This is a genomic window from Pseudolysinimonas kribbensis, from assembly GCF_030161895.1.
Lineage (GTDB): Bacteria > Actinomycetota > Actinomycetes > Actinomycetales > Microbacteriaceae > Pseudolysinimonas > Pseudolysinimonas kribbensis.
This window is the reverse complement of record NZ_BSVB01000001.1, coordinates 2,240,912-2,692,188: the sequence shown is the minus strand read 5'-3', so window position 1 is coordinate 2,692,188 and position 451,277 is coordinate 2,240,912. Positions and strand designations below refer to the sequence as shown.

Genomic DNA, 451,277 nt, shown 5'->3' with positions numbered 1-451,277 from the left:
CTCCCGCGCCGCGAGCGCGACGCCCTGGGCATGATTGCCGGCGGAGGCCGCCACCACCCCCGCGCCTTCTCCTCGGGGCTCAGCTGCGAGATCCGGTTGTAGGCGCCGCGGATCTTGTACGAGCCGGTGCGCTGCAGGTTCTCGGCCTTCAGGTGCACCGGATGCGCGAGCAGGTCGGTCAGGAAGCGCGACTCCTCCATGGGCGTCACGGTGGCGACCTCGCGCACCCGCTCCCGTGCGGCGCGGATCTCCTCCAGCGCGGGGCCCGGCATCACATCTGCCGGGCGCGCGCTCGTGTCACTGGACAACGCCGTGCGGTCCTCTCGTCGGTTCGGTGACGTCGCTCTCGTCGGGGTGCGGGTCGATGCGCCACTCGCCTCGGGCGATGTACCCGATCATGACATTCAGCACGGCCACGATCGGCACCGCGAAGAACGCCCCCGGGATGCCGGCGATGAAGCCCGCCGCCGCGACCGAGAGCACGACGGCGACCGGATGCACCTTGACCGCGGTGCCCATGACGAAGGGCTGCAGCACGTGGCCCTCGATCTGCTGCACGAGGATCACGATCGCGAGCATGATCACCGCCGGCAGCGGCCCGAGGTAGACCAGCGCCACGAAGACGGCGAGCACGCCCGTCAGCACCGCGCCGACGACCGGGATGAACGACCCCAGGAACACGGCGATGGCGATCGGCAGCACCAGCGGGAATCCGCCGAACACGAGACCGAGGATCCAGGCGCCCAGCCCGATCCCGACGGCGTCGATGAAGGCCACGAAGATCTGCACCCGCACGAAGCTCGTGAGGGTCGACCATCCCGCCTCCCCCGCACCGCGCACCGCGACCCGCGCCCGCTTCGGGAACAGGCGCACGATCCAGGCGAAGATGCCGCGCCCGTCGATGAGGATGAAGACCGTCGAGAACAGCGTGATCAGCAGGCCGGCGAGCACGTGCCCGAACGTCGAGCCGATCGACAGGGCGCCCGAGAGCACGCCGCTCGAGTCCTTCTGGATCGCGGCCCAGGCGTCCTGGACGTAGCCGTCGATGTCCTTCGCCGACAGGTCGAACGGATCCTGCGCCAGGAACGCCCGGAGGTCGCCGATGCGCTGCATGGTCTGCTTCTGCAGGTCGGGGAACCCGCTGCGCACCTGGAGCACGATGAGCGTCACGAGGCCGCCGACGACCACGATGACCGCGACCAGGCACACGACGACGGCGAGCCATTTGGGCCAGCGGTGGCGCTGGAGGAAGTTCGAGAACGGCACGAGGAGGGCCGAGAGCACGACCGCGACCATGAACGGGATCGCGACGATGTGCAGGGCGACGAAGAGATAGCAGAACAGCGCGACGACGGCCGCGACCACCAGCACCCGCCACGACCAGGCCGCCGCGATGCGCATGCCGGGCGCGACGGTCTCGTCGGCCGTCGCCGACACGACGGGGCGCACGGCCTCGCCTCGCCGGTCGCCGCGCTCGGAGCGCTTGCGGAACACCATCCGGTCAGTCTGCCAGCCCGCCCTGTTCGCTCCGGACCTCGCACCGGGTCCGCGTGCGGCTCACACCCGGCTCGGATGCGACGATCAGCCGTTCCGGTGCGGCCGGGTCATACTGACTCGATGGCAGACGCCCAGCCGGAGCAGCCCCGGCCGACCCGCATCGACATGAACCTCCAGCCGACCGAGGAGGTCGGGGTCTTCGCCGACTTCGCGAACGTCTGGAACACGCCGAACACCTTCGTGCTCGACTTCCTGTCGGTGAAGGAGCCACCGCATCCGGCCATGACACCCGAGGGTCCGGATCCCGACGGCCCGACGGTGGTGGATGCCCGCGTCGCGGCGAGGGTGCGGATCCCCTCGGAGCAGGTCGGGCCGCTGATCCAGGCGCTGCAGACGCAGCTCAACGGCTGGCTGGCCGCGCAGGGGCGCAACGACCCGCCCGACAACTGGCTCGGCGCCTGACCCCGCGACCTGCTCGCCGGTGTCGGCCGCTCCGGCGAGGATGAAGGGATGCCGGACTCGCTCTCGCCCGCGGCCGCGCGCCGCGTGCTCCTCGCGGCACAGGGATTCGGATCGCGTCCGTCGACCACCGGCACGCGCCAGCTGAACCTGCTGCTGACGCGACTGCGTCTGCTGCAGCTGGACTCGGTCAACGTCTACGAGCGCAGCCACTACCAGCCCGCGTTCGCGCGTCTGGGCGCCTACGACCGCGGGCTGCTCGACCGGTTGACGTTCGCCCGGCGTTCGGCCTACACGGAGCAGTGGGCCCACGAGGCCGCGATCGTGCCGATCGAGGACTGGCCGCTGTTCGCCTGGCGGCGCGAGGCGTTCCGCGCCAAGTACGACGAGTGGTTCCGCGAGAACGCCGGCATCGTCGACTGGCTGCGCGCCGAACTGGCCGCCCAGGGGCCGCGCACGTCCGGCGACGTCGAGCACGAGGAGAACGTGCGCGGCGGCCCGTGGTGGGGGTGGTCGTCGACGAAGCGGGGCCTCGAGATGCTCTTCCGCAGCGGCGACGTCGCGATCGCCGGCCGCACCCGCTTTCAGCGCGAATACGCGCTCGCCCCGACCGTCCTGCCGCCGGAGGTCCTCGACGTGCGCATCGCGAAGGCCGACGCGCTTCGCGAACTCGTGCGCCGCGCTGCGGTCGCGCTCGGCATCGGCACGATCGCCGACCTCGCGGACTACTACCGGCTGTACATCGACGACACGAAGCAGGCGGTGCGCGACCTCGTCGACGCGGGCGAGCTGCGGCAGGTGCGCGTCGACGGCTGGAAGCAGGACGCCTACCTGCACCGCGACGCGCGCATCCCGCGGCGCATCGAGGCCGCCGCCCTGCTCTCGCCCTTCGACCCGGTCGTGTGGGATCGCGACCGTGCGCTGCGCATGTTCGGGTTCCACTACCGGATCGAGCTCTACACACCCGCCCCGAAGCGCGTGTACGGCTATTACACGCTGCCCGTGCTGGTCGACGAGGCGATCGTCGGCCGTGTCGACCTGAAGAGCGACCGGCAGCGCGGCGCCCTGCGCGTGCAGTCCGCCTGGACCGAAGAGGGGGCGCCGGCGTCCGCGGTCGAGCGGACCGCCCTCGCCGTGCGCGAGGCGGCCGGATGGCAGGGCCTGCCCGACATCGAGGTGGTCGACCGCGGCGACGCGGCCCGCGCCCTCGCATCGGAGCTGGGCACCTCGCCGGTCAAGTAGCGCCGCAGGGCGGCGGCGCGCCTAGAGGCGCTGGGCGTTCTGCTCGAGGCGGGCGATCCGGTCCGGGATCGGCGGATGGGTCGAGAACAGGCGGGACATGAACCCGGGCTTGTCGGGCTGAGAGATCCACAGGTGCGACATGCTCGAGGTGGTGCGCCGCACGGGCTGGAAGCCGGCCTGCAGCTTCGCCAGCGCCGACTCGAGGCCCTCGGGGTCGCGGGTGGTCAGCGCACTCGACGCGTCGGCGAGGTACTCGCGCTGGCGCGAGATCGCGGCCTGCACCAGCGCCGCGGCGATGGGCGCGAGGATCGCCGCGACGATCCCGATGGCGAGCACGATCAGCAGCGCCGGGCCGCCGAGGTTGTTGTTGCGGCTGCGCCCGCCGCCGAACAGCACGAACCGGAACACGATGTCCGAGATCAGGCCGATCGCGACGACCAGGCCGAACACGATGAGCGAGACCCGGATGTCGTAGTTCTTGACGTGCCCCATCTCGTGGGCCATGACGCCCTCGAGCTCCCGGTCGGTCATCATGTCGAGCAGGCCGGTGGTCGCGGCGACGGATGCGGTCTGCGGGTTGCGACCGGTGGCGAACGCGTTCGGCGCCGGGTCGGCGATCACGTAGACCTTCGGCATCGGCAGCCCCTCGGTGATCGCGAGGTTCTCGACGATCCGGTACAGCCGCGGGTTGTCCGCCTTCTGGATGGGGCGGGCGCCACTGATCATGAGTGCCTGCGCCGACGCGAAGAAGTACTGGAACACCGCGTAGAGCGCCGCGATCACGAACACGACGATCGCGATCGACCAGCTGTTGAGGAGCCACGCGGCGAGCACGCCCAGGCCGCCGATGATCAGCAGGAACACCGCGATGATGAACACGGTGTTGCGCTTGTTGGCGGCGATCGCGGAATACATGCGATCAACCTCTCCGGTGCTGCGGTGTCAGTGTCGGGAAGACGTCGGTCAGAACTGCACGCGCGGCGGCTCGGCGATGGCCGACGGCTCGTCGACCTCGAAGAACTCGCGCTCCGTGAATCCGAGCCCCCGCACGAACAGCGTGTTCGGGAAGACCTTGATCTTGGTGTTGAGCTCGCGCACGCCGCCGTTGTAGAACCGGCGCGAGGCCTGGATCTTGTCCTCGGTGTCGACGAGCTCCGCCTGGAGCTGCAGGAAGTTCTGACTGGCCTGCAGCTGCGGGTACGCCTCGGCGACGGCGAAGATCGACTTCAGGGCCGACTGCATCTGGTTCTCGGCCTTGCCGGCCTCGGCCGGGCCCTGCGCGGAGAGGGTCGCGGCGCGCGCCTCGGTGACCTTCTGGAACACGCCGGACTCGTGCGCGGCGTAGCCCTTCACGGTCTCGATGAGGTTCGGGATCAGGTCGGCTCGGCGCTTGAGCTGCACCGTGATGTCGCTCCACGCCTCGTCGACGCGGACGTTCATCTTGACCAGTCCGTTGTAGGTGGCCCAGAGGTAGATGCCGATGATGAGCACGAGGGCCACGATCACGACGATCAGGATGATGAGTCCGGTGAGCATGGGCTCATGGTAGGGGACGCGACCCCCGGCCGCCTATGAGCGCGCCTAGCCTTGACCGGGTGAGCGCTGCGAGCGAGGCCCTGGATCGACTGATCGCGACCGTGCCCGGCTTCCCCGAGCCCGGCATCCTGTTCCGCGATCTGACGCCGGTGCTGGCCGATCCGGATGCCCTGCGCGCGGTCGCGTCGGAGCTCGCGGCCTCCGCGCACGGACCCTACGACGCGATCGCCGGGGTCGAGGCGCGCGGGTTCGCGCTGGCGGCGGCCGCCGCGGCGGTGAGCGGCACCGGTCTCGTGCTCATCCGCAAGGCGGGCAAGCTCCCGCGCGCGGTGTACCGGCGCGAGTACGCGCTCGAGTACGGCACCGCGGCGCTGGAGCTGCACCGCGACGAGCTGCCGCGCGGCTCGCGCGTGCTGCTGGTGGATGACGTGCTCGCCACCGGCGGCACCCTCGAGGCGGCGCTGGGGCTGCTCGCCGACGCGGGGCTCCAGGTCGCGGGCGTGTCGGTCGCGCTCGAGCTCGCGGCGCTCGGCGGCCGCGCGCGGCTCGCGCGCGACGACGTGCGGGCGATCGCCGTCGTCTAGCTCAGCACGCGGTCGAGGTACGGGTTCGTGAAGACGTGCTCCGGGTCGAGACGCCCGCGCACAGCGAGGAAGTCCGCGAAGCGCGGGTAGCGCGGCTCGAGCTCCGCTCGCCCCAGCGTGTGCATCTTGCCCCAATGGGGCCGGCCGTCGTGCGCGAGGAAGATCCGCTCGGCGGCCGCGAAGTAGGCGGCCGGGTCCTCGCGGATCGAGCGGTGCACCGCGATGTAGCCGGAGTCGCGGCCGTACGAGGTCGACAGCCACGTGTCGTCGCGCGCGGCCACCCGCACCTCCACCGGAAACTCGATGCGCCATCCGGCATCGTCGATCGCCCGCCGCAGCTCGCGCAGCGCCGAGGGCACGGCTGCGCGCGGCAGCGCGTACTCCAGCTCACGGAACCGCACATCGCGCGGCGCCGTGAACACCTCGTGCGAGTGGTCGACGTACTCGCGGTCGCCGTAGACCCGGGTCGCGAGCCGGTTGATCGGCGGCGTGAGCGCCGGCACGACGCGGCCGACCGCGCACTTGGCGGCCAGCACCACGTTGGACAGCAGCCGCTCCTCGATCCAGTTGGCGAGCGGTCCGACGGGGCGGCGCTCGGCATCCGCGGGCAGGCGGGTGTTCTGCTTGGTCATGACGCGCTCGGTGTGCGGCCACCAGTAGAACTCGACGTGGTCGGCGGCGGTCATGCGCGGCTCGAAGTCGTCGAGCACCTCCTCGAGCCCGGCGGGCCGCTCGATCGCGTGCAGCAGGAAAGCGGGCACCGCGCGCACGGTGATGTCGGTCAGGATGCCCAGGGCCCCGAGGCCGAGCTGCACCGCCCCCAGCAGCTCGGCGTTCTCGCGCTCGGAGACGGTCAGGATGCCGCCGCCGGCCGTCACGAGCGTCGCCCCCGCGATCCGGGTCGCCAGCCCGCCGAAGCGCGCACCCGTGCCGTGCGTGCCGGTGCTCGTCGCTCCGGCGAGCGTCTGCCGGTCGATGTCGCCCATGTTCTCGAGCGCGAGGCCGTGCGTGTGGAGCATCCGGGTGAGGTCGTGGAGGCGGGTGCCCGCGCCGATCGTGACGAGGTCGCCGTCGATGCGCCGGATGCCGCCCAGCGCCGAGACGTCGACCTGCACGCCGTCGGCGGCGGCGATCGCGGTGAAGCTGTGGCCGGCGCCGATCGCCTTGACGGTCAGTCCGCGCTCGCGTGCTTCCCGCACGACGGCCGCGACCTCCTCCGCGCTTCCCGGTCGCGCGATCTCCACCGGATGCGCGACCGCCGACCGCCCCCAGTTGCGCCAGGTCGGGCTCACAGGAAGGTCTTCCGCTCTCCGCGGTAGGTGGGCAGGGTGCCGACGACGCGGCCGTCCTCGACGACGGCGAAGGCATCCAGGTGCTCGCTGATCTCGCCCGCCTTGGTGTGCCGCAGCCAGACCCGGTCGCCGACGTGCAGGGTGCGGGCGGCCTCGCCGAGCAGCGGCGTCTGCACCTCGCCGGCGCCCTCGCGCGCGAGCATGGTGAGCCCCTGCGGCCACACCACCTGCGGCAGGCGGTCGGCCGCCGCCGGCCCGGAGGCGATCCAGCCGCCGCCGAGCACCGTCGCGATGTCGATGGTCGGCCGGCGCACGACGTCGAGCGCGAAGGCGGCCGCGGGCGCGGGCGCGAAGCGCGTGTATCCGTCGAACAGGTGCGGGCCGAACAGCCCGGAGCCTGCGGCCACCTCCGTCACAGACTCGTCGAGCCGGGTCGACTCGATCGACCCGGTGCCGCCCCCGTTGACGAACTCCAGCTCGGCGAGGCGGCGCACGCCCGCGACGGCGCGGCCACGGCGCTCCGCGAGCTCCGTCGCCGACGACGCCTGCATGCGGCGGATGACGGGGTGACCCTTGTTCACGACGCCGGCGATCTGCGCCTCGTACGCCATCATCCCGACCAGCCGGAAGCCCGGCCGGCGCACCACCTCGGTCGCGAGCGCGACGACCGCCTCGGGTTCGTGCAGCGGCGAGCGCCGCACGCCGATATGCCCGAGCAGCGGCGCACGGTACGACGCGTCGAGCTCGACCGCGATCCGGAGTTCATTGCGCGCATTCGGGGTGCCACGGCGTCGACGAGGACCAATTGGGCGATGTCATCGACCATGAGGGTGATGCGGGCGGCGAGCTTCTCGTCGGAGGCGAGGCGTGCGATCGCGGTGCGGTCGGCGGTCGGGTAGCCGACCAGGATGTCCTCGTAGCGCTCGTCGCCCGTGTCGGCGAGCCAGATCGCCTCGGCGAGCGTGTACGCCATGACGCCCCGGAATCCGGGCAGCGCGAGCACGGCATCCAGCACGCCGCGCACGCGAACCGACTTCGACGCGACCCGGATCGGCGTGCCCTGCGCCCGCTCCAGCAGGTCGTGCGCGTTCGACGCGAGCGCCTCGAGCCCGATGACGCCGACGGGCGCCGAGCGCTTCAGGGTGGCCGCGGTCAGCGCGGGCCAATAGGTCTCCGGATGCCGCCACGGCGCCGACTCGGGCCGCGTCTCGAGATTCAGTTTCATCGCACGCTCCTGATCGGGAGGATGGCGAGCGCGCCGAGGATCGTGGCGAGCCCGGAGAGCAGGAACAGCGTCACGAATCCGCCGAGGCTCACGACCACGAAGGCGCCGAGCAGGGGGCGAGAGCCTGCGGCACGGCGAGCGCGATGTTCATGATGCCGAGGTCCTTGCCGCGGTCGGCGGGATCCGGCAGCACCTGGGTGGCGAGCGCCTGGTCGACGGCGAGGAAGCTGCCGTAGCCGAGGCCGAGCAGCGCCCCGCCGACCATCGCGACCCCGAAGACGGGCACCAGCCCGAGCAGGAGGGCGGCGACCGCCTGCAGGATCGCGGCGACGATCACGAACGGCTTGCGCCGCCCGATCCGGTCGGAGAGCCGCCCGCCGACCAGCGACGCGATCACGATGAACACCATGTAGACGAGCACGAGCTCGAGCAGGGCGTCGTTGGCGTCCGCGGCCTTCAGGTGCAGGCCGAACTCGAGGAAGTACAGCAGCAGCCCGGTGCCGAGGGCGTTGCCGATGTTGACGAGGATGCGGCCGAGCAGCGTCCAGCCGAAGTCCGGATGCGCGCGGGGCGACACCCACATGCCCTCGATGAGGGCGGCGAGCGTGAACGGCGGGCGGTCGGCGCGGGCGAGGCGGGCATCCGGGGCGAGCACCAGGAACGGGATGACGAGCAGCACGAGCAGCACGGCGAGCGCCGTGTAGCCGGCCACGTCGCCCACGAAGACGAACGTGACGAGCACGATGCCGAGGATGATGCCGACCGCCTGCGGCGCCGAGATGAACGCGGCCACCACCCCGCGCTGACCGACCGGCACCTGGTCGGAGATCGTGGCGGTCAGCGCCGCGGTGAGCACGCAGAATCCGACGATCGCGAGGGCCCAGCAGATGCCGAGGCCGACCAGCTCGTTCTGGAAGCCGAGCACGAACACCGCGAGGGCGAACAGCAGCGCTCCCCCGGCGATCCACGGGCGGCGGCGCCCGAATCGCGAGGTCGTGCGGTCGCTCAGCGCGCCGGTGAGCGGGTAGGCGACGATCGCGCACACCCCCGCGATACCGGAGATCACGCCGAACGCGAGCACCGAGTCCTGCCACGGGGTGTCGCCGACTTGTCGCTCGACCTGGAGCGGCAGAAGCTGCTGGAACGGTGCGAGCTGCGCCATCCAGACGCCGAGCCACGCGGCGGCGAACGCGGCGATCCACCTCCCGCCGACGCGGCGCCGTGGTTCGGCGAGGGCGGCGGGGGTTCCGGCGGCGGAAGCGGTCTCGGTCATCGGGTCTCCTTCGATCCGGTGTCGGGTGCTGCGAAGACGGCGAGGGCATCGGCGGCCAGGTCGAGCACGCGCTCGGCGGCCGCATCGTCGCGGTCGGCGAGCCACGCGAGCGTGGCGCCGTCGGTGATCCCGACGACGAGCCGCGCGAGGTCGGCCACGGGGACCGCCCAGCGGATACCGAGCCGGGCCGCGCCGGTCTCGAGCAGCGCCGCCGCGACCGCGTGATAGCGCGCATACTGCTCGGCCGGCAGATCGTGCAAACCGGGCGTGCGGAGCGCGTGCTGGGTCAGCTCGAACATCGCCTGCTCGCGACCGGGATCGCGGCGCACGAGCGCGAGATAGCCGCCGAGGGCGTCGCGCAGCGCGCCGCGCACGTCGGCGGCGTCGCCGAGCAGGGCGCCCGCCGCGTCGCCCTCCTGCGCGACGACGAGCCCCACGACGTCGCGCAGCAGCTCGTCGCGCGACGGGACGGCGTAGTGGAAGCTCGCGAGCGGCATCCCGGCCTCGGCCACGATCGCCCGCGTGGATGCCGCGGCCAGCCCGTCGCGCGCCGCGACCGTCAGCGCCGCCTCGGCGAGACGGGCACGACGGTCGGCGGCGGCGATGCGGGCCATAGTGGGACGAGTGTCCCAGACAGGTGTCCGGTACGCAATGCCCGGCTTCACCGCATCCGATCGCCTGTTTGCCATCCGATCGGCACCGCGGACGGCGCATTGGATGGCAAACGGTGGATCGGACGCGCGGGGCGGGTCAGTCCTTCGTCGAGAACGCCGCGTCGAAGGAGGTGGTCGGCAGCTCCCACAGCAGCGAGCGGATGAAGCCGACGGCCTCGGCCGCGCCGCGCAGGCGGTCCATGCCGGAGTCCTCCCACTCGACCGAGATCGGGCCGGTGTAGCCGATCTTGCGCAGCGCCCGGAAGCAGTCCTCCCACGGCACGTCGCCGTGCCCGGTCGAGACGAAGTCCCAACCGCGCCGCGGGTCGCCCCACGGCAGGTGCGACGACAGCGCGCCGTAGCGACCGTTGCGCGGCTTCAGGCGGGTGTCCTTGCAGTCGACGTGGAAGATCAGGTCGGCGAAGTCGAGGATGAAGGTCACCGGGTCGATGTACTGCCACATCATGTGCGACGGGTCCCAGTTGAACCCGAAGCTCTTCCGGTGGTCGATCGCCTCGAGGGTGCGCAGCGACGTGTAGTAGTCGTACGCGATCTCCGACGGGTGCACCTCGTGCGCGTAGCGCACGCCCTCGGAATCGAACACGTCGAGGATCGGGTTCCAGCGCTTCGCGAAGTCCTCGTAGCCCTTGTCGATCACCTCGCCCGGCACCGGCGGGAACATCGCCACGTACTGCCAGATCGACGAGCCCGTGAAGCCGATCACCGTGTCGACGTCGAGCCGGCGCGCGGCGCGCGCCGTGAGCTTCATCTCCTCGGCCGCACGCTGCCGCACGCCCTCCTGCTCGCCGTCGCCCCACACGCGCTTCGGCACGATCGCCTCGTGCCGGAAGTCGATCGGGTCGTCGCACGTCGCCTGGCCCGACAGGTGGTTCGAGATCGCGAACAGCTTCAGCTCGTGCCGGTCGAGCACGGCACGGAACTCGGCGAGGTACGCGTCGTCCTCGACGGCGCGCTGCACGTCGAGGTGCGACCCGCACGCGACCTCGAGGCCGTCGTAGCCCCACTCCTGCGCGTGCGCCGCCACCTCCTCGAGCGACAGGTCGGCCCACTGGCCGGTGAACAGGGTGACCGGATGCGTGCTCATGGCTTCCTCCTCGAGCTGCGGCTAGAGCGTCCTACAGGGTGGCGACCGTCGGGTCCCAGTCCTCGGGCATGCGCGGCGAGCGCGCGGTGGTGCTGGCGACCTCGACCACGGCCCCGGAGGTCGCGGCCTCGCCGAGCGAGAGCATGACGTCGAGCACGTGGTAGGCCAGCGCTCCGGATGCCCGCTCCGGCACGTCGGCCCGGATGGCGCGGGCGAGCTCCAGCACACCCGTACCGCGGCCGGGCTGCTCGCCGACCTTCTTGGTCACCGGCGTCCCGCCCCACGGGAACACCTCCGTGTCGCCGTGGAACTGGTTCGGATCGGGCAGCACCATGGCGCCCTGGTCGCCGAGCACCTCGAGCACCGGGGTGTAGGCGAACGCGCTGTCGAAGCTGAACTCGACCTGGGCGACCGCCCCCTCCTCGAACTCGAGGATCCCGTACACCTGGGTGTCGACGTCCACCTGCAGCACCGCGCCCTCGCGGGGGCCGGAGCCGATGACGCGCTCCGTGCGCGCCCGGGTGGCCCGGCCCTGCACCCGCGCGACCGGCCCGAGGGCCTGCACGAGCGAGGTGAGGTAGTAGGGCCCCATGTCCAGCAGCGGTCCGCCGCCGGGCTGGTAGTAGAAGTCCGGGTTCGGGTGCCACGGCTCCGGCCCGGAGCTGCGGAACACCGCCCGCGCGGTGACCGGCGTTCCGATCTCGCCCGCGTCGATCGCGCGCAGGGAGGTCTGGATGCCGCGCCCGAGCACGGTGTCCGGCGCGCTCGCGACGCGCAGGCCCTTCTCCCGCCCTCGGGCGAGCAGCTGCTGCCCCGACTCGCGGTCGAGCGCGAACGGCTTCTCGGCCCAGATGTGCTTGCCGGCGTCGAGGATCTGCAGCCCCACCGGCACGTGCGCCGCCGGGATCGTCAGGTTGACGACGATCTCGATGCCGTCATCCGCCAGCAGCTCGTCGACCGTGCCGGAGCCCGCGACGCCGTACTTCTCGGCCTGCTCCTGCGCCCGGTCCAGCGCGATGTCGGCGATGAACCGCACGTCGAGGTCCGGGAACGTCGTCATGTAGTCCAGGTACTGCCTGCTGATGACGCCGGCTCCGATGATGCCGACGCCGACCCTGCCCGTTCCGCTCACGCGCGGTCCCCCTCGGTCTTCGTCACGAATGCGAGGCCCTCGGCGAGGCCCTCGAACAGATCGCCCGCGTAGGCGTCGAACTCCAGCACGCGCACGGCGCCGGGCGCCGCGGCCAGGATGTCGGCCACCGGCACCTTGCCGCTGCCGACCGGCAGCTGCTCGGTCGGGTCCTCGCTGAGCGACCCGTCCTTCACGTGCAGGAACCCGACCCGATCGCCCAGGCGGCGCAGCAGCTCCGGCGCGTCCTGTCCGCCGACCGTCGCCCAGTAGGTGTCGACCTCGAGCACGACCTCGGGCGCGAGCTCGCTCACGAACAGGTCGTACGCGGTGCCCTCGCCGAGCGGCTCGAACTCCCACCAGTGGTTGTGGTAGCCGACCTTGAGGCCGCGGCCGGCGGCCTGTGCGGCGAGGTCGTTGAGGCGGGCGGCGACGCGCTTGACCTCGTCGGCGTCGGTCCAGACGTCGCGCACGGCGGGCTCGATGGCGACCGGGATGCCGAGCAGAGCCGCGGCGTCGAGCGCGGCATCCGCGTCGGCGTCGACGAGCGAGGTGTGCCCCGACGAGACGCCGAGACCGGCGGCCTCCAGGTCGGCGTGCAGCGCGTCCGGGCCGTTCGCGAACCCGAAGGGCTCCACCTGTGTGAAGCCCAGCTCGCGCAGGCGAGCCAGGGTTCCCGGCCGGTCCGCGGCGAGCGCGTCGCGCACGCTGTAGAGCTGGACGGAGATGGGGGCGCTCACTGTTCCTCCTTGGTTGACCGGCTGCCGAGACGGCGGCCGGCGCTGGGGTCGCGGTGAAGGCCAGAAATGGCCTTCACTTACAGCTCCACCGCGCGGGCGGCCCACAGGAGGCCGCGCTCGATGATGGTCTTCACGTTGGGGTCCTGCAGGATCTCGACCCGGTGGCCCGGGGTCGAGACGAAGATGCGGCCCTCGCCCCACAGTCGGGTCCAGATCGCCGGCGAGACGATCGGCCGGTGCCACGGGTGGTAGGGCTGCACCGGGTGGGTCGTCGTGGCGAGCACGTCGTTGAGGTCGTCGTGCAGCACCCAGTACTGCTCGGTCTCGAGCTCGAAGTCGTCGATCCCGGCCATGATCTCGTGCGAGCGGCCGAGGTCGGTCAGGTTCACGGTGTAGCGCAGGTAGTTGTCGTCCATGTCGCCGTGCACCTGGTCCGGGGCCTTCGAGGGATGCACCGCGAACTGCCCGCCGATCATCTGCAGGTACCACTCGCTGTTGCGGTACGAGTCGGCGATGCCGCCGTGCCACCCGGCCATGCCGGTCCCGCCCTGCTCGACGGCGCGACGGAGCCCGGCGAGGGCCTCGCGCGAGATCGTCGACATCGTCACGAGCTGCAGCACGAGGTCGGTCTCGTCCATCACCGCCTCGTCGGTGTAGATCTCGTTGGACTCCTCGATCCGCACCTCGAAGCCGTTCTGCTCGAGGAACGGGATGAACAGGTTGGTCGCCTCGACGGGCTGATGCCCGTCCCAGCCGCCTCGGACGACCAGCGCCTTGCGCTCGCTCACTTCTTCTCCACCTTCGTCAGCCGGCTCTCGTCGCCGGCACTGGTCTCCACCGCCGCGAGCACACGCTGAACCTGCGCGGCGTCGTCGAACGTGGGATGGATCTCGGAACCCGCGTCGATCGCGCGCACCAGGTCGACGACCTCGTGCACGAACGCGTGCTCGTAGCCGAGTCCGTGCCCGGCCGGCCACCAGGCCTCCAGGTACGGGTGCTCCGGCTCGGTGACCTGGATGCGACGGAAGCCCTGCAGGCCCGTCTCGTCGTCGGCGCTGAAGTACTCGAGCTCGTTCATGCGCTCGAAGTCGAACGCGATCGACGCCTTCGAGCCGTTCAGCTCGATGCGGTTCGCGTTCTTGCGGCCGAGCGCCATCCGGGTCGCCTCGAAGACGCCGAGGGCGCCGTTGTCGAAGTCGGCCGTGAACACGGCGGCGTCGTCGACGGTGACCGGCCCGCGCTCCGCGCCCGACGCGCCGCGGCCGCCGAGACCCACGCTCTCGCCCTGCACCGGGCGGGAGGTGACGAAGGTGCGCAGCTGGGCCGAGACGGCCGTGATCAGGGAGGCCGAGATCCACTGCGCCGAGTCGATGATGTGCGCGCCGATGTCGCCGAGCGCGCCGGAGCCCGCCTTCTCCTTGTCGAGGCGCCAGGTGAGCGGGGCGTCGGGGTCGCTGATCCAGTCCTGCAGGTACTGGGCGCGCACGTGCCGGATGTCGCCGAGCCGGCCCTGGGCGACGATGCGCTGCATGAGCGCGACAGCCGGGGTGCGGCGGTAGCTGAAGCCGCACATCGCCAGCACGCCGCGGGTGGCCGCGTCGCGGGCGGCGTCGGCCATGCGCTCGGCCTCGGCGACGGTGTTGGCGAGCGGCTTCTCGCACAGCACGTGCTTGCCCGCCGCGAGCGCGGCGAGCGCGATCTCCTCGTGGCTGTCGCCCGGGGTGCAGATGTCGACGACGTCGATGTCGTCGCGCTCGACGACCTGCTTCCAGTCGGTCGCGGCCTCGTGCCAACCCTGCTGCCGGGCGGCCGCCTCGGTGCGACCGGCGTCGCGCCCGACGATGACCGACATCTCCACGTCGCGGGGCAGCTCGAACATGCGCGGGGCGACCCGCCAGGCCTGGGAGTGCGCGCGTCCCATGAACGCGGTGCCGATCAGGGCGACCCGCAGCGGGGTGGTCGACATGTCTTCTCCTCGTCGAGATCGAAGCGGGGGTGGTGGCGCAGAGAAAAGTCGCGCAGGATCCACAATAGTTTCGCGAACCGGTCGGGCGGAACGCCTCCCGATGACGGATTTCGATGTCTAGGGTCGAAGTATGGCCTCACCGGGACGGCCCGAGGAACCGGAGCCGATCGACCACGAGGGCGCGGCCGCGCGCGAATCGATGAACCGGCGTGCCCACTTCGTCGAGATCAGCATCCAGCAGGCGATGCGCCGGCGTGAATTCGACGACCTTCCGGGCGCCGGCAAGCCCTCCGGATGCGCCACACGCACGATCCGGACTGGTGGATCCGCAGCAAGATCGAGCGCGAACGCCTGAGCGGACTCGGCCCGCCGGCCCTGACGCTGCGGACCGAGGATGCGCAGCTCGACGAGCGGCTCGACGCCCTCGCCTCCGAGTCGGCGGTGCGCGAGCACCTGGATGACTTCAACCGACGGGTGGTGGAGGCCCGACGCCAGCTGCAGGGCGGTCCCCGGTCATCACGCCCACGCGTGACCTCGACGCCGAGGTGCAACGCTGGGCGGCTCGCCGCACGACGCGGCTGCGCGAGGCGTCCGAGCGACGAGAACGCGAGGCGGCCGAGGAGGCTGAGTCGCGTCGCGCCCGCGGCTGGCGCCGCTGGCTCGGCGTCCGCTGAGGCGGCGCAGGCACGCGCGACTCACTGCCCGCGGCGGTACCGCTGCGCACGCCGGGGAGCACGCAGCGACCACGGCTCGTCCGCGGCCTCCGCGAGCGCCGCCGAGACCGCACGCACGAGGTCGCGCGAGAACGTCGCAACATCCGGCGACTCGGGCACGATCAGGTCCACGACCCCGGCCTCCTGCAGTCGGGCGACCGCGACGCCCTGGGCCGCGGCCAGTTCCGGCGCGAACGAGATGTCGCCGCCGTGCAGGATCGCGCTCGCGCCCTCGGGCGGGAGCGGCGCGAGCCACGAGTGCTCGGCCGCGACGACCCGATCGGCGGGGAGGAGGGCGAGCGCGGCTCCTCCCGCCCCCTCGCCGAGCAGGAGCGACACGGTCGGCGACGGGAGCCGGAGCAGGTCGCTCAGGCACCGCGCGATCTCCCCCGCCAGACCACCCTCCTCCGCTTCGCGGGAGAGCGCCGCGCCCGGGGTGTCGATGACGGTGACGAGCGGCAGCCGCAGCTCGCTCGCGAGAGCGATGCAGCGTCGCACCTGCCGCAGGGCTCCGGGGCCGATCGGTTCGCGACGACGCTGCGTCGCGCGATCCTGCGCCACCACGACGCAGGCGGTGTCCGCGAGACGCGCGAGGGCGGTCAGCACGCCGGGGTGCTGCTCCCCTCCGCCGTGCCGGAGAGCGGGAGGACGTTCGAGGCGGCGTATCGCAGCAGCTGCCGGATGCCCGGGCGGCGGGGGTCCCGGGTGCGGAGGACGTCGTCCCACACGGAATCCGCTGGTCGGGCGGCCGGCTCTGTCCGCGTGTCGAGAACACGGCCGGACGAGGACGTGGTTTCGACACGCGCCTGCGGCGCTCCTCGACCACCGATCAGGCGCAGGGCCCGCGCGGCGAGGGCACCGAGCGCCTCCGGCGGCACGACGGCGTCGATGATGCCGTGCGCGGCGAGGTTCTCGGCGCGCTGCACGCCGTCGGGAAAGGCCTCCCCCGTGATCGCCTCGCTCACCCGGGGGCCGAGGAAGCCGATGAGCGCGCCGGGCTCGGCCACGGTCACGTGCCCGAGCGACGCCCACGACGCCAGCACGCCTCCGGTGGTCGGATCACGCAGATAGACGAGATATGGCAGTCCCGCGGTCTTGTGGTCCAGGATCGCCGCCGAGATCCGCACCATCTGCAGGAACGCGATCGTGCCCTCCTGCATCCGGGTGCCGCCGGACGCCGGCGCCGCGAGCAGCGGCAGCGCCTCGCGCGTCGCGCGACGGGCCGCGGCCTCGATGCGGTCCGCACAGGCCACCCCCACCGAGCCGCCCAGGAATCCGAATTCGCTCACCACCACGGCAACGGATACCCCGCCGATGGTTCCGCGGCCGGTCAGCACTGCCTCGTCGAGACCGGTGCGCTCGCGGGCTCGGGCGAGCGAGGCGCGGTAGGCGGGGACGGCATCCACCGGATCCGCGACGGGCACGTCCCATGAGACGAAGCTGTCGGCATCCAGCACCAGATGGAGCAATTCCCGCGCGCTCCGCCGATCGCTCATGACCCTGTGAACTCCTCCCGCACCGCGTCGGTGTGCTGCCCGTACGGCGGCGGCGCCGTGTGCTGCCGCCGCCACTCGGATCCGTCCGCAGCGAAGTGCCGCAGCGGCGGTCCCGGCAGCTCGATGGGGCCGAGCACCGGATGCTCGACCTCGACGACGAGCCCCTGGCTGCGGGTCTGCTCCCACTCGTAGGTCTGCCGGAGGTCGCGCACCCGTCCCGCGGGGATGCCGAGACGGGCGAGCTCGGCGAGCAACTCCTCGGCCCGCCACGATGCGAACGTGGCGTCGACCGCTCGACGGACCTCCGGGGCGTTCCGCACCCGGTCGGCGTTGGTCGCGAAGCCCGGCGCGTCCACCGGCAGGCCGAACGCCGGCGCGAACGCGCGCCACAGGGCTTCCGAGCCGACCGCGATCTGCACAGGCCCGTCGGAGGCGTGGAAGAGGCCGTAGGGGCAGATCGACGGATGGTGAGCACCCTGGGCGACCGGCACCTCGTGCGCGACCGTCCACACCGTGCCCTGGAACGCGTGCACCCCGACGAGTGACGCCAGCAGCGACGTGCGCACGACCGACCCGCGGCCGGTGCGCTCGCGCTCGTGGAGCGCCGCGAGCACGCCGTATGCGCCGTACATGCCGGCGACGACATCCCCGATCGGCACACCGACCTTGGTGGGGTCGCCCGGGCCGGGTCCGGTGACCGACATGATGCCGGCCTCCCCTGGGCGATCTGGTCGTACCCGGCGCGCGCGCCCTCGGGCCCGTCGTGCCCGAACCCGGAGATCGACAGCGTCACGAGCCGCGGGTTGAGCTCGGCCAGCCGCTCGATCGAGAACCCCAGCCGGTCGAGCACGCCCGGGCGGAAGTTCTCCAGCAGCACATCCGCCCGGCGGATCATCGAGGTCAGCACGGCGAGATCGCTCGGGTCCTTGAGGTCGAGGATCACCGACTCCTTGTTGCGGTTCGCCGAGAGGTAGTACGTGGAGATCGACTCGCCCGGACCCACGAACGGCGGCCCCCACGACCGGGTGTCGTCGCCGCCGCCCGGGTTCTCGATCTTGATGACGCGGGCACCGAGGTCGGCGAGCATCATCGCGGCGTGCGGACCGGCGAGCGCGCGCGTCAGGTCGACGACGAGCAGGTCGTCCAGCGGGCCACCGACTCGCCCCGTCGCCTCGTGGCCGACCCCGGCATCCATCACTTGATCGCGAGTGGGTTCAGCGGCGACGCGACGGCGTTCGTGAACGGCAGGGCCGGACCGACGAAGAAGAACTCGTAGACGCCGTCATCGGCGCAGTCGGCCGCGAGCGCGTCGAGGTCCCAGATCTCCCCCACGAGCAGTCCCATCTGCACGATGAGCACGAGGTGCAGCGGCTGGAACACGTCCGGCGTCTGGTTCGGCAGCACCTCCATGCCCCACGTGTCGGTCGCGACCGCCGCGATCTCGTGACGGGCGATCCAGTCGATGGCCTCGAGGCCGAGACCGGCCGCCGCTCCTCCGGCGTACTCGCCCCACGACCCGCGCGCGCGCACCTCGGTCATGGCACCCGTCCGGATGAGCACGAAGTCGCCCGTCTGCACCGTGATGCCCTGCTTCTCGAGCGCCGCGTCGAGATCGTCGCCGGTGATCGCCGTGCCGCCCTCGAGCCAGTCGACGCCCTTGAGCCGGGCGATGTCGAGCAGGATGCCGCGGCCCGCCGGTTCGACAGCCGCGTGCGTGATGTCGTTGCGCAGGGCGCCCTTGCTTGAGACCTGGTCCGCGCTGTACCCGTTATAGATCTGCCCCTGGTAGATGACGTGGGCGAGCGAGTCCCACTGGGTCCCGGCCTGCAGCGGCAGGATCACGAGGTCGTCGGTCGCGCCGAAGTGGCGGTCGTGGTTGCCGTAGAAGTCGCGGACGAGCGTGCCGGCGATCGCGTCGGCTCCGTCGCGGGTCATGAGATGGATCGGGTTGAACCGGTTGAAGGTGCCGCGCTGCGGCCCGTTCTCGTCGAACGGCAACGCCAGGGAGAACGGCCTGCCGGACTTGACGAGTGACGCCGCGCGCGCCCGGATCTCCGGCGTCACGTGGTTGAGCGTGCCGAGTTCGTCGTCGTCGCCCCAGCGGCCCCAGTTGCTGTACTTCGTCATGTAGTCGCGGACGGTGGAGATATCGGGCACGGAGAGTCCTCTCGTTCGGCGGCCGCAGGTCGGCTTCTTCTATTATGTTGCAACGCTGTCTCGTAATTCGAGCGGAGTGGAAGGCGGTCTCGATGTCCCGAGTGCCCATGGCGAGCCCCCGCGGCGAGGAGGAGCGTGCTCGGCGCGCGCTCGCCGCGGGCGCGATCGCCTTCCAGGTCTGCGAGGAGTGCGGGGCGGCGATCTGGTACCCGCGCACCGTGTGCCCCGCGTGCATGAGCGGCGCGCTGCGATGGGCGCGCTCGGCCGGACGCGGCGCGGTGCACAGCCTCACGACCCTGCACCGCGCGGGGCATCCGGACCGGGAGGCCGAGCTGCCGTACACCGTCGCCCTCGTCGACCTGGACGAGGGCATCCGGATCATCGGCGACCTCGCTGACGGCCTCCGGATCGGCGATCGCGTCGGCGCAGAGGTCGCAGCCGACGGCGTGCGCTTCGTCTCCGCCGACGGCGAGCCGGCCGGCGGGGCGGACGCGCGATGAGCGGGGCGCACCGCCTGCGGGGCGAGATCGCGATCGTCGGCATCGCCGAGCTCGCGGAGCCCGCCGGCGACCGCTCGCCCGCCGGGTTCATGGCCGAGGCCGCCCGGGCCGCCATCCTCGATGCGGGCGTGCGGAAAGACCAGATCGACGGCCTGTTCACGACGACGCCCTATTACTACGCGCCGAGTCTCACCTTCGCCGAGTACTTCGGCCTCACGCCGCGCTACAGCGACTCGACCGTGATCGGCGGATGCTCGTTCGAGGCGTACCTCGGGCATGCGGCGGCGGCGATCACGGCCGGGCTGTGCGATTACGCGCTCATCGCCTATGGCTCGACCCAGCGCACGGACCGGGGTGCCCTCATGAGCGGCTCCGAGTGGCTCGAGTACGAGCGGCCCTACGGCATGCTGCATCCGATCAGCCCGATCGGGCTCATCGCGAACCGCCACATGCACGAGTTCGGCACCACGCCGGAGCAGTTCGCGCAGGTGGCCGTCGCCGCGCGGGAGTGGTCGGCGCGCAATCCCCGGGCGCCGCACCGGGATCGCGTGCTCACCGTCGACGACGTGCTCGGCTCGCCGATGATCTCCACGCCCGTCCATCGCCTCGACTGCTGCCTCGTGACCGACGGCGCCGCGGCCCTGGTCGTGACGAGCGCCGAGCGCGCGCGCGACCTCCCGAACGACCCCGTCTACGTGCTCGGCGCCGGCGAGGCGGCCGATCACCGCAACATCACCGGGATGCCCGACCTCACGACGACCCGGGCCCGCGACAGCGCGCGACGGGCGTACGAGATGGCGGGACTCGGGCCGGACGACATCGACGTCGCCGAGGTGTACGACGCCTTCACGATGAGCCTGCTCGTGCTCCTGGAGGACCTCGGCTTCTGCGCCAAGGGTGAGGGCGGCGCGTTCGTCGAGTCCGGAGCGATCCGTCCCGGGGGGCGCTGCCGCTCAACACGAACGGCGGCGGTCTGTCGTTCGTGCATCCGGGAATGCTCGGCGCGTTCCTGCTCACGGAGGCGGTGCAGCAGCTGCGCGGCAGCGCCGGGGATCGCCAGGTCGCCGGCGCGCGCACCGCGCTCGCCCACGGCATGGGCTTCACGCTCGGCGGACACGCGAGCGTCGTGCTCGGCGGCGCGGACGCGCTGTAAGGGCTCGCCCGCGCTCGCGACTAATGTTCTGCTAGCGATCAAGGAGGCGGATGACTCTCGAGGAGACCCGCGACGCCGACGAGGCGAGCGCCGTTCGTCGCCGGAACCGCCACAACACCGCGGACAAGGTCGTCATGCTGCTGCGCGCCCTCGCCGATCGCCCCGAGGGCATAGGCGTGCGCGAGCTCGCGCGCGAACTGGGCATCGACAAGAGCGCCGTCTCGCGGCTGTTCGAGCAGCTGGCCGATCTCGACATCGCCCAGCAGGACGAGTTCTCGGGACGGTTCCGGGTCGGGCCCGAGCTCTTCGCGCTGGCGGCCACCATCCACAGCCGTGACACGCTCTGGCAGGCGGCGGAGCCGATCCTGCGCGAACTCGCGGCGACGTTCAACGAGACCTGCTACCTCGCGGTGCGCGAGGGCGACGAGATCATCTTCCGCGACAAGATCGACACGACGCATCCGCTTCGCTACGTCATCGACGCCGGGGAACGGGCCCCGCTGCACGCCGGCGCCGGCGGGCGCGCGGTGCTCATGACGATGTCCGACGAGGAGATCCGCGCGTTCGCGAAGCGCACCGGCCTGCCGGAGATGACCGAGCACACGATCTCGGACCCGGAGGAGCTCGTCGCCGCCGCTCACGCGGATCGCTCACGCGGCTACGCCGTGAGCCACGGGGAGCGCGTGCTCACGGGCGGGGCGATCGCGGCGCCCTTCTTCGACGGCACGGGCGCCTGCCGCGGCACGATCGCGTTCACCTCGCCGGCGCAGCGCTTCGACGCGGCGCAGGAGCCCGACATCGCGGCCGCGGTCATCGCGGCGGCCCACCAGCTCTCGGTGCGGCTCGGTCACGCGTGACCGCGGGGTGAGCGCCGCCGCCGGCGGTCGCTCCTCACCCCGCGTGGTTCGCTAGAGCCTGAGCTCCTGCTTGTGCGTCTCCCGGGCGAAGAGCACCGCGACGAAGGTCAGGATGCACACCGCCGCGACGTACACCGCGACGCCCCAGAACGCACCGCCGCTGGCGGCGACGAGCGCGGTCGCGATGAGCGGCGAGAGCCCGCCGAAGATCGCGGCCGAGATCTCGCGTCCGAGCGCGAACCCGGAGTAGCGGATCTTCGTGGAGAACACCTCGCCGAACAGCGACCCCTGCACGCCGGCCATCATCTGGATGGTGCCGCCGCCGACCAGGCAGACGGCGAACGCCGCGGCGACCGGGTTGCCGGTGTTGATGAGCAGGAAGTACGGCAGCACGAGGATCGCCGAGAGCAGCGCGGCGCCGCCGAACACGACCTTGCGGCCGAGCTTGTCGGAGAGCAGACCCCACAGCGGGGTGCCGATGACCGAGCACACGCCCGCGAGGAACACGAAGAACGTGCTCTCCTGCGGCTGGAAGAACAGCGCGCCGGCCGGGCTCTTGACGCCGTTGAGGTACGACAGGATCCAGGTGAGGAACACGTAGGTGCCCATCTGCACGCCCGCCGCGAGGCAGAACACGAGGATGAGCGAGCGCCACTCGGTGCGGAACACCGTCGCCAGCGGCACCTTCTGCACGAGCTCCTTCTCGACGACCTTCTGGAACAGCGGGGACTCGTTGACCCGGTAGCGGATCCACAGGCCCACGATCACCAGGATCGCGCTGAAGAAGAACGGAATGCGCCAGCCCCATGCGATCAGATCGTCGTGCGGCATGTACTGCAGCAGGAAGAAGACGAGGGTGCCCAGCATGAGGCCCGACGACGATCCGACGGTTCCCACCGAGCCGAACAGCCCGCGACGGTTCCTCGGCGCGTACTCGAGCATGATGATCGACGCGCCCGCGAACTCCGCTCCGGCCCCGAAGCCCTGCGCCACGCGCAGGATGGTGAGCAGGATCGGCGCCGCGACGCCCACGACCGCGTAGGTCGGCAGGAAGCCCATGAGCAGGGTGGAGATGCCCATGAGCAGGAAGGTCGCGACGAGCACCGGCTTGCGGCCGTACTTGTCGCCGAGGTTCCCGAAGATGAGCGCACCGATCGGCCGGGCGAACTGCCCGACCGCGAAGCCGCCGAACGACAGCAGGACGCCGACGATGGGGCTCTGGTTCGGGAAGAAGATCGTCGGGAAGACGAGCGCGGCGGCCTGCGCGTAGATGAAGTAGTCGAACCATTCGATGATGCCGCCGAAGATGCCGCTCACCACGACGCGGCGCAGCGCGCCCCTGTCGACGGTGGGGGTGGGCGCCGTCTCGCCGGTCGCGGCGACGCCTCTGCCGACAGTCGCCGTCTCGGCGGCCTTGTCGGCCTGTGCTCTGGTCTCGGACATATCGGGTCTTCTCCTTTGAATCGATTCCCGGATTGATGCGAGGGGTGCGATGTTGAGTTATCGGACCGTGGCCAGGTCGGCGTCGGTCGCAGGCCCGACGCCGCCCGATGCGGCCCAGCCGCCGTCGATGCGCAGGTCGGATCCCGTGATCCAGGACGCCTCGTCGGACACGAGGAAGAGGACGCCGTTCGCGATGTCCTGCGGACGGCCGATGCGCTGCGGCAGCAGCGCCGGGCGGGTGGCGAGCTCGCGGCGTGGGCTACCCGGATCGCCGTAGGTCCGGCGGGTCGCGGTGGTCTCGACGACACCCGGCGAGATCGTGTTGACCCGAACGCCCGCGGAGCCGAGCTCGTTGGCGAGCGCGACGCTGAGCCGCAGGACGCCTGCCTTGGCGGTGGAGTATGCGACGAGGTTGGTGGTGTTGCCGGGGTAGCCGGTGCCGAACAAGGCGCCCGACACCGACGCGATGAAGACGATCGAGCCCTGCGCCGCGCGGATCGCGGGGATCGCCGCACGGGTCGCGAGCCACGGCATCGTCAGGTTGCGGTCGATGGTGAAGCGCCAGGCGTCGGGCGAGGTGGACTCCCCGAGCCGGCCCTGGCCGCCTTGGCGTTGTTCACGATCGCGTCGATGCGCCCGTAGCGCTCGAGCGCGAAGCGGGAGAACTCCTGCGCGCCCGCGTCGTCGGAGAGGTCCAGGGCGATGGATGCCGCCTCGCCCCCGGCATTCCGCACCGCCGTCGTGGTGGCCTCCGCCAGCGCGGCGTCGATGTCGGTGCCGACGATCCGCGCCCCTTCGCGGGCGAGCGTGAGCGCCGTCGCCTTCGCGATGTCGCCACCGCTGCCCGTGATGAGCACCACGCGGTCCTGCAGACGGCCGGTCATCTTCGTCGCCCTCTCCTCATCGAGTCGGCTGGGGATCGCTTTATTTGAATACAGTGTCTCGTTCTAGCACATGTGCGCGAGGGCCGACATCATCCCCGCGCGTAATCGAGCACGACGCCGAGCACGTTGGCCGGGTCGCGGTCGACCATGTCGTAGGCGTCGGCCGCATCGTCGAATCCGACGGTGCGGCTCACCATGTCGTCGACCGGCAGGCGTCGCAGCAGCTCGAAGGAGGCCTCGGTGCGGCGCGCCCAGTCCCAGCGCGGCTGGTCGGTCATCTGCGAGCTCGTGATGCGCAGCCGGCGGAAGTGGAACTCCGGCGCCAGGCGCAGCGGCACCAGGTGGCTGCCATAGAGCGAGATCGCCACGATCTCGCCACGATCGGCGGCGATCTCGATCGCCGACTGCAGCGCCGGCGGGGCCCCGCTCGCCTCGTAGACGATGTCGGCGCCACGGCCGTGCGAGAGCTCCGCGACGACGGAGGCGACGTCCTGCGGCTCGACGGCCGCGGCCATCCCGTAGCGGAGGGCCAGCTCGCGGCGCTTCTCGAACCGGTCGACGACGATCGTCGCGGCGGCGCCCAGGTTCGCGATCCGCGCGCACATCATGCCGACGATCCCCTGGCCGAACACGACGGCGGTCTCGCCGGGCTTCACCGGGACGTCGAGCACGCCGGTGAGCGCCACGCGCGTCAGGTTGAGGAATGTCGCCGCCGCGTCGCCGACGCCGTCGGGCACACGCACGACGTACGCGGGGCGCGCGTCGATGGTGAACAGATCCTGATGGGGATGCCGGCAGAACACCCGGTCGCCGACCGCGTACCCGCTCTCCGCCCCCGCGTCGACGACCTCCCCGACGATCTGGTAGCCGTACTTCGTCGGAAAGGGGAGCGTGCCCTCCGAGTTCGGCGGCATCCGGTCGCCCGGCGTGGTGTCGCCGCGGTAGACGAGCATCTCGGTGCCGGCGCTGATGAGCGAACGCGTCGCGCGCACGGTGATCTCGGTGGGACCGGCGCTGCGCACGTCCGTCTCGCGCAACTCGATGTGCCGGGGGCCGGTGAACCAGACCGCGCGGCCCGACCTCCCGGCCATCACCTTTCCCCCTCGGCGCTGAGCGCCGCGTAGACGACCTCGCGGGTGTGCTCGAGATGACGGCGCACGAGGGCCGCGACCGCTTCGGCGTCGCCGAGCCGGCAGGCGTCGGCGATCGCGCGGTGCTCTTCGATGCGCTGCTCCGCCGATCCGCGGATGCCCGTCGACAGGCGCTGGTAGCGCTGGCTGTTCTCCCAGAGCATCGCCTGGATGTCGAGCAGCCAGCGCGATCCGCACTGGTTGTAGATCGAGAAGTGGAAGGCGCGGTGATCGTGGTCGTAGCTCTCGGTGTCGCCCGAGCGGATCGTGTCGGCGAGCGCCTCGAATGCGCGGTCCATGGCGGCGAGCGAGGCCTCGTCCATGAGCGGCACGGCGAGCAGGGCCGCGTGCGGATCGAGCATGAGACGCAGATCGTAGGTCTCGGCGAAGTCGTCGCGATCGGCGGGGCGCACGCGGAAGCCGCGCTGCGGGATCGCTTCCACGAGACCCCGCGACGCGAGAGTTCTCAGCGCCTCGCGCACCGGGATCGCGCTCATCCCGAGCTTCTCGGCCGTCTCGTCCGCGTAGATGCGGACTCCCGGTTGCAGTTCGCCCGAGAAGATCATCTCGCGCAGCACGCTCTCCGCGTGTCCGGCGAGGGTCAGGATCTTCGACGCGTCCTGGCGTCCTCTGGGCATCTTCGCTCCTCAGGTCAGACGGAGCATCTGCTCCTTGACATCAGAACAATAATTTATAGATTTACCCCTATGTCAAGCACTTCCCCGCGGGCGCCGATGAGGGCGGCCCGTCTCTACGGCCCTGGCGACATCCGAATCGACGAGGTTCCGGCTCCCGGCGATCCCGGCCCGCTCCAGGCCATCGTCTCGCCGCTCTGGAGCGGCATTTGCGGGACGGACATCAAGGAGTACACCGGTCACGGCGGCTCCGCGGACAGCAAGCCGCATCCGCTCACCGGGTACGCGGGCCTTCCGATCACGCTCGGCCACGAGTTCTCGGCGCGGGTCGACGCGGTCGGCTCCGGCATCCAGGGCGTCGAGGTCGGAGACGAGGTCGCGGTGTACCCGCTGCTGCACTGCGGGAAGTGCGCGGCGTGCCTGCGCGGCGAATACCAGATCTGCGACATCAAGGCCTGGAACGGACTGAGCTCCCCTGGGGCGGCTTCGGTCAGCAGGTGCTGGTCGAGCACTACCAACTCGCCCCCTGCGCGGCATCTCGACCGTCGCGGGCGCCGTGATCGAGCCCGCGGCCGTTGCTCTCAACGCCGTGCAGCACGCTCGCGTCGCCCCGGGCGACACGGTGCTCGTCGTCGGGGCGGGGGCGATCGGGATGCTGTGCATGCTCGCCGCCAAGGCGCTCGGCGCGGCGGCCGTCCACGTCTTCGAGCCCAACCCCTCCCGTGCGGCGCTCATCGAGCGTCTCGGCGGGATCGCGGTGCCGGCCGCGGCTGCGGGCGACATCCCGGGCTACCTCGCCGACCTGACCGACGGTCTCGGCGTCGACGTCGCCATCGACGCGGCCGGCAAGCCCGCTTCGAACGAGGCGGCCATCGCGTCGGTGCGCGCGGGCGGCACCGTCGGCGTGCCGTCGGTGCACCCGGGGCCCATCACCGTCGATGTCCGCCGGCTCACGCGCTTCGACCTCACGATGGTCGGCACCGTCGGCTACACCCGCAAGGCGTGGGACGAGACGGTCGAGCTCACGCGCGCAGGGCAACTGCCGCTCGAGAACATCGTGACGGCGAAGATCGGGCTCGACGATATCGCCGCGCAGGGCTTCGACGTGCTGTCGACCCCAAGCGACCAACTCAAGATCCTCATCCAGGTCAACGAGTAGGGCGCGACCATGACCGATCAGCCGAGATTCGCCGCGAGCGACGGCACCACCTACCACGCGCCCTTCGTCGACGAGCTCGATGCCTACCCCGCCGCGGGCGTGCATGGGCTCGGGCTCTGGGAGTTCAAGCTCGAGGGCGACCGCGACGCCGAGCGCGCCGCGGCCATGAAGGACGCCGGCCTGCACGCGACCTTCTGCTTCCCGCTCACCCCCGGCATCTTCACCGGCAACGCGCACTTCGCCCATCCGAAGGACCCGGACGCCCGGCTGCAGATCCTGCGCGAGTCGGTGCGGCGCTTCGCCGTGTACGAGCCCGAGGCCGTGTGCATCCTCGCGGGCGCGCCGCAGGGCGGCGACGTCGCGGAGTCGCGGCGCCGGGTCGTCGCGGCCTTCACGGAGCTCGTCGAGATCGCACGCGACGCCGGCGTGAAGCTCGCTCTCGAGGTCATCAGCCCCGGCAGCGCGGGGAGCCTGTGCCAGAGCATCCCGGAGGCCGCCGATCTGATCACCGATGCCGGCGGCGAGGGCACGATCGGCATCCTGCTGGACAACTGGCACATCGCCGACGAGCCCCTGCAGAACATCGCCGACTACATCGACGCGATCGCCGGCATCCAGGTGTGCGATCGCGCGGCCGATTCGGGCGGCCGATTCGATCGCGCGCTGCCGGGCAGGGGGTGCTCGATGTCGAGGGCGTCATCCGAACCGCCCACGCGGCCGGCTACCGCGGCTGGTACGAGCTCGAGATCTTCTCAGACGACGGCACCTTCGGCGAGCCGGTCGCCGACCCGATGTGGCAGTGGCCGACGTCGCGGCTGCTGACCGAGGGCAGGGCCGCGTTCGAGACGGTCTACGCGCGGGCGACCGCCGCGGTGCAGGGATAGGGAGAGCCACGTGCGACTGATCGGATACCGGCACGGCCGCAGCGTCACGGTGGGGCGTGCGCTCGCCGGCGGCCTCGTGCAGCCCATCGCGGACGTCGAGGAGTTCTGGGAGGATCCGTTCCGCTGGGGCGAGGCCCCGAGTGGCGCCGATCCGCTGCCCACGGCGGACCTGGAACTCGCCGTGCCCGTGCGGCCGTCGGCCCGGGTGCTCTGCGTCGGCCTGAACTATGCCGAGCACGCGGAGGAGGGCAACTGGGCGCCGCCCACCTACCCCACCGTGTTCGCCCGCTGGACCGCGTCGCTCGCGTTGCCCGGCAGAGCGGTGACGGTGCCGCCGTCCGAGCAGGGCCTCGACTGGGAAGCCGAGCTCCTGGCCGTCGTCGGACGGCCGGCCTACCGGGTCAAGGCCGCCGACGCCGAGGGGATCGTCTACGGCTACGCCGCGTTCAACGACCTCACGGCGCGCACCCTGCAGAAGCTGACGAGCCAGTGGACGCTCGGCAAGAACGCGGACGGCAGCGGGCCGATCGGCGAGATCGTGACCGCGGCCGAGCTCGGCGACATCAGCGGCGGATTGCGAATCTCGTCCCGGGTCAACGGCGAGGTCGTGCAGTCGGACACGACCGACAACATGATCTTCGGCATCCCGCAGCTGCTCGAGTTCCTCAGCCAGGGCATGACGCTTCAGCCGGGGACCTCATCGCGACCGGCACGCCCTCGGGCGTCGGCTACGTGCGCACGCCGCCGCGGTTCCTGACACCGGGTGACGTCGTCGAAGTCGAGATCGAGCGCATCGGAACGGTGTCGACCCCCGTCGTCGCTTCGGAGCGGGTCGAGTAGCCGCCTCCGAGCGGCGTATCGAGATCTCACCGTCGTCGGGGGTGAGGTCTCGATATGCGGCCGCTGACCGCTACTCGACCCCCTCCGCCGCGAGCCGCAGTACGAAGAGCCCGTAGTTCTTGTCGGTGCAGAAGATGGTGCCGCGGTCGTCGACGAGCACGTCCTCGAACGAGGTCGTGAGCTGCGCGGGCTTCGGACCGCGCCGCACCGTCGGATCCACCGGCACGTAGAACGCGATCTCCTCCGGCCGCAGGGGCTCGGAGACGTCGTAGACCCGCAATCCGCCGTTGAAGTGGGTGAGATAGACCCGGGTCGGATCGTTCAGGGTTCCCGGCTGCCCCTGGTACTGGTGCTGGTTGTGCGGACCGTGCCGGCCGCCCTTCTGCTGATAAGTGCGATGGCCGGTCTCGGGCGACGGCAGCGGGGTCGGGAACCAGGCCGCGATCCGCGGAGCCGCGGGGTCCCGCACGTCGATCGCGACGGCGTACGGCAGCCCCTCGGAATCGCCCTCGCCGAGCGCCTCGCTGTTGGCCACGACGTAGTCGCCGTAGGAGTATGCCGTGTGGACGCCGAGCGGACTGCCGAAGTCGCCGAAGCCCAGCCGCGACACCAGGCGCGGGGCGCTCGGGTCCGAGACGTCGAGCACGACGAAGCCGTACTGGCCCCAGCTGCAATAGGCGAGGTCGCCGACGACGTGCGCGGGACCGTGCAGGCCCCATTTGGTGGCGCCTTCCTCCCCCGCCGCGACGTTCTGGCCGGGCGCCCACCAGCGGCCCACCTCGGTGACGTTCGCGGGATCGGAGACGTCGACGATCGAGAGGATGTTGCCGGCGAATCCCTCCGCCTCGGTCGCGAGATACGCGTAGCGGCCGCCGGCCCAGTAGTTGCGGTGCGTGCCGCGTCCGCCGGTGTCGTAATGCGAGACGAGAGCCGGGTGCGCGGGATCGGTCGCGACGTCGAACAGCAGGATGCCGACCTCCTCGGCGAGCTCCGGCTCGTAGCCCCAGCCGGGCGTCGGTCGCTCGAGCGCGCCGATCATGAGGCCGTCGGCCACTTGCACCTGATAGCACCAGCTCGTCGCCGCCCCGTCGACCTGACCGACCAGCTCGGGGTTCGCGGGATCGGTGACATCGAGCACGGACCAGCGCGAGACCCAGAAGTGACTGAGATAGAGGTAGTAGCGCTCGCCGACCTTCTGCAACGCGATCTTGAACGCCGGGTCGCCACCGAGGTCGTGGTAGCCGACGAGGTCGATCCCGCGCGACTCGGCGGCGGCGGGTGCGTGGTCGAGCGTCATCGCTCATCCCTTCTGTCGGGCTCCCGGACGATGCGGCCGGCCGGATCGTCGGCATCCATCGCTCTGAGCCTCTCCTTCTGCACCTTCGCAGTCGCGGTCTTCGGCAGCGCGTCGGCGAATCGGAGATAGCGCGGCACCTTGAACGGAGCGAGGTGCTCGGCGGCCCACGCGAAGACGTCGCCCGCGGAGAGCGGCGCGGCGTCCACACCGTCGCGCGGCACGACGAAGACCAGCAGCTCCTCGTCGGAGAGCTCGGCCGGCACGCCGATGACGGCCGCCTCGGCGATCGAGGGATGCCGTGCGATCACCCGCTCGACCTCGAGCGACGACACGTTCTCGCCGCGGCGTCGCACGATGTCCTTCATGCGGTCGACGAAGAAGAAGAACCCGTCGTCGTCCTGGTAGGCGCTGTCACCGGTGTGCAGCCAGCCCTCGACGAGCGTCTCGGCGGTCTTCTCCGCAAGACCGAAGTACCCGCTCATCATCGCGGCGTTCCTCAGGAGCAGCTCCCCGCGTGCCGCGCAGCACCTCGGCGCCCGACTCGTCGACGATCTTCGCCTCGGTGGGCGGCACGCTCGGGTCGGGGTGGTGACGCGGCAGCCCCATCGTGCCGGGATGCCGCGGTCCGTCGAGGGCTCGAGCAGGCCGAACGTCGTCTCGCTCATCCCGAAGCCCGAGATGCAGCGCAGGCCGAAGCGGGCCTCGATCTCGTCGACGACCTCGACGGCGAGCGCGGGCACGCCGTAGGCGATGCGCACGTGGTTGTCGGCGTCGTCGGGGCTCGCCTGCGACTTGGTGAGGATCATCGCCATCGCGCCGATGAAGTTGAAGACGCTCACGCGGTGCCGCCGCACGTCCGGCCAGAACCGGCTCGCGCTGAACCGCGGAGCGAGCACGAGAGCGCCGCGCGCGGCGATCGCCGCCATCGTCGAGTAGGCCTGCGAGTTGATGTGGAACAGCGGCAGGCAGGCGTAGATGCGCTCACCCGGCTCCATGCGCATCCAGTCGATGTAGGCCTGCCCGGTCAGCACGAAGTTGCGATGCGTCTGCATGACGCCCTTCGGATCCCCGGTGGTCCCCGAGGTGTAGATGAGCGAGATGAGGTCATCGCCCGCGAGATCGACGGCCGGCGCCGGGTCAAGGCCGGACCGGGCGGCGAGGGCGCCGAACTCGGCGGGGGTGAGGACGGGACGGCCCGCGGGGGCGAGCATCCCGGCGAATTCATCGTCGGCGAGCGCGATCCGCGCCCCGGAGTCGCGCACGAGGTAGCCGGCCTCGGCCTCCCGGAAGCCGGTGTTGATCGCGACCAGGACACCGCCGATGCGCGCGAGGCCGAGCCACGCCCACAGGAACTCCGGGGTGTTGCCGAGCATGAACGCGACCCGGTCGCCGTGGCGCACGCCGAGCTCGTGCCACGCCGCCGCGGCGCGGTCGATGAACCCGCCCGCCTCGCGGAACGAGTAGGCGCGGTCGTCGGTCGTGAAGATCACGAACGGCGCCTCCGGGGATGCGGCGCGCGCCTCATCGAAGAAGTCGCGGACGTTGAGACGCGCGAGATCGATCACTCCCATATCGTAAGACGCCGTATCGGTATAACGCGACATGGTCGCGGATCGGATGCCACGGATATCGTGACCGGGTGCCTCCCGCCATGCCGCCGCATCCCGCCGACAGCCACGACGTCATCCGGGTGCAGGGCGCCCGGGAGCACAACCTCAAGGACGTGAGCGTCGAGCTGCCGAAGCGCCGGCTCACCGTGTTCACGGGGGTGTCCGGCTCCGGCAAGAGCTCCCTCGTCTTCGGCACGATCGCGGCCGAGTCGCAGCGGATGATCAACGAGACCTACCCCGCGTTCGTGCAGGGCTTCATGCCCTCGCTCGACCGGCCCGACGTCGACGTGCTCGAGGGGCTGACGACGGCGATCATCGTCGACCAGGAGCGGATGGGCGCCAACGCCCGCTCGACCGTCGGCACCGCGACCGACGCGAACGCCATGCTCCGGATCCTGTTCAGCCGGCTCGGTGAACCGCACATCGGATCGCCCCAGGCGTTCTCGTTCAACATCGCGTCGGTCACCGGATCCGGTAGCGCCGCCACCTCGAGCGGCAAGCAGATCGAGCGGGAGTTCTCCCTCCTCGGTGGCATGTGCCCGCGCTGCGAGGGCATGGGCACGGTCTCCGACATCGACCTGACCCAGCTCTACGACGACAGCAGGTCGCTCGCCGGGGGCGCTCTGACGATCCCCGGGTACACGGTCGACGGATGGCAGACCCGCATCTACGCGGAGTCCGGCTTCGTCCCCGCCGACGTGCCGATCCGCGACTTCACCGCGCAGCAGCTCGACGACTTCCTGTACAAGGAGGCGACCAAGGTCAAGATCAACGGCATCAACCTCACCTACGAGGGCTTGATCCCGAAGATCCAGAAGTCGATGCTCTCCAAGGACGTCGACGCGATGCAGCCGCACATCCGCGCATTCGTCGAGCGCGCCGTCGCCTTCGCGCCGTGCCCGGAGTGCGAGGGCACCCGGCTCAGTGCCGCGGCGCGTTCGTCGAAGATCGCCGGCGTCTCGATCGCCGACGCGTGCGCGATGCAGATCAGCGACCTCGCCGCCTGGGTGCACGGGCTGGACGACCCCTCGGTCGCACCGCTGCGGCACAACCTCGGCGCGCTCCTCGACTCCTTCGTGCGGATCGGCCTCGGCTACCTCTCCCTCGACCGGTCGTCGGGCACGCTCTCCGGCGGCGAGGCGCAGCGCACCAAGATGATCCGGCACCTCGGCTCCTCGCTCACCGACGTGACCTACGTCTTCGACGAGCCGACGATCGGGTTGCATCCGCACGACATCCAGCGCATGAACGAGCTGCTGCTGCAGCTGCGCGACAAGGGCAACACGGTGCTCGTCGTCGAGCACAAGCCCGAGGCGATCGCGATCGCCGACCACGTCGTCGATCTCGGGCCGGGCGCCGGCACGGAGGGCGGCCGGATCATGTTCGAGGGCACGGTCGAGGACCTCCGCGCGAGCGGCACGCTGACCGGGCGCCACCTCGACGACCGCGCCCGGCTCAAGGAGACGGTGCGCACGTCGTCGGGGTCGATGCAGGTGCGGGGCGCGCGCGAGCACAACCTGCGGGGCGTCGACATCGACATCCCGCTCGGCGTCCTCACGGTCGTGACGGGCGTGGCCGGGTCGGGCAAGAGCTCGCTCATCCACGGCTCGGTCTCGCCGCGCGAGGGTGTGGTGACCATCGACCAGGGCGGGATCCGCGGGTCGCGGCGCAGCAATCCGGCCACCTACACCGGGCTGCTCGACCCGATCCGCTCGGCGTTCGCCAAGGCGAACGGCGTCAAGCCCGCACTGTTCAGCGCGAACTCCGAGGGCGCCTGCCCGGTGTGCAAGGGCGCCGGCGTGATCTACACCGACCTCGGCCCCATGGCCGGCGTCGCCACCACGTGCGAGGAGTGCGGCGGCATCGGCTTCCGCGCGGCCGTGCTCGAGTACACGCTCGGCGGGCGCGACATCAGCCAGGTGCTCCGGATGCCGGTGACCGATGCGGAGGCCTTCTTCGGCTCGGGCGAGGCGCGTCTGCCCGCCGCGCACGCCATCCTGAACCGGCTCGCCGACGTCGGCCTCGGCTACCTGACGATCGGCCAGCCGCTCACCACCCTCTCCGGCGGCGAGCGCCAGCGGCTGAAGCTCGCGGTGCACATGGGCTCGCCCGGCGAGGTCTATGTGCTCGACGAGCCGACCACCGGCCTGCATCTCGCCGACGTCGAGAACCTGCTCGGCCTGCTCGACCGGCTCGTCGACGCGGGCCGCTCGGTCATCGTGATCGAGCACCACCAGGCCGTGATGGCGCACGCCGACTGGATCATCGACCTCGGCCCGGGCGCCGGGCACGACGGAGGCCGCGTCGTGTTCGAGGGCACGCCCGCCGAGCTGGTGGCGTCGCGCTCGACGCTCACCGGGCAGCATCTGGCGCAATACGTCGGGGCGTGATCGGGTGGAGGCATGAGCATCCACCCGACGGGAGTCACCGCCAATCTGCGCGTGCCGGAGGGCGCCGCGGCCAGGGAGTTCTACACCGGGTTCCTCGGGCTGACCGAGACCGCATTCGACCTCGGCTGGGTCATCAGGCTGCAGTCCCCCGACGGCCGTGCCGAGCTCCAGCTCGTCACGCGGGACGCGGGCTCCCCGTCGACTCGGTCATCTCGGTGCACGTCGGCGACGAGGTCGAGGCCGCGTACGCCGAGGCCCAGGCGCGCGGGCTCGATATCGTGCATCCGCTGACGCAGGAGGAGTGGGGCGTGCGCCGTTTCATGGTGCGCGCCCCCGACGGGAACGTCGTCAACATCGTCAGCCACGTCGACTAGGGCGAATTCACAGATCCTGCAGTTGACGCAGGAATGCAGACGTGTAATATTGCAGCCGCTGCAAATCACAGCCCGCCAGTGTCGGCGTCCGGCCGTCGGCGTTCTCCGGTGGTTGCGGGCGCCCCGCCCATCCACCGAAGGACATTCGCTTGTCAACTGCCACCGCGCCGGTCGCGACGCAACCGGCCGCACCTGCACCCCAGGCGTCGAAGCCGATCATGTCCCACCGGCAGATCCTGCTGGTCATCTACGGCCTCATGGCCGGCATGTTCCTCTCCTCGCTCGACCAGACCGTCGTGGGCACCGCGATCCGCACGATCGGCGACGACCTCCACGGCCTCGATCAGCAGGCGTGGGTCACGACCGCCTACCTGATCACCTCCACGATCTCGGTGCCGATCTACGGCAAGCTCTCCGACATCTTCGGTCGGCGACCGCTGTTCATCTTCGGCATCGCGGTGTTCCTGCTCGGGTCGCTCGCGTCGTCGTTCTCGACGTCGATGTTCATGCTCGCCGGCTTCCGCGCGATCCAGGGCATCGGGGCCGGCGCGCTCATGTCGCTGCCGCTCGCGATCATGGGCGACATCCTCGCCCCGCGCGAGCGCGCGAAGTACCAGGGCTACTTCTTCGCCGTGTTCGGCGTCTCGTCGGTGGTCGGCCCGCTCGTCGGCGGCCTGTTCGCCGGAGCGGACTCGATCCTGTTCATCTCCGGATGGCGCTGGGTCTTCCTGATCAACGTGCCCATCGGGATCATCGCCCTGCTCATGGTGATCGCGTTCCTGCACCTGCCGAAGTTCGCGCACCACCGGGCGCCGCGCATCGACTGGTGGGGCGCGACGACCGTGATCATCGCCCTGGTGCCGCTGCTGCTGGTGGCGGAGAAGGGCCAGGACTGGGGCTGGACCTCGCCGGGCTCGATCGCCTGCTACATCGTCGGCGGAGTCGGCGTGCTCGCGTTCGTGATCGTGGAGCGCCTCATGAAGGAGGACGCGATCATCCCGCTGCGGCTGTTCCGGTCGCGCGTGTTCTCGATGGCGACGATCCTCGGCGTGCTCGTCGGATTCGGGATGTTCGGCGCCATGCTGACGATCCCGCTCTACCTGCAGATCGTCACGGGTCTCACCCCGACCGAGTCGGGCTTCGCGATGATCCCCATGGTCGTCGGCCTCATGATCGCGTCGATCGGCTCCGGCCAGATCCTCGCGAGGACCGGGCACTACCGGATCTTCCCCATCACCGGCACCTTCGTGACCGCGCTCGGATTCTTCCTGCTGACGTTCATCTCGATCGACAAGCCGCTGTGGTTCCTCATGCTCGCGATGTTCTGCATCGGACTCGGCCTCGGCCAGCTCATGCAGACCCTCACGCTGGCCAGCCAGATGTCCGTCGCCCCGCACCAGATGGGTGTCGCCACCAGCGCGGCGACCTTCTTCCGCCAGATCGGCGGCACACTCGGCGTCGCGATCCTGATCTCGGTGCTGTTCACGACGCTCCCGCTGAACTTCACGCACACGCTCGAGAACAAGGCCACGCTCACCACGACGCTCGACGCGGCCCTGAATCCCGCGGTCGCCGGGGCGAAGAAGAACGCGAAGGTGATGTCGCAGCTCTGGAACCCGATCGTCGACCCGATCAAGTCGAAGGTGCAGGAGCAGCTCGACAGCGCCACGACCGCCGCCCAGAAGGGCGCCGACGCCGCCGTGACGCAGCAGGTGACCGCGGCGGTCCAGGCGCAGGTCGCAGCCGGCGCCATCCCGGCAGCCGCCGCACCGGCGATCGTCGCGCAGAACGTCGAGGCCGCGAAGCCCGCGGCCGAGCAGCAGGCGCTCGAGGCCGTGGCGTCGAAGGCGCACGCGAGCCTGCACGACGGCAGGGTCGCGGTCGACTGGTCGAACGCGGGCCAGCGCACGCACTGGGTCAACCAGCTGGCGCCGGCCATCCAGAAGAAGGTCAAGAACGCCACGAAGTCCTCGAGCGGTTCGGGTGCCTCCGGCAGCGACACCTCGTTCGTCAACGGCGCCGACAAGCGCCTGACGACTCCGTTCCTCACCGGGTTCAACAACGCGGTGGTAACGGTCTACTGGATCGCGCTGGCCGACATCGTGGTGGCGTTCCTGCTCAGCCTCTTCTTCAAGGTGCCGCCGCTGCGCAAGGTGTCGGCCCTGCAGGAGCGCGCCGACGCCAACGGGATGTCCGAGACCGGAACGATCCAGACCCAGCCGGTCTGACCGGATGCCGGGGCGGGCCCGCGAGGACCCGTCCCGGCACCGGTGCGCACCGCACGGAACCGCAGATGACCACGACAACCGATGCCGAGCGCGCCGAGGGCACCCTCCGCGAGCGCAAGAAGAGCCAGACCCGGCACGCGATCCACGCCGCCGCGGTGCGGCTCGTCGACGAGCAGGGGCTCGAGCAGGCGACGGTGGAGCAGATCTGCCGCGACGCCGACATCTCCTCGCGCACCTTCTTCAACTACTTCCCGTCCAAGGCGGCGGCCGCTCTCGGTCTGCCCGACACGATGATCGACGAGGCGGCGGCGGCCGGGTTCCGTGCCGCGGACGGCCTGCTCGTCGACGCGCTCTGCGACGTCTTCGCGGCGACCGCCGACGTGCAGGCTGAGCGGGTGCGCATGAAGGAGCTCATCTCGCGATGCCCCGAGCTCATGCCGGCGCTCACCCAGTGGATGGCGGGCATGCGCGAGCAGGTCCTGGCCCTCGCCGAGGAGCGGGCCGCCGATGCGCGCGAGGCGCAGCTCGCGATGACCCTCGTCATGGCGGCGTTCAGCAGCATCGTCCACGACCGGGAGGCCGACGACGGCCGGCCGATGGCCGAGCGGCTGCGCGAGCGCGTCCGCGATCTCATGACGGTGCGCGCGGCGAAGCTGCACTGAGCTCCGCCGCGCGCCGGCCGCGGGCTACGCGGTCGCGGACTCCTTCTTCGGCAGCTTCCAGTTCGGCCGCACGTAGTGGCACGTGTAGCCGTTCGGGATCTTGCGCAGGTAGTCCTGGTGCTCCTCCTCGGCCTCCCAGAAGTCGCCCGCCGGAACGACCTCGGTGACGACCTTGCCGCGGTGGATGCCGGCGGCGTCGATCTCCGCGATCACCTCGCGGGCCGTGGCCTCCTGCTCCGGGGTCGTGAAGAAGATCGCGGAGCGGTAGCTGCGGCCGACATCGTTGCCCTGTCGGTTCAGCGTGGTCGGGTCGTGCAGCTGGAAGAAGAACTCCAGCAGCTCCCGGTAGCTGAACTTCTCGGGGTCGAAGATGACCTCGACCGACTCGGCGTGGTCGCCGTGGCGGTAGTAGGTGGCGTTCTTCGTGCTGTCGTCGCCCGAATAGCCGGTGCGGGTGGAGATGACGCCCGGGGCGGAGCGGAGGAGCTCCTGGGCTCCCCAGAAGCAGCCGCCCGCGAGGATCGCGCGCTCGGTGGTTGTCATGATGCGACCTCCTGGGTCGTGTCGGTGGTGAAGAGGATGCGAACTCGCCGTAGCCGGCGGGCTCGAGCTCGTCGACGGGCACGAAGCGCATCGCCGCCGAGTTGATGCAGTAACGCAGGCCGCCCTGGTCGGCGGGGCCGTCGTCGAACACGTGGCCGAGGTGGCTGTCGCCGTGGGCCGAGCGCACCTCGGTGCGCCGCATCCCGTAGCTGTTGTCCGACTTCAGCACCACGTTGGCCGGGTCGACCGGCACGGTGAAGCTCGGCCATCCGGATCGGCTGTCGTACTTGTGGATCGAGGCGAACAGCGGCTCGCCCGACACGATGTCGACGTAGAGCCCGGCGTCGTGGTTGTCGACGTACTCGCCGGTGAACGCGGGCTCGGTCGCGGCGTTCTGCGTCACCGCGAACTGCTCGCGGGTGAGCTTCTGAATGGCTGCGGGGTCCTTGCGGTACTCCGTCATGCTGGCCTCCTGTGGTCCTGGGCTCCGATCGCGGGGCCCGATGAGTACAACACCGGAGCGCCTCGCGACGTTCCCGGATGGCGCGACCCCCTACCGCGGTAGGGGGCGAAGTGCGCTCCGCAGCGGGACGCGCCCCGGCATCCCGAAATCTACCGTCGGAGTATGTCCACCCTCGTCGCCCCCGAACGCCCCGCGGATCGCCCCATCCGCACGACCGGCTCACGCCAGGAGCGCAACGCCAGCGACTACAAGGAGCTGATGGCGCTCGTCAAGGCGGAGGGTCTGCTGAAGCGCCGCCCGATCTGGTACGCCGGCCGGGCCGCACTCATGATCGGCCTGTTCGCTGCCGCCTTCGCGGGGCTCTTCGCCCTGGGCTCCTCGCCGTGGGTGCTGCTGCTCGCCGCCGGCTTCGGCCTGCTCTTCACCCAGTCGGCCTTCTTCGCGCACGACGGCGCGCATCGGCAGATCTTCAGCTCCAACAACCGCAACGAGTGGTTCTCGCGGATCGTCGGCAACGGCGTCGTCGGACTCAGCTACGGCTGGTGGATGAACAAGCACACCAAGCACCACACCAACCCGAACAAGCTGGGCAAGGACGGCGACATCGACTCCAACGCGATCGTCTTCACGCCGGAGGCCGCCGCGGAGCGCGCGGAGCGGGACGGGCTGTCCGCCCTGCTCATGCGCTATCAGCACCTGTTCTTCGTGCCCGTCCTGCTGCTGGCCGGTCTCGAGCTGCACCGCAACGCGATCCTCGGTGTGCTCGGCCGCACCCAGATGAAGCACCGCTGGGTCGAGGGTGCACTCCTGGTGCTGCGCCTCGCCGGCTTCCCGACCATCGTCTTCATCGCCTGCGGCCCCCTCATGGGACTCGCGTTCCTCGGTATCCAGGTCGCCGTGTTCGGGCTGACGATGGGCGGCAGCTTCGCGCCGAATCACAAGGGCATGGCCATCATCCCCGCTGGCCTGGAGATCGACTTCCTCCGCCGTCAGACCCTCACCTCCCGCAACATCACGGGCGGACCCGCCGTCGCGATCGGCATGGGCGGGCTCAACTTCCAGATCGAGCACCACCTGTTCCCGAACATGCCGAGCATCAACCTCGGCCGCGCCCGACGGATCGTGCGCGCCTACTGCGCCGAGAAGAACGTCAGCTACACGGAGACCACGTTCATCGGCTCGTACCGCATCGTGCTGCGCTATCTGAAGCGCGTCGGCATCCGGCACGCCGACCCGTTCGAGTGCCCCCTCGCGGCGCAGCTCCGGTGACCGTCCCGCCGCTCATGCGTATCGTGGTGCGCATGGCGGGAGCCGCGGGAGGCCCTCAGGCCGGCGGCGATCGCGACGGCGGCGCCGTCGGCGAGCGGGTGGCCCGTCGCTCGACGCAGCGCGACGCCTGGATGCGCGTGGGAGCGGTCGCCGCCGGCGTCGCGCTGCTCGTCGTCGGCAGCATTCTGGGCTCCAGCATCTATCGCGGCCCCCTGCTGTTCGTCTTCCTGTTCACCGCGGCGCAGGCCGGAGCGCTCGTGCTCGCGACGGTCCGACCGCGCACGGCGGCCATCGCCGCGCTCGTGGCCTCCGCCGGCATCATGGTCGTCGCGCACGGGGGTTGTCGCCCTGGCCGTGGTCGGTCACGACCCTGATCACGCAGGCGCTGATCGTGGGCACCATCGCGTACCGCGTCCGCTGGGTCGAGGCCGTGATCGGCGTCGTCGCGAACCTGCTCGTCTCCGGTACGATCGCGATGCTCTTGCCGACGGCTCGCAGCGCCGAGTCGGTCGGCGTCGACCTGGTGGTCTTCACATCGACCGCGGGAACACTGCTCGCAACCGGGATCGTGCTGCAGCAGCGGCGTGCCATCCGCGTCCAGTTGGCTCGCGAGCGGCGGGTCAGCGAAGAGGAACGGGCCAGGCGGCTGGTCGCCGAGGAGAAGACTCGGATCGCGCGCGAGCTGCACGACGTCATCGCCCACAGCATGTCGGTCATCAACGTGCAGGCGTCGAGCGCGCCCTATCGGCTCGCCGACGTCGGGCCCGATGTGCGCCAGGAGTTCGAGCAGATGGCCGCCTCGAGCCGGCGGGCGCTCGCGGAGATGCGGTCGCTGCTGAGCGTGCTGCGCGAGGATGATCGACCGAACGAGCTCGCGCCGCAGCCCGGACTCGCGGCGATCCCCGGCCTGATCGCCGCCGTCGACCGCTCGGGCACCTGGATCAACCTGGAGTGGGTCGGCGAGTTCGGCGATGAGGGGGTCCGCCAGATCGTCGGCCTCGCCGCGTATCGCATCGTGCAGGAGGCGGTGAGCAACGCGCTGCGCCATTCCCCGGGCTCGCACATCGACGTCCGATGCACACGGGAACCCCAGGGGCTCTCGCTTCTGATCACCAACGGGCCCGCTCGACGACGCGGCGTGCCGGTGCCCGGCGGAGCAGGCAACGGCCTGGTCGGCATGCGCGAACGCGCCACGAGTCTCGGCGGCACTCTCGAGCATCACGGGCTGCCGGCCGGCGGATACGTGGTGCGCGCGTGGTTGCCGCTGGACCCGAAGGCGCCCGTCGACCACTCCGACGAGCGGACCGATGCCGCATGAGCATCCGCATCGTCATCGCGGACGACCAGGCCATGGTCCGTGCCGGGTTCAGCGCCCTGCTGCACGCCGACCCCGGCCTCGAGGTCGTCGGCGAGGCGGCCGACGGCGCCGAGGCGGTCGCGATCGTGCGGCAGACGCATCCGGATGTCGTGCTCATGGACGTGCGGATGCCCCACCTCGACGGCATCGCCGCGACCCGCGCCCTCCTGCAGAGCGGCGACCCGGGGATCGCGCCCGTGCCGCGGGTGCTCATGCTGACGACGTTCGACATCGACGAGTACGTCTACGAGGCGGTCCGGGCGGGCGCGAGCGGCTTCCTGCTGAAGGACGCGCTCCCCGAGGAGCTGACCGCGGCGGTGCACGTCGTCGCCCGAGGTGACGCGCTGCTCGCCCCGAGCGTCACGCGTCGCATGATCGAGCATTTCGTCGCCGCAGCGGCACCGCGCTCCGAGCCGCCGGCTCTCGACGAGCTCACGGATCGCGAGCGGGATGTGCTGAGCCTGGTGGCGACAGGCCGCTCCAATCGCGAGATCGCGGCCGACCTCGTCATCGCGGAGCAGACGGTCAAGACCCACGTCAGCCGCATCCTGGGCAAACTGGGCCTGCGGGATCGCGCTCAGGCCGTGATCGCGGCGTACGAGTCGGGCCTCGTGGTCGCGCAACCGCGCGAGGGGCGCGAACCGCCGTGATGGCGCCGCACCGGCTCACGCGCGATGACGCGCGGCGGATCGTCGTGCGTGCGCAGCTGCTCGACGCGGAGCGGCCGGGCGACGTCGTGGAGGTCGCCGAGCAGCTCGGCGCGATCAAGATCGATCCGACGCGGATCATCGCCCCGTGCGAGCACACCGTGCTGTGGAGCCGCATCGGCTACGCCTACGAGCCCGGGCAGCTGAGCAAGGCGGTCGAGCGCGATCGGCTGCTGTTCGAGTTCGACGGCGCGTTCCGCGCGATGAGCCTGCTGCCGCTGATGCTGCCGGCGATGCGCGTCTGGCCTCGGCGCGAGAGCACCCGGCAGTGGCTGGAGGCCAACGACCGGTTCCGCCGGGATGTGCTCGCCCGCCTGCGCGCGGACGGCCCGCTGCTCGCGAGCGAGATCGATGACACTGCGCAGGTGAGCCGGGCGCCGGACGGGTGGTCGGGATCCAACCAGGTGCCGATCATGCTCGACGTCCTCAGCCGTCAGGGCGTGGTCGCGATCGTCGGCCGGGAGGGGCGGCACCGCCGCTGGGATCTCGCCGAACGGGTGTACCCGGGCGACCTGCCGGAGCTCGATCCGGATGAGGCGGCGCGGCAGCTGGCCGAGCGGCGCCTGCAGGCGGCCGGCATCGCGAAGCAGAAGTCGCCGTGGTCGGGTGTCGGCACGGCGGGCGAGGCCGCGACCATCGACGGGCTCGCCGGCACCTGGCGGGTCGACCCCCGCCAGCTCGCCGCGCTCGAGGACGACGCCGGCGGGCGGGTCGCATTCCTGAACCCCTACGACGGGATGCTGTTCGACCGTCCACGGCTGCGTGACGTGTTCGAGTTCGACTACGTGCTCGAGCAGTTCAAGCCCAAGCCGCAGCGCAGGTACGGGCTGTTCGCGCATCCGATCCTGCTCGGCGACCGCTTCGTCGGCATGCTCGAGGCCGAACTCGACCGCGCCGAGGGGCTGCTGCGGGTGCAGGCGGTGCACGAGTTCCTGCCGTTCGAGGTCGAGGAGCTCGACATGGTCCGCGCCGAGATCTCCGAACTCGCGCAGTGGCTGGGCGCCGCGGTCGCCGAGGGGCGCCGCGAGCGCTGACCGCGCAGACTGAACGGGTGGATGCCGAGACCGCCCGCGCGCTCATGGCGCGCCGCCGCGACGACATCCGCGGTCGCCTCGACGAGGTCGACCGCCGCCTCGCCGCGGTGCGCGAGGCCCGCGGCGACTGGACCGACGAGGAGCACGACCCGGAGGGTTTCGCCCTGACCCACGAGTGGTCGCAGGCCGAGGAGCCCGCGTGCGCCTCGGGGCGACGCTGCGCGAGCTGGAACGCGCCGGGGATCGCGTCAGCGAGGGCAGCTACGGCCGCTGCGCCGTCTGCGACGCCGAGATCCCCACGGCTCAGCTGGAGCTGCAGCCGGAGCGCACGGCGTGCGTCGCGTGCGTCGACCGGCGCCGCCGCTGACGCGCGCTCATCGGTGAGCGCGCCGCCGCGGCGGATCGTGATGAACCGCGGGTCGCGCGGATTCGGGAGGATCGGCACTAATCCGCGACGCGGATGATCGTCTTGCCCGGCACGCGGCGCCCGGCGGCGAAGGCGTCCGGCGCCTCGGCGAGCGGGCGCACCTCGCCCACGATCGGCCTCAGCCGGCCGTCGCGCACCCGCTGGGCGAGATCGGCGAGCCGGGCACGGTCGGGCTCGACGACGAAGAAGATCGCACGGCCGCCGGCCGGCTGCTCGCGCGGGGGCGCCGCGATGGTGACGAACGTGCCGCCGGGGCGCACCAGCGCGAGCGATCGGGATCCGATCTCCCGGCCGATCACGTCGAGCACCACGTCGACCGGGCCGACCGCGTCGAGGTCGTCGCCGTCGAGGTCGACGAATTCGTCGGCACCCAGGCCGAGCACCGTGTCGCGGTCGCGGGCGCGACCCGTGCCGATCACGTACGCCCCGGCGTCGTGCGCGAGCTGCACGGCGATCGAGCCGACCCCGCCGGCCGCACCGTGGATGAGCGCCGACTGCCCGATCTCGAGCCGCCCGTGGTCGAACAGCGCCTGCCACGCCGTCAGCCCCGAGATCGGCAACGCCGCCGCGACGGTGTGGTCGATGCCCGCGGGAAGCGGGGCGAGGTTGCGCGCCTCGACCGCGACGAGCTCGGCCAGCGAGCCGTCGCGCGCCCAGTCGGTGAGGCCGAACACCCGCTGCCCGACGGTCAGGCCGGTCGTGCCGAAGCCCAGCCCGACCACGACGCCCGAGACCTCATGCCCCGGGACGCTCGGCGTGCGGTCGCGTCCGGCGCGATCCGTCCAGGTGGCGGGCCAGTCGAGCTCGCCGGGCGTGAAGCCCGCCGCGTGCACGCACACGACGACATCGTTCTCCGCGGCGTGCGGCTCCGGGAGCTCGGCGAGCGTCAGGCCGGCGACGCCGGCCTCGCGATCGCTGACGGTGACGGCTTTCATCATGCGCTGCGTGTCCATGCCTCCAGGATCCTCCGGAAGCGCGCTCAGAGCACCTTTGACAGGAACGCCTTCGTGCGCTCATGCTGCGGGTTCGCCAGCAGCTCGCGCGGTGCACCCGACTCCACGACGACCCCGCCGTCCAGGAACACCATCGCGTCGCCGACCTCGCGTGCGAACCCCATCTCGTGCGTGACGACCACCATCGTCATGCCCGTGTCCGCGAGCTCGCGCATGACGTCGAGCACCTCCCCCACGAGCTCGGGGTCGAGCGCGCTCGTCGGCTCGTCGAACAGCATGAGCTTCGGATCCATGGCGAGCGCCCGGGCGATCGCCACCCGCTGCTGCTGACCGCCCGAGAGCTGCGACGGATAGTGGCCCGCGTGGGATGCCAACCCCACCCGCGCGAGCAGGTCGCGCCCGCGCTCCAGCGCGTCGCGTCGCGACATCCCCTTCACCGTGGTCGGCGCCTCGGCGATGTTCTCGAGCGCCGTCATGTGCGGGAAGAGGTTGAAGTGCTGGAAGACCATGCCGATGTCGCGCCGCTGCCGCGCCGCCTCCGCCGGCTTGAGCTCGTAGAGCTTGTCGCCCCTCTCGCGGTACCCGACCAGCTCGCCGTCGACGTAGAGCCGCCCGGCGTCGACCACCTCGAGATGGTTGATGCAGCGCAGGAACGTCGACTTGCCCGAGCCGCTCGGCCCGATGACGCACATGACCTGCCCGCGCTCGACCCGCAGCGAGATCGACGTGAGCACCTCGTTGCCACCGAAGCGCTTCGAGACCGCGACCGCCTCGACCATCGGCCGCGCGGCATCCGGGGTCGTCGCGCGCTGGACCGGGGTCATCGCACACCCCCGACGCCGCCGACGATGACGGGGGCATCCGGATCGTTCTCGATCGCCGGGCGGCCGCGCCCGATGCCGCGGGAGAACCGCTTCTCGAGGAAGTACTGCCCGACCATGAGGATCGAGGTGAAGAAGAGGTACCACAGCGACGCGACGATCAGCAGCGGGATCGGCACGAACGTCTCGGCGGAGATGTCGCGCGCGCGCCCGAACAGGTCGAGCGAGAACGGCACCGCCGCGACGAGCGTGGTCGTCTTGAGCATCGAGATGACCTCGTTGCCGGTCGGCGGGATGATCACCCGCATCGACTGCGGGATCACGATGCGGCGCATGGTCTGGCCCCACGACATCCCGAGCGCCTTCGCCGCCTCCTCCTGGCCGGCATCGACCGAGAGCAGTCCGGCGCGCACGATCTCGGCCATGTAGGCCGCCTCGTTGAGCGACAGCCCGACCACCGAGATGAAGAACAGCGGCGGCACCCAGTCGATCTTGATGACGTCCCAGGTGTGCACGAACGGGATGCCGATGATGATCGAGTTGTAGATCAGCGTGATCAGACCCCAGAACACGAGCTGCACGTAGACCGGGGTGCCGCGGAAGATCCACAGGTACACCCACGAGACGGCCTTCACGACCGGGTTCGGCGAGAGCCGCATGATCGCCAGGATCAGGCCGAGCACGATGCCGATGACCATCGAGTAGACGGTCAGCTGCAGCGTGATGAGCGCCGCCTGGCTGATGCGCTGATCGAAGAGGTACTTGCCCACGTCCGGCCAGTCGAACGCCGTGCGCTGCGCGGCGTCGAGCACGAACAGCACGACGAGGAGGATCAGGATCACGGCGACGGTGATCCGCCCGGGATGGCGCAGCCGCACCGCCCGGATCGCCTCGCCCGAGGGGACGGCGCTGTCCCCCGGGCGCCCTGCGAGTCGGTCATGACCGACTTACTGCTTCGAGGCGGCGTTGACGTCGGCCGCGGTCACGGCTCCGTCGTCGACGCCCCACTTCTGCAGGATCTTCGTGTAGGTGCCGTCGTCGATGAGCGCCTGCAACGCGTTCTTGATCACGTCGGTCAGCTTCGAGCCCTTGTCGACCGCGAACCCGTAGGGCGCCACGTCGAACGTCGTGCCGGCCGCCTGGATCTTGTCCTTCTGCTTGCTGATCGCGTACTCCGTGATCGGCGAGTCGGCGCTCATCGCGTCGACCTGGCCGAGCACGAGCGCGTTGGTCGCCTGGTCCTGGCCGTCGAACTTGAGCACCTGGATGGCGGCCTTGCCGGCATCCGTGCACTTCTTCGACTTCGCGGGCACCTCCTCGGTGTCCTCGTACGTGCCCGCCTCGACGGCGACCTTCAGCCCGCACGCGTTGTCGGGGTCGACGTTCTTGCCCTTGGCCGAGGCCCACAGCACGCCCGCGCTGTAGTAGTTGACGAAGTCGACCTGCTTCTCGCGCTCGGTGGTGTCGGTGAACGACGAGACGCCCAGGTCGTACCGCCCGCCCGTGATGCTCGGGATGATGTTGTCGAACTTGGAGATCGTGTAGTCGGTCGTCACGCCGAGCTTCGCGGCGATCGCATCGGCGAGGTCGACGTCCCAGCCGATGACCTTGCCGTCGCTGTCCTTGTACTCGTTCGGCGCGTACGTGGCGTCGATGCCGATCGTGAGCTTGCCGGCCTTGGCGATGTCGCCGGGCAGGGTCTTGGCGAGAGCCGCGTCCTTCGTGACGCCGTAGGCGTTCTTCTGGCCGGTGTCGCCGCCCGAGCCGCCGCTGCCACCGCCGCTGTTGTCGACGCACCCGGCCAGCAGCAGCGCTGCCGCGACCGCCGCAACCGGGAGAATCAGTGCCTTGCGCATGTGAGGACCTTCCTGATGGGGGATATCTGCCGCGCGTGTGCGCGACCGCTGTCGATTCCGCACGCTCGTGGCATGCGGCACCATGACCACTGAATCTATCCGCCCTGCGATCCCAGCTGGGCGACCAGTCGCCTCGTCGACTCGTCGATCTCGGCCTGCGGGACGCGGCTGTGCGGTCCCGGCACGGCGCGCAGCACCTTGTCGGCGGAGCCGAACGCGTCGAACAGCGCGAACCCCGACTCGCGGTCGATCTCGGGGTCGTCCCACGACAGCACGTACTGCACGGGCACCGTGACCCGTCGCGCCGCCTCGACGAGCCCCGGGCGCGCGAACGCGGCGCCGAACACGGCGGCCGCGATGCGCCGGTCGGCGGCAGCGAGCCGGATGCCGATCTCGGTCGCGAGCGTCATGCCCGTGTAGCCGGCTCCCCCGGTCAGATCGATCCCGGGCATCCGCTCGAGCGCGTCGAGCACCGACCGCCACTCGGGCACCGCGCGCTCCGCGATGGAGGCGTTGAAGTCGGCCACGAGGTCGCCGAGGGGCTGCCCCGCCGCGCGGGCCACCTGCATCCGGTCGACCCAGGCCTCGTCCTCGGGCGAGCGCGCGCGATCGCCGTGGCCGGGCGCGTCGATCGCGACGACGTGGATGCCGTACCCGGCGGCGAGCACGCGGGCACGCGCGACGAGGCCGCCCGCGCTCTTGTGGAGTCCGCCCGGATGACCGGACAGCACCACGGGGGCGGGCTCGCCGACGTGCGCCGGTGACCAGAGGATGCCGGGGACGTCGCCCTGGACGAACCCGCGTTCGATGACGCCGTCGAGCGTCGATTCGGAGATGAGATGCATGAGAGTGCCTTTCGGGAATCACCATTCGGTGCTCCCGGTGACCCTCAGATCACGCGACGGCCCGTGCTGGCGACGGAGCACCCGACTTCTCGTTCATCGGGCATCACCTCCTCGGCCTGCGACACGGACCCGGGAACGTTACCGCATGTCGGTCCGCACCGGGCTCGTCGGACGCTGAGATGGGACATCGACGGACATCGAAATGCGAGGAGGACCTCATGCCGGACCTGACGGACATCGATCGCATCGTGGGCGGCATCCGCTACCTCGTGCTGGCTACCGCCGACGCGGACGGCACCCCGTGGGCCACGCCCGTGTTCTTCGCACCGCTCGGCCGCGACGGCGTGTGCTGGGTCTCGTCGGCCGATGCGCGGCACTCCCGCAACATCGCAAAGCGCACCTCCGTGGCGATCACGGTCTTCGACTCCACCGTGGCGATCGGCCACGCGGAGGCCGCCTACTTCGAGGCGGACGCGGCGGCGCTTCCGGCCGGGGAGACCGGCCAGGCGCTGGAGGCGCTCAACGCCCGGCTCCCCGAACCGAAGCGGATGACGGCCGACGACCTGCTGCCGGTGGGCCCGCTGACTGTCTACCGGGCGACGCTGCGGCGCCGGTACCTGCTCGTGCGCGGCGGGAACCAGGAGTTCCGCAACGTGCTCGACATGACCGTCGAGGTCTGATCGTCGTCCCGACGTGCCGGATCAGGCGTCGCGCACGACCTCGTAGGTGAGTGCGCTGAGGTTGCGGCCGATGGGCCTCGCCCCCTGCAGGCGCAGCGCGGTGGCGGTGCCGGCGTCGTCGAAGAGCCGCTTGCCGGTGCCGATCACGAGCGGGAAGACGATGAGCCGGAACTCGTCGACCAGCCCGTTGTGCAGGAGCGTCTGCACGAGCTGCCGGCTGGCGTAGACGACGATGTCGCCCGCGATCCGCTGCTTGAGCCTCGACGCCTCCTCGACCACGTCGCCGCCCAGCACCGTCGAGTTGACCCAGATCGGGTCGGTGAGGGTCGACGAGACGACGTACTTCGGCAGGGCCCGCAGGCGCTCGGCCCAGTCGCCGGGGGCGACGTTCCAGCGCGGACCGAAGTAGGCATCGGTGCGCCGTCCGATCAGCAGCGCGTCGGCGGCGATGGCCTCGGAGTACTCCAGCTCCGCCCACGCCGCGCGGTCCTCGGCCATGCACCGGTCGAACCAGCCGCCGTATGCGGAGCCCTCCTCGCCGGTGGGGTCCTCGACGACGCCGTCGAGCGTGACGTTCTGGCTGATGACGATCTTTCCCATGGTGTTCTCCCTGTGCGGGTACGCCCTCGTGACGTACAGAGGTGCAGACACCGCGGGTCGGCGGAATCGGGCGCCGGCACCGCCCGATTTCCGCCGCCGGCGGTGTCACCACCGGTGGACACCACTCACGACCGACGAGGAGCGATGCGACAATGACGACGGTGATGCCGGAGGAGCTGCTGTCGCGGGCCCGTGCCGGCGACGATCGGGCCTTCCGTGAGATGACCCAGCCGCATCTGCGTGAGCTGCAGGTGCACTGCTACCGGATGCTGGGCTCGTTCCACGACGCCGAGGACGCGGTGCAGGAGACCCTGCTCACCGCGTGGCGGGGCCTCGGCGGCTTCGAGGGGCGCTCGTCGCTGCGCACCTGGCTGTACGCGATCGCGACCAACCGCTGCCTCAACGTGCGGCGTGCGGCCGGCCGGCGCCGTGCGCGGGAGTGGGACATCCCCGGAGTGCAGCCGCCCGAACCGACGCAGCTGGGAGAGGTGCCCTGGCTCGAGCCCTACCCGGACGCGCTGCTGGACGGCACCGCTCGCGAGCCCGGTCCGGAGGAGAGCTCCGAGCGGACCGAGTCCATCTCGCTCGCCTTCATCACCGCGCTCCAGCTGCTGCCGCCGCGGCAGGTCGCCGTGCTCATCCTGCGCGACGTGCTCGGCTTCCCCGCGAAGCAGGTCGCCGACATGCTCGGCGGCACGGTGGAATCGGTCGCGAGCGCGTTGAAGCGGGCGCGGGCGAACCTGCGGCGCACCCTGCCGGGCGAGGGGGCGCGCGAGGAGCGGGCGGCATCCGCATCGTCCGCCGAGACAGTCGTCGTGTCGAGGTTCGTCGCCGCCTACGAGGCCGGCGACCTCGACGCGCTCGTGGCGCTGCTCACGGACGACGTGTTCATGTCGATGCCGCCCATGGCGCTCGAGTACGTCGGCCGCGAGCTCGTCGGCCGGTTCTGCGCGCTGCTGTTCGCCGCCGGACGCCGCTACCGCCTGATCGCGACCCGCGCCAACGGGCAGCCCGCGTTCGGCATCTACGTGCACACGCCCGACGGCCTCGTCACCTCCGGCCTGATGACGATCACGATCGCCGGCGACCGGATCGCCGCGATGAGCCGCTTCGAGAACACGGTCATTCCCGCGTTCGGGCTCGCGCCCACGCTGCCCGCGTAGCGACCCCGCCCGCTCTTGCGTTTTCGCGGGTTAGGTGGCCTTCCGGGCACCTCGGTAGCGTTGCGCGCCCGACGCACGCCGAGCATCCCGGAGGTCCTCATCCGCACGCTGCCCCATGCCACCCGGCCCCACGCCACCCAGCCCCCGCCACCCTGCTCCAGGCCACCTACGTCCCCGCCGAGAACGGCCTCGCCTGGTGGGGCGTCGCCGACATCGACGCCGCCCTCGAGCACGCCGGGCTCCCGCCCGGGCGCCGCGCCGCGCTGCGCCTCGCCGGGATCGTCGGTGATCGGGTCGGCCCCATCGATGTCGAGGCCCGCATCACCGCCGTCGCCGAGGCGGCATCCGCCCTCACGGCCACGACCCGGGTCGGTGCGCTCGGGATGTCGGCGCGGGCCTGGCGGCAGGCGAGCCGCATCGTCCTCCGCTCGGCGCGCTCCGGGTCGGAGGAGGACGCCTTCGCCGCCGTGGTCGCGGCGATGCCGCCGGCCGGTCACGCCGTTCTCAACGCCGACGAGTCGGCGATCGCCGCCCCCGGGGCGCTCGTCCGGGAGTACGCGCGTGCGCTGTCGACGCTCAAGGCCCTCCGGGCGGCCAACGTCACGGCGACCCTCCGGCCGTACCAGGTGCACGGGGTCTCCTGGTTGCTGCAGAAGGTCGACGCCGGCCAGGGAGGTGTGCTGGCCGACGAGATGGGGCTCGGCAAGACGCTCCAGGTCATCGCCGTGCTCGCGACCCGGCAGCCCCAGAGCCTGCAGCTCGTGGTGTGCCCGACATCGTTGCTGGCGAATTGGCGACGCGAGATCCAGCACTTCGCACCCGGCCTGAACGTGCTCGAGTACCACGGACCCGACCGGCGCCTGCCGGCTCGCCCGGAACCGCGGACCGTCGTCGTCACCAGCTACGCGCTGCTGCGATCGGACGAGGCGGTGCGGAGCCGGCACTGGGATGTCGCCGTCTTCGATGAGGCCCAGCAGCTCAAGAACACCGACACGCAGGTGACCAGGGCGGCATCCGCGCTCCCGTCCACCAGCAGGATCGCGTTGACGGGGACGCCGGTCGAGAACGACCTCGACGAGCTGTGGTCGATCCTCTCGGTCACCAACCCCGGCGCGCTCGGCGCCCGCGGCCGGTTCCGGCAGCGGTTCGTGAACCCGATCCGGCAACGCCGCTCCGCGTCGGCCGCCGCGACGCTCGCAACCGTCGTCGCGCCCCACCTCCTCCGGCGCAGGAAGGCGGATGTCGCGCAGGACCTGCCGCCTCGCATCGACGCCACGGTCGTCTGCACGCTCAGCCCGGAGCAGGTCGCGCTCTATCGCGAGGCCGTGGAGCGCGCGTTCTCCGCCGGATTGGGCTCGGGATTCGGCCGCAGCGGACGCGTGCTCGCCCTGCTGACGGAGCTCAAGCAGATCTGCAACCATCCCGCCCTCGAGGCCGGGGAGCCCGCACTCGAACCCGGGAGGTCCGGAAAGTTCGACCGCACGTGCGAGATGCTGGGCGAGGTCGTGGCGGACGGGGAGCGCGCCCTCGTGTTCACGCAGTACCGCCGGACGGGCGAGCTCCTGTCGTCCGGGCTCGCGTCGGCGCTCCGGATCGACGCCGTGCCCTTCCTGCACGGTGGGCTCGCGCCGGCGCAGCGTGACGAGCTCATCCGCGCGTTCCAGGAGGACGACCACGCCTCGCCCCTCCTGATCCTGAGCCTGCGCGCCGCCGGGTTCGGGCTGAACCTGACGCGTGCCTCGAACGTCGTGCACTTCGATCGCTGGTGGAATCCCGCCGTCGAGGAGCAGGCGACCGCTCGGGCGCACCGGATCGGACAGCGGCGCACGCTCAACGTCTACAAGCTGGTCACCGAGGGAACCGTGGAGGACTACATCGACCGCATGCACCAGGAGAAGCAGGGTCTCGCCGAGCTGATCTCCGGCGACCCCACGGCGGCGCTCACGAAGTTGCCGGATCGCGAGCTGCGCGAGGTGCTCGACCTCCGGATGCGGCCATGACGGCCCGGCCGAAGCTCGGTGCGACCGCTTGGGGGTACGCGTGGCTGCGCACGGTCGAACCGACCGCGGGGCGGCCCGACCCACGGCTGCCCCGTGCCCGGGCGATCGCGCATCGCCAGGAGAGCGCGCTCGCCGTCGACGCGTCGACGATCACCGCGACGATCGCCGACGGCCGTCGGGAGCACTCCGTGCGGCTGCGCGTGCCCCCGTGGACGGATGCCGAGGCCGCGACCGCCGAGGCCCTCCTCGCGTCGGAGCGCGAGCACCTGACGACGGGCGACATCCCCGACCACGTCCACCGCCGACTGACCGCCGCCGGCCTGACCGTCGCCGTGCCGCCGGACGAGATCGAGGCGATCTGCACCTGCCGCACCCGCGAAGCGCCCTGCATGCACGTCCTGGCGACGCTGTACGGCCTGGTGCTGAGCGTCGACGAGCGCCCCCTGACGGCGTGGGAGCTCCGGATGCCGCACGCCGCATCCGGCCGACGCCGTGATCCGGACTGGCTGGCCCTGTCGGAGTTGGAGCCCGGCACCTTCTTCACCGGCCCGGCCTGAACGCCCGGGCCACCGGTACCCGGGTAGCAGTCGCAGTACCAGGAGAACCGCTGCCTTCTGGAGCCGGGGCGGGCCGCCCTACGGTGAGCTCATCCGTTCCGACCCGGAGGGGGCCGCGTGGACCTGCACCTCGCCGACCGCGTCGCGATCGTCACCGGTGCGGGCCGGGGCATCGGGCTCGCGGCGACCCGCGCCCTCGCCGGGGAGGGCGCCCACGTGGTCGCGGGCTCCCGCACGGTCACGCCGCAGCTGCTGGCCCTCGAGGCGGAGGGCCGGGTGCATCCGGTGCAGGTCGACCTGACCGCCGAGGCGGCCCCGGCGGCCCTCGTGGAGCGGGCCGACGCGCTCGGCGGCGCGACGATCCTCGTCAACAACGTCGGCGGCGTGAAGCTGCGCACCGAGGGCTTCCTGGCGCTCGGCGACGACGAGTGGATGGCGACCCTCACCCTCGATTTCCTCGCGGCGGTGCGCATGACGCGGGCCGCGATCCCGGCGATGGTGCGTGCGCAGGTCGGCAACGTCGTGACGATCGCGTCGGTCAACGCGTTCCTGCCGGACCCGGGCGTGATCGACTACTCGGCGGCCAAGGCGGCGCTCTGGAACGTCTCCAAGGCCCTGTCGAAGGAGTTCGGTCCGGCCGGTCTGCGTTTCAACACGATCAGCCCGGGGCCGGTGGCGACCGACCTCTGGCTCGGCGAGCACGGCGTCGCCGCCACCATCGCCGCGTCGCGGGGCGTCGACGTCGACACGGCGCGGTCCGAGGCCATCGCCGAGCAGGGCGGCTTCTCGACCGGCCGCTTCACCACCGCCGAGGAGGTCGCCGATCTCGTGCTCCTCCTCGCGAGCGACCGAGCGGGCAACGTGACCGGTGCCGACATCCTGATCGACGGCGGATTCGTCAAGACCCTGTAGGCCCCCACCCACCCCCGACGAAAGGGAAAGACATGTCGAAGCCGCACGTGCTGTTCATCCACGGGCTCTGGATCCACTCGAGCGCCTGGGCGCCGTGGGCCGCCCTGTTCGCCGAGCGCGGGTACACCTCGAGTGCGCCGGGCTGGCCGGGCGACCGCGACACGGTGGCCGAGACCCGGGACGACCCGTCGGGCATGAACGACGTCGGCATCGAGGCGATCTGCCGGCACTACGCCGACCTGATCGAGGCGATGCCCGAGAAGCCGTTCGTCGTCGGCCACTCCTTCGGCGGCCTCATCGCGCAGGAGCTGCTCGCCAACAACTACGTGGTCGGCGCCGTCGCGATCGACCCGGCGCCGATCAAGGGCGTGACGAAGCTGCCGTTCTCGCAGCTGCGATCGGGGCTGCCGGTGCTCGGCAATCCCGCCAACCGATCGCGCACGGTCGCCCTCACGGCCAAGCAGTTCCACTACAGCTTCGGCAATGCGATCACGGAGGAGGAGTCGGACGCGCTGTTCGAGCAGTGGACGATCCCCGGCCCCGGCCGGCCGCTGTTCGAGGATGCCACCGCGAACTTCTCGCGCACGTCGCCCGCCGCCGTCGACACCCACGTCGCGGATCGCGGCCCGCTGCTGCTGACATCCGGCACCGAGGACCACACCGTGCCCCTCACGGTCACGCGTGCCGTCGTCGAGCTCTACGCCTCAGGACCGTCGGTCACGGACTTCCACGAGTTCCCGGGCAAGGGTCACTCGCTGACCATGGACGCCGGCTGGCGCGAGGTGGCGGAGGTCTGCCTCGACTGGATGTCGTCCAAGGGGTTCTGAGCGGACGGCAGCGGCGCGCCGAGCCGCGCGAGTTCGCGCAGTGCGGTCTCGCCCGGCGTGCCCGGCGCGGCGTGGTAGATGACGAGCACGGGGTCGTCGCTGCCGGCGAAGCACAACCGCTCGAAACGCAGCTCGAAGTCGCCGACCAGCCGATGGTGGATCCGGTTCACCCCCGAGGACGCCGGTGTGACGTCGTGCCTCGCCCACAGCGCCGCGAAGTCCGGGCTCGCGTCGCTCAGCTCGGCGACGAGGGGCGCCAGCCGTGGATCCTGCGGAGGCGCCGCCGCCTGGAGGCGCAGATAGGCGACCAGCCGCATCCGCATCTCGTCGAGGTTCAGATAGAGCTCGCCGAGCCGGCTGTCGAGGAAGACGGCTCGCATGAGGTTCACCCCGGGCGAGAACACCGGCGACAGGGCCCGCGCGAGCGGATTCGACTCGATCACCTCGAGCACTCGGTCATGCGCGAACGCCGGGGTGCCGGCGAGCGAGCCGACGAGCGCGGCCATGTCGGCGGATGTCGTGAGCGGCCGCCCCTGCGGGTCGCGCGACAGACCGGCGAGCAGGCGCAGGTAGTCCTCCGCCGCGTGGTCGAGGAGCAGCGCACGCGCGAGCGCCGCGACGACCCGCGGCGACGGGCGGCGCTCCCCCCTGCTCCAGCCGGATGTAGTACTCGGCGCTGATCCCGGAGCGCAGCGCCACCTCTTCGCGTCGCAGCCCCGGCACCCGGCGACGGCGCACGCCGGTCTCGAGCCCGACGTCGGCGGGATGGACGGCCTCGCGCCGCGCGCGCAGGAACTCTCCCAGCTGGCCATCCACCATGCGCACACAGTAGCGACGGCCGGCGCGACGGGGGGCCGAGGTCATAGCATCAAGTACTCATCACCTTCCTGATGCTCCGCGCCACGGTGCTGTCCAGCGTCCCCGTCATCCGGGTGCTCGGGGACATCGCGGTCAGTGCGGACGACGGCACGATCTACGGAAGCCCGATCGACGGCTCCGGAACCGTCCTCTCGATCGACCCGACGACCGGCACGGTGACGCGTGCCTTCACCGTCACCGGGCCGGGCGCTTCGGCCAGCTACAACAGCCTGACCGCGCTCCCCGCCGGGGAGCTGCTGCAGGGGATCTCGACATCCTGAACGACGGCGGCGTGATCGCGCTCGTGGCCGTCTCGGGCGACGACACGATCGGTCACCTCCTGCGGCTGCATCCGGACGGCACGAGCACGACCGTCGGCACCGTGCCCGCGGGGTTCGGGGTGGCGCGCATCGGCGACGCCGTCTACCTGTCGGATGCCGTCACCGGCGTGATCCGGAAGATCGCCGCAGTGCCGGCGACCTCCTCGACCGATCCGCTCCCGACGACCGACGTCGCCGAACTGCAGAACGGCCCGGTCTACGGCCTCGCAGCCGGGGCCGACTCGGGAGCCTGCACGACGACGGCCGACCCGGCCCCGCCGAGCCGCCCCGAGTTGGCCGCAACGGGAATCGATGCGTGGGGCGCGATGCTCACCGCGCTCGGCCTGCTGGCCGCCGGATCGGGACTCGCGTCGATCCGGATGCGCCGGCGGTCCCCCGCCCGCCCCTGATCGGCGCGTCGGCACCAGCCGGCGACACGACGAATCGCCACGAGCCGGCTGCGGCCCGGCGCGCGGGCGTGCCGATAGCGTCATGCCTCAGCACGAGGAGGACGCATGGCGAAGACGCCTGACGCGGGTGACCCGACGCGTACCGCGCGAGCGCTGCTGGCGAGGGTTCCCGTCGTGACGTGGGTCGGCATCGGCGTGATGGGCGTGCTCGCGATCCCGTTCGTCGCGACCGGTGGATTCCCGGGACTGCTCGTGTTCCTCGGGCTCGCCGTGCTCGTCACCGCGATCTACGTCGTCGCGACGCGGCGGAGGTCGTGGCTGCGGCTGCCGACGCGGACGGTCGGCGTGCTCGTGCTCGTCGGCGGCGTCGTGCTCACGTCGATCGGCGCGGTCACGCTTCCGCGTCAGCCGGTGTCGCCGAGTGCGGCGGGGTCGAGCGTGTCGGAGCGGCCCGAGCCGGGCGCGACGCGGCATCCCACGCCCACTCCGTCGGCGACCTTCAGCGACGAATCCCCCGCCGACCCGGATGCCGTCACCACCCCCGCCATGAGCGGCGCCGCCGCCGTCGACCGGTCGGTGACGAGCAACACGACGGCTCTCGCTCTGCTGGCGAAGCTGCCGGTCAAGGGCGCGCCCCGATGACCGGCTACAACCGTACGGCCGACTTCGGCGCCGCCTGGCTGGATGTCGATCGCAACGGGTGCGACACCCGCAACGACGTGCTCGCGCGCGACCTCGCGGGCATCGCGCGCTCGGGGGCGTGCCGGGTGATGTCGGGCACGCTGGTCTCGCCGTACACGAACGGCATCATCCACTTCGTGCGCGGCGTGACCACGTCGGCCGAGGTGCAGATCGACCACGTCGTCTCGCTCGGGGATGCCTGGCAGACCGGCGCCCAGCAGCTCACCACCGCGCAGCGCACCTCGCTCGCGAACGACCCGCTCAACCTGCTCGCGGTCGACGCCCACTCGAACGAGCAGAAGCGCGACGGCGATGCCGCGACCTGGCTGCCGGCGGCGACGTCGTTCCGCTGCAGCTACGTCGCGCGGCAGATCTCGGTGAAGGTCAGCTACCGCCTGTGGGTGACGCAGGCCGAGCGCGACGCGATGGCCCGCGTCCTGAGCGCATGCCCCGGCGAGGCGGCCGGCACCTCGCCGTTCGCGACCGCGCCGGTGCCGGTGCCGACCCGGGCACCCGCGACGGCGCCGGCGCCCCGGCCCGCGGCGCCCGCTCCCGCCCCGAAACCCGCGGCACCGAAGCCGGCCGCGCCGCGCGTGGTCACCCCGGGGGCGTTCTGCTCCCCGAGGGAGCGCGCGGAGTCACCAGCAAGGGCACCCCGATGGTCTGCTCCCACAAGGTCGGCGACCCGCGGCTGCGCTGGCGGTCGGCGGGCTGACCCGGCCGTCCGGCGCGGGCCGGGGCGCGGTGCCTACGATCAAGACGTGACTGTCGCCGCCTCGGATGCCCGTGCCGGTCTGGCCGATGACGAAGTCCTGGCGCTGCGCCGGGACTTCCCCTCCTCGGGAGCGCGGTCAACGGGCATCCGCTCGCCTACCTGGATTCCGGGGCGACCTCCCAGCGCCCGCGTGCGGTGCTGGATGCCGAGCGCGAGTTCCTCGAGACCGAGAACGCGGCCGTGCACCGCGGTGCTCACAAGCTCGCCGCCTTCGCGACGGAGCGCTTCGAGGACGCCCGCGAGACGGTCGCCTCCTTCATCGGCGCCGCGACCGACGAGGTCGTCTGGACCCCGGGGGCGACCGCGGCCGCCAACCTGCTCGCGTACGCCATGGGCAACGCGCGGGCCGGATCCCGATTCGCGCTCGGGCCCGGCGACGAGATCGTCGCGACCGAGGCCGAGCACCACGCGAACCTCATCCCGTGGCAGGAGCTCGCCGCGCGCACCGGCGCGACGTTCCGCTACGTCCCCCTCGACGACCGCGGCGCGCTCGACCTGAGCCGCCTCGACGAGGTCGTCACGCCACGCACCCGCGTGCTCGCGTTCGCGCACGTGTCGAACGTGCTCGGCACCGTGGCGCCCGTGGCGGAGCTGGTGGCCGCCGCGCGTCGGGTGGGCGCGCTGGTCGTGCTCGACGCGTGCCAGTCGGCGCCGCACCTCCCCATGGATGTCACCTCGCTCGACGTGGACTTCCTCTTCTTCTCGGCCCACAAGATGCTCGGGCCGACCGGCGTCGGCGTGCTGTGGGGACGCCGCGAGCTGCTCGCCGACCTGCCGCCGTTCCTCACCGGCGGGTCGATGATCACGACCGTCACCATGGAGCGCGCGGAGTTCCTGGCACCGCCGCAGCGCTTCGAAGCCGGCACGCAACCCGTCTCGCAGGCGATCGGCCTCGCGGCGGCGATCGGCTACCTCAGCGCGATCGGCATGGATCGCATCGCGGCCCGGGAGCGCGAGCTCGGCACCGAGATGGTCGAGCGGCTGTCGGCGATCGACCAGGTGACCGTGCTCGGCTCCGACTCCGGCGCCCCGCGCACGGGGATCGCGTCGTTCGTCGTCGACGGCATCCACGCTCACGACGTGGGCCAGCTCCTCGACGACCGCGGCATCGCCGTGCGGGTCGGCCACCACTGCGCGCAGCCGCTGCACCGCCGCTACGGCGTGACCGCGACGACCCGGGCGAGCGCCTACCTCTACACCACCCGCGACGAGATCGACCGGCTGGTCGACGGCGTGCGCGACGCCGTCGCCTTCTTCGGGGGACGGCATGAGCACCGAGCTGGAGCAGCTGTACCAGGAGGTCATCCTCGACCACGCGAAGCACCCGCACGGCCGGGGGCTGCGCGGCGGCACCGCGGCCAGCTCGCACCAGATCAACCCCACGTGCGGCGACGAGGTCACCTTCGAGCTGCACCTCGGCACCGACGGCCGCGTCGCGGACGGCCGGTGGGGGCCACGGCTGCGCGATCTCGCAGGCCTCCGCCTCGCTGCTCAGCGTCGTCGTGCCGGGTCTGTCGCCGGCGGAGCTGCGCGAGCGCATCGACGGCTTCCGCACCGCGCTGCGCTCCCGCGGCGCGATCGCACCCGACGAGGATCTCGTGGGCGACGCCGCCGCGCTCGCGGGCGTCTCGCGCTACCCGGCGCGCGTCAAGTGCGCGATGCTCGCGTGGGTCGCGGCGGAGGATGCGCTGAACCGCGGGGCGGTCGGCTGACCCCGGAACGTCACCGCCCGCGCTCATCGGATACCGCACCGCGACATCATCCGGGTCGGGGGCTACTGTGACGGCCATGGGATGGCTGGACAGGCTCCGCGCTAAACAGCACAAGACCGATGCCGAGATCGCGGCTCAACGCGCGGGCGGCCGCTGGGAGAACGAGGGCGGCGCGCTCGCCCCGGATGAGGGGAAGCCTCAGGGCGCATCGGACCCGGACGACGCCCACGACGACAGCGACGGCCGCGCGAAATAGCCGACCTGCGCCGGCGGCGTCAGGCCCGTCGACGCCGCAGCGCCACGAACGCGACGCCGGCACCCATCAGCAACACCGCGAGCGCGAGCAGCGCCGCGACGTCGTCGACGCCCGTTGCGGGCAGGGTCTTCGCACCGGTGCTCGCCGGCTGCACGGCGACGGTGACGGCGAACGGGTCGCTCGTTGCGACGGTCGAACCGCCGACGACGAGCTCGAGCGTGTAGTCGCCCGCCGGAACCGACGGCATCGTGAACGTCACCGTGGCGGGGTCGCCGGCGACGTCGATGGTGCCGGTACCCAGCTGGGCCTGCGTCTGTGCGAGCCGGATTGCGAACTCCGTGCCCGGGGCAAGAGTTCCGACCGTCGTGGTCGCCTTCGACCCCGTCACGACCGTGGTCGAGGGGGCGCTGATCGTCGGTTGAAGCGAGTAGGTGATCGTGATCGACCCGGCGCCCGCGTTCGCGGCGGTCGACACGGCATCCAGCCCCGCGGCTAGGTAGCCCGACCCTCCGCCGCCGGCTCCGGCTTCTTCGTCGGGGTACTGGGCGAGGTTGTTGGAGGATCCGCCGCCACCGCCGCCGGCATAGCCCCCGCCGCCCTGAGCCGCGGGGTAAGCGGCAGACGGGCTGCCGCCGACGCCCGGCGTGATCGTGCCGTCGGACGCGACCGATGCGACAGTGCCCGCGGAGCCCCGGACGATCACGTCGGGAGTCGTGCTGGGCTGACCCGGGGTCGAGCCGACGGCACCGGTGCCGGCCGCGTGGAATCCGGGCGCGTCGGTCCCGTCGAGGCCATTCGCCGAAGCGGTCGAGTATCCGCCTGCGCCGCCCAGCGGCGAGCTGCCTCCGTCGACGGTCGCGCCACCGCCGCCACCACCACCGGCGACTACCACGAACCCGGCAGCCGTTGCGATGTAACTACCGCCACCGCCGCTTCCGATGTCACCGTCGGATCGCTGCCCATGATCACCCGCGAGCAGGTGAAGGGTGTCGCCGTTGTAGAGCGTTCCCAGGTCGACGGTGATCTGCCCTCCGGCGCCCCCGTTGGCTGCGCCCCAGGTGCTGTCACCGCCCGCACCTGCCGCAACGACCACCGACACGTCGGACGCGTTGGCGGGCACGGCCCAGGTCGATTCCGCCCCCGGCGACACGGTCACCGTGCACGAACTCACGCAGGCCGGTGCCGCCGACGCGGGCGCAGACAGCGCCAGCACCCCCACCGCGACCGCTGAGACACCGACCAAGGGGAAAAGCAGAGACTTCAACAAGGGACGGGCTCCAAGCACAAAGGGGGCGGTCCAAGAACCCTACCGGCGGATCGGAGCCCGTCCGGGCCTTGCCGCGGATCCGCCTGCCCCCAAGTGGGGGCGATCCGATGTCCGGGCGCGCCCCGCGTCGAGGCTCTACCGGCCCGCGCCGGGACCTGGCGGTTCCTGCGGGATCCCGGCGGCGCGCACCGTGATGTAGAGGCGGTGCGCCGTCACGACGAGAGCGAGCCAGGCGAGCCCGAGCGCCCATCCGGCCAGTACGTCGGTGAACCAGTGATGCCCGAGGTAGACGCGGCTGAGCCCGATCGACACGGCGAACACCGCGGCGACCGCGATCGTCAGAGTCCTCGCGGCGAGTGTCTGCTGCCGCAGCACGAGCAGGTAGGCGACGACGCCCGCGATCACCGTGGCGTTCAGCGTGTGACCGCTCGGAAACGACGGCGAGAACTCGAAGGGCCGCACCGCGTCGATCAGGGGCGGCCGGTCGCGGTCGATGATGTCCTTGCCCCCGATCGTCATCGCGAGCGACCCCAGCCCCGCGGCCGCGATGAGGATCGCCGGAGTCCACGACCTCCGGCGCAGCGACAGCACGAGGATCGCGACGACGGCGATCACCGGCATCCCGATCGGCCCGGCGATGTCGGTGTAGCCCGTCACGATCGAGTTCGCCAGCGGCGATCTCAGGCGGATCGCGACGTCGAGCAGCGGACGATCGAGCCCGGCGACCCCGTCGGACTCGGTGACGGCGTCGTAGATCCGCGACGCGATGAAGCTGAGCAGGATGGCGATGGCGACGCCGATCACCAGGATCGCGACGAGCGCCCGACGCGCACCGATCCCCCGAGCGACCCGGGCAACGAACGCCGCCAGGGCCCTACCGAGCGGCGTGTACCAGTGCGTCAGGTCGAGCGAGCCGACCGTGCGGTCGCGCTGGGGTTCCTCAGCGTCGCCGGCTGATCCGCGGCGCGTTGGGTCGGAACTCCCTCCGCTGCCCGGCCTGTGCACCATCCACTGACCGTAGATGGCGGCCGCTGGGAATCACTTCGGGGTTCGGTTCTGACCCCGAACGCGGTCTCGACGAAGCAGATCGGCTCCCGGCCCCACCCGAACCGCGTCGCGCGTGCGAAGGCAACGCAATGGCGGCTACCCTCCGAGCAACGCTCAACGACTTGGAGCAACGCATGGCCGAAGAGAAGCCCTAGAACGCCGCCCGCCTCATCCCGACTTCTGGAATCAATGGAGCCGAGGAGCAAGAACGGCGAGGGACGTCGGCACTGCTGGCCGTGATGAACTCCGTTCGCGAATACGGGCGAGCCGTGACCACGCCCTTCGGGGCACCGGCCGGCGCGATGGAGACGTTCATCGAGGTGCCGTTCGAGCTGGGCGGGAAGAAGGTCTTTCCCGACGGCCTGATCCGGGTCAAGTGGGGCAAGAAGGTCTGGGTAGCCCTCGTCGAGGTGAAGACCGGCACCAACGAGCTCCAGCGCGAACAGCTCGAGAACTACCTCGACGTGGCACGTGAACACCACTTCGACGCCCTCATCACGATCTCGAACGAGATCGCGCCCGCGCCCGGCGTGCACCCGACGGTGGTCGATGGCCGCAAGCTCCGGTCCGTTGCGATGTACCACCTTTCGTGGTCCGAGGTGCTCACGCTCGCCGTGATGCAACGGGAGTTCCGCGGGGTGGCCGACCCGGACCAGGCCTGGATCCTCGGCGAACTGATCCGCTATCTCGAGCATCCGAAATCCGGGGCTCTGGAGTTCTCGGACATGGGCGCGAGTTGGGTCCCCGTTCGGGATGCGGTGACCTCGGGCACTCTCCGCAAGGCCGACAAGGACGCGGCCGAGGTCGCGGGCCGATTCGACGCGCTTCTTCGGTTCGCGTCCCTGAAACTCGGGCAGCGCCTCGGCGCGGAGGTCACCCAGGTGCTCTCGCGAGCCGAAACGACGGACCCTGTGCTGCGGACGACGGCGCTGACGAACATGCTCGTAACCGACGGCGTCCTGCGCGGCCAGGTCCGCATCCCGAACACCGTCTCGCCGCTCACCGTGACCGCCGATCTTCGCGCGGGACAGGTGACCTGCTCCTTCGACCTCACAGCACCGACCGACGGGAGGGCGACGACACGGGTCAATTGGATGCTGCGACAGCTGAAGGACTCGCCCGACTCCTCCGCGTCGAGGCGTTCGTCGCCCGTCAGCGAGCCGGAACTGCGGAATTGCTCGGCGTCGCACGGGCGAACCCTGCGACGCTGATCGCCGACCCGACGAAGGAGCTGAAGTCCTTCACGGTCACCTACCTGGGCAAGATGGGCACCGCACGCTCCTCCGGCCGGAACGGGTTCATCGACTCCGTGGTGGACGCGGTCATGTCGAGCTACGAAATGATCGGTCAACGCCTCAAGGACTGGTCGGCCGCACCGCCCCGGTTGCGTCGACCGGACGAGGTCGAAATCGAGAAGAAGGTCAGGAGCGATCTGCCCTCGGCCGCGCTGTCTTCCCAGGACGAAGGGAACGAGCCGATGGCCACTCGATCAAGCGAGCTGGGGCCGGCCTGACGCCAACTCCTCGTCCGGTTCGCAGCACACGTCGGCCGGCGCGCGGGGGTCGCGGACGTGCCCCCGCTGGGATTCGAACCCAGACTGTGCCGATTTTAAGTCGGCTGCCTCTGCCGGTTGGGCTACGGGGGCGGTCGACGTGACGCTACCGCGCTCGGGAGGCGTGGAATCCCATCGGCACGCGCGAAGCTAGGGCACTCCCCGGCCGCCACATCCACCTCCGCGTCCGGAGCGGCGGCTCGGCGGCGGCGGCGTGCGGCGCCCACCAGGAGGGCGGCGGCCACGACGGTCAGGCCGCCGGCGACGGCCGTGGTGACGCGCGGTCCGGTCAGCTGCACCGCCGTGCCCGCGCCGATCCCTGCGAGGAGGGAGCCGACCGCGAGGGCGTTCGCGAACGCGGCTGCGGCCGCCGCCACGCGGGGCGCCATCAGTTCGCGCAGGGCCTCGATGCCCGCGACGCCCGTCACGGCGAGTGCGACGCCGCGCAGCAGCTGTGCGGCGACGATCACCCCGATGCTCGGGGTCGCGGCCAGCACCACGAAGTAGAGCGTGAAGAGGAGGGAGCAGGCGACGAGGATCCACGACGTGCCCCGGTTGCGGATCAGCCGGCTGCCGAGGAACGCGGCCGGCACCTCGACGGCGGCGCAGACGCCGAACGTGACGCCGACCCACACCGGATCGGCGTGAGCCGGTCCGGTGAGCAGCAGCGGCAGCGCGAACGACCCCACGAACATCGCGAGGTGGAAGACGGCGACGGCCGCGATCGTCAGGCGCGTTCCCGGTCGGCGGATGGACGCACCGGATGCCGCCCCGCCCACGGCCGGCCGCGCATCCGGGTTCTGCGCAGCGCTCGGACGGCGCAACCTCAGCCCGACCGTCACGAGGGCGCCGACCCCGAGGAGGATGCCGCCGACGATGAACAGCCAGCGGTAGCCGACCGCGGCGACGATGACGCTCGCGGCGAGCGGGCCGAGCGCCCACGCCAGCGACCATCCCGCTCGGAGCGCGCCGGTCGCCATCCCGCTTCCGGGCGAGGTCGCCGACGCGCGCTCGAGGGCGAAGACCTGCGGAAAGCCCACGGCGCTGGCGCCCGCCAGCAGCACCCCGAGCAGCACCGGCACGAAGCCCGATGCTGCGGCCAGCGCGATGAAGCCCGCCGCCGCGATCAGCAGCGCGACGACGAGCGGGACGCGGCTGACGCGGCGGTCGACGATCCGCCCCGCCAGCAGCGTCAGCGCGATCCCGCTCAGGGTCGAGGCCGACGTCGCCACTCCGGTCTCGATCGACGAGAGACCGAGGCCCGACGTGAAGTACAGCACCAGGAACGACGCCGTGACGGAGTCCGCCAGGCCGAGCACGACCAGCAGGCCGACGAACGGCGCCAGCCGGGCGGTCACGCTCTGCGTTCCGGCCATGGTCACCGACGGTACGCACCGCCGGTGACATCGCGCGGGCTACACCTCCGGCAGCCACACCCGCATCGTCGAGGGACCGCGGCGGGCCCAGCGGTAGTACGGGATCAGCTTCACCGACCGGGCGTCCCCGGCCGAGCGTGACGGGGCCGGGTTCGCGTACGGCCAGGGCGCGTCGGCCACGGCCTCCGGCACCACCGTCACCGAGACCTCGCCGTCGAACTGGGCCGGGTGGTCGACGAGCGGCTGGTCCGAGCGGACGATCACGTCGTTGACCGACGTGCCGAGGTCGACCGACTCGAGGGCCATCACGAGCGGACCGCGCTCCACGGCGACGGAGCCGCGGACGGCATCCACGCGCGGGTCGGGGCGCGTCCAGCGCGGCTGCATCGGCAGCTCGAGCTCGACGACGTCGCCGGCGGCCCACGACCGCTCGACGACGTGCGCCCCGGTCGGCACCGCGACCGCGTCCGAGCCGGCGACCGCGACGGTCGCGCCCTCGGCCCACGCCGGCACCCGCAGGGTCAGCGCCCACGGCTCCTCGCGGGTCTCGTCGACGGTCACGCGGATCGATCCCGTGCGCGGGTAGTCCGTGTCGACGTGCAGCGCCACGGCCGAGCCATCGCCGAGGGCGGTCGCGATCATCGCGGGGGCGTACTGGTGCAGCTGGATGCCGTCGTCCGTCACCGAGGCGAGGTACGCGCCGAGCGAGGCGAACGTGCGCGCGACGTTCGTCGGGCAGCACGAGACGTTGAACCACGGAGCCCGGAGGCTCGACGACGCGCGCGGCGACGCGACGTCGGGCGGCGGCACGGCGCCGGGCTCGCGCTGGTGCAGCGTGTTCGTGTAGAAGAACGAGCGGCCGTCCTCGGCGGGCGACGCGGCCACGACGTTGAAGAGCATGCGCTCGACCAGGTCGCCGTAGCCCTCCTCGCCCGTCGCCAGCAGCATCCGGTGATGCACCATGATCGACGCGATGCCGGCGCAGGTCTCGGAGTAGGAGCGGTCCGGCGGCAGCTCGTGGTCGAGGCCGAACGACTCGCCCTCGTGGTGCGCGCCCATGCCGCCCGTCAGGTAGGTGCGGCGGGCGACCGTGGTCGACATCTGGGAGCGCAGGATGTCGAGCAGCTCCGCGTCGTCGTCCTCGACCGCGACATCCACCGCTCCGGCCGTCAGATACAGGGCCCGCACCGCGTGCCCGCGCAGCACGGTCGCCTCCCGCACCGGAACGTCGTCCTGGAAGTAGCTGCGGCCGAACTCGATGTCGCCCAGCACCCCGTGACCGCGGCGCTCGATGAACAGCCGCGCCTGCGCGAGGTACTTCGGGTCGCCCGTGTAGCGCGACCACTCGGCGAGCGCGACCTCGATCTCGGGGTGCCCGTCGACGCTCTGGATGCCGTCCGGCCCGAACGCCTCGCACACGTGATCGGCGACCCGGCGCACGATCTGCACGAACTCGTCCTCGCCGGTGGTGCGGGCGCGCGCGATGCCGGCCTGGATCAGGTGGCCGTAGCTGTAGAGCTCGTGCCCCCACTCGAGGTCGCTGTACCGCGGGGCCTGTCCGGGGCGGCCGAAATTGGTGTTGAGGTAGCCGTCCGGCTCCTGCGCGCGGGCGATGCGGGCGGTCAGCGCGCGGAAGCGGCCGTCCATCTCCGCGTCGCCGGTGCGGCCGATCTCCCAGGCCATGGCCTCCATCAGCTTGTAGACGTCGGAGTCGGCGAACGACTTGCCGGTGTGCGCCCCGGCATCCGGCCCTCGACGGCCGCGTCGAAGTTGCCCGCCCAGCCGATGCGCTCGACCCACTCCTCGCAGTGCTGGATGAGCGCCGTGCCGTTCACCCGCTGCCGGTCGCCCCAGAAGCCGCCGGTGATCGTCACCTCATCGAGGCCGAGCGGGCGCAGGACGCCGCGCGACGGCGCGATGGGGCGGCCGTGGCCGGCGAGAGTGGTGGCAGAAGTGTCGGTCATTCGCAGTTCTCTGATCGTTCGGGCAGAAGGCGTCGCGGTCAGCGCCGGGTCACTTCACCGCGCCGACCGTGAGCCCTCGCGGAGCAGGCGGTAGGTGGCGGCGAAGAGGATGAGGATCGGGATCGACGTGATGACCGACAGCGCCATGAGCGCCGGCCAGTCGATGCCGAACGCCGAGACCTGCTGCGCGAGCAGCGCGCTCAGCGGGTAGGTGCCCGGCGAGAGCAGGAAGTTGATCGCGTAGAGGAACTCGCCCCAGCAGATGAGGAACACCAGGGTCGCCGTCGTCGCGACGCCGTTCCGCGCCACCGGCAGCACGATCGAGAAGAACCGGCGCACGATGCCGGCGCCGTCGATGGATGCCGACTCCTCGAGCGCGATCGGCACCGCGCGGAAGAACGGCCGCAGCAGCACGATCGCGAACGGCGTCAGCAGCGCGGCATCCGCGAGCACGAGCCCGGACGTGCTGTCGAGCAGCCCCCACGAGCCGAAGATCTGGAAGAGCGGGATGACGGTGGCGGTCTGCGGCATCATCTGCAGCACGATCAGCAGCGCGAGCGCGATCGTCACCCACCGCCCGCCGACCCGCGCCAGCGCGTACGCGCACGGGATCGCGACGGCCAGCACGAGCACCATCGTGGATGTCGAGATGATGAGCGACTGCGCGAGAGCCGGCCACAGATCCTGACCCTCGAACGCCCGCACGTAGGCGTCGAGCGTGGGCGTGAAGATGATCGAGGCCTGGGTGCCGATGACCTCGTCGGAGCTCTTGATCGAGGTGAGCAGGATCCACAGGATCGGGATGCCGTACATCACGAACAGCAGCACCTGCAGGATGATCGCGACCGGCCCCGAGCGACCCCGCGGGTTGCGCGGCCGGCGACGGGTGGCGGTGGCGGTCTCGGTGACGCGCGACACGGCGACGGCGCTCATGACTCGAGCTCCTCTCGGCGCACACTGCGCGCGTAGACGATGGCCAGAACCAGCACGAAGATCGCCGCGAGCACCGCGGTCGAGGATCCGAGCCCGTAGTCGTTGCGCACGAACGCCTGCAGGTAGCCGAGGAACGGCAGTGTGTTCGTGGCCTTGCCCGGCCCGCCGTAGGTCATGACGTAGATGAAGTCGAAGCTGCGGAACGCGTACACGATCGTCAGCACCGCGAGCACGAGGCTCGTCGGCCGCACGGCGGGCAGCAACACGTAGCGCAGCTCCTGCCACGGGCGGGCGCCGTCGATCTGGGCGGCCTCGAAGATCTCATCCGGGATGCCGAGGATCGAGGCGCGGAACACGAGCGCGTTGAACGGGATGATCGCCCACGAGTTCACGAGCGCGATCGAGACGAGCGCGAAGTGCTCGTCGAACAGGAAGGGGATCGACGGCAGGCCGACCGTGTGCAGCATCGTGTTGAACAGCCCGGCGTCGCCGAGAAGGAACTTCCAGACGCTGCCGTTGACGACCGGCGGCAGGGCCCACACGAAGACCATGAGGCCCAGCAGGATGCCGCCCAGCCTCCCGGAGCGGCGCAGCGCCACCGCCGCGACGAGCCCGCCCACGAGGCCGAGCACGGTGACGATGACGACGAACAGCAGCGTGTTGGTGATGCCGATCTGCAGGTCGCCCTGCTGCCATCCGGTGACGATGTTGCCGAACCCGATAAAGGCCAGTCGGCGTCGAGCGTCGCCGTCGTCACCGCGCTCACGCTCATCCGCACCAGTTGGCTGAGCGGGTAGAACGAGAGCACCCCGAGCAGGATCACCGCGGGGATGACCCCGAGCCAGCGCCGGTCGAATCGGCGGCGGCGCCTCGGGAGGGGCACGCGACCCCGCGACGGTGTGCGCGCCTGCGCGGCACGCGCATCGATCGTGGTCATGTGCCCCTCCTCGGCCCTACTGTCTGGTGCTGACTAGTGGACGGTCAGTTCACGTAGCCCTTGAGCTTGGCGGCTAGCTGGTCGGCCGCATCCTTCGGGCTCGTCGTGCCGCCGATGACACCGCTCCAGGTCTGCCCGACGGCGAGCTGGAGGTCGGCGATCGAGGCGGGCTTGACCGCGTCGTCGGGGTAGTTGGCCCCGAACTCCTTGATCGAGTCGGCGAACGGCTTCAGCATCGGGTCGGACGCGATCGACGGGTCGGCCGCGGCATCCGCACGCGACGGGATGCTGCCCACGGCCTTCAGCGAGTCGAGCTGACCCTGCTTGGAGAGGAAAGTCTCGGCGAGGTACTTCCACGCCATGTCGGGGTTCTTGCTGTACTTGCCGATCCCCTGACCCTCGCCACCGAGGTAGGTCTTGCCGTGCGCGCCGAGCGGCAGCGGCGCGACGCCGTACTGGAACTTCGCGTCGGTCTTGGCGCCGCCGATCTGCCAGTTGCCGTTCTCGGCGAACAGCGTGCCGCCCGCCTCCCACTTCTGGAAGGGCACGGTCTGATCCCAGGTCACGGCCTCCTTGGAGAGCCAGCCCTTGTTCACCCAGTTCTGCACGGTGGTGAAGGCCTTGGTGAGGTCGGCCGCGCTGGGGTTCTTATAGCTGAACCCGGCGTCGGTCAGCCACGGGTAGGCCTGCCACTCGCCCTGACCCTGCGGCAGGCCGCAGACGGTGATGCCGGCGTAGCCGGCCGCCTTCGCCTTGGCCATGTCGGCCTCGAGCTCGGACATCGACGTCGGCGGGGCGCTGATGCCCACCTTCTTCATGAGGTCGGCGTTGTACCAGAGGCCGAGCAGGTTGACGTAGCCCTGCACGGCGTAGGTGGTGCCGTCGACCTTGTGGATGACGGACTTCGAGATCTGCGACGCGTCTTTGAACTTCGACAGGTACTTGTCGATCGGCAGCAGCGTGTCGCCGAGCGCGTAGGTGCCGGCCTCGGCGCCGTTGAAGACGACGATGTCCGGACCCTTGTGGGCGCGGGCCGCGTTGATGGTCTTCTGCTGGATCTGGTCGTACGGCACGTAGACGTTGTCGACGGTGTACCCGGGGTGGTTCTTCTCGAACGTCTTCGCGTAGGTGCTCATGAGGCCGCGCTGCGCGGTCTCGGCGGCGGAGAAGTAGCTCCAGACCGTGATCGTCTTGCTCGAGCCGCTGCCGGAGCCGCCGGAGCCGCCGCCGGAGCACGCGGCGAGGCCGAGTGCCGCGGTCGCGACCGCCGCGGTGACGGCGACGGTCCGCAGGATCCGGGCGGAACGACGAAGAGACGGCCGGGAGGGCCGCGGTTCTGCGCTGAACTGCATGGTGGACGTCCTTCTGGTTGCGAGGAAGCGCCGTCAGGGCGACGGTGCCCGACCCTCCCGATACGAAAATACCGAAAAGGTTTTCTGTGACTGTAGCCTTCCATGCTCCGACGGGTCAAGCCCCTAGGATGTGCCTACCCGGATCGCGCTGCGGAAGGAGGCGATGCGCAGTGGCCACCAGCAATCCCGGCTTCGACGGGCGACGCGCCGCCACCCTCCGCGACGTCGCCGCCCTCGCCGGGGTGTCGATCGCGACCGCCTCGAAAGCGCTCAACGGCCGCGATCAGGTGCATCCCGAAACACGCGAAAGGGTCATTGCGGCGGCGGCGAAGGTCGCGTTCCGTCCCAACCCGATGGCGCAGGGCCTGCTGCGCGGGCAGACCGGAACCGTCGGCCTGCTCACCGACGACCTCGTCGGCCGATTCAGCCTGCCGATCCTGATGGGCGCCGAAGACGAGTTCGGCAGCGGCAGCGTCTCGGTCTTCCTCGCCGACGCGCGCGGGGACGCGATCCGCCAGCGGCACCACCTGCACGCGTTCCTCGACCGGCGCGTCGACGGCCTCATCGCCGTGGCCTCCAACACCGACCCCCGGGCGACCCTCGGGCGCGAGCTGCCGATCCCGGTCATCTACGCCTACGGCCCCTCACTCGACCCGGACGACACCTCGCTCGTGCCCGACAACGTCAGCGCGGGCGAGATCGCCGTGGAGCACCTGGTGACCACCGGGCGCCGGCACCTGGCGCTGATCTCGGGCGACGAGGCCTACCTCGCGGCGCGCGACCGCACCGAGGGCGTGCAGCGCGCGGTCGCCGCCGCCGGCCTCTCGCTGGTCGAGCAGGTCATGTACGGCTCGTGGAGCGAGGCGTGGGGTCGCACGGCCACCCGCGCGCTCGTCGACCGGGTGCCGGAGCTCGACGGGATCATCTGCGCGAGCGATCAGATCGCGCGCGGCTCGCTCGACGCGCTCCGCGATCTCGGAGTGCCGGTACCGGAGCGCGTGGCGGTGCTCGGCTTCGACAACTGGGAGGCGGTCGTCGCCGACTCGCGCCCGCCGCTCACGAGCGTCGATATGAACTTCGAGGCGCTCGGTCGCGCCGCCGCCCGCCGCCTGACCCAGGCGATGTCGGGCGAGCGGCACGCCGGCGGCGTCGAGAAGCTGCCGGTGCGGCTCGTGGCGCGCGCGTCGACCGCGCGCGTCTGAGCGCGCGCGTCTGAGCGAGGGCGTCCCGCGGCTACGCCTTCGGGCGCGAGGCGAACTCCCGGAAGTACGCGGCCGGAGTGTCGCGCGCCGGAAGACCGACGAGGTCGCGCCGCACCAGGAAGTTGATGATCCAGTTGCCGAACACCCGCGTCTTGCGCTCCCACGACGGGATCGCGAGGCCATGGTATCCGCGGTGCATGAACCAGCCGATGAGGCCCTTGATCGCGAGCCGCCCGCTCTGGAACACCCCGTCGTACAGGCCGATGCCCGCGACCGCGCCGAGACCCTTGTGGTAATAGTCCACCGGGTCCTCACCGCGGATCATGCCGGTGATGTTCTTGGCGAGCCGCTTGGCCTGGCGCACCGCGTGCTGCGCGTTCGGCACGCAGAAGCCGCCGACACCGCCGCCCGTGAGATCCGGGACCGCGCACACGTCGCCCGCGCCCCACGCGTCCTCGACGATGTCGTCGCCGTTCGTGATGCGCAGGTCGGCGCGCACCGTGACGCGACCGCGATCGTCGAGCGGCAGGTCGCTGTTGCGCATGTTCGGCGTGGCCATGACGCCCGCGGTCCACACGATGAGGTCCGACTCGAAGGTCTCGCCCGTCGAGAGCTCGATCTTGCCGCCGACCGCGCTTGCGAGCTGCGTGTTCAGGTGCACCTCGGCACCGCGCTGGGCGAGCCGCTTGACCACCCACTCGGCGGTCTTCAGCGAGACCTCGGGCATGATCCGGCCCATCGCCTCGATGAGGTGGAACTGCGTGTCGTCCATCGAGACCTCGGGGTACGCGCCGACGAGCGAGCTCGCGAAGCTGCGCAGCTCACCGAACAGCTCGATGCCCGCGAAGCCCCCGCCGACCACGACGACGGTCAGCAGCCGGTCGCGCTCGGGGCCGGGCTTCATGGTCGAGGCCTTGATGAAGTTCTCGGTGAGCCGGTCGCGGATCCACATGGCCTCCTCGATCGACTTCAGGCCGATCGCCTGGTCGGCGACGCCCGGGATCGGGAAGGTGCGCGACACGGAGCCCGCGGTGATGACGATCGTGTCGTACTGCTCGGTCCACGCCTCGCCCTCGGCCGGAGTGATCTCGGCGGTCTTGGTCGCGTGATCGATCTTCGTGACGCGCGCCGTGACGATGCGGGTCGACTTGAGGTGGCGCCGGTGGGCGACGACCGCATGCCGGGGCTCGATCGAGCCCGCCGCGACCTCGGGCAGGAAGGGCTGGTAGGTGAGGTACGGCAACGGGTCGACCATGGTCACCTGGGCCTCGCCGCGGCGGAGCCGCTTCTCGAGTTTCCAGGCGGTGTAGAACCCGGCGTAGCCGCCGCCGACGATCAGGATCTTGCGCACAGTGAAGGGGCTCCTCGCAGGAAAAAGTCGCCTCCGAGCCTACCGGCTGCGCCGACCGCCGAAGTACCGCACGGTTCCCACGACGAACCCGACCGCGACGAACAGCGCGAGAAGCACGACGAGCGCCGGGATGCCGACCAGTCGCAGCGTGGTCGGGCTCGGCAGCAGCACCCCCACCGGGTCGCGCACGTGCGGGGCGGGGGCGGTGCTCGGCATCGGAACGCGCGAGGTCCACACCGGACCGGTGGCGGCATCCGCGGGGCGATGCAGGGCGACCCAGTCCTTCAGGCTGCCGAGCGGATTGGCCTTCACGGTGGGCACGTCGGCGTTGACGGCGGCGTTCGCGTCGAGCAGGCCGTACCCGTAGATCGGGTCGTCGCCGCGCGCGCCGCGGTCCCGCGCGGTGGCGATGATGCGCTGGATGACGTCGGCCGCGCTCAGCTCCGGGTGCGCCGCGCGCACCAGGGCGACGGCACCGGCGACGATGGGAGTCGATCCCGACGTCCCGTCCCACAGGACGTAGCCGCCGCCCGGCACGACGCTCACGAGGTCGACGCTCGGCGCGGCGACGCCGATCGTGACTCCCTGGCTCGACGCGTCGTCGCTCGCGCGACCGCTCTCGTCCACACCGGCGACCGTGAGCACGCCCGGCATCGTCGCGGGGGCGCCGACCTCGTCGGTGCCGCTGCCGCGGTTGCCGGCCGCGGCGACGACGACGACGTCGTGCTGCTCCGCATAGAGGAACGCCTTGTCCCAGCTGGGGGCCAGCTGAGCGTGTTGCGGGTCAGCGACATGTTGATGACCCGGGCGCCGTGATCGACGGCCCACGTGACGGCGTCGGCGATCTGGTCGTCGGAGTCCGGTGCCTGCGCGCCGAAGCCGATCGAGATCGACAGCAGCGATGCCTGCGGCGCGACGCCGATCGCGCCCGTGCCGGGGCCGGTGCCGCGGCCGGCGAGCAGCGAGGCGACCATCGTGCCGTGGTCGGAGTCCTCTCCGGAGCCGACCGGCGTCTGACCGTTCGACGCCCCGTGGTGAGAGAAGTCCGTGCCGCCGACGACGGCGCCGCGCAGCTCCGGCACCGAGCCGTCGACACCGGTGTCGATGATGGCGACCGTCACGCCCCTGCCCTGCGTCGTGTTCCAGGCCTGCAGGATGCCGTAGGAGCTGAGCCAGTACTCCTTGGAGCGCACGAGGTCGCTCGCCGCGGTCCGGACGGCGGGCGTGCTCGGGGTGCCCGGCGCCGCCGAGGCCGCCACGGGCGCGACGAGCAGGAGCGCGAACGCCGCCCCCGTCACGGCGAGCGTGCGCCTCACGACGCGACGTCCCGTCGTTCCGGGTCCCGGTGCGCCGCGCCCGGATCCGCGCACGCGCAGCGCGCCGGCGACCAGCTCGAGAGGGCGAGCGCGCGATCGCCGATCGGGTTGACGCCCGGACCGGCCGCGAGAGCGTGGGCGGCCAGCGCGTGCAGGCACTTGACGCGCTCCGGCATCCCGCCCGCCGAGAAGCCGGCGATCTCGGGCACGTCGGCGATGGCGGCCCGGTCGGCGAGGTAGCTCTCGTGGGCCGCCCGGTAGGCGGCGGCCGTCGCGGGATCCTCGAGCTCGACGCCCAGCTCGGCCATGACGCCGGTCGCCTCGAGGGTCGAGATGGCCGCCGTCGCGGCCGGGTGGCTGAGGTAATAGAGCGTCGGGAACGGCGTGCCGTCGTCGAGTCGCGGGGCCGTCGCGACGACCACGGGGTTGCCGCAGGCGCAGCGGGCAGCGATCCCGATCACCCCGCGCGCGGGGCGACCGAGCTGCGCGGTGACGACCGCCACCTCGGCGGCGGTCGGCGGCGCGAACGGCGGCGTCGTCACGGCCGGGTCACTTCTGCGTCGGGCTCGGGATCGTGCCCGAGTCGAGCTGGCTCGGGGTGGCGTCGGTCAGTCCGGCGGCGAAGGTCGTCTGCAGCAGCGAATGCACCCAGTCGACGTCGGCGGTCTGGATCCGGTCGCTGACCGGGAGTCCGTCGGGGGTCGTGGGGGTGGTCGGCGTGTTCACGACGAAGTAGCTCACATCGCCCGGCATCACGTAGTAGAGCTTCGTGCGGGCCTGCGCGGCGACGTAGGCGGGGTCCTTCCAGCGATCGACCTGGGCGCGCAGATCCTTCACGTCCTTCTTGCTCTGCGCGACCTCCTGCTGCAGCTGCGCGATCTGCTGGCGCTGCTCGACGAGGGTCTTGAGGTTCGGCGCGAGCACGACGAGCGCCGCGACGATGAGCAGCAGGCTCGAGAGCGCGAAGCCCGAGAGCCGGAATCCGCGCAGCCACGCGGCCGGGCGCGACTCGTCGGGCATGGCGACGGCCACCCTCTCGGTGCGCCCCGGTCGTGCCATGCGACCAGGGTAAGCGGGCGAGTATGCAAAAACGGCTAGTGCCGCGTGCGCGGCACTAGCCGTTTTTGAGCACGGGCGTTCGGCTACTGGAAACGGGGGAACGCGGCGCGGCCCGCGTAGACCGCGGCCTCGCCGAGCTCCTCCTCGATGCGCAGCAGCTGGTTGTACTTCGCGACGCGCTCCGAGCGGGCCGGGGCGCCGGTCTTGATCTGGCCGGCGTCCGTCGCGACCGCGAGGTCGGCGATCGTGGTGTCCTCGGTCTCGCCCGACCGGTGCGACAGGATCGCGGTGTAGCCGTGGCGCTGGGCGAGGCTCACGGCATCCAGGGTCTCGGTCAGCGTGCCGATCTGGTTGACCTTGATCAGGATCGAGTTGGCCGCGCGCACGTCGAGGCCCTTCCGCAGGCGCACCGGGTTGGTCACGAACAGGTCGTCGCCGACGAGCTGCACCCTGTCGCCGAGGTCGGCGTTGAGCGCGGTCCAGGCCTCCCAGTCGTCCTCGGCCAGCGGGTCCTCGATCGTGACGATGGGGTAGTCGGCGACGAGCTTGTCGTAGTACGCGCTCAGCTCGGCGGCCGACATGTCCTTGCCCTCGTAGCGGTAGACGCCGTCGTGGAAGAACTCGGTGGATGCCACATCCATCCCGAGCGCGATCTGCTCGCCGACCGTGAACCCGGCCTTCTCGATCGCCCCGACGATGAAGTCGAGCGCCGCGCGCGCGTTGTCGATCTCGGGCGCGAAGCCGCCCTCGTCGCCGAGGCCGGTGCCGAGGCCCTTCGCATGCAGCTCCGCCTTGAGGGCGTGATAGACCTCGGCGCCCCAGCGGAGGGCCTCCCGGAAGGTCGGCGCCCCGATCGGCAGCACCATGATCTCCTGCGCGTCGAGGCCGTTGTCGGCGTGCGCACCGCCGTTGATGATGTTCATGAGCGGCACCGGCAGGGTGTGCGCGTTGGGGCCGCCGAGGTAGCGGAACAGAGCGAGGTCCGACGAGTCGGCGGCGGCCTTGGCGACGGCGAGGCTCACGCCGAGGATCGCGTTGGCGCCGAGCTTGGACTTGTTGTCGGTGCCGTCGGCGGCGATCAGCTCGGCATCCACGAGGCGCTGGTCGCTGGCCTCGAAGCCCTCGATCGCCGGTCCGAGCACGTCGAGCACGGCATCCACGGCCTTCTCGACGCCCTTGCCGCCGTAGCGGCCCTTGTCGCCGTCGCGCAGCTCGTACGCCTCGAATGCTCCGGTCGACGCGCCCGAGGGCACGGCGGCGCGCGAGACGGTGCCGTCGTCGAGCAGCACCTCGACCTCGACGGTCGGGTTGCCTCGGGAATCGAGGATCTCGCGGGCGCCGACGGCTTCGATATCGGACATGAGGGTGCTCCTTGAAAGATGCGGGTGGTGGCGCCCCCGAGCCTACCGAGCGCGGGGAGGCACATCCGATCGGCCCTTTGCCATCCGTTGTGCGCCGCGCGGGGTGCATCGGATGGCGAATCCCGAATCGGATCGGGGCGCCGCGCGGCGAGCGCGCTGCGAGGCTACGCGAGGGGGCGCAGGTCGAGCGCCTCGGGGGTGGCGGCTCCGGCGGCGACGAACGCGAAGTGGGTGAAGCCGTCGGCCGCGAGCGCATCGAGGGCGGGCTTGACGTTCCTGGGGCGCACGAGCAGCCGAACGCGGGCTCCGGATGCCACGAGCGCCGCCTTGAGCGCCACCAGATCGGCGAGCGGCACGTCCGCGTCGTGCAGCAGCGCGATCGCCCGCTCCCCGCGGCACCCGAGCGTTCGAGCAGGTCGACGAGCCGCTCGAAGCCGAGCGAGAACCCGGTGGCCGGCACGTCGGTGCCGAGGAACCGGCCGATCATGCCGTCGTAGCGGCCGCCGCCGCCGAGCGAGTACGGCACGCTCGGGTGCGCCAGCTCGAAAATCGGGCCCGTGTAGTAGCCCATGCCGCGCACCAGGAACGGGTCGAACTGCAGGAGCGCGTCGGCGGGATCGGCGCCGCGCGCCCGCGCGACCGCCTCGCCGAGCTCCGCGAGCTCCGCGATGACGGCGTCGTCCGCACCCTCGGGCAGCGCCCGCCGGATCGCGCGCTCGCCGAAGGTCAGGTGCTCCATCGTCTGCGGGCGTCCGAAGAACGCGTCGAGCGCCTCGACGGCGGCGGAGGTGAGACCGCGCTCGCGCAGCTCCTCGACGACGCCGTCCTGCCCGACCTTGTCGAGCTTGTCGATCGTGACGAGCGCCTGCTCGTGCTCGGAGGCCGGGAAGCCGAGCGTCTCGAGCATCCCGATCAGCAGCCGCCGGTCGTTGACGCGCACGAACGCGCCCTCGAGCCCCAGCCGGTCGACCGTGTCGAGCGACGCGACGAGCAGCTCGGCCTCGGCGCGCACCGACGGCTCCCCGATGATGTCGATGTCGCACTGCACGAACTGGCGGTAGCGGCCCTTCTGCGGGCGCTCGGCCCGCCACACCGGAGCGACCTGGATGCTGCGGAACACCGCCGGCAGTTCCGCGCGGTGGCTCGCGTAGAACCGCGCGAGCGGCACGGTCAGGTCGAACCGCAGGCCGAGGTCGACGAGGTCGAGCGGCTCGGCGGCGGCCTGCAGGTCGTCGTGCGTCAACCCGCGCTTCTGGATGCCGAAGGCGAGCTTCTCGTTGTCACCCCCGAGCCCCGCGTGCAGGCGCGCACTGTCCTCCGCGACGGGCGTCTCGATCTCGTCGAAGCCGTGGGCGCGATAGCCGTCCCGGATGATCGCGAGCAGCCGTTCGCGATGCGCCTTCTCCGCCGGCAGGAAGTCGCGCATTCCCCGGGGCGGATTGACGGCGTTCGGCACCCGTCCAGTCTGTCAGGCCGGCTCGCTCACCGGGATCGGGAGCGTGTCGGGTGAGACCGGCAGGTCGGGGCGCTCCGAGCGCACGAAGACGATGCCCGCGAGGATCAGCACACCGCCCACGAGCTGCAGCGGCGACAGCGCCTGCCCCAGCAGGAGCCACGCGAACGCGCACGAGAACAGCACCTCGGCCAGGCCCAGGAACGAGGCGACCCGGGTGCCGAGCCGCCGGGCGCCCGTGACGCCGAGCACGTAGGCGAGCGCCGTGGCCAGCAGGGCGACTCCCGCGGCCGGCAGCCACCACGGCACGTCGCCGCCGAGGAACCGGACGTCGGCGAAACCGACCGTGACCGGCAGCAGCCCGGTCGCCGCCACGCCCGCCAGCAGCACACCGCCGACCAGGAGCGAGAACCCGGCGAACGCGATGGGCGGGATGTCGCCGTCGGGCCGCGCGCCCAGGACGAAGTAGATCCCGAGTCCCACGGCGGCCAGCAGTGCCCAGAGCACGCCGACCGGGTCGAGCGACCCGCCCGCGGCGGTGCCGCCCACGATGCCGATGACGAGCAGCAGGCCGGCCAGCGACAGGGCGCTGCCGACCAGGACGACCGGCTTCGGCATCCGGCGCGTGCGCACCCAGGTGAGACCCACCAGCAGGAGCGGCGCCAGGTACTGGATGAGCAGTGCGAGCCCGACCGGGATCGTGCGGATCGCCGCGAAGTACGCGAGCTGCGTGCCGACGACGCCGAGCCCGCCGTACGCGATCACACGCCACCGCGCCCGCCAGAGCGGGCGGAGGTCGCCGCGTAGGGCGACGAGCGCCGGCGCGAGCAGCACGAGTCCCGCGACGAACGCCCGCAGCAGCACCGCGGCCGTGGGCGACCATCCCGACTCGAGCAGCGGGGTGGCGAGCGTGCCGCTCGTCGAGAAACACAGCGACGACCCCACAGCGATCGCGAGCGAGAGGGCGCCGGAGCGCGGAACGGCCATGCACGCTCCTCTCCCGCCACGGCGTCAGGGTCTATCGGGGTTATGCTCCTGACGCTAGCGGTCGCCACCGTCAGGAGTCAAAGTGCGTTTCAGTGATGACACGGAGGCCTCGCTCGCGTTCGTCGTGGCGCTGGCCAACACCGTGCCGACGGCCTCCGCGAGCGGCGCCGACGAGCTCGAGACCCCGGAGCAGCTCGCCTGGCTGCTCGACGAGTACGGGTACTCGGGGCGGCACGACGCCGACGAGGCGGAGCTCGAGGAGGTGCGCGCGGCGCGGGCGCAGCTGCGCAGCCTCTGGCGGCTGCGCAAGGACGAGGCGGTGGCCGAGGTCAACCGGATGCTCGTGGATGCCGGCGCCCTCCCCCAGCTCGTGCGGCACGACCACCTCGACTGGCACATCCACGCGACGAGCCTCGACGCGCCGCTCGCCGAGCGCATCCGGGTGGAGGCCGCGATGGGGTTCGTCGACGTCATCCGCGCGGCTGCCACGTCGCAGCTGCGCACGTGCGAGGCGCACGACTGCGAGGGCGTGTTCGTCGACCTCTCGCGCAACGGATCGAAGCGATTCTGCAGCCTGCGCTGCGGCAACCGGATGAACGTCAGCGCCTATCGCGAGCGCCTCGCGGAACAGAGCGACTGAGCCGCTCGATCGCGCGGCTGTACCGCTCCGTGAGCTGCACCATGGCATCCGGGGCATTGCGATCGACGCCGAACACGGTGCCGGGGAAGTCGAGGGGCTCCTGCGCCGCCCAGATCTCGTCGTGGCGATCCGGCGGCAGGATGGGGGCGGGATCCCCGACCGCGACCCAGCCGATCGGCACCGTGGCGCCGGCCTCCAGCCGCGTGCGCACCTGGACGACGCCGTTGACGCGCACCTCGGCGCCACGGCCCAGCACCGCACCCGGGAAGATCGCCGCGTTCGTCGCGACGAACACCTCGTCGTCGATCCAGGCGCCCGACACCGATGCGTGGGGGCCGATGAGCACGTGATCTCCGACGGTCAGCGCGAAGCGTGCGCTGGCGCGCAGCACCGCCTGTTCCATGACGATCACCGATTCGCCCACGGCGAGCACCCCGTCGCCCGCATCGAGGATCGCGCCCGCGAGCACCGGCTGCGCGCGCCGATCCGCACGTCGCCCCGGACGATCGCGGAGGGATCGACGGAGGCGTCCGGCGCCACCGCGGTCATCCGGCGGCCTCCGCGGCGCGCACCTCGGACTGCAACCCGCGGATCGCGGATCGCAGCGCGCGCTCCGGGTCGAGCCCGGCATCCCGCGCCCCGGTCACGATCGCGAGCAGGTGCGCGCCCAGCTCGTCCTCGGTCGCGGGCACCGGAGCGGCATCCGGCACGACGCCCACCTTCGCCGCACGGCCGACGACCTTCTCGGCGAGCGCCAGCGCGGGCATGCCGGGCGGGATGCCGTCGAGCACCGAGGTGCGGTGCGCCTTCTCGACCGCCTTGAGCTTCTCCCAGGTGACCGCCACTGCCTCCGGGGTGTCGGCCACCACGTCGCCGAACACGTGCGGATGCCGGCCCACCATCTTGCGGGTCATGTGCTCGGCGACGTCGTCGATCGTGAACTCCCCGCTTCGCGCGCGATGTCCGCGTGGAACAGCACCTGGTAGAGCACGTCGCCGAGCTCCTCGATCCGCTCGTCGCGGTCGCCCGCCTCGATCGCCTCGACGAGCTCGGCGCTCTCCTCGACGAGGTAGCGCACCAGCGACTCGTGGGTCTGCGCGCGGTCCCACGCGCAGCCGCCCGGCGCGCGCAGGCGCTCGAGCGTCGCGATCAGCCCGTCCAGCTGCGGATGCGGGGCGAGCTGCGGATCCGGCGCGGTCATGCGCGCCACGTTACGCGGGCTATGCGGCCGGTTCGATCGTCTGGATCGACCCCGTGATCGGGTCGCGCTTCGGCGGTGGGAGCCGCGGCATCCTGAGCACCGTGGCGATCGTGAGGGCGACGAAGACGGCGACCGCGACGAACACCCACGTCGACGCGACCGTCACGGCGTGCGGGTCGCTCGAACCGCGGCCGGAGATCGCGATCACCGCGTTGGCGACCGCGCCGAGCACCGCCGCACCGACCGCGCTCCCGATCGACCGGCCGAAGGCCTGCACACCGGTCACGACGCCGCGCTCATTCCACATCACGCTGGACTGCGCCGCCACCAGCGCCGGCGAGACGCACCAGCCGAAGCCCCAGCCCGTCACGAAGCAGGCGATCATCACCGCGATCAGCGAGGGCGTCATGCCGACGGCGGCGAGCGTGATCGCACCCGTCGTGGAGACCAGGATGCCGACCAGGCACGTCGTGCGGAATCCGTAGCGAAGGTAGAGCCGCCCGGCGAGCGCGGCGGCGATCGGCCAGCCGAGCGTCAGGGCGGCCACCGCGAGCCCCGAGACGATCGGCGATGTGCCGAGCGTGCGCTGGAGGTAGGTGGGCACGTAGGAGCTGAGTCCGATGGTCGCGGCGCCGACGGCGCCGGCCACGAGCGCCGCGGTCAGCACCACCCGACGACTCAGCACCTCGAGCGAGAGCACCGGTTCGGCCGCGCGGCGTTCGACGAGCACGAACCCGACGAGGGCGAGGATGCCGACGACGAAGACGGCGACGCCCGGCACCGAGAGCCACGGCCATCCCTCGCCGCCCTCGAGCAGTCCGAGGATGACCGAGCTCGACCCGACCGTGAGCAGCACCGCGCCCGGCACGTCGATGCGGTGCCGCCGGTGCGCGACCGTCTCGTGATAGCCGCGCGCGATGAGCACGAGGGCCAGGATGCAGACGGGCACGTTGACGAAGAAGATCCACCGCCAGGTGAGGAACTGCGAGAAGACACCGCCGAGCGCCGGCCCGACCACCGAGGCCATGCCCCAGATGCTCGCCACGTAGCCCTGCACGCGGGCGCGCTCCTCGACCGTGTAGATGTCGCCGATGATCGTCATCGACATCGGCTGCACCGCGCCGGCGCCGAGGCCCTGCACCGCGCGGAAGACGATGAGCGCGGTCATGTTCCAGGCGGCGCCGCACAGCACCGACCCGACCAGGAACAGCAGGATGCCGAAGATCATGATCGGCTTGCGGCCGACCATGTCGGCGAGCTTGGAGTACACCGGCACGAGCACGGCCTGGGCGAGCAGGTAGATCGAGAACAGCCACGGGAACTGCGAGAAGCCGCCGAGGTCCTTCACGACCGACGGGACCGCCGTGGCGAGGATCGTCGAGTCGATGGCGATGAGCGCCGTCGAGGTCATCGCGCCGAGCAGGATGGGGCCGCGCTCCGACCGCAGTCCGACCTCGCTTCGAGCCACCCGCATTCCTTCCGTCGGGCAAGGATCCCCCGGATGCAAGTCGGGCGCCAATCGGCGCATTCCCGCACGGGAGGATGGTGACGTGCGCCTCGCCCTGCTCGCCCTGCTCGTGCTCGTGCTGGCGTTCCTCCTCGCGCGAGCGGTGCGCCGGGAACGGCGGGAGTGGGCCCGGTTCCGGCGACTGCGCGCGACCCGCAGCCGGCAGCGCGTCTATCGGCGCTGGCTGATCGAGTCGGTCGTCGTCATGGGCGGGATGTCGGCCGTCGTGCTGCTGGCGACCTGGACGATCCTGGGCCCCACCCTCCGCGACGCGCAGCGCTGGGCGCCGATGGCCTGGCTGCGCGCGCAGCTCGACTCCGGATTCGGTGCGGGCCTCGCGATCGGACTGCCGATCGCGTTCGTCGTGGGGATCGTGCTGCCGCTGGTGCTGCTGCGCGGGCGGATCGACGAGATCCCGGCGATCGGTGACATCCGGGCGCTGCTGCCGCGCAACCGCGACGAGCTGCCGTACGGGCTCGGCCTCGGGCTGTCGGCGGGGGTGTTCGAGGAGACGATGTTCCGGCTCGCGATGCCGGCACTGATCTTCGGGATCGTGCCGAACGGGCCGGTCGCGTTCCTCGCCGCGTCGCTGGTGTTCGGCCTGCTGCACGTCTATCAGCGGTGGACCGGCGTGCTGTTCGCGACCGTGCTGGGGCTCGTGCTGTCGGCGCTCTATGTGGTGACGGGGCTCATCGTCGTGCCGATCCTGCTGCACGCGCTCATCGACCTGCGCTCGCTCGTGCTGATCCCGGTGCTGCTGGGCACGGCCCGCGAGCGGGTCGAGTAGGCGGTCGAGCGCGCTACTCCCGTTCCAGGTGGGTGCGAAGGGCGTCGAGTGCGGCCTGCAGCTCGTCGGGCGCGCGCAACGCCCGGCGCGCAGCGCCCAGGAGCTTCCGCGCCTCGGCATCGGCTCCGTGGCGACCGAGGTCGACGCAGTCGCGCGTCGTCGCGATCCAGCGCGCGGCGCGCGGACGCCGGGCGCGACGCGCGATCCGCAGCCAGGCGTCGTACGGCTTCGACGCCCTCGCGAGATCGGCCAGCGCGCCGCGCAGGTCGTGGGCGGTCGCGTCGTCCTGCACCGCCATCCGCTCCTGCAGCGCCGCGAGCACCGCCCCGAGCCGGCGCCGGATCGTTCCCTCCGATCGGATCGGCAGCACGAGCCAGGCGACGGCGAGCGCGAGGACCGAGCCGATGAGGATCTCCTCGAGCCGCTCCCCCAGCAGGAACCCGCCGCCCCCGCCGCCCACCGCGCCGCCGAACGCCTGCACGAGCGCGATCGCGAGGGTGAAGAACAGAGCCCACCAGACGTAGGCGAACTCGCGCAGCAGCACCGCGAGGAACACGATCGCGATGAGCGCAGCCGTCGTGCCGACGGTCGGAGGCCCCAGGTGCGCGGCCGGCGCGAGCGCGAGCAGCGTGCCGACCGCGGCGCCGCCCAGGCGCTGGATGCCCTTGTAGAGGACGTCGGCACGCCCGGCGTTGCCGATCGTGACGACGACGACGGTGAGCACGATCCAGGCCCAGCGGTCGCCGAAGAACACGAAACCGATCACGAAGGCCAGGGCGAGCGAGATCCCCATCTGCAGCGCGAGCTTGTCGGTCGGCGTCACCCGCACGCGCGGAGCGTCGGCGGCGCGCGGAGCCGGGTCGGGGCGCTCCCAGGTCGGCTGCCGCGGCGGCAGCAGCCGGATCGCCCGCGCACCCACCTGCAGCAGCGTCACCCACGCGAACGCCACGAGCGCGACGACCGGCGGCACCAGCCACGCCACGCCGGCGAGCGGCCCGACCGGATGCTGCGGCACCGGCACCGGTGTGACCAGCAGGGCGACGAAGGGCAGCACGAGCAGGGCGCCGATCCGGCGCGGAACGGCGCCGAACCGGCGCAGCCAGATCGAGAGCATCATGCCGAGCACGTAGACGACGGCGCCCACGATCGGCGCGCGCAGCAGCAGGGTGCCGATGCCCGCCGCGGCGAGGCCGATGACCGGGAGGGCGACCGCCGCCTCGATGCGGCCGCGGGCATCCTTCTCCAGCTGGCTGCGCGCCAGGGTCAGGGTCAGCATCGCCCCGAGCACCGCGGGGCCGAGCTCCGGCACGAGCGCGAACGTCGACAGCAGCGTGAGCACCATCGCGAGGATCGTCACGACGGCGGTGCCGACGGCGAGCCGGATGCGGGGGCGGTTGGCGTCGAGCCAGGCGCGCACGGTCGTCATGGGCGTCTCGATACGCCGGGCCGCGGCTACTCGACCGGCTCGGTGGCGGGCACGGGGATCGGGAAGATCGCGTCGAGGAGGTCGCCGACCCAGGCGACGAGGGCGGCATCCTCGAGATCCTTCGGCAGCGGCACGCTCAGCGCCTTCGCCTGCCCGAACAGCCGCGCCCCCGGGTAGAGCCGCTGCAGCCGCACCTGGAGGAGTCGGGCAGCTCGGCCGGGGCGATCCGCAGGTTGCCGCCCATCGCCACGACGTCCGACAGCCCGGCCTTCTGCGCCCGGCGCCGCAGCCGCGAGACGTCGATCAGGTTGGCCACCTGCTCGGGCGGCTCGCCGTACCGGTCGCGCAGCTCCTCGAGCACCGCGTCGATGGCGTCGTCGGCGCTCGTCGCCGCCGCGGCGGTGGACAGCTTCTGATAGGCCTCGAGGCGCAGCCGCTCCGACTCGATGTAGTCCTCGGGCAGGTGCGCGTCGACCGGCAGCTCGAGCCGCAGCTCGGTCTGCCCCTCGACGACGTCGCCGCGGAAGGCGCTCACGGCCTCCCCGATCATCCGCAGGTAGAGGTCGAACCCCACCCCGGCGATGTGCCCGGACTGCTCGCCGCCGAGCAGGTTGCCGGCGCCGCGGATCTCGAGGTCCTTGAGGGCGATCTGCATGCCGCCGCCGAGCTCGTTGTTCGCCGCGATGGTCTCGAGCCGGTCGGTCGCCGTCTCGCTCAGCGGCTTGTCGTCGTCGTAGAGGAAGTACGCGTACGCGCGCTCCCGGCCGCGCCCGACCCGGCCGCGGATCTGGTGCAGCTGGCTGAGGCCGTACTTGTCGGCACGATCGATGATGAGCGTGTTCGCGTTGGCGATGTCGATGCCCGTCTCGATGATCGTCGTCGTCACGAGCACGTCGAACCGGCGCTCCCAGAAGTCGACGATGACCTGCTCGAGCACGTGCTCGCTGAGCTGCCCGTGCGCGACCGCGATGCGCGCCTCGGGCACGAGCTCCGCCAGCTGCGCCGCGACCCGGTTGATCGACGACACCCGGTTGTGCACGAAGAACACCTGCCCCTCGCGCAGCAGCTCGCGCCGGACCGCCGCCGCGACCGTCTTGTCGTTGTAGGCGCCGACATAGGTGAGGATCGGGTGCCGGTCCTCCGGCGGCGTCGCGAGCGTCGACATCTCGCGGATGCCCGTCACCGCCATCTCGAGCGTGCGCGGGATCGGCGTGGCCGACATCGCGAGGATGTCGACGTTGGTCTTGAGCTTCTTCAGGGCGTCCTTGTGCTCCACCCCGAAGCGCTGCTCCTCGTCGATGATGACGAGCCCCAGGTCTTTGAACCGGATGCCGTCCGACAGCAGCCGGTGCGTGCCGATCACGACATCCACCTCGCCCGACGCGAGGCCGGCGATCGTGTCCTTGGCCTCCTTGTCGGTCTGGAACCGGGACAGCGCGCGCAGATGTACCGGGAATCCCGCGAACCGCTCGGCGAAGGTCTCCATGTGCTGGCGCACGAGCAAGGTGGTCGGCACGAGCATCGCGACCTGCTTGCCCTCCTGCACGGCCTTGAACGCGGCACGCACCGCGACCTCGGTCTTGCCGTAGCCGACGTCGCCCGAGATGAGGCGGTCCATCGGGATCGGCCGCTGCATGTCGGCCTTGACCTCGTCGATCGTCTGCAGCTGGTCGGGCGTCTCGACGAACGGGAACGCCTCCTCGAGCTCGCGCTGCCACGGGGTGTCGGGACCGAACGCGTGGCCGACGCTCGCCATCCGGGCGGAGTAGAGCTTGACGAGCTCGACCGCGATGTCGCGCACCGCCTTGCGTGCGCGGCCCTTCGCGGCCGCCCAGTCGGAGCCGCCCATCTTGCTGAGCGTGGGCGCCTCGCCGCCGACGTACCGGGTCAGCAGGTCGAGCTGGTCCATCGGCACGAACAGCCGGTCGCCCGGCATGCCGCGCTTGGACGGCGCGTACTCCAGCACGAGGTACTCGCGCTCCACCTTCGCCGTCGTGACGCTCGTGCCGAGCGGGCCGCGCGCCGTGCGCTCGCCCGAGGCGACCTCGCGCTTGACGAGCTCGACGAACCGCCCGATGCCGTGCGTCTGGTGCACGACGATGTCGCCCGGCCGCAGCTGGAGCGGATCGACGACGTTGCGGCGACGGCTGGCGAGCCGCTTGACCTGGCGCGAGTCGACGCCCGCGGTGCGGCCGTAGAACTCCGCCTCGCTCAGCACCGCGAACCGCGCCTCGGGCAGCTCGAAGCCCGCCTCGAGCGCACCCTTCACCAGGTAGGCGACTCCCGGCTCGGGATCGGCGGGGAAGGTCTCGACCGGACGACCCGCCGCCTCGCGCCCGGCGAGCACGTCGGCCGCGCGCTCGACCAGGCCGGTTCCCGCGGTCGCGACCGCGACGGTCCAGCCGTCGCGCAGCAGCTCGACGACGTGGTCGGCGGCGCCCTCCGCGCGGCCCGCGAACGCCGGGACGGGCTCGGCGTCGACGCGGATGCCCTCCTCGTCGCCCGCGTCGAACGGGCTGAACGTCCACCACGTGCGGTCGCCGGCGGCCGTGCGCAGCCCGTTCACGGAGAGGAAGTCGCCCGCGCCGAGGTCGATCGGCGCCTGCGCACCCGCCGTCGCGGCGCTCCACGCGGCGTCGAGGAACTCGCGGTTGGTCTCGCCGAGATGCAGGGCCCGGGTCGCGACGCGCTCGGGACCGAGCACGGCGATCGCGGCATCCGGAGGCAGGTAGTCGGTGAGCGGCACGAGCCGGTCGAGCAGCGCGGGCGCGAGCGACTCCATGCCCTCGACCGGGATGCCCTCCGCGATCTTCGCGAGCATCTGCTGCAGCGTCGGGAACTCGCTCTGCATCTCGGCCGCCCGTTGGCGCACCGCGTCGGTCAGCAGCAGCTCGCGGGCCGGTCCGAGCTCCGCGTGCCCGACGGTCTCGGGCAGCGAGCGCTGATCCGCGACCGAGAACGCCCGCAGCGCCTCGAGCTCGTCGCCGAAGAACTCGGCTCGCAGCGGGTGCTCGGCCGCGGGCGGGAACACGTCGAGGATGCCGCCGCGCACCGCGAACTCGCCCCGGCGGGTGACGAGGTCGACGCGCGTGTAGGCGATCTCGACGAGCCGGCCCGCGAGCGCCGCGAGGTCGTAGCCGCGGCCGCCGGCGCGCAGCTCGAGCGGCTCGAGGTCCGCCAGGCCGGGGGCGAGCGGCTGCAGCGCGGATCGCACGCTCGCGACGAGCACGAACGGTGCCGCGCGATCCCACTGCTTCGCGGCACGCAACGCGTGCAGCCGGCGCCCGACGGTCTCGGCGCTCGGCGACAGACGCTCGTGCGGCAGCGTCTCCCAGGCGGGCAGTTCGAGCACCGTCGCATCCGGCGCGTAGCAGTGCAGGGCATCGAGCACCGCCTGCGCCTCGCGACTGGTCGCGGTCACCGCGAGCAGCGCGGACGCCGTTCCCCGCGCCCGCAGCAGCGCTGCCAGCAGCGGAACGCGGAGCCCCTCGATGAGCGAGAAGTCGGCGTCGCGATGTGCGGACTCGAGGGCCGCATCCAGCACGTGGGCGCGCTCCAGCGCCGTGATCATCCGCTCGAGTGCCACTCGTTCGATGTTACGGGCGGCCGCCGACCACCGCGTCCACCCGCGGGTGGAGCGCCGCTCAGACGGCCTTCTCGAACCAGAGCCCCGCGTAGGGATTGTCGTTGTAGCGCGGGATCTCCCGATAGCCCGCGCGCCGGTACATGGCGATCGCCTCGGCGAGCACCGGGTTCGTGTCGAGCCGCACGACGTCGAAGCCGTCGGCGGCGGCGGTGCGCTCCAGGTGGGTCAGCAGGCGCGTCGCGATGCCGCGGCCCCGCCAGGCGGGATCGACCCACATCCGCTTGATCTCGGCCACCCGGTCGCCGAGGCGCTGGATGCCGCCGCAGGCGATCGCGACCCCGTCCGAGGCGGCGACGAAGAACCGGCCGTTCGGCGGGGCGTACACGGCCGGATCGGCGGGCGGGCCGGGATCGAATCCGGCGGGGAACCGCTCGGCGAGCTCGGCGAAGTAGGCGTCCATCGCCGCTCGCGCCTGCTGCTGCCCCGCGTCCACCTCCGCGAACCGCACGGTCGCGGCGCGGACCAGTGCGTCGGCGGTGCGCAACGCGTCGGCCAGCCGGGCGCGGCTCGAACCGGACAGCGGCGCCAGGATGTCGTGCGCGACCCGGTCGGAGCGCTCCTCCAGGTCGCGCCACGCCCGCGAGCCCGCCGCGGTGAGCCGGGCGATCCGACGGCGTGCGTCATCCGGATCGGCGGTCGTGGTCACCAGGCCGTCGCCCTCCAGGCGGCGCAGGAGGCGGCTGAGGTGCCCGGCGTCGAGGCCGAGCCGATCGCGCAGCTCACGCACCCCGATGGCCCCGCCCGGCGCGTCGCCGATCTCGAACAGCACGCGCGAGGGGCCGAGCGGTCGCCCGGAGTCGAGGAACGACTCGTCGAGCACGCCGACGCGCTGCGACCACGCCCGGTTGAACCGGCGCAGCACATCCATCTCGTCACGCATTCTCTGACTTTAGTCAGAGAATCGCGAGCGCGTCACGCGACGGCGCGCCAGCCCTCGCGCGCCGACGGATACCGCGGCGTCCAGCCCAGGTCGCGGTGCGCCCGCTCCGACGAGACCCGCAGATCGAGCGAGGTCATGAGCCGTGCCGCGTACGGCGCCACCACCCGACCCGGGCTCCAAACCGATCGCTGGTTCGCCATCCGATCCACGTCGCGCGAGCGCGATCGGATGGCAAAGGCGCGATCGGTTGCTAGCGCGGCGCGTGGAAGCGCTGCTGCGCCGGGAGCAGACCCTCGGCGATGACCTGCTCGACCGCATCCGCGGCATCCGAGAGCAGCGACGGCAGCACCTCGCGCTCGGCCTTCGTGAACGGGGTGAGCACGAAATCCGCGGGATCCTGGCGTCCGGGCGGGCGGCCGATGCCGATCCGCACCCGCGCGAAGTCGGGCGTGCCGATCGCGGCCTGGATGTCGCGCAGCCCGTTGTGGCCGCCGTGGCCGCCGCCGACCTTGAGCTTGATCGTGTCGAACGGGATGTCGAGCTCGTCGTGCAGCACGATCAGCCGGTCGGGAGTCAGCGAGTAGAAGCGCATCAGCTGCGCCACCGGACCGCCCGACAGGTTCATGAACGACGCCGGCTTCGCGAGCACGAGCCGCGCCCCGCCGGGGCCGAGACGGCCCTCGGCGACGGTCGCGTTCGTCTTGTGGCGCTTGAACGGCGCCCCGATGCGGGATGCCAGCTGGTCGAGCGCCATCTGCCCGACGTTGTGACGGTGCGACGCGTAGCCGGGCCCGGGGTTGCCGAGCCCAACGACGAGCCACTGTCCGTCGGCCATCGGGCGAGCGGACTACTCCGCCGACTCTTCGGCGGCGTCGGCCGGGGCCTCCGCCTGCGACTCGCCGGCCTCGGCACCCGCCTCGTCGGCGGCGAGGTCATCCGCCGTCGGCGCGGCCGGCGTGGTCACCGCGAGGATGAGCAGCTCGGGGTCGCCCTGCAGCGTCGCGCCCGCCGGCAGCTCCAGGTCGGCCGCCGTGATGTGCGTGCCCTCCTCGGCGCCCTCGACGTTCACGACGATGCGCTCCGGGATGTGCGTGGCCTCCACCTCGAGCGACACGGTATTCGCGTCCTGCACGACGATCGTGCCCGAGAACGACTCGCCCTCGATGTGCACCGGTACGTCGACGACGACCTTCTCGCCACGGCGCACGACGATGAGGTCGAGGTGCTCGATGACCTGGTGAACCGGGTCCTTCTGCACGTCCTTGACCAGTGCGAGCTGGCTCTTGCCGGCGATGTCGAGGTCGAGCACCTGGTTCGCCTTGCGGATGATGAGGGCGACCTCGTGGCCCGGCAGCGTCACGTGCTGCGGGTCGGTGCCGTGGCCGTAGATGACCGCCGGGATCTTGCCGAGCGCACGGATCTTGCGGGCCGCGCCCTTGCCGAACTGGGTGCGGGGTTCCGCGGTGAGCTTGTTGTCGTCAGCCATGGCCGGTACGTCTCTTCCTTGTGTCTGGGTGTCGGCATTGCGCACGCCGGACGATTCAGATCTGCCAGACCGAAGGCCGCCCACCGCGTCGATCACGGATGCGTCGCATCCCTCGCCGAAGTTCGGTCGCTGAGTCTACACGCGGTCGGGGGCCGTTCGCCCGGCGGGGTCGCCCGCCCGGTCGACGCGGGCCCCGTGCGGATCGGTCCGGTGGGGGTGTCGTCGCCCGCGGCACCGAACGGGAACAGGCTGCCGACGCCGTCCTCCGGCTGGTATCCGATGCGTTCGTCGACGTCCTCGACCGGCTCCATCGCGCGCCGGCGGCGGGCGCGCACGACGCCGGCGATCCCGGCGACGAGCACGAGCACGCCCAGCACGAGGTAGCCGCCCCCGTCGCCCGCGTAGCGCAGGCCGTCGGTGAGCGCCCGGTTCGACGCGATCGGGCGCAGCACGAGCTGCGGCGACCAGATCAGCAGGCCGCCCAGAGCGCCGAGCAGGACGCCCAGCACGATCGCTCCGAGCGACGAGAACCGCACGCCTGCGATGACGATCACGACGAGCACCGCGGCCGCGAGCACGAGCAGCACGCCGAGCAGCTCGATCCCGCCGGAGCGCTGCTGGATCGACTGGATGAGGCGTGCCCCACCGAGGGCGACCAGCAGCACGGCGCCGGCGCCGAGCACGAGCGAGAGGACCGTGGTGACCACCCGGCCCGCCGCGGTCGAGCGGGGGCGGCGGGCGGCCGTCGCCATCCCCGCGACCAGGAAGAGCAGGCCCACGAGGAGTCCCAGCCCACTCGCCCACCAGGCGAACAGCCCGTCGCCGACGGGTCGGTAGATGCGCTCGGCCGAGATGAGCGTGCCGGCCCAGATCGCGGCCGGGAGGATGATGATGCCGAGCCCGGTGAGCGTCTGCACGAGCCCGATGATGACGACCCCGACCGACGACCACGCCACGGTGAGCATCGCGCCGGCGAGGCAGAGCACCCCCAGGCCGAGCACCACGCTCGGCAGGAGCGCGTCGGCCGTCTGCTCCCGCAGCTGCGCCGAGAGCCGATGCAGCGTCCATCCCCCGCCCCAGACCAGCAGGTGACCGGCGACCGAGAGGACGACTGCGATCACGAGGCTCACGAATGCCCGCATGTCCCGACGCTAGCCAGCGCCGCCGGACGCCGCCAGGGCGTCAGTAGAACTCGTGGGGATCCACGACGTTCAGGAGCGGCTCGCCGTCGAGCAGCCGGCGCGCGTTCTCGGCGAACAGCTCCGCCACGACGCGCGGCTCATGGCCGTCGACGCCGGCGGTGTGCGGCGCGATGACCACCTGCGGCATGTCCCAGAGCGGGCTGTCGGCGGCGAGCGGCTCGGCGGAGAACACGTCGAGGGCGGCGAACCCGACCCGGCCGTCCTGCAGCGCCTCGATCAGCGCGGGCTCGTCGACCGTCGTGCCACGGCCGACGTTGACGACCGTCGCCCCCGGCTTGACGCGGGCGAGCACCTCGCGGCTCAGCAGCTTCTCGGTCGCCGGCGTCCCGGGCAGGGCGAGCACGATCGCGTCGGCCTGCGCGGCGACGTCGGCCAGCCGCTCGACGGGCTCGATGCGCTCGACGCCCTCGGCATCCACCTGTCGGCGGTGCACGCCGACCACGTGGTAGCCGAGCAGGGCGAGCTTCTGCGCGCTCGCCCGGCCGATGCTGCCGAGACCCACCACGGCGACGGTCTGATCGGCGGCCGCGGGCATGACCAGTCGCGGCGCCCACTCGTGCCGGCGCTGCGCGGCCGTCAGGATGCCGAGCCGCCGTCCGCCGGCCAGCACGCCGAACAGCGCGAACTCGGCCAGCGGCTGGGAGTACGCCCCTGCGGAGGTCGTGAAGACGATCCGCTCCCGGGCCTCGTCGGGCAGACGTGCGGCCCGCACGATCTGCCCGCCCCCGGCCTGGATCGTCTGCACCCAGCGGAGCCGGGGATTGGCGGCCACGGTGCGGGCGAGCCCCTTGCCCGACGAGTCGGGCGCCCCGAGCAGCGCATCCGCCGTGTCGACGAGCGCCTCGAAGCGCGCCTGCTCGGCGGGTTCGCGCCGCTTCGCCTGCTGCCATTCCACGCCCGGGGCATGCAGGAGCTCGGGCTCGTACACCAGATCCACGCGCGGCTCCCGGCGACGCAGCTCGGTCAGATCGTCCTCGGGGAAGGGCGCGGCGACCACCACGCGGAGACGGTCGGTCATGCGGCTCACAGTAGCCTGGAGGCATGGCTTCAGTTGACGTCCCCCAGGCCAACATCGGCGTCGTCGGGCTGGCGGTGATGGGCTCCAACCTCGCGCGCAACCTCGCCAGCAGGGAGGGCAACACCGTCGCCGTCTTCAACCGCACGGCGGCGAAGACCGACGAGCTCGTCGCCGAGCACCCGGAGGCCGGATTCATCGCGACGAAGAGCTATCAGGAGTTCGCCGACCGCCTCTCGACGCCGCGCACCGCGATCATCATGGTGCAGGCCGGCCGGGGCACCGACGCGGTCATCGACGAGCTCGTGAAGGTCTTCGAGCCGGGCGACATCATCGTCGACGGCGGCAACGCGAACTTCCGCGACACCATCGCGCGCGAGAAGCGGATCAGCGAGACGGGCATCCACTTCGTCGGCACCGGCATCTCGGGCGGCGAGGAGGGCGCGCTGAACGGTCCGTCGATCATGCCCGGCGGCTCGGACGAGTCGTGGCAGACGCTCGGGCCGATCTTCCGGTCGATCGCGGCGGTCGCCGAGGGCGAGCCGTGCGTGACGCACATCGGCCACGACGGCGCCGGCCACTTCGTGAAGATGGTGCACAACGGCATCGAGTACGCCGACATGCAGCTCATCGCGGAAGGCTACGACCTGATCCGTCGCGGCACCGGCAAGAGCCCGGCCGAGATCGCCGACGTCTTCGACGAGTGGAACAGGGGCGAGCTCGAGAGCTACCTGATCGAGATCACCGCGCAGGTGCTGCGTCAGGTGGATGCGGCCACCGGCAAGCCGCTCGTCGACGTCATCCTCGATCAGGCCGGCGCGAAGGGCACGGGCGCCTGGACCGTGCAGAACGCGCTCGACCTGGGCGTGCCGGTCTCCGGGATCGCCGAGGCCGTCTTCGCGCGCAGCCTCTCGTCGAAGCCCGGCCAGCGGGCGGTCGCGCAGAAGGTGCTCCCCGGCCCGAGCGACCGCTGGACCATCGAGAGCCCGGAGGACTTCATCGAGGACGTGCGCCAGGCGCTCTACGCCTCGAAGGTCATCGCGTACTCGCAGGGTTTCGACGAGATCATCGCGGGCGCCGAGGAGTTCGGCTGGGACATCGACAAGGGCGACATCGCGAAGATCTGGCGCGGCGGCTGCATCATCCGCGCCCGGTTCCTCAACCGGATCACCGACGCCTACGCCGCCGATCCCGACCTGACCTCGCTGGTCACGGCCCCCTTCTTCGTGGATGTCGTGACGGCCGCCCAGGGTCCGTGGCGTCGCGTCGTGTCGATGGCCGCGCACGCGGGCGTGCCCGCCCCGGCGTTCGCGTCGTCGCTCGCCTATTACGACGGGCTGCGCGCCGACCGCCTGCCGGCCGCGCTCATCCAGGGGCAGCGCGACTTCTTCGGCGCGCACACGTACAAGCGCGTCGACAAGGACGGCATCTTCCACACGCTGTGGTCGGGCGACCGCTCCGAGGTCGAGTCGGAGGGCTCGTCGCACTAGAGCCGCTACTCGACCCACTCCGGGGCGTCGCTCCCGAGGGGCGCGACCCGCGGTCCCAGCGCAGCACCGCCGCGCCCACGGTGAGCGGCGGCGCCACGAGCCGCGCCGCGCCCCATCCCGTCCGAATCGCCGTCGACGCGGGCTCCCCCGCCTCGCCGAGCGGTCCGCGCTCGACGTCGGCCGAGGTGAGCTCGAGCGCCGTGCGGGCGAGCGAGAGCCGCGACGCCGTCCCGACACCGTCGCGCACGCGGCGCGCGAGCCCGTGCAGCACGGCCGCCGCCTCCAGATAGCCGGTCGCGTGGTCCAGCGCCTGCACGGGGAGCGGGGTCGGGCGCGCGTCGGGGTCGGGCTCCGTCGCGGCAGCACCCGGCCACGCGATCCCGCTCGACATCTGCACGACGCTGTCGAAGCCGCGTCGCATCGCCCACGGCCCGGTCCACCCGTACGCGTCGTGGCTCACGTCGACCAGGCCCGGACGCAGCCGCCGTCGCTCCTGCGCACCGAGCCCGAGCCGCTCGAGAGCATCGGCACGGTAGCCGTGCACGAGCACGTCGGCACCCGCGAGCAGCTCGCGCAGCCTCGCGAGGCCGTCGTCGGTGCGCAGGTCGAGCCGCGCGAGCCGCTTGCCGAGAGTGACCTCGAGCTCGGCGCCGGGCTCCGACCAGTCCGGCGGATCGATGCGCAGCACCTCGGCACCGAGGCCGGCCAACAGCCGCGTCGCGACCGGTCCGGCGAGCACGCGTGTCAGGTCGAGCACCCGCAGTCCGGTGAGCGGACGATCCGGCACCGGCCGCCAGCGTCGCGCTTCGGCGGGCCCGGGATCGGTGCTCCGGATGCCGGCGAGCGGCTCGCGCGCGACCGCCGCGCCCTGCGGGTGCCCGGCCCACGCCCCCGGTGAGCGCAACGCGCCCGCCACGCCGCCGGCCGCGACGACCGCGGTCTCGAGCGCCTCCGCATCCCATCCGGCGACGGCCTCCCGCACCGCGGCGGCGGGATCGTTCGCGACGCCGAGCACGGCGAGCGCGGCATCCCGGTGCCGGGGCGCGTTGGTGTGCAGCCGGATCCAGCCGTCGCGCGCACGGTAGTCGCCCGCGATCGCGTCCCACACCTGCGGGCGCTCCCACCCGTCGGGACGCACCGCCCACCCGAACCAGACGTCGGCGAGGCCGCGGTCCACGTGCACGGGCGCGGACGGCATCCCGAGCGCCCGCAGCAGTTCGGCGAGCGCGAGCCCGGCCGTCGCGATCGAGGCGGCGGCGAACTCCGAGACGGGATACCGCGAGCGCAGCACCGCCGTTCCGTCGATGCCGACCTCCGCGTCCGGGATGCCGAGGCCCGTCGTCATCCCGTCGATCAGCCGCCGCTCGAAGGTGGTCGCACCCATGCGCCGAGGGTACGTCTGCGACACTGTTGGCGGCATGACCGACGACGACGAGCACCCCGAGCTCGCGGGCTACGAGCCCGGATCCGGCGCGAGCCTCAGCCGGCCCGGCGTGCGCCGCGTGCTGCGGATCGGCGTTCTGATCGCGGTGGCCGCCCTCATCATCCCGGGCATCATCGCGACCGTTCAGATGCAGATCCGCACGGCGCAGGCGGCGTGCCGCATCGTCGTCCGCACGGTCGACACGAGCGCGATCGGTGCCGTCGCGCGGTTCGAGCCGGCGGGACCGGCGGGCCCGTCGTGGTACTGCTACAGCCGGAGTTTCGACGGGTCGGAGCTGCTGCGCGCGACGCTCGGACTGATCCCGGGGCTCGAGCCGGCGCCGCGGCCGCCGCACCCGGCCGTGCAGAGCTGAGAGCCCGATCCAGCGGGGTTTGCTACCCTGGCCGACGCGTGCCGATCCCCGGGCACTGAAACGACACCATGCGCCTTCTTCGACGACTGACCCGATTCCCGTCTGCCCGACCCCGTGACCGAGCTCACGGGCGTCGCCGCCAGCCGCACCATCTGCGGCGCTGGGAGCTCGCGCTCGGCGGAACGGTCGGTGTCGGCGCCCTCGCCCTCGCGGGCGCGATCTTCGCGACGCAGCTCGCGGCGCCGAGCAACGCGCAGAAGCTGAGCGCATACATCTCGACGCACGCTCAGAAGCTCGACGTGGCCTCCCAGGCGGCTCCCGCCCCGCTCGTCTCACCGGCGCCCACGTCGACCGGAGCCGCCGCCATCGTCACGCCGGACGCCGGCCCCGCCCCGGATCTCACGCGCGACGGATACGGGGCGACCCCGGGGCTGCAGACCCTCTCGGCCAGCGGCACCAATTACGACTGGGCCAAGATCGTGCTGCTCGACGGCGGCTGGCCGCAGACCGACGCGAACGTGACGGTCATGACCCGCTGGATGCGCCAGGAGAACGGCGTCGACGACTGGTGGAACCGCAACAACCCGCTGAACATGGGCAACGGCGGCTTCGCCTCCTTCCCGAGTCTGCTCGCCTCGGCGCAGGGTGTGGCGCACCTCATCCACTCGAACCCCGGGATGTCGGGGATCGCCGCCGGGCTCGCCGCCGGTGACGACGCCGCGGCCACCGAGTCGGCGATCTGGAACAGCAACTGGGCCGGCGGGCACTACGCGTACGGCGCCCACTGGCACTACACACCGGTCGAGCGCATCAAGGCGCCGGCGGGCGCCTGGTGACCCGGGCGGCCTGAGGCTGTCGCCCTACGCGGCGCCGTCAAACATCGAGGTGACGGACCCGTCGTCGAACACCTCGTGGATCGCGCGCGCGATGAGCGGCGCGATCGGCAGGACCGTCAGGCGATCCCACCGCTTGGCCTCGGGCACCGGAAGGGTGTCCGTGACGACGACGGAGTCGATCATCGTGCTCTGCAGGAGCTCGACGGCGGGATCGGAGAACACCGCGTGCGTCGCCGCCACCACCACGGTGGTGGCCCCTTGCTCCTTGAGCGCCTCGGCGGCCTTGACGATCGTGCGACCGGTGTCGATGAGGTCGTCGACGATGAGGCAGACCCGCCCCTCCACCGGTCCGATGATCTCGTGCACGCTGATCTGGTTCGGCACCAGCGGGTCGCGACGCTTGTGGATGATCGCCAGGGGTGCGCCGAGCTTGTCGCTCCACACGTCGGCGACGCGCACACGGCCCATGTCGGGGCTCACGACCGTCAGTGTCGACGGGTCGAGCTGCTGCTGGAAGTGCTCGAGGAGGACGGGCATGGCGAACAGGTGGTCGACCGGTCCGTCGAAGAAGCCCTGGATCTGGGCGGCGTGCAGGTCGACGCTCATGATGCGGTCGGCTCCGGCCGCCTTGAACAGGTCGGCGACCAGGCGGGCCGAGATCGGCTCGCGACCGCGGCCCTTCTTGTCCTGCCGGGCGTAGGGGTAGAACGGCGCGACGACGGTGATCCGCTTCGCGCTCGCCCGCTTGGCCGCGTCGAGCATGATGAGCTGCTCCATGAGCCACTCGTTGATCGGCGAGGTGTGCGACTGGATGACGAACATGTCCGCACCGCGGACGCTCTCCTGGAACCGGGCGTAGATCTCCCCGTTCGCGAAGGTGCGCGCGTCGGTCGGCAGCAGCTCCGTATCGAGCTCGGTCGCGATGTCCTCGGCCAACTGAGGATGCGCTCGTCCGGAGACCAGGACGAGTCGCTTGCCGCCCGAGGAGGTGATCGCCGACACGTTCCGCCCTTCGCCGCCGCCGGATTGCAGCCTATCGGTTCCGCCGCCGCTCCCGGATGCCGGGACGGGGTCCCCGATCCGCCGGCGCGAGGGGCGAGCGCCCACGTTCGCATCATCCGGGCGCGGTCGACCGCGCCGACGTGATGCAGACGTGGGCGGTCGCGGCGGTCAGGGCGGTCGGGGCGGTCGGGGCGGTCGCGGCGGTCGCGGCGGCGGGGGTCAGTCCGACGCGTCGGTGGCGGCGCGCGCGGCGTCGGTGCCGGCCCGGTTCTTCTCGGTCCACCCTTCGACGTTGCGCTGCGGCGCGACGCTGATCGCGAGTGCGCCGGGCGGCACGTCCTTGCGCACGACGGCGCCGGCGCCGACCTTCGCTCCGTCGCCCACGGTGACGGGCGCGACGAACACGTTGTGCGCCCCGGTGTGCACGTGCGACCCGATCGTCGTCGGGTGCTTGTCGAGGTCGTCGTAGTTCGCAGTGATCGCGCCGGCGCCGATGTTGGTGTGCTCGCCGATCGTCGTGTCGCCGACGTAGCTCAGGTGCGGCACCTTGCTGCCGGCGCCGATCTTCGCGTTCTTGGTCTCGACGTAGGTGCCGATCTTGCCGCCCTCGCCCAGCTCGGTGCCGGGGCGCAGGTACGCGAACGGTCCGACCGAGGCGCCGGGACCGATCAGTGCCAGGGTGGCATCCGCGCGCTTCACGGTCGCGCCCGCGCCGACCTCGCAGTCGACGAGGGTCGTGTCCGGTCCGATCACGGCGTCGCGGTCGATCGTCGTGGCACCCGCGAGGCGGGTGTTGGGCCAGACGACGGTGTCCTCGCCGATGGAGACGTTCAGGTCGATCCAGGTCGTGGCGGGGTCGACGACCGTCACGCCGTTCACCTGATGGCGGTGCACGATCATCGCGTTCAGGCGGGCCGCCTGACGCGCGAGCTGCACGCGATCGTTGACGCCCTCGACGATCCACGGCTCGGCGACCGGGATCGCGGCGACCTCCGCCCCGGATGCGCGCAGCAGCGCGATCACGTCGGTCAGGTACTTCTCGCCCTGGGCGTTGTCACTGCCCAGGCGCGGCAGCTCGTCGCGCAGCCGCGCGGCGGCGAAGACGTAGGTCGCCGAGTTGATCTCGGTGATCGCGCGCTCCTCCGGCGTCGCGTCCTTCTGCTCGACGATGCGGGCCAGCCGCCCATCGGCGTCGCGCACGATGCGGCCGTAGCCCGTCGGATCGTCGACGATGGTGCTGAGCAGGGTGGCGGCCGCGGATGCAGACCGGTGCCCGGCGAGGAGCTGACCCAGCGTCCCCGCGTCGAGCAGCGGCACGTCGGCGCTCACGACGACGATGTCGCCGTCGAACTGGGCGGGCAGCGCGGCCAGCCCGATCTCCGCGGCGCGGCCGGTGCCGGGCACCTCGTCCTGATCGGCGACGATCGCCTCGGGCAGGTACTCGGCGACGGCGGCGGCGACGGCATCCCGCTGATGCCGCAGCACGGTGACGACGTGCGCGGCGCCGAGCTCGCGGGCGGCGGCGAGCACGTGCCCGATCATCGGGATGCCGGCGATCGGATGCAGCACCTTCGCCGTACGCGAGCGCATGCGGGTTCCTCGCCGGCGGCGAGGACGATGACGGCCAAGCGGGGGTCGGTCATGCCCCCATTCTCCCGGAAGGTCAGGCCTTGAGCGCGTCGATCGTGAGATCGAGCACGCGTCGGCGCTGGCTCTCGTCCTCGTAGGCGACGCCGGCGACGGCGGAGACGAGGCGGACGATGTCGGAGATCGAGGTGTCGGGGCGCACGACGCCGGCATCCTGCCCGCGCTCGACGACCGGGCCGCCTGCGTCGTACAGCATCGTGCGGCAGGCCAGCATGACCTCGCTGTGACGATTGAGCACCTCGATGAGCGCCTTCTTGGTGCCCACGTACTCGATGTAGCGGTCGAGCCAGGTGCGCAGCGCCTGCCACGGCTCGAGCTTCTCGGTCTCGATCGCGGCCTGCTGCAGCGCGACGACCTCGTCGACGTAGACCGCCTCGATGAGCGCCTCGCGCGTCGGGAAGTTGCGGTACAGCGTGCCCACCCCGACGCCGGCGCGGCGAGCGATGTCCTCCAGCGACGCCGAGGCGCCGTGCTGCGTGAACGCCTCCCGCGCGGCCGCCAGCAGTGCGTCGAAGTTGCGGCGGGCATCCGCCCGCTGCGGACGCTGCACGATCGAATCGATCGACATGGCGCCCTCCTTCACGGGCTTGCAAAGCGGAGGCAGCCTCCGCTACACTCTAACCGGAGGCAGCCTCCGAACGGAGACTCCTTCCGATTCTAGCCGCCGATGTCGCGGCGCGCTCCCTCACACCCCAGGAACGGATGCATTCCGCCATGCCTTCATCCACCCCGATGCGCACGTTCGCCGCTCTCGGTCTCAGCGTCGCCTCCTTCTCCACCCTCCAATCGCTCATCGTGCCGGTGCTGCCCGCCATCCAGGCGGACCTGCACACCGGCACCGCGGGCGTCACCTGGGCCATGACCGCGTGGCTCATCTCCGCCGCGGTCGCGACCCCGCTGCTCGGCCGGGTCGGCGACCTCGTCGGGCGCCGACGCACCTTCCTCGTCACCGTGGCCGCCGTCGCACTCGGCTCCCTCATCGCGGCGACCGCGCCGACGCTCGGGGTGCTGCTCATCGCTCGCGTGATCCAGGGCCTCGGCGGCGCGATGTTCCCGCTGGCCTTCGGCCTGCTGCGGGAGGCGTTCCCGGCGCGCCGGGTGCCCTCCGCGATCGGCGGGATGTCGGCGATCCTGGCCATCGGATCCGGGCTCGGCACCGTGCTGGCCGGCCCGCTCGTGGGCGTGCTCGGCTGGCGCGGCCTGTTCCTGGTACCGCTGGTGCTCACCGTGGCGGGGGCGTGCTCACGGCGCTCACCGTGCCCGAATCGCGCGAACGATCGACGGGCGGCATCAACGTGCCGGCGGCGCTGCTGCTCTCCGGATGGCTGGTCGCGCTGCTCCTGCCGCTCAGCCAGGGCTCGAGCTGGAGCTGGACCTCGCCCGTCATCCTCGGCCTGCTCGCGCTGGCGGTCGTGCTGATCGCCGCCTGGGTCGTGGTCGAGGTGCGCTCCCGCACCCCGCTCGTCGACATGCGCATGATGCGCTCCCCGCGATCTGGCCGATGAACGCCGCCGCCGTGCTCATGGGCGCCGCGATGTTCGGCACCTTCGCCTTCTTCCCGCGCTTCGTGCAGACGCCGACCTCCACCGGCTGGGGTCTCGGCGCCACCGTCGGCGAGTCGGGGCTGCTCATGCTGCCCATGCTCGTGACGATGGGCGCGGCCGGATTCCTGAGCGGCCCGCTCGCCCGGCTCGTGCCCTTCCGGGTGCAGGTCACCATCGCGAGCGCCGTCATCGCCGCGTCGACGATCGCGATCGCGCTGTTCCACAGCGCCGCCTGGCAGCTGCTGGTCGAGGCGGGCGCGTTCGGGCTCGGGCTCGGCGTCGCCTACGCGGCGATCACGAGTGTCGTCGTGCAGGCCGTGCGCCCCACCGAGACCGGCGTCGCGAGCGGCATGAACGCGAACCTCCGCACGATCGGCGTGACGCTCATGACCGTCATCGTGACGGGCAGCGCGGCACCCGGTCGGCTGCCCGCGGAGTCCGGTTACACCGTCGGGTTCCTCACGGTCGGGATCATCGGCGCGGGCGCGGCTGTCGTGTCGCTGGTCGCGGGCCTCGCCCTGCGCCGTGGGACCCGTCTCGAGCCCGTGCCGACCGGCACCCTCGAGACGACGGCCATCACGCCGTTCGCCGAGGAGCAGGTCGTCGACGCGGCCTGACCGACACCTCCCGCACGCGCCGGCGCGGCGCTGCCCGGATCCCGGAGCAGCGCCGCGTCGGCGTCGCCGGCCGCGGTCAGCGGCCGGTCGAGCGCCGCTTGTTGTAGACGTCGAACGCGACGGCCGCCAGGAGCACGAGGCCCTTGATCAGCTGCTGCACGTCGCTGTCGATGCCGAGGATCGACATCCCGTTGTTGAGCACGCCGATGATGAGGCCGCCGACGATCGCGCCGGGCACTGTGCCGATGCCGCCCGTGACGGCCGCGCCGCCGATGAAGACGGCCGAGATGGCATCCAGCTCGAACCCGTCGCCGGCGCTCGGGCTCGCGAGGTTGAGCCCCGCCGTGAACACGAGGCCGGCGATCGCCGAGATGACGCCCATGTTGATGAACAGCAGGAACGTCACGCGCTGGGTCTTGATGCCCGAGAGGTGGGCGGCCGCGAGGTTGCCCCCGATGGCGTAGATGTGCCGGCCGAAGACCGTGCGGCTCATGACGACCGTGTACCCCACGACGAGCAGGCCCAGGATGATCAGAACGATCGGCGTGCCGTCGTAGCTCGCGAGCAGCACCGTCACGATGAGCACGAGCGCCACCATGAAGACGAGCTTCACGACGAACCACCACAGCGGCTCGTCCTCGAGCTCGTAACGGCGACGCACCACGCGCTGCCGCAGCGACAGCACGAGGATCGCGAGCGCCGTGAGCAGACCGAGCACCATCGTGAGCGGTTCGTACCCCGTCGAGCCGAAGGTGGGCAGGAATCCGGAGCCGATCGCCCGGAAGCCCTTCGGGAAGAAGGAGATCTGCTCGTTGCCGAGCACGATCTCGGCGGCGCCGCGGAATGCGAGCATGCCGGCGAGCGTGACGATGAAGGCCGGGATGCCGAAGTAGGCGATCCAGAACCCCTGCCACGCGCCCACCAGGGCTCCGAGCACGAGGCACAGCACGATCGCCAGGAGCCAGGGCATGTGCCATTTGCCGATCATCACGCCGGCCACGGCGCCGATGAACGCCACGACGCTGCCGACCGACAGGTCGATGTGCCCCGCGATGATCACCATGACCATGCCGACGGCCAGGATCAGGATGTAGCTGTTCTGCACGACCAGGTTCGAGACGTTGATCGGCGCGAGCGTGATCCCGCCGGTCGTGATCTGGAAGAAGACGACGATGACGATGAGCGCGATGAACAGCCCGACCTGACGCAGCTGGCCGGCGAGGTAGTTGATGGCGGATGTCAGCGGCTTCATGCGCGCGTCTTCTCCCGTTCCTTGGTCATGAACTGCATGAGGTGCTCGGCCGTCGCCTCGGCGCGCGGCACGTTGGCGGTGATGCGCCCCGCCGAGAGCGTGTAGATGCGGTCGCAGATGCCGAGCAGCTCGGGCAGTTCGGAGGAGATGACGATGACGCCCTTCCCCTGGTCCGCGAGCCGGTCGATGATCGTGTAGATCTCGTACTTCGCGCCGACGTCGATGCCGCGGGTCGGCTCGTCGAGGATCAGCACGTCGGGGTCGGAGTACATCCACTTCGACAGCACGACCTTCTGCTGGTTGCCGCCGGACAGCTTGCCGGTGAGCACGCCGACGCCGGGCGCCTTGATGTTCATCGTGCGGCGGTAGCCGTCGGCGACGATCCGCTCCTTGGCCTCGCTCACGAACGCGAACCAGGAGACGAGCTTGTCGAGCGCGGCGATCGAGATGTTGCGCTGGATGGTATCGATGAGGTTGAGGCCGTACTTCTTGCGATCCTCCGTCGAGTAGGCGATGCCGTTGGCGATCGCCTTCGGCACCGTGCTCACCGAGATGGGCACGCCCCGCTTGTAGACGCGGCCCGAGATGTTGGTGCCGTAGCTGCGGCCGAACAGGCTCATGGCGAGCTCGGTGCGGCCGGCGCCCATGAGCCCGGCGATGCCGACGATCTCGCCCTCGTTGACCACGATGTTCGCGTCGTCGACGACCTTGCGCTCGCGATCCAGCGGGTGGTGCACGGTCCAGTTCTCGACCCGCAGCAGCTCGCCGCCGATGTGCGACGCGTGGTCGGGGAAGCGGTGGTCGACGTCGCGCCCGACCATGCCCTTGATGATCCGGTCCTCGCTGGCGTCGCGATCGCCCATCTCGAGCGTTTCGATGGTGTGCCCGTCGCGCAGGATCGTCACGCGATCGGCGATCGCCTTGATCTCGTTGAGCTTGTGGCTGATGATGATCGCCGTCATGCCCTGGTCGCGCAGCGACCGGATGAGGTCGAGCAGGTGCTCCGAGTCGCTGTCGTTGAGCGCGGCGGTGGGCTCGTCGAGGATCAGCAGTTTGACGTCCTTGGAGAGCGCTTTCGCGATCTCGACCAGCTGCTGCTTGCCCACGCCGATGTCGGCGATCTTCGTGATCGGGTTCTCCTGCAGCCCCACCTGCTGCAGGAGCTTCGCCGCCTCCAGGTTGGTGGCGTTCCAGTCGATGAATCCGGCCCGCTGCTTCTCGTTGCCGAGGTAGATGTTCTCGGCGATGGAGAGGTACGGGCTGAGCGCGAGCTCCTGGTGGATGATCGCGATCCCCGCGCCCTCCGAGTCGCCGATCGACCGGAACTCCACGGGCTCGCCGTCGAGCAGGATGTCACCCTCGAAGCTCCCGTGCGGGTAGACGCCGGAGAGCACCTTCATGAGCGTGGACTTGCCGGCACCGTTCTCGCCGCAGATCGCGTGCACCGATCCCCGCTCGACGGAGATGGAGACGTCCTGCAGCGCCTTGACGCCGGGGAACTCCTTGTAGATGCTGCGCATCTCGAGGATGGTGTCGGTCATTCGTCCTCCGGATGAGGGGAGCGCGGGGCGGCCGCTGGAAGACCGCCCCGCGCCGTGGGGGAGGGGGTCGCGCTATTGCAGGTCGGCGTCGGTGTAGTACCCGCTGTCGACGAGGACCTTCTTGTAGTTGTCCTTGGTGACCACGACGGGCTGGAAGAGGTACGCCGGCACGACCTTGACCTTGTTGTCGTAGCTCTTGGTGTCGTTGACCTTCGGCTTCTGACCCTTCAGCAGCTGGTCGGACATCGTGGCCGCCTCACGGGCGAGCTCACGGGTGTCCTTGTAGATCGTGGAGTACTGCGTGCCCGCGATGATCTGCTTGACGCTCGCGACCTCGGCATCCTGCCCGGTGATGATCGGAAGCGCCTTGCCCGCGCTGCCGTACCCGGCGCCCTGCAGCGCGCTCAGGATGCCGTCCGAGAGCCCGTCGTACGGCGACAGGACGCCCTGGACGCTCGACCCGTCGGAGTACGACTTGGCGATGAGGTTCTGCATGCGCGCCTTGGCGCGCGCCGGGTCCCAGCCCTGGATCGCGACCTGCTTGAAGTCGGTCTGGCCGCTCTTGACGACGAGGGTGCCGTCCTCGATGTAGGGCTTCAGAGTGTCCATGCCGCCGTTGTAGAAGAACGTCGCGTTGTTGTCGTCGGGGCTGCCCGCGAACACCTCGATGTTGAACGGGCCCTTCTTGCCGGTCTTCTTGCCGTCGGCGTCGAGGACGCCGAGGCCGGTAAGCAGCGAGTTCGCCTGGTAGACGCCGACCTTGTAGTTGTCGAACGACACGTAGTAGTCGACGTTCTTGTCCCCGGTGAGCAGGCGGTCGTAGGCGATCACCTTGATGCCGGACTTGGCCGCCGCGTCGAGCTGGTCGCTCAGCGATCCGCCGTTGATCGAGGCGAGGATGAGCACCTTCGCGCCCTTCGTGATCATCGTGTTGATCTGCTGCACCTGGGTCGGGATGTCGTTGTTCGCGTACTCGAGGTCGACCTTGTAGCCGTCCTTCTCGAGGTTCTGCTTCACCGCCGCGCCGTCGCGGATCCAGCGCTGGTCCACCTTGGTGGGCATCGCGACGCCGACCAGGGCGCCCTTGTTGCTGTGAGCCTTCGAGTCGGTCGACGTGTCGCCACGACCGCCCGAGCATGCGGCGAGTGCCACCGCGACGCCGATGGCGGCGGCGGCCATCGCGATCCTTCTGATCTTCACGATGCTTCCTTTCATCGACGTCCACGACGTCGTCGTCATGTGCAAGTGGAGGTGCTCACCCCGCAGGGCGATCGTCGGAAGCCGGATGTCCGCGACGCGCAAGGCCGCCTCCTCGCGCATGCCTCGGCGCGCGATTCCGACCTCGTCGTCGTTCAGACTGTGACCGGTCACAACGAACGCTGCGAAAGTATCGACTTCGTCCGCGTCCGTCAAGTGCATCGCCTACGCGGGCCGGGACGCGCTGGCGCGCACGATGAGCTCCGGCGTCGTCACCATCGGGTATCCCGTGTCGGCGGACCCCTCGATCTCGGCGACCAGGATGCCGATCGCGCGCCGGCCCAGCTCGTCGAAGTCCTGCCGCACGGTCGTCAGCGGCGGCGTGAAGTGCTTGGCCTCGGGGATGTCGTCGAACCCCACGATGCTGAGGTCCTGCGGCACGCGCAGTCCCGCCTCGGCGGCCGCGTGCACGAAGCCCAGCGCCATCTGGTCGTTCGACGAGAACACCGCGCTGAAGTCGCGGAAGCGCAGCAGGCGCCGACCGAGCTCGAACGCCGTGTCGGCGGTCCAGTCCCCCAGCACCGGCGGCATGGGCGTGAGGTCGCGATCGGACATCTCGGCGAGGTAGCCGCGCATACGGTCCTCGGCCTCGCTCCAGTCCTGCGGGCCGGCCAGGTGCAGGATCTCGCGGTGCCCGAGGTCGATCAGGTAACGGGTCGCGGCCCGTGCCCCGGCCTGCTGGTCGAAGGCGACGGAGCGCCCCTCGGGCCCGTCTCGCCACTGCAGCGTGATCGACGGCACGCCGATCGCGACCCGTTGCAGGGCCTCGTGCGCCCGCTCCTGGGGCGCGATGACCACGAGCGCCTCGACGCCCTGACGCACGAGCGCGTCGAGGGCGTCGGCGATCTCCGTCTCGTCGGATCCCGCCATCGTCGCGGAGACGATCGTGTATCCGCGCGCCCGGGCCGCGTCGTCGACCCCGCCCGCCGCGGAGAACGGGCCGTAGTGCGAGCGCGCGGAGACGAGCAGGCCGATCGAGTGGGTGCGCGAGGTCGCCAGGGCACGCGCCATGCTGTTGGGCCGCCAGGCGAGCTGCTCCATCGCGGCCCGCACCCGGCTCTCGGTGCCCGCGCTGATGTTGGGATGCCGGTTGATGACCCGCGATACGGTCTGCCGGGAGACGCCCGCGATGCGGGCGACGTCGCGGATCGAGGAGGGCGCGCCGATACCGACTCGTCGCCCATGACCCCTCCGTCCCAGCACCGGATTGGGACCGGTCACTCGGGATCATAGCGGCACGATGCGGCGCGCCCGGGGTGTGCCGATCAGCGTTGCAGGATGTCGCGCAGACGCGTCAGGTCGGCCTCGACAGCCGCGGCGTCGGCGTCGAATGCGGCCGCATCCGCGCCGTCGCGGCGGAAGACCGTGAACACCACCTCGCTGCCGTCGCCGTTCGGCATGACCCGGAACGGGTTGTGCACGACGGTGCCGTCGGGCAGCGACACGTCGTGATCGAGCACGCCCAGGTCGTTGCCGGGTGCGAAGCGCACCACGACCTCCCCATCGGCGAGTCGGCCACCCAGCTCGCGCCGTCGTCGTCCGGCCGGATCCCGGCCGCGAGACCGGCGGCCCACTCGGGCAGTCGGCGGGGGTCTCCGGCATAGCGGACGACCTCCGCGACCGGCCGGTCGATCGAGACGGAGACGTGCCGCGCTTCCCAGATCATGGCGCCACCGTACGCTCGGGGGTGACCTCCCTGCCGTCTGCACGTCCGCCGATCATCGTCATGGGCGTCTCCGGCAGCGGCAAGTCGACGATCGGCGAGCTGCTCGCGACGCGGCTCGGCATGCCCTTCGTGGATGCCGACGGCCTGCATCCCGCGGCGAACAAGGCGAAGATGGCGGCCGGCATCCCCCTCGACGACGAGGATCGCTGGCCCTGGCTCGACGCGGTCGGCGCCCGGCTCGCGGGGGCCCCGACCCCCGTCGTGGCGTGCTCGGCGCTGCGCCGCCGCTATCGCGACCGACTGCGCGCCACCGCGCCGGACTCGGTGTTCGTGCACCTCGCCGGCAGCGAGTCGCTCATCGCCCAGCGGCTGGCCCACCGGCACCACGAGTACATGCCCGCATCGCTGCTCGACTCGCAGTACGCCACCCTCGAGCCCCTGGACCCCGACGAACGCGGCTTCGCGGTCGACATCGGCGCGGGCGCGGACGCCCTGGTCGACCGGATCGTGGCCGGCCTGAGCGGCCTCCCCGCCTAGCCTCCGGCGCCCGCCGCCGCGTCGTCGACGGCGCGCTGGATCTCGTGCCGAAGGCCGGCATCGTCCGCGAGCCGCGGATCGATCAGGCGCAGGAGGCCGGCGGTCGATCGGTCCTCGATCCTCGGCAGCGCGGCATCCGGCAGCTCCACGCCGCGCTGCTGCAGGGCGACCCACGCGGCGATCGCCGCCATGCTCGCCGCGCCCGGGCGACCCGCGGCCCGCTCGGCCACGAGCGTGGGCACGATCCGGAGCCGGAGCTTCGTCGAACCGTCGGCGGCGATCCGGACGAGCCGGTCGCCCAGTCGCCGGTTCGAGAAGCGCTCGAGCAGCGCAGCGCGGTATCGGTCGAGCTCGAGCTCGTCCGCCCTCGGGAGATGGCGCTCGGCCTCGTCCCACGCGGCGGCCACGCGGCGGGCGAGCACCTCGTCGGCGATGGCGTCGGGCACCGTCTCGTGCCCGCGCAGCAGGCCGCCGTAGGCGAGCAGGCTGTGCGCGCCGTTCAGCAGGCGCAGCTTGCGCAGCTCGAACGGCTCGATGTCGTCGACGAACCGGGCCCCGGCGCGTTCCCATGCCGGTCGACCGACGGGGAAGTCACCGCTCAGCACCCAGTCGCGGAAGGGCTCCGCGACCACCGTGGCCTCGTCGCGGAGGCCGATCAGCCGGCTCGCGATCTCGCGGTCGTCGTCGGTCGGGGCGGGCGCGATCCGGTCGACCGAGGTGGACACCACGGCGACCGATGCGAGGATCCACGCCGCGAGCCGCGGGTCGACCCGATCGGCGAGTGCGACGAGGGCGTTGCGGACGAGGGCGCCGTTGCCCGGCATGTTGTCGCACGGCACGATCGCGAGCGGACCGGACCCGGCGCGCCGCCGGGCGCGGAGCCCCGCCAGGATCCGGCCGAGCGCCGTGACGGGTGGCAGCTCGGCTTCGGTCTGCGCGGCGAGCGTCGCGAGGTCGGCCGCGACGCCCGGATCCTCGAGGTCGGGGGCGCCGTCGGCACGCAGCCGGTAGCCCGCCTCGGTGATCGTGATGGTGATGAGCGCCGTCGCCGGTGCGGCGACGAGCTCGATGAAGCGCGCGAGGTCGGCGCCGTCCGCGGCCTCGACGATGCTGCGGACCACCGTCGCACGGTCGCCGGCCGCCGAGCGCTCGAGCAGCGTGTACAGGCCGTCCTGCTCGGCCAGCACGGTCGCCTGCCGCGGTCCCCGGCCGGTGAACGCGGCGATCCCCCACTCCCCGCCGGGTCGGCCTCGTGGGTATACCAGGCCTGGTGCGCGCGGTGGAAGGAGCCGAGCCCGACATGCACGATCCGGATCGGCGCGGTCGGCCTCCCTGGGAGGGTCGCGCGGCTCAGACGGGCCGTCACAGCTTGAACACCCGCCGCGGCTGGTCGCGCACGAGGTCGACGATGATCCGCTCGGCGAGCTCGCGCGGCATCCGGCCCTCCCCGACGAGCCGCGCGAGGTGGGCGGCGTCGAGCCGGCGCGACATGTCGTGCCGCGCGGGGATCGAGAGGAACGCCCGGGTGTCGTCGATGAAACCCGAGCCGCGCGAGAAGCCGGCCGTCTCGGTGACGGCCGCACGGAAGCGCAGCACGGCATCCGGCGCGTCGAGGAACCACCACGGCGCGCCGATGTAGACGCTCGGGTAGTAGCCGGCGAGCGGGGCGAGCTCCCGCGAGAACGTCGACTCGTCGACCGTGAACAGCACGAGATGGAAGCCCGGCTCGTTGCCGTAGCGCTCGAGCAGCGGGCGCAGCGGCTCGACGTAGGAGACCGGCACGGGGATGTCGTGCCCCATGTCGGGCCCGAAGCGCTCGAGCGTGGGTCGGTCGTGGCCGCGCAGGATGCCCGGATGGATCGTCATGACGAGCCCGTCGTCGACGCTCATGCGCGCCATCTGCAGCAGCATGTGCCCGGAGAACACGCGTGCCTCATCGGCCTCCAGCGCCCCCGCGCGACCGCGCTCGAACAGGGCCGCCGCGTCCGCGTCGTCGAGCTGCACCGTCAGCGGCCGCGCGACGCCGTGGTCCGCGGAGACGGCGCCGTGCTCGACGAAGTGGGCTCGGCGGGCCGCGAGCGCCGCGAGGTAGCCCGCGTAGGTCTCGCGCTCGCCGGTGAGCTCGGCGAGCCGGGCCACGCGCTCGGCCCACCCGGGTGCGGTCGGGTCCAGGTACGCGTCGGGACGGAAGGTCGGCACGACGCGGCCCCGGAATCCGGCGTCCGCGGCGAGCGCCGCGTGCGGCGCCAGGTCGTCGAGCGGATCGTCGGTGGTGGCGAGCACCTCGATGCGGAAGCGGTCGAACAGCGCCCGCGGCCGGAACGCGTCCGTCGCGAGGGCGCTGCCGATGAGGTCGAACAGCCGGTCGGCGTCGGCGGCGTCCGGGTGCTCGGTCACCCCGAACACCTCGCCGAGGGTCGTCTGCAGCCAGTAACCGGATGCCGTGCCGGCGAACAGCTCCCAGTGCGCGCAGAACGTGCGCCACACCTCGCGCGGCGCCGCGACCGCACCGCCGCCCGGGATGCCGAGCTCGCCGAACGGCACTCCCGCGGCGTGCAGCAGCCGCGTCACGTAGTGGTCGTACCGGATGAACAGCTCGGCGGCGTCGTCGAAGGGCCGGTCGTCGACGAGGATGCGCGGGTCGACATGCCCGTGCGGCGAGACGATGGGCAGTTCGGCCACGCTCGCGTAGAGCTCCCGCGCCACCGCACGGGTGGCTGGGTCGACGGGGAGCAGCCGGTCGGGGTGGTTCACGAGTCGCACGGTGAGAGCCTCCTCCGGTCCGGTCGGCGGCGCACGTCGACCGCGGCACGCGCTCCGCACGCGGGCACTGATATACTAGTATTGATTTCGTGGCCACCCGCACGCGCTTCGCGATCATCGGCACCGGATTCCGTGCCCGCGCCTTCCTGCGACTCTCGGCCGCCCTCCCCGAGAGCCTCGAGGCGGTCGCGGTGCTGAGCCGGCATCCGGCCGCGGCTCGTCACGACCCGGAGCTCGCCGGCCTCGTGGTCCACGACCTCGACGCCCTGCTCGCACGCGAGCCGGCGTTCGTCCTCACCGCCGTGGCGGCGCAGCACAACGTCGAGACCGCCGCCGCCCTCCTCGAACGCGGCGCGCCCGTGCTCGCGGAGACGCCCGCGTCCCCCGACATCGCCGGCCTGCACCGGCTCTGGCGGCTCCCGGGTGCGGCGCGCATCCAGGTCGCCGAGCAGTACCCGCGCCACCCCATGACGGCGGCCCGGCTCGCGGCGATCCGCGCGGGCCGCATCGGCACGCCCACCTCCGCCGTCGTCTCGATCGCGCAGACCTACCACGCCATCGCCGTGCTGCGCGCTGCGCTCGATGCGGGTTTCGGCGAGGCGGAGGTGTGCGCGCACGTGCAGCACGCTCCCCTCGTGGCGCCGCGCACCCGCGCCGGGTGGACGCACGACGACGCCGAGCACGACACCGCGTCCGTGCTCGCGACGCTCGACTTCGGCGGCGCCGTGGGCGTCTACGACTTCACCGACGGGCAGACCCGCAACCCGCTGCGTTCATCCCGTTTCCTGGCCCGCGGCAGTCGCGGGGAGATCGCCGACGACCGGGTGACCACGCTGGTCGACGCCACCACGGTCGTCGAGTCGACCCTCGTGCGTCGCGTCACCGGGGCCGATCGCGACTTCGAGGCGCCCGACCTCGAGCACATCGCGCTGGACGGGGAGGTCGTCGTGCGCAACGCCGCCTCCGGGGCCCGGCTCTCCGACGACGAGATCGCGATGGCCGAGCTGCTCACGGCGATGGGACGGTTCGCCACGGATGCCGGACCGGCGCCGTACCCGCTCGCCGAGGCGGCGCAGGATCAGCTCCTGGGACTCGCGGTCGAGAGCGCGGCTGCGACCGGCGAGCCCGTGCGGGTCGACCGCGCCCCTGGGCGAGCTGACCGCCCCGGCCGTTCACCGCACGCGCGTGCGTCCTCCCGCGGCCGCGGTCGTGGGATCGACGAAGCGCAGCGAGATCATCAGCAGGATGAGCGTGGTCAACGCGTAGACCACCGCCATCGTCTCGATCTCCTGCAGCGAGACGATGCCCGATTGGGTCGCCGCCGCATACAGGGCGATGACCAGCGTCTGGCTGTCGGGGCCGGCGACGAGGAACGTGAGCTCGAACTGGCCGACGACCCGCACGAGGATCAGCACGCCCGCGGCGAGGAGTCCCGGCACCATGAGCGGGGCGAGGATCCGGCCGAAGACCTGGATCGTGCCCGCCCCCGACATGCGCGCCGCCTGCTCGACGCGCGGGTCGATCTGCTCGACGAACGGGATGAGCACGAGCACGGCGAACGGGATGCTCGGCACGAGGTTGACGATGATCACCCCGACGAGCGTGTTGTTCAGCTGCAGCGCGTAGACGAGCGTCGCGAGCGGGATCGCGTAGGTGAACGTCGGGATCACCTGCGGGAGCAGGAAGAGACCCAGCAGCAACCGCTTGCCCGCGAACGACTGGCGCGCCAGCACGTACGCGGTCGGGATGCCGATGGCGAGCGAGATCACGACCACCACGATCGCGACGACCACCGTGTTGCCGAGCAGCCCGCCGACGCCGAAGTCCTGCCAGGCGGCCGCGTACCACTTGGCCGTGTACGAGGCCGGCAGCCAGCCGCTGCCCGTGCGATCGGCGAACGAGCCGATGACCACCACGGCGACCGACGCGACGAGCACGACGATGAACAGCCACAGCACCACCCAGGTGAGGCTGCCCATGAGGCTCGCCCGGCGGCGCGGACGGCGATCGTCCGGCGCCGACATGGGCGCCCGGGGCAGGACCGTCGAGGTCGTCATCCCTTGCCTCCTGCGGTCGATCCGCGGTACAGCCGTCCGCGGATGAGGAACACGATCGCGAGCACGATGAGCTGGGCGACCGCCATGATCACGGCCGTCGCCGAGGCGTTGGCGTAGTTGCCGTTCGAGTACTCCTGGTAGGCGACCTTGGAGAGCACGCGCGTCGGACCGGCGTCGTTGCCGAGCAGGGTCGCCGACGGGAACACGGCGAAGGCGAGCACGAACGACAGCGCGAACGTGATCGTGATGCCGGGCAGCAGCAGGGGAAGGTCGATGCGCCAGAACCGCTGCGTCGGCCCCGCGCCGAGGATCGACGCGGCCCGGTCGAGCGACGGGTCGATGCCGGCGGCGAAGCCGAGCATGAGGAGGAAGGAGAACGGGAATCCGGTGAGCACGAGGGCGATGAGCACGCCGGTGAAGTTGCCCGTGAGGCGCAGCGGCTCGTGGATCAGGTTGAGCATCAGCAGCAGCCGGTTGAGCCAGCCGGCCGGGCCGAGCAGGGTGTTGAGCGCCTCGGCGACGAAGACGCTGCCGAGCGTCATCGGGATCATCACGATCGCCGTGAGCACCCGCACCCCGCGCACCCCGCGGCGCAGCCGCCAGGCGATCGGCACCGCGAGCACGAGGCAGATGAGCGCCGAGGGCAGGGCGAGGGCGAGCGTCGTCCAGAGCGTCTGGAAGCTCCCGGAGTCGTGCGGGAACTGGTTCGTGAAGAAGTCGAGGTAGGCCGAGATACCACCGCTTCGCCCCTGGAACGAGAGATTCAGGCCGTAGATCACCGGGTAGATGAAGAAGACCACCATGAAGAGCACGCCCGGCAGCACGAGCCAGACCGTCGGGGTGTAGCCGCGCGCGCGGATCCAGGAGCCGAGATCCCGGCGCTCGGCCGCCGAGGTCGTCACGCCGGCACTCCACTCGCGGCGAGCTCGGCCTCCGCGGCGGCGGCGCGCGCGGCGCCGTGCGGCGCGTCCTCGCCGTAGACCCGGATGCTCTCCGCCGCGATCGAGGCGACCGCGGCGGTGCCCGGCTGCAGCAGGGTCTCGGAGTATCCGAAGACCGTCGTGCCGCCCGCGGTCTGCGCCTCGACCGCGAACACCCTGCCCTGGTACTCGCTCACTCGCACGGTGACCGGGATGGCGTTGGCGCGCGCCTCACCCGGCGCCGCGTCCGCTGCCGCGATGGTCACGTCGTCGGGTCGCACCATCGCGACCGCGTGCGGGGCACCGCCGAGGCGGTCTCCGGCATCCGCGACCACGAGCGAGGCGTCGCCGATGTCGATCCGGCCGTCGCGGCCCACCCTGCCGTCGATCGCGTTGCGGTAGCCCACGAACGCGGCCACGTAGATGTTGTCCGGGCTCTCGTAGACCTCCTGCGGGGCCCCGGTCTGCTGCACGACGCCCTCGCGCATCACGACCAGCCGGTCGGCGAGCGAGAGCGCCTCGGCCTGGTCATGGGTGACGTAGATCGTCGTGAGGCCGAGATCCTGGTGCAGCAGGCGCACCTCGGTGCGCATGTCGATGCGCAGCTTGGCATCGAGGTTCGACAACGGCTCGTCCATGAGCACGAGCCGGGGCTCGGTCACGATCGCGCGGGCGATCGCGACGCGCTGCTGCTGGCCGCCGGAGAGCTGCGAGGGGCGCTTGGCGGCCTGCGATCCGAGCTGCACCATGTCGAGCGCCTTCTGCACGCGCTCACGCCGCTCGGCCTTGCCGACGCGGCGCAACGACAGACCGAACCCCACGTTGTCGGCGACGCTCATGTGCGGGAAGAGGGCGTAGTTCTGGAAGACCATGCCGAAGTCGCGCTTCTCGGGCGGCACGTGGTCGAGGCGGACGTCGTCGAGCCAGATCGAGCCGGCGGTGGGCTCGAGAAGGCCGGCGATGAGGTTCAACGCGGTGGACTTGCCGCACCCGGAGGGGCCGAGGAGGGCGACGAACTCGCCCCCTCGATAGACAGGTTCAGGTCGTCCAGGGCGGCGAAGTCGCCGAACCGCCGCGACAGCCGCTCGAGCCGCAGCTCGCGGAACCGGCCGCCTCCGGAGCTCACTTCTGCGACCCGATCAGCTGGTTCCACTTGTCGTACATGGCCTGCACCTTGTCGCCGTTGAGCGGCAGGGTGGTCCTGGCCTTGTCGAGCTTGCTGAACAGGCTGAGGCCGTAGTAGCTCTTCGCCGCGGCCTGCACGTCGGGAGCGGCCATGCTGAGCTCGACCCCTTCGCCGGGAAGACGTTCGACGTGGCGTAGCCCTGGGCGGCGTGCTGCGGCTTCAGCAGCCAGCTCGCGAGCGCCAGGTCGACCGTGATGTGGCTGGCGGGCACCCCTTGGGCACGGCGATGAAGTGACCATCGCTGCTCAGGATCGGGTGGTCGAACGCGTAGATGCCGTACGAGCTGCCGAGCACCTTGGTGCTGTGCTCCAGCAGGTCCCAGCCGGCCTCGGACGCTGCGAGGTCATAGGTGCCGTCGCCGAGCCCGACGAACGTCGGGCTGGTGCTCGAGGGGTAGCGGGCGATGTACTGGTTGAGCTCCTTGAGGTAGGCCCAGGTCTTGTCCCAGCCGTTGATGGGGTCGCCCGGATCCTTGTCCTTGAGCATGTACGGCAGCGCGTCGATGAACGCGTTCGCCGGTCCGGATCCGCTCGTGGGGTTCGCGTAGACGAACTTGCCGGGGTTCGCCTTCGCCCACGCGAGCAGTGCCTGCGGCGTCTTGGGCGGATCGGTCACCTTCGCCTTGTTGTACGCCCAGATCGGGCCGGCCCATCCGCCGCCGCTGGTGATGACGCCGTAGCCGTTCGCGAGCGTCGAGAAGTCCTTCGCGGCCGGGGTGAGCGTCTTGTCGAGGTCCGGCAGGTGGGAGCTGTAGGTCGGGAGCACCTTCACGAGCTGCTTCTGACCGGCCATCTGCGCGAGCGCGAGCGGGCCGGTGAGGATCATGTCGATGTCGACCCGGCCCGCCTGCTGCTCGGCCTGGACCTTGCCCACGACATCCGGAGCGGAGCCCGTCTCGAACTGGATGCTGTCGACGAGCTTGGGGTTGGCCTTCGCGAACGCCTGGATGATCGGCTTGCTCGTGTTCAGGTCGCCCGAGACGTCGAGGATGTGCAGGGTGATCGGGCTCGAGGGCTTCGGAAGCGAGGTGCTGGTCGGGCCGGCGGCGGTGCGGTGGCTGGGCGCGCTGCAGCCCGCGAGCGCGGTGACGAGGAGCGCTGCTGCCGCGAGGATCGCGGCGGATTTGATCTTCATTGATGGCCTCTTCCTGGGTACTGCGGCGTACGGGGGTCGGAATCGCGTACTACCATACATGCATATTTGAAGCCGTCAACAAGCAGGGCGACATGACCGCATCAGGCGCGAGGGCGTCGGGCGAGGACGATCGGCGTCTCGCCATCGTCGAACATCTCCGGATGCTCCGTGCGGATGGTCTTGATGTCGCTGAAGACGAGTCGGAGATGATCGCGGAGCGCATCGTCGGCGCCCGACACGTCGTGGGCGGCGAGCCGGTCGATCACCGAGCTGTGCTGATCGATGAGGATCCGCAACTGCTGCGTGAGCGTGAGCGACAGGCGCCGCGCCCGGTCGAGCTGCGACTTCGCCTGACCCACCAGGGGCCACGCCGCCTCGTGCCCGCTGGCTTTCATGAGCGCGGCATGGAAGGCATCGTCGAGCCGGAAGAACGTCTCGTGATCGTTGCCGGCCTCCGCCTGGTTCTGGGCGTCGATCATGCCGCGCAGCTCTCCGAGCGCGGCGGGCGAGATGGCGTCTCCGCCGTTCACGAGGGCGGCCCGCTCGAGCGCCTCGCGGACGAACTGCGCCGAGGCGGTGTCGGACTCGCGGATGCGCGAGACGAACGTGCCGACCTGCGGAACGACATCGACGAGACCCTCCTCCGCGAGGAGGATGAGGCTCTCGCGAACGGGCGTGCGGGACACGCCGAGCTTGCCGGCGAGGTCGCTCTCCGACAGGGGCTCCCCGGAGCGAACTCGAGCTCGATGATCCGCTGCCGCAGGATCTCGTGGACGATCGCCCGCGCGCTGCGCGAATTCGCGCGCATCGCGTGCACATTTCCGGTGGCCATCATCTCCGGCATTATCCGGGCTCCGTCCGGGTTGGTACAACACTTGGATGGTAGTATGGTGCCTCGCATGAAGATCGTCGACGCCCGCGTCGTCGTCAGTTCTCCGGGCCGCAACTACGTGACGCTCGTGATCGAGACCGCCGACGGCACGATCGGCGTGGGCGACGCGACCCTGAACGGCCGCGAGCTGGCGGTCGCGTCCTACCTGCGCGACCACGTGTGTCCCCTGCTGATCGGGCGCGACGCCCGCCGCATCACCGACACGTGGAGCTACCTGTACCAGGGCGCGTACTGGCGCCGGGGCGGGGTGGGCATGGCCGCGATCTCGGCGGTCGACATCGCCCTGTGGGACCTCAAGGGCAAGGAGGCCGGCCTGCCCGTCTACCAGCTCCTGGGCGGCGCGGCGCGCGACGGCGTCATGGTCTACGGGCACGCGAGCGGCCAGAACCTCGACGACCTCGACGCCTCCATCCAGCTCTTCCTGGACCGCGGCTACCGTGCCGTCCGCGCGCAGGCGGCGGTGCCCGGCCTCGACCACACCTACGGGATCGGCCCCGCGCACGACGGCGCCTACGAACCCGCGAACGCGGAGCTGCCCGAGGAGGAGGTGTGGGACACCGCGCGCTACCTGGAGTTCGCACCGCGGATGCTCGCCCACGTGCGCGAGCAGTTCGGCTTCGGCTTCCACCTGCTGCACGACACCCACCATCGCCTGTCGCCCATCGAGGTGGCGCGACTCGGACGCGATCTCGAGCCCATGCGCCTCTGGTGGCTCGAGGACCCGACCCGCGGTGAGGACCCGACGGCGTTCCGGCTGATCCGCTCCCACACGACGACGCCGATCGCCGTGGGTGAGGTCTTCAACACGATCTGGGACTTCCAGCAGCTGATCACGGAACGGCTCATCGACTACGTGCGCGCCTCGGTCTCGCACGCGGGCGGGATCACGCACCTGCTGCGGATCTTCTCGCTGGCCGACCTGTACGGGGTCCGCACCGGATCGCACGGCCCGACCGACCTGTCGCCGATCTCGCTCTCCGCGGCCCTCCACGTCGACCTCGCGGTGCCGAACTTCGGCATCCAGGAGTACATGCCGTTCCCGTCGCCGGCCGACGAGGTGTTCCGGTGGAGCTACACCTTCGCCGACGGCTACCTGCACCCCGGCGACGCCCCGGGGCTGGGCGTCGAGTTCGACGAGGAAGCCGCCGCACGCCATCCGTACCGCCCGCGCTACCTGCCCGTCAACCGGCTGGCCGACGGCTCGATGCACGACTGGTGACCCGCTCCCCGCAGAAAGGACGACGATGACCCTGTCATCCGGCGCCCCGGTCCGCTTCGCGGCCGTGGGCTTGGACCATGCCCACGTCTTCGCGCAGATCGAGGGGCTCCTCGCGGCGGGCGGCGAGCTCGTCGGGATCGCGAGCGACGACCTCGAGAGCGACGTCTCCCGGGAGGTGCGCCGCCGGCATCCGGAGGTGTCGGTCGCCTCGAGCCCGTCGGAGCTGCTCGCGCGCGACGACGTCGAACTCGTCGTGACGGCCGCCGTGCCGGATCGACGTGCGCCGATCGCGCTCGAGGCCATGCGATCCGGCAAGGACGTCGTCACCGACAAGCCGGGGTGCGTCACGCTCGACGAGCTCGACCGGCTCCGGACCGCGGTGGCGCAGACCGGCCGATTCTGGTCGGTGACGTTCTCGGAGCGCTTTGAGGTGCGCGCGGTCGCCCGTGCCGGCGAGCTCGTGCGCGCCGGACGGATCGGTACGGTCGTGCAGACGCTCGGGCTCGGCCCGCATCGGATCGGCGACCGCGGCCACCTCGCCGGCGGGAGCGGACGACCCGCCTGGTTCTTCGATCCCGCCCGGTACGGCGGCATCATCACCGACATCGCCTCGCACCAGATCGATCAGTTCCTCTGGTTCACGGGATCGACGACGGCCGAGGTCGTGGCGAGCACGGTCGGCAACTTCGGCAGCCCCGAGCACCCGGCGTTCCAGGACTTCGGAGAGGTGCTGCTCCGCAGCGACCACGCGCAGGGCTACGTGCGCGTGGACTGGTTCACGCCGCAGGGGCTGCCGACCTGGGGCGACGGCCGGCTGGTGATCCTCGGAACCGAGGGCTACCTGGAGCTGCGCAAATACGTCGACATCGCCGGTCGCGACGGCGGTGACCACCTGTTCCTGGTCGACGACGAGCAGACCACGCGCGTCGACTGCTCGGACGTCGAGCTGACCTACTATCCCGACCTGCTGCGCGATGTGCGCGATCGCACCGAGACCGCCGCGCCGCAGGAGCACACCTTCGAGACGATGCGTCTCGCCCTGACGGCCCAGGAGCGGGCCGCCGTCCGAGGAGGAGCACGATGACCCCCGAGTCCCGCACCGACCGCCTGCCGGTCGCCGTCGTCGGCGGCGGCGCGATCGGCCCGCGCCACGCGCAGGCCTACGCCGCCACGGGCCGCACCGACCTGGTCGGGGTCGTCGACACCGTCGCCGAGAGGGCGCGCGCCTTCGCCGCCGAGTACGACACGGCCGCCTTCACCTCGGTCGACGAGCTGCTCTCGGCCACCGCGCCACGGCTCGTCTCGGTCGCCACCCCGCCCGGGTCGCATCTCGACGTCGCCCGGGAGCTGCTCGACGCCGGCACGTCGATCATCGTGGAGAAGCCGCCCGTGCTGAGTCTCGCGCAGCTCGACCGGCTCGCGGATCTCGACGAGCGCAGCGCCGGGTCGGTCAGCGTGGTGTTCCAGCACCGGTTCGGCTCGGGTGCCGTGCGGGCACGGGAGCTCCTGCGCGGCGGCGAACTGGGCACCCCGTACTTCGTGCTCTGCGAGACATCGTGGTACCGGGCCCGGAGCTACTTCGACCCGGAGTGGCGCGGCACCTGGAGCGGCGAGGGCGGCGGACCGACGCTCGGCCACGGCATCCACCAGATCGACCTGATGCTGCACCTGCTCGGACCGTGGCGCACGGTCGACGCGAGCACCTTCCGGCTGGACCGCCCGGTCGAGTTCGAGGACGTGTCGCTCGCGACGGTCGTGTTCGAGAACGGGGCCGTGGGATCCGTCATCAACAGCCTGCTCTCACCGCGTGAACTCACCCGGGTGCGCATCGACACCTCGGAGGGCAGCCTCGAGGTGAACCACCTGTACGGGTACTCGGATCGCGACTGGACCTTTTATCCGGTACCCGGGGGCGCGCAGTCGCTCACGCCGGGGGCCGACGCCGGGCGTGACTCGGCGGCGTCCGGCGACCTGTGGTCGCGGACCGCCGGGGAGGACCTGCCCAGCAATCACGAGGCGCAGCTCGCCCGGCTGGTCGACGACGTGCTCGCCGGCCGGACGCACGAGGCGACGGTGGCGAGCAGCCGGCCCACGATGGAGTTCGTGACCGCCCTGTACGCGTCGGCCTTCACGGGACGTCCCGTCGACCGGGCCGAGCTCGTGCCCGGGCATCCGTTCTACGACCGGCTGGACGGCGGACTGGCGCAGCCGGAGATCGACGAGATCGTCGTGAGCGGGCGCCGGCCGAGCTGAGCCCGTCGCCTACCGGAGGACGGAGCTCAGCAGCAGGCTCGTCTCGCTGTTGACGACGCCCTCGATCGACCGGATCCCGCCCAGCACCCGGTCGAACTCCGCGAGATTCGCGACCCGCAGCTCGGCGACGAGGTCCCACCCGCCGTTGGTCGTGTGCAGCGCGGTGATCTCGGGAAAGCCCTCAGGCGCCGGATGACGGCGTCCGTCGTGCGTCCCTCCACCTCGATGAGCGACATCGCCCGGATCGCGTCGAGCTCGGTCTCGTCGCGCACCTGCACGGTGAAGCCGACGATCACCCCGTCGGCCGTGAGGCGGTCGATGCGCGCGGTGACCGTGGCCCGCGCGACGCCGAGCCGGCGCGCGAGCTCGGCCAGCGGCATCCGGCCGTCCTCGCGGAGCGCGGCGAGGAGGCGGCGATCGAGTTCGGTCAGCGCGGCCATGTGCAGATCGTACAATCTGGATGCGCAGATCGTCATGTCATGCGCGTTCCGGTGCCCGGTGTGGTCGTGGCGGTCGCAGATCGCCCGGCCTACCGTTGATCCATGACCGACTTCGTCGACGTGCGCAGCATGGTGCGCTGGATGCTCGAGAGCGGCGTCGAGCGGCTCATCACGCGGATGTCGGCGTACGTCGAGGACGACTTCCGGCGCTGGGAGACCTTCGACAAGACCCCGCGGATCGCCAGCCACACCCCTACGGGGTCATCGAGCTCATGCCGACGAGCGACTACGAGACCTACTCGTTCAAGTACGTCAACGGCCATCCTTCGAACCCGGCTCGCGGCTTCCAGACCGTCACCGCGTTCGGCGTGCTCTCGCAGGTGCACAACGGCTACCCCGTGCTGCTGGCCGAGATGACGCTGCTCACGGCGATGCGCACCGCCGCGACCTCGGCGATGGCGGCACGCCACCTGGCGCGGCCCGACGCGAGCCGGATGGCGCTCATCGGCGCCGGCAGCCAGTCCGAGTTCCAGGCGCTCGCCTTCCGGGGCGCCCTCGGCATCGAAGACCTGGCGGTGTGGGACACCGACCCGGATGCCGTGTCGAAGCTCGAGCGCAACCTCGCGCCGCTCGGCTTCCGCATCGAGCGGGCGGCATCCGGACGCGACGCCGTGCGCGGCGCCGATGTCGTGACGACCTGCACGGCCGACAAGGCGCTCGCCCGCGTGCTGGAAGACGCCTGGATCGAGCCGGGCATGCACCTCAACGCGATCGGCGGCGACTGCCCCGGCAAGACCGAGCTCGACCCGGCGATCCTGGAGCGCGGCGACGTCTTCGTCGAGTACACGCCGCAGACGCGGATCGAGGGCGAGATCCAGCAGCTGGGCCCGGACTCCCCGTGACCGAGCTCTGGGAGGTCGTGGCCGGTCGCCGCCCCGGCCGCACCTCGCGCGATCAGCTGACGATCTTCGACTCGGTGGGCTTCGCGATCGAGGACTTCTCCGCACTGCGGTTCCTGCGCGACGAGGTGACCGGCACCTCCTACACGGCGGCGCTCGACCTCGTCGCGGAGCCCGACGACCCGAAGGACCTGTTCGGCCTCGTCGCCGCGATGGCGCCGGTGGGCTGAGCCGCTCCGCCCGCTAGCGTGGACCCGCCGACGACGACGGGAGACACCGGATGACCAGCACGGCCGAAGATCTGACCGGACGGGTGGCGGTGGTCACCGGCGCCTCACGCGGGATCGGACGCTCCGTCGCGCTCGAGCTCGCCCGACGCGGGGCCGACATCGGACTCGGGCTGCGCGACGCCGCCGACGACAATGGCGTCGCCGACGAGGTCCGGGCGCTGGGGCGGCGGGTGGCGAGCGTCGCGATGGACGTCACCGACCTCGCGCAGAGCCGGGCCGGGCTCGACGCCGTGATCGGCGAGCTGGGCGGCCTCGACATCCTGGTCAACAACGCCGGCGGCGGCGTCATGGGCGACGCGATCGACCTCACCGAGGAGCAGTTCGAGTCGGTCTGGGCGTTCAACACCCGCTCGACGTTCTTCCTCTCCCAGCACGCCGCGCGGCACTTCCGCGACAACGGCGGCGGGGCGATCGTCAACATCGCCTCCCAGGCGGGGCTGGTGGCGCTGCCGGGCGAGTCCGCCTACTGCACCGCGAAGGCGGGCGTGATCCACCTCACCCGGTGCCTCGCGGTCGAGTGGGGCGTGCTCGGCATCCGGGTGAACGCCGTCGCGCCGACGTTCGTCGAGACGGACGGAACCGAGCCCGCGCTCTCCGACCCCCACTTCCGCGCCGATGTCGTCGAGCGCATCGCCGCGCTGCATCGCATCGGCTCGCCCGACGAGGTCGCGACGGCGGTCGCCTTCCTCGCCTCTCCCGCGGCGTCGCTGATCACGGGCGAGACCATCGCCGTCGACGGGGGCTGGACCGCTCGCTGAGCATCCTCGCAAGCGGGGTCAGTGCCGACCCGCGACGAGATCGGCGACCCGCGCGAGCGGCGACGTCGTCGCGCGACCGCGCAGCTCGGCCCGGTCGGCCGCGCCGTACGCCCCGTAGATCGCCTGCACCGCGAGCCAGCGCAGCGGTTCGAACTCCCACCGTCGCGCCCGATGATTCACCCACGGCAGGCGGGTGATCGCGGTGTCACGGCCGGTGATGAGATCCGCGAGGGTGCCCCCGCGAGGTTGGTCGTCGTGACGCCGGTGCCGACGTACCCGCCGGCCCAGGCGAGCCCCGACGAGCGATCGAAGGAGACCGTCGCGGCCCAGTCCCGGGGCACGCCGAGCACGCCCGACCAGGCGTGCTCGATCCGGGCACCGCGCGTCGCGGGGAAGAACCGGGTGAGGACCTCGGTCAGATGCCGCACCGTGCGCTCGGCCGTGCCGCCGTCGTGGTCGACGCGTGACCCGTAGCGATAGGGAACGCCGCGGCCGCCGATCGCGATCCGGTCATCCGCCGTGCGCTGGGCGTACATGTAGACGTGCGCCATGTCGCCGAGCGTCTCGCGACCCTCCCAGCCGATCTCATCCCAGACCTCGGGGCCGAGCGGCTCGGTCACCACGAGCGACGAGTTCATCGGCAGCCAGGTGCGGTGCTCACGCCGGAGCCCGGCCGTGAACCCCTCGGTCGCGCGCACCACGACCGGTGCCGAGACGGTGCCGCGCGGGGTGACCGCCGTGCCCGGCCGGATCTCGTCGACGCGGGTGCCCTCGTGGATCGTCACGCCGAGGCGTTCGACCGCGGCGGCGAGGCCCCGCGCGAGCTTCGCCGGCTGGATGCGGGCGCAGTGCGGATGCCACCATCCGCCGAGCGTGCCGCTCACCCCGACGCGCGCCGAGCTCTCCGCCGCCGTCAGCAGCACCGAATCGTCGCTGGACCAGGTCTGCGCCTCGCGCGCGGCCGCCACCAGCCGCGCCTGCTGCGCCGGCGTGTACGCGACCTCGAGCTCCCCGCCCTTCTGGATGTCGGCGTCGATCCCCTCGGCCGCCGCGACGCGGATGACCTCGTCCACGGTGACGTCCATCGCCCGCTGGAAGTCCTCGACCGCCGCGCGACCGTGGCTCGCCGCCCACGTCTGGCGACCGCCCGTGATGTCGTGCGTGAGCCATCCGCCGTTGCGCCCCGACGCACCGAATCCCGCGAACCGCGACTCGAGCACCATGATGTCGAGAGAGGGGTCGATCTTCTTGAGCGCGTACGCGGTCCAGAGGCCCGTGTATCCGGCGCCCACGATGCAGACGTCGGCACGGCGCGAACCGTCGAGGGCGCGCGCTGCGGCCCGGGGCCGCCGATCGACGACCACCAGAACGAGACGCCGCCGTTGACCGGAGTGCTCATGCGTCCACAGTGGACCATGACCCTCGCGTGCGGGTACTCACCCTAGAGTCGGGGCATGCCGTACGAGCTCCCGCACGCCGGCCAGACGCTCCTCCTCGGCCGGCACGCGCGGACCGCGCTGAACGCGGCCGGACGCATCCGGGGGCGGAGCGACCCGGCTCTCGACGAGACCGGGCTCGCGGAGGCGGCGGCCATGGCCGAGCGGCTCTCCGGCAGCGGAGTCGAGGCCGTGGTCACGAGCCCGTTGCAACGCGCGAGGGTCACCGCCGAGACCGTGGCCGCGCGGCTCGCCATCCCGGTCCGTGTGGACGAGCGTTTCACGGACCGCGACTTCGGCGAATGGACCGGGCACCTCATCTCCGAGGTCGAAACGCGGTGGGGATCCCTCGGTGCGGCGCCGGGCGTGGAACCGGAGGCCGACGTGCTCGACCGGACTCTGCCGGCGCTCGACGACGCCCTCCGCTGGAGCGCCCCGATTCTCGTCGTCACGCACGATGTCGTGATCGAGCCCCTGACCGAGCGGCTGACCGAGGGCGGCGGGCGCCTCACGGTGCCGACGGGCGGGTGGGTCGAACTGCGCCGTGCGGACCGCGGGCCCTGGCGTCACATCGCGCGATAGGCGATCGGCGGCATCCGGGACGGACCCGGGCCTGCGAGGATCCCCACGCAGGTCCGGGTCGATCCGGATGCGGTCAGGCCCTCCGGCGACGCAGGACGAGAAGCAGCACGCCGGCCGCGATCCCGAGCAGCGCCAGGTCGCCGAACCCCCAGCCGATCTCCAAGCCGGTGGCGGCCAGAGGCGCCGTCGGCCCGGCGGGCAGCACCTCGGCGATCCGGACCGTCGACGGATCGGACTCGACCGGGTCGCCCCCGGTCAGGGTCGCGGCCGCCGTGGCCGTGTTGCTGAGCGCCTTGCCCGTCAGGTCGGCGTCGACCACCGTGTAGCTCGCGGTGCACACGATCACCTGCCCGGGCAGCAGCTCCGAGGCGCCCGAGGGGCAGTCCGGAGTCGACAGATGCCCGGTGCCGGTGAAGGCGCCCTCCTTGATGGCGGCGTCGAACAGCGTGACGTTGCCGTCGTTGGTCACCGTGAAGGTGTAGACGATCGGCTCCCCCGCGCGGGTGATGGTCGAGACGTCCGCCGTCTTCTTCAGGGTGAGCACCGCGTCGATCGGCTCGGGCACCGAGACGGTCGAGGGGTCGGAGTCGACCGGCGTCTGCGAACCGGGCGGCGTTCCGAAGGCGGTGGCGGTGTTCGAGAGCGAGCCCGCGTCGACGTCCTCCTGGGTGACCGCATAGTCGGTGCTGCAGACGAGCTGCGCCCCGGGTGCCAGCGACGTCGCCGGGCAGGTGGGGGCCGTCAGCGGGTCATGTCCCGTGAAGACGCCCTCCTGGATCCCGATGTCCGACATCGTGACGTTGCCCGTGTTGGTCACCACGAAGTGGTAGTGCACGACCTCGTCGACGGCGGGAGCCGACGGCGGGTCCGCGCTCTTGACCAGTGAGAGCGCGGGGCTCTGCGTCGCGGTCACGGTCGCGCTCGACGGGTCGGAGGCGACCTCGGCGTCGTTCGGGTCGAGGGCCGTCGCGTGAGCCGTGTTGCCGATCGTGCCGTCGTCGATGTTCGCCTGCGACACCGAGTAGGTGGCCGAACACGTCATCTGCGCCGTCGGCGCGAGCGGCGTCGCCGGGCACGACACCGTCGGCGGGGTGGCGGCGCCCGTGAAGGCATCCTCCTGGATGCCGACGCCGTGCATCGTCACGTTGCCGATGTTGACGACGACGAACGAATAGCTCACCGTGTCACCCGCGCGGCTGACGGTGGTGGGCGACGCCGACTTCGTCATGGTGATGGCTGCCGTCTGCGTCGCCGTGACGGTCGCCGTGGCGGGCGCCGACACCAGAGGGCTGCCCGACGTGGGCGTGCCCGACGCGGTCGCCGCATCGGTGATGCTGCCCTTGTCGAGGTCCTTCTGGGTCACGACGTAGGTGGCGGTGCAGTCCTCGCTGGCACCCGGGGCCAGGGTCGGCGACGGACAGGTGGGCCCGCTGGTGAGGGCCCCGGCCGGCGCGGCCTGAGTGTCCTGCACCGTGATGCCGCTCAGCGGGATCGCCGTGCCGTTGGTCACCGTGAAGGTGTACGTCACGGTCTGCCCGACCGTGTCGACCGTGGTCGGCGACGCGACCTTGACCAGCTGCAGGCCCGCCTGCGCCTTGAGCCCGGTGCGCGACGACTCGGCAGCGGTCAGCGCCGGCTGGTCGAGGCCCGGCGTCGCCGTCGTGCCGACCGTGTTCCACGCGGTCTTGCCGGCGATGTCGGCCGGGGTCGACACGGTGTACGGGATCGCGAAGCTGTTGATCCCGTCGGCGTCGGCCACGGAGACGGTGCCGTCGTAAGCGAACCGCAGGGCGGTCACGGAGGCGAGCGACGCGGGCGGGGTCGTACTCCAGTCGTCGACGCAGCCAGCGTTGCCCGCGTTCGGCAGCACCTCCGGACGACAGGGGTCGGTCGCCTGCGAGTAGGAGACCGTGACCCCAGCGGGCACGGGGCCCACGTGGGTCAGGGTGACGCCGAACTCCGATCCACGGGCGGCAGTCGATGTGGTGTTCGTGTCGCCGACGGCCGGGAGCAGGTCGTACATGACCGGGTCGAGGAGATTGGTCTCACCCGTATTGGTGAACGTCACCTTGTACGCGGCGGTGCCGCCATCCGGGCTCACATTGCCGACGCCACCGCCGGTGACCGGATCGGCGTCGAGGTTGCCCTGCACTGATTTGTCCACCGAGAAGCCGGGGTTGATCGGGGCGACGGTGATGTTCTGCGACTCGCCGCAGTAGTTCGTCGCGTCCGGTGCGTTGGTGGTGTTCAGGGCGTCGTTGATGCCGTTCGACGGTGTCGACACGCCACCGGGGTCGTTGCACCCGGTGATGGGTGCACCGTATCCGATCGTGATGTCGTTCTGGTAGCTGCCGGCGCATCCGGCCCCGAGGTCGACGAGCAGGTTGTTCGCGCCGAATTGGTAGTCGCCCGGGACGGTGATGGTGTCGGCGGGGATGACCCACTGCAGCAGCGGGCGTCCGGTGCCGTTGTAGTCGGCCGTCACGGTCGCGTCGATCGTGGCGGTCGTCGCCGAGGCGCCGCCCGGCGTGCTGGGCTGCCCGAAGCTCAGCGGCGTGAAGACGAATGTCTCGGACGTGCCGGATGTCACCGTCGCGCCCGCCGGAGCGAGGTAGGACAGATAGATCGCTCGGGACGGAGCGTCGGCGATCTCGATGTAGTTGGACTGCGGGCCGTTGCCCCCGAATCCTCCGATCGAGACGGTCTCGGTGCAGGTCGCCCCCGCTGTAGCGCGGCCAGATCCCCGGCTGGACGACCGTGCCCGACGGTTCGTCGGCCGGCGCGACCATCAGGATCGCGCTCGCCGTCTCCTGCGGCGCGAGCGGCTCGTCCGAGCCGACCAGATAGGCATTCGCGGTCGCGGTGTTGGTCATGATCGAGGGCACCGCGAGGTCCGCCGCCGCGTAGCCCAAGATCGTCAGCTGCATGCGTGCCGCCGAGTTCTGTCCCTCCTCCGCGAACGCGGGGAAGTCGATCTCGGAGACTGCGGGGGCGGCGGGGATCACCCAGCCGGTACCGGACGTGTAGGCGATCGACGCGGTGCTGCCGTCGGCATGGATCACCGTGACCTCGTCCGATACGGTCGGGGTGAATCCGGTGGCCGTGATCACGGTGGGGATGAAGGCGGGATCCGTGCAGAGCGTGCCGGGCGCGTTCGACGCGTAGTTCGGGTTGGCGCTCGTGCCGGGGCTGGCATTGTTCGTTGCGCACGGCAGCGGGTCCTGTACCGCAAAGGATGCGCCGGCCTGCGTGCCGTTCGTGGTCAGGTAGATCGTGTACTGGGCGGACTGGCCGCTCCCGTTCCAGTCACCTGGATAGGTGTACCGATAGGCGCCGTTGTTCGGCGGGTACCGGTACTCGCCGAGGTTGCCGAGCGCCTGACTCGTGGAGCCCTTCACCTCGAACGGCGTCGGAACCACGGCCACGACGTTGCTCGCGGTCGATGCCGGGATCGACCCGCTCGTGCCGTCCAGGTAGTCGAACGTCGCGGTCGCGGTGTTGGAGATGGTCTCGCCGATCCCGTCCGGGACGCCCGCGGTCGAGGCGGTGCCCGTGATCCGGATGTCGCGGCCGGGGCTGTTGTTGGCGCCGGCGCAGATCGTCCCGTCGGGGTCCGAGTACGTGAGCGTGTTGCTCTCGGCGTCGAACGTGATCGTGCCCGGGAACACGCCGACCCCGTAGTTGCCGTTGTTCGCGTTGTACCAGGTCTCGTAGCTCTGGTAGGTGAAGTTCGCCGGGAGCGGGTCGACGACGGTGAACGACGACGTGCCGATCGCACCCGTGAGGTTGTTTGCCGTGCAGTTGAAGTGGAGGTCGTACACGAACTGCCCGCCCTGCCCCACGTTGGAATTCACCAGCGTGGTGGTCTTCGTGAACGTCACCGACGGCGCGGCCGTCGTCGTGATCGTCGCGGCGTCGCCGGTGGAGGACGTGAAGTTCGAGCCATTGATCGTCGGCACGACCGAGAACGCCTGCCCGTTGGGAGTCGTGTAGTTCTTGGTGCCGTAGACGAACGTGCACTGCTGGGTGCCGGTGGCGAGCGTGCCCGCTGGTGTGCCGCCCGTGTAGGTGTAGGTGACCACGGTCGCCGTGACCGTCCTCGTCCACCCGGTGCACGAGAGGACGCCGAACCGGGTGGAGTCGTTCACGGTCGCGCCCGTCAGATCGGTGTAGGACGTGACCGGGAAGGTGAGGGTCGTGTCGGCGCAGCCGCCGGTGACGCTGCAGGAGATGGACAGCGTCATCGTGGTCGACGCGCCCGCCGCCACCGTCGTGGTGGCGGGGCTGATGCTCACACTCGCGGTGCCCGCGGCCGACGCCGCCTGGCTCGGGAGGGTCACGCCGATCGCCACCATGGCCAGGCTCACGAGCGCGACGAGAACGCCCTTCGCCACGCGCCGCCGGCGACGGCGGGGGCCGGACATCTCAGGGCCGAAGGGACTCGGGGACATCGGTGCTCCTCTGCGGTCACGCCACGATTCAGAGGAGAGCAGCACGACCGCAGCGCAGCCGTCGAGACGGCGCCAGGCGCCGACCGCATCGTTCCCCCGAGCCCAGACCCCCGGGCACGACGTGCATTTCCATCATGCACGGTCGCCTGCTTGTTGTGAAGCATTTTCGAGATGAACAGGCGTGTCGCGTTCGCGCCTTGCCACCCCTCGCCCGCTCCGCCGCCAGGATTCGAACCTGGACCTAACGGCTCCAAAGGCCGTCGTGCTGCCGTTACACCACAGCGGATCGCCGCCCCATCCTCTCAGAGGGTCGGTGAGCGAGCGGCCCGGCTGAGAAGATGGGTGGATGCCAGAGCCCGGTGCCGACGAGGTCGATCGCATCGTCGCCGACTGGTCGCGGGAGCGCCCCGACGTCGACTTCTCTCCGTTGCAGATCCTGTCGCGAGTGGGCCGGCTCTCCAAGCATCTCGACAGGTCGCGGCGGACGGCGTTCACGGCATCCGGTCTCGAGTCATGGGAGTTCGATGTGCTCGCCGCGCTCCGGCGGGCGGGCTCGCCGTATCAGCTGAGCCCGAAGGCGCTGCTGCAGCAGACGCTGGTCTCGAGCGGCACGATGACCAACCGCATCGACCGGCTCGTCGAGCGGCACCTCGTCGAGCGGCGCACCGACCCGCACGACGGCCGCGGCGTGCTGGTCGTCATGACGACGACCGGGCGTGAGCGAGTGGATGCCGCCATCAGCGGCCTGCTCGCCGTCGAGGCGGAGCTGCTCGAGGGTCTCTCGCGCGCCGATCAGGAGCGCCTGGCCATGCTGCTGCGCAAGCTGAGTCTCGACTTCGACGAGCCGCCCGGCGGCTAGTCGACCGCGGCGCCACGCGGGCCGACACGGGTGTCTCCCCGCAGACGCGTCCACGCGATCCCGCCGAGCGAGTTGAACAGCCAGAACCACATCGCCCACGCCGGGTCCACGTCGAGCGCCTGCAGCACATAGGCCAGCGGGATGGACAGCCCGAACACCAGCGGCGAGACGAGGTTGTTGCCGAGGATGTAGAGGAACAGCGGACGATCGATCGTCTCGCTCATGAGGCCCGCGCGGTACGCGTACGACCACGTCGCCGCGCCGAGCAGGCCGAGGATCGCGACCATCCCCGCGTACAGCGTGATGACCTGGGGGTTCGGCGCCCGGTCCGCGAGCAGGCTCGTGGGGAACGGCACGAGCGCGATGAAGAGCAGGAAGACCAGGTTGAGCCACACGAGCGTCGTGTCGTAGCGCACGATGACCCGGAAGCGCCGATGGTGGAACATCCAGTTGATCCCGATGACGAGGAAGCTCAGGGCGTAGGCGAAGAACTGCTCCCAGTCCCGCCCCACCGCCTCGAAGACGTTCTCGCCGGCCTTCACCTCGACGTGGATGTCGAGCACCAGCAGGGTCATGGCGATCGCGATGACGGCATCGCTGAAGTACTCGATCCTGCCGGTGTCGCGGCCGCGCGCGAACAGCCGCCGTTGCTTGTGAGCGACAGTCTCGTCGGCCGGCGCCGCGCGGTCCTCCGGCTCGTCCACGAGGGCACCATACCGAGATCGGGATGTCGGGGGCGCGACGCACGCTGGAGCGATGCGTGTGCGCACCGTCTCGCCCATCGCCGCCATGATCGCCGTCGCGTTCATGGGCAGCGTCGTCGTCACCCCGCTCTATCCGCTCTATGAGAAGGACTTCGGCTTCTCCCCGCTCGTGCTGACGCTCGTCTACGCCGTCTACGCGGTGGGCAACCTGCTCGCACTGCTGATCTTCGGCCAGCTCGCCGATCAGCTCGGGCGCAAGCGGGTCGCGCTGCCCGCGATGGGCGTCGCGGCGCTCGGCGCGGTCTGCTTCCTCCTCGCGAACGGGCCGGCGCTGCTCGCCGTCGGGCGGCTGCTCGTCGGGATCGCGGTCGGCATCCTGTCGAGCGCGGGCACGGCGTGGATCGCGGAGCGCTACGGTCCCCGGCGTCGTGCGAGTGCGAGTGTCGTCTCCGCGAGCGCCAACATGGCGGGCATCGCTCTCGGACCGCTGCTGGGAGGTGTGCTCGCCCAGTACGCGGCGCTGCCGCTCCGGCTGCCGCTCATCGCGTACCTCGTGGTGCTCGCATTGGTCGCGGTGTTCCTCGTGTTCGCGCACGACGACCGGCCCGTGCAGGTGCAGCGGGTCTCGGAGCTGCGGCTGGCGCCCCGGATCGGCCTGCCCCGCGACCGGCTCGGGGCGTTCGCGGCACCCGCCCTCACCGCGTTCATCACCTTCGCGCTCGGCGGGCTGTTCTTCGCGCTGATCCCGGGAATCGTGCGGCACGACCTGCATATCGCCAACGTCGCACTCGCAGGGCTGCCCGTCGTCGAACTCGGGGCGGTCGCGGCGGTGGTCATCGTCGTCGCGCGCCGCCTCGCGCCCGACGCGGCCATGCGCACGGGCCTGGTCCTGCTCATCCCCGCCGTCGTGCTCGTCGTCGTCGCGCAGGGCGTGCGCTCCTCGTGCTGCTGCTGATCGCCTCAGCCGTCTGCGGCGCGGCGCTCGCCCTCGGCTACCGCGGCGGCCTGCAGGTGGTCAACGACATCGCGGGCGACGAACGCCGCGGTCAGGTGACGTCGAGCTACATGATCTGCTTCTTCGTCGGCAACTCGGTGCCGGTGATCGGGATCGGCCTGCTCACGACCGTCGCCGATCCGCTCGTCGCGAGCATCTCGTTCGCAGTGCTGCTGGTCGTGCTCGCGTCGTCGCGCTGCTGCTGCGCTCTCACCAGTCCTCGGCGCCCGCGAGCGAGGTCGGCGCGGGGCGGTAGTCCAGCAGCTCGCGCGCACGGGCGATGTCGAGGGTGCGCTCGCGGCCGAGCTGGCTCACCGCGTACCGGGTGGTCAGCGGGCGTCCGCGCGCGATCCGGGCGGCGTTCTCGAGCGTGCCGGCGAGCGCGAACGCGGCCGCATACGGGATGCCGAAGATGCGCGCGTCGATGCGCCGCCGCTCCAGCACCTCCCGCAGCACCGCGCTCAGCAGCACGGGCGTGTCGTCGGCGATGTTGAACGTGCCGCGCGGCGTCGACGGATCGAGGGCGCGACGCACCGCCAGCACCAGATTGTCGATGTGAGTGAGCGAATGCCGCACCTCCGCCGCCTCGGGCAGCACGAGCCGACGACCGCGCACCATCGCGATCAGCCGCGGCAGAAGGGCACGGTCGCCCGGCCCGTAGACCGCGTGCGGCCGCAGGATGACGGCGTCGGTACCCGCCAGCTCGAACTCGGCGAACGCCTTGGACTCCGAGTACGTGGAGAGGAACCGCCGGGCGGGACCGTCCTCCTCGCGCACGTCGACGTTCGGCACGAACGCGTCGTAGACGCTCGAGGTCGACAGGTGCACGATGCGCGCGCCCGGGAACGAGCGCACCACCGTGCGGGTGCCGTCGCGGTTGACGGCCATGGCCGCGTCGCGCGGTGCCCAGTCGTCGGCCAGCCCCGCGCAGTGCACCACGGCGTCGAACTCCCGATCGCCGCGCAGCGCGCCCGTCGTGAGATCCCAGACCCGGTAGGCCGCGCGCGGATGCGACCACCCCGGCAGGCTGCGACCGAAGCCGACGACCTCGTGGTCGGCATCCGCGAGCGCGGAGGCGACGGCCCCGCCGACGAAGCCGGTCGCGCCGGTGACCGCGATCCTCACCGCGCGCTCGGCCCGGCGTCGGCCACGCGCAGCTGAGTCACGATGCGATCGTCTCCTATCGCGTCTGGGAGTCGGGCCATCGCGGCATCCGTCACGCTCGATGTTAGGGCTCCCGCGGGTGGGCGACGTGCGGCCGAGGTCGTCGCGCCGGCGTCGCCGCGGCCGGCGCCATGGCGGCCGTCACGGCACGTCGATACGCTGTGCGCCGATGCTCACGACCCGGATCCTGCAGGCCGCCACCGTGCTCGGCACCGCCGCCGTCCTCCTCGGGGCGCCCGCCGCCGCCGCACCGCTCGCGCCGCTCGCCGCGCCGCACGAGACCACCCGCCCCGCCGCGGCGATCGGCGTGCACGGCGACACGAGCGACTTCAGCTTCGACTCGTTCGACGGGCGCTACGTGCTGGGGCGCTCGGACGACAAGCGGTCCACCCTGCGGGTGACCGAGACGCTCGTGGCCGAGTTCCCGGACTTCGACCAGAACCACGGCATCGTGCGCGACATCCCGTCGAGGTACGACGGGCACTCCGTGCACGTGCACATCGTGTCGGTCACCGACGGCGCCGGCATCGCGCGCGACTACGACCAGACCTTCGTCAGCGACGACGACGGCGACTTCCTCGAGCTCAAGATCGGCGATCCGGGCGGCATCGACCGATATCTGCATGGCCGGCAGACGTTCCGGATCGTCTACACCGCCACCGACGTCACGAGGTATTTCGCGGACACCCACGACGACGAGTTCTACTGGGACACCAACGGCACCGGGTGGGACCAGACCTTCGGCAGGGTGTCGGCCCGGGTCGCGCTCCGCGACGGGATCGCGTCCCGGCTGACCGGCACGGCATCCTGCTACCAGGGTGCCGCGGGGTCGACGCAGTCCTGCGCCATCACGGGCGACGCCACCGCCGGCTTCCGCGCCGTCGTGCACGACGTCGGCCCGCGCCAGAACATGACGGTGGCGGTCGGGTTCGCGAAGGGCACCTTCGCGGCCCCGCCGTTCAGCATCTTCGATTACGTGCCGGTGCTGGCGATTCTGGCCGTGCTGGGCGTACTCGCCTCGCTCGTGCTCGCGATCGTCTTCCGCTTCGTGATCTGGCGGCCGCGCACCGGCGATCCGATCATCGCGCAATACACCCCGCCGGACGGCGTGAGCGCGATGCTCGCCGCCAACGTCGTGCGCCGAACCAAGCGCGGCATGGCGGCGTCGATCGTCGACCTCGCCGTGCGCAAGAAGCTCCGGATCGTCGAGCGGCAGCAGGGGAGCTGGATCAAGAGCGAGGTCTACGGCGTCCAGAAGCTCGACGACCAGGGCCTGCTTCCGGACGAGCAGCAGGTCATGGATGCGCTGTTCGGCTTCGCGGAGGGTCCCGTGCGCTGGCTGCAGAAGGGCGACACGGTGCTCGGGCGGTCGGTGCGGCAGATCGTGAAGCAGGTCGACGCCGAGGCGCTCGCGACCGGTGTGCGTCGCGGGCGGCCGCACGGCATCCTGCTCCTGTGCGCCCTGCTCGGCATCGGCGGGCTGGCGTGCTTCCTGCTGCTGGCCTTCACGAGCGGCGACAACGGCGCCGGCACCGCGTGGGGCGTCGTCGGCATCAACGCCGGCATCTGGATCGAGATCTTCGCCCTCGGCGCCGTGGCGAGCATCAAACCGCTCACACCGGCCGGCTCGAAGCTCTGGGATCAGCTCGAGGGGCTCAAGCTCTACATCCGGCTCGCCGAGGCCGACCGGCTCCGGATGCTGCAGTCGGTCACCGGCGCGGAGCGCGTCGACACGAGCGACGGCACGCAGATCGTGAAGATCTACGAGCGGCTGCTGCCCTATGCCGTGCTGTTCGGGCTCGAGAACGAGTGGGCGGCGGAGCTCGCGAAGTACTACGCCGACGCGGCGCCGGACTGGTACGACGGCGACATCGGCACGTTCAGCGCGCTCGGCTTCGCGAGCGCGATCGGCTCGTTCGCGTCGAGCACCTCGAGCTCGCTGTCGGGATCGTCGAGCTCGTCGTCGTCCGGCGGCTCGGGCGGGGGCGGCTCGTCCGGAGGCGGAGGAGGCGGCGGCGGAGGCGGCGGCTTCTAGCCCTCGGAGCGGTTGACACGCCCGCCTCTCGCCCCTAACGTACAACCAAATGGTTGTGCAATCTGAACTCAGTGACGCCGAAGTCGATCGCGTCTTCCACGCGCTCGCCGACGCGACCCGACGCGACATCCTCCGGCGCACGCTGACCGGCAAGGCGACCGTGAGCGACCTCGCCGCCGCCTACGCGATGTCGTTCGCCGCCGTGCAGAAGCACGTCGCCGTGCTGGAGGGGCCGGGCTCGTGACCAAGGAGCAGCGGGGCCGCGCGCGGATCGTCCGCGGCGATCCGGAGACGATCGCGCGCGCACAGCGGCTGCTCGACGCCTACGCCGACCTGTGGCGCTCGCGCATCGACCGCCTCGGCGAGCTGCTCGATGCCGACTGAACCGACGCCCGCCCTCGACCGCGCTCGAACTCGACCGCCCCGACAGAAGGAGCAGAACCGATGCCCGTGACCTCCGTCACCACCGACCCCGAGGCGCTCACACTGACCCTCGTGGCCGACTTCCCCGCCCCCGTCGAGCGCGTCTGGGACGCCTTCGCCGACCCGCGCAAGCTCGAGCGCTTCTGGGGCCCTCCCGGGTATCCGGCGACGTTCGACCGCTACGACCTGCGCCCCGGCGGCCTGGCGCACTACTGGATGACGAGCCCCGAGGGCGAGCGCTTCCACGGCCGATGGGAGTTCGTCGAGGTCGCGGCACCGCACCGCATCGTCGTGCTCGATTCCTTCGCCGACAGCCGGGGCGAGGTCGACCCGTCGGTGCCGACCGGCCGGATGACGCTGACGATCGAGAGCACCGCCACCGGATCGCGCCTGGCGATCGTCTCCGCCTCCCCCACCGCGGAAGCGCTCGAGCAGGTGCTCGCGATGGGTCAGGCCGAGGGGATGCGGCAGGCGTTCGGGCAGCTCGACGCGGTTCTCGCGGACCTGCGCGAGTACGCCCTCGGCGCCGGAACCCGCACGGAGGTGCTCGACGACACGCACGTGCGCATCACGCGGGCGTTCGAGGCACCGCGCCACCTCCTCTGGCGCGCCCACACCGAGCCGGACCTGATGAAGAAGTGGCTGCTCGGGCCGGACGGCTGGGAGATGACCGTCTGCGAGAACGATCTCGTCGTCGGCGGGTCCTACCGCAACGCCTGGGCGCCGGTCGGCGACACCGCCGGAGAGCCGTTCGGATTCGAGGGTGAGAACCTCGTCATCGAGCCGGAGCGGCGCATCGTGACGACGGAGCGGATGACCGGGGCACCGTTCCCGCCGAACGTCAACGACCTCACGATGGACGAGGACGACGGGGTCACGCTGCTCACGATGATCATCGCCTACCCCGACGTGACCCAGCGCGACATGATCCTCGCCACCGGGATGACCGACGGGATGGAGGCCTCGTACCAGCGGCTCGAGCGCGGGATCCTCGCGGACGCCTGACCCGCGGGCCCACGCTCGCTACGCCTCGAGGGCCTCGCTGAGCTCGAGCCAGCGCTCCTCGAGGCTCGCCGTCTCGGACTCGAGTTCGGCCAGCCGGGACTGCAGGGCGCCGAGGCCGACGTAGTCGCTCTGGTCGTGCTCCGCGAACGCGGTGTGCTGCGCGGCGATCAGCTCGCCGAGCTTCGCGAGCCGGCGGTCGATCGCGGCGCGCTCCTTCTCGGCATCGCGTCGCGCTGCGCCCGCGAGAGCTCCCGATGTCCTGGGTGAGGCGATTTCGGCAGGCTCGATCCCGGGCTCGATACGCCGCTCCGCGGCCCCTCGACCCGCGGACAGACCGAGGTACTCGTCGACCCCGCCCGGCAGGTGCCGCAGGTGCCCGTCGAGCACCGCGTATTGCTGGTCGGTCACCCGCTCGAGCAGGTAACGGTCGTGCGACACCACGAGCAGCGTGCCCGGCCACGAGTCGAGCAGGTCCTCCATCGCGGTGAGCATGTCGGTGTCGAGGTCGTTGGTCGGCTCATCGAGGATCAGCACGTTCGGTTCGTCGAGCAGGATCAGCAGCAGCTGGAGGCGGCGCTTCTGCCCGCCGGAGAGGTCCTTGACCGGGGTCGAGAGCTGCGCGCTCGAGAAGCCGAGCCGCTCGAGCAGCTGGCCGGGCGTCAGCTCCTGCCCGCCGCTCGTGTACGACGCGCGCTGCTGCGCGATGACGGCGCTCACCCGCTCGTCCGCGATCTCGTCGAGATCGGCGAGACGCTGGTCGAGCTGGGCGATGCGCACGGTCTTGCCGCGCTTCACCCGGCCGCTGGTCGGCTGCACCGTGCCGGCGACGAGCCCGAGCAGCGTCGACTTGCCCGCCCCGTTCACGCCCAGGATGCCGGTGCGCTCCCCGGCGCGATCCGCCACTCGACGTCGCGCAGCACCACCCGCTCGCCGACGGTGCCATCCGCTTCCTGTGCCGGGAACGAGACCCCGGCATCCAGCAGGTCGACGACGTCCTTACCCAGCCGCGCGACCGCGAGCCGCGCGAGCGACACCGAGTCGCGCACCGGCGGCACGTCCTCGATGAGCTGGTTCGCGGCGTCGATGCGGAACTTCGGCTTCGACGTGCGCGCCGGCGGTCCGCGCCGCAGCCAGGCGAGCTCCTTGCGCAGCAGGTTCTGCCGGCGCGCCTCGATGGATGCCGTCTGCCGGTCGCGCTCGACGCGCTGCAGGACGTAGGCCGCGTATCCGCCTTCGAAGGGCTCGATGACGCGGTCGTGCACCTCCCACGTGTCGGTCGACACGGCATCCAGGAACCACCGGTCGTGCGTGACGACCACCAGGCCGCCGCGGTTCTTCGGCCAGCGGCTGGTGAGGTGCTGCGCGAGCCAGGCGACGCCCTCGACGTCGAGGTGGTTGGTCGGCTCGTCGAGCAGCAGCACGTCCCAATCGCGGCTCAGCAGCGCGGCGAGGGCGACCCGGCGGCGCTGGCCGCCGCTCAGCTCGCCGATCGTCGCGGTCCACGGGATCTCGCGCACGAGGCCGGCGAGCACGTCGCGCACCTTCGCGTCGCCGGCCCACTCGTGCTCGGCGCGGTCGCCGACGATGAGGTGCTCGACCGTCTCGTCCTCGGGCAGCAGGTCGCCCTGATCGAGCATCCCGAGCGTGACGCCGCCGCGGCGGGTGACCCGGCCGGAGTCGGGCTGCTGACGGCCGGCGAGCAACCGCAGCAGGGTCGACTTGCCGTCGCCGTTGCGGCCGACCACGCCGATCCGGTCGCCCTCCTCGATGCCGACGGTGACGTCGTCGAAGACGACGCGCGTGGGGTACTCGAGCGCGATGCGCTCGGCGCCGAGGAGGTGGGCCATCCTTCCGAGCCTAGGCGCGCGCGCCGTCGACGAGCCGCGGTGCGCGCGTCAAGAGTTCAGGATGCCGGCGGCGCGTCGGGCTCGAAGGAGGACGGAACGCCGTGCACGTCCTCCACTTTTGACGCGGCTGGGGCGGGTGGGGCGGGTGCGTCGCGGGCGCACGCACGGCGGGTGGGCGCGGGGCGGGCGCACGCGCCGCGGCCTCGCCGCCGGATGCCGGCGCTACTCGATGACGCGGGCGCCGTGTACGGGGCCGGTGGCCCGCACGACGTTGAGCTGGGCGGCCGAGAGGGCGACCTGCAGCTCGAGGGCCGCGTCGAGGTCCGCGGCGAGGAACGCGACCGTCGGGCCCGAACCCGACACGATCCCCGCGAGCGCGCCGCTGGCCTCGCCCAGCTCGAGCGTGCGGGTCAGCTGGGGCGAGAGGTGCAGGGCGGCGGCCTGCAGGTCGTTGCGCATCGCCTCCGCGAGCATGCGAGGGTTGCCGGCCCGCAACGCCTGCAGCACGTCGGCCTCGACGGTCGGTGCGTCGTCGGCGGGCGTGATCTCCGTGGCGTGCCGAGCACGGTGGGCGTCGAGTTCCGCGTACACCTCGGGGGTCGGGAGGCCGAAGTCGGCGAGCGCGAACACCCAGTGGAAGATGCCCTGCGCCAGGGCCGGCGACAGCTCGTCGCCGCGGCCGGTGCCGATCGCCGTGCCGCCGGTGAGCGCGAACGGCACGTCGGCGCCGAGGGCGCGTGCGAGCTCGAGCATCTCGTCGCGCGGCAGGCCGGTCTCCCAGAGCGTGTCGCACGCGAGCAGGGTCGCCGCGGCGTCGGCCGAACCGCCGCCCATGCCGCCGGTCACCGGCACGTGCTTCTCGATCGAGATGCGCGCGCCCCCGCGATAGCCGGTGCGCTCGGCGAGCAGCTTGGCCGCCCGGATCGCGATGTTGCGATCGTCCGACGGCACGCGGCTGAGCTCCACCGAGCCCGTCACCTCGACCGCGAACTCGTCGGCGGGGACGACCCGCACCCGCTCGCACAACGAGACGGCCTGGTAGGCGATCGCGACGTCGTGGTACCCGTCGGCCTGCTGCGAACCGACGCGAAGGAACACGTTGACCTTGCCGGGCGCCTTCACCTGCACCTCGCGGTGCCCGATGCGGCCTCCCATGCGACGAGCCTAGTCACCCGGCTCGCGGGCACCGGGCGGGTGGCGATCTGGATTCAGCCGGCTCGGACGATGCTCAGGAACTGCTCGACGCCGAGCACCTCGCCCCGCGCGGTCGGAGCCACACCGGCACGCTCGAGCCGCTCGGATGCCGGCCCCGCCCCGCCGAGCACCTCGCCGAGCGCCTGCCGCAGCATTTTGCGGCGCTGGCCGAAGGCGGCATCCACGAGCCGGAACACCTCGCGCCGCTCCGCCTCGGTCCCCGGCGCGGGGCGGCGGCGGAAGGCCACCAGGATCGAGTCGACGTTCGGCACCGGCCAGAACACCTGCCGGCTCACCATCCCCGCCGCCGACCACTCGCCGTACCACGCGGCCTTGACGCTCGGCGAGCCGTAGATCTTGCTGCCGGGGGTGCCACGAGCCGCTGCCCGACCTCGGCCTGCACCATGACGAGCGCCGACTCGAGCCCGTCGAAGCGCTCGAGCAGGTGCAGGAGCACGGGCACCGAGACGTTGTAGGGCAGGTTCGCGACGAGGCGCTTCGGCGGCGTCGGGAGCGCGTCGAGTCGCAGCGCGTCCTCGGTGATCACGGTGAGCGCGGCATCCGGAGCGAACTCGGCCACGGTCTCGGGCAGCCGGGTCGCGAGCCGGGTATCGATCTCGACCGCGGTGACGCGGGCGCCGGTCTCGAGCAGGCCGAGTGTGAGCGACCCGAGCCCGGGACCCACCTCGAGCACCTCGTCGCCGGGCTGCACGCCGGCCGTGCGCACGATGCGTCGCACGGTGTTGGCGTCGATGACGAAGTTCTGGCCGAGCTTCTTCGTGGGCTGCAGGTCGAGCTCGTCGGCGAGCGCGCGGATCTCGGCGGGGCCGAGCAATGCGTTCAGCGCGCTGGAGCTGGGAGCGGAGGCCATTTCTGGCCTCCGCCGCGACGCCAGCGCCGACGGCCGTCTCGGCCGTCGGTCGTCACTCATGCTCGTCGAACGGTCCCGGCGGGGCGTCGACGGGGTCGGAGTCCCACGCGCCGTAGACGAGCTCGGTGTTGGACGAGATCTGCGCCGCGAGCATCGACACGTCGGTGCCGAGCGTGTCGGCCATCGAGCGGAGGGTGTGCGGGATCAGGTACGCCGAGTTCGGCCGGCCGCGGAACGGCATCGGCGTCAGGTACGGCGCGTCGGTCTCCACCAGCAGAGACGAACGCGGCACCGCCTCGAGCGCCTCGCGCAGCGCCGGGGCGTTCTTGAAGGTCACCGTGCCGGCGAAGGAGAGGAACCAGCCGTGCTCGGCGACCAGCTGCGCGAACTCGGCGTCGCCCGAGAAGCAGTGGAACACCGTCCGCTCAGGCGCCCCGACCCGCTCGAGCACCTCGACCACCTCGCGATGGGCGTCGCGGTCGTGGATCTGCAGCGCGAGCCCGCTCTGCTTGGCGATCTCGATGTGCGCCTCGAAGGAGCGGATCTGCGCGGCGCGGCCGTCCTCACCGGTGCGGAAGAAATCCAGCCCCGTCTCGCCGACCGCCCGCACCCGGGGCCGGGATGCCAGCTCCGCGATCCCCGCGAGCTGGTCATCGAGCGCTCCCCGGCGCTCGATCTCGGGCGCCTCGTTCGGATGCAGCGCGACCGCGGCGAGCACGCGCGGCTCGCGCGCCGCGATCTCCGCGCTCCACTGCGATGTCGCCAGGTCGGTGCCGACCTGCACGACGCCGCGCACGCCGACGCTGGAGGCGCGATCGAGCTGCTCGCGGTAATCGAGCCCGTGCTCGCCGTCCCGGATGTCGAGGTGGGTGTGGTTGTCGTACACCGGCACGACGAGCGCCTCGGGCAGAGGCGGGTACTCGGCCGGCTGGTCAGCCGGCCGCTCTCGTGCGCGGAGGAACGCCTCGTCGCCCAGGTTGCTCACGCGGCGCCGGCCTCCTGCTCCTCGATCCGTGGGAAGAGAGCCTCGAGCGCCTGCACGCTCCCGGTCGTCTGCGCCTTCCACTCGGTCGCGTGCTGCAACCGGACGTCCTGTACGGCGCCCTCGCCGCCGAGCGCCGTCCAGAGCTTCGCGGTCGCCTTCGGCATGACCGGCGAGAGCAGCACGGCGAGCGTGCCGAGCCCGTGTGCCGCAGTCGCGAGCACCTGGTCGAGTCGGGCGGACTGCGCCTCGTCCTTCGCGAGCACCCACGGCTCCTGCTCCGTGATGTACAGGTTCAGGGCGTCGACGAGCCGCCAGACGTGCGCGATGGCCTCGTGGATCGCGAGACGGCCGATGGCGTCGTCGGCATCCGCGGTCACCCGCGCGGCGAGTTCGGCGATCTCGACGTCCACCGACGCCTCGGGGAACGCCGAGCCGCGGTACCGGGCGATCATCGCGATGACGCGCGACGCGAGGTTGCCGAAGCCGTTGGCGAGCTCGGCCTGGTACCGGGCCGCGAGGTCCTCCCACGAGAACGAGCCGTCCTGGCCGAAGGTGATCGCGCGCAGGAAGTAGTAGCGGAAGGCGTCGGAGCCGAACACGTCCGTGATCTGCTGGGGCGCGATCCCGGTCAGCTTCGACTTCGACATCTTCTCGCCGCCGACCAGCAGCCAGCCGTGCCCGAAGACGCGCTGCGGCACGGGAGGCCCGCCGCCATGAGCATGGCGGGCCAGATGACGGCGTGGAAGCGCGCGATGTCCTTGCCGACGAGGTGCACCGCGGGCCAGCGCCGACGGAACTCCCCGGTGCCGGCCGGCCCCGAGCGTTCCGGGTCGCCGTAGCCGACGGCGGTCACGTAGTTCAGCAGCGCGTCGAACCACACGTAGATGACGTGCGACTCGTCCCACGGCACCTTGACGCCCCAGTCGAACGTCGAGCGCGAGATCGAGAGGTCCTCGAGGCCCTGCGAGACGAACGAGATGATCTCGTTGCGCAGGCTCTCCGGCTGGATGAAGTCGGGCTGCGAGCCGTACAGGTTCAGCAGCTCCTGCTGGAAGTCGCTCATGCGGAAGAAGTAGTTCTTCTCCTTGAGCACCTCGACCGGGCGCGAGTGGATGGCGCACACGAGCTCGCCGGCGTAGTCGCCGTCCTTGGTCTCGATCAGCTCGTCGCGGGTCTTGTACTCCTCGCAGCCGACGCAGTAGTAGCCCTCGTAGATGCCCTCGTAGATGTGACCGTCGTCGTAGAGCTGCTGGATGAACGCCTGCACCCCGCGCTCGTGCTCGGGGTCGGTGGTGCGGATGTACTGGTCATTGGCGATGTCGACCGTGTCGAGCAGCGGCTTCCACGCCGACTCGACGAGGCGATCGGCCCATTCCTTCGGGCCGACGCCGTTGGCCGTCGCGGTACGCAGGATCTTCTGGCCGTGCTCGTCGGTGCCGGTGAGCGACCACGTGTCGTCGCCGCGCTGCCGGTGCCAGCGGGCGAGCACGTCAGCCGCGACCTCGGTGTAGGCGTGGCCGATGTGCGGCACGTCGTTGACATAGAAGATCGGCGTCGTGATGAAGAACGACTCGCCGGGCATCCGTGCAGTCTACCGAGCCCCCTCGGCGGTTACCGGCCGGGGCTCTGCTCGCGAATGACCACTTTTGGCAGGTCGCGCGGCGTCAGACCTGCCAATTTCGGTCATTCGCGCACTGCGAGGTCGTCGAGGGTGGTGTGGATGCCGAAACGGTCGTGGAGGGCGAGGCGCGCCGCGTACCAGCCGTTCATGCCGTGCACGGAGGGGCCGGGCGTCGTCGCGGACGAGCAGAGGTAGAGGCCCTCGATCGGCGTGCGCCACGGCTGCGGCGAGAGCACCGGGCGGCGCACGAGCTGACGCAGTGTCGCGGCGCCGCCGCTGATGTCGCCCCCGACGTCGTTCGGGTTGTCGCGCGCGACCTCGGGCGCCGTGCGCGCGGACACCGCGAGGATCGTGTCGCGGAACCCGGGCGCGAAACGCTCCACCTGGCGCAGCACGAGCTCGGTCGGGTCGATCGTCGAGCCGTTCGGCACGTGGATGTACGCCCACAGCACGTGCCGCCCGGCCGGCGCCCTGCTCGGGTCGGCGATCGTCGGCTGCACGACGAGCACGTAGGGCGCGTCGGAGACGGTGCCGCGCGCGACCGCCCGCTCCGAGGCGATGATCTCGGCACGCGTGCCGCCGAGGTGCACGGTCGGCGACGACGCGACGGCCGGGTCGGCCCACGGCACGGGAGCCGACAGCGCGAGGTCGACCTTCGCCACCCCCGCACCGTGGCGCAGCCCCGCAGCGCGCGCCGGTATCCCGCGGGCAGGCGATCCCCGCCGAACCGGTCGAGGAACCCCGCCGACGTGTCGAGCAGGGTCACGGTCGAGGGTCGAGGTCCGCGGGCGACCCGATGTCGGCTCCGGTCTCGATGTCGCCGCCGTGGGCGCGGAGGTCGTCGGCGAGCGCGTCGGCGATCCGCTGCGTGCCGCCGGTCGGCAGGCCCCAGCCGGCGGCGTGTCCATGCGCCGCGAGCAGCAGGCCGGCACCGGCGCCGGCGAGCGAGGGCAGCGGGATGTTCGCGTGCGCGGCGACGCCGAACAGGAGCGCCGGCGCCGCGTCGTCGCGGAACCGCGCCGCGCCCCACGCTCCGCCCTGCTCGAGCGCCCGCAGCCCGTACCGCACGGCGGTGACCGGATGCGGCGGCACGCGGACGAGCGTCGAGCCGGTGAAGTCGGTGACCTCGTCGATCCGGCGCACGAGCGGGCCGAGCAGCCCGCGCCAGGCGCGGCCGTCGCGCCCGAGCCCGTCGACGGTGCGGTCGAGGTCGCGGTACGCGATCGCCGCGGTCCCGCCGTCGAGCGGATGCGCGTATGAGGCCTTCGGGACCACGAACGGCACGCGCTCGGTCAGACCCCAGGCGCGGAAGAACGGCGACGCGAGGGCCGCCGGGTGCACGGCCGAGCAGATGTCGTGCACGAAGCCCGGAAGCGTCAGCGGGGCCGACCGGATGCCGCCCCCGATCGTGTCGTTGCGCTCGAGCAGGCGCACCTTGAGACCCGCGCGCGCGAGCGTCACGGCCGCGGCGAGGCCGTTCGGCCCCGACCCCACCACGGTCGCGTCGATCACGTATGCGACGCTAGCGCGACCTCTGCACGGATCCGATGAGCGTGTCGCCATCCGATGCGGCCCGCGCGGGGACAATCGGATGGCGAAACGTCGATCGGATCCCGGTCTGCGCCCGCGACCTCGAGCAGCACGGCCGCGCCGTCCGGGTCAGATGCCGGTGCCGACCTGCAGCACGATCTTGCCGAGGCCGTGCCGCTCCGCGAGCCGGTCGTAGGCCGTCGCGACGTCGTCGATCGCGTACCGGGCCTTGATCGGCAACGTGATCGCGCCCTCCGCGAGGAGCTGCGCCACGAGCGCGACGGCGGCTCGCGGGTCGGCGACCGACGACATCCCGACGGTGTGCACCCCCGGCTCGCCGCGGCGAAGTCGGCGATCGTCTCGATCCGCCCCGGGTCGACGCCCAGGTCGAGCGCGAGGTCGACGTTGCCGCGGCCGTGGGTGTCGATGAACGCGTCGACGCCGTCGGTCGCGAGCAGACGGATCCGCCCCTGGGCGCCGTCGCCGTAGGCGACCGGCTCGATGCCGAGCCCGCGCAGCGCCTCGTGATTCTGCTCGGATGCCGTGCCGATCACCCGCGCCCCCGCGCGGGCGGCGAGCTGGGCGGCGAGCACGCCGACCCCTCCCGCGGCACCCGCGACGACGACGCGATCGCCCGGGTGCGGGGCGATCGTGTCGACCGCGGCGACCGCGGTCGTGGCGGCGACGTAGAGGGCGCCCGCGACGTCCCAGCCGAGACCCGCGGGCTTCGGGATCACCCGGTCGGCCGGGAGCACGACGTAGTCGGCCTGCGCGGAACGCTGGTCGGACATCCCGATCACGTCCGACCCGATCCGCCAGCCGGTGACCCCCTCGCCGAGGCCGACGATCTCGCCGGCGAAGTCGCTGCCCTGCCCGAACGGCGGCTCCCCGCCGAATCGGCCCTCGCGGATCGGGATCTCGCCCGGATTGATGCCGGCGTAGCGCACGGCGACCCTGACCTCCCCGGGACCCGGTTCCGGCTCGGGGACCTGCACGAGCTCCAGGACGCTGCTGTCACCGAATCGAGGGATGCGGACCGCGTTCATCACGCCCTCCGGCTTACGCTCCCCGGCGATCCGCCGCACGTGACAGCGGCGGATCGCCGGGGAACTTTCAAGAAGCGCCGGTCAGTGACGACCCTGCGCGAGCAACCCGAGCAGCGTGAACGAGATGCCGCCCAGGCCCGTGACGTCGTCGTAGCGGCGCTGGGTCGTGAGAGTGGTGTCCCTGTCCAGGGTGATCAGGTAGCTGTTGCCGCTCGTCGCGCTGGTGTATGCGAGGGCGCGCGGCGGGTTCTGCGGCACGACGTCACGGTAGGCCGACGGCAGCACGCGGTCGATCGCGTACAGCGTCGGGTTCGCGAACCCGATCGTCGCGCGCGTCTGCTGCTGCACGAGAGCCACCTGCGCCGCGACGATCGGCGAGGCCAGCGACGTGCCGCCCCACGTCTCGTCGACGAAGTCGCCGGTCTCGAGCGTCGTGTCGTCGACGATCGGCCGGTAGCCGATCTGGAACCCGGTGTACGGGTCGGCGAGCGCCGCCACGTCGGGGGCGACCCGCTTGCCCCTGGCGAGCGACCCCGGCACGATGCCCCGCTGGTACGACGGCTGCGCGAACACCGTGCTGGTGCCGCCGCCGGCTCCGCCGAGGAACCGCGGCCCGGGCAGCGGCCCGAGGTAGCCGAGCGATCCGTCGTCGTTCTTCACGATCTGGTCGGCGGTGTCGCCCCAGCCGGTCTCGAACGAGATGCGGTTGCTCTGGTCGATGCCGACCGAGGTGCCGCCGACCGCGGTCACCCACGGACTGGATGCGGGGAACGACGGCTGGATCACGCCGTCGTTGAGGTCGGCGTCATCCCCGTCGTCACCGCTGGAGAAGTAGAGACCGATGCCCTCGGCCGCGGCCTGCAGGTACAGGTTCTGCTCCCCGGTCAGCACATCGGCCGGAAGGGCCTCGGTGCCGTCGCCGTAGCTGTTGCTCACGATGTTCGCGAGCTTGCCGTCGAGGATCTTCGAGAGCGCGAGGTCCAGGCCGCCGCCGCAGTTGTAGCCGCCGACGTAGAGGATGTTCGCGGCGGGCGCGATGCCGTGCACCGCCTCGACGTCGATCGTCTGCTCGGTCTGCCAGCCGCTGGGCTCCTGGCACAGCGCCTGGTCGGAGAACTGCGACGGGGCCGGCACGATCTGCCGGTACTGGCCGGGACGCAGCGTCGGCTCCCCGGCGTCCGTCGCCCAGGTGTTCACGTCCTGTTCGATGGTGGGGGATGCGTAGGCGTCGATGAGGGCGACGGTCTGGCCCGCGCCGGTGATGCCCTTCTGGTTCAGGGTCTGCAGCCCGTACGCGCCCCGCACCTGCGCCGGCGTGTAGCCGCACACATAGGTCGGGTACGAGGTCTGGCCGCGGTAGGCGGGCGGCACCGTGACGACGTGCTCACCGGCGTAGGTCGAGCACGGCGTCGTGATGAGCGGAGTCGTCGCGACCTTCTTGCCGAACGCCTGCGGTGCGGCGGCATCCGGATCCTGCGCCACGTCGGTCGGACGGGTCAGCAGCTTCGACTGGTCGAGTCCGATGCCGGCGACCTTGCCGGCGAGCGCCGCGGGCACCGACGGCGCCGACGACGGGGCCAGCAGCGAGCGTCCGCTGTAGGAGTAGGAGTGCAGCGCCGTGCCGAACGCGTCGCCGAGCTGCTCGGCGGTGCCGCGGAAGATGATGTACAGGCGCGACTGCGGGTACGCCGTGATCGTCAGATCCTGGCTCTTGAGGTAGTCCAGCACGGCGTCGAAGTCCGCCTGCGTCGGCGAGAACCGCGCGATCCACTGCTGCGCCGTGACACCGTGGCGGAAGGTCGTCACGCCGGGGGTCGACACGGTCGACGCGAGTCGCTCGGCGCCCTTCGGGTCGCGCAGCGGCAGGTAGATCTCCGCCTCCTCCGTCGCGTCGTCCGCGGCGGCGCCCTCGTCGTTCGCCGACGTCGCCCAGCTCGGCACCGATCCGCTGAAGGTCTGGCGATCGGCGGCGGATGCCGCACCCGCCCCGGCGATCCCGATCCCGGCCGCCGTCGCGACGGCCGCGATCACCGCGACCGTCCTCCTCGTCCATGCACGCACGTGCATCCCCTCGCTTCCCCGATGAAGTGATTCCGATGCGGAAACATCGGCGCACTGACCGTAAGCGTGCGATGACACCCCCGCAAGGGGGTCGACAGATCCGTCTATGCCGACGGCGTGCTCCGGGCGGCGAGCGCCGCATCGTAGAGCTCGCGGCGGGGCAGGCCGGTCTCGGCGGCGACCTCCGCGCTCGCGTCCTTGAGGCGCGCGCCCGCGGCCACGAGCTCGAGCACACGAGCGACCGCCTGGGCCGGATCGGCGGCGCGATCCGGCGCCCCCGCGACCACCAGCACGATCTCCCCCGCACCCCCTGCGATGCCCACACGGCGAGCTCGGCGGCGGTGCCGCGCCGCACCTCCTCGTGCAGCTTGGTGAGCTCGCGGCAGACGACGACGCGGCGACCGTCGCCGAACTCGGCGGCCACGTCGGCGAGCGCGGCCGCGATGCGGTGCGGCGACTCGAAGAACACGAGGGTCCGCCGTTCGGCGGCGAGCGACGCGAGATGCGCGCGACGTCCCGTGCGCGGCAGGAACCCTCGAAGGCGAACCGGTCGGTCGGCAGGCCGGAGACGGCGAGCGCGGCCAGCACGGCGCTCGGCCCGGGCAGCACCGTGACCCGCACCCCGAGGGCGACGGCCGCCTCGACGAGCCGATATCCCGGGTCGCTCACGGTCGGCATCCCGGCGTCGGTGAGCACGAGCACGTCCTCGTCGCGCGCGTGCTCGGCCAGCTCCGCTGCGCGGCGGGTCTCGTTGTGCTCGTGCAGGGCGATCAACCTCGGCCGGTTCTCGACGCCGAGCGCCCGCATGAGTTGCACGGCGGTGCGGGTGTCCTCCGCGGCGATCACCGTCACGGAGCCGAGCGCCTCCACCAACCGTCGCGTGGCGTCGCCGAGGTTCCCGATCGGTGTGGCGCCCAGGATGATCATGCAACCGAGTCTCCTAGAGTTGCGCCGTGACCGTCGTCGAGCTGACCGGGTCGCGCCTCGACGACTGGTGGCAGGACCTCATGGTGCGCCCGATCGCGCGGCGCATCGCGATCTGGGGCGGGCCGGTGATCGTGCTCGTCGTCGCGACCCTCACGCGTCTCGTCGGGCTCGGTCAGCCGCACGAGCTCGTCTTCGACGAGACCTACTACGTCAAGGACGCCTGGACGATCTGGCACCTCGGCTACGAGGGCAGCTGGCCCTCCGACCCGAACCCCGGGTTCCAGCAGGGACGTGTCGACACGTTCACGAGCGCCCCCGAGTTCATCGCGCACCCGCCGCTCGGCAAGTGGATCATCGCGCTCGGCGAGGTCGCATCCGGCGGGGCGGCCAGCTCGTGGGGGTGGCGGATCTCGACGGCGGTCGTCGGCATCCTGCTCGTCGCGCTCGTCATGGTGCTCGCCCACCTGCTGTTCCGCTCGACGCTGCTGACCACGATCGCGGGCGGCCTCATGGCGATCGACGGCAATGCGATCGTCATGAGCCGCGTCGCGCTGCTCGACGACATCGTCGCGTTCTGGGGGCTCGTGGGCGTCATCCTCGTGCTCCTGGATCGCGGGTGGACCCTGCGACGACTGACGGAGTGGGTCGCGCACCGAGGGGAGGCCGGGCAGCCGACCGACTGGGGACCGATCCTGTGGTGGCGGCCGTGGCTCCTGCTCGCGGCGGTCTCGTTCGGCCTCATGGCGGGCACCAAGTGGAGCGGCTTCTACTTCCTGGCCGGGTTCGGCGTCTTCGTCGTGCTCAGCGAGATCGTGCTGCGCAAGCGCGCGGGCATCGGCTTCTACTCCTCGAGCAGCTTCCTGCAGCAGTCGTGGGCGACCTTCCTGCTCGTGGTGCCGCTCGGCCTCGCGACCTACCTCGCGACCTGGACCGGCTGGTTCGCCACCTCGGGCGGTTACGACCGCACGTGGATCCAGAACGGCGGTTCGCCCGCGACCGGTCTGCTCAGCGGGGTGCCGGTCGCGGTGCAGAACTGGTGGCACTACCAGGGCGAGATCTGGAACTACAACATCCACGAGAGCACGCCGCACGCCTACCAGGCCAACCCCTTCACCTGGCTGTTCCTGGTGCGGCCGACGTCGATGTACTACCACGACAACGGCAACGGCACGGCGGCCGAGATCCTCGAGCTCGCGAACCCGCTCATCTGGTGGGCCGCCACGGCGGCGGCGTTCTTTCTCGTCGTGCGCGTCGTCTGGGGTGCCGTGCGCCGGCGGAGCGTGTGGCGCGAGGCGCTCGTGCTGGCGGGGCTCGGTGCCGGATACCTGCCCTGGCTGCTCTACGTGGACCGCACGATCTTCCAGTTCTATTCGATCGCGTTCGAGCCCTACCTGCTGCTGTGCCTGGTCGCGACGATCCGGGTGCTCGTCGGCACCCGGGACGACCCGGCGCCCCAGCGGGTGCGCGGGCTCGCCCTCGTCGGCGTCTTCCTCGGCCTGTGCGCCGTGTTGAGCGTCTTCTTCTGGCCGCTGTGGATCGGGCAGACCATCCCCCTGGACTATCTCCGGCTGCATTACTGGTTCCCGACCTGGATCTGAGGGCGCCGCTGGCGCTCTAGGAGATTGCGTCGTCAACCCGTAGAGTCTCAGCAATTCTTCAGGCTCCTCCGGCGAACCCCCGGCGTCGGCAGCCCTGAGGCGGGAGCACCCGTGCGCAGACCGATCGTCCTCGCCACCGCCCTCGTGGCGGGTCTGGGTGCTGCCCTCGTGCTGGCGGTGCCGGTGAACGCCGCGGGCATCTTCACGTCGCAGATCGACACCGCGGGCACGCTCTACCCGGGCGGCCCGCTGACCTGGAGCGGCCAGCACGACGCCGACGGAACGCTTACGTGGAACGCCATCGCCGACGGCGGCGATCCGGAGGGCATCGACCTCGCGCCGGACTGCGCCCCGACATCCGGAACCGATCCGGTGTCGTACTCGTGCACGCTCGACCCGATCGCGCTCGCGCCGGGCGGCTACACGCTCGTCGGCCAGCTCACCGGCCCGAGCTCGCAGATCGCGAATTATCCGCAGCCGCACTTCACCGTCGCGGAGCCGGCCACGCTCTCGACCGACGCGTCGATCCGCGCCGGCGACGTGCTGCATTTCGGCGGCACCCGGATCGCGACCGGCGGGATGTCGAACTTCCGCGTCGACGGCGACCTCATCGCCCAGGATTCCTGCGTCGGCGCCTTCGACGCCTCGACGAGCTGGTCGTGCATGTGGACGTCACCGGTGACCCTCGGCCTCGGATCGCACGCGCTCACCGTCACCTTCACCGACTCCCGCAGCGAGGAGTCGACCGACCTCGCGACCACGTTCGACGTGGATGCCGCCCCGCCGCCCGCCACGACGCCCCCGACGATCGCGCTGTCGTTCGCGCCCGCCTCGATCACCGCGACCGTGACGCCGACCGACGGTGCGACCGTGGCCGACATCCGGATCGCGCGCCGGAACGGCTCGACGTTCGGGACCGTCGCCGACTGCGCGGCGGCGACCGTGTGCACGGCGAGCGGGCTGGCGCCGGGCCTGTACGCCGTCGAGGCGACGACGCAGGGCACGCACAGCGCCGGCGTCTACGCGGTGGTGCACGACGCCCCGGTCATCACGAGCGCCGACATCACGCAGAGCGAGGGCGTCAACACCGTCGTCAGCGGCACCGGCGAGCCCGGCGACACGATCCTCCTCGGCGACGGCGAGAGCACCTACTGCGACGGCTACTACTCCACGCCCACCGTCGACGACGACGGCCAGTGGATCTGCGACACCGGCGAGGTGGGCGGCCCCCTGACCGCGGTGCAGACCGACGTCGGCGCCGGCGAGCAGGACGGTCAGATCTCCGACGACGGGCTCGTGCTCGGCTACCGCTCGGGAGCGCAGTCGCCTCCGAGCGCGCCCGTCGCTCCGACCGCCGACATCCCGGCGGTGTCGTACCGGCACGCCCCCGGCAGCATCACGGTGACCGCGACCCCCACACACGACCAGCCGCTGGACGCGGTCGGCGTCGTGCTGTACTCGTGGGACGCGACGAACGACTTCTCCGCCCAGGCGCGCTGCGGCAACGCGCTCAGCACGGAGGCGGCGCCCGAGATCCCCGTCGACGTCGCGCAGAGCGACGACGGCGTCGCGCTCACCTGCGTCTTCAGCGGACTGACCCCGGGGATCTGGAACCCCTACTCCGACCAGGGCACGGGCGCCTGGGCCGATGACTACTTCGTGATCCCGGTCGCCCCCACGATCGACTCGGTCACCGATCGCGGCAGCGGAGCCGCGAGCATCGCGGGCGCCGGCACGGACGGCGATCTCATCACGGTGACCGACGGCGGCACCGCGGCGTGCACCGCCACCGTGGCCGCCGGACGATGGAGCTGCGAGGCGCGCCCCGGCGTCGGGTCGCACACCTTCCGCGCGTCCCAGGTCGATCAGGGCGCGGGGCGCGACGACGCGATCCTCGAGACCGACAGCCGGATCGTGTACCGCACCGGCGGCACCTCGGCGCTCAGCACCGCGCGCGCCGTGATCCTCGCCGCACCCGCGACGACGCCCGGCACGACGCTCACCACCCCGGTCTGGACCTTCTCGATCGACGGCATCGACACGTCGAACCTGCACCCGGGCGACACGTTCACCGCGAGCGGATCGGGGCTCCCGGCCGGCTCGACCGTCACGTTCGTGCTGCACTCGACGCCGGTCACCCTCGGCCGGGCGCTCGTCGATCGGACCGGCGCCTTCGCCTTCCAGGGCACCATCCCGCTCGACACGACGCCCGGCGCGCACCAGATCATCGCGACCCTCAGCGGCACGGGCCTGACCTCGACCACGAACGCGAAGGACGTCACGGTCGTCGGCGCCGTGCCGGCCAGCGACGAGCAGCAGGAGTCGTCCGAACAGAGCGAGCAGACCGGCTCGGGCGCGGGATCCGGCTCGGGTGACAAGCGCGACGTCGGCATCGAACCCGACGTCGCGCCCAACGTGCTCACGAACGGCCTGTATTCGATCGGCGACGTCGTCAACCACCCGGAGAAGGTGCCCGCCGCGATCGCGATCGGGCTCGTGCTGCTGGTGCTCGGCATCCTGCCCGCGCACCTTCTCGACGCGACGCTGTCCGAGCAGTGGGAGCACCTCGGCCGGCGCAACCCGCGCCTCGGCCGCAACCCCGGATGGCTCGCACGGCTGCACGCCCTCCTCGCCCGCGCGCCCGCGATCGGCGGCCTGGCGGTGACCGCGGCGACGGCGGTGCTGTTCTGCTTCGCCGACCCGCGCTTCGGGTTCAACCCCGAGTCGCTGCGCCTCGTCATCGCCCTGGCGGTGGCCCTGTTCATCGTGACCTACGTCGTCGATTGGTTCACCAAGCTCATCGTGCGCGGCGCCTGGGGTGCCGAGGTCACCATCCGCCTGCGTCCGCTCGGTCTCGTGCTCGCCCTGCTCGGCGTCATCGCCTCGCGGATGCTGCACTTCTCGCCCGGGTTCCTCATCGGACTGGTGCTCGGGCTCTCCATCGCCGGGCACGCCGTCGGCAGATACGCCTGGCGGGCCGTGCTCGTGCGATCGGGGCTCATCATCGGCCTCGCCATCGCCGCCTGGCTGGGCTTCAGCGCCTTCTCGGGCGAGTCCGCCGAGCACGACTTCACGAGCGCGCTGCTGCTCGAGCTGCTCGTCGCGATCGCGACCGAGGGCATCGTCGCCCTGCTCGTCGAGCTGCTGCCGTTCCACCTGCTCGAGGGCGAGCACGTGTTCCGGCGGTCCAAGGTGCTGTGGGGCCTCGCGTACCTCGTGGCGCTCGTCGTCTTCATCGTCGCCGTCGTGCCGTGGGAGGGCAACTGGGCGACCCTCGGCTCCGGGCTGTGGGGCTGGCTGGCGGTCCTGGCCGGCTTCGCCCTCATCGCCCTCACCGTCTACGTCGTCTTCCGTGTGCGTTCGCGCCGGCACCACGAGGTCGAGGCCGACGAGGAGGCCGACGCGGTCGTCTCGCTCAACGAGGACTGATCGCAACACGGCGAAACACCGCACGGAGCGCGGTTAGCCTCGGACAATGGCCGATCCCGCTCGCCCCGACCGGACCGTCTCCGACCGGCCCGCCTCCGACCGGCACTACGGGTTCCGCACCCGCGCCATCCACGCGGGCAACATCCCGGATGCCGTGACCGGGTCCCGCGCCCTGCCCATCTACCAGACCAGCGCCTTCGTCTTCGACGACACCGCGGATGCCGCCGCCCGCTTCGCCCTGCAGAAGTACGGCAACATCTACTCCCGCCTCGCCAACCCGACCGTGGCGAGCTTCGAGGAGCGCGTCGCCTCGCTCGAGGGCGGCCTCGGGGCGGTGGCCACGGCATCCGGTCTCGGCGCCGAGTTCATCACCTTCGCCGCGCTCGCGGGGGCGGGCGACCACATCGTGGCGTCGTCGCAGCTCTACGGCGGCACGGTCACCCAACTCGACGTGACGCTGCGCCGGTTCGGCGTCGACACGACGTTCGTGGCCGGCACCGACCCGGCCGACTACGCCGCGGCGATCACCGAGAAGACCAAGCTCGTGTTCGCGGAGACGATCGCGAACCCGTCGGGCGAGATCGCCGACATCGAGGGGCTCGCCGGGGTCGCGCACGCCGCGGGGGTGCCTCTGATCATCGACTCGACCGTGGCGACCCCGTACCTCAACCGGCCGATCGAGTGGGGGCCGACATCGTCATCCACTCGGCCACCAAGTTCCTCGGCGGGCACGGCACCACCCTCGGCGGCGTCGTCGTCGAGTCGGGCCGGTTCCCGTGGGGCAGTCACCGCTTCCCGCTGTTCGAGGCCGGGACGCCGACCTACGGGGGCCTGAGCTGGGAGGGCAACTTCGGCGAGTACGGGTTCCTCACCCGGCTGCGCGCCGAGCAGCTACGCGACATCGGGCCGACGCTCGCGCCGCACTCCGCCTGGCTGCTCGCGCAGGGCGTGGAGACGCTGCCGTTCCGGATGCAGGCGCACGTCGAGAACGCCCGCGCCGTCGCCGAATGGCTGGATGCCGACGACCGCATCGAGTTCGTCAACTGGGCGGGGCTCCCGGGCCACCCGCACCACGCGCGCGCCGCGAAGTACCTGCCGCTCGGCCCGGGATCGGTGTTCAGCTTCGGGGTCGCGGGCGGTCGCGGGGTCGGGCAGCGCTTCATCGAGAGCGTGAACCTGGCCAGCCACCTGGCGAACATCGGCGATGCGAAGACGCTCGTCATCCATCCGGCGTCGACCACCCACGCGCAGCTGAGCGAGCAGCAGCTGCTCGCTGCGGGCGTGCTGCCCGGCCTCGTGCGGATCAGCGTGGGCATCGAGGACGTCGACGACATCATCGACGACCTCGACCGGGCGCTGGCCGCCGCGGTGCGGGGAGAATGAGGCCATGAGCACCGACACCCTCGAGACCGTCGACCTGCAGAACGGGCTCACCTGCTCGATCCCGGCGAGCTCGCCGCTCGCGAAACTGCTGAAGTCGCAGCGCACCTGGCACGGCCCGGATGCCCTGCAGCGTCAGCGGATCCTGCGCGACGCGAAGACGGTCGCCATCGTGGGCGCCTCGCCGAACCCGGCGCGCTCGAGCTACTTCGTGGCCACCTACCTGGCGCAATCGAGCGACTACGAGCTGTACTTCGTGAACCCGAACGCGACCGAGATCCTCGGCCGCCCGGTCTACAAGAGCCTCGCCGACCTGCCGGTCGTGCCCGACATCGTCGACGTGTTCCGCAAGGGCAGCGACATCCCGTCGGTCATCGACGAGGCGCTCGCGATCGGGGCGAAGACCGTCTGGGTGCAGCTCGGCATCTGGAATCAGGAGGCCGCCGAGTACGGCGAGTCGAAGGGCCTCACCGTCGTCATGGACCGCTGCATGAAGGTCGAGCACGCGCGCTTCCACGGGGGTCTGCACCTGCTCGGCTTCGACACCGGCGTCATCTCGTCCCGCAAGGGCGCGCTCCGCTAGCCCTACGGCTGGGCGCCGACCGAGTTGCGCGCCCCCTCGTCATCGATGCGGCCGACGCCCGCCGCGGCCTTGACCGCGTTGTCGTTGCCGACGATGCGCCCCGATCCGATGCGTCCCTGGCCGTCGATCTCGTTGCGATCACCGTGGATCTCGATGCCGCCGACGTCGCCGCCCACGACGATCTGGTCGTCCTGGCCCTCGATCTGCACGCTGGCGCCCGCGTCGGCGAGCACCTGGTTGCGATCGCCGTGGATCTCGATGGCGCCCGCGCGGCCGGCCGTCACGGTGATCCCATCGCCGTTGACGATGAGCGCGGGGCAGTCCGGCGCCTGATACGCGCCCGGCGCGTTGATCGTGCATGAGGCCGCGCCCACCGTCGGCCGCGGCGGCGAGACCGGTGTTCCGGAGGGCCGCGGCGCGGCGGACGACGTCGTCTCGGGGCGCTCGGACGCTCCGCCGCCGAGCGCGGTCGACAGCGGCGTGCACGCCGTCAGCGCCCCGACGAGGAGAACGAGCGGCGCCAGCAGCAGCACGCGGCGGATCACGCGGCGAGCCTATGCGCGCCCGGCGACGAACGTCGAGGGCCCTCGGGAGAAGCAGGACGCGCATCCGATGAGACGGATCTCATCGGACGAGGCTGGCTCGCGACGCGGCTGCGCTGCCATACTCCGCTTACCTGAAATCAAACCGCCTCGGAAGTTGTCCCCCCATGCCTGTCCGAAGGTGGTGGCGCTCGTTGCTGCGCGCCGCCGTGACCCTGGTCGCCGCCCTCGGCCTGGGGCTGTGCCTGGCGTCGCCCGCGCAGGCCGCCGTGTCGCTCGGGATCGGCCCGCAGATGATCCACCCGGGCACCGTCGTCGAGATCGCCGGGGCGAAGAACGCCGACGCGGCGGTCCGGGTCACCGTCCAGCCTCCTGGCCACGTCGTGACCGATGTGAGCACCGCCTGCACCGGAACCGGCTCCGGATCGACGGCCTGGTCGTGCGCGGTCGCACCGCCGGGCGCATGGGCGCTCGGCGACACCCGGGTCGTCGCGATCTCGACGGGTCCGTCCGGCACCGAAGAGGCCATGGGCAGGTTCGTCGTGGTGCCGGATGCGGTGCGCAATGCGCATCCCACACCGACGCCGCCGCTGTCGACGCCGGTCCCGACTCCGACGCCCACCCCCACTCCGACACTCACGCCGACTCCCACCCCGACGCCGACTCGAGGCCCGGGCCCGCCCCCGCGCGTGGTGCCTGCGGCCGTCCCCGCGCCGCGCGCGACCTCGGTTCCCGCGGTCGCCGTCTCGCAGCTCCCGACCCTCGCGCAACCCGTCGAGCCGGCCCCCGCACGGGCGCCGAGCGTGCGTCACGCCGCCGCGAGCCCGCGGACCGCACCGCCCGCACCGCGCGTGGTGCTCGGCGATCGGGTGCCGACCCTCCAGCAGATCCTGGCGCATCCGGAGTCGTTCGCCGCCGCCGGCGGGCTCGGGTCGCTCCTCCTGCTGCTCATCGCGATCCCGGCGCACTTCCTCGACGACACGGTCGGCTCGAACGCATGGCGATTCCACCGCGCGCGGGCCGGCCTCGCCGCCCTGCTCGCGCCGCTCACCGCCGTGCTCGCCCCCGTGCGCACCCTCTGGCGGCGGCTGCCCCACCTGCACATCTCCGTGCCGATCGTCATCGTGCTCGCAAGCGTCGCCTTCGGATTCGCCGACCCCGAGTACGGGGCGGACGCCGACTCCCTGCGGTCCACGCTCTCGCTCATCATCGGCCTCGGCCTCGTCCTGCCGCTGCCGGCGATCCTGACCGCGCGGATCGCCCTGCGGCGCTGGCATGCCCCGGCGCACCTCGTCGCCCAGCCGGCGGCGCTCGCGCTCTCGATCATCGGCGTGCTCGCCTCACGGACCTTCGGCTTCGAACCGGGGCTGCTGATCGGCCTGGTCATGGGACTCGAACTGGCCGTCGGCGCTCGCGAGAGCCACCATCGCTGGGCCACGACGCTGCGCCTCTCGCTGGTCGCCGCGGTCTCCGTGCTCTGCTGGATGGTCTACTCGCTCGTGCATGCCCTCGGCGAGCAGGCCATCGGCTTCGGCTGGGACCTGGCGCGGGAATCCCTCGGCGCCGCAGCCGACGAGGGGCTCACGGGGCTCGTCGTGGCGCTGCTGCCGATCACCTTCATGGAGGGCAAGGAGCTGTTCGGCGGGAGCCGGCGGACCTGGGCGGCGCTCGCCATCCCCTCGGCGTTCCTGTTCGCCCTCATCGTGGTGCCGACGTCGCTCGAGGACACCACGCGCGAGCCCCCGCTCTGGCTGATCGCGACGGTGCTCGCCGGCTTCGGCGTGCTCGCGATGACCGTCTGGCTGATCTTCCGCGAGCTCGCGCGGCACGATCCGGCGCCGGTGGAGGCGCCCGAGGAGGAGCCCGCGGTCACCCGCTAGGCGCCGCGCCGCTCGATCCCGACCCGGCGAGGAGCGTGGCGAGCTCCGCGGCGTCCGAGACCGGGAGTCGGCACACGAACTGCTCGCACCAGTAGGCGGCGGGTCGCCCGTCGCGCGGCGCCCGCCCGGCGAAGAGCTCGAAGCCGGCGTCCTCGAAGGCCACGGCCTGCGAAGCGGTGACGAGCGCGACCGCGTCGGCGACGGCCGTGCGCGCGACACCGGCCAGCGGCGCCCGATCGGCCTCGTCCCCCACCACCACGAGCTGCCGAGCAGGCCGAGCCAGCCGCGCCGCCAGCTCGAGCGCTGCCCCGTACGCGCTCGCGCGGCCCGCGGACTCGGCGATCGCCGGCGCGATCGAGGCCGCCGCGAGCTCGCGATACCCGTCCTCGCCAGTGACCGCCCAGAGCAGCAGGGCGGCGTCGGCGAGCAGCGCAGGGCCGGACGGCGTCGCGCCGTCGGCGAGGTCGGGCGCGAGCGCGAGCCCCTGCGCCGACAGCACCGGATCCGCCCCTCGGGCGGACCGCTGCCCGCCGCGTCGACGAGCTCCCGGGCGCGGATCGCGTGCCGCACGTCGCCGCTCGCGAGCGCGAGGCGCAGCAGGCCGCCGGCCAGGCCGCCGTAGTCCTCCAGGGTCGCCACGGCATCCGATGCACGTCCATCGAGCGAGGACCGCACCAGCCGCCCGCCGTCGCGCACGGGCAGCGCGTCGGCCGCGACGGCGGCGGCCGCGACCCACTCGGGGCGGTCGAACCGCGCACCGGCCTCGGCGAGCGCCCCGATCGCGAGCCCGTTGAGACCCGTGAGCACCTTGCGGTCGAGCGCCGGCGCCGGATGCCGCGCCCGCTCTCCCGCGTCGAGCCGGTACCAGCCGCCCTCGCTGCGCTGCCCCCGAGGTCGCTCTCGGAATCCTGCGCCGACGCGAACGCGCGCGACGGCAGCCGCAGCGTGTCGAGCAGGAAGCCCGCGATCCCGGTCGCGATGCGCTCGGCGCCGGGATCGAACGGGGCCAGCCGCGCCGCGAGCGCGAGCAGCTGCGCGTTGTCGCCGAGCATGCGCTCGTAGTGCGGCTCGGTCCAGTCGCGCTGTGTCGCGTAGCGGAAGAAGCCGCCGTCGACCGGATCGCGCAGCGGCGATGCCGCCATGATCGCGAGCGTGCGGCGGGCGAGCTCGCGCGGGCCGTGCTCGGCGAAGAACGCGAGGACGGGGGCGTTGGGGAACTTGGGTCCGCGGCCGAGGCCGCCGAACTCGGGATCGTCGAGGGCCGCGATCGCATCGGCCGCGGCATCCAGGTCGACGGCTTCGGCATCCGGAGCCGGTCGCCGCTCGGCGAGCGCCCCGACGAGCGCCGAGGCGATCGCGCCCACCTCATCGCGCCGCTGGGTCCACGCATCCGTGATCGCCTCGAGCACCTCGCGGAACGCCGGCACACCCTGCCCCGCGCGCGGCGGGAAGTAGGTGCCCGCGTAGAAGGCGCCGCCCTCGGGCGTCGTGAAGACGCTCAGCGGCCACCCGAGGTTCTGCGTGAACGCGCCCGCCTGCGCGAGCATGGCCGCGTCGACATCCGGATGCTCCTCCCGGTCGACCTTGATCGCGACGAACCGCTCGTTGAGGTACGCCGCGAGCTCCGGGTCGGAGAAGCTCTCGCGCGCCATGACGTGGCACCAGTGGCAGGTCGCGTAGCCGACCGACACGAACACCGGCACATCGCGGCGCCGGGCCTCGGCGAAGGCCTCCTCGCCCCACGGCCACCAGTCGACCGGGTTGCCCGCATGGGCGAGCAGGTACGGACTGGTGGAGTCCGCCAGCCTCGAGGAGCCCTGCCGGGAGGCCACGAGGGCCTCAGTTCAGCGTGTCGGGATCCGCACCCGAGCGCACACCGGTGTCCAGGGCGTCGATCGCCGCCATCTCGTCGGCCGTCAGCTCGAAGCCGAAGACGTCGAAATTCTGACGCATGCGGTCGCGGTTGTTCGACTTCGGGATCACGACCAGGCCGTGCTGCAGGTGCCACCGGATGACGACCTGGGCGGGCGCGACGCCGTGCGCGCCGGCGATCTCGGCGAGCGGTCCCGAACCGAGCACGTCGACGACGGCATGGCCGAGCGGGCCCCACGACTCGGTGAGGATGCCGTGCGCGGCGTCGTAGTCGCGCAGCTCCTGCTGCACGAAGAAGGGGTGCAGCTCGATCTGGTTGATCGCGGGCACTGTCCCGGTCTCGGCCGCGAGGCGATCGAGGTCCTGGGTGCGGAAGTTGGAGACGCCGATCGATGTCGCCTTGCCGGCATCCCGGATCTTCTCGAAGGTCTGCCAGGTCTCGACGAACAGGTTCTTGCCCGGCGCCGGCCAGTGGATGAGGTACAGGTCGACGTGGTCGAGTCCGAGCTTGCGCAGGCTGTCGTCGATGCCGGCGAGCGCGGTCGCCTCGCCGTGCTCGGTGTTCCAGAGCTTCGTCGTGATGAAGAGCTCGTCGCGCGGGATGCCGGACTTCGCGATCGCCGCGCCCACGCCCTCCTCGTTGCCGTAGAGGGCGGCCGTGTCGATGTGCCGGTAGCCGACCTCGAGGGCGTCGGTGACGATCCGCTCGGTCTCGGCGGGATCGACCCGGAAGACGCCGAAACCGAGCTGCGGGATGGAGTGGCCGTCGTTGAACTGCAGGCTGGGCACCGTCATGCCTCCAGCCTGGCACGTCGCGACTAGGCTCGCCGACCGTGACCGCGTTGCACGACGTCGCCGAGATCTACGCCCCGGCGATCATCGCCGCCGTGCGCCGCGAGTACCCGAACGGACCGCGGCACACGATGCACGGACCGGACGATCAGGTCACCCTCGCGGCGCGCATCCGGCCTTCTACGGCTGCTTCGACTGGCACTCCGCGGTCGAGATGCACTGGGCGCTCGCGGTGCTCGTGCGCAGCTTCCCGAGCGCACCGTTCGTCGGCGACGCCCGCGCGGTGCTGGGCGAGCACTTGACCGCGGCGAACCTCCGCGCGGAGGCCGCCTACGTCGAGGCCGCGCCGTCGTGGGAGCGGCCGTACGGCTGGGGATGGGCCCTGCAGCTCGCGGCCGAGCTCGCCGAGTGGGGCGCCGACGGGGAGGCCGACGCGCGGGCCTGGGCGGCGGACCTCGCGCCCCTCGCCGAGCGGCTCGCGGACGGGTTCGTGCGCTGGCTGCCGCTGCTCGCCTACCCCGAGCGGGTCGGGATGCACTCGAACACCGCCTGGGCGCTCACCCGGTCGTTGCCGTACGCGCGCCAGCAGGCCGCCGCGGGCGATCCGGCGCTGTTCGATGCGATCGGCACGGCGGCGCGCCGCCTGTACGCGGCGGACCGCGACTACCCGTTCGGCTATGAGCCGTCGGGCGCCGACTTCCTCTCCGGCGGCCTCGCCGAGGCCGGCCTCATGCGCGAGGTGCTCGGCGACGGGTTCGGGGCGTGGTGGGGCGGGTTCGGCGGGGCGGTGGATGCGATCGCGACGCCCGCGGTCATCCTGAACCCCACCGACGGGCAGGGCGCGCACCTCATCGGCCTCAACCTGCACCGCGCGCACGGCTTCCGCGCGCTCGGCATGACCGCGGCCGCCGACGCGCACCTGACCGCCTCGCTGCCGCTCGTCACGGGCGGCGACTGGATGGCGCAGCATTGGCTGGCCGCGTTCGCGGTGCTCGCCCTGCGCTGAGCGCCGCGGCCCCGGCGCCGTATCCTGAAGGGCTCATGTCCCCGCCGTCCGGCACCGCGCCCCTGCGCATCTCCTACCCGCCCGAGCTGCCCGTCAGCGCCGCTCGGGACGAGCTGGCGCGCGCCATCGCCGGCAACCAGGTGGTCATCGTGGCCGGTGCCACCGGGTCGGGGAAGACGACGCAACTTCCCAAGATCTGCCTCGAGCTGGGGCGCGAGCGCATCGCGCACACCCAGCCGCGCCGGATCGCCGCCCGCTCGATCGCGGAGCGCATCGCCGAGGAGCTCGGGGTCGACCTGGGCGGGGTCGTCGGGTACCAGGTGCGCTTCGACGACCGGTCGGCGCGCGACACCCGCATCAAGCTCATGACCGACGGGGTGCTGCTGGCCGAGATCAACCGCGACCGGGAGCTGCGCCGCTACGACACGATCATCCTCGACGAGGCGCACGAGCGGTCCCTCACGATCGACTTCCTGCTCGGGTACCTGCGCGAGCTGCTGCCGAAGCGGCCCGACCTCAAGGTGATCGTCACGAGCGCGACGATCGACCCGCAGAGCTTCGCGGCGCACTTCGCCGGCCCGGATGGCGTCCCCGCTCCGATCGTCGAGGTGAGCGGGCGCACCTACCCCGTCGACATCCGCTACCGCCCGCTCGTCGCGGAGGCGTCGGAGGACGAGGAGGGGGAGGCGAGCGACGACCGCGACGTGCAGCAGGGGATCGTCGACGCTCTCGCGGAGCTGAGGCGCGAGGCGCCGGGCGACGTGCTCGTGTTCTTGTCGGGCGAGCAGGAGATCCGGGATGCCGCGGACGCCGTGGCGGGACGGTTTCCGGAAACGGAGGTCCTCCCCCTCTACGGCCGGCTGAGCGCGGCCGACCAGCACCGGGTCTTCTCCCGCGGCACGAGACCGCGGGTCGTGCTCGCGACCAACGTGGCCGAGACCTCGCTGACGGTGCCCGGCATCCGGTACGTCGTCGACGCCGGCACCGCCCGCATCTCGCGCTACAGCCCGCGCGCGAAGGTGCAACGGCTGCCGATCGAGGCGATCAGCCAGGCGAGCGCGAACCAGCGCTCCGGGCGCGCGGGTCGCACGGCGCCGGGCATCGCGATCCGGCTGTACGCCGAGGAGGACTTCGAGCGTCGCCCGGAGTACACCGACGCCGAGATCCTGCGCACCAATCTCGCGGCCGTGATCCTGCAGATGATCTCGCTCGGGCTCGGCGACATCGCGTCGTTCCCGTTCCTCACCCCGCCCGACCCGCGCGGCATCCAGGACGGCCTCGACCTCCTCCTCGAGCTCGGCGCGGTCGCACCCTCCCCCATGGCCCCGCCCCCGTAGCCAAAAACGCCCACTCCGCGGCGCGAGGAGTGGGCGCTTTTGGCAAGGGAACGCAGGCGATGGCCATCACGGCGGTCGGGCGGGAGCTCGCTCGGCTGCCGGTGGACCCGCGGTTCGGGCGCATGCTCGTCGAGGCCAAGCGCAACGGCGTCGCGCGCGAGGTCGCGGCCATCGTCGCGGGACTCTCGATCCAGGACGTGCGCGAGCGGCCGCTCGAGAAGCGCCCGCAGGCGGACCAGGCGCACGCCCGCTTCGCCGACCCGACCTCCGACTTCCTCGGGCTCCTGAAGCTCTGGGATCACCTCGACGAGCAGCGCCGCGAGCTCTCGAGCAGCGCGTTCCGGCGGATGTGCAAGGCCGAGTTCTTGAACTACCTGCGGGTGCGCGAGTGGCAGGACCTGTACCGCCAGATCCTGTCGCAGAGCGGTCTCAAAGCGGGGCCGCCGAAGGTCGACCCGGATGCCGTCCACCGCTCGCTGCTGAGCGGCCTGCTGTCGCGCATCGGCCTCCGCGACGACCGCACGAAGGGTCGCGCCACGGAATTCCTCGGCTCCCGCCAGCAGCGCTTCGCGATCTTCCCGGGGTCATCCCTCGCGAAGAAGCCGCCGGCCGCCGTCATGGCGGGCGAGCTCGTCGAGACCAGCCGCCTGTTCGCCCGGACCGTCGCCGCGATCGATCCGGCGTGGGCCGAGTCCCTCGCGGGCGACCTCGTCGAGCGCACCTATTCCGAGCCGCGCTGGGAGAAGCGGCAGGGCTCGGCCGTCGCCGACGAGCGGGTGACGCTGTTCGGGGTGCCGATCGTGTCGAAGCGCCGCATCCAGCTCGCCCGCATCGAGCCCGAGCGGGCGCGCGAGCTGCTGATCCGGCACGCCCTCGTCGAGGGCGAGTGGCCGTACGACATCCGCCGCAACGCCCTCTACGCCTTCGACCGTGACAACCGGGCGCTGCGGGCCGAGCTCGGCGAGCTGGAGGAGCGCGCCCGGAGGCGCGACATCCTGTCGGGCGACGAGGCGCTCGTCGAGTTCTACGACGCCCGCGTCCCGGCCGACGTCACCGATGTGCGCCGCTTCGAGCGCTGGTGGAAGGCGGCCCGCGCCGAGCAGCCGGACCTCCTCACGATGACCCGTGCCGACCTGCTCGAGCAGGAGCACGACGAGGAGTACCCCGACGAGCTCGGCGGGTTCCGCCTCGACTACCGGTTCGAGCCCGGGGCCGCCGACGACGGGATCACCGTCGAGATCCCGCTGGCACGGCTCCCCGCGGTCGGTCCGGCGGGCTTCGATCGCCTCGTGCCGGCCCTGCGCGAGGAGCTCGTCACCGCCCTCCTGCGCACGCTGCCCAAGGCGATCCGCCGCGACCTCGTGCCGGCCGGCGACTGGGCGCGCCGGCTGCTGCCCACCCTGTCCGGCGATCCCGGGATCCCCCTCACGCAGGCGCTCGCCGACGCCGCCCGCGCGATGGCGCACGTGGTCGTGCGGCCCGAGGACTTCGACCTCGAGCGCCTTCCCCCGCACCTGCGGGTGAACTTCGCCGCCGTCGACGAACGCGGCCGCCGGGTGGGTGCCTCGAAGGACCTCGGTGAGCTGCAGGCGCGGCTCGCGGATCGCACTCGCACCTCGGTCGCGAAAGCCGTCGCGCCGCCGCGCTCGGCCCTCGAACGCGACCGGATCGAGCGCTGGGACCTCGGCGATCTCCCGGCGGTCGTGGAGAACGGCCCGGTGCGCGGCTACCCGGCCCTGACCGTCGAGACCACGCGCGAGGGCGACCACGTCGCGCTGCGGGTGCTAGCGAACGCCGGCGAGCAGGCGGTGGCCCACCGCGCGGGCGTACGCCGCCTCATCGCGCTGACCCTGCCGAGCCCCGCCTCGTACGTGCAGGAGCACCTCACGACGACCGAGAAGCTGCACCTGGCCGCGAGCCCCTACCGGTCGGTCGCGGCGCTCATCGAGGATGCCGTGCTCGCGGTCGTCGACGACGTCGCCGGCGAGCGCGCGCCCTTCGACGCGGCGGGATTCGAGGCGCTCCGGCAGGAGGCGTCGGCGGCGCTGATCGACCGCACCTTCGCGCTCGTCGGCCTCGCCGCCAGGACGCTCGCCGCGGCGCGCGACGCCGACAAGGCGATCTCGGCCGCGTCGGGTCTGGCGCTCATGTCGCCGCTCAGCGACGCCCGCGCCCAGCTCGAGGCGCTCATCCACCCCGGCTTCGTGCGGATCACCGGTGCCGCGCAGCTGCCGCGCGTGCCCGTCTACCTTGCGGGCATCGTGCACCGCGTGCAGCGGATGGCGGAGAACCTGGGGCGCGATCGGGTCTGGCAGAGCGAGACCGAGCAGGCGCTCGCGCTCTATCGCGACGCGGGCGGTCCGCTCCCGCTCGAGCTCGCGACCCCGCAGCGGCTCGTGGAGGTGCGGTGGATGCTCGAGGAGCTCCGCCTGTCGCTGTTCGCCCAGCCGCTCGGTGCGCGCGGTCCGGTGAGCGTGCAGCGCATCCGCAAGGCACTCGCCGGCTGAGCCCCGTCGATACGGCCCCGGACTAGTCCTCCACAGGCGTCGAGAGTGATTGCGCCGTCCCGGTCACCCCGCGTGCGATCCGGAGCGACCCGCTCGCCTCGCTATCGTCCCCGCATGATCGTCGAGTCGGGTTACGACCTGTTCCTGCTGTTGTCGGCGCAGCCGGGAACCGAGTTGGCGATGGTGACCCTCGACGCCGACCTTCGACCGATTCACCGGTCGATCGTGGAACGGGACTACGACGGGGTCCTCGACGAAGGGATCCTCGCCCGGGTCGATGCGCTGGTCGAGAAGGAGGATGGCGCGTGCTTCGCCGTGCTCGGACACCGCGTCAGCGACGCCACGGGATTCCTCCAGCACCTGGATTGGGACGCGGAGAAGGCGTTGCTCGACATCCTCCGCTGCCGGTCGATCGACCTTCTGGGTTACATGGGCTACGACAGCGAGCGGTGGGCGACCACCGGCCCCGTCTATCGGTTCACCGACTATCCGCTCGCCGACCACGTGCCGCGGACTCTCGTGGTGCGCGGTCCGCATCCCTTCCTCGAGTGCCGGTGCATCGCCTGCCAGAACCGGGGTGGATGTACATGATCAAGTACAATCCTGGAATGAAGACGATCTCGTTCTCCGAGTCGCGCGCGAACTACGCCGCCACGCTCGACGCGGTGGTCAACGATCGCGAGGAGGTCGTGGTCACCCGTGCCGGACACGACCCGGTCGTGATCGTCAGCCTCGCCGACTACGAGTCGCTCAAGGAGACGGCGTATCTGCTCCGAAGCCCCCGCAACGCCGCGCGGCTGCTGCGATCCATCGAACGGCTCGAGCACGGCGACGGGCTCGAGCACGACCTCGTCGAGTGAGGCTCGTCTGGGATGAGGATGCCTGGTCCGACTACGTCTTCTGGCAGGGCGCCGATCGCGCCATCGTGCGACGCATCAACGCGCTGCTGCGCGACATCGAGCGCACCGGTCACGAGGGGATCGGCAAGCCCGAGCCCCTGAAGCACGGGTTCCGCGGCTACTGGTCGCGACGCATCACCGACGAGCATCGCCTGGTCTACCGGATCGAGCGCGACGAGATCCGGATCGCGGCCTGCCGATACCACTACTGAGGGCGTCAGTCCTTGACCGACCCCGCCGCCAACCCCGCCGTGATGAAGCGCTGGAAGACGATGAACAGCACGACGATCGGGATCGCGACCACGGTCGACGCCGCCATGAGCGGCCCCCACTGCGTGCCGTACTGCCCGATGAACGAGTTGAGCGCGACCGTCACCGGCTGCGCCTCCTGCCGCGGGTTCAGCGTGATGCCGAGCGTGAACTCGCCCCAGGTCATGACGAAGGTGAAGGCCATGACGGTCACGAGCCCCGGCCGCACCACCGGCAGCACGATCCGCCAGAACGCCTGCCAGCGGTTGCAGCCGTCGACCTCCGCCGCCTCCTCGAGCTCTCGCGGGATCCCGAGGTAGAACGGCCGCAGCACGATGACGGCGAACGGCAGCGCGATGACGGTGTCGCCGAGGATCAGGCCCCAGGGCGAGTTCGTGAGCCCCGCCTGAGCGAACAGGGCGAACATCGGCAGCGCGAGGTTGATCGTCGGCAGCAGCTGCGCGAGCAGGAACGGCAGCAGCAGCAGGCTCGTCCATCGCAGCTTCAGCCGCGCGAAGCCGTACGCGGCGGGCGCGGCGATGACGAGCGTCACGAGTGTCGTGCCGATCGACACGATGAAGCTGTTGCTGAGCGCCCGCAGCATCTGGGCGTTGCCGAAGACCGCCGTCACGTAGTTGCCGAAGTCGAACGACGTCGGGAACCAGGTCGGCGGCGAGGTGAAGAGCTGCGACTGCGGCTTGATCGAGGTCGTGACCATCCAGTACAGCGGGAAGATGTAGATCGCGACCAGGACGACGCCGATGATCGTCAGAACCCAGCGGCGGCGATGCAGCATCACAGCGAAGTCTCCTCACGGCGCCGGAAGAACAGGTAGACGATCGAGAGCAGCAGCGGGATGACGAGCAGCACGTTCGCCGCCGCCGCCCCGTCGCCGAGACGGAAGTACTCGAACGAGAGCTTGTAGACCGCGATGGACAGCACGTTGGTGGCGTTGGCGGGCCCGCCCGACGTCATCACGTAGATGATGTCGAACACCTTGAACGTGTGCACGAAGCCCAGCAGCAACGCCGTGAGGATCACCGGCCGCATGAGCGGGGCGGTGATGCTCCAGAACCGGCGCCAGGCGCTCGCGCCGTCGATCGCCGCGGCCTCGTAGAGCGTCGTCGGGATCGTCTGCAGACCGGCGAACACGAGCATCATGTGGAACGGGATGCCGATCCAGATGTTCGAGATGATCACGGCTGGCAGGGCGGTCGACGGGTCGGTGAGCCAGGCCTGGGTGGTGTGGATGCCGAACAGCCCCAGGAAGGCGTTGATGACGCCGTAGCTGCCGGCGTACATCCACCGCCACAGGCTCGCCGACACGACGGCCGGCAGGACCCAGACGACCATCATGATCGCGCGCAGCAGGCCCGACAGCGGGAAGCCCGTGTTGAAGAACAGCGCGAAGCAGAATCCGATGACGTGCTGGAAGACGAGCGACCCGACGGTGAAGATCAGCGTGATGGCGAGCGAGCTGAGGAAGTCGGGCGACGAGATGAAGTCGAGGTAGTTCTGGAGGCCGACGAACGCGGCCCCACCCCGGAGGAAGTTGCCCGCGTTCACGTCGAACACGCTGAGGTTGAACGTGTACGCCAGCGGATAGAACATCAGCAGCAGCAGGTAGAACAGCGCCGGTGCGACGAAGAGGTAGCGCGCCGAGCGGCGCGCCAGGCGCCGGCCGGCCGTCCCGCGAGGGACGGTCGGCCGGGTCTGGGCGATGGCGGTCATACGGTGGCTGATCTCCGGATCAGGGCAGGAGCGGCTTGACCGTCGCGGCCGCCTTGTCGAGAGCGTCCTTCGCCGTCGCCGAGCCCGAGATGGTCGACTGGATGGCGATCACCACCGCGTCGGCGATCTCGGCGTAGTTCGAGCCGTAGGCCCGCGGTCGCGCGACCTGCAGCTGCTTCGTGAACGTCTTGATCGCATCCGAGTCGCTGAAGGGCTGGGTGTCGGAGCGGGTCGGCAGGCTGCCGTTCTGCTTCGCGAGGTACTCGAGGTTCGCCGGCTGCTGCAGCCACTTCACGAGATCCCACGAGGCCTGCTCGTTGGGCCCATCGGTGATGAGGTAGTTCTCGCCACCGAGCGCCGACGCCGACTCCTTGTCCTTCGGCAGGAGCGCCACCCCGTAGTCGAGGTTCGGCGCGTCCTTCGCGAGCGTCGGGATCTGCCACGGTCCGTTGATCATCATCGCGGCGCGGCCCTGAGCGAACTCCACCTCGGCGGCGGTCTGGTCCCAGTTGAGCGCCTCCTTGGAGACGCTGCCGTCCTTGACGAGGCCGGCCCAGAAGTCGAGGGCACGCACCGAGTCGGGCGAGGTGAGCTTGTTCAGGTCGCCGCCGGCCTGCCACAGCGTCGGCAGCCACTGGAACACCGCCTGCTGGTTGTTGATGGCCGAGAACGAGAGGCCGTACCGGCTGCCCGACTTGAGCTTGAGGGCGTCCTCCTTCAGCTCGTCCCAGGTGGTCGGGGGCTTCAGGCCCGCGTCGGCGAGCGCCTTCTTGTCGTAGAACAGGGCGAGGCAGTTCGCCGTGATCGGCAGGCCGTAGACCTTGCCCTTGTAGGTCGCCGACGCGATGAGGCCCTTGGGGTACTTGGAGAGCTGGCCCCAGTCCTTGAGCTGCTTCGTGAGGTCGGCCGCGATGCCGGTCTCGGCGAACTGCTGGTGGTCCGGGCTGTTGATGATCACGATGTCGGGCACCGAGGCGGCGCCCGCCGACTGCAGGAGCGTCTGCTTGAGCTGGTCGTAGGCGACGTACTGCCGGTCGACGGTGACGTTCGGGTGCGACTTCTCGTACTTCTTGATCATCGTGTCCAGCCCGTCGCTGGCCGTGGTGCCCGGCTGGTAGTAGTCCCACCAGGTGAGCTTGACAGGACCGTCCGAGTGGCTCGGCTTCGCGGCGCCGCCGCCGCCGGGTGCGCAGGCTGCGAGGCCGGTGACGGCGACGGCCGCCACCGCCAGCGCCGCGAGCCGCGACCGCATGCGGCCGTGTCGTGATGCGGACATCTGTTCTCTCCTTCGTCGTTGAATGCGAGTGGTGCGGGGCCCGGCCGGAGCCGGGACGTCAGGTACGTGCGGGTGGGTGGGAGTCCAGCCAGTCGCGGGACACGCGCAGGCCGTCCTCGAGCGACGCCGATGACTCCTCGTCGACGCAGATCCAGCCCGGATAGCCCACGTCGCGCAGGGCGCTCAGGATGCCGACGAGATCGAGGTCGCCCTGGCCGAACAGCCGCCACTGGCCGTCGGCGTAGTCCTTCAGGTGGATGTTGTCGATGACGCCCGCGAACTCAGCGATGAAGCCCGGGATGTCCTCGACGCCCGACTTGGCCAGGTGCGCCGTGTCGACCGTGAGCCCCACGAGCGGCGACCCGTCGGCCGTCTGCACCGCGCCGAAGAACGCGCGCACGTCATCCGGGGTCATGACGGGCTGGTCGAAATGGTGGTGCAACGAGAGCGCGACGCCCAGCTCGCGGGCGCGGCGGCCGTGCCCCGAGAGGCTCGTCGCGTATGCCTCGAGCAGCGCGCGGTCCACGCCCTCGTGGGTGCGGTTCTGGCAGTAGACGACGCGTTCGGACCCGACCGCGCCGGCGAACTCGATGACCCGCGCGAGGCGTTCCTCGCCGGCGGCATCCGGCACGTCGAAGAAGATCACGGCCGAGGCGACGCCGGGCTCCGGGTAGCGCGCTCGGAAGGCGCCGGCGTCATCAAGCCACGGCGTGAACTGGTTCATCTTGAGCTGCAGGCCGTCGTAACCGGCCGCGCGGAATCCGCCGAGCAGGGCCTCGGTGTCGGCGTCGGTGCGGGTGGGCTTGCTGAAGGCGATCCGGTTGCCGGCGCTCACGGCAGGAGCCCGTTCTCGAGTGCGACCGGCTGCTCGGTCCGCGCCGACTCGTAGGCAGCGAACAGGAGGAGAGCGTCTTGAGGTTGTCCTCACCCGAGTTGCCGGGCTGCGTGCCGCTGTCGAGGGCGTCGAGCAGGCGCTCCAGACTGCGGTAGGCCGAGATCGGCTTGCCGTCGCCGGCGCACGGGTTCGAGGTGGTCTCCACGCCGTCGGCGGTGTGGACCTCCAGGGCGTCGTAGGTGAGTCGCAGCGTGCCGGTCTCGCCCAGCACGATCGTCTCGACGCGGTTCACCCGGGAGGCGAAGCTCTGCGTGTAGTTCACCGGGATGCCGCCGAAGTGCACCTGGATGAAGGCGTCGGTCTCCCCGCGGTGTGCATCGCCGGGTGGGTGAAGGTGCGCGCGACGATCCAGTCGGCGTCGCGGCGGTCCGCGGCGTCCGGCTGGGCGTCGATGAGGTAGCGGAACCCGTCGAACCAGTGCACCCCCATGACCGCGAGCGCGTGGTGCCGCGCCTCGGCGCGCCAGCCGACGACCTCGCGCCACATGAGCTCGCTCTGGTCGATGCCGAGCACCCGGCCGATGCGTCCGGCGGCGATCGCGTCGCGGGCGAGCCCGAAGGCGTAGTGGTCGCGGAAGTTCTGGTCGACGGCCAGCAGCACGCCGGCGTCCCCGGCGGTGCGGACGATCTCCCGCGCCTCCGTCATGTCGTCGGCCATCGGCTTCTCGACCAGCAGGTGCTTGCCGCCCTCGGCGAGCTCCCGCACGGCCTCCAGCCGCACCGTGCTGGGGGTGCACACCGACGCGACCTCGAAGTCGGCACCGGCCAGCAGCTCACCGATGCTCGCGTAGGTGTCGGTCACGCCGAAGTTCTCGGCCGCCCAGGCGCGGCGCGCCGGGTCCGGGTCGACCGCCGCGACGATCTCGACGCGGTCCGGCCGATCGAGGTAGCCGCGGAAGTGCATGTCGCTGACGTTGCCGCAGCCGACGATGGCGACACGATGACGGCTCATTCGCCGACCACCTGCCGCTTCGCGTTCGGATAGCAGATGGCGAGCTCGGCGACCTCGTCGCCGATGTTCTCGGCGTTGTGCACCGCGCCCTGCGGGATCGAGATCGTGTCTCCCGGCCCCATCTGCACGTACTCGTCGTCGACCCGGTGCCGGATCGTGCCGCGCACGACCCGCAGCACCTCGTCGCAGTTCGGGTGGTGGTGCACCGGGTTCTGCTGGCCCGGGTCGATGAAGCAGGTGCCGACCGTCATCGTGTCGGAGTTGCCGATGGCATCGGAGACGGCCCACTCGAGCCGGCCCCAGGACTGCGGCTCGACGACGACCTCGCTCGCGCGGGTGAGGCCGCCGCGGCCGCGGGAGATGGGGGTGTCGGGCATGGGGAACGCGCCTCTCGCTGGATCGGTCGGGCCGGCGCGTGCCGACCCCGCTGTCGGGTGGCGATCAGCAGTCGCCACCCGAACATCCTGAAGGGAGCGCGAGGACAGGGAGAGGGCCAATTCCGGTCAGGTGGCACCCGCTCGCTGAGCAGCGGTCACGACCGCGGGTCAGCCGAACTCGCTCCACACCTGCGCGAGCAGGTCGATGCCGCGCGCGACGGCCCCCTGATCGGCGGCGTAGGAGAGCCGCACGTGGTCGTCGAGCCGGTCCTCCGCCGAGAAGGTGGGACCCGGGAGGATCTGCACGCCGACGCGCTCCGCGCGCTGCGCGAACGCCGTGGCACCCGGACCGGGGAGCCGGATCCAGAGGGATCCCCGCCGGCCGGCACCTGCGGCGTCCAGTCCGGCAGTTGCTCGGCCAGTTGCTCGAGCGCGAGTCGGCGCCCCTCGGTCAGCGTGCGGAACCGCTCGTCGCGAGCCCGCTCGATCTGCGGCAGCAGCTGCGCGGCGAGCAGTTGCGCGAGCACCGACGTGCCGAGGTCCTCGCCGCCCTTGACCGCGATGAGCTCGTCGATCGTCTCGGGCTGCGCGCGCACCCAGCCCAGCCGCAGCCCGCCCCAGAACGACTTGCTCATCGACCCGACGGTCAGCACCAGGTCGCTTCCCGCGGCGAGCGGAATCGGCCGGCGCTCGCCATCGATGATGGTGTCGGAGAGGGTCGCGTCGTCGATGACCGGCACGCCCGAGCGTTCCGCGATGGCCGTGATCCTGCTGCGGTGGAACCGGTCGAGGACGGACCCGGTCGGGTTGTGCACCGTCGACTGCAGCACGATGAGCGCGGGCTTGCGGGCCGCGACGGCCGCCGCGAGCTCGTCGACGTCGATGCCGTCGCCGCCCGAGGACACGCCCACGAGTCGCGCGCCGAGAGCCTGGAGCGACTCGATGGCGCCGCGGAACGACGGCTCCTCGATCAGCACCGTCGCCCCGGGGGTGATGAACGACGACGCGACGAGCCGCAGCGCCTGCTGCGCCCCGGAGCACACCAGGATGTGCTCCGGCCCGGTGGGCAGCCCGAGACCCCGGTAGTACGCGGCGATCGCCTCGCGCAGCTCGGGCAGGCCCGAGGGGATGTAGCCGTGGCTCGCGACGAGCTCGCGCATGCGCGAGCCGTCGAGCAGGTTGACCTCGTCGGCGACCATGGCCAGCCCCGGCATCGCAGCGCTGCGCAGGTCGATCCGGTCCAGCTGCACCGGATCCTCCGCCACGAAGGAGCGCAACCGGTCGTCGCCGCGGACCGGCCCGCTGTGCCGTCGGCTCACGGTCACGTAGGTGCCGTCGCCCTGCCGGCTCGAGAGCAGCCCCTCGCCGCGCAGCAGGTCCAGCGACTTCGTCACGGTGTTGCGACTGAGGTTCAGGGCGAGCCCCAGCGATCGCTCGGAGGGCAGTCGGGTGCCCGAGGTCATGGCCCCGGTGCGGATCAGATGCCGCATCTGGTCGGCGAGCTGCTCGTGCAACGGGCCGTCGCCGCGGGCCCAGTCCCCGAGCAGACGCACGAGCCGGCTCGCGCCGATCGCAGCCAATCGGAACGAATTGGCACTCGCCCTCTCCAACGTCATCCGCACATCATGTGAGCGACGCAGCGTCGCGGTCAACCGGGGCGCGGAAGGGACGGTCCCCCGATGCCGCACACGGTGGCCCTGGTCGGGGCGCTCGACACCAAGTCGGACGAGTACGCCTTCGTGCGCGATCGGCTGCGGGATGCCGGGGTCGACACGCTCGTCGTCGACACCGGCGTGCTCGGCGAGCCCGGGTTCACCCCGGACATCGCACGGGACCGCGTCGCCGCCGCCGGTGGAGGCGACATCGAGGCCCTCGTGCGCGCCGGCGACCGCGGTGCCGCGATGGCGATCATGGCGGCCGGAGCGACGCGGGTCGTCGCCGACCTGCAGGAGCGGGGCGAGATCCAGGGCGCCATGGCGCTCGGCGGCACCGGGGGCACATCGCTCGCCGCGACCGCGTTCCGTCCGCTCCCGCTCGGGTTCCCCAAGCTGATCGTCTCGACCGCGGCATCCGGCAACACCGAGATGTACATCGAGGAGACCGACCTCATCCTCGTGCCGAGCATCGTCGACATCGCGGGGCTGAACCGCATCTCGATCCGCATCCTCGCCAATGCCGCCGCGGCCATGGCGGGCATGGTCGGCGCTCCGGCACCGCAGGAGTCCGGCGGCAAGCCCATGGTGGCGGCCTCGATGTTCGGCGTGACCACCCCGTGCGTGACGCGCGCCCGGGCACGGCTCGAGGCGCTCGGCTACGAGGTGCTCGTCTTCCACATGACCGGCTCCGGCGGCCGTTCGCTCGAGTCGCTGTGCCGGCAGGGCTTCTTCGCCGGCGTGCTCGACGTCACCACCACCGAGCTCGCCGACCACCTCGTCGGCGGCGTCTTCGACGCGGGCGAGGACCGCCTCACCGCCGCCGGCGCGACGGGCACACCGCAGGTGATCTCGGTCGGCGCGCTCGACATGGTCAACTTCGGGCCGATGGACACGGTGCCCCCGCAGTTCCGCGGGCGCACCCTGTACGAGCACAACTCGAGCGTGACGCTCATGCGCACGACGCCCGACGAGTGCGCGCAGCTCGGCGCCGAGGTCGCCCGCAAGGCCGCCGCCGCGACCGGGCCGACCACGGTCTTCCTCCCCGTGCGCGGCGTCTCCGCCATCGCGGTGGAGGGCGGCCCGTTCTTCGACGCCGAGGCCGACGAGCGGTTGTTCGGCGCCATCCGAGAGGGCCTCGCCGGATCGAGCATCCCCCTCGTCGAGCTCGAGCTCGACGTCAACGACCCGGCCTTCGCCGACGCGATGGTCGACACCCTGCACGCCGCGATCGCCGCCGCCCACTGAACCCCGCCCGCCCCACGACACCCAGGACTCACCCATGCCGTTCATCCCGCGAGCCGAGCTGCTCGCCCGCTTCACCCGCAAGATCGCCGAGCGCCGACCGATCGTCGGCGCCGGGGCCGGCACCGGTCTCTCGGCGAAATGCGAGGAGGACGGCGGCGCCGACCTCATCGTGATCTACAACTCGGGCCGGTTCCGGATGGCCGGCCGCGGTTCGCTCTCCGGCCTCCTGGCGTACGGCAACGCCAACGATCTCGTGGTCGAGATGGGGCGCGAGGTGCTCCCGGTGCCGAAGCACACGCCCGTGCTCGCCGGCGTCAACGGAACCGATCCGTTCCTGAACCCCGACCACTTCCTGAAGCAGCTGAAGGAGCTCGGCTTCTCCGGCATCCAGAACTTCCCCACGGTGGGTCTCATCGACGGCGTCTTCCGCGCCAACCTCGAGGAGACCGGCATGAGCTACCAGCTCGAGGTCGACATCGTGCGTCGTGCCCACGACCACGACCTGCTGACCACGCCCTACGTGTTCTCGGTCGAGGACGCCGAGGCGATGACGCGGGCCGGTGCCGACATCGTGGTGTGCCACATGGGACTGACCACCGGCGGCAGCATCGGCGCGGAGACCGCCAAGACCCTCGACGACTGCGTCGCGCTGGCCAGCGAGTGGGCGGCCGCCGCGAAGGCGGTCCGCGACGACGTCGTCGTGCTCGTGCACGGCGGTCCGGTCGCCGAACCGTCCGACGCGCAGTACGTGCTCGCGAATGCGACCGGCCTGCACGGCTTCTACGGCGCGTCCTCGATGGAGCGGCTGCCCACCGAGCGGGCGCTCACCGAGACGGTGCGCAGCTTCACCCGGATGACCTTCTAGGCGGCCACCGCCGGCTCGGAGACCTCCGCCCGCTCCGCCTCGTGGATCGCCTCCGCGGTCGCGCCGCCCGTCTGCCGGAAGTGCCCGACCAGCCCGAGCAGCGCACCGGCCGCCGCCCATCCTGCGAGCACGAGCCAGGGGAACGTCGTGTCCGCGTGCGGGAAGTACGAGGCGTCGCGCAGCAGCGTCGCGGCCGCGCCCGGCGGGAACCACTGGCCGACCGCTCCCCACGGGGCCGGGAGGAACTCGAGCGGCTGCGCCGCCGCCGAGATCGGATTGGCGATCAGGAGGAAGGTCGCGGGGCCGATCGCGACGCCGATCCGGCCGACGAGCGCGGCGAACCCGATGATGGGCGCACCGATCCCCAGGAGAGCCAGGGTGAAGATGCTCGCGTTGAGCGGGAAGGACCCCTGCAGCACGCCGAACCATCCCTGCAGCACGCTCGTGAGCGCGATGCCTCCCACGACCGCGTAGACGGCGAGGGCGGCGAGCCGACGGACCGAACCGACGAGCGCGATCGTGAGGGCGACACCGCCGATCAGTCCGCCGATCACGAGCGGCAGCGCCGCCGCGATGAGCCCCGTGCCGCGCGCGTCGGCCTCGGCGAGCGGCACCACATCGGCGACCTCGACGCTGATGGCCGGTACTGGAGCTCCCGCCGGCAGCTGCGCGGCGACGGCCTTCTGCAGCTGCGCCTGCAGCACGGGTGCGATCGCCGCCAGCTGCTGGGCGACGATCGGCGACGCGGCGGATGAGGTGAGCACGGCGGGGCGGTCGCCGAGGAGGATGGCGCCGTAGTCCGCGCGGCGCTCGATCGCCCGCACGGCAGCGGTGCGACCGGCGACCGGATGGACGTCGAACGCATCACCCGCCTGCTGACGCAGGGCGGTCTCGAACCGGCCCACCGCGGCATCCGGGCCCGCCACGGCGATCGGGACGCCCTTCGGAGCCGACGTGACGCTCGGCCATGCGAAGGCCAGGACGACGATCGTGACGAGGGCGGCCAGGGCGACGCCGATCCCGATGGCGCGACGCCACGGCGAATGCGGCTCGGGTGCCGATGTCGGCATGAGGGGCTCCGATCTATTAAAAACGAACGCTCGTTCTTTATACTCTCCATGCCAGGATGAGGTCAAGATGCCCAAGGTCAGCGACGCGCACCGCGAATCCCGCCGCGCTCGGATCGTCGCCGCTGCGCTGGAGTGCTTCGGCGAGAAGGGCTTTCAGCGCACCTCGATGGCGGACATCATCGCCCGCTCCGGGTTGTCGGCCGGCGCGATCTACCTGCACTTCTCCGGCAAGCAGGAGATCGCGCTGAGCGTGGGGCGCGACGTGCTCTCCCGACGGCTCGGAGAGCTGGGCACATCGGACGACGGGCGGCTCAGCGATCCGGTCGAGACGATGCGCGGCCTGCTCGGCGGGATGGTCGACGACATCATCGACACCCGCGTGCTCGTACAGCTCTGGGGCGAGGCGACCGCCGACTCCGAGATGAGCGGCCTCGTGGGCGAGATCTTCGCCGTGCTGCAGAAGGCCTGGCTCGACTATCTGACCACCTGGGCGACGCATCGCGGGATGCCCGATCCCGGCGCCTGGGCGACCGGCGCGTGGCCCGCGGTGCTCGCGCTCGCCCAGGGCTACTTCGTGCAGCGGGCGCTCGTGCCCGCGTTCGACGGCGACGCGTACTTCGCCGCCGTGCGCCTCATCGCCGGGCCGGGGCTGCTCCTGCCGAAAGCGCCGGCTCAGCGGCCTGGGCGGGCGCCGGGGGACGATGGTCTGGTGACACCGGCGACATGATCGCGTGCCCCCTGTATTGGGGGCAAGGACCGCGCGGCCGGAGTAGGGTGTGTCGTTGTGCGCACGCCTCCGATACTGGAGACGATGCGCTGGTGCACGCGCGTACTCGGGGGTTTCCTTCCGATGTCGTGGAGCACGCCGGTGGCCGGCTCGCCGGGGGTGATGCCCGGCCACCGGCACAGTCACCCGCAGGTCGCCGCGCCTAGCTGGACGCCTTCGCGTTCGACTCGTACGAGGTGTTGGTCGACTCGAAGAAGTTCACCAGCTCGAGTGTGTCGTTCGCCGTCGCCATCCACTTCGCCGGGTTGGTCACGTTGTACTCGGTGCCGAAGCCGAGCTCCTCGAGCCGGCGGTCGGCGAGATACTTCACGTACTGGTTGATGTATCCGGCGTTCAGGCCCAGGATGCCGCCCGGCAGGAGATCGTTGTTGTACGCCTCCTCCATCTCCACGGCATCCGTGATCATCTTCTTGATCTCGGCCGCGAACTCCGGCGTCTGCAGATCGGGGTTCTCGTCGAGCACCGTGAGGATCAGGTTGATCCCGAACTTCAGGTGCAGCGACTCGTCGCGCACGATCCAGTCCATGAGCGAGCCGAAGTTGCGCAGCAGGTTCCGCTGGCGGAACGACAGGGCCACCATGAACCCCGAGTAGAACCAGATGCCCTCGAGGATGATGTTGTAGGCCACGAGGTTGCGGATGAAGTCCTGCTTGCCCGCGGTCGTCGTGATGTCGAGGGTCTCCTCCGTCATGCGACGGATGAAGTTGACCTCGAACTCCTCCTTGCGCCGCATCGACGGGATGTCGACGTGCGAGTTGTAGGCCTCGTTGCGGTCGATCGGGAACGTCTCGAGCACGTACTCGAACGACATGCAGTGGTTGGCCTCCTCCCACATCTGCTTCGCGAGGTAGAGGTGGGTCTCCGGTGCGTTGACGTACGGGTAGACACCGAAGGCGAGCGCCTTGTTGACGAGCAGCTCGTTGGGGTTGAAGTAGCTGATCAGGAAGGTGACCGCGTGGCGCTCCTCGTCGGTCATCTTCTTGAAGTCGGCCAGGTCCTCGCCGAGCTGGATCTCGTTGGGGAACCAGGTGTTCGCGACGGCCTGGTCGTAGAGCTCCATCGCCCACGGGTAGGTGACGGGCTTGAGGAGGAGTCCCTCTTGGACTCCGGTACCGAGAAGAGGCATGTGCTTACTGGCAGCTTTCGCATTGGAGGTCGTCCATGGGATCGACCGGGACTTCGTAGGCTCCGACGGTCTCGGTGTCCATGATCAGGCCAGCCCCCGAATCCGCGACGGGCGGGTGCCGCGGGCGCAGCCGACTCGGAGGATGCCGCGATCGGCGCCGCAGCCGCCTTGCTCGCCGCGATCTCCTCGGCCTTGTTGACCTTGACCGTCGACTGCTCGGCCTGGTGACGCGGCTTCATGTGCAGGTAGTACGTGGTCTTCACCCCGCGCTCCCACGCCGCGTAGTAGATGTCCATCATGTCGCCGAGGTCGCGCGTCTCGAGGTAGATGTTGCGGCTGATCGACTGGTCGATCCACTTCTGCGCGCGCGCCGCGACCTCCAGGAAGGAGTACGGCGAGAGCTGGAAGCTGGTCTTGTAGACCTTCTTGATGTCCTCCGGGATCGCGTCGATCCCCTGGATGTCGCCCTGCGAGCGCAGGATCGCCTCCTTGACCTCGCCCCAGATCCCGAGCCGCTGCAGGTCGGCGACCAGGTTGCGGTTCACCTCGAGGAACTTGCCGTTCGAGGTCGAGCGGCTGAAGATCTGCGTGAACTGCGGGTCGAGTCCCGGCGTGGTGCCGGCGACCAGGCCGATGGATGCCGTGGGCGCGATCGCCATGAGCGTCGCGTTGCGTATCCCGCCCTTCACCTTGGCGCGCAGCGCATCCCAGTCGAGCCGCGTCGTGCGGTCGACCTTGATCGGGGTGCCGCGATCGGCCTCGGTGAGCGCGATCGAGTCGAACGGCACCAACCCCTGCGACCACCGGCTGCCGGCGAAGTTCGAGTAGGAGCCGCGCTCGCGCGCGAGATCCGCCGACTCGTCGATCGCGGCGTAGGAGACGTGCTCCATGACCTCGTCGATCACGGTGGCGGCCTCCTCGGACTCGTAGCTGAGGCCGAGCTTCTCGACGATGTCGGTGAAGCCCATGACCCCGAGGCCGATCGCCCGGTTGCTGATGTTGGCGTGATCCGCCTCCGGAACGGACGACACCGTGATGTCGATGAGGTTGTCGAGCTGGCGCACGGCGCTGCGAGCCGATGCCTCGATGAGGTCCCAGTCGAAGCCCAGGGTGCCGTTCGCGTCCACGCGCAGATGGGTCGAGAGGTTGATCGAGGCGAGGTTGCACACCGCGATGTTCTCGAGGTCCTGCGGGAGGCAGATCTCGGTGCAGAGGTTGGAGAGGTGGATCGTGCCGGTGTTGTTGTTCAGCGCCCGGTTGTTGATCGTGTCCTTCCAGGTCAGCCACGGGTGGGCCGTCGTCTGGAGGGACATCAGGATGTCCTTGAACTGCGCGCGCGCGGCGATCTTCTTGAACATCCGGACGCGCCCGGCCTCGGCCTCGGCGACGTAGTGCGCGTACCGCTCGCTGAACGCCTTGCCGTACAGCTCGTTGAGGTCGCCGACCTCGAGCGGGTCGAAGAGGTACCAGTCCTCGTCGTTCTGCACGCGCTTCATGAACTCGTCGGAGATCCACACGGCGGTGTTCGCGGTGCGGGTGCGGCGGTACGGGTCGCCGGAGTTCTGGCGCAGGTCGAGGAACTCGGGGAAGTCGAGGTGCCAGTTCTCCATGTAGAACGCGAGCGCACCGAACTTCTTGCCGCCGCGACTGACCGCGCGCAGCACCGAGTCGATCGTGTGCATGAACGGGATCGGCCCGGTCGAGGTCGTGTTGTTGGAGCGGATCGGGGAGCCCTGGGCGCGCAGCTTGGTGACCGAGAGGCCGATGCCGCCGGTGCCCTTGGTGAGCCACATCACGTCGCGCACGCTCTTGGCGATGTGCTCGATGTCGTCGTGCATCTCCATGACGAAGCAGTTGCTGAGCTGGGGGTACGCGGTGCCCGCGTTGACGAGGGTCGAGCCGGCGGCGATGTACTCGAGCTTCGACATCTTCTCGTAGAAGCCGAGCGCGACGCCGGTCGGATCGGCCTCGTTGAGGGCGAGACCCATCGCGATCCGCATCCAGAAGAACTGCGGCACCTCGAGCGGCTCGCCGTTGCGGGCCTTGATGCCGTAGCGGTTGTTGAGCGTGACCACGCCGATGTACTTGAGCAGACCGTCGCGGCTCGGCTCGAGCGCCGTCGCCATCCGGTCGAGGTCGTAGAGGTCGAGGAACCGGGGATCGAAGAGCTGTTCCGCCACGCCCCGTTCGACCGCGGCGCGGAAGTGCCGGGCGTGGAGCGCCTTCAGCTCCTCGTCGGTCTCGTAGTCGCCGAGCACGCGCTTGTAGATCGTCTTCAGCAGCAGCCGCGCGGCGACCGTGTCGAACTGCGGGTCGTCCTTGACGTTCTGCAGCGCGACCTGGATCACGGCCTCGTCGAGCTGCTGGGTCGTGATGCCGTCGAACAGCGTGAGCTCGAGCTCGCTCGCGATCTGCGTGACCCACGTGATGCTCTCGTCGAGACCGCGGCTCGCGTGCTCGATCGCGAGGTTGATCTTGTTGGCGTCGTAGGGCTCCTGCGCCCCGTCGCGCTTGACGACCGTGATGGTCACGTGGACTCCTCTTCCTGCTGCTCCTGCGGCGGCTGTTCTGCGACGCTCGTCGGCTCCCGGGGATGCCCGGAGAGCCGTTCGCGGGCCCCCGCCCGCCCTGCGGCTCGATCACTATATATCCGGCCACTGACCGGGGCACCACCACTACATGTTGTGGGCGTGTCGTCCCCAGGTTGGGGATAAGTTCGCGGACTTATCCCCCGATTCCACAGGCTTGCACGCGCCGCCGACAGCGCTGCGCACCGTCGCCACCGGGCAATACGCTGGTCCCACCGTGAACGCCTACGCCCAGCTCCTTCGCACGCCGGGCGTCGCGCGCATCATCGCCGCCCAGCTCGTCGCCCGGTTCCCGGGCGGGATGATCTCCCTGGGGTTCCTGCTGCATCTCGAGCGCATCTTCCACAGCTACGGCTCGGCCGGGCTGGTGCTCGCCGCGACGAGCGTCGGGCAGGCGGTCTCCGGTCCGCTCACGAGCAGGTGGATGGGGCGCTGGGGCATGCGGCCGGTGCTGCTGCTGACCGTCGGGGTGTGCGCGATCGCCCTCACGACCATCGCCCTCGCGCCTCTGCCCCTGTGGGGCTACATGGCCGCCGGTCTGGTCGCCGGCCTCAGCTACCCGCCCATCCAGCCTGCCGTGCGCACGATCTATCCCAAACTCGTGAACTCGCGCCAGCTCACCCCGCTCTTCTCGCTCGACGCGTCCGCGCAGGAGCTCATCTGGATCGCCGGACCCGTCATCGTCACATTCGTCGCGACCCAGATCTCGACGACCATCGGCATCCTGCTCTCGGTGGTCTTCCTCGTGGGCGGCGGCGCCTGGTTCATCTTCTCGCCCGAGGTCGGGCGGGTGCGCATCCCCGCAGCAAGCGGCGGTTCGGATCGGTGCTCACGCGCCCGCCGGTGCTGCTCTCGACCGCCGTGGGCTTCCTGCTGGTCGGCGCCTGCGCGGCGACCGAGGCGGCCGTGATCGCGACCTTCGGGGAGGGCGACTCCCGCTCGGGAGTGGTGCTCGCGATCTGGGCGCTCGCGTCGCTGTCCGGCGGGCTCGCGCTCGGCCGCCTGCCGGTCGGACCGTGGGCGCTCGCCTGGCGCATGGCGGTCGTGCTGATCGGATCGGCGCTCTCCGTCGTCGCCTGGGAGTTCTGGAGCCTCAACGCCGCGCTGATCATCGCGGGGCTGTGCATCGCTCCGGCACTCGCCGTCATCTTCGCGCTGGTCTCGTCGAGCGTGAAGTTCAGCGACACGGCCGAGGCGTACGGATGGGTCGGCACGGGACAGCTCATCGGCGCCGCGGCCGGCTCGGCCGTCGCCGGATTCCTCATCGACGCGGGCGGCGCCGACGGCGGATTCTGGGCGGCCGTCGCCTTCGCGGCGGTCGGGACCCTCGTGCCGGTTCTCTTCCGGAGAGCGCACCCCGACCTGCGCGGACGCGACGCGAGCCCGCTGCCGGATACCGAGCCGGTTCCGGTGCAGCCCAGCTGAGCCGCGCCTACGCCATCACGACGACGGGCCGCAGGTCATCGACGCGACGTCGCACGAGCGCCAGCACGTCGGCCGAGACGCCCACGTCGGCGAGGCTCTCGATGAGCACGCAGGTGATCCGTTCGAACTCGGCGTCCTCGACCCCGTGCGGTCGCCGGTCCCGGTCGAGAGCGCGGTACAACTCCGGACCGCCGAGCGCCTCGATCACGAACATCCGCGCGCGGGGACGCAGGCTGCCCACGTCGATCTTGGCCCGGAACCCCTCCAGGGCCGGGTCGGTCAGCACCCGGTCGATGAAGTGCTCCACGGCCGCTTGAATAGCGGTGGCATCCGCCGTCGTCTGCATCGTGCAAGCCCCCGGCCTTGTCGCGAATTCAGGGGACCAGCATATCGCGCCTGTCCTCCGAATGGAGGACCGATCCGGTCAGCGCAGCGGAGCGAGGGCGGGCGCGAGCGTCTCGATCTCGTCGAGCAGGTGGCCCAGGATCGCGACCTCCTTCTCGGTGGGCGAGAACACGCCGTCGTGCACCTGCTGGCCGGCGAAGTTGATCTCGACGGCGGCTCCGGTGCGCACCATCCCCAGACCGGAGGTGACGACGGTGAGCGCGACGACGCCGCGCGTGCCCGCCGACACGCCGCCGTAGCTGACGAAGCCCACCGGCTTGCGCCACCACTCGCGGTGCAGGTAGTCGAGCGCGTTCTTGAGCGCCGGTGAATAGCTGTGGTTGTACTCCGGCGTCACGAGGATGACGGCGTCGGCCGCCTGGACGCGTTCGCTCCACGCGCGCGTGTGCGGCTGGGTGTACCGCTGCAGACGCGGGTGATGGGGCTCATCCATGAACGGGAGGCCGAGCTCGACGAGGTCGACGAAGTCGATCTCCATCCCCGGGCGCTCGCGGGCGATCGATTCGACCCAGCGGGCGATCGGCAGTCCGATCCGACCCGGCCGGACACTGCCCGCGATGATCATGACCCGCATGGATGACGCTCCCGTCGATAGATGACGTGTCAATCATTCCACTCCGTCGACCCCCTCGCACGAGGGAGGGCCGGTGGCTCGTCCACCGACCCTCCGGTCCTCTCGCCCTGCGGCGGTCAGTCGTCGCCGCGGATCTTCTCCTTGGCGTCGTTCTTGGCGTGCACGGCGTCGCGCTCGCGCTCGGCGCGCTTCACGTCCGAATCCGCCTGCATCTCGTCGACCTTGTCGCCGACGCGGTCCTTCGCATCCTCGGCGGCGTCGCCGAGCTTGCGGCCGGCCGTCTCGGCGGTGTCGCGGGCGTCATCCATGAGTCCCATGTCGTGACCTCCTGTTCGCGGCTTCGTGAGCCGACGCCAGCAGGCTAGATCTGCGGCCGGCCGGGACCGGTGTGCTCGGAGGCGACGCCCAGGCCGCTTCTCACGATTGCGCAACGGTCTGCGGCGTCCGGGTCTCCTGTTCTCTACGGTGACCCCATGAGGCGTTCTGCACTTCTCGTCGGCGTCGCGCTCGCCGCGGCCCTCGCCCTCGGCGGCTGCTCGGCGGGCGCCGGCGCCGGCTCGACCGGCACCTCCGACTCGGGCGCGGCGGGCCACGGCGCGCCGCTCGCGAACGACGCACCGGCGACGACGGGTTCGGGGAGTGAGAAGGCGGCGAGCGCCGACCGGTCGATCGTGGTCACGGGCGAGCTCGTGGTCACCGCATCCGACCCGCTGCGTGCGGCCGACCGTGCCGCATCGATCGTGAGGTCGGCGGGGGCCGGGTGGACGGCCGGAGCGAACGCGCCGGGTCGCAGGGTCACGCGGGAACCGCCTCGCTCACCCTGCGCATCCCGGCCGCGAAGCTCGACACCACGCTCGCGGCGCTCAAGGGCCTGGGCCGCACCGACCGGGTCTCGACCAGCTCGACCGACGTGACCAGCCGCACCCAGGATCTGGACGCACGCATCACGGCGCTCCGGGCGACGATCCAGCGCCTCATCGAGCTGGAGAAGCGCGCGACCGACACCTCCGACCTCGTCGAGATCGAGACCGCCATCGGAGACCGGCAGGGCGACCTCGAGAGCCTCGAGGCGCAGCAGCGCGGGCTCGCCGATCAGGTCGCGATGTCGACCATCACGATGACGTTGCAGCCCACCGGGACCGTCGTGGAGTCCACCCCGGCCGGCTTCGGCGACGGCCTCGCCACCGGCTGGAGCGCCTTCGTCGCCTTCTGGGGCGCGACACTCGTGGCCCTCGGGATGGCGCTGCCGTGGCTCCTGCTGCTGGCCCTGCTCGGCGCAATCGCGCTGGGGGTCGTCGCCATCGTTCGGCGACGCGCGCGGAACGCGGTGGTCAGGCCGACGCGCGGATGAGATCCAGCAGCGCGAGAGCGTAGGCCTCGGCGGGATCGTCGCTGACGTACACGTGCTCGCCTCCTGCCCGTTCCACGCGCACCCGGTACTCGATGCCGTGCGGCGCCTCGATCCGGTCGAGGCCCCGGAACGTGCTCTGCAGCCGATCGCGCAGCTGGTCCTCCCGTGGCAGCCAGAGCGCATCCTCGAGCGCGACGGAGTCGAGCGCCCACTCGGTCGTGCCGTTGAATCCGAGGATGGTGCCGGTGGGATAGACGTGCGCCTCGATCGTCATGTCGCTCACCGTGAACAGGTCGCCCTCGAGCTCGCCGTCCTCCCCCGCCCCGGACCCGGGGGCGAGCTGGAACACGTCGCCCGAGACGGGCGCCCAGTGCAGGCCGGACTCCCGGAGGCTCCGGGCGAGGTCGGTGGAGATCATCCGCCCATTCTCACCGCCACGAGCGCTCCGCGCCGGGGGCGTAGCCTGCCGACATGGCGCACGAAGTCGCCGGCAATCCGATCGACGCCGGCACGGTCGTCGATCACCCGCCGCGTCGACGACTGCTGCCCGCCCTGCCGTGGATCGCCATCGTCGCGATCACCTCGGCCGTGCAGTTCGTGCGGGAGGCGCTCTTCGACGGGGTCGTGTTCGGCGTCGTCGGCCTCGCGCTGCTGATCGATGCGCTGCGACTGGTGCCGCAGGTCGGCCGGCTGTCGCGGCCGGCGCTGGTCCCGACCCTGGTCGGAGCCGTCGCGGTCGGCGCACTCCTCGCATTCACGCCCCGGCACGGCATCGTCGACGGGATCGTGCTGGCCGGTCTCGGCGCCGTCGTGCTGCCGTTCGCGTGGTCGGGGTGCGCTCGCGCACCGGCGCGCGCGAGCAGCGCGCCGCCGATTCCCTCGCGATCCGCCGCACCGCCGTCGCGTGGGCGGTCACGGGGGTCGCGACCTGTGCCTGGGAGCTGACCTCCTGGATCCTTGGACGGATGCTGCCCCCGAGGCGGCGCTGCAGCATCCGGCGATCTCCGACATCCTCGACCCGGCACTGGACCAGCTGTGGTTCCGCACGCTCTTCGTGGCGGCATGGATCGCGCTGGGTCTGGCCCTGGTGACACGGGGACGGCGCGACTGATGTACCTCGTCACAGAACTGGTCTTCGCCGCGTGCGGGGTCGTGGGCGTGCTGCTCTGGGTGACCGGGCGACGCGACGCGCTCGGGCTCACCTCGACGGGGGCGCTGTTCGACAGGGTGCTCGCCGACCGGGCGGCGCGGATGGTGATCCTGCTGTTCTGGTGGTGGATCGGGTGGCACTTCCTGTTCGCGCGGACGGTCGACCCGCACCCGTGAATCCGCGTTGCGGCATTTTGTATGACGGTCATATATTCGAGGTGACCCGTCTCGAGGAGGAGCCGCCATGCCGTTGAGCGACCAGCAGGAGAACATCAAGGCCCGTGCCCTGGAGGCGTACGGCGAGGAGGCGTGGAGCGAGGGCTGGGAGGCGGCGCTGCGCATCGACCCGGACTTCGTGGCCGCCTCGATCGCGTTGCGGCAGGTGCCCACCCTCAAGCGCCACCTGTCGGCGAAGTTCCATGCGCTGTGCCGCATCTCGGTCAACGCCGCGGCGACCCACCTCAACGTCCCGCGGATCCTGCCTCACGTGCGGGCGGCACTCGACGAGGGCGCAACCCCGCACGAGATCCTCGAGGTGCTCGAGCTCGCCTCCACGCTCGGAATCCACACCATGAACATCGGGGTCCCGCTGCTCGTCGAGGTACTCGAGGAGCGCGGTCGCACCGGACCGTCGCCGCTGACCGCCCGCCAGGAGGAGCTCAAGGCCGAGTTCACACGCGTGCGCGGGTACTGGCACGACTTCTGGAACGAGATGCTCGAACTCGACCCCGAGATGTTCGCGGCCTACACCGACTTCTCCACGGTGCCGTGGCGGACCGGTCCCCTCACTCCCGCCGAGAAGGAGCTGATCTACATCAGCTACGACATCGCCGCGACCCATCTCTACGTGCCCGGCACGAAGCTCCACATCCGCAACGCGCTGAACCACGGCGCCACGGTCGAGCAGATCCTCGAGGTCATGGAGATCTCGTCCGCCCTGGGCCTGGACGCGGTCGAGACGGCGATGCCGATCGTCGCGCAGGAGCTCCGCGAGCGCGGCATCGCCCTCTGAACCGCCCCTAGTCGTCGCCGGCGAGCGCCGCGATCTCCTCCAGCAGGATCGGAGCGCCCATCGCGACCGAGTGGATGCCGATCACGCTCGCGACCTCCATGACCTCGAGGACCTCGCCGATCGTCGCGCCATAGCCGAGGGCGTTCTCGATATGCAGCTTGAGGCCCACCTTGTAGAGATGCGTGGCAGAGGTGTCGAACGCCATGTAGATGAACTCCCGCACCTTGGGCGAGAGCGTGCCGTGGGTCCAGGGGTGGGAGGAGAACGCGGTGTAGGCGTCGAAGAGCTCCGGGTCGAGCTCGAGCATCTCGTCCCACGTGGGGTTCCAGTAGCCGCGCTTCTGCGTGAACTCCGCTTTGAGCCGTTCCTGATACTCGTTCAGGGGCGCGGCGTCGGTGCGGATGCCCCTCTCAGCCAGCACCTCGGTGAGCACCGGGACGCCGACGTTCATGGCGTGGATGCTGAGGGTGGCGGTGCACTCGAGCACCTCCATGATCTCCTGCGGTGTCGCACCCGCGGCGAGCGCCGCCTTGATGTGCTGGCGCACCCCCGGCGCGTACATGTGGGTCGCCGCGGCATCCACGACGATGTAGATGAACTCCTCGTCTTGGTGTCGAGGTGGCCCTTGCGCCATGGCACGGCCGAGAAGTCCAGATAGGCGAGCAGGAACTCCGGGTCGAGTCGGAGCATGGCCTCCCACGTGTCGCCCCAGGTGCCGCGCACCTGGATGAACCGATCCTTGACCTCCTGCTGACGGGCGGTGAGCTCCATCGTGTTTCCTTTCCTCGTCTTCACATGCGGAATGAGAGGAGAGATCGTGCGGGCCTAGACCGCTTCGGCCTCGCGCAGACTGTGCAGCGCGGTGACCGACGCCTTGCGGATGTGCTCCGCCGTGAGCTTCGAGGCCAGCGGGGCGTCGCGCGCCGCGATCGCGTCGACGATGGCCTCGAGCTCGGCCACCATCTCGTGCGGCCGTCCCTGCTCCGAGAGGAGGTGGCGCGCAGCACCTGCACGCGCGCCTGGATCCCCTCGATGAGCTGCTGCAGCGCGGCACTGCGTGCGCCGGCGATCAGCACGAGATAGAAGGCATCCTTGGCGCCGAGGATCTCACGCGTGTCGGCGGTCTTCTCGGCGACCTTGGCCACGTCGCGCACGGTCTCGCGCAGCTTGTCGATCTCCTCGTCGCTCGCGCGCTCCACGAAATGCTGCACCACGAGCGACTCGAGCGAGGCACGCACCTCGTACAGGTCGATCGCCTCCTCGAGCGATGGTGCGCTCACCATGGCCCCGCGCTGCGGCACCACGGTGACCAACCCCTCCGACGTCAGCTCACGCAGCGCTTCGCGGATCGTGGTCCGGCTCACGCCGAGCTGCTCGATCAGCTCGCGCTCGACCAGACGCTGGCCGGGCTTGAGCTGGAAGTCGAGGATGGCCTGCCGCAGGGCGGCGATCACCTGCTCGCGAAGAGGCGCCGCAACGCGGCCCATGGGCTCTGCGGTCCATGAGCCTGCGAGGGAGTTGGTGGATGGCATGGCTCTCACTATAAGGACGGGTCTTGCTGCATCGTCATACGATCTCTCCGGGAGTGTCAGCGCGTCATCCGGCTCCTTCGTCGGCGATCCAGCGCGCGACCTCGGTGTGGTCCGCGGTGGCCGGCAGCCCGTCGGCGGCCTCTGCCCAGAGATCGACCGCGTCGGCGCCCAGCCGACTGGGGGCCCCGGACTGCTGGGCGAGCTGGACCGCGATCCGCATGTCCTTCAGCATGAGCCGGAGCCCGAATCCCGAGTCGAACGTGCCCGGCAGGATGAAGTTGGGCCACTTGTTCTCGGTCGACCCACTGCGGCCGCTCGAGCCGTTGAAGACGGCGAGCATGACCTCCGGGTCGAGACCGAAGCGCCGGCCGGCCTCGATCGCCTCGCTCGTGACCCACAGGTGGGTCGCCGACAGCAGATTGTTGAGGGCCTTCACGGCATGGCCCGATCCGATCGCCCCTGCGTGCACCGGTCGGCCGAGGGTCTCGAGCACGGGCATCACGCGCGCGACGTCCGCGTCATCGCCGCCGACCATGATCGTGAGCGCGCCCCTCTCGGCGCCCTTCACCCCGCCCGAGACGGGCGCGTCGACCATGCGGATGCCGCGCTCGGCCAACCGCGCCGCCAGCGCACGGGTGCGCAACGGCTCCGATGAGCTCATGTCGATCACCGTGGTGCCGGGCGACAGCGCCTGGGCGAAGCCCGGATCCGTGACGACCTGCTCGACGATGTCGGAGTTGGGCAGCATCAGGACGACCAGGTCCGCGTCGTCCGCCGCGGCCGCGAGCGTGGCGGCCTCGACGGCCCCGGCCTCGACCGCCCTCGCGCGTGCCGCTTCGGCGACGTCGTAGGCCCGGACGCGATGTCCGGCTCCGACCAGCCGCGAGGTCATCGGGTGCCCCATGTTCCCGAGGCCGACGAACCCGATCTGCTCAGGCATTCGCGTGGAACTCCTTGATGACCTTCTCGGCGACGCGGAAGGACTCGAGCGCCGCCGGAACGCCGACGTAGACGGCGGTCTGCAGGAGGACCTGCTGGATCTCGGCTTCGGTGACTCCGTTGTTGAGGGCGCCGCGCACGTGCACTCCGAGCTCGTGCGAGCGGTTGAGGGCGGTCAGCATGGCGAGGTTGAGCATGCTCCGCGTCTTCGGCTCGAGGCCGTCGTCGCTCCAGACCACCCCCAGCAGTATTCGGTGACGAATTCCTGAATGGGGCGCGAGAAGTCGCTGACGTTGGCCATCGAGCGCTCCACGTGATCGGCGCCCAGCACCTGACGGCGCATGTCCATACCGCGTTCGAAGAGGTCGTCGCGCGTCGTGTCGTCGGTCATCGTCAGTCCTGGGTGTCCGGGGCGCGGTCGTAGTCCTCGTCCGACACGGGGTCGGACCAGTCGGTCGTGCCGAGCGAGATGGCGGTGTGGATGAGGTAGGAGTCCGGGGCGGCACCGTGCCAGTGGCGTTCGCCGGCGGGGACCCAGACGGTGTCGCCGGCGCGGATCACCGCGACGGGGTCGCCCTCCGACTGGATGAGACCCCGGCCGGCCAGCACCTGCAGGATCTGACCGCGCTCGTGGCGGTGCCAGTAGGTGCGGGCGCCCGGCGTGAAGTTCACGGTGTTGATCACGACGCCATCGGTCGACGGCATGGTGACGTACGGATACACGTCGCCGGTGAACTGGGACCCCGGCTTGCCGGCGGTCCCGGATGCCCGGGAGGGCGGGACGATGATCATCGGGATTCCTTCCGCTCGCCGTCGTGCAGGCGGACGCCGCCCGAGATGTCGCCGATCGCGTCGACCACGGTGTTGCTGATGTCGTCGGCATAGCCGAGGGCACGCGCGAGCCCGAATGCCGCGAGCGGGCCCGAGGCATTGAGGCTGGCGACGCCGAGCCGCGCGACCAGGTCGGCGTACAGCGTGACGTCCTTGAGCATGAGGGTGTTCGTCAGACCCCCTTGAGGTAGTCGCCCGTGATGATCTTGGGGAACCGGTTGATCGTCGCGAAGTTGACACCGGAACTCTTGTTGAAGACATCGAGGACGGTCGCGAGGTCGAGTCCCGCCTTCTTGGCGGCCACCATCACCTCGGCCGTCGCGGAGAGGGCGACGGCGTTGAGGAAGTTGTTCAGGAGCTTCGTCGTGTGCCCGGCGCCGCTCTCGCCGATGTGGAAGATGTTCGAGGCGAAGTACCCGAGCACGTCGTCGACGGAGGCGAGGGCGTCGGCATCGCCGCCGACCATGAGCGTGAGCTGTCCCTTCTCGGCCGCGGCGGCACCGCCCGAGATGCCGGCGTCGAGGAATCGCACGCCCCGCGCGGCGAAGTCCGCGGCGATCGCCCGCGTCGAGTCGGGCGCCGAGGTGCTGAGATCGATCACGACCTGTCCCTCGCGGGCCGCCGCGAGGATGCCGCTGTCGCCGTACACCACCGCCTCGACGACGCGGCTGTCGGGCAGCGACAGCAGCACGACGTCCGCGCCCGCCATGACGGCGGCGGCGGAGTCGGCGGGTGTCGCGCCGGCCGCGGCGATGTTCTCGGTCTTCGCGTCGTACCCGAGAACGGCCTGCCCGGCGCGCACGATGCAGCCGGTCATCCGGCCGCCCATGTTGCCGAGACCGATGAACCCGATGTTCTTGCTCATGACTGCTGCTTCTCTCCCGCTGTCGTGTACATGGCGGCGTCGATCCCGGCGGGGTCCCACGCGCCCGCGCCGCCGGCGGGCCGCACGGTGTTGACGACGGTCGCTCCCCCGTCGGCCGACACGATCTGGCCGGTGACGTACGCGCTGTCCTCGCTGAGCAGGAAGGCGACGACGCCCGCGATCTCCTCCGGACTGCCCGCACGGCGCAGCGGCGTCGTCGACGCGCGCTGCTCCATGTCGTTCTTGCCGCCCGTCGCCGTCGCGGCGCGGGCGAACAGCTCGGTCGGCACGATGCCGGGCGCCACCGCGTTCACCCGCACGCCGATCGGACCTCCGTAGACGGCGGCGGCATGGACGAGGCCGTGCACGGCGTGCTTGGAGACGTGGTACGGCAGCAGGTCCGCCGATCCGGTCAGACCGGCGATCGAGCCCGTGACCGCGATGGTCCCGATGGCGCCCTGGGAGGGCCGGCTCTGCCCGCGGTACTGCCGGAAAGCCGCGCGGACGCCGAGGAACTGACCGCGCACGTTGACCGCCATCACGCGATCGAATTCGTCGACGCTGAGGTCGGGGAGATGGTCGAAGGATCCGAAGATGCCGGCGTTGAGGTGGTGCAGGTCGATCCGGCCGAACGCCTCCACGCCCGCGTCGATGTAGCGGGCGACCGCTGCCTCCTCGCTGATGTCGGCAGCAACGGCGATGGACGGCGTCGCGAGCGATCCGGCGACCTCGTGCGCCGCGTCGGCGTCGATGTCCACGACGACGATGTGGGCGCCCTCAGAGGCGAGGCGCTGCGCCGAGGCACGACCGAGGCCCCTGCGGCACCGGTCACCACGGCGACCTTGCCCTCGAATCGCCCGGTCATGCCGCCGCCCCGATCGTCGCGACCAATCCGGTGAGCTCGCCGTCCGCCGGGGTGAAGCGTTGGAGCGTACCCGGGTCGTGCCCCGAGACGATGTGCTGCACCTCGCCGCGCTGCACCATGCCGCGCACCGTCTCGAACGAGTCGTACATGCCGACCAGGTCGGCCACCGACGTGAAGGGCATCGCCCGCTCGTACTCCTCGTAGTAATGGATGGCGTCGCTCGCGAGCAGCACCACGCCCTCGCTCGTCGGCACCGTGACCACGCTCTGCCCGGGCGTGTGGCCCCCGACCTCGATGATCTCGATCCCGGGGGCGAGCTCACGGCGTTCGCGGAAGAGCTCGACCCGGCCCTGGTCGACGAGAAAGCGCAGCCCGGCGAGCTCGTCATCCTCGACCGAGTGGTGGAAGAGCGGGCGTCCCGCGTGCGGACCGGTCCAGAAGTCGTATTCCGACCGCGCCAGCACGATCGGCGCGCTCGGGAACACGCCGAGGTTGCCGATGTGGTCGTAGTGCGCATGGGTGATCGCGACCACCTCGACGCCCGACGGGTCGACGCCGAGACGGCGGTACAGCTCGGGGACCTCGACGAGGATCTCGCGTCCGCGCTTGCGCCCGCCGGCACCGGAGAACCCGGTGTCGATCACGACGGTGCGGTCGGCATTGCGCGCGATCCAGACGAAGTAGTCCATGCCGATCGGATCGTCCGGCTCGCCGTACAGGGCGTAGTTGAGGAACACGTCGGAGCGGACCGTGCGGCGCGTGCCGTGTTTGGCGATCACCACCTGGTACTGGTCGGCCATCGTGCTCCTCTGTCTGAATTCCGAACGATCCCGCCGGCGGCGGGTGATCCCGGGCCGCACCACCACGGCCCGGGGACTCGGGCGCGACCCTATGCCAGGACGGTCGCGATCTCTCCCGCAGCGCCCGGGGCCGCCGGGAAGCGATCCCGCACTCGAGCGTCGTGGCCCGGGACGATCGTCGACCCGGTCTCCGCCGCGAGCCGGTTGATGAAGCTCAGCCCCGCCGTCATCTCATCGAGGTCGGTGAAGGCGAAGAACGGCCACTCGTGCTCGATCTGCTCGTAGAAGTGCGCAGCGTCGACGGTCATGATGTACGACCCGGATCCGGTCTCGATCCTCGTCAGCAGTTCGCCGGGGCAGTGGCCGCCGATCGGGTAGACGGTGATCCCCGGCACCACCTCGGTCGGTTCGGAGATCAGCCGCAGCCGCCCCTCGGCGTGCGCCTTCTCGACGGGCTCGAGGTCGTCCGTCGTCGCGAACTCGCCCTCGAGCTCGTTCGCGTTCTTCTTGCCGATCCAGTAGTCCCATTCCCGCTGTCCTGAGACCACCGTCGCGTTCTCGAACAGTCCGAGGTAGCCGATGTGGTCGTAGTGGAAGTGGCTCGTGATGACGAGGGTGACGTCCTTCGGGTCGATCCCGAGGATCTCGAGGCCCTTCGGCGTCGGCGTCACGCTGATCTCGCCGAGCCAGTCCTTCTTCGGGATGTCATAGCCGGTGTCGAGAAGCATGATCTCGTCGCCGCGACGCAGCACCCAGAAGTTGTAGTCCATGTCGAGGTCGCCGTCGGGCAACCCGTACTGCCCGTAGTCGTGGAACACGTCGCTCTTGCGAACCACGCGCTCGCCGTACTTGACCTGCCAGATCGAGATGGCGTCATCGGCCATGGGAATCTCCTTCGTTTCCACGATCCTTGCGCTGGGAGCCGCTTTGCCCGACTATATGATCGTCAGACAAAACAAGCAAGCACTTCGTCTGACAATCGTACAGACCCGGCGCGAGCTGGGACCTCATCAAAGGAGATGCGACCGATGGGCAGAGTCGACGGCAAAGTCGCCCTGATCACGGGGGAGCGCGCGGTCAGGGACGAGCCATGGCGGAGCTCCTCGCCCGAGAAGGAGCCACCGTCTACGCGGGCGATGTGCTGGACGCCGATGACGCGGAGAGCAGTCCGGTCACCTTCCTGCGGCTCGACGTCACGCTCGCCGACTCGTGGCAGCAGGCGGTGGACCGCGTCGTCTCCGAGGCCGGGCGCCTCGACATCCTCGTGAACAACGCGGGGATCATCGACTACACACCGATCCTCGAGACCACCGAGGAGATCTGGGAGCGGGTGCACGGCGTCGACTCCAAGGGGCTGTTCCTCGGGATGCGCACCGCCCTGCCGCACCTCATCGCCACCGGGAACTCGTCGATCGTGAACATCTCGTCGATCTGGGGATTGGCCGGAGTGCCGTCCGCCCACGCCTACCAGGCGGCCAAGGGCTCGATCCTGAACATGTCGCGCAACGTGGCCGCCGCGCACGGCCGTGACGGAGTCCGCGTCAACTCGATCCACCCCGGCTACATCGTCTCGCCCATGACCGAGAATCAGGATCCGGCGATCAGTCAGTCGATCGTCGACGGCACCCTGCTCGGCCGGCCCGGGCAGCCTGAGGAGGTGGCCAACGCCGTGCTGTTCCTGGCCAGCGACGAGGCGAGCTACATCACCGGGACGTCGCTCGTCATCGACGGCGGCTTCCTCTCGCTCTGACCGGAGCCGTCCTCCGGGCGTCCTTGACAAGAAGCGCGGCCTGCTCGCACAATGAGCAGGATTGTCCGACAGTCATATCGTATGAAACTTCATATGCCGCGATCGGCCGGCTCATCGGACCCGACCGCCCCGGCGACAACTCGAAGAAGAGGTGCAAGTGCCATGAAGCGAATCCTTGCGGCGGCGGCGGCGGTCGTGATCGCCGTCGGCCTGGCTGCGTGCAGCAGCGGCGGCTCCGGAGGCGGTTCGTCCGACGCCGGGTCCGGATCCGGTCAGCAGAAGACCCTCGGAATCGTCGCGCTCGTCGCGACGGACGCCCTCAACAAGGCCGTGATCGACGGGGCGACCGAGGTCGCCAAGAAGGACGGCTGGAAGGTCGTCGTCACCGACACGCAGGGATCCGTCGACAAGGCGAACGCCGCCATGACGACCTTCTCGACCACCCAGAAGGTCGACGCGATCGCCGTCATGGCGTTCCTCTCCAGCGCCCTGGGATCCGGCCTCGCCTCGGCCAAGGCCGCCGACATCCCCGTGGTGAGCTGGGGCGGCGAGCTCGTGCCCGGCATCGCCGCCACCACGAGCGCGGAGGCCGTCGGCAAGCAGTCCGTCGATGACCTGATCAAGGACTTCGGCGACAAGGGCAGTGTGCTGGCGCTCACGTATCACACCGGTGTCCTGTGCCTCTACCGTGGCAAGGCGTTCGACGCGGCCATGGCGAAGGAGTCCGGGATCAAGGTGACCCGCAACGAGGTCGCGATCCCCGGCCAGGTCAACGACGGCACGAACTTCACCAGTGCGTGGCTCGCCAACCATCCGGCCGGCAGCGGCCCGCTGGCGATCTGGGGCTCCTGGGACGAGCCGGCCATGGGCGCCATCGCGGCGCTGAAGCAGGCCGGCCGCACCGATGTGAAGGTCTACGCCATCAACGGCGGCCCGCAGGCGCTGCAGGCGGTCAAGGACGGCACTCTCGAGCAGGTCGTCTGGCAGGACGGCGTGAGCGAGGGCAAGCAGCTCATGGAGTCGGCGGCCGGAGCGCTCAAGGCCGGCACGAAGTGGAAGCAGAAGACGATCAACGTCCCGGGTGTCACGGTCACCAAGGACAACATCGACCAGTTCCTCGCCGATCACCCGGACGCGCTCAAGTAGCGATCGCCCGCCCCACCAGAAGGGATCTGCACCGGTGCAGTCGGAGAACGGTGCCTGGCTTCGCGTCAGGAGCCTGAGCAAGCAGTTCGGCGGGGCGCGTGCCCTCGCCGCGGTGGACATCGACATCCATCGCGGCGAGGTCCACGGCCTGGTCGGTGCCAACGGCGCCGGCAAGTCGACGCTCATCCGCTGCCTCGCCGGGGTGACCGCGCCCGATGAGGGCGTCGTCACCCTGGACGGTGCGGAGACCCGGATCGCGAACCCGCGCGACGCCGAGCAGGCCGGGTTCGCCTTCATCCACCAGGAGCTGAACCTGGTGCCGCACTTCACCTCGGTCCAGAACATCGTGCTCGGCACGGGACTGGCGACGCGTGCCGGTTTCGTCGACCGCAAGCGCGCCCGCCGTGCCGCCGCCGAGGCTGCCGCCCGCGTCGGCATCACCTTCCCGCTCGACCGTCGAGTCGATGAGCTGAGCGTCGCCGAGCGATGGCTCGTCATGATCTGCAAGGCCCTCGTGCGCAACGCGTCGATGATCGCGATGGACGAGCCGACCGCGTCGCTCTCCGACAACGAGAGCCAGAACCTCTTCAAGGTCATCCGCGACCTCGCCGACGACGGCGTCGCGATCCTGTACGTGTCGCACCGCCTCGACGAGGTGCTCGACCTCTCCGACCGGATCACGGTGTTCCGGGACGGACGGGTCACCGACCACGCCGAACGCGGCAGCCTCGACAAGCGCGGCCTGATCCGCGCCATCGTCGGCGCCGAGGTCGCGGATGCCGTCCGGCCCCCTGCGGTCGACATCGACCGCAGCACGACCCCGCTGTTCGCCGCGCGCAACGTGCGGCGCGGCCGCTGGGTGCGCGGCGTCTCGTTCGAGCTCCACCGCGGGGAGGTGCTCGGGCTCGGCGGCCTCGTCGGCGCGGGGCGCAGCGAGCTCGCCCGGCTCGCCTTCGGGGCCGACCGGCTGGATGACGGCCGCTTCGAGCTCGACGGCACTCCCCTGCGCTCGGGCTCCGTGCCCCGAGCGGTCCGCAACGGCATCGGACTCGTTCCGGAGGAGCGTCGCGCCGAGGGACTCATGCTCGAGAAGTCCGTCGCCTACAACATGAACATCGCCGTGCTGCGCAACCTGCTGACCACCCCTGGCTCCCGTTCGTCAGCGGCAGCAAGTCGAAGTCCCGGGCGGCCGACCTGATCGAGCGACTGAGCATCAAGACGCCAGGGGCTCGACGCCCATCGGCGGGCTCTCCGGGGGCAATCAGCAGAAGGCGCTCATCGCCCGCTGGCTCAGCCCCGGCATCAAGGTGCTGTTCCTCGACGAGCCCTCGCGCGGAGTCGACATCGGCGCCCGCGGCCAGATCCACCAGGCGATCCGCGAACTCGCCGACAACGGCGTCGGGACCATCGTCATCTCGTCCGATGTCGAGGAGCTCGCGCTCCTGTGCGACCGCATCGTCGTGATGCGCGAGGGCGAGGTGAGCGGCGAGCTGATCGGCGACGAGATCAGCGAGGCCCGCATCATCGAGCTCTCCTACGCGACCGACGACCTCCCGACCCCGCAGCCCGAAGGAGCAGCATGACGCCCTCGACCACGCCCGCTCCCGCGGGCGCCCCGGATCTCGACACCCCCGACATCAGCGTCCGCGGGAGGGACACCGCGGCCGAGGTCGCGCCCGTGCAGCGCAGCGTGCGCCGCATCGCGCTGCTGATCCTGTCGCGCTACGGCACCCTCATCGGGCTGCTGATCATGCTGATCGTCTTCACGATCAAGTCGCCGACCGGATTCCTCAGCCTGGCCAACTTCTACAACGTGCTCAGTCAGGGCTCCCTGACGGCGATCATCGCCGCCGGGCTGACCATGACCCTCGTGGTCGGCGAGTTCGACCTCAGCATCGGCTACGCGGCGAGCTTCGCCGGCCTGCTGTCGGTCGGGTTCATGGCGCACAACCACCTCCCGGTGGTGATCGCGATCGTCCTTATGCTGGCGATCGGAGCCGGGATCGGCACGGTCAACGGCCTGCTCGTCACCAAGGTGCGCATCAACGCGGTCATCGCCACCCTCGGCATCGGCACGATCCTGACCGGCGTGGGTTTCGCCTACAGCCAGTTCCCGATCGCGTCCGGGATCCCGGCCGACTTCACGCAGATCGCGCTCGGCCGCCTGATCTTCGGCATCCCGAACCTGATCTTCATCATGCTCATCGTGCTCGCGGTGCTCTGGGTCGTGCTGAACAAGACCGCCCTCGGCCAGAAGATGCAGGCGGTGGGCGGCAACATCGAGGCCGCGCGCCTGTCGGGCATCCGCGTCGACCGCGTGAAGACGTTCGCGTTCGCGGTCAGCGGGATCTGCGCGGCCGGGACCGGCATCCTGCTCTCCTCGCTGCTCGGCTCCGGCACGCTCGCGGCGGCCGACGGCTACCTGCTCGACGCGTTCGCGGCCGTGTTCCTCGGTTCGGCGACGCTGCGCGACGGCGAGTTCCACATCGTCGGGACGCTCGTCGGCGTCCTCATCATCGCGGTCGCCTTCAACGGACTGAGCGTCTTCGGAGCACCGACCTGGTTCCAGCCGATCTTCAAGGGCGGCATCCTCGTGCTGGCCGTCGGGCTGTCGACCCTCGCCCGGCGGTACGCCAAGGCGTCCTGACGCATCCCCCGCACGACACGAGAGAACGGAGACACACGACATGGTCGATCGTCTGAAAGGCAAGATCGCCCTCATCACCGGCGGCGCCCGTGGGCAGGGCCGCGAGATGGCGGAGCTGTTCATGCGCGAAGGCGCGACCGCGGTGATCGCGGCCGACGTCCTCGACGCGGAGGGCGCCGAGACCAGCCCCGTCACCTTCGTGAAGCTCGACATCACGAAGAAGGACGAGTGGAAGAGCGTGATCGACGCGATCATCGCGGAGCACGGACGGCTCGACATCCTCATCAACAACGCGGCGATCTGCCTCTACGAGCCCATCCTCGAGACGACCGACGAGATCTACGACCGGGTGCTCGATGTCGACCTCAAGAGCATCTTCTACGGGATGCGCGAGGTGCTGCCGCACATGATCGCGCAGAAGGCCGGCTCCATCGTCAACGTCTCCTCGATCTGGGGCCTGGCGGGTGTCGACAGCTCGTACGCCTATCAGGCCGCCAAGGGCGCGATCCTCAACGTCAGCAAGAACGTCGCGATCACGCACGGTCAGGACGGGGTGCGCTGCAACTCCCTGCACCCGGGCTACATCCTGTCGCCGATGAACGAGCACCAGGCTCCGGAGATCAACGCCGCGCTCATCGCGGGCACGGCCGTGAAGCGCCCGGGCATCCCGATCGAGACCGCCTATGCCGCCCTGTTCCTCGCCAGTGACGAGGCCAGCTACGTCACCGGGACCTCGCTGGTCGTCGACGGCGGGTACCTCGCGCCCTGAACCACCGCTCCACCCCCGCAATCCATGACACAGAGAGGTGTGCATCACATGAAGAAGTCCCTGCTCCTCACCGGAGCCCTCGCCGCTGCGGCGGCACTCGTCCTCGCCGGCTGTTCCGGCGGCGGCGGCTCGTCCTCCGGCGGAGGAACGATCCTGATCGGCGGCATCGCCGGCACCACGGGCGCCTACGGCACGACCGGACAGGCCGTGTTCAACGGAACCCAGATGGCGATCGACGAGATCAACAAGAAGGGCGGCGTGCTCGGCAAGAAGCTCAAGTTCGACGGCCACGACGACGGCGCCTCGGCGACCACGTCATCCACGCTGTTCAACAAGCTGCTCAGCGAGGGCGCCGTCGCGATCGTCGGCTCCCCCGACACGGGTCCGACCACCGCCTCGCTCTCGAGCCAGAAGAAGATCCCGGTGATCGGCGCCGTCGACGACGGCGGTCTGACCGTCTACCCGAAGGGACCGGACCAGCCGCCCTACCCGTACGCGTTCTCGACGAGTCTGAACACCTTCGCCTGGGGCGGTGCGATCGCCGAGTACGCCCTGAAGAACTGCAAGGGCGGCCTCGCCGTACTGCACGACCCCTCGAGCTACGGCCTCGGCGGCCTGGCCGGGATCAAGATGGTCTACGACGCGAAGGGCAAGAAGCTCGCGCTCGAGGACTCGATCACCGAGAACTGGTCGACCGGAGCGACCGTCGGCCTGAAGTCCGAGATCGACAAGATCACGGCGTCGGGCGCCGATTGCGTCGACATCTGGCTCACGCCGCAGGACCAGGCGTCGTTCGTGCAGGAGGCCCACGCGCTCGGCGCGAAGTTCACCTTCCTCGGCAATGACGAGACCAACGCGGACGCGACCTTCTCCGACCTCGCGAAGGACCAGGCGGCCGGCATGATCTCGGCGACCATCACGAGCGGGCTGAACCCCGACGCCAAGCTGACGAAGTTCCGCGCCGACTACAAGGCCAAGTTCAACACCGAGTCGACGCCGTTCGCGGAGCTCAGCTACGACGCGATCTACATGCTCAAGCAGGCCATCGAGCAGGGCAAGTCCACGGAGGCGCCGAGCCTGCAGAAGCAGCTGAACAGCATCACGGACTTCGACGGGCTGACCGGCAAGCTGACCTTCACGCCGCAGCAGCACACGACCATCAACAAGGAGCAGCTGACCATGGTCTCGTTCGACCCGGCCAGCAAGTCCTGGAAGCCCCTGACGTAGTCACCCCGGCGCGCCCGGTCCGTACCCTGACGGGAGGACCGGGCGCGCCGAGCGTCGCGACCACGACTCACCGCAGAGAAGAGAAGGCTGGGATGCTGCTGCAGGTGCTCCTGAGCGGGCTCGCCATCGGCGCCGTCTACGGGCTGATGGCGATGGCGTTCGCCATCGTGTTCTACGTCACCCGGGTGATCAACTTCGCGACGGGGCAGCTGCTCATGGTCTCGATCATGATCACCGCCGCCCTGTCGCGAGCCGGTCTGCCCGACATCGTCTCGGTCGTCGTCGGCGTGCTCGCCTCGACCGTGGCGGGCGTCCTCATCTACCTGCTCGCGGTGCGCCCGGTGCTGCGCTTCGACCGGTTCAGCTTCGCCTGGCTGGTCTCCACCCTCGGCGTCGCGATCGTGCTCCAGTCGCTCGCGGCGATCATCTGGGGTCCCACCTCGCGGGGATTCCCCGCCCTCCTCAACCGCGACAACCTGCACATCGGCGGCGCGGGCATCAGCGTGCAGGAGCTCCTCACGATCATCGTGGCGATCGTCGTGCTCGTCGGCTTCGAGCTCGTGCGGCGCCGGACGCTGTTCGGCAAACTCGGACAGGCCATCTCGGCCGACCCCGAGATGGCCTCGGCGATCGGCGCCCGGGTCACCGGATTCGCGATCGCGGCCTTCGCGATCGGCGGGTTGCTCGCGGGCGTCGCGGGCATCCTGGTCGGTCCGATCACCTTCTCGAACCCGTACCTCGGCGACACCTACGGGATCTTCGGCTTCATCGCGCTCATGATCGGCGGGATCGAGAGGCCGGCGGCCGCGATGGGGGCGGGCTCGTGCTCGGCATCCTGTCCGTCGGTGCGAACACGTTCATCGGCTCGCAGGCGTCCGACTGGTTCCCGTTCGTCGTCGTCGTGGCCGTGCTGCTGATCGCGCCGAACGGCCTGTTCGCCTCCGGCGACTCGGTCCGCACGCTCTGGGCCGCGATCGCCCACCGGAACGACCGAGCAGGAGCGAAGGCATGACCGCCGGCATCGACATGGCCGCGGGCCGGACCGAGCGGGCGCGCTCCCGGTCGCGGTTCATCGGGCTCGGCGCGGTCGCCCTCGTGGTCGTGTACCTCGCCGCGAACCTGGGCGTGGCGCACGGCTCGTACTACGTGCAGAACCTCGCCGAGGTCGGGGCGGTCTTCGCCATCCTCGCGCTCAGCCTCGACCTCGTGGCCGGCATGACCGGGCTGTACTCGCTCGGGCACGCGGGTCTCTTCGCGCTCGGCGCGTACGCGACCACCCTCCTGAACGCGAACCTCGGCTGGAACGTCTTCATCCTGCTGCCGCTCAGCGTCGTCGGGGTCGGGATCGTCGGGGTCGTGCTCGGGGCGCTCTCGCTTCGGGTCAGCGGGCTCTACTTCGCGATCATGACGTTCATCTTCACGCTCGTCGTGACGGTGCTGATCTCCGATCTCGACTTCACCGGCGGGTTGCAGGGCATCGCGGGTCCGACCTTCCCCGATTTCCCGGAGGGCCTGTCCTTCCTCGGGTCCTCCGTCGCCTGGTGCGTCGGGATCGCGTTCCTCGTCACCGTGGTGATCGTCTGGAGCATTCGCTCATCGGCGTTCTACCCGGTGCTGCTGGCGATCCGCGACGCGGAGCCGTTCGCCGCGTCGGCGGGCGTGCGCACCGGAGTCGTGCGGGTCATGATGTTCGGTCTGTCCGCGGCGCTCGCAGGCCTCGCGGGCTGGGCGTTCTCGTTCCTGGGGTTCGTGTCGCCCGGTCAGTTCAATTGGACGGTCTCGGTCAACATCCTCGTCATGGTGATCCTCGGCGGCATCAACACGCGGCTCGGGCCCATCATCGGCGCCATCTTCATCAGCGCGTTCCCCGTCGTCATCTCGATCGACCCCCTGGTGCAGGAGGTGATCTTCGGCGCGATCTTCGTGCTCGTCATCGTGTTCTTCCCGCGCGGCATCGTGGGGATCGTGACGAGCCTGGCTCGCCGCATCCGGCGTCGACCGCTTCCCGCCACGGAGCCGAGCGCCCCCGACACGGCGCCGATCGCCGAGGCCGAGCTGGCCGCCGCGGGCGAGGAGCCGCAGGTCTCGGACGAGATCGCCCTGGAGGTGCGCGACGTGCGCTTCGGCTACGTGCGCGGCACCACGGTGCTCGACGGCATCGACATGCGCGTTCGGCGCGGCAGCATCCACGGCCTCATCGGCCCGAACGGCTCCGGCAAGAGCACGCTGGTCAACCTCATCTCCGGCGCCCTGCGTCCGACGACCGGCACGATCGAGGCCAACGGCCACCGCATCGAACGGCTCGGAGCGGCCGGACGCCCGGCGCGCGGCATCATGCGCACGTTCCAGACGGCCGTGCTGGTGCGCGAGCTGTCCGTTCGCCAGAACGCAGGGATCGGGCTGTACAGCCGCGTGCCCCGCATCTCGGGCCGGTCGCTCGCATGGCCGCTGTTCCCGAGTGCGCACCGGGACGATCGCGCCATCCGCACGCGGGCGACCGCCGCGCTCGCCCGGGTCGGCCTCGGCTCGGGCTGGGCGACGGCGCGCGTCGCCGACGTACCGCACGGCGTCGAGCAGCTGACCCAGCTCGCGGCCGCGACCGTCGGCGAGCCGAGCATCCTGATCCTCGACGAGCCGCTCGCGGGACTCTCCTCCGGCGAGGTGGAACAGGTGTCGGAGATCCTGCGCCAGCTCAAGCGCGACGGGGTCACGGTGATCGTCGTGGAGCACCAGACCCGCTTCATCTTCGAGATGTGCGACGAGGTCACGGTGCTCGCGGCGGGTGAGCTGGTGACCTCGGGCAGCGCGGCGGCCGTGCGCGCCGACGAACGAGTGCGAGAGGTGTACCTGGGACAATGAGCGCCGAATCCACGACTCCGGTGATCGCGCCGGCGCTCCGGCTCGAGGGCCTGTACGCCGGCTACGGCCGCTTCGACGTGCTGCACGACATCGCCCTGCACGTCGAGCGCGGCGAGGCGGTCGCGCTGCTCGGGCCCAACGGCGCGGGCAAGACGACCCTCTTGCGCGCGATCATGGGAATGGTCAAGCAGCGGCGCGGCGTGATCGAGGTCGCCGGAACGGATGTCTCCCGGCTGCCCACCCATCGGATCGCTCGCGGCCTGGTCGGAATCGTGCCGGAAGGTCGACGCCTGTTCCTCGGGCAATCGGTCGAGGACAACCTGCGCCTCGGCGGTCTGCATCTGCGTCACGACCACGCGCGCACGGCGCAGCTGCTGCGCTCCGTCTTCGACCTGTTCCCCGTGGTCGAGCGCTACCGGGCGCGGCCGGCGACCGCGCTCTCGGGCGGGGAGCAGCAGATGGTCGCGATCGGCCGCATGATGATGAGCGATCCCGAGCTCATGCTCCTGGACGAGCCGTCGCTCGGTCTCGCGCCGCTCGCGATCCAGAGCATGGCCGACGCGCTCCTCGCGCTGCGTGAGCGCGGCCGCAGCATCCTGCTCGTCGAGCAACGCGTCGATCTCGCGCTGCAGGTCTGCGATCGGATCTACGTGCTGAGCGGCGGCCGCATCGTGGAGCAGGGGGCGGCTGACGACATCGACGGCCGAGGCCGGGCCCTCATCGACGCCTATCTGGGCTGACCGCGATCCGGGAAATCATCCCAGCGGAGTACAGCCAACGACCGGGAACCGGACGTAGCCTGCCTGCGACGCCACGTTCTCCGGCGTCGTCGAGGTGATCCCCATGCATGCATCCTTCCGTACCCTCCCGGCCCTGGCTCTCGGGGTCGCGATCCCCGCCGTCGTGCTCGCGAGCGCGCTCGCCCTCCCGGCGCAGGCCGAACCTGCGAGCACGCCGACCGCGCACCAACTGCTGGAGAGGGTCGCCAAGAGCGTCGACCAGCACTACTCCGGCACGCTGACGCAGACCTCGGATCTCGGACTCCCCAGCTGCCGAGCGTCGGTCCGGGCTCGGTGCACTCCGACGAGTCGGCCATCCTCGACCTCGTCACGGCCGCGCACCGGGCGAAGGTCTACGTCGACGGTCGCAGCAAGCAGCGCGTCCAGGTGCTCGACCAGCTCGCCGAACGCGACATCGTGCGCAACGGCTCCTCGGTGTGGATCTGGGATTCGAAGCACAAGACCGCGCAGCACGTCACGCTCCCCTCGCGGCACTCCGCGTCGCCGGCGCCGGTGACGCCGTCCGAGCTCGCGACGCGACTCCTGGCCTCGGTCCGCTCGAGCAGCAAGGTCACAGTCGCGACCGGTTCGAGCGTGGCGGGCCGTTCGGTCGACCGCCTCGTCCTCACCCCGCGCACCGACCGGACGCTCGTCTCGCGCGTCGTCGTGTCCGTCGACCACGCGACCGGCGTGCCGCTCAAGATCGCGGTCGACGCCCGCGGCCAGTCCGGTGACGCGGTCGCGATCGGGTTCACCGACGTCTCGTTCTCGACCCCGGGCGCCGGCCTGTTCTCCTTCAGTCCGCCGAAGGGCGCGCACGTGACGACCAAGGACCTCTCGCACGTCCGCCCGCATGCGAAGGCCGACCATGTGGCGCCCGACCCGGACGCCTCGGCGTCGCCGAAGGCGCAGCCGGGATCGGAGCCGACCGTCACCGGTGCCGGGTGGGCGAGCGTCGTGACCGTGCCGTCCGGCCAGCTGCCGGCCGGCGTCACCGGCGACCCCCTGTTCCGTCAGCTCACGACGGCGGTCGACGGCGGTCGCGCCCTGCAGACCACGCTCGTCTCCGTCCTCATCACGGACGACGGCCGGGTGCTCGCGGGCGCGGTGCCGATCGCGACGCTCGAGGCCGCCGCCCGGTGAGCCCGCGGTGAGCGGGACGGTCGCGCCCGCGGACGCGGCCATCCGCACCCGGGGCCTCGGCAAGCGGTTCGGACGCCAGCGTGCGGTCGCCGACCTCGACCTCGAGGTGCCGCGGGGCGCCGTGTTCGGCTTTCTCGGCCCCAACGGCTCGGGAAAGACGACGACGATCCGGATGCTGCTGGGCCTCGCGCGGCCCTCGAGTGGCGACATCCACGTGCTCGGCGAGCCCATGCCGCACGCCCTGCGCTCGGTGCTGCCGCGCGTCGGCGCCCTCGTCGAGGGCCCGTCGATCTATCCGTTCCTCTCCGGACGCGCCAATCTGCACCGCCTCGACGCGGCGGACCCCGGCAGCGCCGCCCGCTCCCGCCCCGCCCGGGTCGACGGCGCGCTCGAGCGGGTCGGCCTGACCGCGGCCGCCGGGAAGCGGGCCGGCGCGTATTCGCTCGGCATGAAGCAGCGCCTCGGCCTCGCCGCCGCCCTGCTCGCGCCGCGCGAGCTGCTCGTGCTCGACGAACCGACCAACGGCCTCGACCCCCAGGGCACCCGCGAGGTGCGCGGACTCATCCGGTCGCTCGCGGCCGACGGCACGACCGTGTTCGTCTCGAGTCACCTGCTCGCCGAGATCGAGCAGGTGTGCACCCACGCCGCGGTCATGCGCGCCGGACGGCTCGTGGCGCAGGGCTCGCTCGACGATCTGCGCCGCGCAGCTCGTGCGCGGATCGTCGTGCGTACCCCGGATGCCGCCGACGCCGCGACGGTCCTCGGGATCCACCGCATCACAGCCGCGATCGCGGGCGACTCCATCACGGGCGAGCTGCCCGAGGAGGCCGTCGTCGAGGACCTCGTGCGCGCGCTCGTGGAGGCCGGGGTGCGCGTGCGCGGCGTGAGCGTCGAGGGCGACTCCCTCGAGGACCGCTTCGTCGCCCTGACCGGGGAGGGCTTCGATGTCGCCGGCTGACGGCTCCTCCCCCGCGCTCACCTCGAGTCGTGCCGAATCGCACGATGCAGGCGACGTTCGTGCCGATCGGCACGACTCGAGCACGCGGACCGAGGCGCGCAGCACCGTGCCGCGTCCCTTCGCGCTGCTCGGGTCGGAGCTCGCGACCCTGTTCCGGCGGCGGCGCACGATCGCCATGCTCGCCGCGCTCGCGCTCGTGCCGATCCTCATCGCCGTCGCCGTGCGGGTGACCGGTGCCGGATCCGGGGTGGCCCGGCGTTCCTCGGCGACATCACGCAGAACGGCTTGTTCGTCGCCTTCACCGCGCTGACCGTCTCGATCCCGCTGTTCCTGCCGCTCACCATCGGCGTCGTCGCCGGCGACACCATCGCAGGCGAGGCGTCGCTCGGCACACTGCGTGCGCTGCTCATCGCCCCGGCAGGACGGCTCCGGCTGCTCATCGTGAAGTACGTCGGCGCGCTCGCGTTCGCCGCAGCCGCGACCGGCGTCATCGTGCTCGCGGGGGTCGGCGTCGGCGCGCTGCTGTTCCCGGTCGGCCGGGTGACCCTGCTGTCCGGCGACACCGTCGACGCCGGCGGGTTCGCCGCCCGCGCCGCCCTGCTCGCGCTCTACGTCGTGCTGTCGCTGTCGGGGCTGTGCGCGATCGGACTGTTCATCTCGACGCTCACGACCATCCCCGTCGGGGCGATGGCCGCGACGGTCGTGGTCGCGGGGGCCTCGCAGATCGCGGATGCGCTGCCGCAGCTCGACGCCATCCACGCCTGGCTGCCGACCCACTACTGGTTCGGCTTCGGCGACCTGCTGCGCGATCCGCTGGTCTGGGACTCGTTCGGCGTGAACGGCTGGCTGCAGCTCGGCTATGTGGTGGTGTTCGGCGGGCTCGCGATCTGGCGGTTCCTGACGAAGGACGCGCTGTCGTAGCTCAGGCCGACGGCAGGGCGGCCACGACGTCGATCTCGACGAGGATGTCGGCCAGGTCGGACCCGACCGTCGTGCGCACCGGGTGGGGCGTGGGCACGATCGCGCCGTAGGCCTCGTTGAAGCCGGCGAAGTCGCGCTTCAGGTGCTGCAGATGCGCCGTGACCTTGACCACGTCGGCCCAGCTCGCGCCCGCCGCCTCGAGCACGGCCCCGACGTTGCGCAGCACCTGCGTCGTCTGCGCCGCGATGCCCTCGGGCACCTCGCCCGTCTCGGGCACCTGCGGCCCGAACCCGGCCGTGAACAGCAGGCCGCCGGCGATGACGCCGTGGCTGTAGGGACCGGCCGGCTTCGGGGCGTTCGGGGCGGTGAGGGGTGTCTTGGTGGTCACGATCGGTCTCCTTCGTCGGGGTGGATGTCGGGGTGGATGCTGAGGGCGTGCTCGAGGGCTGCGGCCACGACGCGCTCGTCGCCGGGTGCGAGCTGGTCGGCGCCGAGCCAGAAGCCGCGTGGCGACCCCTGCACCCGGTAGGGCAGGACGGCCACGCGAGGGCGGAAGCCGTCGAACGCGGCGAGCGCCGCGGCGGCGCGCTCCGGGTCGTCGAGTTCGATGCGCAGCCGCGGCACGGGCTGGCCGGCCTCGTTGGCATCCTCGAGCTCCGCGTGCACCCCTCGGCGCCGAGCGCGATCCCGCGCCAGTCCTCGAGCACGGCGCGCTGCTCGCGCTCGAGCCACGCCTCGTCGCGGGCGACGAAGAGCTCGACCGCGCGCACGAGCCCGGCGATCTCCTCCTTGCCGGCCTTCAGCGCACGGCCCCAGCTCTGGAAGGGGGCGCCGGATCGCCGGGCGGCCTCGACGAGGTCGGCGCGCCCGAGCAGGAGGCCGGAGGCCTGCGGCCCCCGGAGCGCCTTTCCGCCGGAGAAGGCGACCAGGTCGGCGCCGAGCTCGCGCGTGAAGCGCCAGAGGTTGGAGGCCGGCGGCAGCTGGGCCGCGGCATCCACGAGCACGGGAACGCCCCGCTCGCGCGCGATGCGCACGACGGTCGGCAGCGGCAGCGCCACGTCGGGCAGGTGCGATCCGGCGACGTAGAGCACGGCGGCCGTGCGCTCGGTGATCGCGGCCTCCAGCTCCCACTCGAAGGTCTGGATGACGTTGCCGATCTGCCGCACCCGGATGCCGGCCAGCGCGAGCGTCGTGTCGTACGGGATCCGGTGCGCGGCGTGCATCACGACCTCGTAGGGCGCCTCGTCGCGCCCCGGCAGCTGGGAGAGCCCGTCCGGTCGGCCCCCGGTGCGGATGCCGAGCAGCGCGAGCACCATGGCCGCGGCGCAGCCCGGAGCGACGTACCCGGCCTCGTTGCGGGTGAGCTCGGCAAGGCGGCGCCCGGCCGCGAGGTGCAGCTCGTGCATGTCGACGAACGAGCCGGCAGCGTCGCGCATCGCGTCGAGCACCTCCGGCGGCATGAGCGAGCCGCCGATCGCCGTGAAGGTCGTGGCCGCGTTGATGAGCGGCCGCACGCCGAGTCGTTCGTAGAAACCCATGACCTACCCCAGTTGCCGTGCGATGTCCGCGGCGCAGGTCTGCAGCCGGCCGAGCTCGCCGCGGAGCTCGGTCAGGGGCCGGACGGCGCGGATCGCGCTGATCGAGACCGCCCCGTGGATGCGTCCCCCGACGACACCACCGGCACGGCCACGCAGTTCACGAACTCCTCGAACTCGCCGTCGTCGGCCGACCAGCCGCGTCGGCGGATGTCGCCCAGGCGCCGCTCGAGGGCCGCGCGGTCGTGCGATGCGCTGGTGCCCCGCGCGTCCTCGGCATCCAGGAGCCGGGTGCGCTCGGGCGCGGGGAGGTGCGCGAGGATCGCCGTGCCGACGCCGGTGCGGGCGGCATCCACCTGACCGCCGACGCGGGAGGACATGCGCACGCCGTCGGTGTCCTCGACCTTGTCGACGTAGTAGACGCCGTCGCCGATGAGCTGCGCGAGATGAACGGTGCTGCCGACGTGGCGGTGCAGTTCTCGCAGCGCGGGATGCGCGATCCGGCGCAGGTCGAGCTCGTCGACCGCCTGCTGTCCGATCGCCACCAGGCGCATGCCGATCGCCCAGGTGCCGTCGTCGCGATGCACGAGGAATCCGGCGCTCTCGAGCGTCTTGAGCTGGCGGAAGACGGTGGAGCGGTGCACCTCGAAGTGCTCGGAGATCTCGCGCAGGGTGCGGGAACCGGAGGCCACGAGCTCAATGAGCTCGGTGGCCCTGCGCACGGTCTCCGACATGAGCCGAGGATAATGCACAGGGTGTTGCATTCAGCGCAATCGGGCGAGCGCGTGGTCCTGCGCGGCGGGATTCTGGTCGACGGCACGGGCGCCCCGCGACGCGCCGCGGACGTCGAGCTCGACGGTGACCGGATCTCCCGCATCCTGGAGCCCGGGGCGCCGAGCGACGCCGCCGATGACGACGTGAGCGGCGCGATCGTCGCGCCGGGGTTCATCGACATGCACGCCCACTCCGACCTGGCGGTGCTCGCCGACCCCGCGCACGCCGCGAAGCTCGAGCAGGGCGTCACGCTCGAGGTCCTCGCTCAGGACGGCCTCGGCTACGCGCCGGTGGACGACCGCGGAATGCGCACCATGCGCGAGCGGCTCGCGGCGTTCAACGGCTCGCCCGATCTCGACTTCACGTGGCGCAGTGTCGCCGACTACCTCGCCCGGATCGACCGGGGGCGCCGCTCAACGTCGCGGTGCTCGTGCCGCACGGCACGGTGCGCCAGGCGGTGATGGGCGACCGGGCGGCGCCCGCGACGCCGGCCGAACTGGCCGGGATGCGCGAGCTGGTCGACCAGGGCATGCGCGACGGGGCCGTCGGGCTCTCGGCCGGCCTCAGCTACACCCCCGCGGCTTTCGCGACGGACGACGAGCTGGTGGCGCTGCTGGAGCCGGTCCGAGACCACGGCGGGTTCTACGCTCCGCACCACCGCAACTACGGCACGCACGCGATGGAGTCGTACGCGTCGTGCATCGCGATCGCCGAGGCCGCGGGCGTCGCCCTGCATCTCGCGCACTGCCACCTCAACTTCCCCGTCAACCGCGGGCGCGCCCCGAGCTGCTCGCCCTCATCGATGCCGCGATCGACCGGGGCGTCGACGTCACGCTCGACGCCTACCCGTACTCGCGCAGCGCGACCTCGCTGGTGTCCCTGCTGCCGAGCGCGGCGGCCGTCGACGGACCGGCGGGCGTCCTCCGGCGTCTGGAGGATCCGGCCGCGAGCGAGGAGCTGCGCCGCGCGGTCGAGCAGACCGGCTCGGACGGCAACCACGGCGTGCCGGCCGACTGGGAGGCGATCTCGATCTCGTCGGTCGTCGCGCCCGGCAACGCCGGGGCCGTCGGGATGCCGGTGGCGGCCTGGGCGCGGGCGCGCGGCGTGACCGCGTGGCGGGCGGTGGTCGAGCTGCTGGTCGCCGACGATCTCGCGACCGGATGCGTGCTCGACGTCGGCGACGAACACAACATGCGCGCGATCATGCGTCACAGCGCGCACACGGTGGGCAGCGACGGGATCCTCGTCGGCGCCCACCCGCATCCGCGCGAGTGGGGCACCTTCCCCCGGTTCCTGGGTGCGTACGCCCGCGATGAGGGGCTCATGACGCTCGAGGACGCCGTGCACCACCTGACGGGGCGCCCCGCGCGGCGTCTCGGCCTGCGCGATCGCGGCATCGTGCGCGCGGGCGGGTTCGCCGACCTCGTCGTGTTCGACGCGGAGCGCGTGGGATCGCCCGCGACGTACGAGGACCCGCGGCGCCGACCCGAGGGCATCCGGCAGGTACGGGTCAACGGCGTGCGGGTCGTCGAGGGCGGCCGCCGGAACGCCGCGATCGCGGGCCGCGCCGTGCGGGGCGCCGAGTCGTTGCGCTGAGTGCAACCGACTGTGCACCCGGTGAGATGACGACTATCCTCGGCCCCATGCCGGCACCCCGAGTCGCCTGTCTGGGCGAAGCGCTCATCGTGCTCGTCGCCGGGCGCCCCGGTCCGCTCGAGGAGTCCGCGGACTTCGAGCGATCGATCGGAGGCGCCGAGCTCAACACGGCGATCGGCCTGGTCGCCGCCGGCATCCCGTCGGCCCTGCTCACCGCGGTGGGCGACGACGGTTTCGGCCGCCATCTCGTGGCGCGGGCGTCACAGCTCGGCGTGGACACCTCCGCGGTGCGCGTCGATCCGGCGCGGGCCACCGGCATGTACGTCAAGGAGCGCGGCGGGGGCACCGGCGCGGCGACGGATCTGCCGCTCGGCGCCAGCCGCATGCACTACTACCGCGCGGGATCCGCAGCCAGCGCACTCGGCCCCGAGTACCTGGACGAGGCGTCCGTGCGGGCGATCCTCGACGGCGTGCAGGCCGTGCACGTCACGGGGATCACCCCGGCGCTGTCGCCGACGACGCTCGAGCTGACGCGGGCGCTGCGCTCCGCCGCCCCTCGCGCCCTCCTCGCCTTCGACGCCAACTGGCGTCCCGCGCTCTGGCGCGGGCGGGAGCGGGAGGGCGCCGACGTCCTGCGCGAGCTGGCCGCGGGCTCCGACCTCGTGCTGCTCGGCGAGGAGGAGGCCCGCATCATCGTCGGCTCCGACGATCCGGATGCCGTGCGCCGCGCCCTGCCCGCGCCCCGGCGTCTGGTGCTCAAGCACGACGGCGGCGCCGTGACCGCGTTCGATGGACCGGTGTCGCGCCGCCTGCGCCCGGACGCGGTCACGATCACGGAGGCGATCGGCGCGGGCGACGCCTTCGCCGCCGGATACCTCGCGGCGATCCTCGACGACGGCGACCTCGACGCCGCCCTCGCCGGCGGGCATCGCCTCGCCGAGCGCGTGCTGCGCTCGACCCACGACCACGCCGCCCACGACCCGGCAGGAGCCGTCATCCCATGAGCACCCACCCCGAGCGCCCCGATCACGACGTCCTCGAGCGGATCCGCGCCGATCGCGTCATCGCGACCCTGCGCGCTCCGGACGCCGACCTCGCCCTCATCGCGGTCGAGGCCCTGGTCGAGGCGGGCGCGACCTCGATCGAGGTGACCTACACGGTCCCGGATGCCGGGCGCGTGATCGCCGAGGCCGTGCATCGGTACGGCGACCGTGCGCTCGTGGGTGCCGGCACCCTCACGACGCCCGAGCAGGTCGCCGGTGCCCGCGACGCGGGTGCCGCGTTCTTCGTGTCGCCCGGATTCGACGCGGATGTGGTGGCGGCGATCCGGGCCGGCGACGGTCCCGCCATCATCGGCGCCTACACGGCGACCGAGGTGCAGCAGGTCGTCGCGAACGGGGTCGAGCTGGTCAAGCTGTTCCCGGCGTCGATCGGCGGCCCGGCGCTGCTGCGCGCGCTGCGCGGTCCGTTCCCCGACGTCGCGTTCGTGCCGACCGGCGGCATCCGGGGCGACGCGGTCGCCGAGTGGATCGCCGCCGGAGCCGTCGCGGTGGGCGCCGGCAGCGAGCTCATCTCCTCCGAGGCGCTGCGGGGCGGCGATCGCGGTGCGCTCGTCGCGCACGCGCGCGCCTACCTCGCGGCCGCCGCCGCTCCCGCCTGACCCGCGCGCCGCCGGGGCTCAGACGTCGCTGAGGGCCTGCGCGGGATCCACCGTCTCGGTCGACTCGGTGCCCGGCCCGACGGTGCGCACCGGCTCGGTCTCGTGGATGTACTTGCCGCCCATGACGACCGAGGCGAGCGCGCCGATGACCGACATGATGGCGGCCGCGATGAAGACGATCACGAGACCCGAGTGGAACGGATCGGAGATGAGCGCCGGGAAGAACTGGTGCCCGGTCAGCGCCTTCAGGTCGGCGGCGGGGATGGCATCCCGGGCGATGGTGCCCGCGGCGGTCAGCTGCTGCAGGAGCGCGTCGATCGGGTTGATTCCCAGGAACGCCGCGAACAGGTTGCCGACCGGCGGGATCTGCGCGGCCGCCGCGACGCCCGCGGCCGGCACGTGGTGTGCCGTGAGTCCGGCGGTCAGCGCCTTGGGCAGCGTGCTCGCCAGGCCGCCGATCATGAGCGAGAAGAAGATGCCGATCGAGAGCGAGTTGCCGGCGTTCTGGAACGTGCCCGTCATCCCGGATGCCGCCCCGCGTTGCGCCGCCGGAACGGAGTTCATGATCGCCGTGCGGTTCGGCGCCGCGAACATGCCCGACCCGATCCCGTTCACGAAGATGATCACGGCGAAGAGCCAGTAGGGGAAGTCCACCGGGATCACCAGCAGGAGCAGGAAGGTACCCGCCACGATCATCAGGCCCGCCGTCGCGAACGTGCGGGCGCCGAACCGGTCGGAGAGCGTGCCCGACAGCGGTCCCGAGACGAGGAACCCGACGGTCAGCGGCAGCAGGTAGATGCCCGCCCAGAACGGCGTCGACTCGTAGGAGTAGCCGTGCAGCGGCAGCCAGATGCCCTGGAGCCAGATGATGAGCATGAACTGGAGACCGCCGCGGCCGACCGAGGCGAGCAGTCCCGCGAGGTTGCCGAACGTGAACGCGCGGATCTTGAAGAGCCGCAGGTTGAACATCGGGTCCTTCACGAAGTACTCGAGCACGACGAACGCGGCGAGGATCACCACCCCGCCGATGATGCCGCCGAGCACCCACGGGTTGCCCCACCCGGTGGAGGAGTCGCCGTAGGGCTGGATGCCGTAGGTGATCCCGATGAGCAGCGCGAACAGGCCGACCGCGAAGAGCAGGTTGCCCCACCAGTCGATGCGCCCGGTGCCGCGCGCGCCGACCTCGTGCAGCGACACGAACGACCAGACGGTGCCGAGGATCCCGAACGGCACGCTCACGATGAAGACCGCGTGCCAGTCGACGACGGCGAGCACGCCGCCGAGGATCAGGCCGAGGAAGGTGCCGGCGATCGCGGCGATCTGGTTGATGCCGAGCGCGAAGCCGCGGCGGGTCGCCGGAAAGGCGTCGGTCAGGATGGCGGTCGAGTTCGCGAAGATCATCGCGCCGCCGACGGCCTGCAGCACGCGCAGCAGGATGAGCCACATCGCTCCGGCGCCGCCCGTGAACGGGTCGAAGACGAGCGCGATCGAGGCGACCGTGAAGACCGCGAAGCCGATGTTGTAGATGCGCACCCGGCCGTAGATGTCGCCGAGGCGGCCGAAGCTCACGACCAGCACGGCGGTCACGAGGATGAAGCCCATGAGCATCCACAGCAGGTAGCTCGTGCTGTTCGGGTCGAGCGGATCGAGGTCGATGCCCTTGAAGATCGCGGGCAGCGAGATGAGCACGATCGAGCCGTTGATCGTCGCCATCAGCATCCCCAGCGTCGTGTTGCTGAGCGCGATCCATTTGTAGCGCGGGTGGTCCTGGTGGAACATGCCCGAGCGCTCTCGGGTTGCGGGGGTGGTCAACGCACGCCTTCCGGTGGGGGTGATTCGGGTCTCACCGTCGAGGCCGGGATCGTTAGCTGAAGCAATGATGCTAGTCGATCCGGAGGGTGACTCCGCACGCCGGCGAGGGCATCCGGCTGCTCCACAATGGAGCCATGACCGGCTCGCTCGCCCTCGTGCCCGCCCTGCGCCATCCGGAGCTGCTCGCTCCCCCGTCGTGGCGGCGCTCGACGCGCTCGGCGACGCGGCGGCGGAGGTCGACGTCGCGCCCATCGATGCCGCGCTCGCCGACACCGCCGCGTTCTGCGCGACGTACGGCGTCGGCCTCGACATCTCGGCCAACTGCGTCGTCATCGCCGGCCGCCGCGGGGAGGAGACCCGCTACGCCGCGTGCGTCGTGCTCGCGACCACGCGCGCGGATGTCAACGGCGTTGTGCGCAGGCTGCTCGACGCGCGCAAGGCGAGCTTCGCCCCCATGGACGACGCGGTCGCCCTGACCGGCATGGAGTACGGCGGCATCACGCCCATCGGCCTGCCCGACGACTGGGCGCTGTACATCGACGTGCGCATCCCGGCGCTGCCGCGCGCGATCGTCGGGTCGGGCATCCGCGGCAGCAAGGTCGAGCTGCCGGGCGCGGTGCTCGCGGCGCTGCCGCACGCGCAGGTGATCGAGGGCCTGGCCCGCGAGGTGGTCGAGTAGCGGCCGGAGACCGCGTATCCAACCCGCTAGATCGACTGGGCGAGGCGGTAGTACGCCGCGTTCCAGCGCACGGTCTGCTCGAAGGCGTCGATCGTGGTCGCGTCGTCGATGACCAGCAGCTCGATGCCCGACATCTTCGCGAAGTCGCGGAACACGTCGACGCCGACCTGGGTCGACATGACCGTGTGGTGGGCGGCGCCCGCCGTGAGCCACGCGGTCGCGGAGGTGCGGAAATCCGGCTGCGGCTTCCAGATCGCCCGGCCGACCGGGAGCTTCGGCATCGGCTGCGGCAGGTCGACGTTCTCGACGACGTTCGCCACGAGCCGGAACCGATCGCGCATGTCGCTGAGCGCCACGACGACCGCGGGTCCGGGGTCGGCGGTGAAGACCAGCCGCACCGGGTCGTCCTTGCCGCCGATGCCGAGCGGGTGGATCTCGAGGCTCGGCTTGGCCGTCGTCAGGGTCGGGGAGACCTCGAGCATGTGCGCGCCGAGGATGAGCTCGTGCCCCGGCTCGAGGTGGTACGTGTAGTCCTCCATGAGGCTCGCGCCGCCCGGCAGGCCGGCGCCCATCACGGCGGCGGTGCGCACGAGCACCGCGGTCTTCCAATCGCCCTCCGCGCCGAAGCCGTACCCGTCGGCCATGAGCCGCTGCACCGCGAGGCCGGGCAGCTGCTTCAGGTCGCCGAGGTCCTCGAACGAGTCGGTGAAGGCGTGGAAGCCCCCGCCTCGAGGAACGAGCGCAGCCCGAGCTCGATGCGCGCGCCCTCCCGCAGCGACTCGTGCCGCTCGGCGCCCGGTCGCAGTCCGGGCTGCACGTCGTAGAGCGAGAGGTACTCGTCCACGAGCGCGTCGACGTCCTGTGTCGTGGACGCCGCCACGGCCTCCACGAGCTCGTTGACGCCCCAGGTGTTGACCTGCACGCCGAGCCGCAGCTCCGCCTCCGTCTTGTCGCCCTCGGTGACGGCCACGTAGCGCATGTTGTCGCCGAATCGCGCGACCTTCATCTCGCGGGTGGCGGCACGGCCGGCGGCGGCGCGGGTCCAGACACCGACCCGCCCGGTGACGGCCGGATCGGAGACGTGCCCGACGACGGTGGTGCGCGGCACGTTCAGGCGCGACTCGATGTAGCCGAACTCGCGGTCGCCGTGCGCGGCCTGGTTGAGGTTCATGAAGTCGAAGTCGATCTCGCCCCACGGCAGGTCGACGTTCGCCTGGGTATGCAGGTGCAGCAGCGGCTTCTGCAGCGCGTCGAGACCGGCGATCCACATCTTCGCCGGGCTGAAGGTGTGCATCCACGCGATGACGCCGATGACCGAGTCGTCGGCGTTCGCCTCGAGCATCGCCCGCCGGATCGCGGCGGAGTCGGTCAGCACCGGCTTCCACTCGACCGTGACCGGGATGTCGGGCGAGCCCGCCAGTCCGGCCGCGACCGCCTGCGACTGCTCGGCCACCTGGCGCAGCGTCTCCTCGCCGTACAGCCCCTGGCTGCCGGTGAGGAACCAGACGGTGAAGGTCTTGAGGTCGGGCACGATGGAGCGGCTCACGGGATGTCCTTTCGAGGATCTAGAGGCTGTCGACCGCGGCGCGCTCGACGGCGAGGCCGGCGCGGTAGCGGTCGAGGTAGGCGGAGAACCCCGCGACGTCGGCCGGGTCGGGTTCGGCGGTGACCGGCGCGGGGCCGGCGAACACGCGATCGGTCAGGTAGCTCGCGAGGTCGGCGGTGCTGCCGGCGCGCACGGCCGCCCGGAACGCGGCGAGCACGGCCATGCCCCACGCGCCGCCCTCGGAGGCGGTCTCGGCGACGCTCACGGGTGCCCCCAGCGCCCCGGCGAGGAAGCGCTGCGCAACCCCGGCAGTGCGGAACATGCCGCCGTGCGCATACATCCGGTCGAGGCCGACGCCCTCGTCGTCGAGCACGCGCATGCCCAGGGCCAGGGTGCCGAAGACGCCGTACAGCTGAGCGCGGAAGACATTGGCGAGCGTGAGCCGGCTCTCGGGGGTGCGCACGAACAGCGGACGGCCCTCGTCGAGCCCCGCGATCGGCTCGCCGGCGAGGTGGTTGTAGGCGAGCAGCCCGCCCGCGTCGGGCTCGCCCTCGAGCGCCTCGCGGAACAGCGTCTCGTACACGGCGTCGGCCTCGAGCGGCGATCCCGCGGCGGCCGCGAACCGGGTGAAGAGACCGACCCAGCCCGCGAGCTCGCTCGCCCCGTTGTTGCAGTGCACCATCGCCACCGGATCGCCGACTGGCGTCGTCACGACGTCGAGCTCGTGGTGGACCTCGCGCAGCGGCCGCTCGAGCACGACCATCGCGAAGATGCTCGTGCCGGCGCTCACGTTGCCGGTGCGCGGCGCGATCGCGTTCGTCGCGACCATGCCCGTGCCCGCGTCGCCCTCGGGCGGGGCGAGCGGGATGCCGGCCGCCAGCCCGCCCGTCGGGTCGAGCAGCGCCGCCCCTCGGCGGTGAGCTCCCCCGCGTCCTCGCCCGCCGAGAGCACCTGCGGCAGGAGGTCGCGCAGCGGCGCGGCCAGCGTCGTGCCCGCGGCGAGCTCGTCGTAGCGCGCGACCATCGCCGCGTCGTAGTCGCCGGTGGCGGGGTCGATGGGGAACATCCCCGACGCATCGCCGACGCCGAGCACGCGGCGACCCGTGAGCGCGGCGTGCACGTAGCCCGCCAGCGTCGTCACCCAACGGATCGACGGCACGTGGGGTTCGGCATCCCGCACCGCCTGCTGCAGGTGGGCGATCGACCACCGGAGCGGGATGTTGACCCCGAGCAGCTCGGTGAGCTCGGCCGCCGCGGGGCCCGTGTTGGTGTTGCGCCACGTGCGGAAGTGCGCAAGCAGCTCGCCCGCTTCGTCGAACGCGAGGTAGCCGTGCATCATCGCCGAGACGCCGATGGCCGCGGGGCGGGTCGGCCGGGAGCCGTGCCGCGCCTCGGCGTCGGCGACCAGGTCGGCGTACGCGGCCCGCAATCCGGACCACACCTCGTCGAGCGCGTAGGTCCACAGCCCGTCGACGAGCTGGTTCTCCCACTCGTACGAGCCGGCCGCGAGCACCGTGGCGTCGGGTGCGATGAGGCATGCCTTGATGCGGGTCGATCCGAGCTCGATGCCCAGCGCGGCGTCGTCGAAGACCGTCATCGCCGCGCGTCGCCGGCCTGCCCGTACACGTTCTGGTACCGCGCGTAGAGGCTGTCGATCTTCTCCTGCGGGATGGGCACCACCGGCCCGGCCTGCATGGCGAGGTGCACCGACCGTGCCACGTCCTCGCACATGACCGCCGCCTTGACCGCGTCGTTCGCGTTCGCGCCGATCGTGAACGGACCGTGGTTCTGCATGAGCACGGCGCGCGAGCGGTGCCCGCGCAGGGTCTCGACGATGCCGCGGCCGATCGAGTCGTCGCCGATCACGGCGAACGGGCCGACCGGGATCGGCCCGCCGAACTCGTCGGCCATCCCGGTGATGACGCACGGGATCTCCTCGCCGCGCGCGGCCCAGGCGACGGCGTAGGTCGAGTGGGTGTGCACGACGCCGCCGACCTCCGGCATCTCGCGGTAGACGTAGGCGTGCGCGGCGGTGTCGCTCGAGGGGCTGCGCTCGCTGCCGGCGGTGCCGGGCACGACCTCGCCGTCGAGGGTGCAGAGGATCATGTTGTCGGGCGCCAGGTCGTCGTACGCCACGCCCGACGGCTTGATGACGAAGTAGTCGGTGCCGGGCACCCGGCCCGAGACGTTGCCGCCGGTCCAGATCACGAGGCCGTAGCGCACGAGTTCGCCGTGCAGTCGCGCGACCTCCTCCCGCACGCGGGCGATCTCGGCCTCGACGTCGGGGGTCATGTCCTCGATGTTAGCGTTCACATCGTCTCCTCTGCACCGCGGGGCGCCGTCGATCCCCGCACCACCAACCACGGTTCCACCCTCGAATCTTTCCGTGAGGTGGCAGCTTCTGTCGCATCAGACCGGGTCGACCCGACGGAAGGTGCCACCTCACCCTCGAGGAGGGCGAGGAGGCGGGCCACCGCGCGGCGGCCGACCTCCACGAAATCCTGGTGCACGGTCGTGAGCGGCGGCAGGCTGTGCGCCGATTCCGGGATGTCGTCGAAGCCGACGACGCTGACCTCCTCCGGCACGCGGCGGCCGCGATCCGCGAGCGCGTGGACGAGCCCCAGCGCCATCTGGTCGTTGCCGCACAGCACAGCGGTCGCGCGCGGGTCGAGCGCGGCGGCGGCCGCATACCCGGAGTCGGCCGTCCAATCGCCCCGGAGGTCCGGCAGCGGCTCCAGGCCGGCGGCCGCGAGCACCTCGGCCGCGGCATCGCGCCGCACCCCGGCCTCGACGAAGTCGTCCGGCCCGACGAGCTGCTGCACCCACCGGTGACCGAGCTCGACGAGATGGCGCGCCGCGAGACGGGCGCCCGCGACCTGGTCGACGGTCACGCCGTCGGCGGGATCGCCGGTCTGCAGCGCGACGACGGGCGGTGGATCCGCGACCTCGGCGAGCGCGTCGAGCACGACCCGGTAGGGCGCGATCACCACGAGCGCCTCGACCGACCGGCCGAGCAGGAACTCGAGGCTCGCGCGGACGGCCTCGGCATCCACCGGCGTGCTCGTGATGAGCGACTGGTAGCCGGCCTCGCGCACCGCCCGCTCGATCGCGTGCAGGCTGCTCGTCGGGCCGAAGTCGGCCGTCGCCGGCGTCAGCACCCCGATCGCGCGGGTGCGACTGGTCGCGAGGGTGCGCGCGGCGAGGTTGCGCCGGTAGCCGAGCTCCGCGATCGCGCCGAGCACGCGGTCCCGGGTCGCCGGCAGCACCCCGTGCGACCCGTTGAGCACGCGCGACACGGTCTGGTGCGACACACCGGCGCGCGTGGCGACGTCGTACATGTTCGGCGCACGACGCGACTCGACCATGTGCGCACGCTAGCCGACGGGCGCGGACTACCGGAGGTCGGCCGTGCCGCTCTCGCCGAGGTCCGGCTCGGATTTCGTCACGACGCCCTTCAGCACCTCGAAGAGCTGCGCGACGGCGGGCTTGCGCAGATCCCAGTACTCGAGCGTCTCGACGCGCACCTCGAGGATCGCCGCAGTCGGGTCGCCGCGTCCGCCGTCGAAATAGGAGTCTGCCCACGCGTTCCAGTACCGGTCCAGCAGCCCGGGGTCGTGCGTCACGCTCGCCGTGCCGGCCAGCGACACCCAGCCCTTGCCGTCGCCGATCGACACGTTGACCTCGGGATGCGTCGCGATCTCGGCGGTCTTCGCGCTCGGGTCCTGCGTGAAGAAGTGCAGCGTGCCATCGAACTCGTCGTCGAGCACGGCCAGGGGCCTGCTGTGCAATGCCCCGCCCGCGGTCCGGGTCGTGACGGCGGCGGTCCGCCCGGCGGCGACAATCGCGCGGACCGCCTCCAGCTCCGGCTCCGCGGCGGACATCATGCGCCCTTCGGCCGGCGGTGCTCCGCGGAGATCATCCAGGCGAACTGCTCGAGCTTCTGGATGATCTCGTGCAGCAGGTCGGCGCTCGTCGGGTCCTCGTCGTCGACCGTGTCGTGCACCCGGCGGCAGGTTCCGACGGCCGATTCGATGCGGGCCGTGACCATGTCAGCGGTGTCGATGGTGAGGACCTCGCCGCCGGGGAACTCCTCGAGCGTCGTCTGGGCCGACACGACGCCGCTGCGTCCGTCGGGGGTCGCGTGCAGGGCGCGCATCCGCTCGGCGACCTCGTCGGCGAACAGACGGGCCGCCTCGATGACCTCGTCGAGCTGCAGATGCAGGTCGCGGAAGTTGGGTCCGACCAGGTTCCAGTGCGCCTGCTTGCCCTGGTTCGCGAGCTCGATGAGGTCGACGAGCACCTCCTGCAGCGAGTCGGTGAGGGCACGGGAGGCCACGAAGCCGTGCTCCGCGTTCTCCCGCCGCGTGCGCTCGACGTCGGGCTTGGTCTCGGTGGTCGTGCTCATGCGCCTGACGCTACGCGGCGTCCGCATGCCGGCCGTCGACTCTCAGGAGGTGCCCACCCCGCGCCGGCCCCAGCGCCGCGGCACGATCAGCAGCAGCACGATCGCGATCAGCAGGGCCAGCACGCCCGCGGTGATGCCGGCGACCCGTCCGAAGACGACGTCGAAGATGAGCAGCACGACGCCGACCGAGAGGATCGCGACCGCCACGAGCATCACCCGCAGCATCCGGTTGGAGGCCGTCACGATGGCGGGCTTGTCGTGCTGGCGGAACCGGGTGCGATGCAGGGCGACGATCGAGAGCCCGAGGATAGTGCTCACCGCGGCGAGCCCGACCAGCACCCCGTAGATCGCCCGGTCGACGGGGTCGAGCTCCGGGAACTGCTGCTGGAACGCGACCGTGAGCAGGAAGCCGCTGATCAGCTGCGTGCCCGTCTGGATCACGCGCAGCTCCTGCAGCAGCTCGTTCCAGTTGCGGTCGGCGCGCTGATCCGCGGTCTCGTTCCGCCCGTCGCGGGGATCGACGTCGGCGGTCATGACAGCGACGGGATCAGGGAGACCTTCACCGACCGGCCCGCCGAGTCGCCGACGAGGTCGAGCGCCTCCTGGAACCGCTCGAGCGGGAACTGGTGGGTGCAGATCTCGTCCATGGGCAGGGTCTGCGCCTCGAGCAGCTTGATGGCGGCCGGCCAGGTGTGCGGGCCGAGGTGGGCGCCCCGGATGTCGAGCTCCTTGTCGTCGGAGATGATCGACCAGTCGACGGTCACCGGGTCCTTGAACACCGAGTACTCGACGAAGCGGCCGAGTTTGCGCAGCAGGTCGAGCCCCTGCGGGACGGCCGAGGATGCCCGGTCGCCTCGATGTAGACGTCGGCGCCGTCGCCGCCGGTCAGCTCCTTCACACGGGCGACCGCGTCGTCGGTCGTGATGTTGATCGCGATGTCGGCGCCGACCTTCTTCGCGAGCTCGAGCTTCTCGTCGAGCACGTCGAGGGCGATGAGCTGCAGCGGATTCTTCTGTCGCGCACCCGCGATGGCCGACAAGCCGATCGGGCCGGCTCCGGCGACGACGACGGTGTCGTCGAAGCGGATCTCCGCCCGCTCGACCGCGTGGAAGGCGCAGGAGAGCGGCTCGGCGAAGGCCGCGACCTGCGGCGGCAGCTCGCGGCTGACCGGATGCGTAAGCGCCTGGCGCGGCACGAGCACGTACTCGGCCATCGCCCCGTCCCAGCCCTTGAAGCCGAACATGTCGTGCACGGCGCACATCCAGTACGCCCCGTCGAGGCAGTACCGGCACTCCCAGCACGGCACGATCTGCTCGCACGCGATCCGATCGCCCTCCGCCAGCCCGCGCCGCTCGAGCGCCGCCGGATCACCCGCGACCACCGTGCCGACGAACTCGTGACCGGGGATGCGGTCGCGCTCGGCCCAGGCGGGCCGGTGCTCGTCGCCCCAGAACTTGGCCGCGCCGTGATAGCACTTGAGATCGCTCGCGCAGATGCCCACGGCATCCACCCGGATGAGCAGATCGCCGTCCCCGGGAACCGGCACCGGGCGCTCCTCGAGGCGGTAATCCTCGGGGCCGTGAACCACCACGGCGTGCATGGTCTTCGGGATCGCGGCGGCCATGGGTCTCCTCGTCGGACGGTCGAGCGGTCTCGAGCCTACGCAGTCCGATTACTCCGCGGAGCTGCGGCTGGTCATGGCCTTGACGCCATCGATGGTGGAGACATGCTCCACGAACTCCCGGAGCGGGCCGGCGCCTCGGATCCGGAGCTGCGCCTCGACCCGCGCGGATCCGTGCTTCGATTCCACGACGCGCATGTCGGACAGCGTCGCCTCGAACCCCTGGTGGGCGGCCTCCGCGAGGACGGTGCGAAGCACGCCTTTTCCCTCCCGATAGGTGAGCACCCACAGCTCGCCGGAGTCCGCGGCGCGTACCCGCCTCCCGACGACGCTGAGCAGGCTCACTGTCACGAGGTAGAGCAGCGTACCGGTCGCCGCCAGGACCGGCATGCCCGCTCCGCACGCCATCCCGATCGCCGCCGTGAACCAGATCGAAGCCGCGGTCGTCAGACCGCTGACGGTGCTGCGCCGCACGAAGATGACCCCCGCCCCGAGGAAGCCGATGCCGGAGACGATCTGCGCCGCGATCCGAGAAGGGTCGAGGACCACGTCGTGGCCGATCACGGCGCTGAACCCGTAGGCGGAGACGAGGGTGAAGACGGTGGCACCGATCCCGACGAGCGTGTGCGTGCGCAGACCGGCGCTCTTCAGGCGACGCTGTCGTTCCATGCCGATGACGGCCGAGAGCACGAAGGAGAGCAGCAGCAGGACCAGTTCGGTGCCGGTCGTCGGGGAGAAGAGGTCGATGCCGAGAAGCGTCACGCGGGGGTCCTTTCGTCTGCCGACCGGCGGGCCGATGACGTCGGTAGGGTTTCAAACATGAGCAGCGGCGGCCGGTCCCCCGCGACGACGAGCGCCTACACCGAGCTCCTCGCCCGCCTCACCGCCGGGATGTTCAAACCGGGCAGCCGGTTGCCGGGCGAGCGCGCCCTCGCCGAGTCGCTGGGGGTCAGTCGCGCGACCCTGCGCATCGGCCTGAACCGGCTGGCGGAGGAGGACTGGCTGGTGCCCTCCAGTAAGCGCGGCTGGTACGTCCGCGCCAACGTGGTCGGCGAGCCGCCGAACACCCTGCAGAGCTTCACCGAGATGGCTCTCGAACGCGGCATGACGCCGCGCAGTCACGTGCTGGAGAAGACCCTGCGACCGATCACGTTCGATGAGGCGAAGTCGCTGCAGACCGCCCCGGACGCGCAAGCGGTGGAGCTGGTCCGCGTGCGCTATCTCGACGACGTTCCGATCTGCTACGACCGTACGGTGCTTGTTCTGGCACGCGCACGCGGCATCGACACGGCCGACATGGAGGACCGCTCCTCTACGAGTTCCTGAGCACGGTGTCCGGTGTGGAGATCGGGCGCAGCCTGTACAGCGTCCGGTCCGACCTCATGGGGAGCACGCTGGCGCCGGTGCTGAACGTGGAGGCGACCGATCCGGCGCTGATCGCGGAGGAGTTGACCTTCGACCGAGCCGGCGTGCCGATCCTCCGTGCCACCCTGACGTACCGCGCCGACTCCTACCGCTTCCAAGCCGATCTTCTCCGTCCGATCAGCGCGAGCTGACGGCGCGCGCGGGCCGCGGGGTCTCGGGCAGCGTCTCGGCGACGCGCTCGATCGTGCCGCTCGTGACCGGTGCGCCGTGCTCGGCGATCGCGTCCAGGACGGCGCCGCACACCGCGGGAAGGAACGCGATCGCGACGTGCGTGCCCGGCCGGGCCGCCGCGATCCGGTCGGTGACGCGCCGGGCGAGCGGAGATTCCGGGGCGCTCAGCACGGTGCCCGCCAGCACGATCGGCAACGACTCGTCGCCGGCCCGGCGCGCCGTGGCCAGCGCGTAGTCGGCGAGCAGCGCTGCCTGCTCATCCACGATGCGGTGCGCCACCGGGTCATGGGAGGCCGCGGCCGTGACCAGCGGCGCGGTGCGTGCCAGGGAGGCCTTGACGGGAAGGTGCTCGCGGGCGGTGAACAGGTGGACGAGGCGATCCACCGTCGGGACGGCGAAGAACTCGAGGTACCGCTCGGCGAGCGCGGTCGGCTCCGCCAGGCCCAGTTCCGCCAGGACCACCGCACGATAGCCTGCGATCCCCAGCCCTTTCGCCCCGAAGTCGTCCTGGCCCCACATATCCAGGCTCGACTCGCGGCCGTCGGAAGCCCGGGCGGCGAAGGCCGCCCCCGTGCCTCCGGTGATCGCCAGACCGACCCCCGACGGGAAGCCGAGCCGGATGGCGGCGAAGCCGTCGTTCTTCAGGCTGCGGGTTCCGCCGAGACGCCACTCCTGCGCGATCACGGCATCCCAGAGCCGGACGTCCTCCGACCAGTCGATGCCCGCGAGCCGGAACGCGATGTGGTCGGGCCGCTCGTCGCCGAGCGCCGCGTCGACCGCGGCACGGACCTCGGTGATCGCCGCCGCCGATCCAGCTGCGCTGTAGATGTCGCCCACGCCCGAGCGCGCCCATGCGAGGACCGTGCCGTCCGTCGCCGCGAGCACCGCATCGGTCTTGGTGTTGCCGGCGTCGACGCCGAGGACGAACCGCGAACTGCTCATCGCGCTTCCCGGACGCCGGCGCTCATGGCGCCCGCGGCTGCCTCATCGAGATACAGGGACGGGTTCCGACATTCGGCGACGACGGTCGCCGGCCAGGCGGGCTGATACGACGTCGCGGCGGCGATCGTGGTCGCCGCGGTTCGCTTGCCCTCGCCGATGAGCAGCATGACGGCCCGGCGGGTCGCGCGCAGAATGGTTCCGACCCCGACCGTGATGCCGTAGCTGGGCACGTCGTCGAGGGTGCGGAAGTGGGGGCGAAGGTGTCCATGTTGTCCCGGCGCGTCTCCGGCGAGAGCTCCACCACGCGGGTGAGGCTGTCGGCCGGCGAGCCGGACGGGTTGAAGGCGACGTGACCGTCGGTCGCCCCACTGGCCAGGATGAACAGGTCCACGCCGCCGAGCGACGCGATCAGGTCGTCGTAGGCGCCCGGATCGGCCGCGTCCGGCAGATGGAGGTTCGCCTCGGGGATGCCGGAACCCGTGACGGCCGCGATCGGCGCCAGGATCTCATCGCGGCCGAAGCGCTCGCAGGAGTACGGGAGCGCGGCATCCACTCGCGAGAACGCGCCGCCGGCGGTGCGGACGACGTAGTCGTCCATCATCACGATGTGCAGGAGTCCGAGGTCGAGATCGCGACGGCTCGCCAGCAGCCGGGCGAGGGCGCGGTAGGTCGTGCGGGGGTGCGGCCGCTGGGCGCCCCGAGGGCGTACGGTCGGCCGGCGGCGCTCGCCTCGGCCAGTCCGGCGACGATCTCGTCGGCCACGGCGCTGCCGATTGCGTCCTCGGTGGCGAAGATCTGGGGTTGCTGCACGACTCTCCTCAAACTGGTCTAGCTGGTTTTCGCCGACGCTACACGCTGGATACGGAGCGCTCATCCTGAGTTTTCCAGATGACTGTACCAGTTAGACCAGATTGTGAGTATGCTCGTCTTCACGTCCCTGCACGGATCGACCTCGCGGAGGTCAGCGGATCCGATCCATTCGAAAGGTAAGACGAGATGCACACGAAACACACGATGAAGTGGTCGGCCGCGCTGGCGGCGGTCGCGGCGACGGCGATGCTGCTCGCCGGGTGCACACCGGGGAGCGGGCAGTCGTCGTCGGGCTCGACGGACAAGCCGACCAAGATCACCACCGATGTCGCCTCGCTCGGCAAGCTCACCCTCACGGTGTGGGACCAGGAGACCACGCCCGGTATCAGCACCTCGCTCGACGATCTGAACAAGCAGTTCGAGGCCAAGTACCCTAACGTCCACATCGATCGCGTCGTCCGCTCCGGAAGCGACCTGCGGACCACGCTGAAGCTCGCCCTGAGCTCCTCGACCCCGCCCGACGTCATCCAGGCCAACCAGGGCTTCGCAGACATGGCCGCCTACGTGAAGGCGGGCCTGCTCACCGATCTCGGACCGTACGCGAGCCGGTACGGCTGGACCAAGCGTTTCCCGTCGAGCCAGCGCGCCCTCGACTCCGTCACGCCGGACGGGTCCAAGCTCGGCTCCGGCAACCTCTACGGCCTCTCGATCACCGGCGAGATGGTGGGCACCTTCTACAACAAGAAGGTTCTCGACAGCGTCGGGCTGCCCGTTCCGAAGAGCATGGAGGAGCTCGAGGCGGACCTCCCGAAGATCAAGGCGAAGGGCATCCTCCCGATCGCGTTCGGCGACCAGGACAAGTCGCCGGCTGTGCACCTCCTCGGGATCGCGCTCATGCCGCAGCTCGGGCAGAAGGCCGCGTCCCAGCTGATCTTCCACCAGGCCGGCACGTTCGACTCGCCCAGCGTCCACACCGCCGCCGACCTGCTCGCCGGCTGGGCGACGAAGGGCTACGTGACGCCCGGTTTCAACGGCGTCAACTCCAACACCGCCGCCACGGCCTTCGGTCAGGGCAAGGCCGCCTTCTTCCTCGGCGGAGTGTGGAACCAGGATGCCATCCAGAAGGCGGGTGCCGGAGACTCGGGTGCCGGCTTCACGGTGCTCCCCCAGAAGGCGGGCGACCCGCTCGTCGCGATGGGCGGCGTCGGCATGGGATGGGCGATCCCGGCCCGGTCGAAGAAGAAGGACGCTGCGGCGGCTTACATCGACTTCATCTCGAGCGCGAAGGGCATGACGACGCTGGAGAAGAACAACCAGCTGCCCGCCGTCCCGTCGGCCGACGCGAAGGCGGAGGAGGGCACGCTGACGAACGACATCCTGTCGACGTGGTCGCGGCTGACCAAGGACAACGGACTCGTCGCCTACATGGACTGGTCGACCCCGACCTTCTACGACACGATCGTCTCGAACGTGCAGTCCCTCATGGGCGGCACGGAGAACACGGCCGCGTTCACGAAGGCGCTGCAGGCCGACTACTCCGGCTTCGGCGGAGGCAACTGATCGACGCATGACCGACCAGGCACGCGCCGCGCAGGCGCACACCTCACCGGGTCCTGACGGGGACGGCGTCGCGGCAACGCGGCGCCGTCCCCGGCGTCGGGACCACCGGGCGTATCTCTACGTCGCGCCCGCGTTCGTGTTCGTCGCGGCCTTCGTGCTCTACCCGGTCGGGCAGGCGATCTGGATCTCCTTCTTCCGATGGGACGGCATCAGCCTCGCCACCTGGGTCGGCATCGGGAACTACGTCGCGGCGGTCACCGACCCGGCCCTCACCCAGTCGTTCGCTCATGTGGCCGTGCTCGTGTTCTTCTACGCGGTGCTGCCGATCGTGATCGCGCTCGTGCTCGCCGCCCTCCTGCAGCGGGCTGCGCGGCTGCGGGGTGCCGGCATCCTGCAGACCCTCATCTTCCTGCCGCAGGTGATCGCCGCCGTGGTCATCGGCGTCATCTGGGTGTCGATCTACGCGCCGGACGGCCTGCTGAACACCGTGCTGCGGATCTTCGGGCTCGGCGTCGCGACCCGCACCTGGCTCGGCGACTTCTCCACGGCGCTGCCAGCGGTGGGGCTGATCGGCACGTGGGTCGAGATCGGCCTGTGCCTCGTGCTGTTCCTCACCGGCATCTCGCAGATCCCGCGCGAGCTGTTCGAGGCGGCCCGGGTGGACGGGGCCGGCTTCTGGCGTGAGCTGTTCTCCGTCACGCTTCCCGCTCTGCGCGCGCCGCTGTCGGTCGCCCTGACCCTGACGGTGGTCGCCGCCCTCAAGACCTTCGACGTTGTGTTCGTGACGACGGGCGGAGGACCGGGCACCAGCACCACCGTGCCGGCCTTCCAGGTGTACAACCTCGCCTTCAACCAGGGGCGGGTCGGTATGGCCACGACGATCGGGATCATCCTGACGGTCCTGGTGCTGCTCATCACGATGCTCATCCGCCGGATCGCGCCGAAGGACGACCTATGAGACTGTCCCGCCCCGAGGCCATCGTGAACTACGCGGTCCTCGGCCTGTTCGCGCTCATCTCGCTCATCCCGATCGTCGGGGTCGTCCTCACCGCGCTGACGCCGGCGGACCAGGCGACCGCGTCCTTCGCGATCCCCCGCTCGCTCGACTTCGGCAACTTCGTGCAGGCCTGGAATCAGGGCCGGTTCTCGCAGTACATGCTCTCCAGCGTCATCGTGACCGTCACGACGGTCGTCGTCGCCGCGGTCTTCTCGATCCTCGCCGGCTTCGCCTTCGCGCGCATGCGCTTCGCGGGACGCAACGTGCTGTTCTACCTGATGCTCATCGGGATGTTCATCCCGCTCGAGGCGTACATCATCCCGCTCTACTTCGAGATGCGCGACGTCGGCCTGACCGACACCTACGCCGCCCTGATCCTGCCCCAGATCGCGCAGAGCGTCGCGTTCGGGATCTTCTGGATGCGCGGCTTCTTCGCCGCCATCCCGTCCAGCCTGATCGAGGCCGCCCGTCTCGACGGGGCCGGCGACATGCGGACCCTGTGGCAGGTGCTGGTGCCGGTGGTCCGGCCCGCGGTGATCACGATGGTGATGCTCACGTTCATGTGGACGTGGAACGACTTCCTGCTCTCGCTCGTGATGATCACGAGCGAGTCGTTCCGGACGGCGCCGCTGGCCCTGAGCTTCTTCCAGAGCCAGTTCGTCACGCAGTACGCGCTGCTCTCGGCCGCCGCCACGATCGTGGCGCTGCCCCTCATCATCCTGTACGCGATCCTCCAGCGGTACTTCATCCGCGGGATGCTGGCTGGGGCCATCAAGGAATGACGCCGGATCGACCGCTCGTCATCGGGCATCGGGGCGCCAGCGGCTACCGGCCCGAGCACACGTCGGCGGCTTACGAACTCGCCTTCGCCCAGGGTGCGGATGCCGTGGAGCCGGATCTCGTGCTCTCCGGCGACGGGGTGCTCGTGCTGCGCCACGAGAACGAGATCTCGGGGACCACCGACGTGGCCGACCGACGCGAGTTCGCCGACCGCCGCCGCACGGCGACGGTCGACGGTCAGGAGGTCACGGGCTGGTTCACGGAGGACTTCGCCTGGGCGGAGTTGCGCACCCTGCGTGCCCGGGAGCGCCGCCCGGGGTCCGCCCGGCCAACGCCGCGTTCGACGACCGCTTCGGCCTGCTGTCCTTCCCCGACCTGATCGAGCTGGTGGAGCGCGAATCCCTCCGCAGCGGTCGCCGGCTGGGCATCGTGGCCGAGCTCAAGCATGTGGAACACTTCGCCTCCCTCGGCCTCTCGATGACCGAGGCGTACCGTCGCGACCTCGCCCGGCGCGGCTGGGCGGGACGCGACCCGCGCCTCGTCACCGAGAGCTTCGAGTCGGAGCCCCTCCACGAACTGGCCGCCGAGGGCGACGGAGGGCGCCTGATCCGGCTCCTGGAGGACGAGGCGGCCGTCGATGAGCTCGACGACCCGAAGCTGCAGTGGATCGCGCGGGACCTCGATGGGATCAGCCTGGAGCGACCGCTCGTGCTGGCGTCCGCGGAACGTCCCGACGGCATCGTGACCCGGGCGCACGCGGCCGGACTCGAGGTCTTCTGCTGGACCCTGCGGCCCGAGAACCGCTACCTGACGCCGCCATTCCGGATGCCCGGACCGGACGCGGCCTGGGGCGACTGGCGGGGTGAGTGGCGCCGCATTCTCGACGCGGGCGTCGATGGGGTCTTCGTCGATCACCCGGACCTGATGGCGTCCCTCCTCGAGCTCCCGGCCGACGCAGGCGCTACCCGGCGATGATCATCCGCGCGATGAGGTCACCGTCGAGACGGAACCGGATCTCGCTCGTGCCGTTGTAGCCGCCGCCCGTCGAGACGAGGGTGACGACCCAGTCGTCGCCGTCGCGACGGGCGGCGTCGACCTCGAAGTGCATGTGCACGCCGATGTTGTCGGTCCGGTCCCACGCCGCCACGCCCTCCCGACCGTGGAAGCCCCGCCCCCAGTCCTCGAGGTAGGCGTCCGGCGCGAAGCAGGCCACGAACGCGTCGCTGTCGGCGGCGTTGGTCGCCTCGACCATGCGCTGCACGGGGGCGGGGGCGTCGGTCATGCTCCGATCCTCGCCGCCCGCCGCGACGGCGGCAAGATGCTCAGAGCACCGGCTCGACGAACTCCCGGTAGGCGGCGGCGCAGCGCCGCGCGACCTCGGCGGGGTCGGCGTCCCACACCTCCTGCCGGAACACCTCGCATTCCACGTCGCCCGTGTAGCCTGCGTCGCGCAGCAGGGCGGTCACGGCGGTGAAGTCGATGTGGCCGTCGCCCGGGATGCCGCGGGACAGGAGAGCGTCCGGCGCGATGGGCGTCACCCAGTCGCACACCTGATAGGAGGCGATGCGGCCCTCGCGGCCGGCGCGCGCGACCTGCGCGGCGAGCTCGGGATCCCACCAGACGTGGAAGGTGTCGACGACGACGCCGACGGCGGCGGGCTCGAACGGCGCGGCGAGGTCGAGCGCCTGACCGAGCGTCGAGACGACAGCGCGATCGGCCGCGTACATGGGATGCAGCGGCTCGATCGAGAGCTGCACGCCCCTCGCCGTGGCGTCGGGCGCGAGCTCGGCCAGCGCGTCGGCGACCCGGGAGCGCGCGCCGACGAGGTCGGTCGAGCCGGCGGGCAGACCGCCCACGACGAGCACGAGGGTCGGGGCGCCGAGCGCCTCGGCCTCGTCGAGGGCCCGGCGGTTGTCGTCGAGCGCGGCGCGGCGCTCCGGTCTCTCGGGAGTCGTGAAGAAGCCGCCCCGGCACAGGCTCGAGACGCGCAGCCCCGACCCCCGCACGAGGTCCGCGGCCCGGGCGAGGCCGACCTCCTGCACGGGCTCGCGCCACAGCCCGATCGCCGGGATGCCGGCCTCGGCGGTCACGCGCAGCGCCGTCGCGAGGTCGGCCTTCTTGATGGTCGCCTGGTTGAGCGAGAAGCGGTTCATGCCTCGATGCCGTTCACCCGCAGCAGGGCACCCCAGCGCTCGGCGGCGAGGTCGGGACTCTCGAGCGCGGCGGCCGCGTCGGCAAGCCGCACGAGTTCGCTCAGGTGCACGAGGCCGCGGCCGGCGTGCAGTCCGCCCACGAGCTGGAACGCGCTCTGATGTCCGTTCAGCCAGCTGAGGAATGCGACGCCCGTCTTGTAATAGGGAGTGGGCGCCGCGAACACCTGCCGGGCGAGCGCCTCGGTGGGCGCGAGAACGGCGCGGTAGCGGGCGGTGTCGCCGTCATCGAGCGCGGCGAGCGCCACGGCGGCGCGCGGCGCGACCGCGGCGAAGGCGCCGAGCAGGGCGTCGGAGTGGCGCTGCACGCCGTCGACGTCTCGCCCGCCCTCGATGAGCTCGACGTAGTGGTAGTCGTCGCCCGTGTAGAGCCGCGCGGGCGCGGGCAGTCCGGCGCGCACCACGCGCTCCGCCTCGGCGTCGAGCAGCGACATCTTGATGCCGCGGACCTTCGCGAGGTTCTCGCCGATGATCCGCTGCACGGTCTCCGCGGCCGCCCGCCAGTCGGCGCCCGTCGAGCCGGCGGGGCCGAAGTAGCCGGCCAGCTGCGCGTCGAACGCGTCGCCGAGCCAGTGCAGCACGACGGGGGCGCCGGCCCGGTCGAGAACGGCGCGGTACACGCGCTCGTAGTCGGCGGCGGACTCCGCGGCGCGCGCGAGGTGCCGGGATGCCATGAGCACGACACCCGCGCCGGCGTCCTCCGCGACCTCGAGCTGCGTGAGGTACGCGTCGATGACCGCGTCGAGCGGAATGACGGGCTCGGCCACGTGGTCGGTGTTGACGCCGACCACGAGCGGGCCCCCGACCTCCCGGGCCGCCGCGGCGCTGCGCCGGATCAGCTCGGTGGTCGCGGCCCAGTCCAGGCCCATGTTGCGCTGCGCGGTGTCCATCGCGTCGGCGACGCCGAGACCCCACGACCAGACGTGACGGCGGAACGCGAGGGTGGCGTCCCAGTCGAGCTCCGCCGGGGCGCCGGGCGTGTTGTCGGCCCAGGCCCGCGGCACGACGTGCGCCGCGGCGAACACCTCGCGGGTGCGCGGGGCGTGCGCCGGTCGCGGGTCCGGCGGCGGGGGTGCGAGCTCGAGCCGCGTCGACGTGCCGTCGGCGCCGAGCAGCGCGACCGAGCTCACAGGGTCACCGGCGCGAGATCGACGCGGCGCCCTCGGCTGAGCTGCGCAGGCCCTCCTCGCTCAGCCGCACACCGCGAGCGCCCGCGAGCAGATCGAACGTGTACGGCGCGTCCTCCGCGACATGCCGGATGAACTGCTCCCACTGGGTCTTGAACCCGTTCTCGAAGACGTCGTTCTCGGGCAGCTCGTGCCAGTCGCCCAGGTAGTCGCGCGGGTCGGGCACGTCGGGGTTCCAGACCGGTTTCGGGGTGGCGTTGCGCGGCTGGATCTCGGCGCCGAACAGGCCGACGACCGCTGATCCGAGGGTGCCGTCCACCTGGAACTCGACGAGCTCCTTGCGGTGCACCCGCACCGCCCAGCTCGAGTTCAGCTGCACGACGGCGCCGTTCGCGAGCTCGAAGATCGCGTAGGCCGCGTCGTCGGCCGTGGCCGGGTACGTCACGCCGTGCTCGTCGACGCGCTGCGGGATGTGGGTGACCGCCCGCGCGTACACCGACGAGATCGATCCGAAGAGGTTCTCGATCACGTAGTTCCAGTGGGCGAACATGTCGGAGGTGATGCCGCCGCCGTCCTCGGCGCGGTAGTTCCAGCTCGGCCGCTGGGCGGTCTGCCAGTCGCCCTCGAACACCCAGTAGCCGAACTCGCCGCGCACGCTGAGGATGCGGCCGAAGAAGCCCGAGTCGATGAGCCGGCGCAGCTTCTGCAACCCGGGCAGGTAGAGCTTGTCGTGCACCACGCCGCTCTTGACGCCCGCCTCGCGCGCGCGGCGGGCGAGGTCGAGGGCGTCGGCGAACGACTCGGCGGTGGGCTTCTCGGTGTAGATGTCCTTGCCGGCGGCGATGGCGCGGCGGATCGCGTCGACGCGCTTGGTCGTGACGAGGAAGTCGGCGTAGAGCGGGTACTCGGGATCGGCCAGGACCGCATCGAGATCGGTCGTCCAGTGCTCGAGGCCGTGTCGCTCGGCCAGCACCCGCAGCTTGTCCTCGTCGCGGCCGACGAGCACGGGGTCGGGCATGACGCGGGAGCCGTCGGAGAGCAGCACGCCGCCCTCCTCGCGGATCGCCAGGATCGAGCGCACGAGGTGCTGCCGGTACCCCATGCGTCCGGAGACGCCGTTCATGATCACGCCGAGTCGGGTGGTGCGGGTCATGCGGTTCTCCTCGCGTACGGAAAGTGCTTTCCGTAGCATAGCGGCAGTGTCCCGCCGCGTCGAGGAGTGCGAGCCCGCGGCTCAGGCGGCCGTGCTCGCGCGCATCAGCACCGTCGTGCCGAGCCGCACCCGCGGGTGGACCTCGTCGCCGAGGGCGAGCTCGATCGCGTGCTCCCCGCCTCCTCGAGCGGCAGCCGCACCGTCGTGAGCGCAGGGGCGGCGTCTCGCGACGGCGCGATGTCGTCGAAGCCCGCCACGCCCATCCGGTCGGGCACCCCGACCCCGGCCTCGCGCAAAGCCGCGAGCGCCCCGATGGCCATGACGTCGTTGACCGCCACCACGAGGTCGGCCTCGACGCCGGCCCGCAGCAGGTCCCGCATCGTCGCCTCGCCGTCATCGCGCCCGAAGCCGCCGGAGACCACGCGATCGCCGGACAGCGGGATGCCCGCGGTCTCGAAGCCGTCGGCCAGACCGCGCACCCGCTCGCGCGCGATCTGCAGTTCGGCCGGGCCCGCCAGCACGAGCGGGCGGCGATATCCGAGGCCGGCCACGGCCGCCGCGAGATCGCGCCCCGAGCCGGCGTGATCGAACGAGACCCGCGCGTACGGCAGGGAGTCCTGACCGATCGCGACCACCCGGCCGCCTCCCGCCTCGAACGCGTCCAGCTCGCCGAGGAGGGCGGCGCGCGTGCGGTCCGGATGCCGGCGGCTTCCGGCGAGCACGATCGCCGCCGGCCGCTGCCGCCGCGCCGTGCGCACCATGTCGAGCTCGCGGGCCGGATCGCGCTCCGTGACCCCCATGAGCACGAGCCGGCCGTCCGATCCCGCGCGCCGCATCGCCCCGGCCGCGATCGCCGCGAAGAAGGGGTCGGTGATGTCGCTCACGACGAGGAAGATGCTCGTCGATCCTCCGCGCGCGAACGCCTGGGCGGGCGCGTTGGTGGAGTAGCCGAGCCGCTCGGCGGCGGCGAGCACCTTCACCCGGGAGTCCTCGCGGACCCGCCGGGCGCTGCCGTTGAGCGCACGCGAGGCGGTCGCCAACGACACCCCGGCCTCGCGGGCGACGTCGTAGAGCGTCGGAGTCGCGGGGCGGGCGGGCACGATTCGCAGCATAGGGCTCGAGCCCGCGTCACTGCCGCTCCGGGGCGACCGGCATCGAGTTGACGCAGATGACCGGTCGGAGCGTCGCCGCACCGGGCATCTGGGTCAGGTCGATGAGGACGAGCGGGTCATCACGGCGCGGTGAGAGCCAGCAGCGGCATCGCGACGAGGGACAGCGCCGTGGCGGCCGCGAGCGCGCGATCCGCACGGGTGCGAGTGGACGGCAGGCGCGCCACCGCCCAGGCGATCACGACCGCGACCTCGGCCAGGGCGCCCGCGCCACCGCCGTGCGCGTGCCCGGCATGCACGGCGGTCGCCGGCGTCGTCGCGATCATGGCGAGCACCATGGCGCCCATCGCGGCGAGGTCGACCAGCGCGGCGACGAGATGCGGCCGGCTGCGCGCGAACGGCGCGAGGGCGAGCCCGAGCGCCACCAGCACGGCGAGTGCCGCGAGCTGGTCGGTCGGCGATCCGCCCGGCAGCATCGCGAGCGCCATGGCACCGAGCATCCCCGCGTGCACGACGACCGGCCAACCGATCGACCGGCGGGGAGCGGGCGCCACCACGTCACCCGATCCCACACCGGCCGTCGTCATCAGGCCTCCCAGACCGTCTTCGTGTTGACGAACTCGCGGATGCCGAACCTGCCGAGCTCGCGCCCGTAGCCCGAGTCCTTGACACCGCCGAACGGCAGCCCGAAGAACGAGGCGGTGTTGCCGTTGGCGAAGACGGCGCCGAACTCGAGCCCCTCCTGCAGCCGCGCGAGCTCCGCCGGGTCGGTCGTCCACACGGACGCCGCGAGGCCGAAGTCGGAGTCGTTGGAGCGCTCGATCGCCTCCTCGACGCTCGAGACCCGGTAGACGCAGGCGACGGGGCCGAAGCACTCCTCGCGGTAGATCCGCATCTCGGGGGTCACGTCGGTGAACACCGTCGAGGGATAGAACCAGCCGGGGCCGCTCGGCAGCTCACCGCCCGTGTGCACCGTGACGCCCTTCGCCTTGGCGTCCTCGACGAGCTCGTGGGCCTCGGCCCGCACCTGCTCGGTCGCCATCGGCCCGAAACCGGTCGCGGGATCGAACGGGTCGCCGCCCGTGGTCGCCTCCATCTTGGCCAGGAACGCCGCGAACCACTCGTCGTAGACGTCCTCGTGCACGTAGAACCGCTTGGCGCAGATGCAGCTCTGCCCGCTGTTCTGCGTGCGCGAGTTCGCCCCGAACTCGGCCGACTTCGCGACATCCGCCGAGGGCATGACGACGAAGACGTCGGTGCCGCCGAGCTCGAGCACGCTCTTCTTGACGTTGCGCCCCGCGGCCTCGGCCACCGCCGAACCCGCGCCGACCGAGCCGGTGAGGGTCACGCCCTTGATCCGGCGATCGTCGATGAGCTTCGAGGCGGCGGCGCCCTCGACCAGCAGCGTCTGGAACGCGCCCGCCGGGAATCCGGCCCTCTCGAACAACTCGCCCAGATACAGCGCGGTCTGCGGCACGCTCGACGCGTGCTTGAGCAGCCCGGTGTTGCCGGCCATGAGCGCGGGCGCCGCGAACCGGATCACCTGCCAGAACGGGTAGTTCCAGGGCATGACCGCGAGGATCGTGCCGATCGGCTGGAAGACGACGCGCGCAGCGCTCGCCCCGACCGTCGACGCCTCGACGGGCGTCTCGTCGGCGAGGTACTCCTCGGCATGATCCGCGTAGTGCCGCATGCCGTTGGCCGACTTCGTGACCTCGTACTTCGCGGTGCCGATCGTCTTGCCCATCTCGGTGGATGCCAGGCCCGCCACGCGGTCGAGCTCGGCATCCATGAGGTCGGCGGCCGCGTGCATCCACGCCGAGCGCTGGGCGAACGTGGTGGCGCGCATGAGCGCGTTGGCCGCGTCGGCACGCGCGAGGATCTCCTCGATCTGCGCCGCGCTGTGCGGCTCGAAGGTCTTCAGCGTCTCGCCGGTGGCGGGGTTGATGGTGGCGATGGCCATGAGTGCGACTCCTTCTTCGTCAGTCGATGCGTCGATCAGGACGCCAGGCGGCGCGCAATGGCGAGCGCGCCGACGACAGGGGGCTCGGTGAGCAGGCGCACGCGGAATGCGGGATGGCGCTCTCCGACGATCCGCGCGAGCCCGTCGGCGAGCCGGGGCTGGTTCACGATCACGCTGCCGGCCGCGACGACGTCGGAGCCGACCGCTCCGCGCCGCACGAGCTGGTCGACGAGCCGGGCCAGGTGCCGTGCGGCGTCGTCGACCACGCGGGCGGCCCCGGCCGATCCGGCGTCGGCGGCGGCGAAGACGGCCGGCGCGGCCGGACCCCAGTTGTCCATCGTCGCCTCGTCGTTCACGGCCCGGGCGAGGCGCTCGGCGTCCGCGACGCCGAAGGCGCCGAGCAGGGCCGCGAGCAGGCCGTCGTCGGGCTCGCCGTCGTCGTGGGCGAGCAGCGCCGCACGGGTCGCCTCGCGCACGATCCCGGCGGAGCCCGCTTCGTCGCCGATGATCCAGCCCCAGCCGCCGGTGATGAGCGGGCGGCCGTCGGCGGCGGTCGAGACGCCGATCGCGCCCGTGCCCGCGATGACGCCGATGCCGGTCTCGAGCCCGGCGGCGGGCACGAGCAGGGCGGCGTCGTTGACGCAGCGCGCCCGGATGCCCGCGGCGCCGAGCGCGGCCGCGAACTCCTCGGCGATCTCCGCGGTGTCCAGGCCCTGAGCGCCGATCCCGACGGCGCGCGGCTCGAGACCCGCCGGCAGGGCGCGCTCCAGCAGGCGGCGTACCCACGCCACCCCGTGCGGGATGGGCTCGGCACTCCAGCCCTCGGCCGCGACGGTCGTGTCGACCACGCGCGTGCCATCGGGGGTCGCGGCGAGCACCGCCGCCTTCGTGCCGCCCAGGTCGAGCCCGACATCCACGGCGGTCATGCGTCCTCCGCGCGGACCGGGGCGACCTTGATGTCGTCGGCGTGGAACACGAACTCCTCGATCGGCACGCCGCGCGCCTGCGCGACGCCCCCGGCGAGGGACTGCACGACCGCGGCCTCGAGGATCGCGCGCTGGGCCGCGGGCATGCGCGGCAGCCGGATCACGGCGAGCCCCGGCTCGTCGGCGACCTCCTGCCGGGTCACGAAGACGACGCGGTTGCCGGCGTCGAGCAGGGTGCGGGCGAGGCCGGCCTCGCGGCGATCGCCGAACACGACGTGTACGCCGCCCCCGCGGACTCCATCGACCCGTGCAGGTACTGCCGTGTGCTCATGGCGGTCGCCGGGATCCGCGCCACCTCGCGCAGCAGCAGGGCCCCCTCCTCGGCCGAGCCGACGGCGGGCGCCGAACCGACGAAGTCCGCCCACGGCACGCCGTCGAACAGCCCGACGGCGCGGTCGATCGTCGTGGCGATTCCCTCGTCGAAGCGGGCGAACGCGGCCGGCAGCTCGTCCCAGCCGGGGTCGATCCCGCCGCCGTCCCAGCGGTCGGCCAGCATGCCGAGCGCCGCGAGGGTGGCGGTGTAGCCGATCGTCGATGCATAGCTGTCGCGCAGGCTCCCGAGCGTGAGGCTGTCGGTCACGAGCTCGGTGATCGGCGAGGGGGCGCTGTTGACGACGGCCAGCCGGCGCTCGGGCGGCACCGATGCGAGCGCGTCGAGCGTCTCGGCGCTGCGTCCGCTCTGCGACACCCCGATGATGCGGTGCTCGGTGAGGGGGTACGGCACGGGCACGTCGCCGGCGCTGATGCGCCAGGCGGCGATCCCGCGCTTGCGCAGCGCCCACACCGGTGCGCACGATGCCGCGTGGCTCGCGCCGATGCCGACCATGACGGGGCCGGGACCGCGGAGCGCGCCCTCGGCCTTCCATCGGTCGAGCTGCTCCCGGATGCGCGCGATGGCGACCCCGAGCTGCTCGGCCTGGCCGCGCCGGGCCTGCTCGTACGCGATGTACTCGGGTGGGGCGTACAGGGTCACGACGAGCTCCCCGCGTCGGGCAGCGTCGCTGCGGTGGGATCCCAGTCCGTGGGAAGCGGTTCGACACGCGGGGCGCGGGTGGCGAGCGCGACGGTGCGGCCTCCGGCGTCGGCGGACTCCTCGATCGCGAGCATGACGTCGAGCGCGTGCAGCGCGAGCTCGCCGCTGGCACGCGGACGCACGCCGGCGCGGATCGCCCTGGCCATCTCGACGACGCCGGTGCCGCGGGCGCGCGGCGTTCCGGGCGGCGGGCTCTCGCGCCAGCCGGCGCCGCGGGTGCCCGCGGCGGCGATCCGGGTGGGGCCGTCGAACCCGCTCACGGGCACCTCGAGGGTGCCGGCATCGCCGGTGACATCGAAGAGCTGACGCTCCACCCAGGAGTCGAAGCTGTAGACCGACGTGCCGACGACGCCGGATTCGAACCGCAGCAGCGCGCTCACGTGGGTCCACACCTCGACGGGGAACTCCGTGCCGGCATCCGGTCCCGACCCGACGACGCGCGTCGCGCGCGGCCGGCTGCCGAGCGCCTCGACCTCGACGATCGAGCCGAGCAGCTGCACCATCGTCGACACGTAGTACGGGCCGATGTCGAAAAGCGGCCCGGCGCCGCGGGCGAACAGGAACTGCGGTCGCGGGTGCCACGAGTCGGGCCCCGGCCCCTGCATGAGCGTGAGCAGGGTGCGCGGCGCCCCGATCTCGCCGTCGTCGAGCAGGTGCTGGGAGTGCTGGATGCCCTCGCCGAGGATCGTGTCGGGCGCGTTCCCGACGACCAGGCCCGCGGCGCCGGCCGCCTCGAGCAGTCGCCGGGCGTCGTCGCGGCGAAGCGCCATCGGCTTCTCGGCCCAGACGTGCTTGCCGGCCTCGATCGCGGCGAGGCCGACCTCGGCGTGCGCCGCCGGGATCGTCAGGTTCACGATCAGCTCCACGTCGTCGCGGGCCAGCAGCGCCTCGGGCGTCGCGGCGTGCGCGATGCCGTAGGCGTCGGCCTGCGCGGCCGCGCGCGCGGCGTCGAGGTCGGCGATCGCGATCACCCGCAGGTCGGCCGCCGCGGTCATCGCCCGCAGGTACTCGTCGGAGATGTTGCCGGCGCCGATGACGCCGATCCCGACCGGTCCGGTGTTCATGTCGCCTCCAGCAGCTCGGCGAAGAACCGGCGGTTGCGCTCGAGCACCGCGAAGACGTCGCCGTCGACGACCACCTCCACGACCGCGAGCTCGAGCGCAGGCGCGGCGAGCGCCACGACCTCGTCCATGCGCCCGGTGATGTCGACGCGCGCGGGCGGGTCGTCGGCATCCGGCGGCTCGTTCTTCACGTGCAGCATCCGGATGCGGTCGAGGTGCGCGGGGATGAGCGCGAACACGTCCGCCCCGCCCACGCTCGCCCAGTAGGTGTCGACCTGCAGCACGATGGCCGGGTCGAGCGCCTCGACGAGCAGCTCCCACGCGTGCCGGCCGTCGATCATCGACGAGAACTCGAAGTCGTGGTTGTGATACCCGGTGCGGATGCCGTGATCGGCGTAGAACGCGGCGGCCTCGTTGATCTCCGTGGCGAGCGCGTGCACGTCGTCCGCGGTCGCGAACCGCGCCTTGTCGACCCACGGCACGACGACCGTGCCGATGCCGAGCCGGCGCGCGGCGGCGAGCACGGCATCCCGGTCGAGGTCGGTGATCTTGACGTGCGCAGTGCGGGCCTCGAGTCCCGTCTCGGCGAGACCGGCGGCGAGCTCGTCGGTCTGCCCGAGCACGTCGTACGGCTCGACGTCGGTGTAGCCGAGCTCGGCGAGCCGGCGCAGGGTGCCGCGCAGCTCGGGGCCGAGGTGGTCCTTGGTGCTGTACAGCTGCACCCCGACGCGCGGGGACGGGCCGCGGGCCTCGGTCCGGTCAGTGCTCATGGTGCGCCCCTCCGTGCGCCGGGTGGCAGTGCTCGCTCGTCGACTCGGGGATGTCGAGCGCGGGGTTGCGGCCGAAGAAGCCGTGCGGGCGCAGCACGAAGCCGCAGGTGTCCACCGGCATGACCGGCCAGTCCTCGACGCGCGGGAAGTGCGTGAGGCCGAACGTGTGCCACAGCACGATGTCGGCCCCGTCGACCGGCCGGTCGGCCTTCGTCCAGCTCGGCAGTCCCGCGCCGCCCGCGTGCAGGTTGACCAGGTCGCCCGCCGGGTAGAGCTCGTCACGGTCGTACGCCGTGACCCAGAGGTGCTTGGTCGCGAAGGTGGCGCGCTTGTGGATGTCGGACTCGGCATCCGCGAGCAGCACCGGCTTGCCCTCGGGCAGCAGCACCCAGCCGACGTCGCGGCCGAGCCGGTTCTGGGACGAGGGGTTGCCGATGAACCACAGGCGGTTGCGCAGGTTGTCGGCCAGCCGCTGGGCGTCGCTCTCCCGCCGCAGCCGCGTCACGGTCTGGGTGAATCCCGTTCCGGTGGGATTGCGCTCGCCACGCGGCACGAGGGCGGCCTCCAGCTCGTCCACGTAGTTGTCGACACCGTCGACCGCCATGTCGAGGCGCGCGCTGAACAGGTGCTGGTGGTGCGGAGCCCCGAGCCCCGGGGCGATCTCCGTCGCGAACTCGTAGCCGTCCCGCGGGTAGGCCGAGGTGAAGACCACGCCGGTCGCCTTCACCTCGAATTCGATCGATCCGTCGAGGCCGAAGTACCAGTAGAACCCGTAGTCGTAGTTGCCGACCGTGACGAAGAAGCTCACGACGAGGCGCCGGTTGCGGCGCGAGTCGCTCGAGCCGTTCCAGTTGTCGAAGTGCTTCCAGAGGATGCCCGCGTCCTCCTCGTGGATGCAGATCGCCTGCGGGATCACCCGGGCGCTGCCGTCGTTCGCGGCGACGACCGCGTCGAGGTAGGTGATGTCGCCGACGCAGTCGCAGCCGAGCTCGAGGAGTTGGCGAACCCGCCGAGCAGGTACTCGCCGCAGTCGAAGAAGTTCTGGAACCAGCGCTGCGGGCTCGGGTCGCCGTACGGCACCATCATCTCCGCGATCGAGGCGCGGTAGATCACGGGGCGCTGCTCGCCCTCGTCGGCGATCGAGATGTTGTGCAGCACGAGCCCCTCGCGCTGGTCGAAGCCGACCTGCAGCTCCCAGCCGGCCCAGGACAGCACGCCGTCGTCGTCGATCGTGAAGCTCGGACCCTCGGGCTGGGTGATCTCGATCGGGCGAAGGCCCGTGCGGTCCGGTCCGCGCCACGATGCGAGATGGAAGTTGCCGTCCTCCTGGGGCACGGGCAGGTCGACGTAGTCGATGACGTCGAGCACGTCGCCCGTCACGACGTCGACCATGACGGTCACGCCATCGACCGGATGCGCCCAGCCGAGATCCTCCGGGGTCTTCTGCACGAAGGTGAAGCAGCGCTGGATGCGCCGGCCGGCCTCGTCGACCGAGAGCACGCCGGCGCTCAGCGGGTTGACCCGCAGGGTCGACAGGTCGGTCAGGCCGCGCTTGCGCATCGCGGCGAGCCAGCGCTCGTCCCGATGCACGACCTCCTCGACGTAGGCGAACTCGCGCAGCACGACCGGCACGGCGCCGTCGACGGACGTGTCGAGCAGGCGCTGCGACACGAGTCGGCCGCTCGCGGGCGCCACGACCACGTCGTGGGATGCGCCGGTGCGCATGTCGATGAGGAAGCCGCGCAGCTCGCGCTCCCCGGGGCGCCGGCGAGCACGTCGCGTTTGTCGGGCTCGCGCAGACCGAGGTACGACACATGCGTGTCGGGGCCCGCGAGCCCCTCGCGGCGCAGCACCTCCATCGCCTGGTCGATCTCGTCGGCGGTCATGGTCGTGAGCGCGGCGGCGGTCGTCATCGGGATCCCCGTTCGTCAGGCGGTCGAAGGCGGCGTCGAGCACGGGGTCGACGCGCTGCAGCTCGGGATGCGCGTCGTACCACGCGAGCACCTCGCGGGCGCCGTGCGAGAAGTCGACGGCGGGGGCGAAGCCCGGGACGAGCCGCGAGAGCTTGGTGGTGTCGAAGATCATGGAGTGCCGGAAGTCGTGCTCGAGCACCTCGGCCCAGGGCGGATGCGCCGCTCCGACGTCCTCGCTGGAGCGATGCACGAGCACGGGGTCGCGCACCCCGGCGGCCTCGGCGAGGACCCGGTGGATCTGATCCCAGGTGAGCAGGTCGCCGCTGACGAGGTTGACCGACTCCCCCACAGCGTGATGGTTGCCGAGCAGCGGCACGAACGCCCGCGCGAGGTCGCTCGAGTGCATGAGGGTCCAGATCGAGGTGCCGTCGCCGGGCACGACCACGGCGCGGCCGGAGCGCATCCGCTGGATCGCCGTCCATCCGGGGAGGATCGGGATGACGCCCCGGTCGTAGGTGTGGAACGGCCGCACGATCGTGAGCGGCAGGCCCCGCTCGCGATAGGCCTCCTCGAGGGCGAGCTCGGTCGCCACCTTGTCGCGGGCGTAGCCGAAGACCGGCTGGCGGCGCGGGCTCGACTCGGTGATCGGCAGCAGCGGCACCGGCCGCGCGTAGACGCTGCACGTGCTGATGAAGACGTACTGCCCGGTGGAGGCGACGACGGCGTCGAGGCCGTCGCGCACGTGGTCGGGGTGGAATCCGATCCAGTTGACGATCGCGTCGTACTCGTGACCGCGCAGCACCCCGGCGACCGCGCCGGGCTCGCGCAGGTCGGCTCGCACGTGCCGCACGGCGTCCGGCAGCTCGCGGCGGGGCTCGCCGCGGGTGACGACCGTGAGCTCGGCCCCTCGCCGGGCGAGCTCCGCGGCGACCGCGGAGCCGATCATCCCGGCCCCGCCGAGGAAGAGGACGCGCAGGCTCATCGGCTGCCCCGGGACAGCCCGCGCCCGACGAGGTAGTCGTAGCTCTGCTCGACGGCCTCGAACGTGGGCACGCTCAGCCGCTCGAGCTCGAGCAGGTGCCAGTCGAGGCCGGGGTTGGCGGCCAGCGCCGCATCCCAGTCGATCGATCCCTCGCCGATCGGCACCATGACGTCGTGCTCGTAGCTGATCGCCGGGCCGTCCTTGATGTGCACGTACTCGACGCGATCGCCGAGCGCGGCGACGACGGCGGCCGGGTCGGCCCCACCCATCCGGGTCCAGTACATGTCGAGCTCGATGACGACCCGCGGGTCGAGCTGCTCGAGCAGCAGGTCGTAGGCCTGACGGCCGTCGAAGACCTGACTGAACTCGGCGAAGTGGTTGTGGTACGCGATGCGCATGCCGTAGCCGGCGGCGTTCTCGGCGCCGTCGTTGACCCGCACGAGACCCGCGGTGATCGCCTCGGGGCTCTCGAACTCCTCGCGCTCGAGGCTCCAGACCAGTGTCGTCGCGCCGAGTTCGGCGTTCTCGTCGAGGATGCGGGTCGCATCCGATCCGCTCGGGAACGGCGCGTGGGCGCTCGTCAGCTCGAGCCCCGCCGCGTCGATGGCGCGGCGCAGGCGGGCCGGGGTGAAGTGCTCGAGGAGCCCATAGGTCTCGACGCCGAGGAAGCCGAGCTCGGCGATCCGGGCGAGGGTGCCCTCGAGGTCCCGCCGCGCCAGGTCGAGGACCGTGTACATCATGACCCCGATGCGCGGGAGGTCGTTCTGCGCGGCGTTCACGAGCGGTGCGCCACCCAGTTCAACGCCTGCCGCACGAGCCGCTGGAACGAGGGGTCGCCCCAGACGCGCATGTCGTGCCCGAGCGCGAGATAGACGACGCGTCCGGCGCCGAGCTCGCGGGTGTAGAGCACGGGGATGATCTCGCCGTCCTGGTCGCGCCGGCGCTGCGCGAGGATCTCGTGGTCGCCGTCGGCGAACTCGAACTCGTAGAACTCGTCGTAGAGCTCGAAGTCGCTCACGCCCTCGGTGATGGGATGCTGCGCGACGACCTCGATCCGCTGCATCCCCTTGTGGTATCCGGGGCCGTGCGAGAGGTAGTGGTTGCCGAGCACGCCGAACCAGGTCGCGAAGCTGTTCGCGGCATCCGGCTCGACCGATCCCATGACGTTGGAGCAGTGCAGGGCGACGACGCCGCCACCGTTCCGGATGCGCTCGGCGAACGCCTCCTGCTGCGCGGGCGTGAACTCGCCCCCTGCCTTGTAGAGCAGGAAGACGTCCTGGTTGGCGGTCGACTCGAACGGGTCGACGAAGCGCTGCATCCCGGCCGCCGGGGTCGTGATGAAGCCGGCGTCGGAGGCGATGCGCGAGAGTGCGGGGGCGGCCTGCAGCAGGTCGTGGTCCACGTCGTCGCCGGCCACGAGGACCATGGCGCGCTGGGGGTGGTGTCGGTCACGTTCTCTCCTCGGGAGGGTGGTGGGGCGGCGCTCGCGGCGCCGCCCCACCGGTGTCACTTGCCGGTCGGCTTCAGCTGCAGTGCGACGACCGGGTTCGGGTCGCCTCGCCAGTACGGATTCGCATCCGTCGGGAAGCCCTTCACCTTGGTGTCGTTCCAGTCGGCGTAGCCCTGGTAGTAGCTGAGGATCAGCCACGGCTGGCCCTCGACGAAGCGGCCCTCGAGCCCCTCGATGGCGGCGTTGCGCTGCGCATCGGTGGTGGCGTTCTCGTAGTCCGCGAAGAACTTCGCGGTCTGCGGGTCGTTCCAGCGCTCGATGTTCTGCTTCGTCTGGTCGACGGTGCCGACGGGCGCGTAGTACTTCGGGTTCATCCAGGCGTTGTAGAGCCCGTAGACCGTCGTGTACTCGTCGATCGGGTAGCCGATCGTCGCGTCGTAGTCGCCCTTGCTGGTCAGCGGGTCGATCGCGTCGACGGACACGCCGTTGACCGCGACCTTCATGCCGGCCTGCTTGAGGTTCGCCTGGATGATCTGCGCCGCCGCCACCTGCTCGGTGTACGCCGACGGGATCGTGATGGTGAACCCGAGCGTCTTGCCGCCCTTGGCGTAGTAGCCGTCGGAGCCCATCGTGTAGCCCTGCTGCTCGATGAGCTTCTTGGCGCCGGCGACGTCGTACGAGTACGTGGCGTCCTTGTACTTGTCGGCGATCGCGTTGTCGAACAGCGGCAGCGGCAGGCCGACCTTGTTGGTCGCCGCGGGGCGGTTCGCCGAGTCGGCGACCTGCTTGCGGTTGATCGCCAGGCTGGTGGCCTCACGGATGGCCTGGTCGTCGAACGGGAACGCCGCGTTGTTGGTGATGAGGCCGTCCGAGCCGATGACCGGCCAGAAGTGCTTGAACTGCGGCCCCTTCGCGGTGAAGGTCTGGTCGATGTTGGCGATGTAGGCGCTCGACCAGTCGACGTCGCCCTGGATGAGGGCGGCCGCGACGGCGGTGTTGTCCTTGTAGCCGATGACCCGGATGCCACCGATGTACGGCTTGCCCTTCTGCCAGTAGTCGTCGTTCTTCATGAGCGTGTAGCTCTGCGGGCTGAACTTCGCCTTGTCGAAGACGAAGGGTCCGGTGCCGATCGGGCTCGGGTCCTCGAACTTGGTGAGGTCGCCCTTCTTGGAGTAGATGTGCTTCGGCACGATCTCCGTGTTCGCCGTCTTCGGGAAGGACGGGCGCCCGTTGTTCTCGAACGTCATGACGACCGTGAGCGGACCGTCGGCCTTGACGGAGTCGTACTCGAGGCCGTTCAGGTTCAGGGCCGGGGTGTCCTTGAGCATCTGGTACGTGTAGACCACGTCATCGCTCGTGAACGGCTTGCCGTCGCTCCACTTCACGTTCGCACGCAGGTGGAAGGTCAGCGTCTTCGAGTCGGACGACCAGTCCCACTTCGTGGCGAGCCACGGCTTGTAGTCCTCGGACTTGATCTTGTTCACCTGCACCAGCGGCTCGTAGATCATGAACCGGTTGGCCTGCGTGCCGCTCGTGGGCAGGTAGGGGTTGAAGACGTCCTGGAAGTCGCCGCCGGTGATGGCGGTGTTCAGGATCAGTCCGTCCTTGGAGTCGGATCCGCCCGACGAGCAGGCGGACATGGTCGCAGCCATCGCGACCACGGCGACGGCCGCGATCGCGGCACGCCATCTCGTGCTTCGTGACATCGTGTGCTTCCTCTCAATGCGGTGTTGCGGTGGGATCGGCGACGGGCTGCTCCGCCCGCCGGATGGGGGCGAGCTGGGCCCCCGGGTTCATGCAGCCAGCAGCGCGCCCAGTGCTCCTCGCCCAGCGCGAAGGCGGGGGCGAATCGGTGAGGCAGCGCTCCATGGCGAAGGGGCAGCGGGGGTGGAATCGGCATCCCGACGGCGGGTCGATCAGGCTCGGCGGCTGACCGGTGTCCTGGATCCGCTGCACGCCCTCCGGCCGATCGGGGTCGGGTGCCGAGTCGATGAGCAGCCGGGTGTACGGATGCCCGGGATGCTGGGTGACCGACTCGGCCGGCCCGCCCTCGATGAGCTCGCCCGCGTACATGACCGAGGCGGTGGTCGCGAAGTAGCGCGCCGAGGCGATGTCGTGGGTGATGTACAGCAGCGCCAGGTTGCGCTCGCGCGCCAGCTCGTCGAGCAGGTTCAGGATGCCGAGGCGGATCGACACGTCGAGCATCGAGACCGGCTCGTCGGCGAGCAGCACCTTCGGGTTCGCGGCGAGCGCCCGGGCGATCGAGATGCGCTGCCGCTGGCCGCCCGAGAGCTCGTGCGGGAACTTGTCGGCGAACTGCTGCGCCGGCGTGAGGTTCACCTCGGCCAGCACATGCGCCATGCGGGCATCGATCTCGGTGAGCGAGAGACCGCGATGGTGGATCCGCAGCACCCGTCGCAGGTGGTACGCGATCGTGTGCACCGGGTTGAACGACCCGAACGGGTCCTGCAGGATCAGCTGCACCTGGCCGACGTAGCGGCGCAGGGCCCGTCCCCCGCGCACCCGCACCGGTGCCCCGTCCAGCGAGATCTCGCCGGCCGTCGGCGTGTAGAGCTGCGCGATGAGGCGCGCCACGGTCGACTTGCCCGACCCCGACTCGCCGATGATCGCCGTGACCTCGCCGGGGCGCAGGTCGAGGTCGACCCCTCCACCGCGTGCACCACCTTGCCGCGGCGCGCGAACAGGCCGCCGCGCACGGGGAAGCGCTTCGTCAGTCCCCGCACGCTGAGCACCGGGGCGGGTCGCGCCGGCGTTCCCGGTGTCGTGGTCATGCGCTCGGCGCTCATACCGCTGCCCCTTCCGCGAGCGCGGCCTGCTGGGCCGTGTAGAGGTGGCAGGCGACCGCGCGCGGTGCCGGGGCGTCGCCGTCGGCATCCCGCACGGTCGGGATCGGCAGCAGCGGAGGATCCTCGACCGGGCACGGCTCGAAGGCGTGCGGGCAGCGGGTGCGGAACGGGCATCCACTCGGCAGCGCCCGTAGATCGGGCGGCGAGCCGACGATGCCGGTCAGCGTCTTCTTGGGTCCGCTGAGGGTCGGGAACGACCCGAGCAGGCCCTGGCTGTACGGGTGCTGGGGCGAGCTGTAGAAGTCGCGCGCCGCGCCCGTCTCGACGACCCGGCCCGCGTACATGATCGCGATCTCGTCGGAGAGCTCGATGAGCATCGAGAGGTCGTGGGTGATGAAGATGACCGAGAAGCCGAGCCGGTCCTTCAGCTCCATGATCTTCTCGACGATCTGGCGCTGGATGACCACGTCGAGGGCCGTCGTCGGCTCGTCCATGATGATGATCTCGGGATCAAGGGCGAGCGCGATCGCGATCATGACGCGCTGGCGCATGCCGCCGGAGAGCTCGTGCGGGTAGGCGCCGACGCGGTCCGCGCTGATGCCCACGAGCCGCATGAGCTCCCGCACCCGCTCGGCGCGCTCCTCGCCCGACATCCCGGGACGGTGCGCCTCGATGGCATCCTCGATCTGCGCCCCGACCCGCAGGATCGGGTTCAGGGCGTTCATCGCCGACTGGAAGACGATCGACAGCTCCTCCCACCGGAAGTCGGTGAGCTCGCGGTCGTCGAGCGCCAGCACGTCCACCGTCTCGCCGTCGCGGCCGGTGTACAGCAGCTGGCCGGCGGTGATCTGCGCCGGCGGCTGGTGCAACCGCGTGATCGCGTAGGCCAGGGTCGACTTGCCCGAGCCGGACTCGCCCGCGATGCCGAGCACCTGCCCGCGACGCAGGGTCAGCGAGACGCCGTCGACCGCGCGCACCGGCTGGTCGGCCGAGCCGTAGTCGACCACGAGATCGTTGATCTGCAGGATCACGTCACCCCGGGTGAACGCGGCGTCGGTGCGCCGCAGGGCACGGCGCGGGGTGCGTCCCGTCGCGCGCCGGATGCCAGCCGCCGACGCGCGCGCGGCACGCTTCGCGCCCTTCCGGGTCGCGATCCCGGCCGAGCGCAGCCGCGGGTTGATGAACTCGTCGATGCCGAAGTTGATGAGCGACAACGCCGTGCCGAGCAGCGCGATGCACAGTCCCGGCGGCACGAACCACCACCACGCGCCGAACGCGAGGGCCGAGCTGTTCTGCGCCCAGTACAGGATCCCGCCCCACGACCACTCGGTCACGTCGGTCAGGCCGAGGAAGGCGAGGAGGCCTGAGTGAGGATCGCCCCGATCACCGTGGAGAGGAACGTGGCCGCGACGATCGCCCACTGGTTCGGCAGGATCTCGCGGAAGATGATGCGGAAGGTGCTCTCGCCCGTGGCACGGGCGGCCTCGACGAAGTCACGCTTGCGCAGCGAGAGCGTCTGCGCCCGCAGCACCCGTGCGCCCCATGCCCACGCGGTGATCGAGATCACGATCGTGATGGCCAGCGACCCCGTCGAGGGCAGGGCACCGGCCAGGATCACGACCAGCGGCAGGCTCGGGATGACCAGGAAGATGTTGCTGATGACCGACAGGACCTCGTCCCAGAACCCGCCGAGGTAGCCGGAGGCGAGTCCGAAGAGCATCGACAGGAGGGTCGCGAAGACCGCGGCGACGAATCCGATCAGCAGCGAGATGCGCGAGCCGTCGACGACCTGCGTGAACACGTCCTGCCCGGTGTGCGTGGTGCCGAGCAGATGCTGCGGCGAGGGCGGCAGCAGCACCTCGTTGCTCACGGCGGAGGGGTCGGTGTGGATCACGAGCGGCCCGATGACGGCGACCAGCACGAAGAACAGGAGCAGCACGACGCCCGTGACGGTCTTGGCCGAGCGGAATCCGCGGATCCAGGCGAAGCGCCTCCCGCGCTCGCGCGTGATGGTCTCGTTCGGGTCGACCGAGGCCTCCGCCAAGGTGGTCGTCGACATTCAGGCCCCCTGCCGTGTGCGGGGGTCGAGGATCACGTAGAGCAGATCCGCGACCAGGTTCGCCGCGAGCACGGCGATCGTGATGATGAAGAAGATCCCCTGCATGAGCGGGTAGTCCTGCCCCTGCACGGCCTGGAACAGCGCGTAGCCGATGCCGGGGTAGTTGAAGACGACCTCGGTGATGATCGATCCGCCGACGATGAACCCGAGCGACAACGCGAAGCCGGCGAGCGAGGGCAGTAGGGCGTTGCGCCCGGCATACGTGGAGAGGATCCGGCGGGCCGACAGTCCCTTCGCGCGGGCCAGCAGCACGTAGTCCTCGGAGAGGGTCGTGATCATCATGTTGCGCATGCCGAGGAGCCAGTAGCCGATCGACGACACGATGATCGCGATCGAGGGCAGCAGCGCGTGCAGCACGACGCTGCCGATGAAGTCCGTGTTGAACCCCGGAGTCAGGCCCGGGGTGTAACCGCCGGAGAGCGGGAACCAGCGCAGCACGACCGCGAAGACGTAGACCACGATCAGGCCGAACCAGAAGTAGGGGATCGAGGTCAGGAACGTGGTGACGGGGATGAACCCGTCGACCCAGGTGCCGCGCTTCCAGCCCACGAACGCCCCGAGGCCGGTGCCGATGATGAAGCTCAGCACCGTGCAGACACCGATGAGGCCGAGCGTCCACGGCAGGCCCTGGCCGATGATGGTCGTCACGGGCGTCGGGTAGCTGGTGAACGAGACGCCGAAGTCGCCGTGCAGCAGCCGGGTCCAGTAGTCGACGTACTGATCCCAGATGTTGTCGCTGGTCTGGCCGAACAGCTTGCGCAGCGCGAACACCGCGTTCGGACCGAGCTGACCGTGGAAGCGGTCGAGCATGCGGGTGACGGGGTCGCCCGGGATCAGTCGCGGCAGCAGGAAGTTGAGCGTGATCGCGGCCCAGGCCGTGATCAGGTAGAAGGCCACGCGGCGCAGGAACCCCTTCATCAGAAGGTCCCCGTCGTCTCGCCGACCGGCGTCCAGTACCCCTGGGCGATGCCGCGCAGCAGGGCGTTGTCGTCGGTCTGCAGCGGCAGCCGCACCGAGCCGCGGCGCGCGCTGCTCTCGTAGGTCGCGAAGATGAGCTCGGCCGCCGCGACGCCGTGCCGGGCGTCGAGCGCGGGCTCACGGCCCTCGCGCAGCGCCTCGACGAGATCGGCGATCGCCTCGGTCGTGGCCTGGATGATCGTGGCGTCGGCGCCACCCAGATCGACGCGATTGCGTTCCTCGATCCGGCTCCGGAACTCACGGGACGCGCCGTCGAACGAGCGCACGACCGCGTGGCTGTCGGCGATCTCGATCCGGCCCTGCGTGCCGTGCAGCACGATCCCGGTGTCGGGGCCGACCGCCCGATGCTCGGGCCCGCGACCCGTGAAGACGACGGCGTTGCGGCCATCGGACCAGTGCAGGTGGGTGACCGATCCGGTCTCGGCGGTCGCACCGTAGATGCGGCGGATCGTGTCGACGTCGATCTGGCCGTACACGGTCTCGGGCGCGTCGTCGCCGCTCAGGAAGAGCAGCAGGTCGAGCACGTGCGAGCCCCAGTCGAACAGGTTCGCGCAGTACCCCTCGAGCATCGTCAGGCGTCCGATGCCGCCGGCGGCCACGAGGTCGCGCACGTCGCGGTACACCGTCTCGAACCGGCGCTGGTGGTTGATCGTGAGCTGCACGCCGCGCTCGCGGCACAGGTCGCGCATCCCGCGCACGTCGCCGAAGGTCAGCGCCACGGGCTTCTCGCAATGGATCGCCCGCACGCCGGCCGCGACCGCGTCCTCGACGATGGCCCGATGCAGGCCGGGCGGCGTGCAGATACTCAGGATGTCGATCCGTTCGGCGGCGAGCAGCTCACGGTGATCGGCGTAGACGGCCGGGACTCCCGCGTCGGCGGCGACGCTCTCCGCCAGCTCGCGGTCCGGGTCGGCGATCGCGACGACGGCGACGTCGGGGCGCTGCCGGTAGCCGTGCAGGTGCACGCGTCCCTGCGATCCCACGGCGATCACCGCTGCGGTCTGAGGCTGCATCGCGTCCGTTCCCATTGGTGCGATACCTCTGTATCCCACCTATTTACCAGTTGGCTTTTGCGAAAGTACACTGATACCAGTCGCGGCACAAGACGCAGACCATCCATTCCACCCAGAGGGAACCATGCGCATCAGTCAGGTGACCGGGCCGCGTCGCTCGGAGATCGTCGAGTCCCCGGATCCGGTGCCGACGGCGGACCAGGTGCTCGTCGACGTGCTGGCGTGCGGCGTGTGCACGTCGGATCGTGCGCCGTGGCGCTCCGGCCCGGGCGACGGCGATCCGATCCGGCTCGGCCACGAGATGGTGGGCCGCATCGTCGCCCTCGGATCCCCGGACAGCGTCTGGCGGGTCGGCGACGTCGTGACCGGCCTCGGGGTCCGGGCTTCGCCGAACGTGCGGTGATGAACCGGGACGCGATCCTGCGGGTGCCCGACGACGCCGATCCCGCGCTCTGGATCGGCGAGCCGCTGGCCTGCCTCGAGGAGGCGCTCGGCCGCTGCACGCCGCTTCCGGGTGCCCGGGTGGCGGTGGTCGGGCTCGGCTTCATGGGCCTCGGGCTCGTGCAGCTGCTGCGCCGGCACTCCCCGCGATCATCGTGGGCGTCGACCCGAGCGCGGCCGCGCGTGAGCACGGGCTGCGCAACGGCGCCGACGAGGTCTACGACCCGGCCGCGCTGCCGGAGGGCTACGGCGACGGCGCCGAGGGCGCGGCCGATCGCCGCATGGACCTCGTGCTCGAGGCCACCGGCGTCACCCCGGGGCTGGAGACGGCCGGCTCGCTCGTGCGCCCGTACGGCACCCTGTGCGTCGTCGGCTACCACCACGCCGGCACGGCCACGTTCGACATGCGGCTCTGGTACAAGGCCGTGACGGTGGTCAACGGGTTCTCGCCCGACCGGCGGCGGACGATGCGCGCCATGGCGCGCGCCCTCGACCTGCTGCGCGAGGGCGCCATCGACTCCGGACGCCTCATCACGCACCGCGTCGGCCTCGACGGCGTCGACGCCGCCTATGAGCTCATGGAGGCGCCGACCCCCGACTTCGTGAAGTCGGTCGTGCTGCCCTGACCGGCGCCGCCGCCGGCGGACGGCCTCAGCGCGCCCGGCCGCCCGGCGCCGACCGGGTGAAGACGGTGCGCAGCCGGTACCGGTCGCCCGCGTAGCGCACCGTGCTCACGAGCACGGGGCGCTCATCGGCGCTGCGCACCAGCTGGCGCAGCACCAGCACCGGGCTGCCGGGATCGACGCCGACATGGGCGGCGAGGTCGGCGTCGGCGCCCCGCGACTCGATCGTGGTCTCGGCGAAGGCCGGGTCGTGCCCCGCCGTCCCGAGGAGTTCGTACAGGCTCTCCCGGGCGAAGTCGACGCCGTCGATCGGCGGCAGCAGCGCGGTCGGCAGGCACGAGGCGTCGATCGCGATCGGCATGCCGCCCAGCATCCGCACCCGCTCGAGCCGCAGCACCGGACTCGCGGGCGCGATCCCGAGCTGTTCCGCCTCGTCGATGGTCGCGGGCCCGACCTCCGAGCGCAGCACGAGCGACGACGAGCTGAGCCCGAGCCGCGTCGCGGTCTCGCTGAACGACTCGAGGGTCGTCGGCCATTCGCCGCGGGCGGCCACCGCGTCTCCCCGCGGCCGACGTACCAGCCGCGGCCGTGGCTCGAGGTCAGCAGACCGTCGGCGACGAGCTTCTGCAGCGCCTTGCGCAGGGTCACGCGACTGATCTCGAGCCGCTGGCAGAGCTCGCGTTCGGCGGGCAGGCGGGCGCCATCCGGCAATCTGCCGTCGGCGATCTCGCGCGCGATCGTGTCGGCGGCCCGCACCCAGAGCGGCTGTGCGGTATCCGGCCGGAAGATGGGGTCGGAGCGGACGTTCGTCACGCGGGATACCGCACCGGCTCCCAGTGACCCGACCGCATGGCGCGGTAGCAGGCATCCAGGATGGTGTTGACGATGACGCCGTCGTGGAAGGTCTCCGACGGCTCGGTGCCCGCCTCGTAGTGATCGACGAAGTGGCGCATCTGCTGCGAGAAGCCGTAGGCACGGGTCTCCTCCGGGACCGGATGCACCCACCCCGTCTCGGAGTCCGCCTTCTCGACGAGGTAGCCGACCGGCTGCCCGATGAATCCCCAGACGGGCGAGACGGAGGTGTCGGTCACGAGCCGCCCCTCGCTTCCGACGAACTCGTGCCGCAGCTGCATGCCGCCCTTCTCGATCCACGACGACTCGATCGTCGCGAGCTGTCCTCCGGCGAACTTCAGGAGCGCGACCGCGGTGTCCTCGCCGGTCGTCTTGTCGCCGTGCGCGAGGGTGGCCCCCACGCGAAGACCTCGGTGACGTGGTTGTCCTTGCCGAAGAAGTGCCGGGCGCTCTCGACCGTGTGGCATCCCATGTCGAGAAGCGCCCCGCCGCCGGCGGTCTCGGCGTCCCAGAAGTGCGCGGCGTGCGGCCCCGAGTGCCCCTCGCGGGCGCGCATCGTGAGCACCTCGCCGATGCCGCCGGCGCGCACCATCTCGTGCGCCTTCGCGATGTTCGGCGAGAACACGGAGCTCTCCGCGTAGCCGTGCCAGACACCGGCGGCGGTGACGATGTCGAGCATCTCCTGCGCCTCGGCCGCCGTGCGGGCCAGCGGCTTGGTGCACACAACCGCCTTGCCGGCCGCGGCGATCTCGCGAACCGCCTCGACGTGCGCCTCGTTGGGCAGGGCCACGACGACCAGGTCGACGGATTCATCGGCGCACAGCTCGGCGATCGAGCCGGAGGCGGAGGGCTCGACCATCGCTCGGCGAACGCCGCGGCCCGCTCGGGATCGCGCGAGAAGTTCGCCACGAGGCGAGCCGTGCGCACATCCAGAAGGGCGTCCGCATAGGAGTCCGCGATGAAACCGGACCCGAGGATGCCGACACCGATCACGAGACCTCCCGAAGCTGAGTGAACCAGATGATACCTCTGGCGGAGCACATGTCTACCAGATCACGCGGCTTTCCCGAAAAGGCGGGGATGACCAAAATACCTCTTGCTACCTCTTGTATGCCTGTATAGGCTCCGGCAGCAACGGGCAGCCGCCCGTCGACCCCTCGAGCTCCCCGCTCGACCGAGATCGGAGGCCCACCCGATGCGTTCGAAGATCGCACCGCTCGCCCTCGCCGTCGTCATCGCCGTCACCGGCGCGATCCTCGCCGGATGCGCATCCGGCGACACCGGCGGGTCCGGCGACCGCGCCACCACCACCATCACCTTCGGCAACTGGCGCACCGAGGACGCCAAGCTGTGGGAGAAGGACGTCATCCCCGCGTTCGAGAAGGCCCACCCCGACATCGTCGTTGACTACCGGGCCACCGACACCAACGACTACAACGCGACCATCCAGTCGCAGGTCGAGAGCGGCACCGGTCCGGACGTGATCATGTGCCGCCCGTTCGACGTGAACCGCGCATGGATCGAGAAGGGCTACTTCGACGACCTGAAGACCCTGAAGGGCATCGACGGCTTCACCGACACCGCGCTCGCGGCGTGGACCGGCGCCGACGGCGATCCGTACTGCGTGCCGATCGCCTCCGTGCTCGCCGGCTTCTATTACAACAAGGCGATCTTCCAGGAGCTCGGCCTCACGGCCCCCAAGACCATGGACCAGTTCATGGACGTGCTGGGGAAGATCAAGTCCAACGGGAAGTACACCCCGCTCGCCCTCGGCTCGGCCGACGGCTGGCAGCTCTCGTACAACGTGCTCGACAGCATCGGACCGAACTACTGGAGGGGCGAGGAGGGCCGGCTCGGCCTCATCGACGGCAGCAAGAAGCTGACCGAGCCGGAGTTCGTCGATGCCTTCCAGGCGGTCGCGGCGCTCAAGCCCTACCTGCCCAGCGGCTACTCGTCGCTGAAGTACGAGGACATGATGCAGCTGTTCACCCTCGGCAAGGCGGCGATCCTGCCCGACGGCTCGTGGGACATCTCGGCCGCGACCCAGACCGGGCTCGACGTCGGGGTCTTCGCCCCGCCGGTCGTCTCGCGCGGCGACCAGCGCTATCTCCAGGAGATGCCGGACCAGGGCGTCGGCCTCAATGCGAAGAGCAAGCACAAGGCCGCCGCGAAGGTGTTCCTGCAGTGGCTGACGACGACCGACTTCCAGAGCGTCTACGTCAACAAGGTGCCGGGCTTCTTCTCGATGGGGCAGGCATCCGTCAGCTACGACAACAAGCTCGCGCAGGCGTTCGCCGATCTGAAGAAGGGCGCGAAGCTCACCCCGCGCCTGCAGCTGGATCGGCTGAGCGCCGGGACCCCGCCGCTCGACGACGACACCTGGGCGGTGCTCCAGACGGTGCTGAACGACGGCGTCAGCGCACGGTCGGCGACCTCGAAGCTCCAGACCGACCTGGACTCCTGGTACAAGCCGGCCAGCTGAGACCCTGGGCGGGCGGGTCGCCCAGCTCGCGACCCGCCCGCCCGTTCGGAGCATCGATGATCCGCACCGCCACCCGCTATCGCCTGCTGTTGCTGTTCGCGCTGCCGGCCTTCGTGGTCTACGTCCTGTTCTCCGTCTACCCGCTGCTGAGCTCCGTCGTGCTGAGCCTGTTCAGTTCGAAGCCCGGCGCCGCCGGATTCGTCGGGCTCGGCAACTACGTGCACCTGTTCACGGACCGCTACACGAGCGAGCGGTTCTGGAACGCGCTGCTGAACAACGTCGAGTTCTTCGCGATCCACCTGATCGTGGAGCTGCCGATCGGGCTGCTCATGGCGGCGCTGCTGACCTCCGCCGCCGTGCGGCGCTCACGGGGCGTCTACCGCACGCTCCTGTTCGTGCCCGCGACGCTCTCCGTCGTCATCGTCGGGTTCCTCTGGCGGCTGATCATCAACCCGCTGTGGGGGTTCGTGAAGTTCCCCTGCTGGGCGATCAGCACACCGCGCTGCCGACCATCTCGCTCATGTCCGTGTGGGAGTACGTCGGCATCCCGATGATCTTCCTGTACACCGCGCTCATCGCCGTGCCGCACGACATGGTCGAGGCGGCCCGCATCGACGGCGCGCGCTCCTGGAGCCTGTTCTGGCGGATCAAGTTCCCGCTCATCGCGCCGCAGTTCGCGCTCATCGTGATCCTCACCTACATCTGGACCTTCAACGGCTTCGACATCGTGTACGCGCTCAACGGATCGGCGCCCGGGCCGAACTACTCGACCGACATCCTCGGCACGCTCTTCTACCGCACCTTCTTCGGCTCGAGCGGCCAGGTCGCCGACCTCGATCTCGGCGCGACCATCGCGTCGGTGATCTTCCTCATCATCCTCATCACCACCGCCGCGTACGTCGTCGTGCTGCAGCGCCGCATCCGGACCTATCAGCTGTGAGCACCGCCGCCGCCCCTCGCGCGCAGCGCCCGCGCCGTCCCGCCCGCCCGCGCACGGAGGCCCTGTCGACGCTCGGCGTGCACGCGCTGCTGGTGGTGTTTGCGATCGTCGCGATCGCCCCCGTGCTCGTCGTCGTCGTGAACTCGTTCAAGTCGACGATGGGCATCTTCGGGGCGCCCTTCGCTCCCCGGTCGGCGCGACGTTCAGCCTGCAGGGCTGGAACGACGTGCTCAGCGAGGGCGACTTCCTGCTGAACTACCGCAACAGCGTCATCGTCACGGTCGCGACGATCGTGCTGACCGTCGTGCTCGGCACCCTCGCGGCGTGGGCCCTCGTGGAGTACCAGGTGCGGATCAGCGCGCTCCTCACCGGGTTCTTCTTCGTGGGCATCATGGTGCCGATCCGGCTCGGCACCGTGCCGCTGCTGAAGACGATGATCGCGTGGCACCTCGTCGACACCCTCGTCGCGCTCGTGCTGGTCTACACCGCGATGCAGCTGCCGCTCGCGATCGCCCTCATGACGACCTACTTCCGCTCGGTGCCGGTCGAGCTCAAGGAGGCGGCGCGGATGGACGGCGCCCGCGAGCTGCGCGTGCTCGGCATCGCGATCCCGATCGTGCGACCCGGAATCGCCGCGGTCGCCTCGGTCACCATGCTGCCGGTCTGGAACGACCTCTGGTTCCCCCTCATCCTCGCGCCCGCACCGCAGAATCAGACCGTCACCCTCGGCGTGCAGCAGTTCGTGGGACAGTTCCAGAGCAACTACCCGGCGCTGCTCGCGTCGCTCACCCTCGGCGCCGTGCCGCTCATCGTGCTGTTCGCGGTGTTCTCCCGGCAGTTCATCCAGGGCCTGAGCGCCGGATACGGCAAGTGAGGCTGCGGCCCGTGAGGCGCGGGATCAGCGGCGCGGCGCCGTGCGCGAGAACTGGGTGCGCAACCGGTAGCGGTCGCCGCTGTACCGGATGACGGACGAGAGCACCGGACGGTCGGCCGGATCGAACACGAGCTGGGTCATGACGAGCACGGGAGACCCGGGCTCGACCTCCAGGTGGCCCGCGAGCTCGTCGTCGGCGGCCTTCGCCTCGATCGTCGAGTCGGCGTGGGCGAGAACGAGGCCCGACTGCTCGAGGCGCTCGTAGATCGAGCCGTGCGCGAAGTCGACGTCGGCGGCGCCCGGCACCACCGCCTCCGGCACCCGCGTCGAGTCGACGGCGATCGGCACTCCGCCCAGCAGCCGGACGCGGTCGAGGACGAAGAGCGGCGTGCCGGGGGCGACGACCAGCAGTTCCGACTCGTCGAGGGTGGCCGACCGCACCTCGGCGCGCAGGACGATCGACGACGCGGGCAGCCCCATCCGGGCGGCCGTCTCGGTGAACGACTCGAGGTTGTTGGGCCAGTCGCGCGCCTGCGTCGCCCCGCTCGCGCCGGCGACGTACCAGCCGCGGCCGTGCGAGGGGCGCAGCGCCCCGTGCCCCACCAGCTCGTTGAGCGCCTTGCGCAGCGTCACCCGCGAGATGCCGAGCTGGAGGCACAGCTCCCGCTCCGGAGGCAGGCGCATGCCGGGCTTGAGCGCACCGCTCTCGATCTCGTGCGAGATGAGCTCCACCGCCTGCACCCACAACGGCTGCGGGTAGTCGGCGCGGATGAGTGTCGACGATGCGTCACCCTGACCCATGAGAACCCCTCGCGCTCGGCCGCCGGCCCTAGCGAGACCTTATCCGCGTCGGCGCCGGAACGGCACACACGCGCCGAAGTCGCGGCGGGCTCACGAGAAGACGGGCAGGAGGAGCGTGAGCGCCACCACGACCATGACCGCCGCGATGACGACGTCGAGCACCCGCCACGCGAGGGGCCTCGCGAACAGCGGGGCCAGAGCCCGCGCTCCGAGGCCGAGCAGCGTGAACCAGATCGCGCTCGCCACGGCGGCCCCGGCCCCGAACGCCCAGCGCAGCTCACCGTGGGTGCTCGCGACCGATCCGAGCAGCACGAGGGTGTCCAGATAGACGTGCGGGTTGAGCCAGGTGAGGGCCAGGCAGGTGAGCGCGACGCCGCGCGCGGTCGCGGCCGGGCGGGCCGACCGGTCCACGGACAGCACCGCCGGCCGGATCGCGCGGCGGGCCGCGAGCACGGCGTAGAACAGGAGGAACGCGGCCCCGGCCCAGCGAGCGACCTCGACGAGCCACGGCACGGCGGTGAACAGCGCGCCCGCCCCGGCGACGCCGAGCCCGATGAGCACCACGTCCGATGCGATGCAGATCGCGATGACGATGCCGATGTGCTCGCGGCGCACGCCCTGCCGCAGCACGAACGCGTTCTGCGCGCCGATGGCGATAATCAGCGATGCGCCGAGCCCCAGTCCGGCGAGCCCGGCCGCGACCGCGGCGGCGGTGTTCATCTGGTGGACCCTAGGGGATTCGAACCCCTGACCTTCTCATTGCGAACGAGACGCGCTACCAACTGCGCCAAGGGCCCGGATGCCGCCCGGCTGTCCGGACAACTCAGCAAGATTAGCAGGTCGCCCGGGGGCATCGCGCCCGCGGTCAGCCCGCCCAGCGGCGTCGGCGCAGCACCTCGTCGAGGTCGGTCGCGGCGGTGTCGGCGGGGTCGAGCAGGCCCATGCGGGCGAAGCGCGACGACGCGCCGGGCCGCGCGCCGCCGGCCGACACGGTGGACGTCGCCGCGGACGCCGGTGTCGCCCGCGGGCGGAACGGCACGACCTCCGGCTCGTCGTGGGCGGCGCGGCGGGCGCGCTCGGCCTCCGCGGCCGCGGCGCGCAGCAGGGCGGCGGCATCGATGCGCGGGGCCGTCGGCGACGCGACGGGGTGCTCGAGGTAGCGCGGGCGCGGGAGCGGCACCGGGGTCCATGCCCGGGGAGCGTCCGCGGCGGCGGCGGGCGCTTCGGCGGGAACCGACGCCGCCGGCGACGCCGGACGACCCGTCGCGCGCGGCGCGGTGAGGGCATCCAGGCGCCGTTGCACCCCGACCGCCGCGCACGCGCCCGCCGCCGCGGCGACGAGCACGACCCACGATCCGGTCACGGCGCCCGTCGTCGCGATCAGCACGACCTGCGCGGCGCCTACGACGGTCGCCGCGACCATGAGCATGGAGGCCAGCACCCGTGTGCGTCGCATGCGCCGGCGACGCAACTCGGGGCCGGATGCCACGCGCGCGGTCCGCAGGTCGGAGCGGTCGAGAGCGCGCTCGGCGACCTCGTCGCGGCGCAGCTGCTCGGCGAGCCGTCGGCGCTCGGCGCGCTCCTGCGCCTGGAGCACGCGCTCCTGCTTGGCCGCCTCCCGCACGGTCGCCTCGACCCGCACCGGCTCGGGGACCTCGGCGGTCTCGGCCATCACCCGCAGGGTCTGCTGCAGCCGGGTCGCGGTGCGCTCGGTCGCGAGGTACTCGCGGCGCCGCAGCCAGGTCGGCACCAGGTAGAGGAACCACAGGCCGGCGGCGAGGGCGAGCATGATCGCCGTGCCGATTCCCGTGGCTTCCATATCGCGAGGGTAAGAACTTCAACCTCGGATCGAAGGTAGGCGCGCGCGCTGGAGCTGAAAGCGAAGGCCATTTCCGGCCTTCGCCGCGACGCCAGCGCCGAGGCCCGTCCCGGGCCTCGGAATCGCACCCGAGCTACCCCTACGCCCCTACCCCAACCGCAGCGGAACCGTCGCCGCGCGCCGATCGGCATCCGGCACCGAGCCCACCCCCGCGGGCACCCGTCCGTCCTTCCACCGCCGCAGCACGCCCACCGGCAGCTCCTCGACCGTGAGGGCGAAGCAGAAGTGGTCGCGCCAGTCGCCGTTGATGTGGATGAAGCGCCGCCGCAATCCCTCGTAGCGGAACCCGAGCTTCTCGACGACGCGCAGCGAGGGACCGTTCTCCGGGCGGATGCAGATCTCCATGCGGTGCAGGCCCATGCCGAACATGCAGTGGTCGGTCGCGAGGGCGACGGCGGTCGGCATGATGTTCTTGCCCGCGAAGCGCTCCGCGATCCAGTAGCCGGTGGATGCCGACGACAGCGACCCGTACGAGATCCCCGAGACGTTGAGCTGGCCCGCGAACTCGCCCTCGTACTCGATGATGAAGGGCACCCCCGTGCCGGCGCGCGCGCTCGCGAGCAGCGAGCGGATGCTGGCACGGGTGTCGAAGCTGATGGGCCCGTGCGGGTTGGTCGCCTCCCACGTGCGCAGCCAGGAGCGGTTGGCGGCCAGCTCGCGGTCGAGGGCGCGGGCATCCCGCATCGCGACGGGTCGGATGGTCACCGGCCCGTCCTGCAAGGTCGGTGCGGTCACGACCGGTCGTCGAGCTCCGCCGCGAACTCGACGAGCCACGGCCGGAACTCGGGGCCGAGGTCGACGCGGTCGACGGCGAGCTGCACGATCGCCTTGAGGTAGTCGAGCCGGTCGCCCGTGTCGTAGCGGCGTCCGCGGAAGATGACGCCGTGCACCCCGCCGGCCCACTCCGGCCCGGTGGCGAGCGCCTGCAGCGCATCGGTGAGCTGGATCTCGCCGCCCTTGCCGGGGGCGTCGACTCGAGGATCTCGAAGATCTCCGGCCGCAGCACGTAGCGCCCGATCACGGCGAGGTTCGAGGGCGTCGCCCGGCGCGGGCTTCTCGACCATGCCGGTGACGCGCACGACGTCGTCATCGCCGGTGGGTTCGACCGTCGCGATGCCGTAGAGGTGGGTCTGCGACGGATCCACCTCGAGCAGGGCGACCACCGTCGTGTTGCGCTTCTGCTGCACCTTGAGCATGCGCTTCAGCAGCACATCGCGCTCGTCGATGATGTCGTCGCCGAGCAGCACGGCGAACGGCTCCCGCCCGACGTGCATCTTGGACCGGAGCACCGCGTGACCGAGCCCCATCGGATCGCCCTGGCGCACGTAGTGCACGTCGGCGAGGTCGGTCGAGAACTTGACCTTCTCGAGCTTCTCGGCATCGCCCTTGCTGAGCAGCGCCTGCTCGAGCTCGCCGACCTTGTCGAAGTGGTTCTCGAGCGCCGTCTTGTTGCGGCCGGTGATCATCAGCACATCCGAGAGCCCGGCCGCGACCGCTTCCTCGACGACGTACTGGATGGCCGGCTTGTCGACCACCGGCAGCATCTCCTTCGGCATCGCCTTCGTCGCCGGGAGGAATCGCGTGCCGAGTCCCGCCACGGGGATCACGGCCTTGGTGATCGGGGTCGCCATCCCAGCAGAGTATCCGTTCCACCCCGGCCCCTAGACTGCGGGTGTGACCGATGAGGTCGATTCGCAGAAGCGTGCGCTGCGCGCGGAGGTCCGCGAACGTCGCAGGACCCGCACCTCGACCCGTCGCGATCACGACGCCGAGGCGATCACGCAGCGGCTCGAGGAGCTCACCGAGCGGCTGGGTGCCACCACCGTGGCCGCGTACCTCTCGCTGCCCGACGAGCCGCCCACGCGCGAGTTCGTGCACTGGGCGCACGAGCGCGGCATCCGGGTGCTGCTGCCGGTCTCGCGCGAGGACGGCCTGCTCGACTGGGCGCCCTACGACGGCGACGACGAGGTGGAGGACGTGGTCGGGATGCCGACCCCCATGACCGAGCTGCTCGGCCCGATCGCGATCAACGACGCCGACCTCATCGTGGTGCCCGCGGCGAGCGTCGACCGCGGCGGCATGCGGATCGGGTGGGGGCGCGGGTACTTCGACAAGACGCTCGGCTCCATGGACCGCTGCCCGCCCGTCTATGCTGTGATCTTCGACGACGAGCTGGTCGACTCCGTTCCACGGGAGCGCCACGACATGCCGGTGAACGGCGTCGTGACCCCCGGCGGCGTCATCGACCTCGACACCTCTCGCCCCTGAGGGACATGCCCACCTACTCCTACCGCTGCACCGAGTGCGGCACCGCCTTCGACATCCAGCAGGCCTTCACCGACGATGCGCTCACCGAGTGCCCGAACTGCGGCGGCCGGCTGCGCAAGCAGTACGGCAGCGTCGGCGTGACGTTCAACGGCTCCGGGTTCTATCGCACCGACAGCCGCGCGAAGCCCGTTGACGGGTCGAAGAAGGACGGCGCGAAGAAGAGCGAGGGCACCGCCGCGGCCACGTCCGGGAGCGCGTCGGGCGGCAGTGGCGGCAGTTCCTCCGGTTCCTCCGGCACCAGCAGTTCCAGCAGCAGCACCTCCACGGCATCGGGATCAGGATCCGGTTCGTCCAGTTAGGAAGTGATCATGCTCAAGGGATTCCGTGAGTTTGTCCTCCGCGGCAATGTCATCGATCTCGCGGTCGCGGTCGTCATCGGCGCCGCGTTCACTGCGATCGTCACCGGTCTCGTCACCGGTATCTTCAACCCGCTCATCTCGCTCATCTTCGACTCGAGCGATGTGGCCAAGGCGGGCATCGTGCTGCGCGCCGCGTCGCCCGGGCACGAGGCCGTCGTGCTCGCCTGGGGCGCCGTCATCTCGGCGATCATCCAGTTCGTCCTGATCGCGGCGGCCGTCTACTTCGGCCTGATCGTGCCGATGAACTATCTCAAGAAGGTCCAGCTGCGCAAGAAGCCCGCGGAGGAGGCGCCGGCCACCCCGGCGCTCACCGAGACCGAGCTGCTGGTGCAGATCCGCGACCTCCTGAAGGAACGCGACCCGGGCACACCCGCTCAGTAGTGCGGGGGCTTGTCCTGCCGCATGCGCTCGTCGTTCTCGCCCTCGTCGTGACGCTCCGGTTCGCGCGCGGGCGCGGGATCCGACCCGGGAGGCGGGGGCGTCGTCGCCCGCCGCGAGCGGCGACGCGGCAGGCGTGCGGAGTGCGGCGGGTCCGGTTCCGCCGCGCGGTCCTCAGCCACGGGTCGTGACGACCGGGATCTCCTGCGTCAGGAGGCCGCCCGCGAGCCCGGCGGCCGTCGCGATCCGGTCGGCCACGGCATCCGGGTCGGCGAACAGCTCGAACGCGTGCACGCGCGCATAGTGCCATCCGAGCCGGCGCAGCACCTCGGGACGCAACCGGATCGACTCGCGCAGCGACCGGCCGAACAGGGCCTGATCGGTCTCGACGACGAAGCACATGCCGCCGTTCGCGGCGACGAGGCCGAGCTTGCCGCGGTGGCCGAGCGCGGTGCGCAGGCCCCGCGCCTCGAGACGGCGGGCCAGGTCGACGAGCATCGGGTCGGAGTCATCGGGCAGCGGCGGCTCCGCGCGGCGCGCCGCGACCTCGTCGAGGATCTCCGCGAGCGCGACCGCGCCGTGCCGGATGCGGCCGTCCTCGACATCGGCGGGCCGGAAGCAGGTGACGATCACCATCGAGCGCCGGGCCCGGGTCATCGCGACGGCGAGCAGGCGCTCCCCGCCCGGGCGACCCAGCGCGCCGAAGTCGCTGAGGACGCGGCCGTGCGGGGTGCGGCCGTAGCCGAGCGAGAAGATCACCCGGTCGCGGCTCTCGGCGGCGGCGCGATCGATCGGCAGCACCGTGAACGGCTCGGCACCGTCGCGCAGCACGAAGTCGGTCAGCTCCGGCCTGCCCGCCATCGACGCGAGCACCGCCTGCAGCACCCGAACGGCGTGCTTCTCGCTGGCCGTCACCACCATGAGCGTCTCGTGCGGGCGCGCGGCCGCATGCTCCTCGACGAGGGTGAGCACGCGATCCACCTCGGCGTCGACGCTCTCCACTCCGCCGGAGGGGTCGGGCATGCCGGTGCCGTTCTCGACGTAGTCGAGCACGAGGCTGCCGTGGCCGAGGAAGGACCCGGCCCAGGGCAGCGAGTCGATGCGGCCGCCGTAGAAGCGGCGGTTGACGAGCTCGGCGAGGTCCTCCCCGCCCGCCCGGTAGCTGCGGGTGAGCGAGAGGGTGGGCAGGATGCCGGCCAGCTGCGCCAGCGCCGAGCGGCCGTGCAGCTCATCCAGCGTTCGCGCATCGAGCTCGACCGGCAGTTCCTGGGCGGTTCCGAGCCGCAGCGCGAACGCGGACGGCGTCTGCGTCACCGGATCGCCGAACGCGACCACCTGGCGGGCCCGCCGGATGGCGCCCACGTTCTCGGAGATCGTGGTCGCCCCCGCATCGAGGATCACGACTGTGTCGAACGTCATCGTGTCGGAGATGCGGTCCAGCTCGTACGGCGAGGCGAGCCAGACGGGGGCGACGGTGCGCGCGAGGTGCGGCGCGAGGTGCTGCAGCGTGGCCGCGCTCGCCCGATCGGTCTTGAGCAGCTCCCGCAGCGCGGTCGCCTCGTCGGGCCAGTCGACGAGGCCGATCTTCCAGTTCTCGGCGAGCTGCCACGCGAGCTGCTGGGCGCTGCCGGCGGCATGCGCCTCGTCGACCAGACGGAAGTCGGCCTCCAGCCGCTCGAGCACATCGGCCTTGGCCCCGAGCAGAGCCCGGTCGGCCGCGAGCAGGGCGTCGAGCGCGGAACGCCACCAGGCGAGCTCGAGCTCGGCCGCGACCTGGTGCTCGGGCACGTGGCGCGCGGCGAGATCGGTGAGCAGCGGGTCGAGGTCGCGGAGCTTGTCGAGCAGCGCGCTGCGCTCCTGCAGGTTCTGCAGCACGTCGCTCGGCTCCGCCAGCGAGGCCAGCAGGGCGCCGAGGCGCGGCAGCGGCAGATTCTCGAGCTGCTGGTCGCGGGCGGTGTGCCGTAGCGGCGCGTCGAGGGTCGCGAGATCGGCCGCGACCTGCTGCCAGGCGACCGCGACATCCGAGATCCCGGTCGGCACCTCGGGCACGACGCCGGCGGCGACGAAGCGCTGCCACAGGATGCGCTGCTGCTGCACGCGCGTGAGCGCCTCGTGCAGGTCGCCCACGTGCATGCCCGGCCGCACGTACTCGCGGGCGAGCTTGCGCAGCCGCCGGCGGTCGCCCGACGACATCTCCGGGTGCTCGCGCTTCGCGCCGGTGGCGACGATGAGCTCGCTCACCGAGCGGTCGAACACGGAGGGCAGGAAGCGATCCAGGGTGTCGCGGATGTCGGTGAGCAGGCGCAGGTAGACGCCCAGCTCCGCGACCGTCTCGAAGGGCCGCATCCGGGTCGACCCGATCAGTTCCTGGGCGCGGGCGAGCAGGCGCGGCAGCTCCGTGCCCGAGAGCCGCTGAGCGAGGGCGTGGGCCTGATGGGCGGCCTCGCCGCTCGCGAACTGCGCGCCGTACCAGGGCGAGTCGCCCGGCCCGTAGCGGAACTGGCCGAGCTGGGCCGCCTCGATCATCGTGCGCGCGATATCTCCGCGGTCGCCGGCGATGCGCTCGACGGTCGCCCGGTCCAGCCGCGCGCTCGTCGAGGGCGGGGTCGGCAGCAGCGCGAGCCGTGAGAGCTCGGTGACGCAGTCGAACACCGAGATCCCGAGCACGTCGTCGGCGCGGGAGAGCGCGGCGCGGTAGTCCAGCAGCACACCGCGCAGGCGCACGAGCGCGTCGTCGACGTCGCCGAGCTGCGGGAGGGCGGCACGCTCGTGGCGCGAGATGGCGCGCACGAGGTCCTTGCGCAGGCCGGCGGGCGTCACGGCGAGGGAGCCGAGCCCGATGTCGGCGAAGCGCTGCGCGATGCCGCGCAGGCTCGCCCGGCGCGGTCCGACGACGAGCACGCGCTTGTTCTGGCTCACGAGGGCGCCGAGCGCGTTGACGACGGTCTGCGTGGCGCCGGTGCCGGGCATGGTCTTGACGACGAGCGAGTTGCCGGCCGCGATCTGGGCGACGACGTTCTCCTGCTCGGCGTCGGCGTCGAGCAGCAGCCGGTCGGTCGAGGGGTCGCGGTGGTCGGGATCGACCGGCTCGACCGCCGAGTACGCCTGCTGAGTGGCCCAGCCGGCCGAGCCGCTGCCCGCGAGCGCGTCGAGCAGCGGGTGATCCAGCGGCGCGGCGTCGGCGACGAGGCGCGGCGCGACCTCGGCGAACGGCGCCACGACGAGGCGCGGCGCCACCGCGAAGCCGGCCAGGTGCCCGGTGAGCGCGCGGAGCTGGTCGATGACGGCGTTCGGCTTGAACGCGCCGTCGGCGTCGGTGAGCGCGACGAAGGCGGCCGGGTCGAGGGTGATGCCGAACTGCTTCTGCAGGGCGGCCGCGAGAGCCGGGTTGAGGGCCGCCGGCCCGCGGAGCCGGATCTCGAAGTCGCGGCCGAGGCGCCGGATGGCGAGCGGGCGCAGCAGGACGGGAGCCGTGAAGTCCTCGCCCTCGTGCTCCCACTCGGCGATCCCGATGCCGAGCTGCACGGCATCGATGCCGCGGGTGCTGGCGAGCTCCAGATTCTTGGCGGCGATCCGGTCGGCCGCGATGCGGGCGGCGCGCAGGGCGATCTCGTCGCGGATCAGCTGCGACAGCAGCGTCGCCTGACCCGTGATGAATCGGGCGAGGCCGCCGGGGTGCGTCGTCGAGAGCTCGATGCGCGCGGCGGGGTCGTCGACCAGGTGCAGCAGCGGCGAGGTGCCGCCGACCCGCTCGAGCTCGGCGCGCCAGGCCGCGCGCGAGGACTCCAGCTCCGCCGTGCCGCGCAGGCGCGTCGGGCTCGGTCTGCCGCGGACCTCGACGCGCATCCCGTCGATCTCGTCGATGCGGTCGACGCCATCGAGAGTGCCTGTCGCGTCCGGGTCGGGCGCGTCGACATCGGTCATGTCGATCTCATCCCGTCGATTGGCCGGCCACACACCGCCACGATAGGGCGGTCGCCCCGTATTTCCGGGGAGCGGGCCGGGGTTTCGCGCGATGCCGCTCAGTACGCGACGACCCCGGGATCCCCGCCGCCGGCGGCGATCGCGTCTCCCGTGATGGCGATGCTGCGCGGCGAGGCGAGGAACGCGATGACATCGGCCACCTCGCTCGCGTCGACGAGGCGGTGGATGCTGTTGTGCGCCATGCGCGCACCCATCTCGTCGTCGCTCAGGCCCTCGGCCCGTGCCCGCTCCGCCACGAGGTCGGCGACGGCGTCGGTGCGGGTCATCCCGGGGTGCACGACGGTCACGTTGATGCCGTGCTGCCCCAGATCGTCGGCGAGGTTCTTGGTGATGGCCGAGACGGCGACGTTGCGCACGGTCTGCACGGCCGAACCGGCGTGCCGCGCGCCGAGTCCGCTGACGTTGATGATGCGGCCCCAGCCGGCGTCGATCATGTGCGGGGCGGCCGCCCGGGCCATCCGGAGGTAGCCGAGGGCCTTGACCTCGAAGTGCTCGCGCATCTGCTCGTCGGTCACCTCGATGGTGGAGGTGCGCTGGCCCGGCTTCCAGGGCGCGGCGGCGGTGTTGACCAGGATGTCGACCCCGCCGAGCTGCGCCACCACCTCGGCGACGGCGGCCCGCACCGAGGCGTCGTCGTGGGTGTCGGCGCGCACGCCGATGACGCGGCCGCCGGTCTCGGCTGCGAGCGCGGCCGCGACCTCGGTGACGCCCTCCCCGCGCGCGGAGAGCGCGACCGCGACCCCTCGGCGACGAGGGCGCGCGCCACCGCGAGCCCGATGCCCTTGCCGCCGCCCGAGATGAGCGCGCGCTTGCCGGTGAGCTGGAGATCCATGTCCTCGACGCTACGCGGTGCTGCATATGCATCTGACGCGAATGCCGCATCTGACGCCGAGACACGGGGCATTCGCGTCAGATGGATTCAGGCGCGCGGGATCGCGGAGCCGACGTCCGCGTAGTCCTCCGCCGTGAGCTCCACCGAGCCGCCGTCGATCCAGCCGTCGATCTGCGCGGGCGTGCGCGCCCCGACGATCGCCGCGGTCACGCCACGGAAGCCGAGCGTCCACGCGACCGCCGCCGACGCCTGCGAGACGCCGTGTCGCTCGGCGACCCGTGCGAGGGCCGCGCCCGTCGCGAGGTTGCGATCGAGGTGGGTGGTGAACTCCGGGCTGCGCCGGCGCCAGTCGTCGTCGGGCATCGCCGCGACCCGCTCGGCGGTCATCGCGCCGGTCAGGAGGCCGGAGCCCATCGGGCTGTAGACGATGACGCCGGTCTCGTGGTCGGCGCACCAGTCGAGCAGGCCGTCCGTCGCGGCGTCGGGGCGGATCGCCGAGAACGGGGGCTGCAGGCTGTCGACGTGCGCGATCGCCTCGGCGCGCTCGAGGGCCGGGATGCCGTGGTTCGACAGCCCGATCGCCCGGAGCTTGCCCGCCTCCTTCAGCTGCGCGAACATGTTCCAGTAGTCCTCGACCTCCGAGCCGTCGTCGGCGGGCCAGTGCATCTGGAACAGGTCGATGCGCTCGACCCCGAGCCGGCGCAGCGAGTCCTCCACGTCCTGCCGGATCGACGCCGGATCCCCTCGGCGCCTCGACGCCTCCATGTGGTCCTCGTCGTTCCAGCCGAGGCCGCCCTTGGTGAAGACCAGCGGACGGTCGGCCTCCGGGATGTCCTTGAGCGCCCGGGCGGTCATATCCTCGGAGTGGCCGTGCCCGTAGATCGCAGCCGTGTCGATCCAGTTGACGCCGCGCTCGACCGCATGCCGGATGGCGGCGACCGACTCGTCGTCGTCCTGCGCGCCCCAGGCGTTGGCCCAGCCGCCGCCCCCGATCGCCCACGCGCCGAAGCCGACGCGCGTGATCTCCATGTCGGTGCGGCCGAGCCGCGCCCTCCTCGGCTCGCTCATGCGGACAGCTCCTTCATCTCCTCGGCGGTGAGCTCGAGCTCGGCCGCCTGCACGGAATCCTGGATCGAGGCGGGCCGCGACGCACCCGGGATCGGGATGACGACGGGCGCGAGCGCGAGCTCCCAGGCGAGCGCGACGCGCTGCGGGCTCACCCCGCGCGCCTCGGCGACCTTCTCGAACGCCGCGCCGCTGCCGCCGAGGTCCGCTGCGCGGGCGATGCCGCCGAGCGGGCTCCACGGCAGGAATGCGATGCCGAGCTCGGCGCACAGTTCGAGCTCGGGCAGGCTCGAGCGGAACTTCGGCGAGAACTGGTTCTGCACCGAGACGAGGCGGCCGCCGAGCACCTCCTGCGCGAGGCGGATCTGCTGCGGGTCGGCGTTCGAGATGCCGGCCATCCGGATGACGCCCTCATCGAGCAGGTCGGCGAGCGCCCCGACCGAGTCGGCATACGGCACGGTCTCGTCGGGCCGGTGGAACTGGTACAGCCCGATCGCCTCGACGCCGAGCCGCTTCGCCGAGGCCTTCGCGGCCTGCTTCAGGTAGTCGGGGTCGCCGTTCTTCGCCCACGGTCCGGGCTCGGGCCGAAGGTGGCCGCCCTTCGTGGCGACGAGCACCCCCGAGGTGTCGCCGCCATACTCGCGCAGCGCCTTCGCGATGAGCTCCTCGTTGTGTCCCTGCTCGTCGCCGGCGAGCGTGTAGGCGTCCGCCGTGTCGATGAGGGTCACGCCCGCGTCGAGGGCCGCGTGAATCGTCTCGATGGACCGCGTCTCGTCGGGGCGTCCCTCGATCGACATCGGCATGCCGCCGAGGCCGATCGCGCCGACGGCGACCTGACCGATGTTCCGTGTCTGCATATCCTGACTCTAGGTATTTGGGGTGGGCGACAACAAAACGCCCGAGCAGTACCCAGCCGATACAGTCGGCGCATGACCACTCGCCACCGCGGGCTGCGGCGGCTGGGCTGGACGCTCGGGGAGTCGCCGCGGTCGCGGCGATCGTTTCGATCGTGACCACGTCCACGCCGTGGCCGTCGGCCCTGCTCATCCGATCCGTCTTCGAGAAGGGCGCGGATGCCACCGTCGCCGAACTCAACCGGCACCAGTCGTCCACCCCGGTCACGGCCACGCTCGACGTGCAGTACGGCGACGGGTCGGCCGGCGGCAACACGACGCTCGACGCGTTCAGCCCCCAGGGCGGGGGCGGCGCGCTGCCGACCGTCGTCTGGGTTCACGGCGGCGCGTGGATCTCCGGGGCGAAGGAGAACGTCGACCCGTACCTGCGCATCCTGGCGGCGCACGGCTACACGACCATCGGCCTCAACTACACGATCGCGCCGGAGGCCGTCTACCCGACCGCGGTCGGCCAGCTCAACGACGCCCTGGCCTACATCCAGCGGCACGCGGCCGAGCTGCGCGTCGATCCCGACCGCATCGTGCTCGCGGGCGACTCGGCGGGCGCGCAGCTCGCCAGCCAGCTCGACGTGCTCACCACCAATCCCGACTACGCGCACCTGCTCGGCATCACGCCGGCGCTGCAGCCCCATCAGCTCGTCGGCACGGTGCTGCAGTGCGGCGTCTACGACCTGCGCCGGATGGCGGACCTCGATGGCATCGCCGCCTGGGGCTTCAAAGTGGCGCTCTGGGCGTACACCGGCACTAAGAGCTGGTCGTCGAGCTACGAGGGCACGACGATGTCGACCATCGACTTCGTCACCTCCGACTTCCCGGCGACGTACATCTCGGGCGGCAACGGCGACGGGCTCACCTGGATCGAGTCGATCCCGATGTCGCAGACGCTGCAGCGGGCGGGCGTCGACGTGACGACCCGGTTCTACCCCGCGTCGCACACCCCGGCGCTGCCGCACGAGTACCAGTTCCAGCTCGACTCCCCGAGGCGCAGACCTCGCTCGACGACACCCTGGCGTTCCTCGCCCGGGTCACCGGCTGACGTTCCGCGCGAACGCCACGGCCTGCGATCGGTCCCCGCGCGATCGGTTGTGTTCCGAAATGCAGGAGCCGCGCGCGGGTGCGCCGTGACCCCGGATGCCGCGGGCACCGAAGAGCGCCGATCTCCTGCATTTCGGAAGTCGGTCGGGGCGAGGGCGCGGCCGGCGGACGCGCGGCCGTCAGGCGTCGGGCTCGCGGGTCGCGCCGTCGGAGGGGCGCACCACGAAGGCGTCCGGCTGGCCGTAGCCGTGCTCGGCGAACGCGCCGTCGACGGCGACCCGCACCTGGGAGAGCAGTTCGTCGGGCACGAGCGCGATCGCGGATCCGCCGAAGCCGCCGCCCGTCATCCGGGCACCGAGGGCCCCCGCGTCGCGGGCCGTCTCGACCGCGAGGTCGAGCTGCGGCGTCGTGATCTCGAAGTCGTCGCGCATCGACGCGTGGGAGGCGTCGAGGGCCGCCCCGATCGAGCGCGGACCCTCCTCGCGCAGCAGCCGCACCGTCTCGAGCACCCGGGCGTCCTCGGTGACGACGTGCCGCACCCGGCGGAACGTCACGTCGTCGAGCACCGATCGCGCGCGGTCGAGGTCGCCGACGCCGACGTCGCGCAGGGCCACGACGCCCAGCTCGCGCGCGCCCCGTTCGCAGGCCTCGCGCCGGTCGCGGTAGTCGCCGTTCGCGTGCTCGTGCGCCTGCCCGGTGTCGATCACGAGCACGCTGAGGCCCGCCTGCTCGAACCCGAGCGGCACGATCTCCACCTGCAGCGAGCGGCAGTCGAGGAACACCGCGTGGTCGCGCCGGCCGAGCATCGACGCCGACTGGTCCAGGATGCCGGTGGGCGCGCCGACGAAGTCGTTCTCCGAGCGCTGCCCGGCCTTCGCGAGCGCCGGCCGATCGAGCCCCAGCCGCCACAGGTCGTTCAGCGCGACCGCGACGGCGCACTCGATGGCGGCCGACGAGGAGAGTCCCGCACCGCTCGGCACGGTCGAGTCGATGAGGATGTCCACGCCGGGGACCGCCCGGAGGTCGGCGCCCCGCGGCCCGGCGACGTCCTGGCCGAGCGCCCACGCGATCCCGAGCGGATACCGCGCCCAGTCGCCCTCGTCGCCGGCCGCTCGCACGGCATCCAGGTCCGGGAGCGACGACTCGATCCACGGCTCGTCGGGCGCGAAGGTGCTCGCCACCCGGATGCGGTCGTCGTCGCGCACGCCGACCGCGGCCACGGTGCGCCGGTCGATCGCGAACGGCAGCACGAAGCCGCCGTTGTAGTCGGTGTGCTCGCCGATCAGGTTGACCCGCCCCGGCGCCGACCAGAGGCCGTCGACCTCGCGGCCGGTCAGGGCGCGGAACAGCTCCCGCACGTCGTCGCGCATGTCGCTCATACGGTCTGGATCGCCTTCCGGATCAGCTCGGCCTGCCGCTCCGGTACGACGTCGCCGATCCACGCGCCCATCGCCGACTCGGAGCCGGCGAGGTACTTGAGCTTGTCGGCGGCGCGGCGCGGCGAGGTGAGTTCGAGGTGCAGCCGGATGGCGTCCCTCCCGTCATGCACCGGTGCCTGGTGCCAGCCGGCGATGTACGGCGTGGGGGTGTCGTAGAGCGCGTCGATGCCGCGCAGCAGGCGCAGGTACAGGTGGGCGAGCTCGTCGCGCTCGTCGTCGGTGGTCGCGGCGAAGTCGGGCACGTGACGATGCGGCAGCAGGTGGACCTCGAGGGGCCAGCGAGCGGCGAAGGGCACGAAGGCGGTCCAGTGCTCCCCGCCAGCACGACCCGCTCCCCCGCGCGCTCGTGCTCGAGCACGCCGCCGAACAGGTCGCCGCCCGCCGCCGCGGCGGCCGCGAGCGTGCGCTGCATGCGCGGGGTGACATAGGGATAGGCGTAGATCTGCCCGTGCGGATGGTGCAGGGTGACGCCGATCGCCTCCCCGCGGTTCTCGAACGGGAAGACCTGCTCGACGCCCTCCAGTGCCGACAGCGCGGCCGTGCGCTCGGCCCACGCCTCGATGACGGTGCGCGCGCGACTCGGGGTCTGCGTCGCGAACGACCCCGTCGTCTCGGGGCTGAAGCACACGACCTCGCAGCGTCCGTACGCGGGTGCGGTGCGCTCGAAGCCGACGCCCGCGAGGTCGGCGACCCCGAGGTCCGGGCCGAACGACGGCGAGCGGTTCTCGAACACGGCGACGTCGTAGCGATCGGGGATCTCGCTGGGATTGGTGGGCGTCTGCGGGGCGAGCGGATCGGCCTCCGCCGGCGGCAGGACCACGCGGTTCTGCCGGGCGGCGGCGATCGAGATCCAGTCGCCGGTCAGCACGTCCTGCCGCATGGTCGCGGTCGCCGGTCGCGGATCGAGCAGGCGCTCGTCGATGCGTCGCTCGGGGCCGAGAACGGTGTCCGCGTCGTCGAAGTAGATCAGCTCGCGCCCGTCGGCGAGACGAGCGGCGCGCTGCAGGATGCCGGTGGCCACTCCCCGACGATAGCGGGTACGTGACCGGTCACGTCACCCCCGCACCCGTGCGACGTGCGACGGCCCGGGTCTAGGTGCTGAGGCCCGGCAGGCTCGTGAGCTGCGACGTGAGCTGAGCGGTGAGCACGATGCCCCAGACGACCCCGATGACGATGTTGAGCACGATGACGCCGATCGTCACCCAGATCGGCGCGAGACCACGCGGCCGCGCGACCTGATGCACGACGACCGACCGCCCGATCGTGTACACGACGCCGAGGAACGCGAACGCCCAATGGAACGGACGCACGACGCCCGCGCGCACGAGGGCCCGGTGGTCGAGGGCCGCGAACACGATGGCCAGCGCGTAGATGAGCATGCCGATGAGGAGGATGGCGACGTAGCCCGGCGTGAAGATCGAACCCGGGTCCACCGTCTGAACCCCGCCGATCTCCGTCAGCCGGAAGCTCGGCCGGTACAGGAACAGCGTGAGGCTCGACAGCACCGGCAGGAAGACGATCAGCCAGATGAACGGCGTGTACACGGGCGTCGTCGACGGCAGTGCCGGCCGTGGCGCGGCGGTCGCTGCGGCACCTCCCGGATGCGGCGCGGAGTACGAGGTCCACTGCGCCCCGTCCCACCAGCGGACGCCCGCCTGGCCGGTCGGATCCGCGTACCACCCCGGAGCCGGGGTCCCCTGTCCCTGCTGATCGGTCACCGCCCCAACCTAGCCCGATCATCCACGAGGATTGCTGCATGACGACCGTCGAGCTGACCCGGTTCCGGACCCATCCCGACCGCGCCGACGAGCTGCTTGCCGCACGCCCCGGCATGCTGGCATCGTTCGCCGCGCACCGGCCGGGATTCGTGCGCGCCGACCTCGTGCGGATCGGCGATGACGAGTGGCTCGACATCGTGCTCTGGGCGAGCCCGGACGACTTCGCCGCGTCGCGCGCGCGGGGCGGCGACACCCCGGAGGTGGCGGCGTTCTTCGCGCCGATCGCGGAGCTGGTCAGCGCCGAGGAGGGCACGCTCGCGGGCTGAGGATCAGGTCTTCGACACCCCGAGATCCTGCTGGATCTGCTCCAGGCTGCGCCCGCGGGCCTCGGGCACCTTCCACAGGAAGAAGAGGAACGCGACGACGGCGATCCCGGTGTAGACGAAGAACGTGCCCTGCCGCGTGATGGCCGAACTGAGCGTGAGGAACGTGCCGGCGACGATGAAGTTCGCGCCCCAGTTGACCATCGTCGAGACCGCCATCGACTTGCTCCGCACGCCGATCGGGTAGATCTCCGAGATCATGAGCCAGAACACGGGGCCGAGCCCGATCGCGAAGGAGGCGATGTAGAGCAGCAGGCCGCCGAGCGCGAGGAAGCCGGCATGGTGCTGCAACCACGGCGACGTGAAGTACACGCCGAGCAGGGCGAGGGCGATCGTCAGGCCGACCGTGCCGATGAGCAGCAGCTTGCGCCGGCCGATGCGATCCAGCAGCAGCACGGCGACGATCGTGAAGACCACGTTCGTGACGCCGACGAACACCGTCTGCGTCACCGACGAGCTCTTGGTCAGCCCCGTGTCGGTGAGGATCGTCGGCGCGTAGTAGATCACGGTGTTGACCCCCACGAACTGCTGGAAGAACGCGAGCGCGAGCCCGACCAGCACCAGCGGCCGGAGCGACTTGCGGAACACGTCGCGGATGCGGCTGTCTCCCTCGCGCTTGTTCTCCTCCTCGATGCCCTTCAGCTCGCCCGGGATGTCGGCCTTCGGATCACTGTCGCGCAGCCGTTCGAGCACGCCCTTCGCCTCGTCCTTGCGCGAGTGCTGCACGAGCCAGCGCGGGGTGTGCGGCACCGTGAGCATGCCGATCGCGAGGGCCGCACCGGGGAGCGCGGCGATGCCGAGCATCCACCGCCAGTCGCCGGGCACGTCCTTGAACAGGAAGTTGACGATGTAGGAGAGCAGGATGCCGGTGGTCACGGCGAGCTGGTTGAACGACACCAGGCCTCCGCGCGCCTTCGGCGGCGCGACCTCCGAGATGTACAGCGGCGACACGAACGACGCGGTGCCGACCGAGATGCCCAGCAGGAAGCGGAACCCGATGAGCATGGGGACGCTCACCGAGAAGGCGCACCCGAGCGCGGCGATCACGTAGACGCATCCGGAGACGACCTTCGTCCACTTGCGACTGAAGATGTCGGCCGAGAACGCGCTGATCGCCGCGCCCACGATCGCCCCGAGCAGCAGCACCGAGACGATCCACTCCTGCGCCGACGAGTTCGCGTGCAGGTCGCCCTTGATGTACAGCAGCGCACCGGAGATCACCCCCGTGTCGTACCCGAAGAGCAACCCGCCGATCGCGGCGATGATCGAGATGCGGACGAGGAGACCGTTGCCGCTGGTGCGCATTTCGTGGATGAAACCGGCCATAGGCCGATCGTGCGCGCCGGATCCGACGAGATGTCGAGTATCGAGCGGACTCACAAGCAGGGCCGTCCCGGTGCGACTCGACGGTCCGATAAGGAGGCATGGAGAGCGACCGACCCTGCAACGTGATCAGCCTCGGGGATGACGCATCGCGCCGTGGGCGGCGAATACCGTCGTCGGCGTGACGTCGTCGGCCCGGAGCCCGTGGCTCGCCGCATTCGGCGTGGCCGCGATCGCGCAACTGGCCCTCATCGTCTTCCGGCTCCCTCCCTGTTCGCCGTCGTCTCGACCTGGCTCGTGGCACCCCTGCTCGCGATGTGGGTCTGGCGTGCGCGGGGGCCGAAGCTCCTGATCCTCGCCCTCGCGATGTTCTGGGCGGGCGACGTGCTGGGTAACCCCGCCTGATCGGGCTGGGTCCCGGCGCCCTGTTCGTGAGCGTCGCGGCGTACGCGACGGCCGGTGTACTGTTGATCGTCGTGCTCGCACGGTGGGGTGCGATCGCCGCGATGCGCGAGACCGGCCGACGGTGGCGCGCGGGCTGGGGGCGCTCATCCTCGCCGCTGCGGCGACCGCCCTGGCGATCTCGTGGTCCGACCTCGCTCCCGCGCTGCGGGCGTTCGGCGTCGCCTACCTGCTGATCGTGGTCGTCGTGGCGACGACCGCCTTCGTCGCGGATCTGTGGGCCGGCCTCGGCGCCACGCTCCTGTCGGCCTCCCAGTTGCTCGTCGTCCTCGAGATCGGGGGACGGATCGACGGGACGACGTCCGCGTTCCGGCTGGCGTACTGGGTGCTGTACCTGCTGGGCTTGTTCACGATCGCGATGCGCGTCGTGCGGCTGCGTGCCCCCGAGGTCAGCGGCCGGGAGACCTGACGGGGCGATCACGAGGGCGTTCTGGTGCCTGTTCGCGAACGCGGTGGCGCCTGAATCACGGCTCGCCGGCTTCAAGTACCCTGCTGGCGAACCCGCGGATCCGTGGCCCGTGAGAAGGCGATGCGGATGCCGACCGGACGAGCTGTGCCCCTGGAGGGACTCGAACCCCCAACCCTTTCCTTAGGACGGAACTGCTCTTCCATTGAGCTACAGAGGCGGGCCGGTCGAGTCTACCGGCGGCGCCGTCGCAGCAGCGTGGCCGCGGCGAGCGCCGCGATCGGGATCGGCATCCAGAACTGCACGAGCCGCCACGCCGTGACGGCGAGCACCGCGCGACCGCCGGGTACGCCGAGCCCGACCAGCACGGGCACGAGCACCCCCTCGACGATGCCCACGCCGCCGGGCGTGAGCGGCACGGCGTTCAGGATGGCGGCGAGCCCATAGGCGAAGAACAGCGACGCGATCGGCAGTCGCTCCCCGAACGCGGCGAGCAGCACGCCGAGCGCGGCGGCATCCGCGAGCCAGTTCACGCTCGCCCACAGCGCGACCGCACCGAGCCGCCGTCGGTCGGCCGAAGCGGCGGCGATGACCGTCAGGGTCGAGTCGACGAACTCGACGACCGCTGCCGACCGCGCCGCACCGAGCGGGCGGGTGATGCGGGCGAGCAGCACGAGCGCCGGGCGGCGCAGCAACGTGAGACCGATCAGGCCGACCGCGCAGCCGACCAGGGCGGCGCAGCCGATCAGGCCGACCGTCCAGGTCAGGCCATGGGGCGCGCCCGCGGCGACCGCTCCGCGGTCCAGGCCCGACAGCAGGCCGGAGGAGCCCAGCATCCCCGCGCCGAAGATCGCGGCCAGCGCCTGGTTCGAGACGACGCCCTCGACGACGATCGCCCCCGTCGCGGCCGCCGCCGGCGCTCCGGCGAGGACGAAGAGCCGCACCCGCGCGGCCAGCGCCGGCGCCGCACCGAACGGCAGGGTGTTGCCGATGCCGACGCTGATCAGGTCGGCCCGCAGCACCGTGCCGAATCGCGGCCGCACCGCGAACGGGAACGCGTGCCGGGTCAGCAGCGCGAACGCCGCGAGCGAGATCAGCTCGAGCACGACGCCCGCCGTCACGAGCGGCGGCGACACCGTTCCGACGGCGCGCAGCGCCCGCGCCGCCTCGCCGAACTGCGGCACGATGACCGTCGCGATGAGCACACCGGCGACCGGCACGAGCGCGATCCGGATGCCGGCCAGCGCGACCCGACGTCGCCGGCGCCCGGCGTGAGGCGCGGTCGTGGCCGCGGGGATCGAGGTGGCGTTCGTGCGGTCAGGTTACGGTGCGCACCCGCGCCGCGTCACCTCACGGGCCGAGCCGCGCCGGACTACCGCGGAGGCGCGTAGAGGAACTCGACGGTCGACGGGCTGATCACGCGCTGGTCGTACTCGTGACGACCGCCCATGTTGTACTCGTCGATCACGATCTCGCCGCTCTGCAGGATGCCGGAGACGTACGCGACGTGATTCTGGCCGGGGAACCAGGCCACCGCGCCCACCTGCGGGGTCGTGCCGGTCGCCCAGCCGTGATTCAGCCACGCGGCCTTCCACTGGCTGGCGTTGCCGCCGCTCGGGGTGAGCTGGCTCCAGGTCCACACCCACGGGCCGTTGGCGCCGGCTCCGGCATCGCGGTTGAGCCGCCATGCGACGAAGTCGACGCACTCGCGGTAGTAGTAGCCGAGCGGCGACAGGCCGCCGCCCTGGTTGCGCGAGAGCTCCGACGGCCACGGGTAGTCGTTGCCCTTGGAGGCGGAGCCGGAGGCGAGGAACGCCCCGAGGTTCTGCTGCCGAAGGGCGCTTGCGTAGAGGGCGCGCAGATCCTCGGCGCTCGTCGCGCTGTAGGAGTCGCGCTTCACGGCGCTGGCCTTGTCGAACGAGGTGCCGCTGACACCGAGTGCCTGAGCACCGTGCGCATGCGGCGCGACCACGGCGACGCCGCCCGATCCGCTGTCGGCGTAGGCCGGGAGCGCGACACCGGCGAAGAGTCCGCCGACGAGCACCATGACCCCGGCGGCTGTCAGGCGCTCGCGCAGCTTCTTGCCCTGGCCACCGGGGGCGGCCTCGAGCCGCGCCTTCTCGGGCCGGCTCGCGCGCGCGGGGCGATCGCGCGGCGCGCGGTTCGCGTTCACGGAGGCCTGCGCCTCGCGCAGGGCACGACGCGAGGTCGGCGCCTCGACGGCCGGCAGCGTGAAATCGGGTGCTTCGTAGTCGGCGGGAGGCACCGGCACCGCGGGGACCGCGATCACTGCCGGGACGACCGCGGCGGACGCGGCCTCGGTGGACGAGGGCGCGGCGTCGAAGAGGGCCGCGAACGCATCGACCACCGGGATGGACGCGGTCGACGCGGCCACCGCATCCGGAGCCGTCGCGGGCGTGGGCTGGGCCACCGCCTGCAGGTAGCCGCCGGCGGCACGCATCTCGCGACGCGAGCGGTACACCGCAGCGGCGGGCTCGGTGACCGGCACCGGGCTCGCGGCCGCACCGGCGAAGGGGTGCACAGACTCGGTGGAGCCGGACGTCATCGAGTTCTCGTCCGTCGATCCACCGAAGAGAAAGGCCAAAGGATCTGGCGTCTCACGGTCCGTCAAAACATAGCCTCCGGGTTGGCGACTCGACCGAGGCTACGCGACGCGGAGGCGATTGTCACGTTGAGATAACGGGATGTCGCCCCGTCGGGCGCATGCGGATGCATAGTCGAGCGAGGCTCGTCTCGTCAGGCCGCCGGAGCGAGGAATTCCTCCCACTGCGGCAGCGACCGCTCGACCCCGCGCACGAGCCAGGCGGTGCCGTACGGGGCGTGCGGCTGGTGCCGCAGCGTCCACCCCATCTCCTGCGGTGTCCGGTCGCCCTTGACGTTGTTGCAGCGCAGGCAGCACGCGACGAGGTTCTCCCAGCTGTCGGCGCCGCCGCGGGAGCGCGGCATGACGTGATCGATCGTGGATGCCGAGGCGGCGCAGTACGCACAGCGCTGCCCGTCGCGGCGCAGCACCCCGCGCCGCGACACCGGAACGGCCCGTCCGGTGGGCACCCGCACGTAGCGCCGCAGCAGGATGACCGACGGCCGGTCCCACTCCCCCGCCGCGCTCAGCACGGGATGGGCCTCGTCGCGCGCCAGCAGCGTCGCCTTGCCCTCGAGCACGAGCACCAGCGCTCGCTTGAACGACACGACGGCGAGCGGCTCGTAGCCGGCATTGAGAACCAGGGTGCGCATGCGGTGCTCCTCTCGAAAGCGCCCGCACGGCTTGCGGGCATTCGATGCCCCGACTCGCCGGATGCCGGGAGGAGCACACAGAAAAGGCGCCGTCGCGAACGACAGCGCCTACCTGTTCCGGACGTGACAGTGCACGACCGGCTGGATGCTGTGCCATATGCGGAAGCACGCGCGGGCATCCGTGGTGCGGATGCTGCTCGTGGACCGCATGGGCTCTCCTGGTTTCCTCGTCGCCGAGGTCACCAGGCTAGCCGCTCCTTGTTAACCAGAGGGAGAACGACATGCGCGCGCTCCGCCGTCGCGCTCAGATGCCGGCGCGGACGAAGTAGTGGTTCGTCGTGTAGATCGCCTGGATCGACACCGTGCGGCCCGGGTACGGGGCGTGGATCATCATGTTGCCGCCGAGATAGATGCCGACGTGGCTGCCGGTGTCGAACACGACGATGTCGCCAGGCACGGCCGCGCTCGGCGCGATCCGCGGCAGGGCGCCCTGCGCGCGCGACGAGTGCGGGAGTGCGACACCGAACTGCGCGTAGACGTACTCCACGAATCCGGAGCAGTCGAAGCCGGCGGGCGTGGCCCCGCCGTAGACATAGGGCACGCCCTGATACTTCTGGGCGACCGCCGCGACGGCGGCGAGGCTGAAGCCGGGGTACGGCGGGTGCGCGAGCAGCTGGCTCACGGACGGCCCGTTGTAGAGGCGGGCGCGGGCGGCCATCTGCGCCTTCAGCTCGGCGCGACGCAGCTCCGCCGCCGAGGTGGCCGAATAGGCGTCGCGCGCACCGACGCTCAGGGCCGCGGCATCGACGACGGTCGTCTGGGCGCCTGCCTCCTTGAGCTTCTCGAGCTGGGCGGAGGCGGCGGCACCGGCGGACGACGCCGGGGGCTTCGTCGCGGCGTACGCGGGCAGCGCGACCGTGCAGAAGATCGCCGGAACGGCGACCGCGACGACGGCCAGGTTGAGCCATCCCGGACGGACCCGGGTGCGGGTGGATGCCGGGGTACGGGAGGCGAGGGCGGTCGTGGGGTTCGAATCGGCGGCTCGGGTGCCGCTGTTTCCAGAAAGCAAGGAGGTCTCCTCGCGTCTCGGCCGCTCTCGGGTCCGGCCCCATCCCTGTCGTATGTCACGTCGCGCTGCAGAGGATGGGTGAACGAGACGCCCTGCAGTGCGGCCTCCGACCGGCATGCGTGGCCGAGAGGACCCGTCGAGCCTAAGGGAGGTGCCACCCCTTGTCACATCGACGCGGCGGGATGAGGAGAATCTCATCCCAGATGTAGGGGTGGAGGGCCCATGGAGGCCCCAGATCTGGGGTGGTGCCGCGAGGGCTCAGGCCGCGATGTAGACGTGCTGCGCGACTTCGGACGGCAGCTCCAGCCCGTCGCCGAAGCCCTCCACCTGCACGAGCACGTAGGAGCCCGCGGCCGAGACCTGCGCCGTGGCACCGGGCACGACTCCCGCCGATTGCAGCTGCGCCAGCAGCTCGGGCTCGAACTGCACCGGCTCGCCGAGACGCTTGATCGTGCCGGTGACCGTCGCGGGGCTGCCCGCGGTGCGGTCGACGATGTTGACGACGCCCTCGAGGAAGCGGCCGGCGGGCGCATCCCCGAGCTCGTCGAGGGCGGGGATCGGGTTGCCGTAGGGCGACTCGGTCGGGTGATCGAGCAGCTCGAGCAGGCGGCGCTCCACCTGCTCGCTCATCACGTGCTCCCAACGGCAGGCCTCGTCGTGCACATAAGCCCAGTCCAGGCCGATGACGTCGGCGAGAAGCCGCTCCGCGAGCCGGTGCTTGCGCATGACGTGCAGCGCGCGGGTGCGGCCCTCGGGCGTGAGCTCGAGGTGACGGTCGCCCTCGACCCGCACGAGGCCGTCGCGCTCCATGCGCGCGATCGTCTGCGAGACGGTCGGGCCGGAGTGACCGAGGCGCTCCGAGATGCGCGCGCGCAGGGCGGTGATGCCCTCCTCCTCGAGGTCGAGGATCGTGCGGAGGTACATCTCCGTCGTGTCGACGAGATCGGTCATGCGTGCTCCCGGCGCCCGAGGGTGGAGCCCGGACGGATCAACCCTAATCGCCTTCTAGACTCGACACGTGGCGCTCGAGATCCCCGCAGACCTCCTCCCCGCCGACGGCCGATTCGGATGCGGCCCCTCCAAGATCCGGCCGGAGCAGCTCTCCCACCTGCAGACGCACGCGGGCCTTCTCGGCACCTCGCATCGCCAGGCCCCCGTCAAGGATCTCGTCGGCCGGGTGCGCACCCGCCTCGCCGAGCTCTACGCCCTCCCGGACGGATACGAGGTCGTGCTGGGCGACGGCGGCTCGACCGCGTTCTGGGACGCCGCGGCCTTCTCGCTCATCGAGCACCGCAGCGAGAACCTGACTTTCGGTGAATTCGGATCGAAGTTCGCCGCCGCAGCGGCCGCGCCGCATCTCGAGGCGCCGCACGTGGTCACGGCACCCGCCGGGTCACGGGCGGACGTCGAGGTGCTGCCGGGCATCGACGTCTACGCGTGGCCGCACAACGAGACCTCGACCGGCGTCATGGCCCCGGTGCGCCGGGTGCACGGCGACCCGGGAGCGCTCACCGTGGTCGACGCGACGAGCGCGGCGGGCGGCGTCGCGATCGACACGAGCCAGGCCGACGTCTACTACTTCGCGCCGCAGAAGAACTTCGCCAGCGACGGCGGGCTGTGGTTCGCCCTGGTCTCGCCGGCCGCGGTCGAGCGGATCGAGCGGATCGCGGCATCCGGGCGCTGGATCCCCGAGTTCCTGAGCCTCAAGAACGCTCTCGACAACTCGCGCCTGAACCAGACGCTCAACACCCCGGCGATCGCGACCCTGCTGCTGATGGAGGGCCAGCTCGACTGGATCGCCGCGAACGGCGCTCTGGCCTGGGCCGACGCCCGCACGAGGAGTCCTCGGGCGTCCTCTACGACTGGGCCGAGGCATCGCCTGCCGCCACGCCGTTCGTCGCCGATCCGGCTCACCGTTCGCAGGTGGTCGTCACGATCGACTTCGACGAGTCGATCGACGCGGCGGCGGTCGCGAAGACCCTCCGCGCCAACGGCGTCGTCGACACCGAGCCGTACCGCAAGCTCGGCCGCAATCAGCTGCGGATCGCGACCTTCACCGCCATCGAGCCGGACGACGTGCGCGCCCTCACCCGCTGCATCGACTTCGTGCTCGAGCACGCCGAGGCGCCGACCGCATGAGGCTCTGGGTGCGCGCGGAGGATCGCCGGCCGACGCCGGAACCCGTCCGCACCGACGACCGCAAGGCCGTGCTGAGCGGGATGGTCGTCTGGATCCTGGCGCTCGGCGGCCTACTGCTGTTTCTTCCGGCGCTGCTGGCGGCGCACGGCGCGTGGTGGCTGTGGACCGTCCTCGTCGGGCTCGGGATCGGCGTCGTGCTGCTGATCGTCACCCACCTCCGCCAGCCCTAGATCGGGCTCGCCGAGATCGAGTTCGAGCTCGACGGCGTCGCCCTCGCCGACCTCCGGGTCGGCCAGGTGGCTCTCGAAGTCGATGCCGTCGTCGGGGTCGTCGCCCAGGTCGTCGAGCTCATCGAGGTCGTCGACGTCATCGTCATCGTCGACGTCGTCATCGTCTGCGGCGTCGTCACCGGATGCCGCGGCCACGTCCGTCTCGCCGCCCTCGGTCTGCGCCGCGCGGTACTCCTCGAGCCGCGCCGACCACGGCACCCACTCCGGCGCGAGCAGCGCCCCGTCGCCGGGCAGCAGCTCGACCTCGAGCACCGTGGGCTCCAGGCCGTCGACCTCGGCAAGGCTGACGGTCCAGTGCCATCCGGGGTAGCCGAGCATCGTCGCCGCGAACGTCAGCGTCACCACGCCGTCATCGGCCTGCGACCGACCGGTCGCATCGCCGACCGTGGCCGCCGGCGTGATCTCCAGCAGCGCCTCGCGCGCGAGCCGCTCGTCCCGCTGCTCGCGCGTCATGATGTCGATCACGAGTCCAGGTCGTCCGCGACCTTGCGCAGCACGGCCGCGATCTTGGCACCGTGGGCGCGGTCGGGGTACTTGCCGCGACGGAGCCCGTTGCCGATCCCGTCGAGCAGCGTGACGAGGTCGCCGATCACCACCGCCATGTCGTCGGCCGAGCGGCGGTTGATCTTGCTGAGGCTCGTGGGGGTGTCGAGCACGCGCACCGAGAGCGCCTGCGCGCCGCGCTTGCCCTGGGCGACGCCGAACTCGAGGCGCGAACCCGATCGCACGGTGGTGCCGGCGGGCAGCGCGGAGGCGTGCAGGAAGACCTCCTCGCCGTCATCGGATGCGATGAAGCCGAAGCCCTTGTCCTCGTCGTAGAACTTGACCTTGCCGGTGGGCATCGCCCGACCTCTTCCTCGATCTCGGCCGCAGCCCGGGCCCTATCCTGGTGCGATGGCCAAAAGCACCGCGGTACCGCTCAATCGTACCGAACGTGTGCTGGCTTTCGTCCTCGCCGCCGTGACCGGGCTGACCATCGTCGCGATCGTCGCCCTGCTCGTCGCCCGAGCGGCGCACGTCGCCGACCTCGGCTCCGGCGTCTGGCCGGTGGTGGCGATCCTGCCGCTTGTCGGATTGCCGGCGGCGCTCGTGCTCGCCATCGTCCTCATCGTCGTCATGAACACCCGCAGGCGCCGACTCGATGCCGGCCAGTAGCGGCTCGGCGCTCGGCCTCGCCGCGCGACTGCGCGGGCTCGACGACGCGGCCCTCGCTCGGCTCGTGGCGGCGCGCGGTGTGCGCGCGCACGGCATCGACGACTTCTTCGACCTGGCCGAGGCGCTGCTCGATCGCGGGTCGGTCCAGGCCGCCCTGCAGCGGCTCGACCGTCCCGTGCTCGCCCTGCTCGCCACCGCCGGCGAGCTCGCCGCGACCGAGGGGCTCCGACGGCCGTCCGCCTCGCCGAGGAGCTCGGCGCGACGGTCGACGAGGTGGAGCAGCGGGCGCGCGTCGCCGAGGACGTCGCGCTGCTCGGGGTCGAATCCGGCCGATACGCGCCCTGGGATGCCGTGGTCGAGCAGCTGCGCGCGTGGCCGGCGTTCGGCCTGCCGACGCGTGAGCACCTGATCGCCGATCCGCCGCCCGCCGCGCTCGAGCCGGTGAGCGAGACCGACGCCCGCTTCGTCGACCGCGGCGCGGCCGAGCGTGCGTTCGCCACGACCACCACGGTGAGCGAACTCCTCCGCGCCCTCGACGCGCAGCCGGCACGGCAGCTGTCCCGCGGCGGGGTCGCCCTGCCCGACGGCCGCCGTCTCGCGGCCGCCGCCGGCATCGAGGGCGACACCGTCGACCGGCTGCTCGACGTCGCCTCCCGCGCCGGACTCGCTCGGCTCGACGGCGGCAGCTGGATCCCGGATGTCGATGCGGCCGGGTGGCTGCGGCGACCCCGCCTCGAGCGCTGGGCCCGGCTCGCCGGCGCGTGGCTCGAGCGACTGCCCGACGACCTGCTCGTCCTGCTGCGCAGCCGGGCCCACGCCCAGTGGGGCGAGGGCCTTCTCGACTTCGTCGCGTGGCTGTTCCCGGCCGGCGGCGACTGGGTGCGCGATCGCGTCATGGTCGTCGCGCGGGAGGCGGAGCTGCTGGGCCTGCTGAGCGGGGCGACGCCGTCGACCGCGGGGGCCGCGCTGCTCGTCGACGGGGAGGAGGCGGCATCCGAGGCGATGCGCGCGCTGTTCCCGACCGAGGTCGACCGCATCTACCTGCAGCCGGATCTGTCCGCCATCGCGCCCGGTCCGCTCGTGGCGGAGGTCGACGACCGCATGCGCCGCATCGCCGACGTGGAGACGCTCGAGCTCGCCTCCACGTACCGCGTGAGCGAGGCGAGCATCACCCGGGCGCTCGTCGCCGGCGAGACGGTCGACGGCATCCGGGACTTCCTCGCGGCGACCTCGCTCACGGGTGTGCCGCAGCCGGTCGAGTACCTGCTCGACGACACGGCGCAGCGGTTCGGGAGCCTGCGGGTCGGCGCGCTCGACCCCGGTGTCGTGCAGGGGTCGCTCTCGTACGTGCGCGCCTCCGACGCGGCGCTGCTCGAGCCGCTCGCCGTCGACCCCGCGCTCGCGGCGCTCGACCTCGTCCGCGACGGGAACCGGCTGCTGTGCCGCTACACCGAGGAGGTGCTCTACGACGCGCTCGTCGAGGCCCGGTACGCGGTCGTCACCGAGGATGCCGTGGGCACGATCGTCCCGCCCCCGCGTCACCGTCGCGCGGCCGGTGAGCGGGTCACGAGCGACGACACCGCGGTGCTGCTCGTGCAGCACGTGCGCAGCGGTGCCGCCGCCGAGCCCGCCGACACCGGACGCGCGTGGCTCGAGCGGCAGCTCGAGCTCGCGGTCAAGAACCGGATGACCGTGGTCGTGAGCGTGCGGCTGCCCGACGGCAGCGACGTGGAGTACCTGGTCGAACCGGCATCCCTCGCGGGTGGACGGCTGCGAGCACGGGATCGCCGCGCCGACATCGAGCGCACCCTGCCCGTGTCGTCGATCACCGCCGTCACGCCGCGCTGAGCGGGTGGGAGCGGCCGAGGAGCCGGATCCGCCGCGGTCTCGAGGCCTAACGCCGGCCCTACCCCGCCTTCCCAAGACCGTACGTGTAGCTACCGCTGGACCAGTTCATCGTCGCGTTGAAGTAGTACCCACTGAAAGTTCCATCGCCGTTGTCCTTGTTCGCAACGAAGCAGTTGAACGTGGTCGTCTGATCCGTGAGGTCGTCGGTTGAGCCGCTGACGGGATCACACGTCGCGCTAATGATTGGGCCATCCAGGACGCCCTCCGTCACGTCCTTTTGGGCCATCTCCTTCACCGAGTTCTCAATCTCCGTAACTGATTCCTTCCGACTTTCGCGCTCAGCATCGTCCTTAGCTTTCTGATCAGCGGCTTTCTGCTCCGCGAGCTCCCGCTTATGTTTGGCCGCGCTCGCCGCCACGGCTGCGGCTGCTTGAGCGTCGTGGACCACTACTGCGGTCGTAATTCCTCCAGCGACCAGGATCAGGAGAACGATCCCAAGGGCGATCGCGGCACGAAGATGTTTGGATAGCCAATTCCGTGGTGCAGCGGTCACCGATTCCCTTGGCGTGGTGTCGACAGCCGTGGGCTCCAGAGGCGGCGCGAGATCGGCGACAAGTCGCGGTTTCGTCGCAGACTCGAGGACCTGTGCTTCAGACTCAGCGTCACGCGCTAGATGTACCGGGTCAGCACTTTGGTGTCAGTCGGCTGATCGGGGGTTGGCCGTTGAGGGCTGAGTGGCGTCGTTCAGTGTTGTAGTGCTCGAGCCAGGGGTCAAGCGCGGCGGATCGTTCGTCGTTCGAGGTGAAGGGCTGTCGGTAGGCCCACTCGGTCTGCAGGGTGCGGTTGAAGCGCTCGACCTTGCCGTTTTGCCAAGGGCAGTGCGGTCGGATGAACACCTGCCGGATGTTCCGGGCCGCGCAGAGTTCCCGTAGTGACCAGCGGTAGGCCCAGGCGTTGTCGGTCATCAGCCGCTCGACACGGGTGATGCCGTGAGCGGCGAAGTGGTCCAGGGCGCGGGCCAGGAACGCGGCGCAGGTCTGCCCACGTTCGTCGGGGTGGATCTCGGAGTAGGCCAGGCGGCTGTGATCGTCGACGAGGGAGTGGACGTAGTCGTAACCGGTGCCGTTCTTCCGGTCTCTGTGGTCGCCCGCGCCGCGCCCCAGAGCTCTCCAGCCGCCGCCGTCCGGGATGCGGCCGAGCTTCTTCACGTCCATGTGGACCAGCTCGCCGGGCCGTTCCCGCTCGTAGCGCATGGCGGTCTGCTTCGAGGAGCGGATCACCTGCCCGGTCATCGGGTCCAGCGCCGCCAGAGGCGGCAGACCGTGCCGGGCGATCACCCGGGACACCGTCCGAGGTGCGATGCCCGTGCGCGCGGCGATCTCGTCGCGGCCGAGCTGCTCGGTCGTGCGCAGCTCGACGATCACCGCCTCCGCGGACGCCGGCAACCGACTGGGCGAGGTCCGAGGCCGTGTCGAGCGATCGTGCAACCCGGCGTCGCCTTCAACGGCGAACCGGGCCAGCCAGTAGCGGACGGTCTTGCGGGAGCAGCCCATCGCCGCAGCAATATGAGCTTGCGCCCAGCCAGCTTCGCGGCGGCGGACGATCAGCAGCCGACCGTGAAACGTCAGATGCGCATTAGCGTGAGACACAAGGACCTCCGTGTGGTCGTAGAGACGTCAGACATCTCCACTAAGCCCGGAGGTCCTCCCGTTTCACAAGACCCGCAACGGCACCAAAGTCATGGCCCGGTACATCTAGAGGCCTGCTTTCCCCGGTCCACTTAGAACCGTCCCAATGCAGTTCCTGATCTGGATCGGTCGGGTGCGGGAACCATCCCTCGGGCATCGTCACTCCGAGAACCTCGCAGATACTGGTCGATCCTCACAATCCCTCAACATGGGTACGCCGTGCTTCGCTCTCTCCCGAGAGCGCGGCATGGTTTCGATCCGGCTGCGGCGCACCACTCACCATTGCCGATCGTTACAACTTCGTGCGCCCTCCATGCCGGGCGTCGTATGTGCGCCGCCGTGCGGCCACGCGGCCCGCTCAGGCCGCGACCATGGGACCGACGGTCGAGACGGCCGTCGTCGCGGAGACGGCCGGAAGCGGCCTTCGCTCCAAGTTCCAGCGCGCGCGGCTAGGCTGGGTCGCTATGTCTGCGATCGGTCAAGGTCCGCTCATCGTGCAGAGCGATCGGACCGTGCTGCTCGAGGTCGGCAGCCCGCAGGCCGACGAGGCCCGTCACGAGCTCGCCGTGTTCGCCGAGCTGGAGCGGGCTCCCGAGTTCGTGCACACGTACCGGATCACCCGGCTGGGCCTCTGGAACGCGCGCGCCGCGGGGCACACCGCCGAGCAGATGCTCGCGACCCTCGAGAGGTACGCGAAGTTCCCGGTGCCGCAGACCGTCACGCTCGACATCGAGGAGACGGTCGGCCGGTACGGGCGGCTGGTCATCTCGCGCGACGCCGAGGGCGGGCTCATCATTACGGCGACCGATCCGGCGGTGCTCGCCGAGATCACCCGCAGCAGCAAGGTCGGGCCGTTCCTCGGCATCCGGCGCAGCTCCACCGAGTGGACCGTGCAGCCGTGGGCGCGCGGGCAGATCAAGCAGGAGCTGCTGAAGCTCGGCTGGCCCGCCGAGGACCTCGCCGGCTACACCCCCGGCACGCCGCACGACATCGAGCTCGACACCACCAGCGGCTGGCACGTGCGGCCCTATCAGCAGCAGGCGATCGACTCGTTCTTCGAGGGCGGGTCGGGCGTCGTCGTGCTGCCGCCCGGCGCGGGCAAGACGATCGTCGGGGCCGGGGCGATGGCCGCCGCCGACACGACGACGCTCATCCTGGTCACGAACACCGTGAGCGCCCGGCAGTGGCGCAGCGAGCTGCTGCGCAAGACCTCGCTGACCGAGCAGGAGATCGGCGAGTACTCCGGCGAGGTCAAGGAGGTCAGACCGGTCACGATCGCGACGTACCAGATCCTGACCGCCAAGCGGAAGGGCGAGTTCGCCCACCTGGCGCTGCTCGACGCCAAGGACTGGGGCCTCGTGATCTACGACGAGGTGCACCTGCTGCCGGCACCGGTCTTCAAGCTCACCGCCGACCTGCAGGCGCGGCGCCGGCTGGGACTGACGGCGACGCTCGTGCGCGAGGACGGCCGCGAGAACGACGTGTTCTCGCTCATCGGTCCCAAGCGCTTCGATGCCCCGTGGCGCGAGATCGAGGCGCAGGGCTACATCGCGCCGGCGACCTGCTACGAGGTACGCATCGACCTCCCGCAGGACGAGCGGCTCGAGTACGCCGCCGCCTCCGACGACGAGCGCTACCGGCTCGCCGCGACCGCGCCGGCGAAGCTCGCCGTCGCGAAAGAGCTCGTGACCAAGCACGCGGGCGAGCTGATCCTCGTGATCGGCACCTACCTCGACCAGATCGACGAGCTCGCCACGACGCTCGGCGCCCCGCAGCTCACCGGATCGACGCCGACCGCCGAGCGGGAGCGGCTGTACGAGGAGTTCCGCACCGGCCGCACCAAGGTGCTGGTCGTGTCGAAGGTCGCGAACTTCTCGATCGACCTACCGGAGGCGACCGTCGCGATCCAGGTGTCGGGCTCGTTCGGCTCGCGACAGGAGGAGGCGCAGCGGCTCGGCCGGCTGCTGCGTCCGAAGGCGAGCGGCATCCCGGCGAGCTTCTACACGCTCGTCGCGCGCGACACCGTCGACCAGGATTTCGCGCAGAACCGCCAGCGCTTCCTCGCCGAGCAGGGCTACGCCTACACGATCCTCAACGCCGACGAGCTGAGCGAGGCCGCGTGAGCGGTGAGGGCCTCGCGTTCGAGCACCGGCCCTCCGATTCACCGTTCGTGGAGAGGGTCTGGCGCAGCCGGAGCCGGGCGACGACGACGATGATCTCGGTCGCGCGTGCGCACTGGGACTTCGTCTTCTGGGAGGGCCCGGACGGCGTCCACGCCGGCATCCAGGGACCCGAGTCGAGAGCATCGCGCGCGCCGGTGCCCCCGGACTCCGAGTTCGTCGGGATCCGGCTGGCGCTGGGCGCCCGGGTACGCGGACTGTCCATGCCCTCCCTCGTCGACGGCTTCCTGGAGCTCCCCGTCGAGGGCCGCTGGTTCCGCCTCGGGGCCGACCGGGTTCGCCTGCCGGAGTTCGCCGCGGCCGAGGAGTTCGTGGCTCACCTGGTACGGAAGGAGGCTCTCGTCGTCACCGATGTCGCGGACGCCTCGGTGCCGGAGCGGACCCGTCAGCGCCGCTATCTCGCCACCATCGGCCTGCCGCAGCGCACGGTGCAGCAGATCGAACGCGCCAACGTCGCGGCCATCCGGCTCCGAGACGGCGACGGGCTGCCGTCGGCGGTGGCGCACGAGTCGGGGTACTTCGATCAGCCGCACCTCGCCCGGTCGCTGCGCCGATTCATCGGGCCGTCGGCGACCGAGCTCGCGGGAGGCGCGGAGCGGCACGAGCCGCTGTCGTTGTTGTACAAGACGGGTCCCCGGGACGATCGATACCGTCCCGGGCATGACTGATCCCCGAACCGGCACCACCTCCCGACGGGTCGTGCTGTACACGCTGATGTCCCTGGACGGATTCGCCGACGATCCCGGCGAAGGCGAGTGGTTCCGCGACAGCGGCGAGAAGCTGACCGGATTCCTCGCCGAGACGATCGCCACGCAGGATGCGGTGCTGCTCGGGCGACGCACCTACGAGAAGTGGGCACCGTACTGGCCGACGGCGCAGACGCAGCCGTTCGCCGACTTCATCAACACGACGCGGAAGTACGTCTTCACCTCCTCTCCGCTGCAGCTCGGCTGGGCCGAGTCGACGCCCGTGGCCGAGGACGCGGCGTCGTTCACGGCCGACCTCAAGCGGCAGCCCGGCGGTGACATCGGCATCCACGGCAGCCTGTCGCTCGCGCGCGACCTGCTCGCCGCGGAACTCGTCGACGAACTGCGGATCGTGCTCGCGCCCAGCCTGGCGGGTGCCGGCACGGCTCTGTTCGGAGACGACGGTCACGTGCAGCGGCTCGACCTCGTCGACGCCGAGCGATCCGGGGCTGCCTGCTCCTGCAGTACCGACGCTCCGCGTGAGCCGCGCTGCGTCGGACGGCCCGACGCGGCAACATGGCTGCGTGACTCTCTCCCAGGCGCCGGCGACGGTGCAGCTCGAGTGGGGCGAGACCGGCGCGCTCGCGGTGCTCGCCGAGGGCGCCGGTCCCGCCACCGCGATCGTCATCGACGTGCTCTCCTTCACCACCGTCGTCACGGTGGCGGGCGAGCGCGGCAGCGCCGTGGTGCCGGTCGCGTCGCGCGATCCCGCCGCTGCAGAGGAGACCGCGGCGCGGCTCGGCGCCGTGCTCGCCGGACTGCGCGGCGACGGCCGGGTCAGCCTGTCGCCCGCGTCGCTCCTGCGCTTCGACGGCGGCACGGTCGTCGTGCCCGCCGAGAACGGTGCCACGATCTGCGAGGCCCTCGTCGCCGCGAGCGCCACCGTGATCGCCGGGTGCCTCCGCAACGCGAGCGCCGTGGCGGAGGAGGTCGAGATCGCCGGGCGCGTGCTGCTCGTCCCGGCGGGCGAGCTCTGGCCGGGCGGTACGCTGCGCCCGGCCCTCGAGGATCTCCTCGGAGCCGGCGCGATCGCGGCGCGACTGCGGGCGCGCGGATGCGGGCTCTCCCCGAAGCGGCGGCCGCCGCCGACCTGTGGGAGGCGACGCCGGACCCCGCGGCCGCGATCCACGCGTCGGCGAGCGGTCGCGACCTCGCGGCCCGCGGATTCTCGGAGGACCTCGAGCTGGCGACCGCGATGGACGTCACGACGGTCGTCCCCCGGGTGGATGCCGACGGCGCCTTCCGCACGGGGCGCACGCGCGGCACGCCGCGACGGCTAGGTGACGCGAAGGTAGCGCAGCAGGAGCTCGTCGTCACCCGATCGCAGGATGCCCGCCAGCCTCATCCCGAGCGGCTCGGCGGGCGCACTGGTCGCGATGCGTCCCGCGCGGCCGGCCTCGAGCCGAGGCGCCAGCGTCAGACAGAGTTCGTTCAGCACGCCGGCCGCGACGAACGAGCCGAAGAGCGTCGGGCCACCCTCCGCGTGCACCTTGCGCAACCCCAGCGACTCGAGATCGGTGAGGACCCGCCTCGGATCGAGCACGTCGTCGCCGGCGTCCCGGACATCGGCGACCTCGGCGAGCGCCGCGCGACGATCGGCCGGCGCCGTCGAGAGCGTGAACACGACGGGACGCACCGACGCCTCGGTGAACACCGCCGAGGCGGGGTCGAGGTCGAGCCGGCCCGAGACGATGGCCATCGTCGGCTGCGGCGCGATGCCGCGCGCCCGCCGCCACGCGGCCACCTCGTCGTCGAACCGCATCGCGCCATAGCCCTCGGCACGGATCGTCCCGGCGCCCACCAGCACGACGTCGGCCCAGCGCCGCATCAGCTCGAACACCCGGCGGTCGCCGTCACCTCCCAGGCCGCCGGAGCGGCCCTCGTGCGTCGCGGCGCCGTCGAGGCTCTCGACGAAGTTGAAACGGGTCCAGGAGCTCGAGCGCGGGGTGTACTCGGCGAGGATCCGTTCGTCGTCGAGGTCGGCGGCAGGGTCGGGCCACAGCCGGTCGATGCGTGCGTTCATACGTTGTGGGTGGGGTGGGTGTTGTGCTCGAGTCTGGCAGGGGCGCGCAATCCGAGCACGGCCTCCGTCATGCGCACGGCGTCGACCGTGGACTCGACGTCGTGCATCCGCACGATCCGCGCGCCGCGCTCGATGCAGCACACCATCGCGGCGAGCGACCCGGCCAGCCGGGCCCCCTGCTCCCGGTCGGTCGACTCGCCGACGAAGTCCTTGTTCGAGACGGCCACGAGCAGGGGCAGCCCGATGTCGGCGATCTCATCCAGCCGGCGGGTGAGCTCGAGCGAGTGCAGCGTGTTCTTGTCCAGGTCGTGCCCGGGGTCGATGATGAGGCGCCCGCGCGGGATGCCGGCGGCCTTCGCGCGCTCCACCCGCTCCACGAGGAACGCACGCACCTCGCGCACGACGTCGTCGAAGTGCGCCGGCGGCTTCTCGACCCGCGGCGGTCCGACGCTGTGGGTGATGACGATGTGCGCGTCCGACGTGGCCACGACGCCCGCCATGTCGGGGTCGCCCAGGCCGCTGGTGTCGTTGATGACGGCGGCGCCAGCGTCGATCGCCGCGCGCGCGACCTCGGCGCGGTTGGTGTCCACCGAGATGACGACGTCGCTCGCCGCGGCGATCGCGTTCACGACGGGCACGACCCGGTCGATCTCCTCCGCGGGCGACACGGCCGGCCCGCGCCCGAACGGAACGCCCCCGATGTCGACCCAGTCTGCTCCGAGTTCGGCGGCGCGCAGCGACGCCTCGACCGCCCGGTCGAGGGCGAACGTGGCGCCGCGATCGGAGAACGAGTCCGGCGTGCGGTTCACGACGGCCATGACGGCCACGCGCCGGTCGAAGTCGAAGTCGCGGCGTCCCACTCTCCGGACGGCCTGTCGGTGGATCACGTCAGCGACGACAGCTCGACCGACGGGTCGGCGAGCTGCGCGGCCGTCACCGACACCTTGTCGCGGATGAGCCGCTGGATCTCCTCGTTGACGTCCCAGATGTTCACGTTCATGCCCGCGACGACCCGGCCGTCGGCGACCCAGAACGCGATGAGTTCGCGCGCGGCGCGGTCGCCGCGGATCACCACCTCCGCGTCGCGGGTGAGCGGCGGGTAGCCCGAGTACTCCATGCCGAGGTCGTACTGGTCGGTGTAGAAGTACGGGATGTCGTCGAGCACGGCGTCCTGCCCCGCCATCGAGCGCCCGGCCACCTTGCCGCTCGCGATGGCATTCGCCCAGTGCTCGTTGCGCATCCGCGCGCCGAGCACCGGGTGCATCGCGTTCGCGACGTCGCCCGCCGCGTAGATGCCCGGCCGGCTGGTCTGCAGATGCTCGTCGACCAGGATGCCGTTGTCGATGTCGAGCCCCGCGGCCTCCGCGAGCTCCGTCGACGGCGCGACGCCGACCCCGACGATCACGACGTCGGCCGGCAGCACGCCCGCCTCGGTCGCGACGCCGGTCACGTGCCCGTCGGCGGCCTCGAACCCCTGCACGCCCGTGCCGAGGTGGAAGGTGACGCCGTTGGTCTCGTGCAGCTCGCGGAACATCGTGCCGAGCTCGGTGCCCAGCGGTCCCGCCAGCGGCACCTGCTCCGGCGCGACGACGGTCACGTCCTGCCCCGCCCCGCGGGCGGCGGCGGCGAGCTCGAGGCCGATCCAGCCGGAGCCCACCACCACGACGTGGTGCCCCGGCTCGGCGAGCACGGCCTTGAGCGCCTCGCTGTCGTCGAGGGTGCGCAGATAGTGGATGCCGTCCGCATCCGACCCGGGCAGGTGCAGCCGCCGCGGCACGGCGCCGGTCGCGATGAGCAGGCGGTCGAACGGCACCTCCTCGCCGCCGGCGAGCACGACGCGGCCGTCGTCGATGCGGTCGACGTGCGCACCGAGCGAGACCTCGACATCCTGATCGCGGTACCACTGCGCCGGATGCACGAAGACGCTGTCGCGGTCGTCCTGCCCGGTCAGATACGCCTTCGACAGCGGCGGTCGGATGTAGGGATGGTGCTGCTCGCCGGCGAGCAGCCGGACCGAGCCGGTGAAGCCGGCGGTGCGCAGCTCCTCCGCGGCGGTCGCGGCGGCGAGGCCGCCTCCGATGATGACGATGCTCTCGGTCATGACGGGTTCTCCTCGAAGGTGGTCAGCTCGCCCCGGAAGGCGCGGGTCGTGGTGCGGGTGGCAGGGGTGCCGATCCCGCGGAGCGACATGCACAGGTGCTCGGCCTCGATGACGACACCGGCGCCGCGCGGCTGCAGCTCCCGCTCGAGCCAGTCCACGATCTGGGCGGTGAGCCGCTCCTGCATCTGCAGACCGTGTGCGAAGTGCTCGACGACCCTGGCCAGCGTCGAGAGGCCGACGATCCGCTCCCCGGGAGGTAGCCGACGTGTGCGACGCCGCGGAAGGGGAAGAGGTGGTGCTCGCAGAGGGCCTGGAACGGGATGTCGCGCACCAGCACGAGATCGTGGAAGTCCTCGCTGGGCAGGTATCCGATCTCGGGCAGCGGCGGCCGGTCGACCAGCTCGGCCAGCGCCGTCGCGAAGCGCTGCGGCGTCTGGCGCAGCCGCTCGCTTGTGACGTCGAGCCCGAGCGCGTCGAGCAATGCGGCGGCGGCGGCCGTCGCTCGGGCGGACGCGTCGTCGCGGGGTGATTCGGCCATCGGTGCGGGTCCCTCCATCGCGACGCTATGACGTCGAAATTCTTTTGTCAAGGTTAGCTGCATTTAGAATAGGATGCCATCCGTGAACCGGGACCAGGAGCTCGCGGCAGTCGCCGCAATCCGCGATCCGACCCGTCGTGCACTCTACGAACTCACCCTGACGAGCACGCAGCCGGTGACCCGCGACCACGCCGCGGCGACGCTGGGGATGCCGCGCAGCACGGCCGCCCTGCACCTCGACCAGCTCGTGGCGAGCGGTCTGCTCGTGGTCGAGAACCGCCGGCTCAGCGGACGCACCGGACCGGGCGCCGGGCGGCCGGCGAAGGTCTACTCGCGCGCGCCGGTCGAGATCGCGGTGACGCTGCCCGCGCGACGCTACGACCTCATGGCCGACGTGTTCGCCTCGGCGCTCGACGACCTCGGGTCGGGCGAGGCCGATCACGCCGGCGAGGCCGCCGTGGCCGCGGCGGTCCACCGCGTCGCGGGAGACGCGGGTGCGCAGGCCCGGCTCGCCGCCGGATCGCTCGACGAGATGCTCGTCGAGACCGGCTACGAGCCGCGGCGGCAGCCCGACGGGATCGCGCTCGACAACTGCCCGTTCCATCGCCTCGCGGGCGGCCACACGGAGCTCGTGTGCGCCGCGAACCTCGCTTTCCTGCGTGGCGCCGCCGACGCCGACGGCGCCGGGGCGACCGCCGAGGCGCAGCCGTTCCCCGCCCACGGATGCTGCGTCCGCATCGTCCGCTGAGCGGCGTCTGCACGTTCAGGAATCATCCAGCGCACTCACGGATACTCATCGCATGAGCGACGGACCCAAGATCCTCATCGTCGATGACGAGCCCAACATCCGCGACCTGCTGACCACGAGTCTGCGCTTCGCCGGCTTCGCCGTGCGCGCCGTCGGCAACGGCGCCCAGGCCATCTCGGCGGTCCTCGAGGAGGAGCCCGACCTCATCATCCTCGACGTCATGCTCCCCGACATGAACGGGTTCGGCGTGACCAAGCGGCTGCGGGCATCCGGCTACACGGCGCCGATCCTGTTCCTCACCGCCAAGGACGACACCGAGGACAAGATCACCGGCCTCACCGTCGGCGGCGACGACTACGTGACCAAGCCGTTCTCGCTCGACGAGATCGTCGCGCGCATCAAGGCGATCCTGCGCCGCACGATGCACGACGAGGAGGACGCGATCATCCGGGCCGGCGACCTCACCATGGACCAGGACACCCACGAGGTCTCGGTCGGCGACCAGCAGGTCGAGCTCTCCCCCACCGAGTTCAAGCTGCTGCGCTACCTCATGCTCAACCCGAACCGCGTGCTGTCGAAGGCGCAGATCCTCGACCACGTCTGGGAGTACGACTTCAACGGCGACGCCGGCATCGTCGAGAGCTACATCTCGTACCTGCGCCGCAAGCTCGACCAGCACTCGAGCGAGCCGATGATCCAGACCAAGCGCGGCTTCGGGTACATGCTCAAGACCGCCCGCGCGTAGAGTCCGGCGGTGGCCACAGCGCACGCCGCATTCGACCGGTGGTGGAACGGGATCTCGCTCCGCGCGAAGATCACCGCCGTCACCGTCCTGCTGCTGACCTTCGGGCTGGCCGTCGCCGGCGCCGGCACGACGACCGTGCTGCGCAGCTACCTGCTCGACGTGCAGGACCAGAAGGTCGCCCAGATCGCGGCGGGGCTGGCCGACGGCACCAATCTCGAATGCTCCCTCGATTACGGCACGAGCGGTTTCCTCGAGGCGATCGTCACCTCCGGGGGCGAGCAGTTCTGCAGCAATCTGCCGTCATCCGAGGAGCAGCCCGACCTGCACGGGCTCGACATCCACCGCGTCGCCGCGCTCAACCACGGTGCGACGACCGTGCCGGGCACGCACGGCAGCAGCTGGCGCGTCGTCGCGATCCCGGTGCAGACCCAGGATCACGTCGTCTACTCCGTCGTGCTCGGCGTCAACCTCGCGGCGACGGATCAGACGATCGCGCGGTTCATCCTGATCTTCTTCGGGTTCGCGCTCGCGGTCGTGGTGTTCGGCGCGGCGACGACGCAGCTGCTCGTGACCTCCACCTTCGCGCCGCTGCGCGACGTCGAGAAGACGGCGGCCCGCTTCGCCGCCGGCGACTACAGCCAGCGCCTCGGCGGCGCGACGCCCAACACCGAGGTCGGCCGGCTCAACCGATCCCTCAACGCGATGCTCGCGCGCATCGACCGCGCCTTCGCCGACCGCGAGCGCACCGTGCAGCAGATGCGCCGCTTCGTCGGCGACGCCTCGCACGAGCTGCGCACGCCCCTGGTCTCGCTGCGCGGCTACGCCGAGCTGTACCGGATGGGCGCGATCCAGAAGCCCGAGGACGTCGCCCAGGCGATGGACCGCATCGAGCGCGAGGCGATCCGCATGAGCGGACTCGTCGAGGACCTGCTCGAACTCGCCCGGCTCGACGAGGCACGGCCGCTCGCACTCGCGCCCCTGGACCTGCTGCCGATCGCCCAGGATGCCGCCCTCGATGCGTCGGCGTCGTCGCCCGACCGGCGCATCACCGTCGTCCTCCCGCAAGCCGAGGAGCTGACGCCGACCGACGAGTCACGCGACGACGTCGTGCCGGCCCAGGCCGTCGGGGGCGGTCGCGTGCGGAGCGCCACGGTGGCCACGGTCACCGGTTCGATCCGTCTGGCCGACGCCGTGGCACGGCGGCTACGCCGACGCGGGCGGTCGGGCGACACCCCCGCGGATGCCGATACGGTGCCGCCGGCGCCGCCCCTGCCCGAGATCGGGCCGGTCGTTCTCGCGGACGAGAACAAGGTGCGCCAGGTCGTCACCAACCTCATGGGCAATGCGATGCGGTTCACCCCTCTGACAGCCCGATCCAGCTGGCGGTGGGAGTGGACCGCGCGGGCGGGTACGGACAGATCGCCGTCGTCGACCACGGCGAGGGCATCCCGCCGCAGCTGCGCGAGAAGATCTTCCAGCGGTTCTGGCGCGCCGACACCTCCCGCACCCGCGACACCGGCGGCAGCGGGCTCGGCCTGGCCATCGTCGCGGGCATCGTGCAGAACCACGGGGGCGTCGTCGAGGTGCTGGAGACGCCCGGAGGCGGATCGACCTTCCGGGTCTCGCTCCCGCTGTACCGGCCGGAGACGCCGGCCGCGACCCCGCCGACGCGGCGGTCTGACGCCCGCCGGCCCGACCGCGCAGGCTTCGACCCGCGCAGGCTTCGACCGCCTGCGTTCGCATCACATGGGCGCACTCGAACGCGCCGGATTGATGCGAACGTGGGCGCTCGGCGAGCCGCTCCTCCCCAGCACCCCACCGCGGGCGTCGTCCCGGGATGGGCGCATCACGATCCCGCGACGGATGCGCCGTCCCTAGCGTGATCGGCATGACGCGATACCAGGTGGACAGTGAGGCGGTCGCCGCGGCGACCGCGCGGGCGCAGGCGGCGATGGGTCGCATCCAGGGCGAGGTGGCCGGGCTGAACGCCCAGCTCGTCGACCTGCAGTCGTCGTGGACCGGATCGGCCGCCTCGGCCTTCCAGGGCGTCGTGGCCGACTGGCGGGCGACGCAGGCACGGGTCGAGGAGAGTCTCGGGCATATCAACACGGCGCTCGGCCGCGCGGCGCAGCTCTACGCCGACGCCGAGGTGCAGAACACCGCGCTCTTCGCGCGGTAGGTCATCGACGCGGAACGCAGCGGGCAGAACGCCGAACGGGCGGCCCTCGAAAAGAGGAACCGCCCGTTCGGCGTTGCTGCGGGTCGGACTAGAAGTCCATGCCGCCCGTCGGGTCGCCACCGGCCTGGGCCGAGACCTTCTCGGGCTTGTCGGCGACGACGGCCTCGGTGGTGAGGAACAGGCCCGCGATCGACGCCGCGTTCAGCAGCGCGGAGCGGGTGACCTTCACCGGGTCGTTGATGCCGGCGGCCAGCATGTCGACGTACTCGCCGGTGGCCGCGTTGAGGCCGTGGCCGACCTCGAGGTTGCGCACCTTGTCGACGACGACGCCGGGCTCGAGACCGGCGTTCAGCGCGATCTGCTTGAGCGGCGCGTCGATGGCCACCCTGACGATGTTCGCGCCGGTCGCCTCGTCGCCCTTCAGGCCCTTGACGGCCTTCGAGTCGAACGCGGTCTTGCCGGCCTGGATGAGGGCCACGCCACCACCGGCGACGATGCCCTCCTCGACGGCGGCCTTCGCGTTGCGCACGGCGTCCTCGATGCGGTGCTTGCGCTCCTTGAGCTCGACCTCGGTGGCCGCGCCCGCCTTGATGACGGCGACGCCACCGGCGAGCTTGGCGAGGCGCTCCTGCAGCTTCTCGCGGTCGTAGTCGGAGTCGGTGTTCTCGATCTCCTGACGGATCTGCTTGACGCGGCCGGCGATCGCGTCGGCCTCGCCTGCGCCCTCGACGATCGTGGTCTCGTCCTTGGTGACGATGACCTTGCGCGCCTGGCCGAGCAGGTCGAGGGTCGCGTTCTCGAGCTTGAGACCGACCTCCTCGCTGATGACCTGGCCGCCGGTCAGGATCGCGATGTCCTGCAGCTGCGCCTTGCGGCGGTCGCCGAAGCCGGGGGCCTTGACGGCGACCGACTTGAAGATGCCGCGGATCTTGTTCACGACCAGGGTCGCGAGCGCCTCACCGTCGACGTCCTCGGCGATGATCAGCAGCTGCTTGCCCGCCTGGATCACCTTGTCGACGACCGGGAGCAGGTCCTTGATGTTCGAGATCTTCGAGTTGACGATCAGGATGTACGGGTCCTCGAACACGGCCTCCTGGCGGTCGGGGTCCGTGACGAAGTACTGCGACAGGTAGCCCTTGTCGAAGCGCATTCCCTCGGTCAGCTCGAGCGTGGTGCCGAAGGTGTTCGACTCCTCGACGGTGACGACGCCCTCCTTGCCCACCTTGTCGATGGCCTCGGCGATGAGCTCGCCGATCTCGGGGTCGGCGGCGGAGATGCTCGCGGTGGCGGCGATCTCCTCCTTGGTCTCGATCTCCTTGGCCGAGGCGACGAGCGACTCGACGACCGCGTTGGTCGCCTTCTCGATGCCGCGCTTCAGGCTGATCGGGTCCGCGCCGGCCGCGACGTTGCGCAGGCCCTCGCGCACGAGCGCCTGGGCGAGCACGACCGAGGTGGTGGTGCCGTCACCCGCGACGTCGTCGGTCTTCTTGGCGACCTCCTTGACGAGCTCCGCGCCGATCTTCTCGTACGGGTCGTCGAGTTCGATCTCCTTGGCGATGGAGACGCCGTCGTTGGTGATCGTGGGGGCCCCACTTCTTCTCCAGAACGACGTTGCGGCCCCGGGGACCGAGGGTCACGCGGACGGCGTCGGCCAGGATGTTGAGGCCGCGCTCGAGGCCGCGGCGGGCCTCTTCGTCGAAAGCGATGATCTTTGCCATAAGTGTGTGTCGTCCCTCCCGGACGTGGTTCCATGCACTGGATTTGGCACTCGAAACCAGCGAGTGCCAAAAGTCATTCTGGCACTCGGACATGGCGAGTGCAAGGCGAGGCGGATGCCCTCGGCGAACAGCGGCGCGGGAACCTCAGCCCTTGTAGTCCGAGCCCAGCACGACGGTGACCTTCGCGCCGGGGAACGCGTCGCTCAACTGCACCTGGCTCGTGCCGAGCGCCTTGGCGACACCGCGCGAGATGCCTTCGTACTGCGCGTCGGAGTAATACACGACCGTCGTCTTGATGCTCTCGCTCGACGCGTCGGCGAGCGTCGGCACCGGCCATCCCGCGGCCTTGATCGCGGCACCCGCCTTGTCGTCGAGCTGCGCGTCGGGCGTGCCGTTGAGCACCGAGATCGTGAGGGCGGCTGCGACATCGCTCGGCACATCGCTCGGCTCGGCGACCGGCGCCTCGGTCGGCGTGGCCGAGGCGCTCGCCGACGGGCTTCCCCGTTGCCACCGACCAGCGGCAGGCTCGGCAGCTCGAACGACGGGTCGATCCGAGAGAGCACGAACAGCCCGACGATCACGAGCACCCCCGTGGCCAGCGCCGCCCAGGCGAACGCGATCCAGCCCCGGCCTCGGCGAGCGGGCGCACGATGCGCGCCGACCCGGCCGTCGCCGTCCGGCACATCGTCGAACTGGTCTCGGGGAAAGCTGGCCATCTGCCTAGGTGGTGTCCTCGCGGTGGTCGACACGGAAGGTCCGCGCGGCTCGAGCCCTGACCCGGGTGTCGCGCAGCCGCTGCAGGCGGCGGACGAGGATCGGGTCACGGCGCAGCGCCACCGGTGAGTCCAGCAGCGCGTCGAGCACCTGATAGTAGCGGGCGGCGCTGAGGCCGAACTCCTCGCGGATCGCCGCCTCCTTCGCGCCGAGGCGACCGCTCCAGCGCGCCTCGAAGTCGAGCATCCGGAGCCCCCGCTCGTCGAGACCCTGCTCGTCACCCTGCACGGGCGCGCGCTGCGGTTCGGCGGGCATGGCGCGATGCTAGGCCGGGGCAGCGCTGCGCAGCCGCAGCCTCGCCGGGTGGGAACGATTCGACCGCAGGAGCGGTTGAATGAAGACGACGCACGAATGGAGGGCCGCATGGCCATCGACGACACGACCACCACCGGGCATCAGGTCGAGAAGACCGACGCCGAGTGGCGCGAACAGCTCGATCCGGAGCGCTACGAGGTGCTCCGGCACGCCGCGACGGAGCGCGCATGGACCGGCGAGCTGCTCGACGAGCACCGAGCCGGCCTCTACACCTGCGCCGCCTGCGGGGCGGAACTGTTCAAGAGCGGCACCAAGTTCGACTCCGGCTGCGGCTGGCCGAGCTTCTACGACTCGGTGAACCCGGATGCCGTGGAGCTGCTCGAGGACCGCTCGCTCGGCGTCGTGCGCACCGAGGTGCGCTGCGCGACGTGCGGATCCCACCTGGGTCACGTCTTCGACGACGGATTCGGCACGCCGACGGGCCTGCGCTACTGCATGAACTCCCTGGCGCTCGGCTTCGCCGCGGACGAGCCCACCGCGTGAGCACGGGGCCGGTCGCCGAGGCCCTGCGCCGGAGACGGTCGCAGTCCAAGGTCAGCGACGCGGCGCCCACCTCGCGCGCTCTCCTGCCCCTGATCGAGGCGGCCGGCTCCGTGGCCGACCACTCGGGCCTGCGCCCCTGGCGGATCATCGCGCTGCGCGGCCACGCCCGGGATCGGCTCGGCGCGGCCATGGCCGAGGCGGCCGGCCTCGAGGGACATGCCGCCGAGAAGCTCGCCGCCAAGCCGCTGCGCGCGCCTCTGCTGCTCGCGATCGTCGTGAGCCCGCGGCCGAGCATCAAGGTGCCCGAGTGGGAGCAGGAGGCCGTCGCCGCCGGCGTGGCCCACGCACTGAGCCTCGTGCTCGACGAGGCCGGCTGGGGGTCATGTGGCGCACCGGACTGCAGACCCGCAGCGAGCCGGTGGCCCGGATGCACGAACTCGCACCCGGGGAACGACTGCTGGGCTGGCTCTACGTCGGCGGACGCGACCGCGACAAGCGCGGGCGGCGCAAGCCGATCCACGCGAAGACGATGCTCACGACCCTCTGACCCTCGCGCGGGCCCGGCGCCCGCGCGCGGCCGGCGGAGCGGGCGCGCCGCAGGAGCGGCGGCGCGCAAGGCTAACCCAGCGAAGCCGGGCGCTCGCGCGCGGCCGGCGGAGCGGGCGCGCCGCAGGAGCGGCGGCGCGCAAGGCTAACCCAGCGAAGCCGGGCGCTCGCACGCGGCCGGCGGAGCGGGCGCGCCGCAGGAGCGGCGGCCCGCGCAAGGCTAACGGAGAGCCTCCTGTCGGATTCGAACCGACGACCTGCCGCTTACAAGGCGGCTGCTCTGGCCAGCTGAGCTAAGGAGGCGGGGCGGCGTCAGCCTACGGCGTCGGCGAGCTCGAGGCCCCGGCGCTGCCCGACGGGCTCGGCGTCGGGGTCGGCGACGGGCTGAACTCGTCGCCCGCGACCTCCTGCATGAACGCGGTGAAGTCCTGCGCGTCGAGGTTGCGGCCGTAGACGAACTGCTTGCCGTTGACCAGGATCGTCGGCGTCTGCTTGATCGAGGGCAGGTTCACCCCGGGCAGCGGACCGCTCAACGCCCGGGTGGTGGCGGACTGGACCCACGACCGGAAGCGGACGTTCTGCACGCACGTGCGCACCTCGGAGAGGTGATCGACCCCCGCCTGGTCCGCGCGTTTCAGCAGCTGGGCCGTCGTGAGCCCGGGACTGCTCTCCTTGGGTTGACGCCGGAAGAGCGCGACATTGAAGTCGAAGAAGTGGTCGGGGAGAGCTCGGCCACGCACGCCGCTGCGTTCGCCGCCCGCAGCGAGTACTGGGTCCCATCCGACTTGGACGTCAGGATCGCGATCGGGTGGATCTCGACGGTCGCCGCCCCGGACTTCGTGAACGCCCGCAGCCGGGTGTCGTTGGTGCGCATGAACGCGCCGCAGTCCTGACAGAGGTAGTCGACGTAGATCTTGATGTCGAGCACCGTGCGGGGGTTCTTCTTGGAGGCGACCGGCTGCTCGCCGGGCTGGAGCGCCGCGGTCGGCTCCGCCTTCAGGCCCGCGCCGATCTTGACGCCGTCGCTGATCATGTTGAGCGGACCGCGGGCGGTGGGCCGGCTCAGCGAGACCAGCACGGTGGCCACGATCGCGAGGATGAGCACCGTGCCGAGCACGATGCTGCCGGTCACGATCAGCCGCCGCCGGCGATCCTGCTTGCGGTGCTGCTCCCGCAGCGCTCGCGCCCGCTCACGCGCCGCCTGGCGCGCGTCGGACGGGGCCGCGGGGTCACTCATCGATTCTCGTTCTGACTGCGTTTCGGGTTCGGGTCGGGCCCTGCGGTGGGAGGCCGCGACGATGCTAGGTGCCGAGCCTGGGAGCCTACCCGACCATGAGGGTCCGAACGACCTGTGGCATGATGACCCGGTGGCCGTCGGCGACGTCGGCCGCGCTTCCATTCACTACGGATCGTCCGGCACGTACCTGCCGGTGAAGGAGAACACACCCCCATGTCATCTGTCACATTCGACAAGGCGACGCGCATCTACCCCGGCACCAGCCGTCCGGCCGTCGACAAGATCGACCTCGAGGTCGCCGACGGCGAGTTCCTCGTCCTCGTCGGGCCCTCCGGCTGCGGCAAGTCGACCACGCTGCGCATGCTCGCCGGCCTCGAAGAGGTCAACGAGGGCCGCATCCTGATCGGCGACCGCGACGTCACCGACGTGCCGCCGAAGGATCGCGACATCGCGATGGTCTTCCAGAACTACGCGCTCTACCCGCACATGACCGTCGCCGAGAACATGGGCTTCGCGCTCAAGATCGCGGGCATCGGCAAGGAGGAGCGGGCCCAGCGCGTGCAGGAGGCCGCCAAGCTCCTGGACCTCGAGCAGTACCTCGGCCGCAAGCCGAAGGCCCTCTCCGGTGGTCAGCGTCAGCGCGTCGCCATGGGCCGCGCCATCGTCCGTCAGCCCCAGGTCTTCCTCATGGACGAGCCGCTGTCGAACCTCGACGCGAAGCTGCGCGTGCAGACCCGCACCCAGATCGCGTCGCTGCAGCGTCGCCTCGGCGTCACGACCGTCTACGTCACGCACGACCAGACCGAGGCCCTCACCATGGGCGACCGCATCGCGGTGCTCAAGGACGGCGTGCTGCAGCAGGTCGGCACCCCCGCGACCTGTACGAGAACCCGACCAACGTCTTCGTGGCCGGCTTCATCGGCAGCCCGGCGATGAACCTCTTCACCGCGGACGTCGTCGACGGCGGCATCCAGTTCGGCACCGCGGTCGCCGGGGTCGAGCGCGAGGTGCTCGGCAAGGCGAACGGCTCGAAGGTCACCATCGGCGTGCGCCCCGAGGACGTCACGATCAAGACCTCGGGCGAGGGCCTGAGGGTCGACGTCGACGTCGTCGAGGAGCTCGGCGCGGACGGTTACCTCTACGGTCACGCCGACGTCGACGGCAACCGCGTCGACATCGTCGCGCGCGTCGACGGCCGCAACCACCCGAACGCGGGCGACACGGTCTACCTCACCCCGGTGCCGCAGCACGTGCACGCGTTCGACGCCGAGTCGGGCGAGCGCCTGTCGAAGCCGGTCGCGGCGAGCACGGCCGCGTAAGCAGCGTCACCACGACCGCCGAGAGGCCCCGGAGCATCCCGGGGCCTCTCGCACGTCGGGTCACCCCGCGGCGACGACCTCCACCTGTACGCGCGCGCCGGCGACCGGCAGGTTGTCGACCTGCACGATGGTGAGAGCCGGCCTCCACGTTCCGCAGCGGGCAGCGAGCGCGGCCGCCACGTGTGCGGCGTCGCGGATGTCGGTGACCTCCACGAGCGCCTTCGTCACGGCACGCCACTCCAGCCCGCGCTCCGCGAGCAGGGCGGCGATCCCGTCGAGCGTCTGATCGGTCTGCGGCGCGATGCCCGCCGCGTTCGGCCCGGGCGTCGCCGTGACGGCGGGCAGGAACACGACCGGCGCTCCCGCGCTCGTCAGGACCGCAGGCGGAGCGCCGGCGCCGCCGGCCGCCCTCGCTGGAGAACCGCCGGCGGCGTTCCCCGGCGAACCCGCGACGATCTCGAGCTCGAGCCTCGCGCCGGCCGCGCTGAGCGCGTTGATCCCGACGAAGCCGAGGGGCGGCGGGTCGTCGCCGAAGCGCGCGGCGACGGCAGCGCGCACGACGTCGAGGTCGCGCAGATCCGTCAGGAAGAGGTCACCGCGCCGGACATCCGACCACCCGAGCCCGACGAACGCCAGGACCTCGTCGAAGGTCGCGAGCACGCGCCTGGTCTGCTCGACGATGTCGTCCGGCAGCACGCACTCCTCCGGGATGTGGGGGTGCATGTGGTACAGCGGGATCGCCGTCGCCCCCGACATCCAGAACACGCTGTCGGCCGGATCCGCGTCATGCGGCGCTCGGGCCGCGATGACGTCGAGCTCGAACCGCGCACCCGGCTTCACGAGCGCGTCGACCCCGATGAGGGTGTTGGCGGGCTTCCACGACGGGTCGTCGAAGAATTCGGCCATGGTCACGTGCACCGCCACGGTGTCGCGCATGTCGGTCAGGAACTCGTACACGTGGATGACGTCGCTCCAGCCGAGGCCGTTCGCGGCGAGCACGGCCGTGTGCCGGCGCATCACCCGGCGCACCTGCTCGACGATGTCGTCCGGGTACTCCTCGTCGTCGGCCGCGACCGCTCCGGAGAGGAACAGGTGCTCGGCGGAGCCGGGAACCCGGACGGACGGAGCGTACGGGAGCATGTGGGCCTTGCCCGGGTCGAGCTCGATCACCTCGAGTGCGGACATGCTGTTCTCCTTCCGTGATGGTCGGGCTCAGAGCCCGAGGTACTGGTGAACGGGTCGCGGATCCGCGGCGAGGTCGGCGGGCACCCCGTCCCACGCGATGCGACCCGCTTCTCCGAGGATGAGCACACGGTCGCCGAGGGCGAGCGCCAGGTCGACGTTCTGCTCGGCGACCAGCACGGCCAGTCCCGACTCGCGAAGGGCCTGCAGCCGCTCCTCGATCACGCGCAGGACCGCGGGCGCGAGCCCCTCGGACGGCTCGTCCATGAGGAGCAGGCTCGGCGCCGTCATGAGGGCCCTCCCGATGGCGAGCATCTGCTGCTCGCCGCCCGAGAGGGTGCGCGCCGCGGCGCGGGTGCGCTCCTCGAGCCGGGGGAACATGGCGAACACCCGCTCGATCGTCCATGCGGACCCGGAGCCGTGCGGCACGATCGCGAGGTTCTCGCGCACGCTGAGGCTGCCGAACACCTGACGCCCCTGCGGCACGAGGCCGATGCCGGCCCGGGCGATGCGGTGGGCGGCGTGGCCCGTGACATCCACGCCGTCGAGTTCGATGGAGCCGCCGATCACGTTCGGCGGCCGGATGCCGCTGATGGCGCGGATGAGCGTGGTCTTGCCCATGCCGTTGCGCCCCATGAGCGCGACGGACTCCCCGCTCCGACATCGAGGTCGATGCCGTCGAGCACGAGCGCCTTGCCATAGGCCACACGCAGACCGCGGATCCTCAGCATGATCAATCCCTCCGACCGAGGTAGACCGCCTGCACGGCGGGGTTCGCGCGGATCTCCTCCGGAGTGCCGTAGGCGAGCGGCACGCCGTTGTCGAGGCACAGCACCTCGCGGGCGAACTCGAGTGCGAGGGTCATGTCGTGCTCGATGAGGACGACGCCGACACTGTCGGGGATCTCGCCGAGCAGGATGCGGAGCATGTCCCGCTCACCGGCCGACAACCCCGCAGCCGGCTCGTCGAGCAGCAGCAGGCGGGGGCCGTGGATCAGCGCCGCGGCGAGTTCGAGCTGCCGGTGCTCGCCGTGCGAGAGCTCGGCGACCCGCACCCCGGCGCGTGCCGCGAGTCCGACCCGCTCCAGCATGTCGGCGGCCCGCCCGGCGTGGGCGCCGCGGAGCGGGGTGCGTGACCAGAAGGATCTGCTGGTCGCGCTCCCCGCCTGCGCGGCCAGCAGGACGTTCTCGATGACGGTCAACTGCTCGAACAGGGTCGAGACCTGGAACGTGCGCGAGATGCCGCGCCTCGCGCGGGCCCTTTCGCTCGTGCGGGTGACGTCCTCGCCGAACAGGTGCACCCGCCCGGAGGTCGGTCGGAATTCGCCGGCGATCAACCGGAACAGCGTCGTCTTGCCCGCCCCGTTCGGACCGATGACGGCGAGCCTGCCGCCGGGCGGGAGGACGAGGCTGACCCCGTCCACGGCCACGAGGCCGCCGAAACGCCGCGTCACGCCGTCGAGGCGGAGGGCGCTGCCGTCAGCCCGGGCCACGAGGGCCGGAGCCGGGGCGGACGACGGCGCCATGGCTGGCGGGGTCACTTGCCGGTTCGCGTGGTCGAGAACGGCGGGCTGGCCAGGAACTCCTTCGGGTCGTAGTCCCAGAACTGGCTGACGTCCTCGTACTGCTTGACCACGGTGTTCCACAGCTTGCCGTCGCTGCGCTTCGCGACTTCGCGCACCATGACCGGGCCGACGATGTTGTTGTGGTCGTCGAAGCTGACCTTGCCCCAGACGGTGTCCGACAGATCGGCGCCCTTGATGGCGGAGACCAGCTTCTTGCCGGTCGGCTTGGCATCCGCGTCGGCGAGGGCCGCCGCCAGCAGCTGCGCGGTCGCGTAGGCCCCCATCGCGTAGACGGACGGGATGACCCCGTACTCCTTCTCGAAGGCCTTCACGAAGGACGCCTGACGGTCGCCCCCTCGGCGTAATAGGAGACCGACCGGATGCCCAGGGCGATATCGCCGACGTCCTGCAGGATCGCCTGGTCGAGGGTGCAGCAGTTGGTGAGGATCGGGGTCTTCAGCAGGCCGAAGTCCGATGCGGAGCGCAGGAAGTTGGAGCTGTCCGTGCCCCCCGCCGTGCCCACGAACACCATGTCGACCTTCTGGCTCGCCAGCTGCGTGACGTAGGTGCTCAGGTCGGTCGCATCCCCGGGATACCAGAGTTGCTGCGTCACCTTGCCGCCGGCGCTCGTGAAGGCGCTCACGAACCCACCGCACGACTCCCAGCCGAACGCGTAGTCGACGCAGAGCGTGGCAGCGGTGCGGAATCCCTTGTCGTAGGCCCACTTGCCGCCGGGGAATGTGGTCTGGCTTCCCGCCATCGCGCCGGTGCGCAGCACGAGGGGACTCTCCTTGCGCTGGGTCACATCGTCGGCGGAGGACTGCGCGAGGTTCGCAACGCCCTGCCGATCGAGGTAGTCGCCGACGGCGAGCGCCTGGTTGGCGAGGACCGGGCCGACCACGACGTCGACTTTCTCCTCCTTCACCAGACGCGCCGCCTTGGTGAGCGCGGTGTCGGCGCTGCTCGCGTCGTCCTCGAGCACCGTGTCGATCGTGAAGTGACCGATTTTCGTGCCCTTCTGCTTCCAGTAGAGATCCCAGCCCTGCTGGAGGTCCTTGCCGATGGCCGACACGAACCCGGTCATGGGGGCCAGGACGCCGACCTTGAAGGTGTCGGCGGACGAGCCGCCGGTGCTGGTGCCGCCGCCGAGCGACGACGAGGGCGCGCAGGCCGCGAGGGCCACAGCCGCGACGGTGGCGAGCGCCGAAACGACGACTGCTCTGCGCCGTGGTGAGCGAGAGGAATGCATGGCTAACCTCCTGTGATTTCGGGCGTGTTGCTCGACGTCGGCGGGCGTCGCCGACGACGGATGAGGAGGAGGCCCAGCCTCCCAGGATCCCCCGGCGAGCCACGATGACGACGAGGACGAAGACCGCGCCGAGGACCGTGGGCCATCGCTCGAAGTAGGTGCTGACGACCTGCTGCGTGAGCACGACCACCGCCGCACCGACGAGCGGCCCGAGGACGGTCCCGGTGCCGCCGAGCACCACCATCACGAGGGCGAGAGCCGACGCCTGGAATCCCGCCGACGCGGGACTGATGAACTCCGTCTGCCAGACCAGGAGGATGCCGGCGATCCCGGCGACGACGCCCGAGAGCACCACCGCGGCGAACTTGTATGCCGAGATGCCGTAGCCGAGGCTGCGCATGCGGGCGTCGTTGTCCCGGATGCCGCGGACGGTGAGCCCGAAGGGCGAGCGCGAGACCCGGATCAGCGCGATCGTGACGAGGACGAAGACCGCCAGGATGAAGAAGTAGTACTGCCAGTACTCCGCGAAGACCGGTGGGCGCCGGACGCCGGTGAGGCCGTTGTCTCCCCGGTCACCGACGACCAGCGGTAGGCCATGCCGTAGCAGACCATGCCCGCGGCGAGCGTGACCATGAGGAAGAAGACGCCGTTGGTTCGCATCGAGATGAGCCCGTAGAGCACGCTCGCGAGCACCGTGAGCCCGCCGGCGATGGCCAGTTGGATGCCGATGTCGTAGCCCTCGCGCGATGCCCACGCCACGCCGTAGCCTGCGGCGGCGGCGATGCCCGCGTGCCCCAGTGAGAACAGCCCCGCGTCGCCCGCGAGCATGTTGACGCTCGAGGCCAGCAGGGCGGTGGCGAGCACGAGCGAGGCGAGGATGACGTAGTAGCTCGTCACGACGTAGGGCAGCGCGATGGCGACGACGGCGATCGCCGCCAAAGCGATCCCGCGGATCAGTCGGCCGCGGTTCACGATCGCCTCCCGAGCAGTCCGTAAGGGCGGAACACGAGCACGAGCGCCATCGGCGCGAAGATCGTGAAGTAGGAGAACTCCGGCACCCACGCCTTCGCGAACGCGTCGATGATCCCGATGAGCACGGAGCCGATGGCCGCGCCGGCGATGTTGCCGAGACCGCCGACGATGACGACCACCATCGCGAACAGCAGGATCTCGGTGCCCGACGACGGCGTCAGGCTGAGCAGGCCGGAACCGATGGCTCCCGCGACCCCGGCGAGCAGGGCGCCGAAGACGAACACCCCGGTGAACACCGCGTCGATGTTGATGCCGATGGCCGCGGCCATCTCGCGGTTGTCGACCCCCGCGCGGACGATCGCGCCGATCCGGGTGCGCTTCTGCAGCAGGAACAGCGCCAGACCGATCAGCACGGTCACCCCGATGATGAACAGCCGGTAGTACGGGTAGCCGAATTCGCCGATCGTCAGGACGCCGCTCGGCGCACCCGTGCCGCCCGAGGGCAACGACTTGGGGTCGCCGCCGAAGAAGGCGAGCACGAGGTCGGCGATGATGAAGGAGATGCCGACCGTGACCAGCACCTCGGGCATCTCCTGGTTGCGCACCCGCCGGAGCAGGCCGCGCTCGACGACGAGCCCGACGCCGGCGCCGGCGACGGCCCCGGAGAGGACACCCAGCCAGAAGTTGCCGGTCGCGGCGACGGCGCTCACCGCGACGTAGGCCCCGACGAGGTAGATGCCGCCGTGCGCGAGGTTGGAGATGCGCATGAGGCCGAACACGAGCGTGAAACCGCTGGCCACGAGGAACAGCAGGGCCCCGAAGCTCAGCCCGTTCAGCACCTGCTGAGTGAGGAAGACGGGGTCCATCTCCACTCCCTCCCTTCAGGGTGCTCTCGTCGTCGAGATGATCGGCAGCGATCAATTCCTACATTTGTAGACAAAAGAAGCGACAGGTGTCAAGCGATGCTGCACATGGGGTCGTCTACGCCGTGGGGGTGGCCGCGGCGGTCCGCGGCTGGACGTGCGCGGGATCCCCGGCCTCGAGACGCGCGACGAGGGCGTCGATGAGCTCGACCTGGTCCAGGGGCTCGGCGGCGCCGGCCTCCAGGATCGGCATGATCCGAAGCCCCGCCGTAACGGCCAGGAACTCGTCGACGATTTGACGATCGGAGACGGCCGTGTTCAGTCGCCCGTTACGTCGGGCGGTCTGCAACTCGTTCTCCATCCAGGTGCGCCAGATCGCGAACGAGTCGGCATGGATCTTGCGCATCGCCTTGCTCGACGCCGCGCGATCCCAGAAGGCGACGGCGACCCGGGCCTCGACGGAGCGCTCGTCGTCGAGCGGCAGCATCTCGAGGCACAGCAGCCGGATGGCCTCGAGCCCCGTCCGGTCGCCGATCGAGAGGGCGGCGCGCTCGTTCACACGATAGAAGGTGTGCTGGAACGCCGCGATCAGCAGGTCGTCCTTGCTGTCGAAGTAGTACTTGAGCCCGCCGTTGGCGAATCCCGCCTCCGCCGCGATCTCGCGCATCGTCGCAGCGGCGAAGCCGCCGCGTGCGACGAGGCGCCACGCCGCCTCGATGATCTCGCGTCGGCGTTGCTCGTGATCGACTCTCTTCGGCACGCTCCTCCACCCGCTCGGGATGGATTATCTCCCAGCGGAGACGATCGGCGCATCCTCCGCGCCGTCAGACCAGCAGGCCCACCGGATGCTCGAGCAGCTCGACGAGGGCGGCCATCCACTCGGCGGCGACCGCTCCGTCGATGACGCGATGATCCGCCGACAGGGTGACGGTCATGACGGTGGCCACGGCCAGGGCGCCGTCGTCGCCGACGACCGGCCGGGGCTTCGCGGCACTCACCGCGAGGATGCCCGACTGGGGCGGGTTCAGGATCGCGGAGAACTCGTCGACGCCGTACATGCCGAGGTTCGAGACCGAGAAGCTGCCGCCCTCGAGCTCATGCTGCTGCAGCCGCCCGGCACGAGCGCGTTCGGCGAGGTCGGCGACGACCGCGCTCAACCGGCCGATGGTGAGGTCCTGCACGGCGCGCACCACGGGGGTCACGAGCCCGCCCTCGATCGCCACGGCGACGGCGATGTCGACGCCGGTGAACCGGCGGATGCTGTCACCGTTCCAGATCGCGTTGGCCGCGGGCACCCGCTGCAGAGCGCCCGAGACGGCCTTCAGCACCAGGTCGTTGACCGACACCTTGCGCGGCGCGGTCTCGTTGATCTCGCGGCGCAGCTCGAGCAGCCGGTCGACACGCACGTGCGCCGTGACGTAGAAGTGCGGCACGGTCGTCTTGCTCTCGGTGAGCCGGCGCGCGATGGCCCGACGCATCCCGGTCAGCTTCTCGTCGGTGAAGGAGGCGGCGTCACCGGACGCCGCGGCGGGCGCGGTCGGCTGCGGTGCGCTCGACGCCGGCACGCGCTCGATGTCGCGTCGTGTGATGCGGCCGTCGGGGCCGGTCCCGTCGATGCCCGCGATGTCGATGCCGCGCTCCCGCGCGAGCCGCCGCGCGAGCGGGCTCGCGAATGTGCGCTGCCCGCGCGACGGCGACGGCGTCGGTGTCGGCGCCGCTGGAGCGGGGTTCCCCGCCGGAGCCACCGCCACCCGGGGCTCCGGCGAGGAGGTCTGTTCAGGCACGGCGGCGGGCGGCACGGGGGCCGGGCCGGCGTCCGTGCCGACGGTGACGCCGGCGGCGGCGAGCGCGGGTCCGACCTGGTCCTGCCCCTCGCCCTCGGCCAGGATCACCGCGATGGGCGTGCCGACGGCGAGATTGTCGCCCGGCTCCACGAGAAGCCGGCCGACGGTGCCCTCGACCTCGGCCGCGTACTCGACGACGGCCTTCTCGGTCTCGATCTCGGCCAGCGGGTCGCCGACCGCGACGGTCTGCCCCTCGGTGGCCAGCCAGCTCTGGATCGCGCCCTCGGTCACGTTGGCCAGCACCGACGGCATCCGCACGACGGTGGCCATCAGCGGCCTCCGCCGAAGCCCGCCCGCACCCGCTCGAGGCCGGCGACGACCTCTTCGGTGCGGGCGATGGCGGCGCGCTCGAGCACCTTCGAGATGCTGGGGCTCGCCTCGCCGCCGGTGACGCGCTGGATGGGCTGGTCGAGCCAGTCGAAGAAGCGGCGCTGCAGCTCGTCGGCGAGCCAGCCGCCGTACGAGGTGCCCCGCGCGCCCTGCTCGACGATGAGCACTGCTCCCGTCTTGCGGATGCTCTCGCCGATCGTGTCCCAGTCGAGCGACGCGCGGTCGAGCCAGCGCAGGTCGACGAGCTCCGCATCGATGCCGGTCTCCTCGATCGCCTCGAGGCAGTGGTGCACCATCGAGAGGTAGCTGATGACGGTCACGTCCGAGCCCTCGCGGCGGATCGCGGCGCTGCCGGGCGGGATGACGTAGTCGAGCTCGCCCTCGGGCACGCGGTCGTCGCGCCCGTAGAGGTCGACGTGCTCGATGACCAGCACCGGGTCCTCCAGCGCGAGCGCGGCGTTCATGAGGCCCACGTAGTCGGCCGCGTTGGAGGCGGCGACGATGCGCCAGCCGGGGCTCGTCGCGAAGATCCCGGCGGGGTCCATGAGGTGCTGCGAGCCGTAGCCGGAGCCCATCGCGACCTTCGTGCGCAGCACGAGCGGCATCCGGTTGTCGCCGCCGAACATGTGCCGGGCCTTGCCGATCTGGTTGAACACCTGGTCGGCGGCGACCCACATGAAGTCGGGGTACATGAACTCGACGACGGGGCGGAAGCGGCCGTCGAGCGCCATGCCGCCGGCGAGGCCCACGAAGCCGTTCTCACTGATCGGGGTGCCGATGACGCGATCGGGGCCGTATTTCTTGGCGAGGCCCTTGGTCGCGCCGTTGGTGCCGCCGGCCAGCCGATGCACGTCCTCGCCGAGCACCACGATGCGCTCGTCGGTCTCCATGCGGCGATCCATCACGCCGGCCACCGCCTCGACGTACTTGAGGTCGCGCCAGGCGCCGGCGTGCTCCGCGGGCTCTGCGGCGGTGAGGGATGCGAGCTCCGTCCCGTCGCTGCGGATCCCGACGTCGACGAAGCCGGGATCGGGCCAGAGCTCGGGCCGGATGCGGCGAGTGCCCGCGTTGTCGGGGTCGTCCTCGATGAGAGCGGCCACGGCCGCGCTCATCGCCGCCTGCGCCTGCTCCCGCACTCCGGCCTCGGCGCCCTTCTCGAGCTGGCCGAGCCTGGTCATCTCGGCGGCGACGCGCAGCAGCGGGTCGCGCTCGCGCCACGCGGCCTCCTCGTCCTTCGTGCGGTAGCCGAACGCGCTGCCGGGGTACGGGCCGTTCTGGTGGAAGAAGCGGTAGACGTCGGCCTCGATGATCGCCGCGCCCTCTCCCGCGCGCAGTCGTTCCGCCGCCTCGAGGGCGGCGAGGTGCACCGCGAGCGGGTCCATGCCGTCGACCTTCCAGCCCGGGATGCCGAATCCCTGTCCGCGCACCGACAGCCGGGTGTCGGCGACGACGTCGTCGATGAGGGTCGACACCGCGTAGAGGTTGTTCTCGACGAAGAACGCGAGCGGCAGGCGCCAGGCGGCTGCGAGGTTCATCGACTCGAGCACGGAGCCGATCTGGCTCGATCCGTCGCCGTAGTAGGCGACGGTCAGGTCGCCCGTGCCCGAGTGCTTCTGCGCCCAGGCGTTGCCCGCGGCGAAGGGCACCCCGCCCCCGACGATCGCATTCGTGCCGAGGGCGCCGGCCTCGAGCCATTGCAGGTGCATCGAGCCGCCTCGGCCGCCGGAGAACCCCTGGGCGAGTCCGAGGATCTCGGCGAGCGTGCGCTGCAGCAGCGCCTGCACGTCGTCGGTCACGAGGCGGTCCAGCTCGAACGCGCCGCCCGTGACGTGGGTGAGCGCCTTCGCGAGGAACTGGTGGTGGCCGCGGTGCGATCCGGTCACGCCGTCGGGGGTGCGCAGGCCGATGATCGACCCGACCGCACCGCCCTCCTGGCCGATGCTCGAGTGGGCGGGGCCGTGCACGAGGCCCTCTCCGGCCAGTTCGAGCACGGTCTCCTCGAAGGCCCGGATGAGGTGCAGCTCCGCGAGCATGCCGGACAGGAGCGCGGGGTCCGCGTCCTTCCAGTCCTGGGCGGTGGTGCTGAGCTCCACCCACGGGGTACCGGTTTCCAGGCGTCGTCGTCGGGGCATGCAAGCACGGTAGAGCAGGATTGGATTCAATTCAAGCGTTCCATCGCGAATCTATGGAGCAAAACGGCATAATGTGCGCCAGGATGGATACAACACGGAGGAGGCGCTGATGCACGGACTGCCCGGCATGCGCGGGATCGACCACATCGGGGTGACGGTGCCCGACCTCGACGAGGCGGAGCGTTTCCTCGTCGACGTCCTCGGCGCCGAGCACATCTACACCCTCGGCGCCAAGCGCGACGACGAGGGCGACTGGATGGCGGTGCAGCTCGGCGTGCACCCCCGCACCGTCATCCGCGAGATCCGCTTCTACCGCCTCGGCAACGGATCCAACATCGAGACCTTCCGCTACGACGCCGCCGACGGACAGTCCGCGGAGCCCCGCAACAGCGACATCGGCGGTCACCACCTCGCCCTCTACGTCGATGACATGGATGCCGCCATCGCGCACCTGCGCGCCCACGACGTCGAGATCATGGGCGAGCCGGTCGCGAGCGCCGGACCGGCGGCGGGGCAGCGCTGGCTGTACTTCCGCGCCCCCTGGGGCATGCAGTTCGAGCTCGTCAGCTACCCCGGCGGCAAGGCGTACGAGGCCGACGCCCCGCGTCGGCTCTGGCATCCGGCGCATCCGGCCGAGTGAACGGCGCGGAGGAGAATGTCGGACATGACGGTGGAGCTCCCGACGCACGGCGCTGCGGGAGCCCGGATCGCGGGTGAGGTGCGGGAGGCGATCCTGCGCGGCGAGCACGCGCCCGGATCCCGCATCCGGCAGGACGACCTGGCCGGCCGCCACGGTGCGAGCCGGTTGCCGGTGCGCGAGGCGCTGCGGATCCTCGAGGCCGAAGGGCTCGTCACGCTGGTCGCCAACACCGGCGCTTGGGTCTCACGGCTGAGCCTCGCGGAGTGCGAGGAGATGTACCAGATCCGGGAGCGGCTCGAGCCGCTGCTGCTGCGCTACAGCATCCCGCAGCTGGACGCCGCGGCCGTCGGCTCGCTGCAGGCGCTCGCCGACGCCATGGAGCGCTCCGGCGACGTCGAGGAGTTCCTGCGGCTGGACCGCGAATTCCACCTCGCCTCCTATCGCGGCGCCGGCACGGCGGTGCTCGGCGAGACGGTGGTGCGGCTGTGGAACCGCACCCACCACTATCGGCGGGCCTTCACCCGGATGATCCGGCTGGAGGGCGACCGGAGCGTGCATTATGAACATCAGCTGCTCGTCTCCGCCATCAGACGACACGACCTCGACGAGGCCGAGCGCGTTCTCGCCGGCCACATCCGCCGCACCCGCCTGGAGCTGGCGCGGCATCCCGAAGTCTTCGAGAACTGAACCGAACAACGAGAGGAACACGCATGGCCATCGCGACCATCAACCCGGCCACCGGCGAGACGGTGAAGGAGTTCGCCCCGCTCGACGCCGCGGCGCGGGAACGCGGCATCGCCGAGGCGCAGTCGGCGTACGAGGCGCTGAAGAGCACGAGCTACGCGCAGCGCGGTGAGTGGATGCGCGCGAGTGCCGGGATCGTCGAGAGCGAGGCGGACGACCTCGCGCGCATCCTCACGCTCGAGATGGGCAAGCCGATCGCGCAGGCCAAGGCCGAGGTGCTCAAGTGCGCCAAGAACATGCGCTTCTACGCCGACCACGCCGAGGGGTTCCTGGCCGACGAGCCGCTCCAGGACCCCTCCGCGGTGGGCGCGTCGAAGGCCTACGCGGTGTACCAGCCGCTCGGGGTCATCCTCGCGGTCATGCCGTGGAACTACCCGCTCTGGCAGGTCGTTCGCTTCGCCGCTCCCGCGCTCATGGCGGGCAACACGGGCGTGCTCAAGCACGCGTCGAACGTGCCCCAGGCCGCGCTGTGGCTCGACACCATCTTCGAGCGCGGCGGCTTCCCCACCGGATCGTTCCGCACGCTGCTCATCGGCGCCCGCGAGGTCGAGGGCGTGCTGCGCGACCCGCGCATCCAGGCCGTCACCCTCACCGGCTCGGAGCCTGCGGGGCGCTCGGTCGCGGCGATCGCCGGCTCCGAGGTCAAGAAGTCGGTCATGGAGCTCGGCGGGTCCGACCCGTTCATCGTCATGCCGTCCGCCGACCTGGAGGCGGCGGCAACGACCGCCGTCAAGGCCCGCGTGCAGAACAACGGCCAGAGCTGCATCGCCGCGAAGCGCTTCCTCGTGCACGCCGACGTCTACGACGAGTTCGCGAAGCTCTTCGCCGACAAGATGAAGGCCCTCAAGGTCGGCGACCCGTTCGACGAGTCGGTCGACGTCGGCCCGGTGGCGACCGAGTCGGGGCGTGCCGACCTGATCGAGCTGCTGGACGACGCCGTCGCGAAGGGCGCGACGGTGCTCGCCGGCGGCACGCCCGTCGACGGACCCGGCTGGTTCTTCACCCCGACCCTCGTGACCGACCTCACGGACGACATGCGCCTCGTCATGGAGGAGGCGTTCGGTCCGCTGGCCTCGCTCTACAAAGTCGCCGACCGCGAGGAGGCCGTGCGGATCGCCAATCAGACGACGTTCGGCCTCTCGTCCGCGGTGTGGACGCGGGATGCCGACGATGAGGAGCACTTCGTGCGCGAGCTGGAGGCCGGCGCGGTCTTCATCAACGGCATGACGGTCTCCTACCCGGAGCTGCCCTTCGGCGGCGTCAAGAACTCGGGCTTCGGCCGTGAGCTCGCCAAGGAGGGCATCCGCGAGTTCACCAACGTCAAGACGGTCTGGCGCGGCTGAATCCGGCAGGTCCACCGGCATCCGCCGCCACTACGTTTGGCTGCATGAGCATCGCGACCGTCGTCATCGACAACCCGGCGGGCGAGGGCAACCTCCTCAACCCGACGGTCATCGCGGGGCTCGTGGAGCGGCTGATGGCGGCGGATGCCGACCAGTCGGTGTCGGGGATCCTGATCACCGGCGCCGGCGGCATCTTCTGCAACGGCCTCGACATCCCGGCCATCAAGGCGGGAGGCGACCCCGTCGAGTTCTCGACGGCGCTCGCCGGGCTGCTGAAGCTGCTGCCGACGCTCGGCACGCCGGTCGCCGCGGCCGTGAACGGCGACGCCGTCGCCTCGGGCGCCTCGATCGTCGCCGCATGCGACTACGCGACGGCATGCCCGGATGTGCAGATCGGCACCCGTGAGGTGGGCCTCGGCATCTGGCCGATGGTCGCCCAGGTGCCGCTGATCCATCGGCTGGGAACCCGGTTCGCGATGGAGAACATCGGCTCGGGCGATCCGTTCACCCCACGCCGGGCACTCGAGGTGGGGCTCATCAACGAGATCGTCCCGCCCGCGGAGGTCGTGCCCGCGGCCGAGGCCTGGCTCGCACGGGCCGCGCGCGGCGGCGCCGTCACCCGGATGGGCCGACCCGCCTTCTACCGCTTCGCGGAGCTGTCGTACGAAGATGCCCTGGACGCGTCGGTCGAGCTGTTCGCGCGGATGAACCGCGGGTGAGATCGGCCGACCACGACAAGGGCCCACGGAGAGGAGCGCCGGTGGTGACGGTCGATCCGCTGCACCGCGTCACGATCGACGACGTCGCGACACGGGCGGGCGTGCACAAGGCCACCGTCTCGCGTGCCCTGAACGCCCGGACCCGGCATCAGGTGAGCGACGACACGGTCGCCCGCGTGGAGGCGGCGGCCGGGGAGCTGGGTTACGTTCCCAACGCGATCGCCCGCGGTCTGCGGACGAGCAGCTCGATGACGATCGGGGTGATCATCCCCGACCTCACCAACCCCTTCTTCCCCCATCATCCGCGGCATCGAGAACTACCTTCAGCCGCGCGGCTATACCGCGCTGCTCGCCAACACCGACAGCTCGGATGCGATCGAGCGAGCCGCCCTGGGATCGCTTCTCGGCAGGCGGGTCGACGGGCTCATCGTCGCCTCCGGGTCGCGGCGCGCGAGCACTCTGGCCGAGGCGTATCAGGCCGGCGTCTTCGCCGTGATGCTCAACCGTGACGCCGGCGGCATCCCCTACCCCCTCGTCACCGGCCACGACGCGACGGGCATCGCCGCGACGGTCGCCCATCTCGCCGAGCTCGGACATCGCCGGATCCTGCACATCGCCGGACCGGCCGACTTCTCGACGAGCGAGACGCGTGCCGCGGCGTTCCGGGCCGCGTGCGCCTCCACCCGGCGCGTCACGGGGACGGTCGTCGAAGCGGCCGCGCTCTCGGTCGAGAGCGGGCAGCAGACGATGGACCGCATCCTGACCGAGCACCGCAACCGCCCGACCGCGATCGTGGCGGGCAACGACCTCGTGGCGTTCGGCGTGCTCCGGAGCCTGCGGGCGCATGGTCTCAGCTGCCCGGGCGACATCTCGGTGGCGGGCTTCAACGACATCGAGTTCGCTCAGGACTCCAATCCCCCGCTCACGACGGTGCATGTCCCCATGCAGGAGATGGGGGCCGAGGCGGCGCGGGTGCTGCTCGAGGCCATCGAGACGAAGGCGCAGGAACCGGTGACGGTGCATCTCCCGGTGTCGCTCATGGTCCGCGGGTCCACCGGCCCGGCGCCCGCCTAGTGTTCAGGTCTGCTGAACACGTGGGCTAGCATGTCTGCAACCGTTTGCAGAAACGAGAGCTCATGCCCACGTCCGTTGTCCGCCGGGCTGCCGATGCCGACTACCGCGATCCCGGCGACCTGATCCCGGGCGCCCGGGGCATCACCCGCTGGCGGCTCGTGGGCGAACCGGACGGTGCCGCGCACTCGGACGTCGGCCTGATGCGCATCGACGCCGACGCGGGCAGCGCGACCCACGTGCACTCGTTCGAGTACAGCTTCCACGTGATCGAGGGCGAGACGGTGCTCGCGACCCCGGAAGCCACGGTGCGCCTTGCCCGCGGGGACTACGGCGTGGTGCCGATCGGCGTGCCGCATCGCTGGTCTGGGTCCGGCTCCTCGCCCGCCCTGATCGCCGACCTCATCACTCCGCCGGCACGCGCCGGGCACGACCAGGACACCTTCGTCGTGCCCGAGCTGCCGACCGTGGAGGCCGTCCCGGTCGATCCGCGCGACCCGCGCACGAGGTCGTTCGGCAGCGTCGTCCCGGAACAGCTCGACCCGGCGCGCCAGTCCCAGGAGCTTCTTGCCGTCTCGGCGAGCATGCGCACCGCACTGCTGGTCTACAGCGGTATCTCGCTCAAGATGATGGTCGACTCGGACCTCGGCGCGACCCTGGGCACGATGTTCATGGTGCAGTACGCACCGGACGGCAGGGCGGGCGCCCACGACCACCCGCTGGAGGAGGCGTACCTCGTGCTCGAGGGCGAGGTGCTCGCCACCTTCGACGGCGAGGAGGTGCTGCTGGGCCCGGGCGACTTCGCCTGGGCCGGAGTCGGATGCGTGCACTCCTTCGCCGCGACCGGCGCGGCGGTGCGCTGGCTCGAGACGCAGGCCCCGCAGATGCCGCCCCGGTACGCCTACCGCTTCGCACGCGACTGGGACTACCTGCGTGACGCGGCGGCCGCCGACGGGCTCCGCAGCTGACGAGCCGGATGCCGGCTGCCGCAGGCGCGCGCCGCCCGGGCGCCACGGCCGTGCTCCCCTTCGCGATCTTCTGGTCGACCGTCGACCGGGCCCTGGCGCTCCCGATGGTGCCGACCATCGCGGGCGACTTCCACGCCGACGTCGTCACCACCGGCTGGGCCATCACGGGGTACGCACTCGCGTATTCGGCGTTTCAGTTGCTCTGGGGGCCCCTGCAGACGCGCTGGGGGCGGGTGCGGGTGCTGTGGATCTCGGCCGCGATCGGCACGGTCGCGGGCCTGGCGAGTGCGCTGGCTCCGACCCTCCCGCTGTTCATCGCGGCCCGCATCCTGTCCGGCGGATCCTGGGCAGCGACGTTCTCCGCCGTGCTCGTCTACTTCGGCGACACGCTTCCCGCCCCGCGCCGTCCGGGCGCCATGTCGAACCTCGCCACCGCGACCGCACTCGGCCTCGGTCTGGGCACGCTCGGCGCGGCTGCGGTGGCCGAGTGGTTCTCCTGGCGGTGGGTCTTCGTCGGTTTCGCCCTCGTCGGCGCGGCGCTCACGATCGTGCTGGCCCGGCTCCCCGAGCCGGTCCACGGTCACGACGAGCGGCTCGTGCCGCAGCTGGGCAGGATCATCCGCAGCCGGTGGATGCTCGTCCTCTACCTGATCACCGTCCTCGAGGGCACCCTGCTCATCGGGATCTACAACTTCCTGCCGCAGGCGCTGCAGCAGACCGGCGAGGGCATCTTCGTCTCGGGGCTGGTGACCGCGGCGTTCGGTGTGACCGTCGTGATCGTGAGCCAGGCGATGAAGCTCGTTCTCAACCGAGTGAGACCGTGGATGCTCATGCTCTCGGGCGGCTGCTTCGCCGTCGCCGCCTTCATCGTGCTCGCGATCTCGATCACCCCCGGGTCGGTGCTCGCGGGCGCCGCGCTCATGGGCGTCGCGTGGGCGCTCGCGCACACGACCCTGCAGTCGTGGATGACGGACGCCGCGACACCGGCCCGCGCCATGGGCCTGACCTTCTTCTCGATCTCGCTCATGCTCGGGGGCGCGATCGGCGCCGCGCTGGGCCAGGCCGCCGTGGATCGTCACGCCTTCCCGCTCCTGTTCGCGGCCTCGATCGCCGGCGCGGCGGGGTTCGCCGTCGCCGGCGCGATCGGACGGGCGCGCTATCGATCTGTTGAGTCCCGCTGAACCTCATGCCACTATTGATCACCTCTACTGCACGTTGACATTTCTACAATCGATTGCAATGCTGGAGTCGCCCACCCAGACACATCCCCAATGGCGCGGAAGGCTCTCACAGACGTGTTCGATCCGGTGTTCATCGCGCAGCAGGCGCTGAACGGGCTCAGCGAGGCCGCGGTGTTCTTCCTGCTCGCCAGCGGACTGACGCTCGTCTTCGGGCTCATGCGCATCGTGAACATGGCGCACGGCGCCTTCTACATCGTCGGCGCGTACGTGGGCGTGGTGATCTCGGCCCTCACCGGCAACCTGCTGGTCGCCCTCATCGCCGCCGCCGCGACCGTCGCCGTCCTGGCTCTCATCGTGGAGCTGGGTCTCCTCCGCTGGGTGCGCGGCCAGGAGCTGCCCGAGGTGCTCCTGACGATCGGCGTCGCCTTCGTCATCAGCGACGTCTGCCTGTGGATCTTCGGCGGCAACCCCGAGAACCTCTCGAGCACGGCCATGCCATCGGGGGCTTCCCGATCGGATCCGCGTCGTTCCCCTGGTTCAAGGTGCTCGTCATGGGCGTCGCCGTCGTGATCGGCGTCGCCCTCGCGATCGTGCAGAACAAGACCCGCATCGGCGCGATCGTGCGTGCCGGTGTCGACGACCGCGAAATCATCTCGGCGATGGGCATCAACATTCGGTGGGTCTTCACCGGCATGTTCGTCGTCGGCGCCGCGCTCGCCGCCGTGGGCGGTGTGCTCGGGTCGGGCACCGAGAGCATCCTCCCGACCGGGGGCAACGAGGTGCTGCTCAAGGCGCTCGTCGTGATCATCGTCGGCGGACTGGGCAGCGTCTCCGGCGCCGCCGTCGGCGCCGTGCTGATCGGGCTGATCGACGTGTTCGCCAAGGTGTGGATCCCCGAACTGTCGTACTTCACGATCTTCCTGCCCATGGCCCTCGTCCTCGTCATCAGGCCCACCGGACTCTTCGGGAAGAAGGCATGAGCAACCCGCTGACCCGCGCCACCCCGGTCGTCCGCTCGGCCACCGGGCTGATCCCGACGCTCTCCCCCGCCCCGCCGGCGGGCGGGCGATGCGTGCCGTGCAACTGCTGCTGCTCGCCCTCGTCGTGGTGTTCTTCGTCGCGCTGCCCTACCTCGGGGTGTCCCGGTTCCAGGTCGGCGAGACGACGACGATCCTGATCGCCGCCATGACGGCCGCGAGCGTCAACTTCCTCGTCGGTCAGGCGGGGCTCGCCTCGCTCGGGCACGCCGCGATCGCGGGTGCCGCGGGGTACGCCGTCGCGTGGTCCTTCAAGCAGGGTTGGGATCCGGCGCTCTCGGTGCTGCTGGCGATCGTCCTGACGCTCGTCGTCTCGTTCGTCTACGGCATCCTGACGATGCGCACGTCGGGCATCTACTTCCTCATGGTGACGCTCGCGATCGGGATGCTGATCTACGGCCTGGCCTTCCGCTGGTCGAGCGTCACGGGCGGCGACAACGGCATCCTGCTGCAGCGCCCCGAGTGGATCAGCGCGCGCGAGAACTGGTGGGTCTTCTACTACTTCGTGCTCGCCGTGCTCGTCGTCGCGACACTGGTTCTCTGGGTGGTCTCGAGGTCGCCATTCGGCGCGAGCCTGCGCGGCATCCGCGACAACGAGAGCCGGATGCGCAGCCTCGGCTACTCGGTCGCCGCGTACAAGGTGGCCGCGGTCATGATCTCGGGCTTCATCGCCGGTGTCTCGGGCATCCTCGGCGCCTGGAACACCCAGTCGGTCAGCCCCGACAGCGTGAACGTCAGCGGATCGATCCTGCTGATCGTCATGGTGATCCTCGGCGGGGTCGGCACCCTGCTCGGCCCGCTCGTGGGCGCCGCGATCGTCATCATCGTGCAGTTCACCGTCTCGAGCTACATCGACCGCTGGCAGACCCTGCTGGGCCTGGTGTTCATCATCGTGATCCTGCTGGCCCGCGCGGGTCTCGTCGGCAGCATCGCGAAGCTCGTCAACCGAATCCTGCGCCGCCGCCGCCCTCCCGGGCACTCCGGCGACGGTGTCCCGGAGGCCGACGCACCCGCGTCGGTCGGCAATCACCCTGCATGAAAGGAAACAGCATGATGTCGACGAAGATGTCAGCTCGCGGTCGCCTCGCGGCGCTCGCGGGTCTCGGCGTCGCCGCCGCCCTCGCACTCGCGGCCTGCGCCCCTCCCGGCGCATCGAACGATTCCGATTCGGGCTCCAAGAAAGACACCGGCACCCTCAAGGTCGGCTTCATCTCCCCCACGAGCGGCACGTTCGCGATCGCGGGGCAGCAGATGGAGGACGGCTGGAAGTTCTACTGGGACCAGGCCAAGAACAAGGCCGGCGGCGTCAAGATCGCGACCACGTACGAGGACGACGCGGGCGACGTGAACCAGTCGCTGTCGAAGGCCAAGAAGCTGGTCGAGCAGGACGGCGTCGACATCGTCGTCGGCCCGCTCATCGCGAACACCGCCTCCGCGGTGGCGGCGTACACGTTCAGCCAGGGCATCCCGAACCTCGAACCGGTGGCGGCGTCGAACAACCTCACGCTCAGCGGCGCCAACGACCTCACCGTCCGCACCAGCTCGATGGGCGGCACGCAGGCGAACTACGCCGGCGGAGAGTGGGCGGCGACGAAGGGTGACGCCAAGACGGCCGTCACCGTCTGCTCCGACTACTCCTTCGGCTGGGAGTCCTGCGCCGGATTCACGCAGGGCTTCAAGGACGCGGGCGGCGAGATCGTCAAGCAGATCTGGGCCCCGAACGGCACGACCGACTTCGCGTCGTACGTCTCCCAGGTGCTCGCGTTGAAGGCCGACGTGATCTACGTGGCGACGGCGGGCGGTGCCCCGGGACCGGCGTTCATCAACGCCTACCTCGGTGCCGGCGGCGACCTCGACAAGCTGCTGCTCAACTGCTGCGCCGCGGATCAGGGCACCCTGGTGTCGCTGGACAAGTCGGGCAACGGTGACAAGATCGTCGGGCTCAAGTCGATCAGCTACTGGGCCGAGGGCGCGAAGAACAAGGCGACCCAGGACTTCGTGAAGGAGTACACGGAGGCGACCGGCACCATCCCCGGCGCCTACATCGCCGGCGGGTACATGACCGCTTCGCTGCTCGACCGGGTGCTCAAGGACAAGGGCCTCGTGACCGGACCCGACCTCGTGTCGAGCATCACGTCGTTCAAGTTCGAGGACAGCATCTTCGGCAAGGTCTCGTGGGAGAAGGGCAACAACATGGTCGGCCCGGTCTACGTCCGCGAGGTGAAGCGTCACGATGACGGCAAGCTGTACAACGACGTCATCGCCGAGAACGACAACGTCTCGCAGTTCCTGGGCAAGGACCCGCAGAAGGTCATCGACCAGGACAAGAGCAAGCCGTACACCAACTCCTTCCAGGGCTGATGGCGGCTGATACGACGACGGCGACGGCTCCGGACCCGCGAGGGTCCGGGGCCGGCGCCCCCGTGCTCGTCATCGACGAGGTCGGCAAGCGGTACGGCGGCGTGCAGGCCGTCGACGGCATCTCCCTCACCCTGCACGCCGGCGAGCGGATCGGGGTCATCGGCCCGAACGGCGCCGGAAAGACCACGCTGTTCAAGATGATCGCCGGCGACGTGATCCCGACCTCGGGGTCCATCCAGCTGTTCGCGAAGGACGTGACGCGGATCGGCGCCGCACGCCGGGCCCGGATGGGCGTCGGCCGCACCTTCCAGATCTCCAATCTCTTCCGCGACATGACGGTGCTCGACAACGTCCGGGTCGCGGCCCGCGGCGGCTCCGCGAAGGCGCGGGTCTTCTGGTGGCCGCAGCGCGCGAACGACGCCGTGAGCAACCGCGCGATCGACGCCCTGGCCCAGGTCGGCCTGCACGGGCGTCGCGACGACATCGTCTCCGATCTCTCCCACGGCGAGCAGCGTCAGCTGGAGATCGCCATGGCGCTCGTCGGCGAGCCCCAGATCCTCCTCCTGGACGAACCGGCCGCCGGCCTCTCCGCGGTCGAGCGGGTCACGCTGAAGCAGCTGATCGAGGAGCTCCCCGCACCCTGCCGATCCTGCTCATCGAGCACGACATGTCGCTCGCCCTCGGCCTCACCGACCGCGTCATGTGCATGGAGAACGGACGGCACGTAGTCACCGGCACCCCCGACGAGGTCCGGAGCAACGAGACCGTCAAGGAGATCTACCTGGGAAGGCGGGACAAGCGATGACCCTCGACGTCACCGGCCTGCATGCCGGCTACGCGGGCGCCCGGGTGCTGCACGGCGTCGATCTGACGGTGGCCGGTGACGAGACCGTGGCGCTGCTCGGCCGCAACGGCATGGGCAAGACGACGCTCGTGCGCACGATCTGCGGTCTGCGTCCGCCGGTCGTCACCGCGGGGACGATCTCCTACGACGGAGCCGACATCACCAAGCGATCCAGCTTCCAGATCAACCGGGCGGGCATCGCGATCGTGCCCCAGGGGCGACGCGTGTTCGGGTCGCTCACCGTGGTCGAGAACCTCACCGCGGTCCGCAAGCGGACCTCGACCACCGGCGAGCCGTGGACGCTCGAGAGCGTCTTCGACTTCTTCCCGCGCCTGGCCGAGCGCCAGCGCTCCTACGCCAAGTCGCTCTCCGGCGGCGAGCAGCAGATGCTCGCGATCGGGCGCGCCCTCATGACCAACCCGTCGCTGCTGGTGATGGACGAGCCGAGCGAGGGGCTCGCCCCGAGCGTGCTCGACGTCATCCAGGACCGGATCGCGGCCTGCGGGGCACGGGCCTGTCGGTGCTCATCGCCGAGCAGAACGTCGACCTGGCACTCGAGATGGCGGACCGCATCGTGATCATCGAGGACGGCGAGGTGCCCTGGACCGGCTCCCCCGCCGAGTTGCGCGACGACACGGTGCGCCTCGAGCAGTACCTCGGCGTCTGACGTGACCGGACCGGCTGTCGACCTGCTGCTGCGCGGCGGGCGGATCACGACCCTCGCCCAGGCGGGTGACGGCCCCGCCGAGGTGCAGTCGCTCGCGATCTCCGGGGGCCGGGTGCTCGCGACCGGTTCGGATGCCGACCTCGCGTCGTACGCCCCGCACGCGACCCGGGTCGTCGACCTCGACGGACGGCGGGTGCTTCCGGGTCTGGTCGACTCGCACATCCACGCGATGCGCGCCGGCGCCGGCTGGTCGGTCTCGGTGCGCTGGGACGACGTGCGCAGCATCGGCGAGGGTCTCGACATGATCCGGGCGCGTGCCGCGCAGCTGCCGGACGGGGCCTGGATCCCGGTGATCGGCGGGTGGAGTCGGCGACAGCTCGCCGAGCGCCGCCTGCCCACGTCGCAGGAGCTCACGGCCGCGGCGCCCCGGCATCCGGTCTACGTGCAGGAGACCTACGACGTCGGCATCCTGAACACGGCCGGTCTCGCCGCGTGCGGCTGGTCGGACGCGGGCACCGCGGACCCGGCGCGCGGCCGGCTCGAGCGCGGCACCGACGGCGCACCCACCGGCGTGCTGTACGGCACGGGGGCCTTCGCGGTACCGACCGGCCTCGCCCTCGCGGTCGATCACGACCAGGCGGTCGTCGGCACGCGCGCGATGGCGCAGGAGTTCGCGAGCCACGGGCTCACCGGCGTGAACGACGGCGGCGGCCTGCTGGTACGCCCGTCCGACTACGACGCCCTCTTCGACCTCTGGCGCTCCGGCGACCTCCCGCTGCGCTTCCGGCTCTTCATCTCGGCCTGGACCCGCGGTGGGGAGCTCGCCGACTTCTCGGCCTACACCGAGCACCAGCAGCACGACTTCGGCGACGACGTGCTCGCCGTCTCGGGGGTGGGCGAGGTGGTGCACCTCGGATGCCACGACCTCGAGGGCTTGGACGAGGTCCAGGTCGATGACGCGGCGGTCGCCGAACTGCGGGAGATCAGTCGGCTGTGTGCGCAGCGCGGTTGGCGCATGTCGATGCACGCCGTGCTCGACGAGACCGTCGGCCGCGTGCTCGACGCGTGGGAAGAGGTCGAGGCGGAGACCGGCGGCATCCGCGGGCGGCGGTGGTCGATCGTGCACGCCGACGCGGCGAGCCCCGCCAACCTCGACCGGATCGCGGCCCTCGGCCTCGGTGTGCTCGTGCAGAACCGGCACGTGCTCAAGGGCGGCGACTACGTCGAACGGTGGGGTGAGCGGGCCGCCGCCGACGCGCAGCCGGTCGCGGACCTGCGAGCGCGCGGGATCCCGATCGGGGCCGGCAGCGACGCGACGCGCGCGAACTGGTTCTCGCCGTGGGCCTCGATCGCCTGGTTCGTCACCGGCCGGTCCGTCGACGGCGCGGGCGTGCGGGCCGCGCGGCACCTGATGAGCCGTGACGAGGCGCTTCGGGCGTACAGCGCCGACGCCGTGTGGTTCACCGGCGACGACGATCACCGCGGCCGGCTGCTGCCGGGCTTCGACGCGGACCTCATGGTGCCCACCGACGACCCGTTCTCGTGCGCGGACGACGACCTCGCCGGCATCCGCAGCGAGCTCACCATCATGGGCGGCCGCATCACGTGGTCGGCCGGCCGGCTGACGGAAGGAACATCGGCATGACCTCCATCCCCGAACCCCGGAAGGTGGCCAGCGGCGCCTCCGAGATCCTGCACCACGAGGGCTACGACGAGGCCATCCGCAGCCCCTTCGTGCCGGCGATCCGCACCGTCTCGAACGCGCGCCTGGTCTTCATCAGCGGCGTCACGGGCGCGCCGGTGTATCACGACCATCCGCACGTCGCGTCGGTCATCGACGCCGTGCCGGCCGACATCGACGGCCAGGTGCAGATCCTCTTCGACAATCTCGATCACGCGCTGCGCGCCGCCGGGGCGCAGCGCTCCGACGTCGTGGGGCTCACCCGGTTCTTCACGAACATCGACGAGGACCAGGATGTCGTGAACCGCGTGCAGGGCGAGTGGTTCGGCGGGCACATCCCGACGAGCACGACCGTGCAGATCACCCGCCTCGCGACCGATCCCCGACTGCGTCTGGAGATCCAGGCCGTCGCCGCGGTGCCCGCCGACTGAACGTGGCCGATCGGCCGGCCGCTCGGCACGCCCGCCGATACAACCGATTGCATAGAATCCCGGAAGGATGACACACCACATGACCGACAGCTCCCTGCCCACCATCGGCTGGATCGGCGCGGGCCGGATGGGCCTGCAGCTCGCCCAGCGCCTGCTCCGCGCCGGCTACGACGTCGCGGTCTACAACCGCACGAAGGCGAAGGCCGAGCCGCTGGCCGCGTCCGGGGCCACGATCGTCGACCACCCGATCGATCTGGCCGGGCGCGACATCGTCTTCAGCATGGTGTCGACCGGCGCCGACCTCGAACAGGTCATGCTCGGCGAGCGCGGACTGCTCACCGACCCGGCGACCACGCCGCGGATCATCGGCGACTCCTCGACCGTCGACACCGAGACCAGCAAGCGCGTCCGCGCGGCGGCCGAGGAACGCGGGGTCGGCTTCCTGGCGACCCCGGTCTCGGGCAATCCGAAGGTCATCGCCGCGGGCAAGCTGACGGTGGCCGTCTCGGGACCGCGCGCGGTGTTCGAAGAGGTGGAACCCGTGCTGCAGACCTGGGGCCGCGGCGTCACCTACGTCGGCGAGGGCGAACTCGCCCGCATCGTGAAGATCGCGCACAACGTGATGCTCGGCGTCGTCATCCAGAACCTCATCGAGATCACGCTGCTGGCCGAGAAGGCGGGCGTGAGGCGCAGCGACTTCCTGAGCTTCTTCAACGACTCCGTCATGGGATCCGCGTTCACCCGGTACAAGTCGCCGGCGCTGGTCAACCTCGACTTCGCGGCGACCTTCACCAACGTCCTGCTCTGCAAGGACCTCGACCTCGGCCTCGCCGCCGCGCACGACCTCGGCGTCGTGATGCCGGTCACCTCGGCGACCCGCCAGGTCGTCGCGAGCGAGGTCGGCGACGGCAACACGGAGCAGGACTTCTCCTCGCTCATCATGACGTGGGCCAAGCACTCGGGCATGTCGATCGAGTCGGAGAACGTGCCGGTCGACGACGGACTCGCCCCGGAGGAATGATGAGCCCCGACCACGGAACCGGCGCCGAGCACGGCCACCGGTACAAGCCCAGCCGGCTCTTCGAGCGACCATCGCAGCGACCCGCCGGCATCCGGCCGCTCGGCGCGCCGGGACAGGCCGGCGTCGACTACGAGCACCGCGTCGACTTCGACCGGCTCCGGCGCTATCGCCTCGACCGCGCGAAGGCGGCGCTGGAGGCGAGCGAGTGCGGGGCCTTCCTGCTCTTCGACTTCTACAACATCCGGTACACGACGCAGACCTGGATCGGCGGGGCGCTCGGCGACAAGATGATCCGCTACGCGCTGCTGATGCGCGGCCAGGACCCGATCCTGTGGGACTTCGGGTCGGCGGTGAAGCACCACAAGCTCTACTCCGACTGGGTGCCGGAGGAGAACTACCGGGCGGGCTTCCTCGGCTTCAAGGGCGCGGTGGACCCGACCGGGGGCTCCGATCTGATGGTCGACGCCGTCGCCGAGATCAAGTCGCTGCTGGGCGCGAACGGCCTCGCCGACGCCCCCGTCGGCCTGGATCTCGTCGAGCCGACGTTCCTGTTCGAGATGCAGCGCCAGGGTCTCCGGGTCGCGGACGCGCAGCAATCGATGCTCGACGCGCGGGTCATCAAGAACCAGGACGAGATCATGCTGCTCAACCAGGCCGCCGCGATGGTCGACGGCGTCTATCAGGACATCGTCGACGCGCTGCGACCCGGGGTGCGCGAGAACGAGATCGTGGCGCTGGCCAACGCACGCCTGTACGAGTACGGCAGCGATCAGGTGGAGGCCGTCAACTCGATCTCGGGCGAGCGCTGCAACCCGCACCCGCACAACTTCACCGACCGCATCATCCGGCCCGGCGATCAGGCGTTCTTCGACATCATCCACTCGTTCAACGGTTACCGCACCTGCTACTACCGCACCTTCGGGGTCGGCTGGGCGACGGAGTCGCAGCGCGACGCCTACAAGCAGGCGCGGGAGTGGATGGATGCCGCGCTCGACGCGATCCGGCCGGGTGTCGGGTCCGACCAGGTCGCGAGCGTGCTGCCGCGTGCCGAGGAGTTCGGGTTCGACAGCGAGCTCGCCGCCTTCGGTCTGCAGTTCGCGCACGGCCTGGGTCTCGGCCTGCACGAGCGACCGATCATCTCGCGGCTCAACTCGCTGAAGGACCCGGTCGAGATCCGGCCGGGCATGGTGTTCGCGATGGAGACCTACTGTCCCGCCTCGGACGGGATGTCGGCGGCGCGGATCGAGGAGGAGGTCGTGGTGACCGAGTACGGCACCGAGATCCTGACGCGGTTCCCGGCACAGGAGCTCGTCATCGCGAACGAGTACTGATGCCTGCAGCCGCGCTCCCGGCGTCGATGGCCGCGGCTGTGGATGGATGGCGACTACCTCTCAGCACGAAAGTGGACTGCAGCCACGGAGTAGGGCCGGCCTAGGGTTCGAGGATCAACCCGGGAGCAAGGGTGAACGTCGAGACGGTTCCGACTTCCTGCGCCACCACGGGCCCCTGCCACGACACGGGAACCTTTCCCGATCTGAGCTGGCTCGCCGTGCCGGGGCTGATCCTCGCCGTGATCGTCATCGGCATCATCGTGTACTTCGCCATCAAGGGCAGTCGCGGCCTGTAGCGCATCCGAGCGACGCCAACCGGAGTACCCTCGGGCGACCTGACGGTGCCCGGGGGCCGGAGCCGGCGTCGTCTGCCGGCCCCGCTTCCGGCGCCGCCTACTTCTTGTACTGGTAGGGGTTGTAGAGCACCTCGGCCTCGGGGATCTCCGGGAACTGCCCCGAGATCCAGTCGTCGCCCACCTCGCGCTCGAGGTACGCGACCGTGCTCTCGAGCTTCGCCTTGACGCCCTTCAGATCGCCGGCGACGAGCTTGCCCTCGGACTTCACGACCTCGCCGCCGACCAGCACCGTGTGCACGTCACCGCGCTGAGCCTGGTAGACGATCTGGCCGTACGGATTGATGAGCGGCGCCCAGGTGGGCGAGTCGTCGTTCTTCAGGAGCACGACATCCGCCAGCTTGCCCTTCTCGAGCGAGCCGATCTCGTCGTCCTTGCCGATCGCGTGCGCCCCGCCGCGGGTGGCCATGTGCACCACGTCCTCGACGCGCAGCTTGACGTGGGTCACCGTCTCGGCCGGCTCCAGTTGATGCGCGAGGTAGTGCTCGAGGGCGCGATCGGCGTTGACGGTCGCACGCATCTGCGAGAACAGGTCGGCGCTCTCCCAGACGCTCGTGTCGACCGAGAGGAGGTCGGGATGCCGTACTTGCGCAGCTGGTGCAGCGGCGGATAGCCCTGGCCGCAGGTGTCCTCCGACTCGGTGGCGAGCGAGACGTTGCCGCCGGTCGCCGCGATCTTCTGGTACGACTCCGCGGAGAGCGAGGCGGCGTGCACGTAGGTGAAGCCCTCCTCCATCACCCCCGCGTCGTAGGCGTTCTTGATGCCCCAGTCGTTGGTGGCACCCCACACGCCGGCGTGGGTGGTGACCCGCAGCCCCAGCTCCTTGGCGGCCCGATACGCCGCGAGCTCGGGGAAGTTCTCGTCCTGGTCGGAGACGTCGAACGCGATCTGGGTGCCGTACATCCGGGCGTCGTCACGCGACGCCTCGAGGATCTTGCGCACCTCGGGGTCCGCGGTCCACTCCCAGGGCGCGGCGTGGATGTTGCCGTAGGCGAAGACGTATCGTCCCGGCGAGGTCGCGAGCGCCTCGTACGCCGCCCAGCCGTGCTCGGGCGTGCGCAGACCATGCGACCAGTCCACGCTCGTGGTCGTGCCCGACTCGATGGCGTCGAGCGCGGAGATCAGGTTGCCGGCGACGTAGTCCTCGGGCCGGAAGAGCTTGCCGTACTGCAGGTAGTACCAGACGAAGTACTGGGTGAGCGTCCAGTCGGCCCCGTAGGCGCGCATCGCGGTCTGCCACATGTGGCGGTGGGTGTCGACCATGCCGGGCATGACGATGCCGCCGGATGCGTCGATCTCGTGGGTGCCGTCGGGCACGGTCAACGCGGTGCCGACCTCGGCGATCCGGCCGTCGACGACGAGCACGTCGCCGCCCGGCACGATGGTGTGCGCGTCGTCCATCGTCAGCACGATGCCGCCTCGGAATACGACGGGTCGGCCAGCCTGGGGAACGGTCATGGGGTGCTCATCCTCCTTGATTCGCGGTCGGCTCCGGGGCCGCGCGCCATCGCGCGGCGTGACTTTCCCCGATCGGGTCGACTGTGCTTTAGTTAAGCAACACTGAACACAGGTGTCCAGTACAACTTCCGGAAGAGACGGACCATGAGCGACCGGACCATCATCGTCGTCGGCGGAACGAGCGGCATCGGCCTCGAGATCGCGAAGGACGTGATCGCCCACGGCGACCGGGTCATCATCACCGGTCGCGACCGGACGCGCACCGAGGAGATCGCCGCGGGCATCGGGCCCGGCGCGAGCGGGATCGCCCTCGACATCTCCGAGCCCGAGACGATCGCCGAAGCCCTCCGACCGGTGGGAGCGGTGCACGGTCTCGTGCTCGCGGCGATCGAGCGCGACGCGAACAGCGCCCGCGACTACTCGATCGAGCGCGCACGACGGCTCGTGGTGCTCAAGCTCGTCGGCTACACCGAGACGATCCACACGCTGCTCGACCGGCTCGACCCTCGAACGCGACCGGCATCGTGCTGTTCGGCGGCCGGGCGAAGGACCTGCCCTACCCGGGCTCGACGACGGTGTCGACGATCAACGGCGGCGTGATGGGCCTCACCCACACGCTCGCGCTCGAGCTGGCGCCGATGCGCGTCAACGCCATCCATCCCGGCATCATCGGCGACAGTCCGTTCTGGGCCGGCAAACCCGCCGGGGTGCTCGAGGGCTACGAGAACCACACCCCGGGCGGCAAGCTCGCGACGATGCAGGATGTCGTCGAGACGACGCGCTTCCTCCTGGACAACAGGGGGATCTCCGGCCAGCACCTCTACGTCGACCGCGGCAGCGCCCTGATCTGACCGATCCCGCGGGCTCGCCCGCTACTCGGCGCCGAAGCGCGAGCGGTAGGTCGCGGGCGGCTCGCCGAAGCCGGTGCGGAACGCGCGGCCGAACTGCGTCGCCGTGCGGAACCCCCAGCGGACGCCGATCCTCGCCACCGGCACCTCGGCATCCGCCACGTCGATGAGGTCGGCACGGCAGCGCTCCAGGCGGCGCCGGAGGATCGCACCGGCGATCGTCAGCCCCGCGTCGTGGAAGATGCCGTGGGCACGGCGCAGCGACATGTAGTGCGCAGCGGCGATCACCCCGGGCGACAGCTCGGGGTCCGCGAGGTGGCGATCGACGTAGCGGAGCATGCGCTCCAGGTCGGTCTCGTCGGCGGGACGGGCCGGCCGCCTGCCCAGCGTCGTGAGGAAGATCGTGGTCAGGAGATCCGCCGTGTTGTGGGCCGCCAGGCTCCTGGCCCTCCCCGGGATGCGGTCCCAGGCCCGGTCGACGGTGGCGAGCAGCGCTCCGAAGGCGGGGGTGAGGCCGTCGTCGGGGGCGAACCGGATGGCGGTGAGCTCGCTCATCGCCGAACGGGAGACGCCGACGAGCTGATGCGGCAGGCGTACGCAGAGGCTCCGGTAGCCGTCGCTGCTGGCGACCGACGCGGGGACCGTCGAGTCGAACAGCGTGACGTCGCCGGGTCGCACGGTCGCGGTGCGCGATCCCTGCGAGAACTCGCCGACGCCGTCGACCTGCAGGCAGACGAGGAAGTCCGCGCGCTCATCGGAGGCGATGCTCTCGGCGCTTCGATGCGAGACGTGCCGATCGGTCACCATGGCGATGAAATCGATGCCCCCGCGCGTCGGACGCGGAAGCTGCCGTGGAAGCCCCGGTCGCCGTGCGACTCGACGGCGAAGCGCATGAAGGAGCGCTCGAGCGCCGCGTTCCAGCCCGGCGCGTCGTCCGCCGTCTCGACGACGTCGACCTCGTTCACGGCACCCTCCGACCGGGGCGGCCGTGCGGGGCGCGCGCCGCCGCGATCCTGCGCGCTGCGAACAGACGCGTGCACGCTGCGCCGATGCGTGCGGGCGCGGCGCGTCCATATGGTGCGGGTGAGCGTGCGGCGCATCGAGCTGCACGGCCGAGCAACGGAGCTGAGGCATGAGCACGACATCGACAGCAGATCACGACGTCCCCGTCCTGATCGCCGGCGGCAGTCTGGTCGGGATGACGACCGCGGCCCTGCTGGGCCACTTCGGCGTTCCCACCATGGTGGTCGAGCGCCATCGCGGCACCGCCATCCACCCCCGCGCGGCCTTCATCATGCAGCGTTCGATGGAGATCATGCGCACCATCGGCCTCGAGGACGCGATCCGCGACCGCTCCAGCGAACAGTTCGATCAGGATGCCGCGATCATGGCCGTCGTCAGCCTCGCCGGCGAGGAGATCGCCTGGTATCTGCCCCGACTGAACGACGGCGTGCGCGACCTCAGCCCCTCGGAGCGCCTCTTCGCGTCGCAGATCGCGATCGAGCCGCTGCTCGAGGAGCGTGCGCGGGAGCTGGGCGCCGACATCCGGTTCGGCACCGAGCTCGTCGACTTCGAGCAGGACGAGGACGGCGTCACCGCCCGGATCCGCGACCGCGACGGCGGCCCGGTCTCGACGGTGCGGGCGCGCTACCTGATCGCGGCCGACGGCGTGAAGAGCGGGATCCGCGAGCAGCTCGGCATCGGCCAGACCGGTCACGGCACCTTCTCGAAGAGCGTGACCATCTACTTCCGCGCCGACGTCCGGCCGCTGCTGCGCGACCGGACGCTCGGCGTGATCATGGTCGTCAACGACACCCTGCAGGGCTTCTTCCGCATCCAGAAGCCCTATCAGGCGGGCTTCCTCGCCGTGCACGGGCTGGGCGACCCCGCCAACCCCAACTCGGATGTCTGGACCGGACTGACCGAGCAGGGTGCATCGAACTCGTCCGCGCGGGGCTCGGCGTCCCGGACATCGAGGTGACGATCGACGACGTCATGGAGTGGCAGGCCAGCGCCGATGTGACCGACCGCTGGCGCGACGGGCGCGTCCTCCTCGTCGGCGATGCCGCGCACGTGATGCCGCCGTACGGCGGCTACGGAGGCAACACCGGGATCCACGACGCCCACAACCTCGCCTGGAAGCTCGCGTCGGTGCTGCGCGGCGACGCCGACCCCCGGCTCCTGGACAGCTACGAGGCGGAGCGCAAGCCGGTCGCCGCGTTCACCGTCGAGCAGGCGTACGCCCGCTACGTGGTGCGGGCGGCGCCGTCGCTGCGCGAGGGCGGTTTCGAGCAGACCGTGGACGATGCGAACATCGACCTCGGCACCCGCTACCGCTCGAGCGCGATCGTCGAGGATCCGGATGAGGCGTTCGAGGTGCACGGGCATCCTCGCGACCTCCGTGGCGTGCCCGGGTCGCGAGCCCCGCACGTCGAGATCTCGCTCGACGGGACGGCGGCGTCCATCCTGGATCTGTTCGGCACCCGGCCGGTGCTCCTCGTCGCGTCCGGCGAGTCCGGCTGGACCGATGCCGCTCGCGAGGCGGTCGAGCGCACCGGAGCCGAGCTCGGCGTGCACGTCGTGGTCGCGCCCGACGGCGCCTTCGCCGAGCGGTACGGGATCACCGACTCGGGCGCCGTGCTGGTGCGGCCCGACGGCATCGTGGCGTGGCGGGCGCGGGAGGCCGGCGACGATGCCGCGCACCGACTGGAGGACGCCCTCGCGTCGGTCTTCGGCAGGGCCGGCGATCCGGCCTCCGCACGCTGACCCGCCGCCGCGCAGCATGGCGTCGCGCCTAGGCGGGCCCGAGCAGATCGCGGCGGGTGACCTCGGCGATGGCGCCCCAGTCCGCGTCGCGGAGGTCGTCGTCGGCGAGCGCCCGTTCGAAGACGGCGCGCAGGGCGGGCATCGTCGCGGCGTTCACGCCGCCCAGCTCCTGCACGCCCTCGGCGAGCAGCAGGTCCTTGAAGCCGAGGGCCATCTCGAACCCGGCCGGCTGGTACGACCGGTTCGCGATCTCGGCGCCGTACCCGCTGTACGCGACGCCGCCGAACAGGGAACTGGTCAGCAGCTCGACGAAGGCCGCCGGATCGACGCCCTGGCGCTCGACCATGGCGATCGACTCACCGAGGGCCTGCATCGCGTGGATGATGTTGTAGTTCACCGAGATCTTGACGATGTTCGCCTGGGCCGGGTTCGTCCCGAGGTTCCAGATCCGCTTGCCCAGGAGCTCCAGGTACGGCGTCGCCGTCTCGAGCACGGAGGGCGGACCGGCGAACATGATGTTCAGCTGCCCCGCGGCCGCGTCGGGCGGGCGGCCGAGCACCGGGGCGGATCCGAAGCCCGCTCCGACCGCCGCGAAGCGCTCGGCGAGGTCCGTCACGAGCTCCGGCGAGACGGACGCCATGCAGACGTGGGTCGACCCGGCGGCGGCGGCGATCTCCGGGTCGGCGAGCACCTGCCCGGTCGCCTGATCGTTGGCGAGCATCGAGAACGACACCTCGGCGGCGAGCGCCTCCGCGGGGCTCCCCGCCTCCCGCGCACCCTTCGCGACCAGTCCGGCCAGCGGTTCCTTCGAGCGATTCCAGACGAGCACCTCGTGACCGGCGTCGACCAGGCGCGCCGCCATCCCGGAGCCCATCGCCCCGAGGCCGAGGAACCCGAGGGTCGTCACGCCTCGCCCCGGCCCCAGACCGTGTTGCGGCTGGACTGGGAATCGCGATTCAGGTTCAGCGGGCCGTCGATCGTGTAGTACTGCCGACCCGCCACGATGAGCTCCTCCGCCGGGAACTTCGTGATCACCTCGCAGCCGTCGGCGGTGACCACGAGTTCCTCCTCGATCCGCGCCGCGCCCCAGCCGTCTGCCGCCGGCCAGTAGGTCTCGAGGGCGAACACCATCCCCTCCTGGATCGTCTCGGGGTGGTCGAACGACGTGAGCCGGCTGAAGATCGGCTTCTCCCAGATGGAGAGGCCGACGCCGTGGCCGTACTGGAGCGCGAACGCGGCCATCTCGTCGGCGAAGCCGAACTCCTCGGCCTTGGGCCAGACCGCGACGATGTCCGCGGTCGTCGCGCCCGGCTTCACGAGGGCGATCGCGCGATCCATGATCTCGCGGCACTTCTTGTAGGCGTCACGCTGGGCGGTGCTCGCGGAGCCGACCGCGAACGTGCGGTAGTAGCAGGTGCGGTAGCCGTTCCAGCTGTGCAGGATGTCGAAGAACGCGGGGTCGCCCGGTCGGATGATCCGGTCGCTGAAGACGTGCGGATGCGGCGAGCAGCGCTCACCCGAGATGGCGTTGACGCCCTCGACGTACTCCGACCCGTAGTCGTAGAGGGTCTTCGCGACCAGCCCGACCGCCTCGTTCTCGCGCACCCCCGGTCGCAGGAACCGGTAGAGCTCCTCGTAGGCGCCGTCGACCATCGACGCTGCCTGCGTGAGCAGGCGGATCTCATCGGGCGTCTTGATCCGGCGCGCCTCCATGAAGACCTGCTGCCCGTCGACGACCTCGATGCCCTCCCGCTGCAGTGCGAGCAGCACCGGCAGCTCGACGACGTCGACGCCGAGCGGCTCGTTCGCCAGACCGAACTTCTCGAGCTCGCGCTTGATCTTGCGCGCGAGGTCGCCGGCCAGATCGGCATCGGGCGGGAAGGCGCCGCGCAGTGTCGAGATCCCGGCGCGCGCGCCCGACTCGAGGCGGGTGCGCTTGGCCCCTCGTGCGGCGAGGACGGGTCGGCGTCGGCCTCCTGCGTCGTCACGTCGAGCCACGGGTTGTAGAGAGCGTGATGCTTCGCGGCGGAGCCGAAGTCCCACACGATCGGGTCGGTCTTGCGCGTGACGAGGCAGAACCGGATCAGCTTGTCCATCGCCCAGGTGCCGATGTGCGTGGCCGACGCGTACCGGATGTTCGAGAAGTCGAAGGCGAGCACCGCGCCCAGCGACGACCTCTCGAGCTCGGCATGCAGGCGGGCGAGCCGTGCATCCCGGAGCCGGTCCATGTCGACCCGCTCCTCCCAGTCGACGGCGTTGGTCCCGGTCGTCCCGGTGCTCTTCATCGAGTGCTCCCTCGGCGGATGCGGCGGCAGATCTTGTTCACAGCGTACAGCAGGGCTGAACGATGGCCGGAGGCTGTTCACCGCCGTGTACAGTCGGCGACAGTCGATTCAGGCGGGAGCGGCATGCCCACGGAGAGCATCGGTGCACACTTGCGGGACGCCCGCACCGGACGCGGTCTGAGCCTGCGCAGCGTCGCGCAGGCGCTCGGCGTCTCGGCGTCGCTGCTGTCGCAGGTCGAGACCGGCAAGACCCAGCCATCGGTCGCGACGCTGTATGCGATCGCGAGCTACCTCGGCGTCTCCCTCGACGAGCTGCTCGGCATCACGCCCGCGAGCAGCCAGCCCGGGCCGATGTTCGGCCACAGCGGCGATGCGCTTCCCGACGTGCAGCGGGCGGCCGACAACCCGGTGATCCTGCTCGAGAACGGCGTGCGCTGGGAACGGCTCGCGGTCGGCGCAGGCGGGCCGGCCGACGCACTGCTCGTCACCTACGAGCCCGGGGCCACGAGCAGCGGCGACGGGCGCCTGTCCCGGCACTCCGGGTACGAGTACGCGTACATCCTCGAGGGAGAGCTGACCCTCGAGCTCGACTTCGACACCCATGTGCTCGGCCCGGGCGACTCGATGCAGTTCGAGTCGATGCGCCCGCACCTCTTCAGCAACCGCGGTGCGACGGACGCCCGCGGGATCTGGTTCGTGCTCGGGCGGCGCTCCGGCTCCTCGGCTTCGACGCCGCCGACGCCGAGACGGCGGCTCCCCCGCGGCACTGAAGCCGGTGGCGCCTGTCGATGGGGCCCTCTATCGGGAATGGTCGGCCGGGCGCGGGGCCTCGATCCAGGGATCGATGAGCGCCTTGATCTGCGCGGGCGACCCATCGAGCAGCGGCTGCAGGGCGTCCGGCAGGAGGCCGCTCAACGGGTAGGCGGTCGGCGCGATGTCGCTCCAGTCGTCGCGGGTGCCGAGCAGTCGGACCGCCTCCGGGAAGTCGGTCGCGAAGACGTGCGCGACCGTGCCCACGACCTTCATCTCGTCGAGGGTCCAGTGCCCGAGCGGCAGCTCCGGCTCGCCCCGCTGAATGCCGACCGGCACGATCGTGCTGCCGCGCGGGGCGGCCTCGAGCACCGACTGCAGCCCGGGTCGCGAGCCGCTCACCTCGAAGAACACGTCGACGTCGAAACCGAGCTCGTCGATCCGGTCGGTGAGGGTGGCGTCCCCGGAGCGCAGCGTCGCCGTCGCACCCAGAGCGGTCGCGAGTTCGAGGCGCTCCGGGTTGAGGTCGACGACCAGCACCCGCGCCCCCGTGGCGACGGCGGCGACCGTGATGAACGCCCCGATCCCGCCGACGCCGACGATCACGGCGTCGTCGCCGGCCGCGAGCCCGGATCGGCGGACCGCGTGGACCGCGATCGCCATCGGCTGGGCGAGCCCGAGGGTATCCATGGGCAGACCGCTGTCGCTCACGTCGAGCGTGATGCCGGCGGGGGCGATGACGTACCGCGCGAGGCCGCCGTGCGACGCAAATCCGATCGTCTTGTAGCTGCGGCACAGATTCGTGCGCCCCCGGCGGCACGGTTTGCACTCACCGCACGAGATGCCGGCGCCGCACACCACGACCGCCCCGGGTGCGAGCGACGTCACCCCTCGCCCACCGATTCCACCGTGCCGGCGAACTCGTGGCCCAGCACGACCGGCGGCTCGGCCAGGACGAGGCTCCGGCCGTACTCGGTCGCGTCGGAGCCGCACACCCCGCACACGCCGACCCGGATGAGCACCTCGCCCGGCCCCGGCCGCGGGATGTCGACCTCCTCGATGCGCAGGTCGCCCGGTTCGTGAAGCACCGCGGCCGGCGTCGCCGTCACGCGAAGCTCCCGGACTCGATCGGCAGCTGCGCCGCGGCGCGCTCCGCGACCATCCGGCCCAGGTGCTGGTCGTAGACCGCCTTGTGCAGCGGGTGGTCGAGGTACGCGGCGAGGTCGTCGGCATCGGCCACGATGGCCGCGCAGGCGTAGTCCGTGGTGCTCGGACGCACGCGGAGGTTCGCAGCCGCACGGTACGACAGGATCTGCGGAATCTGCGCCGCCATCTGCTCGAGCGCGGTCGTGAGGGCATCGACGTCGGCGGCCGTCACCTCCGGCTTCCAGGTGAACTGGGCGATGTGGAGGATCATCGTGCTGCTCTCTTCGTCGAGGTGATCGCGCGGCCGGACCGGATGTTCAGCCATGATGTACACATTCTGCTGCGCGAGGCGCAAAATACCAACGCAGGCGCCGTCCGTGTGCGTCCCAGCTGTAAGGAGTCGCGATGACCGAACCCCGGATCGCCGTGCTGGGTGCGGGCGCCAACGGTGCCTCCATCGGTGCCGACCTCATCCGCGCCGGCCGCGACGTCACCCTGATCGAGCAGTGGCCGGCGCACGTCGAGCGCATGCGCTCCGACGGCCTCACGGTGCAGACGCCCGAGGAGACGATCCGCGTCGAGCCGGAGGTGATCCACCTCTGCGAGGTCGCGGAATCGAGGCGCCCGTTCGACGTCGTGCTGATGCTGATGAAGGCGTACGACGCCCGCTGGGCCGCGCAGCTCCTCGAGCCGCATCTCGCGGCCGACGGCCTCATGGCCGGGGTGCAGAACGGCATGACCGCGCGGGTGGTCGAGGAGATCGTGGGCGCGCACCGCACGGTGGCGACCGTCATCGAGTGCTCGGCGACCATGGAGGAGCCGGCGCTCGTCCATCGGCACACGCCCGTGTCCCGCTCCTGGTTCGCGACGGGCACCCTGCCGGGCGGCCCTCCGCGGAGCGCGAGGAGGAGGTCGCGGCGCTGCTGCGGCATTCGGGCACCGTCGATCATTTCGACGACATCGAGAGCGCCAAATGGATGAAGCTGGTGAGCAACGCGACGCTCCTGGTCACCTCGGCGATCCTGGGCCTGCCGATGCTCGACGCGCTGCAGACGCCGGGCTACCGCGACGTCATGATCGCCGCGGGGAACGAGGCCCTCGCGGTCGGCGGCGCGCTGGGATACAGGGTGCTGCCGATCTTCGGCCTGACCCGGGCCCAGATCGCCGATCGCTCGCGCATCGTCGACATCATGACCGACAAGCTGTTCGCCGGGTTCGTGGTGCCCGGCGCGACCACGACGGTGCTGCAGGACTGGCGTCGAGGCAGCGGCCGGCACAGCGAGGTCGACGACCTCAACGGCCTGGTCGCGGCCAAGGGTGCCCAGACCGGCGTGCCGACGCCGGTGAATCGCGTGGTCACCGACCTCGCGCATCGCATCGAGCGCGGCGAGCTGTCTCCGCGGCCCGGGAATCTGAGCGAGATGCTCGGCGCGGTGCGCTGAGAACCGGGCGCACGGAACACGGCGCGCTGCTCCTAGGCTCGGGGCGTGGTCTCCGCGCTGAACATCACGTCGACCGTCGCCGACCCGACACCGCTGCTCGATCTGCCGTGGGATCTGCCGCTCGAGCTCTGGCCGGACGACGTGATCGCGGCACTCCCGAAGGGCATCTCGCGCCACCTCGTGCGGTTCGTCAACCTCGGCGGCACGGTCATCGCGGTCAAGGAGACGACGGAGGATCTCGCCCGCCATGAGTACGACCTGCTGCGCACGCTCGAGCGGCTCGAGCTGCCCTGCGTCGAGCCGGTCGCCGTCATCACGAACCGCGCGACGGCCGACGGCGAGGTGCTGGAGCCCGCCCTCGTCACACGGCACCTGCGTTTCTCGCTGCCGTACCGGGCCCTGTTCTCCCAGACCCTGCGACCCGAGACGGCGGTGCGGTTCGTCGACGCGCTCGCGGTGCTGCTGGCGAAGCTGCACATCGCGGGCTTCTTCTGGGGCGACGTGTCGCTGTCCAACACGCTGTTCCGTCGTGACGCGGGATCGTTCGCCGCCTACCTCGTGGATGCCGAGACCGGAGTGCTGCACGAGGCGGGCCTCAGCGAGGGCCAGCGCGAGCACGACCTCGAGATCGCACGCGTCAACATCGCGGGCGAGCTGTTCGACCTCGAGTCCGGCGGCCGGCTCGATGACGCGATCGACCCGATCCGCGTGGCCGACGGGATCGTCACGGCGTACCGGTCGCTGTGGACCGAGCTCACGGCATCCGAATCGTTCCCGGAGTCGGAGCGCTGGCGGATCGCCCGCCGGGTCGAGCGGCTCAACGATCTCGGGTTCGACGTCGACGAGATCTCGGTGCGGCGGGATGCCGACGGCAGCCGGGTGCGCATCCAGCCGAAGGTCGTCGACGCGGGCCACCATTCCCGCCGGCTGCTGCGGCTCACCGGCCTCGACGCGGGCGAGAACCAGGCGCGGCGGCTGCTCAACGACCTCGACGCCTACCGCACGAGCGGCGACCGGGTGGGCCGCGACGAGGAGGTCGTGGCGCACGAGTGGCTCGTGCGCGTCTTCGAGCCGATCACCCGCGCGATCCCGAAGGATCTGCGCGGCAAGCTCGAGCCGGCTGAGCTGTTCCACCAGCTGCTGGAGCACCGCTGGTACCGCTCGCAGGAGGAGGACCGCAACGTGCCGCTCGCCGAGGCGCTGACCTCCTACATCGACACGGTGCTGCGCCACCGCCGCGACGAGGCGACCGTCTACGGCCCCCGACGAGCGCGCTCACCCTCCCCACCGAGGTCATCGACCTCGAGGGCGAGAACTGGCGCGACCGCGTCTGACCCGCGAATGACCGATTTCGACCACTCGCCCGCCCACGAGGCGCACAAAGTGGTCACTCGCGGGCATCGGCGCCCGCTGGCGGCGCTCGGGCGGGCGTCGGCACGGCATCCGGTCGTCGTGCTCGTGGTGTGGGGGATCGTGCTCGGCGCCGCCGGAGCGTTCGCCCTCGGGGGCGCGGGGGACAGACGCTGTTCCAGCGGCTCAGCGACGGCATCCCGAGGGTGCAGGGCGAGGCGCAGCAGGGTCAGGATCTGCTGAGCTCGGGCTCCGGCACGACCGGCTTCACGCTCCTGGTGCACGGCGTCGACCCCCACTCGACCCGGCTGGCGGAACTCGCCGCCGACCTCGGTGACCGGCTGGGGCCGCTGCCGCATGTCGCGTACACCGACCCGCTCGCGATCCCGGCGCTGCCCGACGGGTCGCGGGCGCCGCAGCTCGCGCCGCTGTTCTCGAAGGACGGCCGCGGCGTGCTGCTGACCGCCTCGATCTCCGAGCACCCGTCGACCGCGGCAAAGCTGCGCGTGCGGCACGTGCTCGAACAGGCACGTGACCGCATCCGCGACGCATTCCCGCACTCGACCGTGGAAGTGGGCGGCGGCAGCCTCCTCACCGACTCGCTGCAGGGCACCTCCGAGAACGATCTGCGCCGCGGCGAGACGGTGGCGCTGCCGGTCGCGCTGCTCGTGATGCTGTTCGTCTTCGGCGGGTTCCTCGCTGCCGGGCTGCCGCTGGTCGGCGCGGGCGCCTCGATCCTCGGCGCCCTGGGCGCGCTGCTCGGGTTCACGTACGTGATGGATGTCGCCAACACCGTCATCAACGTCGTGACCGCGGTCGGGCTCGGCCTCTCGATCGACTACGGGCTGCTCATGGTGAGCCGCTTCCGCGAGCTGTATCGCACCTCGGCTCGCGGCCGCGGCGCGCGGATCGACGCGATCGCGCTGACGACCGACCGCGCCGGCCGTACCGTCGCGTTCTCGGGCACGACGTTCGCGATCGCCTCGCTCGGCCTGCTCGTCTTCGAGCCCGACATGATCAAGGCGATCGGCGTCGCGGCCATGGCGGTCACGGTCATCGCGATCGCGTCGGCGCTCACGCTCATGCCGGCGCTGCTGTCGCTGAGCGGCGAGCGCCTGATCCGCCCCGGTGCGCTCGCGCGGGTGCCGGGGGTCCGGGCTCTCGTCGCGCGCTTCGGCGACATCGCGCCCGACGACGGGTTCTTCTCGCGGCTCACGCGGCGGGTGCAACGGCATCCGGCGCTCGTCACGCTCGCGTGCGTCGTCGTGCTGGTCGCGGTCGGCAGTCCGCTGTTCACGCTGCATCTGGCCAACACGAGCGTCGACGCGATCCCGCGGGTGTCGACGCAGTACGCGTTCCAGACCACGCTCGACGACCGCTTCCCGGATGCCGCCCTCGTGCGGGTCGAGCTGGTCACCTCGACGCGCGCCGACGCCGAGACCTGGTCGCGGAGCGTGGAGTCGCTCGACCACGTGCACTCCGTCGCCGCCCCGGTGCGCTCCGGCGACGGCTGGGGCGCCCGCGTGCGCGTCGACGGCCGCGACGGGATCGCGGTCGTGCAGGAGATCCGGGCCGACCCGCCCCCTTCCGGCACTGGGTGTCGGGCATCGACGCGTCGACGACCGACCTGTCGGCCTCCCTTCTGCGCGGAGCGCCGTGGGCCGCCCTCATCATCGCGATCGGCACCATCGCACTGCTGTTCCTCATGACCGGATCGCTCGTCGTGCCGCTCAAGGCGCTCATCGCGAGCGCGCTCTCACTCGGCGCCTCGGTCGGCGTGCTGGTGTGGGGGTTCGAGCTGGGCAACTTCGCGCCGATCCTCGGCTTCGACCCGTCGCACGTCTACGGCGTCGACGTGCTCGTGCTGCTGCTGACCTTCGTGTTCGGCTTCGGGCTCGCGATGGACTACGAGATGTTCATCCTGTCGCGCATCAAGGAACGGGTGGATGCCGGCCTGCCCGGTCCCGAGGCCATCGCCCTCGGCCTGCAGCGCTCCGGACGCATCATCACATCGGCCGCGCTCATCATCGTTCTCGTGTTCCTGGGGTTCGCCAGCGGCGACCTCATGGTCATCAAACAGCTCGGCATCGGTCTGGCCGTCGCCGTGCTCATCGATGCGACGCTCGTACGCTGTCTGCTCGTGCCGGCGTTCATGACCTGGCAGCGCCGGATCATGTGGTGGGCGCCCGCGCCGCTGACGCGGCTGCACGCCCGGTTCGGCCTCAGCGACTGAGCCTCAGCGCTCGGCGCGGAGCTTCGCGATCTCGTACAGCGCGACGCTCACGGCGATCCCGGCGTTGAGCGACTCCGTCGAGGACTCGATCGGGATCGACACGACCGCGTCGCAGGTCTCGGTCACGAGCCGCGAGAGTCCGTCGCCCTCGCTGCCGACGACGAGCACGAGCGGCTGCGGCGCGAGCTCCAGACCGGGCAGCGACAGGTCGCCGCCCCCGTCGAGTCCGAGCACGAAGACGCCGCGCGCCTTGAGCTCCTTGAGCGTCTGCGTGAGGTTCGGCGCCATCGCGACGGGCACGCGCGTCGCCGCACCGGCCGAGGTCTTCCAGGCCGCCGCCGTCATCCCGACCGACCGGCGCGACGGCACGATCACGCCCTGGCCGCCGAACGCCGCGACCGAGCGGATGATCGCCCCCAGGTTGCGCGGGTCGGTCACCCCGTCGAGGGCGACGAGCAGCGGCACGCCGCCGCCGTCCTCGATCCGGTCGAGCAGCTCCAGCGGGTGCGCGTACTCGTAGGCCGGCACCTTGAGCGCGACGCCCTGGTGCACGGCATCCGGACCGCTCAGCCGGTCGAGCTCCGGGCGCATGACCTCCAGCACCGGGATGCCGCGCTTCGTCGCGAGGGCGAGCGTCTCCTTGAGACGGTCGTCCATCTCCACGCGCGCCGCGATGTAGAGCGCCGTGGCCGGGATGCGTGCCCGCAGCGCCTCGAGCACCGAGTTGCGGCCGGTCACGACCTCGCTCTCCTCGCCCCGGCGGGACCGCGGTGCCGGCCGGCGCTGCCCGCCCGAGGATCCCGCGCCCGTGCCGCCGCGCCCGTAGCGCGTGCGCGCGGCCTCGAGCCGGTCGTTGGCCGCCTTGCGCTTGCCGGCGACGTGCCAGCTGCGGTCCTCCGCCTTGGGGGTCGGGCCCTTGCCCTCGAGCGCCTTGCGGCCGTGGCCGCCGGTGCCCGTGGTCGCGCCCTTCTTGCCGCCCTTGCGGCCGCCCGGCCGTCCCGGTTTCGTCATCAGCCCACGCTCCACTGGGTCCCGTTCGCGGCGTCCTCCAGCACGATGCCGGCGTCCGCGAGCTCGTCGCGGATGCGATCCGCCGCTCCGAAGTCCTTCGCCGCCCGCGCACGGGCCCGGTCGTCGAGGAGTCGCTCGACGAGCACGCCGAGTGCCGCGGCATCCGCCCCGTCGCCGCCGGTCGCCCACTCGGGTGCGGTCGGGTCGATGCCCAGCACACCGGTCATCGCGAGCACCTGCGCCCGCGCCGTCGCCGCCGCCGCGAGGTCGCCCGCGTCGAGCGCCGCGTTGCCGGCCCGCACCGTCTCGTGTAGCACGGCGAACGCCTGCGGCGTGCCGAGGTCGTCGTCCATCGCCGCCGCGAACGCCTCAGGAACGGCGCCGGGCACACCCGTCGCCGGCTCGGCCTCCAGCGCCTTCGCCGTGCGTGCCAGGAACCCCTCGATCCGCTCGAACGCGGCCTCCGCCTCGGCGAGCGACCCGTTCTGGTAGTCGATCGTCGAGCGGTAGTGCGCGCTCGCGAGGTAGTAGCGCACCACGATCGGCCGCGCACCGCCGAGCACCTCGCCCGCGAAGACCGAGTTGCCGAGCGACTTCGACATCTTCTGGCCCTCGACGTTCACGAGCCCGTTGTGCACCCAGTACTGCGCGAAGCCGAAGCCCAGCGCACTCGACTGGGCGAGCTCGTTCTCGTGATGCGGAAAGCGCAGGTCGAGTCCGCCGCCGTGGATGTCGAAGGCATCGCCGAGATAGCGGCGCGACATCGCGGAGCACTCGATGTGCCATCCCGGCCGTCCGCCGCCCGCGCCATCGGCTCCCCAGGGTGCCGGCCAGCTCGCCGACGCCGGTTCGCCGGCCTTGGCGCCCTTCCAGAGCGCGAAGTCGTGCGGGTCGCGCTTGCCGCGCGTGGGGGCGTCGGCCGACTCGGCCATGTCGCCGAGCCGCTGGCGGGTCAGGGCGCCGTAGTCGGGCCAGGTGGTGGTGTCGAAGTAGACGTCGCCCGTGTCGTCGTCGGCGACGTAGGCATGCCCGCCGTCGATCAGGCGCTGGATCAGCTCCAGCATCTGCGGCACGCTGCCGGTCGCGCGCGGCTCGTAGGTGGGCTCCCGGATGCCGAGCGCGCGATACGCGGCCGAGAACTCCGTCTCCACCCGGTACGCGACCGCCCACCAGGGTTCCGTCGCGCTCTCGTTGGCGAGGATCTTGTCGTCGATGTCGGTGACGTTGCGGATGAACCTGACGCGGTATCCGCGGTGCTCGAACCAGCGCCGCCACAGGTCGTAGACCAGGGCGCTGCGCAGGTGGCCGATGTGCGGCGAGGACTGCACCGTCGGCCCGCAGACGTAGAGCCCGACCTCGCCCTCGACGAGCGGCGTGAAGTCACGCAACTGCTGCTCGCGCGTGTCGTAGAGCCGGATCGTCACCCGTCGAGCCTAGGGCGTGCTCCGTCAGGACGCCCTCGTGAGCAGCGCCGTGGCGATCACGGCCACGCCCTCCCCGCGACCCGTGAAGCCGAGGTGATCGGAGGTCGTGCCCGCGACGCTCACGGGCGCACCGATCCGGCCGCCGAGCAGCGCCTCGATCTCGCTGCGCCGCTCCGAGATCCGGGGCCGGTCGCCGATGACCTGCACCGCGACGTTGACGACGCCGAAACCGGCGCCGGCGACCGCCTCGAGCGTGTCGCCCAGGAACAGCTCGCTCCGCGCTCCGGCGAAGCGCGGGTCGTCGGAGCCGAAGCGTCCGCCGATGTCGCCGAGCCCCGCGGCCGACAGCAGCGCGTCGCACACGGCGTGGATGACGGCGTCGCCGTCGCTGTGCCCGGCGAGCCCCGGCTGGTCGGGCCAGTACAGCCCGCCGAGCCAGAGAGGCGCCGCGTCGTCGTACGCGTGCACGTCGATGCCGATGCCGGTGCGCATGCCGCCCCCTCGAGCGTCGCGGCCGCCCGGTGCAGGTCGGCCTCCGTCGTGATCTTGAACGCCGTGGGGTCACCCGGTACCACGGTCACCTCGTGCCCTGCCGCCGAGAACAGGGCGGCGTCGTCGGTGTAGTCGCGGTCGGCGGCGGCGTAGGCGGCCAGCAGCGCCGAGCGGGGAATCCCTGCGGCGTCTGCATCGCGACGAGCGCGCTGCGGTCGACGGTCTCCCGGACGACCTCCCCCTCGACCCGCTTGATCGTGTCGGACACCGGGAGCCCGGGCACGGCGCCCGCGTCGGCGGTCACCGCCGCGGCGACGGCGTCGAACTGCTCCGGCGGGGTGAGCGGGCGGGCGGCGTCGTGGACCAGCACGACGCCGGCGGCGGGGTCGACGAGCGCGAGACCCGCGGCGACGGACGCCTGACGATGCGCGCCCCCGGCCACCACGGCGATCCCGGGGTCGACGCGTCGCGCGATCGCGCCGGCCTCGCCGACCCGTTCCGGCGGGGCGACGACGACGATCTGCGTGACGGACGCCGCCGCGCACGCCCGGCGCAGGGCGTGCTCCAGGATCGTCGTGCCTCCGAGCTCGACGAACGCCTTCGGCCGGTCGCGGCCGAGCCGCGAGCCGGAACCGGCCGCCACGACGACGACCGCGACGCGCATCCCGGGCCTCCGCGGCCTGATGTTTAGGAGGCCAGGACCTCGTCGAGGACGGTCGACGCCTGCTCCTCGTCGGTCTTCTCGGCGAGGGCGAGCTCGGAGATCAGGATCTGGCGGGCCTTCGCGAGCATGCGCTTCTCGCCGGCCGAGAGGCCGCGGTCCTGATCGCGGCGCCACAGATCGCGCACGACCTCGGAGACCTTGATCACATCGCCGGAGGCGAGCTTCTCGAGGTTCGCCTTGTAGCGGCGGCTCCAGTTGGTGGGCTCCTCGGTGAACGGGGCGCGCAGCACCTCGAACACGCGGTCGAGGCCCTCCTTGCCGATCACGTCGCGCACGCCGACGAGGTCGACGTTCTCCGCAGGGACCTCGATGGTGAGATCACCCTGCGTGACGTTGAGCTTGAGGTAGACCTTCTCCTCGCCTCGAATCGTGCGCTTCTTCACCTCCGTGATGGTGGCGGCACCGTGGTGGGGATAGACGACCGTCTCGCCGACCTCGAAAAGCATGGAGTTGTTCCTTCCGCAGACCTTCCATTTTACCACAGCGGACCTTCAGCCTCCGGGGGCGGTCCGGGCCCCGTCGCCCGTCCGGATATGCTGGGCACGACCCTCGGGAGGACCAGTTGAAGGCTCGGGCATTCGCCTCGATCGTGACCGCCGGGCTCGTGGTCGCCGGGATCGCGGGCTGCACGTTCGTCACCCCGATCGCCACCAAGGAGATCAACGACGTCACGGACGGCGTGAACGTCACCGTCGGCGACGTCAAGCTGCTCAACACGCTCGTGATCACGAAGAACGGGCAGAACGGCAACCTCGTCGCGCAGGCGTACAACGGGTCCGACGAGAGGGTGACCCTGTCGATCCAGTACGACGTCGACGGCCGGCACACCAAGAAGGTGACGCTGGCGCCCGGCAAGGCGACCGATCTCGGGTACGGGTCCAAGGGCCAGGTCTTCCTGCCCGACATCGCCACCGACGCGGGCGGCCTGCTGGCGCTCTACGTGCAGTACGGCTCGGAGCCCGGCAAGCAGATCACCGTCCCGGTGCTGACCAACCGGCAGGGCGAGTACCAGAAGCTCGACCCGACCACGCCGCCCAAGCCGACTCCGACGCCCACGATGACGCCGCTGTCCGGCGCCACCGAGAGCCCGGCGCCGAGCTCCTCGCCGACGCCGTAAAGGGCGGCGCTACGCCTCGAAACGGTAGCCGAGGCCGCGCACGGTCACGAGCATCGACGGCTGCGAGGGATCCTGCTCGATCCTCGAGCGGATGCGCTTGATGTGCACGTCGAGCGTCTTCGTGTCACCGAAGTAGTCGGCGCCCCACACCCGGTCGATGAGCTGGCCCCGGGTCAGCACCCGTCCGGCGTTGCGCATGAGCAGCTCGAGCAGCTCGAACTCCTTGAGCGGCATCGCCACCTCCGCGCCGCCGACCGACACCGAATGCCGCTCGATGTCCATCCGCACCGGGCCCGCCTCCAGGATCGCGTCGGCATCCACCTCGGTCTCCACGCGGCGGCGCAGCACCGCGCGGATGCGCGCCAGCAGCTCGCGCGACGAATAGGGCTTGGTCACGTAGTCGTCCGCGCCGAGCTCGAGCCCCACGACGATGTCCACCTCGCTGTCCTTCGCCGTCAGCATGATGATCGGCACGGAGGAGCGCGTCCGCAGCTCGCGGCACACCTCCGTGCCCGGCAACCCCGGCAGCATGAGGTCGAGCAGCACCAGGTCGGCTCCGGCGCGGTCGAAGGCGGCGAGCGCCTCCGGGCCGTCCGCCGCGGTGTCGGTCTCGTACCCCTCCCGTCGCAGCAGGAAGGACAGCGGCTCACTGAGCGAGAGCTCGTCTTCGACGATCAGGATGCGGGCCACTCAGGTCACTCCGAGGATCGCGGCCGTCGCGTGCGAGGCCTCCGGCAGGCGGATGGTGAAGGTCGAGCCGGATCCCGGCTGCGACCAGACGCGCACGTCGCCCCCGTGGTTCTGGACGGCGTGCTTGACGATGCTCAGGCCGAGCCCGCTGCCGCCCGTGCTGCGGCTGCGCGCCGCGTCGACGCGGAAGAAGCGCTCGAACACCCGGTCGCGCTCGTTCTCGGGGATCCCGACCCCCTGGTCGGTGACGGCGATCTCGACGACGCCCTCGTTCACCGCGACGCCGATGCCGACCCTCGACCCGTCGGGCGAGTACTGGATGGCATTGGCGATGAGGTTGTGCACGGCCGTCACCAGGAGCTGCTCGTCGCCGTACACCTGTGCGCGCTTCTCGCCCCCGACGACCAGCCGGATGCCGCACGCGTCGGCCGCGACCCGGTTGCGATCGACGGCCTGGGCGATCACGCCGCCGACGTCCACGAGCTCGGCGTGACCGAGGGCATCCGTCGCCTGCAACCGGCTGAGCTCGATGATCTCGTGCGTGAGCCGGCCGAGCCGGTCCGCCTCGATCGTGAGGCGTCCGGCGAACCGCCGCACCTCCGCCGGCTCGTCCGCCGCGGACTCGAGCGCCTCGGCGAGCAGCCCCACCGCGCCGATGGGGGTCTTGAGCTCGTGGCTGATGTTGGCGACGAAGTCACGCCGCACCTCCTCGAGCCGATGCGACTCGGTGCGGTCGTCGGCCAGCAGCAGCACGAACCGGCTGCCGAGCCGCGCGACCCGTACGAGCAGGTGGATCTGGGCCTCGCCGAACGGGCCGCGGCTCAGAGTGAGCTCCTGCGTGATCGGCTCGCCCTCCCGGCGCACCCGGTCGACGAGCTCGACGAGCTCGGGATGCACGAGCGCCCGGTTCCACACCAGCCCGAAGGCGAGCGCGCCGTTCGACGCCGTGAGCACGTTGTTCGAGGGGTCGAGCACGACCCCCGCCGACTCGAGGGCGTCGATGACCTCGTCGACCCCCTCCGGGAGGGCGGGACTCGCGACGGCGACGGCGCGAGCACCCCGGCGATGAGCCGCGACGATCAGAACCGTCGCTCCGGCCCCGACCACGAGGCCGAAGACCAGCGCCGCCCACGCGAGCCAGGGGTACACGCGACTAGATTAGGGCGCGGCATCCCGGTGGCACCGGTCGCGGGCGTCGACGGGGCTCCGCTTCGCCCGAAGTTCAGACCCGCGTCACCGGGCGTTCACCTGGGATGGCGAGCGTTGCCTGCGGGCGCGTCATCGCCCGGCGAATCGAGAGGACCGTCAGCCATGCGCGAGGTGTTCCAGCAGGAGCTGCGAGAGGTGCAGGACCGCCTCGTCGAGATCTCCTCCCTCGTGGAGGGCTCGATCGAGAACGCCGTCCGGGCCTTCAACGACTCGAACGTCGCGCTGGCCGAGACCGTGATCGAGGACGACACCAAGATCGACGCGCTGGCGGCGGAGCTCGACGAGCATGCCATCCAGATCCTGGCGCGCCAGGCACCGGTCGCACGCGATCTGCGCATCGTCGTGAGCGCACTTCGGATCAGCGCGTCGCTCGAGCGGATGGGCGACATCGCCGAGCACATCGCCCAGCTCGCGCGCTACCGCTTCCCCGACAAGGTCGTGCCGACGTCGCTGCGCGCGACCTTCGCCGAGATGGGCCGGCTCGACGTCGAGGTCGCGCACAAGCTCACCGAGCTGCTGCGCACCGAGGACACCCGGCTCGCCGAGGAGATCCGCGACGAGGACGACAAGATCGACGCGCTGCACCTCAGCGTCTTCGACAAGGTGCTCGGCGAGACCTGGAAGGGCGGCGCCGCCGAGACCGTGGATGCCACCCTCGCCTCGCGCTATCACGAGCGGTTCGGCGACCACGCGGTCTCGATCGCGAAGAAGGTGCGCTACCTCGCCACCGGCGATTGGGCGCCGCAGCGCGCTGGAGCTTAGAGCAGAGGCCATTTCCGGCCTCCGCCGCGACGCCAGCGCCCGTCTCGGGCCTCGGTTGCCGGCGCCCTACTTCTTGCCCTGCGCGGCGACGGCCGCAGCGCCCGCGGCGGCGGCCTCGGGGTCGAGGTAGCGCGAGGGCGCGACCGGCGTGAAGTCGTCGCCGAGCTCGTACACCAGGGGGATGCCGGTCGGGATGTTCAGCTCGGCGATGTCGTCGTCCGAGATGCCGTCGAGGTGCTTGACGAGCGCGCGGAGCGAGTTGCCATGGGCCGTGACGAGCACGGTCCTGCCGGCCGCGAGGTCCGGGACGATGTCCGAGCGCCAGTAGGGCAGCATCCGGTCGATCACGAGCTTGAGGCTCTCGGTGCGCGGGAGCTCGCGGTCGGGCACGTCGGCGTAACGCACGTCGTGCGCCTGCGAGAACTCGCTGTCGTCGGGCAGCGGCGGCGGCGGCACGTCGAAGCTGCGGCGCCACGTCATGAACTGCTCCTCGCCGTACTCGGCCAGGGTCTGCGCCTTGTCCTTGCCCTGCAGCGCGCCGTAGTGCCTCTCGTTGAGGCGCCACGAGCGGCGCACCGGGATCCAGAGCCGGTCGGCGACGTCGAGGGCGAGGTCCGCGGTCTGGATGGCGCGGGTGAGCACGCTCGTGTGGAGCACATCGGGGGCCAGCCCGGACTCCTTCAGCAGCTCGCCGGCGCGTGCGGCCTCCTGCACGCCCTGCTCGCTCAGCCGCACATCCACCCAACCCGTGAACAGGTTCTTCTGGTTCCACTCGGAGTTGCCGTGGCGCAGCAGGATCAGGGTGTGGGTCACGGTTTCAGCCTACGGCCGCCCCACCCGCCGAACGACCCGCCGAACGACCCGCCGAAACAGCCGCCGAAGGACCCGCCGAAAGACCTGTCGAAAGTTCAGGAGGAGGCGAGCGCGTCCCGCGCGAATCGGCGCGAATCGCCGTGCCGCTCCTGAACTTTGTACGGTGGGCGGCATGGCACGGGGCGCGATTCCGCAGGGGCGGATCACGCGCGGCACCACGGGGGCGAACCGGCTGCGCCGGATCGACCGGTGGATCGCGGCCCAGCCCGTGCTGCGGCGCACCGTCCAGCCGCTCGTGGTCGATCTCGGCTACGGGCGCTCGGCGACGACGACCCTCGAGCTGCGCGACCGGCTGGCGAAGCTGCGGCCCGATGTCGAGGTGGTCGGGATCGAGATCGATCCCGAGCGGGTGCGGATCGCGAGCGCCGCGGCGCGCGGCGGCGTGACGTTCCGGCTCGGCGGGTTCGAGCTCCCCTCGACGGACGCCGTCCCGCGATCGTACGCGCGCTCAACGTGCTGCGGCAGTACGACGAGCACGAGGTCGCCGCCGCCTGGGCGACGATGTGCGCGCGCCTGCAGCCGGAGGGCCTGCTCGTCGAGGGCACGTGCGACGAGCTCGGGCGGATCGCCAGCTGGGTCGGCCTCGGTCCGGACGGGCCGCGCACCTTCACGATCTCGCTGCGCCTGGCGGAGCTCGAGGCACCCTCGATCGTGGCGGAGCGCCTGCCCAAGGCGCTCATCCACCGCAACGTCGCGGGAGAGCGCATCCACCGCCTCCTCGGCGACCTCGACCGCGCCTGGGCGACGCACTCCCCGCTCGCCGTCTACGGCCCCGTGCAGCGCTGGATCGCGTCGGTCGAGACCCTGCGCGCCGCCGGGCTCGCGGTGCACGACTCGCGCGCCCGCTGGCGCCTGGGCGAGCTCACCGTCGACTGGGCCGCCGTCGCCCCCGGCTGAGAACGGCGGAACCGGGAGGGATCAGCGGATGCGGGGAGTCGCGGGACACCGGCCGTCGCGCCGGCATCCACGGGCACGATGACCTCCTGCGCGGCGGCGAGGTCGCCGTCGGCGGCGCGCACGGTGAGCGCGGCGCTCGGGTCGGTCGTGCGCTTCACGATCGCCAGGGCGATCGGGCCGAGCTCGAAGTGCCGGGCGGCCGCGGTGATCCGGCCGACGGTCGCGTCGCCGAGCAGCACGGCGTCGTCGTGGGCGGGCAGGCCGCCCTCTGAACCGTCGAGGTGCAGCAGCACCAGCCGGCGCGGCGGGTGGCCGAGGTTGTGCACCTTGGCGATCGTCTCCTGCCCGCGGTAGCAGCCCTTGCTCAGGTGCACGGCGCTGCGCAGCCAGTCGAGCTCATGCGGGATGGTCGTGGCATCAGGTTCGGTCGCGGCGCGCGGGCGGCGTGCGGCGATCCGCAGCGCCTCGGCGGCGTCCTCCGGCGCGAGGGCCGCCGGGAGCGCGTCGCGCGGCACGAGCGACTCCGACCAGGTCCAGTCGGTCACCGCATCCGGTTCGTCGGCGGCGTACTGCCAGCCGCCGGCCACCACGCTGGACCAGGGATCGTGCCACGTGACGACGGCTCCCTGCGGCGCGACACCGAACCCGCCGACCGTCGCGAAGTCCGCCGTCCGGTCGGCGACCTCGACGCGGAGCATGAAGCGCATCCGCTGCAGGAACTCGGCCAGCCCGGCGCCCGTGCCGGCATCCATGAGCAGCCAGGTCGTCTCGCCGTCGTCGACGACGCGCGCGGCGTACTCGATGCGCCCGCTCGGATCCAGCAGCAGCGTCTCGGCCGACTCCCCCGGCGTGAGCGTGGTGAGCCGCTGCGACGTGAGGGAGTCGAGCCAGTTGAGCCGATCGGGCCCGGTGATGCTCAGCACATCGTGCGACGACAGGTCGGCGAACGCGTCGGCCGCCAGGAGCGCGCGCTGGTCGGTGAAGGGATTACTCAAGGCGCGCCAACCGTCCGCTCGCATGGGTGCGCAGGTCCTGGCCGAGCGCGGCGATGTCCCAGGCCCAGAGCAGGTGCTCTTCGACGAGGCCGTACAGGCGGGTCGCCGCCGCATACTCCTTCGCGCTCGCCGTGCGCACGACGGCGTCGGTCGCGAGGTCGATGCGCGGCCCCTTCACCTGCCCGAGGTACAGCTCGCTCACGCCGCCGGGGTGCACGATCGACACCTCGAGGTCGAAGCCGCCGTCGCCGTTGCGCAGGGTCTCGACCGCCTCCGCCGTCTGGAAGACCGGCGAGCCGAGGCCGGGCAGCATGCCGGGGCCGGGGTCGGCATCCCCGAGCGGCCGGGCGAGGCGCCAGTAGCCGATCTCGGAGAAGAGCGGCCGCGGCTCCTCGCCCCCGAGCAGCCAGCTGGAGGAGGTGTACTGCACGTGCGGGGTGCCGTCCTGCGTGAACGCCACCCGCTGGCCGAACTCGTGCTCACGGGTCTCGTCGGCGATCTTGTACGAGAGCACGCCGCTGCCCTCCCACACACCGAGCAGCCACGACAGCGGCACGATCTCGGCGGGCAGGCTCGCGTCGAGGTCGAACAGGCGCGCCACGGCCGAGCCGCCTAGCGCTGCCCGCGGAAGAGGTTGTAGAGCACCACGACCGCGACGAAGGCGATCGCCAGCGCGGCGAGACCCAGCAGACCGATGTAGAAGAGCTCGACGGCCAGGATCATGAGGGCAGTCTACCGGCCGAGGCTCAGCGCCGCCGTGGCGAGGCCGACGATCACGAGAGCGCCGGAGAAGCTCAGGATCAGCCGGGTCACGAACCCCTCTTTGCGCTGCACACCCAGCTGGATCGCGATGGTCACGAGCACGCACAGCGCCATGACGATCGGCAGCCAGACGAGGCTGCGCCCCGGTGCGATGACCGCGACGACCACGGCCCCGGCGAGTGCGACGACCCAGACCGGGACGACGGTGCCGATCTGCCACGCCATGCCCGCCAGATTACCGCCGATAGACTCGTCGCACCCTTCAGGAGGCTCCGTTGGCCCAGCTGCTCATCCTGACCCAGGCGGTCGCGGGCGACGTGCTGCCCGCGCTGGGGCTCCTGAGCCACCGCGTGCGCACGATCCCCGCGCAGCCGGCGGCCCTCGTCAACGCCCCCGCCACCGACCTGATCCTCGTCGACGCGCGCGCCGATCTCGCGAGCGCCAAGTCGCTGTGCAAGATCCTCACCACCACCGGCGTCGCCGTGCCGCTGGTGCTCGTGCTCACCGAAGGCGGTCTGACGGCGGTCTCCGCCGACTGGGGCGTCGATGACGTGCTCCTCGAGAACGCGGGGCCCGCCGAGGTGGATGCCCGCATCCGCCTCGTGATCGGACGACTCGCCCAGCGGCAGGAGGCGGGCTCCAAGATCCAGGCATCCGGCGTCGTGATCGACGAGGCCAGCTACTCCGCGAAGGTGCACGGGCGGCCGCTCGACCTCACCTTCAAGGAGTTCGAGCTGCTGCGCTTCCTCGCGACCCATCCGAACCGGGTGTTCACGCGCGAGCAGCTGCTCAGCGAGGTGTGGGGCTACGACTACTTCGGCGGCACCCGCACCGTCGACGTGCACGTGCGGCGGCTGCGCGCGAAGCTCGGCGACCTCGAGTCGCTCATCGGCACGGTGCGCAACGTCGGCTACCGCTTCAACGTCGCCGAGGAGGACGACGCGCTCGCTCCCGTTCTGTAACTCCAGACGAACTTCCGGAGAACCTGGCGGCCGAGACGGCCGCCAGCGCTGGCGTCGCGGCGAAGGCCAGAAATGGCCTTCGCTCCAAGCTCCAGCGCGCGGTGACAGGATGGGGCGATGGAGACGGAGAGCCCTCTCGGCGACGCGACGATCGCCGCCGACCTGCTCGACGACTACGAGCCGGAGCCGGTCTGGATCGACGACGGCACGCTGCCCTCCGATCGGTTCCTCGACCGCGAGCTCAGCTGGCTCGCGTTCAACCAGCGTGTGCTCGAGCTCGCCGAGGACGAGACCGTGCCGCTGCTCGAGCGGGCCAATTTCCTCGCGATCTTCGCCGACAACCTCGACGAGTTCTTCATGGTGCGCGTCGCCGGGCTCAAGCGCCGGATCGAGACCGGGATCGCCGTGCCGACCAACGTGGGCACCGCCCCCTCGACGTGCTGACCGGCGTCGGCGAGAAGGCGCATGAGCTGCAGGAGCGGCACGCCCGCGTCTTTCACGACGAGATCAAGCCGGCGCTGGACGCGGCCGGCATCCACATCGAGAACTGGTCGGATCTCGACGAGAACGACCGCACCCGCATCGACGAGATCTTCTCGGCGCAGATCTTCCCGGTGCTCATGCCACTCGCGGTCGATCCGGCGCATCCGTTCCCCTACATCTCCGGCCTGTCGCTCAACCTCTCCGTGCGGGTGCGCAACCCGAAGGCGGGCCGCACCGAGTTCGCGCGCCTGAAGGTGCCGCAGAACCTGCCGCGGTTCGTCGAGCTGCCTGATGACGCGAGCGGCCTCGTGCGCTACATCCCCCTCGAGGACCTCATCGCCAACCATCTCGGCGAGCTGTTCCCCGGCATGGAGATCCTCGCCACCCACGAGTTCCGCGTCACGCGCAACGAGGACGTCGAGATCGAGGAGGACGAGACCGAGAACCTGCTGCAGGCACTCGAGAAGGAGCTGCGTCGCCGCCGGTTCGGCCCGCCGATCCGGCTCGAGATCAGCGAGGACATGGACGACGTCACGCTGCAGCTGCTCATGTCGGAGCTCGAGATCACCGAGCAGGAGGTCTACCGCCTCCCCGGACCGCTCGACCTCAGCGATCTGTTCGAGATCACCGGCATCGACCGGCCCGAGCTGAAGTACCCGAAGCAGGTGCCGACGACGGCTGCCCAGTTCCGGCCGGCCGAGCCGACCGACAAGGCCGACATCTTCGCCGCCATCGGCCGCGGCGACGTTCTCGTGCACCACCCGTACGAGTCGTTCGCGACGAGCGTGCAGGCGTTCATCGAGCAGGCGGCCGTCGACCCGAACGTGCTCGCGATCAAGCAGACCCTCTATCGCACGAGCGGCGACAGCCCCATCGTGGAGGCGCTCATCCAGGCCGCGCAGAACGGCAAGGCCGTGCTCGCGCTGGTCGAGATCAAGGCCCGCTTCGACGAGGAGGCCAACATCGGCTGGGCGCGCAAGCTCGAGCGGGCGGGCGTGCACGTCGTCTACGGGCTGGTCGGGCTGAAGACGCACTGCAAGCTCCTGCTCGTGGTCCGGCAGGACCGCGACGGCGTGCTGCGGCACTACAGCCACATCGGCACGGGCAACTACAACCCGAAGACGAGCCGCATCTACGAGGACCTCGGCCTCTTCACGACGAGCAACACCGTCGGCAAGGACCTCACCCGGCTGTTCAACGAACTGAGCGGCTACGCGATCGAGAAGAAATTCAAGCGCCTGCTCGTCGCGCCGCTGCATCTGCGGGCCGGCCTCATCAAGCACATCGACACCGAGGCGCAGAACGCGCTCGACGGCAAGCCCGCCCGCATCCGGATCAAGGTCAACTCGATGGTCGACGAGCTCGTCATCGACGCGCTGTACCGGGCGAGCCAGGCGGGTGTCGAGGTCGACGTGTTCGTGCGCGGCATCTGCTCGCTGCGTCCGGGGATCGCGGGACTGAGCCAGAACATCCGGGTGCGCAGCGTGCTGGGCCGCTACCTCGAGCACTCGCGCGTGTTCTGGTTCGCGAACGACGGCGATCCGCAGGTCTACATCGGCAGCGCCGACATGATGCACCGCAATCTCGACCGCCGCGTCGAGGCGCTCGTGCGCCTGCGGCGCGCGGAGCACATCGTCGAGCTCGAGGAGCTGTTCGACCTCGCGATGAGCGATGCGACGGCATCGTGGTGGCTGGAAGAGGACGGCACCTGGAGCCGCCATGCGCGTGACGAGCGCGGCGAGCCGCTGCGCGATCTGCAGGTGGAGCTGGCCCGGCGGATCGGATCCCGACGACGGGTGGCCCGGTGAGCCCCTCCCCGTGCTCGCGGCCGGCGCGGTGTGCTGGCGCGAGGGCGCCGACGGCCGGGTCGAGATCCTGCTGGTGCACCGCACGCAGCACCGCGACACCTCGCTGCCCAAGGGCAAGGTGGATCCCGGCGAGACGCTGCCGGAGACGGCCGTGCGCGAGATCGCCGAGGAGACCGGTCTGCTCGTGGGGCTCGGCACGCCCCTCGGGGTGGTCCGCTACAAGCTGCCGAGCGGGCGGCCCAAGGAGGTCTCGTACTGGGCCGCCGAGGTCGGGGAGCTCGCGATCGCCAACTCGACGTTCGAGTCGAACGACGAGATCGAGCGCCTCAGCTGGGTGACGATCCCCGCCGCGCGCGAGCAGCTCAGCTATCCGCACGACATCGACATCGTCGACCGCTTCGACGAACTGCACCGGCTCGGTCGCGCCCGCACGTTCGCGATCATCGCGCTGCGGCACGGCAAGGCGGTGCCGGCGGAGAACTGGGACGGCCCGGATGCCACCCGCCCCCTCCTGCAGCGCGGCGTCGACCAGGCCCTCAGCGTGGCGCCCGGCATCGCGGCCTTCCGGCCGGAGCGCCTCTACAGCTCGCCCGCCGAGCGCTGCCAGAGCACGATCGCGCCGACGGCGCGGCTGACCGGACTCGACGTGACGCTCAAGCCCGGCATCTCCCAGGACGACTACACCGACGACGGCGGGCGCGTGGCCCGGATCGTCGCCAAGCGCCTCCGACAGCGGCGCACCGCCGTGCTCTGCAGCCACGGTCCCGTGCTGCCGCAGATCATCGCCGCGGCGGCCGCGGGAGCCGGGTACCGCCACGTCGCGAAGCTGCGGCGTGCCGCACAGCTGAGCACGGGCGAGTACGCCGTGCTGCACATCCCGGTCGACGACCCGGATTCGGGCCCCGTCGCGGTCGAGGTGCACAGCCCGACGGTCTGAGGCACGGGCGCGGAGTTCCGGCCTCGTTCACCTCGCGTTCACCGGCACGGCCGAGGGTGGTCACGCGCCGTTCCTAGCGTCGGAGCGGATCCCGCAACGGGTCCGTCCCGAATCCACATTCCGAAGGGAACTCCGTGAACATCAAGCGCGTCAGCGCGATCGCGGCGATCGCCGGGGCCTCCGCCCTCGTGCTCGCCGCCTGCTCCACCGGCGGCGGCAACAGCGGCTCGACCTCCGGCCCCGACACCGCGGTGAACAGCTCCGCGGTCGTCGGTCCGAAGATCGACTCGAGCCTGGGCGGCACGATCACCGCGGGCGGCTCGAGCGCCCAGGCCAACGCGCAGACCGCGTGGGCCGCCGCGTTCCAGGCCCAGGCTTCGGGGATCACCGTGAACTACGACAAGTCGCAGGGCTCCGGCGGCGGCGTGACCAACTGGCTGAACGGCTCGTACGACTTCGCCGGATCGGACGCGGCGCTGAACCCGACGCAGTTCGCGCAGGCGAAGACCCTGTGCGCGGGCGGCGACCCGGTCGATCTGCCCGCGTACCTCTCGGGCGTCGCCGTCATCTACAACCTGCCCGGGGTGAAGCTGCAGCTGCGCTCCGCCACGGTGGCGAAGATCTTCACCCGGCAGATCACGTCCTGGGGTGACCCGGCCATCGCGGCGGACAACCCCGGCGCCGCACTGCCCGCGGGTCCGATCACCGTGGTGACCCGCTCCGACGGTTCGGGCACCACCGCGAACTTCACGACCTACCTGCACGACACCCAGCCGAGCATCTTCACGCAGGCCCCGGGCACGGCGTGGCCGGTGCCCGGCACGAGCGGCCAGCAGGGCGGTTCGGGCGTGGTGACCGCGGTCGCGGCGGGCGAGGGCACGATCGGCTACGCCGACCAGAGCTCGATCAACGGCGCGACGGCTGCCAGGATCCAGGTCGGCACGGGCACGGACTTCGTGGGCTACACCGCCGCGGGCGCCACGGCGGCGTTCGAGGCGGGAGCCACGGTGCACTCGCAGGGCACGGGCGACATGTCCGAGGTGATCGACTACTCGAAGATCACCGACGCGTCGGCCTACCCGATCCCGCTGCTGTCGTACGTCATCACCTGCACGGCGCACAAGGAGGCGACCCAGGGCGAGCTCACCCGGGCGTACCTCGGCTTCGTGCTGAGCACGCTGGGGCAGCAGGTGGGCGCCAAGAACGCGGGCGCCGCGCCCCTGCCCAACAGCGTGCTGAAGCAGGCGCAGAAGACGATCGCGACCATCAAGTAGTCCGCACTACCCTTCCCCCATCGGTCGCGCCGACGGCCGCCATCCCCGGACGAGAGAGAGCCCCGTGAGCAACGAGACCATCTCTCGTCCGGGCACCGGCCGGCCGGCCGACGCGACCACGGGGAAGGCGGGAGGCCGTCCGGCCGACCGTGTCTTCCTCGGCCTGAGCACCGGATCCGCCGCGCTGATCATGGTGATCCTCGCGGCGGTCGCGCTGTTCCTGATCATCCGGGCGGCGCCCGCGATCGCGGCGAACTGGACCACCGACCCGAACCTGTCGCACGGCACGACGGCCGGGCACGCCGACTTCTGGTCGTACGTGCTCCCGCTCATCTGGGGCACCCTGTGGTCGTCGGCCATCGCCCTGGTGATCGGCGCGCCCATCGCGATCGGGATCGCGCTCTTCATCTCGCACTACGCACCGCGCCGGCTCGCCGGCATCCTGGGCTATCTCGTCGACCTGCTCGCCGCGGTGCCCTCCGTGGTCTTCGGCCTGTGGGGCATCTTCGTGATCCGCCCCTTCCTGCTGCCCGCCGAGCAGTGGCTCGTGCAGCACCTCGGCTGGATCCCGCTGTTCGAGGGTCCGCAGTCCGGCACCGGCTCGACGATGCTCGCCGGCGGCATCGTGCTGGCCGTCATGATCCTGCCGATCGTCACCTCGATCTCGCGCGAGATCTTCCTGCAGACCCCGCGGCTGCACGAGGAGGCCGCGCTCGCGCTCGGCGCCACCCGGTGGGAGATGATCCGCTACGCGGTGTTCCCGTACGCGCGGTCGGGGTGGTCAGCGCCGTCCTGCTCGGGCTCGGCCGGGCGCTCGGGGAGACCATGGCGCTGGCGCTGATCATCTCGCCGTCGCTGATCTTCTCGCTCGCGATCGCCACCGACACCCGCAATTCGCAGACGATCGCCGCGAACCTCGCCCTCAACTTCCCCGAGTCCAACGACCCGCAGCGCCAGGCGCTCATCGGCACGGGGCTCATGCTGTTCGTGATCTCGCTCGCCGTGAACTTCCTGGCGCGCGGCATCATCACGCGCACCGGCCGGACGTCGACGCGGCGCCTCCGCCGGGCGACGCGCCGCGCCGCGGGAGGTGACGACGCGTGAGCACCGGCACGATCGGCAAGCGCGGCGCGGCGCGCCGGCCGCAGGCGAACAGCCTGACCTCGGGACAGCTCCCGCGGTTCTTCGAGCTGTACGCGCTGGCGGGGTCGCTCTTCGTCGCCGCCGGCCTCCTCGCGATCATGGGCTTCAACGTCGTCGGCTGGCTCGTGGCGTCGGCGATCCTGTATCTGGTGTCGCTCGGCGCCTTCTCGTCGATCGTCGAGAACCGCCGCAGGGCGACCGACCGCGTCGTCCGCGGCCTCGTCATCGTCGCGTTCCTGCTGGCCGTGATCCCGCTCGTCTCAACGCTCTGGGAGGTCGTGTCGCGCGGCATCCCGGCGCTGGACTGGGACTTCATCTCGACCTCGAGCGGCGCGACGTTCGACCCGAGCACCCTCAAGGTGACCGTGCGGTACGGCGCGCTGCAGTCGATCGTCGGCACGCTCATCATCACGGGCATCGCCGCCGTCATCTCGATCCCGATCGGCATCCTGACCGCCGTCTACCTCGTCGAGTACGCCCGCCCCGGCAACTGGATGGCGCGCACGGTCACCTTCCTCGTCGACGTCATGACCGGTATCCCGTCGATCGTCGCCGGTCTGTTCGCGTTCTCGCTGTTCAGCATCCTCGTGGGACCGAAGGCATTCAGCGGCTTCTCGGCATCGGTCGCCCTGTCAGTGCTGATGATCCCGATCGTCGTGCGCTCGAGCGAGGAGATGCTGAAACTCGTGCCGCAGGAGCTGCGCGAGGCCTCCTACGCGCTCGGGGTCTCACGGTTCTCGACGATCACGAAGGTCGTGCTGCGGACCGCGGTCGCCGGCCTCGTCACGGGCGTCATGCTGGCCATCGCCCGCGTCATCGGCGAGACGGCCCCGATCTTCATCGCCGCGAGCTTCTCGAACAACTTCAACGCCGATCCGTTCCACGATCCGATGAACACGCTCGCGGTGCAGATCTACGCGGCGTTCAAGTTCCCGGGTCAGGATGTGGCGCAGTCGTTCCAGTCGGCCTGGGGCGCCGCGGTGCTCCTCGTGATCCTCGTCGTCATCCTCAATCTCATCGCTCGCCTGGTCGCGCGCTTCTTCGCGCCCCGGGGCCTGCGGTAACCCCCACGAAAGACGGAATGCCAGTGTCCAAGCGCATCGAGGTCAACGACCTGAACGTCTACTACGGCGACTTCCTCGCCGTGGAGGGCGTCTCCATGACGATCGAGCCGCGCACCGTGACGGCCTTCATCGGTCCGTCCGGGTGCGGCAAGTCGACGTTCCTGCGCACGCTCAACCGCATGCACGAGGTGATCCCCGGCGCGCACGTGCGGGGCGAGGTGCTCATCGACGGCAACGACCTCTACGGCCCGGGGGTCGACCCGGTGCTCGTGCGACGCCAGGTCGGCATGGTGTTCCAGCGGCCGAACCCGTTCCCGACGATGTCGATCGCCGACAACGTGCTCGCCGGCGTGCGCTTGAACAATCGCCGGATGCCGAAGAGCGACGCCGACGACCTGGTCGAGACCTCGCTGCAGGGCGCCAATCTCTGGAACGAGGTGAAGGACCGCCTGCACCTGCCCGGCTCGAGCCTCTCGGGCGGTCAGCAGCAGCGGCTCTGCATCGCGCGCGCGATCGCCGTGTCGCCCGACGTGCTCCTCATGGACGAGCCGTGCTCGGCCCTCGACCCGATCTCGACGCTGGCGATCGAGGACCTCATCGAGGAGCTCAAGCAGGAGTACACGATCGTGATCGTGACCCACAACATGCAGCAGGCGACCCGGGTGAGCGACAAGACGGCGTTCTTCAACATCGCGGGCACCGGCAAACCGGGCAAGCTCATCGAGTACGACACGACGTCGACGATCTTCACCAACCCGAACGTGCAGGCGACCGAGGACTACGTCTCGGGCAAGTTCGGGTAGCGCGCGCCTCGCTCAGAGGATGGATGGTGCCGGGCCGCGGAACGCCTCTCGGCGCAAGGCCGCTCGAAGCGGCGGAAATTGGAGCCCGGGGTTACCGCGGCCCAGCGCGTTCCACCCTAGAACACGTTGCGCCGCGTGGGCGTCGCTCCGCTGCGCGCGAACTACTCGAGGGAGTCGTCGCGCGCGAGGCGGGCGCAGGCGCTGAGCTCCTCGCCCGTCGTGGTGAGCCGCAGGGCACGCGTCGTCAGCTCGCGGGCGCGCTCCGGATCGGTCGCCTCCTGGTCGTCGGCGATGCTCGACGCCCCGGCCGCGGCGACCCGGCAGAACGCCGCCGCCCGATCGAGGGCGATCGCGAAGTCCCCTCGAACAGCCCGCGCAGGATGCGATCCGCCAGCTCGTCGATCTCGCTCGGCCCGGCGGGGGTCGGCGCCCCCGCGACGACCGGGTCGATCGTGCGCAGCACCTCGACCCCGCGCTGGAACAGGATCGCCGCGGTCGCCGGGTCGTGATGGATCATGGCCCGCACGAGGTAGATCCGCCACAGCGCGCCGGGCAGGCTCGTCGGCGCCGACCGCGCCCACAGTTCCGCGAGCGCGTCGATGCCGTGCTCGTCGGTGTAACTGACGAGACGCTCCACGACCTCCGGATCCTCGCTGCGACGGGCGCGCGCGAGCAGGGCCCGGGCGCTCTCGTGCGCCGCACGCATGATCGCCGCGGGATCCTCCCCACCGGCGAACGCCTCGAACTCCCCGCCGCCGAAGTGGGCGGGCTTGTGGAAGTCGGCGGCCATCCCTCCACGGTACGCGCCGGTACGCTGGGGGCTGACGGGCCTGTAGCTCAGTTGGTAGAGCATCGGACTTTTAATCCGCGGGTCGTGGGTTCGAGCCCCACCGGGCCCACCCTCTGCTTGCTCGCGAATGACCGATTTTGACCGCGTCCGCGCGTGGCAAGCCGCAAAAACTGGTCACTCGCGGGCGAGCACCCGTCAGATCCCCGCCGCGCCGAACAGCAGCCCGAGCAGATACGTCACGAGCGCGGCGCCGAAGCCGATCGCGAGCTGACGCAGCGCGCGCTTGAGCGGCGAGGCGCCCGACAGGATGCCGACGACGGCCCCGGTCGCGAGAAGCGCGACCCCGACGGCGGCGGCGGCGATCACGACGGCGGCGACGTCGCTCGCGCCGAGCAGGTAGGGCAGGACGGGGATGAGCGCACCCGACCCGAAGAACAGGAAGCTCGAGATGGCGGCACGCCACGGCGATCCGACCGCCTCGTTCTCGTCGACGCCGACGGCGGCCGCGTCGTCCTCGTCGAGGCGCAGCGTCGAGAGCACCTGCGCGGCGTGCGCCGTCGCCTCCGCCTCGCTCATGCCGCGGGCGCGGTAGACGAGGGCGAGTTCGTTCGCGTCGACGTCGAGGTGGGGCAGCGCCGCCTGCGACGCGGGATCGGGACGGGATGCCTCGAGCAGCTCCCGCTGCGACCGCACCGAGACGTACTCCCCGCACCCATCGACAACGCGCCCGCGAGCAGCCCGGCGACGCCGGTGAACAGCACCGTCATCCGGTCGACGCCGGTCGCGCCGATGCCGAGCACGAGGGCGAGGTTGCTCACCAGGCCGTCGTTGGCGCCGAACACCGCCGCGCGGAAGGTGCCGGCGAGCTGGGTGCGGCCGCGCGCCGCGAGTCCGCGGAGCACCTCGCCGTGGATCCGCTCGTCGGCGGCCATGGTCTCGGTGGCATCCTCGTCACGCCCGTACGGCGAGCGCCCCTCGGCGCGCTGGGCGAGCACCAGCACGAACAGCGAGCCGAACCGCCGGGCCAGGAACACCAGCAGCCGGGTGCGGAGGTCGGTGCGCCGCGGCGACCCGGCCTGGTCGCCGAGCAGCGCGAGCCAGTGCGCCTCGTGCCGCCCCTCGGCATCGGCGAGTCCCTGCAGCACCGCACGCTCCTCGCCGCTGCTGCGGCCGGCGAGCTCACGATAGAGCTGAGCCTCGGCCCGCTCGTCGGCGAGGTACTGCCGCCACCTCCGGATGCGGCGGTCGCGATCCCCGGCCATCAGGCCTCCGCGCGGCGCAGCTCCCAGCCGCCCTCCCACGTCTCGCCTGGGGCGATCCAGACCAGGTCGGTGCCGGAGTTGAGCGCGTCCGGCGGGGCGGTCATCGGCTCCACCGCGACGGCGTCGATCGGCCCGTCGGGGCTCGCGTACTGATGCGTCGTGTAGACCTGCGCCCAGCCCCACGCGACGTCCTGGCGCAGGATCGTGCGGGCGCCATCCGGTGCCACGAGCGTCGCGCTCGTGCCCCGGCCGCCGTCGACGTCGGTGAGGGTCAGCTCGCCATACGCCGTGTCGAGGGCGAGGTCGCCGACGCGGGGGTCGCCGCGCAGATCGAACGCGGTGCCGTCGACCGGCGGCAGCCCGGTCGGATTGAGCCGGTCGTCGACCGCGAGATACCGCGCGGCCGGAACGGTGATCCGCAGGTCGGCGATCGGGGCGTCCCCGACGCGGAGGAAGGGGTGGGTGCCGGTGGCATAGGGGGCGGGGTCGGCGGAGTGGTTGACGGCGCCGTGCGTGACCTCGAGACCGTCGTCGAGCAGCCGGTAGCGCACCCAGGTCTCGAGCACGAACGGCCAGCCGTGCTGCGGATAGATCGTCGCGGCGAGCGTCACCTGATCGTCGGCGCGATCGCGGACCTCGTACTCCGTGAACTGGAGAAGCCCGTGCAAGGCGTTGCCGCGATCCACCTCGGTGATGTCGAGCTGCTGCGGGCGCCCGTTCCACGTCCAGCGGGCATCGCGCACCCGATTCGGCCACGGCGAGAGCACGATGCCGTTGCTGCTCGCCGGAGGCCGGTCGTCGGGGGTCGGCTGCGTGAGATCGGCTCCGCCGACCGTCAGGGAGCGCAGCGCGGCCGCGACCGTGCCGATGCGCGCCTCCGCGGCGCCGCGACGCAGGAACAGGGGTTCACCGACGGGCTGAATCACCTTCGGATCCTACGCGGCGCGCCGTCGGGTGCTCCTGCTACCGTCGTCGCCATGCGCAGGTCGGGCGTGCTCGCCATCGCGGCGTTCGCGGGCGTGCTCGCCCTCACGGCGTGCGCGCCGGCGCACCCCGCGCACTCCTCCGGCGCGAAGCCGGTGAAGAGCCGGCACGCGACGCCGAGCGCGACGCCCACCCCGACCGAGTCGCCGCTGCCGTCCGACGTGCTGTTCCAGATCACGGCGGTCGCGACCGCCCCGGATGGGAGCGCCGCAACGTTCATCGAGACCGTGAAGGCACCCGTCGAGCGCACCGAGCATCAGAGCGGCGACGAGACGACGCTCGACCAGCAGTGCGAGGGCTGGCGCCAGGCGTTCCCGACCATCCAGTACCTCGAGGCGACCGTCACGTCGACGCTCAAGCCGGGCGACACGTGGAGCGACGATGACGGCCGCATCGCGATCGACATGGCCGGCTACCCGATCTGGAACGGTGACCAGGAGCCGTATCAGCAGCTGTGCGCGACCGCGCTGGCCGTCATCCCCGGCACGGCGCACGCCGTCTCGCCGGTGGCCGGCGGCAAGCCGGATGCGATCGGCGGCTGGGCGGTGTTCCGCTACGGGTTCAGCGCGGTCGGCGCCGATGGCGCAGCGGCGTCCGACGGCGTCTCGTTCACCCGCTGCCACCTGCAGCTCGGCGATGCGGCGACGTCGAGCATCTTCGCGAGCACCTGGGCCGCGCATCCCGAGACCGACGGCGGGGCGGCCTGCAAGTTCGGCGGCACCAGTTAGTCGGACCGCGCGTCGCTCACGCCGCGCGGATGCCCCACGACGCCGACCACTCGGCTCCCGGCGCGAGGTGCGCGAGCCCGAGACGTGAGTTGAGGGCGTCCGGCGGGGCCGTCATCGGCTCCAGCGCGACCGCGAGTCCCGTGCCGTCCGGGCGCGGGTGGTCGCGGGGCGTGTAGACCTGCAGCCATCCGAACGCCGGATCGGCCCAGAGCACGGTGCGGCCGCCATCCGGAGCCCGCAGCTCGGCGATCGGACCGGTCGCGTCGCCGTTCGCGAGACCGGTGTACGCGGTGTTGGCGTCGATGCCGGCGAGCGCGGTGGGCCGGTGCAGGTCGTGCTCCGCGTCGATCGGGTGGATGCCGAGGGCATTCAGCCGTTCGTCCTTGTCGAGCCACGCCGTGGCGGCCACCGCGAGCTCGAGCTGTTCGACCGGGTGCGCGCCGCTGCGGAGGTAGGGTGCGCCCCCACCGCCCACGGCGCCGACGCATCGGAGCCGTTGACCGCCCGGTGCGTCACCGTGACGCCGTCGTCGTCGAGCCGGTACGTCACGCGCGTCTCGAGCGTGAACGGCCAGCCCGGCTGGGGCACGATGAGGGCGCCGAGCTCGAGGGTCGACGCCGTGCGCTCCACGACGCGGTACGCGGTGTTGCGCAGCAGACCGTGCGAGGCGTTCCCGTATGCCGGCTCGGTGATCGCGAGCTGCTGCACCACGCCGTCGTGCGTCCAGCGTCCGTCGCGCACCCGGTTCGGCCACGGCGCGAGCACGAGGCCGTTGCCCTGGGGAGCGATCGCGGTGGCCGGCACGGGCTCGGTGAGCTCGCGACCGTCGACCGTCAGCGAGCACAGCGCCGCGCCCAGCGGCGACACCTGCGCCCGCGCCGCGCCGTGCTCGAGCGCGATCCGCGGGATCGCGGGTGCGGTCATGCGGCGGCGAGCCGGCGCTCGGCCGACAGGACGACGTTCTGCAGCAGCATGGCCCGCGTCATCGGCCCGACGCCGCCGGGGTTCGGCGAGAGCCAGCCTGCGACCTCGGCGACATCCGGATGGATGTCGCCCGCCAGCTTCGCCTTGCCGCTCGCGGTGGTGCCGACGCGGGTCACGCCCACGTCGAGCACGGCCGCGCCCGGTTTGACCCAGTCGGGCTGCACGAGGTGCGGCACGCCCACAGCCGCCACGACGATGTCGGCCCGGCGCACCTCGGCGGCCAGGTCGACCGTGCGCGAGTGCGCGAGGGTGACGGTGGCGTCGACGCCCTTGCGCGTCAGGAGCAGACCCATCGGCCGGCCGACGGTGAGGCCGCGGCCGATGACGACGGCATGCCGGCCGGCGATCGGCACGTCGTGCCGGCGCAGCAGCTCGATGATGCCGTTCGGCGTGCAGGGCAGCGGTGTGCGCAGCTCGCCGTCGACGCCGAGCACGAGCTCGCCCAGGTTGAGCGGGTGCAGCCCGTCGACGTCCTTGGCGGGATCCACCGCGACGAGGGCGGCGTGCTCGTCCATGCCACGCGGCAGCGGCAGCTGCACGAGGTAGCCGGTGACCGCCGGATCCGCGTTGAGCTTGGCGATCTCGGCGTGCACCTGGGCCTCGGTGGCGTCGGCGGGGAGGTCGACGCGGATCGACTCGATGCCCACCTCGGCGGAGTCGCGGTGCTTGCCGCCGACGTAGGAGAGCGATCCGGGGTCGTCGCCGACGAGGAGGGTGCCGAGACCGGGCACGATCCCCCGCTCGCGGAGGGCGGCGATCCGGACCTTCAGCTCCTCCTTGATCGCCGACGCCGTCGCGATCCCGTCGAGCCGGATGGCGGGGGTCATCGCCACGTCCCCGGGGACTCGAGGCCCTCGTAGAGCGGGAAGCGGTCGGCGAGGGCGCGCACCCGCTCGCGCAGGGCCGGGATGTCGGGTTCGGAGGGGTGCAGCGCCGTGCCGATGATGTCGGCGACCTCGCGGAACTCGTCGTCGCCGAACCCGCGGGTGGCGAGCGCGGGCGTGCCGATGCGCACACCCGACGTGACCATCGGGGGCGCGGGTCGAAGGGGACCGCGTTGCGATTGACGGTGATCCCGACCTCGTGCAGCAGGTCCTCGGCCTGCTTGCCGTCCAGCGGCGAGGTGCGCAGGTCGGCGAGCACGAGGTGCACGTCGGTGCCGCCGGTCAGCACGTCGAGGCCGCCCGCCCTCGCCTCGTCGGTGGTCAGGCGCTCGGCGAGCAGCTGCGCGCCCGAGACGGTGCGCCGCTGCCGGTCGGCGAACTCGGCGTCCGCCGCGAGCTTGAACGCCACGGCCTTCGCCGCGATCACGTGCATGAGCGGTCCGCCCTGCTGGCCCGGGAAGACGTTGGAGTTGAGCTTCTTGGCGATGTCCGCCTCGTTGCTCAGGATGAAGCCGGAGCGCGGCCCGCCGATCGTCTTGTGCACGGTCGACGAGGTCACGTGCGCGTGCGGCACGGGGCTCGGGTGCAGCCCCGCGGCCACCAGCCCCGCGAAGTGCGCCATGTCGACCCAGAGGGTCGCGCCCACCTCGTCGGCGATCGCCCGGAAGGCCGCGAAGTCGAGCTCGCGCGGGTAGGCCGACCAGCCGGCGATGATCACCTTCGGCTTCACCTCGAGGGCGGCATCCCGCACCGCGTCCATGTCGATGCGCATCGTCTCGGGGTTCACGCCGTAGGCGTGGGCCTCGTAGAGCTTGCCCGAGAAGTTGAGCCGCATGCCGTGCGTGAGGTGGCCGCCGTGCGCGAGCTCGAGTCCCAGGATGCGGTCGCCGGGCTCCGCGATCGCCGACAGCACCGCGGCGTTCGCGCTCGCACCCGAGTGCGGCTGCACGTTGGCGTAGGCCGCCCCGAACAGGCTCTTGGCACGCTCGATCGCGAGGTTCTCGACGATGTCGACGTACTCGCAGCCGCCGTAGTAGCGGCGGCCGGGGTACCCTCCGCGTACTTGTTCGTGAGCACGGAGCTGGCGGCCTCGAGCACGGCGCGCGGCACGAAGTTTTCGCTCGCGATCATCTCGAGCGTCGAGCGCTGGCGGCCGAGTTCCAGCTCGAGCGCCTCCGCGACCTCGGGATCGACCTCCGCGAGCGGAGCCAGGAACGAACGGGACGATGACATGTCGGGCTCCTCACGGTCGGATGTCGGCGGCCCAGGCGTACGGCCGCGTTCCGTGTGAGCCGCTCCCCGGTGGTGATCCACCCGAACGCCAGTCGCGACCCTGCTCAGTGTACTGAACCGCGCCGCTGCCTCACGAGGGCCAGCGCGGTGAAGGCGAGGGCCAGCAGGACGAGCACCGACTGCTCCGCGATCGCGACCGGTCCCGCGGGGATCGCGTTGCGCATCCCGACCCAGACGTAGGTCAGCACCGCCCCTGCGGCGAGACCGACCGGCGCCGGACGCAGCGCGCCGATGAGCACGGCGAGCGCCGCGAGTGCGAGGAGGGTGACGCCGACCGCGAGCCACGGGTCGCCGATCCCGCGCGCCAGCTGCGCCGCGCTCAGCAGCACGGCCGAGAGCACGATGCCCAGCACGACGCGACCGGAGTCGCGGGCCGCACCGGGCTCGGGCAGCAGCACCGCGACGACGACGAGCACCACCACCGCGACGACGGAGCCGAGCAGCCGGAGCGGGTCGGGGTCGTAGCCGCGCACCCCGGGCACGGACGCGAAGAACACGGCGACAGCGGCGAGCGCGGTCAGCACCGGGAACAGGACGAGCCCGAAGCGGCCGAACCAGGCGCGTTGCGGCCCGCCGTCCGCCGGTGTCGCGATCGCCTCCGCGAGCGCGATCGGGGTCGCGACGCTCCACACCATTTGCAGCATGAGCACGAACACGAGCCACGGACCGGAGGTGCCGAGCAGCGGGATGAAGCCCTGCTCGAGCAGGTGCGCGCCGAGGTAGTGCGGGTCGAACAGCGACTGCGTGACCAGGCCCTCCTCGATCACGCCCCAGGCGAGGCCGAGCAGCAGGATCGTCGGCCAGCCGCGCCCCAGCCGCCGCGTGACCTCGCGGATCGTGATCGCGGCCGACCCGTAGAACAGCGTGTAGAGCAGCACCTCGACGACCTGCTCGACGACCGGCGCGGGAGCGCCGCTCAGGTACTGGTCACCGAGCAGGAACTCGGCGATGAGACCGGCGGGGAGGGCGAGGGTGATCCAGCGCAGCAGTTTGATCGGCATGCTCCGAGCCTCATCCGCGACGACTCCGGATGCCTCGGCCGCCCGTCACGCCTCTCCCGTGACATTCGTCACGGCCCCCGCTCGGCGAGGAACGCGTCGAGCTCGGCCCGGGTCGGGGCGCCGGCCGGACCGCGCCGGGTCACGGCGATCGCGGCGGCCGCGTTCGCCCGGCGTGCCGCGTCGACGGCATCGAGCCCCGCGCCGAGCCCGGCGAGGAACACCCCGACGTGCACATCGCCGGCGCCGTTGGTGTCGACCGCATCGACCGCGAATCCCGGCACGGTGACGCCGTCGACCGTGCAGCCGCCGGCGCCGCGCCGGATCAGCACGCGGAACCCGCCCGCCGGGATCGCGTCGGCTTCGGCCGTGTTGGCGCTCCACCAATCCGCGCGTGCCACGACGGGTGCCAACACCTCGCGGGGCAGCGTCGACGCGAGCGGGCCCGGGTCGACGAGCACGACCACCTCGCGCGGCACCGACCCGATCCAGGCGGCGATCTCCGGCCCGCTCGGCTCGCGCGCGAGGGCGTACCCGGAGACGTGCAGCAGGTCGCCGGCGCCGAGTACGAGGCCGTGCGGATCGCCGAGCGCCTCGGCGCCGACCGTCGTGAGGAAGCTGCGCTCGCCGCCCGGTTCGACGATCGCGACGTCCCACCCGGTATCGCGATCCCGGATCGGATCGGCGAGCACGGCGATCCCCTCGGCCCCGAGCGCCGAGCGCACGAGGTCGCCGAACGGGCCGGTGCCGTGGCCGCCGGCGTACGCCGCGGCGGCCCCCTGCCGCCGGGCCGCGACGAGGGTCGTCGCGCTGCCGCCGACCGCGGTCCGCGACGAGGTCGCCGTGACATCCGCCCCCGAGCGCGGCAGCTCGGGCAGCTCGAGCAGCAGATCGACCACGGCGTTGCCGACGCTGACGACGCGCGTCACGCGGCCGCCCGGAGCGCCAGCAGCCCGCCGACGAGCGGCTCGAGGTCGAGCTCGTTCACCGTGGTGACGGTCTGCACGGCGCCCGCCGGCCACGCCGAGCCGGTCGCACCGGCGATCGCGCCCGCCATCGCCCCGATCGTGTCGGTGTCGCCGCCGTGGTTGGCCGCCGCCAGGCAGGCCGTCCAGCCGTCACCGCCGGCGAGCGCCAGGATGCCGAACGCGGCCGGCACCGACTCCTGCGTCGCAAGGCTCGTGCCGACCAGCGCGATCAGCCGCTCGGCCCCGTCGGGATGCGCGGTGAGCGCGACCGCCCAGCCGATGCGGGCCGCCACCGAGGCGCCCGCGATCCAGTGCCCGCGCCGCTCGCCGAGCTCGGCGGCGGCGATCGCCACCTCGGTCGCGGCGGCGCGGTCGGCGCCGTCGATCCCCGCGCTCACCGCCGCCGCGACGGCGGCGGCTCCCGCGATCGCGATGCCCGTGTCGTGCGTCGGTCGGCACGCCTCGGCGACCAGGTCGACGAGCGCCGCGAGGTCGCGCGATCCGGTCGCGATGCCGACCGGCGCGATGCGCATCGCGGCGCCGTTCGTCGTGCCGGTGCGGCCCGCGTCGGCCGGGTCGGCACCCGCGCGGATCGCCGCGATCGCCGCCCGCGTCGACGGGCCGAGCAGATCGAGCGAGCCGCGGGCCCGCATCCGGTCCTCCCATGCGGCCAGCCGGTCGGCCCACTCCCGGGCCGGCACGCGTCCGCCCGTCTCCAGCAGCAGCCGGCCGAGCAGGAGCGCCTGCTCGGTGTCGTCGGTCACCGAGCCCGCCGGCAGCCCGGCCGCGATCGGATGATCGTGCACCGCCGCCCGGAAACCCTCGATCGCGCCGTACCGCTCCACGATCGCGTCCGGCGACAGCAGCTGGGTCGGCATCCCGAGCGCGTCGCCGATCGCCAGGCCCTGCAGGGCGGCGAGGGCCCGCGCGCTCCCGGTCACTTCCCCGCCAGCACCTCGTCGACGCTCGTGATCTCGATGAGCGGGCCGTACAGCGCCATCGCGTCGAGGGCGCGCTGGTGGTCGGCCGGGCTGATCCCGGCGCACGCGTCCGCGACGACGCGCACGTGCACGCCGGCATCCGCGGCCGCGAGCGCCGTCGAGATCACGCAGCAGTCGGTCGAGACCCCCGTGAGCACCATCTCGGTCGAGCCGCCCATCGCGGCCTCGAATGCGGCGTCCCACTTGCCGAAGGTCGGCCGCGTCTCGAGGTGCGGCGCGAGGTCGCGGAACGGCTCGCTCAGCGCGTAGAGCGGGTCGTCGTCGGGCACGAGCGCGAACGCCCACTGCTCGTAGTACGGCACCCACGCCCCGCGCGGCCGCTCGGGAGCGACGAATCGCGTGAAGATCGCGTCGCCGCCGAACGCGGGCAGCAGCCGCTGGATGCCGGCGGACGCGGTCGCGTAGTCCGGCGCCCCCACGGGCTCGGGGGCTCGAAGATCGCCTGCATGTCGATCGCGACGAGGACGGGCTTCGCTTCAGAGCGACGGTCATTTCTGACCGTCGCCGCGGCCCCAGTCCCGGAGGCCGTCTCGGCCTCCGGTTCGCTGGCGGCCATGTCAGCTCTCCGCGGCGGTCGCGGCCTCCTGCCGGCGGATGCGCGCCCGGCCGAAGATCAGCGTGCCGACGAAGCCGATCACGAGCGCGAACAGCACGCCCAGGTTGGCGTAGGCCCACGCGCCGTCCTTGCCGCCGATGATCCCGAGGAAGTAGCCCTGCCAGGTCAGCCACGACACGGAGGCGGTCGCCACGACGAAGCCCCAGCCGACCGCGGTGCCGACGAGGATCAGGATGACCGCGGTCCCGTTCACGCTGCCGTAGCGGCCGCGCGAGGTGTAGAGCTCCTTGTCGGCGTAGTCGCGCCTGCGCAGCAGGATGTCGGCGAGGAAGATGCCGCCCCACGCCGCGATCGGCACGCCGAGCGTGATGAGGAAGCCCTGGAACGGGCCGACGAAGTCCTTGGCCGCGAAGATGACGATGGCGGCGCCCGCGATCATGATGATGCCGTCGATGCCCGCCGCCATCGGCCGAGGCAGGCGGAGGCCGGCGCTCAGCAGCGCGAGGCCCGACGAGTAGATGTCGAGGATCGCCCCCGATGAGCCCGAGGATCGCGACGATCGCGAACGGCACGAGGAACCACACCGGCAGGATCGAGGTGAGCGCGCCGATCGGGTCGCCCGCGATGGCGTCGCTCAGCTTCTTGGACGACCCCGCGAGCAGCACGCCGAAGACCACCAGGATCGCCGGCGCGATCGCCGCTCCGAACGTCGTCCAGCCGACGACGCCGCCCGAACGCGCCGAGCGCGGCAGGTAGCGCGAGTAGTCGGCGGCGGCGTTGATCCAGCCGAGCCCGAATCCGGTCATCATGAGCACGAACGCGCCGATCACCGGGCCGATGGCGCCGGCCGGCAGGGACGACACCGCGGCCCAGTCGATCTTCGGGATGACGAGGATGAGGTAGATCACCGTGACGATGCCCGTCACGATCGTGATGATCACCTGCAGCCTGATGATCAGGTTGAAGCCGTAGATGCCCGCGATCACGATGATCGCGGCGATGACGAGCAGCGCGACGACCTTGATGACGACGCTGTCCTTGGGGCCGCCGAGCTCACCGATCACCGTCGAGGTGGCGAGCACCGAGAGCACGCACAGCACCGTCTCCCACCCGACCGTGAGCAGCCAGGAGATGATCGACGGCAGCCGGTTGCCGTTCACGCCGAAGGCGGCGCGGCTGAGCACCATCGTGGGCGCCGATCCGCGCTTGCCCGCGAGCGAGATGAAGCCGCAGAACAGGAACGAGATCGCCAGGCCGACGACGCTCACGATGCTGGCCTGCCAGAAGTTCACCCCGAAGCCGAGCACGAACGAGCCGTAGCTGATCGCCAACACCGAGACGTTGGCCGCGAACCACGGCCAGAACAGCCCGGAGGGACGACCCTTCCGCTCGCTCTCGGCGATCGTCTCGAGGCCGGTGAGTTCCACGCCCCGCGGGTGCTGGAAGTTTCCTGGGTCGTCGTCATGGCCCCGGAGTCTAGCGATCAGCCGGGATGCCGCGCGATGCGCACCCGGTCGGTCGCCACGAGGAACGCGAGCCCCGCGACGAGGAAGGCGACCTCGGCGAACGGCAGGATGCCGAGCCCGAACCCGTCGAGCAGCACGCCGCCGAGCAGCGCGCCGCCGCCGATCGACACGTTGAAGGCGATCGTGGTCCAGGCGGAGCCGATGTCGCGCAGCCGCTGCGACGTGCCGTGCATCATGCGCGCCTGCAGCAGCGCCGGGATGCCGCCGAACCCGATGCTCCACGCGATGAGCGCCGCGATGGTCGCCGGGTCGGAGACGCCGGCCAGGACGCCCGCGAGCGTCAGCGACGCGATGAGCAGGATGATCAGGCCGATGATCGTGCCCCGCGGGAAGCGGTCGCCGAGCGCGCCGGCGATGGCGAGGCCGAGCGCGCCGGCGACGCCGAACACGAGCAGGAGCGGGGCGACGGCACCCGTCCCCATCGCGGCCGCCTGGGCGATCCAGGGCGCGATGTAGGTGTAGAAGACGTTCTGCCCGGTGGCGATGAGCACGACCGTCACGCACACGATGACGATGACGATGATCGTGCGGTCGCGGTGCGGCGCCAGCTCGATGGGCCCCGTCACGGGGGAGCCGAGATGCGAGACCGGCGGCAGCAGGAACACGACCAGCAGCGCGAACGCGAGCACGGCGAGGCCGGTCACGAAGAACGCGAGCCGCCAGCCGAGCGCGTGCCCGAGGGCGGTGCCGACCGGCACGCCCAGCACGAAGGCCGCCGACGATCCGAAGCCGGTGACCGCGATCGCACGCGACAGCAGGTGACGCGGCACGAGGCGCGCGGCGTACGGGGCGGTCACCGCCCAGAACAGCCCGTGCGCCAATCCGCCCAGCACCCGCGCCGCCAGCAGGAACTCGTAGCTCGGGGCGACCGCGCACAGCACGTTGACGACGAAGAAGACGCCCAGCGTCACGACCATGAGCCACTTGCGCGAGAAGCGCTGAGTCAGTGCCGTGAGCGGCGCCGTCGTCACGACCACGGTGCCCGCGAAGACCGTGACCAGGAGGCCGACCTGCGACTCCGACACCCGCAGCCCGTGGGCGATGTCGGGCAGGAGGCCGGTGGGCAGGAACTCGCTGGTGTTGTTGACGAAGATCGCGCCCGCGATCAGGAGGAGCCGGAAGAGCGGGAAGGGGGCGGTCCGCTCGGTCATCTCGCGTGCAGCCTATGACCTTCCCGGCCGCCGATTCTCGGGCTAGAGGACGCTGCGGCGCAGGGTCTCCTCGATCCAGTCGATGAGGCGGGTTCTGTCCCATCCCGCGCGGAGGACGAGCTCGCGGTAGACACCAGGAGCCGCCAGCGCTCGGTACACGGCCTGCGCCTCCGGCAGGGGCACCCGCAGGGCGGGCCGCAGCGAGCGCATGAAGCCGTTCATGATCCGGTCGCGGCCCGCGAGCTTCGCACGGAGCAGCTCCTGCGTCTCGGGGCTCTCGTCGGCCGCGGTCTCCAGGATCAGCACCACGTCGAAATCGGCGGTGTACAGGTCGACGAGCCACTCGACCGCACCGCGGAGGCGAGACGTCTCGTCGGGCCGCTCCAGCACCTCCGCGGCCCGCCCGCGAGCATCGGCGCGGGTCAGCCACGCCTCGCAGATCTCGGAGAGGATCTCGCGCTTGGAGCCGTACGCCGCATAGACCGTGCGCACGGCGACTCCCGCCTCCTGCGCGATCCGGTCGATGCTCGTCGTCGCGTAACCGGAACTGGCGAACAGCGCTCTCGCCGTCTCGGCGATGCGTTCCCGTGTGGCGGCGGCCTGCTGCGCGCGCCAGCTGGTCTTGACATCGGAGCCCACGGCGCGACACTATCAATGCGTTGAATGCAGTATCAGTGCAGTGAATGCATGGGAGATGCAAGATGGACGCAGGAGAGGATGTCCCGGAGGCGGTGCGCCTCGTCGAACGAGTGCTGGTGGAGGCGTTCGCCGGCGGTCGCACGGAGGTGATCGCGGAGCTGAGCTCGCCCGACCTCGTCGAGCACCAGTTCGGCATGCAGGCCGTCGGCGCGGAGGCGGTGGCACGGGCCCGGTTGGCCGCGAGGCAGGTGCACGAGATGGCCCCGGACGTGACCTACACGATCGAGGATTGGGCCCAGCACGACGACGTGACCTGGGTGCGCGCGATCGGGCGCGGAACCCAGACGGGGCCGCTGCTGGGTCCGCCGAGCGGCCGCCCGTTCGAGATCACGGTGATCGATGTGGTGCGGGTGCGCGACGGCCTCATCGCAGAGCACTGGGGCGTGCCCGATCGGTTCGCGCTGCTCTCCCAGACCGGCGCGCTGGAGCGGCTGACGACCGGATGAGAGCCTGCGGCGACTCCGGCATCCGGGCCGCCGATACGCTGGGCGCGTGGACGCGGCGACGCACTGGATCCTGACCCTGGTCTGTCCCGACCGACCCGGGATCGTGCACGCCATCAGCGGCGCCGTCGTCGAGGCCGGCGGCAACATCACCGAGTCGCAGCAGTACTCCAGCCACGACAGCGGCACCTTCTTCATGCGTCTGCAGGTCGAGTCGGCCGCGGACCGCGACGCGTTCGCCGCGGCGCTCGCCCCGATCGCCGAGCGGTACCGGATGACGTGGCAGCTCGACGTCGTCGGTCGCCCCGTGAAGACCCTCGTGCTCGCCTCGACCGCTGCGCACGCGCTGAACGACCTGCTGTTCCGCCAGCGCGCCGGCCAGCTCCCGATCGAGATCGCCCGGGTGCTCGCGAACCACGCCGACCTGGAGAGCCTCGCCGACTTCTCCGGCGTGCCGTTCGAATGGCAGACCGTGAGCGATGCCGACGAGAAGGCGGCGTTCGAGCGGCGCGTGCTCCGGATCGTGGAGGGCGAGGGCATCGAGCTGGTCGTGCTGGCGCGCTACATGCAGATCCTGTCGCCGGAGCTGTGCGCCGCACTGGAGGGACGGATCATCAACATCCACCACTCGTTCCTGCCGGGGTTCAAGGGCGCCAACCCGTACCGGCAGGCGCACGCCCGCGGCGTCAAGCTCATCGGCGCGACCGCGCACTTCGTCACGACCGACCTCGACGAGGGGCCGATCATCGAGCAGAACGTCGAACGCGTCGACCACAGCCAGTCGCCCGAGCAGCTGCGCGCGATCGGGCAGGACATCGAGTCCCGCACCCTGACCCGCGCGGTCGGCTGGTTCGCCGAGCATCGCGTGCTGCTCGACGGGGCCAGGACGGTGATCTTCCGATGACGACGCTGCTGCGCGCGGCCGGGTTGATCGACGAGCGCGGGGAGAGAGCCGGCGCGGGGGCGCGTGGGCGCTGATCGACGGCGACGTCATCCGGGCGACCGGCACGGGCGAGGCTCCGGATGCCGACGCGACCGTCGACCTCGGCGACGCGACGCTCGCGCCGGGGTTCGTCGACATCCACGTGCACGGCGGCGGCGGCCACTCGGTCGACGGCGGAGCCGCCGAGCTGGAGGGGCGCTCGCCGCGCACCGTGCACACGGCACCACCCGGTCGATGGTGTCGTTCGTCTCCGCGCCGCTGGCCGAGCTGCGCGAGGGGATCGCCGAGGTCGCCGAGCTGACGACGCGCGATCCGCGGGTGCTCGGCTCGCATCTCGAGGGGCCGTTCCTCGCGCCCGCCCGCCGCGGCGCGCACGACGAGTCGTTCCTGCGGCATCCCGACCCCGAGTCGGTGGAGGGGCTCATCGAGGCCGCCGCCGGAACGCTGCGCCAGGTCACGCTCGCGCCGGAGCTGCCCGGCGGGCTCGAGGCGATCGCCCGGTTCGCCGACGCCGGCGTCGTGCCCGCGGTCGGCCACACCGAGGCCGACGAGCAGACGGCTCGCGCCGCCTTCGACGCGGGGGCACGAGTGCTCACGCACGCCTTCAACGCGATGCCGGGCATCGGCCATCGCGCGCCCGGTCCCGTGGTCGCCGCGATCGACGACGAGCGGATCACGCTCGAGCTCGTCCTCGACGGCCTGCACGTGCATCCGCACGTGGCCAAGCTGCTCTGGGATGCCGCGCCCGGCCGGGTCGCGCTCATCACCGACGCGATGTCGGCGGCCGCCGAGGCCGACGGCGACTACCGCCTCGGCACCCTGAACGTCACGGTGCGCGACGGCCTCGCGGTGCTCTCCGGCACCCAGACGATCGCGGGGTCGACCCTCACCCAGGACGTGGCGCTGCGCCAGGCGATCGCGATGGGCGCGATGCCGGCGGCGGCGATCGCCGCCCTCACGACGATCCCCTCGCGCGCCCTCGGGATCCCCGGTCTCGGGCTGCTCGAACCGGGCTACCCGGCCGACGTCGTCGCACTCGACGGGGCGTGGAACGTTACCGGCGTCTGGTCCCTCGGCGAGCGGGTCGAGTAGACGCTCCGCGGCCGAGTCGGTCGAGGAGGCGGAGGAGCGCGGCTCCCGCGTGCGCGGAGGCGCCGAACGTCGCGACGTCGGCGTAGCGGCGGTCGGCGGACGGGCACCCCATGTCGACGACGAGCACGTCGCGGCCGGATGCCCGAGCCGCGTCGATCACGTCGCGCGTCCACGCGCGGCGGTGGTTGTCGCGGCCGACGATGACGAGCTGCGCGGCGCCGGGTGACGGGAGGGCGTCGCCCTCGCGCACCCGCACGACCTCGACGCCCGCGGCGGCCGGGCCCCACGGCGACACGCCGACGGCGATGTTCGACCCGGTCTCGAGCTGCACGAGCAGACGCTCGGGGCGCACGGTGACGCCGGCGGCGATGTCGAACGCGCCGATCGTGCGGTCGACATCGAAGGCCGGAGCGGGAGACGGCACGACCGGCGGGAGGACGCCGAGCGGCGCCACGCGCCCGAGCGCCTCGGCGATCCGGGATGCCGCCACGCGCGCCGAGATCGCCGCCGCGAGCCCGTCGACCTGCTCTGCCGTGTTCGCCGTGCCGAGGCAGAGCAGGTCGGCGCCCGCGGCGAGCGCGCGCACCGCGGCGGTCGCCATCCCGATCCCGCCGCTCGCGCCGCGCATGTCGAGCGCGTCGGTCACGATCGCGCCCGTGAAGCCGAGGTCGCCGCGCAGCAGCTCGCCGAGGATCCGCGGCGAGAACGTCGCGACGTTGTCGCCGTCGAGCTGCGGCAGGAGGATGTGCGAGGTCATGACGCTGCGCGCGCCCGCGCCGACGGCCGCCGCGAACGGCAGAAGCTCGCGGGCGCGCAGGGCCTCGAGCGGCAGGTCGACGACCGGCATCGCCAGGTGCGAGTCGGACGCCGTGTCGCCGTGGCCGGGGAAGTGCTTCGCGCTCGCGGCGACACCCGTCGACTGCAGCCCCTCGATCCACGCGACCGTGTGCCGGGAGACGAGCCCGGGGTCGGCGCCGAAGCTGCGGGTGCCGATGACGGGATTGCGGTCATCGGAGTTGATGTCGGCATCCGGCGCGAAGTCGAGCGTGATGCCCGCGGCGGCGAGCTCCCGGCCGACCGTCTCGCCGACCCGGCGGGTGAGCTCGAGGTCGTCGATGCGACCCAGGATGGCGTTGCCCGGGTAGGGCGACCCGGTGCGCTGATGCAGGCGGGTGACGTCGCCGCCCTCCTCGTCGACCGCGATGACCGCGCGCGGGTTCGCCTCGCGGATCGCGTCGGTCAGCTCGCGTACCTGCGACGGCGCGGCGATGTTGGTCGCGAACAGGCAGACGCCGGCGAGACCGTCGGCGAGCCGCTCGCGCAGCCAGCCGGGGAGCGCCGTGCCCTCGAAACCCGGCAGCAGCACGCCGAGTGCGGCGGATCGCGTCATCTCAGTCCCAGCGCTGGAACGGCGGCTTGTGCTCGTAGGTGTACCGGTAGTACTCGGCCAGGCGCAGCTTCGACGCCGCCGCCTCGTCGAGGATCACGGTCGCGCTGCGGTGCCACTGCAGCACCGAGGCCGGCACCACGCTGGCGAACGGTCCCTCGACGGCCGCGGCCACGGCATCCGCCTTCGCCTCCCCCTGCGCGACCAGCAGCAGCTCGCGCGCCTCCAGGATCGTGCCGAGCCCCTGGGTCACGCAGTGCGTCGGCACCTCGTCGAGGGAGTCGAAGAAGCGCGCGTTGTCCTGCCGGGTGCGCGGCGCGAGCGTCTTGATGCGGGTGCGCGACTGGAACGACGACGTGGGCTCGTTGAAGCCGATGTGCCCGTTGGCACCGATGCCCAGGATCTGCACGTCGACGCCGCCGGCGTCGGCGATCGCGGCTTCGTACGCCGCGCACGCGGCCTCGATGTCGTCGGCGAGGCCGTCGGGCACGTGCACGCGGGCGGGGTCGAGACCGAGCGGCTCGGTCACCGTGGTGCGGATGACGCTCGCATAGCTCTGCGGATGCGACGTGGGCAAGCCCACGTACTCGTCGAGCGCGAAGCCGCTCACGCGTCCGACGTCGAGGCCGGCCTCGCGGCGGGCGGCGAGCTCCGCGTAGATCGCGAGCGGCGACGATCCCGTCGCGAGCCCGAGCACGGTCTCCGGATGCCGCGCGATGCGATGCGCGATCTTCGCGGCGGCGGCGCGACCGACCTCGGCGGCGGTGGGCAGGATGACGATCTCCACGAGGCGCCACCCTACCGAGGTGAACCGCCCGCGCACGGACGCCGTGATGTCCGAGAGGATTCGAAGGAGGACCCTCCTCTGCCGCACGCCGCCCACCGGTCGCTCCGAGACACCTCCAAGGTGCGATCCGGATGCTGGAGGCACGGGCGGCATCGCCGACCATCCCGTCCTCGTCAGGAGATCTCCGTGCCCCGCTCGTCGTTCGTCCGTTCACGTCCCGTGCTCCGGGGGCCGGGCTCGGACTCGCGGGCCTCGGACTGGTGGGCGCGCTGGCCGGGTGCGCCGCCGGTGGGGCGGCCGCGGGTTCCGGATCGGGCGGCGGCCCCTACCAGGACGGCACCTACACCGCCGACGGCAGCTACCAGGCGCCGAGCGGCACCGAGACGATCACGGTGACCCTGACGCTCGCGAAGGACACGGTCACCGCGGTGCGGATCGGGCGGCACGCGACCGATCCGAACGCCATCCAGTACCAGGCCATGTTCGCCGAGGGCATCTCGGCGCTCGTCGTGGGCAAGGACATCGACTCCCTCGGCGTGTCTCGCGTCGCCGGATCCTCGCTCACGAGCGGCGGATTCCGCGCCGCCGTCGAGGCCATCAAGAAGCAGGCGGCGGGGTCCTGAGCGCGCTCGTCGATCCGCTTCCGTACGCCTGGTCGTTCGACGCGATCGGGGCGCCGTGGCGCATCGACACGGAACGGGAGCTGACGACGGCCGAGCGCGCGGTGGTCGCCGAGCGCATCGAGCGCTACGACCGCGACTGGTCGCGTTTCCGCGACGACTCGCTCGTGACGCGCATCGCGCGTGAGCCCGGCTCCTACGAGCTGCCCCCGGAGGCGGCGCCGCTGCTGGCCCTCTACCGCGAGCTGTACGAGGCGACCGGAGGGCGCGTCTCGCCGCTCGTCGGCCGCGCACTCGAGGCTCTCGGCTACGACGGGCAGTACCGGCTGACACCCGCGGCGGATCGCATGCCGGTTCCGGCATGGGATGCCGCGATCGCCTGGGACGGACGCCGCCTCGACGCCCCCGCGGGCGCGCTCCTCGACGTCGGCGCGGCCGGCAAGGGTCAGCTCGTCGACCTCGTGGGCGAGGCGCTCGACGACCTCGGCCATGGGCGCTGGGTCGTGGATGCGAGCGGCGATCTGCGCCCCCGCGGCGTGCCGATGCGGGTCGCGCTCGAGCATCCCGCCGATCCGTCGAAGGCCATCGGCGTCGTCGAGACGACGGACCGGGCCATCGCGGCGAGCGCGACCACCCGCCGCGCATGGGGCGACGGCCTGCACCACGTGCTCGACGCGGTGACCGGCGAGCCGACGCGAGGCGTCGTCGCGACCTGGGCGATGGCGGGCTCCGCGATGGTCGCCGACGGCATCGCCACGTCCCTGTTCTTCGACGTCGATCCGAACCTGCTGCACCGCCACGGCGTGGAGTACGTGAGGATGTTCGCTGACGGGCGCGTGGAGCGCTCCCCGACCTTCCCGGAGAGGTCTTCGCATGATCGCCTGGCTCGACCGCGTGCTCGGACGCGTCACCATGTACGGCCTCGTCATCATCTCGCTCAGCGTGCTGGGCGTCGCGGCGCTCGTACTGACCTTCGTGCCCGAGGCCGTGTCGTTCTCCCCCTGGCGCTGCTGGCCAGCGCGACCGTGCTGCTGGTCGTCTCGTACCTGACGAACGGGATCGCGGGGCTGATCTTCCGCACCCGGCCGCAGCTGAGCTCCACGATCATCACGGCGCTCCTGCTGCTGTTCATCTTCACGCCGTCGATCGACGTGCTGCCGCTGCTCGGGCTCGCGCTGGCCGCGTTCGTGGCCGTGGCCACGAAGTACCTGCTCGCGTGGCGCGGGCGGCACATCTTCAACCCGGCGGCCGCGGCGGCCTTCATCGTCGGATTCCCGGGTCTGCCGTTCGGCTTCGCGACCTGGTGGGTGGCCACGCCGCCCCTCGTGCCGATCGCGGCGATCGGCGCCCTGCTCATCCTGTTCCGCACCCGCCGTCTGTGGCTCGGACTGGTCTTCGTCGGCACCGTCGTCGTCGTGTGGCAGGTGCGCGGGCTGCTGAGCGCCACCGGCCCGCTCGACGTGCTGAGCCTGTCGTTGCTGTCGCTGCCGACGGTGTTCTTCACCGGGTTCATGCTGAGCGAGCCGCTCACCCTGCCGCCGCGACGCTGGCAGCAGCTGGCCGAGGCGGCGCTCGTCGGCCTCATCTCGAGCGTGGGGTTCGCGCTCGGCCCGCTCTACAGCTCGCCGCAGCTCGCGCTGCTGATCGGCAACCTGCTCGCCTTCCTCGTCGGGCAGCGGCGCGGCATCCGGCTGCAGTTCGAGGGCCGGCGCCAGCTCACGCCGACCAGCTGGGACTTCGCCTTCCGGCCGGCCGCGCCCGTGCGCTTCCGCCCTGGTCAGTACATGGAGCTCACACTCCCGCACAGCGGCACCGACGCCCGCGGGTGGCGGCGGGTCTTCAGCATCGCCACCGCGCCCGCGACCGGCGGCGTGCGGTTCGGGGTGCGGCTGCCCGACAAGCCGTCGAGCTTCAAGACCGCGCTCATGGCGCTCGAACCGGGCACCCCGGTCACGGCGACCTCGGTCAGCGGCGACTTCACGCTGCCGGCCGACCCGGCGCAGAAGCTCCTGCTCGTCGCGGGCGGCATCGGCGTCACGCCGTTCGTCGGACAGCTGCAGCAAGCCGCCGGCGAGCCGCAGCCGCGGGATGTCGTGCTGGTCTACGCCGTCTCGTCGGCGACCGAGCTCGCGTACGCTGCCGAGCTCGAGGCCGCCGGCGTGCGCGTCGTCGTGGTCTGCCCCGATCGCCCGCTCGTGCTGCCGGAGCACTGGTCGTGGGTGCAGGGCGATGCGCTCAGCGCGGGCATCGTCCACGACAACGTGCCGGATGCCCGCGACCGCATCGCCTACGTCTCCGGTGCGCCGGCGGCGGTCTCCGCCCTCAAGCGCGCGCTGCGCGGCACGGGCGTGCGCCGGGTGCGCACCGACACCTTCATCGGCTACTGAGCGCGGCGTCGTCGCGACGTCCCCTCCCATCGCCCCGCGGCGTCCCGCGTCGCCCCGTCGCCACGCCTCGTCGCGGCCTCCGGTGCGACGTCCCTGCCCATGCGGGCTGGCGCCCCCGGCGTCGCCCGCGTCGCCCCGCCCGCCCCGCGTCGCCCCGCCCGCCCCGCCCGTCAAAGGTTCAGGATGACGCCGGCGCGGCGCGAGGTCCCGGGCCACGGCGCGCGACCGCATCCTGAACTTTCGACGAAGCGGGAGGCGACGAAGCCGGAGGCGACGAAGCGGGAGGTCGCGCCGCGGGTCAGCGGTGCGCGGCCGGATCAGTGGCCCTGGGTCACCACGAGGTGCGACGGCGTCATCGTCATCCGGTCGGAGATCACCCCGACGAGTCCGAGGTGCACGCCGAGCAGGGTCTGCGGCAGCTCGTCGCCCGGCAGCGGGGTGTCCGCGCCGAGCGTGAGGCCGAGTCCGCCCGGCAGCGTCGCGGTCGCCGAGTCGATGTAGGCCGAGACGTGTCCGCTCAGCACCATCTGCCGCGAGGTCGTCACGCCGCTGTCGCCGCCCGCGGTCTTGCGCACGTCGAGCACGAAGTCGTTGATCGTCACGCTCGACGCCTGCAGCCGGATGACGGTGGTACGCGACCCGTCCTTGAGCGGCACGGTCACGAGCGATACGACCGGGATGCTGCCGAACGAGATCGACGATCCCCCGAGCTGCGCCGCCGGCAGCGTGAACGTCATGCTGTCGTCGGGCGAGGCGACCAGCGGGACCGGCGGCAGACCGCCGGCATTGTCCTGCGGGTCGCTCGACGAACCGCCGCCGAGCAGCCCGCCGAGTCCCCCGCCGCCCGATCCCGTGCCGGTTCCGGTACCCCCACCGCTGGTGGGCGACGGCGACGGGCTCGGCGACGACGGCGTGCAGATGATGCCGAGCAGGCACCCCTCCGCCGCCCCCGGCGCGCGCGCCGCCCCGATCGAGGCGATCGAGGCCACGACGAGCAGCAGAGCCGCTGCCCGGTTGAATCGGCGCCGGCCGGTCAGGACCGGCCCGGCACGAAAGGGCGGGGTTCCCCGGGGTCCTCTTGGACGAGGAGGCGCCGGCGCCACCGCGCCGCGCCGCGGCGCGGGCCTTGAGCGTGGCGTAGTCGACGGCCTCCGCATGTACGACGCCGGCGTGCCCGGCGCGATGCGCGGGTTCGGGATCGGGCGCAGCGGGGGCTGCGTCGCGACGTTCTCCGCCGCCGCCACGCCCTCGGCGGAGTCCGCCGCGGACGAGACCCGGGCCCGCCACGCGACGACGATGACGCCGCCGACGGCTCCCAGCAGCATCCCGAGCAGGAATCCGCCGAGGTTGACCCCGACGAGCGAGTAGACAGCGAGCACGAGCGCGAAGATGCCGTAGAAGAGATGCTGCGCGGGCGTCACGATCGCCAGAACACCGAGCAGTACCAGGAGCGCCGGGATCACCGTCGCCTGGAACCCCTCGAAGCCCATCGAGATGTGGATGTTGCCGAGGTCGAGCTGGCCGGAGAAGAACATCTCGACGCCGGCGAGGGCGAGCAGGATGCCGCCGACGAGCGGGCGCTCCCGTCGCCAGACGCGGAATCCGGTCACGGTGTCGCCTCCGGCGCGGGTCATGCGGATCGCGGTCATGTCATCGTCCTCCCGATCGGCCGATGCCTAGAAGCACTCCTTGCCGTCGGTGGTCACCTGCATGTGCATCCCGTTCAGCGTGAACACGGCGGCCGTGGTCGACCACGAGATCTGCTGGAGGTCGGTGATATGCAGAGCGCTCGAGTCCTGGGCGAAGTCGCCGACGGCGCCCTTGGCCTTGGTCTGCACGGTCGAGGCGTCGACCCCGATGCGCACGTCGTCGAAGCTCGTGTTGCCCTTGAGGTCGGTCATGCCGATCTGCAGGTCGGTCGCCTCGGCGGGCGTTCCGCCGCCGCCGGCCGTGATGATCGCGCCGACCTTGCCGAGCGGGGTGTCGGCCACGACCGACTGGCACAGGTTCGTGAGCTTGGCCTGGCCGATGTTGGCGATCGCGACGGCGTGCTGCTTGCCCGCGGTGTCGGTCGCGACGCCCGCGTACTGCGAGAAGCTCGTGCCGTCGAGCTGCGACGCGGCGATCTTGAACTGGCTGCCGGAGATGGTCATCGACACCGGCACCGCGCCCTGCGCGACGCCGCCGATGACGAGGGTGGACACGATCGCGACGGGCACCGCGGCGAGCAGGATGCGGCCGGCGTACGAGCCCGTGACCTTCTTGAGCTTCATCGATCCTCTTCGATCTCAGCCCAGCCAGTTGTTCGGTTGTGACGTCCGGTTCCGAGCGTACCGGCTATTGACACCCTGTCAATAGGTGGGACAGTGGAGAGGTCATGGTGGAGGAACGACGCACCCGGCTGACCCCCGACGAGCGGCGGGCGCAGCTCGTCGCGCTCGGGGTCGCCGCCCTCGCGCACTCCCCGCTCGAGGACGTCACGATGGAGCTCCTCTCGGAGCAGGCCGGCGTCTCGCGGGCCCTGCTCTTCCACTACTTCGGCTCCAAGCAGGGCATGCACCACGCGATCGTGCTCACCGCGCGCGACAGCATGCTGCGCGCCACCGAGCCGCGGCCGGAGCTGGCGCCGCTGGATCGTCTGCGCGACACGTTGGATCGGGTGGTCGGGTTCGTGCGGGAGCACCCCGCGACCTTCTACTCGCTCGTGCGCGGCGCGGCGAGCGGCTCCCCGAGGTGCGCGAGCTCGTCGAGGAGGCGCGCAACGCCCAGGCCGAGCGCGCCGTCTCGGTCTTCCTCGAGCTCGGCGAACCCGACAGCCGGCGGCTGCGGATCGCGCTGAGAGCCTGGGTCGCGATGGCCGAGCAGGAGATGGTGGATGCCGCCCTCGCCACCGACCTCCCCGCCGCGGAGATCGTGGGCCTGCTCATCGCGGCGGCCGAGGCGACCGCGGGGGCCGCGTCGCCGATCCGGCACTGACCGCGTCCTGATCGGGCGCTGATCGGGCCCTGATCGGGCCCTGATCGGGCATTCTGCGCTGTTCGCCGTAGGCGCACGGCGCGATCTTGGCACTCCCCGTGCCGAGTGCTAACTTGTTTCAAAGTTGAGTCATACCGACTCATATCGTTGAGTCTCAGGAGGATTCGATGGCCATGTACTTCGACCCGTTCCAGGCGATCGACCGCGTCGCCGGCCAGCTGCTCGACCAGCGCCACGGCCCGCGGCTGATGCCGATGGACCTCTACCGCGACGGCGACCACTACGTGCTGAACGCCGACCTGCCGGGCGTCGACCCGGGCAGCGTCGACATCGACGTGGACGGTCAGCTGCTCACGATCCGCGCCGAGCGCACCCCCGCAGCCAGGAGGGCGTGAAGTGGCTCGCCCGCGAGCGCAGCGGCGGCTCGTTCCTGCGGCAGTTCACGCTCGGCCAGGGCGTGGAGACGTCGAACATCTCGGCGTCCTACGAGAACGGCGTGCTGAGCGTCGTCATCCCCATCGCCGAGAAGGCCAAGCCGCGCAAGATCGAGGTCCAGACCTCGACCGCGCAGCTCGCCGACGGCGCGCCGGCCCCCGCGGTGGAGGAGACCCCCGCCGCCTGACCCGGCAGCGAGATCGCGCGAATGCCCCGTTGCAGCACGGCTGCACGGGGCATTCGCGTCACCTCAGCGGGTGCCGGTCGCGACTCGCGCTTCGCGGTCGTGGCGGCGACGGCGCGCGATCACGAACCACGTGATGAGCGCCAGCAGGGCGATCAGCCCGACGAGCAGGAGCCACCACCAGCTGCCTCCCGCGGCGGGAGCGGGCGGCGCGTCGTGCGCGACCGGCAGCACCCGGATGCCGACCTGCATGGTCACGTCGTGACCCTCGGCGTCGACTCCCGACACGATCAGCGTGTGCGCACCGGGCGCCATGCTGTACGGCAGGCGCACGAGCTGGGCGAGCGACCCGTCGTGATCGGTTCGCGTCGCGACGAGCTGCTGCAGGTGCGACATGCCCCACGTCACGACCTCGGAGTCGGGTGCCAGTCCGGACACGTCGATCTGCGTGCTGCCGCCGCGCACGATCTCGATCACGCCATCCGGCCCCGTCGGTGTCCGGTGGCCGTCCTGCCAACCCGAGACCGTCATGCGCAGGCCGTTGCCCGTCGTCAGCACCGTGCGGCCGGCGTGCGTGGAGATCCGCGAGGGGACCGGGTCGCCGCCGGACTGGACCGTGCCGGTGCCCGGGGTCGAGTGGTTCACGCCGCGCAGGCTCGCGGGGATGCCCGCTCCCCCGACCTGGCTGCTCTCGGTGGGCTCGTCGGCGGAGCTCACACGGGGTTCGGCCGGCGTCGGCACGGCTGCCGTCGTCGTCGGGGCGGCGGGGACGACGGGCGCGATGGCGCTGCCGGTCCGGGCGGCCGAGGCGTCGCGGTAACCGCCCCGCACGGCCGTGACCGTGACGGTCGCGCTCGCGCCGGCCGCCAGACCGGAGACCGTCACGCGGTCCCCGGAGCGCGTGACCGAACCGGCGGTCGTGGCGACCCGGTAGCCGCCCAGCGCCGAGTAGTCCGTGATCACGACGACGAATCCACCGTGCGCCGAGATCGCGGCGCCGAGCACCGGGGCGACGCCGAGGGCGATCGCGGTGCCGGCGACGTCCGAGGTCGCGTCGAGTGAGCCCGGCACCGTCGCCGTCAGGTGCACCGTGGTGCCGATACCCGCGCCGAGGCCCGTGACGGTCACCGTCGATCCGCTGAGCGTGGCGGTCCCCGCGTCGGCGGTCGCCGTGTAGCTCGCGGCCGGATCGGCCGTGAACGTGAAGGTGAAGCCGTCGAGAGTGCGGGTGACGGCCCCGATGCCGGGCGCCGTGCCGTTCGGGAACGAGGTGCCGCTCGCCGTCGAGGCCGCGACGGTGTGCCCTGCGGAGGTCGCCGACACGGTCGTCACCGACGTGACCGCCGCGCCGAGGCCGCTGACCGTGACGGTGTCGCCGGAGCGGACCACCGTTCCGCCGTCGGCCTGCACGAAGGAGTAGGTGAGGCCGGGGTCGTAGTCCTCGATCACGAAGCGGTATCCGCCCGCCAGCGGCGTAGCGGCCGAGAGTCCCGGCGCCGTCGTCGGCAGCAGCACGGTCGCACCGGTGGATGCCGTGGCGATCGACGCGCCGGGATCGGTCGCCGTGATGTCCAGGGTCACGGTCACGCCCGCGCCGACGCCCGAGACGACGCCGTGGCCCGTGCCGTCGATCACGACGACCCCCGTCGGCGACAGTCGCGTCTCGTAGACGAGCGCGGCGTCGTAGTTCGCGATCGTGAACGTGAAGCCGTCGGCCGTCGCCGTGACGTCGGCGAAGGCGGGCGCGACGCCCGCGGCGAGCGCGGTGCCCGTCACGGTGGAGACGCCGTCGGTGTAGCCGGCGTGCCGCACGGTCACGGTGACCGTGGCTGCGGCATCCGGTGCGAGTCCGGTGACCGTGATCACGCCCGCGTCGACGGAGGCGGACCCCGTGGTGCTCGCGACGGTGTAGACGCCGTCGGGGTCGAGACCGTCGACGGCCACGGTGAATCCGTCGGCCGTCCGGGACGGGGCGGCGAACAGCGGCGGGATGCCGCTGAGCAGCGCCGCGGCGCGCACGGTCGTGCTCGTCGTGACGTGACCCGGCTCGACCGAGGTGACGGTGACGTCCGCCGTCTCGCCCGGGGTGAGGCCCGTGACCGTCACGACGCCGCCGTCGAGCACGGCCGTGCCGGCGGAGCTCGTGACGGAGTAGACCGCCGACGAGTCGGGCAGGTCGACGTCGAAGACGAAGCCGTCCACGGTCGAGGTCGGGTCGGAGACGGAGGGCGCGGAGCCGGCGAGCAGGGCGGCACCGTGCTCGAGGGCCGACGCGATGCTCACGCCGGGGTCGGTCGCGGTCACGGTGACGTCGGATGCGGCGCCATCGGTGAGTCCGGTGACCGTCACGGTGGAGCCGGTGCGGGTGACCGCCGCGCCGTTCGTCGCGCTGACGGCGTAGTCGAGCGCGGCGTCGTAGTCGGAGATCTCGAAGCGGAACCCGGTGCCGGTGGAGACCAGCCCCGTGAGCACGGGCGCCGTGCCGACGGTCATCGCCACGCCGTCCTCCGCTGCGGTCGCATCGGTGGAACCGGTCCGCGAGACGACCACCGTGACGCGCGACCCGCCGCCCAGCGCGAGGCCGGACACCGTGACCACCGCGCCGTCGCGCGACACCGTCGCGCCGTGGGTCGCGCTGAACGCGTACGACGACGCGGCGTCGTAGTTCGCGATCGTGAACGCGAATCCGTCCGGCGCGGCCGTGAGGCCCGAGAAGGCCGGAGCGACGCCGTTCGCGAGCGCGGAGCCCGCGACGCTCGCCGACACGGTCGTGTACCCGGTGCGCGCGGCGACCAGCGTCACGGTCGAGGAGGCGGATGCCGCAAGGCCGGTGACCGTGATCGTCGGGCCGGAGCGGGTGACCGTGCCGGCGCTCGCCGAGACGGTGTAGGTCACGGCGGGGTCGTAGTTCGTGATCGCGACGTCGATGCCGTCGGCGGTCCGCGAGGGCGTGCCGAAGACGGGCGTGGCGCCCGGGGCCAGCGGCGTCACCGCGGTCGACGCGGCGCTGGCCGTACCGCTTCCGTTGCCGTTGGTCGCCGTGACCTGGAAGGTGTAGGCGGTCCCGTTGGTCAGCCCCGTGACCCGCAGGGTGGTGGCCGTGCCGGTGACCGCGCCGCACGCGGTGTACGCGCCGCCGCTCGAGCACAGCACCGTGTAGCCGCTGATCGCGCTCGCGCCGGTGCTCGTCGGAGCGGTCCACGCGATCGTCGCCGCACCATCCGCCGCCACCGCGGAGACGCCGGTCGGCGCGCCTGGTGTCATCGAGGGCGTCGCCGGCACGCGCGGGTCGGAGCGCTGGCTGTACATGCTGACCGAGTTGCGGGTCTGCAACGAGATCCAATACGTGGTCCCGTTGCCCAGGCCCGTGATCGTGCAGCTGAGCGCGGTCGTCGTGCAGGTGCCTGCGGTCGAGCCGCTCGACTGCGCCGAGAACGCGGTCGCGGTGTAGTCGCCGAGCACGCCGCCGTTGAGGCTCGGCGCCTGCCAGCTCACGATGACCTTGCCGTTGCCGCCGTTCACCACGATCCCCGTGGGATCGGGCGCCGACGGGTAGCCGTACGGGGTGCCGGCGACCGCGGCGGATGCCGCACCGGTGCCCGCGGTGCTCACCGCTCGCACGGCGACGCGGTACGCGGTGCCGTCGGTGAGGCCGGTGATCGCGATCGGGCTCGTCGTGCCCGCCGCCGCCCAGGTGGAGCCGCCATCCACCGAGTACTGGTAGCCGATGAGAGTTCCGTCGCCGATCGCGCCCGCGGTGAACGCCGCGGAGAGCGATCCGTCGCCGGCCGTCAGGCCGGTGATCGTCGGAGCCGAGGGGCGGGCGAGCGGCGTCACGATCGTCCGCGGGGCCGAGGGCGCGCCCGCGCCGGCGGCGTTGGTCGCGGTGACCGCGACGTAGTACGCGGTCTTGTTGGTCAGCCCGCTGATCGAGCACGAGGTGGCCGTGGTGCTGCAGCCGGCGATCGGCGTGCCCGAGGTGCCGCTGGCGTAGGCCGAGGCGGTGTACCCGGTGATGGCGGCGCCGCCGTTGTCGGCGGGAGCCGCCCAGCGGACGTCGGCCGACGCCGTGTTCGAGCCGGTGACGACCGCGGTCGGCGCCCCGGGGACCGTGCGCGGGGTCGTGGACGCCGGGGTCGACGCGGCGCCGGCCCCGATCGCGTTGTCGGCGCGCAGCCGGATCGCATACGCGGTGCCGTTGGTGAGTCCCGTGATCGTGAACGGGCTCGCGAGCGTGCCGGTCGGCATCCAGGTGGTGCCGTCGAGGCTGTACTCCAGCGCCTCGATCGGCGATCCGCCGTCGCCGCCGAGTGAGAAGTCGGCGACGACCTGGCCGTTGCCGGGCGTGAGCGCGATCGACGGGGCCGGCGGCGCGGCCGCCGGGGCGACCGTCGTGGCCGCGGATGACGGGCCGGTGCCGATGGCCGTCACCGCGCGCACCAGCAGCGAGTACCCGGTGCCGTTGGCGAGACGGGTCGACGGATCGCCGGAGAGCGTGGTCAGCACGAGCGGGCTCGTCGTGCCGGAGGCCGTTCCCCAGCTGATGCCGCCATCGGTCGAGTACTGCCACGACGTGACGGGCGAGCCGCCGTCGTCGGTCAGGGCCACCGCGGCCGTGAGCGTCTGGTTGCTGCGCACGACCGAGACGATCGAGGCGCGGCCCGGCAGGGCGACCGGCGTGCCGGTCATCGCGGCCGACTCGGTGCCCTGGCCGACGTCGTTGACCGCCTGCACCTGAACGGGATACGCGGTGCCGTTGCTCAGGCCGGTGATCGTGAACGTCGTGCCGAGCGTGCCGGTGCTCGCCCAGTGCTGCCCGTCGACCGAGTAGCGGTAGCCGGTGATCGCGGAGCCGCCGTTGGCGCCGGGCGCGAACGTGACATCCAGCGACGCCGGCGCGGCGACGACGCTCGTGATCGTCGGGGCGCTCGGGATCGTGGTCGCGATGCCCTGCGCCACGGCGGATGCCGTGCCCGCACCCACGGAGTTCACGGCGCGCAGCTCGACGTAATAGGTGGTGCCGTTGACGAGTGGCGTCGTGCCGTCGCTCGAGTACGCGGTGATGACGACCGGGCTCGCCGTGGTGGCGCCGTCGGTGCGGGTGCGCCAGGTGGCGCCGCCGTCGGTCGAGTACTGGTAGCGCGTGATCGCGGCGCCCCCGTCGGAACCGGGAGCCGTGAACGCCGCGGACAGCGTCTCGTCGCCACCGGCGACGGTGTCGCCGATGATCGAGGGCGCACCCGGGACGGTCGCCGGGGTGACGGCGACCGGAGCCGATCCGGCTCCCGCGCCCACCGCGTTGACCGCGCGGAGGCTGACCGCGTAGGTGGTTCCGTTGTCGAGGCCGGTCAGGATGACCGGGCTCGTCGCGCCGACACGGGTCCAGTCGCCGCCGGCCGAGGTCTGCACCTCCAGGTGGTCGACGGGCGTGCCACCCGTGCTGCCGGGGGTGAAGACCACGGTCGCCGTGCCGTCACCGGGGAGCACCGACGCCACGGCCGGGGCGCCCGGGAGGTCCGGGGTGATGATCGTCGCGGGCGCCGAGGCGGCGCCGGTGCCGGAGCCGTTGACGGCGCGCAGCTCGACGGAGTAGCTCGTGCCGTTGTCGAGACCCGTGATGACGATGGGGCTCGTGGCGCCGTCGGCCGGCAGCCAGCTTCCGGCGCCGTTCAGCCGGTACTCGTAGCCGGTGATCTCATCGCCGCCGGTGAAGCCCGTCGTGAACGCCACCGTGATCGACCCGGCCCCCGCCGAGACGGAGCCGATGGTCGGCGCACCCGGCACGGCACGCGGCGTGCCGCTCACGGATGCGGACGCGGAGCCCGCGCCGACGGCGCTCTCCGCGCGGACCTCGACGTCGTAGGAGGTGCCGTTGAGCAGGCCCGGGATGACGATGATCGTCGCGGTCGACGCGACCGCCACCCAGCCGCCGCCGTCGACCCGGTAGTCGTATCCGGTGACCGTCGCGCCGCTCGCGGGCGCGGTGAGGGTGAGCCGCAGCGCGCCGTCCTGGCCGACCATCGACGAGATCGTCGGCGCCGACGGCGGCCCCTGCGGGGTGATGGATGTGGAGGATGCCGACCACGCGCCGGTGCCGACGGAGTTCACCGCCGCCACCTGGAACACGTACGCGGTGCCGTTCGTCAGGCCCGTGACGGTGCCCGAGGTGCCGGTCGTGCCGAGGTCGGCCGACGAGCTCCAGCTGCTGCCGCCGTTGCTGCTGAACCGGGCGACGTAGCCCGTGATCGCCGACTGACCGGGGTCGGTCGGCGCGGTCCAGGCGAGGGCCACCGAGCCGCTGCCCGCGACGCCGCTCACCGCGGTCGGGGCGGCCGGCGATCCGGTCGTATAGGAGATGACGATCGAGCCGCCCTGGCCCGTGCCGCCGTTGTCGTTGTACCACTGATACGACGCGGCAAGACCGTCGTACGAGGCGGTCGAGTTCTGCCCGACCGAGCCGCCGTAGCCGAACCACTCGTTATATTGGGCGGCGCCGAACTCGACAGCGCCCGCCTGGCCGCCCTGCGCACCGCCGCCGCCGGCGCCGCCGCCGCCGCCGTCGTTGTTGCTGCAGTTGGTGGCCGAGCAGATGTCGTTGGCGTTGGTGCCGTTCTGACCGGCGGTTGTGATCGAATCGGTGCGGCCGGCATACGTGGCGGTGGCCTGCCGCCCGCGCGTGGGGGCGAACTGTCCGCTGCCGCCGTTGCCGCCGCCACCAGCGCCGACGATGTCGGCGGAGCCGACGCGGAGCACGCTCGCCGCGCCGCCCGCCCCGCCGAAGCCCGACGAGCCGTTGGAACCGGCCTTGCCGCCGACGCCGCCGGCGTACTGACCGAGCGGATTGCTGCCGCCGGCGGCCCGCTCGTGGTGTTCTGGGCATTCGTCTTGCTGGGCCCGGTCGCGCCGCCGCCGCCCACCGCAACGGTCAACGCCTGCCCCGGCGTCACCGCGATGGTGCCGGTGACGACGCCCCGATAGCCGCCGGGGTCGGGCGCGGCGGTCGCATCCGATCCACCGTTGCCGCCTTCGCCACCGGTGACGGTGACGGTGAGCGCCGAGATGCCGCTCGGCACGGTGAAGGTCTGCGTGGCGCCCGTGTAGGTGTAGGTGGTCGTGACGACCTGCGGGCCGGCCGTGGCGGCCTCCGGTGCGACGACGGCGAGCGCGACGATCGCGGTCGCCGTCGCGACGAGTCCGACGACGGCGCGGAGACGCGCGCGAACGGTGGTGTTCATGAATGGCCCCCAAGGCTCCGGTGGGGATGTCTGTTCCCCACCAGCCGGCGCCGCATGATCTGCGCCCGACACCACTGTGGTCGGCGCCGTCGGGCGCGGCGACCCCCGTGCGAGGGCAGACCGCGCCCCACAAGGGGGCGCAAATCCTCCTTTTGGGGGACGGATCGCGCTGGAATCGGGGGACGAGCCGTGCGGGCGGTCGCGACGGGGGCTCTGGCTAGGGTGTCGACCATGGTGGCGTTCGCCGACAAGCCGCTCCTGCATTTCGTCTCGGCCGACGCGTGGGACGCGTTCCTCCGCGCCGACCCTCCGGAGGGCGGGGTGCGGCTCCTGCTGCTGAAGAAGGCGGCGACCGTGCCCGGCATCCGGTACCCCGAGGCGCTCGATGTCGCGCTCTGCCACGGCTGGATCGACGGCCAGATCGGCCGGCACGATGCGGACTTCACCGCCCAGGCGTTCACCCCGCGCCGGGTCCGCAGTCCGTGGTCGCAGATCAACATCGGGCACGCCGAGCGCCTCATCGCCGAGGGCCGGATGCAGCCGGCCGGATTCGCCGAGATCGAGCGCGCGAAGGCCGACGGCCGCTGGGATGCCGCCTACCGCCAGAAGGACGCCGCCGTGCCCGACGACCTCCGCGCCGCGCTCGACGCCGAGCCGGCCGCCGCCGCCGCGTGGGCGACGCTCGACGCGCAGAACCGCTTCGCGATCCTGTTCCGGATCGGCAATGTGAAGCGCGCCGAGACGCGCGAGCGCAAGGTCGGGGAATTCACGGCCATGCTGGCGCGCGGCGATCGGATCTACCCGCGAGCCCCCTAGAATGTGAGCAATCCATTCAAATCCTCCGGGGAGAACCATGTCTGCACGCCGTCCGATCGCCGTCCTCACCGCCACCGCCGCGGCCGTCTTGCTGCTGAGCGGCTGCGCCGGGATCGGCGGGCAGAGCAAGCTGCAGGCCTGCGCCGACCTCGGGAAGTCGATCTCCTCCGCGACGGACGGCCTGAGCTCGGCGTTCGAGAAGGTGCAGACCGACCCCGCGGCGGCGCACGACGCGATCGTGAAGTTCAACGACAAGTTCCGCGCCTCCGTCGACAAGGTGAGCAACCCCGACGTGAAGAAGCCGGCGCAGAAGGCGGCCGACGACCTCGACAAGATGGCCACCGCCATGCAGGGCTACAAGGCGGGGTCCGACCCGGCCGCGCTCGAGAAGTCGGCGACCACCGTGCAGGACGACCTCAACGCGATCGGCAAGCTCTGCGCCAAGCCGTGACCCGCTGACCGGGGGCGCGGGCGGGATGCCGTCCGCGCCCCGTCGTCAGGGTTCGCGTGCCGGACGACCCTCTCCGAAGCGCACGAGGAGTCCCGGCAGTTCGTCGGCCAGCTCGTGCGCGAGGTAGCCGAGCGGGCCGATGCGCGCGGCGAGGCGATCGCCGGCCGCCGCGTGCAGGGCCGTGCCCCACACCGCCGCCCGCGCGAGGTCCGCTCCCCGCGCCGCGAGCCCGGCCACCGCGCCGGCCAGCACGTCGCCGCTGCCCGAGGTGCCGAGACCGGGTCCGCCCGCGGTGATGCGCCACGCGCGCCCGCCGGGCTCCGCGACGCGGTTCTGGCACGAGACCACCGCACCGAAGCGGTCGGCGATCTCGCGTGCCGCGCGGTCGAGGTCCTCGGCTCCGGTGCCGTCGACCTCCGTGCCGAGCAGGATGCCGGCCTCGGCGGGGTTGGGGGTGAGCACCAGCCGCCCGCGCAGGGCCTCGATCGTCTCGTCGGCGTCGGGCAGGCATCCGAGCGCGAAGGCATCGAGCACGACCGCGGTGCGCTCGCCGAGCATCCCGGGCAGCTCGTCGAGCTGGGCGCGCGTGGTGCGCAGATCGTCCAGGCCCGGTCCGAACAGCAGCGCGTCGGCGGATCGGATGTCGTCGGCGGCCGCGCTCAGCGCGCCGCCCGCCACAGAGCCGTTCCTCGTCTCCGGAAGCGGCACGATCCCCGACTCGGGTACCGCCGTCCCGACGGCGGTCGCGACGGACGCGCCGACCGCGAGGGTCAGGCGCCCCGCGCCCGCACGGAGTGCCGCGGTGCCGGCGAGCATGACCGCACCCGCGGAACGCAGCGCTCCGCCCGCCACGACGACCTGGCCCCGGCTGTACTTGGAGTCGCCGCCCTCCGGCAGCGGCCAGTTCCGCAGCAGCTCGGGCGTGACCCGCGTGGCGTCACCGGACATCGCTGCGCTCGCCCTCGTGCTCGGTGACCGGGGCGTCCTGCTCGACGAGATGCGCGGTCTCCCCGAGCGCCTCGAGACGCCAGCCGCCGCCCTGGCGTACCAGCCGCGTGAACGACGCGTTCGCCAGCACGTTGCCGTCGATCAGGTCGAAGAGCGCGGCCTCGTCGAGGCTCAGGCAGACGTAGACGACGAGCCAGATCACCGCGTCGTGCACCGCGAGCAGGGCGACGCCGCCGCCGTCATCGGCGTCGCGCAGGTCGTCGGCGTCGCGCAGGAACGACCGCAGCCGCGCGGCCACGTCGGCCCACGACTCTCCGCCGGGCGGTCGGTAGTAGAGCTTGCCGAGCCGGCTCCGACGCGCGCGCTCGGCCGGCAGCAGGTGCTCGACCCCGTGGCTCGTGAGCAGGTCCAGGATGCCGAGCTCGCGGTCGCGGAGGCGCTCGTCGAGACGGATGCGCCCGGGCTCCGCGTCCGGCAGCGCCAGCTCGATGGTCTGCCGGGCGCGCAGATAGGGCGAGGACCACACGGCATTCGGCGCGCAACGCCCCGCGAGCAGGCGGGCGAGGGCGCGCGACTGCTCACGGCCGGTGTCGGTCAGCGGCACGTCGGCATCCCGCCAGGCGATGTCGATGCGGTCGGCGCCGTCCGCCTCCGCGCGGGCCGCGGCCACGTTCGCCGCGCTCTCGCCGTGGCGGACGAGCCAGAGCTCCGAAAGGGTCACCCCGCCATCCCACCACGCACGAGGGGCCCGGATGCCGCGCATCCGAGCCCCCAAGGCGACGTCCGGGTTGGCGCTCCTAGCCGAGCGCGCGCTGCAGGTTCTCGTCGATCGTGGCGAGGAACTCCTCGGTGGTCTGGAACGGCTGGTCCTGGGAGATCAGCAGCGCCAGGTCCTTCGTCATCGCACCCGACTCGACCGTCTCGATGACGACCCGCTCGAGCGTCTGCGAGAAGTCGATCAGCGCCTGGTTGCCGTCGAGCTTGCCGCGGTGCGCGAGACCGCGCGTCCACGCGTAGATGGAGGCGATGGGGTTGGTCGAGGTCGGCTTGCCCTGCTGGTGCAGGCGGTAGTGCCGGGTGACGGTGCCGTGGGCGGCCTCCGCCTCGACGACCTTGCCGTCGGGGGTGGTGAGCACGGAGGTCATGAGGCCGAGCGAGCCGAAGCCCTGCGCGACCGTGTCGGACTGCACGTCGCCGTCGTAGTTCTTGCACGCCCAGACGTAGCCGCCCTCCCACTTGAGCGAGCTGGCGACCATGTCGTCGATGAGCCGGTGCTCGTAGGTCAGGCCCGCGGCCGCGAACCTGTCCTTGTACTCGGCGTCGAAGACCTCCTGGAACAGGTCCTTGAAGCGGCCGTCGTAGGCCTTCAGGATCGTGTTCTTGGTGGAGAGGTAGACCGGGAAACCGCGGTCGAGACCGTAGTTGAACGACGCGCGTGCGAAGTCGCGGATCGACGCGTCCTGGTTGTACATCGCGAGGGCGACGCCGCCGCCGGGCGCGTCGAACACCTCGAACGACTGGGCCTCGCCGCCATCCTTCGGCTGGAAGCTCAGGGTCAGCGTGCCGGGGCCGTCGAAGACGAAGTCGGTCGCGCGGTACTGGTCGCCGAAGGCGTGGCGGCCGATCACGATCGGCTTGTTCCAGCCCGGCACGAGCCGCGGGATGTTGGAGATGACGATCGGCTCGCGGAAGATCACGCCGCCCAGGATGTTGCGGATCGTCCCGTTCGGCGACTTCCACATCTTCTTGAGGCCGAACTCCTCAACGCGGGCCTCGTCAGGCGTGATGGTCGCGCACTTGACGCCGACGCCGTGCTTCAGGATCGCGTTGGCCGCGTCGATCGTGACCTGGTCGTCGGTCGCGTCTCGGTGCTCGATCCCCAGGTCGTAGTACTCGAGATCGATGTCGAGGTACGGGTGGATGAGGCGCTCCTTGATGAACTGCCAGATGATGCGCGTCATCTCGTCGCCGTCGAGCTCGACGACCGTGCCCGTGACCGTGATCTTCTCGACCATTCCTGCTCCTTCTCGCTGCCCACGGCAGCCTATCGTCCGGCGTATTTATCTTGATATCAAGATACCTCATCCGAGCGCGGGGGCAGACCGTATGGTGGATGCATGGCGGAGCTGAGACTGCAGGAGCTGGACGCGCGGAACGCGGTCGCGGCGAACAGCCTCATGCTCAAGCCCGGCCAGGAGGCCTTCATCGAGCCGGAGACCTACGCGCACGCCGAGCCGCAACTCGACAACGCGAACTCCTGGCCGCGCGTCGTGGTCGACGGCGACGACGTGGTCGGCTACATCATGGCCAACTTCGACCCGGATGCGTCGGAGGAGTTCCTGCGCGCGGCGCTCTGGCGCATCAACGTGGCGGCCGACATCCAGGGCACCGGCGTCGGCCGGTTCGCCGTGCAGGCGTTCGCCGACGAGGCCCGCGCCCGCGGCTTCCGCCGTGCGACGGTCGTCTGGGCCAGCGGCGAGGGCGGCCCGGAGATGTTCTTCCAGTCCGTCGGCTTCACGGTCGTGGGCGAGACCCCCTACGGCGAGAACCTCGGCGCCCTCGACCTCTGACCCCGCCCCTCGCTTCCGTCGCCAAAAACGCCCAGTCCACGCGCCCCGAGATGGTCGTTTTTGGCGAGGGAACGAGGGGGATCGCGAGGAAGGGGTCCGGATGGCGCAGCCGGCCGACGACTTCGTGAGTCGCGTTCTCGACGTGGTCGCGGCGATCCCGCCGGGCCGGGTCATGGCCTACGGCGACGTCGCGGCCGCGATCGGGTCGCGCGCCGCGCGCGGCGTCGGGCAGGTGATGGCCTACTACGGCGACCAGGTGCCGTGGTGGCGCGTCGTGCGAGCGTCGGGGCACCCCGCGGTCTGCCACGAGCAGCGCGCGATCGAGCATTTCCGCGCGGAGGGCACCCCGCTGCTCTGGTCGCGCGATGGCACGGTGTTCCGCGTCGACCTGGACGCCGCGCGGTGGATCCCGTAGCGGCTATCCGATCGCCGTGCGGTCCACGAACGCCGGGCGACGCACCCGGCGGGTGAGCGCCGTGACGATCGCGATCACGAGCGGGACGCCGACCGCGGTCGCGCCGAGTTGCAGCCAGGGCGGCGCGAACGCCATCTGACCCGAGAGCGACATCGCATAGGCCGGCACCAGGGCGAACGCCCCGCCCACGATCGATCCGAGCCCGGCGAGCACGAGCGCCTGCCAGAACGCGATCCCGCGCAGCGTGCGCGGAGGCGCCCCCACCGCCCCGAGGGTCAGCTCGTCGCGCCGCGCATCGATGCGCGCCAGCCCCAGGGCCACGACCGAGGCTCCGAGCGTGATGAGCCCGGCGACCCCGAGGACGATCCAGCCGACGGTGCCGGCGAATCGCTGCGGGCCGTTCTCGACGTAGGAGTACGCCGTCGGTCGCAGGTCGGTGTTGATCCTGCCGGCGCCGACGGCCGCGGCCAGCTCGTCGAGCTGAGCCTGCGACGGCTGGTGCGACGGTCTCGCGAGCAGCACGATCGGTCGTGGATGCAGCCCGAGCCGGTGGGCCGTCTCGGGGGACACGATCACCCCGAATGCCGCCGGATGCCGCCCGGGATCGACGACGGCATCGACCGACCTGCTGCGCTGCGGCGTGCCCCCGGCCGGAAGAACTCGCCGTCGAAGAGCTGCGCGGGGGTCCACCAGTCGAGGGTGACCTTCCCGTGCTCGACGAACTGCGGATAGAGCGAGACGGCTCCGCCGTCCCGAAGCGCCGTGACGGCGGCGCTCGACGGTCGCTGCCCCAGCACGGCCGCGAGGTCGCCCTGGTCGCCGACGACGATCTGGTTGTTGCCGCGGTTCTCCACGTACGGCGGAAGGGCGCAGGGCGCGCTGCTCTGCGACCGCAGGGTCAGGCAGTGACGTGAGGCGGCATCCGGCCGGACGGTCGCCACGGGCGTGCCCGACGTCGGCGTCGTCGTCGCGTCGCTGCGGTATCCCTCGCTGGGCGGGGTCTCCCCTCGATCGTGCGGACGCTCCGGACACCGAGCACCCGCTCGAGCGTGGCTCGATACGACGAGACATCGGTCAGCGGTTGGGCCGGATCGGGCACGCTGAACGAGACCGCGACATCGCCGAGGGGCGCCTGGTAGAGGTACGACGCCTCCGACTGGCGTTCGCCGCCGGACAGCGCGGCCATCAGGAACGCCGCCACGAAGATGGTGCTCATGACGGCGGCGACGGCGGGGACGGCGCGGGCGCTGTTGCGCGCGAGATCGCGCGTCGCCATCCGGGCCGACGCGTTGCGCGCCCCGAGGCGGGCGACGGCGCGCAGCAGCACCGGCACGCCGAGGATCGCCCCGAGCTCGAGCACGATCGACCCGACGGCGATGAGGGTCGGTCCGAGCCAGCCCAGCCGCCAGTCGCCGGCCCGCTGCAGCACCAGCGTGAGGATGCCGCCGACGACCGCGATCCCGATCCCCACGAGCATGACGACGACCCCGAGGGCGGGCGCCAGTCGGCTCGGCCGCGGCGGGCGCCGCGCCCCACGCAGCGCCGACACGACGTCGAACCTCGACGCCGTGCGGCCCGGCACCGCGGCCGCGATCCACGACGCGAACACCGCGACGAGGGCGATCAGCCCCAGAGCCACCGGGCTCACGCCGAACGTGTAGTACTGCATCGTGCTTCCGGTCCGGCTCACGGCCATGTAGATCGCGGCGAGCCCGACACCGATCGTGATCCCGCCGAGCGCTCCGAGCGCGCCGATCACGATCCCGCCGACGGCGACGGATCGCGACAGCAGCCGTCGGTCGGCGCCGACGCTCGCCAGCACCGCGAGCGCGCGCTGCTCCTGGCGCGCGCCGACGAGGAATCCGGCGCCGGCGAGGAGAGCGACCTCGAAGAGCATGAAGCCGCCGACCATGCCGATCATGGCCGCGTAGCTCCAGATGATGCCGTCGGCGGCGGAGAAGAGATCGGCCGAGGTGTACGGAGCCGTGGCGGCGAGGGACAGGACAAACGCCCCGTGCCGGTTGAAGTCGTGGATGTCGGCCAGGGTCACGGCCGGGCCGGCCAGGTAGTAGGTCCAGAGCGTGGGATCCGGGCCGAGGCCGCTGAACGCGGTGCGGCCTCCGAATACGGTCGGCGTCCTCGGGTCGCTCGTGCGGTCGAGCATCGTGCCGACGATCCGGTAGCTCGTCGCGTCGGGGGTGCGCACCGTGTCGCCCACCCGCGCGCCGAGCCGGGCGAGCGCGGAGGGAGAGGCCAGGATCTCGACCGCGCCGCGCGGAGCGTGCCCCGACAGCAGGTCGAAGCGGCCCCGGAACGCCGGATCCCAGGAGCGCCCCGCGGTGGCGCTGATCTCGGCGACCCCGTGCGCGGTGCGGAGGTAGACGCCGGTCGGGCTGATCGGAACGACCCGCCAATCCGACGGCAGCCAGGTGGTCGGATCCGTCGGGGTGAGCTCGCCGTATCCGTCGGGGTAGGCGCTCGTGGCGGTCTGCCTGACGTGGTTGGACATCATCTGCATCGAAGCCGCCATGTGCCCGAGCTGGGCCTGCGCGGTCTGCGCCGGGCTGCCCACCATGCTCAGGCCGACCGTCGCGGCGCCCGCGAGCCCGATCACCGGAAGGGCGACGAGCACCGCGATGAGGAACGAGCGCCCCGGCGCGCGCCGCGCGTTGCGTGCCGCGAGCGTGAACGCCAGCCGGAACCCCGCTCGGCTGCGGCGCGGGAGGCGCGGTCCGCTCGGGCCGGGTGCGGGAGCGGTCATGCCGACCGCCGGGCCAGCGCCTCGACGGACTCGGTCTCGGAGCTGCCGACGATGCGGCCGTCACGCAGGAAGACGATGCGGTCGGCCCACGCCGCGTGCCGGGGGTCGTGGGTGACCAGGATCCCGCCGGCGCCGGCGTCGACGCGCGCCCGTAGCATCCGGAGCACCATCTCGCCCGTCGTGGAGTCGAGGGCACCCGTCGGCTCGTCCGCGAGGATGAGCGACCTGCCGCCGACCACGGCGCGTGCGATCGCCACCCGCTGCTGCTGGCCGCCGGAGAGGTCGTCCGGGAAGTGATTCGCGCGCTCGGCGAGCTCCACGACGTTCAGCGCGTCGCGAGCCGCCCGGCGCGCCTTGCGCAGCTTCCAGCCGTCGAGCTCGAGCGGCAGGCTCACGTTCTCGATCGCGGTGAGAGCCGGCACCAGGTTGAAGTCCTGGAAGACGAAGCCGAGGGTGCGGCGTCGCAGCGTCGCCAGCTGACGGGCGTCGAGCTCGCTGAGCCACCGGCCCTCCACCACGACCTCGCCGCCCGTGGGCCGGGTGAGGCCTCCCGCGATCGTGAGGAGCGTCGACTTGCCGGAGCCGGACGCGCCCATGATCGCGACGAGCTCTCCGCGTTCGACCGTCAGGTCGACTCCGGCCAGGGCGATGACCGACGTCGCGCCGTGGCCGTAATGCATCGAGACGCCGTCCAGCCGCAGCAGGGGCTCGTTCGTCGCGGCGGTCACCGGCGGGCCTCCGTCCGAGCGGCGGCGCGGGATGCCGGCACGCGACCGCCGGTGCGCAGGTCGCTGCGCCGGATCCGCTCCTCCGAATGGTCGAGCCACCGGATCTCGGCCTCCGCCTGGAAGATCATCGAGTCGACGACGAGCAGCCACGCGAGCTCCTCCGGCGACGACGGGTCGCCGCCGGCGACTTTCGCGCGGGTCAGATCCTGCAGCGTGCGGGCCGTCGCCTCACGCTGGGCCTGGATGATCGCGGCCAGATCGACGCCCGGCAGCGTCGCCGCGATGGCGAGCTTCATGGCCAGCTCGTCGCGCCCCTGGGCGGGGCGCTCGACCGGGGACGCCAGCCACCGCTCGGCCTCCGCGCGCCCGGCGGCGGTGATGCTCCACTGCCGGCGCCCCTCGGCATCCGCCCCGGCGTCGGCCACGAGTCCATCGCGCTGCAGCCGGTCGAGTGTCGTGTAGATCTGCCCGATGTTGAGGGGCCAGGTCGACCCGGTGCGGGCCTCGAACTCCTGCCGGAGCTCGTAGCCGTAGTGGGGGCGTTCGCCGAGCAGGGCGAGCAGGCTGTTCCGAACCGTCACGATACCGAGTATGCATACCGGGTATCGTGAGGTCAACTCACGCGGCGGCGTGTCTCACACCGCGGTGTAGCCCCCGTCGATGACGACGTTCTCGCCGGTGATCATCGCGGCGTCCTCGTCGGCGAGGAACGCGATGAGCGCCGCCACCTCGTGCGGCTGCGCGAACCGGCCGACCGGGATCAGCTTGCGGAAGGCCTCGCCCCGCTCCCCCGCCCAGGCCAGCTGGGCGAGCGGCGTGTCCACCACGGTCGGCGAGATCGCGTTGACCGTCACACCGTGCGGCGCCCACTCCCGCGCGAGCACCTTCGTCATCCCCAGGATGCCGGCCTTGCTCGCCGAGTACGCGACGTGCTGGTCGAGCGCGATGAGCGCGGCCTGCGAGGCGATCGTGACGATCCGGCCGTACCCCGCGGCGGTCATGACGCGACCCGCGGCCCGCGCCATGCGGAAGCTCGCCGTGAGGTTGACCGCGAGCACGGCATCCCAGTCGGCGTCCTCGACCTCGAGGGCGGGGGCGAGCCGGGCGATGCCGGCGCAGTTGACCAGGATGTCGATCCCGCCCGCCGCCGCGACCGCCTGCTGCGCGACGGCATCGGCGGCCCCGCTCGCGGTGAGGTCGGCGACCATCGCATGGTGCCCGTCGCCGGGCAGGCCCGCGACCGACTCGTTCACGGCCTCCGCGAGGTCCACGCCCACGATGTGCGCGCCGCGCTCGGCGAACAGCTGCGCGACCGAGAGCCCGATGCCGCTCGCCGCCCCCGTGATGACCGCGACGCGGCCCGCGATCCCGCTCACGCGGCGGCCGGCGTCAGGTCGGCGATGACGATCCTGGTCATCTGCAGCATGGCACCGTACGCGTACGACCGGCGCTCGGCATCCGGGCTCAGGATCGCCTCCTCGAGCTCGACCGGCACGATCTGCCACGAGACGCCGAACCGGTCGGTGATCCAGCCGCACGCCACCTCGCTGCCGCCCTCGTCGAGGAAGCCCTCCCAGATCCGGTCGACCTCGTCCTGCCCGCCGTCGAGCGTCACGTAGAGCGAGAGCGCATCCGTATGCGGATGCCCCGGCCCGCCCTGCAGGCCGATCACCCGTCGCCCGCCCACCTCGATCCACACGCCGAGCAGCTTGCCGTCGGGGTCGAGCATGTCGGGGCGGCGGTGCAGATCGCCGAAGATGCGCTCGTACGACGCGATCGCCTCGGCGAGGTCGTCGTCGTACCAGATGAACGGGGTGACGTCGGTGACAGCCATGGAGCCAGTGTCCCCCATCCCCGGCCCGCGCTACACGAGGCTGTCGCGCCAGGCCGCGTGCAGCGCGGCGAAGCGACCGGTGCCGCCGATGAGCTCCTCCGGGGTGCCGTCCTCGACGATGCGGCCGTGCTCCATGACGAGCACGCGATCGGCGATCGCGACCGTCGAGAGCCGGTGCGCGATGATGATCGCCGTCCGGTCGGCCAGCAGGGTGGTGAGACCCTGCTGCACGAGCCGCTCGCTGGGGATGTCGAGCGACGCGGTCGCCTCGTCCAGGATCAGCACGGCCGGGTCGGCGAGGAACGCGCGCGCGAACGAGAGCAGCTGCCGCTGTCCCGCCGAGACGCGGCCTCCCCGCTTGTTCACGTCGGTGTCGTAGCCGTCCGGCAGCAGCCGGATGAACTCGTCCGCCCCGACCGCGCGCGCGGCGGCGACGATCTCGTCGCGGGAGGCGCCCGGCTTGCCGAGCGCGATGTTCTCGGCGACCGAGCCGCTGAACAGGTACGCCTCCTGGGTCACCATCACGATCGCCCGGCGCAGATCCTTCGGATGCAGGTCGCGCAGGTCGACCCCGTCGAGCCGCACGGCCCCGACCGTCGGGTCGTAGAACCGCGCGATGAGCTTCGCCAGGGTCGACTTGCCGGCGCCCGTGGAGCCGACCAGCGCCACGGTCTGACCCGGCGGGATGTGCAGCTCGAAGTCGGGCAGCACGACGCGGTCGTCGCGATAGGCGAACCGCACATCGTCGAAGTCGACGCCGCCGGATGCCTTCCACAGGTCGACCGGATGCCCGGGGTCGGGCACGCTCGGCTCCTCCTCGAGCACGCCCGAGATCTTCTCCGCCGCGGCGGCCGCCGACTGGTACGAGTTGTAGAAGGTGGCCATCTCCTCCATGGGGTCGAAGAAGCGCCGGGTGTACAGCACCACCGCGAGCAGCGCGCCGATCGCGAGGCCGCCGCCGATCACGCGGAAGCCGCCGATCAGGAGCACCACCGCCACCGTGATGTTGCCGATCATGATGAGGCCGGGATCGAACAGGCCGTAGAGCTTGATCGCACGGGCGTTGGCATCCCGGTAGTCCTCGACGATCTGCCCGTACTCGCGCTCGTTGCGCTTCTCCTTGCGGAACGCCTGCACGGCCCGGATTCCCGTCATCGTCTCGACGAAGTGCACGATGAGCCGCGCCGAGTAGACGCGCGTCGCCCGGAACGCGAGCTGCGATCGACGCTGGAACCAGCGGGTCAGGAACGCCAGCGGCACGAGCGACGCCGCGAGCACCACGCCGCTCCACGGATCGAGCCACACCAGAGCGATCGCCGTGAACACCATGTAGAGCACGCCGCGCACGAGGCCGGTGATGCCGGAGTCGAGCAGCTCGCGGATCGCCTCGAGATCGCTCGTCTGGCGCGCGATGATGCGCCCCGAGGTATACGTCTCGTGGAACTCGAGGCTCAGCAGTTGCGCATGCCGGTACACGCGGGTGCGCAGGTCGAGCAGGATGGCCTGGCTGATCCGCGCGGCGAGCACCGTGAACCGTGCGGCGAGCACGGCTCCCGCGATGGCGCACACCAGGTAGGCCGCGAACGCGACCCCGACGGGCACGAAGCTCGAGTGCTTCGCGACGAGCGCCGGCAGACCGGCGTCGATCCCGTACGCGATGAGCGCCGGACCGGCCACCTGGGCGCCCGTGCTGACGACGATCATGAGCGCGGAGCCGATGAGCCGGCCGCGCTCGGGCCGCAGCAGCGAGCCGAGCAGCCGCAGCGACCGCTGCCGGATCTCGCGGCTCTCCTCACGGGTGTAGTCGGAGCGCTCCTCGCCACCCACGCCTGCGACAGCGCTCACGCCGACACCTCCTCGTCGTCGTCGCTGTATCGGTCCAGGTCGGGGGATTCGCGGTCGTCATCGAGCGACGAGATGACGAACCGGTAGTGCTCGTTGGTCGCGAGCAGATGGGAGTGCGTGCCGACCGCCGTCACGCGGCCGGCCTGCAGCAGCGCGACCCGGTCGGCCAGCTGCACCGTCGAGGGGCGGTGCGCGACGACGAGTGCGGTCGTCCTGCCGAGCACCCGGCGCAGGCCGGCCTCCACCCGCGCCTCGGTGTCGACGTCGAGCGCCGACAGCGGGTCGTCGAGCACGAGGATCGCCGGGTCCGCGGCGATGGCGCGCGCGAGCGCGAGGCGCTGCCGCTGGCCGCCGGAGAGGCTCAGCCCCTCCTCGCCGACCTTCGTGTCGGAGCCCTCGGGCAGGTTGGCCACGAACTCGGCCTGGGCGATCTCGAGCGCCTCCGCGAGCACGCGATCGGCGTCGGCCTTCCGCTCCGGGTCGGCCAGCTCGGGGCGCCCGAGCAGCACGTTGTCGCGCACGGACGCCGAGAACAGCGTGGCGTCCTCGAACGCCATGGCGATGTGCCGGCGCAGCTCCTCGCGCGTGAGGTCCCGGATGTCGACCCCGTCGATCCGCACCGCCCCGCCCGTCACGTCGTAGAGCCGCGTCGTGAGCGCGGTGAGGGTCGTCTTGCCGGAGCCGGTGAGCCCCACGAGCGCCATGGTCTCGCCGGGCTCGAGCTCGAGCCGCACGCCGTCGATCAGGTCCGGGACCGACTCGGGCGAGTCCTGGTAGCGGAAGTGCACGTCGTCGAACAGCAGCCGCCCGGTCGGGTGCGACACCGTGCGCGCCGGGTCGGGGTCGGTGATCGGGTTGCTCTCGTCGAGCACCTCGAAGAGCCGGTCGATGGCCGTGCGGGTGTCGAACGTCATCGACAGCAGGAAGCCGATCGACTCGATCGGGAACCGGATGACGGTCGCCGTCGCGAAGAAGGCGAAGAGGTCGCCCACGGTCATCAGGTGCTGCGACGCGAGCCACACCCCGCCGCCGAGGCACAGGGCGAAGGCGACGTCGGGGATCAGCAGCAGCCACAGCCACAGGCCCGCGACCGCGCGTGCCTTGTCGAGCTCGGTGCCGCGCAGCTGCTCGGCCTGCCGCACGTACTTCTCGAGCGAGTAACGACCGCGCCCGAACGCCTTGAGCACCCGGATGCCGTGCACCGACTCCTCGACGGCCGTCGCCAGATCGCCCTGCTGATCCTGCGACCGGCGCGCGACGACCGAGTACTTGTTCTCGAAGATGTAGCTGTAGACGAAGATCGGGATCGAGCAGACCGCGAACACGATCGCGAGCTGCCAGCTCCAGATGAAGAGCACGCCGAACCCGATGACGATTGTGATGACGTTCACGATGAGCAGCACGATGCCGAACGAGAACCACCGGCGGATCAGGCCGAGGTCGCTCATGGAGCGCGACAGCAGCTGACCGCTCTGCCAGCGATCGTGGAAGGCGACCGGCAGGTCCTGCAGCTTGCGGTACAGCGTGTTGCGCAGGGCCGCCTCGACGTGGGTGCCGGGGGTCAGCACAAAGCGTCGGCGGGCCCCGATCAGCAGCGCCTCGAGCCCGCCGAGCGCGAGCACGGCGAGCGCGGCGGGCAGCACCTGGCGCCCGTCACCCGTCGACAGGGGTCCGTCGACGAGGTTCTGCAAGACGAGCGGGATCGCCAACGAGACGAGGCCCGCGAGCAGCGCCGCGATCATCCCGAGGATGATGCTGCGCAGCGCGGGGCGCACGAACGGCATGAGGCGGAGGATCGTGCGGACCGTGCCGAGGTCGCGCGATCCGTCGGGGCGTGAAGGACGCGTGGTGAGCATGACCTGTTTCCGGGTCGCGGGAGCGCGCAGGGATGCGTGTTCCCGGGGTGGATCTGGTGGCGGTGAATGCGGCAGCGGGGCCGCGCGAGAAGACGGGGTCGGGGCGGTCGTCAGCGCCCGCGCGGGGCGACGACGACGACCTCGAATCGCTTCAGCGTTCCGTTCGTCATGACTGCCTCCCGCGTCTCGTCCTGCCGCCCCGGCGGAGGGCAGCCCTACAGACTATGACCGCGGGCTTCCGGGATGCAAGCTCCGCTCACACGGCGTGCGCGATCATCCGCGCCGATCGCGTCAGTGGAAGAAGTGCCGCTCCCCGGTGAGGTACATCGTCACGCCGTACTCCTGCGCCGCCGCGATCGTGTCGGCGTCGCGGATCGATCCGCCCGGCTGCACGAGCGCCCGGATGCCGGCCTCGAACAGCACGCGCGCCCCGTCGTCGAACGGGAAGAACGCGTCGGAGGCCGCCACGCTGCCCCGGGCGCGGTCGCCCGCGCGCTCCACCGCGAGGCGGCACGAGTCGACCCGGTTGACCTGTCCCATGCCGACGCCGACCGAGGCCCGCCCCGAGGCGAGCAGGATGGCGTTGGACTTCACGGCGCGCACCGCCCGCCACGCGAACTCGAGGTCGGCGAGCGTCGCCGCGTCGGCCGGCTCCCCCGTCGCGAGCCTCCACTGCCGCGCGGGTGCGAACATGGCGTCCGCCGTCTGCAGCAGCAGGCCGCCCGAGAGCTGCTTGAGTTCCATGTCGCCGCGTGCGTAGTCGGCGGGCAGCCGGAGGATGCGCAGGTCCTTCTTGCGCTGCAGCCGCTCGAGCGCCTCGGGCGTGTACCCGGGAGCGACGATCGCCTCGGTGAAGATCGGCGCGATCGACTCCGCGGTCGCGAGGTCGACCTCCCGGTTGGCGGCGATGACGCCGCCGTAGGCCGACACCGGATCGCACGCGTGCGCGGCCGCGTGCGCCGCGGCGAGCGCATCGGCGCTCGCGATGCCGCACGGGTTGGCGTGCTTGATGATCGCGATCGTCGGCTCGTGATGGTCGTAGGCGGCGCGGAGGGCGGCATCCGCGTCGACGTAGTTGTTGTACGACATCTCCTTGCCGCTGAGCAGTTCCGCTTGCGCGATCCCGCGCGCACCGGCCGAGGTGTAGAGCGCGGCGCGCTGGTGCGAGTTCTCGCCGTAGCGCAGGATCGAGGCCCGCTCCCAGCTCGCGCCCGCCCAGCCGGGGAAGCCGCTGCCCTCGTCGTCGGGCGCCAGCACGTTGCCCAGCCACGATGCGACGGCGATGTCGTAGCTCGCGGTGTGCCGGAAGGCCGCGACGGCGAGGTCGCGCCGCTCGGCCAGCGTCGTGCCGCCGTGGGCGAGGGCGTCGAGGACGACCCGGTATTGCGACGGGTCGGTGACGACGGCGACGTTCGCGTGGTTCTTCGCGCCGGCGCGCACCATCGCGGGGCCGCCGATGTCGATCTGCTCGACCACGGCATCCGGTTCGGCCCCCGACGCGACCGTCTCGGCGAACGGATACAGGCTCGACACGAGGAGCTCGAACGGTGCGATGCCCTGCTGCTCGAGCTGCTGCTCGTGGTCCTCGAGGCGCAGGTCGGCGAGCAGTCCCGAGTGCACGGTGGGGTGCAGGGTGCGCACGCGGCCGTCGAGTGACTCGGGGTAGCCGGTGAGGTCGCCGACCTGGGTGACGGGATGCCCGGCATCGGCGATCGCCTTCGCGGTCGACCCGGTCGAGACGATCTCGACGCCCGCGGCGACGAGGGCGGCGGCGAGCTCGAGCAGCCCGGACTTGTCGCTGACCGAGACGAGTGCGCGGCGGATGGGGATGACGTCGCGCTCGCGGTAGAGGGCGGGATCGATCGTGGGACCGGACATCGGCGGGCTCCTTCGGGACGGCCGGACAGGGCATCCGGTCCGGCCCAGGCGTACGGCCGAAACAGTCGGTTGCCGCTTCCCGATGGTGCCCCATCTCAACGCCAGTCGCGGCGCTTCCACTCTACCGGCCTCGAACCGATCGCCGGTTCGCCATCCGCTGCGGCCCGCGCGACATCGATCGGATGGCGAAAGGCTGATCGGATCGTGCGCGCGCGTCAGCGCAGGGCGGCGAGGTCGACGGCGCCGTTCGCGATATCGAGCACGACCTGCACGAGCAGCTCGCGCTCCACGTGCTTGATGCGGTCGTGCAGCACGCCTTCGGTGTCGTCCGGCTGGATCGGCACCCGCTCCCGCACGACGATCGGGCCCGTGTCGACACCGTCGTCGACGACGATGACGCTCGCCCCGGTCTGCGTCGCCCCCGCGGCCAGCGCATCGCGCACGGCGTGCGCCCCCGGGAACTCCGGCAGGTACGCCGGATGCGTGTTGAGCAGGTTCGGGCGCAGCGCGTGCACGAAAGCCGGGGGCAGCAACCGCATGAAGCCGCTCAGGATGACGAGGTCGGCATCCCATTGGCGCACCTGCTCGAGCAGCGCCCCGCCCCACGCCTCGCGGTCCGGGTAGGCGCCGAACGGCACGACGAAGCTCGGGATGCCGAACTCCTCCGCGTGCGCGAGCCCGTCCGCGTCGCGGTCGGCTCCGATCGCGACGACCCGCGCCGGGAACTCGGCGTCCTCGGACGCCTCGAGCAGCGCGCGGAGATTGGACCCGCCCCCGGAGATGAGGACGACGAGCCGCAGCACGTCGTCAGCCTATCGGCGCGCGAGCGCGCAGCCGCCCGGGCAGCGGGATCGATGCCGCCGCCCCGATGAGCGAGGCGATCCCGAACTCGGCCGCCGCCGCGAGCCCGACCGCCCAGGGATCGGGTCCGACCTGCGCGAGCCGGCCCGGCCCCGCGGACCCGGTCGCGGTCCACGCGAGCAGCCCGAGCAGCACCCCGCCCACGATGCCGCCGCCGAGGCCGGTCGCGAGCACCGCGGGCCAGCGCGGGGCGTCGACGTCGGCGAGCACCCGGTTCAGATACGGCCGCGCCGCCGCGCCGGCGAGGAACGCGGCGACCACCGGCACGAGCAGGCCGACGAAGCCGAACGCGAGGTCGCCGGTGGGGATCGCGCCGAGCAGCGGGATGGCGGGCACCGGACCGACGGCCGTCCCGAGGGGCGACACGTGCGATCCGGTGCCGAGGGCGAACCCCGGCCCGGTGAACCAGCTCGCGGCCCAGATGACGACATCCGGCATGAGGGCGACCTGCCCGAGCGTCAGGGCGAGGCCGCCGACCACACCCGTGTGCAGGGCCTCGTAGAGCCGGATGAGCTCGCCGTAGTGGCCGACGACGAGCAGCGCGACCGCCACCGCCGAGGCGCCGACGGTCAGTGCGACGGCCACGACGCCCGCGCGCAGCGCGCCGCCGATCGCGGCACGCAGCACCGGATCGGCGCGCCGCGCGCCGGGCCGGGTCGCGGCGATCAGGCCGATGCCGGCCCCGATCGCGAGCGCGAGCGTCGGCAGCAGCGTGCCCTGCCAGAGCGAGGGGCGCGCATCCACGTGCAGCGCGCTGAGGGTCACACCGAACGAGACCGCGCCGCCGACGACGACGAGCACGAGCGAGCCGAGTAGACGGTGACCGGTCTGGGCGATCCGCCCGCCGGCGCGCACGCCGAGGAGCGCCGTGAGGAGCGCGAACCCGAGCAGCGCGATCGTCACGAGCACCGGCTGGTCGGCACCGGCCAGACCGAGGGACGCGGCGGTGGCGGGGTCGAGCCGGAACGTCACGTCGACCCCGTGCCCGAGCAGCCACACGTCGACCGCGCCGCGCCAGAAGATCGTGAACGCGGGCGCGAACCCGAACTGCACGGCCCAGACCAGGGTCAGCGGCACGAGCGGGATCGCGACGCCGATCGCGATGGCGACGATGGCCTCCAATGCCGAGAACAGCACGGTGAGGCGTCGGGTCACCCCGCCACGGTACGGCCAGGATGAACTCGTGGGCGGACGGACCCGCGCGGGGCGCGGCATCTACGTGCGGATCGAGATCCGCGCGCCGCTCGAGCGCATCTGGGAGCTGACCCAGGACCCCGGCGAGCACGCCCGGTGGGATCTGCGCTTCAGCAGCATCCGGCCGATCGGAGAACTGCCGTCAGGTGGCTACCGCTTCGTCTATGAGCGCCGGATGCCGCTGCACACGATCCGCGGCACGGGCACGTCGATCGGCGAGCGCCATGGCTCGGATGGCGCACGGACCTCGGCGCTGCGCTTCGACACGCTCGACCGGCTCTCGCCGTTGGGCGACGGGCGCGGCTACTGGCGGTACGAAGCCGCCGCCGACGGCGCCACCACGGTCTTCACCACCGGCTTCGACTATGCACCCGGCTGGGGCCGCCTCGCCGACCGGCTCGTCCTACGCCGGCTCATCGGCTGGATGACGGCGTGGAGCTTCGATCGGTTGCGGATCTGGGCGGAGACGGGCGAGCCTCCGGAGCGTTGGCGACTGCGGAGCGTCCTCGCGCTGTGGGCGTCGGGCCGTCCGCGGGCGGCGCGCTGCGAGCGACGCCCCCGCATCCCGACGTCCTGGCGGGCGCCCCCGCCGTCCCCGACAGGCTGGAGGCGCCGTGACCTCGATGTTCGAGCGCGCGCTGGGCGCCGACTTCGCGCGTCTGCATCCGATGCTGCAGCGACGCTTCGGCGTCGGGCTGGATGCCGGCTACGCGTGCGTGGGCACCGGCACGATGTCGCGCATCCGTCGCGGTCCCTGGTGGACGGTGCCGTTCCTGCAGTTCGGGCGGCTGCGCAACATCCTGGTGCCCGACCACGGCAGCGATGTGCCGTTCCGGATCGAGAACTTCCCGTATCGCGACGCACTCGGCCGCGAGACGGTGACCTTCGTCCGGGAGTATGCGATCCATGGCAGATCACGCCGGTTCGATGCGACGATGATCTACAGCGAGCGGCTCGGCCGCATCGTCGACTACCTCGGCACTCACCAGCACCTCGCCGTCGATCTCGAGTTGCGCGTCGAACCCGATGGCTCGCTGCTGCTCCGCTCCGACGCGCAGCGCTTCTACGAGGGCATCGTGGGGTTCCGGTTCCCCATGCTGTTCAGCGGCCGGGCTGAGCTCCGCGAGCGATTCGACGACCACGCGGGCGTGTTCCGGGTCGATCTTGAGGTGCGGAACCGGTTCTTCGGGTTCCTCTTCGGCTACGACGGAACCTTCACCTGCGAGTTCCCAGCCGCCCATGACGCACCCGCGCGACTCAAGCCGGTGCGCACCGAGCTCCGGGAGTAGCCCCAGGTCGACGCTCTGCCCGCCCAGTCGGCGTCAGTGGCAGTCGGGATCGCTCGCGGGCAGGGCGCCGCGCAGCAGGTAGTCGTCGACGTGCGAGTCGATGCAGGCGTCGCCCTGGGCGTAGACCGTGTGCCCCTCGCCGTGGTGAGTGAAGAGGAAGCCCTGGGAGAGCTCCTTGGCGAGCGTCACCGACTGCTGGTAGGGCGTCGCGGGGTCATTGGTCGTGCCGATCACGACGATCGGCGGTGACCCGGGGGCCGTGTAGCTCGCCGGCAGTTTCGCCGGCGGATACGGCCACGCGTCGCAGGTCGCCTCGAGCGCCGCCGTGTCGGAGTACGCGACGTACTTGCCGAGCACCGGAGCCGCCTTCTCGATGCGCGCCATGTCGGTGAGGATATCGACGCCGTCGGTGCCGAGCGTCGTCTCGTCGCACGTGACCGCGGTGTAGATCTCGTACCCGTTGGTCGAGTAGCCGCCGCTCGCCGTGCGGTTGTTGTAGGCATCCGCCTGCTCGAAGGCGGGGTCGGAGTCGCCCTTCGCGAGCCTGGCGAACATCTCGGTCAGGTCGGGCCAGCTGAACTCCGAGTAGAGCGGCTCGCTGATCGCCGTCCCGACCGTCGCCGCGTCGAGCACCCGACCGTCGGAGGCCACGAGGTGGCGCGCGTCGACGCCCGCGAGCAGGGCCTGCACCTGCTGGATGGCGTGGTCGAGCGAGCCGCTGAACGGGCATCCGGATCGCGTCAGGCAGTTCGCCAGGTAGGCCTTGAACGCACTGTCGAAGCCGGCCATCTGCGTCACGAGCGCGTCGAGCTGGTCGGCGCGAGGGTCGACGGCGCCGTCGAGCACCATGCGGCCGACCTTCTTCGGGAACAGCTGCGCGTACATCGTGCCGAGGTAGGTGCCGTACGAGTAGCCCAGGTAGTGCATCCGGGTGTCGCCCAGCACGGCCCGGATGACATCCATGTCGCGCGCGACGCTCGCGGCATCCAGGTGGCCGAGCAGCGGTCCCGTGTTGCGCCGGCACGCCGCGATCCAGTCCTTCTGACGTGCCGAGAGCTCGCCGGCCCACTCGGCCGACCCGAACGGATGGACGAACGGCTGATACAGGAGCGCATCCTGCTTCTTCGGGTCGGTGTAGCACGCGACGGGCGTCGACCGGCCGACGCCGCGGGGGTCGAAGCCGATGAGGTCGTAGTGCCCCAGCACGTCGGGCGTCACCACGAACTGCGCGGACTGGGCGACGAAGTCGTAGCCCGACCCGCCCGGACCGCCCGGGTTGATGAGCAGCGAACCGAGCCGGGAGCCCTTGGCGCGGTGCCGCGCGATGGCGAGCTCGATCGTCGCGCCGCTCGGCTTCGCCCAGTCCAGCGGCACGGTGACCTCGGTCGTGTCGATGCCGCCGCTCACGCTGCGCCACCTCAGGCCCTGGGTGTAGAAGCGCTCGAGGTCCGGTGCGACCGCCTCGTGCGTGTGCGTCGTGACCGTGTGCGTGCTGCCGGGGACGGGCAGCTTCTGCAGGATGCAGCCCGAGAGCAGCAGCGTGGTCGCCGTCATCACTGCGACGAGAGCCGTCAGGCGGCGGGCGTTCGAGCGGCGCAGTCGCATAGGGGCGACCCTATAGGGCGTCCGCGGACGCTCCCCGGCGACGGTCGCCCGGCGGAGGAACTCGGCGATGAGGTCGAGCTGCTCGTCGCTGAAGTCGGCGCACGCCGCGTCCATGGCGTCGTTCATCCCGGCGAAGTGGGGGACGATCTGGGCGGCGCTGCGCGGCGCCGGACGCAATCGCACCGAGCGTCGGTCGCCGGCGGCGCGTTCGCGCACGATCCAACCCCCGCGCTCGAGGCGGTCGAGGATCCCGGTGAGGGTCGCCGGGTGGATGCCGCTCAGGCCCGCCAGCTCGGTCGGGGTAAGGCTGCCGGAGCGCGCGACCAGGTCGAAGCAGTCGAGGTCGAGATCGCGCAGCTCGAGGCGATCGCTCACCCGGTGGTTGAGCCGGGCGAGCTCGAGACGCAGGGCGCGCAGGCCGTCGTGCACGTCCGCCAAGCGGCGCCGGCGATCACGCTGCATGTTTTCCATATGCTACGGTTTTCATATTAGATGGATTCCTGACCACATGATAGGAGACGACATGCGTATCGCCGTGTTCGGCGCCAACGGCGCCACCGGGCGTCACGTCATCCGGCAGGCGCTGGCGACCGACGACGAGATCGTCGCCCTGGTCCGGCGTCCGGCGAGCTTCCCGTACACCGGCCCGCGGCTGCGGGTCGTGGCGGGCGACGTGCGCGATGCCGAGAGCGTCGACGCGACCGTGGCCGGCGCGGATGCCGTGCTCTCGACGATCGGGGTGCCCTTCTCGCGCGACCCGATCGACATCTACTCGGCCGCCGCGACCGCCGTGGCCGACGCCATGCGCCGGCATGGGGTGCGCCGGATCGCGGTCGTGAGCTCGTCGGCGGTCGAGGCGCACGAGCGGACGGAGGGCTGGCTGTTCGAACGGGTCCTGCAGCCGATGGTCGTGAACGGGATCGGCCGAACCACCTACGCCGACATGCGGGCTGCGGAGGAGATCGTCGCGCACAGCGGGCTCGATGCGACCATCGTGCGGGCATCCGGGCTGTTCCCGGCGGACGCCGTCAGCGACTACCGCGCCGACACCGCCCACGCACCCGGCGCCTTCACCTCGCGCCCCGACCTCGCGCACTTCCTGCTGCGGCAGGCGCGCGAACCGGAGTGGATCGGCACGCGCCCGGAGGTGCATACCGACGACGGCACGCCGTCGCTGCTGCGGATGATCTGGGACGAGGGGATCCGGCACACGCCGGACCCCATCCTGCGGGATCCGGCGCTCGAGACGGTCTAGATGTACCGGGTCAGCACTTTGGTGTCAGTCGGCTGATCGGGGGTTGGCCGTTGAGGGCTGAGTGGCGTCGTTCAGTGTTGTAGTGCTCGAGCCAGGGGTCAAGCGCGGCGGATCGTTCGTCGTTCGAGGTGAAGGGCTGTCGGTAGGCCCACTCGGTCTGCAGGGTGCGGTTGAAGCGCTCGACCTTGCCGTTTTGCCAAGGGCAGTGCGGTCGGATGAACACCTGCCGGATGTTCCGGGCCGCGCAGAGTTCCCGTAGTGACCAGCGGTAGGCCCAGGCGTTGTCGGTCATCAGCCGCTCGACACGGGTGATGCCGTGAGCGGCGAAGTGGTCCAGGGCGCGGGCCAGGAACGCGGCGCAGGTCTGCCCACGTTCGTCGGGGTGGATCTCGGAGTAGGCCAGGCGGCTGTGATCGTCGACGAGGGAGTGGACGTAGTCGTAACCGGTGCCGTTCTTCCGGTCTCTGTGGTCGCCCGCGCCGCGCCCCAGAGCTCTCCAGCCGCCGCCGTCCGGGATGCGGCCGAGCTTCTTCACGTCCATGTGGACCAGCTCGCCGGGCCGTTCCCGCTCGTAGCGCATGGCGGTCTGCTTCGAGGAGCGGATCACCTGCCCGGTCATCGGGTCCAGCGCCGCCAGAGGCGGCAGACCGTGCCGGGCGATCACCCGGGACACCGTCCGAGGTGCGATGCCCGTGCGCGCGGCGATCTCGTCGCGGCCGAGCTGCTCGGTCGTGCGCAGCTCGACGATCACCGCCTCCGCGGACGCCGGCAACCGACTGGGCGAGGTCCGAGGCCGTGTCGAGCGATCGTGCAACCCGGCGTCGCCTTCAACGGCGAACCGGGCCAGCCAGTAGCGGACGGTCTTGCGGGAGCAGCCCATCGCCGCAGCAATATGAGCTTGCGCCCAGCCAGCTTCGCGGCGGCGGACGATCAGCAGCCGACCGTGAAACGTCAGATGCGCATTAGCGTGAGACACAAGGACCTCCGTGTGGTCGTAGAGACGTCAGACATCTCCACTAAGCCCGGAGGTCCTCCCGTTTCACAAGACCCGCAACGGCACCAAAGTCATGGCCCGGTACATCTAGAGCCCGGCGATGATCTCGCGCATGAGCTGGGCGGTCTCGCTCGGCGTCTTGCCGACCTTGACCCCGGCGGCCTCGAGGGCCTCCTTCTTGCCCTGCGCGGTGCCCGCGCCCGACGAGACGATCGCGCCGGCGTGGCCCATCGTCTTGCCCTCGGGCGCGGTGAAGCCGGCGACGTAGCCGACGACCGGCTTCGTCACGTACTCCTGGATGAATGCCGCCGCGCGCTCCTCGGCGTCGCCGCCGATCTCGCCGATCATCACGATCGCCTTGGTCTCCGGGTCGTCCTGGAACGCCCGCAGCGCGTCGATGTGCGTGGTGCCGATGACGGGATCGCCGCCGATGCCGATGGCGGTCGAGAACCCGAGGTCCCGGAGCTCGTACATCATCTGGTACGTCAGGGTGCCGGACTTGGACACGAGGCCGATCGGCCCGGCGCCGGTGATGTTCGCCGGCGTGATCCCGACCAGCGCCTCGCCGGGCGTGATGATGCCGGGGCAGTTGGGGCCGATGATCCGGGTGACGCCGCGCTTCGCCTTCGCGTGCGCCCAGGCCCGCGCGGTGTCCTGCACGGGCATGCCCTCGGTGATGACCACGAGCAGCGGGATCTCCGCGTCGATCGCCTCGATCATCGCCTCGCCCGCGAAGGCGGGCGGCACGAAGCTGATCGACACATCGGCGCCGGTGGACTCCATGGCCTCCTGCACGGTCGCGAAGACCGGGAGGCTGACGGGGTTGCCGTCCTTGTCGGTGTGCTCGACGGTCGTGCCGGCCTTGCGGGCGTTGACGCCGCCGACGACCTGCGTCCCGGCCTTGAGCATGAGCGCCGTGTGCTTGGTGCCCTCGCCGCCGGTGATGCCCTGGACGATGACGCGTGAGTTCTTGGTCAGGTAGATCGACATCTTCTTCGCGTCCTTACTTCGCGGCCAGCTCGGCGGCCTTGTCGGCGCCGTCGTCCATCGTGGTGGCCAGGGTGACGAGCGGGTTGTTGGCGGCCGCGAGGATCGCGCGCCCCTCCTCGACCTGGTTGCCGTCGAGCCGCACGACGAGCGGCTTGGTCGCGGTGTCGCCGAGGATCTCGAGCGCCTTGACGATGCCCTCCGCCACGGCGACGCAGGACGTGATGCCGCCGAAGACGTTGACGAACACGCTCTTGACCTGCTCGTCGCCGAGGATCACGTCGAGGCCGTTCGCCATGACGGTCGCGGATGCCCCGCCGCCGATGTCGAGGAAGTTGGCCGGCTTCACGCCGCCGTGCTTCTCGCCGGCGTAGGCCACGACATCCAGGGTGCTCATGACGAGCCCCGCGCCGTTGCCGATGATGCCGATCCCGCCGTCGAGCTTGACGTAGTTCAGGCCGAGCCCCTTGGCCTTGGCCTCGAGCGGGTCGGCGGCGCTGGTGTCGACGAGCTGCTCGTGCTCGGGGTGGCGGAACTCGGCGTTGTCGTCGAGCGAGACCTTGCCGTCGAGGGCGACGATCGAGCCGTCGCCGGTCAGCACGAGCGGGTTGACCTCGACGAGCGTCGCGTCCTCGCCCGTGTAGACCTCGTACAGCTTCACGAAGACCGGGGCGACCTTGTCGACGAGCTCGGCCGGGAACTTCGCGGCGACCGCGATCTCCGTGGCCTTCGCGAGGTCGAGACCCTGCTCGGGGTCGACCTCGACGCGGGCGAGCGCGTCGGGGCGCTCCTCGGCGAGCTGCTCGATCTCCATGCCGCCCTCGTAGCTGCTCAGCGAGAGGTAGGAGCGGTTGGCCCGGTCGAGCAGCACCGAGAAGTAGAACTCCTCCGTGATGTCCGCCCCGGCGGCGACCATCACCCGGTGCACCGTGTGCCCCTTGATGTCCATGCCGAGGATCGCCTGCGCGGCCGCCTCGGCGTCATCCGGGGTCTTGGCGACCTTGACGCCGCCGGCCTTGCCGCGACCGCCGACCTTGACCTGCGCCTTGACGACCGTCACGCCGCCCAGCTTCTCGGCCGCGGCGCGCGCCTCGGCCGGGGTGTCGGCGGTGATGCCGGCGAGCACGGGGACCCCGTACTTCTCGAACAGATCACGGGCCTGGTACTCGAAGAGATCCACGTATGTCTTCCCTGAATTGGGGTGAGGGGAACGTTCCGCCCGATGGTCTCTCGACGCCGAGATAGTTCGATATCGAGACATCTGGGCCGCAGAAGACTCTACCCCCGCCACCCCGGCGGTCTCTGCGCGAGGCCGGGTGCCGGTCAGGAAACTTCCCGGGATCTTCGCGCCGGTGTCACGCTGGAGCGGTGCACAGCCCCGCGATGGATCGCTACGCGCGGGATGCCGCGATCGTCGTCGGCGGCGCGGCGGCGATCCTGCTGCAGGTCGCCGATCCCGTCGTGGCGCGCGGCGTCGCCGAGCACAGCGCGTTCCGCGACGACCCGGTGCGCCGTCTGCGGCACACGTTGACCTTCGTCTACGGCGTGCTCGCCGGCGACGAGCGGCAGCGGGCGCGAGTCGCCGCCGTCACCGATCGCGCGCACGAGGGCGTGCCGGGAGCGCGCGACGTCGATCGGCAGTTGTGGGTCGCGGCGACGCTGTACGAGGTCGGCCGCTCGGTGCAGGAGCGGCTGCGCGGACCGCTGCCCGCCGACCTCGACGCCGAGGGGCTCGCGGCGAGCGCCGACCTCGCGACCGTGCTGCAGGTGCCGGCCGATCGCTGGCCCGCCGACCGCACGGCGTTCGACGCCTATTGGCGGGATGCCGCGGCCGCTCTCGAGGTCGGCGACGACGCGCGCTCGATCGCCCGCGATCTCCTCCACCCGCGCCACATGGCGTGGTGGGCGCGGGCCGCGATGCCGCTCGTGCGGGCGATCACGCCGACGCTGCTGCCGGCATCCATCACGGCGGCCTACGGGTTCGCGCCCGGGCGTGCGCGGATCGCCTGGGGCGTGCTCCGGATGCTCGTGCGCCTCACGCCGTACCGACTGCGGAGCCTGCCGGCGCGCCGCCTGCTCGCGTCGCTCTGAGCGGGGCCCGTCAGCCGACGGTGTGGTTGCCGCCGAAGATGCCGGCCTGGGTCGTCGCCGCGCCGATCGCGTCGGCGACCTCCTGGAAGGTGTTGGCAGCACGGCTCGCGCCGATCGCCCCACCGCGCAGCGCGCTGCCCGCGGTGTCGCGCGAGAGGCGCGCGACGAGCTTGCCCTCACCGTCGACCGAGAACCCCAGCTGGAACTTCATGTAGAACTTCTTGCCGGCGAGTGCTCCGAACGCGATGCTCAGGCCGTTGCTGCCCCGCTCGAGGTCGAAGTTCCACGCGTCGCGCGCGGTCACGGCGAAGCCCTGCTGCGCGGTCGCGTCGAGCACCACCTTCTTGGCGGCCTCCTGGTCACCGGTGAGTGCGAACTCGATCATTGAAGCCACGGGGGAATCTCCTCAAAGGGTCGGAGGTGAGGGAACCTTCTCACTGTACCGACCGTCGTCGGCGCCCCGGACCGGCTCCCCGGATAGTGCGGCGGGGCGTCATGACCGCTCGCCACGTCGACGATCAGGCCGTCCGCGGCAGCAGGCGCAGCGTGGAGGTGACCGCGTCGAAGAGGTCGAACAGGGCGTCGGCGAGGTCGAGCGCCGGCGACGCGCCCTGCACGAGCAGCAGCCGCTCGCCGTCGACGGGCACGAACGTGCGCATGACCAGGGTGCGCACGCGCTCGCGGCCGCCCGGCACCTCGACGTCGACGATCCCGTGCGCGCGTGCGACGCGGCCGATGCCCTCGATCTCGACGACGCCGCGCATCATGAAGGGCTCGCCGTCATCCGCCTGCTCGCGCACGGACAGCGCGTCGACGAGGGTGTCGAGGGCTGCGCCGCCCGGGGGCGGCGGGATCACCGACACGCTCAGGGCGCCGGGGATGAGCTGCTCGTCGGCCGTCGTCACGAAGCACGCGCAGTACACGGCGCCGGACTCCCACGCGTCGCGCGCCTGGCCCCGGAGGATCCTCGCGAGCTCGGTGCGATGCTCCCGCAGCTCGGGCACGGCGCGCACGCGCTCCTCGACGAGCATCCGGATGAGGGCGTCGCGCGAGCCCGGACGCACCGGCAGCTCGAACCAGCTGTCGGGCACGGTGAGCGCGAACAGATCCGGCGGGGCGACCGTCGCCATCAGGGCTCGGTGTAGAACGGCTCGGCGTTCTCGCGCATCCATGAGACGAACTCGCCGCCGTCGTTGGTGAACACCACGTTCACCGCGATGCCCGGTTGGCTGTTCGCGGCTCCGACGGCCCGGATGACCGAGCCTCGCACATCGGGATTGTCGGGGTCGATGTCGACGCCGAGCACGAGTCCGGGGGCCTCGGCCCCGACCTGCGCCCAGCATCGGCGAGCGTTGCGGACGGCCGGCAGCGCACGGAAGGCCTCGTCCACCCGCTGGAGCAGCTCGACCGGCTCCTCGGCGGGCTCGCCGATCCGGATCGTCGTGCCGGCGGGCACCATCGAGCCGCGACCCAGCCGAAGCTGCACCGTCGCGGCCGCGACCGGAAGGCCGAGCTCGCCACCCGGGTTGACCGCGATGCCCAGATGCGCCGGCACGCCCGCCATGAACTCCCGCACCGGCGCCTCGGCGACGGACGACGTGACCCCCGCGGCGGTCGCCTGCTCCGCCGACGTGAACATCGACACGTACGGCAGATCCCCCACGGTCATCACCGTGAGGCTGGCGCCGCCGTCGGGAGCGACGGCGACCGGGAAGTACCCGCTCGAGACGAAGAGCGCGTCGACGAACGACTCCACGCCCGTCTCGCCGCGCGACGCGGCCTGCAGCACGATCTCGAGGTCGTTCGAGGGGAACGTCATAGGGCCGCGATCCTCCGTCGCACGGAGGCCGGCAGATCGGCCTCGTCGATGACCAGTATCCCGGGATGCGGCACGGGGCCGAACGTCGCGCGGATCCGCGCCGCGAGCGCCGCGGCGCCGAGCGCCCCGGGACGACGATCCACCACGCGCGATCGCCCGACGTCGCGATGTACACGCGGCCATCGGCGCCGACCCCGCGGTGCAGCAGCGTCGTGTCGCGCACGCGGCCGGCACCGGGCGGCACGAGCCGGATCGACGCCGTGCGGAGCACGCGCGGATCGGGCGCCGAGGGCGCCATCCCGAGCGGATCCGGGTCGCCCGGTGCGATCTCCACCGCTCCGCCGCCCTCGAATGCCGGGTCGGGATCGACCGCCAGGAACCAGCGGTCCGGCACGGCATCCACAATCGCCCGCAGCGTTCGGCGGTCGGCGGGACGGTCCGGAGCCCCGTGCGTGTACGCCGCGATGACGCCGAGCCCGCGCTCGGCCTGCGCGTACAGCTCGGTGCCGCCCTCCGGGCCCCGCAGCACCACGAGCTCCTGCTCCCAGCGCAGGTCCGTCGCCACGAGCTCGGAGGTCACGGGAGGATCGGGGTCCGGACCGCGTTGTCGAGCTGATCCTTGAGCGTGCTGCGCAGCGCCCCGGTCAGGTACACCTGCTGCTCGCCGCCCGGGAGGCGCCCGGGGAAGATGTTGGAGACCCTGCCGCCGTCGATCCGGCCGAGGCCCGTGCTGATCTGCTCCCCCGCCGGTCCCTCGAAGATGGTCGACCCGTGCGGGATCGTGACCTGCACGTTGTGCGTCGCCTGCGGCAGGGCCTTGTGCAGCGCGTGCAGGTCGCCGGGATTGGTCATGTTCCATTCGGGCTTGAGCGCGAACCCGAGCTGCGACGACAGCGTGCCGCCCGACTCGTGGTGGCTCCAGAACCCGCCGCCCGCCTGCTGGACGTAGTCGCCGTTCGCGTTGAGCGTGTCGGTGACCGTGCGGTTGAGCATCGTGTCGTGGGTGACGACCACCTGGTTGTAGGTCGAGGACCGGAAGGTGTCGGCGACCGCGTCCGAGCCGCCGCTCAGCGGTCCGTGCTCGATCGCGCTCCAGTGCTTGACGATGATGTTGCCCTCGTCGGTGAACTTGCCCCCGGACACGGCATGCATCGCCACGCGGACGGCCATGGCGCCGCGTCCGGACCCCAGGCCGGCCTGGGTGATCGGCCGCACGACCGCCTGGAGGGCACCGGTCGCCGAACGGACGCCGTCGGCGACCCGCGAGATCGCCGCGCCCGCACGCGTCACCGCGGGCAGGAGCCGCTCGCCCACGCGGGCCACGGCTGCGACGGCGGTCAGGGCGCCCGCGACGTGCGCCGCCGTGCCGAGCAGGGCGATGACCTTGCCGCCGGGGATGAGGCCGATGGCGAGCATGAGCAGGTCACCCCAGGCGTTGCCGCCCTGAGCGATGGTCAGCAGCGCGTTGATCACCAGCAAGGCCGTCGCGGCCAGCACCAGCGCCCACACGAGCGGACCGCCGACGAAGATCGCCACGATCGACACGATCGTCAGCACCACCGTCGCGATCTCCACGACCGCCTGCCACGCCGCCGAGTCCTGGATCGCCTCCCACACGCTCGAGGGCTTGACCGCCGCGCCCTTCGCGTCCGTGATCGAGGTCACCGCGGCCTTCTCCGCGTCATCGCGGGCCGCCTTCGCCTCCATCACCAGACGCTTCGCGGCCTCCAAACGGGCATTGGCCGACGCGACCTGCGCGCTCGCCGCGTCCATCGACGACTGCGACTGCGACATGTTCCGGCTCGTCGCCCGCAGCTGCGCATCGGTCGGCATGCTCACCCCGTCCGGCGGCGGCACGTCCTGATACTTCTTCTGCAGCTTCTGCTGCGACAACTGCTGCGCGTGCGCCGTCGACCAGCTGCCGCGCGCGTCGTCATACGCCGACTGCGCCGACTGCAGATCCGCGTGCGCATCGCGCGCCTGCGCCAGCCCGCGATCCGCCTGCGACTGCGCATCCTCCAACGCTGACGCCCACACGCCCAACGCGGCCGCGACGAGCGAGTACGAGTCGTCCGCCTTCGACAGCTCGCCCGGCATCCGATCCGTCTCGGAGCGGAACACCGAGCCCGCGTCGCCGACCCACGCCTCCGCCGAGTGCGAGGCGCGCATCCCCCGCACCACACTCGCCGCATTCGCCGCGACGTAGGCGATGTCCGTGTACTTCTGCGCCACCTGCCGGATGCCGAACGCATCCCCGGAGTCGGATCCACGTCGAGATCGACGAGATACCAATCGCTCGGCCGCACCATCACTCGGCGTGCTTCCCGGCGCCGGACCCGGTGCCCGCGTCGTCGTGGCTGGTCAGCGCCTTCGCGATCTGCTGATCGGTCGAGTCGTAGGTGTCGGCCGAGTCGGAGAGCATCGAGCCCAGGGCGTCGATGTCGTCGTGGATGCGCTTGCGGCCGACGTCCCAGGTGCGCTCGAAGTCCTCGAGGGCGTCGACGACCGGGTCGGATCCGATGTCGAGATACGCGCCGTAGAACGCGTCCTGGGTGCCGTCGATGTCGGTCGCGATCTTCGAGAGCTGACCGGAGAGCTCCCGCAGCGCGCCGCTATCGACCTTGAGGTGGTCGGCCATCGATCAGGGCGTCAGCCCTTGAGGCCCTGCGCGAGACCCTGGTCGGAGTCGCGGAAGGTGCTGGCCGCCTTGGTGAGGAAGCCGGAGAGGCCCTCGAGCCCGTTGACGGTCTTCGAGATGCCGTCGTTGAACTCCGCGTAGGAGGCCTCGAACGCCTTCGACGACGCGTCGGTCACGAAGCCGGAGTTGACGAGCTCGTCGACCTGCTTCTTGAGGTTCATGAGCTGCGACTCGATCTCGCCCTGGCCCGAGGTCAGGCTCTTGGCGACGGTCTCGAGGTGGTCGTAGCTGACGTTGACGTCGAGGGCCATGGTGGTGATCTCCTTGCGCTGGAACGACGAGTGAGCAGAAGTCGAGGAATCAACCCCTTCCCCAGGCTAGCCGGTGGCGGCGCGACCGCAACCCGGATATCCCCAGGGTCAGCCGTTGTCCTTCAGGCTCTTGCCGAGCTTGTGGTCGGTCTCCTGGAAGTTGTCCGCCGCCTTGGTCAAGAAGGTCGCGAGCCCGTGCATGCCGCCGACCGTCTTGGTGATGCCGTCGTTCAGCTCCTTGTAGACCGAGGCGAACTCGGGTGACGACGTGTCGGTGATGAAGCCCTCGGCGACGAGGTCGTCGACCTGACGCTGCAGGCCGGCCACCTGCGACTCGATGTCGGTCTGCGCGGTCTTCATCGCAGCGGCGAGGTCGTGCATCTTGCCGTAGTCGATGTCGAGAGGCATGCCGTCAGGCTACTCGTGCCGAGCATCGCTCGGAACGGCTCTCCCCAGGCCCCGAGGATCACTCCGCCCGCCGCCCTAGACTCGCGGCATGCGTGCGCTCGTGACGGTGTCCGGCGCGCGAGGGGGCTCGAGGGAGCGCGTGCTCGTCGAGGCCGACGGCTCCGTGCGCCTCGACGAGGTGCTGCCGGAGCTGGCCGGCGTCGCCGCCGCCGACCTGCAGCGAGGTCCGCTCGCGGCCGTCGTCGACGGCCGGTTCGTGCCCGTCACCGACGAGCTCGATGCGGCCGGACTGCGCGATGGCAGCGTCGTCGTGATCGGTCCGCGCGGAGAGCTCACGACAGCCGACGACGGGTCGACGGACTCGCTCGTCGAGCTGCGGATCGTGTCGGGCCCCGATGCCGGGGCCGTGGCGCCTGCGTGGCGCGGGTCGATCACGATCGGGTCGGCTCCCGATGCCGGCCTGCGGATCGACGACGGCATCCGGGTCCGGCCCATCGAGCTGGTGGTCGACATCGAGACCGCCGACGCGGTCACGGTCCGCGCGGCCGCCGAGACCACGACCGCGCTCCTCGACGGAGCGCCGATCAACCCCGAGGCCGTGCCGTGGCCGCTCGGCGGTCAGATCGAGCTGGCCGGCCGTCTCATCGAGCTCGCCGCACCGGACCTCGGCGACGCGGCGCTGCAGCCCTCGGCCGACGGCGCCGGCCTCGACTACAACCGACCCCCGCGCATCCTGCCGCCCGAGTCCGCCACCGCGCTGCGGCTGCCCGCGCCGCCGCCCGAGATGCCGGCCCGGCCGTTGCCGATCCTGGCTGCGCTCACGCCGCTCGCGATGGCCGCCGGCTCGGCGATCGTCTTCCACAGCTACTTCTTCCTGCTGATCGCCGGCCTGTCGCCGCTGATCATGGTCGTCAACCACGTGACCAGCAAGCGTCGCGGGCGCACCTCGAAGCGCGCCCAGCTGGCCGCCTACCGCGAGCACAAGGAGACGATCGAGGCGGAGGCGCAGGAGGCGCTCGTGCAGGAGCGCACCGAGCTGCTGCGCTCGTCACCGGATGCCGCCGCCCTCGCGGAGATCGCCACGCGCCCGCTGCCGCGGCTCTGGGAGCGGCGCGGCGCCGATCCGGACCACCTGCGGCTGCGCCTCGGCACGGCCACGCAGCCCTCGCGGGTCACGCTCGACGACCCGGAGCAGCTCGAGCACCGCCGCCGGGTGACCTGGGACGCGCGCGACGCGCCGGCCGTCGTGCAGCTCGCGGAGCGCGGCGTCATCGGGATCGCCGGATGGGGCGACCGGCCGCGCCGGCTCGCGCAGTGGGCGGTCGCGCAGATCGGCGTGCTGCAGAGCCCGCGCGACGTGCGCGTCTACCTGCTCACGGACTCGGCGGGGCGCGACGCCTGGGGCTGGATCGGCTGGCTGCCGCACACCCGGCCCGGGTTCGGACAGGACACCATGGCCACGATCGGCGTGACCGCGGCGAGCACCGCCCGGCGGATCGCCGAGCTCGGCGCGCTCATCGCCGCCCGCCGCGCGGCGCTCGGCCGCGGCGACCGCTGGACCGGCGACGAGGTCGTCGTGGTGATCGACGGTGCGCGACGGCTGCGCAGCATGCCCGGCTTCGTGCAGATCCTCAAGGAGGGTCCCGCGGTCGGCATCTACAGCATCTGCGTCGACTCCGAGGAGCGGCTCTTGCCGGAGGAGTGCACCGCCGTCGCGATCGTGGAGCCCGAGGGCGTCGTGATCCGGCAGCAGCGGGTCGACGTGCTCTCCGGCATCCGGCCGGACCTCGTCGACGACGGCTGGTTCGATCGCGTCGCGCGCGCGGTCGCTCCGATCCGCGACGCGAGCCCGCAGGGCGACGACGGCACGATTCCCGCTTCGAGCCGCCTGCTCGACGTGCTGCGTCTCGAGCCGCCGACCGCCGACGACATCGAGGCGGGCTGGCTGCTCTCGCCGCGCTCGACGACGGCGGTCATCGGCGAGTCGATCGACGGTCCCTTCTCGATCGACCTGCGCGCCGACGGACCGCACGCTCTCATCGCCGGCACCACCGGATCCGGCAAGAGCGAGCTGCTGCAGACCCTCGTCGCGACGCTCGCCGTCGCCAACCGGCCCGACGAGATGAACTTCGTGCTCGTGGACTACAAGGGCGGCGCCGCCTTCAAGGACTGCGTCGACCTGCCGCACACCGTCGGCATGGTGACCGACCTCGACGCGCACCTGGTCGAACGCGCGCTCGAGTCGCTCGGCGCGGAGCTGCGCACCCGCGAGCAGCTGCTCGCCGTCGCGGGTGCCAAGGATCTCGAGGACTACCTCGACCTGCGCGGCCGCACCCCCACCCTCACCCCGATCGCGCGGCTCGTGATCGTGATCGACGAGTTCGCCTCGCTGGCGCGCGAGCTGCCGGACTTCGTGCGCGGCCTCGTCAACATCGCGCAGCGCGGCCGGTCGCTCGGCATCCACCTCGTGCTCGCGACGCAGCGGCCGAGCGGCGTGGTCTCGCCCGAGATCCGCGCGAACACCAACCTGCGGATCGCGCTGCGCGTCACCGACACGGCCGAGAGCTCGGACGTGATCGACGCGCCGGATGCCGCCCGCATCGGGCAGGGCACCCCGGCCGCGCCTACGTGCGGCTCGGGGCGGCGTCGCTCGTGCCCTTCCAGACCGCGCGCGTCGGCGGTCGTCGGCCGGGGAGCGTCTCGTCGGGCCCGGCCGCGCCGTTCGTGCGCGCCGTCTCGTTCGCCGAGCTCGCCGATCCCGAGCCGCAGCCGCCGTCGGAGGATCGCGGGCCCGGGGATGCCGACGACACCGATCTGCGCGCGCTGGTCGGCGCGATCCGGGCCGCCGCGGGCGCCGCCGGCATCCCGGCGCCGCGCCGCCCGTGGCTGCCGCCGCTGCCGGAGCTGCTCACGGTCGAGCAGCTGTGGGCCGGGCATCCGGCGCCGAAGCCGCTCATCGCCTACGGCCTCGAGGACCTGCCCGACGAGCAGCTGCAGCAGGCGGCCGCGATCGACCTCGACGCGTTCGGCCACCTCTTCGTCGTCGGCGCCGCGCGGTCCGGGCGCAGCCAGGCCCTGCGCACCATCGGCGCGGTGCTCGCCGCGAAGCTGCGCGCGAGCGACCTGCACCTCTACGGCATCGACTGCGGCAACGGCGCGCTGCTGCCGCTCGCCGACTTCCCGCACGCCGGCGCGATCGCGCAGCGGCACCAGACCGAGCGGGTGCAGCGCCTGCTCGCGCGGCTGCTTGCGGAGCTGTCCCGGCGCCAGGCCGTGCTCGCCGCGAGCGGGTACGCGACGCTGCCCGAGCAGCGCCGCACCGTGCCGTCGGCCGAGCGGATGCCGCACATCGTTCTGCTCGTCGACCTCTGGGAGGGCTTCATCGCGAGTCTCGGCAACGTCGATGCAGGCGCGCTCGTCGATCAGGTGCAGCTGCTCCTGCGCGAGGGGGCGAGCGCCGGCATCCACGTGGTCATGAGCGGCGACCGGCAGCTGCTCTCGGGGCGCATCTCGACGTTCGTCGACGAGAAGCTCGTGCTGCGCCTCACCGATCGCACCGACTACTCGCTCGCGGGGCTGAACCCCGGTCGATGCCGGACGAGCTCGCGGCGGGGCGCGCGTTCCGCGCCGGGAGCGGCATCGAGGTGCAGCTCGCGGTGCTCAACGCCGACACCACCGGCGCCTCGCAGGCGATGGCTCTCCGGGCGATCGCGGCCCAGGCGACCCGGCGGGATGCCGGCATGCCCGAGGACCGCCGCCCGTTCCGCATCGATGTGCTGCCCACGACGCTCACGATCGCCGACGCGCTCGAGCGCACCGGTCCCGAGCGCAACCGGCGCGGCTGGGCGCTGGTCGGCGTCGGCGGCGACGAACTCCGCGGGCGCGGGGTGGACCTCCTCGGCGAGGGGTCGACGTTCATCGTGGCGGGGCCGCCGAAGTCGGGGCGCTCCACCGTGCTGACGACCATGGCATCCACCCTCATCGCGGGCGGCGCCTCGGTCGTCGTGGCGGCGCCGAAGCCGTCACCGCTGCGCGACCTCCCGGGGGCGGTCGCGGTGCTGACCGGGTCCGACCTCACCGAGGAGGAGCTCGCACCGCTCTTCGACGGGGTGCGCGACCGCGTGCTCGTCGTGGACGACGGCGAGTTGCTGCGCGACGCCACGGCCAAGCCCTGGCTGCGCGACCTCGTGCGCGAGGCCCGCGAGCGCGGCGTGGGCATCGTGCTCGGCGGCGACATCGCCGAGGTCGCGGCCGGGTTCAGCGGCTGGCAGGTCGAGGTGCGCAAGGGGCGCCGCGGGATCCTGCTCAGCCCGCAGAACATCACGGACGGCGACCTCGTCGGGGCGCGCCTCGCGCGCTCGAGCATCGGCAGCGGCGTGCAGCCGGGTCGCGGACTCGCGAACCTCGGCGACGGCGAGCTGACGCTGCTGCAGCTGCCGCAGTAGGCGACTCCGAATTCCCCGGACCTGCGCATTCGACACGGTCGAGTACGGTCGGCAGCATGGACCCCGTCCCCGCCCGCGACCTCACGCCTCTGGAAGCCGCGATCCGGAGCTTCAACGCCGGCGAGGATCCGAGCGCGGGAGTGCTGCAGCGGGCGTTCCTCGCAGGTCGCGTGCGGGTGCTGTCCGCGTCCGAGATCCCCACGGACGGGACTCTCGACGGCGCGCGCCTGTTCGGCCTCGGCGGCGCGGAGGGCGAGGGCTACCTCGTCGTCTTCACCGACGAGGATCGCGTCCCGGAGGACGTCGGCAGGGCGCACCCGTGGATGCTGGTGACCTCGGGCGAGTCGGCACTCGGTCTCACGACGCAGGGGATCACCGTCAACCCCGGGAGCGATCCGACGCTGGCCGTCGCCGTGAAGAGCGCCGGCGTCGAGGACATGCGGGCGCTGGCCCGAGCGCGGCATGCCACGGCCGACGCACGAGCGGCCCGCGCACCGCACGAGCTCGAGAGCGCGATCGCCGCGACCGGCGTCGACGGCATCACCGGTGTGGAGATCCTGCGCTTCGCGGCGACACTCTGGCCGGCTGCCGTCGTCGTGCCCAGCTCCCGACCGCTCGAGGGCCCGATCGACCTCGACGCCTGCTACACCTTCGGCCCGGACGACGGACGGCTCCTCGCCGTGTTCACCGATCGCGACCAGTTGGGCGAGTTCACCGCCGCCCACGTGCTGGAGACCACCGGGGGCGAACTCGTGCATCGGCTCCCCGACGGCGCGAGCCTCATCATCAATCCGCAGCGTCCCGACCAGCTGGCGCTCAGCGCCGAGGGCCTGCGGCTGATGGCCACGATGGCCGAGCGGCCGATGCCGCCGGATCCCGGGGCCGGGGCCCCGACACCCGAGCCTCCGACGTCTGGGGCGCCCGCGGCCGAGGAGGGCCGCCGCCGCGGTCTGTTCGGCCGACGTCGCGCCTGACCCGCAGGACGAACACGGAGAGGGCGGAGAGCATCAGCTGCCCCCGCCCTCTCGATGCGTCCAGGTCAGTCGGCCAGGATGCGGTACAGCTCGCGCCGCAGCTCGTCCATCTTCTCGGTGGCGGCCTTCCGCTGCTCGGGCGTCGCCGTGCGGGGGAACTGCTTCACCGCGTCGAAGAGGCGGCCGATGCTCTGCAGGAACTCGCGGTCGGGGCCCGGGAACCCGGTGGGCTGCGCGAAGACGTTCGCAATCGCCTCCTCGTGCTCCGCCGCGTAGGCGCGGCCGTCGTCCGTGAGCTCGTAGTCGCCCTTGCCGGGGCCGGACGGCTGAACCGCCAGACCTTCGTCGACCAGCTGCTGCAGGGTCGGGTAGACGGAGCCCGGGCTGGGACGCCAGGCGTGCTCGGTGCGCTCCGCGATCGCCTTGATGAGGCCGTAGCCGCTGGCAGGCGCCTCGTTCAGGAGGGCGATGATCGCCATCCGGACGTCGCCCCGGCGGGCGCGCGGACCGCCCCACGCCCGGGCGAACTCGTTACGCATGTAGCCCATGCCGCGGGGGTCGAAGCCGGGGTCGAAGCCCTCGCCGCCGAACGGGCCGTGACCGCCGCGGTGTGCGCGGCCGTCGAATCCGGGAGGGAAGTGTCGGTTCTTCATGGTGTTTCTCCTTCGTCGTGAAAACCTGTAGCGATAGTAAGCGATATATCGCTGACCTGTCAAGCGCTCAGCCCCTAGGCTTACCCGGTGAGATTCGTCGCCCTCCGCGCCCCCTGGTACAAGGGCTACTGGGCCGGGGGTCGCTCATGATGGGCGGCGACAACATGGAGCACGCCATCACCTACTGGGTGATGTGGCAGACGTTCCACTCGCCGATCCTGGCGGGGCTCGCCGTGCTGACCCACTGGTTGCCCCACCTCTTCTTCTCGATCCCGCTCGGCGGTCTCGCCGACCGGTTCGACTGCCGCCGGCTCGTGCAGGTCTCGGGGCTGCTGTTCATCACGGCGTCCGTCGGATGGGGCGTGCTGTTCGCCACGAACTCGCTCCAGCCCTGGGAGTGCGTCGCCCTCTTGCTCGTGCACGGCTTCGCGAGCGCCATCTGGAAGGCGCCCGACCAGTTGATGCTCTACGACATGGTCGGGCCGGAGGGCGTGCCGAGCGCGGTGCGCCTCATGGCGACGGGCCTGACCCTCGGCCAGCTCGTCGGCCCCGCGATCGGCGCGCTGCTGCTGACCACGGTCGGCCCGACGGTCGCGATCTTCCTCAACGTGCTCATGTACCTGCCGTTCATCACGTACCTCTTCATCACGCCGATGACCGGGCATGTGCGGGATGCCGGACGTCGCGCGGCGGCGCACTGGAGCGACATCATCTCGGTGCTGCGCGATGTGCCGAAATATCCGGCGATCCTGATCGTGATGATCCTGCAGGGGGCGGTGGCCCTGTTCATCGGCGCAGCGCTCATGCCCCTGCTGCCCGAGTTCGGCGGCACCCTCGGCGTCCCGGACGGGGCGGGCTATGCCGTGCTCATCTCCTCGATGGCCGCCGGCGCGCTCGTCTCGGGCATCACACTCGAGGCGATCGGGCGCATTCGGGCGAGCGTCCGCGTCGTGATCACGACGGCCATCGCGTACGCCCTGTCGATCCTCGTCTTCGCGTTCTCGCACAGCTATGCGCTGTCGATCGTCGCCCTCTTCGTCGCGGGCGCGGGCAGCCTGATCACGTCGTCGACCTCCACCACGATCGTGCAGCTCACCGCGCCGCCCGAGCGCCGCGGACGGTTCGTGGGCGCCGCCGGGATGACGTCCAACGGCTTCCAGGCCGGCAGCGGCATCCTGATGGGCCTGCTCGCGGGCGCGCTCGGCGTGAGCGGCGCCGTGGCGTTCGGCGCGGTCGGGATCCTCGTCGTCGCCGCCGCGCTGCTCGTCGTCGTGCTGGCGCGCGGGCGCCGGATGCCGGCTCCGGTCACGGCGACGATCCAGGTCGTCGACACGGCGTCGAACCCCGTCGTGGAGTAGTGCCTCGACGACGGGTCAGTCCGTCTCACGCCGCACGGGCCTCGTCGCCAGATCGGCGATCACGCGCCGCGACTCTTCCGCCATTCCGCGATGAACTCCTCCGGCTTGAGCGCGGTCCCGAGCACGAACGCGCCCGATCCGTCGCGCGGCACAGCGATCGGACCATAGAGCTGCTGAAGGAAGACATCCTTCGTCTCCAGGTATTCGACGCTGTTCCAGGCATAGAGCACGACGTCGCCGAGGTCCGTCACGCGGATCCGTCCGTCGTCGCCGGTCCAGAACGCCGCAGGCCGGGCGATTTCGACCTCGAGCTTCTTGAGCATGCGCTCCGCCTCGGGGAATGTCGCATCGTTCACAGAAACCACCTTCCCGCAAGGAAAAACAGACGTTCGAACGGTTCGAGTCGAGCGAACTGACCGATCTGGCCGTCCACGAAGACGACGCCGTTCTGATCATGAATCACATTGAAAACGTGACCAACCAGCTCTGGCCCGCGGTCCACGAACACCACCGAGGTTGCCCCATCTCCGGCATCGCTCATCGAGCGTACGACATCGTCGTAACCTCCGACCTGACCCCAATGACCACCCAACGCGTCCGCGACGTTCGAAATAGGCGCACCGCCGGCTCCGACGGAACCTGCCACCTCGACGCTCCCCGCGGACAGCGTGCGATCGGTGGCGACGACGCAGTTGGTGCAGTTGTCCATGAATCCGGGCTGCTGCTTGAGGGCGCGTCCGAGGTTCACGTCGCTCAGCTTGGGATACGCGTGCTGGAACACCGACGTCATGAGGCCCGGCGGGCCCGACTCGGCATGGATCGCCTTGAGCGTGCCACCGGGCACCGCCGTCGCGAGATCGGAGATCCTGCGCACCAGCGGCACGATTGTCTCGGACGAGGCGACACCATTCCGCAGGTCGCTCGCGACGCGCTGGACGGCCTCCCCGCGCGCACCACCGTCGGCACGACGCGTTCCCCGACTCTGGTCAGGGCCATCGCCGCGACGGCCGCGTGTCCGGCGGTGCCTGCGAGGGCGAGCAGGCGACCGCCGGGGATGAGTCCGATGGTGAGGAGGGCGAGTTCGCCCCAGGCGTTCTTGCCCTGAGCGATCGACATCAATGCGTTGAGCATGAGAAGGGCCGTCGCCGCGATGATCAGGGCCCACACCAGCGGACCTCCCACGAAGATCGCGACGATCGACACGATTGTCAACACCACGGTCGCGATCACCACGATCGCCTGCCACGCCGCGCTGTCCTGGATCGCTTCCCACACCGATGAGGGCTTGACCGCCTTGCCCCTGGCGTCGCCGATCGCCTTCACCGCGATCTTCTCGGCACCATCACGGGCGGCCTTCGCCTCCATGACAAGACGCTTCGCCGCCTCCAGCCGCGCATTCGCCGACGCCATCGACGCGCTCGCCGCATCCATCGACGACTGCAACTGCGACACGTTCCTGCCCGTCGCCCGCAACTGTGCATCCGTCGGCATCGTCACGCCTGAGGGCGGCGGCACATCCTGATACTGCTTCTGCAGCTTCTGCTGGCTCAGCTGCTGCGCATGCGCCGTCGACCACGACCGCTGCGCCTCGTCATACGCCGACCGCGCACTCGCCAGATCCGCGTGCGCCTCCCGCGCCTGCGCCAAACCTCGATCCGCCTGCGACTGCGCATCCTCCAACGCCGACGCCCACACACCCAACGCACTCGCCACCAGCGAATACGAATCATCGGCCTTCGACAGCTCCTCCGGCATCCGATCCGTCTCGGACCGAAACACCGACCCCGCCTCACCAACCCACGCCTCCGCCGATTGCGAGGCACGCATTGCCCGCACCACACTCGCCGCATTCGCCGCCACATAGGCGATGTCCGTGTACTTCTGCGCCACCTGACGGATCCCGAACGAATCACCCGGCGTCGGATCCGCCTCCAGATCGACCAGATACCAATCCGACGGACGCACCACGCTGACATCGAAGCATCTCGAAGGTGGGGTCTGTGAGATTTGCCCACATCCGCGGTGTTCGCAGCGCCTACAGCTTCTCGATCGGCGCGATCTTGATGAGCAGCCGCTTGCGCCCCGCCGTGTCGAACTGCACCTCGGCGATCGACTTCGAGCCGGTGCCGGTGACGTCGGTCACCCGACCCTCGCCGAAGTCGGTGTGCCGGATGCGGTCGCCAACCGCCAGCGTCAGGTCGCCGTTGTCGCGCACCGTCGCCGTCACGGCCGAGGTCCATTCCTTCTTGGGCCGGTCGGAGGGGAACGAGGTCGAGTACGAGAACTTCGGGCGTCCGCCCTCGCGCGAGGTGACGGCCCGCGGACGCATGGCGTTGCGGCCGGCCGCGTCACCCGGCGACTGCTTCCAGTCGATCAGGGATGCCGGGATCTCCTGCAGGAACCGTGACGGCATCGCGACGCTCGGCTCGCCGAACAGCGACCGGGTCATCGAGAGCGAGACGTACAGGCGCTTGCGTGCTCGGGTGATGCCGACGTAGAACAGGCGCCGCTCCTCGGCGATGCCGCCGGGTTCGCCCGACGAGATGCGGTGCGGCAGCAGCTCCTCCTCGACACCCGTCAGGAACACCGCGTCGTACTCGAGCCCCTTCGCCGTGTGCAGGGTCATGATCGACACCGAGCCGTCCTCGTCGTCGATCTCGTCGGCCGCGGCGAACAGCGCGACGCCGGTGAGGAAGTCGACGAGGTTGCCCTCCGGGGTCTGACGCCGGAACTCGCGGGTCTGCGCCACGAGCTCCTCGAGGTTCTCGGCGCGGGCCTCGTCCTGCGCGTCGCCCGACGCGCGCAGCCCGGCGAGGTACCCGGTCTGCTGGAGCAGCGTGTTCAGGATGTCGGCGGGCGCGGCCGTGGCCGCCGTGGCGGCGACGTCGTCGAGCAGCTTCGCGAGATCGAGGATCGCCCCCGTGACTTTCGCCCCGAGGCCGAGGGAGGCGGCATCCCGCATCGCATCGCGCAGCGTCTGCCCGGTGCGCTCGGCGTGCGCCTGCAGCGCCGCCTCGGTCGCCGGGCCGATGCCGCGCCGGGGTACGTTCATCACCCGGCGCAGGGCGAGGTCGTCGTCCGGGTTCGCGATCTGGATGAGGTACGCCATGGCGTCCTTGATCTCGGCACGCTCGTAGAACTTGGTGCCGCCCGGGATCCGGTACGGGATCGCGGAGCGGATGAAGATCTCCTCGAGCGGCCGGGTCTGCGCGTTGGTGCGCACGAAGACCGCGACGTCGTCGTAGGTCTCGCCCGCCTTCTTGAGCGCCTCGATCTCGTCGGCGACGAACTGTGCCTCGTCGTGCGCCGAGTAGCCCGTGTAGCCGACGATGCGCTCGCCCGCGCCGCCGGTGGTGAAGAGGTTCTTGGCGACCCGGTCGAAGTTGTTGCCGATGACGGCGTTGGCCGCGTCGAGGATGTTCTGCGTGGAGCGGTAGTTCTGCTCGAGCAGCACGACCTTCGCCTGCGGGAAGTCCTGCTCGAACTCGACGATGTTGCGCATGTCGGCGCCCCGGAAGGCGTAGATCGACTGGTCGGAGTCGCCGACGACCGTGAGCGTGGCCGCGGGGATGCCGCCGTCGGCACCGACGCGCATCCGGGTGTCGAGCGGCACGTGCTCGGGCGCGACCGGGCGCACCAGTTCGCGGATGAGCGCGTACTGCGCGGCGTTGGTGTCCTGGTACTCGTCGACGAGCACGTGCCGGAACCGGCGCTGGTAGAGGGCCGCGACATCCGGGAACGCGCGGAACAGGTAGACCGTCTCGGCGATGAGGTCGTCGAAGTCGAGGGCGTTCGCGCGTCGCAGGCCCTGCGTGTAGCGGCGGAACAGCTCGAGGAACGCGGACTCCTTCGGGTCGTCCATGTTCACCTGCCGGGCGAACAGGTCGACGTCGGTGAGCTCGTTCTTGAGCTTCGAGATGCGGTTCGCGACGCCCGCGACGCTGAAGCCGAGGGTGTCGGCATCCAGCTCCTTCAGGATCCGCTTGAGCAGCGCGCGGGAGTCGGCGGTGTCGTAGATCGTGAACCCCTGCTTGAGGCCCATGACCTCCGCCTGCCGGCGCAGGATGCGCACGCACGCCGAGTGGAAGGTCGAGATCCACATGCCGTCGGCGTCGCTGCCGACGAGCTCGCGGATGCGCCCGCGCATCTCGGCGGCCGCCTTGTTGGTGAACGTGATCGCGAGGATCTGGCTGGGCCACGCCTCGCGGCTCGCGATGAGTCCGGCGATGCGGCGGGTGAGCACGCTCGTCTTGCCGGAGCCGGCGCCCGCCACGATGAGCAGCGCGGGCCCGCGGTACAGCACCGCCTCGCGCTGCTGCGGGTTGAGCCCGGCGAGCAGCTCCTCGTCGACGGTCACCGCGTCGGGGGTGGCCTGGTCTCCATCGAGGTCATCGAGGAGCCACGTCATGATCCCCGATTCTACGTTCGGCCTCCGACCCCGGCTCGTGCTCCCCGAGGCCTACTCGGCCCGCTCGCGCGCGGCGACTCCGAGGTCCGGATGATCGACGAAGATCCCGTCGACACCGGTGGCGATCGCGGCGCGGTACTCCGCCATCCAGTCGCCCCAGTCGGCCTTCGAACCCGAGCCGCGGTGCGCGGGGGCGAGGAAGCGGTTCTCGGGGCGCAGCGTCCAGGTGAAGGCGAGCATCCCGGCGTCGTGCGCGCGGTCGACGAGCTCCGGCGAGCGGAACAGCCGCGGCTTGCCGACGCTGATGCCGTCGACGTCGAGGGCGCGCAGCTCTCCCGCGACCTCCGCGTCGTAGGCGACCGCGGTGTCGGGGCGTGCCCGCCGTCTTCGATCAGGTACACGTAGCGGGCGGCCACGCCGCGATCCCGCATCCGGTGCAGCAGGCCGCGCTCGAAGCACTCGACTACGAGACGCTCCGGATGCCGCCAGCGACCCAGCTCGGCCGCGACGAGCTCGTCGAGCGGCAGGCCGATCGACGCGAAATGGGTGGGGTGCTTCACCTCCGCCACGAGCGTCATCGGCCGCCCTGCGGCGTCGAGGATCTCGAGGAGGTCGCGCAGCCGGAGGATCGGATCGAGTCCGTCGAAGGTCGCCGAATGCTGCCGCAGCTCGGGCAGGCGCTCGACCGCGCGCAGGGTCGCGAGCTCGGCCCAGGTGAAGTCCTCGGTGAACCAGCCGGTCAGCCGTACGCCGTCGATCGTCTTCGTCGTGCGGCGGTCGGCGAACTCCGGATGCCGCGCGACGTCGGTCGTGCCGGAGATCTCGTTCTCGTGCCGGAGCACGAGCTCGCCGTCCTTCGTCGCGACGATGTCGGGCTCGATCGCGTCGGCGCCGAGGGCGATCGCGAGCTCGTATGCGGAGCGCGTGTGCTCCGGCCGGTAGCCGCACGCGCCCCGATGCCCGATCACCAGAACGGGGGTCGAGGGACGAGGGCCGGCGCTCATGACGCCACGGTAACGTCGAGGTGACATGTCCGCCTGTGCGAACTGCGCCCGAGAGCTTCGCCCGGACTGGAAATTCTGCATCCACTGCGGGACGCCCACCGGCGTCGTGCCCCCACGCCCGGATGCCGTGGCCGGGCCCGCCACGGCGTCCGTCGCCGAGCCCACCGCGGAGCCCGTCTCCCACGCCGTCGGCGATGGCCACCCGGTGACGCTGCCCCTCGCCCCGCCACCGGTCGCGCCCGCCGCTCCCCGACCCCGATCCGCACCCGGTCACGCGAGCGCGTGCGGCTGCGTCGCCGGCGCCTGAATCCGCTGGCGGTCGTCGCCCTCGTGCTCGGGTGCCTCGTGAGCCCGGTCGCCGCGCTGTTCGGCCACATCGCGCTCATGCAGATCGCGGCATCCGGTGAGCGCGGACGACTGGCGGCGATCATCGCGATCGTGCTCGGCTACGCGTCGCTCGTGTTCATCGTCGGTCTCGGCATCGTCTACCTGGTCGGCAACGCCTGAAGCCGATCGAGCCCGGCAGGGCTGCGCGGTCGCGGTCGGTGCCGGGCGGTCTGGGGGCGGTCTCAGGGCACCTGCCCAGCAACGATGTCCAGGAAATTCTTAGAATCGATGATGGCCAATTTCGCCTTCTCGAACTCCCCCGCCTTCGACGACCGGGCCGCGCGCCGGATCGCCCAGCGGGACGCCGTCGCCGGCGTGCCCCCGGTGCCCGTCCCGACTGCGGAGCAGCTCCAGGCCCAGTACGACCTCCCGACGGCGACCGCCGACGAGGCCGGCCGGATGACCTACGAGGACACCATCGTCAAGACGCTGATCTCGTTCGGCATCCTGGTGGCGGCCGCGGCGATCGGCTGGTTCGTGCCGATCGTGACGATCCCCGCCGCTCTCGTCGGCTTCGTGCTCGCGCTCGTCAACACCTTCAAGCGCAAGCCGTCGCCCGCGCTCGTGCTGCTGTACGGGGGCGCCGAGGGCCTCTTCGTGGGAGGCATCTCGAGCTTCTACGCGTCGCTGTGGCAGGGCATCGTCCCGATCGCGGTGCTCGGCACGCTGGGTGTGGTCGGTGTCACGCTCGCTCTGTTCGCGAGCGGCCGGGTGCGGGCGTCGGCGAAGGCGACCAAGGTGTTCCTGGTCCTGCTGGTCGGGTACCTGGTGTTCTCGGTGATCAACGTCGTGCTGATGCTGACCGGTGTCGTGAGCGGGTTCGGCGGCCTGCGCGACGTGACGATCTTCGGCATCCCACTCGGCATCCCGCTCGGGATCCTCGTGGTGCTGATGGCGGCCTACTCGCTCGTCGTCGACTTCGACCAGGTGAAGCGCGGTGTCGAGACCGGCCAGCCGCGGATCTACGGCTGGACCGCAGCCTTCGGGATCATGGTCACCGTCGTGTGGCTGTATCTCGAGATCCTGCGGCTCGTGTCGTACTTCATGCCGCGCAACTAGCTGTAGTTCCTCGGGACGTTGTGATCGTTTGAGGTAGCGAAGACCTCCGGGACGATGTGGGTAACCACACTCTCATCGTCAAACCGGAGGTCTTCGTGACTCACGTTAGAGCGCCTTTCGCGCCCGAGGGCAGGCTTCGGCTTGCCCGGTTGATCGTCGAGCAGGGCTGGTCCGCGAGACGAGCTGCTGAGCGGTTCCAGTGCTCGCCGGCGACGGCTTCGAAGTGGGCTGCCCGATATCGGGCGGGGCTGCCGATGACGGATCGCAGCTCACGCCCGCACCAGTCGCCCACCAGGTGCTCGCGGCGGCTGGAGCATCGGATCGTCGCGTTGCGTTTCGTTCGTCGCTGGGGTCCGCATCGGATCGGTTATCACCTGGGCATCCCGCGCTCGACGGTCGGAAGGGTGCTTGAGCGTTATCGGATGCCGTTGCTTGCACATCTGGATCAAGCGACCGGACTGCCGGTCCGGCGGTCGCGTCTCGTTCGCTATGAGAAGGCCGCTCCGGGCGAGTTGGTCCACGTTGATATCAAGAAACTCGGCCGCATCCCCGATGGCGGAGGCCACCGCACCCTCGGACGCACCATCGGCAACCACAACAACAAGAAGCAGGGTCGTGGCTATGCGTTCCTGCACCACGCGGTCGATGATCACTCCCGGCTGGCCTACTCCGAGATCCTCGCCGACGAACGCAAGGAGACCGCAGCCGGTTTCTGGATCCGAGCCGCAGCGTTCTTCGCCGCCGCAGGCATCCGCATAGATGCTGCGATGACCGACAACGGATCCTGCTATCGCTCTCGCGACTTCGCCGCCGCCCTCGGCAGCACCCGACACGTCTTCACCCGCCCCTACCGACCCCAGACCAACGGCAAGGTGGAGCGGTTCAACCGCACCCTCGCCGCCGAATGGGCCTACGCCAAGCACTACCCCTCAGACGAAGCACGAGCAGCCGACTATCCCCGCTGGCTGCACTTCTACAATCACCACCGACCCCACACCGGAATCGGCGGCCTTATCCCAGCAGCCCGCGTCCACAACCTCACGGGGAACTACAACTAGCGCGTCCCGCTATTCCCATTCGATGGTGCCCGGCGGCTTCGACGTGACGTCGAGCACGACCCGGTTGACGCCGGCGACCTCGTTCGTGATGCGGTTCGAGATGCGCGCGAGCAGGTCGTAGGGCAGCCGGATCCAGTCGGCGGTCATGGCATCCTCGGATGACACCGGTCGCAGCACGATCGGATGCCCGTAGGTGCGGCCGTCGCCCATGACGCCCACCGAGCGCACGTCGGCCAGCAGCACGACCGGGCACTGCCAGATCTCGCCGTCGAGGCCCGCCGCGGTCAGCTCGGCACGCACGATGGCGTCGGCCTCGCGCAGCAGATCGAGGCGTTCCCGCGTGACCTCGCCGACGATCCGGATGCCGAGCCCCGGCCCCGGGAACGGCTGCCGTCCGACGATCACCTCGGGCAGCCCGAGCTCGCGGCCGATGGCCCGCACCTCGTCCTTGAACAGGGTGCGCAGCGGCTCGACGAGCTCGAACTGGAGGTCCTCCGGCAGGCCGCCGACGTTGTGGTGGCTCTTGATGTTCGCGGTGCCGGAACCGCCGCCCGACTCGACGACATCAGGGTAGAGCGTGCCCTGCACGAGGAACCGGATCGGGTCGCCCTCGGCCGCGAACTCGGCGATGAGCTCGGCCTGCGCCTGCTCGAAGACCCGGATGAACTCGCGTCCGATGATCTTGCGCTTGGTCTCCGGATCGCTCACCCCGGCGAGCGCGTCGAGGAACCGGTCGACCGCGTCGACGGTCACGAGCCGCACACCGGTCGCGGCCACGTAGTCCCGCTCGACCTGCTCCCGCTCGCCCGCGCGCAGCAGCCCGTGGTCGACGAACACGCATACGAGCTGGTCGCCGACCGCCTCGTGCACGAGCGCCGCGGCCACCGCGGAGTCGACGCCGCCCGACAGGGCGCACAGCACCCGGCCGGACCCGACCTGCGCGCGGATCTTCGCGACCTGGTCGGCGATCACGTTGCCGCTGTTCCAGTCGGCCGGGATGCCGGCCTCCTTGTGCAGGAACCGCTCGATCACCGCCTGCCCGTGCTGCGAGTGCCGCACCTCCGGGTGCCACTGCACGCCGTAGAGCTTGCGCTCGTCGCTGCCGAACGCGGCGACCGGGGTGTCGTCGGTGGTGGCGAGCACCTCGAAGCCTTCGGGCGCCTGCACGACGGAGTCGCCGTGCGACATCCACGCGGTCTGCTCCTCGGGCTGCCCGGAGAGGAAGCTGCCGGCGACCGATCCGTCGGGGTGCGCGACGTGCACCTGCGTCGACCCGTACTCGCGACGCCCGGTCTTGGCGACCTCGCCGCCGAGCTGCTGCGCCATCACCTGGAAGCCGTAGCAGATGCCGAGGGTCGGCACGCCCAGCTGAAGGATGCCGGGGTCGAGCTCCGGCGATCCGGGCTCGTAGACGCTCGACGGCCCGCCGCTCAGCACGATGCCGGCCGGCTGCTTCGCGGCGATCTCCTCCGCGGTGATCGTGTGCGGCACGATCTCGCTGTAGACGCCGGCCTCGCGCACCCGGCGCGCGATCAGCTGCGCGTACTGGGCGCCGAAGTCGACGACGAGCACCGGCCGCCGGGTGGCATCCGGCTCCGACGCCGGCTCGGTCACGCGGCGACCTCCGCCGACGCGGCGGCCGGCACCTCCGCGAGCCGGGCGTTCACGTACGCCGGGATGCGGAACTCGAAGTAGAAGGAGAGGAACGGGATGATGCCGCCGAGCGCGAAGAACAGGAACCGGCCGAACGAGAACCGCAGCATCCGCCACAGCAGGAAGTCGAGGCCGAGGTAGAGCACGTACAGCCAGCCGTGCGCGATCAACTCGAGGGTCGAGAAGTTGACGGCCGTGATCTCCTTCGGCGGCACGAGCGCGACCAGCCCGAACGGGCCGCCCACCTCGATGTCGACGTGGAAGGCGTAGCGGAGCACCATCATCGTGCACAGGCCGAGCAGGAAGACGCCCGTGACGATCGCCGAGACCCGGAAGACCGCCAGCACGATGCGGATGCGCGGCACGTCCTCGGGGCGGGGTCCGGCGGGCATGCCCCGATTCTACGGGCGGCGGATGGGCGGTCGCCGACCGCCGGATCCCTACGCTGGTGCCCATGGGACTCGAGCTCGGCATCTACGCCGTGGCCGCGGTCGCCGTGATCGTGGCGGTCGCGGCGTTCTCGCAGAAGCTCGGGATCGCGGCGCCGATCATCCTGGTCGTCGTCGGGGTCGGCATCTCCTACCTGCCGGGCGTGCCGTTCATCGAGGTGCCGGGGGAGCTGGTGCTCGACGCCGTGCTGCCGCCGCTGCTCTACGCGGCGGCGATCACCGTGCCGATCACGGAGTTCCGGCGCAACGCCGCGCCCATCGTCAGCCTCTCGGTGCTCCTGGTCATCGCGACGGCCTTCGGCGCGGGCTTCTTCCTGTACGCCGTGCTGCCCGACCTCAACCTGGGCGCGGCGATCGCACTCGGCGCGATCATCAGCCCGCCGGATGCCGTGGCCGCCACCTCGATCGGCCGGCGGTTGGGGCTCCCCCACGCCTGCTCGCCCTGTTGGAGGGCGAGGGACTGCTCAACGATGCGACCGCCCTCGTGCTGCTGCGCTCGGCCCTCGCCGCCGCCGCGGGCACTCTCGCGACACCGTGGAACGCGATCGGCGACTTCCTGCTCTCCGTGGCCGTGGCCGTCGCGATCGGCCTCATCGTGGGCATCGTCACCGTGTTCATCCGCTCGCGCCTGTCCGACAGCGTTCTCGACACCGCGATCAGCCTCGCCGTGCCGTTCGTCGCGTTCATGCCCGCCGAGGCGCTCGGGGCATCCGGCGTGCTGTCGGTCGTCGTCGCCGGCCTGTACACCGGCCACTCGCGCTCCCGTGCCCTCTCCGCGCAGGCCCGGATCACCGAGCGCACCAACTGGCGCACGATCCAGTTCCTGCTCGAGAACGGCGTCTTCCTGCTGATCGGGATCGAGATCCGCACCCTCATCAACGACATCGATCCGCAGGTGCTGGGGCTCGGCGAGTCGATCGGGATCGGCCTCATCGCGACGCTCGCCGTCGTCGTCATCCGCTACCTCTGGGTCGGGCCGCTCCTGCTCGGGATGGCCGGGGTCGCCCGGCGCGCGGAGCGGCGGATGCTGCGGGAGTACCTCGTCATCCACCACTACCGCAATCATCCGGTCACCAACGTGCTGCAACGGCGGCGCAAGGCCCAGCTCGAGCGGCGCTTCGAGCGTGACCGGGCCGACCTCGAGCACCATCGGCAGCAGCAGGTCGGATGGCGCGGCGGCGTCGTGCTCGGATGGACCGGCATGCGCGGCGTGGTCACTCTCGCCGCCGCGCAGTCGCTCCCCATGGACCCCGACGTGATCCCGTACCGTCCCCAGCTCGTGCTCATCGCGTTCACCGTCGCGGTCGTCAGCCTCGTGCTGCAGGGCGGCACGCTGCCGCTGCTGATCCGGGTGCTCAAGGTGCGCGACGACGACACCACCGCGCACCAGGAGGACCTCGCCCGCCTGCTCGACGACCTCAGCCAGGCCGGCATGGGCGTGCTCGACGATCCGGAGACCGCGATCGGCGTCGAGTCGCCGATCGACCCCGACGTGATCGAGCGCGCCCGGCAGTCGAGCTACATCCGGGCGGAGGCGGTCTGGGAACGCGCACGATCGCAGAACCTGGCGACCTCCGACCAGCCGCACCTGCTCTACCGCGCCCTGCGGCTGGCCATGGTCGAGGTGGAGCGCGAGAAGCTGCTCGAGGAGCGCCGCAAGGGCGCCTACTCCACGCGCGCGCTCGACGACGCCCAGGCGCTGCTCGATCTGGAGGAGTCGCGGCTGCGGCTGCGCGGCGGTGGCATGCAGCGCTGAGCGGGGTTACTCGACCTGCTCGAGCGACTCGTTCTCGTGTTCGACGACGTCCCTCACGAGGCGGTACCAGAGGTAGATCGCGAAGCCTGCGAAGACCGCCCACTCGATCGCATAGAACAGGTTGAGCCAGTTGACGGCATCCGGGGGATCGGCCGGGGCGAGTCGATCCGGGTGAGGCCCTCCGGCGCCGAATGCGACACCAGATAGCCGGGGTAGACGTGCCCGGTGAAGTGCGCCCACTGGTTGATGAAGGCCGCGACCGACGCCGCCGACTGCACGCCCTTCTCGGCCTTCGGACCATCCGGAGCCTCCGACGGCAGGTAGCGGCCGACGAGCGGGGTCGGGATCGCCGCGGTCGCCTCGGCCGCGCGGGCGGCGGCGCGCGTGGGCGCCCATCCGAGCGCGACCGCCAGCTCGTCGCCGTCCGTCGTGACGGCGTGCCCGACGAGCCACCAGCCCTGCCGGTCGCCGTTCAGCCGCTCGCTCAGCAGCACCCAGTCGCCCGGAACGAGCTGGGCGTCGACGCTCGCCATGCGTCCGAGCTGGTCGTCGCGGAACGTCGTGCCGGTCTTCGCGAACGACGTGAGCGGCACGACCTTCTCGGTTTTTGGTCCCGAGGTCGCGGTGGAGGCGACGCTGCGGCCCAGCTGCCACTGGCCGAGCCAGGCGAAACCGGCGGCGAGCGCGAGGGCGAGCACGAGCGCGGCGATCCAGCGCGGCCGGCGGGCGACGCGCGCGAACGTGACGGGCTCGGCGAACCGTCCGGGGGCGAGCGTCATCAGTACTCCGGGTCGCGACGGCGGGCGCTGTCCCGGTCGACGGCCTCGACGTCGACGGCGGATTCGGTGTCGGCCTCCGCCGCGGCGTCGGCGGTCTGCGCGGCGTCGGCCGTGACGACGGCCTCCTCCTCGGGCCGCTCTCCCGCGGCGATCTCGAACGCCTCCGGCAGATCGTCGCCCGACATCGCGGCCTCGGCGAGGGCGAGCTCCGCCTCGCGCTCGACGTCGACGTTCGGGCTGGTGACGATCCGGCGCCGGCGCCGGCCGAAGAGACCGCCGATGCGCTCCGAGTTGACGGCCAGTATCGGCCCGACGATCGCCATGATCAGAACGTACAGACCGGCGAAGGGAGTCAGCCGGGAGTCGAGGCCCGCCCCCGCCGCCAGCGTCGCCAGGATGAGCGCGAACTCCCCGCGATTCTGCAGCATCGCGCTCACGTTCAGCCCCTCCGCGGGCGTGAGCTTGTTCAGCACCGCGATGAGCTGACCGCCCGCCGTGTTGAGCACGAGCGTGAGCACCACCGCGAGGATCACCGGCACGAGCACCGACCCGAACTGCGACGGTTCCAGTGCGAGCCCGAACTCGAGGAAGAAGAAGGCGGCGAACACGTCGCGCAGCGGCAGGGACAGCTGCTCGATGCGCGCCCGGAACCGTGTCGCGCCGAGTACGAGCCCGATCAGGAACGCGCCGATCGCGTCGGAGACGCCGAGCAGCTCGCCGATGCCGCCGAACGCGACCGCGAGACCGAAGAACACGATCGTGAACAGTTCGTCGTCGCGGGTGCCGATCAGTCGCGAGACGAACCGGCCGCCCCAGCGCGCGAGCACGAACATCCCGATCAGGAAGCCGAACGAGATCGCGAGCTCGCCGACGATCTGCCACACGTCGGTCTTGCCGTTCAGGATGACGGTCACGATCGCCAGGTAGATCGCGATGAAGACGTCCTCGACGATCGCGATGCCGAGCACCGTCGGGGTCTCGTTGTTCGCGAGGCGGCGCAGCTCGATGAGCAGCTTCGTGATGATCGCGCTGGAGCTGGTGGCGGTCATCCCGGCGATGATGAGCGCCTCGCGCGTGCCCCACCCGACCCACAGCCCGAACAGGAAGCCGACGCCGAAGTTGATGATGATCCGGCTGCCGCCGGAGATGATCAGGCTCGTGAAGTTGCCGAAGAAGGCGTCCTGGTC

The 451,277-nt window shown here is 71.4% G+C and carries 424 protein-coding genes, 6 tRNA genes, 66 pseudogenes and 2 riboswitches (2 of these 498 running past the window's edge); of the genes and pseudogenes, 200 read left to right on the top strand and 296 right to left on the bottom strand.

What is annotated here, in order from left to right; translation table 11 throughout:
* Together ilvA and QQK35_RS14825 are read right to left on the bottom strand one after the other, a co-directional pair.
* Positions 1-272 (bottom strand): annotated as a pseudogene (ilvA, locus tag QQK35_RS14830) (threonine ammonia-lyase); it reaches 951 nt to the left of the window's first position.
* Positions 273-297: 25 nt separating this feature from the next.
* Positions 298-1,497: an AI-2E family transporter gene (locus QQK35_RS14825; protein WP_284254847.1), complete on the bottom strand. Its 1,200-nt coding sequence runs from the start codon at positions 1,495-1,497 to the stop codon at positions 298-300.
* Positions 1,498-1,617: 120 nt separating this feature from the next.
* Here QQK35_RS14825 and QQK35_RS14820 point away from each other — a divergent pair, with 120 nt between their 5' ends.
* Together QQK35_RS14820 and QQK35_RS14815 are read left to right on the top strand one after the other, a co-directional pair.
* Positions 1,618-1,959: a DUF3467 domain-containing protein gene (locus tag QQK35_RS14820; protein ID WP_284254846.1), complete on the top strand. Its 342-nt coding sequence runs from the start codon at positions 1,618-1,620 to the stop codon at positions 1,957-1,959.
* A 48-nt stretch (positions 1,960-2,007) separates the two neighbouring features.
* Complete coding sequence (locus QQK35_RS14815) at positions 2,008-3,198, top strand: winged helix-turn-helix domain-containing protein (protein ID WP_284254845.1); 1,191 nt, start codon at positions 2,008-2,010, stop codon at positions 3,196-3,198.
* Between the two features lie 21 nt (positions 3,199-3,219).
* Here the strand turns inward: QQK35_RS14815 and QQK35_RS14810 are convergent, their stop codons facing one another.
* Both QQK35_RS14810 and QQK35_RS14805 read right to left on the bottom strand, forming a co-directional pair.
* Positions 3,220-4,113: a M48 family metalloprotease gene (locus QQK35_RS14810; protein WP_284254844.1), complete on the bottom strand. Its 894-nt coding sequence runs from the start codon at positions 4,111-4,113 to the stop codon at positions 3,220-3,222.
* A gap of 48 nt (positions 4,114-4,161) precedes the next feature.
* A complete protein-coding gene (locus QQK35_RS14805) occupies positions 4,162-4,734 on the bottom strand; it encodes a LemA family protein (protein ID WP_284254843.1) in 573 nt (190 codons plus the stop codon).
* A gap of 35 nt (positions 4,735-4,769) precedes the next feature.
* Here QQK35_RS14805 and QQK35_RS14800 point away from each other — a divergent pair, with 35 nt between their 5' ends.
* Positions 4,770-5,318, top strand: a complete 549-nt coding sequence (locus tag QQK35_RS14800; RefSeq protein ID WP_284254842.1) for an adenine phosphoribosyltransferase — start codon at positions 4,770-4,772, stop codon at positions 5,316-5,318.
* On the opposite strand, the gene QQK35_RS14795 is transcribed toward QQK35_RS14800, so the two are convergent.
* From QQK35_RS14795 to QQK35_RS14755, 9 genes and pseudogenes are all read right to left on the bottom strand, one after another.
* On the bottom strand, positions 5,315-6,610 hold the full coding sequence (locus tag QQK35_RS14795) for a D-arabinono-1,4-lactone oxidase (RefSeq protein ID WP_284254841.1): 1,296 nt from the start codon (positions 6,608-6,610) through the stop codon (positions 5,315-5,317). The genes QQK35_RS14800 and QQK35_RS14795 overlap by 4 nt on opposite strands.
* Positions 6,607-7,835, bottom strand: a pseudogene (locus QQK35_RS14790) (alanine racemase). Before QQK35_RS14790 ends, QQK35_RS14795 begins: the two are co-directional and overlap by 4 nt.
* 88 nt (positions 7,836-7,923) lie before the next feature.
* On the bottom strand, positions 7,924-9,108 hold the full coding sequence (locus QQK35_RS14785; protein ID WP_284254840.1) for an MFS transporter: 1,185 nt from the start codon (positions 9,106-9,108) through the stop codon (positions 7,924-7,926).
* Positions 9,105-9,722, bottom strand: a complete 618-nt coding sequence (locus QQK35_RS14780) for a TetR/AcrR family transcriptional regulator (protein ID WP_284254839.1) — start codon at positions 9,720-9,722, stop codon at positions 9,105-9,107. The genes QQK35_RS14785 and QQK35_RS14780 overlap by 4 nt, the downstream gene beginning before the upstream one ends.
* Before the next feature lie 136 nt (positions 9,723-9,858).
* Positions 9,859-10,866: a sugar phosphate isomerase/epimerase family protein gene (locus QQK35_RS14775; protein WP_284254838.1), complete on the bottom strand. Its 1,008-nt coding sequence runs from the start codon at positions 10,864-10,866 to the stop codon at positions 9,859-9,861.
* Positions 10,867-10,897: 31 nt separating this feature from the next.
* Entirely contained in the window at positions 10,898-11,998 is a 1,101-nt protein-coding gene (locus QQK35_RS14770) for a Gfo/Idh/MocA family protein (RefSeq protein WP_284254837.1), read from the bottom strand.
* Positions 11,995-12,735 (bottom strand): sugar phosphate isomerase/epimerase family protein, encoded by a 741-nt coding sequence (locus QQK35_RS14765; RefSeq protein WP_284254836.1) that lies wholly within the window; start codon positions 12,733-12,735, stop codon positions 11,995-11,997. Before QQK35_RS14765 ends, QQK35_RS14770 begins: the two co-directional genes overlap by 4 nt.
* A 77-nt stretch (positions 12,736-12,812) precedes the next feature.
* Entirely contained in the window at positions 12,813-13,523 is a 711-nt protein-coding gene (locus QQK35_RS14760) for a ThuA domain-containing protein (RefSeq protein ID WP_284254835.1), read from the bottom strand.
* Positions 13,520-14,701: a Gfo/Idh/MocA family protein gene (locus QQK35_RS14755; RefSeq protein WP_284254834.1), complete on the bottom strand. Its 1,182-nt coding sequence runs from the start codon at positions 14,699-14,701 to the stop codon at positions 13,520-13,522. Before QQK35_RS14755 ends, QQK35_RS14760 begins: the two co-directional genes overlap by 4 nt.
* Before the next feature lie 130 nt (positions 14,702-14,831).
* Here QQK35_RS14755 and QQK35_RS20575 point away from each other — a divergent pair, with 130 nt between their 5' ends.
* Positions 14,832-15,056 (top strand): DnaJ family domain-containing protein, encoded by a 225-nt coding sequence (locus QQK35_RS20575; protein WP_431311814.1) that lies wholly within the window; start codon positions 14,832-14,834, stop codon positions 15,054-15,056.
* Between the two features lie 340 nt (positions 15,057-15,396).
* Here the strand turns inward: QQK35_RS20575 and QQK35_RS19925 are convergent, their stop codons facing one another.
* From QQK35_RS19925 to QQK35_RS14735, 4 genes and pseudogenes are all read right to left on the bottom strand, one after another.
* Positions 15,397-16,020, bottom strand: a complete 624-nt coding sequence (locus tag QQK35_RS19925; protein ID WP_348534957.1) for a carboxyl transferase domain-containing protein — start codon at positions 16,018-16,020, stop codon at positions 15,397-15,399.
* Entirely contained in the window at positions 16,014-16,910 is an 897-nt protein-coding gene (locus QQK35_RS19920; RefSeq protein ID WP_348534956.1) for an acetyl-CoA carboxylase carboxyltransferase subunit beta, read from the bottom strand. Before QQK35_RS19920 ends, QQK35_RS19925 begins: the two co-directional genes overlap by 7 nt.
* A pseudogene (locus QQK35_RS14740) lies at positions 16,907-18,105 on the bottom strand (CaiB/BaiF CoA transferase family protein). The gene QQK35_RS19920 and the pseudogene QQK35_RS14740 overlap by 4 nt, the downstream one beginning before the upstream one ends.
* The gene (locus QQK35_RS14735) at positions 18,105-19,067 is read right to left on the bottom strand and encodes a cyclase family protein (protein WP_284254832.1); all 963 of its coding nucleotides are present in this window, start codon (positions 19,065-19,067) and stop codon (positions 18,105-18,107) included. The pseudogene QQK35_RS14740 and the gene QQK35_RS14735 overlap by 1 nt, the downstream one beginning before the upstream one ends.
* A gap of 92 nt (positions 19,068-19,159) precedes the next feature.
* Here QQK35_RS14735 and QQK35_RS14730 point away from each other — a divergent pair, with 92 nt between their 5' ends.
* Entirely contained in the window at positions 19,160-19,567 is a 408-nt protein-coding gene (locus tag QQK35_RS14730; protein ID WP_284254831.1) for a Zn-ribbon domain-containing OB-fold protein, read from the top strand.
* A 397-nt stretch (positions 19,568-19,964) separates the two neighbouring features.
* On the opposite strand, the gene QQK35_RS14725 is transcribed toward QQK35_RS14730, so the two are convergent.
* Positions 19,965-20,159 (bottom strand): hypothetical protein, encoded by a 195-nt coding sequence (locus QQK35_RS14725; protein ID WP_284254830.1) that lies wholly within the window; start codon positions 20,157-20,159, stop codon positions 19,965-19,967.
* On the opposite strand from QQK35_RS14725, the pseudogene QQK35_RS20570 reads away from it, so the two are divergent.
* Positions 20,149-20,720, top strand: a pseudogene (locus QQK35_RS20570) (thiolase C-terminal domain-containing protein). The gene QQK35_RS14725 and the pseudogene QQK35_RS20570 overlap by 11 nt on opposite strands.
* Positions 20,721-20,770: 50 nt before the next feature.
* The gene (locus tag QQK35_RS14715) at positions 20,771-21,577 is read left to right on the top strand and encodes an IclR family transcriptional regulator (RefSeq protein WP_284254828.1); all 807 of its coding nucleotides are present in this window, start codon (positions 20,771-20,773) and stop codon (positions 21,575-21,577) included.
* Positions 21,578-21,628: 51 nt separating this feature from the next.
* Here QQK35_RS14715 and QQK35_RS14710 read toward each other — a convergent pair whose 3' ends face one another.
* The 5 genes from QQK35_RS14710 to QQK35_RS14690 all read right to left on the bottom strand — a co-directional run bounded on the left by QQK35_RS14710 (position 21,629) and on the right by QQK35_RS14690 (position 25,672).
* Entirely contained in the window at positions 21,629-23,020 is a 1,392-nt protein-coding gene (locus tag QQK35_RS14710) for an MFS transporter (RefSeq protein ID WP_284254827.1), read from the bottom strand.
* 57 nt (positions 23,021-23,077) lie between these two features.
* Positions 23,078-23,554 carry an SDR family NAD(P)-dependent oxidoreductase gene (locus tag QQK35_RS14705; RefSeq protein ID WP_284254826.1) on the bottom strand — a complete coding sequence of 159 codons (477 nt, stop codon included), beginning with the start codon at positions 23,552-23,554 and terminating at the stop codon, positions 23,078-23,080.
* Positions 23,555-23,556: 2 nt separating this feature from the next.
* On the bottom strand, positions 23,557-23,904 hold the full coding sequence (locus QQK35_RS14700; protein WP_284254825.1) for an SDR family NAD(P)-dependent oxidoreductase: 348 nt from the start codon (positions 23,902-23,904) through the stop codon (positions 23,557-23,559).
* 89 nt (positions 23,905-23,993) lie between these two features.
* Entirely contained in the window at positions 23,994-24,995 is a 1,002-nt protein-coding gene (locus tag QQK35_RS14695) for a zinc-dependent alcohol dehydrogenase (RefSeq protein ID WP_284255719.1), read from the bottom strand.
* On the bottom strand, positions 24,995-25,672 hold the full coding sequence (locus QQK35_RS14690) for a GntR family transcriptional regulator (protein ID WP_284254824.1): 678 nt from the start codon (positions 25,670-25,672) through the stop codon (positions 24,995-24,997). Before QQK35_RS14690 ends, QQK35_RS14695 begins: the two co-directional genes overlap by 1 nt.
* Positions 25,673-25,741: 69 nt before the next feature.
* Between QQK35_RS14690 and QQK35_RS20565 the strand changes: the two are divergent.
* The 4 genes and pseudogenes from QQK35_RS20565 to QQK35_RS14670 form a co-directional block, all read left to right on the top strand.
* Positions 25,742-26,089: pseudogene (locus QQK35_RS20565) on the top strand (alcohol dehydrogenase catalytic domain-containing protein); the annotation flags it as partial.
* Between the two features lie 136 nt (positions 26,090-26,225).
* Positions 26,226-26,828, top strand: a complete 603-nt coding sequence (locus QQK35_RS14680) for a zinc-dependent alcohol dehydrogenase (RefSeq protein ID WP_284254822.1) — start codon at positions 26,226-26,228, stop codon at positions 26,826-26,828.
* A gap of 9 nt (positions 26,829-26,837) precedes the next feature.
* Complete coding sequence (locus tag QQK35_RS14675) at positions 26,838-27,650, top strand: sugar phosphate isomerase/epimerase family protein (RefSeq protein ID WP_284254821.1); 813 nt, start codon at positions 26,838-26,840, stop codon at positions 27,648-27,650.
* 72 nt (positions 27,651-27,722) lie between these two features.
* Positions 27,723-28,552, top strand: a pseudogene (locus QQK35_RS14670) (fumarylacetoacetate hydrolase family protein).
* A gap of 70 nt (positions 28,553-28,622) precedes the next feature.
* On the opposite strand, the gene QQK35_RS14660 reads toward QQK35_RS14670, so the two are convergent.
* Positions 28,623-29,849 (bottom strand): LVIVD repeat-containing protein, encoded by a 1,227-nt coding sequence (locus QQK35_RS14660; protein ID WP_284254818.1) that lies wholly within the window; start codon positions 29,847-29,849, stop codon positions 28,623-28,625.
* Positions 29,846-31,414 carry an AMP-binding protein gene (locus tag QQK35_RS14655; RefSeq protein WP_284254817.1) on the bottom strand — a complete coding sequence of 523 codons (1,569 nt, stop codon included), beginning with the start codon at positions 31,412-31,414 and terminating at the stop codon, positions 29,846-29,848. Before QQK35_RS14655 ends, QQK35_RS14660 begins: the two co-directional genes overlap by 4 nt.
* An 86-nt stretch (positions 31,415-31,500) precedes the next feature.
* Here QQK35_RS14655 and QQK35_RS14650 point away from each other — a divergent pair, with 86 nt between their 5' ends.
* Together QQK35_RS14650 and QQK35_RS14645 are read left to right on the top strand one after the other, a co-directional pair.
* Entirely contained in the window at positions 31,501-33,849 is a 2,349-nt protein-coding gene (locus tag QQK35_RS14650) for an ATP-binding cassette domain-containing protein (RefSeq protein ID WP_284255718.1), read from the top strand.
* 215 nt (positions 33,850-34,064) lie between these two features.
* Positions 34,065-34,223, top strand: coding sequence for a VOC family protein (locus QQK35_RS14645; protein WP_284254816.1), 159 nt, complete (start codon positions 34,065-34,067; stop codon positions 34,221-34,223).
* 7 nt (positions 34,224-34,230) lie between these two features.
* Here QQK35_RS14645 and QQK35_RS14640 read toward each other — a convergent pair whose 3' ends face one another.
* Positions 34,231-34,443: a hypothetical protein gene (locus QQK35_RS14640; protein WP_284254815.1), complete on the bottom strand. Its 213-nt coding sequence runs from the start codon at positions 34,441-34,443 to the stop codon at positions 34,231-34,233.
* On the opposite strand from QQK35_RS14640, the gene QQK35_RS14635 reads away from it, so the two are divergent.
* A complete protein-coding gene (locus QQK35_RS14635; RefSeq protein ID WP_284254814.1) occupies positions 34,442-36,451 on the top strand; it encodes an MDR family MFS transporter in 2,010 nt (669 codons plus the stop codon). The genes QQK35_RS14640 and QQK35_RS14635 overlap by 2 nt on opposite strands.
* 65 nt (positions 36,452-36,516) lie before the next feature.
* Positions 36,517-37,113, top strand: a complete 597-nt coding sequence (locus QQK35_RS14630; RefSeq protein ID WP_284254813.1) for a TetR family transcriptional regulator — start codon at positions 36,517-36,519, stop codon at positions 37,111-37,113.
* A gap of 24 nt (positions 37,114-37,137) precedes the next feature.
* Here the strand turns inward: QQK35_RS14630 and msrA are convergent, their stop codons facing one another.
* Both msrA and msrB (QQK35_RS14620) read right to left on the bottom strand, forming a co-directional pair.
* Positions 37,138-37,656 carry a peptide-methionine (S)-S-oxide reductase MsrA gene (gene msrA, locus QQK35_RS14625; protein WP_284254812.1) on the bottom strand — a complete coding sequence of 173 codons (519 nt, stop codon included), beginning with the start codon at positions 37,654-37,656 and terminating at the stop codon, positions 37,138-37,140.
* A 109-nt stretch (positions 37,657-37,765) separates the two neighbouring features.
* Positions 37,766-38,119, bottom strand: a pseudogene (gene msrB, locus QQK35_RS14620) (peptide-methionine (R)-S-oxide reductase MsrB); the annotation flags it as partial.
* Positions 38,120-38,281: 162 nt separating this feature from the next.
* Between msrB (QQK35_RS14620) and QQK35_RS14615 the strand changes: the two are divergent.
* From QQK35_RS14615 to QQK35_RS14590, 6 genes are all read left to right on the top strand, one after another.
* Positions 38,282-39,388 (top strand): fatty acid desaturase family protein, encoded by a 1,107-nt coding sequence (locus QQK35_RS14615; RefSeq protein ID WP_284254811.1) that lies wholly within the window; start codon positions 38,282-38,284, stop codon positions 39,386-39,388.
* Positions 39,389-39,420: 32 nt separating this feature from the next.
* A complete protein-coding gene (locus QQK35_RS14610; RefSeq protein ID WP_284254810.1) occupies positions 39,421-39,762 on the top strand; it encodes a hypothetical protein in 342 nt (113 codons plus the stop codon).
* Positions 39,763-39,779: 17 nt separating this feature from the next.
* Entirely contained in the window at positions 39,780-40,706 is a 927-nt protein-coding gene (locus QQK35_RS14605; protein WP_284254809.1) for a sensor histidine kinase, read from the top strand.
* The gene (locus QQK35_RS14600) at positions 40,703-41,395 is read left to right on the top strand and encodes a response regulator (protein WP_284254808.1); all 693 of its coding nucleotides are present in this window, start codon (positions 40,703-40,705) and stop codon (positions 41,393-41,395) included. The genes QQK35_RS14605 and QQK35_RS14600 overlap by 4 nt, the downstream gene beginning before the upstream one ends.
* Positions 41,395-42,486: a DNA glycosylase AlkZ-like family protein gene (locus tag QQK35_RS14595; protein WP_284255717.1), complete on the top strand. Its 1,092-nt coding sequence runs from the start codon at positions 41,395-41,397 to the stop codon at positions 42,484-42,486. Before QQK35_RS14600 ends, QQK35_RS14595 begins: the two co-directional genes overlap by 1 nt.
* A 199-nt stretch (positions 42,487-42,685) precedes the next feature.
* The gene (locus tag QQK35_RS14590) at positions 42,686-42,853 is read left to right on the top strand and encodes a TraR/DksA C4-type zinc finger protein (RefSeq protein WP_284254807.1); all 168 of its coding nucleotides are present in this window, start codon (positions 42,686-42,688) and stop codon (positions 42,851-42,853) included.
* Between the two features lie 77 nt (positions 42,854-42,930).
* Here QQK35_RS14590 and QQK35_RS14585 read toward each other — a convergent pair whose 3' ends face one another.
* The 5 genes from QQK35_RS14585 to QQK35_RS14565 form a co-directional block, all read right to left on the bottom strand.
* Positions 42,931-43,866, bottom strand: coding sequence for an NADP-dependent oxidoreductase (locus QQK35_RS14585; protein WP_284254806.1), 936 nt, complete (start codon positions 43,864-43,866; stop codon positions 42,931-42,933).
* Positions 43,867-43,892: 26 nt separating this feature from the next.
* Entirely contained in the window at positions 43,893-44,690 is a 798-nt protein-coding gene (locus QQK35_RS14580; protein WP_284254805.1) for an amino acid ABC transporter ATP-binding protein, read from the bottom strand.
* Positions 44,687-45,565, bottom strand: a complete 879-nt coding sequence (locus QQK35_RS14575; protein ID WP_284254804.1) for an amino acid ABC transporter permease — start codon at positions 45,563-45,565, stop codon at positions 44,687-44,689. Before QQK35_RS14575 ends, QQK35_RS14580 begins: the two co-directional genes overlap by 4 nt.
* A gap of 69 nt (positions 45,566-45,634) precedes the next feature.
* Complete coding sequence (locus QQK35_RS14570) at positions 45,635-46,543, bottom strand: ABC transporter substrate-binding protein (protein ID WP_284254803.1); 909 nt, start codon at positions 46,541-46,543, stop codon at positions 45,635-45,637.
* 95 nt (positions 46,544-46,638) lie between these two features.
* The gene (locus QQK35_RS14565) at positions 46,639-47,388 is read right to left on the bottom strand and encodes an alpha/beta hydrolase family protein (protein WP_284254802.1); all 750 of its coding nucleotides are present in this window, start codon (positions 47,386-47,388) and stop codon (positions 46,639-46,641) included.
* Between the two features lie 218 nt (positions 47,389-47,606).
* On the opposite strand from QQK35_RS14565, the gene QQK35_RS14560 reads away from it, so the two are divergent.
* Positions 47,607-48,068 carry a pyridoxamine 5'-phosphate oxidase family protein gene (locus QQK35_RS14560; protein WP_284254800.1) on the top strand — a complete coding sequence of 154 codons (462 nt, stop codon included), beginning with the start codon at positions 47,607-47,609 and terminating at the stop codon, positions 48,066-48,068.
* Positions 48,069-48,089: 21 nt separating this feature from the next.
* Here QQK35_RS14560 and QQK35_RS14555 read toward each other — a convergent pair whose 3' ends face one another.
* Positions 48,090-48,668, bottom strand: a complete 579-nt coding sequence (locus QQK35_RS14555) for a dihydrofolate reductase family protein (protein WP_284254799.1) — start codon at positions 48,666-48,668, stop codon at positions 48,090-48,092.
* Between the two features lie 152 nt (positions 48,669-48,820).
* Between QQK35_RS14555 and QQK35_RS14550 the strand changes: the two genes are divergently transcribed.
* From QQK35_RS14550 to QQK35_RS14530, 5 genes are all read left to right on the top strand, one after another.
* The gene (locus QQK35_RS14550) at positions 48,821-49,831 is read left to right on the top strand and encodes an RNA polymerase subunit sigma-70 (RefSeq protein ID WP_284254798.1); all 1,011 of its coding nucleotides are present in this window, start codon (positions 48,821-48,823) and stop codon (positions 49,829-49,831) included.
* Between the two features lie 383 nt (positions 49,832-50,214).
* Positions 50,215-51,831 carry a DEAD/DEAH box helicase gene (locus tag QQK35_RS14545; protein ID WP_284254797.1) on the top strand — a complete coding sequence of 539 codons (1,617 nt, stop codon included), beginning with the start codon at positions 50,215-50,217 and terminating at the stop codon, positions 51,829-51,831.
* Positions 51,828-52,388 (top strand): hypothetical protein, encoded by a 561-nt coding sequence (locus QQK35_RS14540; protein WP_284254796.1) that lies wholly within the window; start codon positions 51,828-51,830, stop codon positions 52,386-52,388. The genes QQK35_RS14545 and QQK35_RS14540 overlap by 4 nt, the downstream gene beginning before the upstream one ends.
* A 117-nt stretch (positions 52,389-52,505) precedes the next feature.
* The gene (locus tag QQK35_RS14535; RefSeq protein WP_284254795.1) at positions 52,506-53,300 is read left to right on the top strand and encodes an SDR family NAD(P)-dependent oxidoreductase; all 795 of its coding nucleotides are present in this window, start codon (positions 52,506-52,508) and stop codon (positions 53,298-53,300) included.
* A 32-nt stretch (positions 53,301-53,332) separates the two neighbouring features.
* The gene (locus tag QQK35_RS14530) at positions 53,333-54,127 is read left to right on the top strand and encodes an alpha/beta hydrolase (RefSeq protein ID WP_284254793.1); all 795 of its coding nucleotides are present in this window, start codon (positions 53,333-53,335) and stop codon (positions 54,125-54,127) included.
* Here the strand turns inward: QQK35_RS14530 and QQK35_RS14525 are convergent.
* Entirely contained in the window at positions 54,049-54,633 is a 585-nt protein-coding gene (locus tag QQK35_RS14525; RefSeq protein ID WP_431311813.1) for an MmyB family transcriptional regulator, read from the bottom strand. The genes QQK35_RS14530 and QQK35_RS14525 overlap by 79 nt on opposite strands.
* Positions 54,584-54,946, bottom strand: a complete 363-nt coding sequence (locus tag QQK35_RS20560; RefSeq protein WP_431311812.1) for a helix-turn-helix domain-containing protein — start codon at positions 54,944-54,946, stop codon at positions 54,584-54,586. Before QQK35_RS20560 ends, QQK35_RS14525 begins: the two co-directional genes overlap by 50 nt.
* Positions 54,947-55,017: 71 nt before the next feature.
* Between QQK35_RS20560 and QQK35_RS14520 the strand changes: the two genes are divergently transcribed.
* The 3 genes from QQK35_RS14520 to QQK35_RS14510 all read left to right on the top strand — a co-directional run bounded on the left by QQK35_RS14520 (position 55,018) and on the right by QQK35_RS14510 (position 56,357).
* The gene (locus tag QQK35_RS14520; protein ID WP_284254791.1) at positions 55,018-55,266 is read left to right on the top strand and encodes a hypothetical protein; all 249 of its coding nucleotides are present in this window, start codon (positions 55,018-55,020) and stop codon (positions 55,264-55,266) included.
* Positions 55,267-55,277: 11 nt separating this feature from the next.
* Positions 55,278-55,715 carry an LPXTG cell wall anchor domain-containing protein gene (locus QQK35_RS14515; protein ID WP_284254790.1) on the top strand — a complete coding sequence of 146 codons (438 nt, stop codon included), beginning with the start codon at positions 55,278-55,280 and terminating at the stop codon, positions 55,713-55,715.
* A gap of 105 nt (positions 55,716-55,820) precedes the next feature.
* Entirely contained in the window at positions 55,821-56,357 is a 537-nt protein-coding gene (locus QQK35_RS14510) for a hypothetical protein (RefSeq protein WP_284254789.1), read from the top strand.
* Between the two features lie 4 nt (positions 56,358-56,361).
* Here the strand turns inward: QQK35_RS14510 and QQK35_RS14505 are convergent, their stop codons facing one another.
* Positions 56,362-56,661 (bottom strand): hypothetical protein, encoded by a 300-nt coding sequence (locus tag QQK35_RS14505; RefSeq protein ID WP_284255789.1) that lies wholly within the window; start codon positions 56,659-56,661, stop codon positions 56,362-56,364.
* Between QQK35_RS14505 and QQK35_RS14500 the strand changes: the two are divergent.
* A pseudogene (locus tag QQK35_RS14500) lies at positions 56,561-56,773 on the top strand (HNH endonuclease family protein); the annotation flags it as partial. The gene QQK35_RS14505 and the pseudogene QQK35_RS14500 overlap by 101 nt on opposite strands.
* Positions 56,774-56,784: 11 nt before the next feature.
* Here the strand turns inward: QQK35_RS14500 and QQK35_RS14495 are convergent.
* Positions 56,785-56,997 (bottom strand): hypothetical protein, encoded by a 213-nt coding sequence (locus QQK35_RS14495; RefSeq protein WP_284255788.1) that lies wholly within the window; start codon positions 56,995-56,997, stop codon positions 56,785-56,787.
* 273 nt (positions 56,998-57,270) lie between these two features.
* On the opposite strand from QQK35_RS14495, the pseudogene QQK35_RS14490 reads away from it, so the two are divergent.
* The 3 genes and pseudogenes from QQK35_RS14490 to QQK35_RS14480 form a co-directional block, all read left to right on the top strand.
* Positions 57,271-58,368, top strand: a pseudogene (locus tag QQK35_RS14490) (aminotransferase class V-fold PLP-dependent enzyme); the annotation flags it as partial.
* Between the two features lie 70 nt (positions 58,369-58,438).
* A pseudogene (gene sufU, locus QQK35_RS14485) lies at positions 58,439-58,883 on the top strand (Fe-S cluster assembly sulfur transfer protein SufU).
* Positions 58,884-58,959: 76 nt separating this feature from the next.
* Positions 58,960-59,139 (top strand): hypothetical protein, encoded by a 180-nt coding sequence (locus QQK35_RS14480; RefSeq protein ID WP_284254788.1) that lies wholly within the window; start codon positions 58,960-58,962, stop codon positions 59,137-59,139.
* Positions 59,140-59,158: 19 nt separating this feature from the next.
* Here the strand turns inward: QQK35_RS14480 and QQK35_RS14475 are convergent, their stop codons facing one another.
* Positions 59,159-60,382, bottom strand: coding sequence for an LPXTG cell wall anchor domain-containing protein (locus QQK35_RS14475; RefSeq protein ID WP_284254787.1), 1,224 nt, complete (start codon positions 60,380-60,382; stop codon positions 59,159-59,161).
* A 159-nt stretch (positions 60,383-60,541) separates the two neighbouring features.
* The gene (locus QQK35_RS14470; protein WP_284254786.1) at positions 60,542-61,414 is read right to left on the bottom strand and encodes a phosphatase PAP2 family protein; all 873 of its coding nucleotides are present in this window, start codon (positions 61,412-61,414) and stop codon (positions 60,542-60,544) included.
* A 308-nt stretch (positions 61,415-61,722) separates the two neighbouring features.
* Here QQK35_RS14470 and QQK35_RS14465 point away from each other — a divergent pair, with 308 nt between their 5' ends.
* On the top strand, positions 61,723-62,664 hold the full coding sequence (locus QQK35_RS14465) for a hypothetical protein (RefSeq protein WP_284254785.1): 942 nt from the start codon (positions 61,723-61,725) through the stop codon (positions 62,662-62,664).
* Positions 62,628-62,966: a hypothetical protein gene (locus QQK35_RS14460; RefSeq protein ID WP_284254783.1), complete on the top strand. Its 339-nt coding sequence runs from the start codon at positions 62,628-62,630 to the stop codon at positions 62,964-62,966. The genes QQK35_RS14465 and QQK35_RS14460 overlap by 37 nt, the downstream gene beginning before the upstream one ends.
* Positions 62,967-63,024: 58 nt before the next feature.
* On the opposite strand, the gene QQK35_RS14455 is transcribed toward QQK35_RS14460, so the two are convergent.
* The 7 genes from QQK35_RS14455 to QQK35_RS14430 all read right to left on the bottom strand — a co-directional run bounded on the left by QQK35_RS14455 (position 63,025) and on the right by QQK35_RS14430 (position 69,567).
* Positions 63,025-63,098 (bottom strand) — tRNA-Leu (locus tag QQK35_RS14455).
* Positions 63,089-64,381, bottom strand: coding sequence for an MFS transporter (locus tag QQK35_RS14450; RefSeq protein WP_284254782.1), 1,293 nt, complete (start codon positions 64,379-64,381; stop codon positions 63,089-63,091). The genes QQK35_RS14455 and QQK35_RS14450 overlap by 10 nt, the downstream gene beginning before the upstream one ends.
* Before the next feature lie 39 nt (positions 64,382-64,420).
* Positions 64,421-66,064, bottom strand: coding sequence for a glycoside hydrolase family 127 protein (locus tag QQK35_RS14445; protein WP_348534955.1), 1,644 nt, complete (start codon positions 66,062-66,064; stop codon positions 64,421-64,423).
* A gap of 8 nt (positions 66,065-66,072) precedes the next feature.
* A complete protein-coding gene (locus QQK35_RS19915; RefSeq protein WP_348534954.1) occupies positions 66,073-66,345 on the bottom strand; it encodes a hypothetical protein in 273 nt (90 codons plus the stop codon).
* 54 nt (positions 66,346-66,399) lie between these two features.
* Positions 66,400-67,278 (bottom strand): carbohydrate ABC transporter permease, encoded by an 879-nt coding sequence (locus tag QQK35_RS14440; RefSeq protein WP_284254781.1) that lies wholly within the window; start codon positions 67,276-67,278, stop codon positions 66,400-66,402.
* Positions 67,275-67,910 (bottom strand): carbohydrate ABC transporter permease, encoded by a 636-nt coding sequence (locus QQK35_RS14435; protein ID WP_284254780.1) that lies wholly within the window; start codon positions 67,908-67,910, stop codon positions 67,275-67,277. The genes QQK35_RS14440 and QQK35_RS14435 overlap by 4 nt, the downstream gene beginning before the upstream one ends.
* Before the next feature lie 349 nt (positions 67,911-68,259).
* The gene (locus QQK35_RS14430; RefSeq protein WP_284254779.1) at positions 68,260-69,567 is read right to left on the bottom strand and encodes a sugar ABC transporter substrate-binding protein; all 1,308 of its coding nucleotides are present in this window, start codon (positions 69,565-69,567) and stop codon (positions 68,260-68,262) included.
* A gap of 170 nt (positions 69,568-69,737) precedes the next feature.
* Here QQK35_RS14430 and QQK35_RS14425 point away from each other — a divergent pair, with 170 nt between their 5' ends.
* Positions 69,738-70,769 (top strand): LacI family DNA-binding transcriptional regulator, encoded by a 1,032-nt coding sequence (locus tag QQK35_RS14425; RefSeq protein WP_284254778.1) that lies wholly within the window; start codon positions 69,738-69,740, stop codon positions 70,767-70,769.
* 31 nt (positions 70,770-70,800) lie between these two features.
* Here QQK35_RS14425 and QQK35_RS14420 read toward each other — a convergent pair whose 3' ends face one another.
* The 7 genes and pseudogenes from QQK35_RS14420 to QQK35_RS14390 all read right to left on the bottom strand — a co-directional run bounded on the left by QQK35_RS14420 (position 70,801) and on the right by QQK35_RS14390 (position 78,296).
* Positions 70,801-72,120 carry an NAD(P)/FAD-dependent oxidoreductase gene (locus QQK35_RS14420; RefSeq protein WP_284254777.1) on the bottom strand — a complete coding sequence of 440 codons (1,320 nt, stop codon included), beginning with the start codon at positions 72,118-72,120 and terminating at the stop codon, positions 70,801-70,803.
* Between the two features lie 39 nt (positions 72,121-72,159).
* A pseudogene (locus tag QQK35_RS14415) lies at positions 72,160-73,202 on the bottom strand (S8 family peptidase).
* A 230-nt stretch (positions 73,203-73,432) separates the two neighbouring features.
* Positions 73,433-73,978, bottom strand: coding sequence for a DUF501 domain-containing protein (locus QQK35_RS14410; RefSeq protein ID WP_284254776.1), 546 nt, complete (start codon positions 73,976-73,978; stop codon positions 73,433-73,435).
* Between the two features lie 7 nt (positions 73,979-73,985).
* Positions 73,986-74,495: an FtsB family cell division protein gene (locus tag QQK35_RS14405; RefSeq protein WP_284254775.1), complete on the bottom strand. Its 510-nt coding sequence runs from the start codon at positions 74,493-74,495 to the stop codon at positions 73,986-73,988.
* Positions 74,496-74,578: 83 nt separating this feature from the next.
* Positions 74,579-75,856, bottom strand: a complete 1,278-nt coding sequence (eno, locus tag QQK35_RS14400; protein WP_284254774.1) for a phosphopyruvate hydratase — start codon at positions 75,854-75,856, stop codon at positions 74,579-74,581.
* A 164-nt stretch (positions 75,857-76,020) separates the two neighbouring features.
* Positions 76,021-77,282 (bottom strand): annotated as a pseudogene (locus QQK35_RS14395) (histidine--tRNA ligase).
* Positions 77,283-77,324: 42 nt separating this feature from the next.
* Entirely contained in the window at positions 77,325-78,296 is a 972-nt protein-coding gene (locus QQK35_RS14390; protein WP_284254773.1) for an EamA family transporter, read from the bottom strand.
* A gap of 82 nt (positions 78,297-78,378) precedes the next feature.
* Between QQK35_RS14390 and QQK35_RS14385 the strand changes: the two genes are divergently transcribed.
* Positions 78,379-78,936 (top strand): CGNR zinc finger domain-containing protein, encoded by a 558-nt coding sequence (locus QQK35_RS14385; protein WP_284254772.1) that lies wholly within the window; start codon positions 78,379-78,381, stop codon positions 78,934-78,936.
* Here the strand turns inward: QQK35_RS14385 and QQK35_RS14380 are convergent.
* The 4 genes and pseudogenes from QQK35_RS14380 to QQK35_RS14370 form a co-directional block, all read right to left on the bottom strand.
* Entirely contained in the window at positions 78,896-79,405 is a 510-nt protein-coding gene (locus QQK35_RS14380) for a gamma carbonic anhydrase family protein (protein WP_284254771.1), read from the bottom strand. The genes QQK35_RS14385 and QQK35_RS14380 overlap by 41 nt on opposite strands.
* 76 nt (positions 79,406-79,481) lie before the next feature.
* The gene (locus tag QQK35_RS19910; RefSeq protein WP_348535028.1) at positions 79,482-79,850 is read right to left on the bottom strand and encodes a hypothetical protein; all 369 of its coding nucleotides are present in this window, start codon (positions 79,848-79,850) and stop codon (positions 79,482-79,484) included.
* A 21-nt stretch (positions 79,851-79,871) separates the two neighbouring features.
* Positions 79,872-80,137 (bottom strand): annotated as a pseudogene (locus tag QQK35_RS19905) (MazG nucleotide pyrophosphohydrolase domain-containing protein); the annotation flags it as partial.
* A 19-nt stretch (positions 80,138-80,156) separates the two neighbouring features.
* Positions 80,157-81,611 (bottom strand): MDR family MFS transporter, encoded by a 1,455-nt coding sequence (locus QQK35_RS14370; protein WP_425565050.1) that lies wholly within the window; start codon positions 81,609-81,611, stop codon positions 80,157-80,159.
* A gap of 76 nt (positions 81,612-81,687) precedes the next feature.
* Here QQK35_RS14370 and QQK35_RS14365 point away from each other — a divergent pair, with 76 nt between their 5' ends.
* Positions 81,688-82,431 carry a CPBP family intramembrane glutamic endopeptidase gene (locus QQK35_RS14365; protein ID WP_284254770.1) on the top strand — a complete coding sequence of 248 codons (744 nt, stop codon included), beginning with the start codon at positions 81,688-81,690 and terminating at the stop codon, positions 82,429-82,431.
* Positions 82,432-82,444: 13 nt separating this feature from the next.
* Here QQK35_RS14365 and QQK35_RS14360 read toward each other — a convergent pair whose 3' ends face one another.
* The 8 genes and pseudogenes from QQK35_RS14360 to QQK35_RS14325 form a co-directional block, all read right to left on the bottom strand.
* Positions 82,445-83,857: an FUSC family protein gene (locus QQK35_RS14360; RefSeq protein ID WP_284254769.1), complete on the bottom strand. Its 1,413-nt coding sequence runs from the start codon at positions 83,855-83,857 to the stop codon at positions 82,445-82,447.
* Between the two features lie 26 nt (positions 83,858-83,883).
* Positions 83,884-87,428 (bottom strand): annotated as a pseudogene (gene mfd / locus QQK35_RS14355) (transcription-repair coupling factor).
* Positions 87,429-87,501: 73 nt separating this feature from the next.
* Complete coding sequence (locus QQK35_RS14350) at positions 87,502-88,383, bottom strand: bifunctional helix-turn-helix transcriptional regulator/GNAT family N-acetyltransferase (protein ID WP_284254768.1); 882 nt, start codon at positions 88,381-88,383, stop codon at positions 87,502-87,504.
* A gap of 32 nt (positions 88,384-88,415) precedes the next feature.
* On the bottom strand, positions 88,416-88,547 hold the full coding sequence (locus QQK35_RS14345; RefSeq protein WP_284254767.1) for a hypothetical protein: 132 nt from the start codon (positions 88,545-88,547) through the stop codon (positions 88,416-88,418).
* Between the two features lie 86 nt (positions 88,548-88,633).
* A complete protein-coding gene (pth, locus tag QQK35_RS14340) occupies positions 88,634-89,218 on the bottom strand; it encodes an aminoacyl-tRNA hydrolase (protein ID WP_284254766.1) in 585 nt (194 codons plus the stop codon).
* 12 nt (positions 89,219-89,230) lie between these two features.
* Positions 89,231-89,869: a 50S ribosomal protein L25/general stress protein Ctc gene (locus QQK35_RS14335; protein WP_284254764.1), complete on the bottom strand. Its 639-nt coding sequence runs from the start codon at positions 89,867-89,869 to the stop codon at positions 89,231-89,233.
* Between the two features lie 92 nt (positions 89,870-89,961).
* Entirely contained in the window at positions 89,962-91,011 is a 1,050-nt protein-coding gene (locus tag QQK35_RS14330; RefSeq protein WP_284254763.1) for a hypothetical protein, read from the bottom strand.
* Positions 91,012-91,051: 40 nt separating this feature from the next.
* Positions 91,052-92,089 (bottom strand): D-2-hydroxyacid dehydrogenase, encoded by a 1,038-nt coding sequence (locus QQK35_RS14325; RefSeq protein WP_284254762.1) that lies wholly within the window; start codon positions 92,087-92,089, stop codon positions 91,052-91,054.
* Positions 92,090-92,112: 23 nt separating this feature from the next.
* Here QQK35_RS14325 and gndA point away from each other — a divergent pair, with 23 nt between their 5' ends.
* Positions 92,113-93,576, top strand: a complete 1,464-nt coding sequence (gene gndA / locus QQK35_RS14320; RefSeq protein ID WP_284254761.1) for an NADP-dependent phosphogluconate dehydrogenase — start codon at positions 92,113-92,115, stop codon at positions 93,574-93,576.
* Positions 93,577-93,757: 181 nt separating this feature from the next.
* On the opposite strand, the pseudogene QQK35_RS14315 reads toward gndA, so the two are convergent.
* A pseudogene (locus tag QQK35_RS14315) lies at positions 93,758-94,774 on the bottom strand (CoA transferase); the annotation flags it as partial.
* A gap of 220 nt (positions 94,775-94,994) precedes the next feature.
* On the opposite strand from QQK35_RS14315, the gene QQK35_RS14310 reads away from it, so the two are divergent.
* Positions 94,995-95,372, top strand: coding sequence for a hypothetical protein (locus QQK35_RS14310; protein ID WP_284254760.1), 378 nt, complete (start codon positions 94,995-94,997; stop codon positions 95,370-95,372).
* Between the two features lie 68 nt (positions 95,373-95,440).
* Positions 95,441-96,208, top strand: a complete 768-nt coding sequence (locus QQK35_RS14305; protein ID WP_284254759.1) for a hypothetical protein — start codon at positions 95,441-95,443, stop codon at positions 96,206-96,208.
* 24 nt (positions 96,209-96,232) lie between these two features.
* On the opposite strand, the gene QQK35_RS14300 is transcribed toward QQK35_RS14305, so the two are convergent.
* The 3 genes and pseudogenes from QQK35_RS14300 to QQK35_RS14290 form a co-directional block, all read right to left on the bottom strand.
* A complete protein-coding gene (locus QQK35_RS14300; RefSeq protein WP_284254757.1) occupies positions 96,233-97,210 on the bottom strand; it encodes a ribose-phosphate diphosphokinase in 978 nt (325 codons plus the stop codon).
* Between the two features lie 219 nt (positions 97,211-97,429).
* A pseudogene (gene glmU, locus QQK35_RS14295) lies at positions 97,430-98,853 on the bottom strand (bifunctional UDP-N-acetylglucosamine diphosphorylase/glucosamine-1-phosphate N-acetyltransferase GlmU).
* A 20-nt stretch (positions 98,854-98,873) separates the two neighbouring features.
* Complete coding sequence (locus tag QQK35_RS14290) at positions 98,874-99,425, bottom strand: TetR/AcrR family transcriptional regulator (RefSeq protein WP_284254756.1); 552 nt, start codon at positions 99,423-99,425, stop codon at positions 98,874-98,876.
* Positions 99,426-99,571: 146 nt separating this feature from the next.
* Between QQK35_RS14290 and QQK35_RS14285 the strand changes: the two genes are divergently transcribed.
* Together QQK35_RS14285 and QQK35_RS14280 are read left to right on the top strand one after the other, a co-directional pair.
* Positions 99,572-100,276, top strand: a complete 705-nt coding sequence (locus QQK35_RS14285) for an MFS transporter (protein WP_284254755.1) — start codon at positions 99,572-99,574, stop codon at positions 100,274-100,276.
* 82 nt (positions 100,277-100,358) lie between these two features.
* Entirely contained in the window at positions 100,359-101,018 is a 660-nt protein-coding gene (locus tag QQK35_RS14280; protein WP_284254754.1) for an MFS transporter, read from the top strand.
* 76 nt (positions 101,019-101,094) lie between these two features.
* Here QQK35_RS14280 and mmsB read toward each other — a convergent pair whose 3' ends face one another.
* From mmsB to QQK35_RS19900, 5 genes are all read right to left on the bottom strand, one after another.
* Positions 101,095-102,270 carry a multiple monosaccharide ABC transporter permease gene (gene mmsB / locus QQK35_RS14275; RefSeq protein ID WP_284254753.1) on the bottom strand — a complete coding sequence of 392 codons (1,176 nt, stop codon included), beginning with the start codon at positions 102,268-102,270 and terminating at the stop codon, positions 101,095-101,097.
* Positions 102,267-103,811 (bottom strand): multiple monosaccharide ABC transporter ATP-binding protein, encoded by a 1,545-nt coding sequence (gene mmsA, locus QQK35_RS14270; protein ID WP_284254752.1) that lies wholly within the window; start codon positions 103,809-103,811, stop codon positions 102,267-102,269. Before mmsA ends, mmsB begins: the two co-directional genes overlap by 4 nt.
* Positions 103,812-103,883: 72 nt before the next feature.
* Positions 103,884-105,011 carry a multiple monosaccharide ABC transporter substrate-binding protein gene (gene chvE, locus QQK35_RS14265; RefSeq protein WP_348534953.1) on the bottom strand — a complete coding sequence of 376 codons (1,128 nt, stop codon included), beginning with the start codon at positions 105,009-105,011 and terminating at the stop codon, positions 103,884-103,886.
* A gap of 222 nt (positions 105,012-105,233) precedes the next feature.
* Entirely contained in the window at positions 105,234-106,289 is a 1,056-nt protein-coding gene (locus QQK35_RS14260) for a LacI family DNA-binding transcriptional regulator (protein WP_284254751.1), read from the bottom strand.
* A gap of 44 nt (positions 106,290-106,333) precedes the next feature.
* The gene (locus QQK35_RS19900; RefSeq protein WP_348534952.1) at positions 106,334-106,561 is read right to left on the bottom strand and encodes a hypothetical protein; all 228 of its coding nucleotides are present in this window, start codon (positions 106,559-106,561) and stop codon (positions 106,334-106,336) included.
* A 194-nt stretch (positions 106,562-106,755) separates the two neighbouring features.
* Between QQK35_RS19900 and QQK35_RS14250 the strand changes: the two genes are divergently transcribed.
* Positions 106,756-107,271, top strand: coding sequence for a gluconokinase (locus QQK35_RS14250; protein WP_284254750.1), 516 nt, complete (start codon positions 106,756-106,758; stop codon positions 107,269-107,271).
* On the opposite strand, the gene QQK35_RS14245 is transcribed toward QQK35_RS14250, so the two are convergent.
* Both QQK35_RS14245 and uxaC read right to left on the bottom strand, forming a co-directional pair.
* Positions 107,268-108,458 carry a mannitol dehydrogenase family protein gene (locus QQK35_RS14245; RefSeq protein ID WP_284254749.1) on the bottom strand — a complete coding sequence of 397 codons (1,191 nt, stop codon included), beginning with the start codon at positions 108,456-108,458 and terminating at the stop codon, positions 107,268-107,270. The genes QQK35_RS14250 and QQK35_RS14245 overlap by 4 nt on opposite strands.
* A 175-nt stretch (positions 108,459-108,633) precedes the next feature.
* A complete protein-coding gene (uxaC, locus tag QQK35_RS14240) occupies positions 108,634-110,034 on the bottom strand; it encodes a glucuronate isomerase (protein ID WP_284254748.1) in 1,401 nt (466 codons plus the stop codon).
* An 89-nt stretch (positions 110,035-110,123) separates the two neighbouring features.
* Between uxaC and QQK35_RS20555 the strand changes: the two are divergent.
* Positions 110,124-110,393 (top strand): annotated as a pseudogene (locus tag QQK35_RS20555) (Gfo/Idh/MocA family oxidoreductase); the annotation flags it as partial.
* A 374-nt stretch (positions 110,394-110,767) separates the two neighbouring features.
* Here QQK35_RS20555 and QQK35_RS14230 read toward each other — a convergent pair.
* The 7 genes from QQK35_RS14230 to QQK35_RS14200 form a co-directional block, all read right to left on the bottom strand.
* Positions 110,768-111,046 carry a hypothetical protein gene (locus QQK35_RS14230; RefSeq protein WP_284254746.1) on the bottom strand — a complete coding sequence of 93 codons (279 nt, stop codon included), beginning with the start codon at positions 111,044-111,046 and terminating at the stop codon, positions 110,768-110,770.
* A gap of 160 nt (positions 111,047-111,206) precedes the next feature.
* Positions 111,207-112,091 carry an ABC transporter permease gene (locus QQK35_RS14225; RefSeq protein WP_284254745.1) on the bottom strand — a complete coding sequence of 295 codons (885 nt, stop codon included), beginning with the start codon at positions 112,089-112,091 and terminating at the stop codon, positions 111,207-111,209.
* On the bottom strand, positions 112,088-112,993 hold the full coding sequence (locus tag QQK35_RS14220; RefSeq protein WP_284254744.1) for an ABC transporter permease: 906 nt from the start codon (positions 112,991-112,993) through the stop codon (positions 112,088-112,090). The genes QQK35_RS14225 and QQK35_RS14220 overlap by 4 nt, the downstream gene beginning before the upstream one ends.
* On the bottom strand, positions 112,990-113,982 hold the full coding sequence (locus tag QQK35_RS14215) for an ABC transporter ATP-binding protein (protein ID WP_284254743.1): 993 nt from the start codon (positions 113,980-113,982) through the stop codon (positions 112,990-112,992). Before QQK35_RS14215 ends, QQK35_RS14220 begins: the two co-directional genes overlap by 4 nt.
* A gap of 151 nt (positions 113,983-114,133) precedes the next feature.
* A complete protein-coding gene (locus tag QQK35_RS14210) occupies positions 114,134-114,289 on the bottom strand; it encodes a hypothetical protein (protein ID WP_284254742.1) in 156 nt (51 codons plus the stop codon).
* Between the two features lie 67 nt (positions 114,290-114,356).
* Entirely contained in the window at positions 114,357-115,331 is a 975-nt protein-coding gene (locus QQK35_RS14205; protein ID WP_284254741.1) for an extracellular solute-binding protein, read from the bottom strand.
* 101 nt (positions 115,332-115,432) lie between these two features.
* Positions 115,433-116,017, bottom strand: coding sequence for a GntR family transcriptional regulator (locus QQK35_RS14200; RefSeq protein ID WP_284254740.1), 585 nt, complete (start codon positions 116,015-116,017; stop codon positions 115,433-115,435).
* A 213-nt stretch (positions 116,018-116,230) separates the two neighbouring features.
* On the opposite strand from QQK35_RS14200, the gene manD reads away from it, so the two are divergent.
* From manD to QQK35_RS14185, 3 genes are read left to right on the top strand one after another with little or no spacing between them, the layout of a single operon-like run.
* Positions 116,231-117,442, top strand: coding sequence for a D-mannonate dehydratase ManD (gene manD / locus QQK35_RS14195; protein ID WP_284254739.1), 1,212 nt, complete (start codon positions 116,231-116,233; stop codon positions 117,440-117,442).
* Between the two features lie 25 nt (positions 117,443-117,467).
* The gene (locus QQK35_RS14190) at positions 117,468-118,526 is read left to right on the top strand and encodes a Gfo/Idh/MocA family protein (RefSeq protein ID WP_284254738.1); all 1,059 of its coding nucleotides are present in this window, start codon (positions 117,468-117,470) and stop codon (positions 118,524-118,526) included.
* Positions 118,523-119,695: a Gfo/Idh/MocA family protein gene (locus QQK35_RS14185; protein WP_284254737.1), complete on the top strand. Its 1,173-nt coding sequence runs from the start codon at positions 118,523-118,525 to the stop codon at positions 119,693-119,695. Before QQK35_RS14190 ends, QQK35_RS14185 begins: the two co-directional genes overlap by 4 nt.
* Positions 119,696-119,704: 9 nt before the next feature.
* On the opposite strand, the gene QQK35_RS14180 is transcribed toward QQK35_RS14185, so the two are convergent.
* Positions 119,705-119,815, bottom strand: a complete 111-nt coding sequence (locus tag QQK35_RS14180) for a hypothetical protein (protein ID WP_284255714.1) — start codon at positions 119,813-119,815, stop codon at positions 119,705-119,707.
* A 422-nt stretch (positions 119,816-120,237) separates the two neighbouring features.
* Here QQK35_RS14180 and ocd point away from each other — a divergent pair.
* Positions 120,238-121,264: pseudogene (ocd, locus tag QQK35_RS14175) on the top strand (ornithine cyclodeaminase).
* A gap of 50 nt (positions 121,265-121,314) precedes the next feature.
* On the top strand, positions 121,315-122,082 hold the full coding sequence (locus QQK35_RS14170) for an SDR family NAD(P)-dependent oxidoreductase (RefSeq protein WP_284254736.1): 768 nt from the start codon (positions 121,315-121,317) through the stop codon (positions 122,080-122,082).
* Positions 122,083-122,100: 18 nt separating this feature from the next.
* On the opposite strand, the pseudogene QQK35_RS14165 reads toward QQK35_RS14170, so the two are convergent.
* A pseudogene (locus QQK35_RS14165) lies at positions 122,101-123,481 on the bottom strand (NAD(P)/FAD-dependent oxidoreductase).
* A 55-nt stretch (positions 123,482-123,536) separates the two neighbouring features.
* Here QQK35_RS14165 and QQK35_RS14160 point away from each other — a divergent pair.
* A complete protein-coding gene (locus QQK35_RS14160) occupies positions 123,537-124,100 on the top strand; it encodes a histidine phosphatase family protein (protein WP_284254735.1) in 564 nt (187 codons plus the stop codon).
* Positions 124,101-124,173: 73 nt separating this feature from the next.
* On the opposite strand, the gene QQK35_RS14155 is transcribed toward QQK35_RS14160, so the two are convergent.
* The 3 genes from QQK35_RS14155 to QQK35_RS14145 form a co-directional block, all read right to left on the bottom strand.
* Positions 124,174-126,123: a DUF7507 domain-containing protein gene (locus tag QQK35_RS14155; protein WP_284255713.1), complete on the bottom strand. Its 1,950-nt coding sequence runs from the start codon at positions 126,121-126,123 to the stop codon at positions 124,174-124,176.
* A gap of 22 nt (positions 126,124-126,145) precedes the next feature.
* On the bottom strand, positions 126,146-128,551 hold the full coding sequence (locus QQK35_RS14150) for a hypothetical protein (RefSeq protein WP_284254734.1): 2,406 nt from the start codon (positions 128,549-128,551) through the stop codon (positions 126,146-126,148).
* Between the two features lie 214 nt (positions 128,552-128,765).
* Positions 128,766-128,837, bottom strand: a tRNA-Gln gene (locus QQK35_RS14145).
* A 60-nt stretch (positions 128,838-128,897) separates the two neighbouring features.
* Here QQK35_RS14145 and QQK35_RS14140 point away from each other — a divergent pair.
* Positions 128,898-129,410 carry a MarR family winged helix-turn-helix transcriptional regulator gene (locus tag QQK35_RS14140; RefSeq protein WP_284254733.1) on the top strand — a complete coding sequence of 171 codons (513 nt, stop codon included), beginning with the start codon at positions 128,898-128,900 and terminating at the stop codon, positions 129,408-129,410.
* Here QQK35_RS14140 and QQK35_RS14135 read toward each other — a convergent pair.
* Positions 129,407-130,114 carry a TMEM175 family protein gene (locus tag QQK35_RS14135; RefSeq protein ID WP_284254732.1) on the bottom strand — a complete coding sequence of 236 codons (708 nt, stop codon included), beginning with the start codon at positions 130,112-130,114 and terminating at the stop codon, positions 129,407-129,409. The genes QQK35_RS14140 and QQK35_RS14135 overlap by 4 nt on opposite strands.
* A gap of 52 nt (positions 130,115-130,166) precedes the next feature.
* On the opposite strand from QQK35_RS14135, the gene QQK35_RS14130 reads away from it, so the two are divergent.
* Entirely contained in the window at positions 130,167-131,069 is a 903-nt protein-coding gene (locus QQK35_RS14130) for an MFS transporter (protein ID WP_284254730.1), read from the top strand.
* Between the two features lie 106 nt (positions 131,070-131,175).
* On the opposite strand, the gene QQK35_RS14125 is transcribed toward QQK35_RS14130, so the two are convergent.
* Positions 131,176-131,322, bottom strand: coding sequence for a hypothetical protein (locus tag QQK35_RS14125; RefSeq protein ID WP_284254729.1), 147 nt, complete (start codon positions 131,320-131,322; stop codon positions 131,176-131,178).
* Entirely contained in the window at positions 131,319-132,233 is a 915-nt protein-coding gene (locus tag QQK35_RS14120) for an NAD-dependent epimerase/dehydratase family protein (RefSeq protein ID WP_284254728.1), read from the bottom strand. Before QQK35_RS14120 ends, QQK35_RS14125 begins: the two co-directional genes overlap by 4 nt.
* A 208-nt stretch (positions 132,234-132,441) precedes the next feature.
* On the opposite strand from QQK35_RS14120, the gene QQK35_RS14115 reads away from it, so the two are divergent.
* From QQK35_RS14115 to QQK35_RS14105, 3 genes and pseudogenes are all read left to right on the top strand, one after another.
* Complete coding sequence (locus QQK35_RS14115; RefSeq protein WP_284254727.1) at positions 132,442-134,307, top strand: DUF2207 domain-containing protein; 1,866 nt, start codon at positions 132,442-132,444, stop codon at positions 134,305-134,307.
* Positions 134,308-134,356: 49 nt separating this feature from the next.
* Positions 134,357-134,691 (top strand): annotated as a pseudogene (locus QQK35_RS14110) (ArsR/SmtB family transcription factor).
* Positions 134,692-134,751: 60 nt separating this feature from the next.
* Positions 134,752-135,735, top strand: a complete 984-nt coding sequence (locus QQK35_RS14105; RefSeq protein WP_284254726.1) for an SRPBCC family protein — start codon at positions 134,752-134,754, stop codon at positions 135,733-135,735.
* An 18-nt stretch (positions 135,736-135,753) separates the two neighbouring features.
* Here the strand turns inward: QQK35_RS14105 and QQK35_RS14100 are convergent.
* The 10 genes and pseudogenes from QQK35_RS14100 to rsmI form a co-directional block, all read right to left on the bottom strand.
* A pseudogene (locus QQK35_RS14100) lies at positions 135,754-137,582 on the bottom strand (ABC-F family ATP-binding cassette domain-containing protein).
* A 222-nt stretch (positions 137,583-137,804) separates the two neighbouring features.
* Positions 137,805-138,737: a 4-(cytidine 5'-diphospho)-2-C-methyl-D-erythritol kinase gene (locus tag QQK35_RS14095; RefSeq protein WP_284254725.1), complete on the bottom strand. Its 933-nt coding sequence runs from the start codon at positions 138,735-138,737 to the stop codon at positions 137,805-137,807.
* Between the two features lie 53 nt (positions 138,738-138,790).
* A pseudogene (rsmA, locus tag QQK35_RS14090) lies at positions 138,791-139,647 on the bottom strand (16S rRNA (adenine(1518)-N(6)/adenine(1519)-N(6))-dimethyltransferase RsmA).
* A gap of 52 nt (positions 139,648-139,699) precedes the next feature.
* Positions 139,700-140,623, bottom strand: coding sequence for a TatD family hydrolase (locus QQK35_RS14085; RefSeq protein WP_284255712.1), 924 nt, complete (start codon positions 140,621-140,623; stop codon positions 139,700-139,702).
* A 5-nt stretch (positions 140,624-140,628) separates the two neighbouring features.
* Positions 140,629-142,214: pseudogene (gene metG / locus QQK35_RS14080) on the bottom strand (methionine--tRNA ligase).
* Positions 142,215-142,315: 101 nt separating this feature from the next.
* A pseudogene (locus QQK35_RS14075) lies at positions 142,316-143,816 on the bottom strand (phytoene desaturase family protein).
* 96 nt (positions 143,817-143,912) lie between these two features.
* Positions 143,913-144,095: a zinc-binding dehydrogenase gene (locus QQK35_RS20550; protein ID WP_431311848.1), complete on the bottom strand. Its 183-nt coding sequence runs from the start codon at positions 144,093-144,095 to the stop codon at positions 143,913-143,915.
* Positions 144,096-144,565: 470 nt separating this feature from the next.
* Positions 144,566-144,829 (bottom strand): annotated as a pseudogene (locus tag QQK35_RS20545) (alcohol dehydrogenase catalytic domain-containing protein); the annotation flags it as partial.
* Between the two features lie 81 nt (positions 144,830-144,910).
* Complete coding sequence (locus QQK35_RS14065) at positions 144,911-146,890, bottom strand: S53 family peptidase (RefSeq protein ID WP_284254724.1); 1,980 nt, start codon at positions 146,888-146,890, stop codon at positions 144,911-144,913.
* A 104-nt stretch (positions 146,891-146,994) separates the two neighbouring features.
* Positions 146,995-147,817: pseudogene (gene rsmI, locus QQK35_RS14060) on the bottom strand (16S rRNA (cytidine(1402)-2'-O)-methyltransferase).
* Between the two features lie 26 nt (positions 147,818-147,843).
* Between rsmI and QQK35_RS14055 the strand changes: the two are divergent.
* The 4 genes and pseudogenes from QQK35_RS14055 (at position 147,844) to QQK35_RS14040 (ending at position 154,807) form a co-directional block, all read left to right on the top strand.
* Positions 147,844-149,415 carry a dolichyl-phosphate-mannose--protein mannosyltransferase gene (locus QQK35_RS14055; RefSeq protein WP_284254723.1) on the top strand — a complete coding sequence of 524 codons (1,572 nt, stop codon included), beginning with the start codon at positions 147,844-147,846 and terminating at the stop codon, positions 149,413-149,415.
* A gap of 111 nt (positions 149,416-149,526) precedes the next feature.
* Complete coding sequence (locus tag QQK35_RS14050) at positions 149,527-152,844, top strand: hypothetical protein (RefSeq protein WP_284254722.1); 3,318 nt, start codon at positions 149,527-149,529, stop codon at positions 152,842-152,844.
* Positions 152,845-152,890: 46 nt separating this feature from the next.
* Positions 152,891-154,227 (top strand): annotated as a pseudogene (locus QQK35_RS14045) (O-acetylhomoserine aminocarboxypropyltransferase/cysteine synthase family protein).
* 4 nt (positions 154,228-154,231) lie between these two features.
* Entirely contained in the window at positions 154,232-154,807 is a 576-nt protein-coding gene (locus QQK35_RS14040) for a CoA-binding protein (RefSeq protein WP_284254721.1), read from the top strand.
* A gap of 2 nt (positions 154,808-154,809) precedes the next feature.
* On the opposite strand, the gene QQK35_RS14035 is transcribed toward QQK35_RS14040, so the two are convergent.
* On the bottom strand, positions 154,810-155,352 hold the full coding sequence (locus QQK35_RS14035; RefSeq protein WP_284254720.1) for a hypothetical protein: 543 nt from the start codon (positions 155,350-155,352) through the stop codon (positions 154,810-154,812).
* 164 nt (positions 155,353-155,516) lie between these two features.
* Between QQK35_RS14035 and QQK35_RS14030 the strand changes: the two genes are divergently transcribed.
* On the top strand, positions 155,517-157,229 hold the full coding sequence (locus tag QQK35_RS14030; RefSeq protein ID WP_284254719.1) for a hypothetical protein: 1,713 nt from the start codon (positions 155,517-155,519) through the stop codon (positions 157,227-157,229).
* Here the strand turns inward: QQK35_RS14030 and QQK35_RS14025 are convergent.
* Together QQK35_RS14025 and QQK35_RS14020 are read right to left on the bottom strand one after the other, a co-directional pair.
* A complete protein-coding gene (locus QQK35_RS14025) occupies positions 157,226-159,061 on the bottom strand; it encodes a thioredoxin domain-containing protein (RefSeq protein ID WP_348534949.1) in 1,836 nt (611 codons plus the stop codon). The two genes, QQK35_RS14030 and QQK35_RS14025, sit on opposite strands and share 4 nt — an antisense overlap.
* 7 nt (positions 159,062-159,068) lie before the next feature.
* A complete protein-coding gene (locus QQK35_RS14020) occupies positions 159,069-159,896 on the bottom strand; it encodes an aldo/keto reductase (RefSeq protein ID WP_284254718.1) in 828 nt (275 codons plus the stop codon).
* Between QQK35_RS14020 and QQK35_RS14015 the strand changes: the two genes are divergently transcribed.
* The 5 genes and pseudogenes from QQK35_RS14015 (at position 159,856) to QQK35_RS13995 (ending at position 165,854) form a co-directional block, all read left to right on the top strand.
* Positions 159,856-160,899, top strand: coding sequence for a DUF2891 family protein (locus tag QQK35_RS14015; RefSeq protein WP_348534948.1), 1,044 nt, complete (start codon positions 159,856-159,858; stop codon positions 160,897-160,899). The genes QQK35_RS14020 and QQK35_RS14015 overlap by 41 nt on opposite strands.
* Positions 160,900-160,934: 35 nt before the next feature.
* Positions 160,935-164,743: pseudogene (gene hrpA, locus QQK35_RS14010) on the top strand (ATP-dependent RNA helicase HrpA).
* Positions 164,744-164,857: 114 nt separating this feature from the next.
* The gene (locus QQK35_RS14005) at positions 164,858-165,334 is read left to right on the top strand and encodes a hypothetical protein (RefSeq protein ID WP_284254716.1); all 477 of its coding nucleotides are present in this window, start codon (positions 164,858-164,860) and stop codon (positions 165,332-165,334) included.
* A 17-nt stretch (positions 165,335-165,351) separates the two neighbouring features.
* Positions 165,352-165,603, top strand: coding sequence for a type II toxin-antitoxin system Phd/YefM family antitoxin (locus tag QQK35_RS14000; RefSeq protein WP_284254715.1), 252 nt, complete (start codon positions 165,352-165,354; stop codon positions 165,601-165,603).
* Positions 165,600-165,854, top strand: a complete 255-nt coding sequence (locus QQK35_RS13995; RefSeq protein ID WP_284254714.1) for a Txe/YoeB family addiction module toxin — start codon at positions 165,600-165,602, stop codon at positions 165,852-165,854. Before QQK35_RS14000 ends, QQK35_RS13995 begins: the two co-directional genes overlap by 4 nt.
* A 5-nt stretch (positions 165,855-165,859) precedes the next feature.
* On the opposite strand, the gene QQK35_RS13990 is transcribed toward QQK35_RS13995, so the two are convergent.
* The 7 genes from QQK35_RS13990 to QQK35_RS13960 all read right to left on the bottom strand — a co-directional run bounded on the left by QQK35_RS13990 (position 165,860) and on the right by QQK35_RS13960 (position 172,737).
* Positions 165,860-166,687: a carbohydrate ABC transporter permease gene (locus QQK35_RS13990; RefSeq protein WP_284255710.1), complete on the bottom strand. Its 828-nt coding sequence runs from the start codon at positions 166,685-166,687 to the stop codon at positions 165,860-165,862.
* Entirely contained in the window at positions 166,687-167,622 is a 936-nt protein-coding gene (locus QQK35_RS13985) for a carbohydrate ABC transporter permease (protein ID WP_284254713.1), read from the bottom strand. Before QQK35_RS13985 ends, QQK35_RS13990 begins: the two co-directional genes overlap by 1 nt.
* 19 nt (positions 167,623-167,641) lie before the next feature.
* On the bottom strand, positions 167,642-168,898 hold the full coding sequence (locus tag QQK35_RS13980) for an ABC transporter substrate-binding protein (RefSeq protein ID WP_284254712.1): 1,257 nt from the start codon (positions 168,896-168,898) through the stop codon (positions 167,642-167,644).
* A 58-nt stretch (positions 168,899-168,956) separates the two neighbouring features.
* Positions 168,957-169,733, bottom strand: a complete 777-nt coding sequence (locus tag QQK35_RS13975; RefSeq protein ID WP_284254711.1) for a sugar phosphate isomerase/epimerase family protein — start codon at positions 169,731-169,733, stop codon at positions 168,957-168,959.
* A 318-nt stretch (positions 169,734-170,051) separates the two neighbouring features.
* On the bottom strand, positions 170,052-170,744 hold the full coding sequence (locus tag QQK35_RS13970) for a Gfo/Idh/MocA family protein (RefSeq protein WP_284254710.1): 693 nt from the start codon (positions 170,742-170,744) through the stop codon (positions 170,052-170,054).
* Positions 170,741-171,121 (bottom strand): cupin domain-containing protein, encoded by a 381-nt coding sequence (locus QQK35_RS13965; protein WP_284254709.1) that lies wholly within the window; start codon positions 171,119-171,121, stop codon positions 170,741-170,743. The genes QQK35_RS13970 and QQK35_RS13965 overlap by 4 nt, the downstream gene beginning before the upstream one ends.
* Positions 171,122-171,276: 155 nt before the next feature.
* Complete coding sequence (locus QQK35_RS13960; protein WP_284254708.1) at positions 171,277-172,737, bottom strand: aminotransferase-like domain-containing protein; 1,461 nt, start codon at positions 172,735-172,737, stop codon at positions 171,277-171,279.
* Positions 172,738-172,800: 63 nt separating this feature from the next.
* On the opposite strand from QQK35_RS13960, the gene QQK35_RS13955 reads away from it, so the two are divergent.
* Positions 172,801-174,021: a Tm-1-like ATP-binding domain-containing protein gene (locus tag QQK35_RS13955; RefSeq protein ID WP_284254707.1), complete on the top strand. Its 1,221-nt coding sequence runs from the start codon at positions 172,801-172,803 to the stop codon at positions 174,019-174,021.
* 34 nt (positions 174,022-174,055) lie between these two features.
* Positions 174,056-174,886, top strand: coding sequence for a phosphoenolpyruvate hydrolase family protein (locus QQK35_RS13950; protein ID WP_284254706.1), 831 nt, complete (start codon positions 174,056-174,058; stop codon positions 174,884-174,886).
* Here the strand turns inward: QQK35_RS13950 and QQK35_RS13945 are convergent.
* The gene (locus QQK35_RS13945) at positions 174,883-175,956 is read right to left on the bottom strand and encodes an ABC transporter permease (protein WP_284254705.1); all 1,074 of its coding nucleotides are present in this window, start codon (positions 175,954-175,956) and stop codon (positions 174,883-174,885) included. The two genes, QQK35_RS13950 and QQK35_RS13945, sit on opposite strands and share 4 nt — an antisense overlap.
* Positions 175,957-176,023: 67 nt before the next feature.
* On the opposite strand from QQK35_RS13945, the gene QQK35_RS13940 reads away from it, so the two are divergent.
* Positions 176,024-176,683 carry a TetR/AcrR family transcriptional regulator gene (locus tag QQK35_RS13940; protein ID WP_284254704.1) on the top strand — a complete coding sequence of 220 codons (660 nt, stop codon included), beginning with the start codon at positions 176,024-176,026 and terminating at the stop codon, positions 176,681-176,683.
* Between the two features lie 202 nt (positions 176,684-176,885).
* Here the strand turns inward: QQK35_RS13940 and QQK35_RS13935 are convergent, their stop codons facing one another.
* Entirely contained in the window at positions 176,886-177,803 is a 918-nt protein-coding gene (locus QQK35_RS13935) for a ribonucleotide-diphosphate reductase subunit beta (RefSeq protein ID WP_284254703.1), read from the bottom strand.
* On the bottom strand, positions 177,716-180,400 hold the full coding sequence (locus QQK35_RS13930) for a ribonucleoside-diphosphate reductase subunit alpha (protein ID WP_284254702.1): 2,685 nt from the start codon (positions 180,398-180,400) through the stop codon (positions 177,716-177,718). Before QQK35_RS13930 ends, QQK35_RS13935 begins: the two co-directional genes overlap by 88 nt.
* 274 nt (positions 180,401-180,674) lie before the next feature.
* On the opposite strand from QQK35_RS13930, the gene QQK35_RS19885 reads away from it, so the two are divergent.
* Both QQK35_RS19885 and QQK35_RS19880 read left to right on the top strand, forming a co-directional pair.
* Entirely contained in the window at positions 180,675-181,367 is a 693-nt protein-coding gene (locus QQK35_RS19885) for an MFS transporter (RefSeq protein WP_348534947.1), read from the top strand.
* Positions 181,301-181,882 (top strand): MFS transporter, encoded by a 582-nt coding sequence (locus QQK35_RS19880; RefSeq protein ID WP_348534946.1) that lies wholly within the window; start codon positions 181,301-181,303, stop codon positions 181,880-181,882. Before QQK35_RS19885 ends, QQK35_RS19880 begins: the two co-directional genes overlap by 67 nt.
* Positions 181,883-181,889: 7 nt before the next feature.
* On the opposite strand, the gene QQK35_RS13920 is transcribed toward QQK35_RS19880, so the two are convergent.
* The 4 genes from QQK35_RS13920 to QQK35_RS13905 form a co-directional block, all read right to left on the bottom strand.
* A complete protein-coding gene (locus tag QQK35_RS13920) occupies positions 181,890-182,228 on the bottom strand; it encodes a globin domain-containing protein (RefSeq protein WP_284254701.1) in 339 nt (112 codons plus the stop codon).
* A 78-nt stretch (positions 182,229-182,306) separates the two neighbouring features.
* On the bottom strand, positions 182,307-182,861 hold the full coding sequence (locus tag QQK35_RS13915; protein ID WP_284254700.1) for an NADPH-dependent FMN reductase: 555 nt from the start codon (positions 182,859-182,861) through the stop codon (positions 182,307-182,309).
* 116 nt (positions 182,862-182,977) lie between these two features.
* Positions 182,978-183,178 (bottom strand): hypothetical protein, encoded by a 201-nt coding sequence (locus tag QQK35_RS13910; RefSeq protein ID WP_284254699.1) that lies wholly within the window; start codon positions 183,176-183,178, stop codon positions 182,978-182,980.
* Between the two features lie 143 nt (positions 183,179-183,321).
* A complete protein-coding gene (locus QQK35_RS13905; RefSeq protein ID WP_284254698.1) occupies positions 183,322-183,540 on the bottom strand; it encodes a hypothetical protein in 219 nt (72 codons plus the stop codon).
* Positions 183,541-183,621: 81 nt separating this feature from the next.
* Between QQK35_RS13905 and QQK35_RS13900 the strand changes: the two genes are divergently transcribed.
* Positions 183,622-184,212: a DUF4349 domain-containing protein gene (locus QQK35_RS13900; protein WP_284254697.1), complete on the top strand. Its 591-nt coding sequence runs from the start codon at positions 183,622-183,624 to the stop codon at positions 184,210-184,212.
* On the opposite strand, the gene QQK35_RS13895 is transcribed toward QQK35_RS13900, so the two are convergent.
* Positions 184,193-184,630 (bottom strand): pilus assembly protein CpaE, encoded by a 438-nt coding sequence (locus QQK35_RS13895; RefSeq protein ID WP_284254696.1) that lies wholly within the window; start codon positions 184,628-184,630, stop codon positions 184,193-184,195. The two genes, QQK35_RS13900 and QQK35_RS13895, sit on opposite strands and share 20 nt — an antisense overlap.
* A gap of 53 nt (positions 184,631-184,683) precedes the next feature.
* Between QQK35_RS13895 and QQK35_RS13890 the strand changes: the two genes are divergently transcribed.
* From QQK35_RS13890 to QQK35_RS13880, 3 genes are all read left to right on the top strand, one after another.
* A complete protein-coding gene (locus QQK35_RS13890) occupies positions 184,684-185,157 on the top strand; it encodes a hypothetical protein (RefSeq protein ID WP_284254695.1) in 474 nt (157 codons plus the stop codon).
* Between the two features lie 165 nt (positions 185,158-185,322).
* Positions 185,323-185,538 (top strand): DUF6186 family protein, encoded by a 216-nt coding sequence (locus QQK35_RS13885; RefSeq protein ID WP_284254694.1) that lies wholly within the window; start codon positions 185,323-185,325, stop codon positions 185,536-185,538.
* A gap of 67 nt (positions 185,539-185,605) precedes the next feature.
* Positions 185,606-186,373, top strand: a complete 768-nt coding sequence (locus tag QQK35_RS13880; RefSeq protein ID WP_284254693.1) for a carboxymuconolactone decarboxylase family protein — start codon at positions 185,606-185,608, stop codon at positions 186,371-186,373.
* Between the two features lie 7 nt (positions 186,374-186,380).
* On the opposite strand, the gene QQK35_RS13875 is transcribed toward QQK35_RS13880, so the two are convergent.
* From QQK35_RS13875 to QQK35_RS13830, 10 genes are all read right to left on the bottom strand, one after another.
* Entirely contained in the window at positions 186,381-187,073 is a 693-nt protein-coding gene (locus QQK35_RS13875; RefSeq protein ID WP_284254692.1) for a carboxymuconolactone decarboxylase family protein, read from the bottom strand.
* 91 nt (positions 187,074-187,164) lie between these two features.
* Complete coding sequence (locus QQK35_RS13870) at positions 187,165-187,905, bottom strand: GntR family transcriptional regulator (protein WP_284254691.1); 741 nt, start codon at positions 187,903-187,905, stop codon at positions 187,165-187,167.
* 64 nt (positions 187,906-187,969) lie between these two features.
* Entirely contained in the window at positions 187,970-188,845 is an 876-nt protein-coding gene (locus tag QQK35_RS13865; protein WP_284254690.1) for an NAD(P)-dependent oxidoreductase, read from the bottom strand.
* Positions 188,838-189,083, bottom strand: coding sequence for a carboxymuconolactone decarboxylase family protein (locus QQK35_RS13860; RefSeq protein WP_284254689.1), 246 nt, complete (start codon positions 189,081-189,083; stop codon positions 188,838-188,840). Before QQK35_RS13860 ends, QQK35_RS13865 begins: the two co-directional genes overlap by 8 nt.
* A gap of 154 nt (positions 189,084-189,237) precedes the next feature.
* A complete protein-coding gene (locus QQK35_RS13855; RefSeq protein WP_284254688.1) occupies positions 189,238-189,636 on the bottom strand; it encodes a cupin domain-containing protein in 399 nt (132 codons plus the stop codon).
* Positions 189,633-189,836, bottom strand: coding sequence for a hypothetical protein (locus QQK35_RS13850; RefSeq protein WP_284254687.1), 204 nt, complete (start codon positions 189,834-189,836; stop codon positions 189,633-189,635). The genes QQK35_RS13855 and QQK35_RS13850 overlap by 4 nt, the downstream gene beginning before the upstream one ends.
* 11 nt (positions 189,837-189,847) lie before the next feature.
* A complete protein-coding gene (locus QQK35_RS13845) occupies positions 189,848-190,540 on the bottom strand; it encodes an NAD(P)-dependent oxidoreductase (protein WP_284254686.1) in 693 nt (230 codons plus the stop codon).
* Entirely contained in the window at positions 190,537-191,394 is an 858-nt protein-coding gene (locus tag QQK35_RS13840) for an SDR family NAD(P)-dependent oxidoreductase (protein ID WP_284255709.1), read from the bottom strand. Before QQK35_RS13840 ends, QQK35_RS13845 begins: the two co-directional genes overlap by 4 nt.
* Before the next feature lie 7 nt (positions 191,395-191,401).
* Positions 191,402-192,205: an N-acyl homoserine lactonase family protein gene (locus QQK35_RS13835; RefSeq protein WP_284254685.1), complete on the bottom strand. Its 804-nt coding sequence runs from the start codon at positions 192,203-192,205 to the stop codon at positions 191,402-191,404.
* Positions 192,206-192,294: 89 nt separating this feature from the next.
* Entirely contained in the window at positions 192,295-193,089 is a 795-nt protein-coding gene (locus tag QQK35_RS13830; RefSeq protein WP_284254684.1) for an N-acyl homoserine lactonase family protein, read from the bottom strand.
* A gap of 125 nt (positions 193,090-193,214) precedes the next feature.
* On the opposite strand from QQK35_RS13830, the gene QQK35_RS13825 reads away from it, so the two are divergent.
* The 13 genes and pseudogenes from QQK35_RS13825 to QQK35_RS13765 all read left to right on the top strand — a co-directional run bounded on the left by QQK35_RS13825 (position 193,215) and on the right by QQK35_RS13765 (position 206,404).
* On the top strand, positions 193,215-193,955 hold the full coding sequence (locus QQK35_RS13825; protein WP_284255708.1) for an SDR family NAD(P)-dependent oxidoreductase: 741 nt from the start codon (positions 193,215-193,217) through the stop codon (positions 193,953-193,955).
* 162 nt (positions 193,956-194,117) lie between these two features.
* Positions 194,118-195,101 (top strand): sugar ABC transporter substrate-binding protein, encoded by a 984-nt coding sequence (locus tag QQK35_RS13820; RefSeq protein WP_284254683.1) that lies wholly within the window; start codon positions 194,118-194,120, stop codon positions 195,099-195,101.
* Positions 195,102-195,135: 34 nt separating this feature from the next.
* Positions 195,136-196,299 carry an ATP-binding cassette domain-containing protein gene (locus QQK35_RS13815; RefSeq protein ID WP_284254682.1) on the top strand — a complete coding sequence of 388 codons (1,164 nt, stop codon included), beginning with the start codon at positions 195,136-195,138 and terminating at the stop codon, positions 196,297-196,299.
* A 109-nt stretch (positions 196,300-196,408) separates the two neighbouring features.
* Positions 196,409-196,684 (top strand): hypothetical protein, encoded by a 276-nt coding sequence (locus QQK35_RS13810; RefSeq protein ID WP_284254681.1) that lies wholly within the window; start codon positions 196,409-196,411, stop codon positions 196,682-196,684.
* Complete coding sequence (locus tag QQK35_RS13805; RefSeq protein ID WP_284254680.1) at positions 196,681-197,748, top strand: ABC transporter permease; 1,068 nt, start codon at positions 196,681-196,683, stop codon at positions 197,746-197,748. The genes QQK35_RS13810 and QQK35_RS13805 overlap by 4 nt, the downstream gene beginning before the upstream one ends.
* A 40-nt stretch (positions 197,749-197,788) precedes the next feature.
* Positions 197,789-198,517 (top strand): SDR family NAD(P)-dependent oxidoreductase, encoded by a 729-nt coding sequence (locus tag QQK35_RS13800; protein WP_284254679.1) that lies wholly within the window; start codon positions 197,789-197,791, stop codon positions 198,515-198,517.
* A 48-nt stretch (positions 198,518-198,565) separates the two neighbouring features.
* Entirely contained in the window at positions 198,566-199,744 is a 1,179-nt protein-coding gene (locus QQK35_RS13795; RefSeq protein ID WP_284254678.1) for an ABC transporter substrate-binding protein, read from the top strand.
* Positions 199,745-199,836: 92 nt separating this feature from the next.
* A complete protein-coding gene (locus QQK35_RS13790; protein WP_284254677.1) occupies positions 199,837-200,661 on the top strand; it encodes a branched-chain amino acid ABC transporter permease in 825 nt (274 codons plus the stop codon).
* Between the two features lie 91 nt (positions 200,662-200,752).
* Positions 200,753-202,603: a branched-chain amino acid ABC transporter ATP-binding protein/permease gene (locus tag QQK35_RS13785; protein WP_284254676.1), complete on the top strand. Its 1,851-nt coding sequence runs from the start codon at positions 200,753-200,755 to the stop codon at positions 202,601-202,603.
* Positions 202,600-203,343, top strand: a complete 744-nt coding sequence (locus tag QQK35_RS13780; protein ID WP_284254675.1) for an ABC transporter ATP-binding protein — start codon at positions 202,600-202,602, stop codon at positions 203,341-203,343. Before QQK35_RS13785 ends, QQK35_RS13780 begins: the two co-directional genes overlap by 4 nt.
* 333 nt (positions 203,344-203,676) lie before the next feature.
* Positions 203,677-204,525 (top strand): LolA family protein, encoded by an 849-nt coding sequence (locus QQK35_RS13775; RefSeq protein ID WP_284254674.1) that lies wholly within the window; start codon positions 203,677-203,679, stop codon positions 204,523-204,525.
* A gap of 7 nt (positions 204,526-204,532) precedes the next feature.
* Entirely contained in the window at positions 204,533-205,483 is a 951-nt protein-coding gene (locus QQK35_RS13770) for an ABC transporter ATP-binding protein (protein ID WP_284254673.1), read from the top strand.
* Positions 205,470-206,404 (top strand): annotated as a pseudogene (locus tag QQK35_RS13765) (ABC transporter permease). The gene QQK35_RS13770 and the pseudogene QQK35_RS13765 overlap by 14 nt, the downstream one beginning before the upstream one ends.
* Position 206,405: 1 nt before the next feature.
* On the opposite strand, the gene QQK35_RS13760 reads toward QQK35_RS13765, so the two are convergent.
* The 3 genes and pseudogenes from QQK35_RS13760 to QQK35_RS20540 all read right to left on the bottom strand — a co-directional run.
* Positions 206,406-206,792, bottom strand: coding sequence for a RidA family protein (locus QQK35_RS13760; RefSeq protein ID WP_284254672.1), 387 nt, complete (start codon positions 206,790-206,792; stop codon positions 206,406-206,408).
* On the bottom strand, positions 206,789-207,070 hold the full coding sequence (locus tag QQK35_RS13755) for a hypothetical protein (RefSeq protein WP_284254671.1): 282 nt from the start codon (positions 207,068-207,070) through the stop codon (positions 206,789-206,791). The genes QQK35_RS13760 and QQK35_RS13755 overlap by 4 nt, the downstream gene beginning before the upstream one ends.
* A 128-nt stretch (positions 207,071-207,198) precedes the next feature.
* Positions 207,199-207,810, bottom strand: a pseudogene (locus QQK35_RS20540) (aminotransferase class V-fold PLP-dependent enzyme); the annotation flags it as partial.
* Between QQK35_RS20540 and QQK35_RS13740 the strand changes: the two are divergent.
* Positions 207,719-207,934, top strand: a complete 216-nt coding sequence (locus QQK35_RS13740) for a hypothetical protein (RefSeq protein WP_284254667.1) — start codon at positions 207,719-207,721, stop codon at positions 207,932-207,934. The pseudogene QQK35_RS20540 and the gene QQK35_RS13740 sit on opposite strands and share 92 nt — an antisense overlap.
* A gap of 79 nt (positions 207,935-208,013) precedes the next feature.
* Here the strand turns inward: QQK35_RS13740 and QQK35_RS13735 are convergent, their stop codons facing one another.
* Complete coding sequence (locus QQK35_RS13735; RefSeq protein WP_284254666.1) at positions 208,014-208,673, bottom strand: IclR family transcriptional regulator; 660 nt, start codon at positions 208,671-208,673, stop codon at positions 208,014-208,016.
* A 21-nt stretch (positions 208,674-208,694) separates the two neighbouring features.
* On the opposite strand from QQK35_RS13735, the gene QQK35_RS13730 reads away from it, so the two are divergent.
* The 4 genes from QQK35_RS13730 to QQK35_RS13715 all read left to right on the top strand — a co-directional run bounded on the left by QQK35_RS13730 (position 208,695) and on the right by QQK35_RS13715 (position 211,969).
* A complete protein-coding gene (locus QQK35_RS13730; RefSeq protein ID WP_284254665.1) occupies positions 208,695-209,174 on the top strand; it encodes an amidohydrolase family protein in 480 nt (159 codons plus the stop codon).
* A gap of 235 nt (positions 209,175-209,409) precedes the next feature.
* Positions 209,410-210,309 carry an amidohydrolase family protein gene (locus tag QQK35_RS13725; protein ID WP_284254664.1) on the top strand — a complete coding sequence of 300 codons (900 nt, stop codon included), beginning with the start codon at positions 209,410-209,412 and terminating at the stop codon, positions 210,307-210,309.
* 47 nt (positions 210,310-210,356) lie between these two features.
* The gene (locus QQK35_RS13720; protein WP_284254663.1) at positions 210,357-211,313 is read left to right on the top strand and encodes a sugar kinase; all 957 of its coding nucleotides are present in this window, start codon (positions 210,357-210,359) and stop codon (positions 211,311-211,313) included.
* Positions 211,310-211,969, top strand: coding sequence for a bifunctional 4-hydroxy-2-oxoglutarate aldolase/2-dehydro-3-deoxy-phosphogluconate aldolase (locus QQK35_RS13715; protein WP_284254662.1), 660 nt, complete (start codon positions 211,310-211,312; stop codon positions 211,967-211,969). Before QQK35_RS13720 ends, QQK35_RS13715 begins: the two co-directional genes overlap by 4 nt.
* 18 nt (positions 211,970-211,987) lie before the next feature.
* Here the strand turns inward: QQK35_RS13715 and QQK35_RS13710 are convergent, their stop codons facing one another.
* Complete coding sequence (locus tag QQK35_RS13710) at positions 211,988-213,781, bottom strand: MFS transporter (RefSeq protein ID WP_284254661.1); 1,794 nt, start codon at positions 213,779-213,781, stop codon at positions 211,988-211,990.
* 196 nt (positions 213,782-213,977) lie between these two features.
* Here QQK35_RS13710 and QQK35_RS13705 point away from each other — a divergent pair, with 196 nt between their 5' ends.
* Positions 213,978-214,460 (top strand): YbaK/EbsC family protein, encoded by a 483-nt coding sequence (locus QQK35_RS13705; RefSeq protein ID WP_348534945.1) that lies wholly within the window; start codon positions 213,978-213,980, stop codon positions 214,458-214,460.
* 26 nt (positions 214,461-214,486) lie between these two features.
* Here the strand turns inward: QQK35_RS13705 and araA are convergent.
* From araA to QQK35_RS13655, 10 genes and pseudogenes are all read right to left on the bottom strand, one after another.
* Positions 214,487-215,994: pseudogene (araA, locus tag QQK35_RS13700) on the bottom strand (L-arabinose isomerase).
* Positions 215,995-216,025: 31 nt separating this feature from the next.
* Positions 216,026-217,602, bottom strand: a pseudogene (locus QQK35_RS13695) (xylulokinase).
* Positions 217,599-218,297, bottom strand: a complete 699-nt coding sequence (locus QQK35_RS13690; RefSeq protein ID WP_284254660.1) for an L-ribulose-5-phosphate 4-epimerase — start codon at positions 218,295-218,297, stop codon at positions 217,599-217,601. The pseudogene QQK35_RS13695 and the gene QQK35_RS13690 overlap by 4 nt, the downstream one beginning before the upstream one ends.
* A gap of 17 nt (positions 218,298-218,314) precedes the next feature.
* The gene (locus QQK35_RS13685; RefSeq protein WP_284254659.1) at positions 218,315-219,370 is read right to left on the bottom strand and encodes a LacI family DNA-binding transcriptional regulator; all 1,056 of its coding nucleotides are present in this window, start codon (positions 219,368-219,370) and stop codon (positions 218,315-218,317) included.
* 27 nt (positions 219,371-219,397) lie between these two features.
* Complete coding sequence (locus tag QQK35_RS13680; RefSeq protein ID WP_284254658.1) at positions 219,398-219,889, bottom strand: pyridoxamine 5'-phosphate oxidase family protein; 492 nt, start codon at positions 219,887-219,889, stop codon at positions 219,398-219,400.
* Positions 219,886-220,410, bottom strand: coding sequence for a Dps family protein (locus QQK35_RS13675; RefSeq protein WP_284254657.1), 525 nt, complete (start codon positions 220,408-220,410; stop codon positions 219,886-219,888). Before QQK35_RS13675 ends, QQK35_RS13680 begins: the two co-directional genes overlap by 4 nt.
* A 42-nt stretch (positions 220,411-220,452) precedes the next feature.
* Positions 220,453-220,944: a DUF6328 family protein gene (locus QQK35_RS13670; RefSeq protein WP_284254656.1), complete on the bottom strand. Its 492-nt coding sequence runs from the start codon at positions 220,942-220,944 to the stop codon at positions 220,453-220,455.
* The gene (locus QQK35_RS13665; RefSeq protein ID WP_284254655.1) at positions 220,941-221,189 is read right to left on the bottom strand and encodes an MDR/zinc-dependent alcohol dehydrogenase-like family protein; all 249 of its coding nucleotides are present in this window, start codon (positions 221,187-221,189) and stop codon (positions 220,941-220,943) included. The genes QQK35_RS13670 and QQK35_RS13665 overlap by 4 nt, the downstream gene beginning before the upstream one ends.
* A complete protein-coding gene (locus QQK35_RS13660) occupies positions 221,171-222,034 on the bottom strand; it encodes an alcohol dehydrogenase catalytic domain-containing protein (protein ID WP_284254654.1) in 864 nt (287 codons plus the stop codon). The genes QQK35_RS13665 and QQK35_RS13660 overlap by 19 nt, the downstream gene beginning before the upstream one ends.
* A gap of 48 nt (positions 222,035-222,082) precedes the next feature.
* Positions 222,083-222,793: an MgtC/SapB family protein gene (locus tag QQK35_RS13655; protein WP_284254653.1), complete on the bottom strand. Its 711-nt coding sequence runs from the start codon at positions 222,791-222,793 to the stop codon at positions 222,083-222,085.
* A gap of 57 nt (positions 222,794-222,850) precedes the next feature.
* Between QQK35_RS13655 and QQK35_RS13650 the strand changes: the two are divergent.
* Positions 222,851-223,587, top strand: a pseudogene (locus tag QQK35_RS13650) (GntR family transcriptional regulator).
* Here QQK35_RS13650 and QQK35_RS13640 read toward each other — a convergent pair.
* Positions 223,574-224,569 carry an N-acetylglucosamine kinase gene (locus tag QQK35_RS13640; protein ID WP_284254650.1) on the bottom strand — a complete coding sequence of 332 codons (996 nt, stop codon included), beginning with the start codon at positions 224,567-224,569 and terminating at the stop codon, positions 223,574-223,576. The pseudogene QQK35_RS13650 and the gene QQK35_RS13640 overlap by 14 nt on opposite strands.
* Positions 224,566-224,799, bottom strand: coding sequence for a sugar phosphate isomerase family (locus QQK35_RS13635; RefSeq protein ID WP_284254649.1), 234 nt, complete (start codon positions 224,797-224,799; stop codon positions 224,566-224,568). Before QQK35_RS13635 ends, QQK35_RS13640 begins: the two co-directional genes overlap by 4 nt.
* A 119-nt stretch (positions 224,800-224,918) precedes the next feature.
* Here QQK35_RS13635 and QQK35_RS13630 point away from each other — a divergent pair, with 119 nt between their 5' ends.
* The 6 genes from QQK35_RS13630 to QQK35_RS19870 all read left to right on the top strand — a co-directional run bounded on the left by QQK35_RS13630 (position 224,919) and on the right by QQK35_RS19870 (position 229,691).
* Positions 224,919-225,401: a hypothetical protein gene (locus QQK35_RS13630; RefSeq protein ID WP_284254648.1), complete on the top strand. Its 483-nt coding sequence runs from the start codon at positions 224,919-224,921 to the stop codon at positions 225,399-225,401.
* A 164-nt stretch (positions 225,402-225,565) separates the two neighbouring features.
* Positions 225,566-226,939: an extracellular solute-binding protein gene (locus tag QQK35_RS13625; RefSeq protein ID WP_284254647.1), complete on the top strand. Its 1,374-nt coding sequence runs from the start codon at positions 225,566-225,568 to the stop codon at positions 226,937-226,939.
* Positions 226,940-226,946: 7 nt separating this feature from the next.
* Positions 226,947-227,897: a carbohydrate ABC transporter permease gene (locus QQK35_RS13620; RefSeq protein ID WP_284254646.1), complete on the top strand. Its 951-nt coding sequence runs from the start codon at positions 226,947-226,949 to the stop codon at positions 227,895-227,897.
* Entirely contained in the window at positions 227,894-228,718 is an 825-nt protein-coding gene (locus QQK35_RS13615; RefSeq protein ID WP_284254645.1) for a carbohydrate ABC transporter permease, read from the top strand. Before QQK35_RS13620 ends, QQK35_RS13615 begins: the two co-directional genes overlap by 4 nt.
* Complete coding sequence (locus tag QQK35_RS19875; RefSeq protein ID WP_348534944.1) at positions 228,715-229,095, top strand: glycerophosphodiester phosphodiesterase family protein; 381 nt, start codon at positions 228,715-228,717, stop codon at positions 229,093-229,095. The genes QQK35_RS13615 and QQK35_RS19875 overlap by 4 nt, the downstream gene beginning before the upstream one ends.
* Positions 229,096-229,103: 8 nt before the next feature.
* Positions 229,104-229,691: a glycerophosphodiester phosphodiesterase family protein gene (locus QQK35_RS19870; RefSeq protein WP_348534943.1), complete on the top strand. Its 588-nt coding sequence runs from the start codon at positions 229,104-229,106 to the stop codon at positions 229,689-229,691.
* On the opposite strand, the gene QQK35_RS13605 is transcribed toward QQK35_RS19870, so the two are convergent.
* The 22 genes and pseudogenes from QQK35_RS13605 to QQK35_RS13505 form a co-directional block, all read right to left on the bottom strand.
* On the bottom strand, positions 229,678-229,998 hold the full coding sequence (locus QQK35_RS13605) for a nuclear transport factor 2 family protein (RefSeq protein WP_284254644.1): 321 nt from the start codon (positions 229,996-229,998) through the stop codon (positions 229,678-229,680). The two genes, QQK35_RS19870 and QQK35_RS13605, sit on opposite strands and share 14 nt — an antisense overlap.
* 40 nt (positions 229,999-230,038) lie before the next feature.
* Positions 230,039-230,869 (bottom strand): sugar phosphate isomerase/epimerase family protein, encoded by an 831-nt coding sequence (locus tag QQK35_RS13600; RefSeq protein WP_284254643.1) that lies wholly within the window; start codon positions 230,867-230,869, stop codon positions 230,039-230,041.
* Positions 230,866-232,056 (bottom strand): DUF993 family protein, encoded by a 1,191-nt coding sequence (locus QQK35_RS13595; RefSeq protein ID WP_284254642.1) that lies wholly within the window; start codon positions 232,054-232,056, stop codon positions 230,866-230,868. Before QQK35_RS13595 ends, QQK35_RS13600 begins: the two co-directional genes overlap by 4 nt.
* A gap of 4 nt (positions 232,057-232,060) precedes the next feature.
* Positions 232,061-233,206 (bottom strand): Gfo/Idh/MocA family protein, encoded by a 1,146-nt coding sequence (locus tag QQK35_RS13590; protein ID WP_284254641.1) that lies wholly within the window; start codon positions 233,204-233,206, stop codon positions 232,061-232,063.
* 104 nt (positions 233,207-233,310) lie between these two features.
* Positions 233,311-234,306 carry a LacI family DNA-binding transcriptional regulator gene (locus QQK35_RS13585; protein WP_284254640.1) on the bottom strand — a complete coding sequence of 332 codons (996 nt, stop codon included), beginning with the start codon at positions 234,304-234,306 and terminating at the stop codon, positions 233,311-233,313.
* Positions 234,307-234,437: 131 nt separating this feature from the next.
* On the bottom strand, positions 234,438-234,902 hold the full coding sequence (locus tag QQK35_RS13580) for a hypothetical protein (RefSeq protein WP_284254639.1): 465 nt from the start codon (positions 234,900-234,902) through the stop codon (positions 234,438-234,440).
* Complete coding sequence (locus tag QQK35_RS13575) at positions 234,902-236,278, bottom strand: aldehyde dehydrogenase family protein (RefSeq protein WP_284254638.1); 1,377 nt, start codon at positions 236,276-236,278, stop codon at positions 234,902-234,904. The genes QQK35_RS13580 and QQK35_RS13575 overlap by 1 nt, the downstream gene beginning before the upstream one ends.
* Positions 236,279-236,313: 35 nt before the next feature.
* Positions 236,314-237,204 carry a BadF/BadG/BcrA/BcrD ATPase family protein gene (locus QQK35_RS13570; protein WP_284254637.1) on the bottom strand — a complete coding sequence of 297 codons (891 nt, stop codon included), beginning with the start codon at positions 237,202-237,204 and terminating at the stop codon, positions 236,314-236,316.
* Entirely contained in the window at positions 237,201-237,407 is a 207-nt protein-coding gene (locus QQK35_RS13565) for a hypothetical protein (protein WP_284254636.1), read from the bottom strand. The genes QQK35_RS13570 and QQK35_RS13565 overlap by 4 nt, the downstream gene beginning before the upstream one ends.
* The gene (locus tag QQK35_RS13560) at positions 237,404-238,237 is read right to left on the bottom strand and encodes an SIS domain-containing protein (RefSeq protein ID WP_284254635.1); all 834 of its coding nucleotides are present in this window, start codon (positions 238,235-238,237) and stop codon (positions 237,404-237,406) included. Before QQK35_RS13560 ends, QQK35_RS13565 begins: the two co-directional genes overlap by 4 nt.
* Positions 238,234-239,361: a Gfo/Idh/MocA family protein gene (locus QQK35_RS13555; protein ID WP_284254634.1), complete on the bottom strand. Its 1,128-nt coding sequence runs from the start codon at positions 239,359-239,361 to the stop codon at positions 238,234-238,236. The genes QQK35_RS13560 and QQK35_RS13555 overlap by 4 nt, the downstream gene beginning before the upstream one ends.
* The gene (locus QQK35_RS13550; protein WP_284254633.1) at positions 239,358-240,128 is read right to left on the bottom strand and encodes a sugar phosphate isomerase/epimerase family protein; all 771 of its coding nucleotides are present in this window, start codon (positions 240,126-240,128) and stop codon (positions 239,358-239,360) included. The genes QQK35_RS13555 and QQK35_RS13550 overlap by 4 nt, the downstream gene beginning before the upstream one ends.
* Positions 240,118-242,041: pseudogene (locus tag QQK35_RS13545) on the bottom strand (primary-amine oxidase). The gene QQK35_RS13550 and the pseudogene QQK35_RS13545 overlap by 11 nt, the downstream one beginning before the upstream one ends.
* Positions 242,042-242,384: 343 nt before the next feature.
* Positions 242,385-243,023, bottom strand: a pseudogene (locus tag QQK35_RS20535) (NAD-dependent epimerase/dehydratase family protein); the annotation flags it as partial.
* Positions 243,020-243,802: a sugar phosphate isomerase/epimerase family protein gene (locus QQK35_RS13540; RefSeq protein WP_284254632.1), complete on the bottom strand. Its 783-nt coding sequence runs from the start codon at positions 243,800-243,802 to the stop codon at positions 243,020-243,022. The gene QQK35_RS13540 and the pseudogene QQK35_RS20535, both read right to left, overlap by 4 nt.
* Entirely contained in the window at positions 243,799-244,449 is a 651-nt protein-coding gene (locus tag QQK35_RS13535) for a ThuA domain-containing protein (RefSeq protein ID WP_284254631.1), read from the bottom strand. Before QQK35_RS13535 ends, QQK35_RS13540 begins: the two co-directional genes overlap by 4 nt.
* A gap of 80 nt (positions 244,450-244,529) precedes the next feature.
* Positions 244,530-246,179, bottom strand: coding sequence for an ABC transporter substrate-binding protein (locus QQK35_RS13530; RefSeq protein ID WP_284254630.1), 1,650 nt, complete (start codon positions 246,177-246,179; stop codon positions 244,530-244,532).
* A gap of 13 nt (positions 246,180-246,192) precedes the next feature.
* Entirely contained in the window at positions 246,193-247,368 is a 1,176-nt protein-coding gene (locus tag QQK35_RS13525) for an ABC transporter ATP-binding protein (protein WP_284254629.1), read from the bottom strand.
* On the bottom strand, positions 247,277-248,614 hold the full coding sequence (locus tag QQK35_RS13520; protein WP_284254628.1) for an ABC transporter ATP-binding protein: 1,338 nt from the start codon (positions 248,612-248,614) through the stop codon (positions 247,277-247,279). The genes QQK35_RS13525 and QQK35_RS13520 overlap by 92 nt, the downstream gene beginning before the upstream one ends.
* A gap of 5 nt (positions 248,615-248,619) precedes the next feature.
* Positions 248,620-249,339, bottom strand: a complete 720-nt coding sequence (locus QQK35_RS13515) for an ABC transporter permease (protein ID WP_284254627.1) — start codon at positions 249,337-249,339, stop codon at positions 248,620-248,622.
* Entirely contained in the window at positions 249,340-250,317 is a 978-nt protein-coding gene (locus tag QQK35_RS13510) for an ABC transporter permease (RefSeq protein ID WP_284254626.1), read from the bottom strand.
* On the bottom strand, positions 250,317-251,369 hold the full coding sequence (locus QQK35_RS13505; protein ID WP_284254625.1) for a Gfo/Idh/MocA family protein: 1,053 nt from the start codon (positions 251,367-251,369) through the stop codon (positions 250,317-250,319). The genes QQK35_RS13510 and QQK35_RS13505 overlap by 1 nt, the downstream gene beginning before the upstream one ends.
* A gap of 145 nt (positions 251,370-251,514) precedes the next feature.
* On the opposite strand from QQK35_RS13505, the gene QQK35_RS13500 reads away from it, so the two are divergent.
* Together QQK35_RS13500 and QQK35_RS13495 are read left to right on the top strand one after the other, a co-directional pair.
* On the top strand, positions 251,515-251,793 hold the full coding sequence (locus QQK35_RS13500) for an alcohol dehydrogenase catalytic domain-containing protein (RefSeq protein ID WP_284254624.1): 279 nt from the start codon (positions 251,515-251,517) through the stop codon (positions 251,791-251,793).
* Positions 251,794-251,986: 193 nt separating this feature from the next.
* A complete protein-coding gene (locus QQK35_RS13495) occupies positions 251,987-252,457 on the top strand; it encodes a zinc-binding dehydrogenase (protein WP_284254623.1) in 471 nt (156 codons plus the stop codon).
* A gap of 25 nt (positions 252,458-252,482) precedes the next feature.
* Here QQK35_RS13495 and QQK35_RS13490 read toward each other — a convergent pair whose 3' ends face one another.
* The 4 genes and pseudogenes from QQK35_RS13490 to QQK35_RS19860 form a co-directional block, all read right to left on the bottom strand.
* On the bottom strand, positions 252,483-253,007 hold the full coding sequence (locus QQK35_RS13490; RefSeq protein WP_284254622.1) for a GntR family transcriptional regulator: 525 nt from the start codon (positions 253,005-253,007) through the stop codon (positions 252,483-252,485).
* 77 nt (positions 253,008-253,084) lie between these two features.
* Positions 253,085-253,210, bottom strand: a pseudogene (locus QQK35_RS13485) (GntR family transcriptional regulator); the annotation flags it as partial.
* 53 nt (positions 253,211-253,263) lie between these two features.
* Positions 253,264-253,707 (bottom strand): Gfo/Idh/MocA family oxidoreductase, encoded by a 444-nt coding sequence (locus QQK35_RS19865; RefSeq protein ID WP_348534942.1) that lies wholly within the window; start codon positions 253,705-253,707, stop codon positions 253,264-253,266.
* Entirely contained in the window at positions 253,644-254,165 is a 522-nt protein-coding gene (locus QQK35_RS19860) for a Gfo/Idh/MocA family protein (RefSeq protein WP_348534941.1), read from the bottom strand. The genes QQK35_RS19865 and QQK35_RS19860 overlap by 64 nt, the downstream gene beginning before the upstream one ends.
* Before the next feature lie 336 nt (positions 254,166-254,501).
* Here QQK35_RS19860 and QQK35_RS13475 point away from each other — a divergent pair, with 336 nt between their 5' ends.
* The 5 genes from QQK35_RS13475 to QQK35_RS13455 are packed head-to-tail and all read left to right on the top strand — an operon-like array spanning position 254,502 to position 257,602.
* Positions 254,502-255,788: an ABC transporter substrate-binding protein gene (locus QQK35_RS13475; protein ID WP_284254621.1), complete on the top strand. Its 1,287-nt coding sequence runs from the start codon at positions 254,502-254,504 to the stop codon at positions 255,786-255,788.
* 56 nt (positions 255,789-255,844) lie between these two features.
* The gene (locus QQK35_RS13470; RefSeq protein WP_284254620.1) at positions 255,845-256,342 is read left to right on the top strand and encodes a carbohydrate ABC transporter permease; all 498 of its coding nucleotides are present in this window, start codon (positions 255,845-255,847) and stop codon (positions 256,340-256,342) included.
* A complete protein-coding gene (locus tag QQK35_RS13465; protein WP_284254619.1) occupies positions 256,309-256,728 on the top strand; it encodes a carbohydrate ABC transporter permease in 420 nt (139 codons plus the stop codon). The genes QQK35_RS13470 and QQK35_RS13465 overlap by 34 nt, the downstream gene beginning before the upstream one ends.
* Positions 256,725-256,982, top strand: a complete 258-nt coding sequence (locus tag QQK35_RS13460) for a hypothetical protein (protein WP_284254617.1) — start codon at positions 256,725-256,727, stop codon at positions 256,980-256,982. Before QQK35_RS13465 ends, QQK35_RS13460 begins: the two co-directional genes overlap by 4 nt.
* Complete coding sequence (locus QQK35_RS13455; RefSeq protein WP_284254616.1) at positions 256,955-257,602, top strand: carbohydrate ABC transporter permease; 648 nt, start codon at positions 256,955-256,957, stop codon at positions 257,600-257,602. Before QQK35_RS13460 ends, QQK35_RS13455 begins: the two co-directional genes overlap by 28 nt.
* 24 nt (positions 257,603-257,626) lie before the next feature.
* On the opposite strand, the gene QQK35_RS13450 is transcribed toward QQK35_RS13455, so the two are convergent.
* From QQK35_RS13450 to galU, 6 genes and pseudogenes are all read right to left on the bottom strand, one after another.
* Positions 257,627-258,403 (bottom strand): GntR family transcriptional regulator, encoded by a 777-nt coding sequence (locus tag QQK35_RS13450; RefSeq protein ID WP_284254615.1) that lies wholly within the window; start codon positions 258,401-258,403, stop codon positions 257,627-257,629.
* Between the two features lie 90 nt (positions 258,404-258,493).
* Positions 258,494-259,123 (bottom strand): LysE/ArgO family amino acid transporter, encoded by a 630-nt coding sequence (locus QQK35_RS13445; RefSeq protein ID WP_284254614.1) that lies wholly within the window; start codon positions 259,121-259,123, stop codon positions 258,494-258,496.
* Position 259,124: 1 nt separating this feature from the next.
* Positions 259,125-259,200: transfer RNA gene (locus tag QQK35_RS13440), tRNA-Ala, on the bottom strand.
* Positions 259,201-259,268: 68 nt separating this feature from the next.
* A complete protein-coding gene (locus tag QQK35_RS13435; protein WP_284254613.1) occupies positions 259,269-260,222 on the bottom strand; it encodes a hypothetical protein in 954 nt (317 codons plus the stop codon).
* 147 nt (positions 260,223-260,369) lie between these two features.
* Positions 260,370-260,987 carry a GNAT family N-acetyltransferase gene (locus QQK35_RS13430; RefSeq protein WP_284254612.1) on the bottom strand — a complete coding sequence of 206 codons (618 nt, stop codon included), beginning with the start codon at positions 260,985-260,987 and terminating at the stop codon, positions 260,370-260,372.
* Between the two features lie 26 nt (positions 260,988-261,013).
* Positions 261,014-261,913, bottom strand: a pseudogene (gene galU / locus QQK35_RS13425) (UTP--glucose-1-phosphate uridylyltransferase GalU).
* Between the two features lie 43 nt (positions 261,914-261,956).
* On the opposite strand from galU, the gene QQK35_RS13420 reads away from it, so the two are divergent.
* Genes QQK35_RS13420 through mscL form a run of 3 tightly spaced genes read left to right on the top strand, consistent with a single transcriptional unit; the run spans position 261,957 to position 263,350 of the window.
* The gene (locus QQK35_RS13420; protein ID WP_284254611.1) at positions 261,957-262,550 is read left to right on the top strand and encodes a 5-formyltetrahydrofolate cyclo-ligase; all 594 of its coding nucleotides are present in this window, start codon (positions 261,957-261,959) and stop codon (positions 262,548-262,550) included.
* A 5-nt stretch (positions 262,551-262,555) separates the two neighbouring features.
* On the top strand, positions 262,556-262,909 hold the full coding sequence (locus QQK35_RS13415) for an FmdB family zinc ribbon protein (protein ID WP_284254610.1): 354 nt from the start codon (positions 262,556-262,558) through the stop codon (positions 262,907-262,909).
* A gap of 9 nt (positions 262,910-262,918) precedes the next feature.
* Positions 262,919-263,350 (top strand): large conductance mechanosensitive channel protein MscL, encoded by a 432-nt coding sequence (gene mscL, locus QQK35_RS13410; protein WP_284254609.1) that lies wholly within the window; start codon positions 262,919-262,921, stop codon positions 263,348-263,350.
* Here mscL and QQK35_RS13405 read toward each other — a convergent pair.
* The 5 genes and pseudogenes from QQK35_RS13405 to QQK35_RS13385 form a co-directional block, all read right to left on the bottom strand.
* Entirely contained in the window at positions 263,344-263,529 is a 186-nt protein-coding gene (locus QQK35_RS13405) for a hypothetical protein (RefSeq protein ID WP_284254608.1), read from the bottom strand. The genes mscL and QQK35_RS13405 overlap by 7 nt on opposite strands.
* Positions 263,522-267,271: an AAA family ATPase gene (locus tag QQK35_RS13400; RefSeq protein ID WP_284254607.1), complete on the bottom strand. Its 3,750-nt coding sequence runs from the start codon at positions 267,269-267,271 to the stop codon at positions 263,522-263,524. Before QQK35_RS13400 ends, QQK35_RS13405 begins: the two co-directional genes overlap by 8 nt.
* Before the next feature lie 98 nt (positions 267,272-267,369).
* Positions 267,370-268,068: pseudogene (locus QQK35_RS13395) on the bottom strand (SDR family oxidoreductase); the annotation flags it as partial.
* 182 nt (positions 268,069-268,250) lie between these two features.
* Positions 268,251-269,231 carry an aldo/keto reductase gene (locus QQK35_RS13390; protein ID WP_284254606.1) on the bottom strand — a complete coding sequence of 327 codons (981 nt, stop codon included), beginning with the start codon at positions 269,229-269,231 and terminating at the stop codon, positions 268,251-268,253.
* Positions 269,228-270,085 carry an aldo/keto reductase gene (locus QQK35_RS13385; protein WP_284254605.1) on the bottom strand — a complete coding sequence of 286 codons (858 nt, stop codon included), beginning with the start codon at positions 270,083-270,085 and terminating at the stop codon, positions 269,228-269,230. Before QQK35_RS13385 ends, QQK35_RS13390 begins: the two co-directional genes overlap by 4 nt.
* Here QQK35_RS13385 and QQK35_RS13380 point away from each other — a divergent pair.
* Positions 270,076-271,011: pseudogene (locus QQK35_RS13380) on the top strand (alpha/beta hydrolase); the annotation flags it as partial. The gene QQK35_RS13385 and the pseudogene QQK35_RS13380 sit on opposite strands and share 10 nt — an antisense overlap.
* A gap of 345 nt (positions 271,012-271,356) precedes the next feature.
* Here the strand turns inward: QQK35_RS13380 and galK are convergent.
* The 3 genes and pseudogenes from galK to QQK35_RS13365 form a co-directional block, all read right to left on the bottom strand.
* Positions 271,357-272,556, bottom strand: coding sequence for a galactokinase (gene galK / locus QQK35_RS13375; protein WP_284254604.1), 1,200 nt, complete (start codon positions 272,554-272,556; stop codon positions 271,357-271,359).
* Positions 272,553-273,637: pseudogene (gene galT, locus QQK35_RS13370) on the bottom strand (galactose-1-phosphate uridylyltransferase). The gene galK and the pseudogene galT overlap by 4 nt, the downstream one beginning before the upstream one ends.
* Positions 273,638-273,707: 70 nt before the next feature.
* Positions 273,708-274,334, bottom strand: a complete 627-nt coding sequence (locus QQK35_RS13365) for a DUF2510 domain-containing protein (RefSeq protein WP_284254603.1) — start codon at positions 274,332-274,334, stop codon at positions 273,708-273,710.
* Between the two features lie 38 nt (positions 274,335-274,372).
* On the opposite strand from QQK35_RS13365, the gene QQK35_RS13360 reads away from it, so the two are divergent.
* Positions 274,373-274,660, top strand: a complete 288-nt coding sequence (locus QQK35_RS13360) for an antibiotic biosynthesis monooxygenase (RefSeq protein WP_284254602.1) — start codon at positions 274,373-274,375, stop codon at positions 274,658-274,660.
* Positions 274,661-274,663: 3 nt separating this feature from the next.
* On the opposite strand, the gene QQK35_RS13355 is transcribed toward QQK35_RS13360, so the two are convergent.
* Complete coding sequence (locus QQK35_RS13355; RefSeq protein WP_284254601.1) at positions 274,664-276,043, bottom strand: sugar porter family MFS transporter; 1,380 nt, start codon at positions 276,041-276,043, stop codon at positions 274,664-274,666.
* Between the two features lie 523 nt (positions 276,044-276,566).
* Here QQK35_RS13355 and QQK35_RS13350 point away from each other — a divergent pair.
* On the top strand, positions 276,567-276,911 hold the full coding sequence (locus QQK35_RS13350; protein ID WP_284254600.1) for a hypothetical protein: 345 nt from the start codon (positions 276,567-276,569) through the stop codon (positions 276,909-276,911).
* 145 nt (positions 276,912-277,056) lie between these two features.
* Here the strand turns inward: QQK35_RS13350 and QQK35_RS13345 are convergent.
* The 6 genes from QQK35_RS13345 to QQK35_RS13320 all read right to left on the bottom strand — a co-directional run bounded on the left by QQK35_RS13345 (position 277,057) and on the right by QQK35_RS13320 (position 282,183).
* Positions 277,057-277,128, bottom strand: a tRNA-Arg gene (locus tag QQK35_RS13345).
* A 13-nt stretch (positions 277,129-277,141) separates the two neighbouring features.
* Positions 277,142-278,128, bottom strand: a complete 987-nt coding sequence (locus tag QQK35_RS13340) for a lysylphosphatidylglycerol synthase transmembrane domain-containing protein (protein ID WP_284254599.1) — start codon at positions 278,126-278,128, stop codon at positions 277,142-277,144.
* A gap of 152 nt (positions 278,129-278,280) precedes the next feature.
* Positions 278,281-279,474, bottom strand: a complete 1,194-nt coding sequence (locus QQK35_RS13335; protein ID WP_284254598.1) for a CHAP domain-containing protein — start codon at positions 279,472-279,474, stop codon at positions 278,281-278,283.
* A gap of 191 nt (positions 279,475-279,665) precedes the next feature.
* Complete coding sequence (locus tag QQK35_RS13330; protein WP_284254597.1) at positions 279,666-280,163, bottom strand: HNH endonuclease; 498 nt, start codon at positions 280,161-280,163, stop codon at positions 279,666-279,668.
* Between the two features lie 304 nt (positions 280,164-280,467).
* The gene (locus tag QQK35_RS13325) at positions 280,468-281,232 is read right to left on the bottom strand and encodes a C40 family peptidase (RefSeq protein WP_284254596.1); all 765 of its coding nucleotides are present in this window, start codon (positions 281,230-281,232) and stop codon (positions 280,468-280,470) included.
* 258 nt (positions 281,233-281,490) lie between these two features.
* Complete coding sequence (locus tag QQK35_RS13320; RefSeq protein WP_284254595.1) at positions 281,491-282,183, bottom strand: iron-dependent transcriptional repressor DtxR; 693 nt, start codon at positions 282,181-282,183, stop codon at positions 281,491-281,493.
* A 67-nt stretch (positions 282,184-282,250) separates the two neighbouring features.
* On the opposite strand from QQK35_RS13320, the pseudogene serC reads away from it, so the two are divergent.
* Positions 282,251-283,371 (top strand): annotated as a pseudogene (serC, locus tag QQK35_RS13315) (phosphoserine transaminase).
* Between the two features lie 110 nt (positions 283,372-283,481).
* Here serC and QQK35_RS13310 read toward each other — a convergent pair.
* Positions 283,482-284,114: a DUF3027 domain-containing protein gene (locus QQK35_RS13310; RefSeq protein WP_284254594.1), complete on the bottom strand. Its 633-nt coding sequence runs from the start codon at positions 284,112-284,114 to the stop codon at positions 283,482-283,484.
* A gap of 8 nt (positions 284,115-284,122) precedes the next feature.
* On the bottom strand, positions 284,123-284,503 hold the full coding sequence (locus QQK35_RS13305) for a cold-shock protein (RefSeq protein ID WP_284254592.1): 381 nt from the start codon (positions 284,501-284,503) through the stop codon (positions 284,123-284,125).
* A 52-nt stretch (positions 284,504-284,555) separates the two neighbouring features.
* On the opposite strand from QQK35_RS13305, the gene QQK35_RS13300 reads away from it, so the two are divergent.
* The 3 genes from QQK35_RS13300 (at position 284,556) to QQK35_RS13290 (ending at position 286,664) form a co-directional block, all read left to right on the top strand.
* Positions 284,556-284,816, top strand: coding sequence for a hypothetical protein (locus QQK35_RS13300; protein ID WP_284254591.1), 261 nt, complete (start codon positions 284,556-284,558; stop codon positions 284,814-284,816).
* Entirely contained in the window at positions 284,803-285,225 is a 423-nt protein-coding gene (locus QQK35_RS13295; protein WP_284254590.1) for a hypothetical protein, read from the top strand. The genes QQK35_RS13300 and QQK35_RS13295 overlap by 14 nt, the downstream gene beginning before the upstream one ends.
* A 485-nt stretch (positions 285,226-285,710) precedes the next feature.
* Positions 285,711-286,664 carry a helicase-associated domain-containing protein gene (locus tag QQK35_RS13290; protein WP_348535014.1) on the top strand — a complete coding sequence of 318 codons (954 nt, stop codon included), beginning with the start codon at positions 285,711-285,713 and terminating at the stop codon, positions 286,662-286,664.
* A gap of 58 nt (positions 286,665-286,722) precedes the next feature.
* Here the strand turns inward: QQK35_RS13290 and QQK35_RS13285 are convergent, their stop codons facing one another.
* A complete protein-coding gene (locus tag QQK35_RS13285) occupies positions 286,723-287,082 on the bottom strand; it encodes a hypothetical protein (protein WP_284254589.1) in 360 nt (119 codons plus the stop codon).
* A gap of 265 nt (positions 287,083-287,347) precedes the next feature.
* Positions 287,348-288,313, bottom strand: a complete 966-nt coding sequence (locus QQK35_RS13280; protein WP_284253339.1) for an IS481 family transposase — start codon at positions 288,311-288,313, stop codon at positions 287,348-287,350.
* Between the two features lie 512 nt (positions 288,314-288,825).
* Here QQK35_RS13280 and QQK35_RS13275 point away from each other — a divergent pair.
* From QQK35_RS13275 to QQK35_RS13260, 4 genes and pseudogenes are all read left to right on the top strand, one after another.
* A complete protein-coding gene (locus QQK35_RS13275) occupies positions 288,826-290,475 on the top strand; it encodes a DNA repair helicase XPB (RefSeq protein WP_344199364.1) in 1,650 nt (549 codons plus the stop codon).
* On the top strand, positions 290,472-291,200 hold the full coding sequence (locus QQK35_RS13270; RefSeq protein WP_284254587.1) for a helix-turn-helix transcriptional regulator: 729 nt from the start codon (positions 290,472-290,474) through the stop codon (positions 291,198-291,200). The genes QQK35_RS13275 and QQK35_RS13270 overlap by 4 nt, the downstream gene beginning before the upstream one ends.
* Positions 291,193-291,666, top strand: a pseudogene (locus tag QQK35_RS13265) (dihydrofolate reductase family protein); the annotation flags it as partial. The gene QQK35_RS13270 and the pseudogene QQK35_RS13265, both read left to right, overlap by 8 nt.
* A gap of 136 nt (positions 291,667-291,802) precedes the next feature.
* Positions 291,803-292,558 carry a 2-phosphosulfolactate phosphatase gene (locus QQK35_RS13260; protein WP_284254586.1) on the top strand — a complete coding sequence of 252 codons (756 nt, stop codon included), beginning with the start codon at positions 291,803-291,805 and terminating at the stop codon, positions 292,556-292,558.
* On the opposite strand, the gene QQK35_RS13255 is transcribed toward QQK35_RS13260, so the two are convergent.
* From QQK35_RS13255 to folE, 4 genes and pseudogenes are all read right to left on the bottom strand, one after another.
* Positions 292,555-293,301, bottom strand: a complete 747-nt coding sequence (locus QQK35_RS13255) for a pyrimidine reductase family protein (RefSeq protein WP_284254585.1) — start codon at positions 293,299-293,301, stop codon at positions 292,555-292,557. The genes QQK35_RS13260 and QQK35_RS13255 overlap by 4 nt on opposite strands.
* A complete protein-coding gene (gene folP / locus QQK35_RS13250) occupies positions 293,298-294,119 on the bottom strand; it encodes a dihydropteroate synthase (RefSeq protein ID WP_284255706.1) in 822 nt (273 codons plus the stop codon). The genes QQK35_RS13255 and folP overlap by 4 nt, the downstream gene beginning before the upstream one ends.
* Positions 294,120-294,184: 65 nt before the next feature.
* A complete protein-coding gene (locus QQK35_RS13245; protein ID WP_284254584.1) occupies positions 294,185-295,402 on the bottom strand; it encodes an NAD(P)/FAD-dependent oxidoreductase in 1,218 nt (405 codons plus the stop codon).
* Positions 295,399-295,940, bottom strand: a pseudogene (gene folE / locus QQK35_RS13240) (GTP cyclohydrolase I). The gene QQK35_RS13245 and the pseudogene folE overlap by 4 nt, the downstream one beginning before the upstream one ends.
* 82 nt (positions 295,941-296,022) lie before the next feature.
* Between folE and QQK35_RS13235 the strand changes: the two are divergent.
* The 5 genes and pseudogenes from QQK35_RS13235 (at position 296,023) to QQK35_RS13220 (ending at position 299,612) form a co-directional block, all read left to right on the top strand.
* The gene (locus QQK35_RS13235) at positions 296,023-296,688 is read left to right on the top strand and encodes a helix-turn-helix transcriptional regulator (RefSeq protein ID WP_284254583.1); all 666 of its coding nucleotides are present in this window, start codon (positions 296,023-296,025) and stop codon (positions 296,686-296,688) included.
* A 52-nt stretch (positions 296,689-296,740) separates the two neighbouring features.
* Entirely contained in the window at positions 296,741-297,433 is a 693-nt protein-coding gene (locus QQK35_RS13230) for a response regulator transcription factor (protein ID WP_284254582.1), read from the top strand.
* 9 nt (positions 297,434-297,442) lie between these two features.
* Positions 297,443-298,327, top strand: a pseudogene (locus QQK35_RS19855) (HAMP domain-containing protein); the annotation flags it as partial.
* Between the two features lie 491 nt (positions 298,328-298,818).
* Positions 298,819-299,316, top strand: a complete 498-nt coding sequence (locus QQK35_RS19850) for a sensor histidine kinase (protein ID WP_348535013.1) — start codon at positions 298,819-298,821, stop codon at positions 299,314-299,316.
* Positions 299,317-299,321: 5 nt separating this feature from the next.
* A complete protein-coding gene (locus tag QQK35_RS13220; protein ID WP_284254581.1) occupies positions 299,322-299,612 on the top strand; it encodes a WXG100 family type VII secretion target in 291 nt (96 codons plus the stop codon).
* Between the two features lie 88 nt (positions 299,613-299,700).
* On the opposite strand, the pseudogene groL reads toward QQK35_RS13220, so the two are convergent.
* The 3 genes and pseudogenes from groL to QQK35_RS13205 all read right to left on the bottom strand — a co-directional run bounded on the left by groL (position 299,701) and on the right by QQK35_RS13205 (position 302,359).
* A pseudogene (gene groL, locus QQK35_RS13215) lies at positions 299,701-301,330 on the bottom strand (chaperonin GroEL).
* 144 nt (positions 301,331-301,474) lie between these two features.
* Positions 301,475-301,768, bottom strand: a complete 294-nt coding sequence (locus QQK35_RS13210; protein ID WP_284254579.1) for a LytR C-terminal domain-containing protein — start codon at positions 301,766-301,768, stop codon at positions 301,475-301,477.
* Positions 301,769-302,050: 282 nt separating this feature from the next.
* On the bottom strand, positions 302,051-302,359 hold the full coding sequence (locus QQK35_RS13205; RefSeq protein ID WP_284254578.1) for a DUF3263 domain-containing protein: 309 nt from the start codon (positions 302,357-302,359) through the stop codon (positions 302,051-302,053).
* Positions 302,360-302,467: 108 nt separating this feature from the next.
* Between QQK35_RS13205 and msrB (QQK35_RS13200) the strand changes: the two genes are divergently transcribed.
* From msrB (QQK35_RS13200) to QQK35_RS19840, 3 genes and pseudogenes are all read left to right on the top strand, one after another.
* Entirely contained in the window at positions 302,468-302,902 is a 435-nt protein-coding gene (gene msrB / locus QQK35_RS13200; RefSeq protein ID WP_284254577.1) for a peptide-methionine (R)-S-oxide reductase MsrB, read from the top strand.
* Positions 302,788-303,228: pseudogene (locus tag QQK35_RS19845) on the top strand (nitroreductase family protein); the annotation flags it as partial. The gene msrB (QQK35_RS13200) and the pseudogene QQK35_RS19845, both read left to right, overlap by 115 nt.
* A gap of 56 nt (positions 303,229-303,284) precedes the next feature.
* The gene (locus QQK35_RS19840; RefSeq protein ID WP_348535027.1) at positions 303,285-303,449 is read left to right on the top strand and encodes a hypothetical protein; all 165 of its coding nucleotides are present in this window, start codon (positions 303,285-303,287) and stop codon (positions 303,447-303,449) included.
* Between the two features lie 228 nt (positions 303,450-303,677).
* Here QQK35_RS19840 and QQK35_RS13190 read toward each other — a convergent pair.
* From QQK35_RS13190 to QQK35_RS13180, 3 genes are all read right to left on the bottom strand, one after another.
* A tRNA-Thr gene (locus QQK35_RS13190) sits at positions 303,678-303,751 on the bottom strand.
* Positions 303,752-303,765: 14 nt separating this feature from the next.
* Positions 303,766-304,044, bottom strand: a complete 279-nt coding sequence (locus QQK35_RS13185; RefSeq protein WP_284254576.1) for a hypothetical protein — start codon at positions 304,042-304,044, stop codon at positions 303,766-303,768.
* A gap of 38 nt (positions 304,045-304,082) precedes the next feature.
* Positions 304,083-304,685, bottom strand: coding sequence for a hypothetical protein (locus QQK35_RS13180; protein WP_284254575.1), 603 nt, complete (start codon positions 304,683-304,685; stop codon positions 304,083-304,085).
* 213 nt (positions 304,686-304,898) lie between these two features.
* On the opposite strand from QQK35_RS13180, the pseudogene QQK35_RS13175 reads away from it, so the two are divergent.
* A pseudogene (locus tag QQK35_RS13175) lies at positions 304,899-306,004 on the top strand (ABC transporter ATP-binding protein).
* A 60-nt stretch (positions 306,005-306,064) separates the two neighbouring features.
* Here the strand turns inward: QQK35_RS13175 and QQK35_RS13170 are convergent.
* The 11 genes and pseudogenes from QQK35_RS13170 to QQK35_RS13120 form a co-directional block, all read right to left on the bottom strand.
* Positions 306,065-307,189: a RidA family protein gene (locus tag QQK35_RS13170; RefSeq protein ID WP_284254573.1), complete on the bottom strand. Its 1,125-nt coding sequence runs from the start codon at positions 307,187-307,189 to the stop codon at positions 306,065-306,067.
* A 27-nt stretch (positions 307,190-307,216) separates the two neighbouring features.
* Entirely contained in the window at positions 307,217-307,924 is a 708-nt protein-coding gene (locus QQK35_RS13165) for an ABC transporter ATP-binding protein (protein ID WP_284255705.1), read from the bottom strand.
* Positions 307,920-308,711, bottom strand: coding sequence for an ABC transporter ATP-binding protein (locus QQK35_RS13160; RefSeq protein ID WP_284254572.1), 792 nt, complete (start codon positions 308,709-308,711; stop codon positions 307,920-307,922). The genes QQK35_RS13165 and QQK35_RS13160 overlap by 5 nt, the downstream gene beginning before the upstream one ends.
* A gap of 11 nt (positions 308,712-308,722) precedes the next feature.
* Positions 308,723-309,082 (bottom strand): ABC transporter substrate-binding protein, encoded by a 360-nt coding sequence (locus QQK35_RS13155; RefSeq protein WP_284254571.1) that lies wholly within the window; start codon positions 309,080-309,082, stop codon positions 308,723-308,725.
* The gene (locus tag QQK35_RS13150) at positions 309,079-309,933 is read right to left on the bottom strand and encodes an ABC transporter substrate-binding protein (RefSeq protein ID WP_284254570.1); all 855 of its coding nucleotides are present in this window, start codon (positions 309,931-309,933) and stop codon (positions 309,079-309,081) included. The genes QQK35_RS13155 and QQK35_RS13150 overlap by 4 nt, the downstream gene beginning before the upstream one ends.
* Positions 309,934-310,165: 232 nt before the next feature.
* Positions 310,166-310,462, bottom strand: a pseudogene (locus tag QQK35_RS20530) (branched-chain amino acid ABC transporter permease); the annotation flags it as partial.
* Positions 310,462-310,971 carry an ABC transporter permease gene (locus QQK35_RS13140; RefSeq protein ID WP_284254568.1) on the bottom strand — a complete coding sequence of 170 codons (510 nt, stop codon included), beginning with the start codon at positions 310,969-310,971 and terminating at the stop codon, positions 310,462-310,464. The gene QQK35_RS13140 and the pseudogene QQK35_RS20530, both read right to left, overlap by 1 nt.
* Positions 310,968-311,837 (bottom strand): branched-chain amino acid ABC transporter permease, encoded by an 870-nt coding sequence (locus QQK35_RS13135; protein ID WP_284254567.1) that lies wholly within the window; start codon positions 311,835-311,837, stop codon positions 310,968-310,970. The genes QQK35_RS13140 and QQK35_RS13135 overlap by 4 nt, the downstream gene beginning before the upstream one ends.
* A gap of 115 nt (positions 311,838-311,952) precedes the next feature.
* Positions 311,953-312,594, bottom strand: coding sequence for a TetR/AcrR family transcriptional regulator (locus QQK35_RS13130; RefSeq protein ID WP_284254566.1), 642 nt, complete (start codon positions 312,592-312,594; stop codon positions 311,953-311,955).
* 64 nt (positions 312,595-312,658) lie between these two features.
* Entirely contained in the window at positions 312,659-313,948 is a 1,290-nt protein-coding gene (locus QQK35_RS13125) for a dihydrolipoamide acetyltransferase family protein (RefSeq protein ID WP_284254565.1), read from the bottom strand.
* On the bottom strand, positions 313,948-316,140 hold the full coding sequence (locus QQK35_RS13120) for an alpha-ketoacid dehydrogenase subunit alpha/beta (protein WP_284254564.1): 2,193 nt from the start codon (positions 316,138-316,140) through the stop codon (positions 313,948-313,950). The genes QQK35_RS13125 and QQK35_RS13120 overlap by 1 nt, the downstream gene beginning before the upstream one ends.
* Positions 316,141-316,249: 109 nt before the next feature.
* Here QQK35_RS13120 and QQK35_RS13115 point away from each other — a divergent pair, with 109 nt between their 5' ends.
* From QQK35_RS13115 to QQK35_RS13030, 20 genes and pseudogenes are all read left to right on the top strand, one after another.
* Complete coding sequence (locus tag QQK35_RS13115; RefSeq protein ID WP_284254563.1) at positions 316,250-316,780, top strand: VOC family protein; 531 nt, start codon at positions 316,250-316,252, stop codon at positions 316,778-316,780.
* A gap of 24 nt (positions 316,781-316,804) precedes the next feature.
* Complete coding sequence (locus QQK35_RS13110; RefSeq protein WP_284254562.1) at positions 316,805-317,467, top strand: GntR family transcriptional regulator; 663 nt, start codon at positions 316,805-316,807, stop codon at positions 317,465-317,467.
* Between the two features lie 23 nt (positions 317,468-317,490).
* Positions 317,491-318,867, top strand: coding sequence for an NADP-dependent succinic semialdehyde dehydrogenase (locus tag QQK35_RS13105; RefSeq protein WP_284254561.1), 1,377 nt, complete (start codon positions 317,491-317,493; stop codon positions 318,865-318,867).
* A gap of 44 nt (positions 318,868-318,911) precedes the next feature.
* Positions 318,912-319,586 carry an enoyl-CoA hydratase/isomerase family protein gene (locus QQK35_RS13100; protein WP_284254560.1) on the top strand — a complete coding sequence of 225 codons (675 nt, stop codon included), beginning with the start codon at positions 318,912-318,914 and terminating at the stop codon, positions 319,584-319,586.
* Positions 319,583-319,789, top strand: a pseudogene (locus QQK35_RS20525) (LacI family DNA-binding transcriptional regulator); the annotation flags it as partial. The gene QQK35_RS13100 and the pseudogene QQK35_RS20525, both read left to right, overlap by 4 nt.
* Before the next feature lie 94 nt (positions 319,790-319,883).
* On the top strand, positions 319,884-320,660 hold the full coding sequence (locus QQK35_RS13095; protein WP_348535012.1) for a LacI family DNA-binding transcriptional regulator: 777 nt from the start codon (positions 319,884-319,886) through the stop codon (positions 320,658-320,660).
* A 62-nt stretch (positions 320,661-320,722) separates the two neighbouring features.
* Positions 320,723-321,625, top strand: a complete 903-nt coding sequence (locus QQK35_RS13090; RefSeq protein ID WP_284254559.1) for a cupin domain-containing protein — start codon at positions 320,723-320,725, stop codon at positions 321,623-321,625.
* Between the two features lie 8 nt (positions 321,626-321,633).
* Positions 321,634-322,806, top strand: a complete 1,173-nt coding sequence (locus tag QQK35_RS13085; RefSeq protein ID WP_284254558.1) for an MFS transporter — start codon at positions 321,634-321,636, stop codon at positions 322,804-322,806.
* 114 nt (positions 322,807-322,920) lie between these two features.
* Positions 322,921-323,376, top strand: a complete 456-nt coding sequence (locus tag QQK35_RS13080) for an ABC transporter permease subunit (RefSeq protein WP_284254557.1) — start codon at positions 322,921-322,923, stop codon at positions 323,374-323,376.
* Positions 323,358-323,786: a branched-chain amino acid ABC transporter permease gene (locus QQK35_RS13075; protein ID WP_284254556.1), complete on the top strand. Its 429-nt coding sequence runs from the start codon at positions 323,358-323,360 to the stop codon at positions 323,784-323,786. Before QQK35_RS13080 ends, QQK35_RS13075 begins: the two co-directional genes overlap by 19 nt.
* Before the next feature lie 97 nt (positions 323,787-323,883).
* The gene (locus tag QQK35_RS13070) at positions 323,884-324,882 is read left to right on the top strand and encodes a branched-chain amino acid ABC transporter permease (protein ID WP_284254555.1); all 999 of its coding nucleotides are present in this window, start codon (positions 323,884-323,886) and stop codon (positions 324,880-324,882) included.
* A gap of 11 nt (positions 324,883-324,893) precedes the next feature.
* Entirely contained in the window at positions 324,894-326,204 is a 1,311-nt protein-coding gene (locus QQK35_RS13065) for an ABC transporter substrate-binding protein (protein ID WP_284254554.1), read from the top strand.
* A complete protein-coding gene (locus QQK35_RS13060) occupies positions 326,204-326,932 on the top strand; it encodes an ABC transporter ATP-binding protein (RefSeq protein WP_284254553.1) in 729 nt (242 codons plus the stop codon). The genes QQK35_RS13065 and QQK35_RS13060 overlap by 1 nt, the downstream gene beginning before the upstream one ends.
* Entirely contained in the window at positions 326,872-327,009 is a 138-nt protein-coding gene (locus QQK35_RS20520) for an ABC transporter ATP-binding protein C-terminal domain-containing protein (protein ID WP_431311811.1), read from the top strand. Before QQK35_RS13060 ends, QQK35_RS20520 begins: the two co-directional genes overlap by 61 nt.
* Positions 327,006-327,626, top strand: a complete 621-nt coding sequence (locus QQK35_RS13055; protein ID WP_284254552.1) for an ABC transporter ATP-binding protein — start codon at positions 327,006-327,008, stop codon at positions 327,624-327,626. The genes QQK35_RS20520 and QQK35_RS13055 overlap by 4 nt, the downstream gene beginning before the upstream one ends.
* Before the next feature lie 90 nt (positions 327,627-327,716).
* Entirely contained in the window at positions 327,717-329,360 is a 1,644-nt protein-coding gene (locus QQK35_RS13050) for an amidohydrolase (protein ID WP_284254551.1), read from the top strand.
* Positions 329,357-329,827 carry a RidA family protein gene (locus QQK35_RS13045; protein WP_284254550.1) on the top strand — a complete coding sequence of 157 codons (471 nt, stop codon included), beginning with the start codon at positions 329,357-329,359 and terminating at the stop codon, positions 329,825-329,827. The genes QQK35_RS13050 and QQK35_RS13045 overlap by 4 nt, the downstream gene beginning before the upstream one ends.
* Before the next feature lie 79 nt (positions 329,828-329,906).
* Positions 329,907-330,848: an NAD(P)-dependent oxidoreductase gene (locus QQK35_RS13040; protein ID WP_284254549.1), complete on the top strand. Its 942-nt coding sequence runs from the start codon at positions 329,907-329,909 to the stop codon at positions 330,846-330,848.
* Positions 330,848-332,179: a M24 family metallopeptidase gene (locus QQK35_RS13035; protein WP_284254548.1), complete on the top strand. Its 1,332-nt coding sequence runs from the start codon at positions 330,848-330,850 to the stop codon at positions 332,177-332,179. Before QQK35_RS13040 ends, QQK35_RS13035 begins: the two co-directional genes overlap by 1 nt.
* 131 nt (positions 332,180-332,310) lie before the next feature.
* Complete coding sequence (locus tag QQK35_RS13030) at positions 332,311-332,475, top strand: hypothetical protein (protein ID WP_284254547.1); 165 nt, start codon at positions 332,311-332,313, stop codon at positions 332,473-332,475.
* Between the two features lie 97 nt (positions 332,476-332,572).
* Here QQK35_RS13030 and QQK35_RS13025 read toward each other — a convergent pair whose 3' ends face one another.
* The gene (locus QQK35_RS13025) at positions 332,573-333,157 is read right to left on the bottom strand and encodes an amidohydrolase family protein (protein ID WP_348535011.1); all 585 of its coding nucleotides are present in this window, start codon (positions 333,155-333,157) and stop codon (positions 332,573-332,575) included.
* Between the two features lie 29 nt (positions 333,158-333,186).
* Positions 333,187-333,804 (bottom strand): annotated as a pseudogene (locus QQK35_RS19835) (amidohydrolase family protein); the annotation flags it as partial.
* Between the two features lie 330 nt (positions 333,805-334,134).
* Here QQK35_RS19835 and QQK35_RS13015 point away from each other — a divergent pair.
* Together QQK35_RS13015 and QQK35_RS13010 are read left to right on the top strand one after the other, a co-directional pair.
* Positions 334,135-334,590: an SDR family NAD(P)-dependent oxidoreductase gene (locus tag QQK35_RS13015; protein ID WP_284254544.1), complete on the top strand. Its 456-nt coding sequence runs from the start codon at positions 334,135-334,137 to the stop codon at positions 334,588-334,590.
* Positions 334,515-334,841, top strand: coding sequence for an SDR family oxidoreductase (locus QQK35_RS13010; protein WP_431311810.1), 327 nt, complete (start codon positions 334,515-334,517; stop codon positions 334,839-334,841). The genes QQK35_RS13015 and QQK35_RS13010 overlap by 76 nt, the downstream gene beginning before the upstream one ends.
* 21 nt (positions 334,842-334,862) lie before the next feature.
* On the opposite strand, the gene QQK35_RS13005 is transcribed toward QQK35_RS13010, so the two are convergent.
* Both QQK35_RS13005 and QQK35_RS13000 read right to left on the bottom strand, forming a co-directional pair.
* Positions 334,863-335,642, bottom strand: a complete 780-nt coding sequence (locus QQK35_RS13005) for an AraC-like ligand-binding domain-containing protein (RefSeq protein ID WP_284254542.1) — start codon at positions 335,640-335,642, stop codon at positions 334,863-334,865.
* Positions 335,639-335,803, bottom strand: coding sequence for a hypothetical protein (locus tag QQK35_RS13000; protein ID WP_284254541.1), 165 nt, complete (start codon positions 335,801-335,803; stop codon positions 335,639-335,641). Before QQK35_RS13000 ends, QQK35_RS13005 begins: the two co-directional genes overlap by 4 nt.
* Positions 335,804-335,970: 167 nt before the next feature.
* Between QQK35_RS13000 and QQK35_RS12995 the strand changes: the two genes are divergently transcribed.
* Positions 335,971-336,819 carry an FAD-dependent monooxygenase gene (locus QQK35_RS12995; protein WP_284254540.1) on the top strand — a complete coding sequence of 283 codons (849 nt, stop codon included), beginning with the start codon at positions 335,971-335,973 and terminating at the stop codon, positions 336,817-336,819.
* Positions 336,747-337,604 (top strand): FAD-dependent monooxygenase, encoded by an 858-nt coding sequence (locus QQK35_RS12990; protein ID WP_284255703.1) that lies wholly within the window; start codon positions 336,747-336,749, stop codon positions 337,602-337,604. The genes QQK35_RS12995 and QQK35_RS12990 overlap by 73 nt, the downstream gene beginning before the upstream one ends.
* A gap of 28 nt (positions 337,605-337,632) precedes the next feature.
* On the opposite strand, the gene QQK35_RS12985 is transcribed toward QQK35_RS12990, so the two are convergent.
* Both QQK35_RS12985 and QQK35_RS12980 read right to left on the bottom strand, forming a co-directional pair.
* Positions 337,633-338,511, bottom strand: coding sequence for an NAD(P)-dependent oxidoreductase (locus QQK35_RS12985; protein WP_284254539.1), 879 nt, complete (start codon positions 338,509-338,511; stop codon positions 337,633-337,635).
* Positions 338,508-339,602: a M24 family metallopeptidase gene (locus tag QQK35_RS12980; protein WP_284254538.1), complete on the bottom strand. Its 1,095-nt coding sequence runs from the start codon at positions 339,600-339,602 to the stop codon at positions 338,508-338,510. The genes QQK35_RS12985 and QQK35_RS12980 overlap by 4 nt, the downstream gene beginning before the upstream one ends.
* A 17-nt stretch (positions 339,603-339,619) precedes the next feature.
* On the opposite strand from QQK35_RS12980, the pseudogene QQK35_RS20515 reads away from it, so the two are divergent.
* Positions 339,620-340,573, top strand: a pseudogene (locus tag QQK35_RS20515) (helix-turn-helix domain-containing protein); the annotation flags it as partial.
* A gap of 114 nt (positions 340,574-340,687) precedes the next feature.
* On the opposite strand, the gene QQK35_RS12975 reads toward QQK35_RS20515, so the two are convergent.
* The 3 genes and pseudogenes from QQK35_RS12975 to QQK35_RS12965 all read right to left on the bottom strand — a co-directional run bounded on the left by QQK35_RS12975 (position 340,688) and on the right by QQK35_RS12965 (position 342,110).
* The gene (locus QQK35_RS12975) at positions 340,688-341,302 is read right to left on the bottom strand and encodes a zinc-binding dehydrogenase (RefSeq protein ID WP_284255702.1); all 615 of its coding nucleotides are present in this window, start codon (positions 341,300-341,302) and stop codon (positions 340,688-340,690) included.
* Between the two features lie 105 nt (positions 341,303-341,407).
* Positions 341,408-341,634, bottom strand: a pseudogene (locus QQK35_RS12970) (alcohol dehydrogenase catalytic domain-containing protein); the annotation flags it as partial.
* 110 nt (positions 341,635-341,744) lie between these two features.
* The gene (locus QQK35_RS12965) at positions 341,745-342,110 is read right to left on the bottom strand and encodes a Dabb family protein (RefSeq protein WP_284254537.1); all 366 of its coding nucleotides are present in this window, start codon (positions 342,108-342,110) and stop codon (positions 341,745-341,747) included.
* Between the two features lie 80 nt (positions 342,111-342,190).
* Here QQK35_RS12965 and QQK35_RS12960 point away from each other — a divergent pair, with 80 nt between their 5' ends.
* The 5 genes and pseudogenes from QQK35_RS12960 (at position 342,191) to QQK35_RS12940 (ending at position 346,810) form a co-directional block, all read left to right on the top strand.
* Positions 342,191-342,766: a ketopantoate reductase family protein gene (locus QQK35_RS12960; RefSeq protein WP_284254536.1), complete on the top strand. Its 576-nt coding sequence runs from the start codon at positions 342,191-342,193 to the stop codon at positions 342,764-342,766.
* A complete protein-coding gene (locus tag QQK35_RS12955; RefSeq protein ID WP_284254535.1) occupies positions 342,763-343,227 on the top strand; it encodes a ketopantoate reductase family protein in 465 nt (154 codons plus the stop codon). The genes QQK35_RS12960 and QQK35_RS12955 overlap by 4 nt, the downstream gene beginning before the upstream one ends.
* A gap of 45 nt (positions 343,228-343,272) precedes the next feature.
* A pseudogene (locus QQK35_RS12950) lies at positions 343,273-344,561 on the top strand (DUF4032 domain-containing protein).
* A 222-nt stretch (positions 344,562-344,783) separates the two neighbouring features.
* Complete coding sequence (locus tag QQK35_RS12945) at positions 344,784-346,286, top strand: MMPL family transporter (protein WP_284254534.1); 1,503 nt, start codon at positions 344,784-344,786, stop codon at positions 346,284-346,286.
* Positions 346,175-346,810 carry an MMPL family transporter gene (locus QQK35_RS12940; RefSeq protein ID WP_284254533.1) on the top strand — a complete coding sequence of 212 codons (636 nt, stop codon included), beginning with the start codon at positions 346,175-346,177 and terminating at the stop codon, positions 346,808-346,810. The genes QQK35_RS12945 and QQK35_RS12940 overlap by 112 nt, the downstream gene beginning before the upstream one ends.
* A gap of 3 nt (positions 346,811-346,813) precedes the next feature.
* Here QQK35_RS12940 and rlmB read toward each other — a convergent pair whose 3' ends face one another.
* The 4 genes and pseudogenes from rlmB to QQK35_RS12915 form a co-directional block, all read right to left on the bottom strand.
* Positions 346,814-347,821 carry a 23S rRNA (guanosine(2251)-2'-O)-methyltransferase RlmB gene (gene rlmB / locus QQK35_RS12935; protein WP_284254532.1) on the bottom strand — a complete coding sequence of 336 codons (1,008 nt, stop codon included), beginning with the start codon at positions 347,819-347,821 and terminating at the stop codon, positions 346,814-346,816.
* The gene (gene cysS / locus QQK35_RS12930) at positions 347,821-349,245 is read right to left on the bottom strand and encodes a cysteine--tRNA ligase (RefSeq protein ID WP_284254531.1); all 1,425 of its coding nucleotides are present in this window, start codon (positions 349,243-349,245) and stop codon (positions 347,821-347,823) included. The genes rlmB and cysS overlap by 1 nt, the downstream gene beginning before the upstream one ends.
* Before the next feature lie 24 nt (positions 349,246-349,269).
* Positions 349,270-350,401: pseudogene (gene ispD / locus QQK35_RS19830) on the bottom strand (2-C-methyl-D-erythritol 4-phosphate cytidylyltransferase).
* A gap of 23 nt (positions 350,402-350,424) precedes the next feature.
* Complete coding sequence (locus QQK35_RS12915) at positions 350,425-350,907, bottom strand: CarD family transcriptional regulator (protein WP_284254529.1); 483 nt, start codon at positions 350,905-350,907, stop codon at positions 350,425-350,427.
* A gap of 116 nt (positions 350,908-351,023) precedes the next feature.
* On the opposite strand from QQK35_RS12915, the gene QQK35_RS12910 reads away from it, so the two are divergent.
* Positions 351,024-351,578, top strand: coding sequence for a hypothetical protein (locus tag QQK35_RS12910; protein WP_284254528.1), 555 nt, complete (start codon positions 351,024-351,026; stop codon positions 351,576-351,578).
* Positions 351,579-351,587: 9 nt separating this feature from the next.
* Here the strand turns inward: QQK35_RS12910 and QQK35_RS12905 are convergent, their stop codons facing one another.
* Positions 351,588-352,268 (bottom strand): response regulator transcription factor, encoded by a 681-nt coding sequence (locus QQK35_RS12905; protein ID WP_284254527.1) that lies wholly within the window; start codon positions 352,266-352,268, stop codon positions 351,588-351,590.
* On the bottom strand, positions 352,269-353,417 hold the full coding sequence (locus QQK35_RS12900) for a sensor histidine kinase (protein WP_284254526.1): 1,149 nt from the start codon (positions 353,415-353,417) through the stop codon (positions 352,269-352,271).
* A 162-nt stretch (positions 353,418-353,579) separates the two neighbouring features.
* Here QQK35_RS12900 and phoU point away from each other — a divergent pair, with 162 nt between their 5' ends.
* Positions 353,580-354,239 carry a phosphate signaling complex protein PhoU gene (phoU, locus tag QQK35_RS12895; protein ID WP_284254525.1) on the top strand — a complete coding sequence of 220 codons (660 nt, stop codon included), beginning with the start codon at positions 353,580-353,582 and terminating at the stop codon, positions 354,237-354,239.
* A gap of 66 nt (positions 354,240-354,305) precedes the next feature.
* Here phoU and QQK35_RS12890 read toward each other — a convergent pair whose 3' ends face one another.
* The 4 genes from QQK35_RS12890 to QQK35_RS12875 form a co-directional block, all read right to left on the bottom strand.
* On the bottom strand, positions 354,306-355,052 hold the full coding sequence (locus QQK35_RS12890; RefSeq protein WP_284254524.1) for a phosphoglyceromutase: 747 nt from the start codon (positions 355,050-355,052) through the stop codon (positions 354,306-354,308).
* Between the two features lie 824 nt (positions 355,053-355,876).
* A complete protein-coding gene (gene ygfZ / locus QQK35_RS12885) occupies positions 355,877-357,028 on the bottom strand; it encodes a CAF17-like 4Fe-4S cluster assembly/insertion protein YgfZ (RefSeq protein WP_284254523.1) in 1,152 nt (383 codons plus the stop codon).
* Positions 356,997-357,596 carry a nitrobindin family protein gene (locus QQK35_RS12880; protein ID WP_284255701.1) on the bottom strand — a complete coding sequence of 200 codons (600 nt, stop codon included), beginning with the start codon at positions 357,594-357,596 and terminating at the stop codon, positions 356,997-356,999. Before QQK35_RS12880 ends, ygfZ begins: the two co-directional genes overlap by 32 nt.
* Positions 357,597-357,736: 140 nt before the next feature.
* Positions 357,737-357,991 (bottom strand): hypothetical protein, encoded by a 255-nt coding sequence (locus QQK35_RS12875; protein WP_284254522.1) that lies wholly within the window; start codon positions 357,989-357,991, stop codon positions 357,737-357,739.
* A gap of 50 nt (positions 357,992-358,041) precedes the next feature.
* Here QQK35_RS12875 and QQK35_RS12870 point away from each other — a divergent pair, with 50 nt between their 5' ends.
* From QQK35_RS12870 to pstB, 7 genes and pseudogenes are all read left to right on the top strand, one after another.
* Positions 358,042-358,728 carry a response regulator transcription factor gene (locus QQK35_RS12870; RefSeq protein WP_284254521.1) on the top strand — a complete coding sequence of 229 codons (687 nt, stop codon included), beginning with the start codon at positions 358,042-358,044 and terminating at the stop codon, positions 358,726-358,728.
* A 117-nt stretch (positions 358,729-358,845) separates the two neighbouring features.
* Positions 358,846-361,019, top strand: a pseudogene (locus tag QQK35_RS12865) (RNA degradosome polyphosphate kinase).
* A 10-nt stretch (positions 361,020-361,029) separates the two neighbouring features.
* A complete protein-coding gene (locus QQK35_RS12860) occupies positions 361,030-361,956 on the top strand; it encodes an NUDIX hydrolase (RefSeq protein ID WP_284254520.1) in 927 nt (308 codons plus the stop codon).
* Between the two features lie 134 nt (positions 361,957-362,090).
* Positions 362,091-363,230 (top strand): substrate-binding domain-containing protein, encoded by a 1,140-nt coding sequence (locus tag QQK35_RS12855; RefSeq protein WP_284254519.1) that lies wholly within the window; start codon positions 362,091-362,093, stop codon positions 363,228-363,230.
* Between the two features lie 79 nt (positions 363,231-363,309).
* Positions 363,310-364,334: pseudogene (gene pstC, locus QQK35_RS12850) on the top strand (phosphate ABC transporter permease subunit PstC).
* Positions 364,331-365,437, top strand: coding sequence for a phosphate ABC transporter permease PstA (pstA, locus tag QQK35_RS12845; RefSeq protein ID WP_284254518.1), 1,107 nt, complete (start codon positions 364,331-364,333; stop codon positions 365,435-365,437). Before pstC ends, pstA begins: the two are co-directional and overlap by 4 nt.
* A 23-nt stretch (positions 365,438-365,460) precedes the next feature.
* Positions 365,461-366,240: a phosphate ABC transporter ATP-binding protein PstB gene (gene pstB / locus QQK35_RS12840; protein WP_284254517.1), complete on the top strand. Its 780-nt coding sequence runs from the start codon at positions 365,461-365,463 to the stop codon at positions 366,238-366,240.
* Positions 366,241-366,484: 244 nt separating this feature from the next.
* On the opposite strand, the gene QQK35_RS12835 is transcribed toward pstB, so the two are convergent.
* Positions 366,485-367,030 carry a DNA-directed RNA polymerase subunit beta gene (locus QQK35_RS12835; protein WP_348534940.1) on the bottom strand — a complete coding sequence of 182 codons (546 nt, stop codon included), beginning with the start codon at positions 367,028-367,030 and terminating at the stop codon, positions 366,485-366,487.
* 36 nt (positions 367,031-367,066) lie between these two features.
* Between QQK35_RS12835 and QQK35_RS12830 the strand changes: the two genes are divergently transcribed.
* Positions 367,067-367,139, top strand: a tRNA-Lys gene (locus tag QQK35_RS12830).
* Positions 367,140-367,225: 86 nt separating this feature from the next.
* On the opposite strand, the pseudogene QQK35_RS12825 reads toward QQK35_RS12830, so the two are convergent.
* Positions 367,226-368,292: pseudogene (locus QQK35_RS12825) on the bottom strand (VIT1/CCC1 transporter family protein).
* Positions 368,292-369,218: an aldose 1-epimerase family protein gene (locus tag QQK35_RS12820; protein WP_284254516.1), complete on the bottom strand. Its 927-nt coding sequence runs from the start codon at positions 369,216-369,218 to the stop codon at positions 368,292-368,294. The pseudogene QQK35_RS12825 and the gene QQK35_RS12820 overlap by 1 nt, the downstream one beginning before the upstream one ends.
* Positions 369,219-369,269: 51 nt before the next feature.
* Between QQK35_RS12820 and QQK35_RS12815 the strand changes: the two genes are divergently transcribed.
* Positions 369,270-370,004 (top strand): hypothetical protein, encoded by a 735-nt coding sequence (locus tag QQK35_RS12815; RefSeq protein ID WP_284254515.1) that lies wholly within the window; start codon positions 369,270-369,272, stop codon positions 370,002-370,004.
* Positions 370,005-370,020: 16 nt separating this feature from the next.
* On the opposite strand, the gene QQK35_RS12810 is transcribed toward QQK35_RS12815, so the two are convergent.
* From QQK35_RS12810 to QQK35_RS12760, 11 genes and pseudogenes are all read right to left on the bottom strand, one after another.
* Positions 370,021-370,413: an aldose epimerase family protein gene (locus QQK35_RS12810; protein ID WP_284254514.1), complete on the bottom strand. Its 393-nt coding sequence runs from the start codon at positions 370,411-370,413 to the stop codon at positions 370,021-370,023.
* Positions 370,374-370,928, bottom strand: coding sequence for an aldose epimerase family protein (locus QQK35_RS12805; protein WP_284254513.1), 555 nt, complete (start codon positions 370,926-370,928; stop codon positions 370,374-370,376). The genes QQK35_RS12810 and QQK35_RS12805 overlap by 40 nt, the downstream gene beginning before the upstream one ends.
* Entirely contained in the window at positions 370,925-371,815 is an 891-nt protein-coding gene (locus QQK35_RS12800; protein ID WP_284254512.1) for a bifunctional methylenetetrahydrofolate dehydrogenase/methenyltetrahydrofolate cyclohydrolase, read from the bottom strand. Before QQK35_RS12800 ends, QQK35_RS12805 begins: the two co-directional genes overlap by 4 nt.
* Positions 371,812-373,105: pseudogene (glyA, locus tag QQK35_RS12795) on the bottom strand (serine hydroxymethyltransferase). Before glyA ends, QQK35_RS12800 begins: the two are co-directional and overlap by 4 nt.
* 22 nt (positions 373,106-373,127) lie before the next feature.
* Positions 373,128-373,211: riboswitch (ZMP/ZTP riboswitch) on the bottom strand.
* Complete coding sequence (locus QQK35_RS12790) at positions 373,210-374,166, bottom strand: hypothetical protein (protein WP_284254511.1); 957 nt, start codon at positions 374,164-374,166, stop codon at positions 373,210-373,212. It overlaps the preceding riboswitch by 2 nt.
* A gap of 68 nt (positions 374,167-374,234) precedes the next feature.
* Positions 374,235-375,092 carry a PfkB family carbohydrate kinase gene (locus tag QQK35_RS12785; protein WP_284254510.1) on the bottom strand — a complete coding sequence of 286 codons (858 nt, stop codon included), beginning with the start codon at positions 375,090-375,092 and terminating at the stop codon, positions 374,235-374,237.
* A complete protein-coding gene (locus QQK35_RS12780; protein WP_284254509.1) occupies positions 375,089-376,072 on the bottom strand; it encodes an ADP-ribosylglycohydrolase family protein in 984 nt (327 codons plus the stop codon). The genes QQK35_RS12785 and QQK35_RS12780 overlap by 4 nt, the downstream gene beginning before the upstream one ends.
* Entirely contained in the window at positions 376,069-376,551 is a 483-nt protein-coding gene (locus QQK35_RS12775; protein WP_284254508.1) for an isochorismatase family protein, read from the bottom strand. The genes QQK35_RS12780 and QQK35_RS12775 overlap by 4 nt, the downstream gene beginning before the upstream one ends.
* A 138-nt stretch (positions 376,552-376,689) precedes the next feature.
* Positions 376,690-378,172: pseudogene (locus QQK35_RS12770) on the bottom strand (purine-cytosine permease family protein).
* Positions 378,172-379,365 (bottom strand): MFS transporter, encoded by a 1,194-nt coding sequence (locus tag QQK35_RS12765; protein WP_284254507.1) that lies wholly within the window; start codon positions 379,363-379,365, stop codon positions 378,172-378,174. The pseudogene QQK35_RS12770 and the gene QQK35_RS12765 overlap by 1 nt, the downstream one beginning before the upstream one ends.
* Positions 379,366-379,407: 42 nt before the next feature.
* Positions 379,408-380,004, bottom strand: a complete 597-nt coding sequence (locus tag QQK35_RS12760) for a TetR/AcrR family transcriptional regulator (protein WP_284254506.1) — start codon at positions 380,002-380,004, stop codon at positions 379,408-379,410.
* 62 nt (positions 380,005-380,066) lie between these two features.
* On the opposite strand from QQK35_RS12760, the gene QQK35_RS12755 reads away from it, so the two are divergent.
* The 3 genes from QQK35_RS12755 (at position 380,067) to QQK35_RS12745 (ending at position 382,542) form a co-directional block, all read left to right on the top strand.
* Complete coding sequence (locus QQK35_RS12755; protein ID WP_284254505.1) at positions 380,067-380,510, top strand: ester cyclase; 444 nt, start codon at positions 380,067-380,069, stop codon at positions 380,508-380,510.
* 46 nt (positions 380,511-380,556) lie between these two features.
* Complete coding sequence (purU, locus tag QQK35_RS12750) at positions 380,557-381,411, top strand: formyltetrahydrofolate deformylase (protein ID WP_284254504.1); 855 nt, start codon at positions 380,557-380,559, stop codon at positions 381,409-381,411.
* A gap of 273 nt (positions 381,412-381,684) precedes the next feature.
* Positions 381,685-382,542 carry an N-acetylglucosamine-6-phosphate deacetylase gene (locus QQK35_RS12745; protein ID WP_284254503.1) on the top strand — a complete coding sequence of 286 codons (858 nt, stop codon included), beginning with the start codon at positions 381,685-381,687 and terminating at the stop codon, positions 382,540-382,542.
* Here the strand turns inward: QQK35_RS12745 and QQK35_RS12740 are convergent.
* Both QQK35_RS12740 and nagB read right to left on the bottom strand, forming a co-directional pair.
* Positions 382,505-383,932 (bottom strand): glycoside hydrolase family 3 N-terminal domain-containing protein, encoded by a 1,428-nt coding sequence (locus QQK35_RS12740; RefSeq protein ID WP_284254501.1) that lies wholly within the window; start codon positions 383,930-383,932, stop codon positions 382,505-382,507. The two genes, QQK35_RS12745 and QQK35_RS12740, sit on opposite strands and share 38 nt — an antisense overlap.
* A gap of 1 nt (position 383,933) precedes the next feature.
* Positions 383,934-384,716: a glucosamine-6-phosphate deaminase gene (nagB, locus tag QQK35_RS12735; protein WP_284254500.1), complete on the bottom strand. Its 783-nt coding sequence runs from the start codon at positions 384,714-384,716 to the stop codon at positions 383,934-383,936.
* 131 nt (positions 384,717-384,847) lie between these two features.
* On the opposite strand from nagB, the gene QQK35_RS12730 reads away from it, so the two are divergent.
* Positions 384,848-385,339: an FMN-binding protein gene (locus QQK35_RS12730; RefSeq protein ID WP_284254499.1), complete on the top strand. Its 492-nt coding sequence runs from the start codon at positions 384,848-384,850 to the stop codon at positions 385,337-385,339.
* Between the two features lie 101 nt (positions 385,340-385,440).
* A complete protein-coding gene (locus QQK35_RS12725) occupies positions 385,441-387,723 on the top strand; it encodes an FAD:protein FMN transferase (protein WP_284254498.1) in 2,283 nt (760 codons plus the stop codon).
* 317 nt (positions 387,724-388,040) lie between these two features.
* On the opposite strand, the gene QQK35_RS12720 is transcribed toward QQK35_RS12725, so the two are convergent.
* Both QQK35_RS12720 and QQK35_RS12715 read right to left on the bottom strand, forming a co-directional pair.
* Positions 388,041-389,372 (bottom strand): DUF6114 domain-containing protein, encoded by a 1,332-nt coding sequence (locus tag QQK35_RS12720; protein ID WP_284254497.1) that lies wholly within the window; start codon positions 389,370-389,372, stop codon positions 388,041-388,043.
* 27 nt (positions 389,373-389,399) lie between these two features.
* Positions 389,400-389,996 carry a DUF6230 family protein gene (locus QQK35_RS12715; protein ID WP_284254496.1) on the bottom strand — a complete coding sequence of 199 codons (597 nt, stop codon included), beginning with the start codon at positions 389,994-389,996 and terminating at the stop codon, positions 389,400-389,402.
* Positions 389,997-390,100: 104 nt separating this feature from the next.
* Between QQK35_RS12715 and QQK35_RS12710 the strand changes: the two genes are divergently transcribed.
* The 3 genes and pseudogenes from QQK35_RS12710 to QQK35_RS12700 all read left to right on the top strand — a co-directional run bounded on the left by QQK35_RS12710 (position 390,101) and on the right by QQK35_RS12700 (position 391,321).
* A complete protein-coding gene (locus tag QQK35_RS12710; RefSeq protein WP_284254495.1) occupies positions 390,101-390,562 on the top strand; it encodes a TetR/AcrR family transcriptional regulator in 462 nt (153 codons plus the stop codon).
* A gap of 14 nt (positions 390,563-390,576) precedes the next feature.
* Positions 390,577-390,699: a hypothetical protein gene (locus tag QQK35_RS12705; RefSeq protein ID WP_284254494.1), complete on the top strand. Its 123-nt coding sequence runs from the start codon at positions 390,577-390,579 to the stop codon at positions 390,697-390,699.
* A 167-nt stretch (positions 390,700-390,866) separates the two neighbouring features.
* Positions 390,867-391,321, top strand: a pseudogene (locus QQK35_RS12700) (Hsp20/alpha crystallin family protein).
* Positions 391,322-391,384: 63 nt separating this feature from the next.
* On the opposite strand, the gene QQK35_RS12695 reads toward QQK35_RS12700, so the two are convergent.
* Together QQK35_RS12695 and QQK35_RS20785 are read right to left on the bottom strand one after the other, a co-directional pair.
* The gene (locus tag QQK35_RS12695) at positions 391,385-398,071 is read right to left on the bottom strand and encodes a fibronectin type III domain-containing protein (RefSeq protein WP_284254493.1); all 6,687 of its coding nucleotides are present in this window, start codon (positions 398,069-398,071) and stop codon (positions 391,385-391,387) included.
* 26 nt (positions 398,072-398,097) lie between these two features.
* A pseudogene (locus QQK35_RS20785) lies at positions 398,098-398,553 on the bottom strand (glycine-rich domain-containing protein); the annotation flags it as partial.
* 231 nt (positions 398,554-398,784) lie between these two features.
* Between QQK35_RS20785 and QQK35_RS12690 the strand changes: the two are divergent.
* On the top strand, positions 398,785-399,369 hold the full coding sequence (locus QQK35_RS12690) for a YdeI/OmpD-associated family protein (RefSeq protein WP_284254492.1): 585 nt from the start codon (positions 398,785-398,787) through the stop codon (positions 399,367-399,369).
* A gap of 37 nt (positions 399,370-399,406) precedes the next feature.
* Positions 399,407-399,820: a hypothetical protein gene (locus tag QQK35_RS12685; protein WP_284254491.1), complete on the top strand. Its 414-nt coding sequence runs from the start codon at positions 399,407-399,409 to the stop codon at positions 399,818-399,820.
* 45 nt (positions 399,821-399,865) lie between these two features.
* Here QQK35_RS12685 and QQK35_RS12680 read toward each other — a convergent pair whose 3' ends face one another.
* The 3 genes from QQK35_RS12680 to QQK35_RS12670 form a co-directional block, all read right to left on the bottom strand.
* Positions 399,866-400,768: an ADP-dependent NAD(P)H-hydrate dehydratase gene (locus tag QQK35_RS12680; protein WP_284254490.1), complete on the bottom strand. Its 903-nt coding sequence runs from the start codon at positions 400,766-400,768 to the stop codon at positions 399,866-399,868.
* A complete protein-coding gene (locus QQK35_RS12675; RefSeq protein WP_284254489.1) occupies positions 400,758-401,489 on the bottom strand; it encodes a histidine phosphatase family protein in 732 nt (243 codons plus the stop codon). Before QQK35_RS12675 ends, QQK35_RS12680 begins: the two co-directional genes overlap by 11 nt.
* Positions 401,490-401,565: 76 nt before the next feature.
* On the bottom strand, positions 401,566-402,783 hold the full coding sequence (locus tag QQK35_RS12670) for an NADP-dependent isocitrate dehydrogenase (RefSeq protein ID WP_284254488.1): 1,218 nt from the start codon (positions 402,781-402,783) through the stop codon (positions 401,566-401,568).
* Between the two features lie 102 nt (positions 402,784-402,885).
* Here QQK35_RS12670 and QQK35_RS12665 point away from each other — a divergent pair, with 102 nt between their 5' ends.
* Complete coding sequence (locus QQK35_RS12665) at positions 402,886-403,338, top strand: GNAT family N-acetyltransferase (RefSeq protein WP_284254487.1); 453 nt, start codon at positions 402,886-402,888, stop codon at positions 403,336-403,338.
* Positions 403,339-403,438: 100 nt separating this feature from the next.
* A complete protein-coding gene (locus tag QQK35_RS12660) occupies positions 403,439-403,753 on the top strand; it encodes an MGMT family protein (protein WP_284254486.1) in 315 nt (104 codons plus the stop codon).
* 3 nt (positions 403,754-403,756) lie between these two features.
* Here QQK35_RS12660 and QQK35_RS12655 read toward each other — a convergent pair whose 3' ends face one another.
* The 12 genes from QQK35_RS12655 to QQK35_RS12600 all read right to left on the bottom strand — a co-directional run bounded on the left by QQK35_RS12655 (position 403,757) and on the right by QQK35_RS12600 (position 416,671).
* Complete coding sequence (locus tag QQK35_RS12655; protein ID WP_284254485.1) at positions 403,757-404,323, bottom strand: FtsX-like permease family protein; 567 nt, start codon at positions 404,321-404,323, stop codon at positions 403,757-403,759.
* A 2-nt stretch (positions 404,324-404,325) separates the two neighbouring features.
* On the bottom strand, positions 404,326-404,694 hold the full coding sequence (locus QQK35_RS12650) for a hypothetical protein (protein WP_284254484.1): 369 nt from the start codon (positions 404,692-404,694) through the stop codon (positions 404,326-404,328).
* Entirely contained in the window at positions 404,652-406,514 is a 1,863-nt protein-coding gene (locus QQK35_RS12645; RefSeq protein ID WP_284254483.1) for an ABC transporter permease, read from the bottom strand. The genes QQK35_RS12650 and QQK35_RS12645 overlap by 43 nt, the downstream gene beginning before the upstream one ends.
* Positions 406,511-407,242: an ABC transporter ATP-binding protein gene (locus QQK35_RS12640; RefSeq protein WP_425564922.1), complete on the bottom strand. Its 732-nt coding sequence runs from the start codon at positions 407,240-407,242 to the stop codon at positions 406,511-406,513. The genes QQK35_RS12645 and QQK35_RS12640 overlap by 4 nt, the downstream gene beginning before the upstream one ends.
* Positions 407,239-407,823, bottom strand: coding sequence for a PadR family transcriptional regulator (locus QQK35_RS12635; protein ID WP_284254482.1), 585 nt, complete (start codon positions 407,821-407,823; stop codon positions 407,239-407,241). The genes QQK35_RS12640 and QQK35_RS12635 overlap by 4 nt, the downstream gene beginning before the upstream one ends.
* A gap of 54 nt (positions 407,824-407,877) precedes the next feature.
* Positions 407,878-408,618, bottom strand: a complete 741-nt coding sequence (locus QQK35_RS12630) for a GolD/DthD family dehydrogenase (RefSeq protein WP_284254481.1) — start codon at positions 408,616-408,618, stop codon at positions 407,878-407,880.
* Positions 408,615-409,076 (bottom strand): VOC family protein, encoded by a 462-nt coding sequence (locus tag QQK35_RS12625; RefSeq protein ID WP_284254480.1) that lies wholly within the window; start codon positions 409,074-409,076, stop codon positions 408,615-408,617. Before QQK35_RS12625 ends, QQK35_RS12630 begins: the two co-directional genes overlap by 4 nt.
* Before the next feature lie 30 nt (positions 409,077-409,106).
* Positions 409,107-410,921, bottom strand: coding sequence for an ABC transporter ATP-binding protein (locus QQK35_RS12620; RefSeq protein ID WP_284254479.1), 1,815 nt, complete (start codon positions 410,919-410,921; stop codon positions 409,107-409,109).
* Positions 410,918-412,777: an ABC transporter ATP-binding protein gene (locus tag QQK35_RS12615; protein WP_284254477.1), complete on the bottom strand. Its 1,860-nt coding sequence runs from the start codon at positions 412,775-412,777 to the stop codon at positions 410,918-410,920. The genes QQK35_RS12620 and QQK35_RS12615 overlap by 4 nt, the downstream gene beginning before the upstream one ends.
* Positions 412,778-413,068: 291 nt before the next feature.
* On the bottom strand, positions 413,069-414,655 hold the full coding sequence (purH, locus tag QQK35_RS12610) for a bifunctional phosphoribosylaminoimidazolecarboxamide formyltransferase/IMP cyclohydrolase (protein WP_284254476.1): 1,587 nt from the start codon (positions 414,653-414,655) through the stop codon (positions 413,069-413,071).
* A gap of 35 nt (positions 414,656-414,690) precedes the next feature.
* Positions 414,691-414,774: riboswitch (ZMP/ZTP riboswitch) on the bottom strand.
* Between the two features lie 96 nt (positions 414,775-414,870).
* Complete coding sequence (gene purN, locus QQK35_RS12605) at positions 414,871-415,458, bottom strand: phosphoribosylglycinamide formyltransferase (protein ID WP_284254475.1); 588 nt, start codon at positions 415,456-415,458, stop codon at positions 414,871-414,873.
* A gap of 4 nt (positions 415,459-415,462) precedes the next feature.
* On the bottom strand, positions 415,463-416,671 hold the full coding sequence (locus tag QQK35_RS12600) for a cell division protein PerM (RefSeq protein WP_284254474.1): 1,209 nt from the start codon (positions 416,669-416,671) through the stop codon (positions 415,463-415,465).
* Here QQK35_RS12600 and QQK35_RS12595 point away from each other — a divergent pair.
* Together QQK35_RS12595 and QQK35_RS12590 are read left to right on the top strand one after the other, a co-directional pair.
* Positions 416,619-417,101 (top strand): annotated as a pseudogene (locus QQK35_RS12595) (SRPBCC family protein); the annotation flags it as partial. The gene QQK35_RS12600 and the pseudogene QQK35_RS12595 overlap by 53 nt on opposite strands.
* 232 nt (positions 417,102-417,333) lie before the next feature.
* Positions 417,334-417,999, top strand: coding sequence for a DUF4166 domain-containing protein (locus QQK35_RS12590; RefSeq protein WP_284255699.1), 666 nt, complete (start codon positions 417,334-417,336; stop codon positions 417,997-417,999).
* Positions 418,000-418,032: 33 nt separating this feature from the next.
* Here the strand turns inward: QQK35_RS12590 and QQK35_RS12585 are convergent, their stop codons facing one another.
* The gene (locus tag QQK35_RS12585) at positions 418,033-420,066 is read right to left on the bottom strand and encodes an alpha/beta fold hydrolase (protein ID WP_284254473.1); all 2,034 of its coding nucleotides are present in this window, start codon (positions 420,064-420,066) and stop codon (positions 418,033-418,035) included.
* Positions 420,067-420,127: 61 nt separating this feature from the next.
* Between QQK35_RS12585 and QQK35_RS12580 the strand changes: the two genes are divergently transcribed.
* The gene (locus tag QQK35_RS12580) at positions 420,128-420,859 is read left to right on the top strand and encodes an NAD(P)-dependent oxidoreductase (protein ID WP_284254472.1); all 732 of its coding nucleotides are present in this window, start codon (positions 420,128-420,130) and stop codon (positions 420,857-420,859) included.
* A gap of 10 nt (positions 420,860-420,869) precedes the next feature.
* Here QQK35_RS12580 and QQK35_RS12575 read toward each other — a convergent pair whose 3' ends face one another.
* From QQK35_RS12575 to sucC, 3 genes are all read right to left on the bottom strand, one after another.
* Positions 420,870-421,835: an IS481 family transposase gene (locus QQK35_RS12575; protein WP_284253339.1), complete on the bottom strand. Its 966-nt coding sequence runs from the start codon at positions 421,833-421,835 to the stop codon at positions 420,870-420,872.
* Positions 421,836-421,940: 105 nt separating this feature from the next.
* Positions 421,941-422,843, bottom strand: a complete 903-nt coding sequence (gene sucD / locus QQK35_RS12570; RefSeq protein ID WP_284254470.1) for a succinate--CoA ligase subunit alpha — start codon at positions 422,841-422,843, stop codon at positions 421,941-421,943.
* A 13-nt stretch (positions 422,844-422,856) separates the two neighbouring features.
* Positions 422,857-424,020 carry an ADP-forming succinate--CoA ligase subunit beta gene (sucC, locus tag QQK35_RS12565; protein ID WP_284254468.1) on the bottom strand — a complete coding sequence of 388 codons (1,164 nt, stop codon included), beginning with the start codon at positions 424,018-424,020 and terminating at the stop codon, positions 422,857-422,859.
* Between the two features lie 188 nt (positions 424,021-424,208).
* Here sucC and QQK35_RS12560 point away from each other — a divergent pair, with 188 nt between their 5' ends.
* Positions 424,209-424,931 (top strand): oxygenase MpaB family protein, encoded by a 723-nt coding sequence (locus QQK35_RS12560; RefSeq protein WP_284254467.1) that lies wholly within the window; start codon positions 424,209-424,211, stop codon positions 424,929-424,931.
* Positions 424,932-424,941: 10 nt separating this feature from the next.
* Here QQK35_RS12560 and QQK35_RS12555 read toward each other — a convergent pair whose 3' ends face one another.
* From QQK35_RS12555 to QQK35_RS12520, 8 genes are all read right to left on the bottom strand, one after another.
* On the bottom strand, positions 424,942-425,325 hold the full coding sequence (locus QQK35_RS12555; RefSeq protein WP_284254466.1) for a hypothetical protein: 384 nt from the start codon (positions 425,323-425,325) through the stop codon (positions 424,942-424,944).
* 124 nt (positions 425,326-425,449) lie between these two features.
* A complete protein-coding gene (locus tag QQK35_RS12550; protein WP_284254464.1) occupies positions 425,450-426,061 on the bottom strand; it encodes a hypothetical protein in 612 nt (203 codons plus the stop codon).
* A complete protein-coding gene (locus QQK35_RS12545) occupies positions 426,061-426,750 on the bottom strand; it encodes an enhanced serine sensitivity protein SseB C-terminal domain-containing protein (RefSeq protein WP_284254463.1) in 690 nt (229 codons plus the stop codon). The genes QQK35_RS12550 and QQK35_RS12545 overlap by 1 nt, the downstream gene beginning before the upstream one ends.
* Positions 426,747-426,896, bottom strand: coding sequence for a hypothetical protein (locus tag QQK35_RS12540; RefSeq protein ID WP_284254462.1), 150 nt, complete (start codon positions 426,894-426,896; stop codon positions 426,747-426,749). Before QQK35_RS12540 ends, QQK35_RS12545 begins: the two co-directional genes overlap by 4 nt.
* A gap of 430 nt (positions 426,897-427,326) precedes the next feature.
* Complete coding sequence (locus tag QQK35_RS12535) at positions 427,327-429,042, bottom strand: putative T7SS-secreted protein (RefSeq protein ID WP_348534939.1); 1,716 nt, start codon at positions 429,040-429,042, stop codon at positions 427,327-427,329.
* A gap of 16 nt (positions 429,043-429,058) precedes the next feature.
* A complete protein-coding gene (locus QQK35_RS12530; RefSeq protein WP_284254460.1) occupies positions 429,059-429,388 on the bottom strand; it encodes a WXG100 family type VII secretion target in 330 nt (109 codons plus the stop codon).
* Positions 429,389-429,399: 11 nt separating this feature from the next.
* Positions 429,400-429,699 (bottom strand): WXG100 family type VII secretion target, encoded by a 300-nt coding sequence (locus tag QQK35_RS12525; RefSeq protein WP_284254459.1) that lies wholly within the window; start codon positions 429,697-429,699, stop codon positions 429,400-429,402.
* 108 nt (positions 429,700-429,807) lie between these two features.
* Entirely contained in the window at positions 429,808-430,107 is a 300-nt protein-coding gene (locus QQK35_RS12520) for a WXG100 family type VII secretion target (RefSeq protein WP_284254458.1), read from the bottom strand.
* Between the two features lie 88 nt (positions 430,108-430,195).
* On the opposite strand from QQK35_RS12520, the pseudogene QQK35_RS12515 reads away from it, so the two are divergent.
* The 4 genes and pseudogenes from QQK35_RS12515 to QQK35_RS12505 all read left to right on the top strand — a co-directional run.
* Positions 430,196-432,586: pseudogene (locus QQK35_RS12515) on the top strand (FtsK/SpoIIIE domain-containing protein); the annotation flags it as partial.
* A gap of 149 nt (positions 432,587-432,735) precedes the next feature.
* Positions 432,736-433,611 (top strand): annotated as a pseudogene (locus QQK35_RS20510) (FtsK/SpoIIIE domain-containing protein); the annotation flags it as partial.
* Between the two features lie 86 nt (positions 433,612-433,697).
* The gene (locus QQK35_RS12510; protein WP_284254456.1) at positions 433,698-434,552 is read left to right on the top strand and encodes an ATP-binding protein; all 855 of its coding nucleotides are present in this window, start codon (positions 433,698-433,700) and stop codon (positions 434,550-434,552) included.
* A gap of 56 nt (positions 434,553-434,608) precedes the next feature.
* On the top strand, positions 434,609-435,526 hold the full coding sequence (locus QQK35_RS12505; RefSeq protein WP_284254455.1) for an SseB family protein: 918 nt from the start codon (positions 434,609-434,611) through the stop codon (positions 435,524-435,526).
* A 65-nt stretch (positions 435,527-435,591) separates the two neighbouring features.
* On the opposite strand, the gene QQK35_RS12500 is transcribed toward QQK35_RS12505, so the two are convergent.
* Entirely contained in the window at positions 435,592-436,179 is a 588-nt protein-coding gene (locus QQK35_RS12500) for a PadR family transcriptional regulator (protein WP_284254454.1), read from the bottom strand.
* Between the two features lie 146 nt (positions 436,180-436,325).
* Between QQK35_RS12500 and QQK35_RS12495 the strand changes: the two genes are divergently transcribed.
* A complete protein-coding gene (locus QQK35_RS12495) occupies positions 436,326-437,537 on the top strand; it encodes an MFS transporter (RefSeq protein ID WP_284254453.1) in 1,212 nt (403 codons plus the stop codon).
* Positions 437,538-437,596: 59 nt separating this feature from the next.
* Here QQK35_RS12495 and QQK35_RS12490 read toward each other — a convergent pair whose 3' ends face one another.
* The 6 genes and pseudogenes from QQK35_RS12490 to QQK35_RS19820 all read right to left on the bottom strand — a co-directional run.
* Positions 437,597-437,860 (bottom strand): hypothetical protein, encoded by a 264-nt coding sequence (locus tag QQK35_RS12490; RefSeq protein WP_284254452.1) that lies wholly within the window; start codon positions 437,858-437,860, stop codon positions 437,597-437,599.
* A gap of 29 nt (positions 437,861-437,889) precedes the next feature.
* Positions 437,890-438,327, bottom strand: coding sequence for a toxin glutamine deamidase domain-containing protein (locus tag QQK35_RS12485; protein ID WP_284254451.1), 438 nt, complete (start codon positions 438,325-438,327; stop codon positions 437,890-437,892).
* Positions 438,324-439,505, bottom strand: coding sequence for a putative T7SS-secreted protein (locus QQK35_RS12480; protein WP_284254450.1), 1,182 nt, complete (start codon positions 439,503-439,505; stop codon positions 438,324-438,326). The genes QQK35_RS12485 and QQK35_RS12480 overlap by 4 nt, the downstream gene beginning before the upstream one ends.
* A 67-nt stretch (positions 439,506-439,572) precedes the next feature.
* Positions 439,573-441,945 (bottom strand): ATP-dependent helicase, encoded by a 2,373-nt coding sequence (locus QQK35_RS12475; protein WP_284254449.1) that lies wholly within the window; start codon positions 441,943-441,945, stop codon positions 439,573-439,575.
* Between the two features lie 51 nt (positions 441,946-441,996).
* Positions 441,997-442,185 (bottom strand): hypothetical protein, encoded by a 189-nt coding sequence (locus QQK35_RS19825; protein WP_348535009.1) that lies wholly within the window; start codon positions 442,183-442,185, stop codon positions 441,997-441,999.
* Positions 442,186-442,367: 182 nt separating this feature from the next.
* Positions 442,368-442,949, bottom strand: a pseudogene (locus tag QQK35_RS19820) (glycerophosphodiester phosphodiesterase family protein); the annotation flags it as partial.
* A gap of 25 nt (positions 442,950-442,974) precedes the next feature.
* Between QQK35_RS19820 and QQK35_RS20505 the strand changes: the two are divergent.
* From QQK35_RS20505 to QQK35_RS12455, 4 genes are all read left to right on the top strand, one after another.
* Positions 442,975-443,256, top strand: a complete 282-nt coding sequence (locus tag QQK35_RS20505; protein ID WP_431311809.1) for a zinc-ribbon domain-containing protein — start codon at positions 442,975-442,977, stop codon at positions 443,254-443,256.
* The gene (locus tag QQK35_RS12465; protein ID WP_284254448.1) at positions 443,232-443,456 is read left to right on the top strand and encodes a DUF4190 domain-containing protein; all 225 of its coding nucleotides are present in this window, start codon (positions 443,232-443,234) and stop codon (positions 443,454-443,456) included. Before QQK35_RS20505 ends, QQK35_RS12465 begins: the two co-directional genes overlap by 25 nt.
* A gap of 111 nt (positions 443,457-443,567) precedes the next feature.
* On the top strand, positions 443,568-444,395 hold the full coding sequence (locus QQK35_RS12460) for a Bax inhibitor-1/YccA family protein (RefSeq protein WP_284254447.1): 828 nt from the start codon (positions 443,568-443,570) through the stop codon (positions 444,393-444,395).
* A gap of 95 nt (positions 444,396-444,490) precedes the next feature.
* A complete protein-coding gene (locus QQK35_RS12455) occupies positions 444,491-445,453 on the top strand; it encodes an IS481 family transposase (RefSeq protein WP_284255698.1) in 963 nt (320 codons plus the stop codon).
* Between the two features lie 9 nt (positions 445,454-445,462).
* Here QQK35_RS12455 and guaA read toward each other — a convergent pair whose 3' ends face one another.
* Both guaA and QQK35_RS12445 read right to left on the bottom strand, forming a co-directional pair.
* Positions 445,463-447,067 carry a glutamine-hydrolyzing GMP synthase gene (guaA, locus tag QQK35_RS12450; RefSeq protein WP_284254446.1) on the bottom strand — a complete coding sequence of 535 codons (1,605 nt, stop codon included), beginning with the start codon at positions 447,065-447,067 and terminating at the stop codon, positions 445,463-445,465.
* Positions 447,064-447,498 carry a DUF3817 domain-containing protein gene (locus QQK35_RS12445; RefSeq protein ID WP_284254444.1) on the bottom strand — a complete coding sequence of 145 codons (435 nt, stop codon included), beginning with the start codon at positions 447,496-447,498 and terminating at the stop codon, positions 447,064-447,066. Before QQK35_RS12445 ends, guaA begins: the two co-directional genes overlap by 4 nt.
* A 143-nt stretch (positions 447,499-447,641) precedes the next feature.
* Here QQK35_RS12445 and QQK35_RS19815 point away from each other — a divergent pair.
* Both QQK35_RS19815 and QQK35_RS12440 read left to right on the top strand, forming a co-directional pair.
* Positions 447,642-447,905 (top strand): annotated as a pseudogene (locus QQK35_RS19815) (cation:proton antiporter domain-containing protein); the annotation flags it as partial.
* Positions 447,906-448,000: 95 nt separating this feature from the next.
* Positions 448,001-449,311, top strand: a complete 1,311-nt coding sequence (locus QQK35_RS12440) for a cation:proton antiporter (protein ID WP_348534938.1) — start codon at positions 448,001-448,003, stop codon at positions 449,309-449,311.
* Between the two features lie 53 nt (positions 449,312-449,364).
* On the opposite strand, the gene QQK35_RS12435 is transcribed toward QQK35_RS12440, so the two are convergent.
* On the bottom strand, positions 449,365-450,090 hold the full coding sequence (locus QQK35_RS12435; protein WP_284254443.1) for an SURF1 family cytochrome oxidase biogenesis protein: 726 nt from the start codon (positions 450,088-450,090) through the stop codon (positions 449,365-449,367).
* Positions 450,090-451,277, bottom strand: partial view of a cation:proton antiporter gene (locus tag QQK35_RS12430; RefSeq protein WP_284254442.1) — the 3' portion only. The gene runs 261 nt beyond the window's last position; only the last 1,188 of its 1,449 coding nucleotides appear in the window; its start codon lies beyond the right edge, outside the window; the stop codon is at positions 450,090-450,092. Before QQK35_RS12430 ends, QQK35_RS12435 begins: the two co-directional genes overlap by 1 nt.

Excerpts from the sequence above, each read along its gene's own strand:
- QQK35_RS14825 (WP_284254847.1), bottom strand. The coding sequence starts at position 1,497 with ATGGTGTTCCGCAAGCGCTCCGAGCGCGGCGACCGGCGAGGCGAGGCC.
- QQK35_RS14820 (WP_284254846.1), top strand. The coding sequence starts at position 1,618 with ATGGCAGACGCCCAGCCGGAGCAGCCCCGGCCGACCCGCATCGACATG.
- QQK35_RS14815 (WP_284254845.1), top strand. The coding sequence starts at position 2,008 with ATGCCGGACTCGCTCTCGCCCGCGGCCGCGCGCCGCGTGCTCCTCGCG.
- QQK35_RS14810 (WP_284254844.1), bottom strand. The coding sequence starts at position 4,113 with ATGTATTCCGCGATCGCCGCCAACAAGCGCAACACCGTGTTCATCATC.
- QQK35_RS14805 (WP_284254843.1), bottom strand. The coding sequence starts at position 4,734 with ATGCTCACCGGACTCATCATCCTGATCGTCGTGATCGTGGCCCTCGTG.
- QQK35_RS14800 (WP_284254842.1), top strand. The coding sequence starts at position 4,770 with ATGAGCGCGCCTAGCCTTGACCGGGTGAGCGCTGCGAGCGAGGCCCTG.
- QQK35_RS14785 (WP_284254840.1), bottom strand. The coding sequence starts at position 9,108 with ATGACCGAGACCGCTTCCGCCGCCGGAACCCCCGCCGCCCTCGCCGAA.
- QQK35_RS14780 (WP_284254839.1), bottom strand. The coding sequence starts at position 9,722 with ATGGCCCGCATCGCCGCCGCCGACCGTCGTGCCCGTCTCGCCGAGGCG.
- QQK35_RS14775 (WP_284254838.1), bottom strand. The coding sequence starts at position 10,866 with ATGAGCACGCATCCGGTCACCCTGTTCACCGGCCAGTGGGCCGACCTG.
- QQK35_RS14755 (WP_284254834.1), bottom strand. The coding sequence starts at position 14,701 with ATGTCGACCACCCCGCTGCGGGTCGCCCTGATCGGCACCGCGTTCATG.
- QQK35_RS20575 (WP_431311814.1), top strand. The coding sequence starts at position 14,832 with ATGGCCTCACCGGGACGGCCCGAGGAACCGGAGCCGATCGACCACGAG.
- QQK35_RS19920 (WP_348534956.1), bottom strand. The coding sequence starts at position 16,910 with ATGAGCGATCGGCGGAGCGCGCGGGAATTGCTCCATCTGGTGCTGGAT.
- QQK35_RS14730 (WP_284254831.1), top strand. The coding sequence starts at position 19,160 with ATGTCCCGAGTGCCCATGGCGAGCCCCCGCGGCGAGGAGGAGCGTGCT.
- QQK35_RS14715 (WP_284254828.1), top strand. The coding sequence starts at position 20,771 with ATGACTCTCGAGGAGACCCGCGACGCCGACGAGGCGAGCGCCGTTCGT.
- QQK35_RS14710 (WP_284254827.1), bottom strand. The coding sequence starts at position 23,020 with ATGTCCGAGACCAGAGCACAGGCCGACAAGGCCGCCGAGACGGCGACT.
- QQK35_RS14705 (WP_284254826.1), bottom strand. The coding sequence starts at position 23,554 with ATGCCGTGGCTCGCGACCCGTGCGGCGATCCCCGCGATCCGCGCGGCG.
- QQK35_RS14700 (WP_284254825.1), bottom strand. The coding sequence starts at position 23,904 with ATGACCGGCCGTCTGCAGGACCGCGTGGTGCTCATCACGGGCAGCGGT.
- QQK35_RS14695 (WP_284255719.1), bottom strand. The coding sequence starts at position 24,995 with ATGGCCGGGAGGTCGGGCCGCGCGGTCTGGTTCACCGGCCCCCGGCAC.
- QQK35_RS14690 (WP_284254824.1), bottom strand. The coding sequence starts at position 25,672 with ATGCCCAGAGGACGCCAGGACGCGTCGAAGATCCTGACCCTCGCCGGA.
- QQK35_RS14675 (WP_284254821.1), top strand. The coding sequence starts at position 26,838 with ATGACCGATCAGCCGAGATTCGCCGCGAGCGACGGCACCACCTACCAC.
- QQK35_RS14660 (WP_284254818.1), bottom strand. The coding sequence starts at position 29,849 with ATGACGCTCGACCACGCACCCGCCGCCGCCGAGTCGCGCGGGATCGAC.
- QQK35_RS14650 (WP_284255718.1), top strand. The coding sequence starts at position 31,501 with ATGCCGCCGCATCCCGCCGACAGCCACGACGTCATCCGGGTGCAGGGC.
- QQK35_RS14635 (WP_284254814.1), top strand. The coding sequence starts at position 34,442 with ATGTCCCACCGGCAGATCCTGCTGGTCATCTACGGCCTCATGGCCGGC.
- QQK35_RS14640 (WP_284254815.1), bottom strand. The coding sequence starts at position 34,443 with ATGATCGGCTTCGACGCCTGGGGTGCAGGTGCGGCCGGTTGCGTCGCG.
- QQK35_RS14630 (WP_284254813.1), top strand. The coding sequence starts at position 36,517 with ATGACCACGACAACCGATGCCGAGCGCGCCGAGGGCACCCTCCGCGAG.
- msrA (WP_284254812.1), bottom strand. The coding sequence starts at position 37,656 with ATGACAACCACCGAGCGCGCGATCCTCGCGGGCGGCTGCTTCTGGGGA.
- QQK35_RS14615 (WP_284254811.1), top strand. The coding sequence starts at position 38,282 with ATGTCCACCCTCGTCGCCCCCGAACGCCCCGCGGATCGCCCCATCCGC.
- QQK35_RS14610 (WP_284254810.1), top strand. The coding sequence starts at position 39,421 with ATGGCGGGAGCCGCGGGAGGCCCTCAGGCCGGCGGCGATCGCGACGGC.
- QQK35_RS14600 (WP_284254808.1), top strand. The coding sequence starts at position 40,703 with ATGAGCATCCGCATCGTCATCGCGGACGACCAGGCCATGGTCCGTGCC.
- QQK35_RS14595 (WP_284255717.1), top strand. The coding sequence starts at position 41,395 with ATGGCGCCGCACCGGCTCACGCGCGATGACGCGCGGCGGATCGTCGTG.
- QQK35_RS14585 (WP_284254806.1), bottom strand. The coding sequence starts at position 43,866 with ATGGACACGCAGCGCATGATGAAAGCCGTCACCGTCAGCGATCGCGAG.
- QQK35_RS14580 (WP_284254805.1), bottom strand. The coding sequence starts at position 44,690 with ATGACCCCGGTCCAGCGCGCGACGACCCCGGATGCCGCGCGGCCGATG.
- QQK35_RS14570 (WP_284254803.1), bottom strand. The coding sequence starts at position 46,543 with ATGCGCAAGGCACTGATTCTCCCGGTTGCGGCGGTCGCGGCAGCGCTG.
- QQK35_RS14565 (WP_284254802.1), bottom strand. The coding sequence starts at position 47,388 with ATGCATCTCATCTCCGAATCGACGCTCGACGGCGTCATCGAACGCGGG.
- QQK35_RS14560 (WP_284254800.1), top strand. The coding sequence starts at position 47,607 with ATGCCGGACCTGACGGACATCGATCGCATCGTGGGCGGCATCCGCTAC.
- QQK35_RS14555 (WP_284254799.1), bottom strand. The coding sequence starts at position 48,668 with ATGGGAAAGATCGTCATCAGCCAGAACGTCACGCTCGACGGCGTCGTC.
- QQK35_RS14550 (WP_284254798.1), top strand. The coding sequence starts at position 48,821 with ATGACGACGGTGATGCCGGAGGAGCTGCTGTCGCGGGCCCGTGCCGGC.
- QQK35_RS14545 (WP_284254797.1), top strand. The coding sequence starts at position 50,215 with ATGTCGGCGCGGGCCTGGCGGCAGGCGAGCCGCATCGTCCTCCGCTCG.
- QQK35_RS14540 (WP_284254796.1), top strand. The coding sequence starts at position 51,828 with ATGACGGCCCGGCCGAAGCTCGGTGCGACCGCTTGGGGGTACGCGTGG.
- QQK35_RS14530 (WP_284254793.1), top strand. The coding sequence starts at position 53,333 with ATGTCGAAGCCGCACGTGCTGTTCATCCACGGGCTCTGGATCCACTCG.
- QQK35_RS14525 (WP_431311813.1), bottom strand. The coding sequence starts at position 54,633 with ATGGCCGCGCTCGTCGGCTCGCTCGCCGGCACCCCGGCGTTCGCGCAT.
- QQK35_RS20560 (WP_431311812.1), bottom strand. The coding sequence starts at position 54,946 with ATGGTGGATGGCCAGCTGGGAGAGTTCCTGCGCGCGCGGCGCGAGGCC.
- QQK35_RS14520 (WP_284254791.1), top strand. The coding sequence starts at position 55,018 with ATGCTCCGCGCCACGGTGCTGTCCAGCGTCCCCGTCATCCGGGTGCTC.
- QQK35_RS14510 (WP_284254789.1), top strand. The coding sequence starts at position 55,821 with ATGGCGAAGACGCCTGACGCGGGTGACCCGACGCGTACCGCGCGAGCG.
- QQK35_RS14480 (WP_284254788.1), top strand. The coding sequence starts at position 58,960 with ATGGGATGGCTGGACAGGCTCCGCGCTAAACAGCACAAGACCGATGCC.
- QQK35_RS14470 (WP_284254786.1), bottom strand. The coding sequence starts at position 61,414 with ATGGTGCACAGGCCGGGCAGCGGAGGGAGTTCCGACCCAACGCGCCGC.
- QQK35_RS14450 (WP_284254782.1), bottom strand. The coding sequence starts at position 64,381 with ATGGCCGGAACGCAGAGCGTGACCGCCCGGCTGGCGCCGTTCGTCGGC.
- QQK35_RS14445 (WP_348534955.1), bottom strand. The coding sequence starts at position 66,064 with ATGGCCTGGGAGATCGGCCGCACCGGCGACGCGGAGATGGACGGCCGC.
- QQK35_RS19915 (WP_348534954.1), bottom strand. The coding sequence starts at position 66,345 with ATGACCGACACTTCTGCCACCACTCTCGCCGGCCACGGCCGCCCCATC.
- QQK35_RS14440 (WP_284254781.1), bottom strand. The coding sequence starts at position 67,278 with ATGAGCGCCGTCGCCGTGTCGCGCGTCACCGAGACCGCCACCGCCACC.
- QQK35_RS14430 (WP_284254779.1), bottom strand. The coding sequence starts at position 69,567 with ATGCAGTTCAGCGCAGAACCGCGGCCCTCCCGGCCGTCTCTTCGTCGT.
- QQK35_RS14405 (WP_284254775.1), bottom strand. The coding sequence starts at position 74,495 with ATGGCACGACCGGGGCGCACCGAGAGGGTGGCCGTCGCCATGCCCGAC.
- eno (WP_284254774.1), bottom strand. The coding sequence starts at position 75,856 with ATGTCCGATATCGAAGCCGTCGGCGCCCGCGAGATCCTCGATTCCCGA.
- QQK35_RS14390 (WP_284254773.1), bottom strand. The coding sequence starts at position 78,296 with ATGGCCGTTCCGCGCTCCGGCGCCCTCTCGCTCGCGATCGCTGTGGGG.
- QQK35_RS19910 (WP_348535028.1), bottom strand. The coding sequence starts at position 79,850 with ATGACCCGCAAGATGGTGGGCCGGCATCCGCACGTGTTCGGCGACGTG.
- QQK35_RS14370 (WP_425565050.1), bottom strand. The coding sequence starts at position 81,611 with ATGCGGGTGGCTCGAAGCGAGGTCGGACTGCGGTCGGAGCGCGGCCCC.
- QQK35_RS14360 (WP_284254769.1), bottom strand. The coding sequence starts at position 83,857 with ATGACGACCGTGCGCGCCTGGCTCGACGCCAACCGCCCCCGCATCCGG.
- QQK35_RS14350 (WP_284254768.1), bottom strand. The coding sequence starts at position 88,383 with ATGCGTGACGAGATGGATGTGCTGCGCCGGTTCAACCGGGCGTGGTCG.
- pth (WP_284254766.1), bottom strand. The coding sequence starts at position 89,218 with ATGGCCGACGGACAGTGGCTCGTCGTTGGGCTCGGCAACCCCGGGCCC.
- QQK35_RS14335 (WP_284254764.1), bottom strand. The coding sequence starts at position 89,869 with ATGGCTGACGACAACAAGCTCACCGCGGAACCCCGCACCCAGTTCGGC.
- QQK35_RS14330 (WP_284254763.1), bottom strand. The coding sequence starts at position 91,011 with ATGCGGGCATTCGTGAGCCTCGTGATCGCAGTCGTCCTCTCGGTCGCC.
- QQK35_RS14325 (WP_284254762.1), bottom strand. The coding sequence starts at position 92,089 with ATGACCGACCGTCTCCGCGTGGTGGTCGCCGCGCCCTTCCCCGAGGAC.
- gndA (WP_284254761.1), top strand. The coding sequence starts at position 92,113 with ATGGCTTCAGTTGACGTCCCCCAGGCCAACATCGGCGTCGTCGGGCTG.
- QQK35_RS14310 (WP_284254760.1), top strand. The coding sequence starts at position 94,995 with ATGACCGACGACGACGAGCACCCCGAGCTCGCGGGCTACGAGCCCGGA.
- QQK35_RS14305 (WP_284254759.1), top strand. The coding sequence starts at position 95,441 with ATGCGCCTTCTTCGACGACTGACCCGATTCCCGTCTGCCCGACCCCGT.
- QQK35_RS14290 (WP_284254756.1), bottom strand. The coding sequence starts at position 99,425 with ATGTCGATCGATTCGATCGTGCAGCGTCCGCAGCGGGCGGATGCCCGC.
- QQK35_RS14285 (WP_284254755.1), top strand. The coding sequence starts at position 99,572 with ATGCCTTCATCCACCCCGATGCGCACGTTCGCCGCTCTCGGTCTCAGC.
- QQK35_RS14280 (WP_284254754.1), top strand. The coding sequence starts at position 100,359 with ATGAACGCCGCCGCCGTGCTCATGGGCGCCGCGATGTTCGGCACCTTC.
- mmsB (WP_284254753.1), bottom strand. The coding sequence starts at position 102,270 with ATGAAGCCGCTGACATCCGCCATCAACTACCTCGCCGGCCAGCTGCGT.
- mmsA (WP_284254752.1), bottom strand. The coding sequence starts at position 103,811 with ATGACCGACACCATCCTCGAGATGCGCAGCATCTACAAGGAGTTCCCC.
- QQK35_RS14225 (WP_284254745.1), bottom strand. The coding sequence starts at position 112,091 with ATGACGACCTCGACGGTCCTGCCCCGGGCGCCCATGTCGGCGCCGGAC.
- QQK35_RS14210 (WP_284254742.1), bottom strand. The coding sequence starts at position 114,289 with ATGGCCGCTCCCGACGTGCAGGCCGCGGCGAAGAGCTACTACGGCCTC.
- QQK35_RS14205 (WP_284254741.1), bottom strand. The coding sequence starts at position 115,331 with ATGAAGATCAAATCCGCCGCGATCCTCGCGGCAGCAGCGCTCCTCGTC.
- manD (WP_284254739.1), top strand. The coding sequence starts at position 116,231 with ATGAAGATCGTCGACGCCCGCGTCGTCGTCAGTTCTCCGGGCCGCAAC.
- QQK35_RS14190 (WP_284254738.1), top strand. The coding sequence starts at position 117,468 with ATGACCCTGTCATCCGGCGCCCCGGTCCGCTTCGCGGCCGTGGGCTTG.
- QQK35_RS14185 (WP_284254737.1), top strand. The coding sequence starts at position 118,523 with ATGACCCCCGAGTCCCGCACCGACCGCCTGCCGGTCGCCGTCGTCGGC.
- QQK35_RS14170 (WP_284254736.1), top strand. The coding sequence starts at position 121,315 with ATGACCAGCACGGCCGAAGATCTGACCGGACGGGTGGCGGTGGTCACC.
- QQK35_RS14160 (WP_284254735.1), top strand. The coding sequence starts at position 123,537 with ATGCCGTACGAGCTCCCGCACGCCGGCCAGACGCTCCTCCTCGGCCGG.
- QQK35_RS14155 (WP_284255713.1), bottom strand. The coding sequence starts at position 126,123 with ATGTACGACCTGCTCCCGGCCGTCGGCGACACGAACACCACATCGACT.
- QQK35_RS14150 (WP_284254734.1), bottom strand. The coding sequence starts at position 128,551 with ATGTCCCCGAGTCCCTTCGGCCCTGAGATGTCCGGCCCCCGCCGTCGC.
- QQK35_RS14140 (WP_284254733.1), top strand. The coding sequence starts at position 128,898 with ATGCCAGAGCCCGGTGCCGACGAGGTCGATCGCATCGTCGCCGACTGG.
- QQK35_RS14130 (WP_284254730.1), top strand. The coding sequence starts at position 130,167 with ATGCGTGTGCGCACCGTCTCGCCCATCGCCGCCATGATCGCCGTCGCG.
- QQK35_RS14115 (WP_284254727.1), top strand. The coding sequence starts at position 132,442 with ATGCTCACGACCCGGATCCTGCAGGCCGCCACCGTGCTCGGCACCGCC.
- QQK35_RS14105 (WP_284254726.1), top strand. The coding sequence starts at position 134,752 with ATGCCCGTGACCTCCGTCACCACCGACCCCGAGGCGCTCACACTGACC.
- QQK35_RS14095 (WP_284254725.1), bottom strand. The coding sequence starts at position 138,737 with ATGGGAGGCCGCATCGGGCACCGCGAGGTGCAGGTGAAGGCGCCCGGC.
- QQK35_RS20550 (WP_431311848.1), bottom strand. The coding sequence starts at position 144,095 with ATGTCGTCGGTCGCCGACCCGCGAGCCGCCGTCGCGCTCGTGGCGCAG.
- QQK35_RS14040 (WP_284254721.1), top strand. The coding sequence starts at position 154,232 with ATGAGCACCGACACCCTCGAGACCGTCGACCTGCAGAACGGGCTCACC.
- QQK35_RS14030 (WP_284254719.1), top strand. The coding sequence starts at position 155,517 with ATGCCTGTCCGAAGGTGGTGGCGCTCGTTGCTGCGCGCCGCCGTGACC.
- QQK35_RS14015 (WP_348534948.1), top strand. The coding sequence starts at position 159,856 with ATGGAGTGGCCGTCGTTGAACTGCAGGCTGGGCACCGTCATGCCTCCA.
- QQK35_RS14020 (WP_284254718.1), bottom strand. The coding sequence starts at position 159,896 with ATGACGGTGCCCAGCCTGCAGTTCAACGACGGCCACTCCATCCCGCAG.
- QQK35_RS14005 (WP_284254716.1), top strand. The coding sequence starts at position 164,858 with ATGATCGTCGAGTCGGGTTACGACCTGTTCCTGCTGTTGTCGGCGCAG.
- QQK35_RS14000 (WP_284254715.1), top strand. The coding sequence starts at position 165,352 with ATGAAGACGATCTCGTTCTCCGAGTCGCGCGCGAACTACGCCGCCACG.
- QQK35_RS13990 (WP_284255710.1), bottom strand. The coding sequence starts at position 166,687 with ATGCTGCATCGCCGCCGCTGGGTTCTGACGATCATCGGCGTCGTCCTG.
- QQK35_RS13985 (WP_284254713.1), bottom strand. The coding sequence starts at position 167,622 with ATGACCGCCATCGCCCAGACCCGGCCGACCGTCCCTCGCGGGACGGCC.
- QQK35_RS13980 (WP_284254712.1), bottom strand. The coding sequence starts at position 168,898 with ATGTCCGCATCACGACACGGCCGCATGCGGTCGCGGCTCGCGGCGCTG.
- QQK35_RS13970 (WP_284254710.1), bottom strand. The coding sequence starts at position 170,744 with ATGAGCCGTCATCGTGTCGCCATCGTCGGCTGCGGCAACGTCAGCGAC.
- QQK35_RS13965 (WP_284254709.1), bottom strand. The coding sequence starts at position 171,121 with ATGCCCGACACCCCCATCTCCCGCGGCCGCGGCGGCCTCACCCGCGCG.
- QQK35_RS13960 (WP_284254708.1), bottom strand. The coding sequence starts at position 172,737 with ATGACGTTGGAGAGGGCGAGTGCCAATTCGTTCCGATTGGCTGCGATC.
- QQK35_RS13955 (WP_284254707.1), top strand. The coding sequence starts at position 172,801 with ATGCCGCACACGGTGGCCCTGGTCGGGGCGCTCGACACCAAGTCGGAC.
- QQK35_RS13950 (WP_284254706.1), top strand. The coding sequence starts at position 174,056 with ATGCCGTTCATCCCGCGAGCCGAGCTGCTCGCCCGCTTCACCCGCAAG.
- QQK35_RS13945 (WP_284254705.1), bottom strand. The coding sequence starts at position 175,956 with ATGCCGACATCGGCACCCGAGCCGCATTCGCCGTGGCGTCGCGCCATC.
- QQK35_RS13940 (WP_284254704.1), top strand. The coding sequence starts at position 176,024 with ATGCCCAAGGTCAGCGACGCGCACCGCGAATCCCGCCGCGCTCGGATC.
- QQK35_RS13935 (WP_284254703.1), bottom strand. The coding sequence starts at position 177,803 with ATGGAGCTCTACGACCAGGCCGTCGCGAACACCTGGTTCCCCAACGAG.
- QQK35_RS13920 (WP_284254701.1), bottom strand. The coding sequence starts at position 182,228 with ATGCAGACGACGGCGGATGCCACCGCTATTCAAGCGGCCGTGGAGCAC.
- QQK35_RS13915 (WP_284254700.1), bottom strand. The coding sequence starts at position 182,861 with ATGCGGGTCATGATCATCGCGGGCAGTGTCCGGCCGGGTCGGATCGGA.
- QQK35_RS13910 (WP_284254699.1), bottom strand. The coding sequence starts at position 183,178 with ATGGGACTCATGGATGACGCCCGCGACACCGCCGAGACGGCCGGCCGC.
- QQK35_RS13895 (WP_284254696.1), bottom strand. The coding sequence starts at position 184,630 with ATGATCTCCACCGACCTCGCCCGGAGCCTCCGGGAGTCCGGCCTGCAC.
- QQK35_RS13890 (WP_284254695.1), top strand. The coding sequence starts at position 184,684 with ATGGCGCACGAAGTCGCCGGCAATCCGATCGACGCCGGCACGGTCGTC.
- QQK35_RS13885 (WP_284254694.1), top strand. The coding sequence starts at position 185,323 with ATGTACCTCGTCACAGAACTGGTCTTCGCCGCGTGCGGGGTCGTGGGC.
- QQK35_RS13880 (WP_284254693.1), top strand. The coding sequence starts at position 185,606 with ATGCCGTTGAGCGACCAGCAGGAGAACATCAAGGCCCGTGCCCTGGAG.
- QQK35_RS13870 (WP_284254691.1), bottom strand. The coding sequence starts at position 187,905 with ATGCCATCCACCAACTCCCTCGCAGGCTCATGGACCGCAGAGCCCATG.
- QQK35_RS13865 (WP_284254690.1), bottom strand. The coding sequence starts at position 188,845 with ATGCCTGAGCAGATCGGGTTCGTCGGCCTCGGGAACATGGGGCACCCG.
- QQK35_RS13855 (WP_284254688.1), bottom strand. The coding sequence starts at position 189,636 with ATGATCATCGTCCCGCCCTCCCGGGCATCCGGGACCGCCGGCAAGCCG.
- QQK35_RS13850 (WP_284254687.1), bottom strand. The coding sequence starts at position 189,836 with ATGCTCAAGGACGTCACGCTGTACGCCGACCTGGTCGCGCGGCTCGGC.
- QQK35_RS13845 (WP_284254686.1), bottom strand. The coding sequence starts at position 190,540 with ATGAGCAAGAACATCGGGTTCATCGGTCTCGGCAACATGGGCGGCCGG.
- QQK35_RS13835 (WP_284254685.1), bottom strand. The coding sequence starts at position 192,205 with ATGGCCGACCAGTACCAGGTGGTGATCGCCAAACACGGCACGCGCCGC.
- QQK35_RS13830 (WP_284254684.1), bottom strand. The coding sequence starts at position 193,089 with ATGGCCGATGACGCCATCTCGATCTGGCAGGTCAAGTACGGCGAGCGC.
- QQK35_RS13820 (WP_284254683.1), top strand. The coding sequence starts at position 194,118 with ATGAAGCGAATCCTTGCGGCGGCGGCGGCGGTCGTGATCGCCGTCGGC.
- QQK35_RS13805 (WP_284254680.1), top strand. The coding sequence starts at position 196,681 with ATGACGCCCTCGACCACGCCCGCTCCCGCGGGCGCCCCGGATCTCGAC.
- QQK35_RS13800 (WP_284254679.1), top strand. The coding sequence starts at position 197,789 with ATGGTCGATCGTCTGAAAGGCAAGATCGCCCTCATCACCGGCGGCGCC.
- QQK35_RS13795 (WP_284254678.1), top strand. The coding sequence starts at position 198,566 with ATGAAGAAGTCCCTGCTCCTCACCGGAGCCCTCGCCGCTGCGGCGGCA.
- QQK35_RS13790 (WP_284254677.1), top strand. The coding sequence starts at position 199,837 with ATGCTGCTGCAGGTGCTCCTGAGCGGGCTCGCCATCGGCGCCGTCTAC.
- QQK35_RS13785 (WP_284254676.1), top strand. The coding sequence starts at position 200,753 with ATGACCGCCGGCATCGACATGGCCGCGGGCCGGACCGAGCGGGCGCGC.
- QQK35_RS13780 (WP_284254675.1), top strand. The coding sequence starts at position 202,600 with ATGAGCGCCGAATCCACGACTCCGGTGATCGCGCCGGCGCTCCGGCTC.
- QQK35_RS13740 (WP_284254667.1), top strand. The coding sequence starts at position 207,719 with ATGGCCGCGGCGCAGCCCGGAGCGACGTACCCGGCCTCGTTGCGGGTG.
- QQK35_RS13735 (WP_284254666.1), bottom strand. The coding sequence starts at position 208,673 with ATGTCGGAGACCGTGCGCAGGGCCACCGAGCTCATTGAGCTCGTGGCC.
- QQK35_RS13720 (WP_284254663.1), top strand. The coding sequence starts at position 210,357 with ATGCCGGCACCCCGAGTCGCCTGTCTGGGCGAAGCGCTCATCGTGCTC.
- QQK35_RS13715 (WP_284254662.1), top strand. The coding sequence starts at position 211,310 with ATGAGCACCCACCCCGAGCGCCCCGATCACGACGTCCTCGAGCGGATC.
- QQK35_RS13690 (WP_284254660.1), bottom strand. The coding sequence starts at position 218,297 with ATGACCCCCGACGTCGAGGCCGAGATCGCCCGCGTGCGGGAGGAGGTC.
- QQK35_RS13685 (WP_284254659.1), bottom strand. The coding sequence starts at position 219,370 with ATGGTCGAGTCGCGTCGTGCGCCGAACATGTACGACGTCGCCACGCGC.
- QQK35_RS13680 (WP_284254658.1), bottom strand. The coding sequence starts at position 219,889 with ATGATGTCCGCCGCGGAGCCGGAGCTGGAGGCGGTCCGCGCGATTGTC.
- QQK35_RS13675 (WP_284254657.1), bottom strand. The coding sequence starts at position 220,410 with ATGAGCACGACCACCGAGACCAAGCCCGACGTCGAGCGCACGCGGCGG.
- QQK35_RS13670 (WP_284254656.1), bottom strand. The coding sequence starts at position 220,944 with ATGACCGCCGACGTCGATCCCCGCGACGGGCGGAACGAGACCGCGGAT.
- QQK35_RS13660 (WP_284254654.1), bottom strand. The coding sequence starts at position 222,034 with ATGGCCGCCGCGATCCCGAAGACCATGCACGCCGTGGTGGTTCACGGC.
- QQK35_RS13640 (WP_284254650.1), bottom strand. The coding sequence starts at position 224,569 with ATGAGCAGTTCGCGGTTCGTCCTCGGCGTCGACGCCGGCAACACCAAG.
- QQK35_RS13625 (WP_284254647.1), top strand. The coding sequence starts at position 225,566 with ATGCACACGAAACACACGATGAAGTGGTCGGCCGCGCTGGCGGCGGTC.
- QQK35_RS13620 (WP_284254646.1), top strand. The coding sequence starts at position 226,947 with ATGACCGACCAGGCACGCGCCGCGCAGGCGCACACCTCACCGGGTCCT.
- QQK35_RS13615 (WP_284254645.1), top strand. The coding sequence starts at position 227,894 with ATGAGACTGTCCCGCCCCGAGGCCATCGTGAACTACGCGGTCCTCGGC.
- QQK35_RS19875 (WP_348534944.1), top strand. The coding sequence starts at position 228,715 with ATGACGCCGGATCGACCGCTCGTCATCGGGCATCGGGGCGCCAGCGGC.
- QQK35_RS13605 (WP_284254644.1), bottom strand. The coding sequence starts at position 229,998 with ATGACCGACGCCCCCGCCCCCGTGCAGCGCATGGTCGAGGCGACCAAC.
- QQK35_RS13600 (WP_284254643.1), bottom strand. The coding sequence starts at position 230,869 with ATGAACCGCTTCTCGCTCAACCAGGCGACCATCAAGAAGGCCGACCTC.
- QQK35_RS13590 (WP_284254641.1), bottom strand. The coding sequence starts at position 233,206 with ATGACCCGCACCACCCGACTCGGCGTGATCATGAACGGCGTCTCCGGA.
- QQK35_RS13580 (WP_284254639.1), bottom strand. The coding sequence starts at position 234,902 with ATGACGACGGCCGGTGTGGGATCGGGTGACGTGGTGGCGCCCGCTCCC.
- QQK35_RS13575 (WP_284254638.1), bottom strand. The coding sequence starts at position 236,278 with ATGGCCATCGCCACCATCAACCCCGCCACCGGCGAGACGCTGAAGACC.
- QQK35_RS13570 (WP_284254637.1), bottom strand. The coding sequence starts at position 237,204 with ATGACCGCCGTGGATGTCGGGCTCGACCTGGGCGGCACGAAGGCGGCG.
- QQK35_RS13555 (WP_284254634.1), bottom strand. The coding sequence starts at position 239,361 with ATGAACACCGGACCGGTCGGGATCGGCGTCATCGGCGCCGGCAACATC.
- QQK35_RS13550 (WP_284254633.1), bottom strand. The coding sequence starts at position 240,128 with ATGAGCACTGACCGGACCGAGGCCCGCGGCCCGTCCCCGCGCGTCGGG.
- QQK35_RS13535 (WP_284254631.1), bottom strand. The coding sequence starts at position 244,449 with ATGGTCCTCGTGGCCGGCGACGACGTGGACCACGACCTGCTGCAGGCC.
- QQK35_RS13530 (WP_284254630.1), bottom strand. The coding sequence starts at position 246,179 with ATGTCACGAAGCACGAGATGGCGTGCCGCGATCGCGGCCGTCGCCGTG.
- QQK35_RS13525 (WP_284254629.1), bottom strand. The coding sequence starts at position 247,368 with ATGCCGACGGCGACGCCCCGGCACCGCGCGCGGTCGCCTGCCACCTCT.
- QQK35_RS13515 (WP_284254627.1), bottom strand. The coding sequence starts at position 249,339 with ATGTCGACGACCACCTTGGCGGAGGCCTCGGTCGACCCGAACGAGACC.
- QQK35_RS13510 (WP_284254626.1), bottom strand. The coding sequence starts at position 250,317 with ATGAAGGGGTTCCTGCGCCGCGTGGCCTTCTACCTGATCACGGCCTGG.
- QQK35_RS13500 (WP_284254624.1), top strand. The coding sequence starts at position 251,515 with ATGCGCATCAGTCAGGTGACCGGGCCGCGTCGCTCGGAGATCGTCGAG.
- QQK35_RS19860 (WP_348534941.1), bottom strand. The coding sequence starts at position 254,165 with ATGGTCGAGCCCTCCGCCTCCGGCTCGATCGCCGAGCTGTGCGCCGAT.
- QQK35_RS13475 (WP_284254621.1), top strand. The coding sequence starts at position 254,502 with ATGCGTTCGAAGATCGCACCGCTCGCCCTCGCCGTCGTCATCGCCGTC.
- QQK35_RS13470 (WP_284254620.1), top strand. The coding sequence starts at position 255,845 with ATGATCCGCACCGCCACCCGCTATCGCCTGCTGTTGCTGTTCGCGCTG.
- QQK35_RS13465 (WP_284254619.1), top strand. The coding sequence starts at position 256,309 with ATGTCCGTGTGGGAGTACGTCGGCATCCCGATGATCTTCCTGTACACC.
- QQK35_RS13450 (WP_284254615.1), bottom strand. The coding sequence starts at position 258,403 with ATGGGTCAGGGTGACGCATCGTCGACACTCATCCGCGCCGACTACCCG.
- QQK35_RS13445 (WP_284254614.1), bottom strand. The coding sequence starts at position 259,123 with ATGAACACCGCCGCCGCGGTCGCGGCCGGGCTCGCCGGACTGGGGCTC.
- QQK35_RS13435 (WP_284254613.1), bottom strand. The coding sequence starts at position 260,222 with ATGGAAGCCACGGGAATCGGCACGGCGATCATGCTCGCCCTCGCCGCC.
- QQK35_RS13415 (WP_284254610.1), top strand. The coding sequence starts at position 262,556 with ATGCCCACCTACTCCTACCGCTGCACCGAGTGCGGCACCGCCTTCGAC.
- mscL (WP_284254609.1), top strand. The coding sequence starts at position 262,919 with ATGCTCAAGGGATTCCGTGAGTTTGTCCTCCGCGGCAATGTCATCGAT.
- QQK35_RS13400 (WP_284254607.1), bottom strand. The coding sequence starts at position 267,271 with ATGACCGATGTCGACGCGCCCGACCCGGACGCGACAGGCACTCTCGAT.
- QQK35_RS13390 (WP_284254606.1), bottom strand. The coding sequence starts at position 269,231 with ATGAGCGAGCCGAGGAGGGCGCGGCTCGGCCGCACCGACATGGAGATC.
- QQK35_RS13385 (WP_284254605.1), bottom strand. The coding sequence starts at position 270,085 with ATGCAGACACGGAACATCGGTCAGGTCGCCGTCGGCGCGATCGGCCTC.
- galK (WP_284254604.1), bottom strand. The coding sequence starts at position 272,556 with ATGAGCGACATGCGCGACGACGTGCGGGAGCTGTTCCGCGCCCTGACC.
- QQK35_RS13360 (WP_284254602.1), top strand. The coding sequence starts at position 274,373 with ATGACGACCGTCGAGCTGACCCGGTTCCGGACCCATCCCGACCGCGCC.
- QQK35_RS13355 (WP_284254601.1), bottom strand. The coding sequence starts at position 276,043 with ATGGCCGGTTTCATCCACGAAATGCGCACCAGCGGCAACGGTCTCCTC.
- QQK35_RS13335 (WP_284254598.1), bottom strand. The coding sequence starts at position 279,474 with ATGACGTCCGGCTCCACCGAGTCTGTGCACCCCTTCGCCGGTGCGGCC.
- QQK35_RS13330 (WP_284254597.1), bottom strand. The coding sequence starts at position 280,163 with ATGCGCACCCTGGTTCTCAATGCCGGCTACGAGCCGCTCGCCGTCGTG.
- QQK35_RS13320 (WP_284254595.1), bottom strand. The coding sequence starts at position 282,183 with ATGACCGATCTCGTCGACACGACGGAGATGTACCTCCGCACGATCCTC.
- QQK35_RS13310 (WP_284254594.1), bottom strand. The coding sequence starts at position 284,114 with ATGACGCGCGAGCAGCGGGACGAGCGGCTCGCGCGCGAGGCGCTGCTG.
- QQK35_RS13305 (WP_284254592.1), bottom strand. The coding sequence starts at position 284,503 with ATGCCCACCGGCAAGGTCAAGTTCTACGACGAGGACAAGGGCTTCGGC.
- QQK35_RS13300 (WP_284254591.1), top strand. The coding sequence starts at position 284,556 with ATGGCCAAAAGCACCGCGGTACCGCTCAATCGTACCGAACGTGTGCTG.
- QQK35_RS13295 (WP_284254590.1), top strand. The coding sequence starts at position 284,803 with ATGCCGGCCAGTAGCGGCTCGGCGCTCGGCCTCGCCGCGCGACTGCGC.
- QQK35_RS13290 (WP_348535014.1), top strand. The coding sequence starts at position 285,711 with ATGGTCGTCGCGCGGGAGGCGGAGCTGCTGGGCCTGCTGAGCGGGGCG.
- QQK35_RS13255 (WP_284254585.1), bottom strand. The coding sequence starts at position 293,301 with ATGAACGCACGCATCGACCGGCTGTGGCCCGACCCTGCCGCCGACCTC.
- folP (WP_284255706.1), bottom strand. The coding sequence starts at position 294,119 with ATGGCCGTCGTGAACCGCACGCCGGACTCGTTCTCCGATCGCGGCGCC.
- QQK35_RS13245 (WP_284254584.1), bottom strand. The coding sequence starts at position 295,402 with ATGACCGAGAGCATCGTCATCATCGGAGGCGGCCTCGCCGCCGCGACC.
- QQK35_RS13230 (WP_284254582.1), top strand. The coding sequence starts at position 296,741 with ATGAGCGACGGACCCAAGATCCTCATCGTCGATGACGAGCCCAACATC.
- QQK35_RS13220 (WP_284254581.1), top strand. The coding sequence starts at position 299,322 with ATGACGCGATACCAGGTGGACAGTGAGGCGGTCGCCGCGGCGACCGCG.
- QQK35_RS13205 (WP_284254578.1), bottom strand. The coding sequence starts at position 302,359 with ATGCCCGCCGAACCGCAGCGCGCGCCCGTGCAGGGTGACGAGCAGGGT.
- msrB (WP_284254577.1), top strand. The coding sequence starts at position 302,468 with ATGGCCATCGACGACACGACCACCACCGGGCATCAGGTCGAGAAGACC.
- QQK35_RS19840 (WP_348535027.1), top strand. The coding sequence starts at position 303,285 with ATGTGGCGCACCGGACTGCAGACCCGCAGCGAGCCGGTGGCCCGGATG.
- QQK35_RS13180 (WP_284254575.1), bottom strand. The coding sequence starts at position 304,685 with ATGAGTGACCCCGCGGCCCCGTCCGACGCGCGCCAGGCGGCGCGTGAG.
- QQK35_RS13170 (WP_284254573.1), bottom strand. The coding sequence starts at position 307,189 with ATGTCCGCACTCGAGGTGATCGAGCTCGACCCGGGCAAGGCCCACATG.
- QQK35_RS13160 (WP_284254572.1), bottom strand. The coding sequence starts at position 308,711 with ATGGCGCCGTCGTCCGCCCCGGCTCCGGCCCTCGTGGCCCGGGCTGAC.
- QQK35_RS13135 (WP_284254567.1), bottom strand. The coding sequence starts at position 311,837 with ATGGACCCCGTCTTCCTCACTCAGCAGGTGCTGAACGGGCTGAGCTTC.
- QQK35_RS13125 (WP_284254565.1), bottom strand. The coding sequence starts at position 313,948 with ATGGCCACCGTCGTGCGGATGCCGTCGGTGCTGGCCAACGTGACCGAG.
- QQK35_RS13120 (WP_284254564.1), bottom strand. The coding sequence starts at position 316,140 with ATGCCCCGACGACGACGCCTGGAAACCGGTACCCCGTGGGTGGAGCTC.
- QQK35_RS13115 (WP_284254563.1), top strand. The coding sequence starts at position 316,250 with ATGCACGGACTGCCCGGCATGCGCGGGATCGACCACATCGGGGTGACG.
- QQK35_RS13110 (WP_284254562.1), top strand. The coding sequence starts at position 316,805 with ATGACGGTGGAGCTCCCGACGCACGGCGCTGCGGGAGCCCGGATCGCG.
- QQK35_RS13105 (WP_284254561.1), top strand. The coding sequence starts at position 317,491 with ATGGCCATCGCGACCATCAACCCGGCCACCGGCGAGACGGTGAAGGAG.
- QQK35_RS13100 (WP_284254560.1), top strand. The coding sequence starts at position 318,912 with ATGAGCATCGCGACCGTCGTCATCGACAACCCGGCGGGCGAGGGCAAC.
- QQK35_RS13090 (WP_284254559.1), top strand. The coding sequence starts at position 320,723 with ATGCCCACGTCCGTTGTCCGCCGGGCTGCCGATGCCGACTACCGCGAT.
- QQK35_RS13085 (WP_284254558.1), top strand. The coding sequence starts at position 321,634 with ATGCCGGCTGCCGCAGGCGCGCGCCGCCCGGGCGCCACGGCCGTGCTC.
- QQK35_RS13075 (WP_284254556.1), top strand. The coding sequence starts at position 323,358 with ATGGGCGTCGCCGTCGTGATCGGCGTCGCCCTCGCGATCGTGCAGAAC.
- QQK35_RS13065 (WP_284254554.1), top strand. The coding sequence starts at position 324,894 with ATGATGTCGACGAAGATGTCAGCTCGCGGTCGCCTCGCGGCGCTCGCG.
- QQK35_RS13060 (WP_284254553.1), top strand. The coding sequence starts at position 326,204 with ATGGCGGCTGATACGACGACGGCGACGGCTCCGGACCCGCGAGGGTCC.
- QQK35_RS20520 (WP_431311811.1), top strand. The coding sequence starts at position 326,872 with ATGTCGCTCGCCCTCGGCCTCACCGACCGCGTCATGTGCATGGAGAAC.
- QQK35_RS13055 (WP_284254552.1), top strand. The coding sequence starts at position 327,006 with ATGACCCTCGACGTCACCGGCCTGCATGCCGGCTACGCGGGCGCCCGG.
- QQK35_RS13045 (WP_284254550.1), top strand. The coding sequence starts at position 329,357 with ATGACCTCCATCCCCGAACCCCGGAAGGTGGCCAGCGGCGCCTCCGAG.
- QQK35_RS13040 (WP_284254549.1), top strand. The coding sequence starts at position 329,907 with ATGACCGACAGCTCCCTGCCCACCATCGGCTGGATCGGCGCGGGCCGG.
- QQK35_RS13035 (WP_284254548.1), top strand. The coding sequence starts at position 330,848 with ATGAGCCCCGACCACGGAACCGGCGCCGAGCACGGCCACCGGTACAAG.
- QQK35_RS13015 (WP_284254544.1), top strand. The coding sequence starts at position 334,135 with ATGAGCGACCGGACCATCATCGTCGTCGGCGGAACGAGCGGCATCGGC.
- QQK35_RS12995 (WP_284254540.1), top strand. The coding sequence starts at position 335,971 with ATGAGCACGACATCGACAGCAGATCACGACGTCCCCGTCCTGATCGCC.
- QQK35_RS12975 (WP_284255702.1), bottom strand. The coding sequence starts at position 341,302 with ATGGCGATCGCGGTCCACGCGGTCCGCCGATCCGGGCTCGCGGCCGGC.
- QQK35_RS12965 (WP_284254537.1), bottom strand. The coding sequence starts at position 342,110 with ATGGCTGAACATCCGGTCCGGCCGCGCGATCACCTCGACGAAGAGAGC.
- QQK35_RS12960 (WP_284254536.1), top strand. The coding sequence starts at position 342,191 with ATGACCGAACCCCGGATCGCCGTGCTGGGTGCGGGCGCCAACGGTGCC.
- QQK35_RS12955 (WP_284254535.1), top strand. The coding sequence starts at position 342,763 with ATGAAGCTGGTGAGCAACGCGACGCTCCTGGTCACCTCGGCGATCCTG.
- rlmB (WP_284254532.1), bottom strand. The coding sequence starts at position 347,821 with ATGACGAAACCGGGACGGCCGGGCGGCCGCAAGGGCGGCAAGAAGGGC.
- QQK35_RS12915 (WP_284254529.1), bottom strand. The coding sequence starts at position 350,907 with ATGCTTTTCGAGGTCGGCGAGACGGTCGTCTATCCCCACCACGGTGCC.
- phoU (WP_284254525.1), top strand. The coding sequence starts at position 353,580 with ATGCGCGAGGTGTTCCAGCAGGAGCTGCGAGAGGTGCAGGACCGCCTC.
- ygfZ (WP_284254523.1), bottom strand. The coding sequence starts at position 357,028 with ATGCGAGCGGACGGTTGGCGCGCCTTGAGTAATCCCTTCACCGACCAG.
- QQK35_RS12875 (WP_284254522.1), bottom strand. The coding sequence starts at position 357,991 with ATGGCGTGGCAGATCGGCACCGTCGTCCCGGTCTGGGTCGTCGCACTC.
- QQK35_RS12835 (WP_348534940.1), bottom strand. The coding sequence starts at position 367,030 with ATGGCCGCCGACTTCCACAAGCCCGCCCACTTCGGCGGCGGGGAGTTC.
- QQK35_RS12815 (WP_284254515.1), top strand. The coding sequence starts at position 369,270 with ATGCGCAGGTCGGGCGTGCTCGCCATCGCGGCGTTCGCGGGCGTGCTC.
- QQK35_RS12805 (WP_284254513.1), bottom strand. The coding sequence starts at position 370,928 with ATGACCGCACCCGCGATCCCGCGGATCGCGCTCGAGCACGGCGCGGCG.
- QQK35_RS12800 (WP_284254512.1), bottom strand. The coding sequence starts at position 371,815 with ATGACCCCCGCCATCCGGCTCGACGGGATCGCGACGGCGTCGGCGATC.
- QQK35_RS12790 (WP_284254511.1), bottom strand. The coding sequence starts at position 374,166 with ATGCCGATCAAACTGCTGCGCTGGATCACCCTCGCCCTCCCCGCCGGT.
- QQK35_RS12765 (WP_284254507.1), bottom strand. The coding sequence starts at position 379,365 with ATGACCGAGCGGACCGCCCCCTTCCCGCTCTTCCGGCTCCTCCTGATC.
- QQK35_RS12755 (WP_284254505.1), top strand. The coding sequence starts at position 380,067 with ATGGACGCAGGAGAGGATGTCCCGGAGGCGGTGCGCCTCGTCGAACGA.
- QQK35_RS12745 (WP_284254503.1), top strand. The coding sequence starts at position 381,685 with ATGGTGTCGTTCGTCTCCGCGCCGCTGGCCGAGCTGCGCGAGGGGATC.
- QQK35_RS12740 (WP_284254501.1), bottom strand. The coding sequence starts at position 383,932 with ATGACGCGATCCGCCGCACTCGGCGTGCTGCTGCCGGGTTTCGAGGGC.
- QQK35_RS12730 (WP_284254499.1), top strand. The coding sequence starts at position 384,848 with ATGCTGGAGGCACGGGCGGCATCGCCGACCATCCCGTCCTCGTCAGGA.
- QQK35_RS12720 (WP_284254497.1), bottom strand. The coding sequence starts at position 389,372 with ATGACCGCGATCCGCATGACCCGCGCCGGAGGCGACACCGTGACCGGA.
- QQK35_RS12715 (WP_284254496.1), bottom strand. The coding sequence starts at position 389,996 with ATGAAGCTCAAGAAGGTCACGGGCTCGTACGCCGGCCGCATCCTGCTC.
- QQK35_RS12710 (WP_284254495.1), top strand. The coding sequence starts at position 390,101 with ATGGTGGAGGAACGACGCACCCGGCTGACCCCCGACGAGCGGCGGGCG.
- QQK35_RS12705 (WP_284254494.1), top strand. The coding sequence starts at position 390,577 with ATGGCCGAGCAGGAGATGGTGGATGCCGCCCTCGCCACCGACCTCCCC.
- QQK35_RS12690 (WP_284254492.1), top strand. The coding sequence starts at position 398,785 with ATGGTGGCGTTCGCCGACAAGCCGCTCCTGCATTTCGTCTCGGCCGAC.
- QQK35_RS12685 (WP_284254491.1), top strand. The coding sequence starts at position 399,407 with ATGTCTGCACGCCGTCCGATCGCCGTCCTCACCGCCACCGCCGCGGCC.
- QQK35_RS12680 (WP_284254490.1), bottom strand. The coding sequence starts at position 400,768 with ATGTCCGGTGACGCCACGCGGGTCACGCCCGAGCTGCTGCGGAACTGG.
- QQK35_RS12670 (WP_284254488.1), bottom strand. The coding sequence starts at position 402,783 with ATGGTCGAGAAGATCACGGTCACGGGCACGGTCGTCGAGCTCGACGGC.
- QQK35_RS12665 (WP_284254487.1), top strand. The coding sequence starts at position 402,886 with ATGGCGGAGCTGAGACTGCAGGAGCTGGACGCGCGGAACGCGGTCGCG.
- QQK35_RS12660 (WP_284254486.1), top strand. The coding sequence starts at position 403,439 with ATGGCGCAGCCGGCCGACGACTTCGTGAGTCGCGTTCTCGACGTGGTC.
- QQK35_RS12645 (WP_284254483.1), bottom strand. The coding sequence starts at position 406,514 with ATGACCGCTCCCGCACCCGGCCCGAGCGGACCGCGCCTCCCGCGCCGC.
- QQK35_RS12625 (WP_284254480.1), bottom strand. The coding sequence starts at position 409,076 with ATGGCTGTCACCGACGTCACCCCGTTCATCTGGTACGACGACGACCTC.
- QQK35_RS12615 (WP_284254477.1), bottom strand. The coding sequence starts at position 412,777 with ATGCTCACCACGCGTCCTTCACGCCCCGACGGATCGCGCGACCTCGGC.
- purH (WP_284254476.1), bottom strand. The coding sequence starts at position 414,655 with ATGTCCGGTCCCACGATCGATCCCGCCCTCTACCGCGAGCGCGACGTC.
- QQK35_RS12590 (WP_284255699.1), top strand. The coding sequence starts at position 417,334 with ATGTTCGAGCGCGCGCTGGGCGCCGACTTCGCGCGTCTGCATCCGATG.
- QQK35_RS12585 (WP_284254473.1), bottom strand. The coding sequence starts at position 420,066 with ATGCAGCGTGATCGCCGGCGCCGCTTGGCGGACGTGCACGACGGCCTG.
- QQK35_RS12580 (WP_284254472.1), top strand. The coding sequence starts at position 420,128 with ATGCGTATCGCCGTGTTCGGCGCCAACGGCGCCACCGGGCGTCACGTC.
- sucD (WP_284254470.1), bottom strand. The coding sequence starts at position 422,843 with ATGTCGATCTACCTGACCAAGAACTCACGCGTCATCGTCCAGGGCATC.
- QQK35_RS12550 (WP_284254464.1), bottom strand. The coding sequence starts at position 426,061 with ATGGCGACGGTCGCCCCGCCGGATCTGTTCGCGCTCACCGTGCCCGAC.
- QQK35_RS12545 (WP_284254463.1), bottom strand. The coding sequence starts at position 426,750 with ATGACGTTCCCCTCGAACGACCTCGAGATCGTGCTGCAGGCCGCGTCG.
- QQK35_RS12530 (WP_284254460.1), bottom strand. The coding sequence starts at position 429,388 with ATGGCCGACCACCTCAAGGTCGATAGCGGCGCGCTGCGGGAGCTCTCC.
- QQK35_RS12525 (WP_284254459.1), bottom strand. The coding sequence starts at position 429,699 with ATGGCCCTCGACGTCAACGTCAGCTACGACCACCTCGAGACCGTCGCC.
- QQK35_RS12520 (WP_284254458.1), bottom strand. The coding sequence starts at position 430,107 with ATGCCTCTCGACATCGACTACGGCAAGATGCACGACCTCGCCGCTGCG.
- QQK35_RS12510 (WP_284254456.1), top strand. The coding sequence starts at position 433,698 with ATGCCGGACGAGCTCGCGGCGGGGCGCGCGTTCCGCGCCGGGAGCGGC.
- QQK35_RS12505 (WP_284254455.1), top strand. The coding sequence starts at position 434,609 with ATGGACCCCGTCCCCGCCCGCGACCTCACGCCTCTGGAAGCCGCGATC.
- QQK35_RS12500 (WP_284254454.1), bottom strand. The coding sequence starts at position 436,179 with ATGAAGAACCGACACTTCCCTCCCGGATTCGACGGCCGCGCACACCGC.
- QQK35_RS12495 (WP_284254453.1), top strand. The coding sequence starts at position 436,326 with ATGATGGGCGGCGACAACATGGAGCACGCCATCACCTACTGGGTGATG.
- QQK35_RS12490 (WP_284254452.1), bottom strand. The coding sequence starts at position 437,860 with ATGCTCAAGAAGCTCGAGGTCGAAATCGCCCGGCCTGCGGCGTTCTGG.
- QQK35_RS12485 (WP_284254451.1), bottom strand. The coding sequence starts at position 438,327 with ATGACGTCGGTGTTCCAGCACGCGTATCCCAAGCTGAGCGACGTGAAC.
- QQK35_RS12475 (WP_284254449.1), bottom strand. The coding sequence starts at position 441,945 with ATGACGTGGCTCCTCGATGACCTCGATGGAGACCAGGCCACCCCCGAC.
- QQK35_RS19825 (WP_348535009.1), bottom strand. The coding sequence starts at position 442,185 with ATGCTCGCCTTCACCTGGACGCTGCGCCCCGAGAACCGCTTCCTCGCC.
- QQK35_RS20505 (WP_431311809.1), top strand. The coding sequence starts at position 442,975 with ATGTCCGCCTGTGCGAACTGCGCCCGAGAGCTTCGCCCGGACTGGAAA.
- QQK35_RS12460 (WP_284254447.1), top strand. The coding sequence starts at position 443,568 with ATGGCCAATTTCGCCTTCTCGAACTCCCCCGCCTTCGACGACCGGGCC.
- QQK35_RS12445 (WP_284254444.1), bottom strand. The coding sequence starts at position 447,498 with ATGCCCGCCGGACCCCGCCCCGAGGACGTGCCGCGCATCCGCATCGTG.
- QQK35_RS12435 (WP_284254443.1), bottom strand. The coding sequence starts at position 450,090 with ATGACGCTCGCCCCCGGACGGTTCGCCGAGCCCGTCACGTTCGCGCGC.